A 351,733-nucleotide genomic window follows, 5' to 3' on the forward strand; every position below is an offset into this window, starting at 1 on the left:
GCTCAGTATCGAAACCTTTCCTGCTAATTATTTTCATGCCTTAGATATTCTATTGAATTTTGTATTACTGATCTGTTGTTCGTTGTTGATCGTGGTCGCCATTGATGTGCCTTATCAAATTTGGCATTTTAGCGATCAATTAAAAATGACCAAGCAAGAAATTAAAGACGAATATAAAGACTCAGAAGGAAAGCCGGAAGTTAAAGGTCGTATTCGTATGCTACAGCGCGAAATGGCACAACGCCGTATGATGGCGGATGTTCCTCAGGCAGATGTTGTGATCACTAACCCTGAACACTTTTCTGTGGCATTACGTTATGATCCTCAATTAGATGCCGCGCCAGTAGTGATTGCCAAAGGGGGGGATCACTTAGCCCTTAAAATTCGTGAAATTGCCAATAAACACAATATTGATATTGTTCCTGCCGCACCATTAGCACGTGCGATTTACTATACCACTGAATTAGAACAACAAGTGCCTGATGGGTTGTTTGTTGCGGTTGCGCAAGTGCTTGCTTACGTTTTTCAATTAAAAGCTTATCGACGTGGTAAAGGACAAAAGCCTACTTTATCGGCAGCAGCAACAGAGATTCCACCAGAGCTACAGCATTAATAAAATAACAATGGCCGCTAACAGTATAATTTTACTGTCAAAATAATGGCATAACTATGCGGCATGATAATTGCTTAACCATAAATCTTCGTGATGGTTTATGGTTCTATCTAGAGTCATAACCTCACTTTTATGTAAATAATCGTGATTTGATGACAATAGAATGAAGCTTTCAATTCCTTTTGCTTCGCGCTTACCGTTAGCGCGTTTACAGAATATGCCCGCTATTGGTGCACCAGTGATGGTGTTAGCCACCTTGGCGATGATTATTCTGCCAATGCCACCATTATTATTGGATATGACGTTTACCTTTAATATTGCGTTGTCATTAGTGGTGTTGTTAGTGACTGTTTACACCCGTCGTCCTCTCGATTTCGCCGCTTTTCCTACCGTATTACTTATTGCCACCTTATTACGTTTAGCCCTTAACGTAGCTTCAACACGGGTGGTGTTATTGCATGGTCATGAAGGTTCTGATGCGGCAGGACAGGTCATTGATGCCTTTGGCTCGGTAGTGATTGGCGGTAACTATGCTGTGGGTTTGGTGGTATTCCTTATCCTTATGATCATCAATTTCATGGTTGTTACCAAAGGTGCTGGGCGTATTTCAGAAGTTAGTGCTCGCTTTACGCTAGATGCGTTACCCGGTAAACAAATGGCGATTGATGCGGATTTAAATGCGGGTCTTATTGATCAAGAGCAAGCACGAACGCGTCGTTTTGAAGTGACCAAAGAAGCGGATTTTTATGGTTCGATGGACGGTGCATCTAAGTTTGTTAAAGGGGATGCGATCGCTGGTATTTTGATTTTGTTTATCAATATTATTGGTGGCTTGATCATTGGTATGACGCAATATGGCTTAGGCTTTATGGAAGCGATGGAGATTTATAGTCTACTCACCATTGGTGATGGCTTAGTCGCACAGATTCCATCGTTGTTGTTGTCTATTGGTGCCGCGATGTTGGTTACTCGTCAAAATACTGACGAGGATATGGGCCAGCAGATGTATTTTCAGATGTTTAATAACCCTCAAGCCTTGATTATTACTGGGGTTATTTTATTTGTTATGGGGATTGTTCCAGGCATGCCCCATGTGCCGTTTTTACTGTTAGCTGCCATTATTGGTGGTGCAGCTTATTGGCGTTATAAGAAAGATAAAATAGTAGCATTAGTTGAAAAAGAACCACCAACACATGCGATGGCGCCAGCGCAGCCAATGAAAGAATTGTCATGGGATGATGTGCAGCCCGTAGATACCATTGGTCTTGAGGTGGGTTATCGACTTATTTCAATGGTAGATAAAGACCAAGGTGGTGAGTTGTTAGAGCGCGTTAAAGGCGTGCGTAAAAAGTTATCTCAAGATTTTGGTTTTCTCGTGCCTCCTGTCCATATTCGTGACAATTTGGAACTCCCTCCTAATAGCTACCGTATCAGCCTAATGGGTGTTACCTGTGGCGAAGCTAATATTCATCCCAACATGGATTTAGCCATAAATCCCGGCCAAGTGTTTGGCAATATTGATGGTGAACGTACGCTCGATCCTGCTTTTGGTTTAGAAGCGGTGTGGATTCAAGTTTCTCAACGTGAACATGCACAAGCGTTAGGTTACACCGTGGTGGATTCTGCCACTGTGCTGGCGACCCATTTAAGTCAATTACTCACTAACCATGCTGCTCAATTACTGGGCCATGAAGAAGTACAAAACTTACTTGAAATGTTAGGGCAATCAACACCGAAATTAGTGGATGGTTTCGTGCCTGATCAATTGCCATTAGGGGCGGTAGTGAAGGTAATGCAAAACTTACTTAATGAAGCTATTCCACTACGAGATATTCGAACCATTGTTCAAACCCTGTCTGAGTACTCCAGTAAGAGTCAAGATCCTGACATTTTAACCGCCGCTGCACGTATTGGATTAAAACGCTTAATTTGTCAGGAAATCAATGGAATAGAAGCAGAATTACCCGTCATTACTTTAGTCCCTGAGTTGGAACAGATATTGCATCAAACGATGCAGTCTGCTGGGGGGGAGTCATCGGGTATTGAGCCTGGATTAGCCGAGCGTTTACAACGTTCACTAACAGAAGCAACACAACAACAAGAATTAAAAGGTGAACCTGCGGTGTTATTAACCTCCGGTGTTTTACGTTCTACCTTGGCAAAATTTGTCAAAAATACCATTCCGACCTTGAGAGTACTTTCTTATCAAGAAGTGCCCGATGAAAAGCAAATTCGAATTGTTAATGCGGTAGGTCATTAATAATGTTGAAAGTGAACACTAATTTAAGCACTTGCTGATAGGGAACTAAGTTTGAAAATTAAACGATTTTTTGCCAAGGATATGAGAACCGCACTTAGCGAAGTCAAAGAAGAACTTGGCCCTGATGCGGTGATTATGTCAAATAAAAAAGTCTCGGGTGGGGTTGAGATAGTGGCTGCAGTTGATGCAGAAACAAGCCAACCAGTTGCAAAAACAAACCATGCCGTACGTGATGAATTAGAACAAGGTTTAGGCCAAGCAAGGCGAAAACTGGCGGATGATAAAGTTAATGTAACGCCTTCTGTTTCAAAGCAGTTTGCCAGCGTACTGCAAAATTATGCCGCAGCAACAGAGGGGAGCGATAATATGGCCTCAGTGGATTCATTAACTGCCTTGTTGCAACGCCAATCTAAACATCAAACCCAGCATCAGCAACAATCAGCGCTAAATAGCACTAATGAGTTAAGTCGCGATCAAGCTCGACAGCATTATTACCACAGCGAGAGTCATGAACAACAGCGTCAACACGCTAGCACCGACAGACAACGGTCGTTATCTCAGTCGAAACAGGCTCGTCGTTATGATGATTCGGCACAAGATCTCAATGTGGGGAATTATGTTCGTCCATCATCAAAACATTATGAACACGAGACAAATGTTGGGCGAAATGACTATGCTAGTACCGCGCGTAAACCTCGTTTAGATCCGAGTCGTTATGAAGCAAAAAATGTCAAAAAAGATGATGAATTAGATGCGATGCGAGCCGATATCGTGTCTATTCGACGCTTATTAGAACATCAATTATCAGGGTTAATGTGGCAAGAAGTTGAACGCCAAGAACCGATGCGGGCGATGATGATCAAACGGCTTGAAAAGATGGGATTATCCGATCAATTAGCTGATCAATTAGCGTGCTATATACCGGAAGATTTGCCTACCAATGAAGCCTGGCCCGCTTTACTTGATTTGTTAGCCGATCAATTAGTGACCACGGATGACTGTATTTTAGAAAATGGTGGTGTGGTGGCATTACTTGGCCCGACAGGGGTTGGAAAAACTACCACGGTTGCCAAACTAGCGGCACGAGCTGCGATGGAGTTTGGTCCTCAACAAATAGCGTTAGTGACCACCGATAATTACCGTATTGGCGCCCATGAACAATTGGCCACTTATGGCCGAATTATGGGATGTCCTGTAAGAGTTGCTAAAGATGCGCAGGAACTGGCCGATATACTTCATCAGTTGCGTCATCGTCGATTAGTGCTGCTTGATACCGCCGGTATGGGTCAACGCGATATTCGTTTGTCAGAACAATTAGATACCTTAATGCAAAATAGCGGCGCTAAAATCCGCAGCTATTTAGTGATGCCTGCGACATCCCAACGACGAGTACTACAAGAAACACTTGAACATTTTCGTCGTATTCCATTATCGGGCTGTGTATTAACCAAGTTGGATGAATCGTTGAGTTTAGGTGAAATCATCGGTGTCGCTATTCAAAATGCGTTACCGATTGCCTATTTAGCGGACGGTCAACGGGTTCCTGAAGACTTGAAAGTAGCGACCGGGAATTATCTCGTTTCGCGCGCAAATGAGTTGTTAGAACTAGAACTGTCACAGCAATCTCATCTCTGGTCTAGTGATAGCTCAGATAACATTTCGGCTGATTTTTATGACTGAGAACATCATGTACGATCAAGCGAGTGGTTTACGTCGAATGACCCAATTAACGTCGACGAAGGTCATTACGATTACAGGTGGTAAAGGGGGCGTAGGTAAAACCAATGTCACTCTTAATATGGCAATTTCAATGGCGCGTCAAGGCAAGCGGGTCATGGTACTTGATGCTGATCTTGGATTGGCGAATGTTGATGTAATGCTTGGTTTACGTGCAGGACGCAATCTGTCGCATGTATTGGCGGGAATGTGTGAACTTGAAGACATTATTATCGAAGGCCCTTACGGCGTAAAAATTATACCTTCGGCTTCAGGTACTCAAAATATGGCTGAATTAACCCCGACGCAACATATAGGGTTAATTCGAGCATTCAGCAACTTACAGTATGATATTGATTTTTTCTTAGTTGATACTGCCGCGGGTATTTCAGACATGGTGCTGAGTTTTGCTCGTGCTGCTCAAGACATCATTATTGTGGTTTGTGATGAACCGACTTCGATCACAGATGCATACGCATTAATGAAAATTTTGAGTCGTGAGTATGATATTCAACGGTTTAAGATTGTGGCTAACATGGTACGTAGTTATCGTGAAGGACGTGATTTATTCATTAAGCTAACTCGAGTAACCGAACGTTTTCTTGATGCTAACCTTGAGCTTGCGGCATGTATTCCACTTGATGACAATGTTCGCCAAGCGGTTAAACGCCAAAAAATAGTGGTCGAAGCATTCCCACACAGTCCGGCGGCATTAGCATTAAATTCATTAGCATCAAAAGCAATGACATGGCCACTTCCGCATCACCCCGGCGGACATTTAGAGTTTTTTGTTGAACGATTGTTGGTGCACAAACCACGAGCCATGGAGGCTACTTTTCGTGAATAAAACGTTAACTTATAGCCGTTACCAACAAAGCCCACAGGCGTTTATTGAGCGTTATTCGACGTTGGTTAAACGAATAGCTCATCACTTAATGGCACGGTTACCACCCAGTGTTTTGGTCGAAGACTTAATTCAATCTGGCATGATTGGCTTATTAGAAGCGCAACAGAATTATGATCCCACTAAAGGGGCTAGTTTTGAAACTTTTGCTGGAATTCGTATTCGTGGTGCGATGCTAGATGATATTCGACGTGGTGATTGGGTACCGCGATCTGTATACAAACATAGTCGGCGTATTAGTGATGCGATTGCAAAACTAGAGCACAGCCTTGGACGAGATCCAACGGACATTGAAATATCACAGTTTCTAGAAATGCCGCTAGAGCAATATCATCAAGCATTAAATGACGTTAATTGTGGCCGTATTGTGGGTATTGCCGATCTTGCTGGTGGTGAAGAAACCATGATGCATGAGGATGATATTGATCAAAATATGCCGTTGCAGAATGTTGTTGATGATAGTTTTCGCCATAGTTTAGCTGCGGCGATAAAAACCTTACCAGAACGTGAAGCCTTGGTGTTATCGCTGTATTACGACGAAGAAATGAATTTAAAAGAAATTGGTGCTGTTATTGGTGTCAGTGAATCACGTATTTGTCAGATTCATAGCCAAGCGATGCAGCGCTTACGAGCTAAATTACAAGCTTGGGCTGCCTAATTTCAATAAAACATAAACCATAATTATTTTATAACTAAGAACAACACAGGTTTCGCTGTGGAGGCAATTTTGAATACAAACATGAAAATTCTTATTGTTGATGATTTTTCAACAATGCGTCGAATTGTAAAAAATTTACTGCGTGATTTAGGGTTTAATAACACAGTAGAAGCAGATGATGGTCTAACAGCACTACCACTATTAAAACGTGGTGATTTTGATTTTGTAGTAACAGATTGGAATATGCCAGGAATGCAAGGTATTGATTTGTTACGTCAGATTCGTGCGGATGAGCAATTAAAGCATTTACCTGTATTAATGATTACAGCTGAAGCTAAGCGTGAGCAAATCATTGAGGCCGCTCAAGCTGGCGTTAATGGTTATATTGTAAAACCATTTAATGCAGTGACATTAAAAGAAAAACTAGCAAAGATTTTTGAACGATTACAATAGTGATTGTGTTTTGGCATAGGGAAATATAATCATGATTTCATTGGAGCAAGCACAGCAGTTAGTGGTGTTGCTTGAACAAAACCAGCAACAACAAGCCAATACACTCGTGCAAACTTTAGTTGAACGTCATCATGCGCCTATGTATGAGGAAGTTGGAAAAATGACTCGCCAGTTACACGATTCATTGGTGAGTTTTCGGTTGGATCCTCGCTGGAACGATTTAGCGAGAACCGATATTCCTGATGCGCGCGACAGTTTATCTTATGTAATTGATAAAACAGAAGCAGCGGCAAACCGAACTATGGATGCGGTTGAAATAACCTTGCCGATTGCTGAGCAATTACAACAAACATTACATAGCCTGCATCCGCAATGGCAGCGCTTAATGGTGGGGCAAATTGCGTTAACTGATTTTAAACAGCTTTGTCATGATATTAATGCGTTACTGCTTCAAGTTGATCAAGATAGCTCACTATTACGAGAGCATTTAACCGATATTTTAATGGCACAAGATTTTCAAGATCTTACTGGGCAAGTCATACGACGAGTGATCACCTTGGTGCATGAAGTTGAAGATCGAATGTTGGATATTCTGCAAGCATTTGGAATAGAACAAGCATCATCTTCTAGCGTAGAGCTGCTGCCATTAGGGGTTACTGCGGAAGGACCTATTATTAATCCTCAGCAACGTAAAGATACGGTTTCATCGCAAGATGATGTTGATGATTTACTTTCAAGTCTTGGATTTTAGAGGGAATTTATGAGTTTTAATTTAGATGAAGATATCCTACAAGACTTTTTGATCGAAGCCGGAGAGATCCTTGAATTATTGTCTGAGCAATTAGTTGAACTTGAACGTAGTCCAGATAATAGTGAATTATTAAATGCTATCTTCCGTGGTTTTCATACCGTAAAAGGTGGCGCAGGTTTTTTATCATTAACTGAGTTAGTTGATGCTTGTCATGGCGCGGAAAACGTCTTTGATTTGCTACGTACGGGTAAGCGTAAAGTGACATCAGAATTGATGGATGTCATTTTAGAAGCGCTAGATTGTATTAATGTGATGTTTGCTCAAGTACAAGAGCATCAACCATTAAGCAAAGCCGATCAAACTTTGTTGGATCAGTTGCATCATTACAGTTTACCGCCAGCAGTTGTTGCAGCGACAGTCGATATTGTTGAAAAGACAATGGCTGAAACCGCTGTGGTTAGTCATCAACCTCTTGCGGCTGCTGCACCGACAAGTGCGATTGCGGCTAATTCTGTTGACGATATCACTCAAGATGAATTTGAACGCTTATTAGATGAATTGCATGGTGTAGGTAATTCACCATCGTCGTCATCAACCGCTGTTATCGCTAATACTGTTACAAGTGTTGAAAGTAATGATATTACCGATGATGAGTTTGAACGTTTATTAGATGAGTTACATGGTAGTGGCAATGCGCCCGGTGCTGGCAGTTCGTTTGCTGCGGTTGATATTTCGACGACCACATCAGTTACGACCCCCATGCCGTCTAGTGAAAATGAAAACCTTGCCGTTGTTAACGATGATTTAATGACTGATGATGAATTTGAAAGCTTATTAGATGAATTACATGGTATTGGTTGTGCGCCTCAGGTTGATCATGCTGCTAGTGTGAATCAAGCGGCAGTCAGTACACCTGTTATTGAAGCTTCAGTCATTGAAAACCCAATGTCAGTCGCGCCAACAGTGGTCAGTGAGCCTGTTAATCGTTCACCATTACCAGCAGCTAAAGATAAACCTAAGCCTCAAGCGGAGACAACGGTACGTGTTGATACTTCGACCCTCGATATCATTATGAATATGGTGGGCGAGTTGGTATTGGTGCGTAATCGACTGGTTAGCTTAGGTTTAAATACTACCGATGAAGAAATGTCAAAAGCGGTATCAACATTAGATGTTGTGACTGCGGATCTTCAAGGGGCTGTAATGAAAACTCGCATGCAGCCGATTAAGAAAGTCTTTGGTCGTTTTCCGCGAGTGGTACGTGATTTAGCCCGTAGTCTCAATAAAGAAATTGTGCTTGAGATGGTGGGTGAAGATACCGATCTTGATAAAAACTTGGTGGAAGCACTTGCTGATCCATTAGTACACTTAGTCCGTAACTCCGTTGATCATGGTATTGAAATGCCTGCAGAACGAGAGCTGGCAGGCAAATCGCCAGTGGGTAAAGTGTTATTATCAGCCTCGCAAGAAGGGGATCATATTCGATTAACTATCGCTGATGATGGTAGTGGAATGGATGCCAATAGATTGCGTCAAATCGCGATTGATCGCGGCATGATGGATCACGATGCAGCTTCACGCTTGAGTGATAATGATGCTTATAATCTGATTTTTGCACCGGGTTTTTCAACTAAAAAAGAAATTTCAGATATTTCCGGACGTGGTGTTGGTATGGATGTGGTTAAAACCAGTATCAACCAACTTAATGGCTCAATCGTGATTGATTCTACCTTAGGAAAAGGGACACGTATTGACATTAAGGTACCGTTAACATTAGCGATTCTACCAACATTAATGGTCGGCGTAGCTCAGCAACCTTTTGCCTTGCCGTTAGCAAATGTGAATGAAATTTTCCACTTAGATTTGACCAAAACCCATACCGTTGACGGTCAATTAACCATTATTGTGCGTGATAAAGCGATTCCATTATTTTACTTACAAGATTGGTTATCAAAAAAATCAACAACGAACAAACAACATAATAGTTTTGGTCATGTGGTGATTGTACAAACGGGTCATCAGCGGATCGGGTTTGTAGTTGATAGTTTGATTGGTCAAGAAGAAGTCGTGATTAAACCGTTAGATAAATTGCTCAAAGGAACGCCAGGAATGGCTGGGGCAACCATTACCAGTGATGGTCATATTGCGCTTATTTTAGATGTACCTAATTTATTAAATCATTATGTAAGACGTTAATTATTAACAATGATACCCCGTAAACCGCCAGTGTTTAGGCTTGCGGTGTTGTTTATGTAAAGGAATGAAAACAAATGGCAATAAAGGTGTTAGTTGTTGATGATTCAAGTTTTTTCCGTCGGCGTGTCAGTGAAATTATTAATGCAGACCCTCGATTAACTGTTGTAGGTAATGCAACTAACGGCAAAGAAGCGTGCGAGTTGGTTAAAGCGTTGCAACCTGACGTTATTACGATGGACATTGAAATGCCGGTGATGGATGGAATCACTGCCGTCCGTGAAATAATGAAAATAGCCCCAACACCTATTTTGATGTTTTCTTCTTTAACCCAAGCTGGCGCTAAAGCAACGTTAGATGCTCTGGATGCTGGCGCATTAGATTTCTTACCGAAAAAATTTGAAGATATTGCTCGTAATCGTGATGATGCTGTCGATTTATTACAAAAACGCGTAGCAGAATTAGCAGGTAAACGGTTTTATTTGCGCCGCAATAGTAGTGTCGCAGCGACAATCAAACCCGCATCTATTCCGTCGGTGCGTCATACCGCAGCGACACCGACTAAGGTGATGGCAACAGCAACCTCCACTGTTACTTCAAGTGTTGGACGTACATTGGCTGGTTCAGCAATAGCGAGTTCGGTAATGACGCCATCAATGCCATTTCATTTTCGTGCATCAGGGAAAAAATATCAGTTATTAGCCATTGGTACATCTACGGGGGGCCCGGTTGCTTTACAAAAAATATTAACTCAATTACCGGCTAATTTTCCTCACCCGATTGTGTTAGTGCAACATATGCCCGTGACATTTACCGCCGCTTTTGCCGCTCGATTGAATAACTTATGCCGTATAGAAGTAAAAGAAGCCCAAGATGGCGATATACTACGCGCTGGTGTTGCTTATTTAGCGCCAGGTGGACAGCAGATGATGGTCGATGGACGTAACGTTGGAGCACGGTTACGAATTATTGATGGTGGCGATCGAATGAACTATAAACCTTGTGTTGATGTGACGTTTGGATCAGCGGCAAAAGTGTTTAATGATCGGGTGCTATCGATAGTGCTGACAGGCATGGGTGCTGATGGGCGTGAAGGTGCGCGGATGTTAAAAGCCAATGGTTCGACCGTTTGGGCACAAGATGAAGATAGTTGTGTCGTATATGGTATGCCACAAGCAGTTGCTAAAGCTGGCATTTCTAGTCATGATCTTCCCCTCGACCGTATTGCTGAATGTATTTTAATTGAATTAGGTTTGTCGTGAGGAGTTGACGGTGGTTGTTTGGAGTATTGCAAACCAAAAGGGTGGAGTAGGGAAAACGACCACTACCATAGCATTAGCTGGATTATTAAGTGAACAGAACCAACGGGTATTAGTGGTTGATACCGACCCGCATGGTTCATTGACAACATATTTAAATTTTGATGCTGATTATGTACCAGCCAGTTTATTTGATTTATTTCAACTGCCTGAGATCACGCGTGATGGCGTCAGAGAATTGATTTTAAGCACCACATTTAAAAATATCGATATCATTCCAGCCCATATGTCATTAGCGACTTTAGATCGTTCGATGGGGAACCGTAGTGGCATGGGGTTAGTATTAAAAAAAGCCCTACACAGTGTTGCTGCTGATTATGATTATGTATTAATTGACTGTCCGCCAATTTTAGGGGTGATGATGGTCAATGCATTGGCAGCCAGTGATCGAATTTTAATTCCAGTACAAACGGAATTTTTAGCCATGAAAGGCTTAGAGCGAATGTTGCGTACCTTGCAGATAATGCAGCGTTCTAAGCCATCAGGGGTTGATGTCACTATCGTACCAACGATGTATGACAAACGTACTCGTGCATCATTACAAACGTTACAAGACTTAAAAACACGTTACCCAGATCAAGTGTGGATGTCTGCTATTCCTATTGATACTAAGTTCCGTGATGCCAGTATTAAACATATGCCACCGTCATTGTATGCTCATAATTGTCGAGGGGTTTTTGCTTATAAAACCCTCCTGAGTCATTTAACAAGGTTGGCCTACGATGAATAAGAAACCGTTAACCAGTGAACAGGCATTAGACGATTATTTTGGTGATTTGTTGTTAGACGCCGAGCCACAACCTGTGTCTGCTACTCAACCAACAGCCTTTTGTGAACCGGTATCGACACAGCAACTACAACAGTTATTAGATCAAATACCAACGCAGGTTGATGTTGAACCTCAAGCTGTGATTGTGATTAATGCAGAACCAGAACCAGAACCAGAACCAGAACCAGAACCAGAACTAGAACTAGAACCTGCGGTTGTCACATGGCAACATCTCGGCCAGCAACAGCCATTCCAAGCGCTGTTTTTTGAAGTTAATGGCATGATGTTTTCGGTGGCATTAACCGAGTTAGGTGCCATTTACCAACTTGGAGAACTGAACCATATTGTCGGTCGTCCTGCTTGGTATTTAGGTTTAGCACCGTTACCACAATACCATGTTGATGTGGTTGATACCGCGCGTTGGGTGATGGCCGATAAGCTAACCAATAATGATTATCGTGATAATTATCACTATATGGTGATGTTAGGCAACAGTCAGTGGGGCTTGGCTTGCGATAAATTACATGGCACGCAAACCTTGATGCCAACTGATCTCCGTTGGCGAGAACAAGCGGGTAAACGGCCGTGGTTAGCGGGAATGGTAAAACAAAAAATGTGTGCTCTGATCCATGTTGATGCATTAATTCAAATGTTGAATAAAGGCTTAGATGTTAATAGTGGCGCGAGTTGAGGCATTAAAGAGGAAAGACTATGTCCCAAGTAAATATAACGGAAATACAAAAAGATGGCGTTAACGATCACGTCTTGCAATGGGTGACTTTTCAATTAGAAAACGAAACCTATGGCATTAATGTTATGCAAGTGCGAGAAGTGTTACGTTACTCAGATATCGCGCCAGTCCCCGGTGCACCAGATTACGTGATCGGTATTATTAATTTACGTGGCAATGTTGTTACCGTTATTGATACTCGTGCTCGTTTTGGCTTACAGCGTGGTGATATTTCAGATAGCACGCGTATTGTGATCATTGAAGCGGAAACGCAAGTGATTGGCATTTTAGTCGACAGTGTGGCGGAAGTGGTTTATCTGCGTAACTCTGAAATTGATAGCACCCCTTGTGTTGGTACTGAAGAAAGTGCCAAATTTATTCAAGGTGTGAGCAACCATGATGATCAGTTATTGATATTAGTTGATTTAAACAAACTGTTGTCAGAAGACGAGTGGGATGAGGTCGCATATTTGTAATGGATATAATACTTCAACAATGGTTACCTGTTGCGATTTCAGTGGTGATTGCGATAACGGCGGCGGTATTAATTAACCGTGAACGTCAAGCGCGAAAAGCATTAGAAGTGAAATTTTCAGCTATTGAAAAAGTATTAAAAAATAGCCGGTTACAGCATGAAAGTTTAACGAAACAATTTAATGAGTTACGTACTGGCAGTATTGGTATGAGTAATAAATTGGTTGATATGATTGAGCAGCTGGAACGGGTTGAAGAACGTCAAAATGAGATCGCCATGAATGATTCTGGTGGGCGATTATACAGCCGTGCCAGCAAGATGGTTGAATTAGGGGCAGATGTTAACGAGTTAATGAAAGAGTGCGACTTGCCAAAAGCAGAAGCAGAATTAATGCTGAGCTTACAAAAAAGTATGCCGCAACATTATCGACGTTAATGCCTCGTTCTAAATATTGAACTATGCCGTAATATCAATATTTTCAAACCCTTCCCATCCCGGAGGGGTTTTGCCGTTTAGATACCATGAAAATGCAATGAGTTCGGCAATAATCAAATACAATTCCTGCGGTATATGATCATTGAGATCAAAACTATTGAGATACTGTGCGAGTATGGGATCTTGATGAATTAAGCCGCCTTGCTGTTTTACTTGCTCAATTATGTGCTGTGCTAATTTATCGTAACCTTTAGCGGCGACATAAGGAGCTTGCTCACCATCATAACGCAGTGCGATAGCTTGTTGAGCATTCGGCGTTGTTTTGTTTGTCATACCATACCTTTTGTTATTACACCTTTATTGAAAGACCAGATGCGACAGCTGGCTGATGCTGTTGCTGGGGAGGTGCCAGTTTATATTGGGGTGGTGTGCTATTTATACCTAATTGTTGTAATCGTGAAATTAAATAAGGCGTTCCCCGTTCAATATGATGTAATAACGTTTTATTGGAGCATTCAAAGCATGTACTCAACTGTTGTTGATGCCAACAAGCGATAACATTCATAATATCTATTGCACCAATAGGTAAACTCAATTTGACGGTCCATTGACTATTGTTATTCTTAACAGCATTTGTTTTCTTTTGTGAACGATTGTTTATTTGTAGTAATACTGTTTGGCCGTTGTCTTGCACCCACTGTAGATGGATATTGTTATTATCGGGTGAACGTTGATTTTCAGGTCCTCGTTGTTCACCGGCAAGACGTAACAATGCGCTGAACTCTTGTTGCTGTTCAGGACCCAGTTGGCCCAACCATTGATTAAGTAGGCTTGAGGGCTGTGACAGTTGCTGTAATAAGGTGGCCAAGGTCTGATGACCGGTATTGTGCTGTAACCATGTAATTAATGTTGCTTGGTTATTCGGCAATAATAATTGGTTAAATAACTGTTGAAGTACGTGAGGCGTTGAATGGGGTGACTTAACTGTACCTAAGTTTAACGGAATCAATAAATTTGTAACTAATCGTTGCAAGCTATTCATAGATAATAATAATTGCGGCAGTTGAGATATAAATTTTGAGTGGTTGGTAGCAATTATTGGTAGTGATTCTAAATGTGAAGGTTTAGACGTTACGTTAACTGTTTCAATTGTCGAAAGTTTTTCTAAAAACGCAGGCATATTAGGTAATGTTTTTATTTGCATTTGTTTCACATTTACTTACGTTAGTTAACGATTAAGAAGCTGAGCAGTTTAGTCAATTTGTTAGCCATTGTGGTACTATGCGGCTATTTTGTGACACCTAGGATACATCATTTTATGTTGTCAGTAGCAAATTTGAGCTGTGTTCGTGATGAACGCGTATTATTTGATGAATTAAACTTCACTATTTCAAGTGGTGAGTTAGTTCAAATTGAAGGTCCAAACGGTGCAGGCAAGACGACCTTATTAAGGATTATTGCTGGTTTAGGCTACCCAGATAGTGGTGATGTGCTGTGGTGTAATGAAAATATTGCGACTGCACGTGAGGATTATCATCAAGCTCTATTATTTTTAGGTCACCAAACAGGCGTAAAGCGAGAGCTTACGGCCTTTGAGAACTTGGCTTTTTTTCAGGCAATGCATACCTGTGAACAAGGCTCCGATCTCAAAGGAACACCTAAAGTAAGTGGTGATGATGCACTATGGCAGGCGTTGGCACATGTTGGTTTAGCTGGCCGTGAAGATATTAGTGCCGGACAGCTATCTGCGGGTCAACAACGTCGGGTTGCTTTGGCTCGATTATGGCTAAGTAATCATAAATTATGGGTACTTGATGAGCCATTAACAGCAATAGATAAACAAGGTGTAAAAGTGCTTGAAGCGCTGTTTTTATCCCATGCAGAGCGTGGAGGAATGGTGTTGTTAACCACTCACCAAGACATGTTTGTCGATAGTGACCGTTTAAGAAAAATTAAGCTAGGATAATAACAATAATGCTTAACACCCTTATGCAAATTATTCGTCGTGAGTTGTTAATTGCTTATCGTCGACAAGCGGATATTTTTAATCCGCTGTGGTTTTTTATTATTGTTATTACGTTGTTTCCATTAGGTATTGGCCCTGAGCCTAACTTATTAGCCCGTATCGCCCCAGGTATTATATGGGTAGCTGCATTATTAGCAGCATTGCTGTCGATGGAACGGTTGTTTCGTGATGATTTTTTAGATGGTTCATTAGAGCAAATGTTGCTCATGCCAACGCCATTATCCGTTGCCGCTTTTGCTAAAATGGTCGCGCATTGGTTGTTGACTGGATTACCGTTGATTCTTATTAGCCCGTTATTGGCGATTTTATTGTCACTTAATTTACATACTTGGATCGCGGTATTATTAACGTTGCTGATTGGTACGCCAACATTGAGCTTTTTGGGCGCAATTGGCATGGCATTAACGGTTGGATTACGAAAAGGTGGCGTTTTATTGAGCTTACTCATACTGCCTTTATATATACCTGTGCTTATATTCGCCACTTCTGCGATTGAGGCGGCAAGTTTAGGCATGGCTTATGATGGCCAATTAGCCATTATGGGCGCGATGTTAGTGGGATCGTTGACCTTAGCTCCTTTTGCTGTTGCCGCAGCACTAAGGATCAGTGTCCATTAACCAATGAATTTTTTCTTTAATGCGTCGGCCTCAAAAGAGGGGAGCGCAGTGAAGAATGCGAGAGTGATGATGTTGCTCTCAGTGACGTATTTATTATTGATTATAAGTTGAGAGCATTATGTGGAAGTGGCTACATCCTTACGCTAAAGCAGAAAACACCTACCGTCTATGCGGTAAGTTGTTGCCTTGGTTTTCTATTATCGCTTTGATCTCCATTTTAGTGGGATCTGTATGGGGACTATTGTTTGTTCCCGCCGACTATCAACAAGGCGATAGCTTTAGGATTATTTATATTCACGTACCCGCTGCAATTTGGTCGATGAGTATTTATGTAACAATGGCGATTTCTTCTTTCATTGGTCTTGTGTGGCAAATTCGAATGTCAGATATGGCTGCTGCTGCAATGGCACCTATTGGCGCCGTGTTTACCTTTATTGCTCTTATTACAGGGGCTATTTGGGGTAAGCCTATGTGGGGTGCTTGGTGGGTTTGGGATGCTCGCTTAACCTCTGAATTGATTCTATTGTTTTTATATCTTGGTGTTATTGCATTGTATAACGCGTTTGATGATCACAAAACAGCCGCAAAAGCTGCGGGGATTTTATCGATTGTGGGCGTGATTAATATTCCAATTATTCACTATTCAGTTGAATGGTGGAACACCTTACACCAAGGTGCAACGATTTCTAAATTTGGCAAACCATCAATGTCAAACGATATGTTATGGCCATTGTTGGTGATGTTACTTGGTTTTGGTTGTTTCTTTGCGGCTGTTACGCTGGTGCGGTTACGTAATGAAATTCTATTACGTGAGAGTCATCGCCCTTGGGTACAGAAACTGGTGAAGTGAGATAGCTATGTATTTTGATTCTATAAATGATTTTTTTGCGATGGGTGGATACGCAGGCTACGTTTGGAGTGCCTACGCAATTTCTTTTCTATCCATGTTATGGATTTTATTTTCGAGCTTAACAACTAAACGACGTTTGTTACGAGAAATAAACAATAAAATGGCGCGTGAGCAACGTATTAAAGAAGCCAAAAAATTGGAGAACACCCTATGACCCCAAGACGTCAAAAACGTTTAGTGATTGTACTGGCGTTAGTGCTTGGACTCGGTGCAACGGTTGGACTGGTGTTATACGCACTTAACCAAAATATGAACCTATTCTACACGCCATCAGAATTAATTAACGGTAAGACCGATGGTGGTGCTAAGCCTGAAGTTGGGCAGCGGTTACGTATTGGTGGCATGGTAGTGAAAGGGTCGGTTAAGCGTGATCCTCAATCATTACGAATTACATTCAAAGTGGCTGATATTGGTCCTTCTGTTACCGTTATTTATGATGGTATTTTGCCGGATCTGTTCCGTGAAGGCCAAGGTATTGTGGCGCAGGGGGTATTGATTAACCCGACCACAGTTAAAGCAAGTGAAGTGCTTGCAAAGCACGATGAGAAATATATGCCACCAGAAGTGGCAGATGCAATGAAGATAAACCATAAACGACTTCAGTACACTGAAGAACAACTACAAGGTAAGTGATCAATGATCCCTGAATTAGGCCAATTCGCACTTATAGCCGCATTAGCGCTATCGGTGCTGGCCAGCATTTACCCATTGTATGGTGCCACGGTTGGTAACCAAGCAATGATGCGTATGGCACGTCCACTGTCCTACGGAGTATTCGGCATGCTTGCATTGTCGTTTGGTATTTTGAGCTGGTCGTTCTATAGCAATGATTTTACGGTAGCGTATGTTGCCAGTAACTCAACCAGTTTACTGCCATGGTATTACCGTTTAACCGCAGTATGGGGCGGGCATGAAGGTTCATTGATGCTATGGGTACTTATCCAAGCGGGTTGGGCAGCAGCTGTTGCTCGATTTAGCCGTGGTATGCCTCTAGAAGCAGTGGCGCGTGTACTTTCCGTTATGGGTATGGTTGCAGTGGGTTTCTTACTGTTTATCATCGTAACATCGAATCCATTTTTGCGTACATTGCCAGACTTCCCAGTACAAGGTCGTGACTTAAACCCATTGCTTCAAGATCCCGGTTTAATTGTTCACCCACCAATGTTGTACATGGGTTACGTTGGTTTCTCTGTTGCATTCTCATTTGCTATTGCCTCACTAATGACTGGTCGTTTAGATACGGCTTGGGCACGTTGGTCACGTCCGTGGACAATCGCGGCATGGTCATTCCTAACTTTAGGTATCGCACTTGGCTCATGGTGGGCTTACTACGAACTTGGCTGGGGCGGCTGGTGGTTCTGGGATCCCGTTGAAAACGCATCATTAATGCCATGGCTTGCGGGTACAGCATTAATGCACTCATTATCAGTCACTGAAAAGCGCGGTACATTTAAAGCGTGGACAGTATTACTGGCGATTTCTGCTTTCTCACTAAGTCTATTAGGTACGTTCTTAGTCCGTTCTGGTGTGTTGGTTTCTGTACACGCATTTGCGTCAGATCCGTCACGCGGTATGTTTATTCTTGGCTTCTTAGTGGTGGTTATTGGTGGTTCATTACTGCTTTATGCACTGCGTGGTGGTCAAATTCGTTCTCGTGGTAACTATGCATTGTTCTCGCGTGAAAACTTCTTATTAGCCAACAACTTATTATTAGTTGCTGCGTTATTAGTGGTATTAATTGGTACGTTACTACCATTAGTTCATAAACAATTAGGCTTAGGCTCTGTTTCTATTGGTGAACCGTTCTTTAATACCCTATTTACATGGTTAATGGTGCCATTCTCATTCTTAATGGGTATCGGTCCTCTGGTTCGTTGGAAACGTGATAACTTTGCTTCAATCGCAAAACCAATGTTGTGGTGTGGTTTATTCACCGTTCCATTCTCATTCTTGGTTATTTACTTAACTGCAAGTGTGGTTGAGCCGTTAGCGGTTGTTGGTGTGATGATGGCAGTGTGGATTATTGTTCTCCATCTTGTTGAAATCTACCGTCGCGCAACCCACCGTCACTCTTTCCTTGAAGGTTTGAGTAAGTTAGGACGTAGCCACTGGGCGATGATGTTAGGCCATTTAGGTTTAGCGATTGCTATCATTGGTATGACATTAGTATCGAACTACGGTATTGAGCGTGATTTACGTTTGTCACCAGGACAATCAGTTAACGTTAAAGGTTATGACTTCCACTTTGCAGGTTTACGCGATGCAGATGGTTCTAACTATGACGGTTATGTGGCTGACTTTGAAATCAGCCGCCGTGGTATTGATATCACAACACTACACGCTGAAAAACGTTACTATACCGTTGCGGGTTCAATGATGACAGAAGCGGCAATTGATAGTGGCTTTACCCGTGACTTATACGTTGCAATGGGTGAGCGTTTAGGTAATGACGGTGCATGGGCTGTACGTATTTACTACAAACCATTTGTTAACTGGATGTGGATGGGTGCGTTCTTAATGGCACTTGGTGGTGCGTTTGCTATCAGCGATAAGCGTTACCGTTTCCGTAAGCCTGCTAATATTGCTGCAAATGATCAAAAATCGGAGGCGAAGCTAACTAATGAATAAGAAGCTATTATTTATTCCTTTAGTATTGTTTTTGGCGTTAGTTGTGATGTTTATGGTCCAACTAAGCCGTAACGCTGCTGGTGATGATCCAACAAAACTTGAATCAGTATTAGTGGGTAAGCCTGTTCCTGCCTTTAAGCTTGAAGATTTATTTGAGCCGGGTAAAGAATATCAGCAAACGATTTTTAAAGGTCAACCGCTGCTATTGAACGTGTGGGCGACGTGGTGTCCGACTTGTTACGCTGAGCACCAATACTTGAACGTGTTGGCGAAGCAAGGGGTGAAGATCATTGGCTTAAACTACAAAGATCAGCGACCTAAAGCGATTAACTGGCTTAAAGAGCTGGGTAATCCTTACATGATTTCTTTGTTTGATGGTAATGGCATGTTAGGCATGGACCTTGGTGTTTATGGTGCGCCTGAAACCTTCTTAATTGATGCGAACGGTATTATTCGTTACCGCCATGTGGGTGATGTTAATCCAGAAAACTGGAACAAGACCCTTGAGCCTCTTTATAAGAAACTACAAGCCGAGGCAAAAAATAACAACACTCAAGCGGAGGCAAAAGCATCATGAAACGCTTTTTTGCTTTGATGTTCGCACTTGGACTGACTTTTTCAATGGTTGCGCCAGCATTGGCAGCCATTGATGTGTACGACTTTAAAAATCCGGCACAAGAAAAGCAGTTTCAAGAGCTAACAGAGACTTTACGTTGTCCTAAATGTCAAAATAACAGTATTGCCGATTCTAATGCGACCTTAGCAGAAGATATGCGCATGAAGACGTTTGAGCTGTTAAAAGAAGGCAAAACCAATCAACAAGTCATTGATTACATGATTGCACGTTACGGTAATTTCGTAACCTACGATCCCGCAGTGACAGCATCAACAATGATCCTATGGGCCGGTCCTATTGGTTTTATTGTGATTGGTTTTAGCATCTTAGTTTATCGCTCACGTAAAAAAACTGAGCTAAGCAAAGATGAGCCACTTGATGATGTTGAGTCGGAACGTTTGCAGGGGTTGTTGGCTGAAATGGCGCAGCAAGATACTGAAGCTACCAATAATCAGACAAAGGTAAATAAATGACGCTGTTTTGGATTTTAACCGCTGTTTTGGTTTTAATTGCGATCGCCATCTTTGTAATTCCGATGTATATCGGCAAAGAGTATGACGATGTAGCAAGCCGAGATGAGCTTAATAAAGCCTTCTTTAAAGATCGTATTCATGAACTTGAAGAAGAATCACAAGAAGGTTTAGTCGATAGCCAGCAAGATATGGTGACGGACTTACAACAAACATTATTGGATGACTTGCCTGTTACTGAAAAGCAACAAGCAACATATGTTAGCCCTGCAATGGTTGTACCTGGCCTTATTTTAATTGTGGGTATTTGCTATGGTGTTTATGGTGCTGTAGGTAGCAGTGCTAAAGTAGAAGCATGGCATCAAGCCGTGAATCGCTTACCAGAGCTAACACAACGTTTAATGGGTGATAACGCCGCTAATGAGCCACTGTCTGATCAAGATATGTCGGATCTTACTTTAGCGTTACGAACTAAATTGCATAAAGACGGTGATGATCCTATGGGATGGTTACTGTTAGGTCGAATTGCGATAGCTAATCGTGATGCAGCAACGGCTGAAATGGCAATGAAACGCGCGTATGATCTTAACCCTGTTGATACCGCTATTCGCTTAGGTTATGCACAAACATTAATGTTAAGTGGCAAACCTGGTCAAAGTGAGCTTGCGCGTCAAATTTTACGTCAAGTAATTAAGACTGATCACACTAACGTTCAAGCGCTGTCATTACTCGCATTTGATGCGTTTGAGCAGAAGCATTACCAGCAAGCTGTCGATTATTGGACGATGATGAAAACCCTGATTGGGCCAAAGGATTCTCGTACACCGATGCTAACCCGTAGTATTGCGCGTGCAAAAATGCGTATTAACGGTGCTGATGGTTCAACAGTTGCACCAGATCCAACGGCAATTGATGAACAAACAACACCAACTGAAACGCAAAATATCGATACAGGTAAGCAAGTTACTGCTACTATAGCGTTAGGAAAAAACGTAGTATTACCAAAACAAGGTAATATTATTATTTCGGTACATGATGCTGACGGTTCACCAATGCCGATTGCGGCTGTGAAATTACCGTTGTCGACAACATTCCCATTAACGATAACGTTAACGGATAAAGACAGCATGATTCCACAACGCCAGCTATCATCATTGTCAGAAATGATCATTAAAGCACGTGTTGATAGCGATGGTAACGTGATGACTAAACAAGGCGATTGGTATGGTCAAAGTAGCCAGACCCCCTTGGGTGGAGAAACTGCGTTTGTCATTAATAAGCAATATTAAGTAATTAATTGCTAAAATGAATGAAGCAGGCTGAATATTGTGTTCAGCCTGTTTTTTATTAGGTGTATGTTTTGAATAAAAAGCTATTACTGATAATTATTTTAAGTATCGGCATGGTGGGCTGTGCTCAATCACCCGATAAGGCGACTGAGCAAACGGTATCAACAAATGTTGTTGATCATATTGATGGCGATAATACTGCGGCGGATGCAGTATATGATCCATTTGAAGGCTTTAACCGCGCGATGTGGGATTTAAACTTTAATTATTTAGATCCATATGTTGCTCGTCCTGTTTCACTCGCCTATGTGAATTACACGCCGTCATTTGCCCGTACTGGTATTGCTAACTTTTTATCAAACCTTGATGAACCAGCAGGGATGGTAAATAGCTTACTTACCTTGCATGGTAAAGAGGCGCTAACCCATTTTAACCGCTTTTGGATTAATACTGTTTTTGGTTTGGCGGGTCTGATTGATATTGCATCAGCTGCGGATATTAATAAGGTTCAAGATCGTGAGTTTAGCGATACCCTTGGTTATTACGGTGTTGGTAACGGTCCTTACTTGATGTTACCTGTTTATGGCCCGATTACCTTTAGAGGCTTTACTGATTCTGTCGATGATCTCTATTTGCCATTGAGTCTATTAAACTTCTGGGAAGGCTTAGGTAAGTGGATCTTTGAAGGTATGGAAGATCGTGCAGCATTAGTCAATCAAGAAGCGATGCTAAAGAGCTCACCTGATCCGTATATCTTTACCCGTGATGCGTATATTCAATATAAGAATTTTACCGCCAGTGATGGTAAAGTGAGTGATCAGCCAGCAGCTGAAACATTTGATGATAGCTATCTAGATGAAATTGATAGTGATTAATTTTATTGATTAATTCATGCTATAAAAAAGACCGCCATTTTGGCGGTCTTTTTGTTGGTTGCTAATTACGTATCAGATTAGAAACGGTAACTTGCTTGTACACCCGCTAACCAAATGTGACCTGATGTTTGGCCTTCAAATTTACCTAATATTGGCATCTCTTGCTCTTGCTCAATCATTTTTGCTTCTTTGGCAAAGATGTAAGTAAAGCCAGCATCAAAGGTTAGGTTTTCAGACCAAGCATAACCTGCACCCACACTTAACCACGTACGGTCAGTTTCAGGAATAGTTTGAGTACGGTTTGCTTCATCAACCGCGGATGTATCATAAGCAACACCAGAACGCAGTACTAACTTATTCGTTGCTTGGTAAGTGGTACCAATCGCGAAACGGTAGTTATCTTTCCAATATTCATTTTTAATATGGTGGTTACCACCAAGTTGTGGAATATCAGCTTCTAGTTTTTCAAAGCTGCTCCAATCGGTCCAGTTAACACTCGCATGGATAGCCCATTGGTCATTTAACTGATGGAAGCTTGCGATTTCAGCAGAAGCGGGAAGCTCAAGCGGTAATGTACCCGCATAGCGACCATTTTTAAAACCATCAAAAGCAACACCATTTGCATGGCCTTCAAGGTTTAATTTAACCGCTGATTGGTAGCTAACACCAATGCGGTTATTCGCATTAATCTGCCATGCGGTGCCTGCTTGCCAGCCCCATGCATTATCTTCACCTTCCATATATTTCAGGTGCTGACCTTTTTGGATCATACCCGGTAGTGCGATAGGGCTTGCCGCACCAAAATGGCCGCTTGCCATCACATAACGCACACCTGCACCTACGCTTAATTGGTCATTAATTTTGTAACCAAGGTTAGGGTTGATCTCTACTGTGTGAACTTCAGCTTGGTTACCAAACATAGAGGCTTTGAAATCGGTGCCAAGATCGGTGCGCATACCAAAGTGAGTACCAAACGCAATACCAATTGTTGCTTTATCCGTTAATGGGCGAGAAAAATAAAAATTAGGAATAATAGCGTTATTAGCAAAGTCAGATGTGCTTGTTTGACCAAATAGAGTATGGCGACCATCAATATCAATGTTTGGATCAACATAAATAGCACCCGCTGAAACTTGGATGCCTTTTAAATACGTTAACATTGCAGGGTTACGGAATTGGGCGCTGGCATTATCAGCCATTGCTGCTTCACCAGCAAAAGCACGTCCTAGACCTGTTGCAGAATATTCTGCTAATTGAAAACCTGCGGCAGCGGCTTGATTGCTGATACCAATAGCAGCAGTAATCGCTAAGGCTAAAGTAATTTTATTTTTAGTCATGTTAGATAAATATATTGTTCACGGAAATAATTACGCAAATAATACTCGCAGCAATAAAACGCGTTAAAAGCTATCTTATAAAATAGCCTTATTAAATGTATTATGCTGTGTTTTTGTATTTTTGTGGTTTTTTATCGGGTAGACTTTGTGCGATAAGACCAAGCTATTAATATTTGAGCGTACACATGTACGAAAACTCATGCTAATTCAGCGGTTTATATTGATGGTTATTTGTGCGTTATTCTTTGTTTTTTGGTCAGTTATCATGAGTAAAATAAAGATTGGCTATTATTTCGCGTATAAAAAAAGAAGCCACTACGGCTTCTTTTTTATAATTGATTATTACTGTACGCTCAAATTAGAACGAACGGCTGTATTGTAGACCGTATAGCCATGCATCAGCACGGGTAGTCGCATTTACTGACATACCAATAGGATTTGTTTCTTGTGCATTAACATCTTTACCAATCAGGTAAGTTAGGCCGAAATCGATAGTTGATTTGCTATCAACGTGGTAACTGAAGCCACTTGATAACCAGTCACGTGCAGAATCAGGAACTGAAATAGAGGTATTACTCTTTTGTTGAGCACTGGTGTCATGCATGTAACCTGCACGTAGTGTCCAATCATTGTTTAGGTAGTAAGTGCCACCTACAGAGTAGTGCCAGCCATCTTGCCATTGGTAATTATTCAGCTCTACGTTACCTGATGTCTCTAAGACGTCGAACTCGCTCCAACGGATCCATTGAATACTATAGTGAACCGCAAATTTATCGTTTAGTTTATTAAAACCAGAGAATTCAAGCATATCTGGTAGTGGTATTTTTAATTTTTGGCCGTCAATATTAGCACCCGCATAATGCATGTCGCCTTTAGCTTCTAGTGTTGGGCTGTAACGGTATGATAAACCAAAACGGTTATTGTCATTGAATTCGTAGATTGTGCCAAGATTGAAGCCAAGTGCTAGGCCGTCTGCATCAATATCAAGTAGATTTACTTTAGGGGTATTTATATTTCCGATAGGCGTTGAAATTGTGCCTGCTGGAATATAACGTTTTAATTTACCGCTACCATGAATAATATCTAAACCACCACCAACGCTAAAATGTTGGTTTATACGGTAAGCAGCGCTTAAACCTAAATTAACGCTTTTAACGTCAGTTAAACCACCGAATGCATTGGCTGCATAATTATCATCAAATTCAGTTTTAGTGCCGAAGTTTGAATATAACGAAGCACCTACTGAAAATTTATCATTAATAGGTTGAATGTAGTAGATGTTCGGTGCGTAGCTAGTGCCACCAATTGATGTGTCATTTATAGATTTATTATTATATTGGGCATTGGTAACATTCACATCTGTATCAATGGCAATAACACCTAATGATAATGCTGGTGCGTCAAAAAGAGCCATTGAAGCGGCGTTTTTGGCCATAGTCGATGCGTTATCAGCAATAACACCGTCACCAGAGAATGCACGACCTAAACCTGTTGCTGATTGGGCATTCAATTGGAAGCCCGCAGCCATTGTTTGTGACGACGCTAAGGCGATGGCTACAGTAATAACTGAGCGTGTAAATATCTGCTTCTTGTTCATGCTTTTATGATTCCTGATCATGATTTTTATATTTATTAGTCCAGTCTATATATGACTGATTGGCGATGATTGTAGGGGGGGGGAGAGCCGTATCAAAGCTGACCAGTCGTTTAGGCTGGGAAACATATTTTATCATGTTCATTTGGGTTATTTTTGGATCATTTGAATATATATCATTAAAAATAAGCAGATTAAGTGACAACTAAAAATCGATATTTTACTAAACATATCGATTTTTAGGTCGTTGTGTAACGATTTATTGGCTAGATTTGCCAGTAAAGCTCAGATTTAAGTTTTTCTGCAATTGGCATTAGTTTTTGATCTTTGTCTCCAACAACAATTAAGCTGGCATCTTGTAGGGGTAATAATAAACTTTTATTGGTATGGTCACTGTCTGTCGCCATCTGCGCACTGGTTTGTGGCACGATAAATACCGTCATTTTCCCTTTATCGGTACCTACAACCATGTGCAAGGCACGGTTACCTTCAAAACCACAATAATTGAGATAATAAATATGGCCGGGTAGCTGATTCATACTGGTACCAAAAGGTTTAAGTTTGGCATTAACCTGCTGCAACGTTACTGCTTCATCAGTATGCTCAACAAATTTCGCTTCAGCATTAACGTGTTGTAAAGCGATACTTGACATTGATATTGGAGTAAAGACCTGCTGCGTAGGATGCTGTGGTGAAAACCCATATTGTTGCCCTACCATAACTCCGACAAAAAACATTACAGACGCGGCTAACCCGTAAGATAGATAGCGTTTATAGTGAGACTGTTTTGGGGGATGTACCTGACTTGATTGATGGAATAAGATCCTATCAGCCAGATTATCAGGAATATCAACCTGCAATGCTTGTTTTAGTTGTTGATCTAATTGCTGTAATTCATTGGAAAAATGGCGATTAGTGATGGACTGATTTTTAGTTTTAATCAGTTCTGGGTCATTATCATTAGGATCTGCCAGTAAACGGCGACGAAATTCTAGATCATCCATGATGATTCCCCTTTTGAGTCGTTTTCTTTTCAAGTTGTTCTTTTAGTTGGTTACGAGCACGAAAAAGTCGCGTCATAACAGTATTGCGATTCAGGTTTAAGATCCCCGCGATTTCATCGCCATTAAATCCAGCCATCACTTGTAAAATTAACGGTTCTCGATATTCGGGGGCTAGCTTCATGATTAGTCTATGTAATAAATATTGGTCAGCATCCATTTCGACACTGGGTTTAGTGTCTGCAATATGGTGATCATCAATATCGACTAAGTCAAATTGCTTACGTTCAAATCTACGCGCATTTTCACGGCGTAAAATAGTGATCAACCATGCTTTAGCAGCATTATCATCTTGTAAATTATCTAATGATTTCCATGCGCGTAGACATGTTTCTTGCACTAAATCTTCAGCAATATGGGGATCATGAGATAACCAATAAGCATAGCGATATAAATCTTGGTGCCATGCTCTAACAAGGGCTTCGTAACGTTTTTGTTTATCCATATTTAAACAGACCGTAGCAGAAGCTTTTTTGTTACTAAAAAATTTTTTTATCATTGATGAGCCTGTTTAGCGTTATTGCACCAATTAATGATGCCATCTGATAACTTTTTTGAATGATGCACTATCTTTTTGTGTATAAGATCGTATAAATAGCAATAAAATTGATCTGGTTCAAATTCTGTTCTGAGTGGTAGGTTATAGTTGTCGGGTCATCTGATGGTTGAGGTTATGGTTAAGTTGAATAACTTAATAATAGTTAATACCGTCTGTTGAGCAAGATGACAACTTCCTTTTGAAGGCTGACTTTACTTTCTCCTATCAGGGGTTTTCCTGATTTGCAATTGGCTTTATGTTAATTGATTATTTTATTACGCTGATTGATTGCTTTCTGCGTGAATTCAAACCATACCTAAGGGTGTGGTTTTTTTTTGCTTAAATTTAGCCCCCGCGACATTATCCCTTTAAAATAATACCTATATTTTATGAGTATTTAGTCACAGAGTAATTGTTCTTTTTTATACTACAACCCATCTTAAAGTCTAAGTGTTTTACGTCAAAAACGTCATTTAAGAAGCATTTTTAAACAAATGTTTTTTTTTGATTACTTTGTGGTTACAATTATGTGGTCTGACCTCGCAATTGAGGTTAATTATAATTGTGACAAGGAGTTGCGATGACGGGTCTTCAACATATCACCACACGTAACGGTGAACGTATTGCTATTGTTAGCGGGTTACGGACACCATTCGCACGTCAATCAACCGCATTTGATCGTTTATCTGCCCTTGATTTGGGTAAGTTAGCCGTTAATGAAATGCTACAAGTGGCTGACTTTGATCCACAGTTAATTGATCAAGTTGTGTTTGGCCAAGTTGTGCAAACCCCTGAATTACCAAATATTGCGCGTGAAATCATACTGGGTACGGGAATGAATATTCACACTGACGCCTATAGTGTCACGCGAGCCTGTGCGACCAGCTTTCAAGCTGCCGTTAATGTAACGGAAAGTATTATGGCCGGCTCGATTGATATTGGTATCGCGGGCGGTGCTGACTCAACCTCAATGCTACCTATTGGGGTCAGTAAAAAAATGGCTGCGACGTTATTAGCATTAAGTAAAGCCAAAACCATGCCTGCACGTTTAAAATTACTCAGTGCATTAGGCGTTAAAGATCTGATGCCAGTACCACCTGCCATTGCTGAATACTCAACGGGATTGAGCATGGGACAAACGGCAGAACAAATGGCAAAAAGTCATGCGATTAGTCGAGAAGAACAAGATACTTTTGCGCATCGTTCTCATACGTTAGCGGCTAAAGCATGGCAAGATGGGTTATTGAATAATGAAGTAATAACTGCATTCTCAGCGCCTTACCTGCAATGGATTGATCGTGATAATAACATTCGTCAAGATTCAACATTGGCAGCATACGCGCAACTAACCCCAGCATTTGATCGTTTACATGGCAGTGTTACAGCTGCTAATTCAACTCCATTAACCGATGGCGCAGCGGCAATATTATTGATGCGAGAAGGGCGAGCAAAAGAATTAGGCTTGACTCCGCTTGGGTATATTCGCTCTTATGCATTTTCTGCGATTGATGTTGCAGAAGATATGCTAATGGGGCCGGCCTATGCCAGTCCATTAGCCCTTGAACGTGCAGGATTGACTCTTGGTGATTTAACCTTAATTGATATGCATGAAGCATTTGCAGCTCAAACTTTAGCCAATGTGAAAATGTTCAGTTCTAAACGGTTTGCTCAACAAAAACTGGGTCGAGATAACGCGCTTGGTGATATAGACATGGATAAATTTAATGTTCTTGGTGGCTCGATTGCTTACGGTCATCCTTTTGCTGCGACAGGCGCAAGAATGATCATTCAAACATTACATGAATTGCAACGTCGAGGTGGTGGTTTTGCATTAAACACCGCTTGTGCTGCTGGTGGCCTTGGTGCAGCAATGATTTTGGAGGCAGAATAATGACCCAATCAGCATTTAGTTTATCTTATGGCGATAATGGCATTGGCTGGCTTAAAATTGATGTTGCCAATGAAAAAATGAACACCTTACAAGCTGCTTTTGTTGATCAGGTTAATGATGTCTTAGCTGAATTAACTCACCATCCCGAACTTAAAGGTTTGGTGGTGTATTCAGGTAAAACGAATAACTTCATTGCTGGTGCTGATATTCGTATGTTGGCAAAGTGTGAAACAGCCACTGAGGCTGAAGCGCTAGCAAATAAAGGTCAACAGCTATTTAATGCCCTTGAAAATTTACCAATGCATGTCGTGGCTGCTATTCATGGACCCTGTTTAGGCGGGGGATTAGAGCTGGCATTAGCGTGTCATAGTCGAATTTGTACCGACGATGATATTACGCGTTTAGGCTTACCTGAAGTGCAATTAGGCTTATTACCAGGCTCTGGTGGAACCCAACGTTTACCACGCCTCATTGGTGTTGCAAATGGCTTAGAATTAATGCTCACGGGTAAACAGGTACGAGCAAAGCAAGCCTTAAAAAAAGGGTTGGTTGATCAAGTTGTGCCACAGACTATTTTGTTACAGGTAGCAGAACAAGTGGCTTTAACCACTAAGCCAATTCGTACCCATTCATTTCAAGATTGGGCGATGGCTGGTAATGCTTTTGGCCGAAGTGTGGTGTTTGATCAAGCCGCTAAAAAAGCGCAGCAAAAGGCACGTGGATGTTATCCCGCCATTGATGCGATTTTAGATACTGTAAAATATGGTTTAGAAAAAGGCATTGAAGCCGGGCTTGAACAAGAAGCGAAAGTGTTTGGTGACTTGGTAATGACTGCGGAATCAAGCGCATTACGCGATATTTTCTTTGCTACGACGGCGATGAAAAAAGAGACAGGTGCCGATGCTGAGCCAATTAATATCGAGCGTATAGCGATACTGGGTGGCGGTTTAATGGGCGGTGGGATCGCGCATGTGTCAGCCATGAAAGCGGGTTTAGCGGTACGAATAAAAGATATTACTAATGATGGTATTCAGCATGCACTCGCGTATAACTATGCCATTTTAAATAAACAACGTCAGCGGCATATTATTCGAAAACCACAACTGCAACAGCAGATGTTACGTATTACTGGCAGCACTGATTATCGTGGTATAGCTCATGCTGATGTGGTGATAGAAGCAGTATTTGAAGATATTGCGCTTAAACAACAGATGGTGCAAGAAATCGAAGCCAATACATTCGAGCACACAATTTTTGCAACTAACACGTCCTCGATTCCGATTCATCAAATTGCAGCAAATGCGCAGCGCCCACAAAATATTGTTGGTTTACACTATTTTAGTCCGGTTGAAAAAATGCCATTAGTGGAAGTTATTCCACACGCAACAACCTCCGCCACAACCATTGCAACTGTGGTTGCATTAGCTAAAAAACAAGGTAAAACCCCGATTGTCGTTGCTGATAAAGCAGGTTTTTATGTTAACCGTATTTTAGCGCCATATATGAATGAAGCGGCTCAAATATTATTAGCGGGTGAGCCTATTGAACATATTGATACGGCGTTGCTTAATTTTGGTTTTCCGGTTGGACCAATAACATTACTTGATGAGGTTGGGGTTGATATTGGTGCTAAGATCAGCCCTATTTTAGTCACAGAGCTCGGTGAGCGTTTTGCGACACCAGCAATGTTTGATGTATTACAACAAGATGGGCGTAAAGGTCGTAAAAGTGGTAAAGGGTTCTATTTGTATAACACCAATAATAAAGAAGTGGATAAATCGGTTTATACCTTACTTGGGATCACACCAGAACAGCAATTAACTGAAGCCAATATTTCGATTCGTTGTACGTTAATGATGCTTAATGAAGCGGCTCGCTGTTTACATGAAGGGGTGATTCAATCTGCTCGTGATGGTGATATTGGCGCTATATTTGGTATTGGTTTTCCACCATTCCTTGGCGGTCCATTCCATTACATGGATCACCTAGGCATTGATTTGGTGGTTGATATGATGCGTGAATACAGCGATGCTCATGGTGAAAGATTTGCACCTTGTGATTATTTAGTCGCGATGGCGCAACAAGAAAAACGGTTTTATTAGCGTTGATCGTGTAATAGATGTTTAAAAATAACCGTAACAAAAAAAGCCTGTTCAATGCAGTGATCCTTAATGTTGGATACTTCATCATGCAGGCTTTTTTATTGTTATGAGTTCGATATTAGTACGTACAGCGAATTAAACGAAAATGAGATTCAAATAATTTGCTGCGGCAAAGACGATAACCCACAGCGGCAAAGACCAACGCGATGAAGGTGTTCACATGGCCCACTAATATCAGCAATAATGCACTCAATGCAATAAAACAGAAAGCATAGAGAAAGATATCAATCTGACTGTGAGATAAAGTGGCAGCACAGTGCGGGCAAACAAAATTATCTTCATACGCGTTCAGTTTTGGCGCGTGTATTTCAATTTGGCAATGTGGGCATTGTTGAGTCACGTGAGTCCTCTTCTAATCTATTCGTTACTATCGTAAGCATTTCTATCTATATTAATTCGTGATAGTAATAACGATATATTCGAGATAAACATTATGGTTTGAAGAGGGCTTAATTGGCTACTGAAATCTTATGAAAGCGATTTTTATCATAATAAAAGTAGATCAGATTAGAGTGCAAAATAAAAATCCCATTTATGTTGAACTCTTTCTAGTTGAAAGTACATAAATGGGATTTTTTATTTAGTAAGCGTTCTTTTGAAAATCAGCTATAGATTCAATGGCTTTGCCGATTATTAATGGCTCTGCATCATGGTGGGTTTTCCCCGTGTAATACATTACTAACCGGTTTGCGGTACGAGGCTTAACCGTATCAACAATAAACTTAATCATATCAACACGGCTGAGTTGTTTTAGCTTTTCAACCACTAATTGGCGCTGATTGAAGTTTTCATCTTTATTGCCAATGCTGACCCAAAACCGTTGTGCACGTGAACGTAGGTTAGTATCGGGCTCAGAAATTTGTGCAATAAGTCCTTTTTTACTCGCTTGCCATTGTGCTTCACTTAACTCTAATAACACAAGTGCAAAAGCATTGGTGAAATCATCGATAGCATCGGATAAATAACTTGGCTCAGCCACAGGAGATTGAATATACAAGATCAATCCTGGGTGACGATTTAGTGGCAAATTACCCGTTCCCACCATATAACCAAGCTGTTGTTTGGTCCGTAATTCATGGAAAAACGTGGTCGACATTAAATGATTAGCGAGTGTATAAATCGCAATTTTGTGTGGCGTTGTTTGACGAGATTGGTAATACATCAAAATCGCTGAGTCTTCATGATGACAATCTAACTCGTAAGTTAAGGTGCCACTGTTTTCTAAATGCACTAATGGACGTTGTGATTCACCGTATAATTGGTCAGTGACTCTAAAGGCATCTTTGAGGGTTTCAGCCAGTGCCAACGCATCTTTTTTGACCCAATTACCATAGACAAAAGCATCAATGTGTATTTCGGCAAACATCGCCTCAACAAATGGTGGTAGTTCATCAATAGTGATGGTTTCCAGTGCTTCGATAAGGTGCGGATAAGGCGGATTATTCGGCTGTAATAATCCTGTAAGTTGATTAAACAACTGAGAGATTGGTTTATCTTCTGCTGCATTGCGCCAATTACGTAACATTTGGGCTTTGATATTATCAAACCGTTGCTGAGTAAAATGGCGATTTTTAAAACGCGCTAAAATCAGTTGCATCAATTGAGGTTGTTTTTCACTAAAGCCAGAAAGCTGTAGGGTTACACCGCCTTGATGAGCATAAAGATTGTAAGACATTCCTGCAATTTCAGCTGGGTAAGCCGATTCATTGATTGCTTCTAATAACAGTTCGACACACAACCGTGTTTTAACAATATTTTCCGTTGAACTCACGGCATGTGGGCTATCAATAGCGACGTAAACAATGCCTTTCGGTACGCGAAAATCATGTTCTTGTTTATGCCATAAACGAAAACCGGGTAAATCTTGAATTAATTGTGGGGGTAATTCAGATCCTGCTTCAAGTGGCAAGGGTTCAAATTGTTCACACAAATAAATATTAGGCTCTGGTAATAATAATGCGTCATCAAGGCTGACATTGGTCCAGCTTTCAATTTGTTGTGGTGTGAATGGTGTCACTGAATAAGGGGTGTCATACCAAGCAGCAACCCGATCGTAGTGTCCACCTTGGGCGACTAAGGTTAAGCGCATATTACTCACGCTAAGGTAAGCTAATAGTTGTTCAAGTAGATCTTGATCATAGCCTTCCATCATATAATCGCCGTAGATAATATCTTCCGCGTTGTAATGCAGCAGATTCATCACTAAATAACTGACAGTATCCAGAGGGCGGCTTTTCTCTTGATAACGGAATGCCATTTCCAAGACGGATTTCTTCTCTTGGTAACGCCATGCATTTAACCCTTGCTGTTTGATTAAAGCAATAAAGGCAAACACGCACTGCACGATTTCATCTGTGTGTTGCTGGCCTTTAGGGGTTAAATTTAAACCAATGGTAAATTCACGGAAATTATTACCACTGACACCACCGCCAGCGGTGAGGGTATTGATTAATCCACGTTGTTTTAATATTGCCATTAAACTGCCCGTGCCTTCATTTCCCAGTAGGTGAGCAATGTATGACAGCGGCTTAATTTGATAATGCGCATCAACAGATGGCAACGCAAAAGATAAAGTTAACTTACGTAATTCTTTAATAGGTTCAATTTGAATGAACTTCTGACATTCGTTTTCAGTAACAAATGGCACGTCTATTGCTAGTTTTTTAGTGGTAGCATTAGGAATTTCACTAAAGAACGTTTGAGTGAAGTGTTCTAGTTCATCTAATGATTGTGGGCCTAATAGCACCAGCCCCATCACATCAGCTGAATAATGTTGATGATAAAATGCCAGCAGATCATCACGTACAGACTGGCCATTACGATCATCAAGCGTAGTGAGATCGCCAACCGAAAATTTAGCGAAAGGGTGGGCTTGATTAATGGTTTCTTTTTGCACTTGATACAAACGACGTACATCGTCTTTTATTTTTAGTTTGTATTCAGAATCAACAGCTTGACGTTCTTTATCAACCGCGTCTTCATTAAATAATGGGGCGGTAAAAAATTGGCCAAAGCGATCTAATCCCTCTTCAAATGCATGGGGACTGATTTCAAAGAAAAACGTAGTGTTTTCAGTGCCTGTCCATGCATTATTGCTACCACCATTACGGTTGATAAAGGTTTGGAATTCACCGACGCGTGGGTATTTTTCGGTGCCAAGAAAAAGCATATGCTCAAGAAAGTGTGCCATGCCTTGACGATCCGTGGGATCATCAAAGTGGCCTATCTCGACAGACAATGCAGCAGCAGAGCGAGGCGCTTCAGCATCATGAACGAGCAGTACTCGAAGTTCATTCGCTAAAGTGAGATAGCGATACTGCTTATGATCGTTAGGGCTAGTATGCACAGGAAGAGCCTATTTTTGAGGGAATTAGGTTAAGTATGACGTTCAATATTAAGGCTGGCAAATTGAAGATGCGATTAGATGAATTATAAGTCGCATTTCTGTTAATAAATTAAATAAATAAGTGATGAGTTAACCAATTGAGCCATTAAAAAGTAAGCTTAGCCACAGAATTAAAACTCTATGGTTATGCCAATAATAAAAGCATGTAATAATGATCGACCGACTCGATGATGTGAGTAGGATCTGCGATTGTTTAACTGAGGTTATCGAAATATCTATGCAAATTTATATTATGCGTCACGGTGAAGCCGAAAATTTTGCTGCAAGTGATGCTGAACGCCCATTAACGACGCGTGGCATTGCGCAATCACAGCAAATGGCAACATTATTAGCATCACATTTGAAGGGAGAATTAGATCAAGTATGGGTTAGCCCTTACTTACGAGCCCAACAAACATGGCAAGCAATGGTAAAGAGCTTACCTACCGCGACTCAAGTCGGTAGCGTTGAAGATATTACCCCTTATGGTGATGCTGAAACGGTGGCTGATTTTATTAAAGCGACCATTGAAACCGAGCAACCACAATCGCTACTGTTGATTTCACACTTACCGCTAGTGGGCTATTTAACAGCAGAGTTAGTTCCCGGATTACAACCACCTATGTTTTTGACCTCTGCGATTGCCGCGATTGATTATGATCCACAATCAGGAAAGAGCAAATTGTTGTGGCAGCATCAACCACATAAATAATAGGTAATAAATGACCATGACGAAGTGTGAGATTATGGCGCTGGCGGGTGTCTTGTTTATGGCTGGATGCAGTGTGGGTGAGCCAGCCCATATTACAGCTAACGGTATGGTGAAATGGTCTGATGGGCAAACTGAAGGCATGCATATTTCACAAACGGGCAGTAGCTTAACATTCGCTAACCATTCCAATGAAGTCGGTGCTCCGCCATTGGTCATTTTTGCGCGTATTGATAGCGCCCGTAATGATGATTGTGAGTATTTCTATGTTGAAACCGCAGTTAAAGAACGCCTTAAAGTCTGTGAGACAGGAGAAGTGACGTTATTTAACCGTGGTAAAGTAATCAAAGTTGGCCATATGGTAAAACCACGGTATTAGCGCTCTGGTATATCAATTAAGACGAGCAACGCGCCCGCGCCACCAAATTCTAAAGGCGCTTGGTGAAAAGCCATCACATCAGGATGTTGTGCTAACCACATTGGTGCTTTTTGTTTGAGAATATGTTTGCCAATGCCATGCATAACACAAGCACATGACACGTGTTCTTTGATACAAGCGGCAATCATTGCGGCTAATTCACGTTTTGCTTCTTGTTGTGTCATACCGTGCATATCAAGATAAATGTCAGGCACATATACACCACGACGTAATTTCTTTACTTCATATTTAGACACGCCAGTTCGCGCATATTGGGTTGGACCCGTGTCGCTAAGGTGGGGCTCAAATTCATCTGAGAAATAAAACTCATGATTTTGAGTCTCTTTGCCCATCACTTTTGCTTTATCTGCTTTTGAGTTCTGTTGACGGGGCGTGATTATGGTATCATGCGTGAACTTTTTTACGCCTTTTACCTCTGCCTTGAAGAGATCAAAATCATCTTCAAGCGGTGAATTTTTATTACTCATAATGAAATTCCAACAATTATATAGTGGTATTGTAGCGTTTATCGGAGGCTATTTTGGATAAGATTTTTGTCGACGAAGCTGTCAGCGAACTTCACACATTGCAGGACATGCTACGCTGGACGGTTAGCCGTTTTAACGCTGCTGGCCTATTTTATGGTCATGGTACAGACAATGCGTGGGATGAAGCCGTGCAACTGGTACTACCGACAGTTTATTTACCGTTGGATGTTCCACCGGAAGTGCGTAATTCTCGTTTAACAAGCAGTGAGCGTCATCGTATTGTTGAGCGTGTTATGCGTCGAATCAATGATCGTACACCCGTATCATACTTAACGAATGTTGCCTACTTTTGCGGTATGGAGTTCTTCGTTGATGAACGTGTATTAGTACCACGTTCACCGATTGGTGAGCTCATTGAAAACCGTTTTGAACCCTTTTTACAACAAGAACCAACACGTATCATGGATCTGTGTACGGGCAGTGGCTGTATCGGTATAGCTTGTGCGCACATGTTCCCTGAAGCAGAAGTCGATATTGTTGATATTTCGACTGATGCACTCGCTGTTGCTGAGCAGAATATAACGGATCATGGCCTTGAGCAGCAAGTGATTCCGCTTCGTTCTGATCTTTTACGTGATATTCCAAAAGATAAATACGATCTTATCGTGACCAATCCACCGTATGTTGACCAAGAAGATATGGACAGCCTACCAGAAGAATTCCGTCATGAGCCAGAGCTAGGTTTAGCCGCGGGCAGTGATGGTCTAAAATTGGTACGTCGTATTCTTGCAAATGCACCGGATTACCTTAAAGACGACGGTATTTTGATTTGTGAAGTGGGTAACTCAATGATCCACATGGAAGAGCAATATCCGCATATTCCATTCTTGTGGCTAGAGTTTGCGAATGGTGGTCACGGTGTGTTCATGTTAACTCGTGAGCAGCTTGTTGATTGTGCTGCCGATTTTGCACTTTACCGCGATTAATCAGTACTCAAATAACGCAAAATAAAAAGCCGACATCAATAGTATTGATGTCGGCTTTTTTTATATTATTTGCTATTTAAATCAATGCAATAATGATTACGCTTTATGTTGTGCTTGCTTGGCTTTCAATGCAGCCATAACCGTCGTTTGATGCTGTAAGTAATCTTCTAAGCCGGCACGACGTAAATCGCAAGATGGGCAGTCACCACAGCCGTCACCGACAATACCGTTGTAACAAGTTAATGTTTGTTCACGAATATAATCGAGTTTGCCATATTGATCTGCAAGTGCCCATGTTTCGGCTTTATTGAGCCACATTAATGGCGTTTTGATAGTAAATTGACGATCCATACCGAGCACTAACGAGTGGTTAAGTGAGCGTACAAATTCATCGCGGCAATCAGGGTAGCCAGAGAAATCTGTTTCACAAACCCCTGTGATTACCGCTTCTGCACCAATTTGGTAGGCATAAATACCCGCTAAAGTTAAAAATAAAATGTTACGTCCTGGTACAAATGAATTAGGTAAACCATTGGCTTGTAATTCATGAGAAACAGGAATGCTATCGCGGGTTAATGAACTGATTGCAAGCTCACCAATTAAGCTGACATCCATGACTTTATGTGCGGCAACACCAAGATCTTTGGCAATGTGCTCGGCAATTTCAACCTCTAGTTTGTGGCGTTGACCATAATCAAACGTAATACAGTGCACTTCATCGTAGTGCGCTAATGCTTGAATGAGACACGTGGTCGAATCTTGACCGCCACTGAAAACAACTACGGCTTTTGCCATGATGAATTATCCTTTGTGAGTGATTACCGAGAAACAGTCGGTACAATAATAGTCTAATGATGATTTCATTAGCATGGGGATATGCTAACTCAGCTGAAGGCGATAGAAAAGTAGCGATGACAAATAGCACCGATAAAAAAAAGCCGTACAAAGTGTACGGCATAAAATAAGCGTGATACGTTATCCATATAAACCTAATTGATAAAATGCAGAGCACAATTAGTTTTATCCGTATTTGCTTAAAGACACAAAATATAACCGGGTTGTAAATAAAAATAGGGGGGTTGGCGCTGTAGCTAACCAACCCAAGGGGTTGTTCTTTATTCGTTATACTGGCCACTCACCCGTTTGTTGTAAGTGCTGCAATTGAGCTAGGTGTGGATTAATATCGCCAATATTGGCGGTGATCCAGTCGTCGTTATAATAGGTTTCTAAATAACGTTCACCGCTGTCACATAACAAGGTCACAATTGAACCTGTTTCACCGCGTTGTTTCATTTCTGTCGCTATTTGCAATACGCCATACAAGTTAGTACCTGTTGAAGCTCCTGCTTTACGACCAATGATCTTTTCTAACCAATGGACGGTTGCCACACTGGCTGCATCAGGAATTTTGCGCATTTCGTTAATAACATTGGGAATAAAACTGGGTTCAACACGTGGTCGTCCGATTCCTTCAATGCGGCTTCCTGTTGTTAACGTAATCGCAGTATCTCGTTCCTTAAAATAGTCGTAGAAGACAGAATTTTCAGGATCAACCACACATAATTGAGTGGGGTGCATTTGGTAACGAATATAGCGACCAATTGTGGCCGATGTACCACCTGTTCCTGGGCTCATTACAATCCAGCTTGGAATTGGAAATCGCTCAAATTTCATTTGGTTAAAAATACTGTTCGCAATATTGTTATTACCACGCCAGTCAGTTGCTCGTTCAGCATAAGTAAATTGATCCATATAATGACCATTTAATTCTTTGGCTAAGCGACGAGATTCTTCATAAATAGCGGCTGATGAATCAACAAAGTGGGCTTTACCACCGTAAAATTCAATTTGCTCAATTTTTTTGCGTGCTGTTTTCCGTGGTACTACCGCAATAAACGGCAGTCCGAGTAAACGTGCAAAGTAGGCTTCTGATACTGCGGTGCTGCCTGATGACGATTCAATTACCGTCGTATCTTGGTTTATCCAACCATTACAGAGCGCATACAAAAATAATGAACGTGCTAAACGATGTTTTAGGCTTCCCGTCGGATGCGTACTTTCATCTTTTAGATAGATATCGATACCTTCAAGACTGGGCATATCAAGTTTAATCAAATGAGTATCGGCAGAACGTTGGTAGTCTGCTTCAATGGCTTTGATTGAGTTACTGATCCAAGCATTGTGTTCTGGTGCGGTATTTACAGTCATATTCATTACGTATTACCTCTTTGCTTAATTCGAATCCATCGAGTGTTTACTTAATCAACTCCCTTGATGCAACATGGGTATATAGTAAACAATGGTAATAAAAAAATCTTTGCTTTATTTGTTGTTTGTTTGATGTTTTATGGAAAATAGTTCTACTTTTAAAAATTAAAGTAAAAACCTGTTCTATTTTTTGTTGTTTTTATAGGAAGTGGTTCTTAGTTCCGGTGGTGGGTTTCAATGACATCTACCACTGTAGATTTAAAACCCATAGTTGTCTATTGTGAGATTACATAAATAAAGTGGTAGCGATCGTTATTATTAGTAATTTTTTTGCCTCTTTGCTGAATAAGAGGTATTTTTTAGGAAGTATTTACCCTTTTTATCCTAATTGGTGGCATTAATGGCAGTTTTAGATAGTGTTGATAGAACGTTGTTACGTTTATTGCAGAATGATGCAACCATGCCGTTGGCAGAACTTGCGGACGCTGTGAATTTAACAACTACTCCATGTTGGAAACGATTAAAGCGTCTTGAAGAAGACGGTATTTTACGCCAACGGGTGGCACTGCTTGATCCTGTAAAATTAGGTATCGCCTTTACTGCATTTGTACAAGTTAAGACCAGCAACCACTCACAAGATTGGTTTAATCATTTTGTTTCAACGGTAACGGAATTTCCTGAAGTGATGGAATTTTATCGCATGGCTGGGGAATATGACTACATGATGAAAGTACAAGTGGCTGATATGCAAGCTTTTGATAATATGTATAAAAAACTAGTCGCGGCTGTTTCTGACCTGACTAATGTGACGTCCACCTTTGCAATGGAACCACTAAAATACACCACAGCATTACCCGTTTAACTACGCCTACATACTAAAAATAACCCCGAGTCATTGTTGTAGTGATTTGGGGTTATTTTTATGTGATGTTTTAGTTAGTGCTGGCGAATCAATCCTTCCTGAACCGCCGATGCAACAAGTTGTCCTTGCTGATTATAAATTTCACCACGCACAATGCCACGTGATCCACTCGCTGATGGACTATCAATTACATACAGTAACCACTCATCAACTTTAAATGGACGGTGGAACCACATTGAGTGATCAATGGTCGCGACCTGCATATGAGGACTAAAGAGTGTGACGCCATGTGGATGTAATGATGTGGTCAAAAATCCCCAATCAGACGCGTAAGCCAGCATATATTGGTGAATGCTTAAATCATTAGGCATTGCACCATTGGTTTTTATCCATAAATGTTGCTTTGGTTCTGCAATCGCTGGTTTTAAAGGGTTAATGACCGTTACTGGGCGTACTTCAATCGGGCGCTTGTTACCAAACATCTCAACAATCTTTGGCGGTAAATATTGTGCAACCGATTCAACTAAATCACTTTCAGACGCTAAGCCATCAGGACCCACTACATTTGGCATTGTAGCTTGATGTTCAAACCCTTGTTCATCCGCTTGATAAGACGCCGTTAAATAGAAAATAGGGTGGCCATTTTGAATGGCTTTTACACGACGAGTGCTAAAACTGCGACCATCACGTAGGGTTTCTACATCATAGATAATCGGTTTTTCTGGATTACCCGGTAAAAGAAAATAGCTATGAAAAGAGTGTAAATGACGCTCGGGATCTACCGTTTGCTTCGCTGCTGATAAAGATTGCCCTATAACTTGACCACCGTATACCTGTGGTAAACCTAAATTCTCACTTTGGCCTCGAAAGAGTTCACGTTCAATTTGCTCTAATTGCAATAAAGTTAGTAGTTCATCTAATTGTTTGCTCATGGTACATCCTGAAAAATAAAAACTAGGGGAATGGTATGCTGATTTAGCGCTGCTGCCAATATGCCTATGAGTGCCCTTGCCATCGATAATAGCGTAGTGATATTCGCCCAGTGTCAGAGACGACAATGTTTTCTGCTCGTAATGCCGCTATCTGTCTTAATAGTGCATCATCTTTTAATGAAATCCGGCCTTGGCTATTAATAACACGATGCCAAGGTATTTTTGAGCCTTCAGGTAAGGTCGCCATTAAGCGTCCGACATGACGAGCATACCCAGGAAAACCGGCAAATTTAGCAATATCGCCATACGTAGAAACCAGCCCAAATGGAATTTGATAGACTTGGCTATAGATTTGATTGCAAAAGTCGTCCATATTTAATAAGTAGCCGTTAAATAATATGCTTGGTAAATAATAGCGGTTCTATCTTTTTAGACAACAGGATAACGCAAGGAGGTGTTGCCATGTTGTATGCTGCTTCATTGGTTACCGTTACCTTAATTTTAACGGTATTAGGTGTCAGTGCTCTCGGTCAAACTGCGGGGGAGTTGCCCGTGTTAGCACTTGCTATTCCTGCTCTGTGGCTACTACCACAAAGTGGTGTTGCAGGTTGGCTATTGCTCTGTGGCTTAGGTGCCTACGGTGCGATGCTGCCTGAACAACCGTTAGCATTATCAATCAGTTTATTTATGATGCTACCTATTCTGATGATTTGTATCTCCACCAAAGGCTGTTGGCAGCTTGGCGCATTGATGATCTCAATTGCACTCTCAATGAATGTTGGTTTAATGGCATTGCAAGGAGAAGGCAAGCTAGAGGGCAGTATCAGTGCAACCTTAGTGCAAATTATCGCGATTGGTGTTATTTGGTATGCCGCCCGTTGTTGGCGTCCTATTGCCGGTAACACATGGTGGCCATTACTCGCGGTATTACCACTATGGATAGGTGGAATGGGAGCTGCGGCATTAGTCGGCTTGTGTGTTACAGGATTAATCGCAGCACTACAAAGCCTGATTAAAATGAAACATCAAGATTGGATTCCACGCCTTGCTTGTATATTACCCGCGATTGGATTTACGACCTTAGTGGTGTTGCCACAATTTAGTGTTGAGAATCCGATTTTAGTCTCATGGCTATTAGTATTAGGCGGAGGCTTGTTAGGTGAATCACTATTAGATGATCCTGAAGAAGAGGATGAATAATCTTAACTAATGGGCAATAGGTTGACTTTATTACTATTTTGTTTAAATTCGAGCAAATAATCAGCAGTCAAACAAAAGGGTAAGATAACGGCTTGCATTGTTGGCGAGGTTAATAGATAATCCTTCCCGTTCTCGAAAGAGACAAAGAATCTATGGAGGCCCCCATTGGTCCTCCCGCAACACTAACCTGTGAACTCGGCCAGGCCCGGAAGGGAGCAACCGCAGCAGGCGTCGTGTGTGCCGGGATGTGGCTGGTGGGGGCTTCCACCCATCTAGCGTTTAGCAAATCCCTTTTCTATCAAAAAGTTACATTCTAATTCACTCTTTACAGTGTAGTTCAATATTATTGTTTTGTTCTTTTTATTACTATCAATAATAAATAGTTCGTTATAATCTCCAAACTACCAAACTACCAAACTACCAAACTACCAAACTACCAAACTACCAAACTACCAAACTACCAAACTACCAAACTACCAAACTACCAAACTACCAAACTACCAAACTACCAAACTACCAAACTACTCACATATTTAGACCTGTAAGCGTATTACAAGCGTCATTTAATCTAAGCGCCATGTGTGATTCAAGTGCTATGTGATCCAAGCGTTACTTAACCACTGAACCTCTCCCGCGTCATTCCCTACAGTGAGGTTACGAACGAGATAGGGAATCTACTATTAGCATGTTGTAGAGCTAATTGTTTTTATTTTTGTTGTAACTAGTTTGTGGACAGAAATGGGTTAGATTATTTGCTCTATTTCGGCTAGCAGGTATTAGGAAAATTAAGGGTAATGATCGACTTCTTTTTGGCATCACCCTTCATTATATTTCCAATATTGACTTATATAAGGTGGCTTGGGCTTGTCCAACACTTCAGATAGGTGTCGGCTGCGCGACACATATCCTTATTTGTTATCTGCGTGTTACTTCAGAATGTCAATTAGTTGAGATAAAGGCCCCGGAAGTTCTTCTGGGAGTGCTCTTTGTGCAATAGCTTTACCAAAAATTGGCTTAGTCATTTTCTTACCACCAGCATTAAGTTTTCTAATTTCTTTAGAGAATTTAGCACCGGTTTCTTCGCAAGTTGCCCTCAGATCTGCGATGGCAGCTTCAGTCCAGCCTTCGGGTATATCTTTGTTGGAGTTTTCTAAATACTGTCGCCATGATTCAAAAAGTACATTGTCACTAAAGGCATCTTCAAACTCTTTGTTACCAACTATAAAACGTCTTTCATTTGGTACATTTAATTCTTCTATAACCTCGTTGAGTTCATCTGTAGCATCATTATCAAACAAAAGATATATTTTTTCTGGGTCATGTATTTCCAAAATTGCCTTACAAAAACCTGGAATATTTGTGATTCCCTTAGTATTTATTATTTTAACCAAATTTGAACCAATAGGCTTATCAAATTGATTAATGAAATACTCTGGTAAGAAGCCATCTTCAGTCTCACCTTCAACAATAACCAAATGTCTAGAGAAAAATAAATATGTATTCTCAACACCTAGGGATCTCAATATCCGATTAGATTTTTCTGGCTCATCCCTAAGAAACTTAACTTTACTGATATTATTTTTATTTTCAATTAATCTTATATTTTTTGGCTGTATCTGGTTGATAACAAATGGGGAGTGAGTTGTTAGAATTACTTGATTACCAGAATCAGAAAAACCTTGAATTGTATCTAACAGCTCAACCTGTGCCTTTACATGTAAATGTGTATCAGGTTCATCAAGTAAGTATATTGTTGATGCATCTCCTTCAAGGATACTTTGCTCTTTCTTATATTCTAGCAATGCCATCGATATGCGACGTTTTGTACCATAACCTTTTTTGCTAATATTTATTTCTTTTCCATTTTCTAAAAATTGGACTTTAGCATCAATATTTAAATCTTTAGATTGGTAAAGTGGAGTGATTTTTATATCAGCCCCTTCGCCCAGAAACATTCTTAGCTTTGTTAAAACCCCATCATCTCTTATTTTATTAGTTATTTCCTCTGAATATGTATCTATTTTATTTTGTACAAATTCTTCGATAGTGAGGTCTTCATCAATCTTCTCAGACCATATGCTTGTTTGCTTTTCTTTTAAGAATACCTCTTTAAAGAATGAAGGTACATTTTCAAATTGGTTCCCATTTAATTGAATGTTGTTAAATGCTGGAAATTTGGCTCCAACTATTTCAATAACTCCATCTTGATTCAACACCTCAATAATTCTATCTTTAAGAGTTCTAGGAGCAGAATTAGCTCTAACAACCAAGCCGAGTTCTTTAGCGACTCTTTTTATCTCATTTATATTACCTTGATCTTCAGCATCATATTCATCTACGAATATATTTTTTAATTCGTTAATATAACCCTCAGACGGAGATGAACTCATTACACCTTCAGTGACAATTAAAGCATCTTTTGTAAACGTTTTTGTGAAAACGAAGTTTTCTATTTCAATTTTGATGGAAATATTATCCATATCAAAATTGAAATCATCTAATTCAACTTTTTGATTTTGAGTAATGACTCTTAAACAATCAATCAATGACGTTTTGCCAGCATCGTTTTCTCCAACAATAACCGTTAAGCGATCATCAAATGTTAAATTGAACCCAACAAAACTTCTAAAACCATCAATACTAATGTTTTTAATCTTCATAAAACTCACTTTATTTAATTAGTTCATAACATCTAATTATGTAGCTAACAACGTACCCACTAGACACGCACTAGGTACAGCAAACACATTTGTAAGCCGAGAAAAATCGTATTGTGCACCGAGTCACTGTTAAGTCATTTGTTATATGCACTAGCATGTAATAAACAAATAAGATAGTTACATACTTTGGTGATTTTAATTGCAAAAAACTAATTTACTAACAGTGGTCAATTGAAATGCCGTCCCTTTACCCATATTAATATAGTGGTAATAAAGCCGCACTATAATAAGGAATCAATTGTGAAACAGATCATAGGTAATGCAGGTAAGAACTTACACACAATAATTATCACTGCACGTGAAAAAGACGGTACAGCTGAAACCCGAGAAGCTGAACCATATAGCTATAGAATAACTAAAGGTGAAGAGAAGTTCTTTTGCTTTGATATCCAGAAAGGTGGAATAAGAAACTTTGCAGTTTCTAACATTATCTCTGTCGAAGAAACTCAAAACAGCTTTACACCTCGATGGTCTGTTGAAGTTTAAGATATTTCGGGCGCACAATGCGCGTCCGAAATACATAACGGCGCAATAAATACTCCATTTGTAATGTAACCAATATCTTTTTCAGCTAAGCTTTTTAACCCATAGCTAGTCCGGCGTAAGTTAAAACTTTTAATTTTTTCCACTTGCTTTAACCAAACGGCTGTTTTTTTGAAAGACTCGGTACTATCCAATAACTCCAACTGATTTTTACCGAACTCAGCTTTTTTCTGCATTTGGTCTAACCCATGTCCATTAACATAAATACCAATTCCAAAATCAGCTAACTCAGGTACTAAATTAATTACAGCTTGAATTAAATCTCTACTCATATGATATTCCTTATTAAATATCGAAATGTGTAGCAATACCGAGATATGGCTAAAAAGCTAAGTAATTATACTCAGGGTGAGGATATGAAACTACGGTAACAGTGATGTATTGTTGCACTTATAGCAAAAGTTTTACGTAAGCTACAAAGTTAAAAGCATAAAAAAACTAATCAAAAATCACGTCAATACGATATGAAAGAGTATTTGATCTAACCAATAATGGGGCATTTCCGTGTTAGTAACTTTTCTAAATTAGTGTAATCACCACACAATAACCATCTTCATTGGTGTCTTTAATGCTCAAGCGCGTGATAAATAGATCACGGATAGCTCGTGCCTCCCTTCCGAGATGACGGATAATAACCTGCATTACACTTTTTATTTTACGATGATCAATAAATTGAGTGATGTAATTAAAGTTATAGATGATTATCCGTATATTATTAAATTGTGATTTTATACTTAAATAGAAAGAATCATCCGTTATTGAATATAAGTATCGTTCTTTGAGGTGATGCTTTTATATTAGAGCTTATATAAACAGGTTCTGACGTTGAAGTGAAATTAACAGATTTCAATTAAATAATATATTACAGCGAAGGATATGACGTTTTAGCGTGAAGGGCAGATAGAACAGAAGGTTTGATAATAGTTTGCGAGATATCAATATCAAAGCTTCTAATCACTGTGATGTATTAGAAGCTTTGCTAATGACAGCCTAACATTAGTTGTTAGCTGCTATTTTTTTAGAGATTTTAGCTAACTTTTTAGCTTTTTTCTCTTTTGTCGTTAAAGATGGTTTTTTATTACCTTTCTTAGTATCTAGCGACTTACTCATAACACTAACCTCTATTTTTTGAGGTTGGTCAGCTTGGCCAACGACAGATTAAACAGTGATATTGATGTAATATCACTTGAGTTTAATATGCGCTTACTACCTAAAAAATCAATGATATTTATGCAAACAAAAAACTTATTTTTATGATGTTTATAGTAATGTCTATCAATAGGAGTAATATATTAGAGGTGATAGTTTTTTTGAGTATTATCTTGGTTTTTTGGTAAAAATATCACCCCAGCAATTGTATAAAAAATGTGTTATAATGGCGCAAATTTCTTAAAATCTGAACGTTTAATAGAACATATAGGTAAATATTCTTTATTATTGTTGTTCTAATTTATGCAACGGCGCAATGTGGATTTATATTTCATTGTGAATGTCCTTTGCTAAAACTTAACGCATTTCAATTATGTTGTTTTTAATTTCAAAGACTTAGTTATCTGTCAGCATAAGCCAGATTTGTATATTCAAAATCAATAAGGTAAACCATGACAAAGCCTACAGCTAAAGAAGCTAATACTAAGCCAAAGAAAAAAAAGCCATTAGCCGTGAATAAACGAACAATGAGTGTTCGTGAACGTATTGAAAATATTAAAGCACAGCAAGCCTGGGATAAGGAATGGGAGAATGACGAATAATCTTGCGTTAATGAATAAAATTAACACGGTATTGCTATTACATTCTGACAGTTTGACTCATTGGGAACGAGATTATTTAAGTAATCTTAATCAAACAGTTACCAATTATGGTCAGCTATCAGAAAAGCAATTAGGATTATTTGAGCAAATATTAGTACGCAGAAAAATAACCGCGGTATAACGTAATATTTAATTTTGTGCTAGTGATAAAATCCTCGCGTTAAATCCGTCGTTCCTTAATATAAGGAACGTGCGCGATAGTTTGTTGATTGATCTGTTTATGCCAACCAATGCGGGGGAGTTAGATCGATGTATTGGGATTATATGGTTGCTTTTTTATATCATCGAATTAAACTTAATACCTAAGCAGAAACCGTAGCTTACAGCGCTAGAATAATTTCGGGGCGGACCGGACTTTTAAGCATAAGGCATGTTTAATGATTGTTCTTGCACCTCGTACCCGTAAGCTTGTTTACGCTATTTCTTTTGAAATACTTGCGATCATATTAAGTACTTTCTTATTAGCGATGCTCAACCATGGTGAATCGTCCAATTCACTGCCAGTTGCCTTTATGGTGTCAACGATAGCCTTGATTTGGAATTATGCTTTTAACTCTTGTTTTGAATTGATTGAAACTAAACTGCATATTAAAAAAAGAACCCTCGCTGTTCGATTAACCCACTCCATATTTTTTGAGCTTGGGTTATTCTTATTTACCATTCCATTGTATATGTGGTGGTATGACGTTAGCTTGGTGAAAGCCATCAGTATGGAAATGGCGATCTTAGTGTTCTTCTTAATTTATACCTTTATATTTACGTTATTGTTCGATTTATTATTTCAGACAAACAACCAAATGATCGCAGCAACCACAGGTCATGAGTAGTGGTTGGTTATTGTAATTGTTCAGCTAAATAATCAAGAAACGCTCTGATCTGCGGTTTTAGATATTGGGCGCTTTTGTAAACGGCATAGATTTCACCACTGGTGTTTTCGTTATGTGTTACTGTCCACTTTGGCAGCAAGACTTCTAATTGTTTGCTTTCAATATAGGGTTTAACCATCCAATCAGATAATAATAATACCCCCAGATGTTGTAATGCCGCATTTAATAATGGCGAACCACCTTTTGATGCTAAATTACCGGTTACTGATATTTTAGTTAGTATCTTATTTGAATTAAAATACCAATTAGTGCGTTGACGTTCATGGCTGATAATTAAACAATTATGATCTTTTAGATCTTGTGGGGTTTTTATTTGAGGATTATTTTTAATATATTCAGGGGTCGCAACTAAAGAGGTGGTGTTGGTAAGAAGGTGTCGAGCTTTAAGATTACTATCAATAGGCGTACCAATACGAATTGCAATATCGATATTATCACTGTTTAAATCAACCAGATTATTATTTAACTCTAATTCTATTTTTATTTTAGGATAGCGTTTTAAAAAATCAGGAATTAAATGCGTCAGATAAATATTACCAAAAGTTTCAAATACTGAAATACGTAAAGAACCTTCTGGTGTATTATTATTCCCTTGCATTTCTGATAATAGATTTCGAGATTGTTCAAGTATTTTAATCGACTGTTGATAAAAATATTGACCATCTTCAGTTAATATTAATTGACGAGTACTACGTTTAAACAGGGTGGTTTTGATCTTGTTTTCAAGTTTATCAATGTTTCGTGTTACTGATGATGGAGCCATATTTAACGCTTTTGCTGCTTGTGAAAAGCTTCCAGAAACAACAACTTGCTCAAATACCCCTAGTAAATCTAACATAATAATATCCTTTGTTATTAAGTATAATTTACCATATAGCACTTAAAAATTGTAAACAAAAACCCCCAATATTTAAACTAAACATTGAGGGTAAGTATTATAATTAGTGTTTCATTTTAGTTGCTAGTGCAAAGCGATTCCATGAGTTAATCATGATGATTTGCATCATTGCTTCTGCTAATTTTACTTCGCCTAATAAACTAAAGCATTCAGCATAGGTTTCATCAGTAACAGCATTATTTGAAATTAATGTCATCTCATCTGTTAATTTTAATAGTGCTCTTTCAGTATTATCAAATAATGGTGATTCTGACCATGCAGAAATGGCGAATAGTTTTTGTTGATCGATGCCTAATTCTAATGCAGCTGTAGTGTGCATCTGAATACAATAAGCACATTTATTGATCATTGATGAGCGAATTTTAATAATTTCTTTTAATTGATTTGATAGTTCAGTTTCAGCTAAGTAATTTTCAATCGTTAACATTGCGCTTAATGCTTTTGGTTGAACTTTTGCAATATCAATACGCTTATTCATAATAATACCTTTATTTTTGTTGTTTATGATTTGTTGGAAAGAGTATATTAATTATTTTTAAATGATGTAATCGATATATAAGCGTAACAGTTTTGCATAAAACGCAAAGATACAGCTGAATAGTAGGGTGATTCTGATGAAATATAGCTTTAAGCTCGGTAATTGGCGATCTCTATTAAATTACCATCAGGATCACGAAAATATATCGACATAATTTTACCCATTGCGCCTGTGCGTTCAACGGGGCCTTCAATAATGGTGACACCACATTGCTCAATATGTTGCTGCGCTTGAGCCAAATCAGTATTGGTAATAAAACATAAGTCAGCACTACCCATGTGCACTATTTGCGCTTTGGGTTCAAATTCAGCGCCATATTGATGGAGGTTTATTTTTTGGTTACCAAAACGTAATCCAAATCGGCCATTGGCAAAAGTTATCCGTTCCATGCCTAAAACTGTCTGGTAGAAATCAGCACTAATATTAATGTCTTTCACGGTGAGAACTAAATGGTCAAGATGGCTAATATTCATAACGTTACTCCTGTCCTTAATATTGTAATAAGAAAGCCAACCTTATATACCTTTCAACGAGTAAGGTATCACGGTTGGCAATCTGTTTACGGTTATATTATTAGAATAAGCGAAGACTAAAAGCTAATCTTTTAAATAGCTTTTATTAGTGGCTGGCTAACAGTTTTTGATTTAACTCTGGATCATCATGAACCGCGAATTGATTAATTATTTTGGCGGTTGCTTCATTCATGCCTATAAGTTCAGTGGTTGCACCTTGTGATCTTAATTTAAGGATGATTTTATCTAATGCTGTTATGGCAGTGAGATCCCAAAAATGCGCTAACGATAAATCAATTTTGACATGCTTAGCGACGTTATTAACATCAAAGAAAGATGAAAAGTGATCCGCAGAAGCAAAGAATATTTGCCCATAAACATTGTAAATTTGCTCATTTTCCAGCGTTGATTTTACGACAACGCATTGGCTAACTTGATGTGCAAAGAATACGGATGATAGTAATACGCCAATGAAGACGCCAATCGCTAGATTATGGGTTGTCACAACGACGATAACCGTTGCTAACATAACAATGTTGCTTGATAACGGGTGATGTTTGATATTTTTAATTGAATCCCATGAAAATGTACTAATGGATACCATTATCATCACTGCGACTAGAGCGGCCATTGGAATAAGCTTTAGAATATCACTTAAAAATAAAATCATTATTAATAAGGCAATACCTGCAAACAAGGTTGATAAACGGCTTCTTCCTCCTGATTGAATATTGATCATCGATTGACCGATCATGGCACAGCCTGCCATTCCACCCAGTAAACCCGTACCAATATTGGCGATGCCTTGCCCTTTACACTCTTGGTTTTTGTTACTTGTAGTTGAAGTTAAGTCATCAATAATGGTTGTTGTCATCATCGATTCGAGTAATCCAACAGCAGCAAGTGCTAAAGAATAAGGAAATATTATCTGTAAAGTATGGAATGTAAGGGGAACATCGGGCAATAAAAAGATAGGTAGCGTATCGGGTAATTGACCCATATCACCAACTGTGCGTACATCCAATTTCAGCAATACTGCACCAATAGTTAACGTGATAATACAGACTAGCGGTGAAGGAATAAGTTTTCCAATGAGAGGAATAAGCGGAAATAGGTAAATAATGGCTAATCCACTGGCTGTTAATAGATAAACAGACCAAGTTGTATGTGTTAATTCTGGAAGTTGAGCCATAAAAATAAGTATTGCTAACGCGTTAACAAATCCAGTAATAACAGGTTTAGACACAAAGCGCATTAAATTACCAAGCTTTAAATACCCGGCTATTATTTGTATTACACCCGTAAGGATAGTAACGGCCATTAAGTATTGCAGCCCGTGTTCTTTTACAAGGGTGATCATTAATAATGCCATTGCCCCAGTTGCCGCTGAGATCATGCCTGATCTTGCTCCGACAACAGCAATGATAACGGTCATCGAAAAAGAGGCGTATAAACCAATTTTAGGATCAACGCCCGCAATAATGGAAAACGCAATAGCTTCTGGTATAAGGGCTAGGGCAACCACAATTCCGGCAAGGAGATCTTTCTTTATATTATATAACCAGTTGTTTTTTATGTAATCTAACATGTTATCTCTATATTTTAGACGTGTAAAAGCCACGGATGAAATCCGCAAACATTTAGGATCAGGAAGTTTTAGCTATGGCAGGCATAGCAGAGTGACAGCAAGAGAGCTGCATTTAGAATAATGAGCAGGCGCTCATTAGAGAGAGGTTAAGGCGGCGTAATCTTCAAGTTTAACTACTTTTATTTGGGAGTATGATGATGAAATCATACTGTGCGATTTAGAAGTGGGTGATGCTAACATATAAATAAATAGATAACAAAATAGTTAGTAGTCTAAACGAAATGATTGTATTCGTTTTTTTCGCTTGCTTATTTAGTATGTTGTTATTAGTTTTGTCGAATAACAATTATTGTAGTGATGGGTTAGCAAAGTACTGTTGCTCTTCGCTATTGGTTTATATCTACTCGGATGGATCTCTATCAATGAATACCACTATTCAAACTATGCTTGGTCATCGCTCTATTCGTCAATTTACGAATGATGCTATTTCTGCCGAACAATTAAAGACGATTATTGCGGCAGGTATTGCGGCTTCTAGTTCAAGTATGATCCAAGCGACATCGATTATTCGCATTACTGATCCTGAGAAACGCACTGCATTGGCACATCTTGCAGGTGATCAGGGTTATGTAAAACAAGCGGCTGAGTTTTTAGTGTTTTGTATTGATTATCAACGTCACTATTCTATTAGCGCTGGAATAAAACCTGAGTACACCGAGCTTGCTTTAATTGGTGCGATTGATAGCGGCATTATGGCGCAAAACTGTTTATTAGCCGCAGAATCAATGGGGTTAGGTGGGGTTTACATTGGAGGATTGCGTAATAATCCCCATGAGGTTGATGCTTTATTGAATTTACCGCCATATAGCGCGGTATTATTTGGTATGTGCTTAGGTGTGCCTGCGCAAGATCCACAATCAAAACCACGCTTACCGATGGATATGATTTTGCATGAAAATGAATATCAACCATTAAATAAACCGCTGTTGGCTGAATATGACCAACAGATGATTGAATATTATCAGCAGCGTTCGACTCATAATAAACAACAAGATTGGTCAAGTGCAGTAACGGCAACGTTATCGAAAGAATCACGTCCATTTATTGCGGAGTATTTTCATAATAAAGGGCTAATGGAAAAGTAATACGGTACAAGTAATATGATGGATGATGGCGTAAATTCAAACGCATAGTATTAATGATTATGATCAGGTGGCTTATTAGAAAAAGCCATTTTGATCATGATTGAATATCACCAAACCTGTTTTATTTTTAAAGCCATGTTTATTATTGCTTGTTTTTATTTGTAGGAAAATAATTAGAATAGGTAATAAGTAACCCTGCTGCAACAATAAAAAGCCCACCAGTAATGGTATAAAAAGTGGGTAATTCATCAAACATCCAGTATCCAAAAATACAAGAAAATATAATTTGAAAGTAAAAGAATGGCGCTATATGTGATGCTTCTGCGATGTTCATGGCTTTAATTAAACACAGTTGCGATATGATGGTAACAATAGGAATGGTTATAAAATAAGGTAGTGCCGTTAAGGATGGCGTTATCCACATTTGAGGTTGAGCAATTAAAAGCAGCGTAGATATTGAGCCTAAAATAAAGAATGAATTAATTAACACCGATAATAATGAGATGCTTGAATCAATAGTTTTGGTAATAAGATTATAACCTGAATTAGCAACAGCAATCAGTAAAGGTAATAAATAAACCCATTGCAGACCATCGATATTGGTTGGGTTTATAACAATAATTACGCCCACAAAGCCTAATAATGTAGCGATAATTTTTATTGGTGTCAGGGTTTCTTTAAAAAACAAAGTGCCACCAAGCATATAAGCAATACTGCCCATCTGCACAATGATGATATACATTTCTAACGGAATATATTTTAACGCAATGACCGATGTGACTGCACACACTAAGAATAATAAGGCGCGTAATATCAACTTACCATTGGTGGCGAAAATAGCGACCTTGGTTTGTTTGGGCATAAAAATAGCCATGCATAAAAAAGGGATCGCAAATCGAAAAAAAACCATTTGAATAGGGTGGTAATCGTGTTGAATAAGATATTTATCTGCACTGTCTTTCAGTGTTAAGGAAAACGTCGCAATGAGAATTAACACCGCCCCGAGCATATTTTGGTTTTTGATTGGCATGACATTTTCTTCTGTGTCGTAAGTTATCGCGATAAGAAACAAGCACAACAATAAAGAGTCTATTTCAAATACGCCATGACTTTTAGCAAACCATGGTGTTTTTGTTAAATGGCGACGTTGTGCTTTTTTGTTAAGCTGTTACTATGCGTCACTATATTGTCCATTATTCTAGTAATATGGAATTATAAGCAATGAATATTGAGGTCAGGGTTATGTTAGAACAATGGTTATTACATCAAGATCAGCTGCGACGTTATGTAGCAAAGCAACTCGGTGATGCTGATTTAGCGGATGATATTGTTCAAGATGTCTATATCAAAGCAAGTAATAATCTACACCAACTGACTTCCGCTGATAAATTTAAAAGCTGGATTTATCGAATTGCCCAAAATCGCATGATTGATCATTATCGTGAGCATCAACACTTTCTTGAGTTACCAGAAGATTTAGTCGCCAATGATGATTTGGTATCAGATCAACATGAACAATTAGCATTGTGCTTATATCCATTAATTGATTCATTACCAAAGAAATATGCAGAGCCGTTACGTTTAGCTGAACTGAAAGGTATGCCTCAACAAGAAGTCGCTAATCAATTAGGCTTATCACTCTCTGGTGCTAAAAGTCGAATTCAGCGAGCTCGCGTTAAATTTCGTGAACAATTAGTGGCATGTTGTGATTTTGAATTTAATCATAATGGTCAAATTATTTATCAGCCAAGAATAAACCCAAGCGTCAATGGTTGCTGTTAACTGTCTGTTTATATTCGATTTTAAATAATATTTTTTAATTGTGAAATTTTTTGTCTATTTTTTGCGTCTTTTTTTATGTTTGTTCGTCTTATGAGAGTTAATACTTTTTGTGAAATGAACTGCAAATGATAACTAAACAGAATAAAAAGACAGTTAAAGGAATCATCCACATCACGTTGCCAAAAAACAGGTCTTCATTAATGCTTCCTATGGCTTTTAATGGTTATCTTCAGGCTGAAAATTTACGAACAATAATAGAGATAGGTTAAGGCGAAATAATTTATGGCTATTATTTGGAAGTTACGCCACTACATTAGCATGTTTGCGCGTCAATATTTAATCGCAATCGTTGCTTTGCAAGTGGTTGCTTTACTTAATTTAATTCCATCATGGTTAATCGGTCATATCGTTGATGATATTAATCACGGTAGTTTAACTCTGAGGTCATTGATCATTGATGTTTGTGGCATCGTTGGTTCAGCACTGGCAATGTATGGCTTACGTTATGTGTGGCAAAGCCGATTATATGGGGCTGCAATTGCGATAACACAGGTGTTACGACGAGATCTGTTTCATCAACTGTCTTTATTACCGCCATCATTTTATGGCCGTCGTAGTACTGGCGATTTGATGGCACATGCAACCAATGATCTCAATGCAGTAGAAGAATCAACGGGCATGGGCATTATGACATTAGTCGACTCTTTTATTGCCGGTTTCACTGTTATTTTCGGAATGATATTTGTTGTTAGTGGTCAGCTAACAGCGGTTGCTCTGCTGCCTTTCCCGTTATTAATTTATTGTACGCATCGATATGGTTCGCGTTTACATCAAGCATTTGATGCCGCTCAAGCCAGTTTTTCTGATTTAAATGAAGAAGCCCGTGAAACCGTCGCTGGCGTGCGAGCCGTTCGTTCACATGGCATTCGTGCGCGCCAAGAACAGCGATTTGAACAATCGTTAGATAATACGCTCACCACGAATCTTGCTGTCGCTAAAGTGGATGCGGCGTTTGCACCAACGGTTCAAGTTATTTATGGCTTTTCTTTTGTTTTGTCATTGGCTTATGGCGCATGGTTGATTTCACAGGGCAATATAACCATTGGTTTATTTACGACATTTACCCTTTATTTGGGGCAATTAATGGGGCCATTTATGCAGTTTGGCTGGCAATTTAATGTGTTTCAACGTGGTAATACATCATGGTCACGCTTAGAAGCATTATTTGCAGAGCAGCCGGATGTAAAACAAGGCAGTGAAATATTACCTGAAGATGCTGAACCGAATTTAGAAATCAATATTGTTGAATTTGCTTATCAAGATGCCAATCAATGTGCGCTGCAAGATATTCAAGTTAAGGTACCAGCGGCAGGATTGGTTGGTATTACAGGCCCAACGGGAAGTGGCAAAAGTACATTGTTGCATTTAATCATGCGCCAATTTCCACTGACAAAGCCCTCTGAAATTTACATTGGTGGCTATGGTACTGATTTACTGACGTTTGATAGCTTACGTCAACATTTAGCCTGGGTACCTCAAAAGCCGTTGTTATTCTCCGGGTCAATTGCTGAAAATATTGCTTTTGCTCAACCTAATGCAACACGTGAAGAAATTATGCATGTTGCTGAAATGGTAGCGATTAAATCTGAAATTGAAGCAATGCCGCAGGGGTTTGATAGTATGCTTCGTGAAGGTGGGACTAACTTATCTGGTGGGCAGCGACAACGATTAACCCTTGCTCGCGCATTGCTTTCTGGTGCCAATATCTTGTTATTAGATGACCCATTTAGCGCTTTAGATATGAAAACGGAAGCGATCATTCGTAAAAATATGAAGCTACATTACGGGCATAAAACCATGGTATTAGTGACGCAGCGTTTAGCTAATTTGATTCATGCGGATCATATTTTGGTTTTGGATCAAGGGCAGATAGCCGAACGAGGCACTCATGCTGAATTAATGCATCAACAAGGGTGGTATACAACGGTTTATCAACGTCAAACACATTTGAATTCAGCGGGAGCGACGAAGACACAGTCTACATTGTCAGCAGAGGTGACGCATGCTTAAAACGACGGCGGGGGAAACAACGTTATTTTGGCGATTACTGGCTTATTCATTGCCTCATAAAGCCCGATTCGTGGTGGCGTTTATGTTGTTAGCTGTCGCGGTGGCTGCTGAGATGACGATCCCTTGGTTAGCGAAGATTATTGTTGATGATGTGATTGTGCCGCAACACTTTGAATGGCAACACCTTGGTTGGCTTATCGCTGCGGTAATGGGATCTTATTTAATTGCTGCACTGTTTTCTTATTGGCAAGCGGTAACATTTCGTCACAGTGCATTATTGGTTATCAATGATATACGTCGAAATTTGTTTAGCCATATATTGAATTACCCAATTCGTGTTTTTGATAAACAACCAGCGGGTACTTTGGTGTCATATATTACTAATGATACTGAATCAATGCGTGAAATGTTTGTGTCGACCATTCCAACGATTATTCAAGGTGGATTACGAATTAGCGCGATTTTTATTGCGATTGCAATGCTGGATTGGCGCTTGATGTTATTGAGCTTAGTGCTGATTCCAACCTTGTTGTTTACGATGCATTTATATCGAAAAATCTCAATGCCAGTATTTAATGGGGTTCGAGAGCAGATAAGCTCTATTAATGGTCGATTAAATGAGTCGTTACAAGGCATGGCATTAATTCAAGCCTTTAGACAGCAAGATGCTTTTCGAAATAAGTTTGAGCAGGAAAATCAACGATGGTTTGCATTTCGGTCTAAATCTATCGGTATTGATAGCTTAATGTTGATTCCGTTAACCCGCCTAGTGTCTACATTAACTGCAGCGGGCATTGTGGCATGGTTTGCAACCGGATCGTTAACTACCGTTATTGATGTGGGTACGTTATATGCTTTCTTAAACTATATTGAACGCTTTTTTGACCCCTTTAGACAGCTATCAATGGAGCTACGAAAGTTGCAGATTGCGACAGTATCATCAAAGCGTATTTTTGAACTGTTTGATGATAAACCTGAACCTCAATCTTCATTAACAATGAATGTTGCGATGCCGCCACAATGTGATATCGAATTTCGCAATGTTAACTTGAGTTATGAAGAGGGGCAGCCTGTTTTAAAAGATGTTAGTTTTGTCGCTAAAGGTGGGAAATTTACTGCGATAGTTGGACACACCGGTAGTGGGAAAAGCTCTATTATCAATGTGTTGATGCGTTTTTATCAACATCAGCAAGGACAAATATTGGTTGGTGGACAGCCGTTAGTGTCGATCCCTGAAGCTCAGTTGCGTAAGTTATTTGGTTTAGTCTCTCAAGATCCAACCATTTTTAGTGGCTCGGTGCTTGATAACATTGAATTGTCACATGCGACACTGAATGAAGAGCGTGCGATTAATGCTGCTAAACAGGTGCGAGCGGATGATTTTATTCAACGCTTAAATGGTGGTTATCATCATCGTCCAAGCATTGGTGGTGGATCGTTATCGGTTGGAGAGCGCCAATTATTAGCGTTGGCGAGAGCGTTATCTCACAACCCACAGGTGTTTTTATTAGATGAGGCCACCGCCAATATTGATAGTGAAACAGAAGAAGCGGTCAAAATTGCCTTGGATAATATTCAAGATGGCAGAACAGTCATTATTGTCGCTCATCGACTATCGACGGTTCAAAATGCAGATCAAATCTTAGTGATGAATCAAGGTCAAATTGTCCAAAGTGGAACACATGATGCTTTAATTACTCAAGACGGAGATTATCGAGATCTCTATTTAGCACAGCAAGAGCAGCAGCAAAATGAACAATTAACCACAACCTTTGGACTCACATCGGCAACCCTGTCGTCGACATTATAGATAAACATCAGTGTCAAATTAGGCTAGATTAAAGAGCGATTAAAGTATGAATATCAATAAAAAAACAGTGATTGCACCACAGATTATTGAAGATGTTTGTGAATGGGCAATTATGCATGGTGTGGCTTTTCGTCAAGCGGATAATACAGCCAAGCACTGCCCATTGAGTATTGCTCCGATGACGATAGAGCGAGAGGTTTATGCGCATTTACGTCGTGTGGTGCCGCTTCTTACTAAATTGATCAGTAATGTGGCTGAAGATCCTGATTTTTTACAATCCTCATTGAGTGATATGGCAAAAGCGGATCCTTTCTTTGGTCGTTTAATGGCGCTTCATCAGCAAATCCATGGCACAGCCACTCACCCACTTGATCCTGCTCGTCAGCCATTACTGTTAATGCGAACGGATTTTATGGATGATCGTCAATATGGCGCTAAAGTCATTGAATTTAATGGTATTGCTGCGGGGATGGCTCCATTTGGACAACGTGCAACTGAATTTCATGCCTTTATGCAACGCCAATGGCCTGAAACCTATCAATCATGGTTAGAAGATGCCGCTGCCATACCCGCTGAAAATGAAGGCTTAACACAATTAGCTAATGGCATTGTGACCGCTGCAACCCAAATAAAAGCCGATTTTAATGAGCAAGGCTCACCGGTATTTTTAATGGTGGTGCAGAAAAATGAAGATAATGTTTATGATCAGCATCTGTTAGAAATAGCGTTGCAGCAACAAGGCGTGCGTACCGTAAGACGTACCTTTGAACAATTAAGTGCCCAATTAATAACTGGCCCAAATCAACGCTTGATCTTAGACGGGGTTGGCGCGGTAGATGTGGTGTATTTACGTGCGGGTTATCAATATTCAGATTATTGCGCTCCCGAGCTTAATGAAGCGGTGTGTTGTTATACTTTAAGCCAAATGCGCGTCTTTATTGAGCAGCACCATGTTGCTCTTAATGCTACGGTTGGTCAGCAGTTGGCAACCAGTAAAACGATGCAAATGTTATTAACCATGATGCCAGCCCAAGAGTATGTCCGTTGGGGAGTTACTCTTGAAGAAGCCCAGCTAATTAAAAGTGTGTTAGCAGAAATGAAGCCGATTAATACTGATACGATTCATTGGTTTAATACTGAAGCGATAAAAAGTGAATGGGTACTTAAGAATCAAGGCGAGGGCGGTGGCCACTGTGTTTTTGGCGATGATATTAGTGCAACGTTAGCGAAATTAACGGTTGCTGAATATGATGCTTGGGCGTTAATGCAGCGTTTATATCCTCATGAACGAGACGTACCGACTGTTGCTATTCGTGATGCTAAAGCGACGGTCGTGAATGATTTAGTCAGTGAAATAGGTTTATTTACCGCTTATTTTAAAGGCCAGCCCGTTACTGACCTTGATGGTTACGCGGGATATTTAATTCGTAGTAAGCCTGCAAGTGAAAATGAAGGTGGCATTCATAGTGGTAAAGGTATTTTAGACTCTTTAGTATTGATTGATTAACACTGCAGTATAAAAAACTGTATAAATACCAAAGCTGAAAATAAAATTACGGTAAAAGCTCTTGTGTTATTATCGCTAATAGTCATATTAGATGACTATTAGCGACATTTAGCCATTGGAGTGCACGCAGTGCTTAACCGAACTACCGTTATTTCTTCATTTTTGCTTTCATTAAGTTTTATGGCTCCTAGTGCCTTTGCTGGTACGACACAGCACAATAGTTACCAAGCGCTCCCTGCGCAAAATGAAATCGTGACCAAAACAGATTTCGGTAATCAAGCTTATATTTTTCATTTTACTAATAACGGCCAACGCTTATCTCGCATTGATTTTCTTGATCATATGGAAACACAAGCAACAGCATGCCGTAATTGGTTATATGTGCCTGCTTTTAGTAATTTAAATGTTGCGGATGAAATTGTATTACGTGTAAATACTCACTACGATCCTACAACACATAATTGTACTGCATATGCTTATTCAGGCAATAATTCAGGCAATATGGACAAAGTACTGACATTATTTCAAAAGAAAGAGTATGTCGATATTGCTGGATTTAATCTCTCTGCGAATGGATTTACCGCGGCAGCTGAGAAATTGTAAAATCGAGTTATTATCTTTTTATTGATATCTTTCAAAAAGATATCAATAAATTGAAATTAGATGTTTATTTGTAGCATTGTCAGGCTAGGTTTATAACCAAAACTAAAATCTTTAATAGAATAAGATGACTATCTTATTAGTAAATGGAATTTGTATTCATTATCGGAGAGGTGATTTTTGCTTGGTATTATAATTACTCAGTTTGTTGTGCTTTGGGCTGTTATTGATCCTATTGGGTCGGTGCCAGTTTATTTATCACAGACTCAACATTTAACATTAAAACAGCGTCGTAAAGTGGCATTAAAAGCTGTTGCGATTGCGAGTGGTGTTTTGATTTTTTTCTTAGTCGCTGGGCAATTATTACTTGAAGCAATGCAAATTCCACTGCCTGCATTTCAGGCGGCTGGTGGTTTAGTACTATTACTGTTTGCGTTAACGATGATTTTTGGTGAAAGTAAGCCAGAACAGGAACAAAAATTAACTCAAGATATTAGTCATTCAGAACTTGCGGATCTCGCTGTTTATCCTTTAGCTATTCCCTCGATAGCCTCTCCTGGTGCCATGATGGCGGTGGTGATGTTAACTGATAACCATCGTTATTCAGTGGTGGATCAAGCAATAACCGCAGGGGTGATGATGGCGGTTTTATTTGTCAGTTTGCTATTACTACTGAGTGCGACAACAATTCAAAAATGGATTGGTAATATTGGTGCCGCTATTATTAGCCGTGTAATGGGATTGATTTTAGCCGCAGTTGCGGTGAACAATTTATTACAAGGAATTAAAGATTTTTATATTTAGTTTAAATAGAGTAGTACTAATATAAATAGTATCGTATTTAAATTAAAAAATATAATTACAGGTGGTTAAATAAATAACCACCTTTTTTATTACTGGCAGTTACCAGATAAACCATTATTAATGCGGTTTTGTTGTTGAGTTTTACCTGAATCAATAATTTCTTGTTTTACAAATTCAAGCGTTTTATTTGGTGTCTGTGCATGTAATTGTTTAGCAATAGTATTAATTTTGGCTGTATTACCTGCTGCCGCATAGTTTGCACCTAGTGCAATAAGTGCTGCCGAACCTCTCATATCATGGTTATTCTTTGCAATATTTTCTAATGTATTTAAGCCAGACATATCACAGTGATCAAGTTTTTCAGCAGCTTGAACTAAATCTTCGCCTAATACCATATTACCTGCAGCCTCTTTAATTGAATTACAACCTGCTAGTACTGTGCTTGATAATAGTAATGTAATTAGAATTGATTTTTTCATGATAGGTCCTGTTATATTGGATAATAATATATTTATATAAGTTCATTAAATAATAATATGTATTGAAATGTTTTTATTTAATGGGTGTCTGCATTGGAAATAGATGCTAAAGATTATTTAAAATACATGCAAATATATACACGGCTAGCAAAAAAATAACTGTAAACTATTATTTACGTAATTGAGAATTATTATCACTTGTGTTTGAATGTGACAAAATATTATTGTGTTCTAATTTTAACGTTTACTTTTTTGTTACATTTAAAACTATTGTTATTTATTAGGTAGTTAATGTTTGTTTTCGTTTTCTAAGGCTCTCAACGGATATTTTCCATGCTTAAAATGTAAAATATTTATTGTGGCGATAAATATTTTTAATCAACCTAGTGGGTTTTATAAGATCGAATAAAAAACAAGCTTCTTATTGTTTGTTTTATAGTCATTTTCGAACGGGTGTTAAATACGCTTAGTAAGCAAGAGCATGGAGTATGTTTATTTAACCGTCGTGATCTATTATTGATTGAGTAATGCTTCTAATTCAGCCCAGCAACCACCACACCCTGTACCAGCGGTTGTGGCTTGACTTAATGCTTCTACATTTTGTATGTGTTTTTCAGTGATAGTTGATACTAATTGTTGTTTGGTTATTTGCTTACAAGCGCAAATAATTTTAGGTGCTGCAATATTGTCTTTGCCATTGAGAAATTGATGCAATGCTAATTCATCACTGCGACAGGTAAGAATGTTTGCTGGTGGGTTAATCATCGGCTTATTGTTATTTTCTTGGATCAGTAGTGAACGGATACATCGGTCATTATTCAGCATGATGATTCGACGATGTTGAGCGCCAATTGCTCTTTTTGTCTTAGTTAATGTAAAACAGCGTAAAGTTCACAGGTAATGATGTATTAAACAATCAGCCTTGATAATATTGTATCCCTTATAGGTATATTGTGCTGGTTTATCCTAGCTCATATTGTTTTATGTTCTAGGAAATAGATCATGTTAAAACGAACAGCGGTTTCAATGTTGGTTATTACTACCATGGCATTTACGTTGGTAGGTTGTGATGGTGGTTCAAACACTATCGCTATAGCACCAGTGGCTCCTGTGATTCAAGTTGAAACGCAGCCAATTAAATCACGTACTATTATTCAGCAAGTGACGGGCTATGGTGTGGTAAAAAGCCATAATGTCGTGGCATTAAAATGTTTACAGACCAATAAGATCACGGCCATTTTGTTTAATGCAGGTCAAACTGTCACTAAAGGGCAGGTATTAGTACAATTGGATCCACAAGTAGCGGAAGCTAAAGTCGCTCATGATCAAGCATTATTAGTGGCGACGCAGCAGGCATGGCAACGTCAAGCGCAGTTAAGTGCCAAAGGGCTAATTTCACGTAGTGTTTATGATGACAGTGAAAGTAGTTACAAACAGGCGTTAGCACAATTTGATCAAGATAAAAGTTTATTAGCTCAGTTGACAATTAAAGCGCCGTTTACGGGCGTAATTAGCTCAACCGACTACCATGTTGGGGATATTGTTACCGTGGGTAATAGCCTAGCAACGCTATACACGCCACATCAATTAAAGATTGAATATCAACTACCTGCATTACATCGCCTGGATTATAAACTAGGACAGCATGTCTTGGTGCAATCAGAGCTAATACCATCGATTCAAGAGACTGGACGTGTGATTTATATTGCACCCAATACCGCTACGGGGTTAGTAACATTACAAGCGCTGTTACCGCCATTCGCTCCCTTTTCTGCTGGACAATACCTCAAGGTTGTTCAACAAACACAACGATTACCTCATCAAATAACGATACCGACATCCGCTTTGATGACCAATATTCAAGGGGCTCAAGCTTTTGTTGTGGTTGATAATATAGCGCGGTTACGCAATGTAAAAGTAGGTGATTATTATGATGGCTATGTACAAATTTTATCGGGCTTAAACGTTGGTGAGCAGCTTGTTGTGAATGGTCAAAATTATTTACGTACCGATCAAAAAGTAGAGATTGTTCATCCTCAACATGTACATACCAATACTCAACCACAAGCAGTTCAAGCATGAAATTAACTGAACTTTGTCTTCGTCGCCCGGTATTGTGCACCGTATTATGGTTAATACCCGTATTTATAGGGTTGTTGTTTAGTCAAAAGTTACCTTGGCGTTATACACCTCAAATTAGTCAGTCAAAAATTCAAATTGTTGTGTATGACAATGCTATTGCTGCGCAAAATATGATGACGGAAGTACTGATTCCGATTCAAAACGCTATCGCGGGTACGGAAGGGATCCGTCATTTAACAGCAACGGCTCACCAAGGTCGAGGCAGTATAATTATTGATGTAGCTACCAGTATTGATGAACATGGAATAGATACCTTGGTAAGTGAGATCCATAATGATATCGGTAATATTGAAAGTCAGTTACCGGATGATATAACACCTGATGTTTTTAAATCTGATGATCAGGGTATGCCTGCAATGCTGATTGGTTTAACGCCTGGGCCACATCAACAACAATATGAATTTCATCAATATGGTATTAATTCGTTATTACCACAGCTTGAACAGTTGCCCGCAGCAGGAGCGGTAAGTGTTGCTCCTAGCTCTGCACAATCAGTGTTAATTACGATCAATCCAGATAAAGTGCAGCACTATGGCTTGACGCTAAATAAGGTTATCAACAAATTAGTTGATATTGACAGTATTACTGCATTAAGTGGTCAAACATCGGGAACACAAAGTCAATACCAATTAGTATCAACAGGGGCTATTTCAAATTTAACGGCGATTAGTAATACCATTGTGGCGGTATATGGCCAACAACCGATTCGCTTATCACAAATTGCCACGGTAACCATCGGTACACCCAGTAGCCAACTTGAATTGCAGCCTTTAGTGGATTTTTCAAAGAAGAATGCGATGCTGTTTGTGCTTAATCCGCAATATACTGCGACGGCTAATCCGTTAGTGTTATCACAACAAGTACACCAATTACTTAATTCGACTACTCTACCAAGTGGTATGAAAGCGACGGTATTGTTAGATAAATCGACCTTTATTATTACTTCTCTCAATGATGTTTATTTTGCGATTGGATTAGCTGTACTGTTAGTTGTTGGCGTGATTTGGTTATTTTTAGGTAACTTACGTATTGCTTTGATTCCTATTGTGACCATTCCGGTGTGCTTATCTTGTTCGTTTATTATTTTAAAGCTCGTAGGGTTTAGTATTAATTCATTAACCTTATTGGCGATGTTATTAGCGGTTGGGCTGGTGGTTGATGATGCGATAGTCGTGGTTGAGAATGTTCATCGTCAGTTACGGCATCACTCATCTGTGCGTAAAGCGACCGTGGTTGCTTGTCGTCAAATTGGATTTGCTATTATAGCGACCACCTTAACATTAGCGGCGGTTTATATTCCTGTTGGACTTGTCGATGGTATTACTGGTCAGTTGTTCCAGCAGTTTGCGTTTACCTTAGCGGGGACAGTGATTATTTCTGGTGTGGTGGCATTAACGTTATCGCCGATGATGTGCAGTAAAATGATGAATCATCACCCCGCGGGTCGGTTTGAAACGTGGATTAATAATAAGTTAACTCATTTAGCGATGGTTTATCAGCGCGTATTAGCCTCAACTATCGATTATCGTAAAATGACATTAGTATTGATGGTGATTATTTTAGTCAGCAGTTATTGGCCATTTATGCAGACACCATCAGAAATGTTACCTGCAGAAGATTCCGGGCAAATCTTTTTGTTTCAGCCTTTAGTGGGCAGCAGTGACGATGCTATTGAGCAACGAATGATCAACAATATGAATAAGCAGTTGCGTCAGATCCCTGATATTGCGCATGTAGCTATTTTGACCAGTAGTGATTTTATTCGTGGTTTTGTAACGTTAATACCATGGGATCAACGTCAGCTATCAGCACAGGCGATCAGTGAAAAGATCGATGCGCGTTTAAAAGTAGGTGGTAATACTGTGTTTACTGGTGTGATCCCCGCCATTGAAACGGGAGGTGGGCGACATGGTAATAGTAATGGCATTGATATTAATGTTAGCAGCAGTGCTGATGAAAAAACGTTATCCCAACAGATGACAGTGCTTGCTCATAAGATTCAGCAGTCGCCGTTATTTGTTCATGCAAGAAGTGGATTAAAATTCGATCAAAATCAGTTTAAGATCCAGATCAACCGTGTGCTGGCATCTCAATATGGTGTGTCGCTGTATAATATTCAGCAAGTGTTAAAATTAGCCATGAGTGGTAAGACATTCAATAATGATATGAGCTATCAAGGTGCTAATTATCCTCTCCATTTACAATTAGCGTCGGCTTATACTTTAACACCGAATGCACTCTTACAACTTAGGATCAGTAATAATAATGGTACTTTAGTGCCATTATCTGAGTTGATTAGTATTAACAATCAATTAGGGCCACACGCGCTTAATCAATATGATCGTGCGACATCGGCGTCATTATCGATTCGATTGGCTGATGGTGTCAGCATGGGGCAGGGGATCAATGCGTTAAATAAAATGTTACCAACGCTTCTGCCGACCAATGCGCGTTATAGCTATGTTGACAGCGCCAAACAATATTTAGATGCCAATCAACAAATGCTATTCGTCTTTATTGCAGCATTAGTGTTTATTTACATGGTATTAAGTGCACAGTTTGAAAGTGTGGTAGATGCATTAGTGGTGATGTTGTCATTACCTATCACTATATCTGTCGCTTTGTGGGCTTTATATTTTAGTGATTACAGCTTAAATGTGTATTCACAAATTGGTTTAATTACTTTAATTGGATTGATTTGTAAGCACGGTATTTTGATCACTGAGTTTGCTAATGAATTACAAGCTCAAGGTTATTTGCCTCGCGCTGCAATTTTAGAAGCAACCCAAACGCGCTTAAGGCCGATATTAATGACCTCATTAACTATGATTTTGGGCACATTGCCGCTGTTATGCGAAGCTGGGCCAGGAGCAAATGCAATGGGATCGTTAGGAATAATTATTATCGCAGGTATGGTACTCGGTATTGTCGATCCTTTATTTGTAGTGCCAAGTATGTATGTCATGGTGCAAAAATTAAAACGTTCCAAACCGATACCGTCAACCGTCATAACGAAGTAACTCGCTTATTATCATCACGACAGATTATTTGTCGTGATGAACGCGGCTTTATTGTTACTATTGGTACAAATGTTAATACTATCATTGTGTGAAAAACCAACTAAACTTTAAGCATAAATATGTGTGTTGTTAGTTAATTTGTTCATCGTGATTAGCCAATACGACGTAACGGGCAAATGTGTGGTGTTAATGACGGTTTAATGCTTGGTGAAAAAATAGATGTTGATGCAAATTAACGTTTTTATATTGCTAGACAAATAGTTACAATCTGCTGATTGAAAATCAATCTAGCAGTGCTTTATTTTTGTTGTTGAAAACGGCAGAATGAGCATACATTTGAGCTCTGTCTCCTATTTGAACTAATTTTTGATAAAATATATAGCAGTTTATCGAGTAGGTGGTAAGGTCTCACCGCATTCCGAATTCTTAAAGTAAAAGGTTACAAATATGTCTGATGTACCAGAGTCTGTTGCAAACGTTGCCGCTGTCGCTCAGCCTGTTGCTGAATCTTCAGGTTCTATCTGGGGTTATGTTGCAGCTGGTAGTGTAGCGTTATTGGTGCTAGCGGGTATCTTCGCTTATCGTAAAATTAATCAACCAGCATTTGTTATTAATCAGGTTCGTAAGAAAAACCTTAAAGAAATGAAAAAACAGGGTACTGAAAACTCTGAATTTATGGTTGATATGGATCGTTTACTTGATTCAATTTTACGTTACACAACTGAAAATAAAAAGAAAGGCTCTGATGTCGTCACATTGCTTAAGCCATTGAACGATAAAGAGCGTATTAAAACGCCACGTGATATGTACCAATCAATGATCTTCATTGCTAATGATGTTAATGATACAGCGCTTGCTAAGGATCTGAAAAATAAATCAAAGCAAGTAAAATCAAGTTCAGCATTGATGGCTGGTTTGCTAAAGCGTGCGGGCATTAACTAATTTATTTTTAAGATAAAATAGATATTATAAAGGGCTGATTAATTCAGCCTTTTTTTATGGCTGTTGATTATTATTTTGATGATGGTGATTGCAGTTTTTTCTCAAAATCATGACGCACAATATCAAGTGCGGATAAAACGATTTGTGGATCTATATCGTTATCTTCTAATAGGCAGATTAAATCAACTGCAAGTTTAATTTCTGCTGGTGCATTGTCTAATGATGTTGGTGCATTACTCATTAATGGATCTCTTTGGTTTGGTGTTGAGAATAGAGAAGATTAGCCTTTTCTCTCACGGCGATTAATCTCATTTTCGAGTGTTATTAATGCTGCTTGGCAACGGCTTATACGGCCTTCTAAGGCAAGGATCTCTTTTTGAGCTTGTTGCTGTTCAAACTGAGAACCACAACGGTTGAGTAATGATTCTTTATCTCGAAGCATAGCTTTTAAACGGCGTTCCCAATCTCTATGCTTATTAAGATCTTGGTATACGTCATTGATCGAACGTTGCCATTTAGCGGCTTGCTGTGGTTCATTTTTACGAATATGTTGGGTTGCGAGTTCACGTTGAATGGCATTTATTTGAGCGATAAGTTTCTCACACATATGCTGGGTACGTTCAGGTAATAATTTACCCGCTTGTTGTTCTTTTTGTAGTGTTGTCAGTTCTTGTGTAATTTCAACAACGCAAGGTGTGAGTAATTTACTTCGATGACGAAATAATTGTTGATCAAATAATGGCCGCTGCGCTTCACCGCGAAGACGATCGGCTTCTTCTGCTTGATGTTGTAGTTGTTCAATAAGCGTTTGTAATCGAGAAAGATCAATCATTGTTATACCTATAAACGGGTATGTTTAAAACCACGCTTGCCACGCTAATTTAGCAGCAAGAATAAACACGACCGTAATAAAAACGGGACGAATAAATTTAGCGCCAAAATGAATGGCCGAATGAGCCCCTAAATATGCACCTATCATTAAACATACGCCCATAATTAAACCTAGCGCAATATTCACATGACCCAAGATAATGAACGTAATAAGTGAAGTTATATTACTGGTGACATTCATGGCTTTTGCGAGTCCACAAGCGCGTAGCATATCTAATCGATATAAGACCAAACTTGATACCGTCCAAAATGCGCCAGTTCCGGGGCCTGCTAGACCATCATAAAAACCTAAGCTCGATCCTTGTAGCCACTGTTTACGTTTAAAGGTTTTGGTTACCTCTGGTAATTGTGTTTGATCAGGATTTGGGTGTGGATGCCATAAGCTGTAAATAGCGACCGCAAAAATCACTAAAGGTAGGATTTTTTCTAGCCATGCACCACTGATGAGATTCACTGTCAGCGTACCAATAATTGCGCCGATAAAAGTTGCAACAAAGGACGCCTTCCAAAATTGTGGATTAAATAATTGTTTCTTGTAATACGTCCATGCCGCCGTTGAGGAAGCAAAGCTTGCTGCCAGTTTATTGGTACCAAGTGCGATATGGGGGGGAAGACCAAGGGACAATAGAGCAGGAACGGTAAGCATGCCGCCACCGCCTGCTACTGCATCAATAAATCCTGCTGCTAATGCAACAACGCCAAGTATCGCTAATGTACCTGGTTCAATCATATCAATCATTTAAATGCTTTTTATTATGGCTAAGATGATTAGTTGTATTCAATTACGCGCTTAAATGGAGGCAAAGAATCAAGTAATGCCTTTCCATAACGACGATTAATAATACGACGATCTAAAATAACCACTCTACCAGAATCGCGTTCTTTTCGCAGCAGGCGACCTACTGATTGAATTAACTTTTTACTCGCTTCTGGAACAGAAATTTGTAAGAAAGGGTTACCGCCTTTACTTTCAATGTATTCTGCATGTGCTTCTTCTACTGGTGATGTTGGTACGGCAAATGGAATTTTAGTTATAATTAGGTTTTCTAATAAATTCCCCGGTAAATCAAGACCTTCTGAGAAGCTTCCAGTGCCAAATAAAATGCTAGGGATGCCATTTTTACAATTGTCTTTATGTTTTTTTAGCGTTTCGTTACGTGATTCTTCACCTTGAACCAGTAATTGCCACTTGTTTTTCTTGGCTAATGGTCGCAAGGCATCGGCGACTTTGTTCATTTGCCAGTAAGATGAAAATAATACTAAGCTTGCGGTTTCACCTTCAAGGTATTCAGGCAATACTTCTATCAGTAGATCGGTAAATTGTTCTGCTTGTGGCTCAAGTTTTAGCGCTGGAATAACTAACCGAGCGTTGTTTTGATAATCAAACGGTGATGCAAGTGCAAGAAAACGCGTGCCTTCTGCTTCTGCATCAGAGATTCCCGCTTGACGACAAAAGAAGCTAAATTGATTTAATGCACGTAATGTTGCCGACACCAAAATAGCGCCCGCAGCACGGCTCCATAACAGTTGATCAAGACGATAGCCGACTTCTAATGGTGATACTTCAATGATGTAATCATTCTCACGTTCAGGACTTTTTTCTATCCAACGTGCAAGTGGTGCGCCTTTTTTATGGTTGGGTTGTGCCATTAAAGACCAAACTTTTTCTAAATTTTCAAGGCGTTGAAGGTAAAAACCGATCTCAGTAAGTGCTTGCTCACCTAAACGTGGAATAATGACATTTTCCTTGGTACGTTCAGCGATAAGATCTTGAATTTTACCTAATGATTGTAATGCTTTCTTACTGGCATCTTTACAACCTTTCGCTTCTTCTTCGAGCCATGCGGGTAATTCACCATGCTCAAAGCGATAGACACCATCTTTATTGAATTTGCTTGAATCAATAGTGTTGGCGATTTGATTTAAAGTCGGTACTAAATGCTGCACGCTGTCTTGAATTGCGTTTTGGAATCGGTTTGCTTTTTGGTAGTCGGCCAGCTCAGCAAATTTAGCCACAATTTGATTGAGTTTTTCAAGCCATGTAGCAGCCCCTTTGAGACTGGATGCGGCAGATGAAAAGTCACGCGCGACTTGTGGTAAATGGTGTGCTTCATCAATCACATAAATGGTCTGTTCCGGCTCAGGTAAAATCACACCACCGCCTAATTCAATATCAGCCATTAATAAGGCATGGTTTGCCACAATAACATCTGCTTTATCTAGATGTTCTCGTGCTTTAGCAAAAGGGCAGCTACGGTGTTTAGGCATTCCTGCATGGCAGCTGTGTTTATCCGCCATAATTTGTTGCCATACTTTGTCTGGAATCGTTGTCGGCCAGCTATCACGATCACCATCCCATTTGTTTTGTTCAGTAGCTTTTAGCATCCGTTTAAGTAAATCAAGATCGGATTTTTTTGGTTTTTCTTCCCACATTCCCAGTTGTAATTCGCTATCGGTTGAGCAACTTGCTTCTAATTTGTGGTTACAACAATAGCGTTGACGTCCTTTGGCAAGAATAAAGCTAAATTCTCGTGGGAAAATTTGATTAAACAACGGTAAATCTTTGGTAATTAATTGCTCTTGAAGGGCGACGGTTGCCGTTGAAATCAACAGTTTTTTATTATTGAACAATGCAAAAGGGATCCCGCCAATTAAATAGGCCAGAGATTTACCAATACCCGTCCCTGCTTCTGCAACGAGAACTCGATTCTTTTTATGGTATTCACCTGCGAGTGTTTTCGCTATTTCTGCAACTAAATAGTTTTGTGCACGACGAGGAATAAAGTTATCGAGTTGATGACCAAGGTTGATGTAACACTGTTTGATGTCGCTTTTTATGGTGTTGTGCAGCATGGTTGAAACTTCATAAGGGCCGGGAAAACCATTATAGCATGAAGCACTAAATGTGAGCGGTAACAAAAATTACGCTATTTATATTTTAAAGTGAGGGATCGCTCACGATTTTTTACTTCTATTACATTTGCGTTATAGGCACTTTCTGCTAGTAAATTTAAATGCTGCTCATTTGAATTTAGCACAGTGTTTTATGCTGTTTTTTTTGTGTTTTTAGGTTGATTAGTTATGTAAAACACCGCTGTTCATAGGTATTAATTTAATGTTAATTGCATTTTTTTACCTATTTTTTTGTGATTAATATCGAATCTATTTTCCGTAACTATTTGTTTTTGTGATGTGTTTTATGTTTTTTTATATTTAATTTAGATTATTTGACAAAAATATTGAACTTCTGTCAGGATGTGAGCCATAAATTACTTCTCTTGTGTTTTAGTGTTTTGTTTTAAAAATAGAACTCATGACAGGGGAATATAAGGACAGGGAATCTCAGGACTGAGATTTACAACAATAAGAAAGGCAGTGGACATATCATGAAAAAAACTCTATTAGCGCTAGCAGTTCTAACTGCAGCTGGTTCTGCGAATGCTGGCATCAACCTTTACGATGCAAATGGCGTTAAAGTTGATCTTTCTGGCGCAGCTGAAGTACAACTTTTCGATGGTTTTGAAAAGAATGCTGATTCAACTATTCGTATTGATGATGGTGATTTAGTTCTTCATGCAACAGTTGCTGTTTCTGACAATCTGAATGTTGTTTCTGGTACTGCGTTTAAATACGAAAGCCGCGATCTACAGAACTACGAGCTATGGACTGGTTTCTCTGGTGAATTCGGAACAATAACTATTGGTCGTCAACTTCTAGTTTCGGATGATTCAGGTATCGGTAAAGACTACGAGTTAGGTGCTGGCCAAATTGACTTTGCACAAACTGAAGGCGACCGTGTTGCTAAGTACGTTTACGACAACGGTACTTTCTATACTGCGGTTTCTCATGAAATGGATACTGACCACAGCACTACAATTACCGATGGTCGCGTTGGCTTCCGTACTGGCGGTCTAGATGTTCGTGTATATGGTTACGACGGTAAACGCATCAGTGCAGAAGGTTTCACTCTTGGTAATGATAATGGCACACCAATCATCATCCCAGGTAAAGCGGGTGAAGATATCAGTGGTTACAACCTTGAAGCTGAATACGCAATGGGTGCAATTAACCTAGCAGCATCTTTTGGTCAAGTTAAGTACCAAGCCGCTGATACTAAAGTAACAAATAAGAATATTGATCTATACGAAATCAACGGTTCTTACACTATCGATAAAACAACATTGGCACTTGGCTATGTTCGTGGCGAAGATAAAGTTGATAACGGTAACGTAATCAACAATGTGTACGCAAACGTAACTCAACAATTGCACAGCAATGTACGTGCATACCTTGAACTAGGTTACTCTGACGATAAGAAAGATGAGCTAGAAGATTTCGGTTACGTTGTTGGTCTAGAAGTTAAATTCTAATTTGGCTGCGATGTAATGATAGATGAAGCCGCCTCCTTGGCGGCTTTTTGCTACTTTTTGTTTTGTTAAGCAGAGGGTGGTTATTGTTATCGCGCTGACAACAGATAGTAGTGATAACAATAATCAGCCAATAAAAATATTAAGGATTAATACATGAAAAAAAATCTATGGCTATTAATGGCATTGTTTTCAGTAACGGCACAAGCTGCAACATTGACGGTGGCGGATAAAGTGAAGTTATTAGCCGTTGATGGTAAAGAAGTGAAAGGTCAAGGCTGGAGTGAGGTTGAGAGCGTTGAATTAACCGACGGTAAGCATCAAATTGTGGTACGTTTTGATGGTGAGGTTAAGCGTGGTTCAAAGACAACTATTTATACCACTCGTCCGTATTTGTTTGATATTGATTTAGTTGATAGGAATGCTGAGATAACATTGCCTCGACTAACAACTGAATCACAAGCAAAAGCTTTTTTTGAACGTGGTGCAACATGGCAATTAGCCCTTGAAAATGGTGTAACAAAGCCATTGGTTGGGGTTGAGTTGCAAGGTGATGGTTTTGCCGCATACAGTGATATTGAAGCGGTTATTGCTGCTTATAATCGCGATAATGGTATTGTGATTGAGCAGGGTAATGCTGTTGATTTACAACAAGTTTCAGTGAATGTTGATAATGAAACGGGGAAAGTTGAAATCACAGGCGATGCATTAATACAGCTTAAGATGTGGTACACCAAAGCGTCTAAAGAAGATAAAAAAGCGTTTAAAATTTGGATGGCCGAAAAAGATTTTAATTAGTCGTTACGCAGAAATTACAGTGTAGTGATGTAATGATTTTGTGATTTAAAAGTAAAAGGCAGCTTATGTTGCCTTTTACTTATTCGTAATAACAATATGACTTTTAGTGATAGTTAATCGTGATGATAGCGACTATGTTCACGGCATGATTTGCATCGAGGCTGGGCTGGATCTTGTTCGAGATCGCTGTATTCAATCTCTTCTTCACAATCAGCACATAAGCCATACATTCCTAATTTAAATGAGCATACTGCAGCATCTACTTTTTCTAATCGTATTGCCATATCAAAAAGATTAGGAATAAAGGACGATTTAGCCATTACGATAAGATCATTGAGATCGGTATTATCTATTGTGTCGGCATTATTATTTAAATGATTGATTAGCATTTCATTTTTTAATTTTTCTGCTAGCGATGAGTATTCAGTTTCTAACGGATACTGAAAATTTTTATAATTCATATCGGTGATAGCCATAGTGATGATATTCAATAGGAAAGCTAGTGATTAATAATATTAGCTATGCTTTGATTGGGTGTTGTTATACTGCGATTAAATAAGTATCTAATGCAGTATCTCTATGTTTATTAGTCTAATCGAGATTCAATATACTGTTGTGATTTGAATCAATTCTTTAAACGAATTTAATAAATATTGTTTAATTTACTGCGAGATATAACGCTTACTAATGAATGATGCGGTATATTAACAATTAAAACTAATTATCGTTACACGCAGTAAATTACCTAATAGGAAAAATATTAGGGTTGTTTAATAGGTTGATTGAGGTAATAAAAGCTTGAACGAAGGAAAAAAGGTGAATAGTCGAGTGGTACGCTATATTTTAGTCGCTATTGGCTGGATTGCCGTCGTCTTAGGTGTCATGGGGATTTTTTTACCCTTATTACCTACAACGCCGTTTTTATTGTTAGCTAGCGCATGTTTTATGCGGGGCTCGCCTAAGTTAAATCATTGGCTTCATCAACACCCACAACTGGGACCTATTTTAGTTAATTGGCATCAGCATGGAGCCGTGACATCGGTTGTGAAACGGCGGGGATTGATCATGATCGTGCTCAGTTTTACTTTCTCTATTATTATGGTGCCATTATGGTGGCATAAGGGGATGTTACTGACGGGATGTGTGGTTTTATTGTACTGTTTTAATCGCTTACCCATTGTTGATATTCAACCTGATTCTGTGTCAGTTGCCGAACTCGACGAAAACTCATAAAATGCTCGATTGTCACATAAAAATACGGCTGTTATTAACGGCTCTATTTTTATGCTTTGTCTGCAACTAGCAGGCTTTAACTTAAGATTACTCTGTTTGCCGTCAGAGTAAGTACGGAAAGAATGATGAATCAAGAAACATTAAATTTAATTACCAATAGCATTAAATCAATTCAAGATTATCCTAAGCCAGGTATTCTTTTTCGTGACGTAACAAGCCTAATGGAAGTACCTGAAGCGTATCGCGCTACGATTGCGATTTTAGCTGAAAAGTATCAAGATCAAGGCATCACTAAGATTATTGGTACAGAAGCTCGTGGTTTCTTATTTGGTGCACCTTTAGCTCTAGCACTTGGGGTTGCATTTGTACCGGTACGTAAGCCGGGTAAATTACCGCGTGAAGTGATCGCTGAAAGTTATGAACTTGAGTATGGCAAAGACACGCTAGAAATTCATAAAGATGCGATTGTTGCGGGTGACAAAGTGCTACTTGTTGATGATTTATTGGCGACTGGCGGCACAATTGAAGCAACCACTAACTTAGTACGCCGTTTAGGCGGTGATGTTAAGGATGCGGCATTTGTTATCAACTTACCTGATATCGGTGGTGAAGCGCGTCTACAAGGCTTGGGTCTTGACGTTTACTCTATTTGTGATTTTCCTGGTCACTAATTAATACGCTATAGCTTAAGCATATTTCCTATTAAGGTGATAGTTGGCTAATCATTGGGCGCTTACTCTAGCGCCCTCTCGCTCACTAAACAGCACTATGCTAGCATTGATGCTGATTTCAATGTTTTACATACCTCATTACTATTTCGTTTATTTTCTTTGTTTTATAATGATCGATATCGGTTACTATCATTATAGCTATGATGGCGAGAATAAAAGAAAGAGTGGCGAGTTTCGTTACACCAGATGCAGTCCAGATTGATTAAGGTTATTTATAAATGAGTTATCAGGTTCTGGCCCGAAAATGGCGTCCCTACCAGTTTGCAGATGTGGTTGGACAATCACACGTATTAACTGCACTAGGTAATGCCTTAGAGCAAAATCGGCTTCACCATGCTTATCTTTTTAGTGGTACGCGTGGAGTAGGTAAAACGACGATTGCACGTATTTTTGCTAAAGGGTTAAATTGTGAGCAAGGCATCACAGCTACGCCTTGTGGTAAATGTACAACCTGTCGTGAAATTGATGAAGGACGGTTTGTTGATCTGCTAGAAATTGATGCTGCATCACGCACTAAAGTTGAAGATACACGTGAATTGTTGGATAACGTGCAGTATAAACCTGCACGTGGTCGCTTTAAAGTTTATCTGATTGACGAAGTGCACATGCTTTCACGTCATAGTTTTAATGCATTATTGAAAACATTAGAAGAGCCACCAGAATATGTGAAATTCATTCTGGCGACGACTGATCCGCAAAAATTACCAGTAACGATTTTATCGCGTTGCTTACAGTTTCATTTAAAACATCTTGATCACCAACAAATCCATGCCCAACTCGATAAAGTCCTAACGGAAGAGAAAGTCGAGTATGAAGCGCGTGCATTAGCATTGCTAGCTCGTGCAGCTGAAGGCAGTATGCGTGATGCATTAAGTTTAACAGACCAAGCGATTGCATTGGGTAATGGCAATGTTAGTGCTGAAACTGTTGCGACAATGCTAGGTACATTAGATACCGATCAAGCGTTGTCATTACTTGAAGCGGTGGCAACAGCTGATGCTAATACTGCAATGGCAAGTTTGCAGCAGTTAGCCTCGATCGGTATTGAGTGGGATAGTTTATTACGTGAATTATCGGCACAATTGCACCGAGTGGCAATGTTCCAAGCATTACCAGCAAGTTTAGATGATAGCTTACCTGATGCTGAGCGAATTAATTTATTGAGCCAATTGATGACACCACAAGATGTACAATTGTGTTATCAAATTTGCTTACAAGGGCGTCAAGATCTGTCGTTTGCACCCGATGGCCGTACTGGCTTAGAAATGGTGTTATTGCGTATGCTTGCTTTCCGTCCTGTTAGTGGTGGCAGTATTACGCCTCAGGCGATTGTGGTGCCGAGTAGTCAGCCTGCACCGTTAGTGGCACCCGCGACCAGCGGTGTCTCGCGAGTACAAGCATTAAAAGCACAAATGCAAACACCGGCAACGAATAATATTCAATCAACGGTAGCACCTGTTGTCTCACCTCAGTCGGCAGCACCGATGGCTCCAGCACCAATGCCTGACGCTATTGTTGCGCCTGCGCCACAGGAACAATCATCAGTGCCACAGCCACCACAACCGGTGACGCAACCACCAATAGATGCTGCGCCTGTTCGACCATCGGCAGCATCAGGGTTATTAGCCGCGCGTAATCAATTACGTAGTCAGACCAAACGTGGCCAAGACGGACAAACAACGAGCACGTCGCCAAAAAAGGATCTAACGACGCCAGCTAAAAAAGTCGCAACTTCAGTGATGGATCGGATTGCGAGTAAGCAAACCTCGATGCCAACAATGAAATCCCATGCGATGCCGGCGTCGACAGTGGCGAATAATGCGACTGAAGACGATGAATATCGTTGGAAACCGATGGCAAAGCCAGCGTTAGAGGCCGATGTTAAGCCTGAGTTAACCCCACGAGTATTGAAGCGCGCTTTAGAACATGAAAAAACGCCTGAGATGGCGAAATTACTTGTCAATGAAGCTGCAAATCAGGATAGTTGGTCACAGTTAGTCACTCAGCTTGATGTGCCAAAATTAATTCAGCAATTAGCATTGAATTCGGCTTTTGAACGTGTGGATGATCACATTACATTGTATTTACGTTCGGCTCAGAAACATTTGCAAGCAGATCGAGCGACGGCACAATTAAACAGTGCCTTGAGTGAGGTGTTACAAGCACCTGTACAATTGTCGATTGTTTTAGGCGAGCAAGGTCAGACACCGCTTGAATTACGCGAAAGTTTGTACCAACAAAAATTGCTACAAGCGCGAGACAGTTTAGCTAACGATCCTAATGTTAATTTCATTTGTCAGCGTTTTGCTGCACAACTGGATGAAGAAAGTATTAGACCTGTTTAAAATTTTTAACCAGACCCGATAGAGAGAGAAGAGATATGTTTGGTAAAGGCGGTATGGGCAACATGATGAAGCAAGCGCAGCAAATGCAAGAGCGCATGCAAAAGATGCAAGAAGAAGTTGCTAACATGGAAGTTACTGGTGAATCTGGTGCTGGCCTTGTTAAAGTAACTATCACAGGCAGCCACAGCGTTCGTCGTGTTGAAATTGATGAAAGTCTAATGGAAGATGATAAAGACATGCTTGAAGATTTGATTGCTGCGGCATTCAATGATGCAGCACGTCGTATCGAAGAAACACAAAAAGAAAAAATGGCAGGTGTTACCGGCGGTATGAATTTACCTGCTGGCTTTAAGCTACCGTTTTAATCAATGCGAACCAGTCATTTACTGGAGCATTTGATGGAAGCCTTACGTTGTTTGCCTGGGGTTGGCCCTAAGTCAGCACAACGGATGGCTTTTAATTTGCTACAACGAAATCGTCAAGGTGGCTTACAACTCGCTGATGCGTTAAATCAAGCCATGACTGAGATTGGTCATTGTCGTGATTGTCGTACGTTTACCGAAGATGATGTTTGTGCAATTTGTGATAACCCTCGGCGTAAAGAGAACGGTATTATTTGTGTGGTCGAAAGCCCTGCAGATATTGTAGCAGTAGAAGCAACCGGTCAATTTTCAGGACGTTATTTTGTATTAATGGGCCATTTATCACCACTTGATGGTATTGGTCCTGCTGATATTGGTCTTGATACGCTAGAGTTTCGTTTACAAAAAGAAGCAATTAATGAATTAATTTTAGCTACCAACCCAACGGTTGAAGGCGAGGCAACTGCCCATTATATTGCTGAACTTTGTCATGAATATAATGTACCTGCGAGCCGAATTGCTCACGGTGTACCCGTTGGTGGCGAGTTAGAATTGGTTGATGGCACCACGCTATCGCACTCTCTTGCTGGACGGCAGCGATTGTAGCCATGGTTATTATTGCAATAAAAAAACCGCGTTCTTTGAGCGCGGTTTTTTATTTACTGCTATTTATATAGTCTTAAGCGTTAAGGGATTATTTTGTTGAATACAACACCTTAGAGCCATGAGTGAGACTAGTCAGTAATAAGGTATGCTCGTTGATAGTGTCAATGCGCCGACTTTCTTGAGCATTCATCCTAAAGATATCTCTAATAATATTTAGCTGTTTACTATCAAAATCATGGTTTGAACCTGATGTGATATCTTTAAATTCTAATGGTTCTGTTAATAAATAGCCGCCACTGACATCCCATCGACCTGACTCTGAAATATGGATCGTTAGGGGTTGTGGTTCATCACTGTGTAACTCAAGAATCGTGATTCGAGAATAAGTATGGTTAGGTAAAAATACCATATTACTGCTTTGTTTTACTTTGCGTAATTCTTGCAGTGACGATTGTGGTAATGATTCTATTTGACTAATCGTCGTGCTTTGCCATTCACGCGACATCAACAACTGTTGTTGCTTGTAGTCTGTTGAATAATAAATCCATGAACACAGAGTAATTGAGCTAATTAAAATCAAAAAAGGCCAGTATTTGTGTAAAAGACGGGTTATTTGGTTAGAGGCCGTTAGCGACATAAATTTGAGTTATCCTTACCGCTCGTGAGTAAACGCAGTGTGACATTTTCTGCAGGCTGCTTACTACTATGCAAATAGTTTAAATACAATTGGTTATTTTGACCGCCAGTCACAATAACTTCCGACGGTTTCATCTCTGGATTATTGTGATATTGAATGTAACTGTTTACACAAGTTCGGATTAAATCCTGCCACTGTTTGATTTCAGTGTTATTTTTAGACGCATAAATAGTTACCCCATCAACATCAAATAAAGGTGTAAAAGCAACAGATTTTGGTGGCATGCTGAGGTTAACAATAATTGGCAATACAAACGCAATCGCTAATGCTAACCAACCTTTCCACGAGATCAATGTCGACTTATTTTCCTCTGATACTTTATCTTGAGGATAATGTGCAGTTGTAGGTGTATAGCTATACGCTTCTTTACGTGGTGAAGAAAGTATCGGTTCAAATTCTGGTGGTGTAGAAAGTACCGCTGGTTCATCAGTCTTTGTTTCGGGTTCTAATAACTGTTTTTGACAGACGTAACCCTCCACAGAAGCAATCATTTGATAGCCACGTTTAGGCACTGTTTTTACAAATTCAGGTGATTTTGTTGAGTCTTTTAATGCCTTACGCAAGGTCGAAATCGCTTGCGTTAGGCTCGAATCATCGACTTCAAACCCTTGTTCACGCCATACATAATCATGAATTCGTTGGCGAGTAATAATTAGGCTAGGATCTTCAATGAGCAAACTTAAAGCTCGACTTTCATTGCTACCAAGTCGAGTTAATTCATTATTATCACATTTATCTATTAAGCTGTTATCATTAGGATCGAAAATAAAACGATTTCCAATCAAATACTTAGTTGCATTTGCCGTCATTGGTTTAGCCTTGCCAAGGGTTTTATATAAATAGTATTTTATATGTTTTTTCTGAATACTATCTGAATCTAAAAATATAAAACCGTTACTCAAAAAATATAAAAATAAAAAACATGTTATTTTAGGTTGAAATCATACAGTTTGACCATATTTATCTTTATATACTACTCATAAATTTTTTGGAGTCGAAATGAGCGAGCAAACAGTTGATAATCAAAAGGAAACACGTGGCTTCCAGTCGGAAGTAAAACAACTACTGCATTTAATGATTCATTCTCTTTACTCTAATAAAGAGATTTTTTTACGTGAATTGATTTCCAATGCATCTGATGCTGCTGATAAATTACGTTTTAAGGCCTTGTCTCAAACAGCGCTTTACGGTAACGATGCTGATTTATGTGTAAAGCTATCAGTTAACAAAGATGCGGGTACATTAACCATTAGTGATAATGGTATTGGTATGACGCGTGAACAAGCGATTGAGCATTTAGGGACTATTGCTAAATCAGGTACTAAAGAATTTTTTGCTCAACTAAATGAAGATGAAACCAAAGATTCACAACTGATTGGTCAGTTTGGTGTTGGTTTCTATTCAGCATTTATTGTTGCTGATAATGTTACAGTCAATACTCGTAGTGCTGAAGTTAATGCCGAAGAAGGCGTAAGCTGGACATCAGCAGGTGAAGGTGATTACAGCATTGAAACCATCACTAAAACGACCCGTGGTACTGATATCATTTTACATTTGCGTGCTGATGAACAAGAGTTCTTAGAAGAGCACCGCTTACGTGAGATCGTTGGTAAATATTCTGATCACATTGGTATTCCTGTCTTTATTCAAACAGAAGAACAAGATGAAGAAGGCAAGGTTACTGGAACAAAATGGGATCAAATTAACAAAGCGCAGGCGCTGTGGACGCGTAATAAGTCTGATATCAGCGATGAAGAGTACAAAGAGTTTTACAACCACGTCGCTCATGATTATGCCGAGCCATTAGCATGGAGCCATAACCGTGTTGAAGGTAAGCAAGATTACACTAGCTTATTATACATTCCATCAAAAGCACCGTGGGATCTTAATAACCGCGATGGCCAACATGGTCTTAAATTGTATGTGCAACGTGTGTTCGTTATGGATGATGCTCAGCAGTTCATGCCAACGTACTTACGTTTTGTGCGCGGCTTAATTGATTCAAATGATTTACCTCTAAACGTATCTCGTGAAATTTTACAAGACAACAAAGTAACTCAAGCACTACGTAAAGCGTGTACTAAACGTGTGTTACAAATGCTTGAGCGCATGGCGAAAAATGAGCCAGAGCAATACCAGTCATTCTGGAAAGAATTTGGTCAGGTGCTAAAAGAAGGCTTAGCTGAAGATTTTAGCAACCGCGATAAGATTGCAACGTTGTTACGTTTCTCATCAACAGAGAATGATACAGCAGAGCAGACGGTTTCATTAGCTGATTATCTTGGCCGCATGAAAGACGGTCAGGATAAAATTTATTACTTAACTGCAGATAACTTCAATGCGGCGAAACACAGCCCACACCTTGAGCAGTTCCGTGCGAAAGGCTTAGAAGTTATTTTGATGTACGATCGTATTGATGAATACCTAATGGGTCACTTACCTGAGTTTGAAGGTAAGAAATTCCAAGCGATCACAAAATCTGATCTTGATCTATCTTCATTTGATAATGCAGAAGAAAAAGAAAAGCAAAAAGAAACAGAAAAAGAATTCACATCAGTAACTGAGCGTACCAAAACATACCTTGGTGAGCGGGTTAAAGAAGTACGTCCAACATTTAAACTGCATGATACGCCAGCGGTAATGGTGACAGATGAAAATGAAATGGGCACGCAAATGGCGAAATTGCTTGCAGCAGCAGGTCATGAAGCACCAGAAGTGCAGTACATCTTTGAGTTAAATCCAGAGCATAGCTTAGTGAAGCAAATGGCGGATGAAGCTGACGAAGAAGTCTTTGGCCGTTGGGTTGAGTTCTTGTTTGGTGAAGCAATGCTTGCTGAGCGTGGCACAATGGACGATCCTTCACAGTTCTTAGCTGCCGTAAACAAATTGTTGGTTAAATAATCAATTAACCAATCAAAATCACAGACTATTCTGATAAATCATTCAATCGCAGCTTGGTCACAGTACCAAGCTTGCGACTGAGCGCTAATCAGTGTATTTTCAGTTTTTTGCAAATCTCCACTCTATTTTAAAGGGGAACACAATGCGCATTATCCTTCTGGGTGCTCCAGGTGCAGGTAAAGGTACTCAAGCTCAATTCATCATGGAAAAATTTGGTATTCCTCAAATTTCTACTGGTGATATGTTACGTGCAGCAATCAAAGCGGGCACTGAACTAGGTAAGCAAGCAAAATCAGTGATCGATGCAGGTCAACTTGTATCTGACGATATCATCCTTGGTCTTGTTAAAGAGCGTATCACTGCAGAAGATTGTGCAAAAGGTTTCCTACTTGATGGTTTCCCTCGCACAATTCCTCAAGCTGATGGTCTTAAAGAAAATGGCGTTGTTGTAGATTACGTTATTGAATTTGATGTTGCTGATGATGTGATTGTTGAGCGTATGGCGGGTCGTCGTGCTCACCTTGCTTCAGGTCGTACTTACCATGCTGTTTACAACCCACCAAAGGTTGAAGGTAAAGATGACGTAACAGGTGAAGATCTTGTTATCCGTGAAGATGATAAAGAAGAAACTGTTCGTGCACGTCTAACGGTATACCATAACCAAACTGCACCACTTATCGAGTACTACGGTAAAGAAGCAGCGGCTGGTAACACTAAGTACCTTAAATTCGATGGTACTTTACCTGTTGCTGAAGTAAGCGCACAGCTTGAGAAAGCACTAGCATAAATAACATTGTTGATTAGCTAATATTTATAATAGCTAATAACGATGTAAATAAACGGGCTTACCAATTGGTAATGCTCGTTTTTTTTGGTTTTAATATACGGGTGTTATAAGATGTTATAACAAGATTGAGTATTTTTTGTTGCTGAAATGTATTCGTTTGAGGCTGGGAATAACGTATTTTTAGCGACGGGAATAAATAGAGTAAAGATAAAGGATAAATACCGATGACAATAAATAATAACTATGGGGTATTACTGGTTAATCTTGGTACTCCTGATGCACCAACAACTGCTGGCGTGAAACAGTTTTTAGCTGAATTTTTGCATGATAAGCGAGTCGTGGATATGACGCGTTGGTTATGGTGTCCTATTTTGCATGGCATTATTTTACCAATACGTTCACCTAAAGTGGCTAAATTATATCAATCAGTATGGATGGATGATGGATCACCGTTAATGGTGTATTCTCGTCGTCAGCAACAAGCCCTACAACAAAAGCTTAATGTTCCTGTTGCATTAGGAATGACTTATGGTGAGCCGAGTATTCAATCAGGCTTGCAGCAATTAAAGCAACAAGGGTGCAAACAAATACTTGTATTGCCGCTATACCCTCAATATTCAGCGACGACAACAGCTGCGGTTTTTGATCGTATTGCTAAAGAGTTGAAAACAGTGCCTGAATTACCCGAATTACGGTTTGTGAACCATTATTATGATCACCCTGATTATATTGCTGCGTTAGCTCAATCTGTTGAAAAAGTTTGGGCAGAGAAAGGACAACCAGATTATTTATTATGTTCTTATCATGGCATTCCCCAACGTTATGCAGATAATGGCGATCCCTATCCAGATCATTGTCATCAAACAACCGTGTTACTTGCTCAGTCGCTTGATATGGCGCGAGAAAAAATGAGCATGAGTTATCAATCTATTTTTGGGCGTGAAGAATGGTTAAAACCGTATACTGAAGCGACGATTCGCTCGTTAGCAGAAAAAGGCATAAAACGGTTGGATGTAATGTGCCCGGCTTTTTCGGTTGATTGCTTAGAAACCTTAGAAGAGATTGCTGAACAATGTAAAGAGGTATTTATTGAGGCAGGTGGCAAAGAGTTTAATTTGATCCCATGCTTAAATGATGATTCTGCTCATATAGCAATGATGGAAAGCTTGGTTAAGCAGCATACACAAGGATGGTAATGCCGATAGCGACAGGAAAATTATTCCCTTGACGATAACGTTTGCGTTATTGTTTATGGCTATTATTCGCAAAACCTATGATAGCTTTTGCTTTTATGTACCAAATTCTGTGATAGAATTCGCAAAATTTACAACTTGACAGCCCATTGACATGAAATTTCCAGGCCAACGAAAATCTAAGCATTATTTTCCCGTACATGCTCGCGATCCACTTCTAAGTCAAACGAAGATAGAGAAGCGTTTAACACGTACTCATGTTGTGGGTATCGATCAAACATTGGTTGATATTGAAGCCTACGTTGATGATGAGTTTCTGGAACGTTATGAGCTAAGTAAAGGGCATTCATTAGTTATTACTGATGAAAAAGCTGAAGCGCTTTACCATGAGCTAAAAGAAAATAATCTTGTGACTCATGAGTTTGCTGGCGGCACAATCGGTAATACTTTACATAACTATTCAGTATTAGCCGATGATAAATCTGTATTATTAGGCGTGATGAGTAAAGACATTGAAATTGGTAGCTATGCGTACCGTTATCTTTGTAATACCTCAAGCCGTATGGATATGAACTATTTACAACCTGTAGATGGTCCTATTGGCCGTTGTTTTGCGCTGATTTCTAAAGATGGTGAGCGTACCTTCGCAATTAACGAAGGTCGAATGAACCAACTGAAGCCTGATAGTATTCCTGAGTGCGTATTTGAAAACGCATCAGCTTTAGTACTGACCGCTTATCTTGTTCGTTGTAAGCCAGGCGACCCAATGCCAGCTGCAACAATGCAAGCAATTGAGTACGCGAAAAAATATGATGTGCCTGTTGTATTAACATTGGGTACTAAATTCGTTATTCAAGATGATCCACAGTGGTGGCGTGATTTCTTACGTGATCATGTTACTGTGGTTGCAATGAACGAAGACGAAGGCGAAGCATTAACTGGCGAGTCAGATCCTCTTGTTGCAGCAGATAAAACTCTTGAGTGGGTTGATCTTGTACTATGTACTGCGGGCCCTGTTGGGTTATACACTGCGGGTTATACTGAAGAGTCAGCAAAACGTGAAACTGCGTTGCCACTATTACCAGGTGATATTGCTGAATTTAACCGTTACGAATTTAGTCGTCCAATGATTAAAGCAACGTGTGAAAACCCAACTAAGGTTTATTCACATATCGCTCCATATATGGGTGGCCCAGAGCGTATTAAAAATACTAACGGTGCTGGTGATGGTGCATTATCTGCGTTATTACATGATATGTCTGCTAACCGTTACCATAAAGAAAACGTGCCAAATTCAAGTAAGCACCAGTATTCTTTCCTAACTTACTCATCATTTTCACAAGTTTGTTTGTACGCAAACCGTGTAAGTTATGAAGTATTAGCCCAGTATTCACCTCGTCTTTCTCGTGGCTTACCTGAGCGTGAAGATAGCCTAGAAGAAGCTTATTGGGAACGTTAATAACACATTGTTATTAATTAAAAAAAACCGCCATTTTTGATGGCGGTTTTTTTATGCGGTAAATTTATTTATTTTTTGTAAGCTTGGTTATGAACCGCGGCAATCGCACGACCTGATGGATCGGCGGCATTTTTAAAGCTCTCATCCCACTCAATTGCTTTGGCACTAGAACAAGCAATAGATGGACCACCAGGAACACATTTAGCTGCGCTTTCTAATGGGAATAGTTCTTCAAAAATTTCACGGTAAACATAACCTTCTTTTGTTGTTGGCGTGTTATACGGGAAACGGAACGCAGCAGTAGCTAATTGCTGATCGGTGACTTTAGCTGCCGCGACTTCTTTAAGGCTATCAATCCAGCCATAGCCGACACCGTCTGAAAACTGCTCTTTTTGGCGCCATGCAACAGACTCTGGAAGGTAGTGTTCAAAACACTCGCGAACAATGTGTTTTTCCATTTTGCCGTTGCCACACATTTTATCTTGAGGGTTAATGCGCATTGCAACATCAAGGAATTCTTTATCCAAGAACGGTACTCGTGCTTCGATGCCCCATGCCGCCATTGATTTGTTCGCGCGTGCACAGTCAAACATATTAAGCGCTAACAATTTACGCACTGTCTCTTCATGAAATTCTTTTGCGTTAGGCGCTTTATGGAAATATAAATAGCCACCAAAGATTTCATCAGCACCTTCTCCTGAAAGTACCATTTTAATACCCATTGCACGGATCTTACGTGACATCAAATACATAGGGGTTGATGCACGAATCGTGGTGACATCATAGGTTTCAATGTGGTAAATCACATCACGAATAGCATCTAACCCTTCTTGAACGGTATAGGTTAATTCATGGTGAACCGTACCAATTGCATCTGCTACAATTTTCGCTGCTTTTAAATCGGGAGCACCTTCAAGGCCGATAGCAAAGGAGTGCAGTGTTGGCCACCATGCTTGTGACTGCTCATCATCTTCAATACGTTTAGCTGCAAATTTTTTCGTGATAGCAGAAATAACGGATGAATCTAAACCACCTGACAGTAATACCCCATAAGGTACATCTGTCATTAATTGGCGTTTAACGGCACTTTCAAGCGCATCGGTTAATGCTACTTTATCTGTTTTAGCGTCTTTAACGGCATCAAATTCCATCCAGTCACGTTTGTAGTAACGAACAGGTTCGCCTTTTTTACTCCAAAGGTAAGTACCTGGAGGAAATTCACTGATTGTTTTACACACAGGGACTAGTGCTTTCATTTCTGATGCAACATAGAAGTTACCATGCTCATCATAGCCTTGATAAAGTGGAATGATACCAATGTGGTCACGGCCAATAAGGTAAGCATCTTCTTGCTCATCATAAAGAATAAAGGCAAAGATACCGTTGAGGTAATCTAACAGCTCTGGGCCTTTTTCTTTATAAAGCGCTAAAATAATTTCACAATCAGATTCTGTTTGGAAAGGGTAATCAGGTGCAAATTCAGCACGTAGTTCTTTATGGTTATAGATTTCACCATTTACTGCAAGTACATGACTTTTATCTGTGTTGTACAGCGGTTGTTCGCCACTATTAAGGTCAACGATTGCTAAACGCTCATGAACTAGAATAGCATTGTCTGAGGCATAAATACCTGACCAATCAGGGCCGCGGTGGCGCATTTTTTTTGATAGCTCAAGAGCTGTTGTACGAAGTACTGATGAGTCGCTCTTGATGTCAAGGATACCGAATACTGAACACATAATAATACTACTCCAAACGTTTTATTTTTATTATCCATAATTAATGGAAATGTATCATGTAGCTAATAAGTTATCATTATGATAATTGATGTTGATGCCACATCTCTTTTCTCGTTGATTGTTAAAATCACGTATTCGTTAATAAATTACAACCAATTATTGTAATTATATTTAATTAAAGCGCTGGTGGTGAATATTATCTATTTAAAATGGTTTTTTCTGAATATTATCTATTTAACGGTAGTTTTTTAATTAAAAAAATAAACAATGGTGGCGCCATTGTTTATTTTTCATTGCGAAATATCTAACTTTTGAAGCGCAACTTAGGACGTTTTGAGAGGGGATATCTGAGGTTGAAGGTGGTCACAGACATCACGCGCAAAACCGCTACCTGCTTCGCTGTAAATATTAAAGGCTGCATCAATACCTTGCTGATGTAATTGGGTCTCTTCATCACTGTATTTAGCTATAGCAGCTATTTTTCCTTGGAAATGGCGGCTTTTAAGCTGATCTAAAGCGTAAATGTTGGCTGTGCCATTTGGCATCGCTAATAAAATAAGCTCAATGTGATGATTTTTGATAACCCGTTCCCAAAAATCAGGGTCGGTGGCATCACCATGAATGACATTACGCTGTTGCTGGCGATGTAACTCTACTGATTCTTGACGAGTCTCAACCCCAATAATCTGTTGACCATACCGACTTTCTAACTCGTCATAGGCGCCTGAACCGATACGTCCCATGCCTAGAATAAGAATACTGGCATTTCCTAAATCAATCAGTTTGTCATTACAATTTAATCGATCAGGATCAAATTCTTTTAGTCGCTTAGCCGCTTCAGTATAGAGTTTATGACTCATACTGTTCAGTGGTGCAGCGAGTAGAAATGATAAGGAGACGGCGATAGCCATGGCCACTAAAAATGTACCCGGTAATAACCCCATTTTATAGGCGACACCACCCACAATAAGGCCAAATTCACTGTAATTAAATAAGGTTAACGTGGCTAACATTGAGGTTCGTACACGATAGCGACATAAATGGAATACGGCGTAATAAAGAATGCCTTTTAGTGGTAATAGCAGCATTAGTACCAGTGCCATTAACATACCATTGACGGTAGGGGATTCTGCGAGACCAATGTTTAAAAAGAAGCATACCAAGAGGAGTTCTTTAAAATTAAACAATGATTTAGCCATCTCTGATGCTTTAGGATGACCAGCCATTAGCATGCCTAATATCAAGGCACCTAAGTCTGGTTTCATCCCGACAATTTCAAATAAACCTGCACCTGCAACCAGTGCAAGTATAACCGCATACAAGACTAATATTTCACCGTGTCCAGCTTTATCGAGGATGCGATATAACAATGGACGTAGTAAAGGCAGGGCAAACAAACCAAGTGCAGTAATATCTGGGATTTTACCGCTGGATATAGTGAGAAAGAGTACTGCAAAAATATCCTGCATAACCAGGATACCAATCGCGACGGTACCATATTTAGCGTTTAATTCTCCTTTGTCTTGTAGCAGTTTGACGGCAAAAACAGTACTAGAAAATGATAATGCAAAGCCAATCAGTACTAATTGACTGAGTGCCATTTCGGCAAACATTGTTAGTCCTAATTGTTTTAGCATTAACAGAAATAGCGTAAACAAGGCGGTAGATAATAGATTGTGTATGGTTGCGCCGCCCCATACTTCTTTGTTAAGTAAAGTTTTTATGTCAAGTTTTAAGCCAATGGTAAATAACAATAATGTCACGCCAAGATCGGCTAACGTTGTCAGTGCTGGTGTCGGTTGAAAACCAAAACTATTAAGCGTAAAGCCAGCGACTAAAAAGCCAACTAAAGGGGGTAATTTACAACGAAGGGCAATAAAACCGGCTAGAAAAGCCGCGCTAATATACAGTAGCTCCATATTTTAGACTACATCCTTGCAAGTAGTGTGCGGAAATATAATTGGTAACAATAATAGCATTAGGGGGATTAATCATTTGAGATTAATCCCCCTTTTTTGTAATGGTGGTTTGATAAGAACGATAGTTATTCGCTCTTATGAATGGAGATCGTGGTGACTTAATCTTCGAGTAAGCGTTGTAGCAGTACACCATTAAGCATGGCGCGTTTAATCATAGAGAAAGCACCTATGGTCGGTTGGTTATATAACTCTGACGCGACAATCGGCAAATCATGATTAAAAGCAGATAATGATTGGTTTTCCACACAACGACGTATTGCAGGTAATACAATAGCTTGAGCTTGAGTAATATTACCCGCCAGAATAATCTTTTGCGGGTTGAATAAATTAATCGTCATTGCTAAAGCTTTACCAAGATGGTGACCGACTTTCAGTAATGCTTGAATGGCCAGTTCATCACCATTGTTAGCCGCGTCACAAATGGCAGGCATAGTGACCTCTTCCAAGTCTTGTAAACTACTTGGGTAGCCTTGGCTGAGTAGGTTTTTGACATGCATAATGACCGCAGGATCAGAAGCTACCGTTTCTAAGCAGCCAAAATTACCGCATTGGCATTTATCACCTAAAGGATCAATTTGAATGTGACCAATTTCACCGACATTACGGTTTTGGCCGAGGAAGACTTGGCCATTAACGATAATGCCAGCCCCTGTACCGTTATGCATGCTAACTAAGATGGAGTCTTTACAATCACGGCTGGCACCAAAGAAATGCTCTGCCAGTGCTAAGCCTCTAACATCATTACCGACAAAGGTAATAATATTGAATGTTTTTTGTAGAATATGTGCAAGTTCAAAGTCGTGAACGTTAATATTTGGCATGTAAGTAACTGTGCCGGTTTCTGGGTTCACAAGCCCTGGAAGAATAATGCCAAATGCCACTAATTCTTTCATTACATTCTGATTGTTATCAATAAATTCTTGAATATATTTGATGAGGCCTGCGGCTAATACATCTTGGTCTGAATATAAAAATGGGTAGGCCGCACCAGTAATATGTTTACCGCTGAGGTCATAAAGGGTTATTTCAATATTGTTGCGGCCAATGCGTACAGCGATAGAGTGAAAGTTCACTGATTCAGTTGTCAGTGAGATAGCTCTTCTACCTCCCGTTGAAGCCTGTTGAGCGACTTCTTTTATTAAGCCACGCTCCAGTAACTGACGGGTGATTTTAGTGACACTTGCAGGCGCGAGGTGACTAATATCAGCGACCTGAATGCGAGATATGGGGCCCTGCAAGTCGATAAGTCGGTATACCGCAGCACTATTTAGCTGCTTGACCAGATCAACATTACCAATTTGTCCGCCTGTCATAATTTAGTTCTGCTCGTAATTAGCGTTAATAATTATCGCCTGAAGATGATTATGATGATGAATTATCGTTATCGTCTTTATCAAAGCGCTACCTATTATTCGACACGGATTTAATTAATTTTGATGATTATTAGTGTCGAATTGTTTGATGTATTGCATTTTTCAATACATTAATTAACACACTAATATACTTTCTTATGAGTAAAAATAAAGAAATCGTTGTTGATGCTTGCTTGGGCTGTGGCATTGGTCACTAAAATACGAAAAACGAGCTATAGAGAAGGGATATATCGCTAACAAGCGAATTGTAAACCATAACTGTATTGTTAATAGTCACAATTATTCTTTTTTGTGTTTAATTTCAATGAGGAAAGTAAAACGCCGTCAGGGTGGCGGCGTTTATTCAATGTTCGGTGACGATAAACAATAAATGTTATTTCGTACCTAAAAATGACACGGTTCTAGATTAGATGTGTGTCAGGTTTTCAGCTTCTAACTCTTGGAAGTACTTAACTGTTTTCACTTTAAGTTCTTGAGTTGATGGCTCATCACAAATGATCATTGATTTAGGGTGAAGCTGTAGTGCAGATACAGTCCATAGGTGGTTTACACAACCTTCAACAGCGGCTTCAAGTGCTTGTGCCTTGTTGTGACCTGTGATCAGAATCATTACTTCTTCAGAATCTAGTAGTGTACCTACACCAATAGTTAATGAATATTTAGGAACTTGGTTGATATCACCATCAAAGAAACGAGAGTTTGCAATACGAGTTTCGTGCGTAAGCGTTTTGATACGAGTACGAGAAGCGAGTGATGATGCAGGTTCGTTGAATGCGATATGACCGTCGTTACCCACGCCACCCATGAATAAATTGATGCGGCCGTAAGTTTTGATTTTGTCTTCGTAACGTTGACATTCAGCTTCGTGATCTGCGGCATTACCATCAAGTAAGTTGATGTTTTGCTCTTGCATATCAACATGGCTAAAGAAGTTGTTATACATGAAGTTACGGTATGATTCAGGGTGATCAGCCGCCATACCAACATATTCATCCATGTTGAATGTCACGACGTTTTTAAAGCTTACTTCGCCAGCTTGGTATAATTCAATCAAACGCTGGTATGTCGGAAGTGGTGTACCACCTGTAGGTAGACCTAGCACAAATGGACGCTCAGCTGTTGGTTGGAACTTATTAATGCGATCTGCAATGTAGCGAGCAGACCATAAACCAACATCTTTAGCGTTATTAAGCGGGATTAGTCTCACGTTGACACCTCGTTGAAGATAGTTAAAACAGGAAAAATCTTAGCGGCATAGCGCCTTTGTTTCGAATGATAAAATAAGTTTTATGATCGAGCTAGCAAAATCACTCAGTTCTGTCTTCGGTCGGTGATTAAGATCACAAATGATGATGTTTTAATTTGCGGAGCGAAATAAAATTCATAAACTGCAAAGGACAAAAAAGAGATGGCAAAAAAAAGCTATCACTATCGCATCTAAGAAAACCATAGGGGGAACTAAGGGTGAATATTCTTGGATATTTTCAAAAAGTAGGTAAAGCACTAATGGTGCCAGTTGCAGTACTTCCTGCAGCGGCAATTTTAATGGGTATTGGCTATTGGGTTGATCCATCTGGTTGGGGTGCAAACTCAGCAATTGCTGCGTTCCTGATTAAAGCGGGCTCTTCAATTATCGATAACATGTCAGTATTGTTTGCAATTGGTGTTGCATACGGCATGTCAAAAGATAAAGACGGTGCAGCTGCACTAGCTGGTTTCGTTGGTTACACTGTTGTAACTACGTTGCTATCACCAGGATCAGTTGCAATGATCCAAGGTATCGACGCAAGTGCTGTTCCAGCCGCTTTTGCTAAGATTAATAACCAATTTGTTGGTATCTTGGTTGGTATCGTTTCTGCAGAAATCTATAACCGTTACTCTAACGTTGAATTGCATAAAACATTATCATTCTTCAGTGGTAAGCGTTTAATTCCAATTCTAACATCCGTTGCTGGTATCGCTATCGCAGCAGTATTACTGTTCGTATGGCCACTAGTTTACAACGGTCTTGTTAGCTTTGGTGAAAGTATCCAAGGTATGGGTGCAGCAGGTGCTGGTATCTATGCATTCTTTAACCGTCTATTGATTCCTGTTGGTCTTCACCACGCACTGAACTCAGTATTCTGGTTTGATGTTGCTGGTATTAACGACATTCCTAACTTCTTAAGTGGTCAAGGTGTTCCAGGTGTAACTGGTATGTATCAAGCGGGTTTTTACCCAGTAATGATGTTTGGTCTACCTGGTGCAGCATTAGCGATGTACCACACAGCGAAGCTTAAGAATAAAGAGCGTACAGCTTCATTATTAATTGCTGCTGGTTTTGCATCATTCTTCACTGGTGTTACTGAGCCACTAGAATTTGCATTCATGTTCCTTGCACCACCACTTTATGTTATCCACGCAGCATTAGCAGGTATCTCTGTATATATTGCAGCATCAATGCACTGGATGTCTGGTTTCGGTTTCTCTGCAGGTCTTGTCGACATGGTATTGTCAGCACGTAACCCATTAGCAGTTAACTGGTACATGTTGATTCTTCAAGGTATTGCATTCTTCGGTATTTACTATGGAATCTTCCGCTTTGCGATTATTAAGTTTAATCTTAAAACGCCAGGCCGTGAAGATGACGAAGCAGATGACAAATCATCAGTAAAAGGTTCAACTGAAACTGGTGAGTTAGCTAAGCAATACTTAAAAGCGCTTGGTGGTCACGGTAACCTAGAAAACATTGATGCTTGTATCACTCGTCTACGTCTTACACTAAAAGACAGTAGCCTAGCTGATGAAAAAACATTAAAAGCACTAGGTGCAATGGGTGTGGTTAAACTAGGTTCAAACAACCTACAAGTTATCCTTGGCCCTCTAGCTGAAATCGTTGCTGGCGAAATGAAAAAGATTCCAGCATCAGAAGATCTATCAGCAGTAAAACTTCCATAATTATTTAAATTCTTAAGTAATTAGGCGACACACGAAATACCGCAACACTTTTAATTAGACCGGTCCTGATATTTTAATTGTAAGATATCAAGATCGGCATTTTGAGTACCCAACTTTTGGGCTCTATATAGATTTTCCCTTCATTTTAAGGGATATCGGGAGAAAGGAATATTTCATGACTATTAAACTTACAGCGTTAGCATCTTTCATTGCACTAGCAGTAACTGGTTGTGCAACTCAAGGAAATGATGATGAGAAGGTTGTTAAAAATTTAGCTAATAACCTTGATGTTACTTATGAAATTGTTACTCAACACGGTGCAGAAGAAGGCCTACAGTGTAAGACGCTAGGCGCAGAGTGGGCATCTTGTGATCTAATTAATTTAACGCTGGAAAATAATGGCCCAGCAGTAACGGGGACTGACTGGAAAATTTATTTCAGCAGCATTCGCCAAATTCTTGAAGTTCAAAACGACCAATTTAAAGTTACACACGTAACAGGTGACCTTCATACATTAGAGCCAACAGACAAGTTTGATGGTTTTGCTGAAGGTGAGAAGGTTGTTATTCCTTACATTGGCGAATACTGGACACTTTTCGAAAATGACTACATGCCTCGTGCATACGTAACATCAGGTGATGCTGCGCCACAAACAATTAAGAGTACAGATTCAGCAGATCCAGGTGATTACTTGGTGCCACTTAAAGGTGACCAATTCAAGCGTGTTAAAGCCGATAATAACGTGCTTGCAACCGCTGAAACACGTTTTAATAAAAACCAAGATATCAATGTGTTAGCTACGACAGAAGTGGCTGCAACCATTGTTCCCACGCCATTAAGTACCAAGCTAACAGGCAACACTGTTTCATTAGCAAACGGCATTAAAATTGCTAACTTCACATTGCCAGCTGACATGATGGCTGCGGTGAATGAGCGTCTTGACGTACTGGGTGTTAATACTAAAGGTCAATACCCAGTAAAAGTAAGTCGTCTACCGGGTTCATTTGCTAAAGATCAGCAAATCGCTGGCGCTTACACATTGGATGTAACTCCTACAGGTGCAACTATTATTGGTTTTGATGACCAAGGTGCATTCTATGGCGTACAGTCACTGATCTCTCTAATGAGCACAGGTGCTAAAAATAGTATTCCTACATTAGAAGTTACTGATGCTCCACGTTTTGATTACCGTGGCGTGATGGTTGATGTGGGTCGTAACTTCCACTCAAAAGACGTTATTCTGCGTACGTTAGACCAAATGGCTGCGTACAAGATGAACAAATTCCACTTCCACCTATCTGATGATGAAGGTTGGCGTGTAGAGATTCCTGGTTTACCAGAACTGACTGACATTGGTAGTAAGCGTTGTCATGATCTATCTGAAACAACATGTCTGTTACCTCAATTAGGTTCAGGCCCAACGTCAGATACCGATGGCTCTGGTTACTACAGTAAGCAAGACTACTTAGATATTCTAAAATACGCGAAAGCACGTGGTATCGAAGTGATCCCTGAAATCGATATGCCAGCACACGCACGTGCAGCCGTGGTTGCGATGGAAGCGCGTTATAAACGTCTTGCTGCTGAAGGCAAGATGGATGAAGCGAACGAATACCGTTTGATGGATCCACAAGATACGTCAAATGTAACCACCGTACAGTTCTACGATAAGCGTAGTTTCATCAACCCATGTATGGATTCTTCTGTAAAGTTTGTAGATAAAGTTATTTCTGAACTTCAAGCTATGCATAAAGAAGCGGGTATGCCGCTAAATACATGGCACTTTGGTGGTGATGAAGCGAAAAACATTAAGTTAAACGCTGGTTTCCAAGACATTAATGCTGCCGATAAGACGGCTTGGACTGGTTCTATTGACCAATCTAAGCAAGATAAGCCGTACCAGAAATCACCAATGTGTCAGAAATTGATCGCAGAAGGTGTTGTGGCTGATTATGATCACCTACCAAGTCATTTTGCTGAGAAAATCAGTGAAGTCGTTAATGGTAAGGGCATTGAAAACTTCCAAGCATGGCAAGATGGCTTGAAGTATTCAAAAGATTCAAAAGCATTTGGTACTGATAATGTACGTGTAAACTTCTGGGACGTTCTGTACTGGGGCGGCGGTGCATCAGCTTATGAGTGGGCTGATAAAGGCTACGATGTTGTAGTATCAAACCCTGATTATGTTTACATGGATATGCCATATGAAGTAGATCCATCAGAGCGTGGCTACTACTGGGCAACACGTGCAACAGATACTCGTAAGATGTTTGGTTTTGCGCCAGAGAACTTACCACAAAATGCTGAAACATCACTTGACCGTGATGGCAATGGCTTTACAAGTAAAGGTACTGTGAAATCAAAAGGTTTCCATGGTCTTTCTGCTCAGCTTTGGAGTGAGACAGTAGGTAACGATAAGCAGTATGAATACATGGTGTTCCCTCGTGTATTAGCTGCTGCTGAACGTGCATGGCATAAAGGTGAGTGGGAAAATGAATACCAAGTAGGTGTTGAATATTCTCAAGATTCTAACCATGTAAACAAGAAAGCACTTCATAATGAATGGCAGCGTTTTGCTAACGTATTAGGTCAACGTGAACTTGCGAAACTTGATGCTGCGGGTATTCAATACCGCGTACCAGTACCTGGCGCTAAGATTGAAAACGGTAAACTTGCGATGAACGTAAGCATGCCAGGTCTGACACTACAGTACTCAACGGATGCAGGTAAAACATGGAACACTTATGATGCGAAAGCACAACCAAGTGTGACTGGCAAAGTTGAAATCCGCGCTGTAAGTGGTAATGGTAAACGTTTCAGTCGTGTAACAACACTGTAATCGACTAATAACAATGTAAGCTCTGATCATTATATGATCGCTTTATTGCCGACGATGGGATGACCATCGTCGGCTTTTTATTGTGCGTTATTAATTAAAATCACAACTATTGTTTGTTATAACTGCGTTTTTGATTTTTTGCATAGCGGCATTGAGGTATAGTGTAAAGTCATAGTTCATATTGATGAACTGTACATAATTCTCAATCCTGTAAGTACACGAGGTGTAATAGATGAGTGAATCTGAAGCTCGTCCAACTAACTTTATCCGTCAAATCATTGATACGGATTTAGCAAGTGGCAAACATACAAGCATACATACCCGATTCCCGCCAGAACCAAATGGTTATCTGCATATCGGTCATGCGAAATCTATTTGTTTGAACTTCGGTATTGCTCAGGACTATCAGGGTCAATGTAACTTACGTTTCGATGACACCAACCCTGAGAAAGAAGACATCGAATATGTTGAGTCTATTAAAAACGATGTTAACTGGTTAGGCTTTGAGTGGAGTGGTGAGATTTGTTATTCATCAAACTACTTTGATCAGCTTCACGGGTTTGCCATTGAATTAATTAATAAAGGCTTAGCATATGTTGATGAGCTAAGTCCTGAGCAAATGCGCGAATACCGCGGTACGTTAACGCAAGCGGGTAAACATAGTCCTTACCGCGATCGTAGTGTCGAAGAAAACTTAGCCTTATTTGAAAAAATGAAGAACGGCGAAGTTGAAGAAGGCAAAATGTGTCTACGTGCGAAAATCGACATGGCATCACCGTTTATGGTTATGCGTGATCCGGTTATTTACCGCGTTCGTTTTGCAAATCACCACCAGACGGGTGATAAGTGGTGCATTTACCCAATGTACGACTTTACGCATTGTATTTCTGATGCGTTAGAAGGCATTACGCATTCTATTTGTACGCTTGAGTTCATGGATAACCGTCGTTTATACGATTGGGTTCTTGAAAATATCACTATTGATTGCACACCACATCAGTATGAGTTTAGTCGTCTAAACCTTGAATATACTGTGATGTCTAAGCGTAAACTAAACCAACTTGTGACCGATAAACTTGTTAACGGTTGGGATGATCCACGTATGCCAACAATTTCTGGTTTACGTCGTCGCGGCTTTACACCGGGCTCTATGCGTGAATTCTGTAAGCGTATTGGTGTGACTAAGCAAGACAATACCATTGAAATTAGCTCACTAGAATCTTGTATTCGTGATGATCTAAATGAAAATGCACCTCGTGCAATGGCGGTTCTAGATCCCGTTAAAGTTGTGATTGAAAACTTTGATGGTGAGTCTGAAACATTAATGGTTGCTAATCACCCGAATAAACCAGAAATGGGTACGCGTGAAGTGCCATTTAGCCGTGAACTTTACATTGAGCGTGAAGACTTCCGCGAAGAAGCGAACAAGAAGTATAAGCGTTTAGTATTAGGTAAAGAAGTACGTCTACGTGGTGCATACGTGATTCAAGCTGAGCGTATTGAAAAAGACGCTGAAGGTAATATCACGACTATTTACTGTACTTACGATAAAGACACGCTAGGTAAAAACCCAGCTGACGGTCGTAAAGTGAAAGGTGTTATTCACTGGGTATCTGCACAAGCAGGTATTCCAGCAGAAATTCGTTTATACGATCGTCTATTTACTGTGCCAAATCCAGGTGCTGCAGAAGATTTCGTATCAGTGATTAACCCTGAATCGCTAACGGTATTGCACGGTTTTGTTGAGCCAGCATTGGTTGCAGCAGAAGCTGAAAAAGCATACCAGTTTGAGCGTATGGGCTATTTCTGTGCTGATAACAAAGATTCAAGAGCAGATCACTTAGTATTTAACCGTACTGTAGGTCTACGTGATACTTGGGCAAAAATTGGTGACTAATTAGTCGTTAATGTTTGCTAAAAAGCGCCTATTTCAGTAATGGAATAGGCGCTTTTTTTATGTCGTTAGGGTGTCAATTATTTACTTGAGGCAATGATATTTTGAGTAATGTCGCCGGCTAATTCATTATTAACAATATTAAATTTTATCAGCTTTTGTGATTGCTGAATCGCTTTAACGTCGTAGTTAAATTGGGCGTAAATATTTCCCCATTGATAACGAATAAATGTTTGGCCTGATTGTAAATGGGTATTGATTGTATATTCCGTGGCATAGCCTGCCATTTTGCCATTAACTGGGCGGTTTGGTGCATCGTGAGGAATACGGAATACAGTAGAATCTAGCTTAAGAATGCCATTTATAATGCTGGTTGGTTGTTTCAAGTGCTTTGAAAAGTATGTGGCATGAACAAAACGATCTTCAGGATTTGTATTACCCCCCGTTCCTAAGTTTGTTTGGCTCCATTGCGCATCTTGTTCTCCCCAGCCACGTGCTGAGCGTTGAATATTTGCAAGGTGTTGAGCATAACCTGGTTGATTTGTCATTACGGTGTATTGTCTACCATGCCAAATTTGTGGTTTGCCATCGCGCCATTCAATAATTGCACTATCACCGGTTGGATCTTGAACTGAAATATGAAGTGCAATCCGTACTGGAATGCCTTTGATAAGCTCTTCAATCGGTGGTGTATCTTTGATGGCTGCTACTAATTCATTAACGTCTTTATATTGTGATAATAGGTGACGTAAGTACGTTATTGCCCCTGCTTTTTGTTGCGGGTTTGATTTACCTAAATCCATCTCGGCATCATAAAGAACATTTCCGCTTAATCCTTGTGAATTAATACCATCCATAACAATGCCATAGGCGGTTATTCCGGTAACGGCATATTTAGCATTAACATTATTTAATTGACTTAAATGGGTGGAATATTCAGAGCCTTGAGGGAAATTGACTAATGTCGGTTGGGTTGATTCTGACCAGTCCATGGTACGAGCAACAAAGGTACCTTGATCTTGAGTTTGCCATAAAACACGAGTGCAGGCATTGGTAACCGATGACATAGAGCCTAAAGATAAAGCAGTGATTAGAGCGACAGTTAATGAATTCGATTTCATGATTAATTCCCTATATAAGTAACTAACTGATATATATGTAATTAACCATTATTTGTCACGCAATCAATTGTAACGTTATTTGAATCGTGATGTGGGTCGCGACAAAGATTGAGTGATAAAAAAACCAGTGATACTGATCACTGGTTTTTAGGGCGAAAATAACTAGTCATTGTTATTTTTCGTCGTGTAACGTTTCATCGGCATTACAATCGCCATCCATGCAATGACCGTATAGGTACAAGCTATGGTTTGTTAAACGAACATTGTAGCGTGCCGCGATGTCTTTCTGGCGTTGCTCAATCATTTCGTCTGAAAATTCAATTACTTTACCACAATCAAGACAAACGAGATGATCATGATGATGTTGAGTGGCTAATTCGAATACCGATTTACCACCTTCAAAATGGTGACGAGTTACAATACCTGCATCATCAAATTGGTTAAGGACACGGTAAACGGTCGCAAGGCCAATTTCTTCACCGATATCGATGAGTTTTTTATACAGGTCTTCAGCACTGATGTGTTGGCAATCAGGTTGTTGAAGCACTTCTAAAATCTTAAGACGAGGAAGTGTTACTTTAAGACCAGCTTGCTTTAGCGCGTGATTATTATCTGACATCCGATTTTCCTGTTGGCTAGCTGCAAAAATGTTGCAGTAGTCTTTCTCATATAGATTCATTATAAGTGACGCAACGATAACAATAAACCTTAAAAGGTCAGTTATCTAGCAGAAGTGTTACTTTTATTTTTCTTGTCGATTTGTAACGAAAATGTAAATAAATGCATCATCATACCAGTTTATATAGTGTGTTGTCTTGTTTGATTACTATAAGGTAAGTTTGGTTAAGCTGTCGTTAAACTTATGGTTTTTATTTTTAGGGTTTAGCCATTGAATGAGCGAATTGATAAATTTTTGTTATCGTTGATTACTATTGAAATTATAGCGGTAGGTAAGAATATGTAGCGGAATGTTATTGTCTGAAGCCGTAATATATTTGATAAAAATAAAAAACGCGCCATTAAAGCGCGTTCTTATTGGATTGCTGCTAGTGATTAGTCAGCAAGTTCAGCTAGGCACATTTCATCAAAGATTTGATTAACCCATTGCTCAACACGTGGTGCTGTTAGCTCTGGTTGACGGTCTTCATCAATACATAAGCCAACGAAGTTTGCATCATCAACTAATGCTTTTGATGCTTCAAACTCATAACCAGCAGTTGAGAAATTACCAACAATTGTGCCGCCTTTACTTTCAACGATGTCACGCACAGTGCCCATTGCATCACAGAAGTATTCTGCGTAATCTTCTTGGTCACCACAACCAAAGATAGCCACAAGTTTAGTTGAAAAATCAACTTGCTCTAGCTCTGGGAAAAAGTCATCCCAATCACACTGTGGTTCACCATAATACCAAGTAGGAATACCTAGTAGTATCAGATCAAAGTTGTCGATATCTTCTTTACTACTTTTCGCGATATCTTTTACTTCAACTAGCTTGCTACCTAGTTGCTTCTGAATCATTTTAGCGACAGCTTCGGTATTACCGGTGTCGCTACCAAAGAAGAGTCCAACGCTCGCCATAGTAGATATTACCCATATTAAATTGTTAACTGCTTTTGGGCAGTTTACAGAAATCAGTATAAACGACACAATGATAATTACTTTTTGATGGCGATTTGATGTTTTTTCGCCCAAATATCATCATTGTTTATTGTAGCCCTACATCATAAGGGCATGATAGCTCATAGTTAATGACGTTAGCTTACTTAGTGGTCGCTTTCATTGCATTACTCTAGAGCAGAAGATAGCAATAAGTCTTATCGGATTGCTATCAAACCTTTACGGACTATATCACAGTAGAGTAAGGGATTTAATAGTTAGTCCTGTAGTCTACTGTAGTTAACCATCAATTATAATGGCGTATTATTTTAGTTTATTGGTCCAAAAATTGATTAATAATTCGATTAACCGTTTCGGATTTCTCCGCATGAAGCCAATGACCTGTATTCGCTACCACATGTGCTTTGGCGTTTGGAAACTGTGCCATGATCGCATCACGGTATTGAGGTTCAATATAATCAGAGAGTTGACCTTTGATAAATAAAGTTTTACCTGTGAATGGTTGCGAAGCTGGGTGCCAGCCCATGATTGTGGCGTAATTAGCAATCAAGCCTTCAACATTAAATCGCCATTGGTAACCTGTTTCTGTTTTTACTAACGATTTTAATAAAAACTGTCGTACGCCAGCATCATTGATAAAACGTGCTAAATACTGTTCTGCTTCACTGCGTTTAGTGATTAAATGACGATTAACTTCACGTAAGCCATCAAATACGTTTTGATGACGGTGGCCTTGATAGGCGACGGGAGCCATATCGAGAACAACGAGGTGATGGATACGTTGAGGGATTAAGGCCGTTAATGCCATCGCAACTTTAGCACCCATTGAATGCCCAACCACATCAAACTGTTCAATGGCTAAATGATCAAGCGTATCAATAATATCTTGAGCAAGATCTTGATAGCTGAATAGATCGTTGTGCGGAGATAAACCATGGTTACGAAGATCGACGCTGATCACGTGATAATGATGTTTTAATTCTCGGGCTAAAAGACCAAGATTATCTGCGCTGCCGAACAAACCATGGATCAAAACGATCGTTTTACCCTTGCCCTCAGCACGAAAATGAAGATTCATTGGCTATTTTCTCTAGTTAGGTGTGGTATTTACCATAGAGTATAACCTCGGATCAGGCTATAATCGTACCCAGAATTTTAAACGGAATGATAATGAATAATACCATGAAGACTATTGAGGTAGACGAAGAGCTATATCGTTATATCGCTAGCCAAACTCAACATATTGGTGAAAGCGCTTCTGATATTTTACGTCGCTTGCTTATGGTGCCAGAAGAGCAATTGCAGCAACCTGCAGTTGTGATGCCTGTTCGTCCTAAAGGCATTGTTGTGAGCAGAGATGCTGGTAATGAGCCGACCATAGATCGCGTTAAAGAAATGCGTACTGTGTTAATTTCAGATGAATTTGCGGCACAAGAAAAAGCCATTGGCCGTTTTATGCTGATCTTATCTTCTCTTTATCGTATTGATGCTGACGGTTTCGCTGAAGCAGCGGCAATTAAAGGACGTACACGCGTTTATTTTGCCCATGATGAAGAAACATTGCTCACCAGTGGTAAAACAACAAAACCAAAAGCTATTCCAACCACCCCATTTTGGGTGATCACAAATACTAATACCGATAGAAAGCGTCAAATGATTGACCAATTAATGACGAAGATGGGGTTTAGTTCTGATATTATTGATAAAGTTTGTGGTGAAATTTAATCACTATTGAGTTTTTACAAGGATAAGACAATGGCAATCCATCCACGTGCGGGTCAACGCGCTCAGCAAGAAGATATGCATAATATTCCAGCACTAGTTGCTAATTATTTTCTGATTGAGCCAACTATTACTGATCCGCTACAAAAGGTAGCATTTGGTACTTCTGGACATCGTGGTACTGCTGATAAAGGTACTTTTAATCAGCATCATATTTGGGCTATTGCTCAAGCGATTGCTGAAGTTCGTCTAGCAAATGGTTTAACTGGACCGCTATTTTTAGGTAAGGATACTCATGCTTTATCTGAGCCAGCGTTCACTTCAACATTAGAAGTGCTAGTAGCGAATAACGTGAAAGTAGTAGTACAAGAAGGGTTAGGTTACACACCAACGCCTGGCATTTCTCATGCTATTCTTTGCCACAATAAAGCACATGCAGATAAAGCAGACGGCATTGTCATTACTCCATCGCATAATCCACCACAAGATGGCGGTATTAAGTATAACCCTGTTCACGGCGGTCCAGCTGAAAGTGAGTTAACTACTGCTATTGAGCAACGTGCAAATGATATTATTGCGAATGGTATGGTTGACGTAAAGCGTGTGTCAATTGCTGACGCTTTTGCTTCTGAACTTGTTGTACAACAAGATTTAGTGGCACCTTATGTTGCTGATTTAGCAAATGTTATTGATATTGAAGCAATTCAAAAAGCAAACTTAAAGCTAGGTGTTGATCCTCTTGGTGGTTCTGGTATCGAATACTGGCGTCAGATTGCTCAATATTATGCATTAGACCTAACGTTAGTAAATGAATCTATCGATCCATCGTTCCGTTTCATGTCATTAGATAAAGACGGTGTTGTACGTATGGACTGTTCATCACCTTATGCTATGGCAGGTTTACTTGCTTATAAAGATAACTATGATTTAGCGTTTGGTAATGACCCTGATTACGATCGTCACGGTATCGTAACACCTGCTGGTTTGATGAATCCTAATCATTACCTTGCCGTTTGTATCGATTATTTATTCCGTCACCGTAGTGAGTGGAGTAAAAATGTTGCTGTTGGTAAAACATTAGTATCAAGTGCATTAATTGACCGTGTTGTTGCAGCACTAGGTCGTGAATTAGTTGAAGTGCCTGTTGGCTTTAAATGGTTTGTTGATGGCTTATACAACGGTACTTTGGGCTTTGGCGGCGAAGAAAGTGCGGGAGCTTCTTTCTTACGTAAAGATGGTACGCCTTGGTCAACCGATAAAGACGGTATTCTTTTGTGTCTACTTGCTGCAGAAATTACAGCGGTAACAGGTAAGAACCCACAACAATACTACGATGAACTTGCTGCTAAATTCGGTAGTTCAGAATATGCACGCTTACAAGCTGTTGCTAATAAAGAACAAAAAGCAGTGTTAAGCAAGTTATCTCCAGAAATGGTTGCTGCTGAAACATTGGCAGGCGAACCTATTCTTGCTCGACTAACACATGCTCCAGGTAATGGTGCAGCGATTGGTGGCTTGAAAGTAACGACCGAAAACGGTTGGTTTGCAGCTCGCCCATCGGGTACAGAAGATATTTATAAAATTTATTGTGAAAGCTTTAAAGGTAAAGAGCATCTAGCCCTTATCGAAAAAGAAGCACAAGATATTGTAAGTAAAGTCTTTAGTGATGCTGGTTTATAATAACTTAGCGCCATAACGGATAATACATTCGAAAAACGCCCTAATTACTCTCTTCATTATTGAAAGAGTATTAGGGCGTTTTTTTATAGCTCACGATTATGCTGAGGCCAATGGTTTGGCACAATAAACCAAACGGTATCATTATTATCGACTGCTTGCGTCGGTACCATAATTTGAGTGATATCAAGTGTTGTTGTTAATTGAGAAAAAGAGGGGGGCGCAATCCATTGTCGTTTTTCTAATGCGCGCAAAGTCAGTGCTGATGCTTGTGAACAATAACACCAATGACCTTTGAGGCTGGTGGGGTTTATTACCATAGCGGAGCCTGATTGAGCCTCTGGCCACGCATTAAATAAGCGGCCTTGCATAATTAATCGACGCTGTGTTGGCAGAGGATAGTCGAGATGGCTAAAGGCAGGGTGGGTAGTTAATTGGAGTTGATGATTCCGCATTCTATTTGTTTTTTTATCTAAATTATCGTTAGCGTTTGGACCCGGCCATTGGTGCTGGAAGCTTAAATAAAATTTGATAGCGACTTCCCAATGTTCAATTTCATTATTGCCATGGTTATGGACTAAAAAATCAATGGCACCGACAGTCTGGTGTTGCCACTGTAATTGAATTTCTTCACCAATAAGGCTGTAATCGGGATGATGGATAATTAACTGTTGCCATAACCATTGATAATAAAAGCCTAAACGTGTATTACCGTGGTAATGAACATTGGTTGGAATAATAGCCTTTTTTGAAAATTGGTGTAGCCATTGGTTACTCATCGCGTAATCACAGGTGGTCACAAGATTAGGCATCGTCAATAACATATGAAAGTCAGCCGTTGTTTGATGATAAAAATCATGATTCTGTAACATATTGACATATTCCTTAAGGTAAACGTTTTCTTTATTGTTATTGGCTAATCATTGACCTGATTTCTGTAGTATTCATTCATTTATTGGATTAAAGTACCAATAGGTTTATAAAAGCAGGAGCTAGCAATGTACACTCAATTTTCTATGGCGAATATTATCTCTCGTCGTATTTATACGATTTTATTAGGTTTCGTCTGTTTCCCGGTGCTGCTTTTTATTCCTATTAATAAACGTACACGGTTTACGAGTTATATGTACCGCTGCTGGTCACAGACGAGCACGAAGCCATTATGGTTGTCACGACTTGAACATGGTACTTCACGTCGTTAGCTGATTTATTTAGTATGACAATTTGTTGTTGAAAAAGCTGCCAATGGCGGCTTTTTTTGTATTTATAATAAGATAAGCATTGTGAGTGATTGATGTTGTTGATTGAGATTGTCACTAAAGGCTGATATTTTTTGAATAAGATGTTGTAGAGTCAATAGCATAACGTTATTAAAAAAGGTTGGACAATGAATAATCTTAAATTAGAAGCTTTGTTAAATGATTTTTTATCACCACAATTGATGAAAGATTATTGTCCTAATGGATTACAAGTAGAAGGTAAGACTGAGGTCAACAAGGTCATCACTGGGGTTACTGCTTGTCAGGCATTGATTGATCGTGCAATTGCCGAACATGCAGATGCTATTCTCGTTCATCATGGTTTTTTCTGGAAAGGTGAGGCTGCTGAAATTCGAGGAATGAAGTATCGTCGTATTAAGGCTTTGATTGAAAATGGAATTAATCTTTATGCCTATCATTTACCGCTTGATGTTCATTCGCAGGTGGGGAATAACGTTCAGTTAGCGCAGCGTCTTGGATTAGATATTAGTGGTGGATTAGAAATTAATAACCCTCGTTCAATTGCTATTTATGGTGAACTTGATACGCCATTAACAGGGGAAGAGTTTGCAGCGCGTATTGCGATGGCATTGCAACGTGAACCACTACATATTGGTGATAATGCACCCGCTTTAATCAAAAAAGTTGGTTGGTGTACTGGCGGTGGTCAAGATTATATTGAACTTGCGGTAGAGCAAGGTTGTGATGCGTTTATTTCTGGTGAAGTATCAGAGCGTACAACCCATATTGCACGTGAACTTGGTATTCATTATTTTGCCGCTGGGCACCATGCAACAGAACGTTATGGGGTTAAAGCATTAGGTGAATGGCTAGCGAAAGAACATGGTTGTGATGTTGAATTTATTGATATCAATAACCCAGTGTAACTAATTACTTTGATATAATTGGTAATTATACTGTTGTTTTTTAAGTGTAAAAAAGGTTGAGCTTTAGTCTCAACCTTTTTATTTTCTCGAACCTCGAACCTCGAACCTCGAACCTCGAACCTCGAACCTCGAACCTCGAACCTCAGTTACTCACGTTCATGGAGAGGTTTAAACTCTCGTTGTGAATAACCCGTATAAAGCTGACGTGGACGACCAATTCGATTCGTTGGATCACTGTGCATTTCGTTCCAATGCGCAATCCAACCAATAACACGTGACATCGCAAAAATAACCGTAAACATTGATACTGGAATACCAATCGCTTTGAGAATAATACCCGAATAGAAATCAACGTTCGGATATAGTTTCTTACTGACAAAATATTCATCTGACAGTGCGATACGTTCAAGTTCCATCGCTACATCAAGTAATGGATCATCAATTTTAAGTTCTTCAAGTACTTCGTGACAGGCTTCGCGCATCACTGTTGCACGTGGATCGTAGTTTTTATATACCCGATGGCCAAAGCCCATTAAACGGAATGGGTCATCTTTATCTTTGGCTCGCTCAATAAACTCAGGAATATTGTCTACGCTACCAATCTCTTCCAGCATTTTTAGACATGCTTCGTTGGCACCGCCGTGAGCTGGCCCCCAAAGAGAAGCAATACCTGCTGCAATACAAGCAAATGGATTCGCACCTGAAGAGCCGGCTAAACGAACGGTTGATGTTGATGCGTTTTGTTCATGATCGGCATGAAGGGTGAAAATTTTATCCATTGCGCGTGACACAACTGGGCTGACTTCATATTCCTCACATGGCGTAGCAAACATCATATGAAGGAAGTTTTCAGCGTAATCGAGATCATTACGAGGATAAATAAAAGGCTGGCCAGTGGTGTATTTATGACACATTGAGGCCAAGGTTGGCATTTTAGACAATAATCTAAAGGCGGTTATTTCACGGTGAAGATCATTATTGATATCTAATGAATCATGGTAGAACGCTGATAAAGCTCCGACGACGCCACACATAATTGCCATTGGGTGGGCATCACGGCGAAAGCCATGGAAGAAACTTGCGATTTGCTCATGCACCATGGTGTGGCGAGTAACTGTAGTACGAAATTGTTCATACTCAGCACGGGTAGGGACTTCACCATATAACAGAACGTAACAGACTTCTAAGTAATCAGCATTATTCGCTAATTGATCGATAGGAAAACCACGATGTAGCAGAATTCCTTTATCGCCATCAATATACGTGATTTGAGATTCACATGAGGCTGTCGCTAGAAAACCTGGATCAAATGTAAAAAAACCGTTTGCGCCTAGTTTTCGCACATCGATTACATCTTGGCCCTCTGAGCCCTCGATAATCGGCAGTTCGATAGGTGCTTTCCCTTCTATATGAAGAGTAGCTTTCTTATCTGCCATAACAATCTCCTTTGTTATTTGTAGAATCCTGAATCCGAAACGGATGTATATTTGTTGTACCGCTCGGTGAAGCAATTGTCAATTTTTGTATTCATCAATGTGCGCTTGTTAATAACTTTTCTATATTTGTACTTTTTTTGTGAACTTGGTGTGTAATATATTGTAACTGAGTTTGTTTTTGAATGTTACGCTAGGTATAGTTACGTTGATATTTGGTTGTGATATAGATGAATAGTTGTTAATAAACTGCGCAAGGAATGCGGTTGAAAGACAAAGCGATTATATTGCTCAACACTTTGCTTTTAATGGTAACGTAGCATTTTTTAACTGTTTCTTGATGGCTCACTATAGAAACAATCAGAGCGTTTAATAAAAATAAAATGCTTTTAATAAAGCTGAGTGAGCAAAATGTGAAAGTAAAGAAGTCTAGACCAGTCAATCTCAACCTACAAACTATACGCTTTCCCTTAACGGCGATCGCGTCAATTCTACACCGGGTATCGGGCGTGATTACGTTCGTTGCTGTCGCTATTTTATTATGGCTACTGAACCTGTCGTTGTCTTCTCCTGAGGGATTTACTGCTGCTGTTAGTGTGACAGATAGCGTGGTGGTTAAATTGGTGTTATGGGGAATATTAACGGCGTTGTTTTATCATCTCGTTCTGGGTATTCGCCATTTATTGATGGATTTTGGGTATTTTGAAGAAATGGAAACAGGTCTTGCTAGTACTAAGGTGAGCTTTGTTATTGTGGCGATATTATCCGTGTTTGCAGGAGTATTAGTATGGTAGCCAGTGTCTCTTCTGTTGGGCGTAACGGCGTACATGATTTTATTTTAATTCGTGCAACCGCCATTATTCTAACGTTATATACCCTTTATTTAGTGGGGTTTTTTACATTTGGTCCTGAAATTACCTTTGCTTCGTGGCAAGCCTTTTTTGGGCAACTGACCACTAAAATTTTTACCCTGTTAGCCTTGGTCTCCATTTTAATTCATGCGTGGATCGGTTTATGGCAAGTGCTTACTGATTATATTAAACCCGCACTATTAAGGGTTGGCTGTCAGTTTGCTGTTGTCGCAATTCTATTTATTTACCTATTTTCAGGTTTCTTTATTGTGTGGGGTGTGTAGTGAGCATTGCTGTTCGTGAATTTGATGCCGTTGTTATCGGCGCGGGTGGTGCAGGAATGCGTGCTGCACTACAAATATCAGAGCAAGGCTTAAAATGTGCCTTGTTATCAAAAGTGTTCCCAACCCGTTCTCATACGGTGTCTGCACAAGGAGGGATCACCGTTGCCTTAGGGAATTCTCATCCTGATAATTGGCAATGGCATATGTATGATACGGTGAAAGGTTCTGATTATATTGGTGATCAGAATGCGATTGAGTATATGTGTGAAAATGGACCTAAGTCAGTTATTGAATTAGAAAAAATGGGCTTACCTTTTTCTCGATTTGATGATGGCAGTATTTATCAGCGTCCATTTGGTGGGCAATCAAAAGAATTTGGCGGAGAGCAAGCGGCGCGTACAGCGGCGGCCGCAGATCGAACCGGTCATGCATTGTTACATACCCTTTATCAGCAAAATATTAAGCATAAAACGACCATCTTTTCTGAGTGGTATGCTCTTGATTTAGTTAAAAATGAAGATGGCGTTATTCTTGGCTGTACGGCTTTGTGCATGGAAACTGGCGAAGTGTGTTATTTCAAAGCTAAAGCGACGATTTTAGCGACGGGTGGTGCGGGGCGTATTTATGCATCAACCACCAATGCTCATATTAATACGGGTGATGGTGTTGGTATGGCGTTACGCGCAGGTGTACCGATGCAAGATATGGAAATGTGGCAATTCCATCCGACGGGTATTGCAGGGGCTGGCGTATTGGTTACTGAAGGTTGTCGTGGCGAAGGTGGTTATTTACTTAACAAAGATGGTGAGCGCTTTATGGAGCGTTATGCACCAAATGCTAAAGATTTAGCTGGTCGTGATGTAGTGGCTCGCTCGATGATGGTTGAAATTCGTGAAGGACGCGGATGTGATGGTCCATGGGGGCCTCACTTGAAGTTAAAACTTGATCACTTAGGTAAAGATGTTCTTGAATCGCGCTTACCGGGTATTTGTGAATTGTCACGTACATTTGCTCATATTGATCCTGTTAAAGAGCCTATTCCCGTCATTCCAACCTGCCATTACATGATGGGGGGCGTACCGACACAAGTCTCTGGTCAAGCATTGAAACAAAATGCGAATGGGGCGGACGAAGAAATTCAAGGCTTGTTTGCTTGCGGTGAAATTGCATCAGTATCCGTGCATGGGGCTAACCGTTTAGGGGGCAATTCATTACTTGATTTAGTTGTGTTTGGACGCGCAACGGGATTGCATTTAGGTCATACATTATTGGCACAAGCTGAAGCTAAACCTGCGACAGAAGCGGATATAGAAGCCTCTCTTGCTCGTCTTAACCGTTGGAATAATACTCAAGAAGGTGAAGATCCTGTTCAAATCCGTAAAGACTTGCAGGCGTGTATGCAAAACAATTTCTCGGTATTTAGAGAAGGCGAGGCAATGGCTGCTGGCTTGGAAGAGCTGAAAGCAATTCGTGAACGTCTACAGCATGCACGATTAGATGATACTTCAACGGAGTTTAATACTCAGCGTATTGAATGTTTAGAATTAGATAACTTAATGGAAACCGCAATGGCAACAGCGATTGCCGCTAATTATCGTACTGAAAGTCGTGGTGCTCATGCGCGATTTGATTTCCCCGATCGTGATGATACTCATTGGTTATGCCATTCTATTTATAATCCAGAAACAGAAGCGATGACGAAACGTGATGTCAATATGGCGCCGATTCATCGTGAAGCGTTTCCGCCAAAAGCGCGTGTTTATTAACGGGAGATCACCACGATGAAACTGAATTTTTCAATTTACCGTTACAACCCAGATACTGATGATGTTCCTTATATGCAAGATTATCAGCTTGATGTACCTGATGGCTCAGATATGATGGTACTGGACGCATTAATTTTACTTAAAGAACAAGATGCTAGCTTGTCTTTCCGTCGCTCTTGTCGTGAGGGCGTTTGTGGTTCTGACGGTATTAATATGAACGGTAAAAATGGGTTAGCGTGTATTACACCGTTATCAGCGTTAATTAACACCAGTGCGATTGTCATTCGTCCGTTACCAGGGTTACCTGTGATACGTGATTTGATTATTGATATGGAACAGTTCTATAGTAACTACGCAAAAGTAAAGCCTTTTTTAATTGATGATGCGACAATACCGCCCGCAAGAGAAAATTTACAAGCGCCGGAAGATCGCGCTCAATTGGACGGTCTATATGAGTGTATTATGTGCGCTTGTTGTTCGACATCGTGTCCATCATTTTGGTGGAACCCTGATAAGTTTATCGGTCCTGCGGGTTTGTTAGCGGCTTATCGATGGTTAATTGATAGTCGAGATACCGCGACTGATCAACGATTATCAGAACTTGATGATGCATTTAGTGTTTTTCGTTGTCATGGCATAATGAACTGTGTAAATGTTTGTCCTAAGGGATTAAATCCGACAAAAGCGATTGGACACATAAAATCAATGCTGCTTAAACAAGCAGTTTAAAAATATCGATATGTTAGTGGTTCAATGTTAACCAAGCATTGGCCACTAACTGTAATGCTCGGTATTAAACCGATGCCAATGGCGATAAATCAGTAGTTAAGGGAAAATAATGCAGAATAGCGTTATGAAGGCATGGCTTGAGTCTTCACATTTAGCTGGTGCCAACGCAACTTATATAGAAGATCTTTACGAGTTGTATCTTAGCGATCCAGAGTTAGTTGATACCCAATGGCGAGAGGTATTTGTTGGCTTGCCTGTCGTTAATGATATGGTTATTGAACAACCTCATTCTCGTGTGCGTGATTATTTTCGACGATTAGCAAAAGAAACCCATTTCTTAAGTGCTGTTGTTAATGATCCTGACGTTGATGCAAAACAAGTTAAAGTTTTACAGTTAATCAATGCCTACCGTTTTAGAGGCCACCAAAACGCAAATCTTGATCCATTAGGGTTATGGCAACGCGATCATGTTGCTGACCTCGATCCTGAATTCCACTCGCTAACCGCCGATGATTTCAATGAAACGTTCAATGTTGGTTCGTTTGCCATTGGTCAAGAGACCATGAAACTCAGTGAAATATATGCAGCCCTAAAAAAGACCTATTGTGGATCAATTGGTGCTGAATATATGCATATTACTGACACCGAAGAAAAGCGTTGGATTCAACAGCGACTTGAATCTGTGATGGGAACGGGCTCATTTACAACCGATGAACAATTGTGTTTTCTTGATGAATTAACTGCAGCTGAAGGTCTTGAGCGCTATTTAGGCGCAAAATTTCCTGGTGCAAAGCGTTTCTCGTTAGAAGGTGGCGATGCCATGATTCCAATGATGAAAGAGTTGATTCGTCATGCGGGCTCACAAGGTGTACGTGAAGTGGTTGTGGGTATGGCTCACCGTGGGCGCTTAAATATGTTAGTTAACGTATTAGGTAAAAAGCCACAAGATCTGTTTGATGAATTCGCGGGTAAACATGGTGAGAGCTGGGGAACGGGTGATGTGAAATACCATCAAGGTTTCTCTGCTGATTTCTCAACCCCTGGCGGTGATGTACACCTTGCACTTGCTTTTAACCCATCACATCTTGAAATTGTAAACCCTGTTGTTGTTGGTTCAGTACGCGCTCGCCAAGATCGTTTAGGTGATGATACTGGCGATAAAGTGTTACCAATTACTATCCACGGTGACTCAGCTATTGCGGGTCAAGGCGTTGTTGCCGAAACCTTTAATATGTCTCAAGCTCGTGGTTATAGTGTTGGTGGTACGGTACGTATTGTTATCAATAACCAAGTAGGTTTCACGACTTCAAATCCTCAAGATACGCGTTCAACCGAATACTGTACTGATATAGCTAAAATGGTGCAGGCGCCTATTTTTCACGTCAATGCGGATGATCCACAAGCGGTAGCTTTTGTAACTCGACTGGCGTTTGATTATCGTCATGAGTTTAAGCGTGATGTCGTGATTGATTTAGTGTGTTATCGCCGTCATGGTCATAACGAAGCTGATGAACCTAACGCTACGCAGCCATTGATGTACCAAAAAATCAAAAAACATCCGACGCCACGTAAATTGTATGCCGATTATTTAACTGACATTGGCGCGTTTGGATTAGATATCGCAACAGGTTTAGTCAATGAATATCGTGATGCATTAGATCGTGGCGAGTGTGTGGTCAAAGAATGGCGACCAATGAAATTGCACTCGGTTGATTGGGCACCATACTTAGGTCACGATTGGACTGTTGATTGGAAGAGTAAAGTTGACGAGCAGCGTTTACAAGAGTTAGGCACACGCTTATGTCAGTATCCAACCAGTCACCAATTGCAAAGTCGAGTCCAAAAAATCTATACCGACCGTTTAGCGATGATTGCAGGTGAAAAAGCCATTGACTGGGGTATGGCTGAAAATTTAGCGTATGCAACATTGGTTGATGACGGTCATCGTATTCGCATAACGGGTCAAGATTCCGGTCGAGGTACGTTTTTCCATCGTCACGCGGTGTTACACAATCAAGAAGATGCCAGTACTTATATGCCGTTAACTCATATTCATAATGGTCAAGGGCCGTTTGAAGTGATTGATTCAGTGCTATCTGAAGAAGCGGTATTAGCGTTTGAATATGGTTATGCAACCGCTGAGCCAAGTGGATTAACCATTTGGGAAGCACAATTTGGTGATTTTGCCAATGGTGCGCAAGTGGTGGTAGATCAATTTATTAGTTCTGGCGAGCAAAAATGGGGACGTATGTGTGGTTTAACCATGCTGCTGCCACATGGTTATGAAGGCCAAGGACCAGAGCATTCATCTGCACGTCTTGAACGTTATTTACAATTATGTGCTGAACAAAATATGCAAGTGGTTGTGCCGTCAACCCCAGCCCAAGTTTATCATATGATTCGACGTCAAGTTGTACGTCCAATGCGCCGTCCATTAATTGTGATGTCACCTAAGTCGTTGTTGCGTCACCCATTGTGTACCTCAACATTAGATGAACTTGCGAATGGTACTTTCTTGGCTGCAATTGGTGAAGTTGATGCTTTACCTGCTCAAGATGTGCAACGTGTGGTCTTTTGTTCCGGTAAAGTGTATTACGATTTGCTAGAGCAGCGCCGTAAAAATGAACAAACAAATGTTGCCATTGTGCGGATTGAACAGCTGTATCCTTTCCCGAAAGAAGATGTTGAAGCAGCTATTGCTGACTATCAACATGTAACAGATTTCGTTTGGTGTCAGGAAGAGCCTCAAAACCAAGGTGCATGGTATTCTAGTCAACATAACTTCTATTCTGCTTTACCTGCTGGATCATTTTTACGTTATGCCGGACGTCCTGCATCAGCGTCACCTGCGGTAGGGTATATGTCAGTGCATTTGAAACAACAAAAAGCGTTAGTTGAAGACGCATTAACTATTCAATCTCAAGACCATTCTAATAATTAGAACGAGAACAAAAGGACAATACCGATATGACAATCGAAATTCTGGTTCCTGACCTTCCGGAATCTGTTGCTGATGCAACTGTAGCCACATGGCATAAACAACCAGGTGACACTGTTACTCGTGATGAGGTCTTGGTTGATATTGAAACTGATAAAGTTGTACTTGAAGTTCCAGCCCCAGAAGATGGCATATTAGAAGCTATTTTTGAAATTGAAGGCACAACGGTATTAACCAAGCAACTGATTGGCAAAATCAAAGTTAATGCAGTTGCAGGTGAGCCAACATTAGATGTACTTGCCGATGCGGAATCATCACCAAATAAACGTAATACAGCATCGTTAAATGAAGAAAATACTGAAGCATTAAGTCCTGCTGTTCGCCGTTTATTAAGTGAACATGGTGTGGCTGCTGAAAAAGTAAAAGGTACTGGTGTTGGTGGCCGTATTACTCGTGAAGATGTTGATACTTATTTAAAAAATATTGTAGCTGTTACTGCGCCTCCGAAAACGATGGAAGCGAAAATTGAGCATGAATTACCTTTAGCGCATCGCAGTGAAAAGCGTGTACCAATGACGCGATTACGTAAGCGCGTTGCTGAACGTTTGCTGGAAGCGAAAAACAGTACTGCGATGTTAACGACATTTAATGAAGTTAATATGAAGCCTATTATGGATCTGCGTAAACAATATAAAGATGTGTTTGAGCAGCGCCATGGTATTCGTCTTGGTTTTATGTCGTTCTATGTTAAAGCGGTTGTTGAAGCATTAAAACGCTACCCTGAAGTAAATGCATCGATTGATGGTGATGACATTGTTTATCATAATTTCTTTGATATTAGCATTGCAGTCTCAACTCCACGCGGTTTAGTTACCCCTGTGTTACGAGATTGTGATAAGTTAAGTTTAGCGGAGATTGAAAAAGGTATTCGAGACTTAGCCATTAAAGGCCGTGACGGCAAATTAACAGTTGATGATCTTATTGGCGGTAATTTTACGATTACTAACGGTGGTGTATTTGGTTCATTAATGTCAACGCCAATTATTAATCCGCCACAAGCTGCAATCTTAGGTATGCATAAAATCCAAGATCGTCCAATGGCGGTTAATGGGCAGGTTGAAATTCTACCAATGATGTACCTTGCGCTGTCTTATGATCATCGTTTAGTGGATGGTCGCGAGTCAGTGGGTTATTTAGTGACAATTAAAGAATTACTTGAAGATCCAACACGTTTATTACTGGACGTATAAGCATTACATCGTTAACCGAATAAGTGCTCATTATTCGGTTAACGTTCTCCCTGTAACGGGGCACAGTAAACATGGCGCAATGATGAAGAGGTATCAAAGAATATCTCAAATGGATTTAACGAGTCCCAAAGGGATAAAAACGGATAGAACATTATGAATTTGCACGAGTATCAAGCAAAACAACTATTCGCTGAATATGGTTTACCTGTACCAGATGGCTATGCTTGTGATACCCCACAAGAAGCAGCTGCGGCAGCAGGTAAAATTGGCGGTAAAAAATGGGTCGTAAAATGTCAAGTTCATGCTGGTGGTCGAGGCAAGGCTGGTGGTGTTGAGCTACATGATAATAAAGAAGGTATTAAGCAGTTTGCTCAACATTGGTTAGGCAAAAATTTAGTGACTTACCAAACAGATGCTGCGGGTCAACCTGTAACTAAAGTATTGGTAGAAGCGGCATCTAGCATTGCAACTGAATTATATTTAGGTGCTGTTGTTGACCGTAGTTCACAACGTATTGTTTTCATGGCATCGACAGAAGGTGGTGTGGAAATTGAAAAAGTTGCACAAGAAACGCCACATTTAATCCATAAAGCGGCGATAGATCCTTTAGTTGGCCCACAACCTTATCAGGGGCGTGAATTAGCCTTTAAATTAGGTCTGCAAGGTGATCAAGTTAAGCAATTCACGCGTATTTTCCTTGGGCTTGGCACTATGTTTGCTGAGTGTGATTTAGCACTGCTTGAAGTGAATCCATTAATTATTACAGATGAAGGCACCTTAGTTTGTCTTGACGGTAAAGTTAATGTGGATGCAAATGCATTATATCGCCAACCTAAATTACGTCAGATGCATGATGCTTCACAAGAAGATGAGCGCGAAGCCCACGCGGCACAATGGGAACTTAATTACGTAGCCCTTGATGGCAGTATTGGTTGTATGGTTAATGGTGCTGGATTAGCAATGGGAACCATGGATATTGTTAATCTTCATGGTGGTCACCCAGCTAACTTTTTGGATGTAGGCGGCGGTGCAACTAAAGAACGTGTTACAGAAGCGTTTAAAATTATTCTTTCAGATAACAACGTTAAAGCTGTCTTAGTGAATATTTTTGGCGGTATTGTACGTTGTGATTTAATTGCAGAAGGTATCATTGGTGCTATTGCTGAAGTCGGTGTAAAAGTGCCAGTAGTGGTACGTCTTGAAGGGAATAATGCTGAAGTTGGTACTGCAAAACTGGCTGATAGTGGTCTCAATATTATTGCTGCCACTTCGTTAACAGAAGCCGCTGAAAAAGTTGTTGCTGCCGCGGAGGGTAAATAATGTCGATACTTATTAATAAAAACACGAAGGTCATTTGCCAAGGTTTTACCGGTGGGCAGGGGACATTTCATTCAGAACAAGCATTGGCTTATGGTACGCAATTAGTGGGTGGTGTTTCTCCGGGTAAAGGCGGTACTACGCATTTAGGCTTACCGGTATTTAATACTGTTCGTGATGCAGTTAAAGCAACAGGAGCAACAGCAACCGTTATTTATGTGCCAGCACCTTTTTGTAAAGATGCAATTTTAGAAGCTATTGATGCTGGTGTTGAATTAATTGTTACCATCACTGAAGGCATTCCGACTTTGGATATGTTGGATGTTAAAGTACGTTTAGATGCCAAAGGCGTACGTATGATCGGCCCTAACTGCCCAGGTATTATTACGCCTGATGAGTGTAAGATTGGAATCATGCCCGGTCATATCCATAAAGCAGGTAAAGTGGGTATTGTGTCACGTTCAGGCACTTTAACTTATGAAGCAGTGAAGCAAACAACCGATGAAGGCTTTGGTCAGTCAACGTGTGTTGGTATTGGTGGTGATCCTATTCCAGGGTCAAACTTCATTGATATTCTTGATATGTTTGAAAAAGATCCAGCAACAGAAGCTATTGTAATGATCGGTGAAATCGGTGGTACTGCCGAAGAAGAAGCTGCTGCATATATTAAAAACCATATCACTAAACCTGTCGTGTCATATATTGCTGGTGTGACGGCCCCTGAAGGTAAACGAATGGGCCATGCTGGTGCGATTATTTCTGGTGGTAAGGGTACGGCAGAAGAAAAATTTGCAGCTCTTGAAGCCGCAGGTGTAAAAACCGTGCAAAGCTTGGCTGATATTGGTAAGACATTACGCGAAGTGACGGGTTGGTAAGCTAACGTAGATACGGTGTTAATGATCATACAGACATTGTATAAAAACCCGCTCACAAACTAATGTGTAGCGGGTTTTTTATTTACAATCTTTGTAATAAAGACTGTTAACGTCGAGTGGGTTTAAATTGGCTAAGCATAAATAATGCTGCTGCCGATACCACTACTGAAGGGCCTGCTGGTGTGTCATAGTGCCATGACATTGCTAACCCTATCACTACAGAAATTGAACCAATAATAGAGGCAATCACAGCCATCGCTTCTGGACTATTAGCAAAACGACGTGCGGTTGCTGCTGGAATAATTAGCAATGACGTAATAATTAATGCACCAACAAATTTCATTGCTACCGCAATCACCATTCCGACCATAAGCATTAATAATAACCGCATTAAATCAACATTCACACCTTCAACTTGCGCCATTTCTTCGCTGATGGTCATTGATAATAGTGGTCGCCACAGATAAATAAGTAAGGCTAACACGATAGCGCCACCACCATAAATCCACATTAGATCTGCAGTAGTAACCGCCAGTAAATCACCAAATAAATAAGCCATTAAATCAATACGCACATTATCTAAAAAGCTTACAGCAACTAAACCGAGTGATAATGCACTATGAGCGAGTATGCCAAGTAATGTGTCGGTTGCGACATAACGCTGTTTTTGTAAGGTCACCAAAATAACAGCTAATACTAAACAACAAATAACCAACGCAAGGTTTAAGTCGATATTAAACAAAAAGCCTAAAGCAATACCCAGTAATGACGCATGTGAAAGCGTATCACCGAAATAAGCCATTTTTCGCCATACTACAAATGACCCTAGCGGGCCGGCTAAAAGGGCTATCCCAATACCTGCAATTAACGCGGGAAGTAGAAACTCAATCATTATTTATTATTATCCTGATGATTATTGCAGCATGTTGATGGTGTTGCTGAATCATCATGTTGGTGGTTATGTTGGTGTTGGTATAACGCTAATTGGTCGCTGGCTTGGCGGCCAAATAATGCAATGTATTTAGGATGGTTGGTTACGCTAAAAGGACTACCTGAGCAACAGATATGATGTTGTAAGCAGATCACTTTATCTGTTTTGGCCATGACTAAATGTAGGTCATGGGAAACCATTAATATTGCACAATTGAGTAAATCACGTAATTGTTGAATTAAACGATAAAGTTCTAATTGACCTGTTACATCAACCCCTTGAACAGGTTCATCTAAGACCAGTAAATCCGGTTTTTGAAGTAATGCTCGAGCTAATAATACCCGTTGCATTTCACCACCAGATAGACGGTGCATGTCACTTTCCATTAAGTGCGCGCCATTAACCATGGTTAATGCTTCATGGCGTTGTGCCAATGAGTAACGTCCAGCTAAACGCATAAAGCGATCGACAGAAAGGGGCAGTGTACTGTTAAGGTGAAGTTTTTGCGGTACATAACCTATTCGTAATCCTTTTTGACGGATAACTTTTCCCAATGTTGGCTTTTGTAATCCGGTGATCACTTTAACCAAGGTGGACTTACCTGCGCCATTTGGACCGATAAGGGTTGTAATTTCACCACGCTCTAATTTGAGTGCAACATTATCTAAAACATTACGTCCAGAGAAGGTCACTGTGAGTGATTGTAATTCTACTAATGTTGTCATAAAGCGAGCTTAAAATAAGAGTTTGCCAAAATGTGATGTTATATTATAACATCTTCGTTTTACATGTGTTACTGTTAATACGAGCCGATTATAGCCAATTGAGAAAAATTTCTTTGCTGATAATCAATAATTTTTGCTGCTCTACATTTTTATGGGAAAAATCATGCACCGTCTAACTTCTCTATTTTGTGCTACCGCTCTCGTCGTTTCTGGCTCTGCATTGGCCTCTGATACCTTTAATGTGGTTACTACTGTTAAACCGTTAAACTTGATTGTTAGTGAATTAACTCAAGGTGTTGCGACCAGTGAATATGTTATTCCGTCAGGTGCATCACCTCATGATTATGCATTACGTCCCTCAGATATTAAAAAATTAAAACAAGCGGATCTTGTGGTTTGGGTTGGACCTGAATTAGAGTCATTTTTAACCAAAACAATGGCATCAAAGCCTGAAAATATTGCATTAAGCCAGCAACAGGGCATTAGTTTCCGCTATTATTCTGAGGAAGAGCAAGATCATGACGGTCATGAAAATGAAGCTGCTCATGACCATGAATCTGAGCATGAAGGTCATCATCACCACCATCATGGTATTGATCCACATTTATGGTTAGGTCCAGATCAAGCTGTGCAGGCAGCAAATGTCATAACTAAGGCATTGATCAAGTATGATCCATTGCATAAAAAGACATATACAGCTAATCTTTCAACATTCACTACAGAAGTTCAGTTAGCGGTCACTCAGCTTAATAAGCAGTTAAAACCGTTAAGTGATAAAGGTTATTATGTTTTTCATGATGGTTATGGCTATTTTGAACAACAATTTGAATTAGATAATTTAGGTCATTTTACGGTTGAACCCGATCGTCGTCCAGGCGCTAAGACATTGTTATCTATTCGTGAATCATTAAAAAATAACCAAGCGTATTGTGTCTTTAGTGAGCCGCAATTTTCGCCAGCTGTTGTGAAGTCTGTAACCAAAGGAACGAATGTTAAAATAGGGACTCTTGACCCAATGGCTACCGATATCGTTGAGGGCAAGGGAGGATATGTCCGCTTTCTTAATGAACTTGGACAACGATTTAGTAAGTGTCTTAATTAATCATGAAATATTATATCGCTGCGGTAGCATCTTTAAAGATGTTGCCGTTGCAGCATAAAATTGCGTTATTCTCGACTACAATTTTGATGGTGGCTGCTATTGTATGGCAGCCTTCCAAACATACAATACATTTCCCCAGCTTTAAAAAACCAGCGCCTATTGCTGTGCCTATTAATCTCACCGATCCAGAAGTATTAGAATCTGATAGTGAGCCAATGGGGGCGTCTTTAGATCAAAATGATCCACAATTCCAAGCCCCCAAAGATGAGATTGAACAACAGTTAGTACAAGCTCATGCTGAAACAGAATCCAAACACCGCGTAGCATCAGGGGAAACATTAGGGGTTATTTTCTCTCAATATGGTTTACCTATTTCTGAGATGTACCGTTTAATTGATGCGAATAAATCCGTACAACAGTTACGCGTTGGACAAACATTAGAGTGGGAAGTCGATGCTGATGGCAAATTAACATCGTTAAGTATTATTCGCAGTAAAAAAGTGACCGATACTTATACCCTAACTAAAAAAGGTTATGTTTATAAAGAAGTTGAACAAAAAGGTGATATTAAGCCTGTTACATTAACGGGACGTGTTTCCGGTAGTTTTTATAATTCTGCACGTGATGCAGGGTTAACTCCAACTCAAATTGGTAATGTAGTTAAAGCATTACAATGGAAAATGAATCTTGGTCGTGATGCCCGTAAAGGCGATTCATTTGGTGTGGTATTAGATCGTGAATTTATTGATGGTAAGGCGGTAGGTAAAGGTAAAATTAATGCCTTCTACTATAAAAGCCAGCGTCGTGGCCATTCAATATTTATCGCTCGTGGTGCAGACGACCAATTTTATGATCAAGATGCACGTAGTTTAAACCGTGGTTTTAAGCGGATCCCACTGTTGCGTTCATACCGAATCAGTTCATCATTTAATCCAAATCGTTTGCATCCTATTACTAAACGTCGTTCACCACATAATGGAACTGACTTTGCTGTGCCTGTTGGAACTACTATTTTGGCGGCTGGTGATGGCGTGGTAGTGAAATCTCGTTATCATCCACTTGCGGGCAATTATATTGTTATTAAGCATGGCCGAGAACACATGACGCGCTATTTACATTTAAGCAAACGCCAAGTCAAAGTGGGCGATAAAGTTAAAATGGGGCAACGTATTGCCAAAAGTGGTAATACAGGGCGTTCAACGGGGCCACACTTACATTTTGAATTAATTAAAAATGGTCGTCCGGTTAATGCGATGAAAGTGCCTTTACCACAAGCTGAGCCGTTAAGAGGTAGCACGCGTACTCAATTTATGCGTAATGTTAAAGCGTATAAAAAACAATTAAGTACACAAATGCCGAGTTAATAGAGACAATATTGGTTGTGATAAAAGCGTATCGAAAGGTACGCTTTTTTTTGCTTGTTAAATTTTGAATGTATTAACTGGTATTTCAAAAATTTGCAGTTATTTATATTGTTAAATAAATAGTTACTAGTTGAAACTATTTATTCAAAACAGGCATGAAATAATTGATTTAAGACAAGACTAATTTCGTATCAAAGTGTAAAATCCCCTACATCGTAATGAAAATAATTCTTATTAAGGTAGCCGTTTAGTTATGAAACTGTCAGAGATGTCGTGTGGTCACAGCGGTACAGTGATTAATATGTCCGCGTTGCCTGCTGTAACGCGTAAAAAATTAATGGTTATGGGGTTACTACCGCATACAGAAATTACAGTTGTTCGCTTAGCACCTTTAGGGGATCCACTTCAGGTTCGAGTGCGTGGTGTTGATATTGCGCTCCGTAAAAAAATTGCTGAAGATATAGAAGTTGAGGTTAAATAATGCAATATGACATTCTTACCGTCGGTAATCCGAACAGCGGTAAAACGACACTGTTTAATGGATTAACAGGTTCAAAACAGCAGGTGGGTAACTGGGCTGGTGTCACTGTTGAAAAGAAGACGGGTCGTTACCAACATAATGGTGATGATTTTTCTTTAACCGATCTTCCTGGTATTTATAACCTTGATAGTGCAAATGATGCTAATAGTCTTGATGAGGCAATTGCATCGCGTGCCATTTTGACGACACCGGCTGATGTTATTATTAACGTTGTTGATGCATCATCACTTGAACGCAGTTTATACATGACGTTGCAGTTGCGTGAATTAGGTCGACCAATGGTGGTTGTACTTAATAAGATGGATGTATTGAAACGTCAACAACAAGTATTAGATCTTAAAGCATTAGAAAAAGCGCTAGGTTGCCCTGTGGTCGCATTATCTGCGAATAACATGGAACGTATTGGCGAATTCAAATCTAAACTACATAAAATGCTGATTCAAGGCGTTGTTGTATCAGACTTTTCACTTGATTATGGTGATGATTTTGAAGCAACTGTAGATAAATTAAAACCATTATTTATTCATGATGAAAAGTTAAACCCTCGCGCGCAATCAATTCGCGTATTAGAAAATGACACGCTTGTTATTCATACATTGTCTGAAGAAAATAAGCAGCAAGCCTGTGCTATTCGTCAACAAATGTTGGATTTAGTTGATCCTGATATTCAAGTTGCAGATGTTAGATACACTTTTTTGCATCAATTATGTCAAAAAGTACGTCGCCAAGAAGGCCGTTTAAGCAATAGTCTTACCGATAAAATTGACCGTGTGTTATTACATCGTGCTATTGGTATCCCATTTTTCTTCTTGGTAATGTACGTAATGTTCATGTTTGCGATTAACGTAGGCAGTGCATTTATTGATTTCTTTGATATTAGCTTTGGTGCAATTTTAGTTGATGGTGGTCATTATTTATTAGATAACCATTTACCTGTTTGGCTAGTAACCATTATTGCTAATGGTGTTGGCGGTGGTATTCAAACTGTTGCAACATTTATTCCTGTCATTGCCTGTCTATACTTGTTCCTTGCAGTATTGGAAAGCTCAGGTTACATGGCGCGCGCGGCTTTTGTACTTGATAAAGTGATGCAAAAAGTTGGTTTGCCAGGTAAAGCATTTGTTCCATTAGTGCTTGGTTTTGGTTGTAACGTACCTGCTATTATGGCAACGCGTACTTTAGAGCAAGAACGCGAGCGTAAGTTAGCAGCAGCAATGGCACCGTTTATGTCATGTGGTGCTCGTTTACCTGTATATGCTTTATTCGCTGCTGCATTCTTCCCTGACAATGGTCAAAATGTTGTTTTTGCATTGTATATTTTAGGTATTGTCGCTGCTGTTATGACCGGTCTTATTCTGCGTAATACGCTTTATCCCGGTGCTAGTGATAGCTTCATCATGGAAATGCCAAACTATGAATTACCAACAATGCGTAACGTTGTCATTAAAACATGGCAGAAGCTGAAGCGTTTTGTATTTGGTGCTGGTAAAACAATTGTGGTTGTAGTGACTATTTTAAGTTTCTTTAACTCACTCGGTACTGATGGTTCATTTGGTAATGAAGATACATCAAAATCTGTGTTATCGCATGCAGCACAAGTTGTAACACCTGTCTTAGAACCTATTGGTGTTAAAGCCGATAACTGGCCTGCAACCGTAGGTATTATTACGGGTATTTTTGCTAAAGAAGCGGTCGTTGGTACGTTAAATAGTTTGTATGCACCAGCCCTTGATGGCGGTAACGAAGAGTACGATCTTGTTAGTAGCTTAAAAGAAGCCGTTGCCTCTATTGGTGATAATCTATCAGCATTAAGCTTTAGCGATCCGTTGGGTATTGAGGTGGGTAGCCTTGAGAACCAAACGGCGGTTGCTGAAGATCAAGGTGTTGATCAATCAGTTTTCGGTAACATTCAATCACGGTTTGTAAGTGGCGCTGCTGCTATGTCGTACCTAATCTTCATCCTACTTTATACACCATGTGCGGCAGCGATGGGTGCATATGTGCGTGAATTTGGTAAGAAGTTTGCTTGCTTTATTGCGGGTTGGACAATGCTACTGGCATATACTTTTGCTTCATTGTTCTATCAGATTGCTGATTTTGCTGTACACCCAGCCAGTAGTTCATTTTGGATTGCGTTCTTCATTGTCATTAACGTCGGAATTTATTTACTGATGAAGCGACAAGGTAAAAAGCAGTCTCATCTAGAAGGATTATTGTTTGAATGATTTTACAAGAATTAAAACAATATATTACAGATAATGGACGCGTAAGCCGTAAACAGCTTTCACTGCATTTTGGTATGTCGGAAGATGGTGTTGATGCCATGCTTGCTGTTTGGGTTCGTAAAGGAACTATTGGTAAGGAATTGGTTGGCTGCGATAGTACGCAATGCTGTCAAACAGCTAAAGATGTGTGGTATCGATGTTTAGCAGCAAATGAATTATCTATCACAGTGATGCGCTAACAATCATTAGCGTCCATTAAAAAAGCAGCCAGCAGGCTGCTTTTTTTATATTAAATACTACACACATGTAAGGGGCAGTAATTATCTGCGTAGTAATAACACTACGCGGTAATGGTACTAAAACCTGCAATATTCATTAGCTCTTGACGTAGTTCTTCAGCTAATGCTTGCTGTACTTCTTCGCTACGTTGAATACCTTTGGTATTACCCCAAATAGGACTAGGCCATGCAACATCATTGCTAAAACGTGCGATATGATGAACATGAAGTTGAGGCACAAGGTTACCTAACGCACCAATATTAATTTTTTCAGCCTGATAGTCTTGCTCTAATAAGGCAGCAACTGCAGATGATTCACGCATTAGTTGCTGTTGATCTTGTTCGGATAAATGATGGATTTCACGTAGTGATTCATAGCGTGGAACTAAAATTAGCCATGGGCCAAGGGCTTCTTTAGCAAGCAATACTCGTGATAAAGGCAAATCGCCAAGTATGGTTGTATCTGCCATTAATTGCGGATGAAGAGTGAAACTCATGTAATTATTCCTTAACAGTACATTCTAGCTCACAAGCTTGAGCAATATTTATTATAGTAAGCTTAATTTGGCGTAATTGGTATTATCCTTTGGGTATACGTAATCGTTACTTTATAGATAATGATTATCCAATAAAAACGTTGCTGAAGTGTATATTAATGGGGGGCTTAAATGGTAGCTGAGTATCAATTTATTCTTGATTACTGGTTTGGTGAGCTAGACGGTGAAGTGACCCGTAATAACAAACATGCACTGTGGTTTTTAGGTGGCGCTGAGGTTGATGCTGATATTATCTCTAAGTTTCAACGCTGGGTAAGTCAGGCGGGTAATGGTGAACTTAATCATTGGAGCGATACCGCGCAGGGTCGGCTTGCCTTAATTATTTTATTAGATCAATTTCCACGTAATATTTACCGCGGATTAAACGCTGCTTTTCGTTATGATTTATTAGCCTTGGCTATTTGTAAGCGGGGCTTAGCCCTTAATCAAGATGCTGAACTTGCAGCAATTGAACGGGTGTTTTTTTATTTACCATTAGAGCATTCAGAAGATTTAGAAGATCAAGAAGAGAGTGTGTTTCGATTTGATTTATTGCGTAAAACTGTTCAGCCAGAGAATGCTGCAGTGTTTGATAGTTTTTATGAATTTGCGAACAGTCATTTAGATGTAATTAAAGAGTTTGGCCGTTTTCCGCATCGAAATGCAGTGAAAGGGCGGCTATCTACTAAGAAAGAACTGACATGGTTACATGATGGTGGTTTACGATTTGGACAATGATTTTTAATATAAGTACTTTAATATAAATACCATTAAAAAAGCCTTCACGAATGAAGGCTTTTTGTTATGTCGCTACTACAATAAGTCACTAGTGCAATAAGTAGCTATCACAATAAAGTGTAATTACATACGCTCTAGTGTTTCGATACCAAGAAGATCCAAGCCTTTCTTGATGGTGTTAGCTGTAAGTAGTGCTAACTTCAAGCGGCTTTGCTTAACAGCTTCTTCAGCGTTAAGAATTGGACATGCTTCGTAGAAGCTAGAGAACAGACCTGCAAGTTCAAACAGGTAAGTACACATTAGGTGTGGTTGACCTTCACGAGCTACAGATTGAACGGCTTCTTCAAATTGAAGTAACTTAGATAGTAATACTTGCTCTTTTTCGTCATTGATAACGATAGGGCATGTTAGATCTTTAAGTTCAATGTTTGCACGCTTGAAGATAGACGCAACACGAGTGTATGCATACTGCATGTAAGGTGCTGTATTACCTTCAAATGCTAGCATGTTGTCCCAATCGAAGATGTAATCTGTAGTACGGTGCTTAGAAAGATCAGAGTACTTAACCGCAGCCATTGCAACTGTTGTAGCAATTTTTGCTTTTTCGTCAGCACTTAGCTCTGGGTTCTTTTCTTCGATTAGCTTGTTTGCACGCTCTTCTGCTTCATCAAGAAGATCAGCAAGACGTACAGTACCACCAGCACGAGTCTTAAATGGACGACCGTCTTTACCTAGCATCATACCAAATGCGTGGTGCTCTAAAGAAACTTCTTCAGGCACATAACCTGCTTTACGTACGATAGACCAAGCCATCATTAGGTGTTGGTGCTGACGTGAGTCGATAAAGTAAAGAACACGGTCTGCATGAAGTTGCTCGTAACGGTATTTAGCACAAGCAATATCGGTTGTAGTGTATAGGTAACCACCATCACGCTTTTGAATGATAACGCCCATAGGGTCGCCATCTTTATTCTTGTATTCGTCAAGGAATACAACGGTTGCGCCGTCGCTTTCTACAGCAAGACCTTTTTGTTTAAGATCAGCAACAACAGGTGCAAGCATGTCGTTGTACATTGATTCGCCCATTACGTTTGCATCTGTTAGAGAGACACTTAGACGATCGTAGTTACGTTGGTTTTGCTTCAGTGTGATAGCAACAAGTTGACGCCATTTCTCAAGGCAGTATTCATCACCGCTTTGCAGACGAACAACGAAGTTACGTGCAGTTACACCAAACTCTTCGTCTTCATCGTAAAGCACTTTTGATTCACGGTAGAAGCCTTCAAGATCGCTGATGTTCATTGAAACATCGCTACCTTCTTTTTCTTTACGCTCCATATTAGCAATCAGCATACCGAATTGGGTACCCCAGTCACCAAGGTGGTTAGCACGAATAACATTGTGACCTAAAAACTCTAGGGTACGTACAACAGCATCACCGATGATAGTTGAACGTAGGTGACCTACGTGCATTTCTTTTGCTACGTTAGGCGCTGAGTAGTCAACAACAATTGTTTGTGCTTCATCAGTGTTAACAGCTAGGCGATCACTTGCTAGCGCTTCTTCACCGCGAGCGGCTAACCATGCTTTATCTAGGAAAATGTTAATAAAGCCAGGGCCTGCAATTTCAACTTTCTCAGCAATACCATCTAGTTCTAGGCAGTCGATAACTTTTTGAGCAAATTCGCGTGGGTTCATACCCAGTTTTTTAGCTACGCCCATTACACCATTTGCTTGGTAATCACCAAACTGTGCTTTTGCTGACTGACGAACTGCTGCTGGGCTACCTGCTGGTGCGCCTGCGGCTTCTAATGCTTGTGATACTTTATTATTAATAAGTGCTTGAATATTCACTCGCTGTTCCTTAAATCGTTTGTAACGCCAATCATAAATATGTGGCAAAAACCTCTGCAGATAGCAAGATATGCCGTTAAAAATACTCACGGAGCTAAAGTGTTTTTTGCTGAACTAAAAAGCGACCAAAGCTACGTGAGTATTTTTTGATGGTAGTGTTAATTTAATATAAACACCAATATCTTGAATAAGCAGTATGCGTTACCCTAATAATACCCACATAGTTAGGTACTTTGGCAACTGGAAAAAGAGATTGTAGGCGATTTTTTTTAAAGTTTTTAAAATAGACTAAAATAAAGCCAAAATTCAGCCCTGATAAGGGCTCCATTAGGGTTAGTTTAGTTCTTGATAATGCGAAAAGTGTGAGTAATTATGCTGTTGTTTATTAAATGTTACGTGGTTGAAGGTGCAAAATGCAAAATCTGAAACAATTAGGCTTACACCCAGAGCAAATGTTAGCTGATTTACCTGCTTTTATGAATCGCATTATTGGTTTAGCTGATGAAATCGGAATATCGCTCTCATCGTATACAGCAGATCATATTGCATTAAGAGTTAATTCTCAGGATATTGCACTGGAACTTCATCAGGCATGGCTAGCGTATGGTACTGAATGGTCAAAGGCTATTATTAATGGACGTCCGATTGTGGTGATTGGTTTTGATACCCCACTGCAAGTAGGGGAGTGGACGATTGAAGCGTTAGAGTTACCTTACCCAAGTGAGAAAGTATATCCACAACAAGGCTGGGAGCATGTCGAGTTTGTTATTCCCGGAAACGCGATGTCATTGGAACAATTAGAACAGTCGATTAACTCAACATTTCCAGCGTTACATTGGCAGCAGTTGGCTGAAAAGGGAATTAAAGTTAAAGCGAGTTCTCCTGCTGGTGAGCATGAACGCTTACCTAATCCAACCTATGCGTTTAAAAAAGATAATATATGCATAAAATTACATTCACATTCTTTAGCGGCAGTGATTGCGAGCGAAAAAGAGTAATTATGTATTTTGTTAAGGTAAATTAAGCGAAAAAAATGCCACGGCTAAATCAAGCTGTGGCATGTATCAATCAGTTATTATTTTTAAAGAATAACAGTGCGATTGCCGTGAACAAATACGCGGTCATCGACCACTAAACCAAGCGCTTTGCTCAATACTGATTTTTCAACATCACGCCCAGATTTTGCCATTTCTTCGGCACTGAACGTGTGATCAACCGGAATCACGTTTTGGGTAATGATTTGGCCTTCATCAAGATCGTTGGTAACAAAGTGAGCCGTCGCACCAATGATTTTCACACCACGTTCAAAAGCTTGCTGGTAAGGCTTTGCACCGATAAATGCGGGTAGAAAGCTGTGATGAATATTAATAATCTTATGCGGAAATTGTGCGACAAAATTAGGCGTGAGAATACGCATGTATTTTGCTAGTACGACATAGTTAGGTGAATACTGTTGTACTGCTGCAAGTAATTTTGTTTCATGTTGTTCACGTGTAAGCCCTTCATGGCAAACATGATGAAATGGCACATCAAATTTTTCGGTTAAATTTTGTAGTTTATCGTAGTTACCTACTACTGCCGCAATATCTATATCTAGCGACCCGTCAAAGGTTTTAACCAAAATATCGCCTAAACAATGGGCTTCTTTGGTCACCATGATAACGACTTTCTTACGCTCAGAGCTAATTAATCGACGCTTACTCCCCGCAGGTAAAGCGCGGTCTAGATCAGCCAGTAATGTTTCGTCATTAAAATAGCCTTCTAACTCTGTTCGCATGAAGAAATGGTTTTTAGCATTATCAACGTACTCTTTGTTATTAATAATGTTGAGCTGATGTTTATGACATATGTTGGTGATTTTGGAGATAAGCCCCATATTATCAGGGCATTCCGTTAATAATGTTTTCTTTTCCATGTCTATTCCTGATGACGGCAACGTTGTGCTCTGTCTAAAAATCACAATTTATCACTATGACGCTTATACTGCATTGGGGTCAAATAGTTTCTTATGGGCGCTGTTTTAGTATCGAGAAATAGCGTCTTACACCGCTGGTCGTCGCGTAATAAAATAGGCATAATAGAACAATTGATACTGTATAAATAACCAATAGTGCGAAGTGAATGATAGCTAAGTTTTTTGCCGCTGGTGGTGCGTTAGATAAAGCCATTCCCGGATTTCAAGCTCGACAATCTCAAATTGATATGGCAAAAGCGGTAGCTGATGCGATTAAACAACAATCACAGTTAGTGGTTGAGGCAGGGACGGGAACAGGTAAAACATTTGCCTATTTGGTGCCAGCATTAGTCAGTGGTAAAAAAGCCATCATCAGTACGGGGTCAAAAAACCTTCAAGAGCAATTATTTCATCGTGACTTACCCTTAATGGCAACTGCACTTGGGTTTACAGGAAAAGTGGCTTTATTGAAAGGGCGTTCAAACTATTTATGTATAGATCGCCTCAGCCGCCAGATCACTGAAAGCCATGGTGATCACTCAGATCCTGTCATGCTGAGTTTATTGATTAAAACCCGCCAGTGGTCATCAGCCTCTAAAACAGGGGATCTGGGGGAATGTGAAGAAATAGCTGAAGATAGCCCTGTGATCCCGATGATCACCTCGACCAACGATAATTGCCTTGGCAGAGAATGTCCGTCTTATGATGATTGCTTTGTAGTGAAAGCGCGTCGTAAAGCGATGGAGGCTGATATCGTGGTCGTTAACCATCATCTCTTCTTAGCGGATCTTGCCATTAAAGAAACTGGTTTTGGAGAGCTAATTCCTGAAGCTGAAGTATTTATTTTTGATGAAGCCCATCAGATCCCTGATATTGCGAGTCAATATTTTGGTCAAAATCTATCGAGCCGGCAGTTAATTGAATTAGCAAAAGATATTGAAATTGGCTATCGCACTGAAGCGAAAGATATGCGCCAACTGCAAAAGGCAGCGGCTCGTTTACAACAAGCGGCGTTTGAAATGCGGATTATTTTGGGCGATCCCGGTTTTCGTGGTAATTGGCGTGAAGCTTCAAAAACACCCGCGGTACAACGTGAATTAGTACGTCTTAATGATGCCCTTGATTTAATCTATGATGTGCTTAAATTAGCCTTAGGGCGTAGTCAATTATTAGATTCGGCCTTTGAACGAGCGACTTTATTAAAAGCTCGCTTAAAACGAGTAATGGATACCAGCATTATGGGGTATTCGTATTGGTATGAGTGTACGCCACGACAATTTAGTTTAAATATTACGCCGTTATCTGTGGCTGATAAGTTCAGTGAGCGTATGGCTGAACAGAAAGGGGCGTGGATTTTTACTTCAGCAACCTTAGCTGTTGATGATGACTTTAGCCATTTTAGTCACCGCTTAGGGCTGCAACCGAAACAACAATTTTCATTAGAGAGCCCCTTTGATTATGCAACTCAAGCTTTGTTGTGTGTGCCGCGGCATCTACCTGAACCTAATAGTTATGGATTAGCAGATAAGTTAGTTGAGATGCTAACTCCGGTCATTGAATCTAATGATGGACGTTGTTTCTTCTTGTGTACCTCGCATCAAATGGTACGAGATCTTGCCGAAGGCTTTCGTGCTCGACTAGATTTACCCGTACTAGCACAAGGTGAAACCAGTAAACAAAAGCTGTTAGCGGAATACCTTGAACGAGGTAATGCATTATTAGTTGCGACGGGGGCGTTTTGGGAAGGCATTGATGTTAGAGGCCAAGCCCTTAGCTGTGTTATCATAGACAAATTACCGTTTACAGCACCCGATGATCCATTATTAAAAGCACGTATTGAAGATTGTCGCCTTCGTGGAGGAGATCCCTTTGCTGAGGTACAAGTACCTGATGCTGTGATCACCTTAAAGCAAGGTGTCGGCCGTTTAATTCGTGACACTCAAGATAAAGGGGTATTAGTGATTTGCGATAATCGTTTAGTCACTCGTGCTTATGGCGCTGTATTTTTGAGAAGTTTACCGCCAATTCCACGCACGCGAAGTGTCGAAGGGGTTAGCGAATTTTTGTCGAGTTTAACGGATATGAATCTATCTGTTACTGACGAGACCCAACATTCAGAGGCTTGAATGAGCACCAAAATTCTGGCAGTAGATACTGCAACTGAAAACTGTTCTGTCGCGCTAATGATCGGCGATGACGTTATTTCTCGCTGTGAATATGCTCCTCGTGAGCACACGACGAAAATTTTACCTATGATTGATGCAGTTCTTGCTGACGCTGGCGTAAAGCTAAAGCAGCTTGATGCATTAGCATATGGTCGTGGTCCTGGTAGCTTTACCGGTGTTCGTATTGGTATTGGTATTGCACAAGGGTTAGCCTTTGGTGCTAACTTACCGATGATTGGGGTATCTACTTTAGCGGCTATGGCGCAAGGTACGTTCCGTTTGCATCAAGCTGATCATGTATTGACGGCGATTGATGCCCGCATGGGTGAGCTTTACTGGGGACAATACCAGCGTAAAACTGATGGTGATTGGCTATTATTGGGCAATGAGCAAGTAATTGCACCTGATGTTTTATTAGCGAACGTACAAGCTGATACCAATGCATGGTTAACAGCAGGTACAGGCTGGGAAGCGTACCCTGAACTATTAAATCAATTACCATTGCAAGCGCAATTAGGTAGTGTGCTTTATCCTGATTCACAAGATATGGTGCATTTGGCTAAATATGCTTTTGCTCGTGGTGAAATTGTTGCAGCAGAAGCCGCAAGTCCGGTTTATTTACGTGATACTGTGACGTGGAAGAAATTGCCTGGTCGCGAGTAATATTATCGATATCAACATTGTTTGTAATGGCTGATAACATTGCGTAAAAACACGAAGAGTGGCAGTTTTACTGATCACTCTTCGTATTTTATATCCCCTTATTCTATTAAGTCTGACTTTCTTTTCTACTATGGCATCTACAATTATGTACACCGAATAGCAATTATTCGTGTTTCTATACCATTGCCCGCGCTAGCTGTAGCCATATTCGTTTTCTCTCTCGTTATTTTAAAGCCTGTATTATTGATGACATAAGATCACGTACTATTCCTGTTGAGATAGGAATTCAGTAGTGAGATATGTTATTTTTTGTCGAGTTATTAAACAAATGTGTGGAGGTTTTAGATGTTTGGTAAGCTATTTCTTGGGGTGATATTAGTGTTTATGGTAGGCTGCGCGAGCTTACCTGCAACGTTAGTAACGAAATCAAAAGATCCTATTACTGATTTAACGGTTATTCTGCAGCACCCTCAGGCGAATGAAGGTAAAGATGTTCGTCTTGGTGGTGTTATTGCTTCGATTCGTAATGAACAGCAACAAACACGTATTGAAATGGTGGCGATGCCATTAACGGCTGATGGTCGTCCAATATTACATGCACAATCTCAAGGACGGTTTATTGCTTATGTTCATGGCTTTTTAGAGCCAATTGAATATGCCAAAGGTCGTCTATTGACGGTTGCTGGGCAATTTTCCGGTGATGAGCAGGGAAAAATAGGGCAATACCCATATACTTTTCCGGTGGTGCAAGTATCTGGTGAGCAACTATGGCAAGTACAACAACAGGTACAATTAGATGATCCGTTTTGGACGCGTCAGCCTTGTTATTCATTTAATTGTGATCGATGGGGTAATGATTTAATGATGCCTAATTTCGGGGTTAACGGCCGAATTGTTGAACGAGTAGTCTTATAACTGTTATGAAAGAGATAACGCTAACGCTAGCAGAGTATAACCTTGCTGCTTGTAGCAGTATTGATGTAATGACGCCAGTAAGTACCTCAAGACCCTTAGTGGTGCTTTTACATGGTTGGCAAGATAATGCCGCTACGTTTGCATCATTATGGCCGTTATTAATCACTGATTATGACATTATTGCACTGGATTGGCCTGGACATGGTAAATCTGATTATAAAAGTGCCGATAATTATTACCATTTTGTTGATTATATTGATGATTTGCATCAAGTTATCATGCAGTTTAAACCTGCAAAAGTACATCTTATTGGTCATTCACTTGGGGCTATTGTTGCGGGATGTTATGCCGCGATATTTCCTGAATATGTCGATAAAATTGTATTAATTGAAGGATTGTCACCATTAACTGAACCTCCGCATATGGCAGCAGAGCGGTTACGAATGGGCATAATCAGTCGACAGCGTTATCGTCGACAACAACAACGTTTGCAGCAGCGTTCAATGGCGACATTTGAAGAAGCTGTGACGCTTCGTGCGAACGTAAATCGATTACCAGCCTCGTTACTTGATGCTGTCGTTAAGAGAGCGACAATTGAACGTGATGGTCGCTGGTATTGGCGTCATGATCCTCGTCTTCGTTGTGATTCTTTATACCGAATGGCACAACAACATGCACAGGCTTTGTTAAGTAGTATTCAAGCACCTGTATTATCGATTATCGGTACAGATGGCTACGCGACATTACGCCAATGTGATGCTAATGGATGGGGTATTAACGATTTTACACAAGTGATGGTGTTCGGGGGACATCATTGTCATTTACAAAGTTCGAATGATGTTTATCGTCATATTCGAGCCTTTATCCCCACTCAATTAGATTAATTATTGATTTATCTTTGGTATCAATAGATATCGCCATGGTTCAATTTTTAATCCAAAATTAAATATGCGGTAGTGCCGTTATAACGAATTATATTATTTATAGCATTACCGTTTTGTGAAGTTGATAGGCGCGCACCGCAGTCTAATTTTAAAGGAGAGTGCACGTGGATAAGGTTTGGCTTAGCCGCTATCCGGAAGATGTACCGGCAGAAATTAACCCAGATGAATATTCATCTTTGGTCGACATGTTTGAACAATCTGTACGTAAATACGCAGATCAAACGGCATTTATCAACATGGGGCAGGTCATGACCTTCCGTAAGTTGGAAGAGCGTAGCCGTGCATTTGCTGCATACTTACAAAATGAGCTTAAACTGCAAAAAGGTGATCGTGTCGCTGTCATGATGCCAAATTTATTGCAATATCCGATTGCATTGTTTGGTATTTTACGCGCTGGGTGTGTAGTAGTGAATGTTAATCCACTTTATACACCGCGAGAATTAGAGCATCAACTTAACGACTCTGGCGCAAAAGCCATTGTTATTGTGTCTAATTTCGCTCATACATTGGAAGCTGTCGTTAAAAATACGTGTGTTAAACATGTTATTTTAACCAGCCTTGGCGATCAATTATCTCGTCCGAAGGGAACATTAGTTAACTTCGTCGTGAAATATATTAAAAAAATGGTGCCGTCATACCATTTACCTCATGCGACCTCAATGCGTATTGCTTTACGTAAAGGGCGCAGAATGCAATATGTTAAGCCATTCATTACTGGCGACGATATGGCCTTTTTACAATACACCGGCGGTACGACAGGTGTTGCTAAGGGTGCCATTCTAACTCACCATAATATGGTGTCTAATGTGATGCAGGCAAAAGGGGCTTATGGTCCTGTATTAAGTGAAGGCCGCGAGTTAATCGTGACTGCACTGCCGTTGTATCATGTGTTTGCTCTGACAGTTAACTGTTTATTGTTGTTGGAAATGGGGGGGCAAAATCTATTGATTACCAACCCTCGTGATATTCCAACGTTCATTAAAGAATTACAACGCTACCCGTTTTCAGCCATTACTGGCGTAAATACGTTATTTAATGCATTAGTGAATAACCCTGATTTTCTTAAATTAGATTTCAGTAATTTACACCTCTCTGTTGGCGGTGGTATGGCCGTTCAACGTGCAGTTGCTGAAAAGTGGCAAAATATCACGGGTAATTATTTACTTGAAGGTTATGGTTTAACAGAGTGTTCGCCATTAGTTGCGGCTTATCCGTATAACCTAACTTACTATAATGGATCTATTGGCTTACCTGTTCCCTCAACTGATGTACGTATGGTTGATGATGAAGGTAACGTGGTTGGTATCGATCAAGTGGGTGAATTGCAGGTACGTGGCCCTCAGGTAATGAAAGGCTATTGGCAGCATCCAGAAGCCACTAAAGAAGTGTTAACCGACGATGGTTGGCTTTCAACGGGTGATATCGTCAAATTTGATGATGAAGGCTTCTTGCATATTGTTGATCGTAAAAAAGACATGATCTTAGTGTCTGGATTTAACGTTTACCCAAATGAAATTGAAGATGTTGTAGCATTGCACGATAAAGTGCTAGAAGTTGCTGCAATTGGCCAAGCACATGAAGTGTCAGGCGAAGTGGTAAAACTTTGTGTGGTTAAACGTGATGATAGTTTAACGCGCGAAGAATTAATTACCCATTGTCGACAGCATTTAACGGGCTATAAAATTCCTAAAATTGTCGAATTTATGGATGATTTACCAAAGACTAACGTTGGTAAAATTTTACGTCGAGTTTTACGTGAAGAATCAGATAAAAAAGCGCAGCAAACCACTAAGTAGTATCTTTACTGACATACAATAAATGTTGGTTTGATAAAATAGTAGCAACTGATTGTGCTAGCACGTATCTAATGCCGGCTTTTATGCCGGCATTTTACTATAAAATATTTAATTGGCTCTAAAACGGGGTCGTTCTGTCATAAAAAGGTACATTGTGAATTTCGAGATTGTTACAACAACTGAGCAGCTTCGCCTACGGTGTGAGTCAGCACGTCAGCATACAGCTGTTATGCTTGATACTGAATTTGTACGTACGCGAACGCTTTACCCTCGTTTAGGTCTGATTCAACTGTTTGATGGTGAATATTTATCACTGATTGATCCGCTTAATGTTGAAGACATGGAACCATTATGGGCATTACTGCGTGATCAGTCTGTGATTAAAGTACTGCATGCCTGTGGTGAAGATCTTGAAGTCTTTCAGCACCATGCTGGCTGTTTACCTGTACCGATGCTTGATACTCAAATTATGGCTGCATTTCTAGGTCATGGCATTTCAACGGGGTTTGGTGCATTAGTTAAGGAATATGTGGGCGTTGAGCTTGATAAAGGCGAAGCACGTACAAATTGGTTAGCTCGTCCATTGACTGACAAACAATTAGATTATGCCGCTGCCGATGTGCATTATCTTAAGCCGTTATATGAAACGCTATTGGCTAAAGTTGAAGCTGCTGGGTATATGGAAGCTTTACAGCAAGAATGTAATGCAATCATGTTACGTCGAACAAAAGTACTTGATCCTAATAAAGCGTATCTTGATATTAAAAATGCTTGGCAATTAACACCAAAGCAATTAGCTATATTACAGCAACTGGCAGCTTGGCGTGTTCGTGAAGCAAGAAAGCGTGATATTGCACTTAACTTTATCGTTAAAGAATTACATTTGTGGAAATTGGCTCGTTTAGAAATAACTTCGCGTTCAGTGCTTGAAAAAGAAGGCTTTGAGCCGATGGAAATTCAGCGTCATGGTAACCGTTTATTAAAAATGGTACATGATTGTGATGCGATTAATTACAAAGATTACCCGCAGGCAATTGAACGTTTAGTTGATTTTCCTGGCTATAAACAAATGGTCAAACGTTTAAAAGATGTGGTGACAGACGTTGAATTAACAACAGGATTAGCCCCTGAATTTTTAGCGTCTAAAAAGCAAATTCACCAATTACTTTCATGGGCATGGAAATATCAACGTGCAGATGAAAAACGTCCAGAAATGCTAAAAAACTGGCGTCAGGGTTTATTTGAATCTCGTGTTTTAGCAATACTGGATGAAAAATAAGCTGGGTGTCGTAATGGTATAAGTTAAGCGACGTATTATAGCGATAATAATAACCAAAGAATAAAAAGCCCCGCCAAGTGATACTTAGCGGGGCTTTATTATTTTTCTTCGTCAGGTAATGTGACGTTAAGTTCTAGTACCGATAACTCATCACCGTTATGGTCTAGATTTACTGAAACATGTTCAGGATTAATCTGAACATATTTGCTGATAACAGCTAAGATATCGCGCTTAAGCTGTGGAAGGTAGGCTGGAGATTTCTGTCCAGCACTACGTCTTTCAGCAACAATAATTTGTAGCCGTTCTTTTGCTACATTTGCAGTTTTCGCTCTTTTCGGGCGGAAAAACTCGAGCAGTGCCATAGCCACTTAGCCTCCAAATAGACGTTTTAGGAAGCCTTTCTTTTCTTCTTCTAAGAAACGGAAAGGACGATCTTCACCAAGTAGACGTGCAACTGTGTCTTCATAGGCTAGTCCTGCATCGGAACCTTTATCAAAGATAACGGGTTCACCTTTGTTGGATGCATTCAATACTGCTTGGCTTTCAGGGATAACACCAAGTAGTGGAATGTGAAGAATTTCTTCAACATCTTGTACACTTAGCATTTCACCTTGGTTAACGCGTGCAGGATTGTAACGTGTAAGTAAAAGGTGTTGTTTAACTGGTTCACGGCCTTTTTCTGCACGACGAGACTTCGAATCTAGAATACCTAGGATACGGTCAGAGTCACGAACTGAAGACACTTCAGGGTTCGTTGTTACAATCGCTTCATCTGCAAAATACAGCGCCATTAAGGCACCTGTTTCGATACCAGCTGGTGAGTCACAGATAATAAAATCGAAACCCATTTTGGCTAGTTCTTTAAATACTTTTTCGACACCATTACGGGACAGCGCGTCTTTATCGCGTGTTTGTGAGGCTGGCAATACAAAAAGATTATCCACACGCTTATCTTTAATTAGCGCCTGACTTAGATTTGCTTCGCCATTAATAACATTAACGAAGTCATAAACGACACGGCGTTCACAACCCATAATGAGATCGAGATTACGCAGGCCGATATCAAAATCGATAACTGCAGTTTTTTTACCGCTCAGTGCTAGACCAGATGCAAGAGCAGCACTTGATGTTGTTTTACCAACGCCGCCTTTACCTGAGGTAACAACGATAATTCGTGCCATTTACTCAATTCCTTCTTAAAACTTTTATAAAGCTAGGTGTTCTATACTGAGATTATTGTCTTCAAGAGATATGACAACACCTTTGCCCCAAAACTCTTCCTGAATGTTATCACTCAGCCAGTAGTTTCCCGCAACAGAAATTAGTTCAGATTGTAAGTTTTGACAGAAAATTGTCGCACTTTGCTCACCATTTGCACCCGCAATAGCGCGCCCACGTAGCGTGCCATAAATATGGATACAACCATCGGAAAGAATTTCTGCACCAGCACTGACATTACTGAGAATAACGAGATCACGATTACGAGCATAAATTTGCTGCCCAGAACGAACAGGTGTACGAATAATTAACGTTGGTTCTTTATTATCTGTACTTACTGGGGTATCTAATGTTTCAGTTAAAAATTCAGATGGCTCATCTTTAACTGGTCTTGCCGCATTCATAATAGCAAAACCAGCTGCTTTTGCTTGTGTTTGCTGTGTTTTATTTTTACAACCACCAATACCGACAGGGATCATACCTGCATCGATCACTCCCGCTTTTAGTTGTTCAAAATTAATATCTGTATCAACTTGTGAGATATCAATAACAACGGGTGCAGAAGCGAAAAAATTTGGTGCAAGTTCAACTTTGTCTTTTAGCTGATTAGTTACTTTACTAATGTCATTATCAACTAAATGAAGAGCAGAGAGCGTGAACGAGCTCCCTTTTAGTTCAGCTATCTTGGTCATAGGTATATTATGGCTAAGATTTTAAATTAACCATTTAGTTCATTATCACAAAGGTACTAGCATGGTATATTTACTCGCGGTTAGGGGCAAGCTATCCTTGCGCTGACGTTGGTTTTTCAGACAAACTTCTCACACAATTAACTTAAAACTGAGTCAATAGTGAATGATTGCTCGTAATCTTGTGCTGAAATGTATGGCGCATAAATGAAATAGGCTAATTATATGTTGTGTTCAATCTACAAAAGTTTAAAAAAAGACAATACTTATCTCTACATTAATAAAAAAGATGATTTTGCGGACGTGCCCGCACAATTAATGTCGACCTTTGGCAAACCTCAATTTGTTATGGTAATCAAGCTAGAAGGTAGAACGTTGGCACTGGCTGATGTTGAGAAAGTAAAAGAAGCATTGGGTACTGTCGGTTTTTATTTACAGGTACCACCACCAGTGACTAATTTATTAGAACAATATAAGGCTGATAAAGCCGCTAAATAATAAAATAAGGCTATTATGTATAAGCGTTTGATATCGATTTTTGTTGCCCTTGGGGTTGGAATGTCCTCTTCTGCATTTGCTAATGAAGAAGGATTTGATGCCTATGTGGATAAATTAAAAGTAGAAGCGCGTGAAAAAGGTATTTCTGAACCGATAATCGGTGCCGCATTTAACGGTATTAAATATACAGCGCATGCTGTTAAAGCTGATAATAATCAACCTGAAAAGAAACTGTTATTAGAGCAATATATTACTCGTGCAGTGCCTGACTGGAAAGTAAAGCAAGCGAATCGTCTCTATCAACAAAATAAAGAAGCGTTAGAACGTATTGGTAAACAATATGGTGTTCAACCGCGGTTTATTGTCGCTTTATGGGGCGTAGAAAGTAATTTTGGCAAGATTCAAGGTAATTACAATGTTGTTGAAGCATTAGCAACATTGGCTTATGACGGTCGTCGTGAAGCTCTATTTCGTAAACAAGTCATGGCTGCATTAGAAATATTACAAGATGGTCATATTACGATTGATGATATGAAGGGATCTTGGGCTGGTGCGATGGGTCAGTGCCAATTTATGCCAACCTCTTATCTTACTTATGCTGTTGATGGTAACGGCGACGGTAAAGCGGATATTTGGAATACAAAAGCGGATGTTTTTGCCTCAGCGGCTAATTATTTAAAACTTTCTGGCTGGAATAGTGAATATACGTGGGGACGTCCAGTTAAGTTGTCACAAGTATTAGCTGAGAGTTATGAAGGTACGGAAACAGAAAAAGGAAAGACACTGGCAGAATGGAAAAAATTAGGTGTGATGAATAGCAGTCATGGTGCATTACCTGCTGCTGATATTCAAGCATGGTTAATTCAGCCTGATGGCGGTGAAGGTAAGTCCTATCTAATATATGAAAACTATCGAACATTACTTAAATGGAATCGTTCGCATTATTTTGCTTTAGCAGTAAGTGCATTAGCTGATCGTATTCAATAACACAGTTATTATTAGATCTGTATACAAGTTTAATGAGTGATAAAAAAGCTAGGCATTAATGTCTGGCTTTTTTGTTATTTATGATTGTCACTAATATATATTGTTTTATTCTTGCTAGCGATATTTATAAGCGAAATAATAATCGTAATATTGATAGCAGATATAAAAAAAGCCTAAACAAGTTAGGCTTCTTTATTTAAAATCTTAGATTAGATTTCAAACTCATCAAGAGATTGACCATCATCTAATGCTTTCTTTAGCGCGCTAGGCGTACGGCCTTGGCCTGTCCATGTCTTTTCATCGCCATTTTCATCGATGAATTTATATTTAGCTGGACGAGTTGCACGTTTAGTTTTTGGTGCTTTTGCTAAACTTGCTAGTAATTCTTCTGGGTCAATACCGTCGGCTAATAGCATTTCACGATATTGAGCTAGTTTTTCATTACGCTCATTTTCTTTAGCTTGTTCTTCAGCTTCAGCTTCTGAACGTTCAGTAACAACTGTTGTTAGTTTATCTAACGCTTCTTCAAGTTGCTCTAGTGTATATTCGCGCGAAAGTGCGCGTAGGCTTCGAAGGTTTAAAAGCGCTTTCATTGCATCAGACATTTTATATTTCCTGTTATTTTTAATTAACTGTAAATAATAATAGCAGCATTAAAACATTTTTTGCAATAGTAATACTTTTATACATTACGTGTAAAACATTTTAATCATTTCTTTATTTAAAAAATAGTTATGTTCGGTATATGACACTATTTATAAAATATTTCTTCATTAAAAGTATAAATATGAGCCAAACAGTTTTAGTTATTGTTGTTGCTCTTTATATGTTAAATGATAATAAAATTAAAAATGGTATACCGCTTCGTTATTGCTGAACCTTTATAGTTGTTGCTAATCCATTTGTGATATCTATTGTTAATAATTTTAACTTACAGTGTTGCAAAGTTGAATCGTTTACGTAGAATGTTTCATTACATCTTTAATGATAAGGGTAGAGGTGCATTGTTTATTAGTAACTAATATGAGGGTGATACCTATGACTATTAGTGAAAGGGGTCAATGCCGAAGTAAGAAGCATATATCAAATACTCTTACTGGGGTTACATTGAATAAGTGTAATACTGCCATAGTAGATAAAGATATAACTATGGAGCGCTACTGTAGAGGCTGGGAAGGCTAACCTTCTTTCTATATACTCAATTTAATATGCCATCATGGTTATATCTAGCAGTAGATCTTCTAACCAGAATTGGTTGTCGTAGAGATTATAAACTTTGATAGATTATTCCCACTCCTTAACATCCATTATTCCGCCATTAGTCGCGCTTGGCTTGGCGATTCTTACGCGTAGAGTTCTATTGTCTTTAGGTACAGGTGTTGTGCTTGGAGCATTATTTCTTAATGATTTTTCTTTCGCTAATACAGCGTCCTATCTTGTTACATCAATCAAAGGGTTATTCATTGCAGAGGATGGCATAAATACTTGGAATATGAGTATTGTGCTGTTTTTAATATTGCTCGGGATGACCACTGCGTTATTAACTTTGTCTGGGGGGACTCGTGCTTTTGCTGAGTGGGCACAGACAAAAATTAAAACCAAACGTGGGGCAAAACTTTTGGCCGCTTTTTTAGGGGTATTCATTTTTGTCGACGACTATTTTAATAGCCTTGCGGTTGGTTCTATTGCCCGTCCTGTAACTGATCGTTTTCAAGTTTCACGTTCAAAGCTTGCTTATATTCTTGATTCAACGGCAGCACCTATGTGTGTATTAATGCCAGCATCAAGTTGGGGAGCTTACATTATTACGCTTATCGGCGGAATATTAGTGACTCACGGCGTTACTGAATATACGCCATTAAGTGCCTTTATGACGTTAGCTCCAATGAATTTTTATGCTATTTTTGCATTAGCAATGGTGTTTGTGGTGTCATGGTTCCAGTGGGATATTGGACCCATGAGAAAACATGAAAGAGCGGCTTGTCATGGTCGTGGAACTGATGTCGGCGGTGATGTTGATGATCAGGCGAAAGACTTAACAGAAGAGCTCGATATCAAAGAGAGTTTGCAAGGACGAGTTGGTGATTTAGTGTGGCCAATTATTATTCTTATTATTGCTACGTTCTTTTTTATGGTATTTACGGGCTATCAAGTTCTTGTTACAGAAGGTAAGCCATTTTCATTATTAGGCGCTTTTGAAAATACCAATGTTGGCCAAGCATTATGTCTTGGTGGTAGCTTTGGTTTAATTGCCGCGATTATTCCTGTGTTTCGTCAACGTATTGCAGCAAAAGAGATCAGTAACACGCTTTGGGTTGGCGCAAAATCAATGTTTGGTGCAATTTTAATTCTATTGTTTGCATGGAGTATTGGTGGCGTTATTGGTGATATGAAAACGGGACAATATTTATCTACCCTTGTTCAAGGTAATATTAATCCAGCATTACTACCAATGATCCTGTTTTTATTATCAGGCATTATGGCATTCTCAACCGGCACCTCATGGGGAACATTTGGCATAATGTTACCTATTGCTGGTGATCTCGCTGGGGCGACTGAAATTAGTTTAATGTTACCTATGCTTGCGAGTGTGCTTGCAGGTTCGGTGTTTGGTGATCACTGTTCTCCAATATCTGATACGACGATATTGTCATCGACAGGTGCTCGTTGTCATCATATAGATCATGTAGCGACCCAATTACCTTATGCATTATCTGTGGCCGTTATTTCTGCGATTGGATTCTTAACCTTAGGGATTACAGATTCATTAGCATTAGCATTTTTAGTGGCAACTGTTGCATTTATATTAATGTGTTTCCTTTTATCATGGTTGTCGAGCCGACCATTAAAAGGGGCGGCATTGCGTTAATAGTAAACGTTATTAAAATAACCCAATGGGCGTAAATTGAACCAGTTGATGATGATCAACTGGTTTTTTTATAGTAACAATAACAGTTGTTGACCTAGGTACTTTCCATTACCAGTAATTTTATGTAGCATCTGCGCGATTTTTAAATGTAATTCGTATGACTAGGAAAGCTAATGGCCCAGATGTATTTCTATTACTCAGCAATGAACGCTGGGAAATCGACCACATTATTACAATCATCATTTAACTACCGTGAGCGCGGCATGACGCCAATTATTTTTACGGCGGCGATTGATGATCGTTTTGGTAAAGGTAAAGTTAGCTCTCGCATTGGTTTACAAGAAGATGCTGAATTATTTAATTCAAAAGATGATTTGTACCAGATATTAATCAACTTTTCGAATGCAGGAAAAATTGATTGTGTGCTAATTGATGAATGCCAATTTTTAACCAAAGAGCAAGTTTATCAATTAACTGAAGTTGTCGATAAATTAGATATTCCAGTGTTATGTTATGGATTACGTACTGATTTTCTTGGCGAGTTATTTGAAGGTAGTCGTTATTTATTATCTTGGGCTGATAAATTAGTTGAGCTAAAAACAATTTGTCACTGTGGTCGTAAAGCAAATATGGTTATTCGTCAAGATGAAGCGGGTAATGCTATTGCTGATGGTAATCAGGTTGAGATTGGTGGTAATGATCTTTACCTCTCAGTGTGCCGCGCGCATTATAAAGAAGCACTGGGGCGATAATACGCATTTAAATGAATAAAAAAGGAAGCATAGCTTCCTTTTTTTATGCGGCAATAACAATTTCGTTGCGTAATAAAATAAGTAACATCAGAATAACAGGTGTTGTTTGAATCTTATTGTATGATTTATGAGATTATTACGTATTGCATATTAATGACGATTACTCATTATTGTTGGTGACGTTGTTTAAGTTTATTGATGACATCTTCCAGAGCAAGATTCTGATCTTGTAATAGAACCAATAAGTGGTAAATAAGATCAGCTGATTCACAGACTAATTCCGCTTTATCACCCGACGTTGCCGCAAGCGCGACTTCAACCCCTTCTTCGCCCACTTTCTGCGATATACGTTTGGTACCACGGTTATAGAGGCTCGCGGTGTAAGATGAGTCGGGATCTGCACCTTTACGATCAGCCAGTACTTGTTCAAGTTGATGAAGGAACACCAGTGCCGGTTGAGTATTAGTCGTGTCATCATTACCAAAACAACTAGTGGTGTTTAAATGACAAGTTGGGCCAATTGGATCGACTTGAATTAATAACGTATCTTGATCGCAATCGAGCTGAATACTTTTTAGGTGTAATACGTTGCCTGATGTTTCCCCTTTGGTCCATAAGCGATTTTTAGTGCGTGACCAAAAAGTGACTTGTTTAGTGGCTAATGTTTTAGCTAACGCTTCATCATTCATGTAGCCCAGCATTAATACTTGGCCACTGTTGTTATCTTGAATAATAGCAGGGATCAATCCGGCTACTTTTTCCCAATCAATAGATGTTGTTAAACTCATAGTCGAATCTCCAGCTGTTGTTGTTTTAGATAGTGCTTTAACTCACCAATATTAATGATTTGTTTATGAAATACTGATGCCGCCAGTGCGCCATCAACATTGGCGAGTTGAAATGCATCATGAAAGTGTGACATTTCACCCGCGCCACCAGAAGCAATTAAAGGCACGTTACAGACACTGCGTACCATATTGAGTTGATCTAAGTCGTAACCGTTACGCACGCCGTCTTGGTTCATCATATTTAATACGATTTCACCTGCGCCACGACGTTGGACTTCTTCAACCCAATCACGTGTTTGCCATTGAGTGGCTTTGGTACGGCTTTCATCTCCCGTAAATTGATAGACCTGATATTGACCCGTTTCAGCATCAAAATAGGAATCAATACCGACAACAATACATTGCACACCGAACTTATTCGCTAGTGTGGTGATTAATGACGGATCAGCCAATGCTGGTGAATTGATAGAAACTTTATCGGCACCAAATTGAAGAATACGGCTTGCGTCTTCAGCTGATTTGATGCCACCTGCGACACAGAATGGAATATCAATCACTTCTGCAACGCGAGATACCCAGCTTTTATCAACGACTCGGCCATCGCTTGAGGCGGTAATATCATAGAAAACCAGTTCATCTGCACCTTCTTCAGCGTAACGTTTTGCCAGTGGTACGATGTCGCCAATGATTTCGTGATTACGAAATTGGACGCCTTTTACAACCTGACCATCACGGACATCTAAACAAGGAATAATACGTTTAGCTAACATGTGTTCTCCTTAGCTATTCCAACACGTAAACGCTTGTTCAGCGCTAAATTTACCGTCAAGCAGAGCTCGACCCACAATGACGCCAGCCACGCCTGAACCTTTTAATGCTGTAATATCATCAAGTGAGCCAATGCCGCCCGATGATTGAAATTGGACTTGTGGATATTGACGGCATAAATCAACATACAATTCGACGTTTGAACCTGTGAGTGTGCCATCGCGTGAAATATCAGTACACAAGACGTGTTTTAATCCTACTTTTAGAAAGTCTTCAAGTAGCGTTTCAATGGTGACACCTGAGTCTTCTTGCCAGCCTGATACCGCTACAATACGGTTGCCGTTGTTATCAATATTAATATCAAGGGCTAATACAATATGCTCTGTACCGTATTTTTCGATCCAACCTTTAACCCTTTCTGGTTGTTTAACGGCAGTTGAGCCAATAACTACCCGTTGTGCGCCAGCATGGAGTAAATCACTGACATCTTGTTCGCAGCGTACTCCGCCACCAATTTGAATATTAGCTGGCGTACTTGCCAGTAATTGACGAATAAGCGTCAGTTGGCGTGCTTGAGTATTTTTAGCACCAGTTAAATCAACCAAGTGCAGCCAGTTAGCCCCCGCTTGGTGATAAACGGCAAATTGTTCTGTTGGGTTCACATTATATTCAGTCACTTGTCCGTAATCGCCTTGAAATAGACGCACAACTTGTCCATCGATTAAGTCTAATGCGGGAATAATCATCACATGTCCTTTGTATGGTTATTGCTGATTTTTTATAGTTCTAAGAAGTTCTTTATCAGTTGCGCGCCAGCTTTACTTGAGCGTTCTGGGTGAAACTGCACCCCATAGTAATTACCGCTTTGCACTGCAGCTGTAAAGCTTTGGCCATATTGCGCACTGGCGATGGTTTTGCCACCTTGCTGTGCGGTATTGTCAAACACTGGCATGGCATAGCTATGAACGAAATAAAAATAGCTTCCCGCTGGAATATCTTTAAATAGCGGGTGATTATCTTGTGGTGTAATGGTATTCCAACCCATATGCGGAAGTGGTAACCCCTCTGCTTGGATTTTCTCAACTGACGCATCACACAAAGCTAAACAGGGAATAATGTCGTTGCCATTTTGACCGTGTTCTTGTGATTCTTTGCCAAGTAGCTGCATTCCTAAACAGATACCTAATAACGGTTTGGTTACTTGTTTTACCAAGTTGACTAAATCACGTTGCTCAAGATTATGCATTGCTTCGCTGGCTGTACCCACACCGGGTAAAAACAACTTATCCGCGGCTAATACCACTTGCGGGTCTTTACTTATTTGTACCTGATAGCCTAAGCGCTCAATGGCAAATCTAACCGAAGAGACATTGGCGCATCCAGTATCAATAATCACCACCCGTTGCTTGGTGTTAGTGATGGTGTTGGCGATGGATGGTGCTGTCATTACAACACTCCTTTGCTGCTTGGAAGCTCATTACCTTCCACTTTGATCGCTTGGCGCAGCGTTCGTCCAAAGGCTTTAAATAAACTTTCAACAATGTGGTGATCATTATTGCCTGTTGACGATAAGTGCAGCGTACAGGCTAGGGTATCGGTCAATGAACGAAAGAAGTGAGGTACCATTTCCGTAGAAAGATCACCCACACGATCACGACTAAATGTGGCATCAAATTTAAGATAAGGACGACCAGACAAATCTAACGCACATTGTGCCAAACATTCGTCCATCGGTAAGCTAAATCCAAATCGGCCAATACCTCGCTTATCTCCAAGCGCTTGACGTAGTGCTTCGCCTAGGGCGAGGGCAGCATCTTCAACACTGTGATGATCATCAATGTGTAAGTCACCATCAACCGTTAATGTCATTTGAAAACCACCGTGAGTGGCGATTTGATCAAGCATGTGATCAAAGAATCCTAATCCGGTTGAAATTGTATTACCGCCCGTTTGATCTAAATTCACTTTGACATGAATATTTGTTTCTTTAGTGGTACGTACCACTTCTGCGATCCGTGGTTGGGTGGTGAGATCGGTGACGATCTGTTGCCAGTTCATTGTTTGCGGGTGGTATTGAATACCTCGGATCGCCATATTTTCTGCTAATTGAAGATCTGTTTGACGATCACCAATCACTGCTGAAGTAGCAAAATCAACGCGACCTTGCTGTAAGTAGTTTTTGACTAACCCCAACTTTGGCTTACGACAACTGCATTGCTGGTGGTCAAAGTGGGGGCAGATCAATACGTCACTAAAGTGAATTCCTTGTGAGCTAAAAATATCCATCATCATCGTATGAGGGGCATCAAAATCAGCTTGGGGATAACTGTGAGTACCGAGGCCGTCTTGGTTGGTGACCATCACTAAGGTATAACCGGCATTTTGAAGTGCAAGTAATGCCGGAATAACATTGGCTTCAAATTGTAGTTTGTCTAATCGATCAACTTGAAAGTCGACAGGTGGCTCAACAATTAAGGTGCCATCACGGTCGATAAATAGAATTTTCTCTTTGCTCACAATCAATGTCCTTATTAATTATTGTTGTAATTGGCCGCGAATAAACGCGAGAGTTTTTTCACATTCGTCACGGTTACCGACACTGATACGAATGCAGTTTTCAATCGGTGAACGACGTAAAATAATGCCGTTATCCCATAGCGCATTAAATAATTTATCGGCATCAGCAAATTTTACTAGCAAGTAGTTACCATACCCATCAAAGACAGTAACGCCGGCTAACATGCTAAGACCTGCTTGTAGATAAGCGCGGTTAGCACATAAGTCTAATACTTGAAATTTGGTGCGCGCGCGGCCTGCTGGTGATAAGGCTTGTACTGCAATTTCAGTAACAGGTACGGGTACAGGGTAAGGGGCTATAATTTTAAGTAGAATTTCAATGATTTCTTTATTGGCTAAAGTAAAGCCACAACGTAGTCCTGCTAGTGCAAACGCTTTAGATAATGTTCGCAAAATAACCAGATGTGGATACGTTGTTAATAAATCTTTAACGCTATCTTGAAGGCTAAAATCAATATACGCCTCATCAATAACTACTATTGCTTTATCAGTGGTCATTTCAAGTAAGGCGATAATATCTTTACGTGCTAATAAATTACCGGTTGGGTTATTAGGACTACAAGCAAACACGATTTTGACGTTATCAAGTTGCTCGGCAATGACAGTAAGGTCTAATTGCCATTCTGGCGTTAATGGTACAACTTTGGTACTAACATCATTGATTTCTGCACTAATGGCATACATACCATAAGTGGGTGGACAATAGAGAATGCTGTCGCAATTGGGTTCACAGAAAGCTTTAATGATCAGCTCAATACCTTCATCGGCACCGCGAGAAGTTAGAACCTGTTGTGGGTCAACGCCAGCATAGTCAGCATAAGCCTTGATCAGCTCTGGTGGTTGGCACTCGCTATAACGGTTTAATCCAGCAAGATTAATACTGTATTCATTGGCAAATGGTGATTCATTAGCATTAAGCCAAATATCACCTTTACCGCCTAAACGACGGGCTGATTGATAAGGGGTTAATTCTCGCACGGTTTTACGGGCTAGTTGGGCTATGTTCATGATCAATTCTCTTGTTGTGCAGTTAATTTATTAACCCGAATAGTGACAGCGTGTTTGTGAGCGTCAAGGCCTTCAGCTTCTGCAATTGTGGTCACTGTTTTTGCAATACCGAGTAAACCGTCGGCAGATAATTCTTGTATTGTCATTCGTTTACTAAAATCAGCTAAGCCGAGACTTGAATAAGTGCGGGTATAGCCATAGGTTGGTAATACGTGGTTAGTGCCTGAAGCATAATCCCCCACAGATTCAGGTGACCATTTACCTAAGAAAATTGAACCAGCATTATCAAGCAATGATACTAACTCTCTTGGCTCACAGGTTTGAACAATTAAGTGTTCAGGACCATATTGATTGGAAATAGCCACACATTGGTGCAATGTTTCGGTTACGATCAAAAGGCTAGATGTTAAAGCTTGTTGAGCAATATCAGCCCGTGTTAGTTGGCGCAATTGATTTTCAATCGCTGCTGCAGTTTGATCGGCAATAGTTTGGCTTGAAGTGACTAAGATAACTTGTGAATCAGGCCCGTGTTCGGCTTGGCTTAATAAATCAGCGGCAATAAATTCAGGATCAGCTGTTTCATCGGCAATGACTAATACTTCAGAGGGGCCGGCTGGCATATCAATTGCTGCACCGTTGAAGTCATTACTGACTTGTCGTTTTGCTTCGGTAACAAAGGCATTACCTGGGCCAAAAATCTTATCAACACTGGCAATAGTGTCAGTACCATAAGCCATTGCGGCAATCGCTTGTGATCCCCCTACGTTGTAAATAGCATCAATGCCACATAGTTTGGCAACATACAAAATTTCATCGGCAATTGGAGGTGGGGAACATAATACGATTTTACGACAACCTGCAATTTGAGCCGGCACACCTAACATTAATACGGTTGATGGTAATGGCGCACTGCCGCCGGGAATATATAACCCAACTGAATTAATCGGACGCGTAACTTGTTCACAAATCACTCCTGCTTGTGTTTCAACGCGTAATGTTGGTTGTTGTTGTGCAAGGTGGAAGGTGGTGATATTACGATGTGCTTGCTCTAAGGATGCTTTCATATCATCACTTAATCGAGCACAAGCCGCATTAACGTCAGTTGTTGAAACAGCGAGTGTTGTAGGGCGAATACCATCAAATTTTTCGGTAAGCGTAAATAGTGCACCATCGCCTTGTTGACGGACTTGTTGAATAATGTCACTGACAATAGCCGTGATATTCGCGCTGTTATTTACAGCAGGGCGCGCCAACAGTTGTTGTTGCTGGTCTTTTGTGAGTGATTGCCATAGTACGGTTTTCATGACTTACTCCATCATTTTTTCAATGGGCAAGACTAAAATAGAGCTCGCACCTAATTCTTTAAGTTGCTCCATGGTTTCCCAGAACAGATTTTCAGAGCTCACAAGGTGGATTGCAACGCGGCTTTTATCTCCTGCTAATGGTAATACGGTTGGATCTTCAGCGCCTGGTAATAATTGTTTAATTTGGTCAAGGCGATCAGTGGGCGCGTGTAGCATGATGTATTTAGATTCTTTAGCTTGAATAACACCTTGAATACGAATAAGTAATCGTTCAATTAGGGCTTGTTTTTCAGCGCTGATCACTGCCATTGATTGAATTAATACCGCTTTAGATCGCAAGATTACTTCGGCTTCTTTTAAGCCATTAGCTTCAAGGGTGGCACCTGTCGATACCAAATCACAAATGGCATCGGCTAAACCTGCTCGTGGTGCAACTTCGACAGAACCATTGAGCATACAGGTTGTAAATTGAACCCCAATATTGTCCATGTAGCGTTTGACTAATTGTGGGTAAGTAGTTGCAATACGTTTGCCATTAAGATCTTGTGGGCCGTTGTAATCAATGTCTTTATCAATCGCAATAGAAAGACGGCAGCCGCCAAAATCTAGTCGACGTAGTTTGAGATAATCACTGGCTTCGTTACGTGCTGCGCGCTCTAGACTAACTTCTTCAAGTTCATTTTCACCAATAACACCTAAATCCACCACGCCATCCATGATCAGACCGGGAATGTCATCATCTCGAACGAGTAATAAATCAATTGGCATATTTTCGGCGTGAACCACTAATCGCTCACCGACCATATTAAATTTAACACCGCAGCGTTTAAGTAGATCTTGGCACTCTTTGCTAAGACGGCCTTTTTTCTGAATCGCAATGCGTAATCGTTGTGTTTGCATAGGTATATTCCTTGTCTAAATTCATTCAAATAATAAAAATTTCAAATTGAAAATCAGGTATTAAAAAACCCTCGAAAGAAGTTTCTTCCGAGGGTCTGAATGAGATATTCCGTTATGACCACTGGAAGAAAAAAGACGTCTTCCAGGGTGAGGCGTATCCTCCCGAAAGACTAGTCAGGATGATGATGATGTTGAGATAGAATCATTTGGATACGCATAAATAGTTACTCAATAAGGGTGAACATTATTTGTTGTTGTCATTCACACTAACGAAGGCTGTTGTTTTTTGCAACAATAATTTAAGCGAAAAGTTAAAATAAATGTTAATTGTTTGTATTGATGCGCTGAAGGGATGGGATGCAGTGTTTTTATTGGTAAGGTGATGAACTATAATGGATTGTTTTACTTTTAAAATCAAAGATAGAGGATAGCATTCTTTAAATGTAAATTATTTAAGTGTGTTTTTTCAATAGCGCAACAAATAATGTATCAATAAAACTGAGCATCCTTACTCAGTTTTATTGATGAGTGGTGTTAATACGCTAGCATTAGCCACAACATTTTTTATATTTTTTACCGCTACCGCATGAACAAGGATCATTACGACCAACAGTTTTAGTAACGGTTATTGGCTTCGGTGCTGGCGGTTGTTCGCTTGGTGGTGGCTGAGGGTATTCACCATCAATGTAAAACCAATAGCATTGACCATTAATGGATTCTTGCACAAATCGAGAACGCTCTTGCAGTATATATTCTTCACCTGCTTCTTTATAACCTGCTTTAAATTCAACAAAACCCTGACCATCAGCCGCAATTTCACTGCTAATAACTTCTAGGCCTAGCCATTTAAGGTTAATCGACTCGGCAATGGCTTCACGGTGATGTTCTGCTTCACAACTGGCGTGATATGTTTGTATTACAAAATCAACTAAACCCAGCACATGAGCACTGTAACGCGCACGCATAAGCTGTTCTGGATGGGTTGCTAATGCATGATTAAGATGAATGGGTTTACAGCATTCAACAAGCGGTTTGTGGCTGCCGCAAGGACATTCATTATGGTGTTTTGACATCTTTTTTAAGCCGATTTTAATAAAGAAATTAGGGGTAGTTTACGTTTTCATTATCTCAATTAGCAATCAGTGTTTATATTTACCGCAATATATTGATGGAATGACTAAAACAATGGTAACTCATAGCGTATAAGTACATAATATTTGCGGCTGGAATAATTGCCATTTGCAATGCACCTTTTGTGCTCCTCAAATAACCCTCTTTTTTGTTTAATAGTAGTTATGTCCATATTTACCTTGATACAAGCGGGATTGCTTGTTGGTGGTGGTATCTTTTGTGTGATGTTGTTGGCAGCATGGCGAAGAAATCACAAGCAGGAAGCTGATACACGTATTATCCCGATTGCGATTATCGGTGGCTTTGCGCACTTTTGTGACACTTTAGGTATTGGCAGTTTTGCCATTATGACCTCAGGTTATAAACAGTTTAAGCTTATTGATGATCAACAATTACCTGGAACACTGAATAGCCAATCAGTACTCCCCACTGTGTTTCAGTCATTTATTTTTATGACTGCTGTCGCTGTTGATTCAGTGACATTATTAAGCTTGGTGGCGGCAGCCTGCGTTGGTGCCACAATGGGGGCGCGGTTAGTTTCTAGTTGGGATCGGCAACATATTCGCATCGTAATGAGTGTTGCTTTGTTAATTGTGGCAGGCTTAATGCTTGCTGGTCAATTAAAGCTCTTTCCATTAGGTGGCAGTAGCCTGGGTTTAAGCGGCTGGAAATTGGTTATTGGAATTATTGGTAACTTTATTTTTGGCGCGTTAATGACGGTGGGTATTGGTTTGTATGCACCCTGTATGGTAATGATTTACCTTCTGGGGATGAATCCGTTGGCGGCCTTTCCGGTCATGATGTGTTCATGTGCATTTTTAAGCTTTTTCTCATCAGCTAGCTTTATTCGCCATAATCGTTTTAATAGTCGCGCAACGGTAACCGTTGCCGTTGTTGGACCGATAATGGTGATCATTGCTGCATATTTAGTGAAGTCATTAAATATGCATGTGTTATCGTGGCTAGTGTGTATCGTGGTGTTTTATACTTCGTTCACTATGTACCGCTCATGGCTTGCTGATAGAAAAGTGATACCTAATGCAGTGGTAAAAGCACAATAAGTATTACGCTAATAAATGATCAGTATGAGATTTTATAGCAATAAAAAAGGTACGCATGTCGTACCTTTTTTTATACTTATTATTTCGAGTTAGAAGCACTGAAATCGCGTGTTTCTAATTGATATCCATCGGGGTGATATACCAGCACTGAGCCATGATCATACCAATCACCAAGAACAATGCGTTGTGCAGGAATGCCATCAATATCAAGATCATGAATATCAGGTCGATGTGTGTGGCCATGAATCATTTGAGTGACATGTGCATCGCGCATTACCCGTACCACTTCTGCTTGAGTAACATCCATAATCGATTGGCTTTTAGTTTGATTATTCTTACCACTGTTACTGCGGAATTTATCCCCGACTTTAACTCGGTATGATAATGGTAATCGGGCAAACAACCATTGGATAACAGGATTGTGAACTTTTTTACGGTAACGTTGGTAGGCTTGATCTTCAATACATAGCGTATCACCGTGTAAAATTAAGGTTGGTGTACCATATAGATCAACCACCGTATGCTGAGGCAATAAGGTTATTCCCGTTTGACGGCTAAATTGTTTACCAATTAAAAAGTCACGGTTGCCATGAATAAAGTAACACGGTGTATCAGCATCAGTCAGCATTTTGAAGGCATGCTTGACTTGCTGTAAGAAAGGGGAGTCTTCATCATCGCCTATCCACATTTCAAATAAATCCCCTAATACATACAAGGCATCGATATGGTGGGTTTCTTCGGCCATAAAGCGTAAGAAACAAGCGGTAATGTCAGGACGTTCAGCACTTAAGTGCAAATCTGAGATAAATAATGTGGTCATAAGAGATTAATAAAGGGCGGTAATTGACCGCCCTTTGCGAAGTATTAGTCTTCGATTGTTACGTTTTCGATGATAACGTCTTCAACAGGCACGTCGTCGTGGTAACCGTTACGGCCTGTTTTTACTGCTTTGATTTTGTTTACTACATCCATGCCTTCAACAACAGCAGCAAATACACAGTAGCCCCAGCCACTCATGTTTTCGCCAGTGAAGTCTAGGAAGTTGTTATCTTTTACGTTAATGAAGAACTGTGAGCTAGCAGAGTGTGGTGCGTTAGTACGCGCCATTGCTAATGTGCCTGTTTTGTTGCTTAGGCCATTGTTTGCTTCATTGTTGATTGTTGCGCGAGTTTCTTTCTCTTCCATACCAGGAAGCATGCCGCCGCCTTGAACCATGAAACCATCAATAACGCGGTGGAAAATAGTGCCATTATAGAAACCGTCACGGCAGTATTGTAGGAAGTTAGCACATGTTACCGGTGCTTTATCTTCAAAAAGATTAATTTTGATGTCACCGAAATTTGTGTGAAGAGTGATCATGATTTTTTCCTTTAATGGAGTATTTTCTTTAAGCGTGGATATTAACTTACCTTAGCCGTGTCAGACAAACATTACCCGCTTAATCTGCACTAATTGCTAAAATAGCATCCATCCTTGAATTTTCCTTGCGATCAAATGCTATAAAAGGTGTAATTACGACAAATTTGAAATTAATGAGTAATGCTGAGACATGTTAAAGATCTATAATTCGCTCACACGACAAAAAGAAGTATTTACACCCATCCATCCTGGCAAAGTCGGTATGTACGTTTGTGGCGTTACGATCTACGATTTATGTCATATCGGACATGGTCGTACATTTGTCTCTTTTGATGTTGTGTCGCGTTATTTGCGTTACTCAGGCTACGATCTTACTTTTGTTCGTAACATTACTGATATCGATGACAAAATCATTAAGCGTGCTGCTGAAAATGGTGAAAGCTGTGAATCATTAACAGAACGCCTAATTAGTGAAATGCATGCTGACTTTGATGCTTTAGGCATGAAACGTCCTGATGTTGAACCACGTGCGACGCAATTTATTGCTGAAATTATTGCGCTTTGTGAGCGTTTAATTGAACGTGGCTTTGCTTATGTTGCATCAAATGGCGATGTAATGTTTGAAGTGAGCAAGTATGACGATTATGGTCGTCTTTCTAAGCAAGATCTTGATCAACTTCAAGCGGGTGCGCGCGTTGATATCGATATGGCAAAACGCAGTCCGTTAGACTTTGTTTTGTGGAAAATGTCGAAGCCTGGTGAACCAACATGGGAATCACCATGGGGCCCTGGTCGCCCTGGTTGGCATATTGAATGTTCAGCGATGAACTCATCTATTCTTGGCGATCATTTTGATATTCATGGTGGTGGCTCAGATTTACAATTCCCTCACCACGAAAATGAAATTGCGCAATCATGCTGTGCTCACGATGGTCAATATGTGAATACATGGATGCACAGTGGCATGGTGATGGTTGATCGTGAAAAGATGTCTAAATCACTAGGTAATTTCTTCACTATTCGCGACGTATTAAATCATTATGATCCTGAAACTGTACGTTACTTCTTAATGTCTGGTCATTACCGTAGCCAGCTTAATTACAGTGAAGATAATCTTAAACAAGCGCGTTCAGCACTTGAGCGTTTATATACGTCACTACGTGGCTTAGATACATCAGTAGAAGCTGCTGGTGGTGAAGAGTTCGTTGCTCGTTTTAAAGAAGCGATGGATGATGATTTCAATACGCCTGAAGCATATTCTACATTGTTTGATATGGCGCGTGAGATCAACCGTCTTAAAACGGATGATATTGCAGCTGCATCTTTGTTAGGTGCGCGTATGCGAGAGTTGGCTGACATTTTAGGCTTATTATCTCAAGATCCTGAAACTTTTTTACAAGGTGGTGCAGGTGAAGAAGATGACGTGGCTGAAATTGAAGGGTTAATTCAACAGCGTTTAGATGCGCGTGCTGCGAAAGATTGGGCTGCTGCTGATGATGCGCGTGATAAGTTACTTGCGATGGGCATTATTTTAGAAGATGGTGCACAAGGTACAACTTGGCGTCGTAAATAATTAAATCTGTTGTTTATCAAACCGAGGTATTCTGCCTCGGTTTTTTTATATCTTTATTTTATGTTATCGGCGTAATGTCAGCTTGTTTATATGATTATTACTGTTATTACTGTTATTACTGTTATTACTGTTATTACTGTTATTACTGTTATTACTGTTATTACTGTTATTACTGTTATTACTGTTATTACTGTTATTACTGTTATTACTGTTATTACTGTTTGATTTTTATCACGTTATAGACGTGGTAGAAGCAAAGTATGAAACAAATAAGTCGATACGATGAATATTTAATAGCTTTATTCCACTTTGGAATTAAAGTCACCATTTGAGAATTAAAGTTATTATTTAAGCTGAAAAAAGCATTATATACGCATTCGATCGCAAAACTGTCATTTATTATCCGTATCATTTGTTTCGAATGAGCATTTATATGTTCGATATGAACCAATGTGTGATTGAAGGAATAATAATGAAAAAAATGATTCTAGCAACAATGATTGGCTGCGCTGTATTGTCCACGCATGTTATTGCTCAACCTAATACTGATAAAGTCGTTATTGCCCACCGTGGTGCATCAGGTTATTTACCTGAACATACCTTACCAGCAAAGGCACTTGCTTATGCGATGAAGCCAGATTATATCGAACAAGATGTGGTAATGACGAAAGATGATAAGTTGGTGGTGTTACATGACCATTATCTGGATCGGGTGACCAATGTTGCTGCTGTTTTTCCCAATCGAGCCCGTAAAGATGGTCGTTTTTATGCGATTGATTTTACCTTGGCAGAGATTAAACAGTTAAGTGTGACAGAAGGCTTTGATATTAAGGAAGGTAAGCAAGTACAAGGTTTCTCTGAACGGTTCCCTATTTGGAAGTCTCATTTTACCGTTCCAACGTTCCAAGAAGAAATTGAAATGATTCAGGGGTTAAATAAAACCTTGGGTTATGACATTGGCTTGTATCCAGAAATTAAAGCGCCATGGTTTCATCGCCATGAAGGCAAAGACATCAGTAAAGCGGTATTAACAGTACTAAAGCAATATGGTTATATTGATAAAAACAGTAATGTTTATTTACAAACGTTTGATTTCAATGAGCTTAAACGTATTAATGATCAATTAATGCCAGCCATGGGCATGGATTTGAATTTAGTACAGTTGATGGCGGAAACAGATTGGAATGAGACCATGGAGTATGACAAAGCAGGTAAAGCACATCCTTATAGTTATGATTGGATGTTTGAGCCAAATGGTATGAAAGTCTTGTCTCAATATGCTGATGGTATTGGCCCGTGGAAACCGATGATAGTGAAAGACAGTTCAACTTTAGGTCACATTGAACTCACCGATATGGTGAAAAATGCCCATGCGAACGGTATGGTTGTGCATCCTTATACTTTTAGAGCGGATAAAGATCGTATTCCAGCCTATGCTAAAGATTACGATGGCATGTTAGAGGTGTTTTATAATCAAGCGGGGGTTGATGGTGTTTTTACTGATTTTCCAGATAAAGCGGTTAACTTCTTACAACAGCACACTCAACAGCATTAATTTACACACGATGACTTAAACATCATTTTTGATGGTAAACAGCCCGTACTCAGTGTTAGTACGGGCTTTTTATTGGCGTTATAATGTTTCAGGTAATTTCGTACCACATTTATTACAATATTCAGCCTCCATTTCATGACCACTTGTCGCACAATTAGGGCAACGAATAAGGTCACGATGGGTCTTCATCTCTTGATTTAATTCTGCAGTAATAATACCCGTAGGCACCGCAAGAATGGAGTAACCCAACAACATGGTTAATGACGCTAATGCCTTACCCATGACGGTATGCGGCACAATATCGCCATAACCAACCGTAGTGATTGTGACAATTGCCCAATAAATACTTTTGGGAATACTGGTAAAGCCATTTTCAGGGCCTTCAATAATGAACATTAACGAGCCAAACACTGTTACCAGAATTAAAACTGAGCTAAAAAAGACAAATATTTTACGCTGGGCGTGACGAAGTGAACGTAATAATATATTGGAATCACGAAGAAACCTTGCCAGTTTGAGAACGCGAAAAATACGTAACACACGAATAAGGCGAATGATGAGTAAGTAGTTCGACCCTGGAATTAAAAAGGCAATATAAGCGGGTAAAATCGCCATTAAGTCAATCACACCATAGAAGCTACGCATATAAGCAAGGGGACGCGGAGAGCAATATAAGCGCAAAATGTATTCAATAGTGAATAGAATCGTAAATGACCATTCAGCAATAACCAATAAATGGGAGTACTGCGATTCAATGCTTGCAACTGATGAGATAATTAAAATTATTTCAGAACTTACAATGGCAATAATTAAAGCAATATCAAACCATTGACCTAAGCGGGTAGAAGTGCCGAAAATAATTTGATAGAGACGCTGTCTTGGAGTGAGTGTTAGTTTTGTCATAATTTAATTGTATTTATTAACAGATAAGACGCCAACGTAATATTTTAATGTTTATGGTGTGTTATTAATTGGCTTGAATAGTATCTAGTATATCAAAACCCAGCAGTGACTTAAGTATTTATCAGAGGTAAAAAAGCCCCAGCGAATGAATAGGCTGAGGCTTAGATCGTTGATAGTAATAGTTAGCTTAATCCTGGCAACATCACGCGTAGTCCGTTGATTATAAACTCAATACCCAGAGCCGCTAGAATCAAACCCATAATACGTGTAATAACGTTAATGCCTGTTTGACCTAAAAAACGCACAATATAAGGGGCTGAGCGGAATAATAACCAACAACAAAATGCAAAGATGGCAATCGTGATTGCAATGCCCACGGTAGATGTCAAGCCTGGGTAGCGAGCGCCGTATACGATGGTTGAGCTAATAGCACCCGGTCCGGCCATTAATGGCATCGCTAACGGAACGACTCCCACTTGTTCCCGGCTGATGGACTCTGATTTCTCTTCTTTGTTCTGTTTAACTTCGCCGATTTTACCGCTCATCATTGAAAATGCGATGCTGAGTAGCAGTAAACCGCCTGCAACACGAAATGACTCAATAGAAATACTGAATAGATCCAGTAAATGTTGCCCAGCTATTAATGCGACAACTAAAATAATAACAACTGCAACATTGGTTGTTAATGCGGTTTTATTTCGCTCTTCTGGGCTCATTGCTCCAGTAAGTGACACAAAAACAGGCATGATACCTACAGGGTTGACAGTGGCAATAAGCCCAACGAAAAAGTGTAAAAATATTGCTATATCAAAAGCCTGCATAGTTATTACCTATTAAATTACCTTCATTTATTGTGGCGAGAATAATAAAAACAATATGTGTTTTTATTGTCATATTGGTAATAAAGATCAAACGATAGCTAAATTATGTGATCTTTATAACCATTATCTCTGCCCGTGTTCTATAAGGATGTATGGTTGAAAAATACCATTGCGGCCATATTTTAATCTAAGCGAACTATTTCATCTACCGATAAAAGCCAATTAATGCGACTTCAGACGTGGATAATTTTATGTCAGATAAATTATGTAAAGTGTGATTTTGTATATTAGGCTTAGTGAATCAATTATTCAGCAGGATTATATGCAACAAATATTGAGCAGTTAACGTAATAAATCGTGATTTCTGTCACATTTGGACGTGATAGGGGCTAGTAAATGTATTTTTATTACGTAATATTTCGTCTTGTGAAATAAATGGTTTTGATAGATATTAGTTAAATCAACCGTTAGGCTCATGAAATTGCATGTAAAAGCATGATAAAAACACTATATTTCATGTTTTAATGATTATTTCACCATTTTGATGGTGTGGTGATCTAAATCAATTTCTTTTACAGTGTGAAAAATTATAATCAGTTTTGAAAGCAATTTACTAAGTATGTGTATTGTTGAAAGTGTTAATGAATTTTAACGCTCTTATGTAAAAAGATTTCAGCATATTCTTACTAAATGATTTTTAATGAATTTTATAGTTTTTATTTTTGGAGAAAGAATATGCCTGTAACTAATTTAGCTGAACTTGATGCTTTAGTAGCACGTGTTAAAGCGGCTCAAAAAGAATTTGCAAGCTTTTCACAAGAACAAGTTGATACAATCTTTCGTGCTGCGTCTCTAGCTGCTTCAACTGCTCGTATCGAGCTTGCAAAAATGGCTGCAGAAGAGTCTGGCATGGGTATCATGGAAGACAAGGTTATTAAAAACCATTTTGCTTCTGAGTTCATTTACAATAAATACAAAGATGAATTGACGTGTGGCGTTATCGATCGTAACGATGAAGGCGGCACGATCACTATCGCAGAACCTGTAGGTATTGTTTGTGCAATCGTTCCAACGACAAACCCTACTTCAACAGCAATCTTTAAATCGCTAATCTGTCTTAAAACACGTAACGGTTGTATTTTCTCACCACACCCACGCGCTAAAAATGCAACTAACTACGCAGCGAAAGTTGTATTAGATGCAGCAATTAAAGCGGGCGCACCAAAAGATATCATTGGTTGGATTGACCAACCTTCTGTTGAATTATCAAATGCACTAATGAAGCATGATAATGTTAACATGATCCTTGCTACTGGTGGTCCTGGCATGGTTAAAGCAGCTTACTCTTCAGGTAAACCTGCAATCGGTGTTGGTGCTGGTAATACGCCAGTTGTTATTGATGAAACTGCTGATATTAAACGTGCTGTTTCTTCAATCCTAATGTCTAAAACATTCGACAATGGTGTTATCTGTGCTTCTGAGCAAGCTGCAATCGTTGTTGAGTCTATTTACGAGGAAGTTAAAGCTCGTTTCGCTGAATACGGCGCGGCTGTTCTAAGTAAAGAAGACGCAGATAAAGTACGTAAAGTACTGCTTATCAATGGCGCACTTAACGCTAATATCGTTGGCCAACCAGCGTACAAAATTGCTGAGCTAGCAAATGTTAAAGTACCAGTGTCAACTAAAATTCTTATCGGTGAAGGCCTAGAAGCTTCATGGGATGATGAATTTGCTCATGAAAAACTATCTCCAACACTAGGTCTATTTAAAGCGAAAGACTTTGAAGATGCTGTGCGTCAAGCAGGTATCGTATTAGACATAGGTGGTGTTGGTCATACGTCAGTACTTTACACAGACCAAGATAATAACGAAGATCGCATTGCGTACTTCGGCGACAAAATGAAAACTGCTCGTATTCTTGTGAATACACCTGCATCTCAAGGTGGTATCGGTGACCTTTACAACTTTGAATTAGCACCTTCACTAACGTTAGGTTGTGGTTCTTGGGGTGGTAATGCTATCTCTGAGAACGTAGGTCCTAAGCACCTTATCAACAAGAAAATTGTAGCTAAGCGAGCAGAAAATATGTTGTGGCATAAACTACCAAAATCTATCTACTTCCGTCGCGGCTGTTTACCAATCGCAATGACTGATCTTGAAGGCAAAAAACGTGCACTAATCGTAACTGACCGTTTCTTATTCAACAACGGTTACATCGATGACCTACGTTCAATCTTGAAAGAGAAAGGCATGGAAGTTGAAGTATTCCATGAAGTAGAAGCAGATCCAACATTAGCAGTAGTTAAAGCTGGTGCTGAAGCATGTGCAAGTTACCAACCTGATGTTATCTTAGCTGTTGGTGGTGGTTCACCGATGGATGCTGCGAAAATCATGTGGGTAATGTACGAGCATCCAGAAACTGATTTCGAAGACCTATCAATGCGCTTTATGGATATCCGTAAACGTATTTACAAGTTCCCTAAGATGGGTCAAAAAGCTGAATTAGTATGTATCACAACGACTTCTGGTACTGGTTCTGAAGTTACACCATTTGCTGTTGTAACTGATGAAAAGACGGGTCAAAAATACCCATTAGCAGATTACGAACTAACGCCAAACATGGCAGTTGTTGATGCTAACCTTGTAATGGATATGCCTAAGTCTTTATGTGCATTCGGTGGTTATGATGCAGTAACGCACGCATTAGAAGCTTACGTTTCTGTTCTTGCTAACGAATACTCAGATGGTCACGCTCTTCAAGCTCTTAAGATGCTTAAAGAGTACTTACCAAGTTCTTACGTTAACGGTAAGAAAGATCCAGTTGCACGTGAGAAAGTTCACAATGCAGCAACAATCGCTGGTATGGCTTTTGCGCAGTCTTTCCTAGGTGTGTGTCACTCAATGGCACATAAATTAGGTGCTGAATTCCATATTCCACACGGTCTTGCGAATGCGCTATTAATCTCGAATACTGTTCGTTTTAATGCGACTAACAACCCAACTAAACAAGCTGCGTTCTCTCAGTACGACCGTCCTAAAGCACGTGCTCGTTATGCTGAAGTTGCAGAGCATTTAGGCTTCCGTGAAGGTAATACTGAAACGAAAGTTAATGCGTTACTTGGTTGGTTAGAAGAGCTTAAACTTGCATTGGATATTCCATTGTCAATTCAAGCTGCTGGTGTTGATGAAGCTGCGTTTATGGCTAAAGTTGATGCAATTGCTGAAGATGCGTTCGATGACCAATGTACAGGTGCTAACCCACGTTACCCATTGATTAAAGAGCTTAAAGAAGTATTAATCGCTTCTTACTACGGTAAAGTATACGCTGACGGTGAAACGTTTGAAGATACAGCAGTAGCTAAAAAATCAGAGCCAGCACAAGTTGCTGCAAAAGGTAAAAAAGCAAAAGCTTAATATCTTTACTGACTAAAATATAAAAAAGCCCGTCTAGCAATAGACGGGCTTTTTGTTTTGGGGGATTTACATCATCATTGATAAGTGCTTAAAATTCACCTCGCAACCTCGCAACCTCGCAACCTCGCAACCTCGCAACCTCGCAACCTCGCAACCTCGCAACCTCGCAACCTCGCAACCTCTAAACATAAAAAAGGCCAAGTATTCATACTCAGCCAGCTTGATTAGATGATTATTTTATTCTGTTTAGACGCCCATTTCTGATTCTATCATTCGCCCACTAAACGAATCATTACGCACAATGTATTCAACATTACGTGCAATTTCGTCTTGCATCGGAACATTGACAATACCCTGTTGTTCATTGGGTTTATCTTGTAGGTTAATCGGCACAATTCCACCAACGCGAATATTAAAATCTGCCAGTTCATTGGCCCAATTTTGAGTTAATCCACTCACTACAGTTTTACTGGTTGTTGGTGTATGAGGCTGATGATTTTCATGGCTCAATGCAAGATTCACAATTACACTTTGATGGGGTTGGTGTTGCATAAATTCGGCGGCTATTTTACCAAATATAAAAAAACTGGCGGCGCTTTTTTGCATGGTGTTATTAAAATCACTAATAGAGGTCGGTGATAATAAATGCGGTATTTCTGCACCTGTCCAAGTATTTAATAAAATATTAATCGCTCCAAATCGCTCCCTGACCTGCTGAAAGAGGGTGCTAATGCTGGGTTCATCATAGTATTTTATATAAAAAGCTACGGATGACTCACTGATTTTTTGACAAGATTGTAAGGTTTTTTTTAGTTCAATTTCGTTATTATCGACCAGTGCCAAGGTTGCCCCTAATGATGCGAAATGAAGTGCCACCGCTTTACCAATAGGATTACCAGCATCGGTGATGATAGCGACTGATTGTCCGATATGCATATATTCCTAGCCTTAATGTTTAAATCGTCTTATTTAAAGCCTTATTGGTATTAATATTATAGCAGTTATATCTAAGGCCATTACTATCATCAATACTAGTCAATAAGCTCGCAAACTAATAATAATAAAGAAGAAATTATGAGCAATATCACGATCAAATATGGTTATTATTTTTGCATCATAAATGGCATATTTTATCTTTGACTAACTGCAAATATTAGCTTAAGCAGCCCAGCTTATTTCACTCATACGTTTAGATTTGATCAATGCTAAATACAGATCTTGCGGTGTTGCTTGCAGTGGTTTTGGTTCAACTGGTGGCAGCTTACGACGTTCGTGAGTCGATAAGTTATGAAACAAATCTTCCGGTAAACCTTTTGTTTGTTGTGGCGGGTAGGACAGGGCTGTTGGCTGTAACTGTGCGAGTAAACGGGTGCTGGTTAAACTTGCTTGATGAAAAGCGTGTGCTTGTTCAGCTGCGCGCTGATAGCAAGCTGCTGTCGCTGTGAGAGGCTGTGATGCTGGAATTTCAAAATAAGCCCGCAGTTGCTGTGATGATTGTGTTTCGATGGGGGTAGTATCAACAGGAATGTTCTCATGCAGATCAGAAGATAATAACGCTAACATTAACGCAAAATCAGCGCGACGCCCACCTTCAACCGCATGGTTAAGGTTTGTGCCGAGTTGGATTTCATTAATAAGCTGTACATTATCAAGTGATTGAGTTTGCATGTAATTAATAACAAGCCATGTTAAATAAGGTATTAAGGTTATCGACATAAAAAACAATAACTTTAATGATTTATTTTAGGCAATAAAAAGCCCTGAACATGTCAGGGCTAATAATATTATCGCATTGATACTTGTTTAGAAATCAGGTTTAGCACCAAACTGATGTGCACAGTAAGCCACGCGTTCTTCCGGCGTTGGTGTGTGTGCCGTGACTCCCATAGCTTCAATATGACGCAGACGTGGTAATAAACCCGTACCATTCGCAATTTGAATAGCGAGGCCAGGGCGAGCATTTAGCTCTAGTACCATCGGACCTTTGTCTTTATCTAATACCATATCGGTACCAATGTAGCCTAAACTGGTCATTTCCCATGCACTGGCTGCAAGTACCAATAGCTTGTTCCACTCAGGTACTTTAAGCTCACTTAATAAGCGTTCAGTGTCGGGATGACGTTCAACGGGTAAGTTAAACTGGACTGCTCGAATCGCTTTGCCTGAGGCAATATCAATTCCCACTCCAACAGCACCTTGGTGAAGGTTAGCTTTGCCATCAGATGCTGCTGTTGAACAACGCATCATTGCCATCACAGGGTAGCCTTTAAATACGATTACGCGTACATCAGGTACACCTTCATAGCTAAAACCATCAAACACATTATCAAATTGAATTAGGTTTTCGACCATCGCAACATCATTTTTGCCCCCGAGCGAGAATAATCCAGCAAGGGTGTTGGTAATGTGGCGTTCAACATCTTGTTGATTGATTTCGGCACCGGATGGTTTTACATAAACGCCATCTTTGTGCTTCACAATCACCAGAATACCTTTACCGCCAGAGCCTTGAGCGGGTTTTATTACAAACCCAGGCCAGTCTTTAACCATCTGATGAATATGCTTCACGGTTGCTTGGCTATCAATAACACCAATCAAATCAGGAACCGTAGCTCCCGCTTGTTGGGCAATGAACTTGGTTTTTAGCTTGTCATCCACAAGGGGAAAACGGCTACGATCGTTATAACGACCGATATAGCTATGGTTACGTTTGTTCATCCCCATGATGCCACGATCACGCAGTTTTTTCGGTGAAGTAAACTGTGAAAAGAATGACATATATTAGTCCTCGGTCAGTGGCTTAAAGCGACGAAGCTCACTTAAGCGATAACCGGTGTAGTTACCTAAAATTAAGATAGCTGCAAGGATAATAAACTGAACACCAATGAAGTTAAACGTTAGGTGACGTATGATTGGTGTTGTCATTGCGAGGTAAATTAACACTGATGTTAATAGTGAACCACCACCTTGAATAAACACTTCTTTCGCACCTTCTTCTTCCCATAGAATCGACATACGTTCGATTGTCCATGACAAAATGATCATTGGGAAGAAGGTGATTGTTAGACCTTCAATCAAGCCAATCTTAAATGCCACCACGGTGAATATTGAAATGATCAATATTACAGTAATTATCACCGCGGATATTCGAGCGACCAGAAGTAGGTTGAGTTTCGATAGATAACTTCGAATGATCAAACCTGTACCGACAATCAATAGGAAACCGACAATACCAGTTAAGAGCTGAGTTTGCACAAAGGCAACCGCAATTAACACTGGCATGAATGTACCTGATGTTTTTAGCCCCACAATGATTCGCAAGAACACCACAATTAACGCACCAATAGGCACTAACATGATGGTTTTAAACATTGCTTGTTCTTCAAGAGGCAAACTATGAATTGAGAAGTTTAAAAGATCTTCAACTTTAATTTTCTCTTGCGTTGCACGTTGTGGCGTAATGTCTTGAGCAATAATAGAGAAACTGATATTTGAGTTACGACCACCAACAACGTCAAGTAATGCATTACCTTGTTGGTTCCAAATCATCACATTTTCAGGTTTGCCTTGCTCGCCAGTTGTGAGATTAAATAACTGCCAGTTTTTTTGTTGCTTATCCCACACTTCAACCATCGGTGATACGCTTTGACGACGACGACCATCTTCAAGCGTTAATCCACTAACAATGCGAGAGTGAATACCTTCAAGTGACAATAGGCTTGTAACAACATCAGCTGGTGACATTGTATCAAGTAATACGGCAGCATTTTGATTCTGTTTATCATGTAATTCGCGAATTAATTCACGGGCTAATGTCACATCATCAGCAGATAAATTGCGCGCCTGAGTTAACAGTGCTGTTGCTGCTGTTTGTTGTGGATTACTTAAACTAACTTCAGCTGGTTCACCTTTGGGTGGCACTGGTTTATAGCGTGCGTGATCATCAACCAATAATTGTGTTTTGTAATACAACACTTGTTTACCAATTGCTGTACGTGTTGCCCAATCAGCTTCACGACCGTCTTTAGTATTGTGGATCACAACAGAATAATTAGGGGGTGACGAAGTGCTTTCATCAATAAGAGTAAAGCCTTGTTGTGTTCCTGGTGCTGACATTTTTACTTGTACGGGATCGCCGATTGCATCAAATTGCACTCGTGCCTCTACTTCCCATACCGCGCGTTCTTTTCCAGGAGTCCATGGAACACCATAAACATCATGGCGATACACGCTTAATCCAATACCTGAAATTATCAGCAGGGATATCAGTATATAAAAGGGTATTCTAGACGTCATGACAGCCTCTTGATTTATTTGTTAACTTGGACTGGCTTTGGCTCAGTCTTTCCTTGTACAAATTGTTTACCTACATCAACCAATGCAATATCTTTAAAGAATTCACGCCCAAGTAGAACTGGGAAATCCATCTTTGTTCTATCAGCTAATGTAAACTGTGTTTTTTCGTGCAAGCTACCTAATGTAATCCATGCTTCGATCACTGGACGACGCACTGCTTCTTCAGACGTTGACTGACGAATACGTACCCAACGGAAAATAGGCGCTTCAATGGTTTCTGGTTTCGCTTTGTCATTCGCTGCAATTTCAGCGGGTGTGTCGATTGCAGAGTCATGGCTTAAATTAAAACGTACCCACTCTTTACCATCGCGTTCAAATGTTTGTACATCAACCGCATTAAGTGATGATGTTGTCGCACCTGTATCTACACGGGCTTTAAAATGGCTTTTAACAGAGTCAATCCAAACCCATTCTTCTTGTCCTAAAATCACTTTACCGTTAGCAGTCTTAGAGTCAGTAACAGGCTGTTCAACTGGAACACGAATAATTTGTTTTTCAACAATGACTTTAGGCTGAGTTAGGCTCTTATGCTTAAGAAATTTTATATCTTTTGAGATAGATGCTAATTTTCTTTCAAGTTGGCCAATATATTGTTGTTGGTTTTCAACATGTGTAGAAACGTTATTGATTTTGCTATCAAGGTGGGTTTCGACATTATTGAGAGCGGCTAAAGTTTGTTGGTGGTTTTTCTCTAGCGTTGCGTTTGAGGTACATCCTGAAAGTATCGCTAGTGCAATTAATGATACGCTAAGACGAAGCATCATATCTCCTATGTGCGTCTGTTTTATATAATAACAACATTAGTTTACATCAAAAAAGGGATGCGCACAGCATCCCTTTTGTCAGTCGTTAGTCAGGATTCCTACCGACTAAGATTGCACGTCTTGGGGCTGGATATCCTTCGATAGTTTTTGAACTATCATCTTGATTTAAATATTCTGGTAAGGAATTATTAGTCATCCAATTGGTTGATCTTTGTTCGTCTGTAGTAGTGATATTCTCATCAACAATACGAACATCAACGAAGCCACATTTTTCCATCCACACTTTTAATGCCTTGGCAGAGGGGAAAAAGTAGACATTATGCATTTGTGCATAACGGTGTGTCGGTACAAGGACAGTATTTTCATCGCCATCAATGACCAGAGTCTCTAAAATAACTTCACCACCGGCACGTAATTGATTTTTCAATTGGAGGATATGATCAAGAGGCGAACGACGGTGATATAACACTCCCATGCTAAACACGGTATCAAACGCTTTTAGCTCAGGTAATTGCTCAATACCTAATGGTAATAAATACGCGCGCTCATCTTGACCCATTAAGCGTTTAATGGCTTCAAATTGGATCAAAAATAAGCTTGAAGGATCAATACCAACAGTTAATTTTGCCCCTTCACCTAGCATGCGCCACATGTGATAACCATTACCACAACCAACATCTAATACACTGCGGCCTTTTAGTGGTGTGATATGTGGTAGTACACGATCCCATTTCCAGTCAGAACGCCATTCAGTATCAATGTGGATATCATGAACAGTGAAAGGGCCTTTACGCCACGGGTGAAGTAAACGTAATAGACTTTCTAAACGTTTTTTCTCACCGTCAGCAATCGGGGTCTCATTGCGTAGGCTAACGTCATTTTTAAGATCAATAACATCAGGCTTATCAGTAGGGAATTTTTGCAGTGCACGTGCCCAACGAGCCATATCACCATGTTCTTGTTGTTCCCAATCACTTAATTGTTGCGGCAGAGTATTTAACCATGGACGCAAGGTCTCATGTTGAGCAAGAAGTTGATAAAAAGCAGAAAAACTAAACATATTGGAACTATAAACCTTATTTAATCGCAAACATTGAGCCAAAATTGAAGCATTGGAACCATACTTCAGAGCTAGAAAAACCGATATTATTAAAACGTTGTTTGTGCGTTTCAATACTATCTGGACGCATTACATTTTCAATAGCACTACGTTTTTGGCTAATTTCTAATTCGCTATAACCATTGGCTCGTTTAAAGTCGTGATGAAGATCGATCAGCAACTCATTGGCGCGTTCATCATCAAATATATATTTTTCCGATAAGATCAATATACCGCCAGGGCGTAGACCAGCATAGATTTTCTCTAATAATGCGAGACGATCTTCGGGAGATAGAAATTGGAGAGTAAAGTTAAGCACGACAACGGAAGCATCTTGAATATCAACGTGACGAATATCTGCTTCAATAACTTGTACGGGGGTTTCAGAACGGTAGGCATTCACTAATAAACGGCAACGCTCAACCATTGCAGCTGAATTATCAATCGCGATAATTTCACAGCCTTCCTGATCAATATGACGACGCATCGATAAAGTGGCAGCACCAAGTGAACAACCAAGATCGTATACTTTCGAATGCGGCTTAGCAAAACGTTCAGCAAGCATGCCAATAGCAGAAATGATATTACTATAGCCGGGTACTGAACGTTGAATCATGTCTGGGAAAACTTCAGCGACACGTTCATCAAACGTAAAGTCACCCAGTTTTGCAATTGGCGTAGAAAAAATATTATCGTGGCTTGCCATTCTCACGAACCTCATCATATATAAAGAACAGGTATCCTACAGGGACTACGATAGTGGCTGGTTTAAAGCGCTCTATCAGGTGATCCATCACCTTTGAAAGGTCGCGTATTGTAGATAAAATAGCATCATTTGTCTTTAACAATTGTTGAATGAGTGGCGGTTAGTGGTGTTAATGATTTATTTGATGGATGTAATTTTAAGTGCGAATCTGGAGAGGTATTCTTTTATAAATTGCGATCAATTGATTGTAGGTCTTTATAAAAAACAATGTTAATGGTTCGTGAATTACCGATTGTTATTGATAAATTTATTCTTTAGAATTCAGCGGTTTTTATTACTTTAATGGATCTAAAATGAAACGATATTGGGTGTTTAGCTTATTAGCCTTATTTTCATATGCGTCATCAGCAGCTAATTTGGAACAGTATTTACGTGATACTGAACAGCAGATTCAGGGGCAAATTGGTGTTGCTGTGATAGATACTCAGAATAACACGCAATGGAATTTTAATGGTTCTGAGCGTTTCCCAATGATGAGTGTATTTAAAACATTAGCTTGCGCGAATGTGTTATATGACGTGCAACAAAATACATTAAGTTTGACTCAGAAGATTGATGTTACAAAAGCGGGATTAATTAATTGGAATCCGATTACGCAAAATTTTGTTGGTGGCCAAATGTCACTGCAAAGTGTGTGTGGTGCTGCAATGTTAATGAGTGATAATTATGCGGCGAATTTAGCGTTAGAGCTGATTGGTGGCCCTCAAGGTTTAACGACTTTTTTACGTACGATTGGTGATAATAATACGCGACTTGATCACTTTGAGCCGAAGCTAAATTATGTTGAGAAAGGGGCTAAAAATGATACGACAACGCCTATCGCAATGATGAATACCGTCAAAAAATTATTAATTGGCAATGTGCTTAATGCTGAAAATAAAGCGCAATTACAATTATGGATGACGAATAATATGGTCTCTGATGGGTTAGCGCGTGCTGTGCTTCCCCAAGGATGGAATATTGCAGATCGTAGTGGCGGTGGTGTCAATGGATCTCGCACATTAACCGCAATGGTATGGAATAAAGATCATCAACCTGTGTTTATTGGTATTTTTATTGCCAATTCAAAACTTAAAACACTGCCTGAGCTTAACAAAGTAATGGTAGCTATCAGTGAAAAGATTTTTCATAAATATCATATCGTTGCTCAAAAATAATCATCACAGTTAGCTAATAGCTATAGCAGTGTAATTTGTTGCTGTGACTGTTGATGGATTGGTATACCTAAATCGGGTAAGCAGACCGTCGAGCATAATTGGTTTTGTAAGCATTGATATAAGCGTAGTGCTGATTCTGGTGCCGCATTATTATCGGGTGAATGGATAAATAAATACGGTTGTTTTCCTTCGGCTATCCATAACGGTAGTCGTTGGAGCCAATTTTTAAAGAAAGGGTCATTGTTGCTATCATTGGGATGACCAATAAAACGGATAACAGGGTTGTTTGCAGTGGCGATAGCATGAACCGGTACATGGGGCTTTTTTCGTTGCGCATCTATAATTACCTCAGAGGTGGGTGTTGCAGAAAAAAGCGGCCGACTATCCATAATAATACGATTGCTACGGTGTTCAATTAACAAGCGGTTCAACGCTTGTTCGGCTGAGCCTTTGGCAAAAAAATCTGGGTGTCGAACTTCAACCCCTGTTGTTAGGTGGCTTGGGAATTTGGCTAAAAATTGTGCCAAAATAGGCAGGGAATCAGGTCCAAATTGAGCTGGAAGTTGAATTTTCCAAATAGCCGTTTTAGGTGCTAAGACATACATCGTTTTTAAAAAATCAGCGACGGCTTGATCACAATGGCGTAATTGTTGTTGATGAGTAATGGTTTGCGGTAGTTTAAACGTAAATCGAAAATCATGCGGCGTTGCATCATGCCATTTTTGTACTGTTGCCATACTCGGTATAGCATAAAATGTGGTATTGCCTTCTACTGTTGAAAATACATCAGCATAACGAGCTAAGCGCTCACCACTTTTGCAGCCTTTACCATATAAACTATGAATCCAGTGATTATGCGACCATTGTGCTAGGCCTATTCGAAGTGGTTGTACTTTAGCTGCGGTTAATGTCATCTGAAGTCCACGCCATTGATATAAGACTTTAGGATTTTAGCGTAACTCATCCTAAAAAGCCTAAATAACCATGACTGAAAAAGAATTAATTACGATTCCATTTTTGATTGGCGGTAGATCATGCGAATAAACGTGCTGTTCACTTCGCAAACTGAGGCTGTTTGGGTATAATAGCTTGTTATTTTTGCCTCTTGGCCTGCTTGCTATCCAATTTTATGCGTAAATTAGACAGCAAGCGGTCGGGATTGAACCAGTTGTACTTGGGCTAGCAGTGAGCTGTGACTCGAGTACGAACATGCTAATACAGATAGATTGGGAATTTCTTATGCGCACCCATTATTGTGGACACCTAAATAAGTCCCTTGCAGGACAAACAGTAGATTTATGTGGTTGGGTTAACCGTCGCCGTGATTTGGGCGGTCTTATCTTTATTGATATGCGTGATCGCGAAGGTGTGGTTCAGGTTGTTATTGATCCTGATATGACAGAGATCTTCGGACTAGCAAACCAATTACGTAACGAGTTTTGTATTCGTCTAACGGGTGAAGTGCGTGAGCGTCCTGAAAGCCAATGTAATAAAGACATGGCTACAGGTGAAGTTGAAATTTATGCAACTGGCCTTGAGATCATCAACCGTTCAGAAGCGTTACCTCTTGACTTCAACCAAAAGAACTCAGAAGAACAACGTCTAAAATACCGTTATTTAGATCTTCGTCGTCCAGAAATGAGCGACCGCATCAAGCTACGAGCTAAAGCATCAAGCTTTGTTCGTCGTTTCCTTGATGATAATGCTTTCTTAGATATTGAAACTCCAGTACTAACTAAAGCAACACCAGAAGGTGCGCGTGATTACTTAGTACCAAGTCGTGTACATAAAGGTAAATTCTACGCATTACCACAATCACCACAGCTATTTAAGCAATTGTTGATGATGTCTGGTTTTGACCGTTACTACCAAATCGTTAAATGTTTCCGTGATGAAGATTTACGTGCTGATCGTCAGCCTGAATTTACTCAAATCGATATCGAAACATCGTTCATGTCAGCGGATCAAGTACGTGCGACAACTGAAAAAATGATCACAGAAATGTGGAAAGAGCTACTAAATGTAGATCTTGGCGCATTCCCTGTTATGTCATTTGAAGAAGCCGCTCGTCGTTTTGGCTCTGATAAGCCAGATCTACGTAACCCTCTAGAGTTAGTCGATGTTGCGGATATTGTTAAAGATGTTGAGTTCCAAGTATTCTCAGCACCAGCAAATGATCCTAAAGGTCGCGTTGCTGTTATCCGTGTTCCGGGTGGCGCATCTCTAAGCCGTAAGCAAATTGATGAATACACTAAGTTTGTAGGTATTTACGGTGCTAAGGGCTTAGCATGGATGAAGGTTAACGATCGTGCTGCAGGTATTGAGGGTGTTCAATCTCCAGTAGCTAAGTTCCTAAACGCAGAAATTGTTGAGAACTTACTTGAGCGTACTCAAGCAGAATCTGGCGATATTATTCTATTTGGTGCTGATAGCAAGCGTGTTGTTACAGAAGCGATGGGTGCACTTCGTCTTAAACTGGGTGAAGATCTAGCGCTAACTGATAAGTCTGCATGGAAACCACTTTGGGTTGTTGATTTCCCAATGTTTGAAGAAAATGAAGATGGTTCATTGTCTGCAATGCACCACCCATTTACTTCTCCATTAAACCTAACACCAGAAGAATTAGCGGCTAACCCTGCTGATGCATTATCTAATGCATACGATATGGTTATTAATGGTTACGAAGTTGGTGGCGGTTCAGTTCGTATTCACAACTCAGCAATGCAATCGACAGTGTTTGATATTCTAGGTATCTCAACTGAAGAGCAACGTTTGAAGTTTGGTTTCTTACTTGATGCACTACAGTTTGGTACACCACCACACGCAGGTCTTGCATTTGGTCTTGACCGTTTGGTAATGCTACTTTGTGGTACTGATAACATTCGTGATGTTATTGCATTCCCTAAAACAACCGCAGCGGCATGTCTATTAACAGACGCGCCAAGCCTAGCAAATCCAGCTTCATTGGAAGAACTTTCAATTGCGGTTAATATTGCAAAAAAGAAAATTGATCAAGAATAAGTAAGTTAAATTACTTAATTTGATTAACTTAACTATTATTAATCTCATTAACGATAGTTAATAACAGGCCGACCCTTAGCAATAAGTGGTCGGCTTATTTTTATGTTTATACCAATGTTTATACAGAGTTATCAATATGAGTGCTGAGTCATTGTTTATATATCAGCTGCTGAGATAACTAACTGCAATAAACTATTGGTGTATTAAGCAAATGGTAATATTGGATTCATGTCTGTCATTTTAGGTATTGACCCGGGTTCGCGTATTACGGGATACGGGGTTATTCGACAAGTTGGTCGTAAGCTAGAATATTTAGGTAGCGGCTGTATTCGTACATCATGCCCTGATATTCCTGGCCGATTAAAACAGATTTACGCAGGGGTTTCTGAGGTTATTACTCAATTTCAACCCGACTGTTTTGCGATTGAACAAGTGTTTATGGGTAAGAATGCCAGCTCTGCCATTAAGCTTGGACAAGCCCGTGGTAGTGCGATTGTGGCGGCGGTGAATGCTGATCTTCCTGTAAGTGAATATGCTGCGCGATTAATAAAACAAGCTGTCGTAGGTAATGGTGGCGCAGATAAAGTTCAGGTACAACACATGGTGTGTTCGGTACTTAAACTTGATGGGACACCGCAAGCCGATGCCGCCGATGCTTTAGCTATTGCTATATGTCATGCGCATACTCATAAAACGTTAATCGCGATGGCCGGTAAAGCAACCAGCGCTCGCCGTGGTCGATACCGTTAATTTATTCACATTGCAATGAATATTGTGGTTAGGTAATTGTGGTCATAAAAAGCAGCTGTGGCTGCTTTTTTATTGGGTTGGTTATTTTTATAGTAATAAGATGGCGTGTTGTTTGATGATGACATGCATAAAGGGCTGGATATTGATCCAGTAGTTTACTATTCTAGTGCCAGTTTACTTCCTATTATAGAGATGATGTTGTGATTGGCCGACTACGCGGAATTGTGATTGAAAAACAGCCCCCAGAAGTATTACTTGAAGTGAGCGGTATTGGTTATGAAGTTTCCATGCCAATGAGCTGTTTCTATGAGTTACCTGAGTTAGGCCAAGAAGCGATTATTTTTACTCACTTTGTCGTGCGTGAAGATGCCCAATTATTGTATGGCTTTAATAAAAAAAGTGAGCGCGAATTATTCCGCGAGGTTATTAAAGCCAATGGTGTTGGCCCTAAATTAGGCTTAGCGATTTTATCAGCCATGACCGCCAGCCAATTTGTGCGCAGTGTTGAATTAGAAGATGTATCGACATTGGTTAAAATTCCAGGTGTGGGTAAGAAAACTGCTGAACGATTAGTGGTTGAGATGAAAGATCGTCTCAAAGGATGGGGCGAAGGGGATCTCTTTACGCCGGCTCTTGATACTGCCGCATCCAATGCTGCAATTCAGAACCCATCAAATCAAGCTCGCGCTGAAGATGAAGCTGTTAGTGCATTGATTGCTTTAGGATATAAACCACAAGTTGCAGCGAAAGTTGTGGCTCAAGTTGCACAACCTGAAATGACCAGTGAAGCGATGATTCGTGATGCATTACGTTCAATGGTGTGATCACACATTCTGTAATAGGTATTTATTATGATTGAAGCCGATAGACTGGTTTCGAGTAATTTCGAGACACCGCGCGAAGACGACATTATTGATCGTGCTATTCGTCCTAAGTTACTGAATGATTATCAAGGTCAGGATCATGTCCGTGATCAAATGGAAATCTTTATTCAAGCCGCAAGATTGCGAAATGAAGCGCTTGACCACTTATTGATTTTTGGTCCTCCAGGTTTAGGTAAAACGACCTTAGCGAATATTGTTGCTAATGAGATGGGAGTGAGTATTCGTACCACATCTGGACCTGTGCTTGAAAAAGCCGGTGATTTAGCCGCGCTATTAACCAACCTTGAAGAAAATGATGTGCTATTTATTGATGAAATCCATCGTTTAAGCCCACAGGTTGAAGAAATACTTTATCCAGCAATGGAAGATTACCAATTAGATATCATGATTGGCGAAGGCCCTGCAGCGCGGTCGATTAAAATTGATTTACCACCTTTTACTTTAATCGGTGCAACAACGCGGGCGGGATCGCTAACATCACCATTACGGGATCGTTTCGGTATAACTCAGCGATTAGAATATTACAAAGTTGAAGATCTAAAAGATATCGTCTCACGAAGTGCGAGTTACCTTGGTTTATCACTTGATGATGGCGGCGCGATGGAAATGGCAATGCGTGCTCGTGGTACTCCGCGTATTGCTAACCGTTTATTACGTCGTGTGCGTGATTACGCAGAAGTCAAAAGTGATGGTCATATTTGCCCTGATATAGCCAATAAAGCCCTTGATATGCTTGATGTTGATAGTAGTGGCTTTGACTATATGGATCGCAAATTATTGATGGCGATTATTGAGAAATTTATGGGGGGACCCGTTGGACTTGATAACTTAGCCGCTGCAATTGGTGAAGAAAAAGACACTATTGAAGATGTGCTTGAACCTTATTTAATCCAGCAAGGTTTTTTACAGCGCACTCCTCGTGGACGTATTGCAACTCAGCGTGCTTATTTACATTTTGGGCTTGATATACCCAAGACAAAATAAGAAGAAAGATAATGAATGTATAAAAAACGAGACTATTAATGTCTCGTTTTTTTATATCTCGATTTTATGGATGATATTTCTAATAAACAAGTAATAAAAAACGTTCAACAAGAATGTTATTAAAAATAACATTGATTACTATTTAATAACGGTGTTATTGCTTTAAATAGAAAATGAGTAGGGCATTTTTATTTTAAAAAGCTATATATTGGTATTAAAAAACAACAATACCTGAAAAATATTTACTCATAATCAAAATCTATTTAATCCAAAATGATCGACTAAGAAAATAATGATGAATAACGGCTATCAATGGGACAAGTAACATTTTGTTCTATATGGTTTTTTATTTATAAATTGTAAGTTTTTATTATGGAATTATTATAATCACCTTATTTTTGTAATGTTTTCTACGAATGTATTTATGCGTCAGTGGAATTCTGCAAAACTTTGTTTCATAATACTTTTCTTAGATTTGTTGAACAATCAAATTACAGTAAAGCAGTGGGTGGTTATGAAGGAATAGGAATAGATTATATTGTGATATGACAGTATTAAAGATAGATATTAAAAATATAAACATTGTAATTTGTGGCATAGCGCCAAAAAAATGCATTATTTATTGATGTAGATCATACTTGGTGCTGTCGATATCTTGCGGTGATATTTTATTTGATAAATATCAAAGCAAAACTATTAATAAATACTTTGAAGATTATTGCTGATATCTGTAATATTAGCCTTGACTTTATTAGCTGTAGAATAATAACAGTAAAACAATATTTTTGATACAAAGCTGCAACAAATAAGATGGCCGTTATTATCAATACGATAAATGCGATCAGAAATATCACCAATATTGCGGTTTGTTATCTACGATTGGCTAAGCCCAATAATCGGTACACTGTGTAGTACTGCGCCAGTCAGCTGGTGAAAAAAGGAGTTATCAATGTTCACTGATGTCGTCGAACTATCGCGGTTACAGTTCGCATTTACTGCGATGTATCACTTTTTGTTCGTTCCCCTGACTCTAGGTATGGCTTTTTTACTTGCCATTATGGAGTCAGTTTATGTTATGACAGGCAAGCAAATCTATAAGGACATGACAAAGTTCTGGGGTAAGCTTTTCGCGATTAACTTTGCATTGGGTGTGGCTACAGGCCTATCCATGGAATTCCAGTTTGGTACAAACTGGGCTTATTACTCTCATTATGTTGGTGATATTTTCGGTGCGCCTTTGGCTATCGAAGCCCTGATGGCGTTTTTCCTTGAATCCACTCTAGTCGGTATGTTCTTTTTTGGCTGGGATCGTCTATCAAAACGTCAACACCTTACAGTGACATGGTTAGTTGCATTAGCATCTAACTTCTCTGCATTGTGGATCCTAATCGCTAATGGTTGGATGCAAAACCCTGTAGGCGCGGATTTCAACTATGAAACCATGCGTATGGAAATGGTGAGCTTTGCAGAAGTTATCTTTAACCCTGTTGCTCAAGTTAAATTCGTTCATACCGTAGCTTCTGGCTATGTTTGTGGTGCGATGTTTATTCTTGGCGTAAGTTCATACTACATGCTTAAAGGGCGTGATATTGCCTTTGCTCGTCGTTCATTTGCAATTGCTGCTGCTTTTGGTCTTGCATCAATCGTTTCAGTAATGATTTTGGGTGATGAATCAGGTTATGAATTAGGTGATGTTCAGAAAACAAAATTAGCAGCAATTGAAGCTGAATGGCACACTGAACCCGCACCGGCAGCCTTCACCGCGTTTGGTTTCCCGAATCAAGAAACAATGGAAACAGATTACGCAATTAAGATTCCATATCTAATGGGTATTATTGCAACGCGTTCACTTGATACTCAAGTAATGGGTATTCGTGATCTTAAGAAGCAACATGCGGTACGTATTCGTAACGGTATGGTGGCATATGGTTTACTTGAGAAATTACGTTCAGGTGAAAGAACACCAGCAAATGTTGCAGCTTTCAATGAAGTAAAAGGTGACTTAGGTTATGGCTTATTATTGAAGCCGTACACTGATAAAGTTGTTGATGCGACACCAGAGCAAATTCAAAAAGCTGTTGATGACTCAATTCCACGTGTATGGCCGCTATTCTTTAGCTTCCGTATCATGGTGGGTGCAGGCTTCCTAATGTTTGCCATTATTGGTGCTGCATTTGTACAGTCTTGCCGTCATAAAATCACAGGTAACAAGTGGGTACTTAAAGCTGCATTGTTTGGTATTCCATTACCTTGGATTGCAATTGAAGCGGGTTGGTTTGTTGCCGAGTATGGTCGTCAACCATGGGCTGTTGGTGAAATTCTACCAGTACATATGGCCGCATCAAATCTTGAACCATCACAATTATGGTTCTCGCTAGCTGCAATTTTCGGACTATATACTCTGTTCTTGATTGCTGAAGTGTACTTGATGCTTAAGTTTGCACGTTTAGGTCCAAGTAGCTTGAAAACAGGTCGTTATCATTTTGAGCAAAAAGATACAGCACAAGATGTGGTTTCACGTCAGGTTGAAGTGTAAGCAGGGAGAAACAGAATAATGTTTGATTATGAAAGCTTGCGAATCATTTGGTGGGTACTAATTGGTGTATTGTGCATCGGTTTTGCAATCACAGATGGTTTTGATATGGGCGTCGGTATGCTGTCACCAATTATTGGTAAGACAGATAACGAACGTCGTGTAATGATTAACTCAATTGCACCGCACTGGGATGGTAACCAAGTTTGGTTGATCACCGCGGGTGGTGCGTTATTTGCAGCATGGCCATTAGTTTACGCAACGGTATTCTCTGGTTTTTACGTTGCAATGATTTTAACATTAGCCTCTCTTTGGTTACGTCCGTTAGGTTTTGATTACCGTTCTAAGCTGACTGATCCAAAATGGCGTGGCTTATGGGATAAAGCAATCTTTGTTGGTAGCTTTGTACCGCCAGTTATTTTTGGTGTGGCTTTTGGTAACTTAATGCAAGGTGTACCGTTTGAAATAAACGAATTTATGATGACGACGTATACTGGGTCATTCTTTGGTTTATTGAATCCGTTTGCCTTACTTTGTGGTGTTGTTAGCCTATTGATGGTTATTACTCAAGGTGCAACTTTCCTACAAATGAAAACAACGGATGCTATCCATGCGCGTGCGCGTAATGTTGCAGCAATCTCTGCAATATTAATGGCTGTTGTGTTTATCATTGCTGGTTTTGTCTCTCAAGGCATTAATGGTTATGTGATCACATCTCAAGTATTACCAAATGTAGCATCAGATCCATTAACGAAAGACGTTGTTCGTCAAGTGGGTGCGTTATTCATTAACTACCATAACTACCCAGTATTGTGGATTGCTCCAATCATTGCTGTCGTTATGCCTTTACTAACAGCGTTATGTTCTCGCGCTGAACGTGCAGGCTTTGCTTTCTTGTTCTCAAGCTTAACGGTTTTAGGTGTGGTGTTAACGTTTGGTTTTGCAACATTCCCATTCATTATGCCATCAAGCTTAAATCCAAATGTAAGTTTGACTATTTGGGATGCAACATCATCTGAATACACATTACAGATTATGACAGTAGTAGCATTTGTTATGGTACCTGTAATCTTGGCTTACACCTCATGGTGTTACTACAAAATGTTTGGTCGTCTTGATACTAAATATATCGAAGACAACAAGACTTCACTGTACTAAGGAGTAGACGAACTATGTGGTATTTTGCTTGGATTTTAGGTATTTTACTTGCTTGTTCATTCGGTATTGTCAACGCATTATGGCTTGAAACGACTGAAAATATGGATAAAGACAGTGAGTAAGATAGATCGTGCGGTTAAGCTAATTCATGCACCTTTGAGCGTGTTACCTCTTAAATTATTAGCAGTAGTAATGGCGTTGACTATTACTGGGCTATTAATGTGGGAACCGCATCAATTTGCCAAAGATATTGGTGGATTCAGTGCAGGTTTAGCACCGTTGATGATTTGGGCAACCTGTAGCGCAATGGTATTTGGCATGGGTTTTGTTCCTCATCGATGGTATTTCCAGGTGTTCTTTACACCGTATATCGCACTGCCTATATTGCTTTATATTCTCGGATTACGTTTTTTATAACACTTAATCTGTAGAGCTAAAAAGCCTGTTACCGTAATGGAACAGGCTTTTTTTATAGGAGTAAATTGTAACCATTTTTAACAATTCGGTTTTAATGCATGATAACTGAACAGAATTGTGATTTGATTGTCAGAACCTACTGACAAATTTCATTTTTCAGTTAAATGCGGTTATCTATTCGCTCCATGATAACTATCAACGGATGACTTAGGGTATAGTAGTGTCAAGCGCGATTGTTAGTACCGTGTAGGCATGACGGTTATGGATACTAAATGAAAGAACAAGATATTTTTAAATGGCCGATTACCATTTATTATGAAGATACAGATGTTGGCGGGGTGGTCTATCACGCTAATTACTTGAAATTTTTTGAACGAGCTCGAACTGAGTTATTACGTTACATAGGCTTAAATCAGCAGCAATTATTTGCAGATAAAATGAGTTTTGTTGTACGTAGCATGAATATTGATTTTATTCGTGGTGCTAAATTAGATGATCAACTGGTTGTTAATACCACGATTGAAAACGCACGTCGTGCATCAATAACGTTTAATCAAGAGCTGGTTAATGATAATAATGTAGTATTTTGCCGTGCCGTTGTAAAAATTGCTTGTATTGATCCAACCATCATGAAACCAATAGCGTTACCTGCACAATTAAAGCTGGAGAACAATTAAGTGAACTCAGAACTAACCATTTTAGACCTTTTTTTACAAGCAAGTTTGTTGGTAAAACTGGTTATGCTTATTTTACTTGGAATGTCGATTGCTTCTTGGGCAATGATCATTAAGCGTTCACAAGTTTTAAAAAGTGCTGAACGTAATGCAACTCAATTTGAAGACCGATTTTGGTCTGGTATCGATCTTTCGCAGCTTTATCAAGAAGTACAACAACGTAAAGATGATCTTTCTGGATCTGAGCGAATTTTCTATTCAGGTTTTAAAGAATTTGCGCGCTTACATCGCAGTAATGGCCGTGTGCCTGAAGCGGTAATGGAAGGTACTGGACGTGCTATGCGTGTTTCACTATCAAAAGAAGTTGATGAGTTAGAAACCAATTTACCATTCCTTGCTACTGTTGGTTCAATCAGTCCTTATATTGGTCTTTTTGGTACCGTATGGGGCATTATGACGGCATTTATTGCTCTGGGTGCCGTAAAGCAAGCAACATTAGCTATGGTAGCTCCAGGTATTGCTGAAGCTTTGGTTGCGACAGCGATGGGTCTATTTGCTGCAATTCCAGCAGTTATGTTTTATAACCGCCTTACTAACAAAGTGACTAAACTTGAACATACTTATGCCACTTTTATGGAAGAGTTTTCAAGTATTTTACACCGTCAGGCATTTGCAGCGAATCAGGAGTAATAAGCAATGGCTTATCAACCGAAGAAACGCAAAATGACGGCAGAAATCAATGTCGTCCCTTATATTGACGTTATGTTGGTTTTATTAATTATCTTCATGGTTACAGCACCGTTTGTAAGCCAAGGAGTTGATGTTGATTTACCTAAAACACAGACTTCTGAAACAATCGCACAGTTAAACCAAGATAACGATACACCTCCTATCATTGTTGAAGTTGATAAAGATGGCAATTTAGGGGTGAGCATCAATAATGATGATATGGCGCATGGCTTGAGCCTCGATGAATTAATTGCTCGAGTAAAAGCAGAGCTTGCTAGCAATCCTAAAACGTTAGTAATGGTTGGGGGTGATGGACGCACACCTTATTCAAATATAGTCGAAACCTTGGATGCGCTAAGCCATGCTGGAGTTGGATCGGTAGGTTTAATGACTGATCCATTAGATAAGCCTGGAAATTAAGGCATGAAAAAGAGTAATTATTCGACATCAGTCATTATATCTGTCTTCGTACATGCACTGTTTATTGTGCTGTTATTATGGGGTGCTGATTTTACCTTCGATAAAAAACCATCGGTCGGTAATACTATTCAAGCGACGATGATTGATCCTGCTATCTTGAATCAACAAGCTCAGCAAATTCGTCAACAGCGCCAAGCAGCAAAAGATGCAGAACAAGCTCGTCAAGCCCGTTTAAAGCAACAAACTGAAGCACTTGAAGCACAACGTAAAGCCGATGCCGAACGTATCCGTCAATTAAAAGAGGATAAGTTAACGGCTGAAAAGGCAACCCGTGAAGCTGAAAAACAACGTCAATTGCAGCAGCAACAAGCTGAAGAAGCTAAGGCGAAAGCAGAAGTTAAAGCGAAGGCAGACGCTAAAGCGAAAGCAGACGCTAAAGCGAAGGCAGATGCTAAAGCGAAGGCAGACGCTAAAGCGAAGGCAGACGCTAAAGCGAAGGCAGACGCTAAAGCGAAGGCAGACGCTAAAGCGAAGGCAGACGCTAAAGCGAAGGCAGACGCTAAAGCGAAGGCAGACGCTAAAGCGAAGGCAGATGCTAAAGTGAAGGCAGATGCTAAAGTGAAGGCAGATGCAAAAGCCAAAGCAGACGCTAAAGCCAAAGCACAAGCTAAACAAGACGCAGCACTCAATGATATGTTTTCAGGACTAGAAGCTGAAAATGAACAACGAGGTGGTGCGCGAGGTAAGCATATTGCTGATGAAGTGGCACGTTATGGCACTATTTATAAGCAAATGATTCAACAAAATCTATTGGTTGATCAAAGCTTTAAAGGTCAAGAATGTAAGTTAACCTTACGTTTGTCAGCGAATGGTTTAGTGTTAGATGTTTCACAGTTAGCGGGAAATAATACACTTTGCCGTGCTGCTAAATCTGCAGTATTACAAGTAAGTGAATTTCCGATGCCAGATAACCCTGATGTAGTTAAACAATTACGGGTTATTAACTTAACGGTTAGTCCATAGTCATTGTTAAATACAGACTTTATTTTTGCCGCAACAATAGTTGCGGCTTTCGTAACTATAAGGAGCGATTGATGAAACGTTGGATGATAGGTATGTTTTTTGCCTTATTAAGCGTTAGCCAATTTGCACATGCAGCACTAGATTTAGTCATCACTGATGGTGTTGATTCCGCTCGCCCAATTGGTATTGTGCCTTTTGAATGGCAAGGCACAAATAAATTACCGACTGATATCTCAGCTGTTATAGCTTCTGATCTACAACGTAGTGGTAAATTTAGTCCAATAGCAAATAGTAAATTACCTCAACGTCCTTATAATGAAAGCCAAATTAATTATAGTGCTTGGACTAAATTAGGTGTTGATGCTGTCGTGACGGGGAGTATTACTCAAAATGCCGAAGGTAATTATGTCATTAGCTACCAATTGGTTGATATTGTTAAAGGTAAGTTGAATAGTGATGCTCAAGGTACCGCGAGTGATTACTTACTGTTAAATAACCGTGCTGTCGTAAAACCAAATCGTATGCGTCAATATGCACATCGTATCTCTGATATGGTTTATCAAAAGCTTACTGGCGAGCGTGGTGCATTTTTAACGCGTATTGCTTATGTTGATGATAATCAAGGCGCGCAATTTCCGTATCAATTACGTGTTGCCGATTATGACGGTTATAACGAGCGTGTCGTTTTAAAATCAAAGCAACCATTGATGTCACCAGCATGGTCTCCTGATGGCAGTAAGTTAGCTTATGTAAGCTTTGAAAATGGTAAAGCTGAAATTTTCGTACTGAATATTTATAAAGGCACGCGTGAGCTTATTGCTAACTACCCTCGTCATAATGGCTCACCACAATTCTCACCAGACGGCACTAAGCTAGCGATGGTGTTATCAAAGACAGGCAGTTTACAGATTTATATTAAAGATCTTAAAACAAAGCAATTACGTCAAATAACCCATGGACGTGCTAATAATACTGAAGAAATTTGGACGCCTGATGGTAAATCAATGTATTTCACGTCAGATCGTGGTGGACGCCCACAAATTTATCATCTTGATTTAGCCACAGGCGAGACACAACGTGTAACATGGCAAGGTAGCCAAAATATGGGGGCGCAAATTACCCCTGATGGTCGTTTTTTAGTGATGGTTAACCGTTCTGATAGTGGCTATAACATTGCTAAGCAAGACTTAAAAACTGGCGCCGTTCAGATTTTAACGAAAGCAAAATTAGCAGAATCACCAAGTATTGCACCTAACGGCAGTATGATTATTTATAGCTCAGCACAAAATAATAGTTATGAATTGTCTCTAGTGTCTATTGACGGTCGATTCCAAGCACGTTTACCTTCAACAAGTAAACGAGTACGTGCACCAGCTTGGGGTCCATTCCTATAATAGGATTATAGAACAATAATATATCCAATTAATGGGTATTACTGAATGATGAAGGATGAAAATAGATGCAACTTAACCGAATTTTAAAAGGCTTAGCCATTGCGTTACCAATGATGACATTGGCAGCATGTAGTTCAACAGACAGTGCTGGTACTTCTGCTGGATCTCAAAACCAAACTGGCAGTGTTGAAATGGGTGGTGTCGGTGGTCTTAATGGCGCAGGTCAAACCTCTATTTCTACATCGCTTTCTCAAAGTGGTGCGATGACTGAACAGCAATTGCATGAACAACAAATGCAAAAGTTGCGTCAAGAAGAGCAAACAGTATTCTTCAAATTTGATAACGCTGAAATTCAACCAGCATATCAAAACATGCTAGAAGCTCATGCTGAATACTTACGTAACCATCCAAATACAAAAGTGGTTGTTCAAGGCCATGCTGATGAACGTGGTACACCTGAATACAATATTGCATTGGGTGAACGTCGTGCCACCGCTGTTGCTCAATACCTGCAAGCGCTAGGTGTATCAGCAAATCAAATGTCTATCGTTAGTTATGGTGAAGAAAAACCACTATTGTTTGGACATACTGATGCGGATTATGCGAAAAACCGCCGTGCAGTGATCGTATACTAATTAAGATTTAGGTTGATAATTATGAACAGTAACAAAATAATGCGTCAGTTTGCATTAGTGTTGCTGGTTGGTGCGGCGACCCAAGTGGTCGCCGCGCCTGCTTCAGCGGCTAATTTACAAACATTAGAGCGTATGTTGGAAGCACAAGGGCAATCACAATTGCAGGTTCAACGTCAGCTAGATCAAATGTCAGCTGATATTGATGATATTCGTGGCAAAGTTGAACGTAATAGCTACGATATTAAGCAGATGAAAGAACGTCAACGACAGTTATATAAGGACGTTGATCAGTTAAGTCGTCAGCCTGCAAAAACAGCACCAGCAGCGAAAGAGACAGCCAAAGCACCGGCAGAAGCCTACTCTAAAAATATGAGTGAGAATGATGCTTATCAAAATGCTGTGAATTTGATTTTGAAAAAGAAAGATTATCAAGGTGCAACCCAAGCATTTGAGTCTTTTTTAACTACTTACCCTGATTCTGTGTATAAGCCGAATGCGAGCTATTGGTTAGGTCAGTTGCATTTTTCTCAAAATGATTTAGCTCAAGCGGCAAAGAATTTTACAGTTGTTGCTAGTATTAAAGATTCAAGTAAACGGGCTGATGCATTGCTAAAGCTTGGTGTTATTGCTGAGCGTAACAATGATACTGTTAAAGCGATGTCTTACTATACGGAAGTTGAGAAAGAGTACCCCAACTCAACTAGCGCGAAGCAAGCACAGTCTGCGTTAACAAATTTATCAAAGCACTAAAATTGTTGTTTTAATATTTTAAAAACCTGCATTTTTTGTGGGTTTTTTTTTATCTTTTATTGGTTGTTAATAAGAGCTTATCGGCTTTTATTTGATGAATAATAGAAGGCTCAAAAATGCCCTTGTAATAATGAAAACTATCATGGAATTTACTGTTTTTTTTGGTATTATGCGCATCTATGAAATGAGTAGCTGTTGCTGCTCTATGTAATGTTATTACTATGGATAGTTGGAGTTATTTTGTTAAGTCAAAAAAAAATATTATGTTACTCATTGATCTCTATTTCTGGCTGGCTGTTTGCTGCTTATTTAATGTTTACACATCTAAATAATGATCGTAGTTTCATTAACGATAAGATCACCGAGAATGCTTACAATATTGTTTCCCAATCATTACAAGATAAAAAAACAGATCCAGAAATTATCGCGCAAATTCAAGAATGGTTTGCAAAAGGATGGACAGCTCAAACGGGTTCTGTCACTACAATTTGTGATAATGATCGTGACAAATTAAAACGTATTCTTTCTGATTCTGCCATCGTAACAATCTGCCGTTTACGTATATAACTACCGAGGTTATTTTTATGAATAAATTAATGTCGGTATTCTTAGTTTTATTGGCTCTGTCTGGGTGGATCACTGGAGGCATCTTTATGTATGGCGTAAAGATGAATCAAGAGAATGTCACTAAAATGGCAGGGGAGAATGCGTTTAATATTATTGATCAATCGCTGCACCATACCAATTCAGAAGCCACTATCTTAGCTAAAATTAAGCAATGGAAACAAGATGGCTGGACAGCACAAACAGGCTCAATTACTACCTTATGTCAAAATGATCCTCAACGATTTAGTCATTGGGTTACTGTGAAGAATATTTCTAAAATTTGTGAACAGGCTCAATAGGTTAGATAAATGAATATCTTTATGATTGTGATGCTTATCTTTTTCTGTGTCATGACGGTTGTTTCTTATATCTATTTGTTGATGTCTTTTGATGAGAAAGAGCAACACTTATATTTTGATGACAAGACTAAAACCGTTTTTTGTGATGGTAAAAAAATAATTTCAGTACGTGATGGTAGTGGAAACTATCGATTCATAAAGTATATTTTTGAACATACAGATAGGCCTATTTCTGTTACCGAACTTGAGGCCCATGTTTTTTTTGGTCAAAACGTAAATATAGTAAAAGTGTTGAGTAATACTCATTTACCGAAAGAAATTATTAGCACGTTTTTTTGTGTTTCAAAAAATAGTCTAACATTTAAAAATAAAGCCTTTCTCAAGTGAGAAAGGCTTTTCGGCTTAATTTATAATAATGTGCCGTAAGGGCTAGCTTGATGATAGTTATAGACATTCATCAATGTCTCACCTCTTCTACAGGTAGTTAAATCAGTGCGTTACAGCGATAAGATATTATTTAATATAGTAAGCTTTAAAACTGTGATGCATATCAATAATATTTTTTCTGAGATGTTCTCAGAGAATTCTCAAAATAAAATTGATAAGTTTTCACTTTTATATATACGTCTTAGAAATATAATGCGCAAAAGTCGTATTTTATGTGTATGTGCTGTTATACAAGTGTCATTGGTTAATGATGATATTTCAAAAATCATGCGTATAATGATCAAACACGTAAGGAATGCTGACGAGCAAATGAATAATGAATATTACATTTGATCCATCGGAAATGGTCTATCCATTTCCACCTAAACCAGCGCTATTATCGGATAATGAAAAGCAGGTTTACATTACAAAAATCAAGCAACTGCTAAAGAGTAACAATGCAGTATTGATTGCACACTATTACACCGATCCCGAGATTCAGGCCCTAGCTGAAGCGACGGGTGGTTTTGTCGGTGATTCTCTTGAAATGGCGCGCTTTGGTAATCAACATTCAGCAACAACTTTGATTGTTTGCGGGGTGAGATTTATGGGCGAGTCAGCAAAAATATTAACCCCTGAAAAAAAAGTATTAATGCCAACCTTAGAGGCTGAGTGTTCACTCGATCTTGGGTGTCCGGTTGATGCATTTACGGCGTTTTGTGATCAGCATCCTGATCATACAGTAGTGGTTTATGCAAATACTTCTGCCGCAGTGAAAGCACGGGCTGATTGGGTAGTAACATCGAGTATCGCGTTAGAAATTATTGATCATCTCGATAGCGAAGGTCGTAAAATCATTTGGGGCCCAGATCGCCATCTTGGTGGTTATATTCAAAAGCAAACTGGCGCTGAAATGTTACTGTGGCAAGGGGAGTGTATTGTGCATGATGAGTTTTCAGCACAAGCGCTAAAACAGATGAAGCATCTACACCCTGATGCGGCTATTTTGGTGCACCCTGAATCACCAGTTAGTGTAGTTGCATTAGCAGATGCTGTTGGTTCAACGAGTCAATTAATAAAAGCGGCAACAACATTACCGCAAACCAAATTAATTGTGGCAACCGATAAAGGTATCTTCTTTAAGATGCAGCAAATGGTGCCAAATAAAGAATTAATTGAAGCGCCAACAGCGGGGGCTGGGGCGACATGTCGTAGCTGTGCACATTGCCCGTGGATGGCGATGAATGGTTTGAAAGCCATTTATACAGCTTTAGCTGAAGGTGGTCAGCAACATGAAATTTTTGTTGATGAAGCTATTCGAGTGAAATCACTTGTTCCACTTAACAGAATGTTAGATTTTGCAGCTGAGTTACAATTAAAAGTAAAAGGTAATGCGTAAGTAATTACTTACTGTAACAAAAGAAAAGGCGATCCGTTCTGATACTCATTTGAGTTAACAGAATCGATTCGCCTTTTTTATTACTATTTCAGTCAACTATTACTGGGCGGCAACTAATTGTGCCCCACGTTGTGTTAGGCCACATAGCATAACGGGAATCGCGTTGAAGATTTCTTCAAACTGCGCCAATGCGTCTGCGTTTTGTTCTTTAAGTGCTTCTAATGCTGTTTCAGGATCAAATAACAAGCTAAAAGAAAGTAATACGCCACCAAGTAGGGCATTATCTTCACTTTCTGGCGGCATTATTGTCTCCCAGTCATCACGTGCTAATTGCCAACCTTGTAACATACCTTCACAGAAGTTGCTGGTTACTTCGGTAACAATCTGACTATCGTCTAATGCACAGCCTTCAGGCCATTGCCAAGTGCTTTCAAATAATGCAGCGCGAGCTTCGTTCCAGATTGCAATGATTGCTTTTGCGTAATTTTCTAAGTCTTCATGGTTATCGAAAGGTGATGTTTCTTCGCCACCCCACATAAACGCTAACCATTCTGTAGGATCAATCAGGTGTGGTGCTGCTGCCATGGCAGTAACAAAGCCACGAGTTTGTGATTCAGATAGCAATTGATCTGCTAGTTGAGAGTTTTCCAGGATAGTACTTAGTTGTGAAGGCATAAAACAATCTCAGCTTAATAATGATTAAGTGTTCAGGTGCGTTAACTATACATGCATGACTGAACTTTATACCACTATTGTAACAGTCTCTTGGTAACAACCTAGTAATGGTCAAAGATATTTATCATCTTGTGTCAAAAAAGACGGACAAAGTGCAGTTGCTGACATTAAATTGCTTATTGTTGATTTTAATTAAAACATGAAGCTTTCACTAATAACATAATTCTTAATTACGTAATGTCTTTGCGGTATTAAAACTGGTTTAAGTGTCTCATAATTTTACTTATGGTTAAGGTGAAGCAATGTATAGTGAACAGTTTATGATGTTATTGGCCGTATTTGAGCGCGCCGCCTTAATGTTGATGACATTATTTTTATTAACGCGTACCCAATTGTTTCAATCTATCGTTAAGAAAACCCATCGACGGCCTGTTGAAACCGCGATGATCTCAGCATTGTTTATTGTATTTGCGGTGTTTAGTACTTATACAGGTTTAAATGTTGATGGTTCACTGGTTAATGTACGTATTATTGCAGTGTTATCTGGTGGTATTATTTTTGGGCCATGGATAGGTATTCCTGCGGGTATTATTGCGGGCATTCACCGTTACTTAATTGATATTGATGGTCCTACATCAGTAGCGTGCTTAATCACGAGTATTTTTGCTGGTTTATTAGCAACCTGGATTCATTGTAAATGTGCTAAAAAAAATTATGCCCAATTAGGTATTTTGGCGGGAATGTGCTGTGAAATACTGACGATGGTATTGATTGTGTTGCTATCACACAATAAAACACTGGCTTACAATATTGTGACACATATTAGTTTCCCTATGATCCTTGGTACATTATCGATTGGGTTAATTATTAAATTAGTCCAAGATCTCGATGAAGAGCAAGATCTTATTGCCGCTCAACAAGCAAAGCTAGCCCTTGATATTGCGAATAAAACCTTACCTTATTTTCGTATTAACAACCGTAATGCCCTACAAAAAGTATGCAGTATTATTCGGTTTTATACGGATGCTGACGCTGTAGCAATTACTAATACGCAAGATGTACGTGCTTATGTTGGTCGTGGGGAAGAGCACTTTTTAGATGCGCACCATAAAATCAGCCAAATGACTCGCCAAGCAGTAGAAAGTGGTGAACAAATAATAAGTAATAACCTCAATGTACATAATTTTCATTCATTACTGATTATTCCACTTTGGGAAAATGGTGAGGTAAGTGGCACGCTTAAAATATTTTATTGTCAGCCAGATCATATTCGAATGTCATTGCGTGAAATGGCGATTGGTTTATCACAAATCATATCTACCCAGATGGAGGTTTCACGTATTGAACAGCTAAAGCAAATGGCAGCAAAAGCCGAGTTTTCAGCCCTGCAAAGTAAAATAAATCCGCACTTTTTATTTAATGCACTTAACGCGATTTCAACGTTAATTCGTATTCGTCCAGATGAAGCTCGGCAGCTTATTGCAAATTTAGCCGATTTTCTACGTTACAATTTAGAACGAGATGTTGAATTGATTGATATTCAAGAAGAAATCCAACAAGTTCGAGATTATGTCGCTATTGAACAAGCACGTTTTGGTTCAAAACTAGAGGTAGAATTTGATATTGATGATGTCCATCCTCGCATACCATGCTTATTGATTCAGCCATTAGTTGAAAATGCTATTTTACATGGTATTCAACCTTCTCGTGTGGCTGGAAAAGTTGTTATTTCAGTAAAGAGAAGAGTGGATGATGTGGCGATTACGATCACTGATACTGGTGTTGGTATAAGTCAAAAAATAATCGATAAATTATACCAAAGCAAAATAGATTCACACCATATTGGACTCAATAATGTCCACCAACGGTTATTATTACTCTATAGCGATGGACTGCATATTAGTCGGCTTGAGCAAGGAACTAGTATGCAATTTTTTGTAAAAGAACAGGATTGATATCATGCAACTAAATGCCTTGATCGTGGAAGATGAATATCTTGCTCGTGAAGAGTTAACTTATTTAATTGAAAAACATAGCACTATTAATATTGTTGCTGCGTTTGATGATGGACTGGATGCCTTTAAATTTTTACAATCTAACAAGGTTGATGTTGTTTTTTTAGATATTAATGTTCCATCAATTGATGGCATGTTGTTAGCGCGTAATATTGCTCAATTTTCTCATAAGCCTCAAATCGTATTTACAACAGCTTATAAAGAATATGCAGTCGATGCTTTTGAATTAGAAGCGGTTGATTATTTATTGAAGCCACTTAACGAGCAGCGAGTAATCGGCTTATTAGCTAAGTTACAGGCGCGGGCTCAAGAACAAGAACCCCCGCAAGTTACGACAAATATACGTAGTCATACTATTAATTTAATGCTTAATAATCATATTCATGTTACTGCGATTAGTGATATTTGCTGTGCCATTGCTAATGAAAAAGTGACCCATGTTTATACTGCTGAAGGGTGTTTTGTGGCACCGATTACGATAAGTGAATTAATGCTACGTTTACCAACGAGTGATTTTTTCCGTTGCCACCGATCTTACTGCATAAACATTAATGATGTTAAAGAGATCATTCCATGGGTTAATAGTACTTATATGATCAAATTAGCCCATGTTGAGCCGCATATTCCTGTGAGTCGTAGTAATCTAAAAGCTTTTCGGTGTTTAATGCAGTTGTAAATGCTAACTAATGATTAGCGGCAAAATGCATTTCATGCCGCTATATTGCATTTTATTCCTCATACGTTACCACTGATTTTATTGTTTTTTTACCCTCTTGTTATCTATGGTTATTGTCGTATTTTGGTGAACAGCAGCAAGGCAATCTGCAATATGGCCTTGAGTATTTCACCAAAAAAGGATGTCACCATGACCAATCAACTTACCAGTCGCAGCCGTTATTTTACGTTGCTGGGTACCATCATTACTCAGTTTGCTTTGGGTTCAGTTTATACATGGAGTTTATTTAACGCTCAGCTTGCAGGTAAATTATCTGAGCCAGTCAGTCGTGTTGCTTTTTCTTTCGGTATTATGAGTTTAGCCTTGGCGGTTGCATCATCAATGGCGGGTAAAATGCAAGAACGGTTTGGGGTGCGTAATGTCACTCTTGGTGCCGGCATTTTACTAGGGGCAAGTTTATTACTTACAGCGCATGCTACCAATATTTGGTTGTTATATATATTTGCTGGCCTGTTAATTGGTTTTGCTGACGGTACCGGGTACTTAATGACCTTGTCTAATTGCGTAAAATTCTTTCCTGAGCGTAAAGGGTTAATTTCAGCCTGTGCTATTGGTGCATATGGTTTAGGTAGTTTAGGTTTTAAATTTATTAATATGTATTTTCTTGAGCATAATGGTTTAGAAAGTACCTTTGATTACTGGGGCATTATTGCAATGGTCATGGTTATCATTGGTGGCTTAATGATGAAAGATGCACCTAAACAACAAGTATCTGCCACAGAATCTGCTGCTGAAGTGCGTGATTTTAGTCTTTCACAATCTATGAAATGTCCACAGTTTTGGATGCTTGCTTTAGTTTTCTTGACTGTTTGTATGAGTGGTCTGTATGTCATTGGTGTTGCCAAAGATATTGGCCAGGGTTACGTACACTTATCATTAGACGTTGCTGCTGCCAGTGTTGCTATTATCGCTATTGCTAATCTAAGTGGACGCTTAGTGTTAGGTGTTCTATCTGATAAAATGGCACGTACAAAGGTTGTGGCTATTTCATTAGTGGTGTGTTTAACCGGCGTGTGCGCATTACTATTTGCTCATCAAAGCCAGATGAGTTTTTATATTGCGGTTGCCTGCATTGCCTTTAGTTTTGGCGGCACAATCACCGTATTCCCTTCATTAGTGAGTGATTTCTTTGGTCTAAACAATCTGACTAAAAATTACGGTATCATTTACTTAGGGTTTGGTGTCGGTAGTTTTATTGGTTCGATTGTTGCTTCTATCTTTGGTGGTTTTATTGCGACGTTCTATTTAATGTTTGTCTTATTAATTGTTTCACTCATTATCGCGCTAACCATTAAGTTACCTAAATTACCGCAGCCATCTTTAGCGTAATAAGTTAGATAAATACATACAAATAACTAATCCGAATTTAGTGTTAAATTCGGATTTTTACTTGTTGCTACTTTGTTATATCAAAGAAATTAACAGTGACAATTAAATGCTTTAATGGTTACTTTTATACCAGATAAAAAACCTATTTTTAACCAAAATAGCAGTTATTTACTCGAAACCAATATTAAATACAGAACCTTATTTTATATAAAAGCTGTTCTAATGCGCACATAAACTGCATGGTGTTAGTTAGATAGCTTTAAGTAACGTTAACCATGATAATGCTGGTCGATTTTGCTAGAGTAAGGGGAGTGAATGTCTGTTGTTAAAGTGCCATTTAAGGTTAGAAATGCCGCTGCGGATATATTTGCAATGGTGGTGTTTAGCTTTGTTACTGGAATGATGATTGAAGTTTTTATTTCAGGGATGTCGTTTGAACAGTCATTAGCATCGCGTACGTTATCGATACCGATTAATATTGCGATTGCATGGCCCTATGGCATGTTCCGTGATTATATTATTGGTTGTGGCCGTAGGTTATCTCCTGCACGATGGATGAAAGGCATATCAGATATGGTGGCCTATGTTGTGTTTCAGTCACCTATCTACGCGTGTATTCTATTTGCTGTAGGCGCAAATAAAGAACAAGTTATTGCCGCGGTAATGAGTAACATCTTAGTGTCAGGCGCACTAGGCGTCGTTTATGGTCAGTTTCTTGAGTTATGCCGCAGAATGTTCCGTGTTACTGCGTGCGCTCAACCAACAATTTAAATAGTTTTTACCGTTATTTGAATTTAACAAAAGCACCCATGAGGTGCTTTTGTTGTTTTTAAAGAGGAGAAATTAGAGATTTTGGTACAAGAACAGTGCAATTCGCAGTATAAGTCGGCAAATAGAAAAAACTCACATAAAAACCCTTGACCCTGATCCCATAAATCAATATATTACACGCCGTCGACAAGCAAAGCGTTGTTGGCAACAATGTGGTGAGGTGTCCGAGTGGCTGAAGGAGCACGCCTGGAAAGTGTGTATACGGCAACGTATCGAGGGTTCGAATCCCTCCCTCACCGCCATATCTCTTTTAAAGAGATATAAAAATTGGAGAGATGGCTGAGCGGTTGAAAGCACTGGTCTTGAAAACCAGCATACGTTTATAGCGTATCTAGGGTTCAAATCCCTATCTCTCCGCCACATTCAAGAAAGCCGTTAGCGAAAGTTAACGGCTTTTTTACGTCTGAATGAAAGTGGGTGATTAGACCGAGTAAGTAAAGCAGGGTTCAAATCCGCTAATCCTCGAAGCAGCTCCGCCACATTCAAGAAAGCCGCGAACGAAAGTTAGCGGCTTTTTTACGTCTGAACTTTCCTCCGTCATTCCCTACAGTGAGGTTACGAACGAGATAGGGAATCTACTATTAGCATGTCGTAAGGTTACTTTTTACGTTGATGTTTAAGCATATTTTTATTGGCATCTTTAATACTCAATGGCGAGGTGAATAGATCACGGATAGCTCATGCTTCGCTTTCGAGATGACAGACAATAACCCGTCAAATAGCCCATAAACCCTCCACAAATACATCCGTTATCCCCATAAAGGAATATCACTAACTGAGTACAGGCTAAATAAGCTAAAATGACAGCAATTATTTTAGTTTTGAGCCCTGTATATTAATGACCACTATTACAACACCAGCCAACTTTGCAGAACTTGGCCTTATTTCGCCTTTGTTAGCACGATTAACGGAGCTGGAATATCAACAGCCAACGCCTATTCAAGCACAAGCTATTCCGAGTGTATTAGCGGGACGTGACTTAATTGCGGGGGCAAATACAGGTTCAGGCAAAACGGCAACCTTTGCTTTACCGTTGTTACAACAGTTACATCAAACTAAAGCCTCTGAGAATAAAAATGCGAAAGGTAATTATGTTACTGGTCTTGTTTTAGTTCCCACCCGTGAGCTGGCAAAACAAGTTGCAGATAGCATTAAATCTTATGCGACACATTTCAACGGTGCTATTAAAACGGTTGCTGTGTTTGGTGGCGTATCAGCTAACACCCAAATGCTAGCCCTGCGTGGCGGCACTGATATTTTAGTGGCAACTCCAGGTCGCTTATTAGATTTGATTTCAAGTAATGCCATAAAACTTGATCGGGTTAAAACCTTAGTACTTGATGAAGCCGATCGTATGTTAAGTCTTGGCTTTACTGAAGAGTTGTCTGCGTTACTAGCGTTATTACCTAATAACAAGCAAACATTATTATTTTCAGCGACGTTTCCTGAACAAGTTAAGCTATTAACTCAAGCATTACTTAACGATCCTGTTGAACTGCAACTACAAAGTGTCGATGCAAGCACATTAGTACAACGTGTTTTCACGGTTAATAAGGGCGAGAAAACCGCAGTATTAGCTCATTTAATTAAACAACATCAATGGCGTCAGGCGCTTATTTTTGTTAATGCTAAAAATAGCTGTGAGCACTTAGCGGATAAACTGTCTAAGCGTGGCATTATTGCTGAAGTATTCCACGGTGATCGCGGCCAAGGTGCGCGTACTCGAGTATTAGAAGCGTTTAAGTCAGGTGAAATTGACGTATTAATTGCCACAGACATTGCTGCTCGTGGTCTTGATATTGAAAAACTGCCAGTGGTGATTAACTTTGATTTACCACGTAGCCCAGCAGATTATATGCACCGCATTGGTCGTAGTGGTCGTGCTGGTGAAGTTGGTCTAGCACTGTCATTGATCGATTATGAAGACAGCCATCACTTTAAGGTTATTGAGAAGAAGAATAAAGTTCGACTTGAGCGTGAACAAGTTGAAGGTTTTGAAGTTGATGAATCAGAAGCTTTATTAGCAGTAGAAAAGCCAATGGCAAAACCTGAAGGTACGGGTAAAAAGAAACGTAAAAACAAACCAGCACCTATTGATGACTTCTGGTCATAAGACGAATCATTAGACTGATCGCTTGTTGTTATTAATACATTAACTAAAAAATCCCTCGCTAGCCATAACGAGGGATTTTTTTATGGTACTAATAATGGTGTGAGTTGCAACGGTTTACTTAGTTAAGTCGGGCTGCCATTGCTTGTGATTTATCAGCAGTCATTACAAAGTGAAGTGTTCCACCTGCTTTTATTTCACTGTGCTCAAAGCTATTAAATACATTCAGAGGTTTACCGTTAATCCGTACGGATTTCACATACTTATTGTCACTGCTATTATTATCAGCCGTGATGGTGAAATCACCCGTTGGTAGTTTGATTTTTACCTCATCAAAAATAGGGCGACCAATGGTGTAAGTTGGATCCGTTGGTGTTACCTGATAGAAGCCCATTGCCGACATAATGTACCATGCTGACATTTGACCGACGTCTTCATTACCAATGATACCGTCAGGGGTTGGCTTATAGAATTCCTTGTAAACTCTATCGAGGTATTCTTGGGTTTTCCAAGACTCATTGGTACGGTTATATAAGTAAATCACGTGGTGTGATGGCTCGTTACCGTGAATATATTGCCCAATAAAGCCGGTCATATCTTGATGGTTTTCACCGCCATTGGCATCGGCTGTGAATAAATCATTCAACTTAGTATTAAATCCTTCAGTGCCGCCCATGACCTCGGTTAGCTTGTCAATATCTTGCATGAACGTCCACTGCCATTGCCACGCATTACCTTCAGTGTACCAATAAGCATCAGAGCTATATGGATTAAAGACATCAGAAGCGAATTCTTTTTCACAACTGTTTAATTTCACCGGTACAAAGAAACCTGCGTCTTTATCCCAATGATTTAAAGACCAATAGGCGCGATCGTTAAACTCTTTATAAGCGGCGTCATCACCGGCTACTTTTGCCATTTGAGCAATTGTCCAGTCATAGTATGAAAACTCTAAAGCATAAGAGACTGAGTTCCAGTTAGGTAAACCAACGCACTTATCACGTTCGTAATAACTTAACTGACCTGCCATCACGGCTTGCAAAGTATGATCAGGAATTTGAGGGAAGTCATATGGACGGTAATAAGCTGATTTCTTTGCCGCTTCTAAGGCATCTTTAGCATTAACATCAAGACCTTTGACGACCGCATCACCAATAATCGCGGTGGCAGGATAGCCAATCATAGTACCCGTTTCTTCACCATAACCTTCCCACTTTGGCAGTAGTCCTGTTTCTTGTGATTTACGGATCAAGTCATTAGCTAAGTCAGTTGCATGTTGCGGATTAGTAATGGTTAGCAAGGGGTGAACAGCACGGAAAGTATCCCATGTTGAATAAACAGAATAGTTTTTATAACCGTCTGCTTGACGAACACTGCCCAGTAAGTCGCGGTAACGACCATCAACATCTTGATATTCAACCGGGGCAATCATTGCGTGATACATCGCAGTGTAGAAATTGGTTTTCTCAGCGTCAGAACCGCCTTTTACTTGAACCGTAGCCAGTTCTTTTGCCCAAGCAAGTTCAGCATTGGCTTTAACGTTAGCAAAATTATAGGTTGGCGTTTCGGCTGCTAAGTTCTTTTGTGCGCCATCCCAATCGACAGGAGAGAGAGCGACACGCATTTCAATCGGTTGATCACCTTTACCAAAATCAAGGTAAGTGATTTGTTCTTTATTTGGACTATTGATTGAGCCGTAAACTGCGCCCATTTGCATGTCCATTGCTTCGCCACCATCACGAGCAATCAATGCATGAGCAATTGGCTGATTAAATTGGGCATAGAAGAAGATATCTTGACCTTGGAACCAACCTGTAGAAACACGACGACCCCGAATGGTGTATTCATCAACCAATTCAACCCGGTTTTGTAGAGATTCACCATTATTGGCGGCTAGCGTGTGGGCAAGGTCAAGTTTGATTTTACGATCAGCGCCTTGCTGATAGGTATAACGATGGACACCGACACGGGTTGTGGTGGTTAATTCTGCTTTAATGTTGCCATTATTTAATACCACGGAGTAGTAACCTGGTGATGCGGTTTCAGTTGCTTTATCAAAGGCATTATTTTCACGGTTAGCGTCATCAGAATACGGTAACACCAGAATATCACCAAGATCTGTTGCCCCTGTGCCTGAAAGGTGGGTGTGAGAAAAACCATAAATATTTAAATCTGTTGCTAACACATCCCCTGCAACGTAATCACTTGCATCCCAATAACCTGATGCTGAATGCCATGGGTTTTGACCTGTTTCAGTATCGGTATTCGTCCCTTTAAAGGTATCTGGACTTAATTGCACCATACCGCGAGGCACTACGGCACCGGGGAATGTGTGTCCTGACGCTGCAGTACCAATCATAGGATCAATATAGTTTAAAACGCCCATATCAATAATGGGTGTTGCCGGTAGGGTGACTTCAGCTTGGGTTTGATTATTGTTGTCGTTATTACACCCAAATAAGCCTAATGACAAGACCAGTGAAATAGCAATTGGAGTCAATTTAAACGTCATAATGTTCCACCTAACAAATATGTAGTGCAGGAATTTTCACATCGACCAAGAGTGAACATTCTCAAGAGGTAAGAGTAATAAGATGCTGTGTTAATCGCATAGTAGGGGGGAATCACTGTGGTAGTAAGATGATAAAACAATCATTTACTGGACTTTTGTACCGATTAAATTGAAACGTGATACTGCTTCATGGGGCGTTTAAGCAGAAATAATGTTTCCTTGATGAATTATATTGTTCGTGTGGATAAACAATATAATGATCGTTTTGCGATCTAGTTCATATTCTTGTGGATAAGTTGCAATGTTTTTTCAATGCTTGTTTTAGATCAAATAGATTTTTAAAACAAAGGCGTAAAAATACCAAAGAGGAATTAGTTGGTAGTGCCATTAATTAAATATGTTTTATAAGAAAGACCAATTTGATAATGAGTATTTGAAAAATAAGGTAAGTTATTATGAGCAGTGCATTTTATATCCCAAGTGTTAATTTTATGGGTGCTGGTTGTTTAACAGAAGCGGCAGATGCAATTAAGGCACACGGCTTTAAAAAAGCATTAATCGTAACGGATAAAGTATTAAACGAAATTGGTGTGGTTTCGCAAGTTGCGGTGCTATTAACTGAGCGTGGAATTGATTCAGTTGTTTACGCTGGTACTCAACCAAACCCAACTATTACTAATGTTGATCAAGGTTTAACACTGTTAAAAGATAACGGCTGTGACTTTGTTATTTCATTAGGTGGCGGCTCTCCTCACGATTGTGCAAAAGGTATTGCGCTATTAGCCGCGAATGGTGGTCAAATTGGTGATTATGAAGGTGTTGACCGTTCTGCAAAACCACAACTACCTGTTGTCGCTATTAATACCACCGCGGGTACTGCTTCTGAAATGACCCGTTTCTGTATTATTACAGATGAAGCGCGTCATATTAAAATGGCCATTGTTGATAAGAACACCACGCCGCTAATGTCAGTTAATGATCCGAAATTAATGCTAGCAAAACCTGCATCATTAACCGCAGCAACGGGTATGGACGCATTAACTCACGCTATTGAAGCTTATGTTTCTATTGCTGCTACACCAATCACGGATGCTGTTGCTATTAAAGCAATAGAACTGATTGAAGCCAACTTACGTACCGCTGTTAAAGATGGTCAAAACTTAAATGCGCGTGAGCAAATGGCTTATGCACAATTTATGGCAGGTATGGCATTTAACAATGCATCACTAGGTTATGTTCACGCAATGGCGCACCAGTTAGGCGGTTTTTATAATCTGCCACACGGCGTATGTAACGCTGTATTGTTGCCACATGTTCAACGTTATAACGCACAAGTTTGTCCTGAGCGTTTACGTGATGTTGCTGCTGCTATGGGTGTGAATGTAAATGAAATGACACCACAACAAGGCGCAGATGCTGCAATTGATGCAATCATGGCACTATCTCAAGATGTAGGTATTCCTGCGGGCTTAAAAGAGCTTAATGTGAAAGCTGAAGATGTTTCATTGTTAGCGGATAATGCATTAAAAGATGCGTGTGGTTTTACTAATCCTAAGCAAGCAACACATGAAGAAATTTCACAAATCTTTATGACTGCAATGTAGTAATTACTAATATTACTACACATAATACATAAAAAACGCCTCACTAGTTGAGGCGTTTTTGTTTTTATGTTTAAGCTATTATCGATTTATTATCAGTACATTAACTGTATTATAATAATGGACTAAACATATAGAAGAAGCGTTCACCAAATTTATTACGTACTGAACGTTTTTCCCATTGCTCTTTATCTACAGGCTCTGAGTCGGCAATGTAACTTTGCTGCAATTGGCTTAGTTTATGAGTGAATTCAAGATTATCCACCGCCATTGTGACTTCAAAATTAAGCCATAAACTGCGCATATCAAGGTTAACCGTACCGATTAAGCAGTGAGTATCATCAATCACTACTGATTTAGTGTGTAATAGGCCGCCATGAAAACGATGAATATGTACCCCTGATTTCAATAAATCACTAAAGAAAGAACGACTTGCCCATTCAACCATAGTCGAATCGTTTTTATCGGGTAGTACAATATGAACATCAATATTACGTTCAGCGGCACCTTTCATTGCGTGCAATAAGTGTTCACTTGGCACAAAGTAAGGTGTGGTGATAACAATACTTTTCTTTGCTTGGTAAATACTTAATAGCAACACCTGATGGATAATGTCATCGGGCATACCCGGACCTGAAGGGATCACTTGTACAGTGTCATACTGTGGTTCGTCTTCAGTTGGTATTTGACACGTTGGTAATGGCGGTAAAAAACGTTGTCCCGTCTCAACTTCCCAATCCCATGCTTGAATACAATTAAGCACCGAAACCGTAGGGCCACTGATTCTTACCATGACATCGACCCATTGACCGACTCCTGCATCAACTTTAAAGAAAGCAGGATCAACTAAGTTCATTGAACCTGTATAAGCAATGTTGTCATCAATAACCACTATTTTGCGGTGTTGACGTAAATCTAGGCGGCGTAAGAACATGCGGAACGGTGAAACTGCCAGTGCTTCGATAAGTTCAATACCCGCACCGCGAATGAGTTTTGGCCAATGAGAACGGAAAAAACGCATGCTACCAGCGGAATCAAGCAATACGCGAACTCTAATACCACGCTTTGCCGCTTTGATCAGAGCCACACCCACTTCATCAGCAAGGCCGCCTGGATTCCAGATATAAAATTCTAAATGAATCGAATTTTGAGCGTTATTTATATCATCGATAAGCGCCCGTAAAATCTCATCGGTTGATGATTTTAATGATAGATGATTGCCGACTAAACCGGGTAATCCAAAACGATTTTCACACAGATCGTTGATTGGCTTTGCAACATCACTCATTTTTTGAGGCATGTGCCCAGGGCAATCAGTCAGGCATTGAAACCAGCTTTCAAACGGGAAAAACATTTCGCGCGCGCGTTCAGCCCGTTTTTTTCCTAAATTAAGTTCGCCAAATAGCAGGTAGGCAATAACACCACCAATAGGGACGATATAAATAATCATCATCCATGCGAGGGAGACACCAACAGCTCGACGTTTGAAGACTACGCGTACAGTGACAGCGGCAATTAACAGCCAATAGGCGAAAATGCCGATCCACGTTAAGATTTGATAAAACTGTTCCATCGAATGACTTCATCAATATATAAATACAATTTGTATGTATAGTGCATTGAAATGAGAAAAAAACCTAATATTCAGTGCTCATTAATGCTTATGTTGAATGATCAAGGTTATTTTTGAGGAATCATTACCATTTTGATATAAAAAATAGCTGCTTAATAATGGACCGATATTATTATCGGTTGTTGTCTTTGAATCTGATTAGCGTTCTATAATAAATCGAATATGAGTCGCAAGACTTTTCTTTTTTGAGTGGCTGGTTATACTCGCGCCATCTTTGTACCGTAAAGGCGTTATTTGCATTATGTTTGATCTTGTTTACCAGCACTCTGATTTCTTAGTTATTAATAAACACCCTGGGATCAGTGTTCATAAAGATGATAATGATCAGCCATTACTGGCCGCTGTTGCTGAGCAAACAGGTGATGAAAAACTGTATCTCATTCATCGACTTGATAAAATGACGTCAGGGCTGCTATTACTTGGGCGTAATAAAACGGCTGCTGCTGCATTATGTGCTAATTTTGCTGAGCGTCGGGTTGAAAAGTTTTATGTAGCAATTGCGACGAAAAAACCAAAGAAAAAACAAGGTGTTGTTATTGGTGATATGACCCGTTCACGTCGTAGTAGTTGGAAATTAGAAACGACCAAAGTAAACCCTGCTATTACTCAGTTTTTTTCTGCTGCTGGTGGTGAAGGACGGCGTATCTTTTTATGCAAACCCCATACAGGCAAAACCCATCAAATTCGCGTGGCGTTACGCAGTGTTGGTTCTGGTATTACGGGTGATGATATTTATGGTAATGAAGCGGCAGATCGTGGCTATTTACATGCTTATGGTTTACGTTTTCCGTACCAAGGTGAGCTGCAACAATTTTTATGTCCGCCTAGTATCGGAGAATTATGGTCAACAGCAGAGGCGCAGCAAGCATTTACTGAATGGCAGCAGCCTTGGACGTTATCATGGCCAGTATTAGCCTGTAAAAAATAGTAGAGTGAGTAAAGTATCAACAGTTGACCTGTAATTGATGGTATTATCAGCAATCGATTGGTAAAACGTGGATGCGCATTTCTTTTTGGTATTGATAATTTATACTATATACAGAATGTATTAGTTAGAGGTTTACAATGCGCAGTGCTCATTCACGTACGCTGAAAATGCGAGTTTCTCAACAAAAACGTCAATCCCATCATCGTCGAAATCGTGCTCAACAATATTTGATATTACCTGAAACTACTCCGCGTCATTTCCTTTCATCATCAGCAACATTGACACTACATTCCACGAGTTTACTTGATTATTCAGCTGAATATGTCTTACGTGCTAAACCTGAGTAAATGATTCTATTTTCTCCTGCAGTTGGTATTCTGGAGCGCAACGTATAGAATAGCCCGCCTTAATTGACTACTTTGAATGATATTATGGAAATTAGCGCGTTACCTACTTTAGAAGCCCATTTATTAACGGCTTTAGCAACACCACCGTCAGAAGTTCGCCGATTGTTTCATGGCCGCGGTCGCTGTTGGCTAGGGCTGGAACAAATTACGGTTGATTGGCTTCAAGGGCAAGTACTGGTTTCCTTATTCAAAGAACCTGATGCTGATTTTATGCAAGCATTGACGGATTTGTTGGTTAAATTGACGCAAACAGAAGCTTGGCAAGCTAGCGGTGCCCGTTCTTTATTACTCCAACACCGTGATCGTCAAGGTTCGCCAATGGAAGTGTTGTGGGGACAAAGTTCTGATTATCAAGATGTCATTGAAAGTGGGTTAACCTATAAATTAGATTTAGGTCGTAATCAAAATAACGGTCTATTTCTTGATATGCGTTATGGCCGTGACTGGGTGCGTGAGCATGCTGCGGGTAAACGAGTACTGAATTTATTTGCTTATACTTGTGGCTTTTCTGTGGCAGCCATTGCTGGTGGCGCAGATTATGTGGTGAATCTTGATATGGCCAAAGCGGCATTAAGTCGTGGTCGTGATAACCATCATTTAAACAACCATGATTTAAAGAAAGTGAGTTTCTTAGGCCATGAGTTATTTAAGTCATGGGGTAAAGTACGCAAGATGGGGCCTTATGATTTAATCATTATTGATCCGCCATCATTTCAAAAAGGCAGCTTTGCTCTGACTAAAGATTACCAAAAGATTTTACGTCGCTTGCCTGAATTATTAACTGCTGATGGTGTTGTTTTAGCCTGCGTTAATGATCCGACGTTAACCAGTCAATTTTTGATTGATGGCATGGCTGCTGAAGCGCCAGATATGGTGTTCTCTCATCGTTTAGAAAACCCGGCTGAATTTAAAGATATAGAACCAGAAGCAGGGCTTAAAGCTTTAGTTTTTGAGCGCCAGAGCTAAGTTTATAGCGATGATATAAATCGTTAAAATAAGAAATCCCTTATCGACTCCACTAGTTTTAGTTAAGAGTAAATAAGGGATTTTTTTATCTAAAATTAGCAGTGATTTGTTTATTATAATGAATTATATGACCTTTATTGTGGTGTACTTGTTGCGTTTTGGAGTTTGGTGACAAATACTAAAATAAGTGATTAACAATAAGATCAATTGATTCTATTTGCAGTGCAAGGGGTGCACTTAATCAAAATACATTAAGGATGTGTAGTTATGTTTAAATCGTTCTTTCTCGATCGTCGGTGGTTTTTATGGTCGATTGTCGGTAGTGCCATTATTTTATATGTTACTTGGTATAAAGTGCAGATAGACGTAGAAGTGAATGAATGGTTTGGTAGTTTTTATGATCTTATTCAAAAGGCATTAGCTAAGCCCAATGCAGTGACATTTGATGAGTTTTTAGCGGGGTGTATTGAGTTTTTCAATATTGTGTCAGTGTATATCATTATTGCCGTTATTCTTGATTTCTTCGTTCGCCATTATGTTTTTCGTTGGCGTACCGCAATGAATGATTATTACATGAAGCATTGGGACAAAATTAGTCATATTGAAGGGGCATCTCAGCGAGTTCAAGAAGATACGATGCGTTTTGCACGTATAGTCGAAAGTCTAGGGGTGAGCTTTATGCGATCCTTAATGACGCTAGTTGCGTTTTTACCTATTCTATGGACGTTAAGTGAGAATGTTACTGAATTACCATGGATAGGCAGTGTTGATCGTTCGTTGGTATATTTAGCCATTATCTCAGCATTATTTGGCACAGTATTATTGGCGATTGTTGGTATTCGATTACCAGGGTTAGAATTTAAGAATCAAAAAGTAGAAGCCGCTTATCGTAAAGAACTCGTGTTTGGTGAAGATAACGCCCATCGCGCCAAACCTGAAACTGTAAAAGATCTCTTTTTTAATGTTCGTAAAAATTACTTTAATCTTTATCGTCATTATTTATATTTTGATATCGCAAAATGGTCATATATTCAATATACCGTGATAGTGCCTTATATCGCATTGGGCCCAGCTATTATTTCAGGCGCATTAACTTTGGGTGTATTACAACAGATACTCAGGGCGTTTGGAAAAGTAGAAGAGTCTTTTCAATTTTTGGTGCACTCATGGAGTACGATTGTTGAATTAATGTCGATTTATAAGCGGTTGCGTGCATTTGAAGTGCAGATTAATGATGCGATTGATGTGGAAAGTATTCCGGTAGAATAGTTATGGCGGGATAAAAAATAAAAAGCCCTAACCAGCAATGCTCAATTATATTGGAGCAATTCATTGGTTAGGGATTTTTATAATATACGGCGTAGATTATTTTAGTGCTTCACAAGATTGTTCTGAAATAGTTTGTGAGACTAACTGTCGGCCGCTGACATCACGGATAGTAATAATATAATCAACGCCATGTTTAAATAGTGGCATTAATTCAGCGTTGTTACAGTAATTAGCACTGGCCGTTTTTATCGCTGTTGTCGGTTTTACACGCCCATTACCACCATAGATGATGTTGATTTTTACCGTGTTTTTACTCGCATAAGCTTGAGTGATTTGGTAAGCATCTATTTTAGGATAGGGTGCTTTACTATCAATCGCAGCTGCTCGTGATTGTGCTAATGATTCAGCGACCATTTGTTGATCGTGTGAAGCACAGCCACCAAGGATGAAAAGGCCAACAGCGGCGATAAGCCATTTTTTTGTTGTAGTTAGGTTCACTGGTTAATCCTGAATAGATTTAAGGTAAAACTTTTTTGAATGGTTTAACAATAACATTGGCGTAGACACCGGCATCAATATACGGATCAGCATTGGCCCATTGTTGTGCTTGTTCTAGCGATTCAAATTTAGCAATGACCGTTGAACCAGTAAAGCCTGCCTCACCTGGATTTTCATCATCAATGGCAGGCATTGGTCCTGCGACTAATAAACGATCTTGTTGTTGAAGTTCTTTTAAGCGAGCTAGATGTTGTTCACGTACGCTCATGCGACGCTCTAAACTATTTTCAACGTCTTGAGAAAAAATTACATACCACATCGTCGGCATTCCCTATTTAGTTATGGTTTAAACAACGAATTATTCATCGTGTTGTTTTTAGTATTCCCCATACTAACTAAATATTGAACATGGACAAGTAGATTTAAGCAAATAATAAAAAGCACCAACCGTCGTTAGTGCTTAGTATTTATTACGTGCTTTTTTATTGAGAAGGATTATTGTGTAATTTCAATTTTACGCGGACGACCTTCACTGTTAATAGCAACATAATTAAATGTCGCTTCACAGACGCGGTAACGTTCACCGATGCCATCAACGGCAACAGGTTTTACCCATACCTCAAGGCCGACACTCATAGATGTATTACCGATGCGCTTACATTCACCGTGACAACAAACCACATCACCAACACCAACGGGGGCTTTAAATTCTATTTTATCAACCGAAACGGTAACCACACGACCGCGAGAAATCTCTTTGGCTAAAATAGCGCCTGCAAGATCCAGTTGCGACATGATCCAACCACCAAAAATATCACCATTTGCATTGGTATCGGCAGGCATCGCTAATGTACGAAGTAGAAGCTGTCCACGAGGGATATTGTTTTCAGTAGTCATCGGCTATACAACTTTATTTATCATCAGGGCTTTTAGGTAGGTGGCGATAAATATAGCCACCCGTCACAAAAGTAAATAGCAGCGTTAACGCTAATAAACCAAATACTTTGAAATCCACCCAGACATCAAGCGGAAAATTGAATGCAATATAAATGTTTACAATAGCACAAACAACAAAAAATATTGTCCATGCAAAATTGATACGTAACCAAACGTTATCAGGAAGGGTGATCTCTTTACCTAGCATCGATTTAATTAATGGTTTATGCATGATCTGACTGACAAGCAGTGCGAGAGCAAATAGACCATAGATAATGGTAACTTTCCATTTAATGAAGTTTTCATCATGCAAAAACAGTGTTAATCCACCAAAGATAGCGACCATCACAAAGGTGATTAACTGCATTTTTTCTATTTTTTTATAGATAAACCACGTAACGATCAATTGGATTGCCGTTGTAATAATTAATGCACCTGTCGCGACAAAAATACCATTAGTTTTAAATAATACAAAAAAGATCAGTAATGGAATAAATTCTATAATTTGTTTCATTGGTACCAACTCATTAAAGATAATTAACAGGAGTATACCTGTTCCATGAGCTTAATGAAAAAATCGATTTTGATGGGGATGATGATACCGCTGTCACCAATATTTGATTGATGACAGCGATGGGTAGTGGATTATAGGCTAGCGACGTGTTGCTGCTTTCATGTTGGTTATAAATGTACTCAGTGCTCTGAGCAGTGCTGGATGGTCATCAACATGGGTTTCAATAATTTTAACGATGGCTGAACCTGAAATTGCTCCAGCAGCGCCTGCTTTTATGGCTTCACTCACTTGCTCTGGGGTTGAAATACCAAACCCGAGTAATGCTGGTGGTGCATTATGGGCTTTTAATGCGGCTAATAATGGCTCAATTGGCATTTCTGCTTTCGTTTCTGCACCTGTGACGCCTGCGCGTGAAAGTAGGTAAGTATAACCACCGCTAAGCTCTGAGACTGTTTTTAAGGTTGCGGCATCAGCGTTAGGTGGTGCGATAAAAATAGGGTGAATACCCTGTGCTTCTGCTGCAACTCTAAACTCAAGAGATGCATTGACGGGGACATCTGCAATTAATACTGAATCAATGCCAGCATTCGCACAGCGACGATAAAAATGATCGATACCTGTAGCAAAAACCAAATTAGCGTACATCAGTAGTCCAATCGGCAATTGAGGATATTTCGCTCGAATTTGAGTTAGCATTTCAAAACAAATGGTCGGGGTGGTGTCTGCGGCAAGAGCACGAATATTGGCTCCTTGAATCGTTGGACCATCAGCCAATGGATCTGAAAAAGGGATCCCTAGCTCTAAGGCATCAGCGCCAGCGGCAACTAAAGTATCAATAATATCCATTGAGCGTTGTGGTGTTGGATCACCCAAGGTAACAAAAGGGACAAAGGCACCTTCATTACGGGCATTCAATTGAGTAAATAAATTGTGGTAGCGATCCATTATAGAACTCCTTTTGCCGTTAAAATATCGTGCACAGTGAAAATGTCTTTATCGCCTCGACCGGAAAGGTTAACCACCAGTAATTGCTCTTTTTCGGGGTCATCTGCAATTATTTTTAGTGCATAAGCCAATGCATGTGCAGATTCAAGTGCGGGAATAATGCCTTCTTTACGGGCTAATAGTTGAAATGCATCTAATGCTTCATCATCGGTTACTGCACCATATTCTGCGCGACCAATAGCATTAAGGTGAGCATGTTGAGGCCCGACAGAAGGGAAATCTAACCCTGCTGAAACAGAGTAAGATTCTTCAACTTGACCATGTTCATCTTGCATTAGCGGCGCTTTCATACCAAAGAAAATACCGAGCTTGCCGTGTTTCAATGGCGCGCCATGCATGTCGGTATCTAAGCCTTTTCCTGCAGGCTCAACGCCAATTAAACGGACACTACTTTCTTCGATAAAGTCAGCGAACATACCAATTGCATTAGAGCCACCGCCAACACAAGCAATAACGGCATCTGGTAATCGACCTTCTTTAGCGATAATTTGGGTCTTGGTTTCTTCACCAATAATTTTTTGAAACTCACGCACTATGGTTGGGAATGGGTGAGGACCCGCGGCGGTACCTAATAGATAATGGGCTTTGTCATAGCTAGCAGACCAATCGCGCATCGCTTCATTACATGCATCTTTTAAGGTTGCTGAACCTGATGTTACGGGAATAACCGTCGCGCCCATTAATTTCATTCTAAAAACATTAGGACTTTGACGTTCAATATCTTTCGCGCCCATATAGATGCGGCACTTTAATCCGAGTAAAGCACAGGCTAATGCCGTAGCAACCCCGTGTTGACCAGCTCCTGTTTCTGCAATGATTTCAGTTTTACCCATGCGTTGTGCCAGTAAAGCTTGACCTAAAACTTGGTTAGTTTTGTGTGCGCCACCGTGAAGTAGATCTTCTCGTTTGAGATAAAGCTTGGTCTTTGTACCTTGAGTTAAATTTTGACACAAGGTTAACGCCGTTGGTCGCCCCGCATATTCTTTTAATAACGTTATAAATTGATGTTGAAATTGTGAATCTTGTTGAGCTTCGATAAAAGCATCTTCAAGTTGGTCCAAGGCTGGTACTAGAATTTGAGGGACATATTGACCACCAAATTCACCAAAGTAGGCATTCAATTTACTCATGATTATTTATCGTCCTTAATATATTTGATTGCCGTAAAGGCTGCCGCTAATTTATGGGGATCTTTTTTACCCGGTGCGCTTTCTACACCGGAATTTAAATCTAAGCCGCTAAAACCAAGCGAGGCGGCATGGTGTACATTATCTGGGTTGAGCCCACCAGCAAGTAAGCTGTTTGATCTGTTTTCTGGTGTAATTAAAGACCAATCAAAGGTGATACCTGTGCCTCCACTTTTGCCTTCGACTTTACTGTCAAACAGGTGCTTGTCGACTGACCATTGAGTAAGATCTGGTACGCTATCAGTAATGGCATGGGCTTTCCATATTTGGCAGTTAGTCGGTAATTGTTCACGTAATTGCGCGATATATTGTGGCGATTCATTACCGTGTAATTGCACCGCAGCCAAGGCTAAAGTTGTTGCGGTAGTCACAATGTCTGTCAATGGGCTGTTTTGAAATACACCGACAAAATTAAGAGGAACGGAGGCGGTAACCGCTAAAGCGTGGTCGAGATTAATCGCTCGCGGTGATGATGGCACGAAAATCAAACCCCCATAGGTTGCCCCTTGTTGATAAGCCTGATGAGCATCTACATTTGAGGTTAACCCGCAAACTTTATGTTCACCAAATAAGACTTTTCGAACCGCTAAATCAAGGTTATCAGCTGCCATTAATGAACTACCAATTAAAAAACCATTGGCATAAGGCGAGAGTTCACGTACTTGCTGGTGGGTATAAATCCCTGACTCAGAAATAACAATTGTGCCTTTAGGTAAATCGGGCGCGAGCTGTTTGGTACGATTTAAATCAATACTCAAATCACGTAAATTACGGTTGTTAATCCCGACAACTTTTGCTTTGAGTTTGATGGCGCGCGTGAGTTCGGCTTCATTACTCACTTCGGTTAAAACGCCAAGTTGAAGTGATTCAGCCACTGCGGCAAGTGTTTGGTATTGTTCGTCATCCAGTACCGATAGCATCAATAAAATCGCATCTGCCTGATAATGACGCGCCAAATAGACTTGGTAGCTATCAATCATAAAGTCTTTGCATAATATTGGTTGGGTAACTTGACTGCGTACCTTCGGTAAGAACTCAACATTGCCTTGAAAATATTTCTCGTCAGTTAATACTGAAATAGCACTGGCGTATTGGTTATAAACCATCGCAATATCATCTAAATTGAAATCTTCTCTAATTAAGCCTTTTGACGGTGATGCCTTTTTACATTCGAGAATGAAAGCAGGGCGATAGCACCCATGTTGGTCTGTATTGGTCAGTGCGTGGTAGAAATCACGATCGCTAGGCGTAAGCTGGTGGCGAAAACTGGCGAGAGGTTGCGCTTCTTTACGAGCATCGACCCAGATTTTTTTATCTGCGATAATTTTAGCAAGGACTGTTTCCATGATTAACCTCGTGCTGCCAGTTGTTCTACAAGTTGATATGCGTTACCTGAACGCATGGTGGTGATTGCGCGTTGAGTATTGGCTTTAAGATCGTGATGGCCAAAAAGGCGCAATAAAAGTGCAACATTAACAGCAACGGCACCTTCTTGAGCGGGTGTTCCTTTACCGATCAGAATCTGTTTTATAATGTGGCAATTCTCATCTGGCTCACCGCCACGAATAGCTTCTAAAGGGTAGCTTTGAAGTCCAAAATCAGCCGGAGTAAGCGTATATTCACTAATGACCCCATCAATAATTTCAGCTACATGGGTTTCACCATGAATGGCAACTTCATCCAGCCCGCTACCATGTACTACTGCTGCTCGTTTTAATCCCATTGCTGCTAAGGTTTCAGCAATCGGGCGCACTAAGGCGATATCGTAAACCCCCATTAATTGAATATTAGGTTTGGCTGGGTTAATTAATGGGCCTAAGACATTAAAAATAGTGCGCGTTTGTAATGTTTGTCGTACTGGCATCGCATGACGTACGCCTCCGTGATATTCCGGTGCAAATAAAAAACAGACACCAAGATCATCTAACGCTTGGCGTGCCGTTTGGGCGGACATGGCTAAATTAATCCCAAATTGATCTAATAAATCGGATGAACCTGATTTGCTTGATACACCACGATTACCATGTTTAGCCACTTTCACACCACAGGCGGCAGCAACAAAGGCTGCAGTAGTCGAAATGTTGATGGTATTCGCACCATCGCCTCCAGTACCGACAATGTCGGCAAAGTCATAATTCGGGCGTGGAAATGGGTTGGCATTTTTAACTAATGCTTTGGCTGCACCTGCAATTTCTGCTGGCGTTTCACCTTTAATTTTTAATGCTGTTAATACGGCTGATAATACAATCGGCTCAACTTCTCCATTGATGATCGCATCAAAGAGGATATGGCTTTCTTCTTCGCTCAAGGGGTGTTGAGCGTAGAGTTTGTCAGCGAGTTTAGAAATAGTAGCGTTCATCATCATCTTCCTTAATGGGTATTTAGGCATGTGGTGGGTGCTTTGATAACCCAAGCCAGTGTATGAGTAAGTAGTTCTGCGCCTTGAGTAGTAAGGATAGATTCTGGGTGAAATTGAAAGCCACAGACTTTGTCGTGTTCATTAACGACCGCCATCACTAATCCATTTACATCAGCAATCGTTTCAAGGCTAGCAGGAACATGGGTTGCGACTAAAGAATGATAACGGGCGACGGTGAGTGGGCTGGCAAGTTGACCAAAAACAGGGTGTTGGTTGTGGGTTATCATTGCGGCTTTACCATGTACGATATCGCCAGCGCCGGCGACGGTACCACCATAAGCTTCAACAATTGCTTGATGACCGAGGCAAATACCTAACATTGGGATTTTGCCTTTGACGCGTTGAATAAGTTCAGGCATACATCCGGCATCAGCTGGTGCGCCAGGGCCTGGTGATAACACTAATACCGGATTTTTATGTTCAAGTAATGCGTGTTCGATTTGTTGCGCTGATAAATGATTACGATAAATCGTGACGGGAAAACCCAGACTTCGAAATTGATCAACAAGGTTGTAAGTAAAAGAATCAAAGTTATCTAACAGCACAATATGGGCATTATGGTAATTTTTCGTGATGGTCATCTTGTGCTCCTTAACCTTGGTGGGCGTGACGAATGGCATTGATTACCGCTTGTGCTTTCGATTTGGTTTCATCTGTTTCAGCTTGGGGTATGGAGTCATAAACTACCCCTGCACCTGCTTGAACACTGGCGATACCATTTTCGACATAAGCAGAACGGATCACAATGCAGGTATCCATATCCCCATGTCCTGTAATATAACCAACCGCACCGCCATAGCTTCCACGGCGACGTTGTTCAACTTCACGAATAAGTTGCATGGCTCTAATTTTAGGTGCGCCCGTTAACGTTCCCATGTTCATACAAGCTTGATAAGCGTGCAGGGCATCAAGATCATGGCGCAATTGACCCACGACTCGCGACACTAAATGCATCACATGGCTATAACGATCAACATGTAATAAATCAGCTACGTGGCGGCTTCCTGCTTGGCTAATACGGGCGACATCATTACGGGCCAAATCAACTAGCATCATGTGCTCAGCATTTTCTTTGGTGTCACAGCGAAGTTCTAGTTCGATACGCGTATCAAGGTCGAGATTAATGGATCCATCTTTGTTTTTGCCGCGTTGACGTGTACCTGCAATTGGGTAAATTTCAACTTGGTTAGATTGGGTACAATATTTCAATGCACTCTCTGGCGAGGCACCAAATAAGGTAAAGTCAGTATCATGCAGATAAAACATATACGGACTTGGGTTACCAATTTTCAATGCTTTATATGCGTTCAGTGGCGAGGGACACGGCAGCTTAAATTGTCGAGATGGCACGACTTGAAATACATCACCTCGAATAACAAATTGCTTCAAAGCGGCAACGGTTTGATTGAAATCATGATCCGTTATTGTTGGAACGGGGACACAGGTGGTGATAGCGGGTGCAACGGGTAATGACTGAGGATTAAGACAACGGGTTTTAAGTGTGACTAAACGTTGTTGAAGATCATCCGCAATTGCCGGGGTATCATGCTCAAACAGGGTCGCTTGTAAATGTGCTTGTTGATATTGATGATCGATAATCAATAATGTTTCAGCAATATAGAAAATATAATCAGGGCAGCTATTGTCCGCATCAACGGCGATAAGTGGTTCAAAGTCAGCCACTAAATCATAAGCAAATAAACCACCAATGAATAATGCATCGCGAGGATGATTTTCGGTATCAAAGGCATGTTGAATCAGTCGTAATGCATCAAAAGATGATGTTTGGCGTAGGCGAGAGTCTTCATCTAACGTCTGCACATGGGTTGGAAAATGTAACCGCAGCGTATCAGCATTATAGGTGGCTTTAATATCAGACTTGAGATGGCTGTTTAGAACATGCAGGATGCGTTGGCCATTGTTAGATTGGGCTTCTAATATCACCTCTTTACCACGACAGACAATGCGTACGGCAGCATCAATCAATAATAAGCTTTTAAGATCTTGCTTAGAATCGACTTCGGCTGATTCTAATAATAGATGGCAAGGGCTATCACCACAGAGCGTAAAATAAGCATCAGTAGGGTCAGCCATGTAGGGTACATCAAGGTTAAGTACCTTAATTGGATGTTGATTTTCTGGTGTCGTGTTATAGATATGCGATCCAATAGAGTGAGTTGTCACAGCGTTCTCCTTGCCGTTTGTACCAATACGATCCTGCTTTCATTGTTCGATAGTGGCGTAAACTGAGTATTTGAGCAAGACTAGTTTTTTACTTTTACCGATAATTATTAACAAAGTGTGTTGCGATATTTTATTTTGGTCAAATATATAATAATCAATGCATTGGGTTGTGATTGGCTATATAGAGAGGACCAAAAAAAAGCCTTCGATAATGATAGGCTTGAGTAAAAGTACAGAATGTTACTGTATTTTACCGTTGCCATAACATTGCTTGCCACTCGTAAATAATCAAGAAAGGCGGTCGTTGTGTACTAATTTGCTGTAACATGGCGCTATCCTATTTGTCTGCTGCTATATCCAAGGATTACCAAGGTGTATAGCGGTGAATTGGTTTAAACTAGCTAAAGGTTATGATGTTAGAAGCCATATCATTTCTAGTAATTACGTACTAGTAAACTAGTTCATAAAAACAAAGTCAAGAAGTAAAGTTATGTTGTTTGATTTACATTGTCATACTACAGCGTCAGACGGCCGCTTATCGCCGCAAGATCTTGTTCGACGCGCCGTGGATATGCGGGTTGATGTGTTGGCAATTACCGATCACGATACGATTGATGGCCTAGCACAAGCGCATGCTGTTATTGAACAAGAACAATTACCGATTACATTAATTAATGGTATTGAGATATCAACGGTGTGGCAAAACTTTGATATTCATATTGTTGGGCTTAATATAGATCCTAATCATCCTGAGTTAATTTCATTTATTAACGCCCAAGCCGAACATCGACTTGCACGTGCAAAAGAGATTGGCGCACGGTTAGAAAAGAACAAAATGCCAGGTGCTTTTGAAGGTGCGATGGCATTAGCGGGCGACGCTTCGATTACGCGTGCGCATTTTGCTCGTTGGTTGGTTGAACAAGGTTATGCCAAAACTATGCAGGCGGTGTTTAAGAAATTCTTAACCCGAGGTAATCCTGGTTATGTGCCACCAAGTTGGTGCTCAATTGCCGATGCTGTAACCGTGATTCATGCCGCTGGTGGTCAAGCTGTTATTGCTCATCCCGGTCGTTACCAAATGACGGCAAAATGGATCAAGCGCTTAATTCAGCATTTTATTGACGCAAAAGGCGACGGTATTGAAGTTGCTCAACCTCAACAAGCACCGCAAGAACGACGTACTTTTGGGGATTACGCCATCCAATATAATTTACTCGCTTCACAAGGGTCTGATTTTCATTATCCATCCCCATGGACCGAATTAGGCCGCAATTTGTGGTTACCGAAAGATGTAGTGCCGTTATGGCAGAATTGGACGGTAGAGAAAAAGCGAATAGAGGCAGAAATAACCACGGAGTTATCTGCCTCGAAGGAGGAAAAATGAGTCAGTTTTTTTATGTTCATCCAGAAACACCGCAAACGCGTTTAATCAATCAAGCGGTTGATATTATTAAAAATGGTGGGGTTGTAGTTTATCCTACCGACTCAGGTTATGCTCTGGGTTGTCAGATGGAAAACAAACAAGCGCTGGAGCGTATTTGTCAAATACGACGTTTAAACGATAAGCATAATTTTACCTTGTTATGCCGTGATTTATCTGAACTATCGTTATATACCCGCGTTGACAATATTGCGTTTCGTTTATTGCGAAATAATACTCCAGGTGCTTATACCTTTATCTTTAAAGGCACCAAGGAAGTCCCACGTCGATTAATGAACGCTAAGCGTAAAACGATTGGTATTCGTGTTCCTGATAATAATATTGCTTTAGCGCTGCTTGAAGCTTTGGGTGAACCAATGATGTCGACCAGTTTGATTTTACCTGGTAAAGAGACCACAGAAGCGGATCCTGATGAGATTCGTGACCAATTAGAACATGCTGTTGATCTAATCATGCACGGTGGTTATCTCAGTGAGCAGCCAACAACCGTTATCGATTTTAGTGACGGTAACATTGATATTGTACGTATTGGTGCTGGTGATATTACGCCGTTTGAATAAAATCGTTTAATTTCCACAGTAAATGCATTGGCGGTATATGCATTTTTATAAACGTATCATATTGTTTATGATACGTTTTTTTTATCGCTATTTTTATGGTAAATAACCGTTAGATTTGCGATAATAATCGGCTACATATCTAGCATGATAGATAATTGATTATCACGCTAGAATCCAAATTATTGCTATTCGCATTATTTCCCCTCACTTTCTTTTTTTGCGCAATCATTGCAACAATAAAAAGAGAACTGAGAAGAGGACTTTGATGAGAATTTCGACGCCTGTGAAGGCGACAAAGGTTTGTTTACAATGAGCGAAAAATTACAAAAAGTATTAGCGCGTGCAGGACAAGGATCACGTCGTGAAATCGAATTGATGATCCAAAACGGCCGTGTGAGCGTTGATGGTGTTGTTGCTAAACTTGGCGATCGTCTTGATGATCTTAGCGTTAGTGTACGCATTGATGGCCACAATATTGCATTAATTTCGTCAGATGAAGAAATCTGCCGTATTTTGGCCTACAACAAGCCAGAAGGTGAGTTATGTACTCGTCATGATCCTGAAGGTCGTCGTACTGTTTTTGATCGTTTACCACGTCTAACAACAGGCCGTTGGGTTTCTGTTGGTCGTCTAGATGCTAACACCTCAGGTTTATTACTTTTCACTACTGATGGTGAATTAGCTAACCGTTTAATGCACCCAAGCCGTACTGTTGAACGTGAGTACATGGTGCGTGTATTTGGTGAAGTAAACGAACAGATGATTAAGAATGTCGTTAAAGGCGTTGAGCTGGAAGACGGCGTAGCACGCTTTGAAGATGTTGTTTATTCTGGCGGTGAAGGTATGAACCATACTTTCTACGTAGTGATCACTGAAGGCCGTAACCGTGAGGTTCGTCGTTTATGGGATTCTCAGGGTGTAACGGTTAGCCGTCTGAAACGTGTTCGTTATGGTGATGTTTACTTAACGAAAGACATGCCTCGTGGCGGTTGGAGCGAGCTAGAACTAAAAGAAGTGAATGAACTTCGTGCTACCGTTGAGCTACCACCTGAAACTGAAACAGTATTAACTGTTGAAGGTCAGAAGCGCAAAAAAGGTATTCGTCAAATTCGTCGTGCTGTTCGTCGTCATGAAGAGCGTGTAGAAACAACGGGTACGGGTGGTCGTCGCGGTCGTAATAATGATCGTCGTGCACCATCAAGTGCAAGCCGTAATGCTGAAGTTGATTCACAACAACAAGAGCAACGTGGTGGTCGTGGCCGTGCTAAACCAGCACCAACAGGTCGCGATAACGCTAAGCCTCGTTCAGATCGTGCTAAAGGTAAACCTGTACATATTGCAGGTAAGCCAAGAGATGATGAGAAGAAGCCTTATAATTCATCAGATAAGCCACAAAATGGTTCTGGCAAGCGTAAGCCTTCTGGCAATGCGGCAAATCGTCGTAACCCATTAGCAAATAAGCCAGCTAAACCTCGTACACGTAAGTAAGTGTTTAAACGCGACTAATGCATAAAGTGCACAATTGATATTAAAATGCCGACAGCGATGTCGGCTTTTTTATAACTACTATTTATTGTTCATTGCTAATGCCGGGCTTACGCTTAGGCTGAGCATCAAGACATTGCCCCGAGATATGGCGGCTTTCAGGTCCCATGAGATATAGGTAAAGTGGCATAATATCTAACGGTGTTTTGAGTAAACGAGCATCTTCCGCGGGAAAGGCTTGTGCTCGCATACCTGTACGGGTTCCACCCGGATTGATGGCATTGACCTTAATTGAAGTATCACTTAGCTCATCGGCTAAGACTTGCATCATGCCTTCTGTGGCAAATTTAGATATTGCGTAGGTTCCCCAAAAAGCGCGTCCAATGTGACCTACGGTAGACGAGGTAAAGATAATTCGACCATCCGGTGATTGTTTTATTAATGGTAAAATTGCCTGAGTAAGTAATAATTGTGCTTTTACGTTAACTTGCATCACATCGTCAAAAACGGATTCTTCAATATGATCAAGTGGGCTTAATGCGCCTAATAATCCTGCATTGTGTAGTACGCCATCTAAGCGCCCAAATTGCTGCTGAATGGTATTTGCCATATCAATGTAGTGTTGTTTAGTTGCACCCATTAAATCTAATGGAATAATCGCGGCTTGCTTGCTGCCATTTTTTTCTATTTCATCATAAACAGCTTCAAGCTTAGCGACAGTTCTGCCTAACAGGATCACGGTCGCACCATGAGCAGCATATTGGAGTGCGGCTTCTCGGCCGATACCATCACCAGCCCCAGTTACTAATATCACGCGATCTTTTAAATTATCCGCAGCAATTTGATAATCCACAGTAGCTTCCTTTTAAATAGTGTCTTTTTGTCGATATTTGAGTGTTTTTTCATCTAAGAACGCATCAAGTCTTGAGCTTGACTGTAATATCGATTACTACTAAAACATATCAGAATTTATATTCTGAGAGAATGTAGTTTTATGTGAATATCGTGTCGATGATATTGATTTATTATAAAGATAAATCGAACTAAGAATGGCGATAGTTAGTACATTTTTACAATAAATTATGGCGCTTTTTCTTGCCTAATAGAGGATTGAATCTTGGAATTTTTGTTTGAATATGGTTTGTTTTTCGCCAAAATAGCGACAGTTGTTATTGCGATTGTGGGTGTATTGGTATTAACAAAAGCGTTAAATGGTCGTCATGGTTCTCAAAAAGGTGAACTAGAAGTTACCGATTTGACTGAACAATATAAAGAGACCGTTGAGCAGTTAGAATCTCATTTATTTGACAAAGCATTATTAAAAGCCCGTGATAAAGCGGATAAAAAATCAGATAAAGAACAAGATAAAGCGCGCCAAAATGAAGTAAAACAAGCGGTGAAAAATGGTAATTTAACCACAACCCGTGATCCTCGTTTATTTGTTATTGATTTTCACGGCAGTATTGATGCACGTGAAGTCTCGTCATTACGTCAAGAAGTTAGTGCTATTTTAGCCATTGCAATTGAAGGTGATGAAGTATTGCTACGTTTAGAAACGGGTGGCGGTATGGTACATGCTTATGGTTTAGCATCATCACAACTTGATCGTTTAAAAGCGGCTGGTATTACGTTAACGATAGCTGTTGATAAAGTCGCGGCAAGTGGTGGTTATATGATGGCGTGTGTTGCGGATAAAATTGTCTCAGCACCGTTTGCTATTGTGGGCTCTATTGGCGTTATTGCACAACTACCAAACTTTAGTAAGGTATTGAAGAAAAACGATATTGAGTTTGAACAAATTACGGCAGGTGAGTTTAAACGTACCTTAACTATGTTTGGTGAAAACTCAGATAAAGCGCGTGAAAAATTCAAAGAAGAGATTGAAGAAACACACGGTTTATTTAAACAATTTATCGCTGTTCATCGCCCTGAACTTGACTTAAATAAAGTGGCAACAGGTGAGCATTGGTTTGGTCAACAAGCCCTTGAATTAGGTTTAGTGGATCAGATTAGCACCAGTGATGATTTGATCACCGAAGCTTGTAAAGCGCGTGAAGTATTACAGGTTAAATATGTACGTCGCAAGAAGTTAATCGAGAAGCTTTCTGGTGCGTCAAGTGAAGCGGCAGATACGTTATTAATGAAGTGGGTTGCGCGTGGTCAGCGTCCATTTATGTAATAATGGTTAATCCCGTGAGATGAAAAAACCCGCCGTGATCGCGGGTTTTTTTGTTTAAATTTTGCTTAAACAAGTAATGTGTTTAGTGTGAACTCTGGTGATAACTTATGAGCCAAGAACTTAAACATATTAAATACAGCCGTTGTTTTAGCCGTTGGTAAGCCCTCATCATCAAGGAAGTATTCGCCTTTGAAGATTAATACGCCATCTTTTTCTATTACTGATGTCGCGCGCATACCTTCAACGTAATCTTTGTGATCTTGAATGATTTGATTTGCGATCATTAATAGCTCATTGATCGAAATTTCAGCTTTATTAGCCATGATAAATACTCATTGATAGTAGAATAAACACAGTCTAAGTAAGTTGCTATGAGAAAACAAATAACAGGGTTGTTAATTGGTTAATATCTATTCAAATATGGGCGGGTATTATATTAAAAAGCATAAATACTGTGATTAAATGCAAAAAAAATTAGTAAAGCTGACCAAATAATTCTATATCAATGATATTGATGATGCGGATTTTTGTTATTGCAGAGACAATAAAGCATCAAAGTGATTGTCATATAAGGTAAATTTTAATTTTATCATTTTGATTATCAGTACGTTGAAAGGGCTGTAAATGTCGCTTTTTGAATATTCACAACTTAATAACAAGTGCGGAAGGTACAACCAAATAGACGAAATTAATTAAAAAGCAGTTGACCTTCTTGTTTTCTAGCCCAATATGTAAAGAGTATTTTACGTAAATGAAGTGCAATAATTAATTGCAAATATGTATCATTCTCAAATTGTAACTCATCATATTAATTCACTGCTCTTAAATTTTTCGATTAGTGACTTAATGAGATTGGTCGAATGTTGTGGCGCTAATGATTAGCTAAGCAGTTATTTATATTTTTAGAATTAGCGAGCACGAGGACGTAATAGGGTCATTATGGGTAAATCTCTCGTTATCGTGGAGTCCCCAGCCAAGGCGAAAACAATCAATAAGTACTTGGGTAAGGATTTCATTGTAAAATCAAGCGTTGGTCACGTACGTGATTTGCCAACGGGCGCCCGCAGTGGCGGTAAAAAAGCTGTAGCAACATCGACTAAAGGGTTGAGTGTTGAAGAAAAAGCAGCAATTAAACAGAAGAAAGATCGTAAAGCGCTAATCAGTAAAATGGGTGTTGATCCCTATGATGATTGGAATGCGCATTATGAAATACTTCCTGGCAAAGAAAAAGTTGTTAGTGAGCTTCAAAAATTAGCTGAAGATGCTGATTGTATCTATCTCGCAACGGATTTAGACCGCGAAGGAGAAGCCATTGCGTGGCACCTTCGTGAGATCATCGGTGGCGATGAATCACGCTATAAACGAGTTGTCTTTAACGAAATCACTAAAAATGCTATTCAACAAGCATTTGAACAACCAGGTGAATTGAATATTGATGGCGTGAATGCGCAACAAGCACGTCGCTTCCTCGATCGTGTTGTTGGCTTCATGGTATCACCACTATTGTGGAAAAAAGTCGCCCGTGGTCTATCTGCTGGTCGTGTACAGTCAGTTGCGGTAAAACTGATTGTTGAGCGCGAACATGAAATCAATGCATTTGATCCCGAAGAGTTCTGGGATATTCATGCAGATACACTAACGGTAGGCAAAGACGCTTTACGGTTAATGGTTGCACAACAGGCGGGTAAAGCATTCCGTCCTGAAAATAAAGTCGATACGATGGCTGCCCATGCGCTACTTGAAAAAGCAGCGTATGAAGTGATTGAGCGTGAAGATCGCCCAACTAGCAGCAAGCCCTCTGCGCCTTATATCACCTCTACACTTCAGCAGGCGGCAAGTACACGTCTAGGTTATGGTGTTAAGCGCACTATGGGCCTTGCACAGCGCCTATATGAAGCGGGTTATATTACTTACATGCGTACTGACTCGACTAACCTTTCAAAAGAGGCCGTTGAAGCAGCGCGTGAGCTAATTGGTAATGAGTATGGTAATGAGTATTTACCTGAAAATGCTAATGTTTATGGCAGTAAGAAAAATGCGCAAGAAGCGCACGAAGCAATTCGTCCTTCAAACGTAGAAGTGAAGGCTGAAAATTTAGAAGGCATGGATCAAGATGCAGTTAAGTTGTATGACTTAATTTGGCGTCAATTTGTGTCTTGTCAGATGATGCCAGCAAAATATGACTCAAGTACAATCAACGTTAAAGCAGGGGATTTCTTGCTAAAAGCGAAAGGCCGTACTTTACGTTTTGCTGGTTGGACATTAGTACAGCGTCCGTCAGGTAAAAATGAAGATACAACATTACCTGAAGTTAACGTAGGCGATGTACTGAAGTTAGAGCAACTTGAGCCTAAGCAGCACTTTACTAAGCCGCCAGCACGCTTTACAGAAGCGGCATTGGTGAAAGAACTTGAAAAGCGTGGCATTGGTCGTCCATCAACGTATGCGTCGATTATTTCAACCATTCAAGATCGTGGTTATGTACGTGTAGATCAACGTCGTTTCTATGCTGAAAAGATGGGCGAGATTGTTTCTGACCGTTTAGACAATAGTTTTCCTGATTTGATGGATTTTGATTTTACTGCCCGTATGGAAGGTAATCTCGATAAAATCGCAGAAGGTGAGAAAAACTGGAAGAAAGTACTCGATGAGTTCTTCTCTGATTTCACGGCCGAGCTTCAAAAAGCAGAGCTAGATGAAGCAGAAGGTGGTATGCAGCCTAATAATATCGTGCTAACGGATATTCAATGTCCGACATGTTCACGACCTATGGGTATTCGTACTGCATCAACAGGTGTTTTCCTTGGTTGTTCTGGCTATGCATTGCCACCTAAAGAGCGTTGTAAAACAACGATCAACTTAGGCAGTGAAGAAGGCATTGTTAATGTTCTAGAGGAAGACGTTGAAACAGCTGCATTACGCGCTAAAAAACGTTGTCCTATTTGTAACACGGCAATGGATGCTTACCTTATTGATCAAGATCGTAAGCTGCACGTTTGTGGTAATAACCCAAGCTGTGATGGTTACATTGTTGAAAAAGGTGAGTTCAAGCTTAAAGGCTATGAAGGCCCGCTGATTGAATGCGACAAGTGTGGTTCTGATATGGAACTGAAGAACGGTCGTTTTGGTAAGTACATGGGGTGTACTAACGAAGAGTGTAAGAATACCCGTAAGATTCTAAAGAATGGCGAAGTTGCGCCACCAAAAGAAGATCCTGTACATTTGCCAGAAATTCCATGTACACAAGACACTAACGCGTACTTCGTTTTACGTGATGGTGCGTCTGGTTTGTTCATGGCAGCGAGTACGTTCCCTAAGTCACGTGAAACACGTGCACCGTTAGTGGAAGAGCTTGTACGCTTTAAAGAGCGTTTATCATCTAAGTTCTTATACTTAACCGATGCGCCTGTGGCTGACCCTGATGGTCTACCAACAGTGATTCGCTTCTCACGTAAAACCAAAGAGAATTACGTGCGTTCAGAAGTAGACGGTAAGCCAACAGGCTGGACGGGTCTATTTGTGGACGGTAAGTGGGAAATTACCGATAAGCGTAAAAAGCCTAAAAAAGAAAAATCAGCAGAAGAAGAGTAATTCGTTATTCTGTGATTAAAAAAACCGCCAAATTTGGCGGTTTTTTTGTAGGTGTTAGTGATCTTATGATTTTAAACACAAGTTATAGCGGTGATAGGAATACCACTGTGAAAACGGAAAGTATCATCAGGAGTGGTAATTAACTCTGCTTCTTTGCTGCCAATTACTCGAATACGATCGGCAATATTTGTTCCCGCAATTTTTTCAGCCAGAGTTAGGTAATCTTGATAATGGCGCGCTTCTGAGCGCAATAACGAGATATAAAACTTCCTTAATTCGGAATCTAAATAAGGGGCAAGTTTGGCAAATCGCTCACAAGAGCGTGCTTCTATGTATGCACCTACAATCAGTTTATCAATTAAGGTTGCTGGCTCATGAGTACGTACGGCTTTCATTAACCCTTTAGCATAACGACCAGCATGAAGGTTACTATAAGGAATACCACGCTTATCCATGATCTCTAACACTTGCTCAAAATGATGAAACTCTTCTTTAATTAATCGTACCATTTTATCGATTAATTCTTGGCCATGATAAAAATCACTGCGCGGTGTTAGTGGGGCGAGTAGGCCATTTTTTTTACTGTGAAACTGGGCTGTTGAGCGGTTATTTCCACCGTAAACAAAATCTTCATAAGGTTTTGCCCATGCCATTAGTGCTTCACCACTCTGTTTGTCAACCGCGTATTTACGCACCATAAACATCGCAGTCTGACTTGCTTTTAATTCACAATTACAGTGATCGACTAATAATGGGATCAAATTCTCAGGTTTAATGGCTTCATTAATCCAGCTATCAGGGGTCTCACATTGAAGAAATTGGTTAATAGGCTTGAGTAATTCCTTAACCATTTGTTGAGTGTTGTCGTTATCCATAAGGCATGTCTTTATTTATTATTATCGAAGGCGTAAAAAAGGCCGCGATGGCGACCTTTATCGTTGAGCTAGTGTAAGACAAAGAGAATTAAATCACCATTTCCGTTTTGGCTGAAATAACACATCTAATTCATCATTATCTTTGTCGAGTAATTGTTGTCGTTCTTGTTCACTACTGACACTCATATTATTATCAATTTCATTGAGCATGTATTGAAGTTTCTGCTGCGCTTTTGTTGCATACTCATCATTACGAGAAGATAGAACATCAATCCCTTTCTTTAGTAATTGTTTAGCTGTACCAAATTGACGTTTTAAGCGAGCATCATTAGCGCGCTTAACGACGTTTTCAATATTAATTCTTAATTGCATGTTTTCTAAGCGCGTATTTTCAAGCACATAGGCTTGAGTGGCAATACGACCTTTACCATGCTCTCCTTTAATTACACTCTTTAAACGCTTTACGAGCTGTAACATACCAATGGCTTGGCGATCTGAATTAGGCACTTGGAAAGGGACAACATTGGTTTGATCAAAGTGTGTTTCTAAATGTGATATTTGTTCGGTTACATGATGGATGCGTTGTTTCAATGAACGATCTTTAGTGTCAACTTCAGCAATAGTTTCAAGTGCATAAAGAATGCGTTTATTGAGACAAACTAAGAGCTCTTTACTATAAGGTAAATGACTCGCATTACTAATGAGTTCTTCTGTGGCGTCAATGATTGCGACTTGCTTTGCCAATTCTTGCTGTTTAGCATTTTCTAGCCGTTGCCGGTATTGAATGATAATGCTGTAGCCAATAACTAGAATTAGCAGAAGACTGATTAAGCCAATAACGAGAGGGATACTCATAAAGTGTGTCTATCTTCCATGGTTGATGTATTACTTAGGAAGATACACTATCTCGTTGTTTGGTGGTAGTTTGTTAGTAAAAAATGCTAACTAAATAACGTGATAGAGAAAGATATGGTTTTTTAATTTAAATGCTTTGTTTTTATGCTGAAATTACTTCAACATGCAGCATTACAACGTAACAATGAGTGTTATTTTCCGGCAATAAAAAAGACTTGGAATATAAAGTTTTAACATTGCTTCATGCTTATTTGATGATGAAATAGTATTTTTATGGTGTAAAGTAAATAAATACTATGAAACAACGTTAATTCAATATATAAAATATTTATTACATGGTTGCACGATCATGCTTTGAGATGAAAATCAGTTGAAGATTTTAGGACTAAGTATGAAAGGTAACGGATTATTGATTGGGCGAGACCATGAAATTACAACAATTACGTTATATTGTTGAGGTCGTAAATCATAACCTCAATGTTTCATCTACCGCAGAGAGTTTATATACGTCTCAACCGGGTATTAGTAAGCAAGTACGTTTATTGGAAGATGAATTAGGTATTCAGATTTTTGAACGTAGTGGTAAACATTTAACGAAAGTAACATCAGCTGGCGAAGATATCGTACGCATTTCACGTGATATTTTATCTCGTGTTGAAAGTATTAAAGCGGTTGCGAGTGAGCATACTCATCCGGAAATGGGAACGCTAAATATTGCGACGACACATACTCAAGCACGCTATGCATTGCCTGATGTGATTCAAGGTTTTACAACGAGATTTCCTAAAGTTTCATTACACATGCATCAAGGAACGCCAAGTCAAATTGCAGATGCTGTGGGTAAAGGAAATTCTGATTTCGCTATAGCAACAGAAGCGCTACATTTATATCAAGATATGATTATGTTGCCTTGTTATTATTGGAATCGCTCAATTGTGGTACGTAAAGATCATCCTCTTGCGACTAAACCTACTATTACTATTCACGATTTAGCTGCTTATTCATTAGTGACTTATGTGTTTGGCTTTACTGGCCGTTCTGAACTTGATAGTGCATTTAACCGTTCAGGTCTAACACCAAGAATTGTATTTACGGCAACAGATGCTGATGTGATTAAAACCTATGTTCGTTTAGGCCTAGGTGTCGGTGTTATTGCAAGTATGGCAATGGACCCTAACGCTGATGATGATTTAGTTGCTCTGGATGCGAGTCATATTTTTGATTCAAGTACGACGATGATAGGTTTCAAAAAAGGGACATTCTTACGTACTTATATGTATGATTTTATGGAACGTTTTGCACCTCATCTTACTCGTAATGTTGTTGATCAGGCTATCGCATTAAAAAATGCTGCAGAAATAAATGATATGTTTGCTTCAATGGAATTACCGGTTAGATAACGTCTGAGTTGTTATTAACATCATTGAAACCGCTAGTGATAGCGGTTTTTTTATTTGGTTAATGTGTCAAACGTAAGCTTGATATACACTAGCCCCCAACTTTAGGTCGGTTAATGGTTGTTTATGTCTAACTACGTTGAGCTTTTTCGTCATCTCGATGCTTTATTGGTAAAAAACAGGCAATTTTGGCAGTTTATGCCTTTTGTTGAACGTGGCTTTGTTTGGCATCAAAATTTGCCATTTTGCCAATGGTTAACAGCTTTAGATGACAACCAGTTACAGGTATTAAGTTATGATATCAATGCATTAACAACAGCTCTAATGCCCTGGATTGATGATGTAGAAGCATTAACTCAACTTGTTAGTAAAATCCAACCTTTAACGCGTACTGACAGATCAGTACCACAAGGGTTTGATAGTGGTATTCCTGGTCGTAAGTGGCAGCAAATTATCGCCTTCAATGAGGTGTTACCACCTTTAGGATTGCCATGGTTAGAGTGGTGTGCGGGTAAGGGGTATCTAGGACGTGTATTGGCAGCATCGCACCAACAGCCAGTGACGAGCCTTGAATGGCAATCACAATTATGCATTGATGGCGAAAAAGCGGCAAAGCAATTGGGGTTAGCGATTAATTTTATTCATGCAGATGCATTTAGTCGTGAGAGTGATAACGCAATCACGACTCGCCAACATGCAGTTGCATTACATGCTTGTGGTGATTTGCATGTATCATTACTGCAACGGGTCGCTGCTAATAAAGGGGCAGCAGTGAGTATTTCACCGTGCTGTTATCACCTCATTCGTCAATCACATTATCAACCAATGTCTACGATTGCGAAAACAAGTACCTTGGTTCTATCTAAGCATGATTTACGACTTCCTTTGCAAGAAACCGTTACTGCAGGTAATCGAGTTAAGCAACTGCGCTTTGTGGAAGTGAGCTTTCGATTAGGATTTGATTTATTACAGCGAGAAGTTAGCCAAACTGAGACATACCTTTCTGTACCAAATGTACAAAAAGCATTGCTTAACCAAGGGTTTGAAGCCTTTTGTGTGTGGGCTGCCGCAAGAAGAGGTGTACAGTTACCTGAGAATATTAATTTTGATAAGTGGCAGCGCCAAGGTGAAAAACGATTTTCTATTATTGAACGAATGGAATTAGTTCGACAATTATTTCGACGACCACTTGAAATTTGGCTAGCACTTGATCGCGTTTGTTTTCTTGAAGAGCAGGGTTATGAGGTTGTGCTTGGTACTTTTTGTGATAAACCAATAACGCCACGTAATTTATTAATTCATGCTGAGCGACGGGATATCGCCTAGACGACACAGTAGGTTCCCTATCAAATTAATGATAGGGAATAGTATATTACTATGATTGTGCGGCCATGCTCATTTCAGGGGTGTGAAAATACTTTTCTTCAAGTTCATAAACTGGCAGAGGTCTGCTAAAGAAATATCCCTGACAATAATCAAAACCACATTGGTTGATATAATTAAGCTGTGCCTGCGTTTCTACCCCCTCTGCCACTATTTTTAAATTGAGTTTGTCACAAATAGCTTTGGTTGCTTCAATGATCACTTTATTGCTGGAGTGTTCGCCCTGGATAAAACTTTGATCAAGCTTCACCGTACTAATTGGTAACTCATGTAATTGTGATAAAGAAGAATAGCCTGTACCAAAATCATCTAAATAGAGTTCAATTCCCATTGCAGCTAATGCATCTAAGCAGGGCTTGGTTTCACAATAATCTTGTAGCATGGTAGATTCAGTAATCTCTAAAGCAAGCTGAGATGGATTGACATTATATTGACGAATGATTTGTTCAATTGTCTGGGCAATATTTGGCTGTAATTGTGCACGTGAGAGGTTAATGCTAATAATAAATGGCTGAGCATACCGTTGGGTCCAATAGGCTAGTTGTTGACAGGCACTGTGTAATATCCAGAGCCCTAACGGTACTATTTGGCCCGTTTCTTCAGCTAATGGAATAAATTCTGCTGGTGAAACTTGGCCGAGTAATTCATCATGCCAACGGATTAATGCTTCAAATCCTTTTAATTGTTGGCTATTTAAATCAATAATTGGCTGATAATATAGTTCAAAATCATGGTTTTCGAGAGCTTGAGATAAATGATGACGTAAGGTCATTTTACGATATAGCGCATCGGCCATTTCTTGTAAAAAAGGATAATAGCAATTACGGCCTCTTTGTTTTGCCCGGTGCATTGCCATATCTGCTTGAGTGATAAGCGTATCAAAATTATTAGCGTCATCGGGGTAATTTGCAGTACCAATACTGCAGCTGATAGAGAGTTCACCAATATCTTTAATATGGAAAGGGCGACTTAATGTTTTTATTATTTGATCGGTAAAGTTTTCGATGGTGGTATAATTACGCTTCTCTATTTGAATTATAAATTCATCACCACCAAAACGAGCGACAAGACCTTTATCTTTCACGACGTTTAATAGACGGATAGCGACTGCTCGAAGTAATTTATCGCCTGCAGCATGGCCATAAGAATCATTAACAAGTTTAAAACCATCAAGATCAAGAAATAATAAACTATAATGGGAACGATGGTGATGACTAGCTTTTAATGCAGCAGAAATACCACGTCGGTTCATTAATCCTGTTAGAAAATCATGCTCAGCATTATATTTTTCTTTATTCAGTTTTTCTTTATCTTTGGTGACATTCACTAGTTGTAATAATAATTGTGAATTATCGTTTAACCATTTTGCTTCAATATCAAACCAATTGTGGCGTTGACCTGTCCAACATAAGCGATTGCACTTAAAACTGTTATTTTTTTTAGCATTTTCTAGCCATTGTTGTGCAATGGCAATATCACCAATGAACTCTGAAAGATCAACTAAATTTTCACCGTAACAACTTGAAAAAGCAGCGTTTGAACTAATAAAAGTGCCATCTCCATTAAACAAAAGAGCTAAATTTGAACAATCAGAAAAGGCCAAATCTCGACGTAGAGAGGATTCATCAGCAATCACTTCTACAAGCATAGCCATGCGGCCATCAGTTAGTGGAATACCTGAAAATAAGCACAACATATTTTTAGTTATTTGTTTAGGATTGAATCGCCACCATGTTTTAATTGTTTTATTTAATTTAAATGTTTGTTGGTATTCTAATAATGTTGCAGCGGCGGCTGCAGACATATCTTGACCTAAATCACGATTTAAAAGTTCTTCAATAGATGTCGCTTCCCATAAACGTAATGATTTATCATTTGCCCATAGAATTTTTTTATTATCAACATCAAATACCCAGATTGGGTTTTGGAGATAATAGAGCGGTGAGAATGGATCCATCTCCAACTTCTTTCTTTTTATTAAGGTGTTAGTTTTAAAATAGTAGCTGAAATGGAAAAATTAAACATGATATTATGATAACTACGTGATATTAGTCCATGTTTTGATATATAAATACTGTATTTATTAATGTAACCGATGATTACTATTGATATTTAGCCAAGGTTAATGATTTCTCTGGTATCAGTGTTGATTTTGCACGATATTTAATCAGTGTATGAAGATGTCTTCAACTAGGTACTGATTATTAAATCTAAAACAGAATTCACCAAGATAACGAGGATATGTTTTTCTCTAATTGCGTGATATGTCCCTTTTATCGAATTTTTAATATGACTAATTATAATATATATCCATGAAATGTGGCTTCATATTAATAGAGAATGTTATTATTTTAATACAGATTAAATGATGTTCTCTACATTGTTTTTTAATTCTGTATATTTGCATAAATTCGAGCATAGAGATGCTTTTATGAAATTGGATTATGTTATTAGATGTTGTTTTAATTATATGTTACAAGCTGTTAATACATGGAGGGTTATTTAATTATGGCTATTAAATAATGCTAATAGCCGGCTTGTGTTGCCTTGTTTTTATTTGATTTTTAATGTTAATTTAGAATGATAGATATTAATGGGTTTATGAATATTGTGCATGAATTAAATGCAGATGTATCATTTTACTATAAGCTATCCCTGTAGTAATTTTATTCATTATTACTTAATTGCTTCAGTTCTTATTTCAAAAATCACTTAAAGCTATTTGTATATTTAGTGATTTTTTATATAAGTATTAAATTATATTGGAATATGAATCAGTGAATAATTTAACAGATGAAATTCAATTAGGCTTATCACAAGCAAAACTTAAAAATCGCATTGTTATGGCACCTATGACCATTCAATCTGCTTTTTTTGATGGTGGTGTTACGCAAGAAATGATCAACTATTATTCTGCTCGCTCAGGCGATGCTGGTGCAGTTATTGTTGAAAGTGCGTTTGTCGAAAATTACGGAAGAGCATTTCCCGGTGCATTGGGCATCAATACCGATAGTAAGATCGCTGGGCTTAAGAAGTTAGCATCAGCAATTAAAGAGAAAGGCTCAAAGGCCATTCTTCAGATCTATCATGCTGGTCGTATGGCAAACGGCGAATACAATGGTGGTCATCAACCTATTTCTGCAAGCCCTATTGCTGCGCTTCGTGATAATGCAGAAACACCACTTGAGATGACGAAAGAGCAAATTGGCTTTATGATTGACGCTTTTTCTAATGCTGTTAATCGTGCAATCGTTGCGGGTTTTGATGGGGTTGAGATCCATGGCGCTAATACATACATTATTCAACAGTTCTTCTCTCCGCACTCAAACCGTCGAAATGATAAATGGGGCGGTGATATTGAAAAGCGTACTGCATTTCCTCTTGCTGTTTTAAATGGAGCGAAAAAAGTTGTCGCTGATCATCAACGCGATGATTTTATTATTGGTTACCGTTTTTCTCCTGAAGAAATCGAAGAGCCTGGTATTCGTTTCGAAGATACCATGTACTTGCTTGATAAGTTGGCGATGAGTGGTCTTGATTATTTTCATTTTTCTATGGGGAATTATGCTCGCAATTCGATTGTAACCCCTGAAGATAAAGAACTACTTATTCGTAAATACCATGCGCTTGAGTCTGAAAATGTTGCCAAAATCCCTGTAATAGGTGTTGGTGGTATCGCTCAGCGTTCTGATGCTAATCAAGCGTTAGCGCAAGGCTACGACATGGTGAGTGTGGGTAAAGGTTTCCTTGTTGAGCCAACATGGGCGACAAAAGCGATCAATGGTGAAGAATGTGCCGAATTCGCTGATATCGAGCAACAATATCAACTAAAGATCCCAACACCACTTTGGGAAATCATGGACTACATGATTGTTGATAGTAAGGCTGAGGCATTAAAGCATCAGCGTATTAAAGAATTACAAAACGTTGAGATCAGCTTTGAGCCTGGTGAGTACATCGCTTATGGCTACGGGCACAATGGCAAACTACCGGTAACAGTAACGTTCTCAGACGACAAGATCCTCGATATTATCGTTGATTCTTCAAAAGAGTCAGACGGTATTGCTAACCCTGCGTTTGAGCGTATTCCGCAACAGATTATGGAAGGCCAAACTCTCAATATTGATGTAATTTCTGGTGCGACAGTGAGTAGCCAAGCGGTTATTGACGGTGTATCTGATGCTGTTGATTTAGCTGGTGGTAACTCTGAAGCGCTTCGTTGTAAAGCACGTGAAGCGGTTGAATGGTCAACAGAAGTTATCGAAAAAACTGTCGATGTTGTTGTTGTTGGTGGCGGTGGCGCAGGTTTAAGTGCAGCGCTTACCGCTTTAGATAATGGCAAATCTGTTATTCTGCTTGAAAAATTCCCTGCTGTTGGTGGTAACACTGTACGTACAGGCGGTTGGGTGAATGCAGCAGAGCCTAAGTGGGTAAAAGATTTCCCTGCGATTGCTGGTGAAGTGGATTACCTTAAAGCGATTGTCGCTACACCTGAGTCAGATATTGCAGAAGAATATCTTGCCGATTTCCGTACACTGAAAGATCAATTGGCAAATTATTTCCTTGATACTGAAAGTGGGAAAAATTACCTGTTTGATTCAGTTGAACTGCACCTAATTCAGACATACCTAGGTGGTAAACGCACTAACCTTAATGGTGAGTTAATTCACGGTCAATACGATTTGGTACAGACGTTAACAAGTCGTGCGATGGAATCGATTGATTGGTTAACTGAAAAAGGTATCGACTTTAACCGTGGCATGGTGGATATCGCTGTTGGTGCTTTATGGCGCCGTGCGCACAAACCGAATCGTCCTAAAGGTGTTGAGTTTGTCGAAAAACTTCAAAAGCAAGTGATTGCCCAAGGTGGACATATCATTACGGATGCGCGAGCTGAAGAATTGATTGTTGATGATGGAAAAGTAGTTGGTATTAAAGCAACTCATTCAGACGGTACAAAATATGTATTGACCACTAATTGTGGTGTTGTACTGGCTTCTGGTGGTTTTGGTGCAAATACGAAAATGCTGCAAAAATACAATAACTACTGGAACGAGATTGCTGATGATATTAAAACAACCAACTCACCTGCACTTATTGGTGATGGTATTGAAATCGGTGAAAAAGTAGGTGCCGATTTAGTGGGTATGGAATATGTTCAGTTAATGCCTATTGGTGATCCTAAATCTGGTGCGTTATTAACAGGTCTTATTGTTCCACCTGAAAACTTTGTTTTTGTTAACAATCAAGGCAAGCGCTTTGTCGATGAATGTGAAAGTCGAGACGTGCTTTCTCGCTCGTTCTTCGATAATGGCGGTGTGGTTTACATGATTGCCGATGAAGCTATCCGTAAAACGGCGGCTAACACCACAGATGAAACCATTGAGCGTGAGATCGAAGAAGGTATTATTATTAAAGCGGATTCAATTGAAGAATTAGCTCAGAAAATTAATGTGCCGACGGAAGCGTTAATAGAAACAATTCGCCGTTATAACAGCTACGTTGATGAAGGGCGTGATCCTGAATTCCACAAAGGTGCACTTGGCTTAAAAGTGGGAAAAGCACCGTTCTATGCAACGCCACGTAAGCCATCGGTTCACCATACGATGGGTGGCTTAAAGATTAATACTAAAGCGTGTGTATTGGATAAAACAGGGGCACCAATTTCTGGGCTATATGCCGCGGGTGAAGTAACAGGTGGTATTCATGCTGGTAACCGTTTAGGTGGTAATGCGTTGATAGATATCTTCACGTATGGCCGTATAGCCGGTGATAGCGTATCTAACCGCGTTTAATGAGACAAAAGGGAAGCATGTGCTTCCCTTTTTACTATTTAACGAGTATAGACTTAATGCACTGTTATAAAACGCGTTTTCCTATGATGGGAACCTTTATTGATCTTGTGGTTCATAATGAACGTGGTGAAGGGTTGATCAAAGAATGTTATCTGCAACTTCAAGAGTTTACTCAACGTTTTACAGTTAATCAGGCGCAATCTGAACTTATGCGCGTCAACAACCACGCAGGCATTCGACCTGTCCGTGTAAAGCCGGATCTTTATGCGCTGATTAAGAAATCAAAATCGATCAGTGTCGATCCTCTAAATCCGTTTAATGTGGCGATTGGACCACTGGTAAAAGCATGGCATATTGGTTTTAAAGATGCCAAGTTTCCCACTGATGCGGAGCTTGCGGAAAAATTACAACTTGTTGATCCATCGAAAATTATCCTAGATGATGACTATCAGTCGGTATACCTTTCTCAAGCTGGTATGCAGATAGATTTAGGTGCTATCGCCAAGGGGTATTTTGCTGATCGGATAAAAGATTTTCTTACTGCTAACGGGGTCGAGCACGGCTTTATTAATCTTGGTGGTAATGTACTGACCATTGGTTATTCGCCTGAGAATATCTCTCAAACATGGAATGTTGGTATTCAAAACCCGCTGGCTACTTCGCGTGGTGATATCTGTCGAGTTGTACCTTTACGAGATTACTCAATGGTAACATCTGGCATTAATGAACGATATTTTGAATACAATGGTCAGCGATACCATCACCTTCTTGATGGACAAACAGGGAGGCCTATCTCAAGCAATATCGCGAGTGTGACGATTATTTCAAAGCTGTCTGTTGATGGTGAAATATGGAGTACCGCAGGCTTTTTACCCTCTATAGATGATGCTCTCTTTTACCTTAATCATCAGGCTGATATTGAAGCTGTATTGATCTCAAATCAAGGTAAAGTATTTATAACGAATGGACTCACTGATAATGGTCGCGTTGTTAAATATAAATAATGTTTAGTCTTACTTGATTATCATTGTGACTCAGTCAATGTTAATAACTTCTTTGGTATCGGTGGTGATTGTGTACCGCATTTAATCAGTGAATTGAATATATCGTTAACTTGGCGCCGATAATTAAATCTTAAACAGAACTGGTCAAGGTGAAGAGGAATATGTTGTTCTCTAATCACGTGATATGTCTCTTTTATCGAGCTTTTAACAGCCATTGTATCTACTCAATGAAATGTAGCTTCATATAGATGGAGCGTTTTCCCATTTCTTACGTAGATTAAATAAACGTTATTTATATCATTTTTTCGCTCGTATAAATTTGCAGATAGACAGGCCTTCCTGAAATTAGATTATATTTTTAAATATGACGTTGCTCCTATACTTCAATATATTAAAGTATAGGAGCCTATCTGACGATTACTGTTAAAATAGTAATAATCAAGTAATATAATTAACCAACAGCTGGTATTACTCCAACCATTTGCAATAACTGAGCGGTAATAATAATAATACCGATAATGGTTATTATCCCCAAAGAAAATGAACCACCTTTAACAATATAGCCTGATACAGTATTTGTTGCATGTTGTGCTTTTCGTTGTGCACGAACCATCGCTACAGGTAAAAAGATAGCCAAAATCACAAGGGAAATAGCAGCATAACCTAATGCCATAATAAACCCTTGAGGGTAGAACACAGCAAAAGCTAGTGGAGGCAAAAATGTGATTAAAGCGGTTTGCCCACGGCCTGAAAGATGATTACCACGATTAAGTGTGTCAGCTAAAAAATCAAACAAACCTAAACTTACACCAAGAAAAGATGTTGCTAGAGCAAGGTCTGCAAAGATAGAAACTGATTGTCCCACCATTGGATTATGAAGTAATTCACTTAAGCTACCAATAAATGCACCAAGCGTACTATTCGCCATTAATTGTGGTTGCCCCATAATGCCTTGGCTGGCTAACTGCCATAAGATATATACGGTGAGTGGCAATGCAGATCCAAAGATCATGATTTTCTTCAATGCTTTGATATCAATGCCAATGTAACGAACAATTGAAGGAATGCTACCGTGAAAGCCAAAAGAAGTGAAAATAACAGGCAAGGCTGACAGAATTAATCCTTTCTCTACTGGCATCTCAACCAGATGCTGTCCTTGAACGTAGGGCAGTAATAACCCCAACATGACTGCAAGAGCAATGACTTTTGCTGTAAATAGAACACGGTTAACCATATCAACACTGTGTGTTCCGATTGATACTACACTGGCAATCGCAACCGTGAAAATAACGGCACCAATTTGAGGAGCAATTGTCGTGCCTGACCAGCTTGATAATTTTTCACTTAATTGGCTACCACCACCAGCAATGTAAGCGGCACATAATGCGTAGAATAAGAAAAACATTGCTAATGTTGCGATGGTTTGCCCTTTACGACCCAATAATTCGTAAGCGAGCGTATTTAAAGTTGCAGAAGGATCTGCATGTTGATGGACTTCTAGCATTAATAATGCGGTGTAGGTCATTAATGCCCAAATACCCACCATAATCATAGTGGCGGTGGTAAATCCTAACCCAGCAGATGCCAGAGGAAGGGCTAACATACCTGCACCTATCGTGGTGCCTGCAATAATCAGCATACTGCCGAATGTTTTATTTAAAGACATGATTATGTCGCTCCCTGAAGGATAAAAATTTAACTTGGGAGGGGGTATAAATACACCTGTGGTCGCTCCCTATATATAAAGCAGGCCACAATGGCATAATCGAGATGAAGTGTTATAAAATGTTTACACCTAGATTTAGCCACTGTGGCTATCGATAGGCTGTATTAGGATGGGTAATTCGCACGTTTACTCTCTCTAAGCTGAATATAATCGTAAATTAACGGTAATTTGCTGCTAAGTGCTACATTAACGATAGAGATTATGACTGTCAACTTATCTTTATTGTGTCAATATTTGTTTACACTTAGTTTGGTGATGTGAAAAATAAATCAATAATAATGATGATGCATAATATTCTGTCCATGGCGTGATGTTCAGCATAAACTGTAATTAATTCATAATCTTTTATAGGACATAATAACCATGCTCAGTGTAGTGATGATCAGTACAGGTGAAGAAGTATTGTATGGCGATATTACCGATACTAATGCGGCATGGTTATCGGCACAGTTTTTTGAACAAGGCTTTGCGATGACACGCCGAGTTACTGTGGGTGATAACTATGAAGCATTAGCCAAAGAAATAGAAATGTGCAGCCTTAGTGCTGATATTGTGATTGTGAATGGTGGTTTAGGGCCAACATCAGATGATCTTACAGCAGCGTCTGCGGCAATGGCTGCCAATGTTGGTTTGGAACAATCAAATGCTTGGGTGGCTGAAATGACAGCCAAATATCAACAAGTAGGACGTGTTATGCCTGCTGCTAATCTTAAACAAGCGATGTTACCTGAAGGTGCTGAGCTAATTGATAATCCTGTTGGTACTGCATGTGGGTTTATGATGCAGTTAAATCGTGCATGGTTATTTTTCACTCCGGGTGTACCGAGTGAATTTAAGATTATGGTGAGTGAACAAATTTTGCCGCGTTTGAAAACTATGTTTACTGTGTCAGATAGTAAAGTTTGTCATCGTCTGTACACTTATGGCTTATCTGAATCGGGTATTAGTGATTTGTTTCAAGCGTTAACGTTGCCTGAAACATGCAGCTTAGGTTATCGCTCATCATTGCCTTTTATCGAAATAAAATTATTTGCACCACAAAATGACACTCAGGTGCCGATATTGTTGGCACAAATGGCTGAACTGCTGGGTGATAATGTTGTAGCTGAAGGCGAGGGTTTACTGAACGCCATTGCTGACTTATTAGCTGATGATGCAACGTTAGCATTATCAGAACAAAGCTCAGGTGGATTTGCAATTAATTGGCTTCAAGATGTACCTTCATTGAGTGCTCGATTAGCGGTGAGTGAAGTGATGGCTGATGATATTGACGATAATGCGTGTGCTGCTGAATTCTCAACATTGATAGCATTACGAGGTCAACGATTACATTTGCATGCACCTGCAACATATACATTAACAACAGGACCATCATCAACGGAAGGTGGGTTTATGTTAGGCCTTACAACGCCTGATGGTTGTTGGTGTCAGCAGCTAATATTTAAGCGTCAATATAGTAATTATAATCGACGTTGGATCATCTCAACGGTTATGTTTGATATGTTGCGCCGCTATTTACAAGGCAAAGAAATATTTGGGTGTTATGAGTCACTAGATCGTGTTGCAAGTGAGCATCTATAGCATGGTTATTTTATAATTACTGCGACTATGTATGCTTTTTTGTTATTTTGAATGCTGTATTATTGCAAAGATAAGTGCTAACATTCAATCAACTTAGTGGCTAATCATCGCTTGTACAATTAAAAATAAGCTTATATTGATGATGAGTCACTCAAAAATAAGCAACGTAATTTCTTCAAATAAGCATATGTAAATTTAAGGAAAAATAATGGCTTTCAAACTAAAAAAAGTAGTATTAGCAACATCAGTAATATTATCAGCACTGATGCTTCAAGCATGTAATGATAATGAAGCAACGGTAAAGGCCCCTCAGCAACCTACAGCTGTTGTTAAAGCAGAAAAAGCCGATATGAAACCATTAGAAGTCAGTGTTATCTATTTAGATCGCCGTATGTTACCACCAGGTGCGGTGCTGAATGTTGCTCTTGAAGATGTGTCTCTTGCAGATGCACCATCAGTAACATTGAGTACTGAATCAATGGATATTGCAGGTGCGCCACCTTATCCCGTTACGTTAAATTATGACGCAAATAAAATACAAGCGAATCACCGTTATAATGTACGTGCCACAGTAAAAGTTGATGATAAATTAATCATGACTTCAACGTCGGCTATGGATCCGTTTGCAACTGATGCAAAACAACCATTAGAAGTTAAATTAGATCGTGTAGCTCCCTCACAGAATGCTGCTCCGCAAGCTAATCAACCAACACTTGCTGGTCCACAATGGCAACTAGTGACATTATCTGGTCAAACAGTACAGCCTGGTGCTGGTGGTAATAATGCCTTTATTCAGTTTGATGCTACAACAAATAGCGTTAGTGGTTTTTCTGGCTGTAATAATTTCCATGGTGCATTAGAAGCACAAACAGCAACAACGCTAACAGTAGGTCAAGCTGCGTCAACGCGTAAAATGTGTATGGAAGGAATGGAGTTAGAGCAAGCATTCTTAGCTGCGTTACCTGAATTTGCTAGCTACAGCATTAATAATAATATATTAAGTATTAAAAATAATAACGCTGATATTATTGCGACATTTAAAATAAAATAAAAGCTTAATAAAAATATACTATGGCGTATAAAGGAAATTTACCTTTATACGCTTTTTTTTTGTGGGTATTAATTGTTGATTATTAAACAATTAACAAATTAACCTAGTTCAAAAAATTCAAATGCGCAAAAAAAATATCATTTAATTATATATTTGTCAAAATATAAGAATATATCATTAACAAAAAAACCTACCTTGATTTTTTAAATTATACTTATTTCGATATAACACAGTGATGGGTAATTCCATTTTAATAATATGGTTTTAAATATAATTAATTAAGCTATAAGGTAGTTTACACTATGAGTTCAAATAGTAACAAAATGGGACTAATGGGATTAACGACCATAGTTACCGTTAATATGATGGGATCGGGGATAATATTATTGCCCTCCAGTTTAGCTGCCACAGGAGGGATCGCACTACTTGCTTGGGTTGTTACAGCCATTGGAGCTTTAGCCATTGCCTATGCATTTGCTAAATGTGGTATGTATTGTACTGACGATGGCGGTATGTCTGCTTATGCTGAAAAAGCGCATGGTAAATCCAGTTTTTTTATTGCCTCTTATACTTACTATGTGTGTCTTGTTATTAGTGCTGTCGCTATTGCAGTGTCGTGTGTTGGTTACTTGGAATACTTTATTCCGTGGTTAAAAGAAACTCCGATTCATACTTTTGTCGGTGTGATTTCCATTTTAATTATTACTATGTTTGCCAATGTGAAAGGCGCTAAGATCACTGGGCAAATATCTACAATTACAGTGTGGGGTATTATCATTCCGGTACTGGGATTATCAATTATTGGTTGGTTTTGGTTTGATGCAAAAGTTTTCGAAGAAGCTTGGAACCCGCATGATATCTCGGTTGGTAGTGCGATCTATTCAGGTATGGCACTGACGTTGTGGGCTTTTTTAGGTATTGAATCCGCAGGTGCTAACTCAGGTACAGTAGAAAACCCCAAACGTAATGTTCCTCTTGCATGTATGTTGGCCACGGTGTTTTCAGCGGCGACTTATATTGCTTCTACAACAGTTATTCAAGGCATTATTCCTAATGAGATTTTAGCAAAATCGGACTCTCCTTTTGGACTTGTTTTTGCTCAAATGTTTAGTCCATTGGTTGGTGAAATTATTACGGCTATGGCGATTATGGCTTGTGTAGGATCGCTACTAGGTTGGCAATTTACTAATGCTCAAGTATCGAAAGTTGCCGCAGATATGCGTTTATTCCCTAAAATCTTTGGTGATGTAAATAAGTATGACGCACCATTTAAAGGCATGATGATTATGCTAGCCTTTGAATTGTTACTTGCCGTTATGACTATTTCACCAACACTATTAAAGCAATTTAACGTATTAGTGAATTTAGCCGTATTTATAAATATGGTGCCTTATGTATTAGCATTAACAGCGCTCGGAATAATTATGAGACAAAGTAATGTTGATCAAAAAGAATATAAGAACGGTATTATTATTGGGTCGGTAGCAGTGCTCTATAGTATATATGGTGCTTATTCTACTGGTGAGGAAGCGGTATTTTATGGCGCTATCATCACTTTAATTGGTTATTTCTTCTATGGGTTTATTGCTAGTCGAGAAGCGTTAAATAATAAAGTGTCATCGTGAATTTTATAGTATTAACGAAATTTTAATTATTATTCTGATATTAAAGGATTGTATATGTTGAATTATGGTAAGCATATGAGAGTGCTAATTTTTGATAACTCTCAAGCTACAGGTGTGGTTGCAAATGCTATCGATCGATTAGTTGAACAATTTGAAGATGAATCGATTATTGTTGCCAAAGCATCTACTTACGATGATTGTTATTCGATGCTAAACGTTAATATGGCCATTGATTGCTTTATGTTGACATCGAGCATGACGGGGCAGCAACAAGAAGAGAATGATATGTTCTTTTCTTTGATTGAAAAATTAAACCAACGCCAACAAGGAGTCCCTGTTTTCTTACTCGCGGAACGTAAGAAAATGACCTTAACCGTCGATCGTCACTTGATGTCATTAGTGAGTGAGTTTGCATGGATTTTAGAAGATACCTCTGATTTTATGGCAGGTAGAGCAATTGCTGCCATGAAACGTTATCGTGATCAGTTATTACCGCCACTTGCTAATGCAATGATGAAGTATGACAGTATTCATGAGTATTCATGGGCAGCACCTGGACACCAAGGTGGGGTAGGTTTTCTAAAAACACCAGAAGGGCAACGATTCTATAATTATTATGGTGAAGGGCTTTTCCGTTCAGATATGGGGATTGAGCGAGGTTCATTGGGCTCATTGCTTGATCATACTGGTGCCTTTGGTGAAAGTGAGGATTATGCGGCAAAAGTGTTTGGTGCTGATAAATCTTATTCATTAGTAACGGGTACTTCAGGGGCTAATCGTACTATCATGCAAATTTGTATGAGAGAAAATACATTAGCAATTTGTGATAGAAATTGTCATAAATCGATTGAGCAGGGATTAATGTTAACTGGTGCATTGCCTGTTTATATGGTGCCAACACGCAATCGTTACGGCATTATTGGTCCAATTTACCCTGATCAAATGTCGCCAGAAGGGCTAAAGAAATCAGCAGAAAGTAGTGAATTAACAAAAGCTCAAGCCGGTGGAAAGGCAACATATGCTGTTGTTACAAATTGTACTTATGATGGTTTATGTTACAACGCAAAGCGCGCACAAGATATTTTAAGTGAGAGTAGTAACCGTATTCACTTTGATGAAGCATGGTATGGCTATGCACGTTTCAACCCTATTTATACCGATCATTTTGCTATGCGAGGTGAGCCTCAAGAAATGCCAGACGACGGGCCAACGGTTTTTGCCACTCATTCAACCCATAAATTATTAAATGCGCTTTCTCAAGCATCATGGATTCATGTACGCTATGGTAAAGATCATATTAATTTTGAACGCTTTAATCAGTCATACATGATGCATGCAACTACATCGCCACTATATGCTATTAGTGTTTCAAATGATATTGCAGTGTCACAAATGGCGGGTAACCGTGGTGAATCATTAACCAATGAAGTTATCAAAGAAGCGGTAGATTATCGTCAGGCAATGGGACGTTTACACCGTGAGTTTGTCGCTGATGGTGATTGGTTCTTTAAACCATGGAATGCAGAATCTATTATTGATCCTGATACTGGGATTGAATATGGTTTTGAGGATGCTCCTGCAGAATTATTAGCAACAACACAAGATTTTTGGATCATGAAACCGGGCGATAAGTGGCATGGTTTTGACGATATTCCTAAAGATTGGTGCATGCTCGATCCGATTAAGGTCAGTATCTTAGCGCCAGGAATGGGGGATGATGGCAAGTTACTTGATACTGGTGTTCCCGCCGCGTTAGTGACCCAATATTTAACCCGTTTTGGTATTGTGCCAACCCGTACCACGGATTTTCAAGTGATGTTCTTATTCTCAATGGGGATAACCAAAGGTAAGTGGGCGACTTTAGTTAATACCTTGCTGAGTTTTAAAACCCATTATGACAACAATACCCCATTAAAATCAGTGTTACCTGATTTGGCTGCGAGTCATCCGAAAGTGTATGGTGATTTAGGGCTGAAAGATTTGGGTGACAAAATGTTTACTTATTTAAAAACCCATACCCCATCAGAAATGTTGAATGCGGCTTATTCGACGTTACCCAAAGCGGATATTACTCCTCGTGCTGCATTTGAAGCTATTGTGGATGATAATGTAGAAATGGTGCCATCCAATAAACTGCAAGGGCGTATTGCTGCAAATGCTGTTATTCCGTATCCACCGGGTATTCCAATGCTAATGTCTGGTGAGAACTTTGGTGATGCCAATAGCCCTCAAATCGGTTATTTGCACAGTTTAGAAATTTGGGATAAAGAATTCCCAGGCTTTGAACATGAAACGGAAGGGACTGAAGTTGAAGATGGTGTTTATCATGTAATGTGTGTGAAGTAGTTAGTTACACCACTTACAAACAATAAAAAATAGCTCTTTATTGTTTATCTTGATCTAAATAATCAGATAACGTTAAAGGGCTATTTTAGTTTTAAAAGGTTGTTGAGTATTTAATTGGTAATCAAAATTAATTTCAATATTTTGTTGTGGTATTGAACAACAACTTAAAACTTCATTTGGGCCAACAAAAGCCAATGTTTCTGGTTGAGTTACTGTGCCTGAAACGAGTTTGCAACGACAAGCGCCACACATGCCATTGCGACATTGATATTCAGGTTTAATACCGGCTTTTTCTAACTGGGTTAATAAAGGTTCGTGGCGATTACCACAAACCTTAATACCGTTAACCGTAATGGTTAGTTGACTCACAACTCAAAGTCACCAAGATCATCAGCGCTAATATCATTGTCGATTTGACCAACAAGATAGGAGCTGATTTCGGCTTCTTGAGGTGCAACTTGTACGTTATCTGACGATAACCAAGAGTTGATCCATGGAATTGGATTTTGGTTGGCACCATCATAAGCAGAGCGTAAACCAACTGCAGCCATACGTAGATTTGTGATGTACTCTACGTATTGACACAAAATCTCTTTGTTTAGGCCAATCATAGAGCCATCTTTGAACAGGTATTCAGCCCACTCTTTTTCTTGCTCAGCTGCGGCTTTAAAGATGCTAAAACATTCTTCTTCACATTCTGCTGCAATGATTGCCATTTGTGGATCGTCATGGCCATTACGCAACAAGTTCAACATATGTTGAGTACCTGTTAGGTGTAATGCTTCATCACGTGCAATTAGCTTTATAATTTTTGCATTGCCTTCCATCACTTCACGTTCAGCAAAAGCAAATGAACATGCAAAGCTGACATAGAAACGGATCGCTTCTAATGCATTGACTGACATTAGGCACAAGTACAGTTTCTTTTTGATTTCATGTAAATCAACAGTGAAAGCAATACCATCGGCAGAATGCTGACCTTCACCGTAACGATGATAGTCATTGGTTGCTGTGATTAAATCATCATAGTATTTAGAAATGTCACCAGCACGCTTAATGATGTGTTCGTTACGAACAATATCATCAAAAATAATCGACGGATTATTCACAATGTTACGAATAATATGTGTGTAAGAGCGTGAGTGGATCGTTTCTGAAAACGACCATGTTTCAATCCATGTTTCTAATTCTGGCAGTGAAACGATTGGCAATAATGCGACGTTTGGGCTACGTCCTTGAATAGAATCAAGTAATGTTTGGTATTTTAAATTACTGATGAAAATATGTTTTTCATGATCGGGTAAATTATTGTAATCAATGCGATCACCCGATACATCAACTTCCTCTGGACGCCAAAAGAAAGATAACTGTTTTTCGATAAGTTTTTCAAAAATTTCAAATTTTTGCTGGTCATAACGCGCAACATTAACAGATTGCCCAAAGAACATTGGTTCTTTAAGTTGATCGTTGCTTGTTTGACAAAAAGTACTGTAGGCCATGATATCCTCAAATCAAAGGGGAGCCATCGGCTCCCTTTTAATATTTAAATTTTACAACTTGTACAATCATCATCACTTAGATCGCTTTGGCTGTCTGCTGCGCCATCGCGAGTGTTATGGTAGTACAGTGTCTTAACACCTAATTTATAAGCATTTAGCAGATCTTTTAATAGCAGTTTCATTGGAACTCTGCCGCCAGGTTGCTTACTTGGGTCATAGTTCGTATTTGCTGAAATAGCCTGATCAATAAACTTCTGCATAATGCCAACAAGTTGTAGGTAGCCATCGTTGCTGCCAATGTTCCAAAGTAACTCATAGTTGTCTTTGTATTTAGCAAACTCAGGAACAACTTGCTTGAGGATACCATCTTTCGATGCTTTAACGGAAACGTATCCACGTGGCGGCTCAATACCATTAGTCGCATTTGAAATCTGCGATGATGTTTCTGATGGCATAAGTGCAGAAAGGGTTGAGTTACGCAGACCATGAGTTTTGATCTCTTCGCGTAATGTTTCCCAATCATAATGTAAGTCGGCACTGCAAATATTATCGATTTCTTTTTTATAAGTATCGATAGGTAAAATACCCTGGGCATAGGTCGTTTCGTTAAATAACGGACATGGACCTTGCTCTTTGGCTAAATTTACCGATGCTTTCAATAAGTAATATTGAATCGCTTCAAAAGCTTCATGGGTTAGATTATTCGCACTACCATCAGAGTAACGTACGCCATGTTTAGCGAGGTAGTAAGCGAAGTTAATTACACCAACACCTAAAGTACGGCGATTCATGGTCGAACGGCGTGCTGCTGGTAATGGGTAGTCTTGATAATCTAATAGTGCATCAAGTGCACGAACCGTCAGCTCTGCAAGTTCTTCTAAGTCATCTAAGCTATCAATCGCACCTAAGTTAAATGCAGATAATGTGCATAATGCGATCTCACCATTTTCGTCTTCAACATTCTTTAATGGCTTGGTTGGTAATGCAATCTCAAGGCATAAGTTTGATTGACGAATTGGCGCTATTGCAGGATCAAATGGACTGTGCGTATTACAGTGGTCAACGTTCTGAATATAGATGCGACCTGTTGAAGCACGCTCTTGCATCAATAATGAAAACAATTCGATTGCTTTGATCGATTGTTTTTTGATGCTGTCGTCTTGCTCATACAAGTTATATAGGCGTTCAAATTCAACTTGGTCTGCAAAAAACGCATCGTATAGCCCAGGAACATCAGAAGGAGAGAATAATGAAATATTCTGGCCTTTGATCAAACGGGTATACATTAGACGGTTGATTTGTACACCGTAGTCCATATGACGAACACGGTTTTCTTCAACACCACGGTTATTCTTTAACACTAATAGTGATTCAACTTCACGGTGCCAAATAGGGTAGAACAATGTTGCTGCACCACCACGAACACCACCTTGAGAACAGCATTTAACTGCTGTTTGGAAGTATTTGTAGAAAGGGATACAACCAGTGTGGAATGCTTCACCACCACGGATTTCAGATCCTAGTGCACGAATTCGACCTGCATTAATCCCAATCCCTGCCCGTTGTGATACATAGCGTACAATAGAGCTTGCTGTTGCGTTAATTGAATCAAGGCTATCATCACATTCGATCAATACACATGAGCTAAATTGACGTGTAGGTGTACGTACACCAGACATAATCGGTGTAGGTAATGAAATTTTGAATGTTGATGAAGCATCATAAAAACGCTTAATGTAATCAAGACGCGTTTCTTTTGGATATTTATTAAATAATGCAGCTGCAATTAATAAATACAGGAATTGTGCACTTTCAAAAATTTCACCAGATACTCGGTTTTGAACGAGGTATTTACCTTCAAGTTGTTTAACCGCAGCATAAGAAAAATTCATGTCGCGCCAGTGATCGATAAACGTATCCATCACTGCAAATTCTTCTTCGGTGTAATCGTCAAGTAGATGACTATCGTACTTACCTTTTTCAACCAAGTTTTTTACATGGTTAAATAATGTTGGTGGCTCAAATTGACCATAGGCTTTTTTACGAAGGTGGAAAATTGCCAATCGAGCAGCAAGGTATTGGTAGTCTGGCGTTTCTTCTGAGATCAGATCTGCCGCAGCTTTAATGATAGTTTCGTGAATATCATCAGTACGAATACCGTCATAAAACTGGATGTGTGACTTGAGTTCGACTTGGGATACCGAGACATTTTCTAGGCCTTCTGCAGCCCAGTCTATAACACGGTGGATCTTGTCGAGATCTATAAGTTCTTTACGGCCGTTGCGCTTGGTAACTGTTAGTTGTTGAGTCATTTGTTATTATTTTCCCAGTTTTCCTTGCAGATGATATTTTTTTGCAATTTATCTATTAGATTAGCAAAGAATGTGATCTTTATTTTAAATATTGTTATTCGGCAAAAACACTACATGTTGGGGTGTTGAGCGAAAGTGCTTACAAGATAGTGGTGAATGCGTGGTTTTGCAAGATGGTATTTTTTGAGCAGCTGTGGATAACATGGGGATTTCAATAAAAAAGTTAGTACCAACTCACTGATGCAGCGAATAGCATCAAATAGATAGTAAAAATCAATGCTTTTTCAGTTATTTTTTTAGATAAATAAAATTTATTTTTATTGCTTTTTTAGAACGAATTTGAGTCAGTGAAATGGTGAATTTTTAGCTAAATAAGATATTAATAACCCTTGATCTTACTGGTTTTTTTTGGTCACTAGAATAATAAAGGCTTGGTGTTTGTTAGTAGAATGTAGCTAAAGGAGAAAAACTGATCTCCTTTAATATTGATAGTGACATTAGTCGGGATTAATTACATTGGTTTAATTGTATGGACGATATAATTCACATCAACGTTATTACCTAGACTATAGATGTTAGTCAGAGGATTGTAGTGAAGTCCAATAATATGACGATCTTGTAATGGTGTTTTATCTACCATAGCGATGAGTTCTGATGGGCGAATAAACTTTTGATGATCATGGGTGCCTTTCGGTACTAGTTTCATGACATGTTCAGCACCAACAATTGCAAATAAATATGATTTAATATTACGGTTTAATGTAGAAAAGAACACATGCCCGCCAGGTTTGACCATTTTTGCACATGAAGCAATGACCGATGCGGGATCCGGAACATGTTCAAGCATTTCCATACAGGTAACGACATCGTAAGCTTGGTGATGATGCTCAGCATGCTCTTCTGCCGTACATTGAACATAGTCAAGTTTGGCACCTGTTTCTAAAGCATGTAACTTAGCGACCATTAATGGTTCTTTACCCATATCAAGTCCAGTTACATGGGCGCCTTCAATCGCCATGCTTTCAGCTAAAATGCCACCACCACAACCCACATCGAGGACTTTTTTGCCAAATAAACCATTAGCATGGTCAATGATATAATTTAAACGTAAAGGGTTAATTTGGTGAAGCGGTTTAAATTCACCTTCAAGATCCCACCAACGCGAAGCTATTTGTTCAAACTTTTCGATTTCTGCAAGGTCAACATTACGTGATTTGGTCATTTTAGTGGTGCCATTTTCCTTAATTGATAACAGCTATTATGCGAAATAAACGAGTCGATGCAAAGAATAACTGTAGTAAACACAAATAGAAAAATCTGATGACCATCATCGTTAGGATGCGGCTCGCCAAGCACAGTAGTATTACTTGGCGATATCACAAATTACTCATTAAAACTGCTAATTGTTGCAGGAATGAGTTCAGGTGAGAAAATACCGCCAAATAGGGTGGTAATCGCAAGTATGAGCATTAGAATGTATTTACCAATAATGATTGATAGACCAATCACATTAATTGCTGTATCCATGACTTTATCCTCAGTGACTCTATGCGAATGTGGCATAGAATGTTCAATTGAATGATATTGTTATTTGTAACATCAACATCTTTACTAGTATTAAAATATATTCGTGGTACTTATGTTTTATCATCGACAATAGTGTGCGCAATATTAATGATGAATAAATGGTCAAATGTCGCATTTTTGATTTTATTTTGTTAATTTTAAGCTGTTCCATATATAAAGCGGTGTTACATCTTGTTTTTACAAATGGTTACATACTCTGTAGGTTAAAAAGAGTAGTTTAAGATAGTTGGTATAATGAACAATAAATAAACAGTGATGTGTGATTAATCCTCAGATGTGACGATGTTTGTTTCTGTTTTCTATAAATTCCGCTAAATTACTCATAACATAAGTCGTGAAAGGTGTGCCTATTAGGGCTGAAATATGCTATATTATTGCACCTTGCACGTATAAAAATACGACAGAAATTACCTGAGGGATATTGGCTCCATGAGCGATCTTGCAAAAGAGATCACGCCCATAAATATTGAAGAGGAGCTGAAAAGCTCTTATCTCGACTATGCGATGTCAGTTATCGTTGGTCGTGCTCTTCCTGATGTGCGTGATGGCCTTAAGCCTGTGCACCGCCGCGTTTTATTCGCGATGAATGTGCTAGGCAATGACTGGAATAAAGCATATAAGAAATCTGCCCGTGTGGTAGGTGATGTTATCGGTAAGTATCACCCACACGGTGATAGTGCTGTATACGATACTATTGTACGTATGGCGCAACCGTTCTCACTTCGCTACATGCTCGTAGATGGTCAAGGTAACTTCGGTTCAATCGATGGCGACTCTGCCGCTGCGATGCGTTATACCGAAGTCCGTATGTCTAAAATTGCCCATGAATTATTGGCTGATTTAGACAAAGAAACGGTTGATTACGTTCCTAACTATGATGGAACCGAGCAAATACCAGCTGTTTTACCAACAAAGATCCCTAACTTATTAGTGAACGGTTCTTCTGGTATTGCGGTAGGTATGGCAACGAATATACCACCCCATAATCTTGGCGAAGTGATTGACGGTTGTTTAGCGTATATCAATGATGAGAGCATCACTATTGATCAGCTAATGGAATATATTCCAGGCCCTGACTTCCCAACTGCTGCGATGATCAATGGCCGTAAAGGTATTGTTGATGCTTACCATACTGGTCGCGGTAAAGTTTACATGCGCGCCAAAGCTGAAATCGAAACTGAAAAGAATGGTCGTGAAACCATTATTGTTCATGAGATTCCTTATCAAGTTAACAAAGCGCGTTTGATTGAAAAAATTGCTGAGCTTGTTAAAGATAAAAAAGTTGAAGGCATTAGCGCATTACGTGATGAGTCTGATAAAGACGGCATGCGTATTGTTATCGAATGTAAGCGTGATGCGGTTGGTGAAGTTGTTCTGAACAATCTTTATGCTCAAACGCAATTGCAAACAACATTTGGTATCAACATGGTTGCGCTTGATAATGGCCAACCAAAGATCTTTAACCTTAAAGAAATGATTAAGTGCTTCGTTAATCACCGCCGTGAAGTGGTGACGCGTCGTACTATTTTTGAATTGCGTAAAGCGCGTGATCGTGCTCATATTCTTGAAGGTTTAGCGCTTGCTCTTGCAAACATCGACGAAATTATTGAATTAGTTCGTAATGCAAATACACCAGCAGAAGCTAAAGCAGCACTTGTTGCTCGTGGCTGGCAGTTAGGTAATGTTGCAGCGATGCTTGAGCGTGCAGGTACTGATGCTGCGCGTCCAGATTGGCTAGAAGAGCAATTTGGTATTCGTGATAATCTATACCACTTAACTGAGCAACAAGCACAAGCTATTCTTGACCTTCGCTTACATAAGCTAACGGGTCTTGAGCACGGCAAAATTCTTGAAGAATATAAGCAACTTCTTGAAGAAATCGCTGAGCTTATGTTTATTCTATCAAGCTCTGAGCGTTTGATGGAAGTGATCCGTGAAGAATTAGAGCTAGTGAAAGAACAGTTTAACGATGAACGTCGTACTGAAATCACAGCGGCAAGCAATGATATTGATTTAGAAGATCTGATCACTAAAGAAGATGTTGTTGTTACGCTTTCTCACGAAGGTTATGTTAAGTATCAAATTCTAAGCGATTACGAAGCACAGCGTCGTGGTGGTAAAGGTAAAGCAGCAACGCGCATGAAGGAAGAAGACTTCATTGAACGTTTGTTGGTAGCTAACACCCATGACACGATTCTATGTTTCTCAAGCCGCGGTCGTATGTACTGGCTGAAGGTATACCAATTACCATTAGCGAGCCGTACTGCTCGTGGTAAGCCAATTGTGAATATTTTACCACTAGAAGAAGATGAGCGTATTACTGCGATTCTTCCTGTGCGTGAATACACAGAAGACAAGTTTGTCTTTATGGCAACCGCTGATGGTACGGTGAAGAAAACGCCATTAACCGACTTTAGTCGTCCTCGTAGTGCCGGTATTATTGCCGTAAACCTACGCGAAGGCGATTCATTGATTGGTGTTGATGTTACTGATGGTGACTGCGATATCATGCTGTTCTCAGCATACGGTAAAGTAGTGCGTTTCTACGAAAGCCCAGTGATTGATGCTGAAGGCAATGCGAAAGGTGGTGTTCGCGGCATGGGTCGTACTGCGGCTGGTGTGCGTGGTATCAAACTTGCAGAAGGCGATAAAGTTGTTTCGCTAATTGTGCCACACAACGAAGGCGATATTCTTACAGTAACTGAAAATGGTTATGGTAAGCGTACTGGCCTTGCTGAGTACCCGGCGAAGAGCCGTGCCACTCAAGGTGTAGTTTCAATTAAAGTCTCTGAGCGTAACGGTAGCGTTGTTGGTGCTGTTCAAGCTGAAGACGGCGACGAATTTATGATGATCACCAATGGTGGTACATTAGTTCGAACTCGTGTTGCTGAAGTTAGCCGTGTAGGTCGTAATACTCAAGGTGTTACACTTATTCGTACTGCTGAAGACGAAAAAGTTGTTGGCTTACAGCGTATTGATGAGCCAGCAGAAGTTGAATTAATTGAAGATGCTGAATTAGTTGATGGTGAGACTGTTGAAAATACAGAACTACCAGCAACAGATGCAGAATCAGGTGATTCAACCGAGCAAGAGTAAGCCCTATAGTGCTTTATTCTGAATAAGACGCAGCCAAATGGCTGCGTTTTTTTTTGCCCACATATTTATAAACAACGAATCGCTAATTAACACTTTAAAGTTGCGCAATAAAGGTGTAAAAATAAATAAATGATATCTGTCACAATGTTGAGATTTATCTTTACTGTCTGTTTTGTAATGCTAAAAGTAGTACCGATTGTGATGCTATTAGCTTTATGAAGCAGTTAATTTTTATTTTGTCACTCGAGCAGGAGCAAGTACAACATTATGGATAAGGTTTATAACTTTTGTGCCGGTCCGGCAATGATTCCCGCAGATGTTATGGCGCAAGCCCAGCAAGAATTAATTAACTGGCAGGGTTTAGGCACTTCCGTTATGGAAATCAGCCACCGTAGTAAAGAGTTTCTTGCGGTTGCCGCTCAATCAGAACAAGATTTACGTGATTTACTGAATATTCCTGCTAATTACCATGTCTTATTTTGTCATGGTGGCGCTCGTGGTCAATTTGCGGCTGTGCCTCTTAATTTATTAGGTGAAGCAACCACCGCAGATTATATGGATGGTGGTTTTTGGGCTCACAGTGCTGTTGAAGAAGCAGCAAAATATTGTCAGCCTAATAATGTTGATATCACCTGTATAAAAGAGGGCAAAAAAGCCATTTTACCTGCAACAGAATGGTCACTTTCTGATGATGCTGCGTTTGTGCATTTTTGTCCAAATGAAACTATCGATGGCATAGAAATTCGTGATTTACCGATAACGAACAAGCCGATTGTCGCTGATATGTCATCCACTATTTTATCTCGCCAAATTGACGTCTCTAAATATGGTGTTATTTATGCTGGTGCCCAAAAGAACATTGGTCCTGCAGGATTAACCATTGTTATTGTGCGTGATGATTTATTAGGCAAAGCTAAATCAATTTTACCGAGTATTTTAGATTATACGGTATTGGTTGATAAAGAATCGATGTTTAATACTCCACCGACGTTCGCATGGTATTTAGCGGGTGAGGTATTTAAATGGCTTAAAAGTGTAGGTGGTGTGGCTGCAATGGAACAACGTAATCTTGCGAAAGCAAAATTATTGTATGATTTTATTGATCACTCTCATTTCTACATTAATAATATTCATGCGGATAACCGCTCAATCATGAATGTACCATTTCAATTGAAAAACTCGAATCTTGATGAGGCATTTTTAGCTCAAGCCGATGCCGCTGGCTTAAAAGCATTGAAAGGCCACCGTGTTGTCGGTGGTATGCGTGCTTCAATTTATAATGCGATGCCTTTAGAGGGCGTACAAGCATTGGTTAATTTTATGCAGAAGTTTGAAAAAAATAATGCGTAAACGCTAAACGCTAAACGCTATTGCTAGGTAGAATACACACATTATGTGTGTATTTTTTTAGCTTTATTTTAGAACAGTAATAACTCGTTACACTCTTTTTGCTTGAGCATTTACTATTGCTCTATATAATCCAGACCCCTTCTATTGTGACTGTGAATATATGAGCAAAAGATCAATATTAAAATCATATTACAACGATTATATCCGTGATATTTCTATTGTTTTTTTATTGTTACTGCCTTTAATTATTTGTAATGCAATTACATTATTTGTTGGTTATGCGTTAAAGTGGGTTGAGCTAAGTGAATTAGCTAATCATTTTTTTTATTTTTCTAATTTATTAATTGGTATCTACCCGATAGCACTATGCTTAATCACTAGTTATTATCTGGCCACCAAACATGGCGTTAATGCTATGGTTGTTGTGCCATATTCACTATTACTATTAATTGCAGTCTCCGTTCCCAATGGCTTAGTCTCTGATCATAACGGGTTGCCTAATAACCCACTTGTGGCACTGCTTTCAGCTATTATTTCTGCATCATGCTGTATTTCCTTTCGTCTTTTTCCGCTCGATCCTTCTCGATTAGATTTTGTTAGTACGCTGTATAAGCATGTATTACATTTTTTTTGTTTTCTTTTATTAACCGTAGGGTTAGAAGAATTAACTAAGATTGTGATCTCGTTTAGTCAAAATATACATAATTATATTGCTCCAAATCCATTGACGTTTTATGGCGGCTTAGCCTATCAATTTATTTTGGGTTTATTAGGTGCAATTGGTATTAATGGACATAATTTTCTTTTTAGAACAAAGCAGCAATTATTTGAAGTTACTCAACAAAATATTGCTGATTGGCAAGCAGGAGAAGCCCCTTTAAATGTGCTAGGGCAGGGGTTTTATGATGCTTTCTTATCGATGGGCGGCTCTGGAAATATGATCAGTCTGCTGTTTTGTATTTTATTATTTTCAAAAGAAAGACGACATATCACATTAGCACTATCAGCATTGCCGTTGGTTATTTTTAATATCAATGAATTATTACTGTTTGGTTTGCCGATTATTTTTAATCCAATATTAATTGTCCCTTTTGTTTGCGTGCCTTTGGTAAGTTTTGTGGTGGTATATGGTGCGATATCATCTGGATTAGTACACCCAGTGACAACCATTGTGGAATGGATGACACCTCCTTTTCTTAGTGGTTATGTCGCCACTCAGCACAGTGTCTCTGGCGTGATATTACAGGTAATTGTGGTTGTTATTGGGATTATTATTTACCGCCCATTTTATCTGCATTATGCAGGGAAAAGTCGTTCTAATAATACCTCGATAAGTCAGCAATATGAGCTTGGACGTAGTACGCTTAAATCATTTTTGGGTGATGTGAATCAAGCCATGGCGAGTTATGTGAGTAAGCATGATATTAGCCGCCGTGTTAGTCGTATGTTGAGTCATGGTGAGTTTGTGATGTTTTATCAACCTCAAATTAATTTAAATGATGATAAAGGATTATCGTTTGAGTCACTGATTCGTTATAAAGATGTCGATGGTAAAATATTACCACCATTATTTATTCAAGATTTTCAACAAATCGGAGCGATGAAGCAACTGGATAAAATGGTTATTGATTTAGTGCTAAAAGACATGCAAAAAATGCCTCTTGATAATGGCTGCAAAATTGCGGTTAATATTTCTACTGAAACAATGTCAGATAAACATATTATTGCCTATCTTGTGGAACGCTTAAGTTTTTATTCTATTTCACCGTTGAATTTAGAAATAGAAATAACAGAAGAAGCCATACTTGAAGATGACAAACAGGTATCAGAAAATATTGAGGTATTGCAAGGATTAGGAATAACGGTTGCCATTGATGATTTTGGTTCGGGTTATGCGTCTTTCCCTCATTTATTGAAGTTTAACTTTGATAAAGTAAAGTTAGATCGCGCTTTATTGGGCAATATCGAACACGATCGTGAAAAAAACTTATATCAGCTGCTGGCTAAAATAAGTGAAGTGACAGGTTGTATATTAGTTGCTGAAGGGGTTGAAAACGAAGCAGAAAAACAGTTTGTGCAGCAGTGTGGTATTCATATCTGCCAAGGATTCTATTTTGCTAAACCGATGGCATTTAATGATGCTTTAACATGGTTTAAAAATGTTTAGCTCAGTCACTTAAGCAAAACTTGATAAGAGTGCTTATCAATCTAAGCTTGCATTTGTTAAGTGTTAATTGTTCTTTATGGGTAAAAATAAAGTGTAGGATCTAAAAGGGAATTTCCCCTTATAAGAATGTTATGGATCCTGTTATTTTTATTACTTGCTTGCTGGTTTTTATTGGCGGGTGTTTCATTCAGAGTACGATTGGTTTTGGTATGGGGGTCCTTGTTGGTCCTTTTATTCTTCTGCTTGAACCACGATTAATGCCGTGCGCGATCATTTTTATTGGCATGTTTATGTCCGCAATTGTGTGGTATCAATATCGTCACGCTTTATCGCTTCGTTTTTTGGTTTTTGCTTTTTTAGGGCGTTTGCCCGGTATCTTTATTGCCGCTTATGTATTAATGGTGATCTCTACTGATCAATTGGAAATTATGCTGGGTGTAACGGTATTAGGGGCGGTTATATTGAGCTTTGCAAAGTTACGTTTAGCTCCCACACCTCGTAATTTATTTATTGGTGGTTTTATTTCAGGGATCACTGGCACTACTACAGGTATCGGTGGACCCGTTATTGCTTTACTAATGCAAAATGAAGAACCTGAAAAAATTCGAGCAAACTTAGCTGCATTTTTTTGTTTGACGAATATTGTATCACTGACTGCGCTACATTTCTCTGGCCGTTTTTCGATGGCTGATTTCAATACGATTGTCTGGTTGTTACCCGCACCTATTATAGCGAGCTTGCTTGCTTATCGTGTGCGTAATAAAGTTAAAAAACAAGTAATGCAATATGGAGTGTTAGGACTTTGCTCGTTATCTGCGGTTGTTGCATTATCACAAGGCTTTCATCTTTTTAATTAGGCATTAGCACAGTAATGCCTAATGTATTGATGAATATTAGTCGTTACTGATTTCTCTGTTATTGCTGTGGGTAAATGAGCTTCTCAATCTCAAATCCTGCAAGTTTAGCGCGATTAAGATAACGTTCGAGTATCACAGGATCGAGTTTTTTGCTTCGTGATAATATCCATAGATAGTCGTAATTATAGCTACTGACTAATGCGGCTGAATAATCATCTTCAAGTGCAAAGATAATATAGCTGCCATAAAAAGGGCCAAAGAAAGATACTTTAAGATGGCCAAGATTTGGTTGGTCAACAAATTTAGCTTTGCCTTGTGCCTGTTGCCATTGTTGATCACTACGATTAAAGCCTTTATTGATCACTTTAATTGTATTATTAGCCTCTAAGCTGTAAGTGGCGGTAACACGGTCCAAATCACGTTCAAAACTATGGTCTAATCGTGCTATTTCATACCATTGTCCTAAATAACGATTAATATCAAAATTAGTTACGGGTTGAACATTATTGGGTTTACCTGTTGTACAGCCTGCCGTTATGCTTAATAAGATAACGCCACAAAACCATTTTATATAAGTAAGCATCCCTTCCTCCTTATTTGATTATTTTGAAGCTAAAAAAACCACTTCAGCAGTAAATGTTACCTCATTATCTGTCACTGTAAATGCCCATTGCATACGTTCACAAATTCTCTGCACTATCACTAATCCACAGCCATAGCCCTGATTATAAATTTCATTACCATCATGGCGGTTGATAATAGTAAGGCGATCATGGGCTAGTTTTATTTCTATATCGCCAATGCTATAGCTAAAGGCATTTTTTATCAGATTATTAATAATGATAGTGATGAAACTTGACGGCGCACTAATTGTGGCTGAGTGATTGATCTCAAGATAGTAGCTGGCATCCTGTTTGGCAAATAAGGGTTCCATTATCAATAATTGTTGGCGGAGTTCATGTGCTAAATCACAGTGACTAAAATGATGGCTTTCAATCGATTCTTTACCTAATAATAAGAAGGTTTCAGTGAGTATCCGCATATCAGCACTGGCTTGATATAATCTATTGATGGCTTTTTTTGCGACATTAGGTTGATTGGGAACTTTATTGAGTAAATCTGTCGAACCTTGAATGATCATTATCGGGGTTCTTAGCTCATGGGATGCAAAACGGCTAAATTCTTTTTCACGTCGAAAAAAACCAGCAATGTTATTTTTACTATCAAGTAATGCTTGTTCAATCTTTCGCGTTTCACGAAATTGAGTTTCAACTTCAAAATTGGGTTGGTCAGGGGGCATTTGACGAATTTTTTGATCTATTTTTGCTAATGGTTGCGATAGTGAGCGTATAAAATAAAAACTATAGCTTCCCATGACGAATGATAATAATAAGCCAAATATAAACGTGAAATAATGCAGGTTATCTTCATAATCATCAAGGTAATCATCGGCATCATCTTGATAGACAACGTACATTAGCCCACGACCTGAAGGATGATCAAACACTAAAAAATGTTTATCTTCAGTACCTCGTAAATGTTCAAAAAACCCGGGTTGGTTATATCTTTTTAGCCAATCAGGTAACGAACGTTCACTCCAATAGCTCTTAAATTCACTATTGTTTGGCAGCGGTGCATCATCACCCATTGTTTTATAGTCGATAACATATTGGCTTGATTCTTTATCTAGCCAATGATGAAGACTGATCACTTCTAGTTGGTTTTCTGCGACATAAATAACAGCCCAGAATAAAATAAACATGCCAAAAGTCATTAACCCAAAACTTAAACTGACTTTTCGATAAATACTAGGAAAACTAGGCAGTTTTGATGCGGTAACCTTGTCCATGAATCGTCTCTAATCGTGAAGTAGTGAAGTTTTTATCAATGGCATTGCGTAAGCCATAAATATGGCTGCGCAGGGCATCGCTAGAGGGGGACTCTTCGCCCCAGACCGCGTCAATGACTTGCTGACGAGTCACAATATTAGGAGCGTGATGCAATAAAACTTTAAGAATTTTAAATTGAATGCGGCTAAGTTTAATCGTTTTCCCATCACGACTGACTTCATCACTGCGGTTATTCATCACCAGATCGGCATATTTTAATAATCCAATATCTTGACGAGGCCCACGGTTAGCTAAGGCACGAAGTCGTAGGCACAGTTCTTCCATTGCAAAAGGTTTTAATAAATAATCATCACCACCAGCTTTAAAAGCGGCAACTTTATCGTCTAGGGTATCTTTGGCGGTTAAAAAGAGAATAGGAGTGCCACAATATAGATCGTTACGAATTTTTTGAACGGCAGCAATACCATCTATTTTAGGCATCATAATATCCATGATGATGACGTCATAATGGTTATTTTCAATAAAAGTTAACGCGGCTTGACCATGATAAGCGCAATCTGCCGTCATCCCTTCTAGCTCTAAGTAATCGGCAATCGTTTCAACAATTTGATGGTTATCATCAACAATAAGAATTTTCATCTTTTTAGTTAGACTCTTCACGAATATTTCACGTTTGGCGCTTTAGTATACTTACCAATAAAACAATATTCATAATTTATTAATAAAAAGGTCTGTATTCATGAACAAAATCACACTGGCGGCACTGATTGGTCTAATTCTTACGGGTTGTGGTGGTGGCGGCGGTGATGATAGTGGTTCACCTCAGCCACCTGTTGAGACCAAGCCTCTAGCCGTTCAAGGTACAATTAATGCAGTGAATGTTTCAGCGAACACCATTGAAGTTAACGGTTATAGTTACGATGTGGCATCTGTCGCGTATGGTGCGGATACTCAGTACTCAATAAAAGATCTGCAAAAAAATATGATGGTAGCTATTTCTACTTCATCAAAAGCCGGTGCTTTAGTGCAATTAGAGCCAACTATGGTTGGTATGGTTACTCATATTGATCGTGCTAACTCAACATTTGTCATTAATGGCGCAACATTAACCTTTAGTCTTGATCAAAATATTGACGTTAATGATTGGGTGATGGTGTCATCATTACCCCAAGCGACTGAAACTGGTTTGGGCTATAAAGTACTTTCAGTGGTGAAATTTGAGCATGAAGGTATTGCTAATCATTATGAGATTGAAGGGCAAATTTCGAATTTGACGGATATTCAATTTAATCTTGGTGCTGGAACAAATGTTGATTATAGCAATGCTAGAATTGAAGATAATGCAACATTACAAAATGGTCAGTGGGTAGAAGTTAAAGGTCAAATGGTCGGTGACACCTTTGACGCCTCTGAAGTGGACGTTGAAACTTACGATGCATCTGATAATGATAATGAAATCGAAGGTGTTGTAACCTGGGTTAGTAATGATAAGTCTCAGTTTGAATTAAACGCTCGCGGTCGTTTTATGGTAACAGGTTCAACTTATTTTGAAGACGGCACGAAAGCAAATTTAAATATTGGGGTGATGGTTGAAGTTACTGCCGTAAATGGTATTGCTCGTGAGATAGAATTTGAAAATGACTTCGATGGTGAGACTGGTAATCAATGGCGCGAGTTTGAAGATAAAGGCATAGCATCAAGTATTGCTGATAAAGGCACCTTTACTGTAAATAGAAACTTGATCCATATTGATGCTTATACTGAGTTTGATGACGGCTTAAATGAAGATAACCTTCATGACCAACGCATTGAAGTTGAAGGTATAATTATTAACGGTAAAAAAATTGCACGTGAAATAGAACGTGATTAAATAACCTCGAACCTCGAACCTCGAACCTCGAACCAAAAGCGCCTATTGCTCAGGCGCTTTTTGCGTTTAAGACGGTTCGGTTTTATTAGGGGTTTTTATTCATTAATACAAAACCGTTGTTCTAAGTAACATCGAATTGACTGCTCACTGGCATCAAATTGTGGCGAAGGGACTTGAGTTGGATTTACCCATTGCCATCCTTCACATTTATCTGGTTCTTTTAATGTTAATTCACCGCTGAACTCAGTAGTAAGTAAGGCGACGCTGATATAGTGCTTGCCTGATTCTGAATAGGTAGCAAGATTATTGGTTACAGCAATCACTTGTGGTTGATAGATGGTGAGCCCTGTTTCTTCCTCCACTTCACGAATAGCGCATTGACTAAAGGTCTCACCTAGTTCCATATGTCCACCAGGTATAGAGTAATAAGGTGCATGACTATTTTTACGTTTGCCAATTAAGATTTGACCATGTTGATTAACGATAATAACGCCAATTCCAACCATGGGGGTTATTGCACTCATTATGACCTCAAGATTATTGTTGCTATATACAAGCACTTTACCGTAATTGTGGTGTAGATACTGGCATAATGTTCAATAGTGGCGATAAAATTTAAAAAAACTGCCGCTAGATAACTGTGACATTATTGGGTACTCTGCTAGACAAGAAAAAATTAGGATTGGAAGAATAATCAATGGAAAGTTTAACCTTACAGCCGATTGCAAAAGTAAATGGTGAAGTCAATCTCCCTGGCTCTAAAAGTGTTTCAAACCGCGCACTGTTATTAGCCGCTTTAGCACAGGGAACAACACGTTTAACCAATTTGTTAGACAGTGATGATATTCGTCATATGCTGAATGGATTACAGCAACTTGGTGTAAATTATCGTTTGTCGGCAGATAAGACCGAATGTGAAGTTGACGGTTTAGGTCATGCTTTTACCGCGATGCAGCCGCTTGAATTATATTTAGGTAATGCCGGAACAGCGATGCGCCCATTGGCTGCCGCACTGTGTTTAGGTGCGGGAGAATATACGCTGACGGGTGAGCCAAGAATGAAAGAACGTCCGATTGGCCATCTTGTTGATGCATTACGCAGTGCTGGCGCTAGTGTTGAATATTTAGAAAATGACCATTATCCACCACTGAAAATTGTAGGCACTGGGTTATCTGGTGGTGAAGTTGAAATTGATGGTTCTATCTCAAGTCAATTTCTCACGGCATTTTTGATGGCAGCGCCTTTGGCTCAGGCAGATACCGTGATTAATATTAAAGGTGATTTGGTTTCAAAGCCTTACATTGATATTACATTGCATATTATGGCGCAGTTTGGTGTTCTAGTTGAGAATCGTGATTACCAACAATTTGTGGTGAAAGGGGCTCAACAATATCAATCACCAGGTGAGTTTTTGGTTGAAGGTGATGCATCATCGGCATCTTATTTTTTAGCGGCAGCTGCGATTAAAGGTGGCGCGATAAAAGTAACAGGTATTGGTAAAAACAGTATTCAAGGTGACATTCAATTTGCAGATGCACTTGCCAAAATGGGGGCAAATATTGAATGGGGTGATGATTATGTCATTGCGCGTTGTGGTGAATTAAAAGCAATTGATATGGATTTTAATCATATTCCTGATGCTGCAATGACTATTGCAACCACAGCCTTGTTTGCTAAAGGAACAACGTCAATTCGCAATGTGTATAATTGGCGTGTAAAAGAGACCGACCGTCTTGCTGCTATGGCAACAGAATTACGCAAAGTGGGTGCAGAAGTGGAAGAGGGCGAGGATTACATTGTGATCACTCCGCCTGCACAATTAAAACATGCTGAAATTGATACTTATGATGATCATCGCATGGCAATGTGTTTTTCGCTGGTGGCATTAAGTGATACAGCTGTCACTATTAATGACCCTAAATGTACCTCAAAAACATTCCCTGATTACTTCACTAGACTTCAGGGTTTAAGTGTGTAGCGTTGAATGATTAATTATTGATTTCTAAGTTTACATCTATAGTTGCCTTATAGGATTACTCAGAGTTTTTAATTAGTGTAAAAAGGTATGATAGAAAAGGGAATAACTCTATAAATCTTAGATTTTTTTCCGTATAATGTGCCACCGTTTGATGGCTAACCTTAATTAAGGTTAAGTTGCTGCTATTACGGACACCTATTCGGAGAAAACTTATGTCTACTCATGCTCCAGTCATTACTGTTGATGGGCCTAGTGGTGCAGGTAAAGGCACACTATGTATGCTGTTAGCAGAAAAGCTTGGCTGGAATCTGCTTGATTCCGGTGCTATTTACCGTGTTCTTGCACTTGCAGCACTTCATCATGGCGTAGATACTGAATCTGAAGATGCTTTAGTCCCTCTCGCTGCACATCTTGATGTTCAGTTTGTTGCTGAAGGTGAATTGGTTCGAGTTATTCTTGAAGGTGAAGATGTTTCTGATACACTTCGTACTGAAAAAGTAGGCAATGCAGCATCAAAAGTTGCAGCATTACCACGCGTGCGTGAAGCATTATTACGCCGTCAGCGTGCATTTAATGAGCAACCGGGTTTGGTTGCCGACGGGCGTGATATGGGTACAGTTGTATTCACATCCGCGGAAGTGAAGATCTTCTTAGATGCCAGTGCTGAAGAACGTGCAACTCGTCGTATGAATCAGTTGCAAAAAAAAGGCTTAGATGTTAGTTTTAGCAGCCTTTTAAGCGAAATTCAGGAGCGAGACTACCGCGATCGCAATCGTGCTGTAGCGCCTTTACGCCCTGCTGATGACGCTTTAGTGCTTGACTCAACTGAGATGTCAATTGAACAAGTGCTTGAAAAAGTCTTGGCATATGTTGATGTTAAGCTAAAATAAACGAATCCATATTTAGTCGCGTAAGCGGCTAAATAACGTCGGTGTCACGGATGATAACTGACTTTATTATCAACCCCATGCGGTAGGATACCCATGGTTGTTTATCATATTGAAGATTAATTAAATGACTGAATCTTTTGCTCAACTCTTTGAAGAGTCGCTAAACCAAGTTGAAACTCGCCCAGGTGCAATCGTTAAAGGTACTGTAATCGCTATCGAAAACGGTTACGTACTAGTTGACGCTGGTCTAAAATCTGAGTCATCTATTCCTGCTGAAGAATTCAAGAACGCTGCTGGCGAACTAGAAATCGAAGTTGGCGCTCAGGTTGACGTTGCTCTTGACGCGATCGAAGATGGTTTTGGTGAAACTAAGCTTTCTCGTGAGAAAGCTAAGCGTCACGAAGCTTGGATCCAGCTTGAAAAAGCTTATGAAGATGCTGAAACAGTTGTTGGTATCATCAACGGTAAAGTTAAGGGCGGCTTCACAGTTGAACTTAACGGCATCCGTGCGTTCCTACCAGGTTCTCTAGTAGACGTACGTCCAGTTCGTGACACTGCTCACCTAGAAAACAAAGAACTTGAGTTCAAAGTAATTAAGCTTGACCAGAAGCGCAACAACGTTGTTGTTTCACGTCGTGCTGTTATCGAGTCTGAGAACAGTGTTGAGCGTGATGAGCTACTTGCTTCTCTACAAGAAGGCATGGAAGTTAAAGGTATCGTTAAGAACCTTACTGACTACGGCGCATTCGTTGATCTTGGCGGTGTTGACGGTCTTCTACACATCACTGACATGGCTTGGAAGCGTGTTAAGCACCCTTCTGAAATCGTTAATGTTGGCGATGAAATCAACGTTAAAGTTCTTAAGTTCGACCGTGAGCGTACTCGCGTATCACTAGGTCTTAAGCAACTTGGCGAAGATCCATGGGTTGCAATCGCTAAGCGTTACCCAGAAAGCACTAAGCTTACTGGTCGCGTAACTAACCTTACTGACTACGGCTGCTTCGTTGAAATCGAAGAAGGCGTTGAAGGTCTTGTTCACGTTTCTGAAATGGATTGGACTAACAAAAACATCCACCCATCTAAAGTTGTTAACGTGGGCGACGAAGTTGAAGTTATGGTTCTTGATATCGACGAAGAACGTCGTCGTATCTCTCTAGGTCTTAAGCAGTGTAAAGCTAACCCATGGCAGTCATTTGCAGAAATGCAAGCTAAGGGCGACAAAGTAACTGGTAAGATCAAGTCAATCACTGATTTCGGTATCTTCATCGGTCTTGAAGGCGGCATCGACGGTCTAGTTCACCTATCTGACATTTCTTGGAATGTTTCTGGTGAAGACGCAGTTCGTGACTTCAAGAAAGGCGACGAAATTTCTGCAGTAGTTCTTGCAGTTGACGCAGAGCGTGAGCGTATCTCTCTAGGCGTTAAGCAAATCGAAGAAGACCCATTCAACAGCTTCGTAGCTGACACTAAGAAAGGTGCTCTAGTAACTGGTAAAGTTATTGCTGTTGACGCTAAAGGCGCAACTGTTGAGCTAGCTGAAGGTGTTGAAGGTTACCTACGCGCTTCTGAAGCATCTGTAGACCGTGTTGAAGACGCAACTCTAATTCTTGCAGTTGGCGATGCTATTGAATCTAAGTTCACTGGCGTTGACCGTAAGAACCGCGTAATCAACCTTTCTGTACGTGCTAAAGACGTTGCTGAAGAGCAAGAAGCAATGGCTACACTAAACAAAGCAGACGATGCTGCGTTTGGTAACGCTATGGCTGACGCTTTCAAAGCTGCTAAAGGCGAATAATTGAGCGTTGAGGGAAATCGCTTTAGCTTTTTCCCTCTAAACGGCTATACTATTGAGAAACTTACTAAAACGGAGTGTTTATGACAAAGTCTGAATTAATTGAAAGACTGTGTAGTCAACAAACACATCTTTCTGCCAAACAGGTAGAAGATGCAATCAAGGATATTCTTGAACATATGGCGAACACACTTGCAGAAGGTGATCGCATTGAGATCCGTGGCTTTGGTAGCTTCTCTTTGCATTACCGTGCTCCTCGCGTTGGCCGTAATCCAAAGACAGGTGATAAAGTTGAGTTGGACGGCAAGTACGTTCCTCACTTCAAGCCAGGAAAAGAATTACGTGACCGTGTTAATGCATCGATAGCTGCTTAACCGCGAATAGAACAAAAAAACGGCATACACTCTGTATGCCGTTTTTTTATGTCTATAGATCATGGTTTGATCGGTAAAATTACTGCATAATCAGTAATTATAATTTAGATTTAGTGAGAGGATTCACGATGAAGATTTTAGGAATTATTGTTCTAGTAGCTGCCTTTTTGATCACTCTGGCTCTTGGTGCGCAAAATCAAATAATGGTTAATTTTGATTATTTAGTTGCTCAGGGTGAATTTCAGCTTTCTACGTTATTAGGAACAGCATTTGGTGCTGGCTTTGTTATTGGTTGGGTAATTTGTGGTACTTTATACCTAAAAGCACGATTTGCTAAAAATCGTTTAACGAAGAAAGTAGCGAAGCAGCAGCAAGAACTTGACCAGCTTCGTGCTCAGCCTATTAAGGAATAAGAATTAATGCTTGAATTGTTGTTCCTACTTTTACCTATTGCTGCCGCTTACGGTTGGTACATGGGTAACAGGAGCGCAAGTAACCAAAAGCAAGAAAAGTCTGACCACTTATCTCGCCAGTATGTAACAGGTCTTAATATGCTGTTATCAGATCAGTCTGATAAAGCAGTAGACCTGTTCATTGAATTGCTTCAGGTTGACAGTGAAACTATTGATACTCATCTTGCTTTAGGAAATCTATTCCGTAGCAGAGGAGAGGTTGATCGCGCCATTCGTATTCACCAGAATTTGATAGCAAGGCCGAATTTATCGATTGAGCAACGTAACTTATCATTACAGCAGTTAGCTAAAGATTATATGGTTGCTGGTTTTTTTGATCGCGCTGAACGTATTTTTGAACAGTTGTTGGATGAACCAGACTATCGTAAGCCAGCCTTACAACAATTATTAGCTATTTACCAACAAACCCGTGAGTGGGAAAAAGCCATTGAAATGGCCACTCAGTTGGTGAAATTAGGCAAGACCAAATTAAAGCATGATATTGCCCATTACTGGTGTGAACTTGCGATGCTTGAGCTCAGTGCTCAAAATCAAGATAAAGCCATTCAGCTATTAAAAAAAGCACTATCAGTAGATAAACATTGTGTACGCGCATCCATTGTTGTTGCCAAAATTCAGGTTAAACAACAAGAATATAAGCAAGCGGCAAAAACATTAGAACGGATCTCAGAGCAAGATATTGAGTTTGTTGGTGAAGCTTTGCCTCTGTTACTTGAGTGCTATGAGGCGATGAATAATCAAACCGCATGGCTTAAGTATTTACAGCATTGTGTTGATCAAAAAGCAGGGGCGAGTGCAGAACTCATGCTCGCTGATGAAATAGCAAAACACGATGGTGCTGTAACGGCGCAATCTTTTATGACACGCCAACTTCAAAAAAATCCAACTATGAAAGGCTTTTATCAGTTGATGGAATACCATCTTGATGAAGCTGAAGAAGGTCGTGCAAAAGAAAGTTTAACCAGCTTACGTCACTTAGTTGGTGAGCAGCTTAAAGTAAAACCTCGTTACCGTTGTCGTCAATGCGGGTTTGCAACGCATGCTTTGTATTGGCAATGTCCTTCTTGTAAAAGCTGGGGACAAATAAAGCCAATTCGAGGACTTGATGGTGAATAATTGCCACCGTTTGTTTATATCATATTAAAACCAGTGCAGTAATGTACTGGTTTTTTTGTAGTTGTAGCTATCAAATTTAATCAATTGATGTAAAATCCTGCCGGCGGTGGGATAACCGCTCAGTGGATATATTTAGAGATAATAGGAGCCTCAATGCTAGACGCTAAAGTAACAGACCCTAAAGTAATCGTTGCCCTTGACTATGATAATCATAATGAGGCACTCGCTTTTGTCGATCGTATTGAGCCGGGAAGTTGTCGCTTAAAAGTCGGCAAAGAAATGTTTACTTTTTTTGGCCCTGATTTCGTGCGTCAATTGCATGATCGGGGCCATTCTGTATTTCTGGATTTAAAATTTCATGATATTCCAAACACCTGTTCAAAAGCTGTAAGAGCTGCTGCTGAATTAGGTGTATGGATGGTAAATGTGCATGCGAGTGGTGGTGAACGCATGATGACGGCATCACGTGAAATCCTTGAGCCGTATGGTAAAGATCGTCCATTGTTAATTGGTGTTACAGTGTTAACCAGCATGGAAGCCAGTGATTTAGCGGGTATTGGCATTGCATGTCAGCCACAACAACAAGTATTAAACTTAGCGACATTGACTAAAAATAGTGGTCTTGACGGTGTTGTTTGTTCTGCACAAGAAGCGAGTTTATTAAAAGCTAAACTTGGGCAACAATTTAAGTTAGTAACACCTGGCATTCGTCCTGTAGGAAGTGAAGCGGGTGATCAGCGTCGTGTGATGACGCCAGTTGAAGCTGTCGCTGCTGGATCTGATTATTTAGTGATTGGTCGTCCTATTACTCAGGCAAGCGATCCTGCAGCAGTATTAGCCGCAATCAATAAAACATTGGTATAAATTTAATGTATTAAGCAAACGATAACGCCAGTATTTTTCACCTTAATAACGTGAGCATACTGGCGTTATTTTTATAACTAATAACTAATTTTAGGGGTGCTATTAAGTATTCGAGTACTTTTTTCTCGGGTTGGTGAGCTAAAGTGACTATCAAGGAGTTTTTGGGTTAATGAATGCTTCGGATTATCAAACACGTTAGCGGTTCGTCCTTTTTCAACCACTTCACCATCTTGCATAACCATGACCTTGTCACTGAAATGTTTCACCACTCCCATATGCTGCGATACATAAACATAAGACAAACCCATCTCTTCTTGTAATTCAAGTAGCAGATTTATCATCTGTGAACGCATTGACATGTCTAAACCATTTAATGCTTCATCGGCGACAATAATACAAGGTTGTAATATCAATGCACGAGCGAGAGATACACGTTGTTTTTGTCCTGTCGCGAGCATTTGAGGGTAAAAATAAGCATGCTCTGGCAGTAAACCAACCCGTTTTAAGGTATCCATAATACGTCGCTCACGTGCTTGTGGGGTCATATTCGTATTTCGTTTTAATGGGCCTTCAAGAATACGTCCAATTTGAATGCGCGGATTTAGCGCAGTATTTGGATCTTGAAAAATCATTCGAATTAGTTTACAGCGAGTTTGATAATCATGGTGATGAAGTAGTTCACCATTAACGCGTACAATGCCTTCTGTGGGCGTGATCACGCCAGCAAGCATTTTAGCTAATGTTGATTTACCTGAGCCATTCTCACCTAATAGTGCGATTGTTTCGCCGGCATTAAGCTGAAATGAAACCGGTTTTACCGCTTCAATAGTGCGGCGACGGAATAAGCCAGAACGATAATGGTAATCTTTCTTTAGATTTACAACTTCAAGTAATGAACTCATTTGTTGTCATCCTTCATATTTAGCGGGAAATGACAGCTAAATTTATGACCTCTAATTTTCTGACGCTGTGGCACTTCAACACATTTTCGTTGTGCGTAAGGACAGCGCGGCCCTAAACGACAGCCTATTGGTAAATGCTGCAGTGGAGGAATAGAACCAGGTAATGTTTCTAATTTACACTTATGGCTAATGCCAAGTGAAAAGTCAGGCATTGCGCGCATCAGTGCCGCAGTATAAGGGTGATGTGGTAATTCAAGCAGTTGTTTTGATGTGCCTGATTCTACCGATTGGCCACAATACATTACGGTTATTCTATCTGCCCATTGGGTCACGGTCGTGAGATCATGACTAACAAGTAGAATTGTGGTGTTACCTAATTGGTTCATACGGCTGAGTAAACGGAAGATTTGTGCTTGAGTGATAGGATCCAGATCGTTGGTTGGTTCATCTGCAATTAACAGTCGAGGACGGTTCGCAATCGCCATTGCGATCATCACTTTTTGACACTCGCCATCGGTTAGCTCATAAGGATAGCTACGCATAATCCGTTTATGTTCTTTAATACCGACTTTATGCAGTAGTGCGATCGCTTGTTTTTGGCGCCAATGAAAACGCTGCCAAATACGGCCGTTAAATGATGATGACGGGATAGCTTCTTCTAACTGTTCACCAATACGCTCTGAGGGATCAAGACAAGTTGAAGGCTCTTGAAAAATCATTGCAATTTCACGGCTTACAATTTTACGTCGCTGACGAGGGGACAAGGCGAGTAAATCTACATCACCTAGGCGCATGCGGTCAGCGTTAACCCGCCAGTTATCTTTACATACACCAGCGATAGCCTTAGCAACTAAACTTTTTCCTGAGCCTGATTCTCCCACTAAACCACGAATTTCACTTTCGTTAATGGTTAGGCTCATGCGATCAACTGCTTTTACCATCCCTTGTGGTGTGTCAATCTCTATAGTGAGGTTACGTATATCGAGTAATGGCATGTTAATCAATTCCCGCGTTAAGTGCTTGGCGCATACCATCACCGACTAAGTTAACAACTAAGACGCTAAACATAATTGCAAGCCCAGGTAGAGTAACTGTCCATGGCGCAAGGTAAATAAGATCGATTGAATCACCAAGCATCGCTCCCCATTCTGGCTGTGGCGCTTGTGCACCTAAACCAAGGAAACCCAGTGCTGCAATATCCATAATCGCGACAGAAATAGCCCGTGTCATTTCAGTGGTTATAGTGGTTAGAATGTTTGGTAATATCGAGTTATAAAGCAAATAAAAGTTATTTGCACCATCAAGGCGCGCTGCAATAATGTAATCTTTGGCGACTTCAATGTGCACTGCGGTATACACAGCGCGAATGAAGCGTGGAATTAATGCGAGCCAAATAGCGAGTAATATGTGAGTTTCACCCGGCCCCATATATGCGACAACAATGATAGCCAGTAATAGTGACGGAATAGATAAAACGGTGTCTAAAATATGGTTAAGAAAACTCGATTTAAGACCATTACTCATGCCAGCTAAAATACCAATTAGCAGTCCGATGATACTAGATGCAATCGCAACTAATAAAGCATAGCCAAAGGTTAATTGGCTACCGATTAACAGTCGTGACAGAATATCTCGCCCCAGATCGTCAGTACCAAAAAAGAATGAGACATGACCAGAGTTGTCCCATGATGGCGGCATCAATAATTCTCCTACTTGCTCTATCGCAGAATAGGGTGCTAACCAACGCGCATTAATGGTAATTAATAGCAGTGCTAATAAACACCATAAGCCAAACATAGCTAATGAATTGGCGCGAAAGTTTTGCCATGAACGCTCCCATTGTGTCGGGATGGTGGCTTCTTGGTAAACACTATTTGATGGCATACCATTCCTTCCTGACTAATGGATTAATAATGGCACCAACAAGATCAGAGAGAATGTTGGCTAATAAAATAAACCCACCCACAGTAATCACACCTGCTTGAATGGCAACATAGTTTTGAGCGGCAATGGCATTGAGTAACCAGCGGCCAATGCCTGGCCAGTTGAAAATAGATTCAGTCAACATTGCAAAAGTCATCATGGCGGCAAACTGCATACCTAATTTAGGAATAATGGGCGGTAACGCATTTTTCATTCCGTGACGGCGTACAATCTCAAAGGTTGATAAACCTTTCGTTTGTGCGACTTTAATATAGTTTTTCGTCATTACTTCGGCAATTGAGGCTCGTGTTAAACGAATAACTTCAGTGGTTGGTGCCATTGCCAGCACAATAGTTGGTAAGACTAAATGTTTAATGGCATCAAAAAATGCTTCCATGCGGTAAGGCTTATCGGAGAGCAAAATATCAATTAATGCAAAACCAGTTACATGGTTAAATTGGTATAACAAGCTATAGCGTCCAGAAACAGGTAACCATCCAAGGTGCAATGAAAATAATAGGATAAGTAACATGGCTAACCAAAATAATGGAATAGAATAGCCCAATAATGTAATCGAAGTGATGATGGTATCAATTGGGTAGCCACGACGGACACCGGCAATGGTACCTAAAGGAATACCAATCACTAAAGACAGCATAAATGCAAAAAAGCACAACTCTAATGTGGCTGGAAAAACTTTGAGTATTTCTGTACTCATAGGAATACCTGTCGGGCTAATACCTAAGTTACCAGAGATTAAGTTTTGTAAGTAAATGAACCAGCCTTGCCAAAAGGGTTCATATGCCCATTGCAATTGGGTATCAAGTCTTAAAATGCTAAAACTCACCATCGTCAGAATGAGTAGAGTAATAACAAACAGATTTAAGCGACGCATAGTGTAAATAAACATACTTTACTCAGTCCGATAGACACTAGAAAATGAGCGTGAGCCAAAAGGACTCATTTGCAGCCCACCGAGTGTTTTGTTATGCGCTTGGAAATGCACACCATGAGCAAGAGGAATGATAGGCACTTGCTGATCAAGAATATCTTGTGCATGTTGATAATAGGTAACTCGCTGTTGAGTTTTATTGGTACGTAATGCTAATTCAATTAAATTATCAAATTGAACATCACACCAATTAGCAACATTGAGTCCTGCATATTTAGCATTACATGACAATAATGGCCGTAAAAAGTTATCAGGATCGCCGTTATCTGCAATCCAACCCGCCAGCATCATATCGTATTTATTCATATCATTCACACCCAGACGACCAACGTTATCTTGATGATAAATAATCACATTAATCCCAATGGCTTTGAGGTTAGCTTGAATAAGCTCGGCTGTTTTTTGTGGGCTAGGGTTATAAGGTCGTGATTCTAAAGGCACCCACATTGTTAGCACTTGCGCATTGTCATAGCCAGCTTGTTTGAGTAAGGCCTTCGCTTTTTTAGGGTTATAGTTAATGGCTTTACTATTATTATTGTAGGCCCATGATGTTGGCGGCAATAAGCTTTTTGCTTTAGTGGCTGTACCGTAATAGACTGAATTTAATAATGTATTTCTATTAATGGCATAACTAATCGCTTCACGAACTTTAAGGTTGTTTAAGGGTTTTAGATCAGTATTTAATGCTAGGAATGATACGTTCATGCCTGTTTGAGCCAATAGCTCATAATTGTCATTATCAGTAATAACGGGTAGCTGACTTGCAACGGGAGAGGCTAAAACATCACATTCAGCACTTAATAATTTGGTTAGATTGCCCATCCCACGTGATGAAATATCAAACACCACTTGTTCCATCGGCGCAGCGCCTTGCCAGTAATGAGTATGGTGCTTTAATCGAATGAGATCATTTGGAATAAACTGATCCACATAAAAAGGTCCAGTGCCAATAGGGCGACTGTCTAATTTACCTATTTGGCCTGATTTTAATAATTGTTTGCCATACTCTGCTGAATAAATAACCGCATAGCTGGTGGCTAAATTAGATAAAAATGAGTTATCAGGGCGTCTTAAAGTAAATTGAACCGTATGAGGATTAAGGGCTTTAATCGCTTCGATATCATTGGCAAACCCAAGACTTTCAAACCATGGATAGCGTCCGCCTGAAATATGATGAAAAGGGTTATCAGGGTTAATCACGCGATCAAAGCTAAATACGACATCATTCGCATTCATGGTACGAGTTGGAGTAAACCATGCGGTTGTTTGAAACTGTACTCCCTGGCGAAGGGTAAAGGTATATATTAGACCATCGTCACTGACGGTCCAGCTTTTCGCCAAATCAGGTAACGGTTTGTGGCTAACAGGATCAAGTAATAGCAGACGGTCAAAAATTTGTGCCGAAAGGGTTTCTGCTGTTAGTCCACCGTCTGTTAACTGGGGATTAAGTGTTGTGGGTGTATCTTGACCACAATAGACAAACCCATGACGTTGAGTTGTAGATTCTTTTGTTGGTTGTTTACAGCCATTGAGAGCTAATAAAACCAAACCAACAATAAAAAGACGATAGTAAGCGCTCATATTTAATAGGCGTTATTTGAAATTAAGTTTTTAAATTTAACATTTTCCATGTCGGTCACCAAGTTATCCTGCTAGTTTTGAATTAAATTAGCAAAAAAGCGTCAATTATGTTGAATTTTATGTGTAATTTGATTGATTAATCACCATTAACATTGAGGTCATATTTGCGTATTAATCCTCTTAGTTGATGGTAGCTAAGCCCTAATAACTCGGCTGCTTTTGTTTGATTAAATTTAGCTAAGACTAAAGATTGTTCAATCCACGTGATTTCTTGCTGTTGTAGTTGTTGGCGTAAATCAATCGGAAAGGTCAAGGTTGATACTGTTTGATTTGGCTGTGGCTTGGCCGTTGGTTGTTCGATGGTTGGTGTAGGAGCATCCCATGAAGTACTAAAAGGATCGATAACAATAGTATCAATGACTTCATCTTCCAGCGCGTGACGAAACACTGAACGTTCAACGACATTCTTTAATTCACGAATGTTACCAGGCCATGCGTAGTCTAATAATTGTTGCTGGGCTTGAGAGCTAAAACCTGCAAAATAACTGAAGTTCATCTCACGACACATACGAACCGCATAATGTTCAGCCAGCGGTAGAATATCATCAACGCGTGCTCTTAGTGGTGGAAGGTGGATCACTTCAAAGGCTAATCTATCTAATAGATCGGCTCTAAATTTTCCTTCAGCTGCGAGTTGTGGCAAGTTTTGATTGGTAGCACAAATCAATCTAACATTGGCTTGGCAGCTTTTATTACCCCCAACTCGTTCATATTCACCATATTCAATTACACGTAAAAGCTTTTCTTGTACGCCCATTGGTGCGGTTGCGAGTTCATCTAAAAAAAGTGTGCCATTTTCTGCGCGTTCAAACCGCCCCTGATGTCGACCTTTCGCGCCTGTAAATGCGCCCGCTTCGTGACCAAACAGTTCTGAATCAATCACACCTTCTGCTAATGCGGCACAATTTAAGCTAATAAGTGGTTGTTCCCATCGAGTTGATAAATAGTGAATTCTTTGTGCAATCAGTTCTTTACCAGTGCCTCGTTCACCTAAAATTAGTATTGGGCGGTTAAGTGTTGCTAACCGTGATGCGTGATCAAGTACGGCTAAAAAAGCGTCTGATTCACCGATTAATGTTTCGGTCTTTCTCATTGGTCAATCTCACTAATAATTAGTTATATTCACTATATCATTGTTTGGTGAAAAACGAGGGTGTTTATTATTTTCTATAAAAACAACAGCTTAAAAATTGGCACGTAAATTGATATGTATATAAAAGAATGACACCTCACATAACAATATACTGTGAGTTTAATGACAGAAACCGTTAATTGAGTGAACTTCAATACGGTTGACCAAGGAGTTTTATTATGGGTATTTTTTCTCGTTTTGCTGATATTGTAAATGCTAACGTTAATTCATTATTAGATAAGGCAGAGGATCCACAAAAGTTAATTCGTCTTATTATTCAAGAAATGGAAGATACATTGGTTGAAGTGCGTACTTCATCAGCACGTGCATTAGCTGACAAAAAAGAACTGCGTCGCCGTATTACTGCTATTGAAGCACAGTCAACAGATTGGCAACAAAAAGCCAGTTTAGCGATTCAAAAAGGGCGTGAAGATCTTGCTCGTGCTGCATTAATTGAAAAACAAAAATTGGTTGACGTTGCGTTAACGCTAAATGAAGAATATAAATTAGTTGATGAAACGATTGAGAAACTATCGTTAGAAGTAGCTGAACTTGAGCGTAAATTACAAGAAACGCGTGCTCGTCAACAAGCATTAGTGACCCGCCATAAAGCGGCTGGTACTCGTCGAGACGTACGTCGTCAGCTTGATACCAGTAAAGTGGATGAAGCTATGTCGAAGTTTGAACAATATGAGCGTCGAATTGATGAAATGGAAGCAGAAGCGGATAGCTATAGTTTTGGACGCGGAAAAAGCTTAGAGTCAGAATTTGCTGATCTTCAAGCACAAGATGATATTGAAAAAGAGCTTGAACGTCTAAAAGCAAGCATGAACGAAAAACAACAATAAATAATTGTAGGTATTGCCTTTTCAATAAGAGCAAAAGAAGAATAGTGCTATTACCTTTGCGTGAAAGGAGAACAACAAATGTCGATGGGTTTTATTAGTGTTCCGTTAGTGGTGTTTATGATCGTTGTGGCGCCACTGTGGTTGATTCTTCATTACCGCAGTAAGCGTAAATCAGGTGAGGGATTATCTGGTGAGGATCATCAAAAGTTAGAAACCTTAGTGGCACGCGCAGAGGTGATGCAAGAGCGGATTGTTACGCTTGAGCGAATTCTAGATGCTGAAGCGCCACAATGGAGGCAAAAGTAATGCGTAAAACATTATACCGTGATCCTAAAAATGGTAAGTTGGGTGGTGTTTGTGCAGGTTTGGCTGAATATTTTGGTGTTGAAATTTGGCTGATGCGGATTTTGGCTGTGACAGCTTTTTTATTGGGTGTCGGTTTTTTCGCAACGGTTGCTTATATTGCCGCTTGGTTAATTTTAGATAAGATGCCTTTGCAGCGTAAAGAACAACAACATCAATATACTGAACATAACGTCAAACAAAAACCGTGGCAAAGTGGGCAGTCACCCCAGCAGATATTGCATAACGTTGAAACTGAACTTGAGCGTAGTGAAGTCCAAATTCAAAAAATGGAAGCTTATGTGACATCATCAGCCTTTAAAGTTGATCGTGAATTTAATAAACTTTAGTGTCAAACACTAAAGTACTTGATGTTACTTGCCGGAATTTAAGTAAAGAACATCAATATAAGCAGGTACTGATGGTTCAGGCCTGCTTTTTTTATGGGTGTTTATTAAACCATATATGTTAATTAGGAACCGTAATGAATCGAATTAGCAATGAAGTGAATAAATGGGTTAATCGCAGCCTTGATCGCCATGTGCGTCTTGCGGTAACGGGTTTATCACGCGCAGGAAAAACGGCCTTTATTACCTCACTGATTAATCAGCTATTGCACGTAAGTACCAATCCTCGCTTGCCGATGTTTTCTGCGGTAAGAGAAGGTTATTTATTGGGCTCAAAACGTGTTCCACAGTTAGACATGCATGTGCCTAAATTTGGCTATGATGAGGGGATCAACGCTTTATTATCATCGCCACCGTCATGGCCGCAACCAACCAGTGATGTTAGCCAGACACGATTAGCATTGCGCTTTAAGCCGCAAAAAGGGGCATTAAAATTATTTCAAGATACGGCAACTCTGTACCTCGATATTATTGATTACCCAGGTGAATGGCTATTAGATTTACCGTTACTTGAGCTTGATTTTATTAGCTGGTCTAAGCAACAAGCACAAGTATTAAAAGGACAGCGTTTAGCATTAGCACAATCATGGTTAGCAATGGGGGAGCAATTTGATCCGTTTGCTCCTGCTGATGAAGCGTTAATTGAAACTATCGCGGCGTCATTTACAGATTATTTGCATCAATGTAAGGCTGAAGGTGGGTTACATTGGGTTCAACCGGGGCGATTTGTATTGCCAGGGGAATTAGCGGGCGCCCCAGTATTGCAGTTCTTCCCGATGATATGGACCAATAAATACACCGAGCAACAACTTGCTACTGCCACTGATGATAGCAATTTTGGCATGCTAAAAAAACGTTATAAGTATTATCAACAACATGTTGTGAAAGCTTTTTATAATGATCATTTCTCAAAGTTTGATCGACAAATTGTACTCGTTGATTGCTTACAACCACTAAATGCTGGGCATGAGTCGTTTAACGATATGCGCCAAGCGTTAGATCAATTAATGCAAAGTTTTAAATATGGGCGTAGTTCAATGTTACGTCGATTGTTTGCTCCACGGATTGATAAGGTGCTATTTGCCGCAACAAAAGCGGATCATATTACACCAGAGCAACACCCAAACTTAGTGGGATTATTACAGCAGTTAGTTAATGAAGCATGGCAGACCGCCTCGTTTGAAGGTATTACCATGGATTGTGTTAGCTTAGCATCGATTCAAGCCAGTGAACCTGGGTTTGTTAACTATCAAGGCAAACAAGTGCCAGCATTACGTGGAACGGATATTGATGGTAATGCACAAACATTCTTTCCTGGTGATGTGCCGCGACGATTACCTAATCAAGATTTTTGGAATAGGAATGGATTTGATTTTATTAATTTACGTCCATTACCTCAGCAAGTAGATGAACCTTTACCACATATTCGAATGGATAAAGCATTGGAATATCTTTTGGGAGATAAATTGCAATGACAGAGCCATTAAAAGCAAAAATAGTGTTTGATGAATCACAACAGCCATTAAGTGATCAGCAACCGGATTTAACGGTAAAGATGAACTTTGAACAGCAAAGCGAGTTTTTACCCGATACCGTTGAAAGTGCTGAAGTTGAAAGTGAACAAACACTTGGTCAAATTTTAGCAGCTAAACCTAAGCGCCGTTACCGTTGGTTTAAAGGGTTATTAGTTGCTGGTGCTGCGATGGTGGGCTGGCAAACAGTAGACCATGTCGTAACAGCTTATCAAACCAGTAATTGGTTATCATTAGGATGGAGTGCCATTGTTGCCGGTATTGCTGTTGCAGGTATCGGTGCGTTAGGGCGTGAGTTAATTAATTTACGTCGTTTAAAACAGCGTCAGACAGAACGTGATCAAGCCCATCAATTATTAACCGCTGATGGCATTGGTTCGGGTAAAGCTTTTTGTGTGAAATTAGCTAAATTGAGTCAAATTCCAACGGATAATCATGGCTATGATCGTTGGTTACACGCACTAGCGGCAACCCATAATGATCGGGAAGTGTTGGCACTTTATGATCAAATGGTAGTGAGTCAACAAGATAAATTAGCCCGACAACTGGTTGCAAAATACTCCAGTGAAGCGGCATTAATGGTAGCGTTGAGCCCGCTAGCAGCAGCTGATATGTTGCTCGTTGCTTGGCGTAACTTTCGTCTAATTGAGCAGATATCGGCTGTTTATGGTATTGAACTTAGTTATTGGTCACGGATTAAATTAGTAAAGTTAGTGCTCGCCAATATGGCATTTGCTGGTGCATCTGAAGTCGTGGCTGATTTAGGGATGGATATGCTTTCAATGGATCTTGCTGGACGGATGTCAACACGAGTAGCACAAGGGGTTGGTGTTGGTTTACTTACTGGTCGATTAGGCCTTAAAGCGATTAACCTTATGCGTCCATTACCGTGGATGGAAGGAGAACAACCAAGGTTAAGCGAAATTCGTCGAGATTTGTTAAGTCAACTAGGCAAACAAGATAAAAGTTAATCAAGCATTAGCACTTAAAAAAGAGAACTTCGGTTCTCTTTTTTATTACCGAAATATCTCTTTTTATATTTAATCAGTACAGATGCGATCTCGTAGCTTGACTCATTAATAGGTTCGTCGCACACTGACATAACTGTCAGGAATAGTTGACAGTATGCACTAACAAATTGTTTTCATTATGTGGATTAAGACGCTCAATTATAAACCTTAACACTATGATTATTATTACTATTGTTAAAGATTATCCTCGATGGATAACTGTAATGAATTACGCACAAAAAACGAATAACAAGAAGGTGTAAACAATGAGATTACAGGTCTTTTGCGAAGATAGAGTCGGCATGACTCGTGAACTGTTAGATATTTTAACCAGTCAAGATATTGATCTTCGTGGGATTGAAATTGATCGTATCGGTATTATTTATTTAAATTGTCCTGAAGTTGAATTTGAACAATTTAGCCAATTAATGTCGCAGATCCGTCAGCTTGATGGCGTTACCGATGTACGTAAAATTCAGTTTATGCCCAGTGAGCGTGAACACACTGAATTATCTGCTTTATTACAGACATTACCCGATCCCTTCTTTACTATTAATCTAAACGGTAAAGTTGATTTTGCCAATCAGGCAGCCGAGCAATTAATGGGTCATCGTAGTGATGATCTCTTTAATGAAAATATTCATACTTTATTAGGGTTTAATTTTTCCCGTTGGTTAGATAGAAATCAAGCTCAGAAACATAGCGAGATTGTGGTTATTGCTGGGTTAGATTATCAAATGGATATTATGCCCGTCTGTGTTAATGATGATACCTCTGAACCTGTACTCGTTAGTGTGTTGATTTTATTAAGATCGCTTTCTGAAGCTAAAATGCCTGTAGTGATGCGAAGCATTAATGGTGACAGTGGTTTTGAGCATTTAATCGGGCAGTCATCACGATTTAAACACTTACTGGGTCAAGCAAAGAAATTGGCGTTATTAGATGCACCTTTACTGATTCAAGGTGAAACCGGTACAGGCAAAGAAATGTTAGCGCGTGCTTGCCATCAACGCTCGGTGCATCGTGATAAACCATTTTTAGTCGTTAACTGTATTTCTATGCCAGATAATGCGGCAGAAACAGAGTTATTTGGTTGTATTGAAAGTGCTAATGAACCGGCAAAGAAAGGGATTTTTGAACAAGCGGCTGGAGGGACTGTTTTCTTGTATGAAATTGGCGAAATGTCAAAACACCTACAGATTAAATTACTGCGTTTCCTACAAGATGGCACATTCCGTCGTGTCGGTGAAGAAGCTGAAATAAAAGTATCGGTACGAGTGATTTGTTCAACCCAGAAAAAACTGCCTGATTTAGTCGCTGAAGGGGCATTTCGTGAAGATCTTTATTACCGACTGAATGTACTGGCTTTAGTGGTGCCACCACTTCGTGAGCGTGCTGCTGATATTGTGCCATTAGCTGAATTATTCTTAGCGCAATTTGCACAAGAGTTACATCAACCTAAGCCGTTATTATCGGAAGAATTAGCATCCACACTGAAACAATATGCTTGGCCGGGTAATATTCGTCAGTTGCGTAACGTGCTATTTCGCGCGATGACGCAGGTGGAAGGGGATGAAATGACATCGACGGATGTGCAATTACCTGAGAATGAGTCAAGTACGGTTATCAATGAAGAAACCTTAACGGGATCGTTAGATGAAATAATGAAACGGTACGAATCTGGTATTTTATCGAATCTATATCAGAGTTATCCATCCACTCGTAAATTGGCTAAACGGTTAGGGGTTTCTCATACTGCGGTGGCGAATAAGCTTCGAGAATATGGGCTTAGCAAACGCAGTTGATCATTAAACGTAAAATAAAAGAGATAGCTTTCATTGCTATCTCTTTATTTTTTATAATAAACAATAAAGCGATGGGAGTTTGAATTAATCGTTCTGATGCGCTTCTAGTAAGATGGTGTCGCCAGCCTCTAGGGCTAATAGTAGTGCGACAATATCTTCGCCATAGCGATAACCACATAATGAGTTATGACTGTTTAATACGCGGTGACAGGGGATTACAATGGGGATGGGATTAACATTTTTAGCCATACCGATTGCTTGGGTTGCTTTGGTATTGCCAATATTTGCGGCTATTTGCTCATAGGTAACGGTTTCACCGTAGGGAATATCAGCAATAGCATGCCATATTTGTTGTTGAAACAAGGTGCCTTGTGGGGCAAGAGGGAAGGTGAATTTTTGTCTAGAGCCGATGAGGTATTCTTTGAGTTGTCTAATGAAGGGGGCCATAAACTCGGGGTTATGTTGCCATATTTCATTAGGGCTATAGCTGGGACTCGTAATTGATAGTTGTCGAAGACCTTGATGATCTGCCAGCAACATAATATTTCCCAGTTCTGTTTCAATACAATCGTAATACATCAATAACTCACTAAAGGCGTAATAATTAATAACATTGACTGACAAAGAGTAACAGACAACGACATGCTAATATATCGAATATTGAATGCGGCTTGTATTCAATATCATGTAAACTCATAAAATGTGCGTTATATCAATTAACATTGTCATGTCGAGGTCGTACTTGTTTCATTCAATTATACATCGCTCATCAACTATTGTACTTGATGATATAAAAATTCGCTTGATTGAAACGCGAGATGCGGAACAAATTTCAGCATACTATCAGCGTAATCGTCACTTTTTAGCGCCGTGGGAGCCATTACGGCATGAGGCTTTTTTTAGCTTAGCTGGTTGGCAGCAACGTCTTGAACAAATTGCGACTCTGCATCGTCACGAGATGGCTTTTTATTTTGTTATTGAGCATCGTGAAACGAATACTATTATCGGGGTGATTAATTTTAGTAATTTAGTGAAGTCACCTTTTTATGCCTGTCATGTCGGTTATTCATTAGATCAAGATTATCAGGGTAAAGCGGTGATGCGTCGTGCATTAACTGCTGTATGTGAGTGGATATTTATTGATAAGCATTTTCATCGCGTTATGGCGGCGTATATGCCACATAATAATAAAAGTGGTAGTGTATTAACGGCGGTAGGTTTTGAGCAAGAAGGGTTAGCGAAAGATTATTTATTGATCAATGGCCAATGGCAGGATCATATTTTAACATCATTAGTGAACCCGAATTGGTCACTGCCGATAAATTAAGTTTGTTTTAAAACTGAAAAGGCTGAGAATATGATCTCAGCCTTTGTCATCCATATTTCCACTGCTATCAATGATACGTGTATAGCGGTGTAGTTAAGGGTTAATCAACCGTCAAAATACGCATATTATTGGTTGATCCAACGGTATCCATTTTATCACCTTGAGTAATAATGGTTAGATCGCCAGGTTGTACATATCCTGTCTCTTTTAGAACATTCAATGCATGCTTTGCCGCATCTAAACCTGCGTCACTGTCGCGATCAAAAAAGACGGGAGTAACACCGCGATATAATGAAGCTTGGTTCAATGTCGTTTTATTTCGCGATAATGCAAAAATAGGTAATCCTGAAGAAATACGAGACATTAAGCGTGGTGTACGGCCTGATTCTGTCATCACGACAATCGCTTTAATGCCCACCATATGGTTAGCGGCATACATGGTTGCCATTGCAATGGTTTCTTCAGGGTTTGAGAACTTACGATCTAAGCGATGATTGGAAATATTAATACTTGGTTCTTTTTCTGCACCAAGACAAACACTGGCCATTATTGCTACTGTTTCAACAGGGAAGTCTCCCGCAGCTGTTTCTGCCGATAACATAACCGCATCAGTACCATCTAATACCGCATTGGCAACGTCCATCACCTCGGCACGTGTTGGCATTGGACTAGTGATCATTGATTCCATCATTTGAGTTGCAGTAATAACGGTTCGATCAAGACTACGCGCGCGACGGATTAGCTTTTTCTGCACACCAACAAGTTCCGGATCGCCAATTTCAACGCCTAAATCGCCACGAGCAACCATCACCACATCAGACGCTAGAATAATATCGTCCATCGCTTCTGTTGTTGCCACTGTTTCTGCACGTTCTACTTTGGCGACTAATTTCGCCGTTAGTCCTGCTTCTGTTGCTAATTGACGGGCATAATGCATATCTGCACCATTGCGAGGAAAAGAAACCGCAAGGTAATCGACCTTCATGGCTGCAGCTGTAATGATATCTGCTTTATCTTTTGCTGTTAATGCTGCCGCAGATAAGCCGCCGCCTTTTTTATTTATGCCCTTGTTATTCGATAAAGGGCCAGCAACGGTAACGATGGTATGTACTTTATTACCAGCAACTTCAGTTACTTGTAGTTGAACTCGACCATCATCAAGTAACAACACATCACCTTTCACAACATCATTAGGTAATTCTTTATAGTCAAGACCGACGGCATCTTGATGGCCTTCACCTTTGGGTAAGTCACTATCAAGAGTAAAACTATCGCCAATGCTAAGCTGAATTTTGCCATCTTTGAAAGTTGATACACGAATTTTAGGTCCTTGAAGATCGCCTAAAATAGCGACATGTTTACCTAAGCGTGCTGCAATTTCGCGTACTTGTTGAGTGCGAAGGATATGATCTTCTGGGCTACCATGGGAAAAGTTCATGCGAACCACGTTAGCACCCGCAGCAATGATTTTTTCTAGGTTATTATCACGATCAGTTGCAGGTCCTAGGGTCGTCACAATTTTGGTACGTCTTAGTTGTTCTAACATTATAAGCTCCATGTAAATAAACTGATTTATCTATCCAATGCCATTGCAGTATAAGTGATTGGATAAAGAAGATGTGTGTATAAATGCGACTCAGTAATTTAAGATAAGGCGATGATAGGTATTATCAAATAGAGGGGTAATGAGAGTGCACAGTAATGTGTGTTAGCGAAGCCGAAACTTCGCTATCTATCTGTATTACAATAAATGACGTTCTTTTGAAAAACGAGAGTCTTTAAGTGAGTCTTTTACACGTTTTAGGTTATCGCGAAAACTCGATCCTCGACGTAATGTAAAGCCGGTTGCGAGAACATCAATGACAGTCATTTGTACAACACGGCTCGCCATTGGCATATAAATATCGGTATCTTCAGGAACATCAAGGCAAATCGATAATGAACATTCACGCTCTAATGGTGAATGTTTTGCTGTAATACCAATGACTGTTGCGCCATTTTCACGTGCCATTTGTGCTATTTCAACTAGACTTTTAGTTCGTCCTGTGTGTGAAATAACAACCACAACATCGCCATCACTGCAATTAATGACACTCATGCGTTGCATAACAATGTCGTCAAAACACACAATCGGGATATTAAATCTAAAGAACTTATTTTGAGCATCATGTGCTACGGATGCTGAAGCGCCTAATCCAAAAAAGGATATTTTTTTTGCTTGTGTCAATAAATCAACCGCTCGGTTAATTTGCATCGGATCAAGACTATTTTTGGCGACATCTAAGCAAGCCATGGTTGATTCAAATATTTTTGCCGTGTAAGCATCAGGGCCATCATTTTCTTCAACATTACGGTTTACATAAGGCGTGCCGTTTGCCAAACTTTGGGCCAAATGTAATTTAAAGTCAGGGAAGCCTTTAGTATCAAGTCGACGACAAAAACGGTTAACGGTAGGTTCACTTACATCGGCCATTTTGGCTAATGTTGCAATGCTAGAGTGAATAGCCGTTTGTGGCGATGCTATAATAACTTCCGCTACTTTACGTTCAGATTTGCTGAAGTGTTCTAAGTTATTTTGTATTTTTTCTATGGTATTCATAGGTATTTATGCACTTCGTTATTGAATTTCATTTGTAGCATTCTTGTCATCAAGTTGCCCATATAATGAAACTATACTACTTAACTATTAACATATTCTAGCTGTTCACGGTCTTTTTCAGTGTGTTCTTATTAGATTTTGATCGAGATCGACTTTTTATTTTCAGAATTGAAATTTATAAAACAAATAATGTTAGTTTTTGTTGTTTTATTTTATCAGTTTTGAGTATTTGTTTTATAAATAAAGACTTATTTCAAGCTCTGAAATAAATAATAATGACTATGTTCTATCATTTTTGAATAAATAACAGATTGAATAATATTTAAATAAAAAAAGGATAATCAATGAAAGTCAGTATTTGTGGCTGTGGATGGCTCGGATTACCGTTAGCATTATCATTAAAAAGCCAAGCGATTGAAGTATGGGGCTCTAAAACAACGATAGAGGGCGTCAATGTATTACAGCAACTAGGCATTAATGGCTGCTTATTAACATTGCCATTAACTGAAGAGATGAATCCAACAACAATCCAATTTTTAACAACGGATGTGTTGATTATTGCAATCCCGCCTGGCCGTAGAAATCTTGAACCTCAGGTTCATATTGAAAAGATCATGTCATTAGCAACCGCAGCAAAGAAAGCTGGGTGTCAGCGGATTATTTTTATCAGTACTACGTCGGTATATGATCCACTACAAGGGGAGGTGTTAGAAACAACCCCAATACATCCTAATTCCGCTTCTGGGCAATTACATTACACATTAGAACAGCAATTACGTCAGCAATGGCAACAACAACTGACAGTATTACGTTTATCTGGATTGATTGGACCGCAACGGCATCCGGTGACGTTTTTATCTGGTCGTCAACAATTGAGTGCAGGTAAGCAGCCCGTTAATTTAGTGCATTTAGATGATTGTATTCGTGTTATCTCAGCCATTATTGCGCAGCACCCTTCGATGCCTATCATGCATTTAGCCGCTAGTACACACCCTAGTCGTGAACAATACTATACTGCGATGGCGATTAAATCACAGCTGCCAATTCCTGAGTTTAGCGATGATAATCATGGCGTTAATGGTAAAAAAATAAATTCAAATCAGACTCTTAATACCTTAAGTGTAGTGTTGCAACATGATGACTTATTATTAGGTACACCACAAATTAGCTTAAAATAAGCAAAAAAAACGCTGAAATAAGTATTTCAGCGTAAAAAATTACAATTAGGAGTTAAAGCAGTAGTAGTAGCAATTTAAATTACAGATGTTGTGTTTGACGGCCTGAAAAACATAATAATCATCTATAATTTAAATTCTTATATAATCAGACTGCGCGTTAGTAAAAGAGTTCATTTTAATCTTAGAAAGATTCAATTATTTTATTGAAGGATATGTTGACTCTTCTTATGTCTGCGTTTGATAGCATAAAAGCCGTGATGGCAGATAAAAAAATCCCGCTGATAAGTATCAGCGGGAAGGAGATTATCCAAAAATACAATTAGGAGTTAAAGCAGTAGTAACAATTTAAATTACAGATACTGTGTTTGACGGCCTGAAAAACACATTAATCATCTATAACTTCAATTCTTATATAATCAGACTGCACGTGAGCGAAAGAGTTCAACTTAATCTTAAAAAGATGCAATTATATTATTGAGGGATGAAATTACTCTTCTTATATCGATGTTTAATCGCGTAAAAACCATGGCGACAGATAAAAAAATCCCGCTGATAAGTATCAGCGGGAAGGAGATTATCCAAAAAAATACAATTAGGATTTAAAGCAGTAGTGAATTAAACATTTAATAAAAAGTATTATTGCCATGCAAAATAGCGGTTTATCAAATTGAATACATAAGTAAGAGTACCGCTATAAGATAAAGTTCAAAAAAAAATAGTTTTATTTGAAAATGATATTTTGTAGCGCTTGATTGCCGTGTAGATAAAGAAAACCCATCAACAAATATTTGTTAATGGGCTCTGAAGTAAAAACTTCTAAAAAAAGCAGTGGTATTCGTAAGACATTATTTTTTCATATTGGTTCCAATCTTATTTTATAAATGATGGTTTTTTTTGTCATTGATTATAAAAGCGTTTAATTGATTTTTACGTGACGAAATAACAAATTGTGATGTAGCGCATTTGTTAAATGTTATGGTCTTGTGTAATATTCAAACAAGCGTTTTAATCGGGGCTGATTATATGAAACAACAAGCAACGACGAAGAATCGAATACTGGATACTGCTGAATTATTGTTTGCAGCTCGTGGTTTTAAAGCAACGTCATTACGTGCGATTACGACAGCTGCGGGGGTTAATCTGGCCTCAGTTAATTATCATTATGGCGATAAGAAAGGATTAATTCGTGCGGTATTAAGCCGTTATCTTGAACAATTTATGCCAGCATTAGAAATGGAATTAGTCACGTTACATCAGCGTGATGAGTTTTCTATGGAAGAGGTATTTTTCTGCGCTAAACAGCCATTGTTAACTTTGGATACTTGCAAGGCTAATGGTACTACTATTTTCATGTCTTTACTTGGCCGCGGCTATACCGATGTACAAGGGCATTTACGGTGGTTTATCACCACTCATTATGATGAAGTCATTCAGTTATTTATTAGCGCTGTACGTCGTGCCCATCCTTGTTTAGATCCTGAAACATTATTTTGGCGATTACATTTTACCCTTGGTGCTGCAGTATTTACGATGGCATCAAGTACAGCCCTATGTGAAATAGCTGCCAATGATTTTTCTAATCAGATCCAAATTGACGATTTAATTAATAGATTAGTGCCTTATCTTGCGGCAGGCGTTGCTGCACCAATAGAACTGAATCAGTCTTTTGTCGTCAATATTAGCGGTTAATAAACCATAAATACTCGCCATTGAATCACAAAAGGATATGCATTATGAGCTCGTTATCAAGCATGCGTAAACGTTATATAAGTGATCCTGTTTTTAAACGGTTTAAAACATTATTACCCCCACTATCTAATACTGAAAAAGAAGCAATGGAAGCCGGTAGTGTGTGGTGGGATGGGGAGTTATTTGGTGGAGATCCACAATGGCAAACATTGCTTGATTACCCTAAACCAATATTGACACAAGAAGAACAACACTTCATTGATACAACATTGCAGACTTTATTAGCAATGTTAAATGATTATCAAATTGTGCAGCAGCAAAAAGATTTACCTGAGGACGTTTGGCAATTTCTGCGTCGTGAAAAATTCTTTGCATTAATTATTAGTAAACAGTATGGCGGTCTTGATTTTTCTGCTCATGCTAATTCAACTATTGTGGCACAAATAGCAACCCGTAGTTTAAGTGCTGCGGTTTGTGTAATGGTACCTAATTCACTTGGTCCTGGTGAGTTACTTACCCACTATGGTACTCAACAACAAAAGGATTATTGGTTGCCTCGTCTTGCTAATGGGGCAGATATTCCTTGTTTTGCATTAACTGGCCCTGAAGCGGGATCTGACGCTGGCGGTATTCCTGATGAGGGAATAGTTTGTTATGGCGAATATGACGGCGAGCAAGTTATTGGCTTAAACCTCACATGGAATAAGCGTTATATTACGCTTGCGCCTGTTGCGACGGTACTTGGGCTGGCATTTAAAATGCAAGATCCTCAAGGCTTACTTGGTGATAAGGTTGATTTAGGTATTACTTGTGCGTTGATTCCTGCTGATCATGCTGGCGTTGAGATTGGTGAGCGGCATGATCCTCTTAATATGGCATTTATGAACGGTCCTACGCGCGGTCATAATGTGTTTATTCCATTAGACTGGATCATTGGCGGCCAAGATTATGCAGGAAAAGGTTGGCGAATGCTGGTGGAGTGTTTATCTGCGGGACGTGGTATATCCTTACCCGCTTTAGGAACTGCTGTTGGGCATTTAGCCGCTAAAACAACGGGAGCTTATGCTGTTGTTCGAAAGCAGTTTGGTATGCCAATTGGTAATTTTGAAGGTGTCGCACAAGCATTAGGTCGTATTGGTGGCTTTACTTACATGCTAGAAGCCGCTCGAACATTGACGACCACAGCATTAGATATGGGACAAACACCTGGCATTGTGACTGCTATTGCTAAATACCATATGACGGAGATGTCTCGAACCGTTTTAAATGATGCAATGGATGTGCATGCTGGACGGGCTATTCAATTGGGGCCAATGAATTATTTGGGTCATCATTATTTTGGTATTCCAGTGGCAATAACGGTTGAGGGAGCAAATATAATTACCCGTAATCTAATGATCTTTGGTCAAGGTGCAACCCGTTGTCATCCTTATGTATTAGATGAAATGGCGGCAGCTGCAAATCCTGATGCAGAACAAGGGATGAAAGATTTTGATAGTTTGTTGATACAACATATTGGTTTTGCAACTCGCAATATAATTAAGTCATTATTAAACGCAGTGAGTGGTAGTTGTTTTAATCGTGCCCCTGTTAGCGGTGAAACGCGACATTACTATCGTCATTTAAGCCGTATGTCAAAAGCGCTCGCGGTTTGTGCTGATATATCAATGTTGAGCTTAGGAGGCGAATTAAAACGTCGAGAGTTATTGTCAGCTCGCTTAGGTGATGTGCTTAGTTATTTGTATTTAGCGTCAGCAACATTGAAGCGATTTGAAGATCAAGGACGCCAACAACAAGATCTACCGTTAGTTGATTATGCATTACAGCATTGCTTGCATCAATGTGGCGTCGCATTTGATGAAGTGTTTACAAATTTTCCTCGTAAAGGGGTTGGGCGCACATTACGCTTATTAACATTTCCATTAGGTATACATTATTCAGCGCCAAAAGATGCGCTTAGTATCAGTATTGCATCATTATTAATGACACCAAGTGTGCACCGTGATCGATTAACACATTTATGTTATGTCGGAGATAAGCATGATGATCCCGTTGCTATTATGGAACGTGCATTTATTGCATTGCATGAGATCAAACCTTTGGAGCGTAAATTAATGCAAGCAACACGCAATGGTGAGATCCCACGCAAGGCTTTATTAAATAAGAAGTTACAGTTAGCTTTGGATGCGGGAGTGGTCACAGAAGAAGAGATTAAAAGGATAGAAAATGCAGAGCAACTAAGGCAGAAAGCGATCCAAGTTGACCATTTCTGTGCTAACCATTTTAATAACTAAGTTTGCTACCAGGAAAGGCAACTTAGGGTACTTAGTCTTTGATATATAAACCTGGATTCTCCCGTGTGCCACGTTAATACGTGGCACTTTTTTTGACCAAAATTTAGTGTAACACCTCCAACCACTACGATTTTTGCTCATTTATGGCATAAATTTAATGCGTATCTGTCATTAACCTTTTATCCTATTCACAATTATGTAAGGGAAGTTGAAAATGATCATCAAACCTAAGACTCGTGGATTTATTTGTACAACAACGCACCCTGTTGGTTGTGAAGAAAATGTAAAGCAGCAAATTGCTGACACTAAAGCACAAGGCCCAATTGCAAATGCACCTAAGCGTGTATTAGTTGTAGGTTCTTCTAGTGGTTATGGCTTGTCATCTCGTATTGCTGCGGCATTTGGCGGTGGCGCTGCAACAATTGGTGTTTTCTTTGAAAAACCAGGTACAGAGAAGAAGCCAGGTACTGCAGGTTGGTATAATTCTGCGGCATTTGACAAGTTTGCTAAAGCTGAAGGGCTTTATTCAAAAAGTTTAAATGGTGATGCTTTCTCTAACGAAGCAAAACAAAAAACAATTGAATTGATTAAACAAGATCTTGGTCAAATTGATATGGTTATTTATTCACTGGCATCACCAGTACGTAAATTGCCAGAGACTGGTGAAGTGATTCGTTCATGCCTAAAACCTATGGGTGAAACGTACACAACAACAGCGGTCGATACCAATAAAAACGTATTAATTGAAACCAGCATTGAACCTGCAACAGAACAAGAAGTTGAAGATACTGTTACTGTTATGGGTGGCCAAGATTGGGAACTATGGATTGATGCGCTAGCGAATGCTGATGTATTGGCTGATGGTTGTAAGACCGTTGCCTTTAGTTACATTGGTACAGAGCTTACATGGCCAATTTACTGGCATGGCGCGTTAGGCAAAGCAAAAATGGACCTAGATCGTGCCGCGAAAGAGCTAAACACCAAGCTAAGTGCGACAGGTGGTTCTGCAAATGTTGCTGTGTTAAAGAGTGTTGTTACACAAGCAAGCTCTGCGATTCCAGTTATGCCGTTGTACATTGCAATGGTATTTAAGAAAATGCGTGAAGAAGGCGTACATGAAGGCTGCATGGAGCAGATTTTACGTATGTTTAAGCAACGCTTGTATAAAGAAGATGGCACAGCACCTGACGTTGATGCAGAAAATCGTCTTCGTTTAGATGACTGGGAATTGCGTGAAGATATTCAACAGCATTGCCGTGATCTATGGTCAACAGTAACTAATGACAACTTATATGATGTTGCTGATTATCAACAATACAAAGATGAATTCTTGAAGCTATTTGGCTTTGGTGTTGATGGTATTGATTACGATGCTGATGTGAATCCTGTGGTTGATTTTGACGTAGCAGACATCTAATAATCGCATTATAAAATAGATATTGAATAAACCGCCAATGATGGCGGTTTTTTTATATCTGCTATTGATCCTATTGATCCTATTGATGCATAATGATTTTGTATTTTTCAGGTATTAAAAAGCCAGCATAAAAGTGCTGGCTAATAAATCAGAGAAAACGATTAATCATTAGCTTTTTGGTAGTTCGATAATGAAAGCGGCACCTTCAAGTTCAGAGTCTTCAACATGAATCTTACCTTGGTAGCTATCAATGATTTCATTGCAAACAGAGAGACCAATACCTTGTCCCGGATTGAGTTGATCTGCACGTACTCCACGTTGGAAAATAGCTTCACGTAAGCTAGGCTTAACACCTGGGCCATCATCTTCAATGATAATAATGAAGGAATCACTATTTTCAGTAACGGATAATTTCACTTGGCTAATGCAAAAACGAAAACTGTTTTCTAGCATATTGCCAAATAATTCCATTAAATCATCTTTATTAATGGGTAATTTTAAGTCGTCATCGAAGTGATAATGCAACGTCGCGTATTTATCGGCATAAATCTTATTTAACATTCGATTAAGACTAACGACGATAGGTTTAAGCTCGACATTACTTTTTTGTAACCCTTGTTGACCTACCATGGCACGTTTGAGTTGATATTGTACCAAATCATCCATTTGGCTGATTTGTTCCATGATACGCTGATTAAGTTCGCGGCGATCTAAAGATGAATCATCAAGCAGGGCATTAGTCGCAGCTAAACGTGTTTTTAAACTATGGGCAAGATCATCCATTGCGTGACGATAACGTCCTTGCTGATCGTTACTGATGCGGCTAAGTCGATTAACCGCCATAGTGACTTCTTGTAACTCCATTGGATAATCATCATCAAGTTTTTCTCGCTTCGCTTCTGTCATTTGATCTAACTGAGAGGCTAGTTTCCGTAGCGGTTGAAATCCCCAATGAAAAGCTGCGATAAGGAAGGCAACTGCAATTAAAACAAACAACCCTAAATAGAAAGCCGTACGTTTATGCAGTTGTGATAAGGAATATTCGTAAGCATCAGCAGAACGCAAAACCACTAATTGATAAATGGTGCCATCTTCTTGATTACGAGTAAGATTATAAGCAATATAATCTTGATGATTCTTCATTTTAATCAATGTTGGCGTCGAAATATTTTCGGGTAAATATCGACAAACATCATGTAAATTGGCTTTTGATGATTGATTTGAAACCCAAGTTGTTTTATCACTTTGATCACAGACAACAGCAATATAATCAGTATCAGAAGGATCGAGAGAATCTATCCATTTATCAACATCTTTAATTAATCCAGCTCGATTAAGTTGGGCTACTACCATTGGCATTTGAGCAACAAGTTCTGAGGAATATGATGCCATATAACTTTGAGAGTAAAGTTTATTGATAACCGCAGCTAGTGCCGACGTCACTAAAGCAATAATAGCGACGGAAGTAATCAATACTCGTTGTCTTAATCGAGGCTGGAAAAATCGCTTCATTGAGCACTGATTTCAAAAATATACCCTTGACCACGAATGGTAGAGATAGGGTTATTTTGTCCTGTTTTAGTGAATTTTTTGCGCAGGCGACTGATCATTACTTCAATGGTATTTGGATCACCTTCTTGGTCTTCATATAGCACATCAAGTAAGCGTTGTTTTGAGACCACTTGGCGGCTATGGCGCATTAAATACTCTAATAAATCATATTCAAATGCAGTGAGTTCAAGCAGTTCGTCGCAAACATAAACTTGTTTTGCGAGCAAATCGACACGAATATCACCCGCGGTCATTTCTGGTTTAACAAAGCCAGCACTGCGACGAACCAGGGCACTAAGGCGAGCAACCATTTCTTCTTTTTGAAATGGCTTAACAAGGTAGTCATCAGCACCTGCTTCAAGCCCCGTTACTTTATCTTGCCAGTTTGAACGTGCAGTTAAGATCATGATGGGCAATCGTAGACCTTTCTTACGCATGTCTTTAATTAAACTGATTCCATCTCTATCAGGTAAACCGATATCGACAATAACAATATCATTGGGATAGTTCTGTGCAAAAAACAGCCCTTCTTCGGCAGTGTTAGCACATTGAACTTGGTTTCCTAGTTCGCTTAGTTGCGATTTTAGGTGATGGCTAAGAATAGCATCGTCTTCGACAATAAGAATACGCATGGTTTGGGCACCAGAGATAACAAATGGTATTGATAAGCTATGGTAAAGTATCAACTAATAAAGTGCATCAGTTATTGTTACCATAACGTCATGAAAGGGTATGCAAACTAGCGTAAATAGTATGATAAAAGATAGAATTAACGTTAGGCTAGTTACAGTTTAATGTGTGTATTTAGTGTAGATAATTTGACTGAATAGGGGCTGACTCATCAGTGAACTAATAAGCCGCCCGCTATCAAGATTGTCTGATCATTATTATTGGAAGATAAAGATCAGCGTACCTGCGATGGTAAGTAATACGTTAGCAATCGCGTAGGTTCCAGCATAACCTAAAGCTGGAATCGTACTACGAGCATGCTCATTGATCATGTCCATAGCTGGCGCACAAGTACGCGCACCAATAATGGCACCAAACAATAATGCGCGGTTCATTTTTAGTACATAAGCACCAAATAAATACGCTAACACGACAGGAATAACACTGACCATTAGGCTGGTAACAAAGACGGTTAAACCAATATGTCCGATAGAAGCAAAAAGGTTAGAACCCGCGCTTAAACCTATACCTACCATAAACACCATCAGACCTAAATCTTTCGCCATATTTAGCGCCCCTTGTGGGACATAGCCAAAAGTTGGGTGGTTGGCACGTAAGAAACCTAACGTAATACCTGCAATCAATAAGCCCGCTGCACTGCCTAAACCAAAAGCAACATGACCAAACTTCATGGTTACTAAGCCCATTAATAGGCCAATAATAAAGAAGCAACAGAACGCGAGAAGATCTGCAATTTGGCTGTGAATAGAGATAAAGCCAATACGTTCAGCTAGCCCTAAAACACGACTTTTCTCGCCGCTGACTTGTAGAATATCCCCTTTATTTAATAGGATATTATGGTCCATTGGCATTTCAATTTGTGCTCGAACTACGCGGTTCAAGAAACAGCCATATTCAGATAAGTTTAATTCTGATAAACGCTTACCAGCTATACCGTCATTTTTAACTACAATTTCTTCTTCAACAATACGAAGATCGAGTAAGTCGCGGTCAAAAACTTCTTTACCGTTACGGAAACTAGGATCAAGACGGGCATGGCTATCAGGGTAACCTACAAGTGCGATTTCATCGCCTTCTTGTAAAATAGCGTCACCATCAGGGTTTGCTAAAATACCATTACGACGCACGCGTTCAATATAACAGCCCGTTTGGCGGTAAATACCCAATTCACGTAAGTTACGGCCATCGATCCAGTTAATCAGTTCAGGACCCGCACGGTAAGCGCGAATAATCGGTAAATACACTTTACGCTGCGCAACTTCACCAATACCGCGTTCACGTGCAATTTGTTGCGATGATTCGGCAAGGTTTTGTTTTTGCAATTTAGGCATTAATTTAGCAAGGAAAATTAAGCTAACTAAGCCGACAAGATAAGACATGGCGTAGCCAACACTTAAACTTTCGCTTAATTGTTTAATGACTGCAGGATCGGTAATACCCGCCAGGCCTGTATTCAGTGCATCTTTTGCACCCACAAGGACAGGTGTTGCTGTAAGTGAGCCGGCCATTAAACCCGTTGCTAAACCGATATCCATGTGTAAATAACGCGCCATGGTCATGGTGATAGCAATTGATGAGAGTAGGACGACTAATGCGAGTAATAAATAGTGTTTACCGTCGCGGAAGAAGATGCCAAAAAAGTTTGGTCCAGCTTCTATACCAACGCAGAAAATAAACAGCATAAAGCCAATATTTAGTGCATCTGTGTCAAACGTAAAACCCGCATTACCAAATAATAAAGCAGTAAGTAGAACGCCAATAGAGTTACCTAGTGTCATCTTGGCAAAACGAATTTTACCGAGACTTAAACCAACAGCAAGGACTACAAATAGCAATAAAATATCATTTTGGTGTAGAAGAGCGGCTACATCAATGTTCACGACGGATTTCCGAAATAATGGAAAGATAAAAGTGAGGTAAATTCTAGCTGATTTTGAACAGAGGTTATAGTTTATATTATAAATAAATGGTGAAAATCCATTTTATAAACCAACTCTTCAAAATAATGGGTGCTTTTATTTCAGCGAGCTTTTTAAAGGAGCAGCATACGTTAAAAAATAGTGTTTTAATGATGAATAATAATAGCGGAATGATAAAAAAAGGCTGATATTGTCAGCCTTTCGATTAATCAAGCTTGAGGCTTATTTATAAAGAAGGTTATGTTCTTTTGCATAAGCTTCAAATTCAGTGCAACCACCAATGTGATCTTGATCAACAAAAATTTGAGGTACCGTTTCAACGGGTTTACCAACAGTTTTTTCTAGATCCGCTTTACTGATCCCTTCAGCGTGGATATCAACGTAGCGGAAGTTAAAATCGTCGCGCTCTTCTTTGATTTTTTCTGCTAATTCTTTTGCACGAACACAAAATGGGCAACCTGGACGACCAAAAATAACAACGAACATAAATTTCTCCTCATAATTTGTTATTACTATAACGCGGAGAAGGCAATAGCGAAAGCGGGTTTTTTCTGTTAAACCAATAGATAAAAGCGATATAGCAACCATAAATAAAAACAATATCCAACCACAAAAAGCCAAACACTGAGTCTGGCTTTAATATTGTGGTTTATTTAGAAATCGTAGCGAATACCTGCTTGTAATTCATCATCTTTTTTATCGAGTTGTTGGAATTTATAACCAATATAAGTGCGTAGCGATTTGTTGAACTTATATAGACCTTCTAGAGCAAAGTAATCTACTTCATCGGTAGTGGTATTATTCTGTTCTGATTGCTGAAAGTTATAAACACCTCGCGCCGTAAACTGATCAAAGGTGTAAGCGGCTGCTAACTCATAACCACTTAAATCAGCATCACCATGTTTACCATTAGCGTAAGTTGCGGCAGCATAAATGTTATTGAGTTGGTAACTCATAGCAAGGTTAAATTGGCGAGCATCAATATTAGCGCCATCATTACCATTAACGTAACCTGCACCCACATTTAATCCAAATGGGAACTGATATTGTGCTGCGATACCATAGCTATCGCTGTCTTTTAGGTTGTTATTATTTTCAGCGATGTAGTTAGTGGCAACTGCAATATTATTAAATTCACCAATGTATAAAAAATTGTTTTCTCGTTTGTCTTTATTACCATCAACAAGGTCAACGGCATCTCCGCCAAAAGTCGATAAGATATCGGTGTAATCGGTCAGCATAACTTGTGCTGAATCCTGTTTACCGTAAGAAATCGCACCAACCGCAGTATCGAGACCAGCATAAAGATAACGAGTATCTACAGTACTGTTGTTATTATCTGAAATTTCAACTTCATATTTACCAAAGACTGCGAATTGCTCATTAATAACTGATTCGCCTTTTAATGCTAAACGCGCCCGGCTTTTATCTTTAAATTCATTGTCGTCATTATTATCACCTTTATTTTCTTTAGAAAGATTAAAGCGGGGTTCAGCTCTACCCCCAAGTTCAATATTGGTGTCGTTATTATCATAGATGGTGGCGGCGGTTGTTGTTCCGGTAAATAGACTTGTAAAAATAGCGGCGACCACTGCTGCATTTTTCATGGTTCATTCCTCATAGATTATTATACGGCTTCATTGCCTTTGAACTCTACGCAGACTAACGATGTACTATTACGCTTCTATTACGATGAGAAGTCACTTTTACGACACGTGTTTTATTGTGGTGATCAACATTAAGTGTGAGTCAGTATTGATCTTGGGGCGATAGCCATTGAAATAGATAAAAACTTGTTTGTAATCAATATAGAGTTAAGCAATCTAACAGAATCTAATTTTAGATAGCTTATAAATCAGCGAACCTTGGTAAAGATGCAGCGAAGGTCAAATACGAGGTTTCTATGGCATAAACATTATTTAGAACAGGATAAATAACTATGTTTCAGTTTATGACTTCAACACGGATTGTTTTTGGTGAAGGTGCTCTGCATGATTCTTTATCGCTGCTTAATCAATTTGGTTACAGTGTGCTATTAGTGACAGGGCAAGATCAGCAACGATCATTACAATTGGAACACTATTTTAAACAACAGAATATGCGTTATCAGCGGTTAGTTATCAAAGGTGAGCCTTTAATCGCAATGATGGAAGAGTTAGCGGCAATGGGGCGGACTTTCTGTCCTGATATGGTGATTGGTATTGGAGGGGGGAGCGTACTTGATGTTGCTAAATCTCTCGCGGCTTTAATTCCTAACCAAGGCAGCGTTTATGATTATGTCGATGTTGTCGGGCGCAATGTTCCATTACAAGTTAAATCATTACCATTTATCGCTATTCCTACGACTGCTGGCACTGGCGCTGAAGTCAGTAAAAGTGCAGTCTTACAATCTGCACAAGAACAAGTAAAAGTTAATTTAAGTAATGTAGAGTTGTTTCCTGATTTAGCCATTATTGATCCAACTTTAACCTATGGTATGGATGCGGTGCTATCTGGATATTGTGGTTTGGATGCCTTTACCCATTTAATGGAAGCATACGTGTGTGGCGAACCGAATCCGTTGACCGACATGATTTGCGAGGAAGGATTAAAGCGTATTGCAATGTCAATATTGCCAGCGTGTAAAGATGATCATTATCCTTCACGAAGTAACATGGCTTTTGCTGCAATGCTTGGTGGTATGGCTCGTTCAAATGCTAAGTTAGGAGCAGCACATGGATTAGCATCAGCATTAAGTGGCCGGTTGAATGCTCCTCATGGTTTGATCACTGCACGTTTATCGCCTTATGTAATGACTGAAAATATCTCTGTTGCAATGGAACTTGGTCGTAGTGATGTTCTGGCTCGTTATCGTAAATTAGCGGTTATATTGACATTAAATAATGAGGCTAAGATTGAAGATAGTGTGCAATGGGTTGATAGCATGCTAACAAAACTACAGTTACCGTCGTTATCTGATTATGGGCTATGTAATACTATGTTTGAAGAGGTTGCAGAAGATGCATTACGTACCTGTGCTATTAAAGGTAACCCGTTACCATTAAATCAACAGCGATTAATTACAATTTTGAGGCAAGTTTGTCACAATGATTGTCATGCTTAAATGGCGTAACCACAGTTATAAGTGAAAATAGTCCTGATACAATGTATTTATGATTATATTGAATTTTGTTTGTTTTATATAAAAAAGTGACTTAGGTCGCTTTTTTTTAGCTCTAATTTTTAGAAAAATCGATTTTTTAGGGGTGTTTGTTGTGTTTTAATTTTAAATTATCAAATAAAGTTAATGATAAAAAGAGGGTGGTAATTTAACCACTTAAATGATATATAAAATTAAACGTTTAAAATCAATGTGTTGAGTTGTTTTGGTTTCTGGTTTATAAATAAAAAGGCAACAAAATTGTGATTTTAATAGAGCAAATAAAATTAAGCGTTCAGTGTCATAATACAGAGTTGTTCTTTTAATGCCTTAATGGGATTTTTTAATTTAGATGCTGGTTTTAGTGATATAAGCATTGATCTGTTTCTCGGCTTACATTAAGATCCTCCGCGCATAAATATGCGCACATATTTTTAATTTTTATTATTTTTGTTGTAAATCCTGTAGGGGAAAAAAATGTCTACAAAACTTGCTAATCCAGCACCATTAGGTCTAATGGGCTTTGGTATGACGACCATTGTACTGAATATTCATAATGCTGGATTTTTTCCTCTAGACTCGATGATTCTAGCTATGGGTATTTTCTATGGCGGTTTAGGGCAAGTTCTTGTTGGTATGATGTGCTTTAAGCGTGGTGATACTTTTGGTACCACAGCATTTACTTCTTACGGCTTATTTTGGTTATCATTGGTTGGTTTACTAATCTTGCCAAAACTTGGCTTTGCGGCAAGCCCAGCACCGTTTATGGCATGGTACTTACTACTATGGGGTGTGTTTACAGCATTTATGTATGTTGGTTCTTTACGTTACCCACCAGCAAAGCAAGTTGTTTTCGGTTCTCTAACGATTCTATTCTTCTTGCTTGCGGCGCGTGATTTTACGGGTAACGAAACGATTGGCTTTATTGCAGGTATTGAAGGTATCTTCTGTGGTTTAAGTGCTATCTATTTTGCAATGGCACAAGTATTAAATGCAGAGTACGGTCGTGTGATTCTACCTGTAGGTGTTGCACCTAAAGATCGCGAATTACAACAAGCTAACGCTGTAGCGTAACGTGTTATAATTTGAAATTAGCCCTACTTTATTAAGTGGGGCTTTTTTATATCTGCTTTTTACGATATATAAAAAAACCTCGCATTGACGAGGTTTTTTAGTGAACGGCTATTGCTAATGACAAACTTCTGGTAGATATTCAGTGTGATCTTTACAGGTAAAACAACCATCAGTATCCATATCATTTTCTTTTCTTGAGCTAGTTCTAAATTGTGACGGTGTTACATTATATTTACGTTTAAACGCATCACAAAAATACGCGGCACTACCAAACCCAGACCGATTACCGATTTGTGATATAGAGTAATTGGAAAAGGTTAGAAAATTAAGTGCAAGCCCCATTCGAACATCCAGTAATAGCTGGCTAAATGAGACACCTTCTTTTGCTAAATGACGACGTAAAGTAGATTGCGTTGTAAAGAGGGCCTTTGCCATATCATCAACACTCCATTTGCGTTGAGGATCTTGAGTAATTAGCCGTGCAATTGTACGTTCTTTAGGTTCGTCATAATTAAAGCGATAAACATTAAAAACATCAATTCCAGTATTATTAAGTGCAATCAAAAGGAATACTAAGCATTGGCTCAGCAAAGTTTGCTCCATTGTTGATCCACTAATGCTAGGCAATAGTTGATTAAATAATGCGAAATTTTGCTCAACAATTTCTGATGAATCAATAAGATAAATAGGTGAGCAATTTGAAGTTGCTAAGGTTGGTTGCTTAAGAGCACTTATATATTTAAATGCTTTAGTAATTGATTCTTCATTGATCATTAAAATTTGTAGTTCAATATTTTCTTGATTATTTAATTGATTAATTGAACAAGAAATATGACTAAATTTAGGTATAACCAAAATGCTATTATTTTTTACATCTATAACATTACCATTAATGTGAATATTACCTTCTGCATTGGATAACTTCACAATTAAATGATGATCGACATAAAACTCTTTCAGAACGACATGGCTCTGCGAGAGGATACGCTTATATTTCATAGCAATATTGCTTCTCTATAAAGGGAATAAATCCTTCATTACATATCGTACATCAATGATGTAAGGGCGATATACGCATCCATGCTTACACTACATTAATGATAATGAGTATATTTAACTGAGTATAGGACTAAAAGAAAAGAAAGAATAGACACAATTGATGATATAAGAAGCAATGAGCAGTGCTAATAGTTATATTGATACGATATGACTTAATATCTTAACGCAACGCTATTGCAAGGTGATTAATAATGAATCGAGTTGAATATGATTGTGGTTTTTATGTAGTAATTTGAGTGTAAAACAAAAAAACTATCCGAAGATAGTTTTTTTAGTTAATTGCGTTAAATGTTCATTTTATATTAGCAAATGACTTTAATCGCCAAGCCACCTTGTGATGTTTCACGATATTTAGCATTCATGTCTTTGCCTGTTTCAAGCATCGTTTCAATAACTTTATCAAGTGATACACGTGGTGCAGATGAACGACGAAGCGCCATACGGGTTGCATTGATTGCTTTTACTGCTGCAATACCGTTACGTTCAATACAAGGAACTTGTACTTGTCCTGCAACTGGATCACATGTTAAACCTAAGTTATGCTCCATTGCGATCTCTGCCGCCATACAAACTTGCTCAGGGCTTCCCCCCATCAATTCAGCTAGACCTGCTGCAGCCATTGAGCATGCAACGCCTACTTCACCTTGACAGCCTACTTCAGCGCCAGAAATAGAAGCATTACGCTTATATAGACCACCGATAGCACCAGATGCTGCGAAGTAACGAGTGTATTCTTTTGGTCCAACAGATTGTACAAATTTGTCGTAGTAAGCTAATACGGCAGGAATAATACCACAAGCACCATTGGTTGGTGCTGTCACTACTCGACCACCAGCCGCGTTTTCTTCATTAACGGCAAACGCATACATATTAACCCAGTCAACAACCGTCATTGGGTCATTGCTTAGCTTTTCTGTGGTAATCAGTTGTTGACGTAATGCTGCTGCACGACGAGGAACACGTAGTGGCCCAGGAAGAATGCCTTCTTCATTCATACCACGTTCCATACATTCACGCATGGTTTTCCAGATATTCGCGAAGTATGTGTTAATTTCATCTTCTGCATTCATCGCGCGTTCGTTAGCCATTACTAGTGAACTAACAGAAAGGCCATGTTCACTACACTGCTCTAGTAATTCAGATGCATAAGAGAAAGGGTAGGGAACTTCAACGGTATTTGTTTGTTCTTTACCAAAGTTTTCTTCATCAACAATAAACCCACCACCGATTGAGTAGTACGTTTTAGAGAAAACAACGTCATCACCAATCCAAGCATGGATTGACATACCATTTTCATGAAGAGAAAGGTTAGTTGTATGAAAATTCATACCGCCATCGCGTGGAAAATCAACAGTGTGGCAATGCATACCAACTGGAAGACGTTCTGTTTCTTCTACGCGGGAGATAAACCCAGGAATGCTATCAATATCAACATGTTCAGGTGAATTACCAGCAAGACCCATAATGATAGCGATATCAGTGTGATGACCTTTACCGGTAAGCGATAAAGAGCCGTAAACATCAACGGTAATTTTTGTCACGTCACGTAATTGGCCTAACGCACGTAAGTCGTCGATGAACTCTTTACCTGCTTTCATTGGACCAACAGTGTGTGAACTGGAAGGGCCTACACCAATCTTGAATATATCGAAAATACTGATCATGTTATTACCTCAGTCATAGGGAAAGCGGTTCTTGCCTCCTGTAAAGACTGTTATTCGTTGATATCCTCGCTCCTTCCTTGGCGAGCGCACTTAAACTAAAAGAGTAAAATGCTTAAAGCATATTTACTCTTAAGTATCGTCTATTTTACGTTATTTGTGCTGGTAAACACCATGAGTACTAGCACATATTTTTGCTTTTATACGATTAATTATTCGTAATCAGTACATTTTTAATAGTTAAATTAAAATGCACCGTAAATAACAGAAGTGATTGCTGCGATACCACATAAAACTGTGAAGATACGAGCAAATAATGATGTTTTGTACTTAGCCATTGCTGGTACTGTTTGCATCGCAATAACTGGCAGTAGGAATAAGATACCGGCAATCATTGGTGCACCCATTGTTTCAATCATACCTAGAATACTTGGGTTAATGATAGCGACAATCCAGGTTGTAATTACAATGAAAGCTAATGAGATCTTTTCAATTTTAGCCACTGGCATGTTAGAGCGAGACTTAGTCAAGCCAACTAGACCTTCGTGTGCACCAAGGAAGTGACCGAAGTAGCTTGATGTGATCGCTGCAAATGCAACTAGTGGACCTAAGTAAGAGATTGCTGGTGAATCTTTTACGTTAGCTAAGTATGACAATACTGAAATATTTTGCTCTTTTGCCATGTTTAGTTGCTCAGGTGTCATTGAAAGCACAACTGAGAATACGAAGAACATAACAAAGCCCATTAGCATCATTGCCGCGCCGCCAGTGATCATGTCCGTTTTCTTAACGGCTTCATCACCGTAAGTACGACGTTGCTCTTTTGCAAACTGGCTGATAATTGGGCTGTGGTTAAATGAGAATACGATAATTGGAATTGCAAGCCAGATAATTGTTGGCATTGCTGACCAATCTGCTTCTGTTTGTACCATTGACATGTTCCAGTCAGGGATTAGGTATACAGAAAGAATCAACAGAATAACAACTAATGGGTAAACCATTGCTGATGTCGCTTTCAACATCAGTTCTTTACCAAAGACTACACCCGCAGTCATTAGTGAAATTAATACGCCAGATAGTAGCCAGCGAGGTGCTGATTCCATACCAAGTTGGTTAACCATGAATGAATCAACAGTGTTTGTAATACCAACGCCGTAAATCAATACGATAGGGTAGATAGCAAAGAAGTAAGCGAAGGTAATTAAGTTAGCACCTGTTTTACCATAATGCTCTTCTACAGTATCAGTGATATCTGCATTAGGATTTTTAGACGATAGTACAAAACGTGCTAGACCTTTATGTGCAAACCATGTCATTGGTGCTGCAATAAGAGCCAAAATAACTAATGGCCAGAAACCGCCCGCACCCGCTTTAATGGGTAAGAATAGAACACCGGCACCTACTGCAGTACCAAACAGAGAAAGAGCCCAAGTGAAATCTTTGTAGGTCCATCTGGTTTTTGTCGTACTTGTTGCTGACGCTGTCGATGTGTTTTGCATACTGTAATATCCAATAAAAGGGAACGGAACGGAATATAGGAACGAGCGCATTGTCGCTATTTACGAGGGGAAAACAAGGATAAAGATCTCGTTCTGTAATACGAACTTTTTGTGATACAAATAAATCAGACCCACATCACACAAATAGGCTTGTAAGATTAAAATAAAACGTCTACTTGGTTATTTTTTATCTTCCCAAATTTGGTTGGATAACAGTTTAATCATCTGTGCTGTTGCGCCCCAGATGGAATAATTGTGGTAAGGAATGGCATAAACACGGTGGGATTCACCTCGAAGGCGAAACTGGTGTGAGCGGATATTATTGGGATTAAGCAGGTAATTGAGTGGCACTTCAAAGATGGCATCGACCTCACCAGGATCGGGTTTAGGTTTATAATCATTGCTGATCGTTGAAATAAAGGGGGTCACTATATAGCCACTGGTCGTCGCTAAGGGTGTTAATTGACCGATAACGTTATTACGTTGGCAAACAATGCCTGTTTCTTCAAATGTTTCACGTAATGCGGTGGTGATAAGATCGCTATCTTGGGTTTCAAAACGCCCACCCGGGAAGGCTATTTGTCCCGGGTGGTGCTTTAAATGTTCAGCTCGACGGGTTAATACCACATTAAAGCCATGATCTCTAGGGACTAATGGGATCAAAACGGCAGCAGGTTTGAAATAGGTATCATCATTAAAATGACGATCAATTCTACGCTTATGGCTCGCGTCATACTGTTGACTTGGTGCCATAAGAAACCGCGTTAAAATCTGCTGCTGTTCACCCATTAAAGCCTCCATTACACTTTTTTTATTATATTTAGCGCTATTATAAGGTTGGCAGAATTTTACTTAATTTGTCGAGAGTTTCTTGGTATTCACTCTCGGCATCACTGTCAGCAACGATACCGCCGCCGGCCCATGCGTATAAATTATGTTGATAAGCCACAAGCGTTCTTATCGCAATATTGGTGTCCATGGTGCCACAACGACTGATATAGCCAATACTGCCACAATAAATGCTGCGTCGATGTGGTTCCAATTCTTCAATGATCTCCATTGCTCTTATTTTTGGTGCTCCTGTTATCGATCCTCCAGGAAAACAAGCTCGTAATAAATCTGTAGCTGAGTAGTGACTGGCCAATTTACCCGTTACGGTACTCACTAAATGGTGTACTGCTGGAAAGCTTTCAATGGCAAATAAAGCAGGCACACGAACACTACCAGGTGTTGCAACACGACCAATATCATTACGTAATAAATCTACGATCATTACGTTTTCAGCCCGATCTTTAGGTGCCAACTGAAGTGCTTGTGCGTTGGCATTATCTTCTATGATGTTTTTACTTCTCGGGCGTGTGCCTTTAATCGGTTTTGTTTCAATATTTTCTTGTTTTAACTGTAAAAAACGCTCCGGTGATACAGAGAGAATCGCACTATTATTGGTACGAATAAAACTAGAAAAAGGTGCACCATTTGCGGTGTCTAAGCGACAATAAGCTTGCCACTCATCCCCTAGGTAACTGGCTTTAAATCGCTGAGCAAGGTTAATTTGGTAGCAATCACCGGATAATAAATAAGATTGTATAGTGTTAAATTTGTTGCAGTAATCCTCTTTAGTCATATTAGATGACCAAGAAGATGTTAATTGGAATGTCTTATTCTGGTTATTAGATTGTAGTGTTATTGCTTGTTCTCGTTGTTGGTTTAACCAGACCAAGCGGTGGCTATTTTTAGGCTCAATAAGCCATGTCTGCTGTAATTTATGATCAACAATGAGAGCCCAGTCATAAATACCAACGGCCATTTCTGGTAAGTGAATATCATGGTTTGCAGTCGTCGCCATTTTTTCTACACGGCGGCCTAAATCATAACTGAAATACCCTAATGCACCACCTAGAAATGGTAAGTCTAATTCTGTGCTAAGTGGTGGTAATAACTCATGTTGTAGCGCATTGATGACCGCAAAAGGATCGTCAGTTGTGCTACGTTGGTCACCATTTGAAAACTTAATATAAGTTGTATCAGATTGTGATTCAATTGTGGCTAAAGGATCAGCAACTAAAATATCATAGCGATTATCTGGGTGCGCTTCTGCTGCCGAACGTAATATCATTGCCCAAGGTAATCCCGATAATGGTGTAAACCATGACAGTGCGGCATCTTTTGAGTAGGGCAATGAGATAATGCTTAATTCTGGGTGTGATTTACAAATCATTTTCTTTTTTGTGACAAGGGGTTTGATTGGCGCATAGCGCAATGTTATGGGCAAGAGTATCATATTCAGCGAAAGACGCCCAAGATTGAGCAACGCTATTTTGTTGTTTAATACCTACAATTTGGAAGATTTTATAGGGCGCCATGGAATGATAATACTTAACGAGGGTAATTATGACCATCATCCGTAAAGAAGATGTAATCAGTAGCGTGGCCGATGCTTTACAATATATTTCTTACTACCATCCTTTAGATTTTATTAAAGCATTAGAAAAAGCGTACAACAAAGAACAAAGCCAAGCAGCAAAAGACGCTATTGCCCAGATTTTAATTAACTCCCGCATGTCTGCAGAAGGTCGTCGACCTATTTGCCAAGATACGGGCATTGTTACCTGTTTTGTAAAAATCGGCATGAATGTGCAGTGGGACAGTGATTTAACTGTGCAGCAAATGGTGGATGAAGGGGTGCGACAAGCTTACACCAATTCAGACAATCCATTACGCGCTTCTGTTGTTGCTGATCCTGCGGGTGCACGTAAGAACACTCAAGATAATGCACCTGCTGTGGTACATATTGAGATGGTGGCTGGTAATAAGGTCGAGATTCAAATCGCGGCTAAAGGTGGTGGTTCAGAAAATAAAACTAAAATGGTGATGCTGAACCCTTCTGATGATGTTGCTGAGTGGGTTGAAAAAACAGTACCACTAATGGGGGCGGGTTGGTGTCCTCCAGGTATGTTAGGTATTGGTATTGGCGGTACCGCAGAAAAAGCGGCCGTGCTTGCTAAAGAATCGTTGATGGAAGCGGTTGATATTCATGAGCTACAACAACGTGGCGCAAAAACAACAGAAGAAGCACTACGGTTAGATATCTATGATCGTGTCAATCGTTTGGGTATTGGTGCACAGGGCTTGGGCGGTTTAACCACTGTACTTGATGTTAAGATCAAAAGTGCGCCAACGCATGCAGCCTCTAAGCCTGTATGTATGATTCCTAATTGTGCCGCAACTCGTCACGTGCATTTTACGCTTGATGGTTCTGGCCCTGCGGAGTTAACACCACCTAAACTCAGTGATTGGCCACAAGTAACATGGGACGTTGGTGACAATGTTCGTCGTGTTAACCTTGATAATGTGACCAAAGCTGATGTACAAGAATGGCGTTCAGGTGAAACGGTACTGTTATCAGGTAAGATTCTTACGGGTCGTGATGCTGCCCATAAGCGTATTCAAGAAATGCTCGCTAATGGTGAAGGCTTGCCTGAAGGGGTCGATTTTACTAATCGTTTTATTTACTATGTTGGCCCTGTTGACGCCGTTGGTGATGAAGTTGTTGGACCTGCTGGACCGACAACCTCGACCCGTATGGATAAATTTACTGAAATGATGCTGGGCGAAACAGGCCTTACGGGCATGATAGGTAAAGCTGAACGTGGACCTGCAACGATTGAATCGATTAAACACCATAAAGCGGTTTATTTGATGGCAGTAGGTGGCGCAGCATACCTTGTTGCCAAAGCCATCAAAAAAGCGCGAGTGGTCGCTTTTGCTGATTTAGGCATGGAAGCGATTTATGAATTTGAAGTAGAAGATATGCCAGTAACCGTTGCTGTTGATGCTGAAGGTGTTAATGCTCATCAAACAGGTCCTGATACATGGCGTGTGAACATCGCTGAAATGGCAAAATAAGCCATTTAAGAATAATTTAAAAAAAGGAGCCTTGGGCTCCTTTTTTTTGTCATTGTTATATCAGCATAGATTGTGATATTGACGCTATTCTAATAAATGAAAAGAGATTTTTTGGTTATCCACTTCTATTATTCATAGATATCTTTTATTCATACAATATTTTAACAATAACAAATATTCAGTATGGGACATCATGGAGAGTAGTATGAGATATCACTTTTTTGCGGCATTGTTTATATGTTTAGCATTAAGTGGGTGTAAGGATGATCAAGCAGTAATTGTTGAACCTGAATCTCGCCCCGTAAAATTACAATCAGTTTCCGTTGGAGATAATGAATCACAACGTGCGTTTCCAGCGATTGTTGAAGCTGGAGATAAAGCGGTCTTAGCCTTTCGAGTATCAGGCCAACTTGCGAGTGTTGACGTACATCCTGGTCAGTTTGTGACGAAAGGGCAGACACTTGCCTCATTAAACACCGATGAATTGTCACTGTTGGTAAAACAAGCACAAGCGAAATATGATTTAGCAAATGTACAATTTAAGCGTGATAAAAAACTGCGTGAAAAAAAAGTAGTATCCGAACTTGATTATGATACTTCGAAAGCAAATCTAAAGCAGGCCAAAGCGGCGTTAGATAAAGAAAAGTCAAATTTAAGCTATGCCAAGCTAATTGCACCTTATAATGGGCATCTTTCTTTGTCCATGGTTGAAAACTATGAATATATTGTTGCTAAACAGCCGGTTATGCATATTCAAAGTGCCAAATTAATCAATATGACATTTCAGCTTCCTGATTACCTTTTAGCACGGTTTCAAGGTAATGCTGAAAATATTGATCCTACCGTTGCGTTCGATACTTTAGCCAATCAAACCTTTCCGGCCCAATTTAAAGAAATTGATACAGAGCCTGACAGTAAAACATCCAGTTATAAAGTAACACTTTCACTGGCTCGACCTGAAGGCAGTAATATTATGCCGGGAATGTCTGGTAGTGTAACAATTGTATTACCACAAGGAAATGCGGGTGCAATACCGGTGCGAGCAATCATAGTTGAAGGTAATAAAAACTATGTGTGGCGTGTTGATGATAAGCAGCAAGTTGTCAGAACAGAAGTGACATTAGACAGTAATAACCGTGTTATTGCAGGATTGAATGATGGTGATGTTATAGCGACATCGGGTGTCTCTGAATTGCAATCAGGTCAAAAGGTCCGCTCATGGATCAAGGAGCGAGGACTATGATCAAATGTTGCCGTTTATCTGTACTATCAATCAGTATTGCGTTGCTCGTTGTCGGGTGTGATAAACCGACTGTTGAGCCACGTGAAGAACTGCCTTTAGTGAAAGTACAACAGGTAAAATTAAGTAAGCAAGTACCGAAATTAACCTTCCCTGCAGTAGCATCTGCCGCCGATAAATCTATTTTATCATTTCGTATTGCGGGAGAAGTGACACAGATATTAGTACGCTCAGGTGACAGGGTGAAAAAAGGCCAAGTATTAGCACGATTAGATCCCAGTGATTTTAAATTAGAAGTTGATGATGCTCAGGCAAAATACAACGTTAATAATAGCCAATACCGTCGTTCAGCAACATTATTAAAAAATGGTTATTTACCTCAATCTCAATTTGATGAGTTAAAAGCCAAACGAAGTATTGCAAAAGCCAATCTTGATTTAGCCCAATTAAAATTAAGTTTTACCGTGCTTAAAGCGCCTTTTAGTGGCGTCATTTCAATTGTTCCGGTTGAGCAATTTGAGAATGTCAAAGTCGGTCAGCAAATTATGAATATTCATAGTACTGATTCTGTTGATATTGAGATTCAGGCCCCTGATATGATTTATTCCAAGCAAAGTATATTAGATGTTGATAAAGGGCAACGTGCGACGGCAAAGGCGATTTTACCTAATGGTGAAAAATACGCGGTGATATTAAAAGAGTTTACGACTGAACCTGATCCAGAGTCAGGCTCTTTTTTGGTTACCTTAACTATGCCAATGCCTAAAAATCAGTTCATTTTAGATGGTATGTCGGTTGAAGTTGAAGCTGATGCTCAAAAGTTACAAGTGTATACAGTGGGGCAACAAATTGTGCCATTAGAGGCATTATTTAATTTGGATGGGGATGACATTACACCATCTAATAAATATGTATGGGTACTTGCGGCCGATAATACAGTGTCAAAGCGTCAAGTTGTCACAGATAAAGTTGTTCCAGAAGGGGTGCGATTAAAATCGGGTGTAAAGGAAGGAGAAAAGGTCGTAGTTACAGGCGTTAACCGCTTAAGGGATGGACAAAAAGTGGTGGTATTTACTCAGGAGGAGGCACTGTAATGAAACAAGATATCGCGACTTATTTTATTAAAAACAAAGTGATTAGTTGGATGTTAACACTGATCTTTCTCGTGGGTGGAACGGTATCTTTCTTTGGTCTTGGTCAGTTAGAAGATCCCGCTTTTACGATTAAAGATGCGATGGTTGTGACCGCTTATCCAGGGGCGACACCTCAACAAGTAGAAGAAGAAGTGACTTATCCAATAGAGAAAGCAATTCAACAACTGACGTATGTTGATGAAGTTAATTCACTGTCTAGTCGAGGCCTTTCGCAGATCACAGTTACCATGAAAAACAATTATGGGCCTGATGATTTACCACAAATTTGGGATGAATTACGGCGTAAAGTGAATGATATTTCATCGAATTTGCCTCCAGGTGTTGCAAAGCCAAAAGTGATTGATGATTTTGGTGATGTATTTGGAATTTTATTGGCGATCACGGGTGAAGGTTATAGCTACAAAGAGCTAAGTGATTATGTTGATTATTTACGTCGTGAAATTGAACTGGTCGATGGTGTCGGTAAAGTTTCTGTAACGGGTAATCAGCAAGAACAAGTATTTATTGAAATATCGATGCAACGTTTAAGCAGTTTAGGTATTTCGCTTGATACTATTTATAACATTTTAGCGACTCAAAATTTAGTTACAAGTGCGGGTGCAGTGCGTATTGGTGATGAATATGTTCGTGTCCATCCAACGGGTGAGTTTAAGAATGTTGATGAATTAGGTGATTTGATTATTACCGATAAGGGGGCTGACGGGCTAATTTATTTGCGAGATGTGGCCGATATTAAAAAAGGTTTTAAAGAGATCCCTGATAACTTAGTCAGCTTTAATGGTCATCAAGCCCTTAATATGGGGGTGTCATTTGTTGCAGGCGTTAACGTTGTTGAAGTGGGTCAACGTGTGATGCAGCGATTAGCTGAGCTCAAAGAACAACAACCTGTTGGTATCGATATCGATGAAGTGTATAGCCAGCCGACAGAAGTTGATAAATCAGTCAGTGGTTTCGTGGTTAGCTTAGGCCAAGCGGTTGCGATTGTTATTATTGTACTACTGTTTTTTATGGGGTTGCGTTCAGGGCTGTTAATTGGCCTTATTTTATTATTAACCGTACTTGGCACCTTTGTGTTTATGAAGTGGATGGCAATAGATCTTCAACGTATATCATTAGGTGCATTGGTTATCGCGCTGGGTATGCTGGTGGATAATGCTATTGTGGTGGTTGAAGGTATTCTGATCGGAATGCAAAAGGGGCGTACGCGAATGCAAGCAGCCTCAGATATTGTCACGCAAACTAAGTGGCCGTTACTGGGCGCAACTGTGATTGCGGTAATGGCTTTTGCGCCTATTGGTTTATCGCAAGATTCAACGGGTGAATATTGTCGAACTTTATTTACAGTGCTACTGATTTCATTGATGTTGAGTTGGTTTACCGCTATTTCATTAACACCTTTCTTTGCTGATATTTTCTTTAAAAATGTCAAAGTTGAACAAGGAGCAGATCAAAAAGATCCCTATAGCGGTGTTTTCTTTGTGGTATATCGTAAGTCGCTAGAGTTTTGTATGCGTCGTGCATGGCTAACGGTACTGACATTGGTACTGATGCTTGGTGGTAGCTTATACGGCTTTACATTATTGAAACAATCCTTTTTTCCTGCTTCAACAACGCCAATGTTTATGGTTGATGTTTGGTTACCTGAAGGAACGGATATTCGCGCCACGAATGACACCTTAAAGTCATTAGAGAAAGTGGTAAATACAGAACAAGGCGTTCAGCATGTTAGCTCTAGTGCAGGTAAAGGCTCACAACGTTTCATGTTGACCTATGCCCCTGAAAAAAGCTATGCCTCTTACGGTGAATTAATCGTTCGAGTTGATAGTTTTGATGATGTAATTCCTGTTATGCGTAAATTTAGCCAAACGATGAATAAGGACTATCCAAAGGTTGAATACAAATTGAAACAGGTGATGCTAGGTCCATCATCAGGATCTAAGATTGAAGCTCGAATTGTGGGCTCTGATCCAACAATTCTGCGTGGTATTGCCTCGCAAGTTGTAGATGTTATGAATGCCGATCCTGGCGCATTTAATATTCGTCATGACTGGCGAGAGCGCACTAAAGTCATTGAACCTGTATTTAATGAAAGCCAAGCAAGACGTTACGGTATTACCAAAAAAGATGTTGATGAGCTACTACAGATGGCATTTTCAGGAATTAACATTGGGTTGTATCGTGAAGGGACAAACTTGATGCCAATAGTCGCACGGTTACCTGAAGAGGAACGGGTTGATATTAGTACCATTGAAGGCATGAAGATTTGGAGCCCTGCGATTCAAGGTTATATTCCACTACAGCAAGTAGTATTGGATGTTAATGTGCGCTGGGAAGATCCATTAGTGGTGCGTAAAAACAGAAAACGTATGTTAACCATTATGGCAGACCCTGATCCTTTAGGTGATGAAACAGCAGCGTCGGTTCAAGCGCGTATTTTACCCGCTATTGAAGCCATTGATTTACCCGCAGGTTATAGCTTGGAGTGGGGCGGTGAGTATGAATCATCTGCAGATGCGAAAGCGTCACTATTCCAAACTATGCCAATGGGTTACTTAGCCATGTTTTTAATTACAATATTCTTATTTAATAAAGTTAAAGAAGCTCTCATTGTATGGGCAACAGTGCCACTGGCGATTATTGGGGTAACGGTAGGATTACTGCTTCTGAATACGCCTTTTGGTTTTATGGCATTACTTGGCTTTTTGAGCCTTTCTGGCATGTTGGTGAAAAACGGCATCGTATTGTTAGATCAAATTGAAATAGAGATCGCCAGTGGCAAAGAGAAATATCTTGCGGTGGTTGATGCGGCGGTCAGTCGTGTGCGCCCTGTGTGTATGGCAGCGATAACCACTGTTTTAGGTATGTTACCCTTACTACCTGATGTTTTCTTTAAGCCGATGGCGGTGACGATTATGTTTGGGTTGAGCTTTGCCACAGTGCTGACACTGATTGTAGTACCCGTGTTATATCGTTTATTTCATAAATTGAAAATACCAGTAGATCAAACGACACCACAGCCGGTAGTGTAAAATAAAGGCAGCTTAAAATAATAATGATGTAAACTAAAAAGGCTTCCTGTAATAGGAAGCCTTTTTTGTCATCATAAAAGCGGTTAAATTAAGCGAGTACTTTCCAAGTCATCATTTCACCGGCTTTAATTGGCACCACGGTATCATGACCAAATTGCATTTCTTCAGCAACTTGCCATGCTTCTTTGGTTAATGTAATGGTGTCGGTGTTACGGGGCAGGCCATAAAAATCAGCACCATTGAAACTGGCAAAGGCTTCTAATTTATCCAGTGCGCCTGCTTGTTCAAATACTTCAGCATATAATTCAATTGCAGCATGAGCGGTGTAAGAGCCTGCACAACCACAAGCCGCTTCTTTGCGTCCTTTGACATGGGGTGCGCTGTCTGTGCCCAAGAAGAACTTCGCATTGCCGCTGGTTGCTGCAGCAACTAACGCTTGTTGATGAGTATTACGCTTTAAAATCGGTAAGCAATAGAAGTGCGGACGAATACCGCCGACTAACATATGATTACGGTTAAACATTAAATGGTGCGCAGTAATGGTCGCTCCAACATGTGGACCTGCATTGGTTACAAACTCAACCGCATCAGCCGTTGTGATATGTTCAAGTACGATTTTTAGTGCGGTAAATTCATTAACGATAAGCGCTAATACGGTGTCTAAGAACGCTTTTTCACGATCAAAAATATCAACATCATGATGGGTGACTTCACCATGAATCAGTAGCGGCATGCCGACTTGTTGCATGGCTTCTAATGCTGGGCGAATATGATTGATTGAAGTAACGCCTGAATCTGAATTGGTGGTGGCCCCCGCAGGGTAAAGTTTAGCGGCGTAAACATGACCAGAAGCATGTGCACGCTGAATTTCTTCAGCTGATGTTTTATCGGTGAGATAAATAACCATTAGCGGTGAGAAGTTACCTTGAGGATTTACTTGAAGAATGCGGTCACGGTAGGCTAAAGCAGATGTGGTATCTGTAACAGGGGGAATAAGGTTTGGCATGATAATCGCGCGTCCCATATAACGGCTAATATCACGAACTGTATCAGCGAGTACGTCGCCATCACGTAAATGTGTATGCCAGTCGTCCGGACGTGTAATTGTTAACATCGTCATTTTTTCTTCCCTCCCAAAAAATTTGTCCGATTCTAAAAGTATCACACGCTGAAGTAAAGTTGATAAATCAAACAATGTGGTTAATTGCTGCTTTAAAAAGCAATCGTTTGCTGGTGGCGGTAGATAAATGCAGAAAACTCACCGACTGTGTCGCCGGTGAGTGGGGTAATTATAATTTAAAGCGGCTCACGAGAGTATTTTGTTCAGTTGCTAAGTGTTCAAGCTTAACGCCCGTATCAGCCATTTTTTCCATAGTGTTATAACTATTATCAGCAATGTGGCTAATGTCTTCTAAACTACGGGCTATTTCCGTTGTCGTACAACGTTGCTCTTCGGCCGCTTGTGCAATTTGTGTACTCATATCACTTATTTCAATGATAATCGCTTGAATTTCTTCCATTGAACTATTGGCATTAGAAGCAAGGCTAATACTGTTATCCATTTCAGTGACACAGCTTTGCATCATATGCATAGCCTGACCGGAGCTGGATTGTAAGTTTTTGATCATATCTTCAATTTCTGCAGTAGAGTCGGTGGTGCGTTTGGCTAATACACGTACTTCATCTGCGACCACGGCAAATCCTCGTCCTTGCTCTCCGGCTCTTGCTGCTTCAATAGCGGCATTAAGGGCTAATAAGTTTGTTTGATCCGCAATATTACGAATAACATCCAAAATGGAGCCAATATTACTGCTCATTTTTTGTAATTGTTGAACAGCCTGAACGGATTCATCCAAACGAGTAGAGAGTTGATGGGCGGTATTGATATTACTGGTCATTACCTCACGGCCTGTTGCTGATGCTTGCTCTACTTCATTTACGCGCTCCATGGTGATTTGCGCGCTTTTTGATACATCAGTTACAGAGTGTTCCATTTCAATCATGGCTGTTGCTGCAGAAGCCGTTTGTTGACGTTGGTTATTTAACCGTTGCTTTGCTTCAGCTGTTGTGGCGTGGTTCTCCGTTGCAACGGTGCTTAATTCTGATGATGTGTGGCTAATTTGGGTTAAAATTTGTTGTAAGTTCTGCGCCAGCATATTGATGTGATGGTTAAGTTGACTAAATTCAATAAACGTACTGGCTGCTGTTCGCTGTGTCATATTGCCAGCGGTGAGTGCTTCTAACGTTTTTAATATCGCCATTAGAGGCTGACGCACACTACGAGCTAAATACCAGCCGACGGTAATAGCTAACAAGATCACTGCTATACCAATGATAATAGCTTTTGTCACCACTTCAGAGTAGGTCGTATCTGCTGTTGCAATCGTATTACTCATCTGGCTATTTGCTTGTTTATTGAAATCTCCAACAATAGTCATAGATTGGTTAATTTCTTTCGCTAACGTTGCAATATTACTGTAAAGGCGGTGCTGTGCCTGAATGTATTCAAAATGCTGGTCGAGAACGCCACCAGTACGACCAATATCAAGTCCATATTGTTCTACTGATTTACCGAAAGCTTGCGTTAATTCTGGTTGTAATATAGATAAAGAACGAAAGGTGTTTTTAAGGTGATTAACGCTAATTTTGTTACTTCTAATAGCTTTTTCGATCTCGGCAGTATTATCAGATGCTAGGGCATCTAAAGTGATCGTTTCTGTTTCTTTTAATTTTAAGAAATAGTTTTTAGATAACATTTTAACGGTAAGGTTATCTTGCTCATTAATAAACTCTTTCATACCAATATTCAATTCTGTTTGTAGTTGCTGAAATTGACGCGCAGATTGTTGGCGTTCATTAGTAGCAAGCAGTAATAAGCGATAATTGGTCATGGCAATAGTGGCTTCAGTAAAATAACGTTGTTCTAATTCGGTTAATGCCTGAATCGATTTTTCTAATTGAGGATTATTTTTTGTCACTTGTTGTAATTGATTTCGAGCTTGTTGAAAGAGGGTAGTTTGTTGTTCAAATTCTACACTATAAGCTGCCATTGCTGTTGGATCTTGGCTGGTCAGGTAATCTTTAAAAATTTTATCAGCGACAAGCAGTTGCAGACTAACATTATGTGATGCTGAAACTAGGGGTAAGGCACCAGTTGTAATGGACTTTAATTGATTGTGAATACGATCAACGCCATCAAGCATAAACATAATAGTGATAACAAATAGTGCTACTAAGATAGCGAAGCCTAAGTACATACGACGTATGACAGAGGTTTGAGATTTCTTTTTCATAATATCCCTAATTTCATAAAGTTCGAGAATTGCGCCGTTAATGATCGTAATATCCTTTATAGCGATGGCGCTTGGTATAAAAGCAACTCTAAAAGTGATTGATTTAATTGTTATAATTGATATTTGTAATATTACGTTAGTTTGATTTATCTATCGTCTTGAACTTCAAAATCTTAACTTTTTGGCGTTAACATTGATGAATATTTTGATGGTGATTGCAAAAAAAACGGTAAAACATGAAATGAGGTGCGAAAAAAGTGTTTAAAACAGTGTTCAATATTGCCCTCTAGACGTGGGTAGCGCATACTTAGCTCAGAACTAATATAAGCTGATTATTTAATGGAGTCAGGTATGGCTGAAGAAACTATTTTTAGTAAGATTATTCGCAAAGAAATTCCAGCAGATGTTTTATATCAAGATGAGTTAGTGACCGCATTTCGTGATATTAATCCTCGTGCGCCAAGCCATATTCTTATTATTCCAAACAAATTATTGCCAACAGTTAATGATGTTGAAGCAGAAGATGAATTGATGATGGGACGTATGTTTACGGTTGCACGTAAGCTTGCAGAAAGTGAAGGCGTTGCTGAAGATGGTTACCGCTTGATTGTTAACTGTAATCCTTTTGGTGGCCAAGAAGTGTACCATATTCATATGCATTTATTAGGCGGCCGCCCATTAGGGCCAATGATTGTTAGCTAATAAGTCATCAATTCTTAGCATCAAGTTGCAATAGAATAAGTTGAGAATGAAGCTTGAGTAGTAAAATGGCTAATCTGCTAATAATGATGAGCTGTTGGTCACTCAAGCTTTTTTCATTTTATTGAGTAGACTTATAATATTAATTCGTAATCCATTGAAATGTAGGAGGCTACAGCCTAGCTGTATATTAATGTAGCATGAAATATATATCTATATTGTCGATATTGTTTGTCACACTTATTTCAGGGTGTAGTGGTTCAGCAATGTCAACGATCAGTCTTGAAAATAGTAACCATCATGTTGTTATTGGAAATACGGTATTAGCCAATAAACTTCAATTTAGTCATTCGAAAACACAACGGAATGACGGTTATTTGCATGCATCTGTTGAAGTCATGAATAAAACTGACGTAACCATATCATTGAACTATCACTTTTATTGGTATGATGCGAATGGATTAGAAATAAATCATTCACCGTCAGCATCACAAACATTGATCATTAATCCTCATCAAGTTTTGTTATTGCAAGGTCTTGCTCCTAATACAGCGGCAACGCAATATCGTATTGTTGTGGGTGAAACATACAATTAACGAATAAGAATAGTGACATTAAAGGTAGTGAAAATGAAAAAGAGTGTAATGGCCTTGTTAGCAGCAGCAACGTTATTAGGGGGTTGTGCTCAACCGATTAATTACGGTGGTGGATTACATGGACTTGAAAGTGCGGTAACTAACTTTGGATCCAGTGATTTAGAGAAATTATCATCATCAATGGTTGATAAAATGTTAGCGTCATCGGCTGTGCGTTCTATGACAGCGAGCGGCGAACCCATTGTTGTGGTTGATAGTATTAAAAACCAAACTCGTCATCATGTTGATACACAAGATTTAACGGCGATAATTACTGAGCGTTTACAAGATTCTGGTAAATTTAAATTTGTTGATCCTGCCCGCGTAAAAGCAGTGCGCCAACAGTTAAATTTCCGTGAAGATGATCGTTTTGTAAATCAAAGTACGGCTATTCAATTTGGTAATATGGTTGGTGCTCAATATATGTTGTATGGCCATGTATCGACGGTAATGAAATCAACATCAAATGGCAAGCAAGCTTATTATAAAGTGACAATGCGTTTGATGGATTTGAAGTCAGGTGTGATTGAGTGGTCTGATCAAGATCAGGTTATTCAACGTGCATCAACCAATAGTGCCGCTTGGTAATTATACTGCTTTAGTATCAGGTGAGGAGTAGCAATATGGCTGATTATAAACATTTTGATTGTGATCTTTTAATTGCCTTACCTGATACTGAATTGATATCAGCATGTGAACTCACGGGAGGATTGACAAATCGATGTTGGAAACTCTCCTTATTTCACCCGTCAATCAAGCAGACTAAGCAGTATGTCTGGCGACCATTTTCTATATCTGCGCAAGCATTTGGTATTGAACGCCAACATGAATATCAATTATTGTCGCTGATTGCTGATACTAAATTAGCACCACAACCATTACAGTTAGTTGTAAGTACAGACAAACCGACACCACAAGTGATAGGGTTGGTGGTTGAATGGTTATCTGGCGTAGAAGCGACCACGACATTTTCTGATCAGAGCCTGTGTCAGTTACAAGCAAAAGTACATCAACTTCCCTTACCTTGGTGGCGATTGGATGTACATCAACGTGCCAAACAGTATTGGCAACACCTCCATACTGACCACCACACCTCGTCTCTAGTTTCAATCTACCATTTTTTTCAGAGCCAGCCATTGCCAGTCGCATTTGATGATTGTTGCTGTCACTTTGATCTCGGACGCTATAACGTTATCGTGCCATCGATTAATACCGACACTATTGCCAGTGCCAAAATTATTGATTGGGAATATGCAGCTGCAGGGGATCCCAGTTTAGATTTAGCGATGACTATTATTGCTAATGAATTAGATATTGAACAAGTAGTTAATGACTATTGTGATTATCGTGCGCTTATCAATGACGAAACGGTATTTAATAAACAGCAGTGGTTAGCGGCTGTTATCGCGTGGCAGCCATGGTGTCAGTATTTGGCATTATTATGGTATTTGGTTGGCTACGACATTTGGCAGCAACCTGAGTATTTACGACAAGCTTCGCAATTGCAGCAGCAACTCATTGAATATATTAATAACTGTTGATTGATATATACAATTATTGTGTATCAAAATAATCAGTAACTTATGATAAGTAATACACAAACAGAGATGGTGCTTTGGGGCTTGAATCTGTTTTTGTAGACGAGATCATGTTTTTTGTTTTAAATTTGTTAAAACATTACTTGGATTATGGATTTAACTCGTCGATGTCGGTATAGATAGTAAGTAAAATTATTACTAGATAGCGAGAGATAACAATGATTATTTATTTACATGGCTTTGATTCAACAAGCCCAGGTAATCACGATAAAGTATTGCAATTGCAGTTTATTGATTCTGATGTTCGTTTTCTAAATTACAGCACACTTCATCCCAAACATGATATGCAACATCTTCTAAAAGAAGTGCATAAATTGCTTGAAACCAGTAATGATCCTCAGCCTTTAATTTGTGGTGTTGGCCTTGGCGGTTATTGGGCGGAACGGATTGGATTCTTATCAGGTATAAAGCAGGTCATGCTAAATCCTAATCTGCATCCTGAGCGTAATATGGAAGGAAAAATAGACCGTCCAGAAGAATATGAGGATATTTTGACAAAGTGTGTAACAAATTTTCGTAAAAAAAATACAGGAAATTGTCTTTGTATCCTTTCAACTCATGATGAAGTGTTAGATAATCAGCAAACAAAAGATGCGCTAGATCAATTTTACGACATTATTTGGGATGAAAAAGAATCCCATAAGTTTGCAAAAATATCACAGCATCTACAAAAAATAAAAGCGTTTAAAGCGCAGTAACAACGGAACCATTACCTCCTACATATCACAGACGGGTCGTAGATCCGTCTGCCTACATGCGTGAGCTAATACTTTTTCGCCTAGCAGTCTTTATGCGTGATTATTTACTATCAGCAGACTGCTATGCAATTCAGTCTTTGTCAGTTTTTAAAAATCATAAAATAGAGAGGAAGCTATCTTGACACGTATAATCGTTGTGGGTGGTGGTGCTGGTGGCTTGGAGTTAGCTACTAAATTAGGTCGTACATTAGGCCGTAAACGTCGTGCAGAAATCACATTAGTTGATCGTCGTGCTAGTCATTTATGGAAACCGTTGTTACATGAAGTAGCAACAGGCTCATTAGATGCAGGTGTTGATGCGATTAGTTACCGCGCACATGCTAAAAATCATTCGTTTGATTTCCAGATGGGATCATTACAAGATATTGATCGTGAAACAAAAACGATCACATTAGCAGCATTATATGATAAGCAAAATGAGCTATTGGTACCTGAGCGTTCGTTAGAATATGATATTTTAGTCTTAGCGCTAGGTTCGACCTCAAACGATTTTAATACTCAAGGTGTACGTGATAATTGTATTTTTCTTGATAGCCCCGAACAGGCACACCGTTTCCGTAGTGAAATGAATAATCAGTTCATGAAGTTACATGCTAATAAAGACCAAAAAACGGTTGATATTGCGATTGTTGGTGCAGGCGCAACGGGCGTTGAACTGTCTGCTGAGTTACATAACGCTGTTCAAGAACTTCATAACTACGGTTTTGGCGATCTTGATAGTTCACGCTTAAACATTAACTTAGTTGAAGCGGGTGAGCGTATTTTACCTGCATTGCCACCACGAATCTCACAAGCGGCACATAATGAGTTAACTAAATTAGGTGTAAATGTTCGTACTGCAACCATGGTGACTAAAGCTGATGAAACAGGCTTAACAACTAAAGATGGCGAACATATTCCGGCACAAATTATGGTTTGGGCAGCGGGTATTAAAGCGCCTGATTTTATGAAAGATATCGCGGGTCTTGAAACTAACCGTATTAATCAACTTGTCGTTAAACCAACGCTACAAACCACCCGTGATGATAACATTTACGTTATTGGTGATTTAGCATCATGCGTGCAAGAAGATGGTTCGTTTGTACCACCACGCGCTCAAGCTGCACACCAAATGGCAAGTCGTTGTTTCTCTAATATCGTGGCTAAATTATCAGATCGTGAGCAAAAACCTTACATCTATAGTGATCATGGTTCATTAGTATCATTGAGCCGTTTCTCTACTGTCGGTAGCTTAATGGGTAACCTGTCTAAAGGTTCGATGATGGTTGAAGGCCGTATTGCTCGTATGGTTTACATTTCATTGTATCGTATGCACCAAATGGCGTTACATGGCATGTTTAAAACCGGTTTGATTATGTTAGTTGGACGTATTAATCGTGTACTTCGTCCAAGCTTAAAACTGCACTAAGATTTTTTCATACAATAAAAAACGCCAGTATGATAAACGCTTGTTAATTGAGCGTCATACTGGCGTTGTTATTAGTGCTGATTATTTAGTTAATCTTAAATAATTCAACATCAAAAATAAGTACAGAGCCAGGTGGAATACTACCTGCACCATTATTACCGTAAGCAAGATTTGCGGGAATAAAGAAACGTACTTTTTCACCAACAACCATATGTTGTAAGCCTTCGGTCCATCCTTTAATTACTCGGTTTAATGGGAACGAAATTTTTTCGCCACGATCAACTGAGCTATCAAATACAGTACCATTAATTAATGTACCGTGGTAATGCACAGTTACTGTATCCGTTGCTTTTGGGTGTTCAGTGCCAGTACCTTGTTGTAGAACTAAATATTGCAAACCAGACGCAGTCGTTTGTACGCCTTCTTTTAGTTTGTTTGCAGCAAGAAATTCCTGCCCAATTTTAATATTTTCTTGCGCTGCTTGTTTGTTGCTGTAAGAGCGATAAAGAAAAAATGCAACTAATGCAGCGATAACGACTGCGATAATAATTTTTGGCACGAGTGTGTCCTTACTTAATAAAATTGCTTTATCTTACCATTACTCGCAACAGCAAACTCGCAAAATTATCTGCCTTTTAAATCAGAGATATTATTTATTAATGGTGACAGATTTTATCTCGATTTGTGTGTAAGTTTTCACCGTCAAGTGTGATTTTATTACGAGATAGAAGGAAAGTAATCAACGCATCTAATGATAGATCATTTAATTTACAGGTATGAAAGTGGAGGTTAGTTCCCCAATGTTGTTCAACATACGCGTGTAATGTTTTGATGGTGAAAGGTATTGATGCATCTGCAATAAGGTTTAGTACATCGTGACCATGGCGACTTGCTGTTGTATTCATAATGAGTAACTATTTTTTTTTGAATAAAGAATAAGCAATGTTAGCTGAAATTGAGGTGCTAAAGATTGATGTATACCAATATAAATACAGTTAACGCTACTTAATATAAATCTTGTGGTATGAGTGAATATACATAGCCATTAATGGGTATATTTTGATAAAAAATACGGTTTCTCGCCTCGCATTCAAAAATGGCATTACACGCAAGTGCAGTTTTTTGACTGGCATAATTATCTGTATGGGTAATTATTTCTAAACGGGTTAGACCTAACATTTGAAAAGCAAATTGAATAATAGCGAGACTTGCTTCAGTCGCCATACCTTGGCGATGATAATTGTGGGTGATCCAATAACCGAGATTTGCGGAATTAAATAATGGCACAATGGCACTTAGTGAAACTGCGCCAATAAAGTCATCATTAAATCGATCAAAAATAGCAAGCTCATAACTGTAATCATGTTGCCAACTTAAACGGCTAGCTTCGATCCATTCGTGAGCTTGTTGTTGATCAAAATCAGCATCACACCATTCTAACCAAGGTTGAAGATACTCACTTGATTGGGTGACAGCGTCAACAAAAGCATTTAAATCTGCAGTCTTAAATGGACGTAAAATAAGTCGAGGCGTAGTAAGTTCAAAGTCAATTTTCATGATAATTCTAGTTTATGATGTAGTTGTGGTAATTTATGACAATCAAGAAATCGCCCCAGATGCTATGTCTAGGGCGAGAGGAGGGTTAAATCATATTTTCTCTAAACTGATTTAGTAGATCTTCAATAAATTTAACTCTCTTTTTACGATCTGTTTCATTTGATACGATTTTTAATTTTGTTGGTCCTTCCATTCTGAAATGCTGAGGCTGTGTTTGCAGTAAACCAACCAGAAAGTGAGGGTTAATGGCTGCATCTTGTTTAAATTCAAGATAGCCCCCTTTTTCATTACTCTCAACTTTCTTAACACCAATAATAGCGGCTTTAAGTTTAAGGCTATTAACGGTAATTAGGTTGATAGCAGCATCAGGTAAAAGACCAAATCGATCAATTAACTCTACTTTAATTTCATTAAGCTCATTATCATCTTTTGCACTAGCAATACGTTTATAAAGTGATAAACGGGTATTAATGTCCGGAATATACTCATCAGGTAGTAATGCTGGAATACGCATTTCAACTTCAGCTTGTTGTTTGAGTAGATCATCGAGTGTCGGCTCTCTACCTTCGCGCAATGACTCTACTGCTTGTTCTAGCATTTCCATAAAGAGGCTAAAACCAACAGATTGAATTTGACCACTTTGCTCATCACCTAATAGTTCACCTGCGCCCCGAATTTCTAAATCATGGGTGGCAAGCGTAAAGCCTGCACCAAGATCTTCTAGTGATGCAATGGCTTCTAAACGTTTCACCGCATCTTTGGTCATACGCTTTGGATGTGGTGTTAGAAGGTAAGCATATGCTTGGTGGTGAGAACGACCGACACGCCCACGCAATTGGTGTAGTTGTGCTAGGCCAAGATTATCTGCACGATCCATGATAATAGTATTGGCTGTGGGGACGTCAATTCCGGTTTCAATAATGGTGGTACAAACGAGTACGTTAAAGCGTTGATGGTAAAAATCACTCATGATTCTTTCCAGTTCACGTTCGCGCATTTGGCCGTGAGCAAATGTTACTCGTGCTTCTGGAATTAATTTGGCTAAATCTTCTGTGGTTTGTTCAATACTATCGACTTCGTTATGCAAGAAATATACTTGTCCACCACGGCTAATCTCACGCAAGATGGCTTCACGAATAATATTTTCATCACTTTGACGTACAAACGTTTTAATCGCTAAGCGACGTGCAGGTGGTGTGGCAATAATTGATAAGTCTCGCATGCCGCTCATCGCCATATTCAGTGTTCGAGGAATTGGGGTTGCGGTTAGTGTTAAAATATCAACATCAGCACGAATAGCTTTGATCTTTTCTTTTTGACGAACACCAAAGCGGTGTTCTTCATCCACAACCAATAGTCCGAGATCATGGTAATTAACGCTGCTATTGAGCAGTTTGTGAGTACCAATAAGAATATCAATCTTACCTTCTTCAACATCAGCTAGAATTTGTTTTTGTTCTTTGGCTGTTTTAAAGCGCGATAATACTTCAACGCGAACGGGCGTATTGGCAAAACGGTCTCGGAAATTTTCGAAATGCTGCTGTGCCAATAATGTTGTTGGTACTAAGATAGTAACTTGTTTGTTGTTATCTACTGCAACAAAAGCGGCTCGCATTGCGACTTCTGTTTTACCAAAACCGACATCACCACAAACCAAGCGATCCATGGCTTTTGGTTGGCACATGTCAGATAGAACAGCATTAATGGCTAATGCCTGATCATAAGTTTCTTCGTATGGGAAACTGGTGCAGAAATCAGCATAGCTTTCGCGATCAAGCTTGAATTTAAAGCCTGGTTTGAGCTCACGCATAGCATAAACTTCAAGTAACTCGGCGGCAACATCACGCACTTTTTCTGCCGCTTTTCGCCGTGCCTTAACCCACGCTTCACCGCCTAATTTATGAATGGGCGCTGTTTCTTCTGCGCCGCCGGAGTAACGGCTAATAAGGTGCAATGAAGCCACTGGGACATAAAGCTTAGCACCACCTTGATATTCAAGAGTGACATATTCGGTTTGAATCCCACCAGCTTCAAGAGTTTGAAGTCCTTGATAACGACCAATACCATGGTCGATATGAACTACGGGTTGTCCTACCTGTAATTCAGCAAGGTTACGAATGATGGTATCAGCATTAACTGTGGTTTTTTTATCATTACGACGGCGCTGTTGAATACGCTCGCCAAGTAAATCGCTTTCACAAATAAACGCGACCGCTGGCTTTTCAAGAATAAAACCATTTTCAGCAGCGCCAATAACGAGACAATGTTTAGCTTTATCCGCCATTGCAGCATCAAGGTTATCAAAAACGGTTGGACGTAGTTTTATGCGCGCTAATAGATCAAATAATGCTTCTCGACGACCTTCCGAGGCGACAGAGAAAATGATTTTCCCTTTAAATTGCTCAGTAAAGTGACGTAATTCAGCTAACGGCTCTTTGAGTTGATGATTAATTGTTATAGCTGGGACGGGGGTTAAAGCTGGGTTATAGCGACCTGCTTTGTCTGCATCAATTACTTCACGTTGTATACGTACACGAGGCAGTTGCTTAAAGCCAGCAAACATTTCATCTTTAGTTAGCCATAATTCTTTAGGCGCAAGTAAAGGTCGTAGCGGATCAACGCGACGTTGGTCATATCGATACTCTGCATCATGTAAGAAAGTGTCGACCGCAGGCTCTAAATCACCGAGTGTCACTAATAGCGCATTGGTTGGTAAATAATCAAACAGAGTATCGGTATGATTAAAAAATAGTGGCTGCCAATATTCGATACCAGTTGGCCATATTTTTTTACTAACCTGCTGATAGATAGATTCAGGCTCTCGACGCGCTTCAAAACGTTCGCGCCATCGCATACGGAAGTTTTCTATTGCTAGCTCATCGGTTGGGAACTCATGCGCTGGTAGTAGATCTATGGTATTGATTTCAGCTGTTGAGCGTTGATTTTCAGGATCAAATTGACGAATAGAGTCTACTTCATCATCAAAGAAATCAATGCGGTATGGTGCGTTACTGCCCATTGGGAACAGATCAACCAATGAACCACGGCTAGCATATTCACCGTGCTCCATCACTTGATCAACGTGACGATAACCTGATGCTTCTAGTTGTAATCGCAGTTTTTCAAGTGAGATACGATCGTCTTTTTTAACGATTAACGCATGTTGGTGAATGAATTCTTTAGGTGTTAATCGCTGCAAAAGTGTGCTGATAGGGACTAAGATAATACCATTTTTTTGTGTTGGCATTTTATATAAGCGAGCTAAGCGCTCAGAGATAATGTCTTGATGTGGAGAGAAATTATCATAAGGTAATGTTTCCCAATCAGGGAAAACATGGACGTCAAGATCACAAAATTGGCTGATCTCTGGCTGTAGTTTTAACGCAGTTTGCGTATCTGCAACAACGGCAAGTATAGGACCATTATATTTAGTGGCTATTTCTGCTAATGACAATGCCAACGCAGAACCAGATAAATTACCGATGTAACGATTATCCCCAGATTTTTTTGGTAAGGGGATTGAGAGTAATGTTTTATTCGTCATTGTTATTATTCATGTTTCGTTGTTGGGCCCGCTGACGTAAAAGCTTTTGTTGGCAATGCAGTGCAGCACGGATTAATAAATCACGATCTTCTTCTAACAGTCGCATATAGCGTAACTGAATTAAAAAACGATCATCTAAAGCGGAGCAATTAACCACCTCAGCATAACAATAAATTGCAGCTGCTGGGTGATCTAAAAATAGTTTAACGGTGACATTTTGCCCAAGAGTAAAAGGCTGTGGGCTATGAAAGCTCAGATTACTAGCACCAAAAGTTTCGGTTATATAACGATAATTAGCATTATCTTGTTGAGATAGCACGTAAGATAACAGCAGGTTTATTTTACTATTTTGAGCACTAAGATAATCAATTAATGCTTTACTGTCTTCTTTTCCAAAGTTGGTTAATAGACGTTCTGCATTTTCTTCGAGCGTGTTACATTCGCGGGCTATACGAAACAGTGGTGGTATTTCTGCACTGAAGGTATCGGCATTGGGAAGAGGCTTACCATCTGCTAATGGTTCGACATTGATTGTTAGTCCTAAGTGAACTGAAAAATATTCATCTTGTCTCATTGCTTACTCACTGCCAGTTAATTGTCATCGAGTGTGTCACTGTTGAAGGTTATCAAACTAAAAATAATAGCGGTGACATTTGTGTTAATTATTACTTAGTGCGTACCTACGAGCAAGCGATCTCAGTAAAGTGGATAACTTTTACTCTCTGTTTTTACATTACATTTACCTTGCTAGATGGTAAATAGACCCGTTAACGCGTATTCTTGAGCTATCAAATAAAGGAGTGGTTTTTCAATCCTATGTTTCATCCTGTATCTTTTTTTATTGGCTTACGCTACTTACGTGGACGTTCAGGTGACCGTTTTAGTCGCTTTGTTTCCTACATGTCAACTGCGGGCATCACAGTGGGGGTGATGGCATTAATTACAGTAATGTCCGTCATGAATGGTTTTGAACAACAACTTAAAGATCGCATTTTAGGTGTGTTACCACAGGCAATTGTTACTAACGCTGATGGTCGAGTACCACTTTCCGAGCATGTGCCAAATGTTTTAAAACAGCTACCGCATGTGACTAAAGTGACAGCCATAACGCGTGGTGAAACGATTATTCAGAGTGCGAATTCATTAGCAGCTGGCATGATGATTGGTATTGAACCTAATCAATATGATCCTATTGCTGATCATTTGATGGTTGGATCACTGAAAGATCTACAACCAGGTAGCTTTAATGTCATTATTGGTCAATCACTTGCCGTTGAATTAGATGTTCAGCCAGGGGACAAGATTCGATTAATGGTAACCAGTGCCAGTCAATTTACACCATTAGGACGCTTACCAAGTCAGCGTAATTTTACTGTGTCTGGTATTTACGATACAGGTTCTGACGTTGATAAACAGCTAGTATTCACTAATATTTCTGATGCTGGACGGTTATTGCATTACAAATTGGATCAAATGTCGGGGTGGCGTTTATATCTAAATGATCCGTTTGCGGTAACAGAGTTAGCTAAAACACCATTACCAAATGATTGGAAGTGGTCAGATTGGCGTGAACAGCGTGGTGAGTTATTTCAAGCGGTTAAAATGGAAAAAAACATGATGGGACTGATGCTTGGATTGATTATCGGTGTTGCTGCATTCAATATTATTTCGGCACTGATTATGGTGGTAATGGAAAAACAAGCTGAAGTTGCGATTCTAAAAACTCAAGGGATGACCCATCGACAAGTCTTGACATTATTTATGGTGCAAGGCTCAAGTAGTGGTGTTATTGGTGCTCTATTGGGTGGCGTATTTGGAGTCATCGTGTCGCATTACTTAAATCCAATTATGGCATTCTTTGGGGTAAATCTTGCTGTTATTGGGGGTTCTCTTCCTGTGGACTTTGAACCAATGCAAATATTGACTGTTATCGTTGGCGCTATTCTTTTGAGCTTATTAGCGACTATTTTCCCATCTTATCGTGCGGCAGCTGTCCGTCCTGCTGAGGCTCTTCGTTATGAATAATGCATTATTATCTTGTCATCAATTATGTAAAACATATCAAGAAGGCGAGTTACAAACCGAAGTTTTAAAACAAGTAAATATTGATATTGCTGATCATGAATTGGTGGCTATTGTTGGTTCTTCAGGATCAGGTAAAAGTACTTTATTACATATTCTTGGCGCGCTGGATGAACCGACCGATGGTGAGGTGTTTTTTAAGGGGCAGCGTTTAGATACCTTAAGTTCAAATAAACAGGCGAAAATTCGCAATCAAGATATTGGTTTTGTGTATCAATTTCACCATTTGTTAGCTGATTTTACAGCCACTGAAAATGTTGCCATGCCACTATTAATTGGTGGGGTAGCAATCAATGAAGCCCGTACTCGTGCACAAGATATGTTAACAATGGTTGGATTGGATCACCGCTTTGAACATCGGCCATCAGAATTGAGTGGCGGCGAACGTCAACGGGTTGCTATTGCACGCGCGTTGGTCAATAACCCTGCGATTGTATTAGCCGATGAGCCAACAGGTAACTTAGATCATCAAACCGCTTTAGATATTTATGATCTGATGCGTAAGCTCAATGCAGAATCGGGTACCGCATTTTTAGTGGTGACTCACGATACTAAATTGGCATCAAAACTTGATCGCTGCATGCATATGCAAGATGGTATTTTAGCTGAGGTTAAGGAGAAGTAATGTTTCGTCCGTTATCTCTCTATATTGGCAGCCGTTTTAATCGTTCTAAAAAACGAAATCGTATGGTGTCGTTTATTTCTTTGTCTTCAATGCTCGGTATTGCCGTAGGCGTTGCGGTGATCATTATTGGCTTATCTGCCATGAATGGTTTTGAACGTGAGTTACAAACTCGAGTACTTTCCGTTATTCCTCAAGGTGAATTACAAGCGGTACAACCACCATTGAATAATTGGAAACCGTTATTAAAGCAAGTAGAACGGCATCCTCATATAACTGCCGCCGCGCCTTATGTTGAATTTACAGCCTTGCTTGAAAGAGGCACTAAACTTAAAGCGGTTGCTGTTCGTGGTATAGATCCGAAAGAACAACTTAAAGTCAGTGAGTTACCGCGTTATGTTAAAGATAATGCATGGTCACGATTTTCAGCGGGTAAGCGTGAAGTTATTTTAGGTCAAGGGGTTGCGACTAAACTTCAATTGAAGGTTGGTGATTGGATCACGGCAATGATTCCAAATACTGACCCGCAAATGAAGCTCCGTGCGCCTAAACGCATTCGATTACAAGTTGTGGGTTTGCTTGCTTTAGGTGGACAAATTGATCACAGCCTTGCCATTGTTCCATTACAAGATGCTCAACAATATTTAGATATGGGGCAGGGTGTTTCGGGCATCGAAATGAATGTTGATAATGTGCTTAACGCCCAGCAAATTGTCAAAGAAGTGGGTGATACATTACCTGTTTATGTTTATCTGAAAAGCTGGACGCAAAAATACGGTTATTTGTATAGAGATATTCAGATGGTTCGTACCATTATGTATTTGGTTATGGTACTTGTTATCGGTGTTGCTTGTTTTAATATTGTTTCAACATTGATGATGGCAGTGAAAGATCGTGCGGCGGATATAGCAATATTACGTACCATGGGGGCAAGTGATAGATTGATTAAATCTATCTTTGTCTGGCATGGGGTATTATCAGGTGTATTAGGCAGTATTATTGGTTCATTGTTTGGTTCATTAATTGCAATCAACCTAACACATATTGTCCGTGTCATAGAGAAAATTATTGGTCATCGGTTCTTGTCTGGTGATATCTATTTTGTGGATTTTTTACCGACACAATTAGCTTGGCAGGATGTAGCAATTGTTACGGCTACCGCAATTGTCTTGAGTTTGATTGCTACATGGTATCCAGCGACACGAGCAAGTCGATTACAGCCAGCACGAGTATTAAGCGCTAAGTAGTAATGAATCGAATGTGTTCTGTTTAATGTAAACTGAAAAGCGGAGCCTATGGTTCCGCTTTTTTGTTTTTGTTCTTTTATGGTGAGCTTACAGAGACTCATTTCTGTAATTATGTGTTTTTTGATGGTTAATTCGTAATAAGTTCAATTGGCATTGATAAATAAATATAAAAGTAAGTTAAAAAAGCGCTCGGGATGACTTAAAATAATACAAATTGGTTAATTTTTAATCGTAAATGTGAATATGATTATAACGATGTGTTCGTTTTTTTTTATTTTCTATTTTTTTATTTTATCATTTGCTAATGATGTTTCATAAAAAAAACAACACACGTCAGTGCTGATGCCGCTTGAGGTTTGCCTGAGTTTTCTGAGATTAGTTTATCTAGCAGATAAATAACGAACACTGTTCTTTTTTTTGTGAATTTATATTGTTTAATTTAACACGGCCATTTTTACATGATAATTTGATGTCACTTTAAAAAAGCAAATGTGCTGTAGTCGTTATTAGACAGGATTTATTCTGCATCGATATGACGGTTATTCTATAATCGATATGACTGTCATTCTATAAATAGACAGCGATTTGTTAATAAATAAAACAATTAGGAATATACAATGAAAAAGAATGCACTAGGTTTATTAGTAGCTTTTGCTGTAATGGCGCCTGTTGCTGCACAAGCAGCGGTTCAACTTCCAGCTGGTACACAAGAGCTTGGTATTCAAGGTAATGCTAAACTAGGTAGCGGTTGGGATCTAAACCTAAACGGTTCTTACGGTACATTCGTAAAAGATAACTGGGAAGTTGGTGGTACTGCATCTGTTGCTGCTAAAGATGAAAACGATGCATTCAGTGGTAAGATTGGTGTATTTACAGAATACAACTTTGTTAACTCTACTAACTGGGTTCCTTACGTTGGTGCTGCTACTGAACTTGCTGGTCTAAACTACAACAACGAAGACGGCCTTGAAGGCGATGCTGGTAAGAGTGGCGATTCTTGGGCACTAAACCTTAAATTAGCGGCTGGTGTTAAATACTTCATCAACCCTAACGTTGCTCTAACTGCAGAAGCTAACTACAACATCGCAACTGACGATATTGAGTTCTCAAGTGGTAAAGCGAAAGACAGCCTAACTAACATCGTATTCGGTACTCGCTTCTACTTCTAAGTTTAAGCCCGTTTATTGATGATAAAAAACCCGCTGATTAAGCGGGTTTTTTTATAGCTATTGATTTGTAAACAGGTTCTGTAACGTGATGTTGTAAACAGAGGTTAAGCGATATTATTATTCTTAATACGCTTAATAAACCAGCTACTCAATAGACTAATGATGGCAATACCTAAGGTAATAAATGGCGCTACCATCAAGATCATGGTTGTTACTCGAGCTATATTTTCAGGCAAGAGTGTTAATAAATACCCTAAGCCTGTGAGTAATAGTATCCAAGCTGTAGCACTTAGCCAGGCAAAGCGGAAGAAGTGGGCTTGATTCTTAATTCTAAATCCCATTACCAATGGTAATAGTGGACGTACGACAGGAATAAAGCGCGCTGTAAATAAAGCTACAATCCCATGTCGAATAAGTAATTTATCAACAGTCTCCATTCGATGAGGCGGTACCATATCTACCCATCGTTTTACTTTTGGTAAATGATCAAGCCAGCGGCCTTGTAAATAAGCGAGCCAACTACCAATAGCCGCCGCCATAATTAACAAAAATACGATCAATTTAAAATCAATGATCCCCATTGCACCTAATGTGCCAGCTAAAATAACAATGCTGTCGCAAGGGAGTGGAGCTGCGGGTAAAAATGCACTTTCCAGCCAAATAACAAAAGTGACACAAAAATAGATCATTACAATACTTTCAGGGTTTTGTAATGCTGCAAAATCTTGATGCCATAGCGCTGAAAAAATAGATACAAATGAATCAAGCATCTATGTAGTCCTTGTAGTCAGAGTCATAATTAAAGTAAATGTCGTGGTCATTGAGTAACATTAACTGCCTACGACTGTGAGTAAAACGGTATTGAAAGTTAGCAAGAACAAGATGTGGATACCGTTGATGCTTAAAACAATGACTTGTTATTTGATGTGGTTGTCGAATGACATTGTGGTCACAATGCAGTGCAGGAACAAAATTCTTTTTTTCTGTTTTTGATAACTGTCGTGTTTTATGGCTATTGCTCGATAAAATAATGACATTATCGTTCCAGTTTTCTTGATGATTGGTAGCGTTAAAGACTGAAGCTGGATGTAAAGCATATTGAGACCATGCAATAGGCTCAGCCGAACTTGTTGCGCTTACTAGCAATGTATTTAGTAGCAAGCTAAAGAGAGTGAAGTAACTCATCAACAATATCGCTCAAGTATCAAAAACACACTTTTACTCAAAATTATAACCAAAGGCAATGTTTTTATAAGAAATTGTTATGAAATAATGGTGGGCTATGTTTCTGTGGAGTGCTTTTTATAAAAAAAGCTTCAGTGGTTAGCTGAAGCTTTAATCGTTATTGTTTATTCAATGTATTTATTTGATTAGGGCTTTTTTCATTTGTGAGCCAATGAAAATAAAGCTGATACCTTCAAATATTAAAGAGACACCAACAAAAATGCCCAATAGTGACATTGAGAATTGAGGATTGTGCATTAAATTAAAGAAATAGATACCAATGATTGTTGATAATAAACCACTGAAAACAATCCAACGCCAGCCAGCAAGGTGCTCTCTGCTGCTAAAACCAAACATCATTCGTGTAATACCATTAAATACCATAGTGGCAATCATAAGCACGGTAATGGTAACTAAGCCAATGAATGGTTGCCCTAAAATGAATAAGCCGCCAAGAAGGTAAAAGAGAGCACTGATGACATACCAAATTTTAGTTTTCCATTGTGGAATACTAAAGGTGTGATAAACCTGTACTAAACCGATGACTAAGAAGATCACGCCAATAATAGTTGTAATTGTCATGCCTGCGGCGACAGGTAAGCTAATTGCAAAAATACCGGCTAAAGCAACAATAACACCAACGACAACAAACCACTTCCAACCTTTTGTGAGTAAATTCTTTACTGGATTTTCCATTTCATTTCCCTTTATTCAAAATATTAATGCTTATTAGCTGGCAATAAGTTACTGCTATTTAAGGCTCTATTCTATTTTTAAATAGTAGTCTGAACAATAATAATTACTAGGTATTAAATGCAACTAATTAGCAATATAAGTTTTTGCTGCGGTTATAGGAAAAATAAATGCGGGTTAGATCGAATAATCATAAGAAAAAGCGCATGAAAAAGGGAAAATAATGGAGGGAGAGTCTCAAAAAAATGGCAGTTAACAATAAAACTCCATAAGCATGAAGTTTTATTGTTATAACAAAGTAATGGTTAGCGTGTTTTAGGAATTCGGAATTTACGACGATTCCAGCTACGAACGACCGAATAGCGCCATAACCAACGAATACCGAAATAGCCGATGGATGCACTTAATACACTACAAATAAAGCATCCCAATAAGAATGGGGGGCCAATTTGACTCATTTGATTTAATAGGAAATCCCATGTTAATTCAAAATGAAAGCCAACATCAGGGCTATGCAATACCCAAGCACCTAGCTTGTAAGCGCCATAGAAGAGTACTGGCATTGTTACCGGGTTACTGACCCAGACTAGTGCAACGGATAACGGTAAATTAACACCAAACATAATAGCGAGACCCGCCGCCATTAACATTTGACTGGGAAGAGGAACGAAAGCCATAAATAATCCAACAGCAAATGCGCCAGATGCTGAACGACGGTTTAAGCACCATAGATTTGGGTTATAAAGTAGATTCCCGAATATCTTTAACGCTTTTTGGCGTTTAATCACTTCATGGCTAGGCAGAAATTTTTTAATGAAATGTCTTGGCATAATAATTTTTTTTGACTGGCTAAGGCCATATGGTTCAAATATTTATAGCAAGCATAAGCGGTTATCTATCGTTACATTTTTTTAACGCCTTACCACCGTATTGGTTTTTACTATTAATAATAGTCATCGGCGCTATATTGTTCATTGTGTATCGAAGTCTTATTTTTATTTGCTTTTCACTTGCTATATTCTGGGTTGTTTTTGATGCTAATCAATATATTAACAATATTGATAACATTCCAATAAACAGTACTAATGTTACCATAGATGTAAGCATTAGTACGCTTTTTAATGAAAATATACCCTCTGAGTATTTTGAGGTAAAAGTACTGAATTTACATTCTGCCAATGTTGATTTTGTCTCTCCATTACAGTTAATGGTGTTTTGGAAAGATGCGCCAAGATTAAAGCAAGGACAAATATGGCGTTTACCTGTTAGGTTGAGCCGTATTGTTGGACGTGTTAACCAAGCCGGTTTTGATCGTGAACAATATGCATTAAGCCGCAGTATTCATGGTCGTGCTGTTGTTACTGGGGGAAAGCTTTTACCGACACGATTATCCTCTTCGATATCTTTACGTCAGCAATGGTTAGATAGCGTTACTCCATTATTAAAAAACACTCGCCATCAAAGTTATTTAACCGCTCTAACCTTTGGATTAAGGGAGGGGTTAGAGGCGCAGAACTGGATAGATTTACGTGACAGTGGGCTGGCGCATTTATTAGCGATTTCAGGGTTACATATTGGGTTGGCGATGCTGATCGGATGGTGGTTTGGTTACTTATTGCGGTTATGCTTACCACAAACGGGTTATTGGTCATGGCTACCTTTGCTTTGTGGGCTGTTATTTGCCTTTGGATATGCATGGCTTGCAGGGTTTAGCCTGCCGACTATTCGTGCGTTATTAATGTGTTTAATCGTTGGTGTTCTGCGTATTACTGCAATTAATTGGCGACCTTGGCAAATTTTATTAGCAACATTAAGTTTGTGTTTGCTATGGGATCCTTTTGTTAGTTACAGCGCAGGTTTCTGGTTATCGTTTGGTGCAGTTATTATCTTTTTAATGATGGTTATTATTGGTAATTCACCAGCATTAGCCGATTTACCTTGGCAGCAGCGGTGGTATCAGCACTTAAAGCAGTTGTGTAAAGTACAAGGGTATCTCCTGTTATTAATGTTACCCATGCAGTGGTGGTGGTTTGGTGGCGTCTCTCTAGCTGCACCATTGACTAATTTAATGGCGGTACCTTGGCTTAGTGTGATAACGGTGCCGTTAGTCTTGATTGGCGTTATAACAGTATGGTGGCCAGGGTTGTCTGCATTATTTTGGGGACTGGCTGATGTTTCATTAATGCCTGTTTTACATATTGCAGCGTGGAGTAATGGAGCATGGATGATGTTACCTGCATCAATTACACCATTATTGGTCATTATTACGGTAATAACGGTTGTATGGCCTTTATTACCTTTAGTGTATTTCCGCTGGTTGTACATGAGTATTATTTTTATTGTTCTCAGTTGGTGGTGGAAGCAACACCATAATAATCACAGCTCACCAATGTGGACGATAACAGTATTAGATGTTGGGCACGGATTAGCTATTTTAATAGAGAAACAACAGCGAGTATTTATTTATGATACTGGTAATGCTTGGGATGAAAAAAGTATTGCTCAGTCAGTCATTGAGCCAATATTAGCCTATAAAGGAATATCAGCTGTTGATGGGCTTGTTTTAAGTCATTCTGATAATGATCATGCTGGCGGCAGTGATTATCTTATACAGCGTTATCAACCTCTGAAAAAATACAGTAGCGATCAACGAGATGGCTTTTCAACTTGTGTTATGGGGCAAAAATGGCAATGGCAGGGGCTTGAGTTTACGGTTAAATGGCCACCAACAACCGCGATTCGAGCCACAAATTCAGATTCTTGTGTTATTCATGTTCAAGCATTAGGCGGGAAGGGGCCGCGCGTATTATTAACTGGGGATATAGATGCCAAATCTGAGTTAGTGATGTTGACGCAAGCACAGACAGAGCAAGCCGATATTATTGTCGTACCACACCATGGTAGTAGTACCTCATCAACACAAACATTACTGGATAATATTCAACCTTCGGTCGCGATAGTATCGATTGGATATTTTAATCCATGGGGCTTACCATCTGCTGCGGTTAAGCGGCGTTACCAAGCCAATAATATTGATTGGATCAGTACCCAAGATAGTGGTCAAGTCACGATCACTATTCATCAGAATAACTATCAAATAAAACAACAACGTTATCATTATTCTCAGGCCTGGTATCGACCGCAGTGGCTAGCCTTAAAATAAAAAACGCCTGATTAATGATTATTGATGTTGTTTTTATGAGCATAAAACGTGGTTTAAGAAAAAAGGATTGTGGACAAATTTGGTTGATAGCAATGTTAAGGGTAGAATAGAGAGATTGTATTTTATCAAAATTGGCATTCATGACGCAATTAACAGAAAAATCAACCAAAGATACTTATAAAAGACTGTGGCCTTATATCAAGATCTATAAAGCGGGCATTATTGTCGCGGTTATTGCGCTGATCATAAATGCGGCTGGTGATACCTTGATGTTGTCGATGATTAAACCGCTACTTGATAAAAGTTTTGGCGGGTTTGATAGTATGGATTCGGGTTTTCTTGCCATGATGCCTATCTATCTTGTTGGCTTAATGATCATGCGTGGTGCGAGTGGCTTTGTATCAACCTACTGTTTATCGTGGGTGTCAGGCAATGTCGTAATGAATCTTCGTCGGCAACTATTTCAGCACTTTATGAAAATGCCGGTGGCGTTTTTTGATAAAGAAGCTTCTGGTGCATTATTATCACGCATTACTTATGACTCTGAACAAGTTGCTTCTGCGACCAGTAGTGCTTTGGTGAGCATTGTTCGTGAAGGGGCATCGATTATTGGCTTAATGGTATTGATGTTTTGGAATAGTTGGCAGCTATCGGCTATTTTGATTGTTATCGCCCCTGTTGTTGCTATTAGCATTAGTGTTGTTTCAAAACGATTCCGTAAAATCTCACGTAGTATGCAAGATGCAATGGGTTCAGTGACCTCATCTGCAGAGCAAATGCTAAAAGGCCATAAAGTTGTATTAAGTTACGGTGGTCAAGGTGTTGAGAAGCAACGTTTTGATGAAGTAAGTAATTTAATGCGTCGCCAAACCATGAAATTGGTTTCTGCACAGGCGATAGCGAACCCGATTATCCAACTTATTGCTTCTTCAGCATTGGTTGTGGTGTTGATTCTTGCTAATACACCATTATTACGTGATTCATTAACACCAGGTACATTTGCAGTCGTATTTGGTGCAATGTTTGGTTTAATGCGTCCACTTAAATCTCTGACCAGTGTTACATCTCAATTCCAACGTGGTATGGCGGCATGTCATACACTGTTTGATTTGATGGATTTAGAAACTGAAAAAGATAATGGTAAGCATGAAGTTGATCGTGTTAGAGGTGATGTATCAGTCAAAGATGTGACCTTTACTTACCCAACTAAAGACACGCCAGCGCTGCGTAATGTCAGTTTTGAACTGCCAGCAGGTAAAACGGTAGCGCTTGTGGGACGTTCAGGTTCAGGTAAAAGTACCATTGCCAATTTACTTACACGTTTCTATGATATTGACTCAGGAGACTTGCGTTTAGATAATGTTGAAATTCAAGATTATACCTTATCAAACCTACGTTCTCAGGTTGCTGTAGTCTCACAAAATGTGCATTTGTTTAATGATACCATTGCCAATAATATCGCTTATGCAAGTGGCGATATGTTTACTCGTGCTGATATTGAACGAGTAGCAGAGCTTGCTTATGCGATGGACTTTATTAAAGATATGGAGCACGGGTTAGATACCGTTATTGGTGAAAATGGTGTGAGCTTATCAGGTGGTCAACGTCAGCGTCTGGCTATCGCTCGTGCATTATTACGTAATGCGCCAGTATTAGTGCTCGATGAAGCAACATCAGCGTTAGATACTGAATCTGAGCGTGCGATTCAACGCGCACTTGATGAATTACAAAAAGATCGCACTGTGTTAGTCATTGCTCACCGTTTATCTACAATCGAAAATGCTGATCAAATTTTAGTTGTCGATGATGGTGAAATTATTGAACGTGGTACGCATGGTGAGTTAATTCGTCTTAATGGTGCTTACGCGCAACTTCATCGTATTCAATTTGGTGATTAATTGTGGCTGCTTTCATTGAAGCTATGTGGTACCAATCAGCATTAAAAGGTAAAACTCGCATTGCTTATTATCTGTTGTGGCCATTATTGTGGCCACTCAGTCAATTGTTTGGTGTATTAAGCCGTCGAAAACGGAATCAATATACAACAGGCAAGAAAATGGCATATCGAGCGCCAGTACCGGTGGTTATTGTTGGTAATATCACCGCTGGTGGTAATGGCAAAACACCGGTAGTGGTCTGGTTGGTGGAACAACTTTTGGCTCAAGGATTAAAACCAGGTGTTGTTTCACGTGGTTATGGTGGCAATGCACCGCATTATCCGTATTTTGTTGAGAGTGATACTAGTACGGATATTGCTGGGGATGAGCCGGTTTTAATTCGTCGTCGAACGGGAGTACCCGTTGCGGTTGCTCCCGTTCGAAGTGATGCGGTAAAGTTACTATTAGAGCATGATGTTGATGTCATTATTACAGATGATGGTTTACAACATTATGCTCTCGCACGAGATATTGAATTAGTTGTAATTGATGGTAAACGTCGGTTTGGTAATCAACAACTATTGCCATTAGGCCCATTACGAGAATCATGTCAGCGCCTTAATGAGGTTGATTTTCTGATTTGTAATGGTGGTGTTGCTGATGCCAATGAAGCGACAATGTACTTAGCTCCGTCAGCGTTGATTAACGTTAAAACAGGCGCGCGTTGTGATGCCTCGTCTTTATCATCTGTCGTTGCAATGGCGGGGATTGGTCATCCACCACGATTTTTTGCAACATTGAATGCGTTAGGAGTAAAGCCTGTTGCATGCCAGCCTTTTGCTGATCATCAACCCTTTACTCATCAAACATTATTAAGTTTAGCCCAACAAGGGCAACATTTAGTGATGACTGAAAAAGATGCGGTAAAATGTTACCCATTTGCTGAGGATAATTGGTGGTATCTGCCTGTCGATGCGGTTATCTCTGAGCCACAAGCATCAGCTATCATTAAACAGATTATAGAGGTTAAGGAAAAGTATGGATCACCGTCTGCTTGAAATTGTTGCTTGCCCTGTATGTAAAGGCAAATTAAATTTCGATAAAGAAAAGAATGAATTAGTGTGTAAGTTTGATCGTCTTGCTTATCCTATCGATGACGGTATTCCAGTCCTACTTGATTCAGAAGCGCGTACATTAAGTTCTGACGAGGTTAAGTAATGGCCTTTACTGTTATTATTCCTGCACGTTATCAATCAACCCGTTTACCGGGTAAACCGTTAGCTGATATTGCAGGTAAACCAATGGTGCAATGGGTTTACGAACAAGCATGTAAATCTGGTGCAGATCAAGTTATTGTTGCAACTGATGATCAGCGTATTGTCGATGTGGTACAAGGTTTTGGTGGTGAGGTGTGTTTAACTCGCACTGATCATCAATCAGGTACTGAACGTTTGGCTGAAGTGGTTGAGAAATATCAACTTGCTGATGATCATATCGTGGTGAATGTTCAAGGTGATGAGCCGCTTATCCCTGATACAATTATTCGTCAAGTTGCCGATAATATTGCGCATTTTAATGCACCGATGGCAACATTAGCGGTAGAGATTGATCATCATGATGAAATTTTTAATCCTAATGCTGTAAAAGTGGTTACTGATAAAGACGGCTACGCATTGTATTTTAGCCGTGCCGCCATTCCTTGGGATCGGGATAATTTTGCTCAGCAACCGCGTATTGTGCATCATAATTTACTGCGCCATATTGGGATTTATGCTTACCGTGCTGGGTTTATTAATACTTATATTAATTGGCAACCAAGTCCGCTGGAGCAAATCGAATCATTAGAGCAACTTCGTGTGCTTTGGTATGGTGAGAAAATTCATGTTGATGTTGCTATTGATGCGCCACCAGCAGGGGTTGATACCTTAGATGATTTGGAAAAAGTACGGCAGTTAGTTAGTTAACAAAACAGCGAGTTGATATCCGTTATCTCAATAATAAAAAACCGAGTATTACTTACTCGGTTTTTTTATGGGTAAATTAATTGCTGTAATTATTCGGCAATTTTTACACGGATACGGCTTTTATCAACCATCATTTCATGAAGAGCTTTCATTGCGCGAGTTGCTTGTTCATCATCAGCCATTTCAACAAATGCAAATCCTTTTGATTTGCCTGTTTTGTCGTCTAATACAAGGTTATAAGCACTAATTTTACCAAATTCTTCAAACATTTTGTGAATTTGAACTTCAGTTGTGCTGCGAGAAAGGTTACGGATTAAAAGTTTCATGAATTTAATTCTTTCTTAAGTAGTAAGCCATTATTTTATCATGAAATACAGTAAAGCATGCTGAGATTAAAGTGAAATAATACGATAAAAAGAAATTTTAAAATTGTATGATCTTAATAGTTATGCAAACTGTTGTTAAAGTTTAAAAAAAGCCAGTGCGTATCATATCGCAACTGGCCTTAAAATAATTAACTAAAACATGACATTGGAAATCTTATAATGTCTCAGGTTTTACTTTTTCTGCTTGTTGATGTTCAATTTGCGGGTTTAATAGCTCGCTAGTAATGCGCTGCCATAATTGCCCTAAACGCTCATGCTCAACAATTTCCATTTGAGTGAGGTATGTTGAGTCTGGTACAAAATTACGTATTTTATTACTGGCTCTAAAGTTTGTCGGCGCTGGAATAGGGTGTAATCCCGCTTGATGGAAATAGTAAAGTGCACGTGACATTTGGCTGGCTGATGTTACCAAAATCATATTTTTATCTTTAACGACATCAGCGGCTTGAAATGCTTCTTCTTTGGTATCTTTTGTTGATTCAAATAACAGAATATCCCGTTTATTAACCCCCAATGCGATAGCTAAATGTGCCATTAATCGTGCGTGGCTAATACCATGAGAAGCTAAGCCCCCAAAGCCAGAGAGAATTAATTTCGCATCAGGGTACATGCGGAAGATACGAATGCCTTCAACTAAGCGTGTAATGGCTGTTGGCGATAATTCTGAGGTAATAGGAAACGTTTTATCGATAACTTGGCCGCTGCCTAAGACCATGACATAACTAATTGGTTTGGTGGTACTCACAAAGGCGGCGTTTTCTTGCTCTAATGGGCGTAGCAATGCAGTCGTGATAGGTTGGAATGAACATAAAAAAATGCCAATTAAAGAGATACTCATCAAGATAGAGGCTAATTTTTTTCGACGTGTAAACCACAACACGCATAAACCTATAATGCCCACTAGTAACAGGAAGGGTAGCGGCATCAGTAGCGCTGATATGATTTTTTTAAGTATAAACATAATATGTCGTCCGAAATTTCAGCAGTTGAGCTCTAAAATCGATCACAAGCCTTTATTCCTTTACTGCTTGTGAGAAAATAAGCCATATTCTAGAGTCGCTATCATAACGTAAATGAGCCATGAAAAAAGACCGAAATTTTGACGATTTGGCGAAAAAGTTCGCTGACAATATTTATGGCACAGCGAAAGGCCAAATACGACAAGTTGTTGTTTGGCAAGATATTGAATATATATTGCAACAATTGAATGATGCTTCACCCCTGCAAGTATTAGATGCTGGTGGCGGTATTGGGCAAATATCTCAAAAAATCGCTGCGCTTGGGCATCAAGTGACGTTATGTGATCTTTCTAGCGAAATGTTGACACTAGCTGAGCAAGAAATTGCTAAAAATGGCTTAATTGAGCAATATCGGTTAGTGCATTCACCAATTCAAGAAATTAGTAAGCATATAGAGGCACCCGTTGATTTAATTCTCTTTCATGCGGTTATGGAATGGTTGGCTGATCCGATTACAACATTAATGGGTTTATTAGATAACGTAAAACCCGGCGGTGTTATCTCGGTTATGTTTTATAACTATAACGGATTGTTATTTAAGAATCTGATTTGTGGTAATTTAACCCATATAGAACAAGGTATGCCACACCGTAAACGATTTAAATTACAACCTCAGCAAGGAATAAAGCCTGATGATGTATATCAGTGTCTAACTGATGCTGGGTTTGACATAATGGGTAAAACCGGTGTACGCACATTCCATGATTACATGCATCATGATCGAATGGGTGATTACAGTTTCGAACAAGTTCTTGATATGGAGCAAAAGCTTTGTCGTCAGGAACCTTTTTTGTCATTAGGTCGTTATATCCATGTGTATGCGCGTAAGCCATTTACAGAAGTAACACCCACGGTAGTGACAAATTTAAATGATAGCAATAAGGACAAGGGATGAGTGAAGTTACCCAGACTGTTCCTGAGTTAGTAAATTGGGTCAAAAATAATGAATTTGCCCTTAATTTACCAACAGAACGGCTGGCGTTCTTGTTAGCGATTGCAGTGTTAAGTGGTGATCGCTTTGATGAAGAATTAGGGGAAGGTGAGTTGGTCGATGCATTTCGTATTGTGAGCGATATGTTCGGCCAAACCAAGGAAACCCTGGCATTTCGCGCCAATAACGCCATTAATGAATTGGTAAGACAGCGGTTAATATCACGCTTTACCAGTGAGGTTACTGACGGTGCTAGCATTTATCGATTAAGTCCGTTAGCGCTCGGCATCACTGACTATTACGTGCGCCAACGTGAGTTCTCAACGCTAAAATTATCGATTCAGTTAGCAATGGTAGCCGATGAGATCAATAAAGCGGCGACTGCAGCACAAGAAGGCGGTAATGAAAAACATTGGCGTCAAAATGTGCATGCGGTTTTAAAATATTCCGTCGCTGAAATCTTTGATCGAATTGATTTAAACCAACGCGCAATGGATGAGCAGCAACAACAAGTTAAGCTCGATATTGCTGAGTTATTAAATCAAGATTGGCAAGCCGCCATCAGTAGTTGTGAAGTCTTACTTGATGAAACATCATCAACACTGCGTGAATTACAAGATACGTTGCAAGCCGCAGGTGATCAGCTTCAAAGTCAGCTACTTGCGATTCAAGAAGAGATTCAAGGACGTGATGATCTCGATTTTGTTGATGGTATGATTTACATCCTGCAAATGAAGTTAGATCGCATCATCAGTTGGGGACAACAAACAATTGATTTATGGATTGGCTATGACCGCCACGTACATAAATTTATTCGTACCGCAATTGATATGGATAAAAACCGTGCCTTTAGTCAACGATTACGCCAATCGGTTACCGATTACTTCGATGCACCATGGCTACTGACATTTGCAGATGCTGAACGCTTACTTGATATGCGTGATGAAACCTTAATTTTACGGGATGATGAAGTAACTGGTATCGTTCCTGGTGAAATGGAATTTGAAGAACTTGATTTGGTTAACGATCAATTGGCTGAGAAAGTCGGTTTGATGTTAAAAGCACATAAAGCAACAGGTGCACCAATCAACTTGAGTGTTTTACTTAAAGATTATTTGGCACAACATCCGTATGCACAACATTTTGATTTAGCGCGGATTGTGATTGATCAGGCCGTGAGGATGGGGTATTCCGAAGCTGATTTCAATGCCATTCAGCCTGATTGGAAAGCAATTAACGAATACGGAGCCAAGGTACAAGCCCATGTCATTGACAAATATTGAAGAATTTATGCCGGAGAAGTTGGCTAAAGCCATTGCTAACCCACTTTTCCCTACGCTAGATAACGCTTTGCGTTCTGGTCGCCATGTTTCAAGTGAAGATTTAGATAGCCACGCTTATTTAATTGAGTTTGAGAAAGAGTTAGCGATGTTTTACCGTCGTTATAATGCAGAACTTGTACGTGCACCGGAAGGTTTTTTATACTTGCGCCCACGTTCGACCTCATTGATTGGTCGCTCAGTATTATCTGAAATTGATATGCTCGTTGGTAAAGTCTTATGTTTTCTTTACCTTAGCCCTGAGCGTCTAGCTCACGAAGGTATCTTTACTAACCAAGAATTATTTGATGAGTTGTTGGTATTAGCAGATGAACAAAAGCTAATGAAACTTGTCACCAACCGCGCTTCAGGTTCAGATCTTGATCGTGAAAAGCTGTTTGATAAAGTAAAAACAGCGTTACGTCGTTTACGTCGTTTAGGAATGCTTATTCCTATTGGTGAAAATGGCAAGTTCCGTATTAGTGAATCTGTTTTCCGCTTTGGTGCTGATGTACGTACGGGTGATGATGTTCGTGAAGCACAGTTACGATTGATTCGTGACGGTGAAGCCGTGGTTCACCAGCAAGCGTCAAGTCAATCAAGTCTGCTTGATGATATTGACACTAATAATCAAGAAATGCTTGAAATGCAACAAGATGTAGAGCAAGCGGGACAGGAGAGTAGTATTTAATGGAACGCGGCAAGTATCAATCGCTCACCATGATCAACTGGAACGGCTTTTTTGCGCGTACTTTTGATATTGATAATTTGGTGACAACGCTTTCAGGCGGTAACGGTGCAGGTAAATCTACCACAATGGCAGCGTTTATCACGACATTGATTCCAGACCAAAGCCTCCTTCACTTTCGTAATACCACTGAAGCGGGAAGTTCAAATGCTTCTCGTGACAAAGGCCTTCACGGTAAATTAAAACCCGGTGCCTGTTACGCCGCTCTGGATGTGGTTAACTCAAAGCAACAGCGTATTATTTTTGCGGTTAAATTACAGCAAGTAGCTGGCCGCGATAAGAAAGTAGATATTAAGCCATTTTTGATTCAAGGCTTACCATCGCATATCAAACCTGCTGAAATATTAGTTGAAACGATTTCTGAAAATCAAGCCCGTGTTCGTCAGCTTAACGATGTCAAAGATCTTGTTAGTCAGTACGAAGGGGTGCAGTTTAAAACATTTAACTCGGTAACGGACTACCATGTACAAATGTTTGAAATGGGCGTATTACCGAAAAAATTACGTAATAGCCAAGATCGTTCAAAATTCTATCGTCTGATTGAAGCTTCTTTATATGGTGGTATTTCAAGTGCGATCACCCGTTCATTGCGTGATTATTTATTACCGCATAACTCTGGGGTGAAAAAAGCGTTCCAAGATATGGAAGCCGCCTTACGTGAAAACCGTATGACGTTAGAAGCGATTAAATTAACTCAAAGTGATCGTGACTTATTTAAGCATTTGATTTCAGAAGCAACTAATTATGTTGCAGCTGACTATATGCGCCATGCTAATGAGCGTCAGCAAAAATTAGAACAAACCCTGCGTTTACGTGGTGAGCTTATGGGTTCACGCCAAACGCTGATTGATCAGCAGTCATCGTTAAATAACATGAATGCTGAGTTAGCGGAGCTAACGGATCAAGAAAGTGCATTAGAACAAGATCACCAGTCGGCGTCTGATCATTTACAGTTAGTTCAAGCAGCAGTTCGTCAAGCTGAGAAAATTGAGCGTTACAAAGAAGATCTTGAAGAGCTAACAGAGCGTCTTGAAGAACAAGTGATGGTGGTTGAAGAAGCGGCAGAGCAATTAGCAATAGCCGAAGAACAATCACAGCTAACAGAAGAAGAAGTTGATAGTTTAAAAACCCAGTTAGCAGACTACCAGCAAGCATTAGATATGCAGCAGACACGTGCGCTGCAATATCAACAAGCATTACAAGCATTAGAAAAGGCGCGCCAGCTATCTGGTGATCCTCAAATGCTGGCTGATCAAGCGCCACCGTATTTATCGCAGCTTAAACAACAACAGGAACAACAAACAACGGCTTTATTGGCATTAAAACATAAGCTTGATATGTCATCAGCTGCCGCGCAGCAGTTTGAAAAAGGCTTAGCGATTGTGACGACAATTGCCGGTGTTGTCGATCGTACTAATGCGAGTGATAAAGCGCGAGAGCTAATAGAGCATGGACGTCAACTTCGTTCTGTTTCTGAACGTGGTGATCAACTTAAAGCGCAATATCGTGATTTAGAGCGCAGTGTTCGTAGCCAACGTCAAGCTATTGAGTTAGCTGGCGCGTATACGAAAAAGTTTGCGATTACTATTGATGGTGAATTGGCATTAGCTGAAGAACAAGCGCGCCATGAAGCAACCTTAGAAAGCTTAGAGCAAGATCAAGCAAGCTTAGTCGAGCAGCGTAATGACATGCGTCATAACGAGCAAGGCTTAGCTGTTCGTATTACTGCACTTGAAGCTTCAGCTCCTGCGTGGATTGCTGCATCAGATGCATTAGAGACACTTTCTGATCAAGCCAATGTTGAGTTAATTAGCAGCCAAGCTGTTATGGATGCGATGCAAGCAACACTTGATAATGAACGTCAAGTATCAGCGCAGCGTGATAAATTAGCGCAACAGAAGCAAACTTTAGAGCATGATATTGAGCATTTGGCACAGCCTGGCGGTAGTGATAATTCAGGTTTACGTGCATTAGCTGATACGCTTGGCGGAACCATGTTATCTGAAATTTATGATGACATTACGCTTGCTGATGCGCCTTATTTCAGTGCGATGTATGGTCCATCGCGCCATGCTATTATTGTGCCTGATTTAAGCGGTATTAAAGAAAAGCTGATTGCTCTAGATGATTGCCCTGATGACCTTTATATCATTGAAGGTGATGCTGACTCATTTGATGATAGTGGTTTTGATGTTGATGAACTTGAGAATGCGGTATGTGTACATCTCAATGATCGTCAATTGCGTTACTCGCGCTTTCCTAAAGTACCACTGTTTGGTCGAGCTGCACGTGAACAACGGTTAGAGTTTTTACGTGATGAACGTGATCAAGTGGTAGAAGATCATGCAAAAGCGGCATTTGATTCGCAAAAGCTGCAACGTTTATACCAAAGTTTTAATAGTTTTGTGGCAACCCACATGGCGATTGCATTTAATGCCGATCCTGAGGTTGAACTAAAACAAGCTCGTGATCAGCGTAATCAGATCATGCGTCAGTTAGCAGAGTCACAAGCACAAGAGCAACAACAACGTAGTCAACTGGCCGCAGCACGTGAAGGCTTAACCTTATTGGGTAAATTAAACCCAATCGTGACATTGCTTGAAGATGAAACGCTAACTGAACGTTTTGCTGAAGTTGAACAGCAACTTTCGCAGATGGATGAAGCACGTAATTATCTGGATCGTTACGGTAAAGCATTAATTGAACTTGAAGGGTTAGTATCAGCACTTGATGCCGATCCTGAGCAGTTTGATACATTACAAGCTAATTACGAAGCGGCTGATCAAAAACTGCAACAATTGAAAACATTAATCTTTGCGGTTGCAGATTTAGCTGAGCGTCGTCATCACTTTAGTTATGCTGATTCAGTTGAGTTATTGAATAAGAGTTCAGAGCTTAATGAACAGCTAAAACTAAAATTAGCGACAGCAGAGCAGCAACGTAATACTGCTCGTGCAAGTTTGAAGCAATCACGTGCGCAAACCAACCAATATAATCAGTTATTGGCATCTCTGAAAAGTTCGCACCAGGCTAAGAATGAAACTGTGCTTGAGTTTGAACGTGAACTGCAAGAGTTAGGTGTGCGTGCAGATGTTGAAGCTGAAGAACGTGCATTAGTACGTCGAAATGAACTCAATGAACGTTTGCACAGTTCACGTAATCGTCGTAGTACATTAGAAAAATCAACCACGTCAATTGAGCTTGAAATGAAAGGCTTGATGAAGCGTTTACGTAAAGTGGGTAAAGATTACCAAGACTTCCGTAAGTTGGTTGTGAATGCTAAAGCGGGTTGGTGTGCGGTATTACGTCTTGCGCGTGAAAGTGATGTTGAACGTCGTTTACATCGCCGTGAAATGGCATACATGTCAGCTGACGAATTACGTTCATTATCAGATAAAGCGCTAGGTGCGTTGCGTCTGGCGGTGGCTGATAACGAAAACTTACGTGATGCATTACGTGCCTCAGAAGATGTGGCGCGTCCTGAGCGTAAAGTGTTGTTCTATATCGCCGTGTATCAGCATCTACGTGAGCGTATTCGTCACGATATTATTCGCACCGATGATCCTGTTGAAGCTATCGAAGAAATGGAAGCTGAGCTTGGTCGTTTAACAGAAGAACTGACCGCTCGTGAACAACGTTTAGCCATCAGTTCAGATTCTGTAGCAAATATTATTCGCAAAACAATTCAGCGTGAGCAAAATCGTATTCGTATGCTTAACCAAGGCCTACAACATGTTGGTTTTGGACAGGTATGTGGTGTACGTCTTAACGTTAAAGTACGTGAAACGCATGAATCGTTACTGCTTGGGTTACTTGATCAAAAAGACCAACATAACGATTTATTTGGTAATCAGCGTCTAACGTTCTCAGAAGCGATTGCGAAATTATTCCAGCGTTTAAATCCACATATTGATATGGGTCAGCGCTCACCGCAAATTCTAGGTGAAGAGTTACTGGATTACCGTAACTACCTTGAGCTGAATATTGAAGTTAACCGTGGTACTGATGGTTGGCTACAAGCAGAATCAGGTGCGTTATCGACGGGTGAAGCGATTGGTACAGGTCAAGCCATTCTATTGATGGTTATACAAAGCTGGGAAGAAGAATCTCGCCGTTTACGCGGTAAAGATATTATTCCTTGCCGTTTATTGTTCCTCGATGAAGCAGCGCGTTTAGATGGTAAGTCTATTGCGACCTTATTTGAGTTATGTGAACGTCTAGATATGCAATTATTGATTGCGGCCCCTGAAAATATCAGTCCTGAAAAGGGCACGACCTATAAATTGGTACGTAAAATATTTAAAGACCGTGAGCATGTGCATGTGGTGGGTTTACGTGGTTTTGGTAATAAACCCAAGGTTGCTGAAATGCCAGTACAAACATTATTGGATATTGAACCTGTGTAAACACACTTATACCAATAGAATCTAGTGAGTTGTTATAAAAAGCCAGCAGTGATGCTTAATGCATGTGAATTAAGATAATTTACGCTTCCTTGAAGGCCTAGTCGCATAGCGACTAGGCCTTTTCTTTACTGCCCTTGGATAACTTCTTTCCTGCCTTTCTGGTAGTACAAAGCTTTCTGCCAT

313 protein-coding genes, 2 tRNA genes, 1 other RNA gene, 2 pseudogenes, 1 riboswitch and 1 other annotated feature (1 of these 320 running past the window's edge) are annotated in these 351,733 nt (G+C 39.6%); of the genes and pseudogenes, 186 read left to right on the forward strand and 132 right to left on the reverse strand.

What is annotated here, in order from left to right; translation table 11 throughout:
• The 13 genes from flhB to C9I86_RS00355 form a co-directional block, all read left to right on the forward strand.
• Positions 1-613 carry the 3' portion of a flagellar biosynthesis protein FlhB gene (gene flhB, locus C9I86_RS00290; protein WP_107275315.1) on the forward strand. 518 nt of this gene lie to the left of the window's left edge, so the window shows 613 of its 1,131 coding nt (coding positions 519-1,131); its start codon lies off the left edge, out of view; it ends in the stop codon at positions 611-613.
• Positions 614-776: 163 nt separating this feature from the next.
• Positions 777-2,873 (forward strand): flagellar biosynthesis protein FlhA, encoded by a 2,097-nt coding sequence (gene flhA, locus C9I86_RS00295; RefSeq protein ID WP_107275316.1) that lies wholly within the window; start codon positions 777-779, stop codon positions 2,871-2,873.
• Between the two features lie 51 nt (positions 2,874-2,924).
• Positions 2,925-4,553 (forward strand): flagellar biosynthesis protein FlhF, encoded by a 1,629-nt coding sequence (flhF, locus tag C9I86_RS00300; protein ID WP_080156960.1) that lies wholly within the window; start codon positions 2,925-2,927, stop codon positions 4,551-4,553.
• Positions 4,546-5,436 carry a MinD/ParA family protein gene (locus tag C9I86_RS00305; protein WP_080156958.1) on the forward strand — a complete coding sequence of 297 codons (891 nt, stop codon included), beginning with the start codon at positions 4,546-4,548 and terminating at the stop codon, positions 5,434-5,436. Before flhF ends, C9I86_RS00305 begins: the two co-directional genes overlap by 8 nt.
• On the forward strand, positions 5,429-6,151 hold the full coding sequence (locus tag C9I86_RS00310; protein ID WP_107275317.1) for an RNA polymerase sigma factor FliA: 723 nt from the start codon (positions 5,429-5,431) through the stop codon (positions 6,149-6,151). The genes C9I86_RS00305 and C9I86_RS00310 overlap by 8 nt, the downstream gene beginning before the upstream one ends.
• A gap of 81 nt (positions 6,152-6,232) precedes the next feature.
• Positions 6,233-6,604, forward strand: coding sequence for a chemotaxis response regulator CheY (cheY, locus tag C9I86_RS00320; protein WP_080156955.1), 372 nt, complete (start codon positions 6,233-6,235; stop codon positions 6,602-6,604).
• 31 nt (positions 6,605-6,635) lie between these two features.
• Positions 6,636-7,355 carry a protein phosphatase CheZ gene (locus C9I86_RS00325; RefSeq protein WP_080156953.1) on the forward strand — a complete coding sequence of 240 codons (720 nt, stop codon included), beginning with the start codon at positions 6,636-6,638 and terminating at the stop codon, positions 7,353-7,355.
• A 9-nt stretch (positions 7,356-7,364) separates the two neighbouring features.
• Positions 7,365-9,551, forward strand: coding sequence for a chemotaxis protein CheA (locus C9I86_RS00330; RefSeq protein ID WP_107275319.1), 2,187 nt, complete (start codon positions 7,365-7,367; stop codon positions 9,549-9,551).
• 74 nt (positions 9,552-9,625) lie between these two features.
• Positions 9,626-10,810: a chemotaxis response regulator protein-glutamate methylesterase gene (locus tag C9I86_RS00335; protein ID WP_107275320.1), complete on the forward strand. Its 1,185-nt coding sequence runs from the start codon at positions 9,626-9,628 to the stop codon at positions 10,808-10,810.
• A gap of 10 nt (positions 10,811-10,820) precedes the next feature.
• A complete protein-coding gene (locus C9I86_RS00340) occupies positions 10,821-11,597 on the forward strand; it encodes a ParA family protein (RefSeq protein WP_107275321.1) in 777 nt (258 codons plus the stop codon).
• Positions 11,590-12,327 (forward strand): chemotaxis protein CheW, encoded by a 738-nt coding sequence (locus tag C9I86_RS00345; protein WP_107275322.1) that lies wholly within the window; start codon positions 11,590-11,592, stop codon positions 12,325-12,327. Before C9I86_RS00340 ends, C9I86_RS00345 begins: the two co-directional genes overlap by 8 nt.
• A 20-nt stretch (positions 12,328-12,347) precedes the next feature.
• The gene (locus C9I86_RS00350; protein WP_080156946.1) at positions 12,348-12,842 is read left to right on the forward strand and encodes a chemotaxis protein CheW; all 495 of its coding nucleotides are present in this window, start codon (positions 12,348-12,350) and stop codon (positions 12,840-12,842) included.
• Positions 12,842-13,276 (forward strand): DUF2802 domain-containing protein, encoded by a 435-nt coding sequence (locus C9I86_RS00355; protein ID WP_080156945.1) that lies wholly within the window; start codon positions 12,842-12,844, stop codon positions 13,274-13,276. Before C9I86_RS00350 ends, C9I86_RS00355 begins: the two co-directional genes overlap by 1 nt.
• 21 nt (positions 13,277-13,297) lie before the next feature.
• Here the strand turns inward: C9I86_RS00355 and C9I86_RS00360 are convergent, their stop codons facing one another.
• On the reverse strand, positions 13,298-13,609 hold the full coding sequence (locus tag C9I86_RS00360) for an EscU/YscU/HrcU family type III secretion system export apparatus switch protein (protein WP_080156942.1): 312 nt from the start codon (positions 13,607-13,609) through the stop codon (positions 13,298-13,300).
• A gap of 16 nt (positions 13,610-13,625) precedes the next feature.
• The gene (locus tag C9I86_RS00365; RefSeq protein WP_080156940.1) at positions 13,626-14,480 is read right to left on the reverse strand and encodes a hypothetical protein; all 855 of its coding nucleotides are present in this window, start codon (positions 14,478-14,480) and stop codon (positions 13,626-13,628) included.
• A 114-nt stretch (positions 14,481-14,594) separates the two neighbouring features.
• On the opposite strand from C9I86_RS00365, the gene ccmA reads away from it, so the two are divergent.
• The 10 genes from ccmA (at position 14,595) to C9I86_RS00415 (ending at position 22,707) form a co-directional block, all read left to right on the forward strand.
• Complete coding sequence (ccmA, locus tag C9I86_RS00370) at positions 14,595-15,242, forward strand: cytochrome c biogenesis heme-transporting ATPase CcmA (protein WP_080156938.1); 648 nt, start codon at positions 14,595-14,597, stop codon at positions 15,240-15,242.
• A gap of 8 nt (positions 15,243-15,250) precedes the next feature.
• Positions 15,251-15,919, forward strand: a complete 669-nt coding sequence (gene ccmB, locus C9I86_RS00375) for a heme exporter protein CcmB (RefSeq protein WP_080156937.1) — start codon at positions 15,251-15,253, stop codon at positions 15,917-15,919.
• 118 nt (positions 15,920-16,037) lie between these two features.
• Positions 16,038-16,769, forward strand: coding sequence for a heme ABC transporter permease (locus C9I86_RS00380; protein ID WP_045039253.1), 732 nt, complete (start codon positions 16,038-16,040; stop codon positions 16,767-16,769).
• Between the two features lie 7 nt (positions 16,770-16,776).
• The gene (ccmD, locus tag C9I86_RS00385) at positions 16,777-16,983 is read left to right on the forward strand and encodes a heme exporter protein CcmD (protein WP_080156935.1); all 207 of its coding nucleotides are present in this window, start codon (positions 16,777-16,779) and stop codon (positions 16,981-16,983) included.
• Positions 16,980-17,462 (forward strand): cytochrome c maturation protein CcmE, encoded by a 483-nt coding sequence (ccmE, locus tag C9I86_RS00390; RefSeq protein ID WP_080156933.1) that lies wholly within the window; start codon positions 16,980-16,982, stop codon positions 17,460-17,462. Before ccmD ends, ccmE begins: the two co-directional genes overlap by 4 nt.
• A gap of 3 nt (positions 17,463-17,465) precedes the next feature.
• Complete coding sequence (locus C9I86_RS00395) at positions 17,466-19,457, forward strand: heme lyase CcmF/NrfE family subunit (protein WP_080156932.1); 1,992 nt, start codon at positions 17,466-17,468, stop codon at positions 19,455-19,457.
• A complete protein-coding gene (locus C9I86_RS00400) occupies positions 19,450-20,034 on the forward strand; it encodes a DsbE family thiol:disulfide interchange protein (protein WP_080156929.1) in 585 nt (194 codons plus the stop codon). Before C9I86_RS00395 ends, C9I86_RS00400 begins: the two co-directional genes overlap by 8 nt.
• On the forward strand, positions 20,031-20,546 hold the full coding sequence (locus tag C9I86_RS00405; RefSeq protein WP_080156928.1) for a cytochrome c-type biogenesis protein: 516 nt from the start codon (positions 20,031-20,033) through the stop codon (positions 20,544-20,546). Before C9I86_RS00400 ends, C9I86_RS00405 begins: the two co-directional genes overlap by 4 nt.
• Positions 20,543-21,832, forward strand: a complete 1,290-nt coding sequence (gene ccmI, locus C9I86_RS00410; protein WP_080156926.1) for a c-type cytochrome biogenesis protein CcmI — start codon at positions 20,543-20,545, stop codon at positions 21,830-21,832. The genes C9I86_RS00405 and ccmI overlap by 4 nt, the downstream gene beginning before the upstream one ends.
• 71 nt (positions 21,833-21,903) lie before the next feature.
• The gene (locus C9I86_RS00415) at positions 21,904-22,707 is read left to right on the forward strand and encodes an MlaA family lipoprotein (protein WP_080156924.1); all 804 of its coding nucleotides are present in this window, start codon (positions 21,904-21,906) and stop codon (positions 22,705-22,707) included.
• A gap of 77 nt (positions 22,708-22,784) precedes the next feature.
• Here the strand turns inward: C9I86_RS00415 and C9I86_RS00420 are convergent, their stop codons facing one another.
• The 4 genes from C9I86_RS00420 to C9I86_RS00435 all read right to left on the reverse strand — a co-directional run bounded on the left by C9I86_RS00420 (position 22,785) and on the right by C9I86_RS00435 (position 27,198).
• Positions 22,785-24,044, reverse strand: a complete 1,260-nt coding sequence (locus C9I86_RS00420; protein ID WP_080156923.1) for an outer membrane protein transport protein — start codon at positions 24,042-24,044, stop codon at positions 22,785-22,787.
• 358 nt (positions 24,045-24,402) lie between these two features.
• Positions 24,403-25,641: an outer membrane protein transport protein gene (locus tag C9I86_RS00425; protein ID WP_080156921.1), complete on the reverse strand. Its 1,239-nt coding sequence runs from the start codon at positions 25,639-25,641 to the stop codon at positions 24,403-24,405.
• 263 nt (positions 25,642-25,904) lie between these two features.
• Positions 25,905-26,642 carry a DUF3379 family protein gene (locus tag C9I86_RS00430; protein ID WP_107275323.1) on the reverse strand — a complete coding sequence of 246 codons (738 nt, stop codon included), beginning with the start codon at positions 26,640-26,642 and terminating at the stop codon, positions 25,905-25,907.
• Positions 26,635-27,198 carry a sigma-70 family RNA polymerase sigma factor gene (locus C9I86_RS00435; RefSeq protein ID WP_080156917.1) on the reverse strand — a complete coding sequence of 188 codons (564 nt, stop codon included), beginning with the start codon at positions 27,196-27,198 and terminating at the stop codon, positions 26,635-26,637. The genes C9I86_RS00430 and C9I86_RS00435 overlap by 8 nt, the downstream gene beginning before the upstream one ends.
• Before the next feature lie 619 nt (positions 27,199-27,817).
• Here C9I86_RS00435 and fadI point away from each other — a divergent pair.
• Together fadI and fadJ are read left to right on the forward strand one after the other, a co-directional pair.
• The gene (gene fadI / locus C9I86_RS00440) at positions 27,818-29,128 is read left to right on the forward strand and encodes an acetyl-CoA C-acyltransferase FadI (RefSeq protein WP_107275324.1); all 1,311 of its coding nucleotides are present in this window, start codon (positions 27,818-27,820) and stop codon (positions 29,126-29,128) included.
• The gene (gene fadJ / locus C9I86_RS00445) at positions 29,128-31,230 is read left to right on the forward strand and encodes a fatty acid oxidation complex subunit alpha FadJ (protein WP_107275325.1); all 2,103 of its coding nucleotides are present in this window, start codon (positions 29,128-29,130) and stop codon (positions 31,228-31,230) included. The genes fadI and fadJ overlap by 1 nt, the downstream gene beginning before the upstream one ends.
• A gap of 118 nt (positions 31,231-31,348) precedes the next feature.
• On the opposite strand, the gene C9I86_RS00450 is transcribed toward fadJ, so the two are convergent.
• Positions 31,349-31,630 (reverse strand): hypothetical protein, encoded by a 282-nt coding sequence (locus tag C9I86_RS00450; RefSeq protein ID WP_080156914.1) that lies wholly within the window; start codon positions 31,628-31,630, stop codon positions 31,349-31,351.
• Positions 31,631-31,870: 240 nt separating this feature from the next.
• Positions 31,871-34,636: an insulinase family protein gene (locus tag C9I86_RS00455; protein WP_107275326.1), complete on the reverse strand. Its 2,766-nt coding sequence runs from the start codon at positions 34,634-34,636 to the stop codon at positions 31,871-31,873.
• Positions 34,637-34,913: 277 nt separating this feature from the next.
• On the opposite strand from C9I86_RS00455, the gene sixA reads away from it, so the two are divergent.
• Together sixA and C9I86_RS00465 are read left to right on the forward strand one after the other, a co-directional pair.
• The gene (gene sixA / locus C9I86_RS00460) at positions 34,914-35,387 is read left to right on the forward strand and encodes a phosphohistidine phosphatase SixA (RefSeq protein ID WP_080156912.1); all 474 of its coding nucleotides are present in this window, start codon (positions 34,914-34,916) and stop codon (positions 35,385-35,387) included.
• 16 nt (positions 35,388-35,403) lie between these two features.
• A complete protein-coding gene (locus C9I86_RS00465; protein ID WP_235865864.1) occupies positions 35,404-35,763 on the forward strand; it encodes a hypothetical protein in 360 nt (119 codons plus the stop codon).
• Here C9I86_RS00465 and smrB read toward each other — a convergent pair.
• Positions 35,760-36,290, reverse strand: coding sequence for an endonuclease SmrB (smrB, locus tag C9I86_RS00470; protein WP_080156911.1), 531 nt, complete (start codon positions 36,288-36,290; stop codon positions 35,760-35,762). The genes C9I86_RS00465 and smrB overlap by 4 nt on opposite strands.
• A 53-nt stretch (positions 36,291-36,343) precedes the next feature.
• Between smrB and prmB the strand changes: the two genes are divergently transcribed.
• Positions 36,344-37,276, forward strand: a complete 933-nt coding sequence (prmB, locus tag C9I86_RS00475) for a 50S ribosomal protein L3 N(5)-glutamine methyltransferase (RefSeq protein WP_080156910.1) — start codon at positions 36,344-36,346, stop codon at positions 37,274-37,276.
• A gap of 96 nt (positions 37,277-37,372) precedes the next feature.
• Here the strand turns inward: prmB and queC are convergent, their stop codons facing one another.
• Together queC and C9I86_RS00485 are read right to left on the reverse strand one after the other, a co-directional pair.
• Entirely contained in the window at positions 37,373-38,071 is a 699-nt protein-coding gene (gene queC, locus C9I86_RS00480; RefSeq protein ID WP_107275327.1) for a 7-cyano-7-deazaguanine synthase QueC, read from the reverse strand.
• 327 nt (positions 38,072-38,398) lie between these two features.
• Positions 38,399-39,484 carry a PLP-dependent cysteine synthase family protein gene (locus C9I86_RS00485; RefSeq protein ID WP_107275437.1) on the reverse strand — a complete coding sequence of 362 codons (1,086 nt, stop codon included), beginning with the start codon at positions 39,482-39,484 and terminating at the stop codon, positions 38,399-38,401.
• Positions 39,485-39,884: 400 nt separating this feature from the next.
• Here C9I86_RS00485 and C9I86_RS00490 point away from each other — a divergent pair, with 400 nt between their 5' ends.
• Positions 39,885-40,346, forward strand: a complete 462-nt coding sequence (locus C9I86_RS00490) for an Lrp/AsnC family transcriptional regulator (RefSeq protein WP_107275328.1) — start codon at positions 39,885-39,887, stop codon at positions 40,344-40,346.
• A 74-nt stretch (positions 40,347-40,420) separates the two neighbouring features.
• Here C9I86_RS00490 and tesB read toward each other — a convergent pair whose 3' ends face one another.
• Together tesB and C9I86_RS00500 are read right to left on the reverse strand one after the other, a co-directional pair.
• Complete coding sequence (gene tesB, locus C9I86_RS00495) at positions 40,421-41,278, reverse strand: acyl-CoA thioesterase II (protein ID WP_107275329.1); 858 nt, start codon at positions 41,276-41,278, stop codon at positions 40,421-40,423.
• A gap of 64 nt (positions 41,279-41,342) precedes the next feature.
• Entirely contained in the window at positions 41,343-41,651 is a 309-nt protein-coding gene (locus C9I86_RS00500; protein ID WP_107275330.1) for an MGMT family protein, read from the reverse strand.
• Between the two features lie 89 nt (positions 41,652-41,740).
• On the opposite strand from C9I86_RS00500, the gene C9I86_RS00505 reads away from it, so the two are divergent.
• Together C9I86_RS00505 and ffs are read left to right on the forward strand one after the other, a co-directional pair.
• A complete protein-coding gene (locus C9I86_RS00505; protein ID WP_080156904.1) occupies positions 41,741-42,478 on the forward strand; it encodes a hypothetical protein in 738 nt (245 codons plus the stop codon).
• A gap of 163 nt (positions 42,479-42,641) precedes the next feature.
• Positions 42,642-42,738: signal recognition particle sRNA small type (ffs, locus tag C9I86_RS00510), an RNA gene on the forward strand.
• Positions 42,739-43,404: 666 nt separating this feature from the next.
• Here the strand turns inward: ffs and C9I86_RS00515 are convergent.
• Positions 43,405-45,138: an ATP-dependent endonuclease gene (locus C9I86_RS00515; RefSeq protein WP_107275331.1), complete on the reverse strand. Its 1,734-nt coding sequence runs from the start codon at positions 45,136-45,138 to the stop codon at positions 43,405-43,407.
• A gap of 300 nt (positions 45,139-45,438) precedes the next feature.
• Between C9I86_RS00515 and C9I86_RS00520 the strand changes: the two genes are divergently transcribed.
• On the forward strand, positions 45,439-45,684 hold the full coding sequence (locus C9I86_RS00520) for a WYL domain-containing protein (RefSeq protein WP_241956822.1): 246 nt from the start codon (positions 45,439-45,441) through the stop codon (positions 45,682-45,684).
• Here the strand turns inward: C9I86_RS00520 and C9I86_RS00525 are convergent.
• Positions 45,681-46,013, reverse strand: a complete 333-nt coding sequence (locus C9I86_RS00525; RefSeq protein ID WP_107275332.1) for a hypothetical protein — start codon at positions 46,011-46,013, stop codon at positions 45,681-45,683. The two genes, C9I86_RS00520 and C9I86_RS00525, sit on opposite strands and share 4 nt — an antisense overlap.
• Positions 46,014-47,342: 1,329 nt before the next feature.
• On the opposite strand from C9I86_RS00525, the gene C9I86_RS20120 reads away from it, so the two are divergent.
• From C9I86_RS20120 to C9I86_RS00535, 3 genes are all read left to right on the forward strand, one after another.
• Positions 47,343-47,492 carry a hypothetical protein gene (locus C9I86_RS20120; protein WP_162841597.1) on the forward strand — a complete coding sequence of 50 codons (150 nt, stop codon included), beginning with the start codon at positions 47,343-47,345 and terminating at the stop codon, positions 47,490-47,492.
• Positions 47,482-47,673 (forward strand): hypothetical protein, encoded by a 192-nt coding sequence (locus tag C9I86_RS00530; protein WP_080156901.1) that lies wholly within the window; start codon positions 47,482-47,484, stop codon positions 47,671-47,673. Before C9I86_RS20120 ends, C9I86_RS00530 begins: the two co-directional genes overlap by 11 nt.
• A 256-nt stretch (positions 47,674-47,929) precedes the next feature.
• The gene (locus C9I86_RS00535; RefSeq protein ID WP_107275333.1) at positions 47,930-48,379 is read left to right on the forward strand and encodes a PACE efflux transporter; all 450 of its coding nucleotides are present in this window, start codon (positions 47,930-47,932) and stop codon (positions 48,377-48,379) included.
• 7 nt (positions 48,380-48,386) lie between these two features.
• Here C9I86_RS00535 and C9I86_RS00540 read toward each other — a convergent pair whose 3' ends face one another.
• From C9I86_RS00540 to C9I86_RS00555, 4 genes are all read right to left on the reverse strand, one after another.
• Positions 48,387-49,277, reverse strand: a complete 891-nt coding sequence (locus C9I86_RS00540; RefSeq protein WP_107275334.1) for a LysR family transcriptional regulator — start codon at positions 49,275-49,277, stop codon at positions 48,387-48,389.
• 103 nt (positions 49,278-49,380) lie between these two features.
• Entirely contained in the window at positions 49,381-49,815 is a 435-nt protein-coding gene (locus tag C9I86_RS00545) for a carboxymuconolactone decarboxylase family protein (protein WP_080156898.1), read from the reverse strand.
• 149 nt (positions 49,816-49,964) lie between these two features.
• Entirely contained in the window at positions 49,965-50,348 is a 384-nt protein-coding gene (locus C9I86_RS00550; protein WP_107275335.1) for a VOC family protein, read from the reverse strand.
• 145 nt (positions 50,349-50,493) lie between these two features.
• Positions 50,494-51,975 (reverse strand): SulP family inorganic anion transporter, encoded by a 1,482-nt coding sequence (locus C9I86_RS00555; RefSeq protein WP_107275336.1) that lies wholly within the window; start codon positions 51,973-51,975, stop codon positions 50,494-50,496.
• Positions 51,976-52,397: 422 nt separating this feature from the next.
• On the opposite strand from C9I86_RS00555, the gene nfsA reads away from it, so the two are divergent.
• Complete coding sequence (nfsA, locus tag C9I86_RS00560) at positions 52,398-53,120, forward strand: oxygen-insensitive NADPH nitroreductase (protein ID WP_107275337.1); 723 nt, start codon at positions 52,398-52,400, stop codon at positions 53,118-53,120.
• A gap of 142 nt (positions 53,121-53,262) precedes the next feature.
• Here nfsA and C9I86_RS00565 read toward each other — a convergent pair whose 3' ends face one another.
• Positions 53,263-54,150, reverse strand: a complete 888-nt coding sequence (locus tag C9I86_RS00565) for a DMT family transporter (protein ID WP_080156894.1) — start codon at positions 54,148-54,150, stop codon at positions 53,263-53,265.
• 212 nt (positions 54,151-54,362) lie between these two features.
• On the opposite strand from C9I86_RS00565, the gene sigZ reads away from it, so the two are divergent.
• The 6 genes from sigZ to C9I86_RS00595 all read left to right on the forward strand — a co-directional run bounded on the left by sigZ (position 54,363) and on the right by C9I86_RS00595 (position 61,693).
• Positions 54,363-54,902, forward strand: coding sequence for an RNA polymerase sigma factor SigZ (gene sigZ / locus C9I86_RS00570; protein WP_107275439.1), 540 nt, complete (start codon positions 54,363-54,365; stop codon positions 54,900-54,902).
• A 282-nt stretch (positions 54,903-55,184) separates the two neighbouring features.
• A complete protein-coding gene (locus C9I86_RS00575) occupies positions 55,185-56,972 on the forward strand; it encodes an ABC transporter ATP-binding protein (protein WP_107275338.1) in 1,788 nt (595 codons plus the stop codon).
• A complete protein-coding gene (locus tag C9I86_RS00580) occupies positions 56,965-58,782 on the forward strand; it encodes an ABC transporter ATP-binding protein (protein WP_107275339.1) in 1,818 nt (605 codons plus the stop codon). Before C9I86_RS00575 ends, C9I86_RS00580 begins: the two co-directional genes overlap by 8 nt.
• 46 nt (positions 58,783-58,828) lie before the next feature.
• Positions 58,829-60,289, forward strand: coding sequence for a glutathione synthase (locus tag C9I86_RS00585; RefSeq protein WP_080156889.1), 1,461 nt, complete (start codon positions 58,829-58,831; stop codon positions 60,287-60,289).
• A gap of 129 nt (positions 60,290-60,418) precedes the next feature.
• Positions 60,419-60,892, forward strand: a complete 474-nt coding sequence (locus tag C9I86_RS00590; protein ID WP_241956823.1) for a hypothetical protein — start codon at positions 60,419-60,421, stop codon at positions 60,890-60,892.
• 177 nt (positions 60,893-61,069) lie between these two features.
• A complete protein-coding gene (locus tag C9I86_RS00595; protein WP_107275340.1) occupies positions 61,070-61,693 on the forward strand; it encodes a MarC family protein in 624 nt (207 codons plus the stop codon).
• Positions 61,694-61,782: 89 nt separating this feature from the next.
• On the opposite strand, the gene C9I86_RS00600 is transcribed toward C9I86_RS00595, so the two are convergent.
• A complete protein-coding gene (locus C9I86_RS00600) occupies positions 61,783-62,172 on the reverse strand; it encodes a hypothetical protein (protein WP_241956824.1) in 390 nt (129 codons plus the stop codon).
• Between the two features lie 513 nt (positions 62,173-62,685).
• Positions 62,686-62,997, reverse strand: coding sequence for a (2Fe-2S)-binding protein (locus C9I86_RS00605; RefSeq protein ID WP_107275341.1), 312 nt, complete (start codon positions 62,995-62,997; stop codon positions 62,686-62,688).
• Positions 62,998-63,174: 177 nt separating this feature from the next.
• Between C9I86_RS00605 and C9I86_RS00610 the strand changes: the two genes are divergently transcribed.
• The 3 genes from C9I86_RS00610 to C9I86_RS00620 all read left to right on the forward strand — a co-directional run bounded on the left by C9I86_RS00610 (position 63,175) and on the right by C9I86_RS00620 (position 68,276).
• Complete coding sequence (locus C9I86_RS00610) at positions 63,175-64,254, forward strand: efflux RND transporter periplasmic adaptor subunit (protein WP_241956825.1); 1,080 nt, start codon at positions 63,175-63,177, stop codon at positions 64,252-64,254.
• On the forward strand, positions 64,251-67,334 hold the full coding sequence (locus C9I86_RS00615; RefSeq protein ID WP_107275342.1) for an efflux RND transporter permease subunit: 3,084 nt from the start codon (positions 64,251-64,253) through the stop codon (positions 67,332-67,334). The genes C9I86_RS00610 and C9I86_RS00615 overlap by 4 nt, the downstream gene beginning before the upstream one ends.
• A 447-nt stretch (positions 67,335-67,781) precedes the next feature.
• Complete coding sequence (locus tag C9I86_RS00620) at positions 67,782-68,276, forward strand: hypothetical protein (RefSeq protein WP_080156881.1); 495 nt, start codon at positions 67,782-67,784, stop codon at positions 68,274-68,276.
• A gap of 70 nt (positions 68,277-68,346) precedes the next feature.
• On the opposite strand, the gene rsmS is transcribed toward C9I86_RS00620, so the two are convergent.
• The 4 genes from rsmS to dinG are packed head-to-tail and all read right to left on the reverse strand — an operon-like array spanning position 68,347 to position 72,020.
• On the reverse strand, positions 68,347-68,517 hold the full coding sequence (gene rsmS, locus C9I86_RS00625) for a pleiotropic regulatory protein RsmS (RefSeq protein WP_080156880.1): 171 nt from the start codon (positions 68,515-68,517) through the stop codon (positions 68,347-68,349).
• 39 nt (positions 68,518-68,556) lie between these two features.
• Positions 68,557-69,108, reverse strand: a complete 552-nt coding sequence (gene priC, locus C9I86_RS00630) for a primosomal replication protein PriC (protein WP_080156879.1) — start codon at positions 69,106-69,108, stop codon at positions 68,557-68,559.
• A 24-nt stretch (positions 69,109-69,132) separates the two neighbouring features.
• Positions 69,133-69,906, reverse strand: coding sequence for a TSUP family transporter (locus C9I86_RS00635; RefSeq protein WP_107275343.1), 774 nt, complete (start codon positions 69,904-69,906; stop codon positions 69,133-69,135).
• 29 nt (positions 69,907-69,935) lie between these two features.
• On the reverse strand, positions 69,936-72,020 hold the full coding sequence (gene dinG / locus C9I86_RS00640; protein ID WP_107275443.1) for an ATP-dependent DNA helicase DinG: 2,085 nt from the start codon (positions 72,018-72,020) through the stop codon (positions 69,936-69,938).
• 533 nt (positions 72,021-72,553) lie between these two features.
• Here dinG and C9I86_RS00645 point away from each other — a divergent pair.
• Positions 72,554-73,537, forward strand: a complete 984-nt coding sequence (locus tag C9I86_RS00645; RefSeq protein WP_107275344.1) for a porin — start codon at positions 72,554-72,556, stop codon at positions 73,535-73,537.
• A 153-nt stretch (positions 73,538-73,690) separates the two neighbouring features.
• Positions 73,691-74,332, forward strand: coding sequence for a DUF2057 domain-containing protein (locus C9I86_RS00650; protein ID WP_080156876.1), 642 nt, complete (start codon positions 73,691-73,693; stop codon positions 74,330-74,332).
• A 113-nt stretch (positions 74,333-74,445) separates the two neighbouring features.
• Here C9I86_RS00650 and C9I86_RS00655 read toward each other — a convergent pair whose 3' ends face one another.
• Positions 74,446-74,793, reverse strand: coding sequence for a conjugal transfer protein TraR (locus C9I86_RS00655; RefSeq protein WP_080157183.1), 348 nt, complete (start codon positions 74,791-74,793; stop codon positions 74,446-74,448).
• Between the two features lie 355 nt (positions 74,794-75,148).
• Between C9I86_RS00655 and C9I86_RS00660 the strand changes: the two genes are divergently transcribed.
• The 5 genes from C9I86_RS00660 to recR all read left to right on the forward strand — a co-directional run bounded on the left by C9I86_RS00660 (position 75,149) and on the right by recR (position 79,609).
• Positions 75,149-75,565, forward strand: coding sequence for a YbaN family protein (locus C9I86_RS00660; RefSeq protein WP_255418333.1), 417 nt, complete (start codon positions 75,149-75,151; stop codon positions 75,563-75,565).
• Between the two features lie 125 nt (positions 75,566-75,690).
• Entirely contained in the window at positions 75,691-76,236 is a 546-nt protein-coding gene (gene apt, locus C9I86_RS00665) for an adenine phosphoribosyltransferase (RefSeq protein WP_080156875.1), read from the forward strand.
• Positions 76,237-76,514: 278 nt separating this feature from the next.
• Positions 76,515-78,641, forward strand: coding sequence for a DNA polymerase III subunit gamma/tau (gene dnaX, locus C9I86_RS00670; protein WP_107275345.1), 2,127 nt, complete (start codon positions 76,515-76,517; stop codon positions 78,639-78,641).
• Between the two features lie 35 nt (positions 78,642-78,676).
• Positions 78,677-79,006 (forward strand): YbaB/EbfC family nucleoid-associated protein, encoded by a 330-nt coding sequence (locus C9I86_RS00675; RefSeq protein WP_045041700.1) that lies wholly within the window; start codon positions 78,677-78,679, stop codon positions 79,004-79,006.
• Positions 79,007-79,009: 3 nt separating this feature from the next.
• Positions 79,010-79,609, forward strand: a complete 600-nt coding sequence (recR, locus tag C9I86_RS00680) for a recombination mediator RecR (RefSeq protein ID WP_080156873.1) — start codon at positions 79,010-79,012, stop codon at positions 79,607-79,609.
• Positions 79,610-79,697: 88 nt separating this feature from the next.
• On the opposite strand, the gene C9I86_RS00685 is transcribed toward recR, so the two are convergent.
• Entirely contained in the window at positions 79,698-80,246 is a 549-nt protein-coding gene (locus C9I86_RS00685) for a regulatory protein ToxS (RefSeq protein ID WP_107275346.1), read from the reverse strand.
• On the reverse strand, positions 80,237-81,115 hold the full coding sequence (locus C9I86_RS00690; protein WP_107275347.1) for a transcriptional regulator: 879 nt from the start codon (positions 81,113-81,115) through the stop codon (positions 80,237-80,239). Before C9I86_RS00690 ends, C9I86_RS00685 begins: the two co-directional genes overlap by 10 nt.
• Before the next feature lie 190 nt (positions 81,116-81,305).
• Between C9I86_RS00690 and htpG the strand changes: the two genes are divergently transcribed.
• From htpG to C9I86_RS00710, 4 genes are all read left to right on the forward strand, one after another.
• The gene (gene htpG / locus C9I86_RS00695) at positions 81,306-83,207 is read left to right on the forward strand and encodes a molecular chaperone HtpG (RefSeq protein WP_080156870.1); all 1,902 of its coding nucleotides are present in this window, start codon (positions 81,306-81,308) and stop codon (positions 83,205-83,207) included.
• 142 nt (positions 83,208-83,349) lie between these two features.
• Positions 83,350-83,994: an adenylate kinase gene (gene adk / locus C9I86_RS00700; protein WP_036795529.1), complete on the forward strand. Its 645-nt coding sequence runs from the start codon at positions 83,350-83,352 to the stop codon at positions 83,992-83,994.
• A 224-nt stretch (positions 83,995-84,218) separates the two neighbouring features.
• On the forward strand, positions 84,219-85,190 hold the full coding sequence (hemH, locus tag C9I86_RS00705; protein WP_080156869.1) for a ferrochelatase: 972 nt from the start codon (positions 84,219-84,221) through the stop codon (positions 85,188-85,190).
• A 151-nt stretch (positions 85,191-85,341) separates the two neighbouring features.
• A complete protein-coding gene (locus tag C9I86_RS00710) occupies positions 85,342-86,646 on the forward strand; it encodes an inosine/guanosine kinase (RefSeq protein WP_080156868.1) in 1,305 nt (434 codons plus the stop codon).
• A gap of 68 nt (positions 86,647-86,714) precedes the next feature.
• On the opposite strand, the gene asnB is transcribed toward C9I86_RS00710, so the two are convergent.
• The 4 genes from asnB to nagB all read right to left on the reverse strand — a co-directional run bounded on the left by asnB (position 86,715) and on the right by nagB (position 92,944).
• Positions 86,715-88,385 (reverse strand): asparagine synthase B, encoded by a 1,671-nt coding sequence (gene asnB / locus C9I86_RS00715; RefSeq protein ID WP_080156867.1) that lies wholly within the window; start codon positions 88,383-88,385, stop codon positions 86,715-86,717.
• 323 nt (positions 88,386-88,708) lie between these two features.
• A complete protein-coding gene (locus tag C9I86_RS00720) occupies positions 88,709-90,304 on the reverse strand; it encodes a cation:proton antiporter family protein (RefSeq protein ID WP_107275348.1) in 1,596 nt (531 codons plus the stop codon).
• Between the two features lie 158 nt (positions 90,305-90,462).
• On the reverse strand, positions 90,463-91,677 hold the full coding sequence (locus C9I86_RS00725; RefSeq protein ID WP_107275349.1) for an ROK family protein: 1,215 nt from the start codon (positions 91,675-91,677) through the stop codon (positions 90,463-90,465).
• A 466-nt stretch (positions 91,678-92,143) separates the two neighbouring features.
• Positions 92,144-92,944, reverse strand: a complete 801-nt coding sequence (nagB, locus tag C9I86_RS00730) for a glucosamine-6-phosphate deaminase (protein WP_080156864.1) — start codon at positions 92,942-92,944, stop codon at positions 92,144-92,146.
• Between the two features lie 257 nt (positions 92,945-93,201).
• Here nagB and nagE point away from each other — a divergent pair, with 257 nt between their 5' ends.
• From nagE to glnS, 3 genes are all read left to right on the forward strand, one after another.
• Positions 93,202-94,674: an N-acetylglucosamine-specific PTS transporter subunit IIBC gene (gene nagE, locus C9I86_RS00735; protein ID WP_080156863.1), complete on the forward strand. Its 1,473-nt coding sequence runs from the start codon at positions 93,202-93,204 to the stop codon at positions 94,672-94,674.
• A gap of 175 nt (positions 94,675-94,849) precedes the next feature.
• Entirely contained in the window at positions 94,850-97,513 is a 2,664-nt protein-coding gene (locus C9I86_RS00740) for a beta-N-acetylhexosaminidase (RefSeq protein ID WP_107275350.1), read from the forward strand.
• 232 nt (positions 97,514-97,745) lie between these two features.
• Positions 97,746-99,410: a glutamine--tRNA ligase gene (gene glnS / locus C9I86_RS00745; RefSeq protein ID WP_107275351.1), complete on the forward strand. Its 1,665-nt coding sequence runs from the start codon at positions 97,746-97,748 to the stop codon at positions 99,408-99,410.
• 77 nt (positions 99,411-99,487) lie between these two features.
• On the opposite strand, the gene C9I86_RS00750 is transcribed toward glnS, so the two are convergent.
• The 4 genes from C9I86_RS00750 to C9I86_RS00765 form a co-directional block, all read right to left on the reverse strand.
• Positions 99,488-100,528 carry a linear amide C-N hydrolase gene (locus C9I86_RS00750; RefSeq protein ID WP_107275352.1) on the reverse strand — a complete coding sequence of 347 codons (1,041 nt, stop codon included), beginning with the start codon at positions 100,526-100,528 and terminating at the stop codon, positions 99,488-99,490.
• Between the two features lie 172 nt (positions 100,529-100,700).
• Complete coding sequence (gene fur / locus C9I86_RS00755; RefSeq protein ID WP_080156859.1) at positions 100,701-101,147, reverse strand: ferric iron uptake transcriptional regulator; 447 nt, start codon at positions 101,145-101,147, stop codon at positions 100,701-100,703.
• A 434-nt stretch (positions 101,148-101,581) separates the two neighbouring features.
• Positions 101,582-102,109 carry a flavodoxin FldA gene (gene fldA, locus C9I86_RS00760; RefSeq protein ID WP_045072059.1) on the reverse strand — a complete coding sequence of 176 codons (528 nt, stop codon included), beginning with the start codon at positions 102,107-102,109 and terminating at the stop codon, positions 101,582-101,584.
• 352 nt (positions 102,110-102,461) lie between these two features.
• Entirely contained in the window at positions 102,462-103,226 is a 765-nt protein-coding gene (locus C9I86_RS00765; RefSeq protein ID WP_107275353.1) for an alpha/beta fold hydrolase, read from the reverse strand.
• 104 nt (positions 103,227-103,330) lie between these two features.
• On the opposite strand from C9I86_RS00765, the gene seqA reads away from it, so the two are divergent.
• Positions 103,331-103,873, forward strand: coding sequence for a replication initiation negative regulator SeqA (gene seqA, locus C9I86_RS00770; RefSeq protein WP_080157181.1), 543 nt, complete (start codon positions 103,331-103,333; stop codon positions 103,871-103,873).
• 30 nt (positions 103,874-103,903) lie between these two features.
• Entirely contained in the window at positions 103,904-105,550 is a 1,647-nt protein-coding gene (pgm, locus tag C9I86_RS00775; protein ID WP_080156857.1) for a phosphoglucomutase (alpha-D-glucose-1,6-bisphosphate-dependent), read from the forward strand.
• An 83-nt stretch (positions 105,551-105,633) separates the two neighbouring features.
• Here the strand turns inward: pgm and C9I86_RS00780 are convergent, their stop codons facing one another.
• The gene (locus tag C9I86_RS00780; RefSeq protein WP_107275354.1) at positions 105,634-106,419 is read right to left on the reverse strand and encodes a DUF1853 family protein; all 786 of its coding nucleotides are present in this window, start codon (positions 106,417-106,419) and stop codon (positions 105,634-105,636) included.
• 126 nt (positions 106,420-106,545) lie between these two features.
• On the opposite strand from C9I86_RS00780, the gene C9I86_RS00785 reads away from it, so the two are divergent.
• Both C9I86_RS00785 and C9I86_RS00790 read left to right on the forward strand, forming a co-directional pair.
• Positions 106,546-106,749, forward strand: a complete 204-nt coding sequence (locus C9I86_RS00785) for a DUF2517 family protein (protein WP_080156855.1) — start codon at positions 106,546-106,548, stop codon at positions 106,747-106,749.
• A 185-nt stretch (positions 106,750-106,934) separates the two neighbouring features.
• Positions 106,935-107,693: a Nif3-like dinuclear metal center hexameric protein gene (locus C9I86_RS00790; RefSeq protein ID WP_080156854.1), complete on the forward strand. Its 759-nt coding sequence runs from the start codon at positions 106,935-106,937 to the stop codon at positions 107,691-107,693.
• 146 nt (positions 107,694-107,839) lie between these two features.
• Here the strand turns inward: C9I86_RS00790 and C9I86_RS00795 are convergent, their stop codons facing one another.
• Complete coding sequence (locus C9I86_RS00795; protein ID WP_080156853.1) at positions 107,840-109,129, reverse strand: citrate synthase; 1,290 nt, start codon at positions 109,127-109,129, stop codon at positions 107,840-107,842.
• Positions 109,130-109,509: 380 nt separating this feature from the next.
• On the opposite strand from C9I86_RS00795, the gene sdhC reads away from it, so the two are divergent.
• From sdhC to sucD, 8 genes are all read left to right on the forward strand, one after another.
• Positions 109,510-109,920 carry a succinate dehydrogenase cytochrome b556 subunit gene (gene sdhC / locus C9I86_RS00800; protein ID WP_080156852.1) on the forward strand — a complete coding sequence of 137 codons (411 nt, stop codon included), beginning with the start codon at positions 109,510-109,512 and terminating at the stop codon, positions 109,918-109,920.
• Positions 109,914-110,261 carry a succinate dehydrogenase, hydrophobic membrane anchor protein gene (sdhD, locus tag C9I86_RS00805; protein ID WP_080156851.1) on the forward strand — a complete coding sequence of 116 codons (348 nt, stop codon included), beginning with the start codon at positions 109,914-109,916 and terminating at the stop codon, positions 110,259-110,261. The genes sdhC and sdhD overlap by 7 nt, the downstream gene beginning before the upstream one ends.
• Positions 110,261-112,027: a succinate dehydrogenase flavoprotein subunit gene (gene sdhA / locus C9I86_RS00810; RefSeq protein WP_080156850.1), complete on the forward strand. Its 1,767-nt coding sequence runs from the start codon at positions 110,261-110,263 to the stop codon at positions 112,025-112,027. Before sdhD ends, sdhA begins: the two co-directional genes overlap by 1 nt.
• A gap of 15 nt (positions 112,028-112,042) precedes the next feature.
• Entirely contained in the window at positions 112,043-112,756 is a 714-nt protein-coding gene (locus C9I86_RS00815) for a succinate dehydrogenase iron-sulfur subunit (RefSeq protein WP_080156849.1), read from the forward strand.
• Positions 112,757-112,865: 109 nt separating this feature from the next.
• Positions 112,866-115,697 (forward strand): 2-oxoglutarate dehydrogenase E1 component, encoded by a 2,832-nt coding sequence (gene sucA / locus C9I86_RS00820; RefSeq protein ID WP_107275355.1) that lies wholly within the window; start codon positions 112,866-112,868, stop codon positions 115,695-115,697.
• A gap of 26 nt (positions 115,698-115,723) precedes the next feature.
• On the forward strand, positions 115,724-116,944 hold the full coding sequence (gene odhB, locus C9I86_RS00825; protein WP_080156847.1) for a 2-oxoglutarate dehydrogenase complex dihydrolipoyllysine-residue succinyltransferase: 1,221 nt from the start codon (positions 115,724-115,726) through the stop codon (positions 116,942-116,944).
• Positions 116,945-117,097: 153 nt separating this feature from the next.
• A complete protein-coding gene (sucC, locus tag C9I86_RS00830; protein ID WP_107275356.1) occupies positions 117,098-118,264 on the forward strand; it encodes an ADP-forming succinate--CoA ligase subunit beta in 1,167 nt (388 codons plus the stop codon).
• The gene (gene sucD, locus C9I86_RS00835) at positions 118,264-119,136 is read left to right on the forward strand and encodes a succinate--CoA ligase subunit alpha (protein ID WP_080156845.1); all 873 of its coding nucleotides are present in this window, start codon (positions 118,264-118,266) and stop codon (positions 119,134-119,136) included. The genes sucC and sucD overlap by 1 nt, the downstream gene beginning before the upstream one ends.
• 106 nt (positions 119,137-119,242) lie before the next feature.
• On the opposite strand, the gene znuB is transcribed toward sucD, so the two are convergent.
• Together znuB and znuC are read right to left on the reverse strand one after the other, a co-directional pair.
• The gene (znuB, locus tag C9I86_RS00840) at positions 119,243-120,028 is read right to left on the reverse strand and encodes a zinc ABC transporter permease subunit ZnuB (RefSeq protein ID WP_080156844.1); all 786 of its coding nucleotides are present in this window, start codon (positions 120,026-120,028) and stop codon (positions 119,243-119,245) included.
• On the reverse strand, positions 120,028-120,792 hold the full coding sequence (znuC, locus tag C9I86_RS00845) for a zinc ABC transporter ATP-binding protein ZnuC (protein ID WP_080156843.1): 765 nt from the start codon (positions 120,790-120,792) through the stop codon (positions 120,028-120,030). The genes znuB and znuC overlap by 1 nt, the downstream gene beginning before the upstream one ends.
• A gap of 163 nt (positions 120,793-120,955) precedes the next feature.
• On the opposite strand from znuC, the gene znuA reads away from it, so the two are divergent.
• The 5 genes from znuA to C9I86_RS00870 all read left to right on the forward strand — a co-directional run bounded on the left by znuA (position 120,956) and on the right by C9I86_RS00870 (position 126,263).
• Positions 120,956-121,894 (forward strand): zinc ABC transporter substrate-binding protein ZnuA, encoded by a 939-nt coding sequence (gene znuA, locus C9I86_RS00850; RefSeq protein WP_080156842.1) that lies wholly within the window; start codon positions 120,956-120,958, stop codon positions 121,892-121,894.
• Between the two features lie 2 nt (positions 121,895-121,896).
• Positions 121,897-123,258, forward strand: coding sequence for a murein DD-endopeptidase MepM (gene mepM, locus C9I86_RS00855; protein WP_080156841.1), 1,362 nt, complete (start codon positions 121,897-121,899; stop codon positions 123,256-123,258).
• 253 nt (positions 123,259-123,511) lie between these two features.
• Complete coding sequence (locus C9I86_RS00860; RefSeq protein WP_065192682.1) at positions 123,512-123,739, forward strand: FeoA family protein; 228 nt, start codon at positions 123,512-123,514, stop codon at positions 123,737-123,739.
• Positions 123,739-126,024 (forward strand): Fe(2+) transporter permease subunit FeoB, encoded by a 2,286-nt coding sequence (gene feoB / locus C9I86_RS00865; protein ID WP_107275357.1) that lies wholly within the window; start codon positions 123,739-123,741, stop codon positions 126,022-126,024. Before C9I86_RS00860 ends, feoB begins: the two co-directional genes overlap by 1 nt.
• Positions 126,021-126,263, forward strand: a complete 243-nt coding sequence (locus tag C9I86_RS00870; RefSeq protein WP_080156839.1) for a FeoC-like transcriptional regulator — start codon at positions 126,021-126,023, stop codon at positions 126,261-126,263. The genes feoB and C9I86_RS00870 overlap by 4 nt, the downstream gene beginning before the upstream one ends.
• Before the next feature lie 101 nt (positions 126,264-126,364).
• On the opposite strand, the gene C9I86_RS00875 is transcribed toward C9I86_RS00870, so the two are convergent.
• Positions 126,365-126,799: an HIT domain-containing protein gene (locus C9I86_RS00875; RefSeq protein ID WP_107275358.1), complete on the reverse strand. Its 435-nt coding sequence runs from the start codon at positions 126,797-126,799 to the stop codon at positions 126,365-126,367.
• 171 nt (positions 126,800-126,970) lie between these two features.
• Between C9I86_RS00875 and C9I86_RS00880 the strand changes: the two genes are divergently transcribed.
• A complete protein-coding gene (locus tag C9I86_RS00880) occupies positions 126,971-127,576 on the forward strand; it encodes a DUF924 family protein (RefSeq protein ID WP_107275359.1) in 606 nt (201 codons plus the stop codon).
• A 123-nt stretch (positions 127,577-127,699) separates the two neighbouring features.
• Here the strand turns inward: C9I86_RS00880 and argS are convergent, their stop codons facing one another.
• Positions 127,700-129,430: an arginine--tRNA ligase gene (gene argS / locus C9I86_RS00885; RefSeq protein ID WP_080156836.1), complete on the reverse strand. Its 1,731-nt coding sequence runs from the start codon at positions 129,428-129,430 to the stop codon at positions 127,700-127,702.
• A gap of 413 nt (positions 129,431-129,843) precedes the next feature.
• Here argS and C9I86_RS00890 point away from each other — a divergent pair, with 413 nt between their 5' ends.
• Positions 129,844-130,428: a VOC family protein gene (locus tag C9I86_RS00890; RefSeq protein WP_080156835.1), complete on the forward strand. Its 585-nt coding sequence runs from the start codon at positions 129,844-129,846 to the stop codon at positions 130,426-130,428.
• 83 nt (positions 130,429-130,511) lie between these two features.
• Here the strand turns inward: C9I86_RS00890 and purU are convergent, their stop codons facing one another.
• Positions 130,512-131,345, reverse strand: a complete 834-nt coding sequence (gene purU, locus C9I86_RS00895) for a formyltetrahydrofolate deformylase (RefSeq protein WP_080156834.1) — start codon at positions 131,343-131,345, stop codon at positions 130,512-130,514.
• Positions 131,346-131,551: 206 nt separating this feature from the next.
• Here purU and C9I86_RS00900 point away from each other — a divergent pair, with 206 nt between their 5' ends.
• The 6 genes from C9I86_RS00900 (at position 131,552) to rnd (ending at position 139,146) form a co-directional block, all read left to right on the forward strand.
• Positions 131,552-133,510: an ATP-dependent DNA helicase gene (locus tag C9I86_RS00900; protein ID WP_107275360.1), complete on the forward strand. Its 1,959-nt coding sequence runs from the start codon at positions 131,552-131,554 to the stop codon at positions 133,508-133,510.
• A complete protein-coding gene (gene tsaB, locus C9I86_RS00905) occupies positions 133,511-134,212 on the forward strand; it encodes a tRNA (adenosine(37)-N6)-threonylcarbamoyltransferase complex dimerization subunit type 1 TsaB (protein ID WP_080156832.1) in 702 nt (233 codons plus the stop codon).
• 345 nt (positions 134,213-134,557) lie between these two features.
• Positions 134,558-135,127 (forward strand): Slp family lipoprotein, encoded by a 570-nt coding sequence (locus C9I86_RS00910; protein WP_080156831.1) that lies wholly within the window; start codon positions 134,558-134,560, stop codon positions 135,125-135,127.
• Positions 135,128-135,132: 5 nt separating this feature from the next.
• Positions 135,133-136,011: an alpha/beta hydrolase gene (locus tag C9I86_RS00915; RefSeq protein ID WP_080156830.1), complete on the forward strand. Its 879-nt coding sequence runs from the start codon at positions 135,133-135,135 to the stop codon at positions 136,009-136,011.
• Between the two features lie 164 nt (positions 136,012-136,175).
• On the forward strand, positions 136,176-137,867 hold the full coding sequence (gene fadD / locus C9I86_RS00920; RefSeq protein ID WP_107275361.1) for a long-chain-fatty-acid--CoA ligase FadD: 1,692 nt from the start codon (positions 136,176-136,178) through the stop codon (positions 137,865-137,867).
• 154 nt (positions 137,868-138,021) lie between these two features.
• Positions 138,022-139,146, forward strand: a complete 1,125-nt coding sequence (gene rnd, locus C9I86_RS00925) for a ribonuclease D (RefSeq protein ID WP_080156828.1) — start codon at positions 138,022-138,024, stop codon at positions 139,144-139,146.
• Positions 139,147-139,244: 98 nt separating this feature from the next.
• On the opposite strand, the gene minE is transcribed toward rnd, so the two are convergent.
• From minE to minC, 3 genes are read right to left on the reverse strand one after another with little or no spacing between them, the layout of a single operon-like run.
• Positions 139,245-139,508, reverse strand: coding sequence for a cell division topological specificity factor MinE (minE, locus tag C9I86_RS00930; protein WP_045026762.1), 264 nt, complete (start codon positions 139,506-139,508; stop codon positions 139,245-139,247).
• Between the two features lie 6 nt (positions 139,509-139,514).
• Positions 139,515-140,327 (reverse strand): septum site-determining protein MinD, encoded by an 813-nt coding sequence (minD, locus tag C9I86_RS00935; protein ID WP_045037275.1) that lies wholly within the window; start codon positions 140,325-140,327, stop codon positions 139,515-139,517.
• Positions 140,328-140,351: 24 nt separating this feature from the next.
• Entirely contained in the window at positions 140,352-141,056 is a 705-nt protein-coding gene (minC, locus tag C9I86_RS00940) for a septum site-determining protein MinC (protein ID WP_080156827.1), read from the reverse strand.
• Positions 141,057-141,278: 222 nt separating this feature from the next.
• Here minC and C9I86_RS00945 point away from each other — a divergent pair, with 222 nt between their 5' ends.
• Both C9I86_RS00945 and C9I86_RS00950 read left to right on the forward strand, forming a co-directional pair.
• Positions 141,279-141,551 carry a YcgL domain-containing protein gene (locus C9I86_RS00945; protein ID WP_080156826.1) on the forward strand — a complete coding sequence of 91 codons (273 nt, stop codon included), beginning with the start codon at positions 141,279-141,281 and terminating at the stop codon, positions 141,549-141,551.
• 15 nt (positions 141,552-141,566) lie between these two features.
• Positions 141,567-142,538: a lytic transglycosylase domain-containing protein gene (locus C9I86_RS00950; RefSeq protein ID WP_107275362.1), complete on the forward strand. Its 972-nt coding sequence runs from the start codon at positions 141,567-141,569 to the stop codon at positions 142,536-142,538.
• A gap of 209 nt (positions 142,539-142,747) precedes the next feature.
• Here C9I86_RS00950 and C9I86_RS00955 read toward each other — a convergent pair whose 3' ends face one another.
• Positions 142,748-143,143, reverse strand: coding sequence for an H-NS family nucleoid-associated regulatory protein (locus tag C9I86_RS00955; protein WP_080156824.1), 396 nt, complete (start codon positions 143,141-143,143; stop codon positions 142,748-142,750).
• 381 nt (positions 143,144-143,524) lie between these two features.
• Positions 143,525-143,706: riboswitch (Lysine riboswitch) on the forward strand.
• Positions 143,707-143,814: 108 nt separating this feature from the next.
• Here C9I86_RS00955 and C9I86_RS00960 point away from each other — a divergent pair.
• Both C9I86_RS00960 and C9I86_RS00965 read left to right on the forward strand, forming a co-directional pair.
• On the forward strand, positions 143,815-145,407 hold the full coding sequence (locus C9I86_RS00960; RefSeq protein ID WP_080156823.1) for a Na+/H+ antiporter NhaC family protein: 1,593 nt from the start codon (positions 143,815-143,817) through the stop codon (positions 145,405-145,407).
• 173 nt (positions 145,408-145,580) lie between these two features.
• Positions 145,581-146,159, forward strand: a complete 579-nt coding sequence (locus C9I86_RS00965; protein WP_080156822.1) for a thymidine kinase — start codon at positions 145,581-145,583, stop codon at positions 146,157-146,159.
• 167 nt (positions 146,160-146,326) lie between these two features.
• Here the strand turns inward: C9I86_RS00965 and hisIE are convergent, their stop codons facing one another.
• The 9 genes from hisIE to C9I86_RS01010 form a co-directional block, all read right to left on the reverse strand.
• On the reverse strand, positions 146,327-146,947 hold the full coding sequence (gene hisIE / locus C9I86_RS00970; RefSeq protein ID WP_107275363.1) for a bifunctional phosphoribosyl-AMP cyclohydrolase/phosphoribosyl-ATP diphosphatase HisIE: 621 nt from the start codon (positions 146,945-146,947) through the stop codon (positions 146,327-146,329).
• Positions 146,944-147,717: an imidazole glycerol phosphate synthase subunit HisF gene (gene hisF, locus C9I86_RS00975; protein ID WP_080156820.1), complete on the reverse strand. Its 774-nt coding sequence runs from the start codon at positions 147,715-147,717 to the stop codon at positions 146,944-146,946. Before hisF ends, hisIE begins: the two co-directional genes overlap by 4 nt.
• A gap of 9 nt (positions 147,718-147,726) precedes the next feature.
• Positions 147,727-148,461 carry a 1-(5-phosphoribosyl)-5-[(5-phosphoribosylamino)methylideneamino]imidazole-4-carboxamide isomerase gene (hisA, locus tag C9I86_RS00980; RefSeq protein WP_107275364.1) on the reverse strand — a complete coding sequence of 245 codons (735 nt, stop codon included), beginning with the start codon at positions 148,459-148,461 and terminating at the stop codon, positions 147,727-147,729.
• A 32-nt stretch (positions 148,462-148,493) separates the two neighbouring features.
• Positions 148,494-149,162 (reverse strand): imidazole glycerol phosphate synthase subunit HisH, encoded by a 669-nt coding sequence (hisH, locus tag C9I86_RS00985; RefSeq protein ID WP_107275365.1) that lies wholly within the window; start codon positions 149,160-149,162, stop codon positions 148,494-148,496.
• Positions 149,162-150,232 carry a bifunctional histidinol-phosphatase/imidazoleglycerol-phosphate dehydratase HisB gene (gene hisB / locus C9I86_RS00990; RefSeq protein WP_369924794.1) on the reverse strand — a complete coding sequence of 357 codons (1,071 nt, stop codon included), beginning with the start codon at positions 150,230-150,232 and terminating at the stop codon, positions 149,162-149,164. Before hisB ends, hisH begins: the two co-directional genes overlap by 1 nt.
• Before the next feature lie 18 nt (positions 150,233-150,250).
• Positions 150,251-151,294: a histidinol-phosphate transaminase gene (gene hisC, locus C9I86_RS00995; RefSeq protein WP_080157180.1), complete on the reverse strand. Its 1,044-nt coding sequence runs from the start codon at positions 151,292-151,294 to the stop codon at positions 150,251-150,253.
• Between the two features lie 8 nt (positions 151,295-151,302).
• Positions 151,303-152,604: a histidinol dehydrogenase gene (hisD, locus tag C9I86_RS01000; protein ID WP_107275367.1), complete on the reverse strand. Its 1,302-nt coding sequence runs from the start codon at positions 152,602-152,604 to the stop codon at positions 151,303-151,305.
• A 3-nt stretch (positions 152,605-152,607) separates the two neighbouring features.
• Positions 152,608-153,504, reverse strand: coding sequence for an ATP phosphoribosyltransferase (gene hisG, locus C9I86_RS01005; RefSeq protein ID WP_080156815.1), 897 nt, complete (start codon positions 153,502-153,504; stop codon positions 152,608-152,610).
• A 59-nt stretch (positions 153,505-153,563) separates the two neighbouring features.
• Positions 153,564-153,699, reverse strand: a sequence feature (His leader region).
• A gap of 353 nt (positions 153,700-154,052) precedes the next feature.
• Complete coding sequence (locus C9I86_RS01010) at positions 154,053-154,577, reverse strand: YchJ family metal-binding protein (RefSeq protein WP_045039299.1); 525 nt, start codon at positions 154,575-154,577, stop codon at positions 154,053-154,055.
• Positions 154,578-154,799: 222 nt separating this feature from the next.
• Here C9I86_RS01010 and C9I86_RS01015 point away from each other — a divergent pair, with 222 nt between their 5' ends.
• Positions 154,800-155,696, forward strand: a complete 897-nt coding sequence (locus tag C9I86_RS01015) for a sulfite exporter TauE/SafE family protein (protein ID WP_107275368.1) — start codon at positions 154,800-154,802, stop codon at positions 155,694-155,696.
• Positions 155,697-155,775: 79 nt separating this feature from the next.
• On the opposite strand, the gene lpxH is transcribed toward C9I86_RS01015, so the two are convergent.
• Together lpxH and C9I86_RS01025 are read right to left on the reverse strand one after the other, a co-directional pair.
• A complete protein-coding gene (gene lpxH, locus C9I86_RS01020; protein ID WP_107275369.1) occupies positions 155,776-156,516 on the reverse strand; it encodes a UDP-2,3-diacylglucosamine diphosphatase in 741 nt (246 codons plus the stop codon).
• Positions 156,517-156,560: 44 nt separating this feature from the next.
• Positions 156,561-157,055: a peptidylprolyl isomerase gene (locus tag C9I86_RS01025; protein ID WP_036795443.1), complete on the reverse strand. Its 495-nt coding sequence runs from the start codon at positions 157,053-157,055 to the stop codon at positions 156,561-156,563.
• Positions 157,056-157,245: 190 nt separating this feature from the next.
• On the opposite strand from C9I86_RS01025, the gene cysS reads away from it, so the two are divergent.
• The 3 genes from cysS (at position 157,246) to glpQ (ending at position 160,183) form a co-directional block, all read left to right on the forward strand.
• Positions 157,246-158,628, forward strand: coding sequence for a cysteine--tRNA ligase (gene cysS, locus C9I86_RS01030; protein WP_107275370.1), 1,383 nt, complete (start codon positions 157,246-157,248; stop codon positions 158,626-158,628).
• Between the two features lie 90 nt (positions 158,629-158,718).
• On the forward strand, positions 158,719-158,853 hold the full coding sequence (locus tag C9I86_RS20320) for a hypothetical protein (protein ID WP_255418337.1): 135 nt from the start codon (positions 158,719-158,721) through the stop codon (positions 158,851-158,853).
• 247 nt (positions 158,854-159,100) lie between these two features.
• Positions 159,101-160,183, forward strand: a complete 1,083-nt coding sequence (gene glpQ, locus C9I86_RS01035) for a glycerophosphodiester phosphodiesterase (RefSeq protein WP_107275371.1) — start codon at positions 159,101-159,103, stop codon at positions 160,181-160,183.
• 78 nt (positions 160,184-160,261) lie between these two features.
• On the opposite strand, the gene C9I86_RS01040 is transcribed toward glpQ, so the two are convergent.
• Both C9I86_RS01040 and C9I86_RS01045 read right to left on the reverse strand, forming a co-directional pair.
• Positions 160,262-161,086: an ion transporter gene (locus tag C9I86_RS01040; protein WP_080156810.1), complete on the reverse strand. Its 825-nt coding sequence runs from the start codon at positions 161,084-161,086 to the stop codon at positions 160,262-160,264.
• A 182-nt stretch (positions 161,087-161,268) separates the two neighbouring features.
• On the reverse strand, positions 161,269-161,907 hold the full coding sequence (locus C9I86_RS01045) for a YchE family NAAT transporter (protein WP_080156809.1): 639 nt from the start codon (positions 161,905-161,907) through the stop codon (positions 161,269-161,271).
• A gap of 735 nt (positions 161,908-162,642) precedes the next feature.
• Between C9I86_RS01045 and adhE the strand changes: the two genes are divergently transcribed.
• Positions 162,643-165,321 (forward strand): bifunctional acetaldehyde-CoA/alcohol dehydrogenase, encoded by a 2,679-nt coding sequence (gene adhE, locus C9I86_RS01050; protein ID WP_080156808.1) that lies wholly within the window; start codon positions 162,643-162,645, stop codon positions 165,319-165,321.
• Positions 165,322-165,567: 246 nt separating this feature from the next.
• On the opposite strand, the gene C9I86_RS01055 is transcribed toward adhE, so the two are convergent.
• From C9I86_RS01055 to cmoA, 7 genes are all read right to left on the reverse strand, one after another.
• The gene (locus C9I86_RS01055) at positions 165,568-166,257 is read right to left on the reverse strand and encodes an SDR family oxidoreductase (RefSeq protein WP_107275372.1); all 690 of its coding nucleotides are present in this window, start codon (positions 166,255-166,257) and stop codon (positions 165,568-165,570) included.
• 222 nt (positions 166,258-166,479) lie between these two features.
• A complete protein-coding gene (locus C9I86_RS01060; protein WP_107275447.1) occupies positions 166,480-166,989 on the reverse strand; it encodes a VC2046/SO_2500 family protein in 510 nt (169 codons plus the stop codon).
• Positions 166,990-167,124: 135 nt separating this feature from the next.
• Positions 167,125-168,099, reverse strand: coding sequence for an alpha-L-glutamate ligase-like protein (locus C9I86_RS01065; protein WP_107275373.1), 975 nt, complete (start codon positions 168,097-168,099; stop codon positions 167,125-167,127).
• Positions 168,100-168,102: 3 nt separating this feature from the next.
• Complete coding sequence (locus C9I86_RS01070; protein ID WP_080156805.1) at positions 168,103-169,617, reverse strand: inactive transglutaminase family protein; 1,515 nt, start codon at positions 169,615-169,617, stop codon at positions 168,103-168,105.
• 14 nt (positions 169,618-169,631) lie between these two features.
• On the reverse strand, positions 169,632-170,438 hold the full coding sequence (locus C9I86_RS01075) for an ATP-dependent zinc protease (protein WP_080156804.1): 807 nt from the start codon (positions 170,436-170,438) through the stop codon (positions 169,632-169,634).
• Positions 170,439-170,526: 88 nt separating this feature from the next.
• The gene (cmoB, locus tag C9I86_RS01080) at positions 170,527-171,501 is read right to left on the reverse strand and encodes a tRNA 5-methoxyuridine(34)/uridine 5-oxyacetic acid(34) synthase CmoB (RefSeq protein WP_080156803.1); all 975 of its coding nucleotides are present in this window, start codon (positions 171,499-171,501) and stop codon (positions 170,527-170,529) included.
• A 16-nt stretch (positions 171,502-171,517) separates the two neighbouring features.
• A complete protein-coding gene (gene cmoA / locus C9I86_RS01085) occupies positions 171,518-172,246 on the reverse strand; it encodes a carboxy-S-adenosyl-L-methionine synthase CmoA (RefSeq protein WP_080156802.1) in 729 nt (242 codons plus the stop codon).
• Positions 172,247-172,599: 353 nt separating this feature from the next.
• On the opposite strand from cmoA, the gene bla reads away from it, so the two are divergent.
• Positions 172,600-173,463 carry a class A beta-lactamase gene (gene bla, locus C9I86_RS01090; protein WP_107275374.1) on the forward strand — a complete coding sequence of 288 codons (864 nt, stop codon included), beginning with the start codon at positions 172,600-172,602 and terminating at the stop codon, positions 173,461-173,463.
• 20 nt (positions 173,464-173,483) lie between these two features.
• Here the strand turns inward: bla and C9I86_RS01095 are convergent, their stop codons facing one another.
• The gene (locus C9I86_RS01095; protein WP_107275375.1) at positions 173,484-174,377 is read right to left on the reverse strand and encodes a DUF72 domain-containing protein; all 894 of its coding nucleotides are present in this window, start codon (positions 174,375-174,377) and stop codon (positions 173,484-173,486) included.
• A 325-nt stretch (positions 174,378-174,702) separates the two neighbouring features.
• On the opposite strand from C9I86_RS01095, the gene aspS reads away from it, so the two are divergent.
• The 19 genes from aspS (at position 174,703) to nadA (ending at position 191,565) form a co-directional block, all read left to right on the forward strand.
• Positions 174,703-176,484 (forward strand): aspartate--tRNA ligase, encoded by a 1,782-nt coding sequence (gene aspS, locus C9I86_RS01100; protein ID WP_080156799.1) that lies wholly within the window; start codon positions 174,703-174,705, stop codon positions 176,482-176,484.
• Between the two features lie 228 nt (positions 176,485-176,712).
• Positions 176,713-177,234 carry a crossover junction endodeoxyribonuclease RuvC gene (ruvC, locus tag C9I86_RS01105; RefSeq protein WP_080156798.1) on the forward strand — a complete coding sequence of 174 codons (522 nt, stop codon included), beginning with the start codon at positions 176,713-176,715 and terminating at the stop codon, positions 177,232-177,234.
• A 200-nt stretch (positions 177,235-177,434) separates the two neighbouring features.
• Positions 177,435-178,058: a Holliday junction branch migration protein RuvA gene (gene ruvA / locus C9I86_RS01110; RefSeq protein WP_080156797.1), complete on the forward strand. Its 624-nt coding sequence runs from the start codon at positions 177,435-177,437 to the stop codon at positions 178,056-178,058.
• 27 nt (positions 178,059-178,085) lie between these two features.
• The gene (ruvB, locus tag C9I86_RS01115) at positions 178,086-179,102 is read left to right on the forward strand and encodes a Holliday junction branch migration DNA helicase RuvB (RefSeq protein WP_107275376.1); all 1,017 of its coding nucleotides are present in this window, start codon (positions 178,086-178,088) and stop codon (positions 179,100-179,102) included.
• Between the two features lie 949 nt (positions 179,103-180,051).
• The gene (gene cydA, locus C9I86_RS01120; protein WP_080156795.1) at positions 180,052-181,638 is read left to right on the forward strand and encodes a cytochrome ubiquinol oxidase subunit I; all 1,587 of its coding nucleotides are present in this window, start codon (positions 180,052-180,054) and stop codon (positions 181,636-181,638) included.
• A gap of 18 nt (positions 181,639-181,656) precedes the next feature.
• Positions 181,657-182,793 (forward strand): cytochrome d ubiquinol oxidase subunit II, encoded by a 1,137-nt coding sequence (cydB, locus tag C9I86_RS01125; protein WP_080156794.1) that lies wholly within the window; start codon positions 181,657-181,659, stop codon positions 182,791-182,793.
• Positions 182,794-182,807: 14 nt separating this feature from the next.
• Entirely contained in the window at positions 182,808-182,915 is a 108-nt protein-coding gene (cydX, locus tag C9I86_RS01130; RefSeq protein ID WP_080156793.1) for a cytochrome bd-I oxidase subunit CydX, read from the forward strand.
• Positions 182,908-183,210, forward strand: coding sequence for a cyd operon YbgE family protein (locus C9I86_RS01135; RefSeq protein ID WP_235865856.1), 303 nt, complete (start codon positions 182,908-182,910; stop codon positions 183,208-183,210). The genes cydX and C9I86_RS01135 overlap by 8 nt, the downstream gene beginning before the upstream one ends.
• A gap of 272 nt (positions 183,211-183,482) precedes the next feature.
• Positions 183,483-183,887 (forward strand): tol-pal system-associated acyl-CoA thioesterase, encoded by a 405-nt coding sequence (ybgC, locus tag C9I86_RS01140; RefSeq protein WP_080156792.1) that lies wholly within the window; start codon positions 183,483-183,485, stop codon positions 183,885-183,887.
• On the forward strand, positions 183,888-184,574 hold the full coding sequence (tolQ, locus tag C9I86_RS01145) for a protein TolQ (protein ID WP_080156791.1): 687 nt from the start codon (positions 183,888-183,890) through the stop codon (positions 184,572-184,574).
• A 6-nt stretch (positions 184,575-184,580) separates the two neighbouring features.
• Positions 184,581-185,033 carry a protein TolR gene (tolR, locus tag C9I86_RS01150; protein WP_080156790.1) on the forward strand — a complete coding sequence of 151 codons (453 nt, stop codon included), beginning with the start codon at positions 184,581-184,583 and terminating at the stop codon, positions 185,031-185,033.
• A gap of 3 nt (positions 185,034-185,036) precedes the next feature.
• Positions 185,037-186,056 (forward strand): cell envelope integrity protein TolA, encoded by a 1,020-nt coding sequence (tolA, locus tag C9I86_RS01155; RefSeq protein WP_107275377.1) that lies wholly within the window; start codon positions 185,037-185,039, stop codon positions 186,054-186,056.
• Between the two features lie 71 nt (positions 186,057-186,127).
• Positions 186,128-187,450, forward strand: a complete 1,323-nt coding sequence (gene tolB, locus C9I86_RS01160) for a Tol-Pal system beta propeller repeat protein TolB (protein WP_080156788.1) — start codon at positions 186,128-186,130, stop codon at positions 187,448-187,450.
• A gap of 65 nt (positions 187,451-187,515) precedes the next feature.
• On the forward strand, positions 187,516-188,085 hold the full coding sequence (gene pal / locus C9I86_RS01165) for a peptidoglycan-associated lipoprotein Pal (protein ID WP_080156787.1): 570 nt from the start codon (positions 187,516-187,518) through the stop codon (positions 188,083-188,085).
• A gap of 21 nt (positions 188,086-188,106) precedes the next feature.
• Positions 188,107-188,835 (forward strand): tol-pal system protein YbgF, encoded by a 729-nt coding sequence (gene ybgF, locus C9I86_RS01170; RefSeq protein WP_107275378.1) that lies wholly within the window; start codon positions 188,107-188,109, stop codon positions 188,833-188,835.
• 240 nt (positions 188,836-189,075) lie between these two features.
• Positions 189,076-189,402 carry a hypothetical protein gene (locus tag C9I86_RS01175; protein ID WP_144396171.1) on the forward strand — a complete coding sequence of 109 codons (327 nt, stop codon included), beginning with the start codon at positions 189,076-189,078 and terminating at the stop codon, positions 189,400-189,402.
• Positions 189,403-189,419: 17 nt separating this feature from the next.
• The gene (locus tag C9I86_RS01180; protein WP_107275379.1) at positions 189,420-189,740 is read left to right on the forward strand and encodes a hypothetical protein; all 321 of its coding nucleotides are present in this window, start codon (positions 189,420-189,422) and stop codon (positions 189,738-189,740) included.
• A 9-nt stretch (positions 189,741-189,749) separates the two neighbouring features.
• Positions 189,750-190,127 carry a hypothetical protein gene (locus C9I86_RS01185; RefSeq protein ID WP_080156783.1) on the forward strand — a complete coding sequence of 126 codons (378 nt, stop codon included), beginning with the start codon at positions 189,750-189,752 and terminating at the stop codon, positions 190,125-190,127.
• 376 nt (positions 190,128-190,503) lie between these two features.
• On the forward strand, positions 190,504-191,565 hold the full coding sequence (gene nadA, locus C9I86_RS01195) for a quinolinate synthase NadA (protein ID WP_107275380.1): 1,062 nt from the start codon (positions 190,504-190,506) through the stop codon (positions 191,563-191,565).
• 99 nt (positions 191,566-191,664) lie between these two features.
• On the opposite strand, the gene C9I86_RS01200 is transcribed toward nadA, so the two are convergent.
• The gene (locus C9I86_RS01200) at positions 191,665-192,240 is read right to left on the reverse strand and encodes a UPF0149 family protein (protein WP_080156780.1); all 576 of its coding nucleotides are present in this window, start codon (positions 192,238-192,240) and stop codon (positions 191,665-191,667) included.
• A gap of 302 nt (positions 192,241-192,542) precedes the next feature.
• On the opposite strand from C9I86_RS01200, the gene C9I86_RS01205 reads away from it, so the two are divergent.
• From C9I86_RS01205 to C9I86_RS01235, 7 genes are all read left to right on the forward strand, one after another.
• Positions 192,543-194,195: a LytS/YhcK type 5TM receptor domain-containing protein gene (locus tag C9I86_RS01205; RefSeq protein ID WP_241956826.1), complete on the forward strand. Its 1,653-nt coding sequence runs from the start codon at positions 192,543-192,545 to the stop codon at positions 194,193-194,195.
• Between the two features lie 4 nt (positions 194,196-194,199).
• Positions 194,200-194,931, forward strand: coding sequence for a LytTR family DNA-binding domain-containing protein (locus C9I86_RS01210; RefSeq protein WP_080156779.1), 732 nt, complete (start codon positions 194,200-194,202; stop codon positions 194,929-194,931).
• Between the two features lie 189 nt (positions 194,932-195,120).
• A complete protein-coding gene (locus C9I86_RS01215; protein ID WP_107275381.1) occupies positions 195,121-196,320 on the forward strand; it encodes an OFA family MFS transporter in 1,200 nt (399 codons plus the stop codon).
• A gap of 315 nt (positions 196,321-196,635) precedes the next feature.
• The gene (locus C9I86_RS01220; protein WP_080156777.1) at positions 196,636-197,091 is read left to right on the forward strand and encodes an L-alanine exporter AlaE; all 456 of its coding nucleotides are present in this window, start codon (positions 196,636-196,638) and stop codon (positions 197,089-197,091) included.
• Between the two features lie 214 nt (positions 197,092-197,305).
• Positions 197,306-197,393, forward strand: a tRNA-Ser gene (locus C9I86_RS01225).
• Between the two features lie 27 nt (positions 197,394-197,420).
• A tRNA-Ser gene (locus tag C9I86_RS01230) sits at positions 197,421-197,511 on the forward strand.
• 478 nt (positions 197,512-197,989) lie between these two features.
• Entirely contained in the window at positions 197,990-199,264 is a 1,275-nt protein-coding gene (locus C9I86_RS01235; protein WP_080156776.1) for a DEAD/DEAH box helicase, read from the forward strand.
• Between the two features lie 118 nt (positions 199,265-199,382).
• Here C9I86_RS01235 and C9I86_RS01240 read toward each other — a convergent pair whose 3' ends face one another.
• The gene (locus C9I86_RS01240) at positions 199,383-201,773 is read right to left on the reverse strand and encodes a GH92 family glycosyl hydrolase (RefSeq protein ID WP_107275382.1); all 2,391 of its coding nucleotides are present in this window, start codon (positions 201,771-201,773) and stop codon (positions 199,383-199,385) included.
• A gap of 455 nt (positions 201,774-202,228) precedes the next feature.
• Between C9I86_RS01240 and yiaY the strand changes: the two genes are divergently transcribed.
• The gene (gene yiaY, locus C9I86_RS01245; protein ID WP_107275383.1) at positions 202,229-203,377 is read left to right on the forward strand and encodes an L-threonine dehydrogenase; all 1,149 of its coding nucleotides are present in this window, start codon (positions 202,229-202,231) and stop codon (positions 203,375-203,377) included.
• 109 nt (positions 203,378-203,486) lie between these two features.
• Here yiaY and cls read toward each other — a convergent pair whose 3' ends face one another.
• Positions 203,487-204,947 carry a cardiolipin synthase gene (gene cls, locus C9I86_RS01250; RefSeq protein WP_107275384.1) on the reverse strand — a complete coding sequence of 487 codons (1,461 nt, stop codon included), beginning with the start codon at positions 204,945-204,947 and terminating at the stop codon, positions 203,487-203,489.
• 301 nt (positions 204,948-205,248) lie between these two features.
• Between cls and C9I86_RS01255 the strand changes: the two genes are divergently transcribed.
• The 4 genes from C9I86_RS01255 to sbmA all read left to right on the forward strand — a co-directional run bounded on the left by C9I86_RS01255 (position 205,249) and on the right by sbmA (position 208,577).
• Complete coding sequence (locus C9I86_RS01255) at positions 205,249-205,935, forward strand: TIGR01621 family pseudouridine synthase (RefSeq protein WP_080156772.1); 687 nt, start codon at positions 205,249-205,251, stop codon at positions 205,933-205,935.
• Between the two features lie 137 nt (positions 205,936-206,072).
• Positions 206,073-206,282 (forward strand): hypothetical protein, encoded by a 210-nt coding sequence (locus C9I86_RS01260; protein ID WP_080156771.1) that lies wholly within the window; start codon positions 206,073-206,075, stop codon positions 206,280-206,282.
• A gap of 84 nt (positions 206,283-206,366) precedes the next feature.
• A complete protein-coding gene (locus C9I86_RS01265) occupies positions 206,367-207,308 on the forward strand; it encodes a class I SAM-dependent methyltransferase (RefSeq protein WP_080156770.1) in 942 nt (313 codons plus the stop codon).
• Between the two features lie 267 nt (positions 207,309-207,575).
• Positions 207,576-208,577, forward strand: coding sequence for a peptide antibiotic transporter SbmA (gene sbmA / locus C9I86_RS01270; protein ID WP_080156769.1), 1,002 nt, complete (start codon positions 207,576-207,578; stop codon positions 208,575-208,577).
• 96 nt (positions 208,578-208,673) lie between these two features.
• Here the strand turns inward: sbmA and gspS2 are convergent, their stop codons facing one another.
• From gspS2 to C9I86_RS01320, 10 genes are all read right to left on the reverse strand, one after another.
• The gene (gspS2, locus tag C9I86_RS01275) at positions 208,674-209,075 is read right to left on the reverse strand and encodes a type II secretion system pilot lipoprotein GspS-beta (RefSeq protein WP_107275385.1); all 402 of its coding nucleotides are present in this window, start codon (positions 209,073-209,075) and stop codon (positions 208,674-208,676) included.
• Between the two features lie 19 nt (positions 209,076-209,094).
• On the reverse strand, positions 209,095-209,394 hold the full coding sequence (locus C9I86_RS01280; RefSeq protein ID WP_080156767.1) for a YciI family protein: 300 nt from the start codon (positions 209,392-209,394) through the stop codon (positions 209,095-209,097).
• A 176-nt stretch (positions 209,395-209,570) separates the two neighbouring features.
• Positions 209,571-209,972: an acyl-CoA thioester hydrolase YciA gene (yciA, locus tag C9I86_RS01285; RefSeq protein WP_080156766.1), complete on the reverse strand. Its 402-nt coding sequence runs from the start codon at positions 209,970-209,972 to the stop codon at positions 209,571-209,573.
• Positions 209,973-209,985: 13 nt separating this feature from the next.
• Positions 209,986-210,525, reverse strand: a complete 540-nt coding sequence (locus tag C9I86_RS01290) for a septation protein A (protein WP_080156765.1) — start codon at positions 210,523-210,525, stop codon at positions 209,986-209,988.
• Positions 210,526-210,663: 138 nt separating this feature from the next.
• Positions 210,664-211,470: a tryptophan synthase subunit alpha gene (gene trpA / locus C9I86_RS01295; RefSeq protein WP_080156764.1), complete on the reverse strand. Its 807-nt coding sequence runs from the start codon at positions 211,468-211,470 to the stop codon at positions 210,664-210,666.
• Entirely contained in the window at positions 211,470-212,660 is a 1,191-nt protein-coding gene (gene trpB / locus C9I86_RS01300) for a tryptophan synthase subunit beta (protein ID WP_080156763.1), read from the reverse strand. Before trpB ends, trpA begins: the two co-directional genes overlap by 1 nt.
• A gap of 2 nt (positions 212,661-212,662) precedes the next feature.
• A complete protein-coding gene (trpCF, locus tag C9I86_RS01305; RefSeq protein WP_107275386.1) occupies positions 212,663-214,063 on the reverse strand; it encodes a bifunctional indole-3-glycerol-phosphate synthase TrpC/phosphoribosylanthranilate isomerase TrpF in 1,401 nt (466 codons plus the stop codon).
• A 2-nt stretch (positions 214,064-214,065) separates the two neighbouring features.
• Complete coding sequence (trpD, locus tag C9I86_RS01310) at positions 214,066-215,076, reverse strand: anthranilate phosphoribosyltransferase (RefSeq protein WP_080156761.1); 1,011 nt, start codon at positions 215,074-215,076, stop codon at positions 214,066-214,068.
• Positions 215,077-215,087: 11 nt separating this feature from the next.
• Positions 215,088-215,717: an aminodeoxychorismate/anthranilate synthase component II gene (locus C9I86_RS01315; RefSeq protein ID WP_080156760.1), complete on the reverse strand. Its 630-nt coding sequence runs from the start codon at positions 215,715-215,717 to the stop codon at positions 215,088-215,090.
• A 10-nt stretch (positions 215,718-215,727) separates the two neighbouring features.
• On the reverse strand, positions 215,728-217,230 hold the full coding sequence (locus C9I86_RS01320; RefSeq protein ID WP_107275449.1) for an anthranilate synthase component 1: 1,503 nt from the start codon (positions 217,228-217,230) through the stop codon (positions 215,728-215,730).
• Between the two features lie 580 nt (positions 217,231-217,810).
• Here C9I86_RS01320 and C9I86_RS01325 point away from each other — a divergent pair.
• From C9I86_RS01325 to rluB, 3 genes are all read left to right on the forward strand, one after another.
• The gene (locus tag C9I86_RS01325; protein WP_107275387.1) at positions 217,811-218,704 is read left to right on the forward strand and encodes a PHP domain-containing protein; all 894 of its coding nucleotides are present in this window, start codon (positions 217,811-217,813) and stop codon (positions 218,702-218,704) included.
• Positions 218,701-219,321 (forward strand): L-threonylcarbamoyladenylate synthase, encoded by a 621-nt coding sequence (locus tag C9I86_RS01330; protein ID WP_045035658.1) that lies wholly within the window; start codon positions 218,701-218,703, stop codon positions 219,319-219,321. The genes C9I86_RS01325 and C9I86_RS01330 overlap by 4 nt, the downstream gene beginning before the upstream one ends.
• Positions 219,322-219,630: 309 nt before the next feature.
• Positions 219,631-220,809 carry a 23S rRNA pseudouridine(2605) synthase RluB gene (rluB, locus tag C9I86_RS01335; protein WP_107275388.1) on the forward strand — a complete coding sequence of 393 codons (1,179 nt, stop codon included), beginning with the start codon at positions 219,631-219,633 and terminating at the stop codon, positions 220,807-220,809.
• Between the two features lie 82 nt (positions 220,810-220,891).
• On the opposite strand, the gene C9I86_RS01340 is transcribed toward rluB, so the two are convergent.
• Positions 220,892-221,659, reverse strand: a complete 768-nt coding sequence (locus C9I86_RS01340) for a YciK family oxidoreductase (RefSeq protein WP_107275389.1) — start codon at positions 221,657-221,659, stop codon at positions 220,892-220,894.
• Between the two features lie 264 nt (positions 221,660-221,923).
• Here C9I86_RS01340 and sohB point away from each other — a divergent pair, with 264 nt between their 5' ends.
• Positions 221,924-222,985 (forward strand): protease SohB, encoded by a 1,062-nt coding sequence (gene sohB, locus C9I86_RS01345; RefSeq protein ID WP_107275390.1) that lies wholly within the window; start codon positions 221,924-221,926, stop codon positions 222,983-222,985.
• Positions 222,986-223,050: 65 nt separating this feature from the next.
• On the opposite strand, the gene C9I86_RS01350 is transcribed toward sohB, so the two are convergent.
• Positions 223,051-223,308 carry a DUF2498 family protein gene (locus tag C9I86_RS01350; RefSeq protein ID WP_080156754.1) on the reverse strand — a complete coding sequence of 86 codons (258 nt, stop codon included), beginning with the start codon at positions 223,306-223,308 and terminating at the stop codon, positions 223,051-223,053.
• 616 nt (positions 223,309-223,924) lie between these two features.
• Between C9I86_RS01350 and topA the strand changes: the two genes are divergently transcribed.
• On the forward strand, positions 223,925-226,576 hold the full coding sequence (gene topA / locus C9I86_RS01355; protein ID WP_107275391.1) for a type I DNA topoisomerase: 2,652 nt from the start codon (positions 223,925-223,927) through the stop codon (positions 226,574-226,576).
• 71 nt (positions 226,577-226,647) lie between these two features.
• Here topA and C9I86_RS01360 read toward each other — a convergent pair whose 3' ends face one another.
• Together C9I86_RS01360 and C9I86_RS01365 are read right to left on the reverse strand one after the other, a co-directional pair.
• The gene (locus C9I86_RS01360; protein WP_107275392.1) at positions 226,648-227,451 is read right to left on the reverse strand and encodes a tRNA isopentenyl-2-thiomethyl-A-37 hydroxylase MiaE; all 804 of its coding nucleotides are present in this window, start codon (positions 227,449-227,451) and stop codon (positions 226,648-226,650) included.
• 93 nt (positions 227,452-227,544) lie between these two features.
• On the reverse strand, positions 227,545-228,306 hold the full coding sequence (locus C9I86_RS01365; RefSeq protein ID WP_107275393.1) for a DNA repair protein: 762 nt from the start codon (positions 228,304-228,306) through the stop codon (positions 227,545-227,547).
• Positions 228,307-228,731: 425 nt separating this feature from the next.
• Between C9I86_RS01365 and cysB the strand changes: the two genes are divergently transcribed.
• Together cysB and C9I86_RS01375 are read left to right on the forward strand one after the other, a co-directional pair.
• Complete coding sequence (gene cysB, locus C9I86_RS01370) at positions 228,732-229,706, forward strand: HTH-type transcriptional regulator CysB (RefSeq protein WP_080156750.1); 975 nt, start codon at positions 228,732-228,734, stop codon at positions 229,704-229,706.
• A 123-nt stretch (positions 229,707-229,829) separates the two neighbouring features.
• The gene (locus tag C9I86_RS01375; protein WP_107275394.1) at positions 229,830-231,029 is read left to right on the forward strand and encodes a methyltransferase; all 1,200 of its coding nucleotides are present in this window, start codon (positions 229,830-229,832) and stop codon (positions 231,027-231,029) included.
• 49 nt (positions 231,030-231,078) lie between these two features.
• On the opposite strand, the gene C9I86_RS01380 is transcribed toward C9I86_RS01375, so the two are convergent.
• The gene (locus C9I86_RS01380) at positions 231,079-233,043 is read right to left on the reverse strand and encodes a bifunctional diguanylate cyclase/phosphodiesterase (RefSeq protein WP_080156748.1); all 1,965 of its coding nucleotides are present in this window, start codon (positions 233,041-233,043) and stop codon (positions 231,079-231,081) included.
• Positions 233,044-233,188: 145 nt separating this feature from the next.
• Positions 233,189-233,378, reverse strand: a pseudogene (locus tag C9I86_RS20235) (transposase); the annotation flags it as partial.
• 485 nt (positions 233,379-233,863) lie between these two features.
• On the opposite strand from C9I86_RS20235, the gene C9I86_RS01385 reads away from it, so the two are divergent.
• Together C9I86_RS01385 and C9I86_RS01390 are read left to right on the forward strand one after the other, a co-directional pair.
• Positions 233,864-236,881: a flavocytochrome c gene (locus C9I86_RS01385; RefSeq protein WP_107275395.1), complete on the forward strand. Its 3,018-nt coding sequence runs from the start codon at positions 233,864-233,866 to the stop codon at positions 236,879-236,881.
• A 56-nt stretch (positions 236,882-236,937) separates the two neighbouring features.
• The gene (locus C9I86_RS01390; protein ID WP_107275396.1) at positions 236,938-237,885 is read left to right on the forward strand and encodes an FAD:protein FMN transferase; all 948 of its coding nucleotides are present in this window, start codon (positions 236,938-236,940) and stop codon (positions 237,883-237,885) included.
• Positions 237,886-237,905: 20 nt separating this feature from the next.
• Here the strand turns inward: C9I86_RS01390 and C9I86_RS20240 are convergent.
• Both C9I86_RS20240 and C9I86_RS01395 read right to left on the reverse strand, forming a co-directional pair.
• Positions 237,906-238,154, reverse strand: a pseudogene (locus C9I86_RS20240) (IS1595 family transposase); the annotation flags it as partial.
• 182 nt (positions 238,155-238,336) lie between these two features.
• Positions 238,337-239,551: an aromatic amino acid transport family protein gene (locus C9I86_RS01395; protein WP_107275397.1), complete on the reverse strand. Its 1,215-nt coding sequence runs from the start codon at positions 239,549-239,551 to the stop codon at positions 238,337-238,339.
• A 423-nt stretch (positions 239,552-239,974) separates the two neighbouring features.
• Between C9I86_RS01395 and C9I86_RS01400 the strand changes: the two genes are divergently transcribed.
• The 4 genes from C9I86_RS01400 (at position 239,975) to adiA (ending at position 246,214) form a co-directional block, all read left to right on the forward strand.
• Positions 239,975-241,192: a CinA family nicotinamide mononucleotide deamidase-related protein gene (locus C9I86_RS01400; RefSeq protein ID WP_107275398.1), complete on the forward strand. Its 1,218-nt coding sequence runs from the start codon at positions 239,975-239,977 to the stop codon at positions 241,190-241,192.
• 208 nt (positions 241,193-241,400) lie between these two features.
• Positions 241,401-242,243, forward strand: a complete 843-nt coding sequence (locus C9I86_RS01405) for an META domain-containing protein (protein WP_107275399.1) — start codon at positions 241,401-241,403, stop codon at positions 242,241-242,243.
• A 302-nt stretch (positions 242,244-242,545) separates the two neighbouring features.
• Complete coding sequence (gene potE, locus C9I86_RS01410; protein ID WP_080156742.1) at positions 242,546-243,868, forward strand: putrescine-ornithine antiporter; 1,323 nt, start codon at positions 242,546-242,548, stop codon at positions 243,866-243,868.
• A gap of 54 nt (positions 243,869-243,922) precedes the next feature.
• Positions 243,923-246,214: an arginine decarboxylase gene (gene adiA, locus C9I86_RS01415; RefSeq protein ID WP_107275400.1), complete on the forward strand. Its 2,292-nt coding sequence runs from the start codon at positions 243,923-243,925 to the stop codon at positions 246,212-246,214.
• Between the two features lie 72 nt (positions 246,215-246,286).
• Here adiA and yfaE read toward each other — a convergent pair whose 3' ends face one another.
• The 5 genes from yfaE to C9I86_RS20125 all read right to left on the reverse strand — a co-directional run bounded on the left by yfaE (position 246,287) and on the right by C9I86_RS20125 (position 251,552).
• Positions 246,287-246,583, reverse strand: a complete 297-nt coding sequence (gene yfaE / locus C9I86_RS01420) for a class I ribonucleotide reductase maintenance protein YfaE (protein WP_080156740.1) — start codon at positions 246,581-246,583, stop codon at positions 246,287-246,289.
• A complete protein-coding gene (gene nrdB, locus C9I86_RS01425; RefSeq protein ID WP_080156739.1) occupies positions 246,580-247,713 on the reverse strand; it encodes a class Ia ribonucleoside-diphosphate reductase subunit beta in 1,134 nt (377 codons plus the stop codon). Before nrdB ends, yfaE begins: the two co-directional genes overlap by 4 nt.
• A 44-nt stretch (positions 247,714-247,757) precedes the next feature.
• Positions 247,758-250,025 carry a class 1a ribonucleoside-diphosphate reductase subunit alpha gene (gene nrdA / locus C9I86_RS01430; protein WP_080156738.1) on the reverse strand — a complete coding sequence of 756 codons (2,268 nt, stop codon included), beginning with the start codon at positions 250,023-250,025 and terminating at the stop codon, positions 247,758-247,760.
• A gap of 511 nt (positions 250,026-250,536) precedes the next feature.
• Positions 250,537-251,247, reverse strand: a complete 711-nt coding sequence (gene ubiG, locus C9I86_RS01435; protein WP_080156737.1) for a bifunctional 2-polyprenyl-6-hydroxyphenol methylase/3-demethylubiquinol 3-O-methyltransferase UbiG — start codon at positions 251,245-251,247, stop codon at positions 250,537-250,539.
• Between the two features lie 161 nt (positions 251,248-251,408).
• A complete protein-coding gene (locus C9I86_RS20125) occupies positions 251,409-251,552 on the reverse strand; it encodes a hypothetical protein (RefSeq protein WP_199190728.1) in 144 nt (47 codons plus the stop codon).
• 489 nt (positions 251,553-252,041) lie between these two features.
• Here C9I86_RS20125 and gyrA point away from each other — a divergent pair, with 489 nt between their 5' ends.
• From gyrA to C9I86_RS01455, 4 genes are all read left to right on the forward strand, one after another.
• Positions 252,042-254,708, forward strand: a complete 2,667-nt coding sequence (gyrA, locus tag C9I86_RS01440) for a DNA topoisomerase (ATP-hydrolyzing) subunit A (protein WP_080156736.1) — start codon at positions 252,042-252,044, stop codon at positions 254,706-254,708.
• Positions 254,709-254,975: 267 nt separating this feature from the next.
• The gene (gene serC / locus C9I86_RS01445; RefSeq protein ID WP_107275401.1) at positions 254,976-256,058 is read left to right on the forward strand and encodes a 3-phosphoserine/phosphohydroxythreonine transaminase; all 1,083 of its coding nucleotides are present in this window, start codon (positions 254,976-254,978) and stop codon (positions 256,056-256,058) included.
• A gap of 160 nt (positions 256,059-256,218) precedes the next feature.
• Positions 256,219-258,225: an EAL domain-containing protein gene (locus C9I86_RS01450; RefSeq protein ID WP_107275402.1), complete on the forward strand. Its 2,007-nt coding sequence runs from the start codon at positions 256,219-256,221 to the stop codon at positions 258,223-258,225.
• A gap of 131 nt (positions 258,226-258,356) precedes the next feature.
• Positions 258,357-259,082: a sulfite exporter TauE/SafE family protein gene (locus C9I86_RS01455; protein WP_080156733.1), complete on the forward strand. Its 726-nt coding sequence runs from the start codon at positions 258,357-258,359 to the stop codon at positions 259,080-259,082.
• A 58-nt stretch (positions 259,083-259,140) separates the two neighbouring features.
• On the opposite strand, the gene C9I86_RS01460 is transcribed toward C9I86_RS01455, so the two are convergent.
• From C9I86_RS01460 to C9I86_RS01470, 3 genes are read right to left on the reverse strand one after another with little or no spacing between them, the layout of a single operon-like run.
• A complete protein-coding gene (locus C9I86_RS01460) occupies positions 259,141-259,665 on the reverse strand; it encodes a lipocalin family protein (protein ID WP_107275403.1) in 525 nt (174 codons plus the stop codon).
• Positions 259,666-259,683: 18 nt separating this feature from the next.
• Entirely contained in the window at positions 259,684-260,931 is a 1,248-nt protein-coding gene (locus tag C9I86_RS01465) for a HAMP domain-containing sensor histidine kinase (protein ID WP_080156731.1), read from the reverse strand.
• Positions 260,900-261,571 carry a response regulator transcription factor gene (locus C9I86_RS01470; protein WP_080156730.1) on the reverse strand — a complete coding sequence of 224 codons (672 nt, stop codon included), beginning with the start codon at positions 261,569-261,571 and terminating at the stop codon, positions 260,900-260,902. The genes C9I86_RS01465 and C9I86_RS01470 overlap by 32 nt, the downstream gene beginning before the upstream one ends.
• Before the next feature lie 100 nt (positions 261,572-261,671).
• Between C9I86_RS01470 and C9I86_RS01475 the strand changes: the two genes are divergently transcribed.
• Positions 261,672-262,802, forward strand: a complete 1,131-nt coding sequence (locus C9I86_RS01475; RefSeq protein ID WP_080156729.1) for a DUF5666 domain-containing protein — start codon at positions 261,672-261,674, stop codon at positions 262,800-262,802.
• Positions 262,803-262,897: 95 nt separating this feature from the next.
• On the opposite strand, the gene C9I86_RS01480 is transcribed toward C9I86_RS01475, so the two are convergent.
• Positions 262,898-263,326 (reverse strand): NUDIX hydrolase, encoded by a 429-nt coding sequence (locus C9I86_RS01480; RefSeq protein ID WP_080156728.1) that lies wholly within the window; start codon positions 263,324-263,326, stop codon positions 262,898-262,900.
• A gap of 173 nt (positions 263,327-263,499) precedes the next feature.
• Here C9I86_RS01480 and aroA point away from each other — a divergent pair, with 173 nt between their 5' ends.
• The 7 genes from aroA (at position 263,500) to pyrF (ending at position 270,289) form a co-directional block, all read left to right on the forward strand.
• Positions 263,500-264,780 (forward strand): 3-phosphoshikimate 1-carboxyvinyltransferase, encoded by a 1,281-nt coding sequence (gene aroA, locus C9I86_RS01485; protein WP_107275404.1) that lies wholly within the window; start codon positions 263,500-263,502, stop codon positions 264,778-264,780.
• 212 nt (positions 264,781-264,992) lie between these two features.
• Positions 264,993-265,670 (forward strand): (d)CMP kinase, encoded by a 678-nt coding sequence (gene cmk / locus C9I86_RS01490; RefSeq protein ID WP_080156726.1) that lies wholly within the window; start codon positions 264,993-264,995, stop codon positions 265,668-265,670.
• Positions 265,671-265,794: 124 nt separating this feature from the next.
• Positions 265,795-267,465 carry a 30S ribosomal protein S1 gene (rpsA, locus tag C9I86_RS01495; RefSeq protein WP_080156725.1) on the forward strand — a complete coding sequence of 557 codons (1,671 nt, stop codon included), beginning with the start codon at positions 265,795-265,797 and terminating at the stop codon, positions 267,463-267,465.
• A gap of 80 nt (positions 267,466-267,545) precedes the next feature.
• The gene (gene ihfB / locus C9I86_RS01500) at positions 267,546-267,836 is read left to right on the forward strand and encodes an integration host factor subunit beta (RefSeq protein ID WP_036795301.1); all 291 of its coding nucleotides are present in this window, start codon (positions 267,546-267,548) and stop codon (positions 267,834-267,836) included.
• Positions 267,837-267,964: 128 nt separating this feature from the next.
• On the forward strand, positions 267,965-268,249 hold the full coding sequence (locus C9I86_RS01505) for a LapA family protein (protein WP_080156724.1): 285 nt from the start codon (positions 267,965-267,967) through the stop codon (positions 268,247-268,249).
• Between the two features lie 6 nt (positions 268,250-268,255).
• On the forward strand, positions 268,256-269,425 hold the full coding sequence (gene lapB / locus C9I86_RS01510) for a lipopolysaccharide assembly protein LapB (protein ID WP_080156723.1): 1,170 nt from the start codon (positions 268,256-268,258) through the stop codon (positions 269,423-269,425).
• A 153-nt stretch (positions 269,426-269,578) separates the two neighbouring features.
• Complete coding sequence (gene pyrF / locus C9I86_RS01515) at positions 269,579-270,289, forward strand: orotidine-5'-phosphate decarboxylase (protein WP_080156722.1); 711 nt, start codon at positions 269,579-269,581, stop codon at positions 270,287-270,289.
• Between the two features lie 77 nt (positions 270,290-270,366).
• Here the strand turns inward: pyrF and C9I86_RS01520 are convergent, their stop codons facing one another.
• The 6 genes from C9I86_RS01520 to pspF form a co-directional block, all read right to left on the reverse strand.
• Positions 270,367-271,191, reverse strand: a complete 825-nt coding sequence (locus C9I86_RS01520) for an ATP-binding cassette domain-containing protein (protein ID WP_080156721.1) — start codon at positions 271,189-271,191, stop codon at positions 270,367-270,369.
• On the reverse strand, positions 271,188-272,186 hold the full coding sequence (locus C9I86_RS01525; RefSeq protein WP_107275405.1) for an oligopeptide/dipeptide ABC transporter ATP-binding protein: 999 nt from the start codon (positions 272,184-272,186) through the stop codon (positions 271,188-271,190). The genes C9I86_RS01520 and C9I86_RS01525 overlap by 4 nt, the downstream gene beginning before the upstream one ends.
• Before the next feature lies 1 nt (position 272,187).
• Complete coding sequence (sapC, locus tag C9I86_RS01530; RefSeq protein WP_080156719.1) at positions 272,188-273,075, reverse strand: putrescine export ABC transporter permease SapC; 888 nt, start codon at positions 273,073-273,075, stop codon at positions 272,188-272,190.
• Complete coding sequence (locus C9I86_RS01535; protein ID WP_107275406.1) at positions 273,062-274,024, reverse strand: ABC transporter permease subunit; 963 nt, start codon at positions 274,022-274,024, stop codon at positions 273,062-273,064. The genes sapC and C9I86_RS01535 overlap by 14 nt, the downstream gene beginning before the upstream one ends.
• A gap of 3 nt (positions 274,025-274,027) precedes the next feature.
• On the reverse strand, positions 274,028-275,647 hold the full coding sequence (gene sapA / locus C9I86_RS01540; RefSeq protein WP_107275407.1) for an ABC transporter substrate-binding protein SapA: 1,620 nt from the start codon (positions 275,645-275,647) through the stop codon (positions 274,028-274,030).
• Positions 275,648-275,783: 136 nt separating this feature from the next.
• Positions 275,784-276,800 (reverse strand): phage shock protein operon transcriptional activator, encoded by a 1,017-nt coding sequence (gene pspF, locus C9I86_RS01545; protein WP_107275408.1) that lies wholly within the window; start codon positions 276,798-276,800, stop codon positions 275,784-275,786.
• 218 nt (positions 276,801-277,018) lie between these two features.
• Between pspF and pspA the strand changes: the two genes are divergently transcribed.
• The 6 genes from pspA to tyrR all read left to right on the forward strand — a co-directional run bounded on the left by pspA (position 277,019) and on the right by tyrR (position 282,783).
• Positions 277,019-277,687, forward strand: coding sequence for a phage shock protein PspA (pspA, locus tag C9I86_RS01550; RefSeq protein WP_080156715.1), 669 nt, complete (start codon positions 277,019-277,021; stop codon positions 277,685-277,687).
• A gap of 78 nt (positions 277,688-277,765) precedes the next feature.
• Entirely contained in the window at positions 277,766-277,993 is a 228-nt protein-coding gene (pspB, locus tag C9I86_RS01555) for an envelope stress response membrane protein PspB (RefSeq protein ID WP_045026590.1), read from the forward strand.
• The gene (gene pspC, locus C9I86_RS01560; RefSeq protein WP_080156714.1) at positions 277,993-278,379 is read left to right on the forward strand and encodes an envelope stress response membrane protein PspC; all 387 of its coding nucleotides are present in this window, start codon (positions 277,993-277,995) and stop codon (positions 278,377-278,379) included. The genes pspB and pspC overlap by 1 nt, the downstream gene beginning before the upstream one ends.
• 134 nt (positions 278,380-278,513) lie before the next feature.
• Positions 278,514-279,911 carry a YcjX family protein gene (locus C9I86_RS01565; protein WP_107275409.1) on the forward strand — a complete coding sequence of 466 codons (1,398 nt, stop codon included), beginning with the start codon at positions 278,514-278,516 and terminating at the stop codon, positions 279,909-279,911.
• On the forward strand, positions 279,908-280,939 hold the full coding sequence (locus tag C9I86_RS01570) for a YcjF family protein (RefSeq protein ID WP_107275410.1): 1,032 nt from the start codon (positions 279,908-279,910) through the stop codon (positions 280,937-280,939). The genes C9I86_RS01565 and C9I86_RS01570 overlap by 4 nt, the downstream gene beginning before the upstream one ends.
• Before the next feature lie 305 nt (positions 280,940-281,244).
• Complete coding sequence (tyrR, locus tag C9I86_RS01575; RefSeq protein WP_080156711.1) at positions 281,245-282,783, forward strand: transcriptional regulator TyrR; 1,539 nt, start codon at positions 281,245-281,247, stop codon at positions 282,781-282,783.
• 84 nt (positions 282,784-282,867) lie between these two features.
• Here tyrR and C9I86_RS01580 read toward each other — a convergent pair whose 3' ends face one another.
• Positions 282,868-283,362: a methylated-DNA--[protein]-cysteine S-methyltransferase gene (locus C9I86_RS01580; protein WP_080156710.1), complete on the reverse strand. Its 495-nt coding sequence runs from the start codon at positions 283,360-283,362 to the stop codon at positions 282,868-282,870.
• A 163-nt stretch (positions 283,363-283,525) separates the two neighbouring features.
• Between C9I86_RS01580 and rimJ the strand changes: the two genes are divergently transcribed.
• A complete protein-coding gene (gene rimJ, locus C9I86_RS01585) occupies positions 283,526-284,110 on the forward strand; it encodes a ribosomal protein S5-alanine N-acetyltransferase (RefSeq protein WP_080156709.1) in 585 nt (194 codons plus the stop codon).
• Positions 284,111-284,210: 100 nt separating this feature from the next.
• On the opposite strand, the gene pyk is transcribed toward rimJ, so the two are convergent.
• Complete coding sequence (gene pyk, locus C9I86_RS01590) at positions 284,211-285,656, reverse strand: pyruvate kinase (protein WP_107275411.1); 1,446 nt, start codon at positions 285,654-285,656, stop codon at positions 284,211-284,213.
• A gap of 195 nt (positions 285,657-285,851) precedes the next feature.
• Positions 285,852-286,709, reverse strand: coding sequence for a MurR/RpiR family transcriptional regulator (locus C9I86_RS01595; RefSeq protein WP_080156707.1), 858 nt, complete (start codon positions 286,707-286,709; stop codon positions 285,852-285,854).
• 344 nt (positions 286,710-287,053) lie between these two features.
• On the opposite strand from C9I86_RS01595, the gene C9I86_RS01600 reads away from it, so the two are divergent.
• The 4 genes from C9I86_RS01600 to fabV all read left to right on the forward strand — a co-directional run bounded on the left by C9I86_RS01600 (position 287,054) and on the right by fabV (position 293,287).
• Positions 287,054-287,887, forward strand: coding sequence for an NAD-dependent epimerase/dehydratase family protein (locus tag C9I86_RS01600; RefSeq protein WP_080156706.1), 834 nt, complete (start codon positions 287,054-287,056; stop codon positions 287,885-287,887).
• A 1,023-nt stretch (positions 287,888-288,910) separates the two neighbouring features.
• A complete protein-coding gene (locus tag C9I86_RS01605) occupies positions 288,911-289,576 on the forward strand; it encodes a TetR/AcrR family transcriptional regulator (protein ID WP_080157175.1) in 666 nt (221 codons plus the stop codon).
• A 44-nt stretch (positions 289,577-289,620) separates the two neighbouring features.
• The gene (locus C9I86_RS01610; RefSeq protein WP_107275412.1) at positions 289,621-291,870 is read left to right on the forward strand and encodes an acyl-CoA dehydrogenase; all 2,250 of its coding nucleotides are present in this window, start codon (positions 289,621-289,623) and stop codon (positions 291,868-291,870) included.
• Between the two features lie 214 nt (positions 291,871-292,084).
• Positions 292,085-293,287: an enoyl-ACP reductase FabV gene (gene fabV, locus C9I86_RS01615; protein WP_107275413.1), complete on the forward strand. Its 1,203-nt coding sequence runs from the start codon at positions 292,085-292,087 to the stop codon at positions 293,285-293,287.
• A gap of 168 nt (positions 293,288-293,455) precedes the next feature.
• On the opposite strand, the gene C9I86_RS01620 is transcribed toward fabV, so the two are convergent.
• From C9I86_RS01620 to C9I86_RS01640, 5 genes are all read right to left on the reverse strand, one after another.
• The gene (locus C9I86_RS01620) at positions 293,456-294,799 is read right to left on the reverse strand and encodes an ATP-binding protein (protein ID WP_080156702.1); all 1,344 of its coding nucleotides are present in this window, start codon (positions 294,797-294,799) and stop codon (positions 293,456-293,458) included.
• Positions 294,796-295,470, reverse strand: a complete 675-nt coding sequence (locus C9I86_RS01625) for a response regulator (RefSeq protein WP_080156701.1) — start codon at positions 295,468-295,470, stop codon at positions 294,796-294,798. The genes C9I86_RS01620 and C9I86_RS01625 overlap by 4 nt, the downstream gene beginning before the upstream one ends.
• A 255-nt stretch (positions 295,471-295,725) precedes the next feature.
• Entirely contained in the window at positions 295,726-297,408 is a 1,683-nt protein-coding gene (locus C9I86_RS01630; protein WP_080156700.1) for an aspartate:alanine antiporter, read from the reverse strand.
• A 261-nt stretch (positions 297,409-297,669) separates the two neighbouring features.
• A complete protein-coding gene (locus tag C9I86_RS01635; RefSeq protein WP_045035599.1) occupies positions 297,670-297,933 on the reverse strand; it encodes a GrxA family glutaredoxin in 264 nt (87 codons plus the stop codon).
• A 167-nt stretch (positions 297,934-298,100) separates the two neighbouring features.
• Positions 298,101-299,054: a porin gene (locus tag C9I86_RS01640; RefSeq protein WP_107275414.1), complete on the reverse strand. Its 954-nt coding sequence runs from the start codon at positions 299,052-299,054 to the stop codon at positions 298,101-298,103.
• Between the two features lie 332 nt (positions 299,055-299,386).
• On the opposite strand from C9I86_RS01640, the gene C9I86_RS01645 reads away from it, so the two are divergent.
• Together C9I86_RS01645 and C9I86_RS01650 are read left to right on the forward strand one after the other, a co-directional pair.
• On the forward strand, positions 299,387-300,550 hold the full coding sequence (locus C9I86_RS01645; protein ID WP_080156698.1) for an iron-containing alcohol dehydrogenase: 1,164 nt from the start codon (positions 299,387-299,389) through the stop codon (positions 300,548-300,550).
• A 513-nt stretch (positions 300,551-301,063) separates the two neighbouring features.
• On the forward strand, positions 301,064-301,660 hold the full coding sequence (locus C9I86_RS01650) for a GPR1/FUN34/YaaH family transporter (RefSeq protein WP_045035596.1): 597 nt from the start codon (positions 301,064-301,066) through the stop codon (positions 301,658-301,660).
• A 114-nt stretch (positions 301,661-301,774) separates the two neighbouring features.
• Here C9I86_RS01650 and C9I86_RS01655 read toward each other — a convergent pair whose 3' ends face one another.
• The 6 genes from C9I86_RS01655 to C9I86_RS19985 all read right to left on the reverse strand — a co-directional run bounded on the left by C9I86_RS01655 (position 301,775) and on the right by C9I86_RS19985 (position 308,242).
• Positions 301,775-302,659, reverse strand: a complete 885-nt coding sequence (locus C9I86_RS01655) for an AraC family transcriptional regulator (protein ID WP_107275415.1) — start codon at positions 302,657-302,659, stop codon at positions 301,775-301,777.
• 362 nt (positions 302,660-303,021) lie between these two features.
• On the reverse strand, positions 303,022-304,383 hold the full coding sequence (locus C9I86_RS01660) for an L-serine ammonia-lyase (RefSeq protein ID WP_107275416.1): 1,362 nt from the start codon (positions 304,381-304,383) through the stop codon (positions 303,022-303,024).
• A gap of 242 nt (positions 304,384-304,625) precedes the next feature.
• Entirely contained in the window at positions 304,626-305,879 is a 1,254-nt protein-coding gene (locus C9I86_RS01665; protein ID WP_107275417.1) for an aromatic amino acid transport family protein, read from the reverse strand.
• Between the two features lie 180 nt (positions 305,880-306,059).
• Positions 306,060-306,668: a CoA pyrophosphatase gene (locus C9I86_RS01670; RefSeq protein WP_080156694.1), complete on the reverse strand. Its 609-nt coding sequence runs from the start codon at positions 306,666-306,668 to the stop codon at positions 306,060-306,062.
• Positions 306,669-306,708: 40 nt separating this feature from the next.
• Complete coding sequence (pabB, locus tag C9I86_RS01675) at positions 306,709-308,097, reverse strand: aminodeoxychorismate synthase component 1 (RefSeq protein ID WP_080156693.1); 1,389 nt, start codon at positions 308,095-308,097, stop codon at positions 306,709-306,711.
• The gene (locus C9I86_RS19985; protein WP_158258902.1) at positions 308,087-308,242 is read right to left on the reverse strand and encodes a hypothetical protein; all 156 of its coding nucleotides are present in this window, start codon (positions 308,240-308,242) and stop codon (positions 308,087-308,089) included. Before C9I86_RS19985 ends, pabB begins: the two co-directional genes overlap by 11 nt.
• Before the next feature lie 28 nt (positions 308,243-308,270).
• Between C9I86_RS19985 and C9I86_RS01680 the strand changes: the two genes are divergently transcribed.
• The 4 genes from C9I86_RS01680 (at position 308,271) to C9I86_RS01695 (ending at position 315,208) form a co-directional block, all read left to right on the forward strand.
• Complete coding sequence (locus tag C9I86_RS01680; protein ID WP_107275418.1) at positions 308,271-309,785, forward strand: fumarate hydratase; 1,515 nt, start codon at positions 308,271-308,273, stop codon at positions 309,783-309,785.
• A gap of 205 nt (positions 309,786-309,990) precedes the next feature.
• Positions 309,991-311,028 (forward strand): efflux RND transporter periplasmic adaptor subunit, encoded by a 1,038-nt coding sequence (locus C9I86_RS01685; protein WP_107275419.1) that lies wholly within the window; start codon positions 309,991-309,993, stop codon positions 311,026-311,028.
• On the forward strand, positions 311,025-312,119 hold the full coding sequence (locus tag C9I86_RS01690; RefSeq protein ID WP_080156690.1) for an efflux RND transporter periplasmic adaptor subunit: 1,095 nt from the start codon (positions 311,025-311,027) through the stop codon (positions 312,117-312,119). The genes C9I86_RS01685 and C9I86_RS01690 overlap by 4 nt, the downstream gene beginning before the upstream one ends.
• The gene (locus C9I86_RS01695) at positions 312,119-315,208 is read left to right on the forward strand and encodes an efflux RND transporter permease subunit (protein ID WP_107275420.1); all 3,090 of its coding nucleotides are present in this window, start codon (positions 312,119-312,121) and stop codon (positions 315,206-315,208) included. The genes C9I86_RS01690 and C9I86_RS01695 overlap by 1 nt, the downstream gene beginning before the upstream one ends.
• A gap of 88 nt (positions 315,209-315,296) precedes the next feature.
• Here C9I86_RS01695 and pyrC read toward each other — a convergent pair whose 3' ends face one another.
• Both pyrC and C9I86_RS01705 read right to left on the reverse strand, forming a co-directional pair.
• Positions 315,297-316,328: a dihydroorotase gene (pyrC, locus tag C9I86_RS01700; RefSeq protein WP_107275421.1), complete on the reverse strand. Its 1,032-nt coding sequence runs from the start codon at positions 316,326-316,328 to the stop codon at positions 315,297-315,299.
• Between the two features lie 169 nt (positions 316,329-316,497).
• Positions 316,498-318,465, reverse strand: a complete 1,968-nt coding sequence (locus C9I86_RS01705; RefSeq protein WP_080157174.1) for a methyl-accepting chemotaxis protein — start codon at positions 318,463-318,465, stop codon at positions 316,498-316,500.
• Between the two features lie 387 nt (positions 318,466-318,852).
• Here C9I86_RS01705 and hinT point away from each other — a divergent pair, with 387 nt between their 5' ends.
• The 6 genes from hinT to C9I86_RS01735 all read left to right on the forward strand — a co-directional run bounded on the left by hinT (position 318,853) and on the right by C9I86_RS01735 (position 323,599).
• The gene (gene hinT / locus C9I86_RS01710) at positions 318,853-319,203 is read left to right on the forward strand and encodes a purine nucleoside phosphoramidase (protein ID WP_080156687.1); all 351 of its coding nucleotides are present in this window, start codon (positions 318,853-318,855) and stop codon (positions 319,201-319,203) included.
• A 263-nt stretch (positions 319,204-319,466) separates the two neighbouring features.
• On the forward strand, positions 319,467-319,796 hold the full coding sequence (locus C9I86_RS01715; RefSeq protein WP_158258903.1) for a YcfL family protein: 330 nt from the start codon (positions 319,467-319,469) through the stop codon (positions 319,794-319,796).
• Positions 319,797-319,829: 33 nt separating this feature from the next.
• Entirely contained in the window at positions 319,830-320,423 is a 594-nt protein-coding gene (gene lpoB, locus C9I86_RS01720) for a penicillin-binding protein activator LpoB (protein ID WP_107275423.1), read from the forward strand.
• Positions 320,424-320,458: 35 nt separating this feature from the next.
• Positions 320,459-321,376 (forward strand): phosphotransferase, encoded by a 918-nt coding sequence (locus C9I86_RS01725; RefSeq protein WP_080156684.1) that lies wholly within the window; start codon positions 320,459-320,461, stop codon positions 321,374-321,376.
• A 215-nt stretch (positions 321,377-321,591) separates the two neighbouring features.
• A complete protein-coding gene (ycfP, locus tag C9I86_RS01730) occupies positions 321,592-322,131 on the forward strand; it encodes an alpha/beta hydrolase YcfP (protein ID WP_045039371.1) in 540 nt (179 codons plus the stop codon).
• A 178-nt stretch (positions 322,132-322,309) separates the two neighbouring features.
• Positions 322,310-323,599 (forward strand): NAD(P)/FAD-dependent oxidoreductase, encoded by a 1,290-nt coding sequence (locus tag C9I86_RS01735; RefSeq protein ID WP_080156683.1) that lies wholly within the window; start codon positions 322,310-322,312, stop codon positions 323,597-323,599.
• A gap of 85 nt (positions 323,600-323,684) precedes the next feature.
• On the opposite strand, the gene C9I86_RS01740 is transcribed toward C9I86_RS01735, so the two are convergent.
• The 5 genes from C9I86_RS01740 to C9I86_RS01760 form a co-directional block, all read right to left on the reverse strand.
• Entirely contained in the window at positions 323,685-324,158 is a 474-nt protein-coding gene (locus C9I86_RS01740; protein ID WP_080156682.1) for an FKBP-type peptidyl-prolyl cis-trans isomerase, read from the reverse strand.
• 97 nt (positions 324,159-324,255) lie between these two features.
• Entirely contained in the window at positions 324,256-324,504 is a 249-nt protein-coding gene (locus C9I86_RS01745) for a YecH family metal-binding protein (protein ID WP_107275424.1), read from the reverse strand.
• A 100-nt stretch (positions 324,505-324,604) separates the two neighbouring features.
• A complete protein-coding gene (locus C9I86_RS01750; RefSeq protein WP_080156680.1) occupies positions 324,605-325,156 on the reverse strand; it encodes a GNAT family N-acetyltransferase in 552 nt (183 codons plus the stop codon).
• Between the two features lie 85 nt (positions 325,157-325,241).
• Complete coding sequence (mfd, locus tag C9I86_RS01755; protein ID WP_107275425.1) at positions 325,242-328,700, reverse strand: transcription-repair coupling factor; 3,459 nt, start codon at positions 328,698-328,700, stop codon at positions 325,242-325,244.
• Positions 328,690-329,274 carry a PilZ domain-containing protein gene (locus tag C9I86_RS01760; protein ID WP_080156678.1) on the reverse strand — a complete coding sequence of 195 codons (585 nt, stop codon included), beginning with the start codon at positions 329,272-329,274 and terminating at the stop codon, positions 328,690-328,692. Before C9I86_RS01760 ends, mfd begins: the two co-directional genes overlap by 11 nt.
• 242 nt (positions 329,275-329,516) lie before the next feature.
• Between C9I86_RS01760 and lolC the strand changes: the two genes are divergently transcribed.
• From lolC to C9I86_RS01780, 4 genes are all read left to right on the forward strand, one after another.
• Positions 329,517-330,725 (forward strand): lipoprotein-releasing ABC transporter permease subunit LolC, encoded by a 1,209-nt coding sequence (gene lolC, locus C9I86_RS01765; RefSeq protein WP_080156677.1) that lies wholly within the window; start codon positions 329,517-329,519, stop codon positions 330,723-330,725.
• A complete protein-coding gene (gene lolD / locus C9I86_RS01770) occupies positions 330,718-331,407 on the forward strand; it encodes a lipoprotein-releasing ABC transporter ATP-binding protein LolD (RefSeq protein ID WP_080156676.1) in 690 nt (229 codons plus the stop codon). The genes lolC and lolD overlap by 8 nt, the downstream gene beginning before the upstream one ends.
• Positions 331,407-332,651: a lipoprotein-releasing ABC transporter permease subunit LolE gene (lolE, locus tag C9I86_RS01775; protein ID WP_107275426.1), complete on the forward strand. Its 1,245-nt coding sequence runs from the start codon at positions 331,407-331,409 to the stop codon at positions 332,649-332,651. Before lolD ends, lolE begins: the two co-directional genes overlap by 1 nt.
• Before the next feature lie 617 nt (positions 332,652-333,268).
• On the forward strand, positions 333,269-333,820 hold the full coding sequence (locus tag C9I86_RS01780) for an outer membrane beta-barrel protein (RefSeq protein WP_107275427.1): 552 nt from the start codon (positions 333,269-333,271) through the stop codon (positions 333,818-333,820).
• Between the two features lie 104 nt (positions 333,821-333,924).
• On the opposite strand, the gene C9I86_RS01785 is transcribed toward C9I86_RS01780, so the two are convergent.
• The 4 genes from C9I86_RS01785 to C9I86_RS01800 all read right to left on the reverse strand — a co-directional run bounded on the left by C9I86_RS01785 (position 333,925) and on the right by C9I86_RS01800 (position 336,567).
• Positions 333,925-334,590 carry a DedA family protein gene (locus C9I86_RS01785; RefSeq protein ID WP_107275428.1) on the reverse strand — a complete coding sequence of 222 codons (666 nt, stop codon included), beginning with the start codon at positions 334,588-334,590 and terminating at the stop codon, positions 333,925-333,927.
• The gene (locus C9I86_RS01790; RefSeq protein ID WP_080156672.1) at positions 334,583-335,005 is read right to left on the reverse strand and encodes a hypothetical protein; all 423 of its coding nucleotides are present in this window, start codon (positions 335,003-335,005) and stop codon (positions 334,583-334,585) included. The genes C9I86_RS01785 and C9I86_RS01790 overlap by 8 nt, the downstream gene beginning before the upstream one ends.
• 177 nt (positions 335,006-335,182) lie before the next feature.
• A complete protein-coding gene (locus C9I86_RS01795; RefSeq protein ID WP_080156671.1) occupies positions 335,183-335,740 on the reverse strand; it encodes an HdeD family acid-resistance protein in 558 nt (185 codons plus the stop codon).
• Between the two features lie 302 nt (positions 335,741-336,042).
• A complete protein-coding gene (locus C9I86_RS01800) occupies positions 336,043-336,567 on the reverse strand; it encodes a DUF2062 domain-containing protein (RefSeq protein WP_080173216.1) in 525 nt (174 codons plus the stop codon).
• Between the two features lie 29 nt (positions 336,568-336,596).
• On the opposite strand from C9I86_RS01800, the gene C9I86_RS01805 reads away from it, so the two are divergent.
• The 5 genes from C9I86_RS01805 to kdsB all read left to right on the forward strand — a co-directional run bounded on the left by C9I86_RS01805 (position 336,597) and on the right by kdsB (position 342,741).
• Positions 336,597-338,900, forward strand: a complete 2,304-nt coding sequence (locus C9I86_RS01805) for a DNA internalization-related competence protein ComEC/Rec2 (protein WP_107275429.1) — start codon at positions 336,597-336,599, stop codon at positions 338,898-338,900.
• A gap of 140 nt (positions 338,901-339,040) precedes the next feature.
• Entirely contained in the window at positions 339,041-340,798 is a 1,758-nt protein-coding gene (gene msbA / locus C9I86_RS01810) for a lipid A ABC transporter ATP-binding protein/permease MsbA (protein WP_107275430.1), read from the forward strand.
• 2 nt (positions 340,799-340,800) lie between these two features.
• Positions 340,801-341,835, forward strand: coding sequence for a tetraacyldisaccharide 4'-kinase (gene lpxK / locus C9I86_RS01815; RefSeq protein WP_369924842.1), 1,035 nt, complete (start codon positions 340,801-340,803; stop codon positions 341,833-341,835).
• Positions 341,816-341,995, forward strand: a complete 180-nt coding sequence (locus C9I86_RS01820; protein ID WP_045035565.1) for a Trm112 family protein — start codon at positions 341,816-341,818, stop codon at positions 341,993-341,995. Before lpxK ends, C9I86_RS01820 begins: the two co-directional genes overlap by 20 nt.
• Positions 341,995-342,741 carry a 3-deoxy-manno-octulosonate cytidylyltransferase gene (gene kdsB, locus C9I86_RS01825; protein WP_080156666.1) on the forward strand — a complete coding sequence of 249 codons (747 nt, stop codon included), beginning with the start codon at positions 341,995-341,997 and terminating at the stop codon, positions 342,739-342,741. Before C9I86_RS01820 ends, kdsB begins: the two co-directional genes overlap by 1 nt.
• Positions 342,742-342,830: 89 nt before the next feature.
• On the opposite strand, the gene C9I86_RS01830 is transcribed toward kdsB, so the two are convergent.
• Positions 342,831-343,067: an RNA-binding protein gene (locus tag C9I86_RS01830; RefSeq protein ID WP_107275431.1), complete on the reverse strand. Its 237-nt coding sequence runs from the start codon at positions 343,065-343,067 to the stop codon at positions 342,831-342,833.
• Between the two features lie 214 nt (positions 343,068-343,281).
• Positions 343,282-344,088 (reverse strand): envelope biogenesis factor ElyC, encoded by an 807-nt coding sequence (gene elyC / locus C9I86_RS01835; protein WP_107275432.1) that lies wholly within the window; start codon positions 344,086-344,088, stop codon positions 343,282-343,284.
• A gap of 119 nt (positions 344,089-344,207) precedes the next feature.
• On the opposite strand from elyC, the gene cmoM reads away from it, so the two are divergent.
• The 4 genes from cmoM to mukB are packed head-to-tail and all read left to right on the forward strand — an operon-like array spanning position 344,208 to position 351,550.
• On the forward strand, positions 344,208-345,041 hold the full coding sequence (gene cmoM / locus C9I86_RS01840; RefSeq protein ID WP_080156663.1) for a tRNA uridine 5-oxyacetic acid(34) methyltransferase CmoM: 834 nt from the start codon (positions 344,208-344,210) through the stop codon (positions 345,039-345,041).
• Positions 345,038-346,360, forward strand: coding sequence for a chromosome partition protein MukF (gene mukF / locus C9I86_RS01845; RefSeq protein ID WP_080156662.1), 1,323 nt, complete (start codon positions 345,038-345,040; stop codon positions 346,358-346,360). Before cmoM ends, mukF begins: the two co-directional genes overlap by 4 nt.
• Positions 346,341-347,087: a chromosome partition protein MukE gene (mukE, locus tag C9I86_RS01850; RefSeq protein ID WP_080156661.1), complete on the forward strand. Its 747-nt coding sequence runs from the start codon at positions 346,341-346,343 to the stop codon at positions 347,085-347,087. Before mukF ends, mukE begins: the two co-directional genes overlap by 20 nt.
• Entirely contained in the window at positions 347,087-351,550 is a 4,464-nt protein-coding gene (gene mukB / locus C9I86_RS01855) for a chromosome partition protein MukB (protein WP_107275433.1), read from the forward strand. Before mukE ends, mukB begins: the two co-directional genes overlap by 1 nt.
• Positions 351,551-351,733 lie beyond the last annotated feature (183 nt).

This window comes from Photobacterium sp. NCIMB 13483 (assembly GCF_003025475.1).
In the GTDB taxonomy this organism is placed as follows: Bacteria; Pseudomonadota; Gammaproteobacteria; order Enterobacterales; family Vibrionaceae; genus Photobacterium; species Photobacterium piscicola.

Bases quoted from the DNA above. Each gene is read 5' to 3' on its own strand.
- trpD (WP_080156761.1), bottom strand. From the start codon at position 215,076: ATGAACGCTACTATTTCTAAACTCGCTGACAAACTCTACGCTCAACAC.
- cysS (WP_107275370.1), top strand. From the start codon at position 157,246: ATGTTAAAGATCTATAATTCGCTCACACGACAAAAAGAAGTATTTACA.
- C9I86_RS01405 (WP_107275399.1), top strand. From the start codon at position 241,401: ATGGCTTTCAAACTAAAAAAAGTAGTATTAGCAACATCAGTAATATTA.
- queC (WP_107275327.1), bottom strand. From the start codon at position 38,071: ATGGCAAAAGCCGTAGTTGTTTTCAGTGGCGGTCAAGATTCGACCACG.
- ybgF (WP_107275378.1), top strand. From the start codon at position 188,107: ATGAACAGTAACAAAATAATGCGTCAGTTTGCATTAGTGTTGCTGGTT.
- C9I86_RS00875 (WP_107275358.1), bottom strand. From the start codon at position 126,799: ATGAGTTTCACTCTTCATCCGCAATTAATGGCAGATACAACCATACTT.
- trpB (WP_080156763.1), bottom strand. From the start codon at position 212,660: ATGAGTAAATTGAATGCCTACTTTGGTGAATTTGGTGGTCAATATGTC.
- sucD (WP_080156845.1), top strand. From the start codon at position 118,264: ATGTCGATACTTATTAATAAAAACACGAAGGTCATTTGCCAAGGTTTT.
- C9I86_RS00550 (WP_107275335.1), bottom strand. From the start codon at position 50,348: ATGAATATTAGCCATCTTGACCATTTAGTTCTCACCGTGAAAGACATT.
- C9I86_RS01520 (WP_080156721.1), bottom strand. From the start codon at position 271,191: ATGAGTTCATTACTTGAAGTTGTAAATCTAAAGAAAGATTACCATTAT.
- C9I86_RS00610 (WP_241956825.1), top strand. From the start codon at position 63,175: ATGTTAAAACGAACAGCGGTTTCAATGTTGGTTATTACTACCATGGCA.
- mepM (WP_080156841.1), top strand. From the start codon at position 121,897: ATGAAATATTATATCGCTGCGGTAGCATCTTTAAAGATGTTGCCGTTG.
- C9I86_RS01450 (WP_107275402.1), top strand. From the start codon at position 256,219: ATGAGCAAAAGATCAATATTAAAATCATATTACAACGATTATATCCGT.
- C9I86_RS00765 (WP_107275353.1), bottom strand. From the start codon at position 103,226: ATGAATCTTCATTTTCGTGCTGAGGGCAAGGGTAAAACGATCGTTTTG.
- C9I86_RS01200 (WP_080156780.1), bottom strand. From the start codon at position 192,240: ATGCCTTCACAACTAAGTACTATCCTGGAAAACTCTCAACTAGCAGAT.
- C9I86_RS01480 (WP_080156728.1), bottom strand. From the start codon at position 263,326: ATGAGTGCAATAACCCCCATGGTTGGAATTGGCGTTATTATCGTTAAT.
- trpA (WP_080156764.1), bottom strand. From the start codon at position 211,470: ATGGATCGCTACCACAATTTATTTACTCAATTGAATGCCCGTAATGAA.
- ruvC (WP_080156798.1), top strand. From the start codon at position 176,713: ATGTCTGTCATTTTAGGTATTGACCCGGGTTCGCGTATTACGGGATAC.
- glpQ (WP_107275371.1), top strand. From the start codon at position 159,101: ATGAAAAAAATGATTCTAGCAACAATGATTGGCTGCGCTGTATTGTCC.
- serC (WP_107275401.1), top strand. From the start codon at position 254,976: ATGGATAAGGTTTATAACTTTTGTGCCGGTCCGGCAATGATTCCCGCA.
- C9I86_RS01040 (WP_080156810.1), bottom strand. From the start codon at position 161,086: ATGACAAAACTAACACTCACTCCAAGACAGCGTCTCTATCAAATTATT.
- C9I86_RS00425 (WP_080156921.1), bottom strand. From the start codon at position 25,641: ATGAACAAGAAGCAGATATTTACACGCTCAGTTATTACTGTAGCCATC.
- sucA (WP_107275355.1), top strand. From the start codon at position 112,866: ATGCAGAATAGCGTTATGAAGGCATGGCTTGAGTCTTCACATTTAGCT.
- C9I86_RS01185 (WP_080156783.1), top strand. From the start codon at position 189,750: ATGAATATCTTTATGATTGTGATGCTTATCTTTTTCTGTGTCATGACG.
- cmoM (WP_080156663.1), top strand. From the start codon at position 344,208: ATGAAAAAAGACCGAAATTTTGACGATTTGGCGAAAAAGTTCGCTGAC.
- C9I86_RS00335 (WP_107275320.1), top strand. From the start codon at position 9,626: ATGGCAATAAAGGTGTTAGTTGTTGATGATTCAAGTTTTTTCCGTCGG.
- C9I86_RS01235 (WP_080156776.1), top strand. From the start codon at position 197,990: ATGACCACTATTACAACACCAGCCAACTTTGCAGAACTTGGCCTTATT.
- C9I86_RS01360 (WP_107275392.1), bottom strand. From the start codon at position 227,451: ATGGATAACGACAACACTCAACAAATGGTTAAGGAATTACTCAAGCCT.
- C9I86_RS01240 (WP_107275382.1), bottom strand. From the start codon at position 201,773: ATGACGTTTAAATTGACTCCAATTGCTATTTCACTGGTCTTGTCATTA.
- hisIE (WP_107275363.1), bottom strand. From the start codon at position 146,947: ATGAGTTTAACAACATCTATTGATTGGGAAAAAGTAGCCGGATTGATC.
- C9I86_RS00910 (WP_080156831.1), top strand. From the start codon at position 134,558: ATGTTTGGTAAGCTATTTCTTGGGGTGATATTAGTGTTTATGGTAGGC.
- C9I86_RS01065 (WP_107275373.1), bottom strand. From the start codon at position 168,099: ATGTCATTCTTTTCACAGTTTACTTCACCGAAAAAACTGCGTGATCGT.
- C9I86_RS19985 (WP_158258902.1), bottom strand. From the start codon at position 308,242: ATGGCGCCCTATAAAATCTTCCAAATTGTAGGTATTAAACAACAAAAT.
- C9I86_RS00325 (WP_080156953.1), top strand. From the start codon at position 6,636: ATGATTTCATTGGAGCAAGCACAGCAGTTAGTGGTGTTGCTTGAACAA.
- glnS (WP_107275351.1), top strand. From the start codon at position 97,746: ATGAGTGAATCTGAAGCTCGTCCAACTAACTTTATCCGTCAAATCATT.
- C9I86_RS00965 (WP_080156822.1), top strand. From the start codon at position 145,581: ATGGCCCAGATGTATTTCTATTACTCAGCAATGAACGCTGGGAAATCG.
- sbmA (WP_080156769.1), top strand. From the start codon at position 207,576: ATGTTTAAATCGTTCTTTCTCGATCGTCGGTGGTTTTTATGGTCGATT.
- hisD (WP_107275367.1), bottom strand. From the start codon at position 152,604: ATGAAAACCGTACTATGGCAATCACTCACAAAAGACCAGCAACAACAA.
- C9I86_RS00690 (WP_107275347.1), bottom strand. From the start codon at position 81,115: ATGACGGCAAATGCAACTAAGTATTTGATTGGAAATCGTTTTATTTTC.
- ubiG (WP_080156737.1), bottom strand. From the start codon at position 251,247: ATGACCAAATCACGTAATGTTGACCTTGCAGAAATCGAAAAGTTTGAA.
- C9I86_RS01795 (WP_080156671.1), bottom strand. From the start codon at position 335,740: ATGGAAAATCCAGTAAAGAATTTACTCACAAAAGGTTGGAAGTGGTTT.
- pspF (WP_107275408.1), bottom strand. From the start codon at position 276,800: ATGAGAAAGACCGAAACATTAATCGGTGAATCAGACGCTTTTTTAGCC.
- adhE (WP_080156808.1), top strand. From the start codon at position 162,643: ATGCCTGTAACTAATTTAGCTGAACTTGATGCTTTAGTAGCACGTGTT.
- C9I86_RS01805 (WP_107275429.1), top strand. From the start codon at position 336,597: ATGGTTCAAATATTTATAGCAAGCATAAGCGGTTATCTATCGTTACAT.
- aspS (WP_080156799.1), top strand. From the start codon at position 174,703: ATGCGCACCCATTATTGTGGACACCTAAATAAGTCCCTTGCAGGACAA.
- gyrA (WP_080156736.1), top strand. From the start codon at position 252,042: ATGAGCGATCTTGCAAAAGAGATCACGCCCATAAATATTGAAGAGGAG.
- C9I86_RS00620 (WP_080156881.1), top strand. From the start codon at position 67,782: ATGTCTGATGTACCAGAGTCTGTTGCAAACGTTGCCGCTGTCGCTCAG.
- C9I86_RS01220 (WP_080156777.1), top strand. From the start codon at position 196,636: ATGTCTGTTGTTAAAGTGCCATTTAAGGTTAGAAATGCCGCTGCGGAT.
- adiA (WP_107275400.1), top strand. From the start codon at position 243,923: ATGTTGAATTATGGTAAGCATATGAGAGTGCTAATTTTTGATAACTCT.
- C9I86_RS00585 (WP_080156889.1), top strand. From the start codon at position 58,829: ATGAATATCAATAAAAAAACAGTGATTGCACCACAGATTATTGAAGAT.
- C9I86_RS00575 (WP_107275338.1), top strand. From the start codon at position 55,185: ATGGCTATTATTTGGAAGTTACGCCACTACATTAGCATGTTTGCGCGT.
- C9I86_RS01460 (WP_107275403.1), bottom strand. From the start codon at position 259,665: ATGCTTACTTATATAAAATGGTTTTGTGGCGTTATCTTATTAAGCATA.
- sapC (WP_080156719.1), bottom strand. From the start codon at position 273,075: ATGCCATCAAATAGTGTTTACCAAGAAGCCACCATCCCGACACAATGG.
- C9I86_RS01010 (WP_045039299.1), bottom strand. From the start codon at position 154,577: ATGTCAAAACACCATAATGAATGTCCTTGCGGCAGCCACAAACCGCTT.
- ccmD (WP_080156935.1), top strand. From the start codon at position 16,777: ATGTATTTTGATTCTATAAATGATTTTTTTGCGATGGGTGGATACGCA.
- tolB (WP_080156788.1), top strand. From the start codon at position 186,128: ATGAAACGTTGGATGATAGGTATGTTTTTTGCCTTATTAAGCGTTAGC.
- C9I86_RS01830 (WP_107275431.1), bottom strand. From the start codon at position 343,067: ATGAAACTTTTAATCCGTAACCTTTCTCGCAGCACAACTGAAGTTCAA.
- C9I86_RS01785 (WP_107275428.1), bottom strand. From the start codon at position 334,590: ATGCTTGATTCATTTGTATCTATTTTTTCAGCGCTATGGCATCAAGAT.
- C9I86_RS00430 (WP_107275323.1), bottom strand. From the start codon at position 26,642: ATGGATGATCTAGAATTTCGTCGCCGTTTACTGGCAGATCCTAATGAT.
- cydB (WP_080156794.1), top strand. From the start codon at position 181,657: ATGTTTGATTATGAAAGCTTGCGAATCATTTGGTGGGTACTAATTGGT.
- C9I86_RS00565 (WP_080156894.1), bottom strand. From the start codon at position 54,150: ATGCCAATCAAAAACCAAAATATGCTCGGGGCGGTGTTAATTCTCATT.
- asnB (WP_080156867.1), bottom strand. From the start codon at position 88,385: ATGTGTTCAGTATTCGGTATCCTTGACATCAAGAGCGACTCATCAGTA.
- odhB (WP_080156847.1), top strand. From the start codon at position 115,724: ATGACAATCGAAATTCTGGTTCCTGACCTTCCGGAATCTGTTGCTGAT.
- C9I86_RS01625 (WP_080156701.1), bottom strand. From the start codon at position 295,470: ATGCGTATTCTTATTGTCGAAGACGATGCTATTCTTAGCCATCACCTA.
- C9I86_RS00785 (WP_080156855.1), top strand. From the start codon at position 106,546: ATGTACACTCAATTTTCTATGGCGAATATTATCTCTCGTCGTATTTAT.
- ybgC (WP_080156792.1), top strand. From the start codon at position 183,483: ATGAAAGAACAAGATATTTTTAAATGGCCGATTACCATTTATTATGAA.
- C9I86_RS00725 (WP_107275349.1), bottom strand. From the start codon at position 91,677: ATGACAGGCGGACAAATTGGTAATGTTGATCTGGTCAAGCAGCTAAAT.
- C9I86_RS01650 (WP_045035596.1), top strand. From the start codon at position 301,064: ATGTCTACAAAACTTGCTAATCCAGCACCATTAGGTCTAATGGGCTTT.
- mukF (WP_080156662.1), top strand. From the start codon at position 345,038: ATGAGTGAAGTTACCCAGACTGTTCCTGAGTTAGTAAATTGGGTCAAA.
- C9I86_RS00645 (WP_107275344.1), top strand. From the start codon at position 72,554: ATGAAAAAAACTCTATTAGCGCTAGCAGTTCTAACTGCAGCTGGTTCT.
- C9I86_RS01670 (WP_080156694.1), bottom strand. From the start codon at position 306,668: ATGGGTGAACAGCAGCAGATTTTAACGCGGTTTCTTATGGCACCAAGT.
- C9I86_RS00915 (WP_080156830.1), top strand. From the start codon at position 135,133: ATGAAAGAGATAACGCTAACGCTAGCAGAGTATAACCTTGCTGCTTGT.
- fur (WP_080156859.1), bottom strand. From the start codon at position 101,147: ATGTCAGATAATAATCACGCGCTAAAGCAAGCTGGTCTTAAAGTAACA.
- C9I86_RS00740 (WP_107275350.1), top strand. From the start codon at position 94,850: ATGACTATTAAACTTACAGCGTTAGCATCTTTCATTGCACTAGCAGTA.
- C9I86_RS01570 (WP_107275410.1), top strand. From the start codon at position 279,908: ATGACAGAGCCATTAAAAGCAAAAATAGTGTTTGATGAATCACAACAG.
- C9I86_RS01025 (WP_036795443.1), bottom strand. From the start codon at position 157,055: ATGATCACTCTTCACACAAATTTCGGTGACATCAAAATTAATCTTTTT.
- C9I86_RS01280 (WP_080156767.1), bottom strand. From the start codon at position 209,394: ATGTGGTATGTAATTTTTTCTCAAGACGTTGAAAATAGTTTAGAGCGT.
- lolE (WP_107275426.1), top strand. From the start codon at position 331,407: ATGTTTCGTCCGTTATCTCTCTATATTGGCAGCCGTTTTAATCGTTCT.
- C9I86_RS01645 (WP_080156698.1), top strand. From the start codon at position 299,387: ATGTTTCAGTTTATGACTTCAACACGGATTGTTTTTGGTGAAGGTGCT.
- lpoB (WP_107275423.1), top strand. From the start codon at position 319,830: ATGAAAAAGAGTGTAATGGCCTTGTTAGCAGCAGCAACGTTATTAGGG.
- purU (WP_080156834.1), bottom strand. From the start codon at position 131,345: ATGGAAAAGAAAACATTATTAACGGAATGCCCTGATAATATGGGGCTT.
- rluB (WP_107275388.1), top strand. From the start codon at position 219,631: ATGAGCGAAAAATTACAAAAAGTATTAGCGCGTGCAGGACAAGGATCA.
- C9I86_RS00955 (WP_080156824.1), bottom strand. From the start codon at position 143,143: ATGTCTGATGCAATGAAAGCGCTTTTAAACCTTCGAAGCCTACGCGCA.
- sixA (WP_080156912.1), top strand. From the start codon at position 34,914: ATGCAAATTTATATTATGCGTCACGGTGAAGCCGAAAATTTTGCTGCA.
- ccmA (WP_080156938.1), top strand. From the start codon at position 14,595: ATGTTGTCAGTAGCAAATTTGAGCTGTGTTCGTGATGAACGCGTATTA.
- adk (WP_036795529.1), top strand. From the start codon at position 83,350: ATGCGCATTATCCTTCTGGGTGCTCCAGGTGCAGGTAAAGGTACTCAA.
- trpCF (WP_107275386.1), bottom strand. From the start codon at position 214,063: ATGGAAACAGTCCTTGCTAAAATTATCGCAGATAAAAAAATCTGGGTC.
- minE (WP_045026762.1), bottom strand. From the start codon at position 139,508: ATGGCACTGCTCGAGTTTTTCCGCCCGAAAAGAGCGAAAACTGCAAAT.
- C9I86_RS01265 (WP_080156770.1), top strand. From the start codon at position 206,367: ATGGAAATTAGCGCGTTACCTACTTTAGAAGCCCATTTATTAACGGCT.
- C9I86_RS00655 (WP_080157183.1), bottom strand. From the start codon at position 74,793: ATGAATTATAAAAATTTTCAGTATCCGTTAGAAACTGAATACTCATCG.
- C9I86_RS00880 (WP_107275359.1), top strand. From the start codon at position 126,971: ATGGTAGCTGAGTATCAATTTATTCTTGATTACTGGTTTGGTGAGCTA.
- priC (WP_080156879.1), bottom strand. From the start codon at position 69,108: ATGATTGATCTTTCTCGATTACAAACGCTTATTGAACAACTACAACAT.
- nfsA (WP_107275337.1), top strand. From the start codon at position 52,398: ATGAATACCACTATTCAAACTATGCTTGGTCATCGCTCTATTCGTCAA.
- aroA (WP_107275404.1), top strand. From the start codon at position 263,500: ATGGAAAGTTTAACCTTACAGCCGATTGCAAAAGTAAATGGTGAAGTC.
- sucC (WP_107275356.1), top strand. From the start codon at position 117,098: ATGAATTTGCACGAGTATCAAGCAAAACAACTATTCGCTGAATATGGT.
- C9I86_RS00945 (WP_080156826.1), top strand. From the start codon at position 141,279: ATGTTGTGTTCAATCTACAAAAGTTTAAAAAAAGACAATACTTATCTC.
- C9I86_RS00600 (WP_241956824.1), bottom strand. From the start codon at position 62,172: ATGAAAAAATCAATTCTAATTACATTACTATTATCAAGCACAGTACTA.
- C9I86_RS01255 (WP_080156772.1), top strand. From the start codon at position 205,249: ATGTTTGATCTTGTTTACCAGCACTCTGATTTCTTAGTTATTAATAAA.
- lpxH (WP_107275369.1), bottom strand. From the start codon at position 156,516: ATGACCACATTATTTATCTCAGATTTGCACTTAAGTGCTGAACGTCCT.
- C9I86_RS00650 (WP_080156876.1), top strand. From the start codon at position 73,691: ATGAAAAAAAATCTATGGCTATTAATGGCATTGTTTTCAGTAACGGCA.
- yiaY (WP_107275383.1), top strand. From the start codon at position 202,229: ATGAGCAGTGCATTTTATATCCCAAGTGTTAATTTTATGGGTGCTGGT.
- dinG (WP_107275443.1), bottom strand. From the start codon at position 72,020: ATGCTGCACAACACCATAAAAAGCGACATCAAACAGTGTTACATCAAC.
- C9I86_RS01210 (WP_080156779.1), top strand. From the start codon at position 194,200: ATGCAACTAAATGCCTTGATCGTGGAAGATGAATATCTTGCTCGTGAA.
- C9I86_RS01760 (WP_080156678.1), bottom strand. From the start codon at position 329,274: ATGAGACAAGATGAATATTTTTCAGTTCACTTAGGACTAACAATCAAT.
- C9I86_RS00795 (WP_080156853.1), bottom strand. From the start codon at position 109,129: ATGGCAGATAAGAAAGCTACTCTTCATATAGAAGGGAAAGCACCTATC.
- dnaX (WP_107275345.1), top strand. From the start codon at position 76,515: ATGAGTTATCAGGTTCTGGCCCGAAAATGGCGTCCCTACCAGTTTGCA.
- cheY (WP_080156955.1), top strand. From the start codon at position 6,233: ATGAAAATTCTTATTGTTGATGATTTTTCAACAATGCGTCGAATTGTA.
- cls (WP_107275384.1), bottom strand. From the start codon at position 204,947: ATGGAACAGTTTTATCAAATCTTAACGTGGATCGGCATTTTCGCCTAT.
- ccmE (WP_080156933.1), top strand. From the start codon at position 16,980: ATGACCCCAAGACGTCAAAAACGTTTAGTGATTGTACTGGCGTTAGTG.
- C9I86_RS01455 (WP_080156733.1), top strand. From the start codon at position 258,357: ATGGATCCTGTTATTTTTATTACTTGCTTGCTGGTTTTTATTGGCGGG.
- fadI (WP_107275324.1), top strand. From the start codon at position 27,818: ATGACGGGTCTTCAACATATCACCACACGTAACGGTGAACGTATTGCT.
- tyrR (WP_080156711.1), top strand. From the start codon at position 281,245: ATGAGATTACAGGTCTTTTGCGAAGATAGAGTCGGCATGACTCGTGAA.
- C9I86_RS01060 (WP_107275447.1), bottom strand. From the start codon at position 166,989: ATGCAAACTCAATCACTTGATAATGTACAGCTTATTAATGAAATCCAA.
- C9I86_RS01595 (WP_080156707.1), bottom strand. From the start codon at position 286,709: ATGAATACCATAGAAAAAATACAAAATAACTTAGAACACTTCAGCAAA.
- C9I86_RS00540 (WP_107275334.1), bottom strand. From the start codon at position 49,277: ATGTTAGATTTACTAGGGGTATTTGAGCAAGTTGTTGTTTCTGGAAGC.
- C9I86_RS01655 (WP_107275415.1), bottom strand. From the start codon at position 302,659: ATGAAATATAAGCGTATCCTCTCGCAGAGCCATGTCGTTCTGAAAGAG.
- C9I86_RS00395 (WP_080156932.1), top strand. From the start codon at position 17,466: ATGATCCCTGAATTAGGCCAATTCGCACTTATAGCCGCATTAGCGCTA.
- hinT (WP_080156687.1), top strand. From the start codon at position 318,853: ATGGCTGAAGAAACTATTTTTAGTAAGATTATTCGCAAAGAAATTCCA.
- C9I86_RS01475 (WP_080156729.1), top strand. From the start codon at position 261,672: ATGAACAAAATCACACTGGCGGCACTGATTGGTCTAATTCTTACGGGT.
- bla (WP_107275374.1), top strand. From the start codon at position 172,600: ATGAAACGATATTGGGTGTTTAGCTTATTAGCCTTATTTTCATATGCG.
- C9I86_RS01685 (WP_107275419.1), top strand. From the start codon at position 309,991: ATGAGATATCACTTTTTTGCGGCATTGTTTATATGTTTAGCATTAAGT.
- C9I86_RS00900 (WP_107275360.1), top strand. From the start codon at position 131,552: ATGATAGCTAAGTTTTTTGCCGCTGGTGGTGCGTTAGATAAAGCCATT.
- lapB (WP_080156723.1), top strand. From the start codon at position 268,256: ATGCTTGAATTGTTGTTCCTACTTTTACCTATTGCTGCCGCTTACGGT.
- C9I86_RS01070 (WP_080156805.1), bottom strand. From the start codon at position 169,617: ATGACGTCTAGAATACCCTTTTATATACTGATATCCCTGCTGATAATT.
- sigZ (WP_107275439.1), top strand. From the start codon at position 54,363: ATGTTAGAACAATGGTTATTACATCAAGATCAGCTGCGACGTTATGTA.
- cydA (WP_080156795.1), top strand. From the start codon at position 180,052: ATGTTCACTGATGTCGTCGAACTATCGCGGTTACAGTTCGCATTTACT.
- C9I86_RS01215 (WP_107275381.1), top strand. From the start codon at position 195,121: ATGACCAATCAACTTACCAGTCGCAGCCGTTATTTTACGTTGCTGGGT.
- znuA (WP_080156842.1), top strand. From the start codon at position 120,956: ATGCACCGTCTAACTTCTCTATTTTGTGCTACCGCTCTCGTCGTTTCT.
- minC (WP_080156827.1), bottom strand. From the start codon at position 141,056: ATGACCAAGATAGCTGAACTAAAAGGGAGCTCGTTCACGCTCTCTGCT.
- C9I86_RS01620 (WP_080156702.1), bottom strand. From the start codon at position 294,799: ATGAAGCGATTTTTCCAGCCTCGATTAAGACAACGAGTATTGATTACT.
- C9I86_RS01725 (WP_080156684.1), top strand. From the start codon at position 320,459: ATGGCTGATTATAAACATTTTGATTGTGATCTTTTAATTGCCTTACCT.
- C9I86_RS00505 (WP_080156904.1), top strand. From the start codon at position 41,741: ATGTTGTATGCTGCTTCATTGGTTACCGTTACCTTAATTTTAACGGTA.
- C9I86_RS00485 (WP_107275437.1), bottom strand. From the start codon at position 39,484: ATGACTGTAAATACCGCACCAGAACACAATGCTTGGATCAGTAACTCA.
- hisG (WP_080156815.1), bottom strand. From the start codon at position 153,504: ATGCAAACACAACGATTACGCATTGCGATTCAGAAAAAAGGCCGTCTT.
- znuC (WP_080156843.1), bottom strand. From the start codon at position 120,792: ATGACAACATTAGTAGAATTACAATCACTCACAGTGACCTTCTCTGGA.
- pyk (WP_107275411.1), bottom strand. From the start codon at position 285,656: ATGTTAGAACAACTAAGACGTACCAAAATTGTGACGACCCTAGGACCT.
- C9I86_RS00675 (WP_045041700.1), top strand. From the start codon at position 78,677: ATGTTTGGTAAAGGCGGTATGGGCAACATGATGAAGCAAGCGCAGCAA.
- C9I86_RS01095 (WP_107275375.1), bottom strand. From the start codon at position 174,377: ATGACATTAACCGCAGCTAAAGTACAACCACTTCGAATAGGCCTAGCA.
- pspC (WP_080156714.1), top strand. From the start codon at position 277,993: ATGCGTAAAACATTATACCGTGATCCTAAAAATGGTAAGTTGGGTGGT.
- C9I86_RS01380 (WP_080156748.1), bottom strand. From the start codon at position 233,043: ATGGATCCATTCTCACCGCTCTATTATCTCCAAAACCCAATCTGGGTA.
- C9I86_RS00515 (WP_107275331.1), bottom strand. From the start codon at position 45,138: ATGAAGATTAAAAACATTAGTATTGATGGTTTTAGAAGTTTTGTTGGG.
- C9I86_RS01565 (WP_107275409.1), top strand. From the start codon at position 278,514: ATGAATCGAATTAGCAATGAAGTGAATAAATGGGTTAATCGCAGCCTT.
- C9I86_RS01205 (WP_241956826.1), top strand. From the start codon at position 192,543: ATGTATAGTGAACAGTTTATGATGTTATTGGCCGTATTTGAGCGCGCC.
- kdsB (WP_080156666.1), top strand. From the start codon at position 341,995: ATGGCCTTTACTGTTATTATTCCTGCACGTTATCAATCAACCCGTTTA.
- cmk (WP_080156726.1), top strand. From the start codon at position 264,993: ATGTCTACTCATGCTCCAGTCATTACTGTTGATGGGCCTAGTGGTGCA.
- lolC (WP_080156677.1), top strand. From the start codon at position 329,517: ATGTTTCATCCTGTATCTTTTTTTATTGGCTTACGCTACTTACGTGGA.
- fldA (WP_045072059.1), bottom strand. From the start codon at position 102,109: ATGGCGAGCGTTGGACTCTTCTTTGGTAGCGACACCGGTAATACCGAA.
- C9I86_RS00465 (WP_235865864.1), top strand. From the start codon at position 35,404: ATGACGAAGTGTGAGATTATGGCGCTGGCGGGTGTCTTGTTTATGGCT.
- C9I86_RS01395 (WP_107275397.1), bottom strand. From the start codon at position 239,551: ATGTCTTTAAATAAAACATTCGGCAGTATGCTGATTATTGCAGGCACC.
- C9I86_RS01695 (WP_107275420.1), top strand. From the start codon at position 312,119: ATGAAACAAGATATCGCGACTTATTTTATTAAAAACAAAGTGATTAGT.
- minD (WP_045037275.1), bottom strand. From the start codon at position 140,327: ATGGCACGAATTATCGTTGTTACCTCAGGTAAAGGCGGCGTTGGTAAA.
- C9I86_RS01400 (WP_107275398.1), top strand. From the start codon at position 239,975: ATGCTCAGTGTAGTGATGATCAGTACAGGTGAAGAAGTATTGTATGGC.
- C9I86_RS00685 (WP_107275346.1), bottom strand. From the start codon at position 80,246: ATGTCGCTAACGGCCTCTAACCAAATAACCCGTCTTTTACACAAATAC.
- C9I86_RS00535 (WP_107275333.1), top strand. From the start codon at position 47,930: ATGATTGTTCTTGCACCTCGTACCCGTAAGCTTGTTTACGCTATTTCT.
- yciA (WP_080156766.1), bottom strand. From the start codon at position 209,972: ATGACTACTGAAAACAATATCCCTCGTGGACAGCTTCTACTTCGTACA.
- pyrC (WP_107275421.1), bottom strand. From the start codon at position 316,328: ATGACGATGTTAACAATTACACGTCCGGACGACTGGCATACACATTTA.
- nrdB (WP_080156739.1), bottom strand. From the start codon at position 247,713: ATGGCCTACAGTACTTTTTGTCAAACAAGCAACGATCAACTTAAAGAA.
- C9I86_RS01470 (WP_080156730.1), bottom strand. From the start codon at position 261,571: ATGAAAATTCTTATTGTTGATGATAACCATCAAATTGTTGAAACGATT.
- C9I86_RS01580 (WP_080156710.1), bottom strand. From the start codon at position 283,362: ATGTATTACGATTGTATTGAAACAGAACTGGGAAATATTATGTTGCTG.
- pgm (WP_080156857.1), top strand. From the start codon at position 103,904: ATGGCAATCCATCCACGTGCGGGTCAACGCGCTCAGCAAGAAGATATG.
- hemH (WP_080156869.1), top strand. From the start codon at position 84,219: ATGACAATAAATAATAACTATGGGGTATTACTGGTTAATCTTGGTACT.
- C9I86_RS01260 (WP_080156771.1), top strand. From the start codon at position 206,073: ATGCGCAGTGCTCATTCACGTACGCTGAAAATGCGAGTTTCTCAACAA.
- C9I86_RS01715 (WP_158258903.1), top strand. From the start codon at position 319,467: ATGTCAACGATCAGTCTTGAAAATAGTAACCATCATGTTGTTATTGGA.
- C9I86_RS00580 (WP_107275339.1), top strand. From the start codon at position 56,965: ATGCTTAAAACGACGGCGGGGGAAACAACGTTATTTTGGCGATTACTG.
- C9I86_RS00860 (WP_065192682.1), top strand. From the start codon at position 123,512: ATGAAACTGTCAGAGATGTCGTGTGGTCACAGCGGTACAGTGATTAAT.
- C9I86_RS01535 (WP_107275406.1), bottom strand. From the start codon at position 274,024: ATGTTTATTTACACTATGCGTCGCTTAAATCTGTTTGTTATTACTCTA.
- C9I86_RS01790 (WP_080156672.1), bottom strand. From the start codon at position 335,005: ATGAGTTACTTCACTCTCTTTAGCTTGCTACTAAATACATTGCTAGTA.
- C9I86_RS01315 (WP_080156760.1), bottom strand. From the start codon at position 215,717: ATGACCATCACGAAAAATTACCATAATGCCCATATTGTGCTGTTAGAT.
- cmoB (WP_080156803.1), bottom strand. From the start codon at position 171,501: ATGTTTAGTTTTTCTGCTTTTTATCAACTTCTTGCTCAACATGAGACC.
- C9I86_RS01015 (WP_107275368.1), top strand. From the start codon at position 154,800: ATGTCCATATTTACCTTGATACAAGCGGGATTGCTTGTTGGTGGTGGT.
- C9I86_RS01290 (WP_080156765.1), bottom strand. From the start codon at position 210,525: ATGAAACAAATTATAGAATTTATTCCATTACTGATCTTTTTTGTATTA.
- C9I86_RS20320 (WP_255418337.1), top strand. From the start codon at position 158,719: ATGATTATTACTGTTATTACTGTTATTACTGTTATTACTGTTATTACT.
- C9I86_RS00780 (WP_107275354.1), bottom strand. From the start codon at position 106,419: ATGTTACAGAATCATGATTTTTATCATCAAACAACGGCTGACTTTCAT.
- C9I86_RS01365 (WP_107275393.1), bottom strand. From the start codon at position 228,306: ATGAGTATCCCTCTCGTTATTGGCTTAATCAGTCTTCTGCTAATTCTA.
- ccmB (WP_080156937.1), top strand. From the start codon at position 15,251: ATGCTTAACACCCTTATGCAAATTATTCGTCGTGAGTTGTTAATTGCT.
- C9I86_RS20125 (WP_199190728.1), bottom strand. From the start codon at position 251,552: ATGGATACAGCAATTAATGTGATTGGTCTATCAATCATTATTGGTAAA.
- apt (WP_080156875.1), top strand. From the start codon at position 75,691: ATGAATCAAGAAACATTAAATTTAATTACCAATAGCATTAAATCAATT.
- lolD (WP_080156676.1), top strand. From the start codon at position 330,718: ATGAATAATGCATTATTATCTTGTCATCAATTATGTAAAACATATCAA.
- C9I86_RS01745 (WP_107275424.1), bottom strand. From the start codon at position 324,504: ATGAATACAACAGCAAGTCGCCATGGTCACGATGTACTAAACCTTATT.
- elyC (WP_107275432.1), bottom strand. From the start codon at position 344,088: ATGTTTATACTTAAAAAAATCATATCAGCGCTACTGATGCCGCTACCC.
- C9I86_RS00790 (WP_080156854.1), top strand. From the start codon at position 106,935: ATGAATAATCTTAAATTAGAAGCTTTGTTAAATGATTTTTTATCACCA.
- htpG (WP_080156870.1), top strand. From the start codon at position 81,306: ATGAGCGAGCAAACAGTTGATAATCAAAAGGAAACACGTGGCTTCCAG.
- rsmS (WP_080156880.1), bottom strand. From the start codon at position 68,517: ATGAGTAATGCACCAACATCATTAGACAATGCACCAGCAGAAATTAAA.
- C9I86_RS01705 (WP_080157174.1), bottom strand. From the start codon at position 318,465: ATGTACTTAGGCTTCGCTATCTTAGTAGCACTATTTGTTATCACTATT.
- pyrF (WP_080156722.1), top strand. From the start codon at position 269,579: ATGCTAGACGCTAAAGTAACAGACCCTAAAGTAATCGTTGCCCTTGAC.
- C9I86_RS00530 (WP_080156901.1), top strand. From the start codon at position 47,482: ATGACGAATAATCTTGCGTTAATGAATAAAATTAACACGGTATTGCTA.
- pspB (WP_045026590.1), top strand. From the start codon at position 277,766: ATGTCGATGGGTTTTATTAGTGTTCCGTTAGTGGTGTTTATGATCGTT.
- ruvB (WP_107275376.1), top strand. From the start codon at position 178,086: ATGATTGAAGCCGATAGACTGGTTTCGAGTAATTTCGAGACACCGCGC.
- C9I86_RS00305 (WP_080156958.1), top strand. From the start codon at position 4,546: ATGACTGAGAACATCATGTACGATCAAGCGAGTGGTTTACGTCGAATG.
- nrdA (WP_080156738.1), bottom strand. From the start codon at position 250,025: ATGACTCAACAACTAACAGTTACCAAGCGCAACGGCCGTAAAGAACTT.
- C9I86_RS01780 (WP_107275427.1), top strand. From the start codon at position 333,269: ATGAAAAAGAATGCACTAGGTTTATTAGTAGCTTTTGCTGTAATGGCG.
- C9I86_RS00710 (WP_080156868.1), top strand. From the start codon at position 85,342: ATGAAATTTCCAGGCCAACGAAAATCTAAGCATTATTTTCCCGTACAT.
- C9I86_RS01390 (WP_107275396.1), top strand. From the start codon at position 236,938: ATGCACTGTTATAAAACGCGTTTTCCTATGATGGGAACCTTTATTGAT.
- fabV (WP_107275413.1), top strand. From the start codon at position 292,085: ATGATCATCAAACCTAAGACTCGTGGATTTATTTGTACAACAACGCAC.
- C9I86_RS01635 (WP_045035599.1), bottom strand. From the start codon at position 297,933: ATGTTCGTTGTTATTTTTGGTCGTCCAGGTTGCCCATTTTGTGTTCGT.
- pabB (WP_080156693.1), bottom strand. From the start codon at position 308,097: ATGATTTGTAAATCACACCCAGAATTAAGCATTATCTCATTGCCCTAC.
- C9I86_RS00350 (WP_080156946.1), top strand. From the start codon at position 12,348: ATGTCCCAAGTAAATATAACGGAAATACAAAAAGATGGCGTTAACGAT.
- C9I86_RS01055 (WP_107275372.1), bottom strand. From the start codon at position 166,257: ATGCATATCGGACAATCAGTCGCTATCATCACCGATGCTGGTAATCCT.
- cydX (WP_080156793.1), top strand. From the start codon at position 182,808: ATGTGGTATTTTGCTTGGATTTTAGGTATTTTACTTGCTTGTTCATTC.
- C9I86_RS00525 (WP_107275332.1), bottom strand. From the start codon at position 46,013: ATGAGTAGAGATTTAATTCAAGCTGTAATTAATTTAGTACCTGAGTTA.
- C9I86_RS00890 (WP_080156835.1), top strand. From the start codon at position 129,844: ATGCAAAATCTGAAACAATTAGGCTTACACCCAGAGCAAATGTTAGCT.
- C9I86_RS01180 (WP_107275379.1), top strand. From the start codon at position 189,420: ATGAATAAATTAATGTCGGTATTCTTAGTTTTATTGGCTCTGTCTGGG.
- C9I86_RS00420 (WP_080156923.1), bottom strand. From the start codon at position 24,044: ATGACTAAAAATAAAATTACTTTAGCCTTAGCGATTACTGCTGCTATT.
- C9I86_RS00720 (WP_107275348.1), bottom strand. From the start codon at position 90,304: ATGGAGCTACTGTATATTAGCGCGGCTTTTCTAGCCGGTTTTATTGCC.
- C9I86_RS00365 (WP_080156940.1), bottom strand. From the start codon at position 14,480: ATGCAAATAAAAACATTACCTAATATGCCTGCGTTTTTAGAAAAACTT.
- ihfB (WP_036795301.1), top strand. From the start codon at position 267,546: ATGACAAAGTCTGAATTAATTGAAAGACTGTGTAGTCAACAAACACAT.
- C9I86_RS00500 (WP_107275330.1), bottom strand. From the start codon at position 41,651: ATGGACGACTTTTGCAATCAAATCTATAGCCAAGTCTATCAAATTCCA.
- hisA (WP_107275364.1), bottom strand. From the start codon at position 148,461: ATGATTATTCCCGCATTAGACTTAATCGATGGACAAGTTGTGCGTCTA.
- C9I86_RS01680 (WP_107275418.1), top strand. From the start codon at position 308,271: ATGACCATCATCCGTAAAGAAGATGTAATCAGTAGCGTGGCCGATGCT.
- cmoA (WP_080156802.1), bottom strand. From the start codon at position 172,246: ATGGCAAGCCACGATAATATTTTTTCTACGCCAATTGCAAAACTGGGT.
- sapA (WP_107275407.1), bottom strand. From the start codon at position 275,647: ATGAGCGCTTACTATCGTCTTTTTATTGTTGGTTTGGTTTTATTAGCT.
- C9I86_RS01800 (WP_080173216.1), bottom strand. From the start codon at position 336,567: ATGCCAAGACATTTCATTAAAAAATTTCTGCCTAGCCATGAAGTGATT.
- C9I86_RS00605 (WP_107275341.1), bottom strand. From the start codon at position 62,997: ATGCTGAATAATGACCGATGTATCCGTTCACTACTGATCCAAGAAAAT.
- C9I86_RS01075 (WP_080156804.1), bottom strand. From the start codon at position 170,438: ATGCTTCGTCTTAGCGTATCATTAATTGCACTAGCGATACTTTCAGGA.
- tsaB (WP_080156832.1), top strand. From the start codon at position 133,511: ATGAGCACCAAAATTCTGGCAGTAGATACTGCAACTGAAAACTGTTCT.
- C9I86_RS00615 (WP_107275342.1), top strand. From the start codon at position 64,251: ATGAAATTAACTGAACTTTGTCTTCGTCGCCCGGTATTGTGCACCGTA.
- C9I86_RS01465 (WP_080156731.1), bottom strand. From the start codon at position 260,931: ATGGACAAGGTTACCGCATCAAAACTGCCTAGTTTTCCTAGTATTTAT.
- seqA (WP_080157181.1), top strand. From the start codon at position 103,331: ATGAAGACTATTGAGGTAGACGAAGAGCTATATCGTTATATCGCTAGC.
- C9I86_RS01610 (WP_107275412.1), top strand. From the start codon at position 289,621: ATGAGCTCGTTATCAAGCATGCGTAAACGTTATATAAGTGATCCTGTT.
- C9I86_RS00490 (WP_107275328.1), top strand. From the start codon at position 39,885: ATGGCAGTTTTAGATAGTGTTGATAGAACGTTGTTACGTTTATTGCAG.
- recR (WP_080156873.1), top strand. From the start codon at position 79,010: ATGCGAACCAGTCATTTACTGGAGCATTTGATGGAAGCCTTACGTTGT.
- C9I86_RS00435 (WP_080156917.1), bottom strand. From the start codon at position 27,198: ATGATAAAAAAATTTTTTAGTAACAAAAAAGCTTCTGCTACGGTCTGT.
- cysB (WP_080156750.1), top strand. From the start codon at position 228,732: ATGAAATTACAACAATTACGTTATATTGTTGAGGTCGTAAATCATAAC.
- C9I86_RS00950 (WP_107275362.1), top strand. From the start codon at position 141,567: ATGTATAAGCGTTTGATATCGATTTTTGTTGCCCTTGGGGTTGGAATG.
- ccmI (WP_080156926.1), top strand. From the start codon at position 20,543: ATGACGCTGTTTTGGATTTTAACCGCTGTTTTGGTTTTAATTGCGATC.
- mukE (WP_080156661.1), top strand. From the start codon at position 346,341: ATGTCATTGACAAATATTGAAGAATTTATGCCGGAGAAGTTGGCTAAA.
- C9I86_RS01505 (WP_080156724.1), top strand. From the start codon at position 267,965: ATGAAGATTTTAGGAATTATTGTTCTAGTAGCTGCCTTTTTGATCACT.
- feoB (WP_107275357.1), top strand. From the start codon at position 123,739: ATGCAATATGACATTCTTACCGTCGGTAATCCGAACAGCGGTAAAACG.
- C9I86_RS00360 (WP_080156942.1), bottom strand. From the start codon at position 13,609: ATGACAAACAAAACAACGCCGAATGCTCAACAAGCTATCGCACTGCGT.
- C9I86_RS01750 (WP_080156680.1), bottom strand. From the start codon at position 325,156: ATGAAAATTGACTTTGAACTTACTACGCCTCGACTTATTTTACGTCCA.
- rpsA (WP_080156725.1), top strand. From the start codon at position 265,795: ATGACTGAATCTTTTGCTCAACTCTTTGAAGAGTCGCTAAACCAAGTT.
- C9I86_RS00405 (WP_080156928.1), top strand. From the start codon at position 20,031: ATGAAACGCTTTTTTGCTTTGATGTTCGCACTTGGACTGACTTTTTCA.
- C9I86_RS01045 (WP_080156809.1), bottom strand. From the start codon at position 161,907: ATGCAGGCTTTTGATATAGCAATATTTTTACACTTTTTCGTTGGGCTT.
- C9I86_RS01320 (WP_107275449.1), bottom strand. From the start codon at position 217,230: ATGGCTGACCCTACTGATGCTTATTTTACGCTCTGTGGTGATAGCCCT.
- C9I86_RS01525 (WP_107275405.1), bottom strand. From the start codon at position 272,186: ATGCCATTACTCGATATACGTAACCTCACTATAGAGATTGACACACCA.
- mukB (WP_107275433.1), top strand. From the start codon at position 347,087: ATGGAACGCGGCAAGTATCAATCGCTCACCATGATCAACTGGAACGGC.
- C9I86_RS01690 (WP_080156690.1), top strand. From the start codon at position 311,025: ATGATCAAATGTTGCCGTTTATCTGTACTATCAATCAGTATTGCGTTG.
- hisF (WP_080156820.1), bottom strand. From the start codon at position 147,717: ATGTTAGCTAAACGTATTATTCCTTGTTTAGATGTCCGTGATGGTCAG.
- C9I86_RS00750 (WP_107275352.1), bottom strand. From the start codon at position 100,528: ATGAAATCGAATTCATTAACTGTCGCTCTAATCACTGCTTTATCTTTA.
- C9I86_RS01605 (WP_080157175.1), top strand. From the start codon at position 288,911: ATGAAACAACAAGCAACGACGAAGAATCGAATACTGGATACTGCTGAA.
- topA (WP_107275391.1), top strand. From the start codon at position 223,925: ATGGGTAAATCTCTCGTTATCGTGGAGTCCCCAGCCAAGGCGAAAACA.
- C9I86_RS01600 (WP_080156706.1), top strand. From the start codon at position 287,054: ATGAAAGTCAGTATTTGTGGCTGTGGATGGCTCGGATTACCGTTAGCA.
- C9I86_RS00345 (WP_107275322.1), top strand. From the start codon at position 11,590: ATGAATAAGAAACCGTTAACCAGTGAACAGGCATTAGACGATTATTTT.
- pspA (WP_080156715.1), top strand. From the start codon at position 277,019: ATGGGTATTTTTTCTCGTTTTGCTGATATTGTAAATGCTAACGTTAAT.
- znuB (WP_080156844.1), bottom strand. From the start codon at position 120,028: ATGATTGAGTTTCTACTTCCCGCGTTAATTGCAGGTATTGGGATAGCC.
- C9I86_RS00635 (WP_107275343.1), bottom strand. From the start codon at position 69,906: ATGATTGATATGATTGAACCAGGTACATTAGCGATACTTGGCGTTGTT.
- tesB (WP_107275329.1), bottom strand. From the start codon at position 41,278: ATGAGCAAACAATTAGATGAACTACTAACTTTATTGCAATTAGAGCAA.
- sdhD (WP_080156851.1), top strand. From the start codon at position 109,914: ATGGTAGCCAGTGTCTCTTCTGTTGGGCGTAACGGCGTACATGATTTT.
- C9I86_RS00815 (WP_080156849.1), top strand. From the start codon at position 112,043: ATGAAACTGAATTTTTCAATTTACCGTTACAACCCAGATACTGATGAT.
- C9I86_RS01350 (WP_080156754.1), bottom strand. From the start codon at position 223,308: ATGGCTAATAAAGCTGAAATTTCGATCAATGAGCTATTAATGATCGCA.
- msbA (WP_107275430.1), top strand. From the start codon at position 339,041: ATGACGCAATTAACAGAAAAATCAACCAAAGATACTTATAAAAGACTG.
- fadJ (WP_107275325.1), top strand. From the start codon at position 29,128: ATGACCCAATCAGCATTTAGTTTATCTTATGGCGATAATGGCATTGGC.
- tolA (WP_107275377.1), top strand. From the start codon at position 185,037: ATGAAAAAGAGTAATTATTCGACATCAGTCATTATATCTGTCTTCGTA.
- nadA (WP_107275380.1), top strand. From the start codon at position 190,504: ATGAATATTACATTTGATCCATCGGAAATGGTCTATCCATTTCCACCT.
- sdhC (WP_080156852.1), top strand. From the start codon at position 109,510: ATGCTTTTAATAAAGCTGAGTGAGCAAAATGTGAAAGTAAAGAAGTCT.
- C9I86_RS01330 (WP_045035658.1), top strand. From the start codon at position 218,701: ATGAGTCAGTTTTTTTATGTTCATCCAGAAACACCGCAAACGCGTTTA.
- C9I86_RS01325 (WP_107275387.1), top strand. From the start codon at position 217,811: ATGTTGTTTGATTTACATTGTCATACTACAGCGTCAGACGGCCGCTTA.
- C9I86_RS01665 (WP_107275417.1), bottom strand. From the start codon at position 305,879: ATGCAAAACACATCGACAGCGTCAGCAACAAGTACGACAAAAACCAGA.
- C9I86_RS01660 (WP_107275416.1), bottom strand. From the start codon at position 304,383: ATGATCAGTATTTTCGATATATTCAAGATTGGTGTAGGCCCTTCCAGT.
- C9I86_RS20120 (WP_162841597.1), top strand. From the start codon at position 47,343: ATGACAAAGCCTACAGCTAAAGAAGCTAATACTAAGCCAAAGAAAAAA.
- C9I86_RS00380 (WP_045039253.1), top strand. From the start codon at position 16,038: ATGTGGAAGTGGCTACATCCTTACGCTAAAGCAGAAAACACCTACCGT.
- C9I86_RS00400 (WP_080156929.1), top strand. From the start codon at position 19,450: ATGAATAAGAAGCTATTATTTATTCCTTTAGTATTGTTTTTGGCGTTA.
- flhA (WP_107275316.1), top strand. From the start codon at position 777: ATGAAGCTTTCAATTCCTTTTGCTTCGCGCTTACCGTTAGCGCGTTTA.
- C9I86_RS00870 (WP_080156839.1), top strand. From the start codon at position 126,021: ATGATTTTACAAGAATTAAAACAATATATTACAGATAATGGACGCGTA.
- C9I86_RS00330 (WP_107275319.1), top strand. From the start codon at position 7,365: ATGAGTTTTAATTTAGATGAAGATATCCTACAAGACTTTTTGATCGAA.
- C9I86_RS00355 (WP_080156945.1), top strand. From the start codon at position 12,842: ATGGATATAATACTTCAACAATGGTTACCTGTTGCGATTTCAGTGGTG.
- potE (WP_080156742.1), top strand. From the start codon at position 242,546: ATGAGTTCAAATAGTAACAAAATGGGACTAATGGGATTAACGACCATA.
- C9I86_RS01640 (WP_107275414.1), bottom strand. From the start codon at position 299,054: ATGAAAAATGCAGCAGTGGTCGCCGCTATTTTTACAAGTCTATTTACC.
- C9I86_RS01375 (WP_107275394.1), top strand. From the start codon at position 229,830: ATGTCTAACTACGTTGAGCTTTTTCGTCATCTCGATGCTTTATTGGTA.
- pal (WP_080156787.1), top strand. From the start codon at position 187,516: ATGCAACTTAACCGAATTTTAAAAGGCTTAGCCATTGCGTTACCAATG.
- C9I86_RS00555 (WP_107275336.1), bottom strand. From the start codon at position 51,975: ATGTTAGATTACATAAAAAACAACTGGTTATATAATATAAAGAAAGAT.
- smrB (WP_080156911.1), bottom strand. From the start codon at position 36,290: ATGAGTAATAAAAATTCACCGCTTGAAGATGATTTTGATCTCTTCAAG.
- hisH (WP_107275365.1), bottom strand. From the start codon at position 149,162: ATGACAGCACCATCCATCGCCAACACCATCACTAACACCAAGCAACGG.
- C9I86_RS01820 (WP_045035565.1), top strand. From the start codon at position 341,816: ATGGATCACCGTCTGCTTGAAATTGTTGCTTGCCCTGTATGTAAAGGC.
- tolR (WP_080156790.1), top strand. From the start codon at position 184,581: ATGGCTTATCAACCGAAGAAACGCAAAATGACGGCAGAAATCAATGTC.
- ycfP (WP_045039371.1), top strand. From the start codon at position 321,592: ATGATTATTTATTTACATGGCTTTGATTCAACAAGCCCAGGTAATCAC.
- C9I86_RS00545 (WP_080156898.1), bottom strand. From the start codon at position 49,815: ATGAATAAGCGTATTGATATTGCAAAAGTTCAACCAAAAGCATTAAGC.
- mfd (WP_107275425.1), bottom strand. From the start codon at position 328,700: ATGACGAATAAAACATTACTCTCAATCCCCTTACCAAAAAAATCTGGG.